The organism is Litorihabitans aurantiacus (assembly GCF_030161595.1).
GTDB classification, from domain to species: Bacteria; Actinomycetota; Actinomycetes; order Actinomycetales; family Beutenbergiaceae; genus Litorihabitans; species Litorihabitans aurantiacus.
The window spans coordinates 1,778,672-2,240,044 of the sequence record NZ_BSUM01000001.1 but is presented as its reverse complement, the minus strand read 5'-3'; the positions used below and the strand labels follow the sequence as shown (position 1 = coordinate 2,240,044).

The 461,373-nt window shown below is 74.0% G+C and carries 395 protein-coding genes, 7 tRNA genes, 1 other RNA gene, 46 pseudogenes and 2 riboswitches (2 of these 451 only partly in view); of the genes and pseudogenes, 272 read left to right on the top strand and 177 right to left on the bottom strand.

Translation table 11 applies throughout. The features are described 5' to 3' along the window. The 5 genes from QQK22_RS10585 to QQK22_RS10565 all read right to left on the bottom strand — a co-directional run. Positions 1-630, bottom strand: partial view of an aquaporin gene (locus QQK22_RS10585; protein ID WP_284250898.1) — the 5' portion only. 609 nt of this gene lie to the left of the window's left edge; only the first 630 of its 1,239 coding nucleotides appear in the window; its start codon is at positions 628-630; its stop codon lies off the left edge, out of view. 248 nt (positions 631-878) lie between these two features. After that, positions 879-3,095 (bottom strand): NADP-dependent isocitrate dehydrogenase, encoded by a 2,217-nt coding sequence (locus QQK22_RS10580; protein WP_284250897.1) that lies wholly within the window; start codon positions 3,093-3,095, stop codon positions 879-881. Positions 3,096-3,262: 167 nt separating this feature from the next. Then, on the bottom strand, positions 3,263-4,378 hold the full coding sequence (locus QQK22_RS10575) for a substrate-binding domain-containing protein (RefSeq protein ID WP_284250895.1): 1,116 nt from the start codon (positions 4,376-4,378) through the stop codon (positions 3,263-3,265). A gap of 97 nt (positions 4,379-4,475) precedes the next feature. Continuing rightward, a complete protein-coding gene (gene mmsB / locus QQK22_RS10570) occupies positions 4,476-5,765 on the bottom strand; it encodes a multiple monosaccharide ABC transporter permease (protein ID WP_284250894.1) in 1,290 nt (429 codons plus the stop codon). Between the two features lie 25 nt (positions 5,766-5,790). Then, positions 5,791-7,386 carry a sugar ABC transporter ATP-binding protein gene (locus tag QQK22_RS10565; RefSeq protein ID WP_284252685.1) on the bottom strand — a complete coding sequence of 532 codons (1,596 nt, stop codon included), beginning with the start codon at positions 7,384-7,386 and terminating at the stop codon, positions 5,791-5,793. Positions 7,387-7,703: 317 nt separating this feature from the next. Here QQK22_RS10565 and QQK22_RS10560 point away from each other — a divergent pair, with 317 nt between their 5' ends. Beyond that, positions 7,704-8,873: an ROK family transcriptional regulator gene (locus tag QQK22_RS10560; protein ID WP_284250893.1), complete on the top strand. Its 1,170-nt coding sequence runs from the start codon at positions 7,704-7,706 to the stop codon at positions 8,871-8,873. Then, on the top strand, positions 8,873-9,673 hold the full coding sequence (locus tag QQK22_RS10555) for an ATP-binding cassette domain-containing protein (protein WP_284252683.1): 801 nt from the start codon (positions 8,873-8,875) through the stop codon (positions 9,671-9,673). The genes QQK22_RS10560 and QQK22_RS10555 overlap by 1 nt, the downstream gene beginning before the upstream one ends. Positions 9,674-9,694: 21 nt before the next feature. On the opposite strand, the gene purU is transcribed toward QQK22_RS10555, so the two are convergent. After that, on the bottom strand, positions 9,695-10,537 hold the full coding sequence (gene purU, locus QQK22_RS10550) for a formyltetrahydrofolate deformylase (RefSeq protein ID WP_284250892.1): 843 nt from the start codon (positions 10,535-10,537) through the stop codon (positions 9,695-9,697). Between the two features lie 50 nt (positions 10,538-10,587). Between purU and QQK22_RS10545 the strand changes: the two genes are divergently transcribed. The 4 genes and pseudogenes from QQK22_RS10545 (at position 10,588) to QQK22_RS10530 (ending at position 14,517) form a co-directional block, all read left to right on the top strand. After that, positions 10,588-11,112: a GNAT family N-acetyltransferase gene (locus QQK22_RS10545; protein WP_284250891.1), complete on the top strand. Its 525-nt coding sequence runs from the start codon at positions 10,588-10,590 to the stop codon at positions 11,110-11,112. Between the two features lie 2 nt (positions 11,113-11,114). Then, positions 11,115-11,203: riboswitch (ZMP/ZTP riboswitch) on the top strand. 93 nt (positions 11,204-11,296) lie between these two features. Then, a pseudogene (gene glyA, locus QQK22_RS10540) lies at positions 11,297-12,591 on the top strand (serine hydroxymethyltransferase). A 10-nt stretch (positions 12,592-12,601) separates the two neighbouring features. Continuing rightward, positions 12,602-13,468, top strand: a complete 867-nt coding sequence (locus QQK22_RS10535) for a bifunctional 5,10-methylenetetrahydrofolate dehydrogenase/5,10-methenyltetrahydrofolate cyclohydrolase (RefSeq protein WP_284250890.1) — start codon at positions 12,602-12,604, stop codon at positions 13,466-13,468. Between the two features lie 461 nt (positions 13,469-13,929). Then, positions 13,930-14,517, top strand: coding sequence for a dihydrofolate reductase family protein (locus QQK22_RS10530; protein ID WP_284250889.1), 588 nt, complete (start codon positions 13,930-13,932; stop codon positions 14,515-14,517). Between the two features lie 224 nt (positions 14,518-14,741). Here the strand turns inward: QQK22_RS10530 and QQK22_RS10525 are convergent, their stop codons facing one another. Further along, positions 14,742-15,461 (bottom strand): hypothetical protein, encoded by a 720-nt coding sequence (locus QQK22_RS10525; RefSeq protein ID WP_284250888.1) that lies wholly within the window; start codon positions 15,459-15,461, stop codon positions 14,742-14,744. A gap of 164 nt (positions 15,462-15,625) precedes the next feature. Between QQK22_RS10525 and QQK22_RS10520 the strand changes: the two genes are divergently transcribed. Further along, positions 15,626-16,492 carry an exodeoxyribonuclease III gene (locus QQK22_RS10520; protein WP_284250887.1) on the top strand — a complete coding sequence of 289 codons (867 nt, stop codon included), beginning with the start codon at positions 15,626-15,628 and terminating at the stop codon, positions 16,490-16,492. A gap of 80 nt (positions 16,493-16,572) precedes the next feature. Here the strand turns inward: QQK22_RS10520 and QQK22_RS10515 are convergent, their stop codons facing one another. From QQK22_RS10515 to QQK22_RS10490, 6 genes are all read right to left on the bottom strand, one after another. Then, positions 16,573-17,790: an ABC transporter permease gene (locus QQK22_RS10515; RefSeq protein ID WP_284250886.1), complete on the bottom strand. Its 1,218-nt coding sequence runs from the start codon at positions 17,788-17,790 to the stop codon at positions 16,573-16,575. Then, complete coding sequence (locus tag QQK22_RS10510; RefSeq protein WP_284250885.1) at positions 17,787-18,515, bottom strand: ABC transporter ATP-binding protein; 729 nt, start codon at positions 18,513-18,515, stop codon at positions 17,787-17,789. Before QQK22_RS10510 ends, QQK22_RS10515 begins: the two co-directional genes overlap by 4 nt. Continuing rightward, positions 18,512-20,305 carry an efflux RND transporter periplasmic adaptor subunit gene (locus QQK22_RS10505; protein ID WP_284250884.1) on the bottom strand — a complete coding sequence of 598 codons (1,794 nt, stop codon included), beginning with the start codon at positions 20,303-20,305 and terminating at the stop codon, positions 18,512-18,514. The genes QQK22_RS10510 and QQK22_RS10505 overlap by 4 nt, the downstream gene beginning before the upstream one ends. After that, positions 20,302-21,309, bottom strand: coding sequence for a hypothetical protein (locus tag QQK22_RS10500; protein WP_284250883.1), 1,008 nt, complete (start codon positions 21,307-21,309; stop codon positions 20,302-20,304). The genes QQK22_RS10505 and QQK22_RS10500 overlap by 4 nt, the downstream gene beginning before the upstream one ends. A gap of 100 nt (positions 21,310-21,409) precedes the next feature. Then, entirely contained in the window at positions 21,410-22,636 is a 1,227-nt protein-coding gene (gene galK / locus QQK22_RS10495) for a galactokinase (RefSeq protein WP_284250882.1), read from the bottom strand. Continuing rightward, positions 22,633-23,433 (bottom strand): DeoR/GlpR family DNA-binding transcription regulator, encoded by an 801-nt coding sequence (locus QQK22_RS10490; RefSeq protein WP_284250881.1) that lies wholly within the window; start codon positions 23,431-23,433, stop codon positions 22,633-22,635. The genes galK and QQK22_RS10490 overlap by 4 nt, the downstream gene beginning before the upstream one ends. Before the next feature lie 147 nt (positions 23,434-23,580). Between QQK22_RS10490 and trpS the strand changes: the two genes are divergently transcribed. The 3 genes from trpS to QQK22_RS10475 are packed head-to-tail and all read left to right on the top strand — an operon-like array spanning position 23,581 to position 26,514. Beyond that, positions 23,581-24,642 (top strand): tryptophan--tRNA ligase, encoded by a 1,062-nt coding sequence (gene trpS / locus QQK22_RS10485; protein WP_284250880.1) that lies wholly within the window; start codon positions 23,581-23,583, stop codon positions 24,640-24,642. Further along, positions 24,639-25,277 (top strand): 2'-5' RNA ligase family protein, encoded by a 639-nt coding sequence (locus QQK22_RS10480; protein WP_284250879.1) that lies wholly within the window; start codon positions 24,639-24,641, stop codon positions 25,275-25,277. Before trpS ends, QQK22_RS10480 begins: the two co-directional genes overlap by 4 nt. 55 nt (positions 25,278-25,332) lie before the next feature. Then, positions 25,333-26,514 carry a YihY/virulence factor BrkB family protein gene (locus QQK22_RS10475; protein WP_284250878.1) on the top strand — a complete coding sequence of 394 codons (1,182 nt, stop codon included), beginning with the start codon at positions 25,333-25,335 and terminating at the stop codon, positions 26,512-26,514. Positions 26,515-26,601: 87 nt separating this feature from the next. On the opposite strand, the gene QQK22_RS10470 is transcribed toward QQK22_RS10475, so the two are convergent. The 4 genes and pseudogenes from QQK22_RS10470 to sdhC form a co-directional block, all read right to left on the bottom strand. After that, positions 26,602-27,384, bottom strand: a complete 783-nt coding sequence (locus tag QQK22_RS10470; RefSeq protein WP_284250877.1) for a succinate dehydrogenase iron-sulfur subunit — start codon at positions 27,382-27,384, stop codon at positions 26,602-26,604. Then, the gene (sdhA, locus tag QQK22_RS10465) at positions 27,384-29,153 is read right to left on the bottom strand and encodes a succinate dehydrogenase flavoprotein subunit (RefSeq protein ID WP_284250876.1); all 1,770 of its coding nucleotides are present in this window, start codon (positions 29,151-29,153) and stop codon (positions 27,384-27,386) included. The genes QQK22_RS10470 and sdhA overlap by 1 nt, the downstream gene beginning before the upstream one ends. Before the next feature lie 85 nt (positions 29,154-29,238). After that, positions 29,239-29,670: pseudogene (sdhD, locus tag QQK22_RS10460) on the bottom strand (succinate dehydrogenase, hydrophobic membrane anchor protein); the annotation flags it as partial. A gap of 22 nt (positions 29,671-29,692) precedes the next feature. After that, entirely contained in the window at positions 29,693-30,028 is a 336-nt protein-coding gene (gene sdhC, locus QQK22_RS10455; RefSeq protein ID WP_284250874.1) for a succinate dehydrogenase, cytochrome b556 subunit, read from the bottom strand. 258 nt (positions 30,029-30,286) lie between these two features. Here sdhC and QQK22_RS10450 point away from each other — a divergent pair, with 258 nt between their 5' ends. The 10 genes from QQK22_RS10450 to QQK22_RS10405 all read left to right on the top strand — a co-directional run bounded on the left by QQK22_RS10450 (position 30,287) and on the right by QQK22_RS10405 (position 42,344). Next, complete coding sequence (locus QQK22_RS10450) at positions 30,287-31,417, top strand: mannose-1-phosphate guanylyltransferase (protein ID WP_284250873.1); 1,131 nt, start codon at positions 30,287-30,289, stop codon at positions 31,415-31,417. A gap of 74 nt (positions 31,418-31,491) precedes the next feature. Further along, positions 31,492-32,724 carry an amidohydrolase gene (locus QQK22_RS10445; protein WP_348525566.1) on the top strand — a complete coding sequence of 411 codons (1,233 nt, stop codon included), beginning with the start codon at positions 31,492-31,494 and terminating at the stop codon, positions 32,722-32,724. Between the two features lie 231 nt (positions 32,725-32,955). Beyond that, positions 32,956-34,056 carry a BMP family lipoprotein gene (locus QQK22_RS10440; protein ID WP_284250871.1) on the top strand — a complete coding sequence of 367 codons (1,101 nt, stop codon included), beginning with the start codon at positions 32,956-32,958 and terminating at the stop codon, positions 34,054-34,056. A 138-nt stretch (positions 34,057-34,194) separates the two neighbouring features. After that, positions 34,195-35,820: an ABC transporter ATP-binding protein gene (locus tag QQK22_RS10435; protein WP_284252679.1), complete on the top strand. Its 1,626-nt coding sequence runs from the start codon at positions 34,195-34,197 to the stop codon at positions 35,818-35,820. Then, positions 35,817-37,139: an ABC transporter permease gene (locus tag QQK22_RS10430; RefSeq protein ID WP_284250870.1), complete on the top strand. Its 1,323-nt coding sequence runs from the start codon at positions 35,817-35,819 to the stop codon at positions 37,137-37,139. Before QQK22_RS10435 ends, QQK22_RS10430 begins: the two co-directional genes overlap by 4 nt. Beyond that, entirely contained in the window at positions 37,136-38,419 is a 1,284-nt protein-coding gene (locus QQK22_RS10425; protein WP_284250869.1) for an ABC transporter permease, read from the top strand. Before QQK22_RS10430 ends, QQK22_RS10425 begins: the two co-directional genes overlap by 4 nt. Next, complete coding sequence (locus QQK22_RS10420; RefSeq protein ID WP_284250868.1) at positions 38,416-38,886, top strand: cytidine deaminase; 471 nt, start codon at positions 38,416-38,418, stop codon at positions 38,884-38,886. Before QQK22_RS10425 ends, QQK22_RS10420 begins: the two co-directional genes overlap by 4 nt. Positions 38,887-38,954: 68 nt before the next feature. Further along, the gene (locus tag QQK22_RS10415) at positions 38,955-40,256 is read left to right on the top strand and encodes a thymidine phosphorylase (protein WP_284250865.1); all 1,302 of its coding nucleotides are present in this window, start codon (positions 38,955-38,957) and stop codon (positions 40,254-40,256) included. Between the two features lie 258 nt (positions 40,257-40,514). Continuing rightward, complete coding sequence (locus tag QQK22_RS10410) at positions 40,515-41,156, top strand: hypothetical protein (protein ID WP_284250864.1); 642 nt, start codon at positions 40,515-40,517, stop codon at positions 41,154-41,156. Between the two features lie 57 nt (positions 41,157-41,213). Continuing rightward, the gene (locus QQK22_RS10405; RefSeq protein ID WP_284250863.1) at positions 41,214-42,344 is read left to right on the top strand and encodes an adenosine deaminase; all 1,131 of its coding nucleotides are present in this window, start codon (positions 41,214-41,216) and stop codon (positions 42,342-42,344) included. Between the two features lie 426 nt (positions 42,345-42,770). Here QQK22_RS10405 and QQK22_RS10400 read toward each other — a convergent pair whose 3' ends face one another. Further along, on the bottom strand, positions 42,771-44,513 hold the full coding sequence (locus tag QQK22_RS10400; protein ID WP_284250862.1) for a phospho-sugar mutase: 1,743 nt from the start codon (positions 44,511-44,513) through the stop codon (positions 42,771-42,773). Continuing rightward, the gene (locus QQK22_RS10395; protein WP_284250861.1) at positions 44,513-45,364 is read right to left on the bottom strand and encodes a purine-nucleoside phosphorylase; all 852 of its coding nucleotides are present in this window, start codon (positions 45,362-45,364) and stop codon (positions 44,513-44,515) included. Before QQK22_RS10395 ends, QQK22_RS10400 begins: the two co-directional genes overlap by 1 nt. A gap of 47 nt (positions 45,365-45,411) precedes the next feature. Between QQK22_RS10395 and QQK22_RS10390 the strand changes: the two genes are divergently transcribed. From QQK22_RS10390 to QQK22_RS10370, 5 genes are all read left to right on the top strand, one after another. Then, the gene (locus QQK22_RS10390; RefSeq protein WP_284250860.1) at positions 45,412-46,923 is read left to right on the top strand and encodes an NAD(P)H-quinone dehydrogenase; all 1,512 of its coding nucleotides are present in this window, start codon (positions 45,412-45,414) and stop codon (positions 46,921-46,923) included. 145 nt (positions 46,924-47,068) lie between these two features. Further along, positions 47,069-48,814 (top strand): ABC-F family ATP-binding cassette domain-containing protein, encoded by a 1,746-nt coding sequence (locus QQK22_RS10385; RefSeq protein WP_284250859.1) that lies wholly within the window; start codon positions 47,069-47,071, stop codon positions 48,812-48,814. 9 nt (positions 48,815-48,823) lie between these two features. After that, a complete protein-coding gene (gene dapE, locus QQK22_RS10380) occupies positions 48,824-49,951 on the top strand; it encodes a succinyl-diaminopimelate desuccinylase (RefSeq protein WP_284250858.1) in 1,128 nt (375 codons plus the stop codon). A 65-nt stretch (positions 49,952-50,016) separates the two neighbouring features. Next, positions 50,017-50,847 carry an LOG family protein gene (locus tag QQK22_RS10375; RefSeq protein WP_284250857.1) on the top strand — a complete coding sequence of 277 codons (831 nt, stop codon included), beginning with the start codon at positions 50,017-50,019 and terminating at the stop codon, positions 50,845-50,847. 124 nt (positions 50,848-50,971) lie between these two features. Further along, on the top strand, positions 50,972-51,139 hold the full coding sequence (locus QQK22_RS10370; protein WP_284250856.1) for a DUF3117 domain-containing protein: 168 nt from the start codon (positions 50,972-50,974) through the stop codon (positions 51,137-51,139). Positions 51,140-51,256: 117 nt separating this feature from the next. Here QQK22_RS10370 and QQK22_RS10365 read toward each other — a convergent pair whose 3' ends face one another. Continuing rightward, entirely contained in the window at positions 51,257-51,514 is a 258-nt protein-coding gene (locus tag QQK22_RS10365) for a hypothetical protein (protein ID WP_284250855.1), read from the bottom strand. Between the two features lie 130 nt (positions 51,515-51,644). Beyond that, a complete protein-coding gene (locus tag QQK22_RS10360; RefSeq protein WP_284250854.1) occupies positions 51,645-52,289 on the bottom strand; it encodes an O-methyltransferase in 645 nt (214 codons plus the stop codon). 172 nt (positions 52,290-52,461) lie between these two features. On the opposite strand from QQK22_RS10360, the gene sigE reads away from it, so the two are divergent. From sigE to QQK22_RS10335, 5 genes are all read left to right on the top strand, one after another. After that, entirely contained in the window at positions 52,462-53,079 is a 618-nt protein-coding gene (gene sigE, locus QQK22_RS10355; protein ID WP_284250853.1) for an RNA polymerase sigma factor SigE, read from the top strand. Positions 53,080-53,356: 277 nt separating this feature from the next. Beyond that, positions 53,357-54,004: a hypothetical protein gene (locus QQK22_RS10350; protein ID WP_284250852.1), complete on the top strand. Its 648-nt coding sequence runs from the start codon at positions 53,357-53,359 to the stop codon at positions 54,002-54,004. Next, the gene (locus tag QQK22_RS10345) at positions 53,997-55,205 is read left to right on the top strand and encodes a S1C family serine protease (RefSeq protein WP_284250851.1); all 1,209 of its coding nucleotides are present in this window, start codon (positions 53,997-53,999) and stop codon (positions 55,203-55,205) included. Before QQK22_RS10350 ends, QQK22_RS10345 begins: the two co-directional genes overlap by 8 nt. After that, the gene (locus QQK22_RS10340) at positions 55,160-55,339 is read left to right on the top strand and encodes a PDZ domain-containing protein (RefSeq protein ID WP_348525642.1); all 180 of its coding nucleotides are present in this window, start codon (positions 55,160-55,162) and stop codon (positions 55,337-55,339) included. The genes QQK22_RS10345 and QQK22_RS10340 overlap by 46 nt, the downstream gene beginning before the upstream one ends. Next, positions 55,336-55,785 (top strand): twin-arginine translocase TatA/TatE family subunit, encoded by a 450-nt coding sequence (locus QQK22_RS10335; protein ID WP_284250850.1) that lies wholly within the window; start codon positions 55,336-55,338, stop codon positions 55,783-55,785. The genes QQK22_RS10340 and QQK22_RS10335 overlap by 4 nt, the downstream gene beginning before the upstream one ends. Before the next feature lie 36 nt (positions 55,786-55,821). On the opposite strand, the pseudogene QQK22_RS10330 reads toward QQK22_RS10335, so the two are convergent. The 7 genes and pseudogenes from QQK22_RS10330 to QQK22_RS10300 all read right to left on the bottom strand — a co-directional run. Continuing rightward, a pseudogene (locus tag QQK22_RS10330) lies at positions 55,822-56,948 on the bottom strand (Mrp/NBP35 family ATP-binding protein). Positions 56,949-56,997: 49 nt separating this feature from the next. After that, complete coding sequence (locus QQK22_RS10325; RefSeq protein ID WP_431310190.1) at positions 56,998-57,741, bottom strand: response regulator; 744 nt, start codon at positions 57,739-57,741, stop codon at positions 56,998-57,000. A gap of 2 nt (positions 57,742-57,743) precedes the next feature. Beyond that, positions 57,744-58,928 (bottom strand): sensor histidine kinase, encoded by a 1,185-nt coding sequence (locus QQK22_RS10320; RefSeq protein ID WP_284250848.1) that lies wholly within the window; start codon positions 58,926-58,928, stop codon positions 57,744-57,746. A gap of 12 nt (positions 58,929-58,940) precedes the next feature. Beyond that, positions 58,941-59,756, bottom strand: a complete 816-nt coding sequence (locus QQK22_RS10315) for an ABC transporter permease (protein ID WP_284250847.1) — start codon at positions 59,754-59,756, stop codon at positions 58,941-58,943. Beyond that, complete coding sequence (locus QQK22_RS10310; RefSeq protein ID WP_284250846.1) at positions 59,753-60,613, bottom strand: ABC transporter ATP-binding protein; 861 nt, start codon at positions 60,611-60,613, stop codon at positions 59,753-59,755. Before QQK22_RS10310 ends, QQK22_RS10315 begins: the two co-directional genes overlap by 4 nt. 125 nt (positions 60,614-60,738) lie before the next feature. After that, positions 60,739-61,152: pseudogene (locus tag QQK22_RS10305) on the bottom strand (DUF1003 domain-containing protein); the annotation flags it as partial. A gap of 189 nt (positions 61,153-61,341) precedes the next feature. Then, positions 61,342-62,583: pseudogene (locus QQK22_RS10300) on the bottom strand (magnesium transporter MgtE N-terminal domain-containing protein); the annotation flags it as partial. A gap of 133 nt (positions 62,584-62,716) precedes the next feature. Here QQK22_RS10300 and QQK22_RS10295 point away from each other — a divergent pair. Continuing rightward, positions 62,717-63,547, top strand: coding sequence for a YflT domain-containing protein (locus tag QQK22_RS10295; RefSeq protein WP_284250845.1), 831 nt, complete (start codon positions 62,717-62,719; stop codon positions 63,545-63,547). A 207-nt stretch (positions 63,548-63,754) separates the two neighbouring features. Here the strand turns inward: QQK22_RS10295 and QQK22_RS10290 are convergent, their stop codons facing one another. Together QQK22_RS10290 and QQK22_RS10285 are read right to left on the bottom strand one after the other, a co-directional pair. After that, positions 63,755-64,099, bottom strand: a complete 345-nt coding sequence (locus QQK22_RS10290; RefSeq protein ID WP_284250844.1) for a DUF2332 family protein — start codon at positions 64,097-64,099, stop codon at positions 63,755-63,757. Positions 64,100-64,102: 3 nt separating this feature from the next. Further along, on the bottom strand, positions 64,103-65,638 hold the full coding sequence (locus QQK22_RS10285; protein ID WP_284250843.1) for an aminopeptidase P family protein: 1,536 nt from the start codon (positions 65,636-65,638) through the stop codon (positions 64,103-64,105). An 85-nt stretch (positions 65,639-65,723) separates the two neighbouring features. On the opposite strand from QQK22_RS10285, the gene QQK22_RS10280 reads away from it, so the two are divergent. Continuing rightward, positions 65,724-66,587, top strand: a complete 864-nt coding sequence (locus QQK22_RS10280; protein ID WP_284250841.1) for a PHP domain-containing protein — start codon at positions 65,724-65,726, stop codon at positions 66,585-66,587. Between the two features lie 7 nt (positions 66,588-66,594). Here QQK22_RS10280 and QQK22_RS10275 read toward each other — a convergent pair whose 3' ends face one another. Together QQK22_RS10275 and QQK22_RS10270 are read right to left on the bottom strand one after the other, a co-directional pair. After that, positions 66,595-67,215 (bottom strand): L-threonylcarbamoyladenylate synthase, encoded by a 621-nt coding sequence (locus QQK22_RS10275; protein WP_284250840.1) that lies wholly within the window; start codon positions 67,213-67,215, stop codon positions 66,595-66,597. Positions 67,216-67,335: 120 nt separating this feature from the next. Next, on the bottom strand, positions 67,336-69,186 hold the full coding sequence (locus QQK22_RS10270) for a DEAD/DEAH box helicase (RefSeq protein ID WP_284250839.1): 1,851 nt from the start codon (positions 69,184-69,186) through the stop codon (positions 67,336-67,338). Positions 69,187-69,390: 204 nt separating this feature from the next. On the opposite strand from QQK22_RS10270, the gene QQK22_RS10265 reads away from it, so the two are divergent. Next, the gene (locus QQK22_RS10265) at positions 69,391-70,101 is read left to right on the top strand and encodes a ferritin-like fold-containing protein (RefSeq protein ID WP_284250838.1); all 711 of its coding nucleotides are present in this window, start codon (positions 69,391-69,393) and stop codon (positions 70,099-70,101) included. A 64-nt stretch (positions 70,102-70,165) separates the two neighbouring features. Here the strand turns inward: QQK22_RS10265 and QQK22_RS10260 are convergent, their stop codons facing one another. Further along, positions 70,166-70,393, bottom strand: a complete 228-nt coding sequence (locus QQK22_RS10260) for a DUF3107 domain-containing protein (RefSeq protein ID WP_284250837.1) — start codon at positions 70,391-70,393, stop codon at positions 70,166-70,168. 133 nt (positions 70,394-70,526) lie between these two features. Here QQK22_RS10260 and QQK22_RS10255 point away from each other — a divergent pair, with 133 nt between their 5' ends. The 3 genes from QQK22_RS10255 to QQK22_RS10245 are packed head-to-tail and all read left to right on the top strand — an operon-like array spanning position 70,527 to position 77,268. Further along, positions 70,527-73,814: an ATP-dependent helicase gene (locus tag QQK22_RS10255; RefSeq protein ID WP_284250836.1), complete on the top strand. Its 3,288-nt coding sequence runs from the start codon at positions 70,527-70,529 to the stop codon at positions 73,812-73,814. Further along, positions 73,811-74,752, top strand: coding sequence for a UvrD-helicase domain-containing protein (locus QQK22_RS10250; RefSeq protein ID WP_284250834.1), 942 nt, complete (start codon positions 73,811-73,813; stop codon positions 74,750-74,752). Before QQK22_RS10255 ends, QQK22_RS10250 begins: the two co-directional genes overlap by 4 nt. Then, the gene (locus QQK22_RS10245; RefSeq protein ID WP_348525565.1) at positions 74,716-77,268 is read left to right on the top strand and encodes an ATP-dependent helicase; all 2,553 of its coding nucleotides are present in this window, start codon (positions 74,716-74,718) and stop codon (positions 77,266-77,268) included. The genes QQK22_RS10250 and QQK22_RS10245 overlap by 37 nt, the downstream gene beginning before the upstream one ends. 22 nt (positions 77,269-77,290) lie before the next feature. Here the strand turns inward: QQK22_RS10245 and QQK22_RS10240 are convergent, their stop codons facing one another. Next, positions 77,291-77,704, bottom strand: a complete 414-nt coding sequence (locus QQK22_RS10240; protein WP_284250833.1) for a hypothetical protein — start codon at positions 77,702-77,704, stop codon at positions 77,291-77,293. Positions 77,705-77,779: 75 nt separating this feature from the next. Next, positions 77,780-78,520, bottom strand: a complete 741-nt coding sequence (locus QQK22_RS10235) for a phosphotransferase (protein WP_348525564.1) — start codon at positions 78,518-78,520, stop codon at positions 77,780-77,782. Between the two features lie 314 nt (positions 78,521-78,834). Here QQK22_RS10235 and nudC point away from each other — a divergent pair, with 314 nt between their 5' ends. Next, entirely contained in the window at positions 78,835-79,803 is a 969-nt protein-coding gene (nudC, locus tag QQK22_RS10230) for an NAD(+) diphosphatase (RefSeq protein ID WP_284250831.1), read from the top strand. Positions 79,804-79,837: 34 nt separating this feature from the next. Here nudC and QQK22_RS10225 read toward each other — a convergent pair whose 3' ends face one another. Then, positions 79,838-80,065, bottom strand: a complete 228-nt coding sequence (locus QQK22_RS10225; RefSeq protein WP_284252671.1) for a mycoredoxin — start codon at positions 80,063-80,065, stop codon at positions 79,838-79,840. A 271-nt stretch (positions 80,066-80,336) separates the two neighbouring features. Between QQK22_RS10225 and QQK22_RS10220 the strand changes: the two genes are divergently transcribed. From QQK22_RS10220 to QQK22_RS10210, 3 genes are all read left to right on the top strand, one after another. Beyond that, positions 80,337-80,969 (top strand): Pr6Pr family membrane protein, encoded by a 633-nt coding sequence (locus QQK22_RS10220; RefSeq protein WP_284250830.1) that lies wholly within the window; start codon positions 80,337-80,339, stop codon positions 80,967-80,969. A gap of 135 nt (positions 80,970-81,104) precedes the next feature. Further along, complete coding sequence (locus tag QQK22_RS10215; RefSeq protein WP_284250829.1) at positions 81,105-83,183, top strand: ATP-dependent helicase; 2,079 nt, start codon at positions 81,105-81,107, stop codon at positions 83,181-83,183. A gap of 398 nt (positions 83,184-83,581) precedes the next feature. Next, complete coding sequence (locus tag QQK22_RS10210) at positions 83,582-83,914, top strand: WhiB family transcriptional regulator (protein ID WP_284250828.1); 333 nt, start codon at positions 83,582-83,584, stop codon at positions 83,912-83,914. Between the two features lie 22 nt (positions 83,915-83,936). Here QQK22_RS10210 and QQK22_RS10205 read toward each other — a convergent pair whose 3' ends face one another. Then, positions 83,937-84,944 carry a ThiF family adenylyltransferase gene (locus tag QQK22_RS10205; RefSeq protein ID WP_284250827.1) on the bottom strand — a complete coding sequence of 336 codons (1,008 nt, stop codon included), beginning with the start codon at positions 84,942-84,944 and terminating at the stop codon, positions 83,937-83,939. 432 nt (positions 84,945-85,376) lie between these two features. Here QQK22_RS10205 and QQK22_RS18790 point away from each other — a divergent pair, with 432 nt between their 5' ends. Continuing rightward, positions 85,377-85,634 (top strand): M48 metallopeptidase family protein, encoded by a 258-nt coding sequence (locus tag QQK22_RS18790; RefSeq protein ID WP_348525563.1) that lies wholly within the window; start codon positions 85,377-85,379, stop codon positions 85,632-85,634. A gap of 6 nt (positions 85,635-85,640) precedes the next feature. On the opposite strand, the gene QQK22_RS10195 is transcribed toward QQK22_RS18790, so the two are convergent. Further along, positions 85,641-87,110 (bottom strand): zinc-dependent metalloprotease, encoded by a 1,470-nt coding sequence (locus tag QQK22_RS10195; RefSeq protein WP_284250826.1) that lies wholly within the window; start codon positions 87,108-87,110, stop codon positions 85,641-85,643. Between the two features lie 135 nt (positions 87,111-87,245). On the opposite strand from QQK22_RS10195, the gene QQK22_RS10190 reads away from it, so the two are divergent. Together QQK22_RS10190 and QQK22_RS10185 are read left to right on the top strand one after the other, a co-directional pair. Next, positions 87,246-88,385 carry a YlbL family protein gene (locus QQK22_RS10190; protein WP_284250825.1) on the top strand — a complete coding sequence of 380 codons (1,140 nt, stop codon included), beginning with the start codon at positions 87,246-87,248 and terminating at the stop codon, positions 88,383-88,385. Beyond that, positions 88,382-88,942: a DinB family protein gene (locus QQK22_RS10185; RefSeq protein ID WP_284250823.1), complete on the top strand. Its 561-nt coding sequence runs from the start codon at positions 88,382-88,384 to the stop codon at positions 88,940-88,942. Before QQK22_RS10190 ends, QQK22_RS10185 begins: the two co-directional genes overlap by 4 nt. Positions 88,943-88,963: 21 nt before the next feature. On the opposite strand, the gene QQK22_RS10180 is transcribed toward QQK22_RS10185, so the two are convergent. Then, positions 88,964-89,533 carry a PPA1309 family protein gene (locus tag QQK22_RS10180; protein ID WP_284250822.1) on the bottom strand — a complete coding sequence of 190 codons (570 nt, stop codon included), beginning with the start codon at positions 89,531-89,533 and terminating at the stop codon, positions 88,964-88,966. Between the two features lie 176 nt (positions 89,534-89,709). Between QQK22_RS10180 and QQK22_RS10175 the strand changes: the two genes are divergently transcribed. After that, the gene (locus tag QQK22_RS10175; protein ID WP_284250821.1) at positions 89,710-92,715 is read left to right on the top strand and encodes a UPF0182 family membrane protein; all 3,006 of its coding nucleotides are present in this window, start codon (positions 89,710-89,712) and stop codon (positions 92,713-92,715) included. A gap of 120 nt (positions 92,716-92,835) precedes the next feature. Then, a tRNA-Met gene (locus QQK22_RS10170) sits at positions 92,836-92,909 on the top strand. Positions 92,910-93,025: 116 nt separating this feature from the next. On the opposite strand, the gene QQK22_RS10165 is transcribed toward QQK22_RS10170, so the two are convergent. From QQK22_RS10165 to QQK22_RS10140, 6 genes are all read right to left on the bottom strand, one after another. Continuing rightward, the gene (locus QQK22_RS10165; protein WP_284250820.1) at positions 93,026-93,859 is read right to left on the bottom strand and encodes an amidohydrolase family protein; all 834 of its coding nucleotides are present in this window, start codon (positions 93,857-93,859) and stop codon (positions 93,026-93,028) included. Next, positions 93,856-94,611, bottom strand: coding sequence for an amidohydrolase family protein (locus QQK22_RS10160; protein ID WP_284250819.1), 756 nt, complete (start codon positions 94,609-94,611; stop codon positions 93,856-93,858). The genes QQK22_RS10165 and QQK22_RS10160 overlap by 4 nt, the downstream gene beginning before the upstream one ends. A 14-nt stretch (positions 94,612-94,625) precedes the next feature. Then, positions 94,626-95,033 (bottom strand): type III PLP-dependent enzyme domain-containing protein, encoded by a 408-nt coding sequence (locus QQK22_RS10155; RefSeq protein WP_284250818.1) that lies wholly within the window; start codon positions 95,031-95,033, stop codon positions 94,626-94,628. Then, complete coding sequence (locus tag QQK22_RS10150; protein WP_284250817.1) at positions 94,994-95,860, bottom strand: type III PLP-dependent enzyme domain-containing protein; 867 nt, start codon at positions 95,858-95,860, stop codon at positions 94,994-94,996. The genes QQK22_RS10155 and QQK22_RS10150 overlap by 40 nt, the downstream gene beginning before the upstream one ends. Continuing rightward, positions 95,857-97,089, bottom strand: a complete 1,233-nt coding sequence (locus QQK22_RS10145; protein WP_284250816.1) for a glycoside hydrolase 5 family protein — start codon at positions 97,087-97,089, stop codon at positions 95,857-95,859. The genes QQK22_RS10150 and QQK22_RS10145 overlap by 4 nt, the downstream gene beginning before the upstream one ends. A gap of 87 nt (positions 97,090-97,176) precedes the next feature. Further along, positions 97,177-98,247, bottom strand: a complete 1,071-nt coding sequence (locus QQK22_RS10140; RefSeq protein WP_284250815.1) for a LacI family DNA-binding transcriptional regulator — start codon at positions 98,245-98,247, stop codon at positions 97,177-97,179. Positions 98,248-98,807: 560 nt separating this feature from the next. On the opposite strand from QQK22_RS10140, the gene QQK22_RS10135 reads away from it, so the two are divergent. The 6 genes from QQK22_RS10135 to QQK22_RS10110 all read left to right on the top strand — a co-directional run bounded on the left by QQK22_RS10135 (position 98,808) and on the right by QQK22_RS10110 (position 105,905). Continuing rightward, complete coding sequence (locus QQK22_RS10135) at positions 98,808-99,683, top strand: ABC transporter substrate-binding protein (protein ID WP_284250813.1); 876 nt, start codon at positions 98,808-98,810, stop codon at positions 99,681-99,683. Between the two features lie 87 nt (positions 99,684-99,770). Then, a complete protein-coding gene (locus QQK22_RS10130) occupies positions 99,771-100,700 on the top strand; it encodes a carbohydrate ABC transporter permease (protein WP_284250811.1) in 930 nt (309 codons plus the stop codon). A gap of 88 nt (positions 100,701-100,788) precedes the next feature. Continuing rightward, on the top strand, positions 100,789-101,712 hold the full coding sequence (locus tag QQK22_RS10125; RefSeq protein WP_284250810.1) for a carbohydrate ABC transporter permease: 924 nt from the start codon (positions 100,789-100,791) through the stop codon (positions 101,710-101,712). Next, the gene (locus tag QQK22_RS10120) at positions 101,709-104,084 is read left to right on the top strand and encodes a glycoside hydrolase family 3 N-terminal domain-containing protein (protein WP_284250809.1); all 2,376 of its coding nucleotides are present in this window, start codon (positions 101,709-101,711) and stop codon (positions 104,082-104,084) included. The genes QQK22_RS10125 and QQK22_RS10120 overlap by 4 nt, the downstream gene beginning before the upstream one ends. Further along, positions 104,081-105,445, top strand: coding sequence for a glycoside hydrolase family 125 protein (locus QQK22_RS10115; protein WP_284250808.1), 1,365 nt, complete (start codon positions 104,081-104,083; stop codon positions 105,443-105,445). Before QQK22_RS10120 ends, QQK22_RS10115 begins: the two co-directional genes overlap by 4 nt. A 121-nt stretch (positions 105,446-105,566) precedes the next feature. Then, the gene (locus QQK22_RS10110) at positions 105,567-105,905 is read left to right on the top strand and encodes a RidA family protein (protein WP_348525562.1); all 339 of its coding nucleotides are present in this window, start codon (positions 105,567-105,569) and stop codon (positions 105,903-105,905) included. Between the two features lie 104 nt (positions 105,906-106,009). Here QQK22_RS10110 and QQK22_RS10105 read toward each other — a convergent pair whose 3' ends face one another. Both QQK22_RS10105 and QQK22_RS18785 read right to left on the bottom strand, forming a co-directional pair. Then, entirely contained in the window at positions 106,010-106,336 is a 327-nt protein-coding gene (locus QQK22_RS10105; protein WP_348525561.1) for a MarR family winged helix-turn-helix transcriptional regulator, read from the bottom strand. A gap of 12 nt (positions 106,337-106,348) precedes the next feature. Next, on the bottom strand, positions 106,349-106,585 hold the full coding sequence (locus tag QQK22_RS18785) for a hypothetical protein (protein ID WP_348525560.1): 237 nt from the start codon (positions 106,583-106,585) through the stop codon (positions 106,349-106,351). 93 nt (positions 106,586-106,678) lie between these two features. On the opposite strand from QQK22_RS18785, the gene QQK22_RS10100 reads away from it, so the two are divergent. Continuing rightward, positions 106,679-107,035 carry an SPFH domain-containing protein gene (locus QQK22_RS10100; RefSeq protein ID WP_284250807.1) on the top strand — a complete coding sequence of 119 codons (357 nt, stop codon included), beginning with the start codon at positions 106,679-106,681 and terminating at the stop codon, positions 107,033-107,035. Positions 107,036-107,059: 24 nt separating this feature from the next. After that, entirely contained in the window at positions 107,060-107,566 is a 507-nt protein-coding gene (locus tag QQK22_RS10095; protein WP_284250806.1) for a hypothetical protein, read from the top strand. Positions 107,567-107,590: 24 nt separating this feature from the next. On the opposite strand, the gene QQK22_RS10090 is transcribed toward QQK22_RS10095, so the two are convergent. The 12 genes from QQK22_RS10090 to QQK22_RS10035 form a co-directional block, all read right to left on the bottom strand. Further along, positions 107,591-108,496 (bottom strand): DNA-formamidopyrimidine glycosylase family protein, encoded by a 906-nt coding sequence (locus QQK22_RS10090; protein ID WP_284250805.1) that lies wholly within the window; start codon positions 108,494-108,496, stop codon positions 107,591-107,593. A gap of 4 nt (positions 108,497-108,500) precedes the next feature. Then, the gene (locus tag QQK22_RS10085) at positions 108,501-108,875 is read right to left on the bottom strand and encodes a hypothetical protein (RefSeq protein ID WP_284250804.1); all 375 of its coding nucleotides are present in this window, start codon (positions 108,873-108,875) and stop codon (positions 108,501-108,503) included. A gap of 193 nt (positions 108,876-109,068) precedes the next feature. Continuing rightward, entirely contained in the window at positions 109,069-109,809 is a 741-nt protein-coding gene (locus QQK22_RS10080; RefSeq protein ID WP_284250803.1) for a DUF58 domain-containing protein, read from the bottom strand. Further along, complete coding sequence (locus tag QQK22_RS10075) at positions 109,785-110,423, bottom strand: hypothetical protein (RefSeq protein ID WP_284250802.1); 639 nt, start codon at positions 110,421-110,423, stop codon at positions 109,785-109,787. Before QQK22_RS10075 ends, QQK22_RS10080 begins: the two co-directional genes overlap by 25 nt. Positions 110,424-110,465: 42 nt before the next feature. After that, entirely contained in the window at positions 110,466-111,428 is a 963-nt protein-coding gene (locus QQK22_RS10070; protein ID WP_284252669.1) for an AAA family ATPase, read from the bottom strand. A gap of 89 nt (positions 111,429-111,517) precedes the next feature. Further along, entirely contained in the window at positions 111,518-112,129 is a 612-nt protein-coding gene (locus QQK22_RS10065; RefSeq protein ID WP_284250801.1) for a hypothetical protein, read from the bottom strand. Further along, a complete protein-coding gene (locus QQK22_RS10060; RefSeq protein ID WP_284250800.1) occupies positions 112,126-112,851 on the bottom strand; it encodes a DUF4129 domain-containing protein in 726 nt (241 codons plus the stop codon). Before QQK22_RS10060 ends, QQK22_RS10065 begins: the two co-directional genes overlap by 4 nt. A 33-nt stretch (positions 112,852-112,884) precedes the next feature. After that, positions 112,885-113,457 carry a dihydrofolate reductase gene (locus QQK22_RS10055; protein ID WP_284250799.1) on the bottom strand — a complete coding sequence of 191 codons (573 nt, stop codon included), beginning with the start codon at positions 113,455-113,457 and terminating at the stop codon, positions 112,885-112,887. A 29-nt stretch (positions 113,458-113,486) separates the two neighbouring features. Continuing rightward, positions 113,487-113,747, bottom strand: a complete 261-nt coding sequence (locus QQK22_RS10050) for an OsmC family protein (protein WP_284250798.1) — start codon at positions 113,745-113,747, stop codon at positions 113,487-113,489. Beyond that, positions 113,744-113,908: a hypothetical protein gene (locus QQK22_RS10045; RefSeq protein WP_284250797.1), complete on the bottom strand. Its 165-nt coding sequence runs from the start codon at positions 113,906-113,908 to the stop codon at positions 113,744-113,746. Before QQK22_RS10045 ends, QQK22_RS10050 begins: the two co-directional genes overlap by 4 nt. Positions 113,909-113,954: 46 nt before the next feature. Continuing rightward, on the bottom strand, positions 113,955-114,479 hold the full coding sequence (locus QQK22_RS10040) for a GNAT family N-acetyltransferase (RefSeq protein ID WP_284250796.1): 525 nt from the start codon (positions 114,477-114,479) through the stop codon (positions 113,955-113,957). A 122-nt stretch (positions 114,480-114,601) separates the two neighbouring features. Beyond that, positions 114,602-115,348, bottom strand: a complete 747-nt coding sequence (locus QQK22_RS10035) for a helix-turn-helix domain-containing protein (RefSeq protein WP_284250795.1) — start codon at positions 115,346-115,348, stop codon at positions 114,602-114,604. A gap of 95 nt (positions 115,349-115,443) precedes the next feature. Here QQK22_RS10035 and QQK22_RS10030 point away from each other — a divergent pair, with 95 nt between their 5' ends. From QQK22_RS10030 to QQK22_RS10015, 4 genes are all read left to right on the top strand, one after another. Continuing rightward, a complete protein-coding gene (locus tag QQK22_RS10030; RefSeq protein WP_284250794.1) occupies positions 115,444-118,368 on the top strand; it encodes a bifunctional proline dehydrogenase/L-glutamate gamma-semialdehyde dehydrogenase in 2,925 nt (974 codons plus the stop codon). A gap of 17 nt (positions 118,369-118,385) precedes the next feature. Continuing rightward, positions 118,386-118,988: a hypothetical protein gene (locus QQK22_RS10025; protein WP_284250793.1), complete on the top strand. Its 603-nt coding sequence runs from the start codon at positions 118,386-118,388 to the stop codon at positions 118,986-118,988. Between the two features lie 281 nt (positions 118,989-119,269). Continuing rightward, a complete protein-coding gene (locus QQK22_RS10020) occupies positions 119,270-121,633 on the top strand; it encodes an HNH endonuclease signature motif containing protein (protein ID WP_284250792.1) in 2,364 nt (787 codons plus the stop codon). A gap of 271 nt (positions 121,634-121,904) precedes the next feature. Further along, complete coding sequence (locus QQK22_RS10015) at positions 121,905-123,386, top strand: sensor histidine kinase (protein ID WP_284252667.1); 1,482 nt, start codon at positions 121,905-121,907, stop codon at positions 123,384-123,386. 84 nt (positions 123,387-123,470) lie between these two features. Here the strand turns inward: QQK22_RS10015 and QQK22_RS10010 are convergent, their stop codons facing one another. Further along, positions 123,471-123,719 carry a WhiB family transcriptional regulator gene (locus tag QQK22_RS10010; RefSeq protein WP_284250791.1) on the bottom strand — a complete coding sequence of 83 codons (249 nt, stop codon included), beginning with the start codon at positions 123,717-123,719 and terminating at the stop codon, positions 123,471-123,473. Between the two features lie 264 nt (positions 123,720-123,983). On the opposite strand from QQK22_RS10010, the gene QQK22_RS10005 reads away from it, so the two are divergent. Next, positions 123,984-124,412 (top strand): hypothetical protein, encoded by a 429-nt coding sequence (locus QQK22_RS10005; RefSeq protein ID WP_284250790.1) that lies wholly within the window; start codon positions 123,984-123,986, stop codon positions 124,410-124,412. Here the strand turns inward: QQK22_RS10005 and QQK22_RS10000 are convergent. The 6 genes and pseudogenes from QQK22_RS10000 to QQK22_RS09970 form a co-directional block, all read right to left on the bottom strand. Continuing rightward, entirely contained in the window at positions 124,369-124,878 is a 510-nt protein-coding gene (locus QQK22_RS10000; protein WP_284250789.1) for a hypothetical protein, read from the bottom strand. The two genes, QQK22_RS10005 and QQK22_RS10000, sit on opposite strands and share 44 nt — an antisense overlap. Before the next feature lie 712 nt (positions 124,879-125,590). Then, the gene (locus QQK22_RS09995) at positions 125,591-127,978 is read right to left on the bottom strand and encodes a type VII secretion EssC family protein (protein ID WP_284250788.1); all 2,388 of its coding nucleotides are present in this window, start codon (positions 127,976-127,978) and stop codon (positions 125,591-125,593) included. 108 nt (positions 127,979-128,086) lie between these two features. After that, positions 128,087-128,815 carry a response regulator gene (locus QQK22_RS09990; protein WP_284250787.1) on the bottom strand — a complete coding sequence of 243 codons (729 nt, stop codon included), beginning with the start codon at positions 128,813-128,815 and terminating at the stop codon, positions 128,087-128,089. 80 nt (positions 128,816-128,895) lie between these two features. After that, on the bottom strand, positions 128,896-130,173 hold the full coding sequence (locus tag QQK22_RS09985) for a sensor histidine kinase (protein ID WP_284250786.1): 1,278 nt from the start codon (positions 130,171-130,173) through the stop codon (positions 128,896-128,898). A 106-nt stretch (positions 130,174-130,279) separates the two neighbouring features. Then, positions 130,280-131,037, bottom strand: a pseudogene (locus QQK22_RS18780) (SOS response-associated peptidase). Between the two features lie 94 nt (positions 131,038-131,131). Continuing rightward, positions 131,132-132,877: an L-aspartate oxidase gene (locus tag QQK22_RS09970; protein WP_284250784.1), complete on the bottom strand. Its 1,746-nt coding sequence runs from the start codon at positions 132,875-132,877 to the stop codon at positions 131,132-131,134. A 70-nt stretch (positions 132,878-132,947) separates the two neighbouring features. On the opposite strand from QQK22_RS09970, the pseudogene QQK22_RS09965 reads away from it, so the two are divergent. Together QQK22_RS09965 and QQK22_RS09960 are read left to right on the top strand one after the other, a co-directional pair. Beyond that, positions 132,948-133,079, top strand: a pseudogene (locus QQK22_RS09965) (helix-turn-helix domain-containing protein); the annotation flags it as partial. A 188-nt stretch (positions 133,080-133,267) separates the two neighbouring features. Next, positions 133,268-133,903, top strand: coding sequence for a LysR family transcriptional regulator substrate-binding protein (locus QQK22_RS09960; protein WP_284250783.1), 636 nt, complete (start codon positions 133,268-133,270; stop codon positions 133,901-133,903). Between the two features lie 18 nt (positions 133,904-133,921). Here QQK22_RS09960 and QQK22_RS09955 read toward each other — a convergent pair whose 3' ends face one another. Both QQK22_RS09955 and exaC read right to left on the bottom strand, forming a co-directional pair. Continuing rightward, positions 133,922-134,341, bottom strand: coding sequence for a DUF779 domain-containing protein (locus QQK22_RS09955; RefSeq protein ID WP_284250782.1), 420 nt, complete (start codon positions 134,339-134,341; stop codon positions 133,922-133,924). Positions 134,342-134,370: 29 nt separating this feature from the next. Continuing rightward, the gene (exaC, locus tag QQK22_RS09950; protein ID WP_284250781.1) at positions 134,371-135,894 is read right to left on the bottom strand and encodes an acetaldehyde dehydrogenase ExaC; all 1,524 of its coding nucleotides are present in this window, start codon (positions 135,892-135,894) and stop codon (positions 134,371-134,373) included. A gap of 156 nt (positions 135,895-136,050) precedes the next feature. Between exaC and QQK22_RS09945 the strand changes: the two genes are divergently transcribed. Further along, positions 136,051-136,614, top strand: coding sequence for a DUF6461 domain-containing protein (locus tag QQK22_RS09945; protein ID WP_284250780.1), 564 nt, complete (start codon positions 136,051-136,053; stop codon positions 136,612-136,614). Here the strand turns inward: QQK22_RS09945 and QQK22_RS09940 are convergent. From QQK22_RS09940 to QQK22_RS09895, 10 genes are all read right to left on the bottom strand, one after another. After that, positions 136,593-137,936 carry a helix-turn-helix domain-containing protein gene (locus QQK22_RS09940; RefSeq protein WP_284250779.1) on the bottom strand — a complete coding sequence of 448 codons (1,344 nt, stop codon included), beginning with the start codon at positions 137,934-137,936 and terminating at the stop codon, positions 136,593-136,595. The two genes, QQK22_RS09945 and QQK22_RS09940, sit on opposite strands and share 22 nt — an antisense overlap. Before the next feature lie 138 nt (positions 137,937-138,074). Beyond that, the gene (locus QQK22_RS09935) at positions 138,075-139,661 is read right to left on the bottom strand and encodes a DUF5979 domain-containing protein (protein ID WP_284250778.1); all 1,587 of its coding nucleotides are present in this window, start codon (positions 139,659-139,661) and stop codon (positions 138,075-138,077) included. A 245-nt stretch (positions 139,662-139,906) separates the two neighbouring features. Then, entirely contained in the window at positions 139,907-141,130 is a 1,224-nt protein-coding gene (locus QQK22_RS09930; protein WP_284250776.1) for a pyridoxal phosphate-dependent aminotransferase, read from the bottom strand. Positions 141,131-141,138: 8 nt separating this feature from the next. Then, entirely contained in the window at positions 141,139-141,864 is a 726-nt protein-coding gene (locus QQK22_RS09925) for a CPBP family intramembrane glutamic endopeptidase (protein WP_284250774.1), read from the bottom strand. Between the two features lie 51 nt (positions 141,865-141,915). After that, positions 141,916-142,473 carry a histidine phosphatase family protein gene (locus QQK22_RS09920; protein WP_284250773.1) on the bottom strand — a complete coding sequence of 186 codons (558 nt, stop codon included), beginning with the start codon at positions 142,471-142,473 and terminating at the stop codon, positions 141,916-141,918. Then, complete coding sequence (locus tag QQK22_RS09915) at positions 142,470-144,167, bottom strand: ATP-binding cassette domain-containing protein (RefSeq protein WP_284250772.1); 1,698 nt, start codon at positions 144,165-144,167, stop codon at positions 142,470-142,472. Before QQK22_RS09915 ends, QQK22_RS09920 begins: the two co-directional genes overlap by 4 nt. A gap of 133 nt (positions 144,168-144,300) precedes the next feature. Beyond that, the gene (locus tag QQK22_RS09910; protein WP_284250771.1) at positions 144,301-145,236 is read right to left on the bottom strand and encodes an ABC transporter permease; all 936 of its coding nucleotides are present in this window, start codon (positions 145,234-145,236) and stop codon (positions 144,301-144,303) included. Beyond that, entirely contained in the window at positions 145,233-145,430 is a 198-nt protein-coding gene (locus QQK22_RS09905; protein WP_284250770.1) for a hypothetical protein, read from the bottom strand. Before QQK22_RS09905 ends, QQK22_RS09910 begins: the two co-directional genes overlap by 4 nt. 8 nt (positions 145,431-145,438) lie before the next feature. Next, entirely contained in the window at positions 145,439-146,389 is a 951-nt protein-coding gene (locus QQK22_RS09900; RefSeq protein WP_284250769.1) for an ABC transporter substrate-binding protein, read from the bottom strand. Between the two features lie 60 nt (positions 146,390-146,449). Continuing rightward, entirely contained in the window at positions 146,450-147,283 is an 834-nt protein-coding gene (locus QQK22_RS09895; RefSeq protein WP_284250768.1) for a MurR/RpiR family transcriptional regulator, read from the bottom strand. Between the two features lie 111 nt (positions 147,284-147,394). Further along, positions 147,395-147,503, top strand: a riboswitch (TPP riboswitch). Between the two features lie 38 nt (positions 147,504-147,541). Between QQK22_RS09895 and QQK22_RS09890 the strand changes: the two genes are divergently transcribed. The 4 genes from QQK22_RS09890 to QQK22_RS09875 are packed head-to-tail and all read left to right on the top strand — an operon-like array spanning position 147,542 to position 151,323. Further along, positions 147,542-148,207, top strand: coding sequence for a YkoF family thiamine/hydroxymethylpyrimidine-binding protein (locus QQK22_RS09890; RefSeq protein WP_284250767.1), 666 nt, complete (start codon positions 147,542-147,544; stop codon positions 148,205-148,207). Continuing rightward, positions 148,204-148,869 carry an ECF transporter S component gene (locus tag QQK22_RS09885; protein WP_284250766.1) on the top strand — a complete coding sequence of 222 codons (666 nt, stop codon included), beginning with the start codon at positions 148,204-148,206 and terminating at the stop codon, positions 148,867-148,869. The genes QQK22_RS09890 and QQK22_RS09885 overlap by 4 nt, the downstream gene beginning before the upstream one ends. Next, positions 148,859-150,541 carry an ATP-binding cassette domain-containing protein gene (locus QQK22_RS09880; protein ID WP_284250765.1) on the top strand — a complete coding sequence of 561 codons (1,683 nt, stop codon included), beginning with the start codon at positions 148,859-148,861 and terminating at the stop codon, positions 150,539-150,541. The genes QQK22_RS09885 and QQK22_RS09880 overlap by 11 nt, the downstream gene beginning before the upstream one ends. Beyond that, the gene (locus QQK22_RS09875; protein WP_284250764.1) at positions 150,538-151,323 is read left to right on the top strand and encodes an energy-coupling factor transporter transmembrane component T family protein; all 786 of its coding nucleotides are present in this window, start codon (positions 150,538-150,540) and stop codon (positions 151,321-151,323) included. The genes QQK22_RS09880 and QQK22_RS09875 overlap by 4 nt, the downstream gene beginning before the upstream one ends. 66 nt (positions 151,324-151,389) lie before the next feature. On the opposite strand, the gene QQK22_RS09870 is transcribed toward QQK22_RS09875, so the two are convergent. From QQK22_RS09870 to QQK22_RS09850, 6 genes and pseudogenes are all read right to left on the bottom strand, one after another. Then, positions 151,390-152,541, bottom strand: a complete 1,152-nt coding sequence (locus QQK22_RS09870; protein WP_284250763.1) for an adenosine deaminase family protein — start codon at positions 152,539-152,541, stop codon at positions 151,390-151,392. After that, positions 152,541-153,620 (bottom strand): extracellular solute-binding protein, encoded by a 1,080-nt coding sequence (locus QQK22_RS09865; protein WP_284250762.1) that lies wholly within the window; start codon positions 153,618-153,620, stop codon positions 152,541-152,543. Before QQK22_RS09865 ends, QQK22_RS09870 begins: the two co-directional genes overlap by 1 nt. A 93-nt stretch (positions 153,621-153,713) precedes the next feature. Continuing rightward, the gene (locus QQK22_RS19315; protein WP_431310189.1) at positions 153,714-153,959 is read right to left on the bottom strand and encodes a TOBE domain-containing protein; all 246 of its coding nucleotides are present in this window, start codon (positions 153,957-153,959) and stop codon (positions 153,714-153,716) included. Between the two features lie 344 nt (positions 153,960-154,303). Beyond that, positions 154,304-154,729, bottom strand: a pseudogene (locus tag QQK22_RS19310) (ABC transporter ATP-binding protein); the annotation flags it as partial. Next, on the bottom strand, positions 154,726-155,523 hold the full coding sequence (locus QQK22_RS09855; protein WP_284250761.1) for an ABC transporter permease: 798 nt from the start codon (positions 155,521-155,523) through the stop codon (positions 154,726-154,728). The gene QQK22_RS09855 and the pseudogene QQK22_RS19310, both read right to left, overlap by 4 nt. Positions 155,524-155,599: 76 nt before the next feature. Beyond that, positions 155,600-156,202: pseudogene (locus QQK22_RS09850) on the bottom strand (ABC transporter permease); the annotation flags it as partial. 394 nt (positions 156,203-156,596) lie between these two features. Here QQK22_RS09850 and QQK22_RS09845 point away from each other — a divergent pair. Then, on the top strand, positions 156,597-157,634 hold the full coding sequence (locus tag QQK22_RS09845) for a LacI family DNA-binding transcriptional regulator (RefSeq protein ID WP_284250760.1): 1,038 nt from the start codon (positions 156,597-156,599) through the stop codon (positions 157,632-157,634). On the opposite strand, the gene QQK22_RS09840 is transcribed toward QQK22_RS09845, so the two are convergent. The 8 genes and pseudogenes from QQK22_RS09840 to QQK22_RS09805 form a co-directional block, all read right to left on the bottom strand. Next, entirely contained in the window at positions 157,597-158,046 is a 450-nt protein-coding gene (locus QQK22_RS09840) for a hypothetical protein (protein WP_284250759.1), read from the bottom strand. The genes QQK22_RS09845 and QQK22_RS09840 overlap by 38 nt on opposite strands. Further along, on the bottom strand, positions 158,043-158,522 hold the full coding sequence (locus QQK22_RS09835) for a pilus assembly protein (RefSeq protein ID WP_284250758.1): 480 nt from the start codon (positions 158,520-158,522) through the stop codon (positions 158,043-158,045). Before QQK22_RS09835 ends, QQK22_RS09840 begins: the two co-directional genes overlap by 4 nt. A gap of 14 nt (positions 158,523-158,536) precedes the next feature. Beyond that, positions 158,537-158,710, bottom strand: a complete 174-nt coding sequence (locus QQK22_RS09830) for a hypothetical protein (protein ID WP_284252835.1) — start codon at positions 158,708-158,710, stop codon at positions 158,537-158,539. Further along, a complete protein-coding gene (locus QQK22_RS09825) occupies positions 158,629-158,841 on the bottom strand; it encodes a TadE family protein (protein ID WP_284252663.1) in 213 nt (70 codons plus the stop codon). Before QQK22_RS09825 ends, QQK22_RS09830 begins: the two co-directional genes overlap by 82 nt. Positions 158,842-158,927: 86 nt before the next feature. After that, positions 158,928-159,125, bottom strand: coding sequence for a hypothetical protein (locus QQK22_RS09820; protein WP_284252833.1), 198 nt, complete (start codon positions 159,123-159,125; stop codon positions 158,928-158,930). A gap of 257 nt (positions 159,126-159,382) precedes the next feature. Further along, positions 159,383-160,321: a type II secretion system F family protein gene (locus tag QQK22_RS09815; protein ID WP_284250757.1), complete on the bottom strand. Its 939-nt coding sequence runs from the start codon at positions 160,319-160,321 to the stop codon at positions 159,383-159,385. Next, positions 160,318-161,184 carry a type II secretion system F family protein gene (locus tag QQK22_RS09810; RefSeq protein WP_284250755.1) on the bottom strand — a complete coding sequence of 289 codons (867 nt, stop codon included), beginning with the start codon at positions 161,182-161,184 and terminating at the stop codon, positions 160,318-160,320. The genes QQK22_RS09815 and QQK22_RS09810 overlap by 4 nt, the downstream gene beginning before the upstream one ends. Beyond that, a pseudogene (locus QQK22_RS09805) lies at positions 161,184-162,445 on the bottom strand (TadA family conjugal transfer-associated ATPase). Before QQK22_RS09805 ends, QQK22_RS09810 begins: the two are co-directional and overlap by 1 nt. A gap of 174 nt (positions 162,446-162,619) precedes the next feature. Here QQK22_RS09805 and QQK22_RS09800 point away from each other — a divergent pair. After that, positions 162,620-162,901 carry a hypothetical protein gene (locus tag QQK22_RS09800; RefSeq protein ID WP_284250754.1) on the top strand — a complete coding sequence of 94 codons (282 nt, stop codon included), beginning with the start codon at positions 162,620-162,622 and terminating at the stop codon, positions 162,899-162,901. A 147-nt stretch (positions 162,902-163,048) separates the two neighbouring features. Here the strand turns inward: QQK22_RS09800 and QQK22_RS09795 are convergent, their stop codons facing one another. The 6 genes from QQK22_RS09795 to QQK22_RS09770 all read right to left on the bottom strand — a co-directional run bounded on the left by QQK22_RS09795 (position 163,049) and on the right by QQK22_RS09770 (position 168,117). Further along, complete coding sequence (locus tag QQK22_RS09795; RefSeq protein ID WP_284250753.1) at positions 163,049-163,219, bottom strand: hypothetical protein; 171 nt, start codon at positions 163,217-163,219, stop codon at positions 163,049-163,051. A gap of 327 nt (positions 163,220-163,546) precedes the next feature. Then, positions 163,547-164,119: a hypothetical protein gene (locus QQK22_RS09790; protein WP_284250752.1), complete on the bottom strand. Its 573-nt coding sequence runs from the start codon at positions 164,117-164,119 to the stop codon at positions 163,547-163,549. Further along, a complete protein-coding gene (locus tag QQK22_RS09785) occupies positions 164,116-165,966 on the bottom strand; it encodes a CPBP family intramembrane glutamic endopeptidase (protein WP_284250751.1) in 1,851 nt (616 codons plus the stop codon). The genes QQK22_RS09790 and QQK22_RS09785 overlap by 4 nt, the downstream gene beginning before the upstream one ends. Next, on the bottom strand, positions 165,963-166,622 hold the full coding sequence (locus QQK22_RS09780; RefSeq protein WP_284250750.1) for a hypothetical protein: 660 nt from the start codon (positions 166,620-166,622) through the stop codon (positions 165,963-165,965). Before QQK22_RS09780 ends, QQK22_RS09785 begins: the two co-directional genes overlap by 4 nt. Then, on the bottom strand, positions 166,619-167,542 hold the full coding sequence (locus tag QQK22_RS09775) for an ATP-binding cassette domain-containing protein (protein WP_284250749.1): 924 nt from the start codon (positions 167,540-167,542) through the stop codon (positions 166,619-166,621). Before QQK22_RS09775 ends, QQK22_RS09780 begins: the two co-directional genes overlap by 4 nt. A 101-nt stretch (positions 167,543-167,643) precedes the next feature. Further along, complete coding sequence (locus QQK22_RS09770; protein WP_284250748.1) at positions 167,644-168,117, bottom strand: hypothetical protein; 474 nt, start codon at positions 168,115-168,117, stop codon at positions 167,644-167,646. Positions 168,118-168,539: 422 nt separating this feature from the next. Here QQK22_RS09770 and QQK22_RS09765 point away from each other — a divergent pair, with 422 nt between their 5' ends. Next, positions 168,540-168,773 (top strand): hypothetical protein, encoded by a 234-nt coding sequence (locus tag QQK22_RS09765; protein WP_284250747.1) that lies wholly within the window; start codon positions 168,540-168,542, stop codon positions 168,771-168,773. Between the two features lie 17 nt (positions 168,774-168,790). Here QQK22_RS09765 and QQK22_RS09760 read toward each other — a convergent pair whose 3' ends face one another. Further along, a complete protein-coding gene (locus QQK22_RS09760; RefSeq protein ID WP_284250745.1) occupies positions 168,791-169,660 on the bottom strand; it encodes an oxygenase MpaB family protein in 870 nt (289 codons plus the stop codon). A gap of 146 nt (positions 169,661-169,806) precedes the next feature. On the opposite strand from QQK22_RS09760, the gene QQK22_RS09755 reads away from it, so the two are divergent. The 6 genes from QQK22_RS09755 to QQK22_RS09730 all read left to right on the top strand — a co-directional run bounded on the left by QQK22_RS09755 (position 169,807) and on the right by QQK22_RS09730 (position 175,685). Continuing rightward, positions 169,807-170,250, top strand: coding sequence for a hypothetical protein (locus tag QQK22_RS09755; RefSeq protein ID WP_284250744.1), 444 nt, complete (start codon positions 169,807-169,809; stop codon positions 170,248-170,250). A gap of 228 nt (positions 170,251-170,478) precedes the next feature. Beyond that, positions 170,479-171,747, top strand: a complete 1,269-nt coding sequence (locus QQK22_RS09750; RefSeq protein WP_284250743.1) for a multidrug effflux MFS transporter — start codon at positions 170,479-170,481, stop codon at positions 171,745-171,747. Positions 171,748-171,987: 240 nt separating this feature from the next. Then, the gene (locus QQK22_RS09745; RefSeq protein ID WP_284250742.1) at positions 171,988-172,629 is read left to right on the top strand and encodes an ABC transporter permease; all 642 of its coding nucleotides are present in this window, start codon (positions 171,988-171,990) and stop codon (positions 172,627-172,629) included. Continuing rightward, positions 172,622-173,908 carry an ATP-binding cassette domain-containing protein gene (locus QQK22_RS09740; protein WP_284250741.1) on the top strand — a complete coding sequence of 429 codons (1,287 nt, stop codon included), beginning with the start codon at positions 172,622-172,624 and terminating at the stop codon, positions 173,906-173,908. The genes QQK22_RS09745 and QQK22_RS09740 overlap by 8 nt, the downstream gene beginning before the upstream one ends. Further along, positions 173,905-174,684, top strand: a complete 780-nt coding sequence (locus QQK22_RS09735) for an ABC transporter permease (protein ID WP_284250740.1) — start codon at positions 173,905-173,907, stop codon at positions 174,682-174,684. Before QQK22_RS09740 ends, QQK22_RS09735 begins: the two co-directional genes overlap by 4 nt. Then, positions 174,681-175,685: a glycine betaine ABC transporter substrate-binding protein gene (locus tag QQK22_RS09730; RefSeq protein WP_284250739.1), complete on the top strand. Its 1,005-nt coding sequence runs from the start codon at positions 174,681-174,683 to the stop codon at positions 175,683-175,685. Before QQK22_RS09735 ends, QQK22_RS09730 begins: the two co-directional genes overlap by 4 nt. A gap of 78 nt (positions 175,686-175,763) precedes the next feature. Here QQK22_RS09730 and QQK22_RS09725 read toward each other — a convergent pair whose 3' ends face one another. Next, positions 175,764-177,176, bottom strand: a complete 1,413-nt coding sequence (locus QQK22_RS09725) for an APC family permease (protein WP_284250738.1) — start codon at positions 177,174-177,176, stop codon at positions 175,764-175,766. Positions 177,177-177,269: 93 nt separating this feature from the next. Between QQK22_RS09725 and QQK22_RS18775 the strand changes: the two are divergent. Together QQK22_RS18775 and QQK22_RS09720 are read left to right on the top strand one after the other, a co-directional pair. Next, positions 177,270-177,458: pseudogene (locus QQK22_RS18775) on the top strand (gamma-glutamyltransferase); the annotation flags it as partial. A 53-nt stretch (positions 177,459-177,511) separates the two neighbouring features. Then, positions 177,512-179,104, top strand: a complete 1,593-nt coding sequence (locus QQK22_RS09720; RefSeq protein WP_348525559.1) for a gamma-glutamyltransferase family protein — start codon at positions 177,512-177,514, stop codon at positions 179,102-179,104. A gap of 366 nt (positions 179,105-179,470) precedes the next feature. Here QQK22_RS09720 and QQK22_RS09715 read toward each other — a convergent pair. Continuing rightward, positions 179,471-179,992 (bottom strand): annotated as a pseudogene (locus QQK22_RS09715) (suppressor of fused domain protein). Between the two features lie 247 nt (positions 179,993-180,239). Between QQK22_RS09715 and QQK22_RS09710 the strand changes: the two are divergent. The 22 genes and pseudogenes from QQK22_RS09710 to QQK22_RS09605 all read left to right on the top strand — a co-directional run bounded on the left by QQK22_RS09710 (position 180,240) and on the right by QQK22_RS09605 (position 203,406). Further along, positions 180,240-180,965 (top strand): NUDIX hydrolase, encoded by a 726-nt coding sequence (locus QQK22_RS09710; protein ID WP_284250737.1) that lies wholly within the window; start codon positions 180,240-180,242, stop codon positions 180,963-180,965. Further along, positions 180,962-182,332: a quinolinate synthase NadA gene (gene nadA / locus QQK22_RS09705; RefSeq protein ID WP_284250736.1), complete on the top strand. Its 1,371-nt coding sequence runs from the start codon at positions 180,962-180,964 to the stop codon at positions 182,330-182,332. The genes QQK22_RS09710 and nadA overlap by 4 nt, the downstream gene beginning before the upstream one ends. Continuing rightward, positions 182,329-183,969 (top strand): L-aspartate oxidase, encoded by a 1,641-nt coding sequence (gene nadB / locus QQK22_RS09700; RefSeq protein ID WP_284250735.1) that lies wholly within the window; start codon positions 182,329-182,331, stop codon positions 183,967-183,969. The genes nadA and nadB overlap by 4 nt, the downstream gene beginning before the upstream one ends. Positions 183,970-183,979: 10 nt before the next feature. Then, entirely contained in the window at positions 183,980-184,867 is an 888-nt protein-coding gene (nadC, locus tag QQK22_RS09695) for a carboxylating nicotinate-nucleotide diphosphorylase (protein ID WP_284250734.1), read from the top strand. Between the two features lies 1 nt (position 184,868). Beyond that, positions 184,869-186,059, top strand: coding sequence for a cysteine desulfurase family protein (locus QQK22_RS09690; RefSeq protein ID WP_284250733.1), 1,191 nt, complete (start codon positions 184,869-184,871; stop codon positions 186,057-186,059). 726 nt (positions 186,060-186,785) lie between these two features. Continuing rightward, complete coding sequence (locus QQK22_RS09685) at positions 186,786-187,178, top strand: GntR family transcriptional regulator (protein WP_284250732.1); 393 nt, start codon at positions 186,786-186,788, stop codon at positions 187,176-187,178. Then, entirely contained in the window at positions 187,175-188,086 is a 912-nt protein-coding gene (locus tag QQK22_RS09680) for an ATP-binding cassette domain-containing protein (RefSeq protein WP_284250731.1), read from the top strand. The genes QQK22_RS09685 and QQK22_RS09680 overlap by 4 nt, the downstream gene beginning before the upstream one ends. Beyond that, positions 188,083-188,883 (top strand): hypothetical protein, encoded by an 801-nt coding sequence (locus QQK22_RS09675; RefSeq protein WP_284250730.1) that lies wholly within the window; start codon positions 188,083-188,085, stop codon positions 188,881-188,883. The genes QQK22_RS09680 and QQK22_RS09675 overlap by 4 nt, the downstream gene beginning before the upstream one ends. 52 nt (positions 188,884-188,935) lie before the next feature. Next, complete coding sequence (prfB, locus tag QQK22_RS09670; RefSeq protein ID WP_284250729.1) at positions 188,936-190,054, top strand: peptide chain release factor 2; 1,119 nt, start codon at positions 188,936-188,938, stop codon at positions 190,052-190,054. Between the two features lie 68 nt (positions 190,055-190,122). Next, on the top strand, positions 190,123-191,631 hold the full coding sequence (locus QQK22_RS09665) for a hypothetical protein (RefSeq protein WP_284250728.1): 1,509 nt from the start codon (positions 190,123-190,125) through the stop codon (positions 191,629-191,631). A 164-nt stretch (positions 191,632-191,795) separates the two neighbouring features. Then, the gene (gene ftsE / locus QQK22_RS09660) at positions 191,796-192,524 is read left to right on the top strand and encodes a cell division ATP-binding protein FtsE (protein ID WP_284250727.1); all 729 of its coding nucleotides are present in this window, start codon (positions 191,796-191,798) and stop codon (positions 192,522-192,524) included. Then, positions 192,521-193,444: a permease-like cell division protein FtsX gene (ftsX, locus tag QQK22_RS09655; protein WP_284250726.1), complete on the top strand. Its 924-nt coding sequence runs from the start codon at positions 192,521-192,523 to the stop codon at positions 193,442-193,444. Before ftsE ends, ftsX begins: the two co-directional genes overlap by 4 nt. Positions 193,445-193,448: 4 nt before the next feature. Continuing rightward, positions 193,449-194,903, top strand: a complete 1,455-nt coding sequence (locus QQK22_RS09650; RefSeq protein WP_284250725.1) for a murein hydrolase activator EnvC family protein — start codon at positions 193,449-193,451, stop codon at positions 194,901-194,903. Positions 194,904-194,931: 28 nt separating this feature from the next. Further along, positions 194,932-195,699 carry a DUF6882 domain-containing protein gene (locus QQK22_RS09645; RefSeq protein WP_284250724.1) on the top strand — a complete coding sequence of 256 codons (768 nt, stop codon included), beginning with the start codon at positions 194,932-194,934 and terminating at the stop codon, positions 195,697-195,699. Positions 195,700-195,768: 69 nt separating this feature from the next. Next, complete coding sequence (gene smpB, locus QQK22_RS09640) at positions 195,769-196,278, top strand: SsrA-binding protein SmpB (RefSeq protein ID WP_284250723.1); 510 nt, start codon at positions 195,769-195,771, stop codon at positions 196,276-196,278. Between the two features lie 64 nt (positions 196,279-196,342). Beyond that, positions 196,343-198,228, top strand: a pseudogene (locus QQK22_RS09635) (DUF2207 domain-containing protein). Between the two features lie 119 nt (positions 198,229-198,347). Continuing rightward, positions 198,348-198,758, top strand: a complete 411-nt coding sequence (locus tag QQK22_RS09625) for a DoxX family membrane protein (RefSeq protein WP_284250721.1) — start codon at positions 198,348-198,350, stop codon at positions 198,756-198,758. Between the two features lie 41 nt (positions 198,759-198,799). Further along, the gene (locus QQK22_RS09620) at positions 198,800-199,873 is read left to right on the top strand and encodes an LLM class flavin-dependent oxidoreductase (RefSeq protein ID WP_284250720.1); all 1,074 of its coding nucleotides are present in this window, start codon (positions 198,800-198,802) and stop codon (positions 199,871-199,873) included. A 63-nt stretch (positions 199,874-199,936) separates the two neighbouring features. Further along, positions 199,937-200,304, top strand: a transfer-messenger RNA (tmRNA) gene (gene ssrA, locus QQK22_RS09615). A 208-nt stretch (positions 200,305-200,512) separates the two neighbouring features. Beyond that, positions 200,513-201,922 (top strand): annotated as a pseudogene (locus QQK22_RS19305) (family 20 glycosylhydrolase); the annotation flags it as partial. A gap of 920 nt (positions 201,923-202,842) precedes the next feature. Beyond that, positions 202,843-203,079, top strand: a pseudogene (locus QQK22_RS19300) (IPT/TIG domain-containing protein); the annotation flags it as partial. Positions 203,080-203,115: 36 nt separating this feature from the next. Then, complete coding sequence (locus tag QQK22_RS09605; RefSeq protein ID WP_284250717.1) at positions 203,116-203,406, top strand: hypothetical protein; 291 nt, start codon at positions 203,116-203,118, stop codon at positions 203,404-203,406. A 72-nt stretch (positions 203,407-203,478) separates the two neighbouring features. On the opposite strand, the gene QQK22_RS09600 is transcribed toward QQK22_RS09605, so the two are convergent. Further along, positions 203,479-203,901 carry a TIGR03618 family F420-dependent PPOX class oxidoreductase gene (locus QQK22_RS09600; RefSeq protein ID WP_284250716.1) on the bottom strand — a complete coding sequence of 141 codons (423 nt, stop codon included), beginning with the start codon at positions 203,899-203,901 and terminating at the stop codon, positions 203,479-203,481. A gap of 122 nt (positions 203,902-204,023) precedes the next feature. On the opposite strand from QQK22_RS09600, the gene QQK22_RS09595 reads away from it, so the two are divergent. From QQK22_RS09595 to QQK22_RS09530, 14 genes and pseudogenes are all read left to right on the top strand, one after another. Further along, positions 204,024-204,533 (top strand): Asp23/Gls24 family envelope stress response protein, encoded by a 510-nt coding sequence (locus QQK22_RS09595; protein ID WP_284250715.1) that lies wholly within the window; start codon positions 204,024-204,026, stop codon positions 204,531-204,533. A gap of 18 nt (positions 204,534-204,551) precedes the next feature. After that, positions 204,552-204,926 carry an Asp23/Gls24 family envelope stress response protein gene (locus QQK22_RS09590; protein WP_284250714.1) on the top strand — a complete coding sequence of 125 codons (375 nt, stop codon included), beginning with the start codon at positions 204,552-204,554 and terminating at the stop codon, positions 204,924-204,926. An 11-nt stretch (positions 204,927-204,937) separates the two neighbouring features. Further along, positions 204,938-205,117, top strand: coding sequence for a hypothetical protein (locus QQK22_RS09585; protein ID WP_284250713.1), 180 nt, complete (start codon positions 204,938-204,940; stop codon positions 205,115-205,117). Then, complete coding sequence (locus tag QQK22_RS09580) at positions 205,110-205,271, top strand: hypothetical protein (RefSeq protein ID WP_284250712.1); 162 nt, start codon at positions 205,110-205,112, stop codon at positions 205,269-205,271. The genes QQK22_RS09585 and QQK22_RS09580 overlap by 8 nt, the downstream gene beginning before the upstream one ends. Then, complete coding sequence (locus QQK22_RS09575; RefSeq protein WP_284250711.1) at positions 205,268-205,468, top strand: hypothetical protein; 201 nt, start codon at positions 205,268-205,270, stop codon at positions 205,466-205,468. The genes QQK22_RS09580 and QQK22_RS09575 overlap by 4 nt, the downstream gene beginning before the upstream one ends. Continuing rightward, complete coding sequence (locus QQK22_RS09570; protein WP_284250710.1) at positions 205,465-206,076, top strand: hypothetical protein; 612 nt, start codon at positions 205,465-205,467, stop codon at positions 206,074-206,076. The genes QQK22_RS09575 and QQK22_RS09570 overlap by 4 nt, the downstream gene beginning before the upstream one ends. Next, the gene (locus QQK22_RS09565; protein WP_284250709.1) at positions 206,069-206,608 is read left to right on the top strand and encodes a hypothetical protein; all 540 of its coding nucleotides are present in this window, start codon (positions 206,069-206,071) and stop codon (positions 206,606-206,608) included. The genes QQK22_RS09570 and QQK22_RS09565 overlap by 8 nt, the downstream gene beginning before the upstream one ends. Before the next feature lie 122 nt (positions 206,609-206,730). Next, positions 206,731-207,045, top strand: coding sequence for a DMT family transporter (locus tag QQK22_RS09560; RefSeq protein ID WP_284252659.1), 315 nt, complete (start codon positions 206,731-206,733; stop codon positions 207,043-207,045). Continuing rightward, on the top strand, positions 207,045-207,446 hold the full coding sequence (locus tag QQK22_RS09555; protein WP_284250708.1) for a DMT family transporter: 402 nt from the start codon (positions 207,045-207,047) through the stop codon (positions 207,444-207,446). The genes QQK22_RS09560 and QQK22_RS09555 overlap by 1 nt, the downstream gene beginning before the upstream one ends. Before the next feature lie 274 nt (positions 207,447-207,720). Then, positions 207,721-208,002 (top strand): HU family DNA-binding protein, encoded by a 282-nt coding sequence (locus QQK22_RS09550; protein WP_284250707.1) that lies wholly within the window; start codon positions 207,721-207,723, stop codon positions 208,000-208,002. A gap of 126 nt (positions 208,003-208,128) precedes the next feature. Continuing rightward, positions 208,129-208,937: pseudogene (locus QQK22_RS09545) on the top strand (ABC transporter ATP-binding protein). After that, positions 208,913-210,550 carry a hypothetical protein gene (locus tag QQK22_RS09540; protein ID WP_284250706.1) on the top strand — a complete coding sequence of 546 codons (1,638 nt, stop codon included), beginning with the start codon at positions 208,913-208,915 and terminating at the stop codon, positions 210,548-210,550. The pseudogene QQK22_RS09545 and the gene QQK22_RS09540 overlap by 25 nt, the downstream one beginning before the upstream one ends. Before the next feature lie 70 nt (positions 210,551-210,620). After that, positions 210,621-210,974 (top strand): DUF3039 domain-containing protein, encoded by a 354-nt coding sequence (locus tag QQK22_RS09535; RefSeq protein WP_284250705.1) that lies wholly within the window; start codon positions 210,621-210,623, stop codon positions 210,972-210,974. A 71-nt stretch (positions 210,975-211,045) separates the two neighbouring features. Then, the gene (locus tag QQK22_RS09530) at positions 211,046-212,872 is read left to right on the top strand and encodes a DEAD/DEAH box helicase (RefSeq protein ID WP_284252657.1); all 1,827 of its coding nucleotides are present in this window, start codon (positions 211,046-211,048) and stop codon (positions 212,870-212,872) included. A 51-nt stretch (positions 212,873-212,923) separates the two neighbouring features. On the opposite strand, the gene QQK22_RS09525 is transcribed toward QQK22_RS09530, so the two are convergent. The 5 genes and pseudogenes from QQK22_RS09525 to QQK22_RS09505 all read right to left on the bottom strand — a co-directional run bounded on the left by QQK22_RS09525 (position 212,924) and on the right by QQK22_RS09505 (position 218,337). After that, the gene (locus tag QQK22_RS09525) at positions 212,924-213,877 is read right to left on the bottom strand and encodes a hypothetical protein (protein ID WP_284250703.1); all 954 of its coding nucleotides are present in this window, start codon (positions 213,875-213,877) and stop codon (positions 212,924-212,926) included. A 114-nt stretch (positions 213,878-213,991) separates the two neighbouring features. After that, entirely contained in the window at positions 213,992-215,371 is a 1,380-nt protein-coding gene (locus tag QQK22_RS09520; protein ID WP_284250702.1) for a nicotinate phosphoribosyltransferase, read from the bottom strand. 54 nt (positions 215,372-215,425) lie between these two features. Continuing rightward, positions 215,426-216,631 (bottom strand): alpha-hydroxy acid oxidase, encoded by a 1,206-nt coding sequence (locus tag QQK22_RS09515; RefSeq protein WP_284252655.1) that lies wholly within the window; start codon positions 216,629-216,631, stop codon positions 215,426-215,428. A 94-nt stretch (positions 216,632-216,725) separates the two neighbouring features. Next, positions 216,726-217,480 (bottom strand): annotated as a pseudogene (locus QQK22_RS09510) (SDR family NAD(P)-dependent oxidoreductase). After that, the gene (locus QQK22_RS09505; RefSeq protein ID WP_284250701.1) at positions 217,477-218,337 is read right to left on the bottom strand and encodes a fumarylacetoacetate hydrolase family protein; all 861 of its coding nucleotides are present in this window, start codon (positions 218,335-218,337) and stop codon (positions 217,477-217,479) included. The pseudogene QQK22_RS09510 and the gene QQK22_RS09505 overlap by 4 nt, the downstream one beginning before the upstream one ends. Before the next feature lie 158 nt (positions 218,338-218,495). On the opposite strand from QQK22_RS09505, the pseudogene QQK22_RS09500 reads away from it, so the two are divergent. The 6 genes and pseudogenes from QQK22_RS09500 (at position 218,496) to QQK22_RS09475 (ending at position 223,515) form a co-directional block, all read left to right on the top strand. Further along, a pseudogene (locus tag QQK22_RS09500) lies at positions 218,496-219,783 on the top strand (enolase C-terminal domain-like protein). Beyond that, positions 219,780-219,947, top strand: a pseudogene (locus QQK22_RS19295) (aldo/keto reductase); the annotation flags it as partial. The pseudogenes QQK22_RS09500 and QQK22_RS19295, both read left to right, overlap by 4 nt. A gap of 110 nt (positions 219,948-220,057) precedes the next feature. After that, positions 220,058-220,738, top strand: coding sequence for an aldo/keto reductase (locus QQK22_RS09495; protein ID WP_284250700.1), 681 nt, complete (start codon positions 220,058-220,060; stop codon positions 220,736-220,738). Between the two features lie 223 nt (positions 220,739-220,961). Next, positions 220,962-221,558, top strand: coding sequence for an amidohydrolase family protein (locus tag QQK22_RS18770; protein WP_348525640.1), 597 nt, complete (start codon positions 220,962-220,964; stop codon positions 221,556-221,558). After that, entirely contained in the window at positions 221,558-222,010 is a 453-nt protein-coding gene (locus QQK22_RS09480; RefSeq protein ID WP_284250696.1) for an RbsD/FucU family protein, read from the top strand. Before QQK22_RS18770 ends, QQK22_RS09480 begins: the two co-directional genes overlap by 1 nt. Then, positions 222,007-223,515 carry a sugar ABC transporter ATP-binding protein gene (locus QQK22_RS09475; protein WP_284250695.1) on the top strand — a complete coding sequence of 503 codons (1,509 nt, stop codon included), beginning with the start codon at positions 222,007-222,009 and terminating at the stop codon, positions 223,513-223,515. The genes QQK22_RS09480 and QQK22_RS09475 overlap by 4 nt, the downstream gene beginning before the upstream one ends. Here QQK22_RS09475 and QQK22_RS09470 read toward each other — a convergent pair. Further along, positions 223,502-223,693, bottom strand: coding sequence for a hypothetical protein (locus tag QQK22_RS09470; protein ID WP_284250694.1), 192 nt, complete (start codon positions 223,691-223,693; stop codon positions 223,502-223,504). The genes QQK22_RS09475 and QQK22_RS09470 overlap by 14 nt on opposite strands. A 119-nt stretch (positions 223,694-223,812) precedes the next feature. Between QQK22_RS09470 and QQK22_RS09465 the strand changes: the two genes are divergently transcribed. Then, positions 223,813-224,415 (top strand): ABC transporter permease, encoded by a 603-nt coding sequence (locus QQK22_RS09465; RefSeq protein WP_284250693.1) that lies wholly within the window; start codon positions 223,813-223,815, stop codon positions 224,413-224,415. 190 nt (positions 224,416-224,605) lie between these two features. Then, positions 224,606-225,580 carry an ABC transporter substrate-binding protein gene (locus tag QQK22_RS09460; protein ID WP_284250692.1) on the top strand — a complete coding sequence of 325 codons (975 nt, stop codon included), beginning with the start codon at positions 224,606-224,608 and terminating at the stop codon, positions 225,578-225,580. Positions 225,581-225,763: 183 nt separating this feature from the next. On the opposite strand, the pseudogene QQK22_RS09455 reads toward QQK22_RS09460, so the two are convergent. Further along, positions 225,764-226,303: pseudogene (locus QQK22_RS09455) on the bottom strand (FadR/GntR family transcriptional regulator); the annotation flags it as partial. A gap of 113 nt (positions 226,304-226,416) precedes the next feature. On the opposite strand from QQK22_RS09455, the gene clpS reads away from it, so the two are divergent. The 9 genes and pseudogenes from clpS (at position 226,417) to QQK22_RS09410 (ending at position 236,080) form a co-directional block, all read left to right on the top strand. Next, the gene (gene clpS, locus QQK22_RS09450; protein WP_431310150.1) at positions 226,417-226,716 is read left to right on the top strand and encodes an ATP-dependent Clp protease adapter ClpS; all 300 of its coding nucleotides are present in this window, start codon (positions 226,417-226,419) and stop codon (positions 226,714-226,716) included. Further along, positions 226,716-227,329, top strand: a pseudogene (locus QQK22_RS09445) (DUF2017 family protein). Before clpS ends, QQK22_RS09445 begins: the two are co-directional and overlap by 1 nt. Positions 227,330-227,424: 95 nt before the next feature. Next, positions 227,425-228,300, top strand: a complete 876-nt coding sequence (gene murI / locus QQK22_RS09440) for a glutamate racemase (RefSeq protein WP_284250691.1) — start codon at positions 227,425-227,427, stop codon at positions 228,298-228,300. Continuing rightward, positions 228,297-229,124, top strand: a complete 828-nt coding sequence (locus QQK22_RS09435; protein WP_284250690.1) for an MBL fold metallo-hydrolase — start codon at positions 228,297-228,299, stop codon at positions 229,122-229,124. The genes murI and QQK22_RS09435 overlap by 4 nt, the downstream gene beginning before the upstream one ends. A 122-nt stretch (positions 229,125-229,246) precedes the next feature. Further along, a complete protein-coding gene (locus QQK22_RS09430) occupies positions 229,247-231,898 on the top strand; it encodes a phosphoenolpyruvate carboxylase (protein ID WP_284250689.1) in 2,652 nt (883 codons plus the stop codon). 144 nt (positions 231,899-232,042) lie between these two features. After that, positions 232,043-232,795, top strand: a complete 753-nt coding sequence (rph, locus tag QQK22_RS09425; RefSeq protein WP_284250688.1) for a ribonuclease PH — start codon at positions 232,043-232,045, stop codon at positions 232,793-232,795. Beyond that, positions 232,792-233,451, top strand: a complete 660-nt coding sequence (gene rdgB, locus QQK22_RS09420) for an RdgB/HAM1 family non-canonical purine NTP pyrophosphatase (protein WP_284250687.1) — start codon at positions 232,792-232,794, stop codon at positions 233,449-233,451. Before rph ends, rdgB begins: the two co-directional genes overlap by 4 nt. Next, a complete protein-coding gene (locus tag QQK22_RS09415) occupies positions 233,448-234,434 on the top strand; it encodes an aminoglycoside phosphotransferase family protein (protein ID WP_284250686.1) in 987 nt (328 codons plus the stop codon). The genes rdgB and QQK22_RS09415 overlap by 4 nt, the downstream gene beginning before the upstream one ends. Then, complete coding sequence (locus QQK22_RS09410; RefSeq protein ID WP_284250685.1) at positions 234,431-236,080, top strand: ATP-binding cassette domain-containing protein; 1,650 nt, start codon at positions 234,431-234,433, stop codon at positions 236,078-236,080. Before QQK22_RS09415 ends, QQK22_RS09410 begins: the two co-directional genes overlap by 4 nt. A gap of 27 nt (positions 236,081-236,107) precedes the next feature. Here QQK22_RS09410 and QQK22_RS09405 read toward each other — a convergent pair whose 3' ends face one another. Beyond that, entirely contained in the window at positions 236,108-236,656 is a 549-nt protein-coding gene (locus QQK22_RS09405; RefSeq protein WP_284250684.1) for a hypothetical protein, read from the bottom strand. Positions 236,657-236,743: 87 nt separating this feature from the next. Between QQK22_RS09405 and QQK22_RS09400 the strand changes: the two genes are divergently transcribed. Further along, the gene (locus QQK22_RS09400; RefSeq protein WP_284250683.1) at positions 236,744-237,046 is read left to right on the top strand and encodes a hypothetical protein; all 303 of its coding nucleotides are present in this window, start codon (positions 236,744-236,746) and stop codon (positions 237,044-237,046) included. Between the two features lie 33 nt (positions 237,047-237,079). Here QQK22_RS09400 and QQK22_RS09395 read toward each other — a convergent pair whose 3' ends face one another. The 6 genes and pseudogenes from QQK22_RS09395 to QQK22_RS09370 form a co-directional block, all read right to left on the bottom strand. Continuing rightward, on the bottom strand, positions 237,080-237,619 hold the full coding sequence (locus tag QQK22_RS09395; protein WP_284250682.1) for a DUF4916 domain-containing protein: 540 nt from the start codon (positions 237,617-237,619) through the stop codon (positions 237,080-237,082). Positions 237,620-237,666: 47 nt separating this feature from the next. Beyond that, positions 237,667-237,939: a DUF7218 family protein gene (locus tag QQK22_RS09390; RefSeq protein WP_284250681.1), complete on the bottom strand. Its 273-nt coding sequence runs from the start codon at positions 237,937-237,939 to the stop codon at positions 237,667-237,669. Between the two features lie 139 nt (positions 237,940-238,078). Further along, positions 238,079-238,699 carry a DUF998 domain-containing protein gene (locus QQK22_RS09385; protein ID WP_284250680.1) on the bottom strand — a complete coding sequence of 207 codons (621 nt, stop codon included), beginning with the start codon at positions 238,697-238,699 and terminating at the stop codon, positions 238,079-238,081. Then, a pseudogene (locus QQK22_RS09380) lies at positions 238,696-239,774 on the bottom strand (fatty acid desaturase family protein). The gene QQK22_RS09385 and the pseudogene QQK22_RS09380 overlap by 4 nt, the downstream one beginning before the upstream one ends. Before the next feature lie 111 nt (positions 239,775-239,885). Next, positions 239,886-239,970: transfer RNA gene (locus QQK22_RS09375), tRNA-Leu, on the bottom strand. 32 nt (positions 239,971-240,002) lie between these two features. After that, a complete protein-coding gene (locus QQK22_RS09370) occupies positions 240,003-240,479 on the bottom strand; it encodes a peroxiredoxin (protein WP_284250679.1) in 477 nt (158 codons plus the stop codon). A gap of 137 nt (positions 240,480-240,616) precedes the next feature. On the opposite strand from QQK22_RS09370, the gene QQK22_RS09365 reads away from it, so the two are divergent. Next, positions 240,617-240,692, top strand: a tRNA-His gene (locus QQK22_RS09365). Between the two features lie 63 nt (positions 240,693-240,755). Here QQK22_RS09365 and orn read toward each other — a convergent pair. The 6 genes and pseudogenes from orn to QQK22_RS09345 all read right to left on the bottom strand — a co-directional run bounded on the left by orn (position 240,756) and on the right by QQK22_RS09345 (position 244,564). Next, entirely contained in the window at positions 240,756-241,352 is a 597-nt protein-coding gene (orn, locus tag QQK22_RS09360; protein WP_431310188.1) for an oligoribonuclease, read from the bottom strand. Between the two features lie 112 nt (positions 241,353-241,464). After that, on the bottom strand, positions 241,465-242,175 hold the full coding sequence (locus QQK22_RS09355; RefSeq protein ID WP_284250676.1) for an ATP-grasp domain-containing protein: 711 nt from the start codon (positions 242,173-242,175) through the stop codon (positions 241,465-241,467). 28 nt (positions 242,176-242,203) lie between these two features. Further along, positions 242,204-242,398 (bottom strand): annotated as a pseudogene (locus tag QQK22_RS19510) (class I SAM-dependent methyltransferase); the annotation flags it as partial. Positions 242,399-242,421: 23 nt separating this feature from the next. Beyond that, the gene (locus tag QQK22_RS19290) at positions 242,422-243,486 is read right to left on the bottom strand and encodes a BCCT family transporter (RefSeq protein ID WP_431310149.1); all 1,065 of its coding nucleotides are present in this window, start codon (positions 243,484-243,486) and stop codon (positions 242,422-242,424) included. Continuing rightward, the gene (locus tag QQK22_RS19285) at positions 243,459-244,319 is read right to left on the bottom strand and encodes a BCCT family transporter (protein WP_431310148.1); all 861 of its coding nucleotides are present in this window, start codon (positions 244,317-244,319) and stop codon (positions 243,459-243,461) included. Before QQK22_RS19285 ends, QQK22_RS19290 begins: the two co-directional genes overlap by 28 nt. Before the next feature lie 169 nt (positions 244,320-244,488). Then, positions 244,489-244,564 (bottom strand) — tRNA-Lys (locus tag QQK22_RS09345). Positions 244,565-244,632: 68 nt separating this feature from the next. On the opposite strand from QQK22_RS09345, the gene QQK22_RS09340 reads away from it, so the two are divergent. Genes QQK22_RS09340 through QQK22_RS09330 form a run of 3 tightly spaced genes read left to right on the top strand, consistent with a single transcriptional unit; the run spans position 244,633 to position 245,998 of the window. Further along, positions 244,633-245,271, top strand: a complete 639-nt coding sequence (locus QQK22_RS09340) for a glycerophosphodiester phosphodiesterase family protein (protein WP_284250675.1) — start codon at positions 244,633-244,635, stop codon at positions 245,269-245,271. Further along, positions 245,217-245,453 carry a glycerophosphodiester phosphodiesterase family protein gene (locus QQK22_RS09335; protein ID WP_348525558.1) on the top strand — a complete coding sequence of 79 codons (237 nt, stop codon included), beginning with the start codon at positions 245,217-245,219 and terminating at the stop codon, positions 245,451-245,453. Before QQK22_RS09340 ends, QQK22_RS09335 begins: the two co-directional genes overlap by 55 nt. Before the next feature lie 26 nt (positions 245,454-245,479). Next, positions 245,480-245,998: an SRPBCC family protein gene (locus QQK22_RS09330; RefSeq protein WP_284250673.1), complete on the top strand. Its 519-nt coding sequence runs from the start codon at positions 245,480-245,482 to the stop codon at positions 245,996-245,998. 19 nt (positions 245,999-246,017) lie between these two features. On the opposite strand, the gene QQK22_RS09325 is transcribed toward QQK22_RS09330, so the two are convergent. After that, on the bottom strand, positions 246,018-246,929 hold the full coding sequence (locus QQK22_RS09325; protein ID WP_284250672.1) for a sulfurtransferase: 912 nt from the start codon (positions 246,927-246,929) through the stop codon (positions 246,018-246,020). A 134-nt stretch (positions 246,930-247,063) separates the two neighbouring features. Between QQK22_RS09325 and QQK22_RS09320 the strand changes: the two genes are divergently transcribed. The 6 genes and pseudogenes from QQK22_RS09320 to QQK22_RS09295 all read left to right on the top strand — a co-directional run bounded on the left by QQK22_RS09320 (position 247,064) and on the right by QQK22_RS09295 (position 254,836). Then, entirely contained in the window at positions 247,064-247,522 is a 459-nt protein-coding gene (locus QQK22_RS09320; protein ID WP_284250671.1) for a SufE family protein, read from the top strand. Between the two features lie 66 nt (positions 247,523-247,588). Next, positions 247,589-249,157 carry a glycoside hydrolase family 1 protein gene (locus QQK22_RS09315; RefSeq protein WP_284250670.1) on the top strand — a complete coding sequence of 523 codons (1,569 nt, stop codon included), beginning with the start codon at positions 247,589-247,591 and terminating at the stop codon, positions 249,155-249,157. Then, positions 249,154-249,540, top strand: coding sequence for a hypothetical protein (locus QQK22_RS09310; RefSeq protein ID WP_284250669.1), 387 nt, complete (start codon positions 249,154-249,156; stop codon positions 249,538-249,540). The genes QQK22_RS09315 and QQK22_RS09310 overlap by 4 nt, the downstream gene beginning before the upstream one ends. 151 nt (positions 249,541-249,691) lie before the next feature. Then, a pseudogene (gene metH / locus QQK22_RS09305) lies at positions 249,692-253,227 on the top strand (methionine synthase). 312 nt (positions 253,228-253,539) lie between these two features. After that, positions 253,540-254,454, top strand: a complete 915-nt coding sequence (locus QQK22_RS09300) for an LGFP repeat-containing protein (RefSeq protein ID WP_284250668.1) — start codon at positions 253,540-253,542, stop codon at positions 254,452-254,454. 37 nt (positions 254,455-254,491) lie between these two features. After that, positions 254,492-254,836, top strand: coding sequence for an LGFP repeat-containing protein (locus tag QQK22_RS09295; protein ID WP_284250667.1), 345 nt, complete (start codon positions 254,492-254,494; stop codon positions 254,834-254,836). Here the strand turns inward: QQK22_RS09295 and QQK22_RS09290 are convergent. Then, entirely contained in the window at positions 254,806-255,294 is a 489-nt protein-coding gene (locus QQK22_RS09290) for a hypothetical protein (RefSeq protein WP_431310201.1), read from the bottom strand. The two genes, QQK22_RS09295 and QQK22_RS09290, sit on opposite strands and share 31 nt — an antisense overlap. Positions 255,295-255,315: 21 nt before the next feature. On the opposite strand from QQK22_RS09290, the pseudogene QQK22_RS09285 reads away from it, so the two are divergent. The 3 genes and pseudogenes from QQK22_RS09285 to QQK22_RS09275 all read left to right on the top strand — a co-directional run. Continuing rightward, positions 255,316-255,474 (top strand): annotated as a pseudogene (locus QQK22_RS09285) (vitamin B12 dependent-methionine synthase activation domain-containing protein); the annotation flags it as partial. Between the two features lie 355 nt (positions 255,475-255,829). Then, complete coding sequence (locus QQK22_RS09280; protein ID WP_284250665.1) at positions 255,830-256,708, top strand: LGFP repeat-containing protein; 879 nt, start codon at positions 255,830-255,832, stop codon at positions 256,706-256,708. Then, positions 256,708-257,658, top strand: coding sequence for an LGFP repeat-containing protein (locus QQK22_RS09275; protein WP_284250664.1), 951 nt, complete (start codon positions 256,708-256,710; stop codon positions 257,656-257,658). The genes QQK22_RS09280 and QQK22_RS09275 overlap by 1 nt, the downstream gene beginning before the upstream one ends. Here the strand turns inward: QQK22_RS09275 and QQK22_RS09270 are convergent. Genes QQK22_RS09270 through QQK22_RS09260 form a run of 3 tightly spaced genes read right to left on the bottom strand, consistent with a single transcriptional unit; the run spans position 257,628 to position 261,193 of the window. Next, positions 257,628-258,488, bottom strand: a complete 861-nt coding sequence (locus tag QQK22_RS09270; protein WP_284250663.1) for an ECF transporter S component — start codon at positions 258,486-258,488, stop codon at positions 257,628-257,630. The two genes, QQK22_RS09275 and QQK22_RS09270, sit on opposite strands and share 31 nt — an antisense overlap. Then, positions 258,485-260,461: an ATP-binding cassette domain-containing protein gene (locus QQK22_RS09265; protein ID WP_284250662.1), complete on the bottom strand. Its 1,977-nt coding sequence runs from the start codon at positions 260,459-260,461 to the stop codon at positions 258,485-258,487. Before QQK22_RS09265 ends, QQK22_RS09270 begins: the two co-directional genes overlap by 4 nt. 57 nt (positions 260,462-260,518) lie before the next feature. Beyond that, positions 260,519-261,193 (bottom strand): hypothetical protein, encoded by a 675-nt coding sequence (locus QQK22_RS09260; protein WP_284250661.1) that lies wholly within the window; start codon positions 261,191-261,193, stop codon positions 260,519-260,521. Positions 261,194-261,232: 39 nt separating this feature from the next. Between QQK22_RS09260 and QQK22_RS09255 the strand changes: the two genes are divergently transcribed. Beyond that, a complete protein-coding gene (locus QQK22_RS09255; protein WP_284250660.1) occupies positions 261,233-261,532 on the top strand; it encodes a DUF1905 domain-containing protein in 300 nt (99 codons plus the stop codon). Positions 261,533-261,562: 30 nt separating this feature from the next. Here QQK22_RS09255 and QQK22_RS09250 read toward each other — a convergent pair whose 3' ends face one another. Further along, positions 261,563-262,912 (bottom strand): Glu/Leu/Phe/Val family dehydrogenase, encoded by a 1,350-nt coding sequence (locus QQK22_RS09250; RefSeq protein WP_284250659.1) that lies wholly within the window; start codon positions 262,910-262,912, stop codon positions 261,563-261,565. A gap of 120 nt (positions 262,913-263,032) precedes the next feature. On the opposite strand from QQK22_RS09250, the gene QQK22_RS09245 reads away from it, so the two are divergent. Beyond that, positions 263,033-263,105 (top strand) — tRNA-Arg (locus QQK22_RS09245). Here QQK22_RS09245 and QQK22_RS09240 read toward each other — a convergent pair. Beyond that, complete coding sequence (locus QQK22_RS09240; protein WP_284252647.1) at positions 263,067-263,969, bottom strand: EamA family transporter; 903 nt, start codon at positions 263,967-263,969, stop codon at positions 263,067-263,069. The two genes, QQK22_RS09245 and QQK22_RS09240, sit on opposite strands and share 39 nt — an antisense overlap. Positions 263,970-264,053: 84 nt before the next feature. Between QQK22_RS09240 and QQK22_RS09235 the strand changes: the two genes are divergently transcribed. The 8 genes from QQK22_RS09235 to QQK22_RS09200 all read left to right on the top strand — a co-directional run bounded on the left by QQK22_RS09235 (position 264,054) and on the right by QQK22_RS09200 (position 274,551). Then, positions 264,054-264,578, top strand: a complete 525-nt coding sequence (locus tag QQK22_RS09235; RefSeq protein ID WP_284250658.1) for a MarR family winged helix-turn-helix transcriptional regulator — start codon at positions 264,054-264,056, stop codon at positions 264,576-264,578. A gap of 76 nt (positions 264,579-264,654) precedes the next feature. Further along, entirely contained in the window at positions 264,655-266,148 is a 1,494-nt protein-coding gene (locus QQK22_RS09230; protein ID WP_284250657.1) for a GTPase, read from the top strand. A gap of 138 nt (positions 266,149-266,286) precedes the next feature. Continuing rightward, positions 266,287-267,651: a GTPase gene (locus QQK22_RS09225; protein ID WP_284250656.1), complete on the top strand. Its 1,365-nt coding sequence runs from the start codon at positions 266,287-266,289 to the stop codon at positions 267,649-267,651. A gap of 151 nt (positions 267,652-267,802) precedes the next feature. After that, positions 267,803-268,333: a single-stranded DNA-binding protein gene (locus QQK22_RS09220; protein ID WP_284250655.1), complete on the top strand. Its 531-nt coding sequence runs from the start codon at positions 267,803-267,805 to the stop codon at positions 268,331-268,333. 154 nt (positions 268,334-268,487) lie between these two features. Next, positions 268,488-270,170: an energy-dependent translational throttle protein EttA gene (gene ettA / locus QQK22_RS09215; protein WP_284250653.1), complete on the top strand. Its 1,683-nt coding sequence runs from the start codon at positions 268,488-268,490 to the stop codon at positions 270,168-270,170. Between the two features lie 138 nt (positions 270,171-270,308). Continuing rightward, positions 270,309-272,351 (top strand): GTPase domain-containing protein, encoded by a 2,043-nt coding sequence (locus tag QQK22_RS09210; protein WP_284250652.1) that lies wholly within the window; start codon positions 270,309-270,311, stop codon positions 272,349-272,351. Next, positions 272,348-274,033 carry a GTPase gene (locus tag QQK22_RS09205; protein WP_284250651.1) on the top strand — a complete coding sequence of 562 codons (1,686 nt, stop codon included), beginning with the start codon at positions 272,348-272,350 and terminating at the stop codon, positions 274,031-274,033. Before QQK22_RS09210 ends, QQK22_RS09205 begins: the two co-directional genes overlap by 4 nt. Next, entirely contained in the window at positions 274,030-274,551 is a 522-nt protein-coding gene (locus QQK22_RS09200; protein ID WP_284250650.1) for an acyl-CoA thioesterase, read from the top strand. Before QQK22_RS09205 ends, QQK22_RS09200 begins: the two co-directional genes overlap by 4 nt. 3 nt (positions 274,552-274,554) lie before the next feature. Here the strand turns inward: QQK22_RS09200 and QQK22_RS09195 are convergent, their stop codons facing one another. Genes QQK22_RS09195 through QQK22_RS09185 form a run of 4 tightly spaced genes read right to left on the bottom strand, consistent with a single transcriptional unit; the run spans position 274,555 to position 277,592 of the window. Continuing rightward, positions 274,555-275,655: an SDR family oxidoreductase gene (locus tag QQK22_RS09195; protein WP_348525557.1), complete on the bottom strand. Its 1,101-nt coding sequence runs from the start codon at positions 275,653-275,655 to the stop codon at positions 274,555-274,557. Further along, positions 275,592-276,080 (bottom strand): NAD(P)H-binding protein, encoded by a 489-nt coding sequence (locus tag QQK22_RS18765; protein WP_348525556.1) that lies wholly within the window; start codon positions 276,078-276,080, stop codon positions 275,592-275,594. The genes QQK22_RS09195 and QQK22_RS18765 overlap by 64 nt, the downstream gene beginning before the upstream one ends. Positions 276,081-276,132: 52 nt before the next feature. Then, complete coding sequence (locus QQK22_RS09190; RefSeq protein ID WP_284250649.1) at positions 276,133-277,086, bottom strand: acyl-CoA thioesterase; 954 nt, start codon at positions 277,084-277,086, stop codon at positions 276,133-276,135. Further along, positions 277,083-277,592: a globin gene (locus QQK22_RS09185; protein WP_284250648.1), complete on the bottom strand. Its 510-nt coding sequence runs from the start codon at positions 277,590-277,592 to the stop codon at positions 277,083-277,085. The genes QQK22_RS09190 and QQK22_RS09185 overlap by 4 nt, the downstream gene beginning before the upstream one ends. A 243-nt stretch (positions 277,593-277,835) precedes the next feature. Between QQK22_RS09185 and QQK22_RS09180 the strand changes: the two genes are divergently transcribed. Continuing rightward, positions 277,836-278,066, top strand: coding sequence for a PTS sugar transporter subunit IIB (locus tag QQK22_RS09180; RefSeq protein WP_284250647.1), 231 nt, complete (start codon positions 277,836-277,838; stop codon positions 278,064-278,066). 83 nt (positions 278,067-278,149) lie between these two features. Here the strand turns inward: QQK22_RS09180 and QQK22_RS09175 are convergent, their stop codons facing one another. Continuing rightward, a complete protein-coding gene (locus QQK22_RS09175) occupies positions 278,150-279,007 on the bottom strand; it encodes a mechanosensitive ion channel family protein (protein ID WP_284250646.1) in 858 nt (285 codons plus the stop codon). A gap of 89 nt (positions 279,008-279,096) precedes the next feature. Here QQK22_RS09175 and malQ point away from each other — a divergent pair, with 89 nt between their 5' ends. Next, entirely contained in the window at positions 279,097-281,283 is a 2,187-nt protein-coding gene (gene malQ, locus QQK22_RS09170) for a 4-alpha-glucanotransferase (protein ID WP_284250645.1), read from the top strand. Between the two features lie 89 nt (positions 281,284-281,372). Here the strand turns inward: malQ and pepN are convergent, their stop codons facing one another. From pepN to QQK22_RS09155, 3 genes are read right to left on the bottom strand one after another with little or no spacing between them, the layout of a single operon-like run. Continuing rightward, a complete protein-coding gene (gene pepN / locus QQK22_RS09165; protein WP_284250644.1) occupies positions 281,373-283,958 on the bottom strand; it encodes an aminopeptidase N in 2,586 nt (861 codons plus the stop codon). Positions 283,959-284,015: 57 nt separating this feature from the next. Then, positions 284,016-284,684, bottom strand: a complete 669-nt coding sequence (locus tag QQK22_RS09160; RefSeq protein WP_284250643.1) for an alpha/beta hydrolase — start codon at positions 284,682-284,684, stop codon at positions 284,016-284,018. A gap of 9 nt (positions 284,685-284,693) precedes the next feature. Further along, entirely contained in the window at positions 284,694-285,566 is an 873-nt protein-coding gene (locus QQK22_RS09155) for a VOC family protein (protein ID WP_284250642.1), read from the bottom strand. A gap of 75 nt (positions 285,567-285,641) precedes the next feature. Here QQK22_RS09155 and QQK22_RS09150 point away from each other — a divergent pair, with 75 nt between their 5' ends. Next, positions 285,642-286,130, top strand: a complete 489-nt coding sequence (locus QQK22_RS09150) for a MarR family winged helix-turn-helix transcriptional regulator (RefSeq protein ID WP_284250641.1) — start codon at positions 285,642-285,644, stop codon at positions 286,128-286,130. 37 nt (positions 286,131-286,167) lie between these two features. Here the strand turns inward: QQK22_RS09150 and QQK22_RS09145 are convergent, their stop codons facing one another. From QQK22_RS09145 to QQK22_RS19505, 3 genes and pseudogenes are all read right to left on the bottom strand, one after another. Beyond that, positions 286,168-286,866 carry a response regulator transcription factor gene (locus QQK22_RS09145; protein ID WP_284250640.1) on the bottom strand — a complete coding sequence of 233 codons (699 nt, stop codon included), beginning with the start codon at positions 286,864-286,866 and terminating at the stop codon, positions 286,168-286,170. Continuing rightward, positions 286,863-287,909, bottom strand: coding sequence for a sensor histidine kinase (locus QQK22_RS09140; protein WP_284250639.1), 1,047 nt, complete (start codon positions 287,907-287,909; stop codon positions 286,863-286,865). Before QQK22_RS09140 ends, QQK22_RS09145 begins: the two co-directional genes overlap by 4 nt. A gap of 118 nt (positions 287,910-288,027) precedes the next feature. After that, positions 288,028-288,231: pseudogene (locus QQK22_RS19505) on the bottom strand (hypothetical protein); the annotation flags it as partial. A 209-nt stretch (positions 288,232-288,440) separates the two neighbouring features. Between QQK22_RS19505 and QQK22_RS09135 the strand changes: the two are divergent. Then, the gene (locus QQK22_RS09135) at positions 288,441-289,064 is read left to right on the top strand and encodes a mycothiol-dependent nitroreductase Rv2466c family protein (protein ID WP_284250638.1); all 624 of its coding nucleotides are present in this window, start codon (positions 288,441-288,443) and stop codon (positions 289,062-289,064) included. Continuing rightward, positions 289,061-289,702, top strand: a complete 642-nt coding sequence (locus QQK22_RS09130) for a hypothetical protein (protein WP_284250637.1) — start codon at positions 289,061-289,063, stop codon at positions 289,700-289,702. Before QQK22_RS09135 ends, QQK22_RS09130 begins: the two co-directional genes overlap by 4 nt. Positions 289,703-289,733: 31 nt before the next feature. Here QQK22_RS09130 and QQK22_RS09125 read toward each other — a convergent pair whose 3' ends face one another. Beyond that, positions 289,734-291,779 (bottom strand): M13 family metallopeptidase, encoded by a 2,046-nt coding sequence (locus tag QQK22_RS09125; RefSeq protein WP_284250636.1) that lies wholly within the window; start codon positions 291,777-291,779, stop codon positions 289,734-289,736. A 32-nt stretch (positions 291,780-291,811) separates the two neighbouring features. Between QQK22_RS09125 and QQK22_RS09120 the strand changes: the two genes are divergently transcribed. After that, positions 291,812-292,270, top strand: a complete 459-nt coding sequence (locus tag QQK22_RS09120) for a ribose-5-phosphate isomerase (RefSeq protein WP_284250635.1) — start codon at positions 291,812-291,814, stop codon at positions 292,268-292,270. Here QQK22_RS09120 and QQK22_RS09115 read toward each other — a convergent pair. Next, entirely contained in the window at positions 292,255-293,151 is an 897-nt protein-coding gene (locus QQK22_RS09115) for a hypothetical protein (RefSeq protein ID WP_284250634.1), read from the bottom strand. The two genes, QQK22_RS09120 and QQK22_RS09115, sit on opposite strands and share 16 nt — an antisense overlap. 91 nt (positions 293,152-293,242) lie before the next feature. Between QQK22_RS09115 and QQK22_RS09110 the strand changes: the two genes are divergently transcribed. Next, complete coding sequence (locus tag QQK22_RS09110) at positions 293,243-293,650, top strand: MGMT family protein (protein ID WP_284250633.1); 408 nt, start codon at positions 293,243-293,245, stop codon at positions 293,648-293,650. After that, on the top strand, positions 293,643-294,581 hold the full coding sequence (locus tag QQK22_RS09105) for an Fpg/Nei family DNA glycosylase (protein WP_284250632.1): 939 nt from the start codon (positions 293,643-293,645) through the stop codon (positions 294,579-294,581). Before QQK22_RS09110 ends, QQK22_RS09105 begins: the two co-directional genes overlap by 8 nt. Before the next feature lie 33 nt (positions 294,582-294,614). Here the strand turns inward: QQK22_RS09105 and epsC are convergent, their stop codons facing one another. From epsC to QQK22_RS09085, 4 genes and pseudogenes are all read right to left on the bottom strand, one after another. Next, complete coding sequence (gene epsC, locus QQK22_RS09100; protein ID WP_284250630.1) at positions 294,615-295,217, bottom strand: serine O-acetyltransferase EpsC; 603 nt, start codon at positions 295,215-295,217, stop codon at positions 294,615-294,617. Positions 295,218-295,254: 37 nt separating this feature from the next. Continuing rightward, positions 295,255-296,189, bottom strand: a pseudogene (gene cysK / locus QQK22_RS09095) (cysteine synthase A). A 288-nt stretch (positions 296,190-296,477) separates the two neighbouring features. After that, positions 296,478-297,140, bottom strand: coding sequence for a peroxiredoxin-like family protein (locus QQK22_RS09090; protein WP_284250629.1), 663 nt, complete (start codon positions 297,138-297,140; stop codon positions 296,478-296,480). Positions 297,141-297,265: 125 nt separating this feature from the next. Beyond that, positions 297,266-297,339, bottom strand: a tRNA-Gly gene (locus QQK22_RS09085). 117 nt (positions 297,340-297,456) lie between these two features. Here QQK22_RS09085 and QQK22_RS09080 point away from each other — a divergent pair. The 7 genes and pseudogenes from QQK22_RS09080 (at position 297,457) to QQK22_RS09050 (ending at position 303,227) form a co-directional block, all read left to right on the top strand. Continuing rightward, positions 297,457-297,533: transfer RNA gene (locus QQK22_RS09080), tRNA-Pro, on the top strand. A gap of 121 nt (positions 297,534-297,654) precedes the next feature. Then, positions 297,655-298,092: a hypothetical protein gene (locus QQK22_RS09075; protein ID WP_284250628.1), complete on the top strand. Its 438-nt coding sequence runs from the start codon at positions 297,655-297,657 to the stop codon at positions 298,090-298,092. A gap of 234 nt (positions 298,093-298,326) precedes the next feature. Next, complete coding sequence (gene tig, locus QQK22_RS09070; RefSeq protein ID WP_284250627.1) at positions 298,327-299,922, top strand: trigger factor; 1,596 nt, start codon at positions 298,327-298,329, stop codon at positions 299,920-299,922. A 220-nt stretch (positions 299,923-300,142) separates the two neighbouring features. Continuing rightward, the gene (locus QQK22_RS09065; protein ID WP_284252645.1) at positions 300,143-300,748 is read left to right on the top strand and encodes an ATP-dependent Clp protease proteolytic subunit; all 606 of its coding nucleotides are present in this window, start codon (positions 300,143-300,145) and stop codon (positions 300,746-300,748) included. 44 nt (positions 300,749-300,792) lie between these two features. Beyond that, positions 300,793-301,470, top strand: a complete 678-nt coding sequence (locus QQK22_RS09060; protein ID WP_284250626.1) for an ATP-dependent Clp protease proteolytic subunit — start codon at positions 300,793-300,795, stop codon at positions 301,468-301,470. A gap of 163 nt (positions 301,471-301,633) precedes the next feature. Beyond that, positions 301,634-302,919 (top strand): annotated as a pseudogene (gene clpX, locus QQK22_RS09055) (ATP-dependent Clp protease ATP-binding subunit ClpX). Next, positions 302,916-303,227, top strand: a complete 312-nt coding sequence (locus QQK22_RS09050) for a chorismate mutase (protein WP_284250625.1) — start codon at positions 302,916-302,918, stop codon at positions 303,225-303,227. The pseudogene clpX and the gene QQK22_RS09050 overlap by 4 nt, the downstream one beginning before the upstream one ends. Before the next feature lie 309 nt (positions 303,228-303,536). Here the strand turns inward: QQK22_RS09050 and QQK22_RS09045 are convergent. From QQK22_RS09045 to QQK22_RS09025, 5 genes and pseudogenes are all read right to left on the bottom strand, one after another. Continuing rightward, a pseudogene (locus QQK22_RS09045) lies at positions 303,537-305,359 on the bottom strand (AMP-dependent synthetase/ligase). Between the two features lie 103 nt (positions 305,360-305,462). Further along, positions 305,463-308,216, bottom strand: a complete 2,754-nt coding sequence (gene valS, locus QQK22_RS09040; protein WP_284250624.1) for a valine--tRNA ligase — start codon at positions 308,214-308,216, stop codon at positions 305,463-305,465. Positions 308,217-308,253: 37 nt separating this feature from the next. Then, on the bottom strand, positions 308,254-309,219 hold the full coding sequence (locus tag QQK22_RS09035) for a carbohydrate ABC transporter permease (protein WP_284250623.1): 966 nt from the start codon (positions 309,217-309,219) through the stop codon (positions 308,254-308,256). 1 nt (position 309,220) lies between these two features. After that, positions 309,221-310,165: a carbohydrate ABC transporter permease gene (locus QQK22_RS09030; RefSeq protein WP_284250622.1), complete on the bottom strand. Its 945-nt coding sequence runs from the start codon at positions 310,163-310,165 to the stop codon at positions 309,221-309,223. Between the two features lie 40 nt (positions 310,166-310,205). After that, positions 310,206-311,288 (bottom strand): extracellular solute-binding protein, encoded by a 1,083-nt coding sequence (locus tag QQK22_RS09025; protein WP_284250621.1) that lies wholly within the window; start codon positions 311,286-311,288, stop codon positions 310,206-310,208. 18 nt (positions 311,289-311,306) lie between these two features. Here QQK22_RS09025 and QQK22_RS19280 point away from each other — a divergent pair. The 7 genes and pseudogenes from QQK22_RS19280 to cofE form a co-directional block, all read left to right on the top strand. Continuing rightward, a pseudogene (locus tag QQK22_RS19280) lies at positions 311,307-311,999 on the top strand (LacI family DNA-binding transcriptional regulator); the annotation flags it as partial. Between the two features lie 305 nt (positions 312,000-312,304). After that, on the top strand, positions 312,305-312,931 hold the full coding sequence (locus tag QQK22_RS09015) for a LacI family DNA-binding transcriptional regulator (protein WP_284250619.1): 627 nt from the start codon (positions 312,305-312,307) through the stop codon (positions 312,929-312,931). A gap of 125 nt (positions 312,932-313,056) precedes the next feature. Beyond that, positions 313,057-314,995 (top strand): annotated as a pseudogene (locus QQK22_RS09010) (glycoside hydrolase family 2 protein). 57 nt (positions 314,996-315,052) lie between these two features. Then, positions 315,053-315,727: a lipoyl(octanoyl) transferase LipB gene (lipB, locus tag QQK22_RS09005; protein ID WP_284250618.1), complete on the top strand. Its 675-nt coding sequence runs from the start codon at positions 315,053-315,055 to the stop codon at positions 315,725-315,727. Continuing rightward, positions 315,724-316,710 (top strand): lipoyl synthase, encoded by a 987-nt coding sequence (gene lipA / locus QQK22_RS09000; protein WP_284250617.1) that lies wholly within the window; start codon positions 315,724-315,726, stop codon positions 316,708-316,710. Before lipB ends, lipA begins: the two co-directional genes overlap by 4 nt. Positions 316,711-316,792: 82 nt before the next feature. Beyond that, entirely contained in the window at positions 316,793-317,797 is a 1,005-nt protein-coding gene (locus QQK22_RS08995; protein ID WP_284250616.1) for a TIGR03557 family F420-dependent LLM class oxidoreductase, read from the top strand. Further along, positions 317,794-318,582 carry a coenzyme F420-0:L-glutamate ligase gene (gene cofE / locus QQK22_RS08990; RefSeq protein WP_284250615.1) on the top strand — a complete coding sequence of 263 codons (789 nt, stop codon included), beginning with the start codon at positions 317,794-317,796 and terminating at the stop codon, positions 318,580-318,582. Before QQK22_RS08995 ends, cofE begins: the two co-directional genes overlap by 4 nt. A 147-nt stretch (positions 318,583-318,729) precedes the next feature. Here cofE and QQK22_RS08985 read toward each other — a convergent pair whose 3' ends face one another. After that, on the bottom strand, positions 318,730-320,775 hold the full coding sequence (locus tag QQK22_RS08985) for a PTS mannitol transporter subunit IICBA (protein WP_284250614.1): 2,046 nt from the start codon (positions 320,773-320,775) through the stop codon (positions 318,730-318,732). A 207-nt stretch (positions 320,776-320,982) separates the two neighbouring features. On the opposite strand from QQK22_RS08985, the gene QQK22_RS08980 reads away from it, so the two are divergent. Continuing rightward, on the top strand, positions 320,983-322,029 hold the full coding sequence (locus QQK22_RS08980; RefSeq protein ID WP_284250613.1) for a zinc-dependent dehydrogenase: 1,047 nt from the start codon (positions 320,983-320,985) through the stop codon (positions 322,027-322,029). Next, positions 322,026-322,808 (top strand): DeoR/GlpR family DNA-binding transcription regulator, encoded by a 783-nt coding sequence (locus tag QQK22_RS08975; protein WP_431310147.1) that lies wholly within the window; start codon positions 322,026-322,028, stop codon positions 322,806-322,808. The genes QQK22_RS08980 and QQK22_RS08975 overlap by 4 nt, the downstream gene beginning before the upstream one ends. A gap of 19 nt (positions 322,809-322,827) precedes the next feature. Here QQK22_RS08975 and QQK22_RS08970 read toward each other — a convergent pair whose 3' ends face one another. The 3 genes from QQK22_RS08970 to QQK22_RS08960 are packed head-to-tail and all read right to left on the bottom strand — an operon-like array spanning position 322,828 to position 325,812. Then, on the bottom strand, positions 322,828-323,616 hold the full coding sequence (locus QQK22_RS08970) for an ABC transporter ATP-binding protein (RefSeq protein WP_284250612.1): 789 nt from the start codon (positions 323,614-323,616) through the stop codon (positions 322,828-322,830). Further along, complete coding sequence (locus QQK22_RS08965; protein WP_284250611.1) at positions 323,613-324,665, bottom strand: putative F420-0 ABC transporter permease subunit; 1,053 nt, start codon at positions 324,663-324,665, stop codon at positions 323,613-323,615. Before QQK22_RS08965 ends, QQK22_RS08970 begins: the two co-directional genes overlap by 4 nt. 13 nt (positions 324,666-324,678) lie before the next feature. Beyond that, positions 324,679-325,812 carry a putative F420-0 ABC transporter substrate-binding protein gene (locus tag QQK22_RS08960; RefSeq protein WP_284250610.1) on the bottom strand — a complete coding sequence of 378 codons (1,134 nt, stop codon included), beginning with the start codon at positions 325,810-325,812 and terminating at the stop codon, positions 324,679-324,681. A 268-nt stretch (positions 325,813-326,080) separates the two neighbouring features. Between QQK22_RS08960 and QQK22_RS08955 the strand changes: the two genes are divergently transcribed. Further along, a complete protein-coding gene (locus tag QQK22_RS08955) occupies positions 326,081-326,905 on the top strand; it encodes an aldo/keto reductase (protein WP_284250609.1) in 825 nt (274 codons plus the stop codon). A 31-nt stretch (positions 326,906-326,936) separates the two neighbouring features. On the opposite strand, the gene QQK22_RS08950 is transcribed toward QQK22_RS08955, so the two are convergent. Continuing rightward, positions 326,937-328,367: an aminotransferase-like domain-containing protein gene (locus tag QQK22_RS08950; RefSeq protein ID WP_284250608.1), complete on the bottom strand. Its 1,431-nt coding sequence runs from the start codon at positions 328,365-328,367 to the stop codon at positions 326,937-326,939. 155 nt (positions 328,368-328,522) lie between these two features. On the opposite strand from QQK22_RS08950, the gene QQK22_RS08945 reads away from it, so the two are divergent. The 10 genes from QQK22_RS08945 (at position 328,523) to QQK22_RS08905 (ending at position 337,785) form a co-directional block, all read left to right on the top strand. Then, positions 328,523-329,371 carry a nitrilase-related carbon-nitrogen hydrolase gene (locus QQK22_RS08945; protein WP_284250607.1) on the top strand — a complete coding sequence of 283 codons (849 nt, stop codon included), beginning with the start codon at positions 328,523-328,525 and terminating at the stop codon, positions 329,369-329,371. Then, positions 329,368-330,801, top strand: a complete 1,434-nt coding sequence (gene hydA, locus QQK22_RS08940; RefSeq protein WP_284250606.1) for a dihydropyrimidinase — start codon at positions 329,368-329,370, stop codon at positions 330,799-330,801. The genes QQK22_RS08945 and hydA overlap by 4 nt, the downstream gene beginning before the upstream one ends. Before the next feature lie 11 nt (positions 330,802-330,812). Further along, entirely contained in the window at positions 330,813-331,844 is a 1,032-nt protein-coding gene (locus tag QQK22_RS08935) for a TIGR03842 family LLM class F420-dependent oxidoreductase (RefSeq protein WP_284250605.1), read from the top strand. Beyond that, positions 331,841-332,125 (top strand): hypothetical protein, encoded by a 285-nt coding sequence (locus QQK22_RS18760; protein WP_348525555.1) that lies wholly within the window; start codon positions 331,841-331,843, stop codon positions 332,123-332,125. Before QQK22_RS08935 ends, QQK22_RS18760 begins: the two co-directional genes overlap by 4 nt. Before the next feature lie 20 nt (positions 332,126-332,145). After that, positions 332,146-332,742 (top strand): ABC transporter permease, encoded by a 597-nt coding sequence (locus tag QQK22_RS08930; protein ID WP_348525554.1) that lies wholly within the window; start codon positions 332,146-332,148, stop codon positions 332,740-332,742. Further along, complete coding sequence (locus QQK22_RS08925) at positions 332,739-333,593, top strand: ABC transporter ATP-binding protein (protein ID WP_284250604.1); 855 nt, start codon at positions 332,739-332,741, stop codon at positions 333,591-333,593. The genes QQK22_RS08930 and QQK22_RS08925 overlap by 4 nt, the downstream gene beginning before the upstream one ends. Beyond that, a complete protein-coding gene (locus tag QQK22_RS08920; protein WP_284250603.1) occupies positions 333,590-334,357 on the top strand; it encodes an ABC transporter permease in 768 nt (255 codons plus the stop codon). Before QQK22_RS08925 ends, QQK22_RS08920 begins: the two co-directional genes overlap by 4 nt. A gap of 53 nt (positions 334,358-334,410) precedes the next feature. Continuing rightward, the gene (locus QQK22_RS08915) at positions 334,411-335,601 is read left to right on the top strand and encodes an ABC transporter substrate-binding protein (RefSeq protein ID WP_284250602.1); all 1,191 of its coding nucleotides are present in this window, start codon (positions 334,411-334,413) and stop codon (positions 335,599-335,601) included. Next, on the top strand, positions 335,601-336,935 hold the full coding sequence (locus QQK22_RS08910; protein ID WP_284250601.1) for an aspartate aminotransferase family protein: 1,335 nt from the start codon (positions 335,601-335,603) through the stop codon (positions 336,933-336,935). Before QQK22_RS08915 ends, QQK22_RS08910 begins: the two co-directional genes overlap by 1 nt. A gap of 94 nt (positions 336,936-337,029) precedes the next feature. Then, positions 337,030-337,785 (top strand): SDR family NAD(P)-dependent oxidoreductase, encoded by a 756-nt coding sequence (locus QQK22_RS08905; RefSeq protein WP_284250600.1) that lies wholly within the window; start codon positions 337,030-337,032, stop codon positions 337,783-337,785. 15 nt (positions 337,786-337,800) lie between these two features. Here QQK22_RS08905 and QQK22_RS08900 read toward each other — a convergent pair whose 3' ends face one another. Both QQK22_RS08900 and QQK22_RS08895 read right to left on the bottom strand, forming a co-directional pair. Next, positions 337,801-337,932, bottom strand: a complete 132-nt coding sequence (locus QQK22_RS08900) for a hypothetical protein (protein WP_284250599.1) — start codon at positions 337,930-337,932, stop codon at positions 337,801-337,803. 375 nt (positions 337,933-338,307) lie between these two features. After that, positions 338,308-338,994: an HAD hydrolase-like protein gene (locus tag QQK22_RS08895; protein ID WP_284252639.1), complete on the bottom strand. Its 687-nt coding sequence runs from the start codon at positions 338,992-338,994 to the stop codon at positions 338,308-338,310. A 412-nt stretch (positions 338,995-339,406) separates the two neighbouring features. Between QQK22_RS08895 and QQK22_RS08890 the strand changes: the two genes are divergently transcribed. Beyond that, the gene (locus QQK22_RS08890) at positions 339,407-341,302 is read left to right on the top strand and encodes an HNH endonuclease signature motif containing protein (RefSeq protein ID WP_284250598.1); all 1,896 of its coding nucleotides are present in this window, start codon (positions 339,407-339,409) and stop codon (positions 341,300-341,302) included. A gap of 155 nt (positions 341,303-341,457) precedes the next feature. Here QQK22_RS08890 and QQK22_RS08885 read toward each other — a convergent pair whose 3' ends face one another. After that, on the bottom strand, positions 341,458-342,801 hold the full coding sequence (locus QQK22_RS08885) for a winged helix-turn-helix domain-containing protein (protein ID WP_284250597.1): 1,344 nt from the start codon (positions 342,799-342,801) through the stop codon (positions 341,458-341,460). Between the two features lie 389 nt (positions 342,802-343,190). Between QQK22_RS08885 and ileS the strand changes: the two genes are divergently transcribed. From ileS to QQK22_RS08845, 9 genes and pseudogenes are all read left to right on the top strand, one after another. Beyond that, positions 343,191-346,562 carry an isoleucine--tRNA ligase gene (gene ileS / locus QQK22_RS08880; RefSeq protein ID WP_284250596.1) on the top strand — a complete coding sequence of 1,124 codons (3,372 nt, stop codon included), beginning with the start codon at positions 343,191-343,193 and terminating at the stop codon, positions 346,560-346,562. Next, a complete protein-coding gene (locus QQK22_RS08875; RefSeq protein WP_348525553.1) occupies positions 346,559-347,695 on the top strand; it encodes a bifunctional folylpolyglutamate synthase/dihydrofolate synthase in 1,137 nt (378 codons plus the stop codon). The genes ileS and QQK22_RS08875 overlap by 4 nt, the downstream gene beginning before the upstream one ends. Next, a complete protein-coding gene (locus QQK22_RS18755; protein ID WP_348525638.1) occupies positions 347,593-347,991 on the top strand; it encodes a glutamate ligase domain-containing protein in 399 nt (132 codons plus the stop codon). The genes QQK22_RS08875 and QQK22_RS18755 overlap by 103 nt, the downstream gene beginning before the upstream one ends. Before the next feature lie 248 nt (positions 347,992-348,239). Continuing rightward, positions 348,240-349,799 carry an exopolysaccharide biosynthesis polyprenyl glycosylphosphotransferase gene (locus QQK22_RS08870; protein WP_284250595.1) on the top strand — a complete coding sequence of 520 codons (1,560 nt, stop codon included), beginning with the start codon at positions 348,240-348,242 and terminating at the stop codon, positions 349,797-349,799. A gap of 8 nt (positions 349,800-349,807) precedes the next feature. Continuing rightward, positions 349,808-352,189, top strand: a complete 2,382-nt coding sequence (locus QQK22_RS08865; RefSeq protein WP_284250594.1) for a glycosyltransferase — start codon at positions 349,808-349,810, stop codon at positions 352,187-352,189. Beyond that, complete coding sequence (locus tag QQK22_RS08860; protein WP_284250593.1) at positions 352,186-353,316, top strand: glycosyltransferase; 1,131 nt, start codon at positions 352,186-352,188, stop codon at positions 353,314-353,316. The genes QQK22_RS08865 and QQK22_RS08860 overlap by 4 nt, the downstream gene beginning before the upstream one ends. Before the next feature lie 23 nt (positions 353,317-353,339). Further along, positions 353,340-354,221: a YveK family protein gene (locus QQK22_RS08855; RefSeq protein ID WP_284250592.1), complete on the top strand. Its 882-nt coding sequence runs from the start codon at positions 353,340-353,342 to the stop codon at positions 354,219-354,221. Next, a complete protein-coding gene (locus QQK22_RS08850; protein ID WP_284250591.1) occupies positions 354,218-355,657 on the top strand; it encodes a hypothetical protein in 1,440 nt (479 codons plus the stop codon). Before QQK22_RS08855 ends, QQK22_RS08850 begins: the two co-directional genes overlap by 4 nt. 55 nt (positions 355,658-355,712) lie before the next feature. Continuing rightward, positions 355,713-356,669, top strand: a pseudogene (locus tag QQK22_RS08845) (oligosaccharide flippase family protein); the annotation flags it as partial. 267 nt (positions 356,670-356,936) lie between these two features. Here QQK22_RS08845 and QQK22_RS08840 read toward each other — a convergent pair. Beyond that, complete coding sequence (locus QQK22_RS08840; RefSeq protein WP_284250590.1) at positions 356,937-358,157, bottom strand: glycosyltransferase family 4 protein; 1,221 nt, start codon at positions 358,155-358,157, stop codon at positions 356,937-356,939. Then, positions 358,154-359,125: a lysophospholipid acyltransferase family protein gene (locus QQK22_RS08835; RefSeq protein WP_284250589.1), complete on the bottom strand. Its 972-nt coding sequence runs from the start codon at positions 359,123-359,125 to the stop codon at positions 358,154-358,156. Before QQK22_RS08835 ends, QQK22_RS08840 begins: the two co-directional genes overlap by 4 nt. Before the next feature lie 96 nt (positions 359,126-359,221). On the opposite strand from QQK22_RS08835, the gene QQK22_RS08830 reads away from it, so the two are divergent. From QQK22_RS08830 to QQK22_RS08720, 23 genes and pseudogenes are all read left to right on the top strand, one after another. Then, positions 359,222-360,127 (top strand): SGNH/GDSL hydrolase family protein, encoded by a 906-nt coding sequence (locus tag QQK22_RS08830; RefSeq protein WP_284250588.1) that lies wholly within the window; start codon positions 359,222-359,224, stop codon positions 360,125-360,127. Between the two features lie 88 nt (positions 360,128-360,215). Next, positions 360,216-361,213, top strand: a pseudogene (gene dhaK / locus QQK22_RS08825) (dihydroxyacetone kinase subunit DhaK). Beyond that, the gene (gene dhaL / locus QQK22_RS08820) at positions 361,210-361,878 is read left to right on the top strand and encodes a dihydroxyacetone kinase subunit DhaL (protein ID WP_284250587.1); all 669 of its coding nucleotides are present in this window, start codon (positions 361,210-361,212) and stop codon (positions 361,876-361,878) included. The pseudogene dhaK and the gene dhaL overlap by 4 nt, the downstream one beginning before the upstream one ends. Beyond that, the gene (gene dhaM, locus QQK22_RS08815) at positions 361,875-362,684 is read left to right on the top strand and encodes a dihydroxyacetone kinase phosphoryl donor subunit DhaM (protein ID WP_284250586.1); all 810 of its coding nucleotides are present in this window, start codon (positions 361,875-361,877) and stop codon (positions 362,682-362,684) included. Before dhaL ends, dhaM begins: the two co-directional genes overlap by 4 nt. A 47-nt stretch (positions 362,685-362,731) precedes the next feature. Continuing rightward, positions 362,732-363,259: a DUF4233 domain-containing protein gene (locus tag QQK22_RS08810; protein WP_284250585.1), complete on the top strand. Its 528-nt coding sequence runs from the start codon at positions 362,732-362,734 to the stop codon at positions 363,257-363,259. Further along, the gene (gene ndk / locus QQK22_RS08805; RefSeq protein WP_284250584.1) at positions 363,256-363,678 is read left to right on the top strand and encodes a nucleoside-diphosphate kinase; all 423 of its coding nucleotides are present in this window, start codon (positions 363,256-363,258) and stop codon (positions 363,676-363,678) included. Before QQK22_RS08810 ends, ndk begins: the two co-directional genes overlap by 4 nt. Before the next feature lie 62 nt (positions 363,679-363,740). Beyond that, positions 363,741-367,411: pseudogene (smc, locus tag QQK22_RS08800) on the top strand (chromosome segregation protein SMC). Between the two features lie 78 nt (positions 367,412-367,489). Next, a complete protein-coding gene (locus tag QQK22_RS08795; protein WP_284250583.1) occupies positions 367,490-367,879 on the top strand; it encodes a hypothetical protein in 390 nt (129 codons plus the stop codon). Beyond that, on the top strand, positions 367,876-369,054 hold the full coding sequence (ftsY, locus tag QQK22_RS08790; RefSeq protein ID WP_284250582.1) for a signal recognition particle-docking protein FtsY: 1,179 nt from the start codon (positions 367,876-367,878) through the stop codon (positions 369,052-369,054). The genes QQK22_RS08795 and ftsY overlap by 4 nt, the downstream gene beginning before the upstream one ends. A 165-nt stretch (positions 369,055-369,219) precedes the next feature. After that, positions 369,220-370,491 carry an ammonium transporter gene (locus tag QQK22_RS08785; RefSeq protein ID WP_284250581.1) on the top strand — a complete coding sequence of 424 codons (1,272 nt, stop codon included), beginning with the start codon at positions 369,220-369,222 and terminating at the stop codon, positions 370,489-370,491. After that, positions 370,491-370,829, top strand: coding sequence for a P-II family nitrogen regulator (locus QQK22_RS08780; protein ID WP_284250580.1), 339 nt, complete (start codon positions 370,491-370,493; stop codon positions 370,827-370,829). The genes QQK22_RS08785 and QQK22_RS08780 overlap by 1 nt, the downstream gene beginning before the upstream one ends. A gap of 6 nt (positions 370,830-370,835) precedes the next feature. After that, the gene (locus tag QQK22_RS08775; RefSeq protein ID WP_284250579.1) at positions 370,836-372,653 is read left to right on the top strand and encodes a [protein-PII] uridylyltransferase; all 1,818 of its coding nucleotides are present in this window, start codon (positions 370,836-370,838) and stop codon (positions 372,651-372,653) included. A gap of 30 nt (positions 372,654-372,683) precedes the next feature. Continuing rightward, positions 372,684-374,269 (top strand): annotated as a pseudogene (gene ffh / locus QQK22_RS08770) (signal recognition particle protein). A gap of 188 nt (positions 374,270-374,457) precedes the next feature. Beyond that, positions 374,458-374,904, top strand: a complete 447-nt coding sequence (gene rpsP / locus QQK22_RS08765) for a 30S ribosomal protein S16 (protein ID WP_284250578.1) — start codon at positions 374,458-374,460, stop codon at positions 374,902-374,904. Between the two features lie 5 nt (positions 374,905-374,909). Then, positions 374,910-375,146, top strand: coding sequence for an RNA-binding protein (locus tag QQK22_RS08760; RefSeq protein WP_284250577.1), 237 nt, complete (start codon positions 374,910-374,912; stop codon positions 375,144-375,146). A 142-nt stretch (positions 375,147-375,288) separates the two neighbouring features. Continuing rightward, positions 375,289-375,876, top strand: a complete 588-nt coding sequence (gene rimM, locus QQK22_RS08755; RefSeq protein ID WP_284250576.1) for a ribosome maturation factor RimM — start codon at positions 375,289-375,291, stop codon at positions 375,874-375,876. A gap of 2 nt (positions 375,877-375,878) precedes the next feature. Beyond that, positions 375,879-376,673 (top strand): annotated as a pseudogene (trmD, locus tag QQK22_RS19275) (tRNA (guanosine(37)-N1)-methyltransferase TrmD); the annotation flags it as partial. 114 nt (positions 376,674-376,787) lie between these two features. Then, complete coding sequence (locus tag QQK22_RS19270) at positions 376,788-377,243, top strand: GNAT family N-acetyltransferase (RefSeq protein WP_284252637.1); 456 nt, start codon at positions 376,788-376,790, stop codon at positions 377,241-377,243. 160 nt (positions 377,244-377,403) lie between these two features. Beyond that, on the top strand, positions 377,404-377,745 hold the full coding sequence (rplS, locus tag QQK22_RS08740) for a 50S ribosomal protein L19 (protein WP_284250575.1): 342 nt from the start codon (positions 377,404-377,406) through the stop codon (positions 377,743-377,745). Positions 377,746-377,845: 100 nt separating this feature from the next. Then, entirely contained in the window at positions 377,846-378,235 is a 390-nt protein-coding gene (gene lepB, locus QQK22_RS08735) for a signal peptidase I (RefSeq protein WP_284250574.1), read from the top strand. A 65-nt stretch (positions 378,236-378,300) separates the two neighbouring features. Beyond that, entirely contained in the window at positions 378,301-378,633 is a 333-nt protein-coding gene (gene lepB / locus QQK22_RS08730) for a signal peptidase I (RefSeq protein ID WP_284250573.1), read from the top strand. Further along, positions 378,630-379,358: a ribonuclease HII gene (gene rnhB / locus QQK22_RS08725; protein WP_284250572.1), complete on the top strand. Its 729-nt coding sequence runs from the start codon at positions 378,630-378,632 to the stop codon at positions 379,356-379,358. The genes lepB (QQK22_RS08730) and rnhB overlap by 4 nt, the downstream gene beginning before the upstream one ends. Next, positions 379,355-379,657 carry a DUF2469 domain-containing protein gene (locus tag QQK22_RS08720; RefSeq protein ID WP_284250571.1) on the top strand — a complete coding sequence of 101 codons (303 nt, stop codon included), beginning with the start codon at positions 379,355-379,357 and terminating at the stop codon, positions 379,655-379,657. Before rnhB ends, QQK22_RS08720 begins: the two co-directional genes overlap by 4 nt. Positions 379,658-379,664: 7 nt before the next feature. On the opposite strand, the gene QQK22_RS08715 is transcribed toward QQK22_RS08720, so the two are convergent. Continuing rightward, the gene (locus QQK22_RS08715; protein WP_284250570.1) at positions 379,665-380,693 is read right to left on the bottom strand and encodes a LacI family DNA-binding transcriptional regulator; all 1,029 of its coding nucleotides are present in this window, start codon (positions 380,691-380,693) and stop codon (positions 379,665-379,667) included. 208 nt (positions 380,694-380,901) lie between these two features. On the opposite strand from QQK22_RS08715, the gene QQK22_RS08710 reads away from it, so the two are divergent. The 11 genes and pseudogenes from QQK22_RS08710 to QQK22_RS08665 form a co-directional block, all read left to right on the top strand. Then, positions 380,902-382,533 carry a discoidin domain-containing protein gene (locus tag QQK22_RS08710; RefSeq protein WP_284250569.1) on the top strand — a complete coding sequence of 544 codons (1,632 nt, stop codon included), beginning with the start codon at positions 380,902-380,904 and terminating at the stop codon, positions 382,531-382,533. A 32-nt stretch (positions 382,534-382,565) separates the two neighbouring features. After that, a complete protein-coding gene (locus tag QQK22_RS08705; RefSeq protein ID WP_284250568.1) occupies positions 382,566-386,792 on the top strand; it encodes a GH92 family glycosyl hydrolase in 4,227 nt (1,408 codons plus the stop codon). A gap of 519 nt (positions 386,793-387,311) precedes the next feature. Then, on the top strand, positions 387,312-391,853 hold the full coding sequence (locus tag QQK22_RS08700; RefSeq protein WP_284250566.1) for a GH92 family glycosyl hydrolase: 4,542 nt from the start codon (positions 387,312-387,314) through the stop codon (positions 391,851-391,853). Further along, positions 391,820-392,116 (top strand): annotated as a pseudogene (locus tag QQK22_RS19265) (PKD domain-containing protein); the annotation flags it as partial. The gene QQK22_RS08700 and the pseudogene QQK22_RS19265, both read left to right, overlap by 34 nt. A gap of 309 nt (positions 392,117-392,425) precedes the next feature. Continuing rightward, positions 392,426-392,989: pseudogene (locus tag QQK22_RS19260) on the top strand (S-layer homology domain-containing protein); the annotation flags it as partial. Between the two features lie 519 nt (positions 392,990-393,508). After that, positions 393,509-398,050, top strand: coding sequence for a GH92 family glycosyl hydrolase (locus tag QQK22_RS08690; RefSeq protein ID WP_284250566.1), 4,542 nt, complete (start codon positions 393,509-393,511; stop codon positions 398,048-398,050). Continuing rightward, a complete protein-coding gene (locus QQK22_RS08685; RefSeq protein ID WP_284250565.1) occupies positions 398,017-399,186 on the top strand; it encodes a PKD domain-containing protein in 1,170 nt (389 codons plus the stop codon). Before QQK22_RS08690 ends, QQK22_RS08685 begins: the two co-directional genes overlap by 34 nt. 255 nt (positions 399,187-399,441) lie before the next feature. Then, positions 399,442-399,801, top strand: a complete 360-nt coding sequence (locus QQK22_RS08680) for a YraN family protein (protein ID WP_284250564.1) — start codon at positions 399,442-399,444, stop codon at positions 399,799-399,801. Further along, positions 399,798-401,321 carry a YifB family Mg chelatase-like AAA ATPase gene (locus QQK22_RS08675; protein WP_284250563.1) on the top strand — a complete coding sequence of 508 codons (1,524 nt, stop codon included), beginning with the start codon at positions 399,798-399,800 and terminating at the stop codon, positions 401,319-401,321. Before QQK22_RS08680 ends, QQK22_RS08675 begins: the two co-directional genes overlap by 4 nt. Continuing rightward, the gene (gene dprA / locus QQK22_RS08670) at positions 401,314-402,510 is read left to right on the top strand and encodes a DNA-processing protein DprA (RefSeq protein WP_284250562.1); all 1,197 of its coding nucleotides are present in this window, start codon (positions 401,314-401,316) and stop codon (positions 402,508-402,510) included. Before QQK22_RS08675 ends, dprA begins: the two co-directional genes overlap by 8 nt. A 219-nt stretch (positions 402,511-402,729) precedes the next feature. Beyond that, a pseudogene (locus QQK22_RS08665) lies at positions 402,730-403,360 on the top strand (DDE-type integrase/transposase/recombinase); the annotation flags it as partial. Positions 403,361-403,464: 104 nt separating this feature from the next. On the opposite strand, the gene QQK22_RS08660 reads toward QQK22_RS08665, so the two are convergent. Beyond that, positions 403,465-403,857 carry a hypothetical protein gene (locus QQK22_RS08660; protein WP_284250561.1) on the bottom strand — a complete coding sequence of 131 codons (393 nt, stop codon included), beginning with the start codon at positions 403,855-403,857 and terminating at the stop codon, positions 403,465-403,467. Between the two features lie 79 nt (positions 403,858-403,936). Further along, positions 403,937-404,941, bottom strand: coding sequence for an LGFP repeat-containing protein (locus QQK22_RS08655; protein WP_284250560.1), 1,005 nt, complete (start codon positions 404,939-404,941; stop codon positions 403,937-403,939). 541 nt (positions 404,942-405,482) lie between these two features. Between QQK22_RS08655 and QQK22_RS18740 the strand changes: the two genes are divergently transcribed. Both QQK22_RS18740 and QQK22_RS18735 read left to right on the top strand, forming a co-directional pair. Further along, positions 405,483-406,025: a site-specific integrase gene (locus QQK22_RS18740; protein WP_348525550.1), complete on the top strand. Its 543-nt coding sequence runs from the start codon at positions 405,483-405,485 to the stop codon at positions 406,023-406,025. Beyond that, positions 405,980-406,456, top strand: a complete 477-nt coding sequence (locus QQK22_RS18735) for a tyrosine-type recombinase/integrase (protein ID WP_348525549.1) — start codon at positions 405,980-405,982, stop codon at positions 406,454-406,456. The genes QQK22_RS18740 and QQK22_RS18735 overlap by 46 nt, the downstream gene beginning before the upstream one ends. A gap of 117 nt (positions 406,457-406,573) precedes the next feature. On the opposite strand, the pseudogene QQK22_RS08645 reads toward QQK22_RS18735, so the two are convergent. Together QQK22_RS08645 and QQK22_RS08640 are read right to left on the bottom strand one after the other, a co-directional pair. Further along, positions 406,574-406,879 (bottom strand): annotated as a pseudogene (locus QQK22_RS08645) (VOC family protein); the annotation flags it as partial. Between the two features lie 21 nt (positions 406,880-406,900). Next, complete coding sequence (locus QQK22_RS08640) at positions 406,901-407,602, bottom strand: murein hydrolase activator EnvC family protein (protein WP_284250559.1); 702 nt, start codon at positions 407,600-407,602, stop codon at positions 406,901-406,903. A 417-nt stretch (positions 407,603-408,019) separates the two neighbouring features. Here QQK22_RS08640 and rpsB point away from each other — a divergent pair, with 417 nt between their 5' ends. The 11 genes and pseudogenes from rpsB (at position 408,020) to QQK22_RS08580 (ending at position 419,256) form a co-directional block, all read left to right on the top strand. Next, positions 408,020-408,958 carry a 30S ribosomal protein S2 gene (gene rpsB, locus QQK22_RS08635; RefSeq protein WP_284250558.1) on the top strand — a complete coding sequence of 313 codons (939 nt, stop codon included), beginning with the start codon at positions 408,020-408,022 and terminating at the stop codon, positions 408,956-408,958. A gap of 42 nt (positions 408,959-409,000) precedes the next feature. Further along, positions 409,001-409,846 (top strand): translation elongation factor Ts, encoded by an 846-nt coding sequence (gene tsf, locus QQK22_RS08630; protein ID WP_284250557.1) that lies wholly within the window; start codon positions 409,001-409,003, stop codon positions 409,844-409,846. 116 nt (positions 409,847-409,962) lie between these two features. Then, positions 409,963-410,691, top strand: coding sequence for a UMP kinase (gene pyrH / locus QQK22_RS08625; protein ID WP_284250556.1), 729 nt, complete (start codon positions 409,963-409,965; stop codon positions 410,689-410,691). A gap of 63 nt (positions 410,692-410,754) precedes the next feature. Next, positions 410,755-411,312 (top strand): ribosome recycling factor, encoded by a 558-nt coding sequence (gene frr, locus QQK22_RS08620; protein ID WP_284250555.1) that lies wholly within the window; start codon positions 410,755-410,757, stop codon positions 411,310-411,312. Positions 411,313-411,318: 6 nt separating this feature from the next. Next, complete coding sequence (locus QQK22_RS08615; protein ID WP_348525548.1) at positions 411,319-412,566, top strand: phosphatidate cytidylyltransferase; 1,248 nt, start codon at positions 411,319-411,321, stop codon at positions 412,564-412,566. 201 nt (positions 412,567-412,767) lie between these two features. After that, on the top strand, positions 412,768-413,865 hold the full coding sequence (gene rlmN / locus QQK22_RS08610) for a dual-specificity RNA methyltransferase RlmN (RefSeq protein WP_348525547.1): 1,098 nt from the start codon (positions 412,768-412,770) through the stop codon (positions 413,863-413,865). Next, positions 413,862-414,467, top strand: coding sequence for a DivIVA domain-containing protein (locus tag QQK22_RS08605; RefSeq protein ID WP_284250554.1), 606 nt, complete (start codon positions 413,862-413,864; stop codon positions 414,465-414,467). The genes rlmN and QQK22_RS08605 overlap by 4 nt, the downstream gene beginning before the upstream one ends. Positions 414,468-414,470: 3 nt before the next feature. Further along, positions 414,471-415,780, top strand: a pseudogene (locus QQK22_RS08595) (M50 family metallopeptidase). A 3-nt stretch (positions 415,781-415,783) separates the two neighbouring features. Next, the gene (locus QQK22_RS08590) at positions 415,784-416,650 is read left to right on the top strand and encodes a GNAT family N-acetyltransferase (RefSeq protein ID WP_284250551.1); all 867 of its coding nucleotides are present in this window, start codon (positions 415,784-415,786) and stop codon (positions 416,648-416,650) included. Between the two features lie 31 nt (positions 416,651-416,681). After that, entirely contained in the window at positions 416,682-418,487 is a 1,806-nt protein-coding gene (locus QQK22_RS08585; protein ID WP_284250550.1) for a proline--tRNA ligase, read from the top strand. A 43-nt stretch (positions 418,488-418,530) separates the two neighbouring features. Then, positions 418,531-419,256 carry a hypothetical protein gene (locus QQK22_RS08580; protein WP_284250549.1) on the top strand — a complete coding sequence of 242 codons (726 nt, stop codon included), beginning with the start codon at positions 418,531-418,533 and terminating at the stop codon, positions 419,254-419,256. Positions 419,257-419,286: 30 nt separating this feature from the next. On the opposite strand, the gene QQK22_RS08575 is transcribed toward QQK22_RS08580, so the two are convergent. Next, complete coding sequence (locus QQK22_RS08575) at positions 419,287-419,811, bottom strand: hypothetical protein (protein WP_284250548.1); 525 nt, start codon at positions 419,809-419,811, stop codon at positions 419,287-419,289. 562 nt (positions 419,812-420,373) lie between these two features. On the opposite strand from QQK22_RS08575, the gene rimP reads away from it, so the two are divergent. The 13 genes and pseudogenes from rimP to QQK22_RS08510 all read left to right on the top strand — a co-directional run bounded on the left by rimP (position 420,374) and on the right by QQK22_RS08510 (position 433,964). Next, the gene (rimP, locus tag QQK22_RS08570; protein WP_284250547.1) at positions 420,374-420,901 is read left to right on the top strand and encodes a ribosome maturation factor RimP; all 528 of its coding nucleotides are present in this window, start codon (positions 420,374-420,376) and stop codon (positions 420,899-420,901) included. Next, a complete protein-coding gene (nusA, locus tag QQK22_RS08565; RefSeq protein WP_284250546.1) occupies positions 420,901-421,932 on the top strand; it encodes a transcription termination factor NusA in 1,032 nt (343 codons plus the stop codon). Before rimP ends, nusA begins: the two co-directional genes overlap by 1 nt. 1 nt (position 421,933) lies before the next feature. Continuing rightward, positions 421,934-422,344 carry a YlxR family protein gene (locus tag QQK22_RS18730; RefSeq protein ID WP_348525546.1) on the top strand — a complete coding sequence of 137 codons (411 nt, stop codon included), beginning with the start codon at positions 421,934-421,936 and terminating at the stop codon, positions 422,342-422,344. A gap of 69 nt (positions 422,345-422,413) precedes the next feature. Next, positions 422,414-425,266 carry a translation initiation factor IF-2 gene (gene infB, locus QQK22_RS08555; protein ID WP_284250544.1) on the top strand — a complete coding sequence of 951 codons (2,853 nt, stop codon included), beginning with the start codon at positions 422,414-422,416 and terminating at the stop codon, positions 425,264-425,266. Beyond that, a complete protein-coding gene (gene rbfA / locus QQK22_RS08550) occupies positions 425,263-425,736 on the top strand; it encodes a 30S ribosome-binding factor RbfA (RefSeq protein WP_284250543.1) in 474 nt (157 codons plus the stop codon). The genes infB and rbfA overlap by 4 nt, the downstream gene beginning before the upstream one ends. Next, positions 425,733-426,685: pseudogene (truB, locus tag QQK22_RS08545) on the top strand (tRNA pseudouridine(55) synthase TruB). The gene rbfA and the pseudogene truB overlap by 4 nt, the downstream one beginning before the upstream one ends. A 59-nt stretch (positions 426,686-426,744) precedes the next feature. Next, on the top strand, positions 426,745-427,725 hold the full coding sequence (locus tag QQK22_RS08540) for a bifunctional riboflavin kinase/FAD synthetase (RefSeq protein ID WP_284250542.1): 981 nt from the start codon (positions 426,745-426,747) through the stop codon (positions 427,723-427,725). A 134-nt stretch (positions 427,726-427,859) separates the two neighbouring features. Continuing rightward, on the top strand, positions 427,860-428,129 hold the full coding sequence (gene rpsO / locus QQK22_RS08535; RefSeq protein ID WP_284250541.1) for a 30S ribosomal protein S15: 270 nt from the start codon (positions 427,860-427,862) through the stop codon (positions 428,127-428,129). Between the two features lie 214 nt (positions 428,130-428,343). Further along, complete coding sequence (locus tag QQK22_RS08530; RefSeq protein ID WP_284250540.1) at positions 428,344-430,560, top strand: polyribonucleotide nucleotidyltransferase; 2,217 nt, start codon at positions 428,344-428,346, stop codon at positions 430,558-430,560. A gap of 1 nt (position 430,561) precedes the next feature. After that, a pseudogene (locus QQK22_RS08525) lies at positions 430,562-431,907 on the top strand (M16 family metallopeptidase). 9 nt (positions 431,908-431,916) lie between these two features. Beyond that, positions 431,917-432,702, top strand: a complete 786-nt coding sequence (locus tag QQK22_RS08520; RefSeq protein ID WP_284250539.1) for an SDR family NAD(P)-dependent oxidoreductase — start codon at positions 431,917-431,919, stop codon at positions 432,700-432,702. 97 nt (positions 432,703-432,799) lie between these two features. Then, positions 432,800-433,503 (top strand): annotated as a pseudogene (gene dapB, locus QQK22_RS08515) (4-hydroxy-tetrahydrodipicolinate reductase). After that, the gene (locus QQK22_RS08510) at positions 433,500-433,964 is read left to right on the top strand and encodes a tetratricopeptide repeat protein (RefSeq protein ID WP_284250538.1); all 465 of its coding nucleotides are present in this window, start codon (positions 433,500-433,502) and stop codon (positions 433,962-433,964) included. Before dapB ends, QQK22_RS08510 begins: the two are co-directional and overlap by 4 nt. A gap of 3 nt (positions 433,965-433,967) precedes the next feature. On the opposite strand, the gene QQK22_RS08505 is transcribed toward QQK22_RS08510, so the two are convergent. Both QQK22_RS08505 and QQK22_RS08500 read right to left on the bottom strand, forming a co-directional pair. Beyond that, complete coding sequence (locus QQK22_RS08505) at positions 433,968-434,612, bottom strand: TIGR00645 family protein (protein WP_284250537.1); 645 nt, start codon at positions 434,610-434,612, stop codon at positions 433,968-433,970. A gap of 61 nt (positions 434,613-434,673) precedes the next feature. Then, entirely contained in the window at positions 434,674-435,255 is a 582-nt protein-coding gene (locus tag QQK22_RS08500; RefSeq protein ID WP_284250536.1) for a GNAT family N-acetyltransferase, read from the bottom strand. 98 nt (positions 435,256-435,353) lie between these two features. Between QQK22_RS08500 and QQK22_RS08495 the strand changes: the two genes are divergently transcribed. The 7 genes from QQK22_RS08495 (at position 435,354) to QQK22_RS08465 (ending at position 444,325) form a co-directional block, all read left to right on the top strand. After that, the gene (locus QQK22_RS08495; RefSeq protein WP_284250535.1) at positions 435,354-436,757 is read left to right on the top strand and encodes a M15 family metallopeptidase; all 1,404 of its coding nucleotides are present in this window, start codon (positions 435,354-435,356) and stop codon (positions 436,755-436,757) included. 107 nt (positions 436,758-436,864) lie between these two features. Next, positions 436,865-437,776 carry a 4-hydroxy-tetrahydrodipicolinate synthase gene (gene dapA, locus QQK22_RS08490; RefSeq protein ID WP_284250534.1) on the top strand — a complete coding sequence of 304 codons (912 nt, stop codon included), beginning with the start codon at positions 436,865-436,867 and terminating at the stop codon, positions 437,774-437,776. Positions 437,777-437,818: 42 nt separating this feature from the next. Next, positions 437,819-439,504: a ribonuclease J gene (locus QQK22_RS08485; protein WP_284250533.1), complete on the top strand. Its 1,686-nt coding sequence runs from the start codon at positions 437,819-437,821 to the stop codon at positions 439,502-439,504. 470 nt (positions 439,505-439,974) lie between these two features. Continuing rightward, positions 439,975-442,623: an FtsK/SpoIIIE family DNA translocase gene (locus QQK22_RS08480; RefSeq protein WP_284250532.1), complete on the top strand. Its 2,649-nt coding sequence runs from the start codon at positions 439,975-439,977 to the stop codon at positions 442,621-442,623. Between the two features lie 34 nt (positions 442,624-442,657). Next, positions 442,658-443,254, top strand: a complete 597-nt coding sequence (gene pgsA, locus QQK22_RS08475) for a CDP-diacylglycerol--glycerol-3-phosphate 3-phosphatidyltransferase (RefSeq protein WP_284250531.1) — start codon at positions 442,658-442,660, stop codon at positions 443,252-443,254. Beyond that, positions 443,251-443,781, top strand: a complete 531-nt coding sequence (locus QQK22_RS08470; RefSeq protein WP_284250530.1) for a CinA family protein — start codon at positions 443,251-443,253, stop codon at positions 443,779-443,781. Before pgsA ends, QQK22_RS08470 begins: the two co-directional genes overlap by 4 nt. Positions 443,782-444,019: 238 nt before the next feature. Continuing rightward, positions 444,020-444,325 (top strand): helix-turn-helix domain-containing protein, encoded by a 306-nt coding sequence (locus QQK22_RS08465; RefSeq protein ID WP_284252631.1) that lies wholly within the window; start codon positions 444,020-444,022, stop codon positions 444,323-444,325. A 97-nt stretch (positions 444,326-444,422) separates the two neighbouring features. Here QQK22_RS08465 and QQK22_RS08460 read toward each other — a convergent pair whose 3' ends face one another. Then, positions 444,423-445,256: a DNA-formamidopyrimidine glycosylase family protein gene (locus QQK22_RS08460; RefSeq protein WP_284250529.1), complete on the bottom strand. Its 834-nt coding sequence runs from the start codon at positions 445,254-445,256 to the stop codon at positions 444,423-444,425. Beyond that, positions 445,249-450,525 carry an Lhr family helicase gene (locus QQK22_RS08455; protein ID WP_284250528.1) on the bottom strand — a complete coding sequence of 1,759 codons (5,277 nt, stop codon included), beginning with the start codon at positions 450,523-450,525 and terminating at the stop codon, positions 445,249-445,251. The genes QQK22_RS08460 and QQK22_RS08455 overlap by 8 nt, the downstream gene beginning before the upstream one ends. A gap of 62 nt (positions 450,526-450,587) precedes the next feature. On the opposite strand from QQK22_RS08455, the gene QQK22_RS08450 reads away from it, so the two are divergent. The 3 genes from QQK22_RS08450 (at position 450,588) to QQK22_RS08440 (ending at position 452,938) form a co-directional block, all read left to right on the top strand. Next, on the top strand, positions 450,588-450,821 hold the full coding sequence (locus tag QQK22_RS08450; RefSeq protein ID WP_284250527.1) for a DUF3046 domain-containing protein: 234 nt from the start codon (positions 450,588-450,590) through the stop codon (positions 450,819-450,821). Positions 450,822-451,065: 244 nt separating this feature from the next. Further along, entirely contained in the window at positions 451,066-452,157 is a 1,092-nt protein-coding gene (gene recA / locus QQK22_RS08445; RefSeq protein WP_284250526.1) for a recombinase RecA, read from the top strand. A 226-nt stretch (positions 452,158-452,383) separates the two neighbouring features. After that, entirely contained in the window at positions 452,384-452,938 is a 555-nt protein-coding gene (locus QQK22_RS08440; RefSeq protein ID WP_284250525.1) for a regulatory protein RecX, read from the top strand. A gap of 208 nt (positions 452,939-453,146) precedes the next feature. On the opposite strand, the gene QQK22_RS08435 is transcribed toward QQK22_RS08440, so the two are convergent. The 4 genes from QQK22_RS08435 to QQK22_RS08420 form a co-directional block, all read right to left on the bottom strand. After that, a complete protein-coding gene (locus QQK22_RS08435; RefSeq protein ID WP_284250524.1) occupies positions 453,147-454,025 on the bottom strand; it encodes an amino acid ABC transporter permease in 879 nt (292 codons plus the stop codon). Next, complete coding sequence (locus tag QQK22_RS08430; RefSeq protein WP_284250523.1) at positions 454,022-454,708, bottom strand: amino acid ABC transporter permease; 687 nt, start codon at positions 454,706-454,708, stop codon at positions 454,022-454,024. Before QQK22_RS08430 ends, QQK22_RS08435 begins: the two co-directional genes overlap by 4 nt. 107 nt (positions 454,709-454,815) lie before the next feature. Continuing rightward, positions 454,816-455,709, bottom strand: a complete 894-nt coding sequence (locus QQK22_RS08425; RefSeq protein ID WP_284250522.1) for a glutamate ABC transporter substrate-binding protein — start codon at positions 455,707-455,709, stop codon at positions 454,816-454,818. A gap of 124 nt (positions 455,710-455,833) precedes the next feature. Then, entirely contained in the window at positions 455,834-456,604 is a 771-nt protein-coding gene (locus QQK22_RS08420) for an amino acid ABC transporter ATP-binding protein (RefSeq protein WP_284250521.1), read from the bottom strand. Positions 456,605-456,750: 146 nt separating this feature from the next. Here QQK22_RS08420 and miaB point away from each other — a divergent pair. Then, a pseudogene (gene miaB, locus QQK22_RS08415) lies at positions 456,751-458,326 on the top strand (tRNA (N6-isopentenyl adenosine(37)-C2)-methylthiotransferase MiaB). Positions 458,327-458,353: 27 nt separating this feature from the next. Here the strand turns inward: miaB and QQK22_RS08410 are convergent. Both QQK22_RS08410 and QQK22_RS08405 read right to left on the bottom strand, forming a co-directional pair. After that, positions 458,354-458,809: a type III secretion system chaperone family protein gene (locus QQK22_RS08410; RefSeq protein WP_284250520.1), complete on the bottom strand. Its 456-nt coding sequence runs from the start codon at positions 458,807-458,809 to the stop codon at positions 458,354-458,356. After that, complete coding sequence (locus QQK22_RS08405) at positions 458,806-459,435, bottom strand: type III secretion system chaperone family protein (RefSeq protein WP_284250519.1); 630 nt, start codon at positions 459,433-459,435, stop codon at positions 458,806-458,808. The genes QQK22_RS08410 and QQK22_RS08405 overlap by 4 nt, the downstream gene beginning before the upstream one ends. Positions 459,436-459,472: 37 nt before the next feature. Between QQK22_RS08405 and QQK22_RS08400 the strand changes: the two genes are divergently transcribed. The 3 genes and pseudogenes from QQK22_RS08400 to dapF all read left to right on the top strand — a co-directional run. After that, positions 459,473-460,267: an endonuclease/exonuclease/phosphatase family protein gene (locus QQK22_RS08400; RefSeq protein ID WP_284250518.1), complete on the top strand. Its 795-nt coding sequence runs from the start codon at positions 459,473-459,475 to the stop codon at positions 460,265-460,267. 8 nt (positions 460,268-460,275) lie between these two features. Further along, positions 460,276-461,211 carry a tRNA (adenosine(37)-N6)-dimethylallyltransferase MiaA gene (gene miaA, locus QQK22_RS08395; RefSeq protein ID WP_284250517.1) on the top strand — a complete coding sequence of 312 codons (936 nt, stop codon included), beginning with the start codon at positions 460,276-460,278 and terminating at the stop codon, positions 461,209-461,211. Continuing rightward, positions 461,208-461,373, top strand: a pseudogene (gene dapF, locus QQK22_RS08390) (diaminopimelate epimerase); its annotated part runs 767 nt beyond the window's last position; the annotation flags it as partial. The gene miaA and the pseudogene dapF, both read left to right, overlap by 4 nt.

Here is a 461,373-nt window from a genome sequence, read left to right as displayed (position 1 = left end):
GACGACCTCGACCAGGAGGGCCTGGACCAGGGAGAACTCGAACTGGCCGTTGGTGAGCCGGCCCAGCGGGGAGAACTCGCCGAAGCCGTTGGCCGTGCCGGCGAAGAACGTCGTCGTGGTGGCTTCCGCGGCCGCGCCGGTGGGGTCCTGCGGGGCCAGGGCCTGCGGCAGGTCCGGCGGGACCAGCGTGAACAGCAGCGCCGCGGCCGCGGTCCCACCCAGCACCTGGGCGACCCAGTAGGGCACCAGGTCGGCCCACGAGATGCGACCGGCGATGGCCCCGGCGAGCGAGACGGCGGGGTTGAAGTGGCCCCCGGACACGTGACCGACCGCGCTCGCGGCGCCCAGCACGGCGATGCCGAAGCCGAGCGGGACGATCAGGCCGTTGCCGGCGACGCCGTTGACCTGGGCGAAGAGCGCGAGCCCGACGCCGATCAGGACGAGCGTGAAGGTGCCGAAGACCTCGGCCCCGAGACGGGCGAGCAGGCCGTACTCCGGCGCGACGTCGGTCTCGCGGGCGATCTCCGCCTCGACGGGATCGACGGTGCCCGCGGGACCGACCGTGCCGGCCGGGTCGACGGGGTCGAGCGGGTCGCGGCTCTCGGCCGGTGCCGAGCTCGTTGCGGACATGGTCCAGCTCCTAGGGATCCTCGGTGGTCGCGGCGTCGAGCGACGCCGCCGAGCATCCTTGCACCGATTCCTGGACGGTGTCTCGACGTGAGCCGGGTGTCACGGATCGGGACGGCGCGGGAACGCGCGGGCGGGTGGGCACGTGCGCGGCACGAGCGGTGGCGAACGGCCGCGGGGCGCCGGCCGGACCGTGCAGGTCCCTCCGGCGCCCCGCGGCGTCGTGGTCGGGCGCGTGGCGCCCGCCGCCGTCAGAGAGCGGCGACCGCCTCGTTCAGGGTGCGGCTGGGACGCATGACCGCCGCCGCCTTCGCGGCGTCGGGCCGGTAGTAGCCCCCGATGTCGGCCGGGCTGCCCTGGACCGCCGCGAGCTCGGCCACGATCGCCTCCTCCTGCTCGGTCAGCGTCCGCGCGAGGCCGGCGAACGCGGCGGCGAGCTCGGCGTCGACCGTCTGCGCCGCGAGCTCCTGCGCCCAGTACAGGGCGAGGTAGAAGTGCGAGCCACGGTTGTCGATCCCGCCGAGGCGACGGGTCGGGGACTTGTCCTGGTCGAGGAACGTGCCGGTCGCCGCGTCCAGCGTGTCCGCCAGCACCTGGGCGCTGGTGTTGCCGGTCGTGGTCGCGAGGTGCTCGAACGAGGCGGCGAGCGCGAAGAACTCGCCCAGGCTGTCCCAGCGCAGGTAGTTCTCCTTCACGAGCTGCTGCACGTGCTTCGGGGCGGAACCGCCGGCGCCCGTCTCGAACAGGCCCCCGCCGTTCATCAGCGGCACGACCGAGAGCATCTTGGCGCTGGTGCCGAGCTCGAGGATCGGGAACAGGTCGGTGTTGTAGTCGCGCAGCACGTTGCCGGTGACGGAGATGGTGTCCTCGCCCCGCCGCGCCCGGGTCAGCGCGTGGGTGCACGCGTCGGCCGGCGCCATGATCTCGATCGTGAGGCCGTCCGTGTCGTGCTCGGGCAGGTAGGCGTTCACCTTCTCGATGAGGTTGGCGTCGTGCGCGCGCTCGGCGTCGAGCCAGAACACGGCGGGCGAGCCGGTGGCGCGGGCGCGCGTGACGGCGAGCTTGACCCAGTCGCGGATCGAGGCGTCCTTGGTCTGGCAGGCGCGCCAGATGTCGCCGGCCTCGACGTCGTGGCTCAGGAGGACCTCGCCCGCGCCGTTGCTCACCTCGACCGTGCCGGCCGCGGCGACCTCGAACGTCTTGTCGTGCGAGCCGTACTCCTCGGCCGCCTTCGCCATGAGGCCGACGTTCGGGACGGAGCCCATCGTGGCCGGGTCCAGCGCGCCGTTGACGCGGCAGTCCTCGACCGCGGCGGCGTACACGCCCGCGTAGGAGGAGTCGGGGATGACGGCGAGGGTGTCCGCCTCCGCGCCGTCGGGGCCCCACATCTTGCCGCCGCCGCGGATCATCGCAGGCATGGAGGCGTCGATGATGACGTCGCTGGGCACGTGCAGGTTGGTGATGCCGCGGTCGGAGTCGACCATCGCCAGGGCGGGGCCGTCGGCCAGGCCCTGGGTGACGGCGGCGCTGATGGCCTCGCCGTCGGGGAGCCGGTCCACGGCGGCGAGGAGGGCCCCGAGGCCGTCGTTCGCCGAGATGCCGGCGGCCGCGAGCTGCTCGCCGTAGGTGTCGAAGAGCGCCGGGAAGAACGTCTCGACGACGTGCCCGAACAGGATCGGGTCGGACACCTTCATCATCGTGGCCTTGAGGTGCACGGAGAACAGGACGCCCTCGCTGCGCGCGGCCTCCACCTGCGCGGCCAGGAACGTGCGGAGCGCGGCCGCGCTCATGAAGGTGGCGTCGACGACCTCGCCGGCCAGGACGCGCAGGCCGTCCTTGAGCACCGTCCGCGTGCCGTCGGCGGCGACGTGCGTGATGGTCAGGGAGTCGTCGGTGGGCACGACGACGGAGCGCTCGTTGCTGAAGAAGTCGCCGGCGCCCATGGTCGCCACGCGGGTGCGCGAGTCGCTGCTCCAGACGCCCATGCGGTGGGGGTGGGCCTTGGCGTAGTTCTTGACCGACGCGGGTGCCCGGCGGTCGGAGTTGCCCTCGCGCAGCACCGGGTTGACCGCAGAGCCCTTCACGCGGTCGTAGCGGGCGCGGATCTCGCGCTCGTCGTCGGTGGTCGGGTTGTCCGGGTAGTCGGGGAGGGCGAAGCCCTGGCCCTGCAGCTCGGCGATCGCGGCCTTGAGCTGGGGGATGGAGGCGGAGATGTTCGGGAGCTTGATGATGTTGGCCTCGGGCGTCGTCGCCAGGCGGCCGAGCTCGGCGAGGGCGTCCTCGACCCGCTGGTCGGCCTCGAGGTGGTCCGGGAACTGCGCGAGGATGCGCGCGGCCACCGAGATGTCGCGCGTCGTCAGCTCGACGCCTGCCTTCGCCGCGTACGCCTCCACCAGCGGCAGGAACGAGTAGGTCGCCAGCAGCGGCGCCTCGTCGGTGTGGGTGTAGATGATGCGTGACGTGGTCATGGGGCGGACTCCTCCAGCGGTGGGGACCAGATCTCTCGACGTCAAGATACCTGAGGACGCGCGCCGTCCGCGAGGTCGCCCGGCCCGGGTGCACGACGGCGGCCCCCACCCTGACCGAGTGGGGGCCGCCGCGTCCGTGCGGGCCGCGCTCGCGCGCGGCCGGTTGCTCAGCCCTGCGTGAGCGGCTCGAGCGTCGCGTCACCGGCGTAGACCTCGGCGGCGTTGGCCTCGGTCACGATCTTCGGCTCGAGCAGGAAGGCCGGGACGACCTTCACACCGTTGTCGTAGTCGGTCGTGTTGTTGACCGGGATGTCCTCGCACATCTGGAGGTCCTGGACGGAGGCGATGGTCTGCGCCACGAGCTCGCGCGTGTCCTTGTAGATCGTGGAGTACTGCTCACCCTCCATGATCGACTTCACCGACTCGACCTCGGAGTCCTGACCCGTGATGACCGGCGTCTCGCCGCCCGCCTGCTGCACCGACGTCAGCGCGGCGCGCGCCAGCGTGTCGTTGGGGGACAGGACGCCGTCGAGCTCGGTGCCGCCGCCGTAGGAGCCGGACAGGATGGTGTCCATGCGGCGCTGGGCGTTCTCGGGCTTCCAGCCCTGCGTCGCCACCTGCTGGAACGTGGTCTGACCGGAGACGACCGTGAGCGTGCCGTCGTCGATCTTCGGCTGCAGCACGCTCATGGCGCCCTCGAAGAACGGCGTGGAGTTCGCGTCGTCCGAGGAGCCGGCGATGAGCTCGATGTTGTAGGGGCCCTCGCCCTTGCGCTCGGCGAGACCCTCGAGGAGCGCCTGGCCCTGGAGCTCTCCGACCTTGAAGTTGTCGAACGCGATGTAGGCGTCCACGGCCTCGGTGTTGAGCAGGTTGCGGTCGTAGGCGATGACGCTGGCGCCGGAGTCCTTGGCGGCCTGCACCTGCGAGCCGAGCTGCGAGCCGTCGACCGCACCGACCACGATGACCGAGGCGCCCTGCTCGATCATCGAGTCGATCTGGTTCTGCTGCTCGGTGGCACCGCCGTTCGCGAACTGCACCAGCGGGTCGAAGCCTGCCTCGGTGAGGCCGTCGTTGAACAGCTGCTCCGCGAGGACCCAGTTCTCCGAGGTCTTCTGGGGCAGGGCGACGCCGATCGTGGCGTCGGCCGGGAAGCACTCGCCGTCGGCCGCCGGCGAGCCGCCGTTGCCGCCGCCGGTGTCGGCGTCGCGACCGCCGCCGCACGCGGTGAGGGCCAGGGCGCTGATCGCGCCGAGGGCGAGGAAACGCGTGACGTTGCTCTTCATGGTTCTGCCTTCTACTCGTGCATCCGACACTGGATGCGGGTCCCTTGCAGGTGAGATGGATGGATCAGGTGTGCGCGGCGGTGCGCCGCCCACGGGTTCAGGAGACGGGCGGGGTGGCCCCGGCGCGGGGCACGTCCTTGGTCGCGGTGGTGGGCTCGGGGCTCGTGTGCTGCATCAGGGTCTTCTGCCGGCGGAACAGGAGCCCCGTGATCGAGGGCTTGCCCTGGGTCTTGTTGTAGACGTCGAAGGCGACGGCGGCGAGGAGCACGAGGCCCTTGATGATCTGCGTCCAGTCGGAGCCGACGTTCATCAGCTGGAGGCCGTTGTTCAGCGTGGCCATCACGAGACCGCCGATGATCGAGCCGGTCACGGTGCCGATGCCGCCCGAGACCGCCGCGCCACCGATGAACACGGCGGCGATCGCGTCGAGCTCCCAGTTGGTGCCGTCGAACGGACCGGAGGCCTGGGCGCGGCCGATGTAGACGATGCCGGCGACGGCGGCGAGCACCGACATGTTCGCCATGACGAAGAAGTAGGTCTTGCGGGTGCTGACGCCGGAGAGGGCGGCGGCGGCGCGGTTGCCGCCGACGGCGTAGACGTGGCGCCCGATCGTGGTGCGCTGGGTCAGCACGTGGTACGCGATGACGAGCAGCACGAGCAGCACGCCGGGGACGGGGAACGACGTGCCCGGACGGCCGCTGCCGAACAGGAACGTCAGGTAGCCGAGTACGGCGACGACGGCGACGAGCCGGATGCCGGCGATCAGCAGCGGCGTGGGCTCGGCTCCGAGCTTGAGAGCACGACGGCGCTTGGAGACCTCGGCCCAGACGACCCACGCGATGGCGGCGAGGCCGAGCACGAGCGTGGAGTTGTTCAGACCCGTGGCGGCAGGACCCCACTCGGGCAGGTACCCGCCACCGAGGTAGCGCAGCTCCTCCGGGACGGGGACCGAGTTGGAGTTGCCGATGTACTGGTTGAGGCCGCGGAAGAGGAGCATGCCCGCGAGGGTGGTGATGAAGCCGGGGATGCCGACCCACGCGACCCACCAGCCCTGCCACGCGCCGATGGCGAGGCCGACTCCGATGCCGAGCAGGATGCCCAGGTACCACGGGATGCCCCAGTCGCGGATCGCCAGGGCCACGACGATGCCGGTCACGGCGGCCACGGACCCGACCGACAGGTCGATGTGGCCCACGACGATCACCATCACCATGCCGATCGCGAGGATCAGCACGTACGAGTTGCCGTTGATGAGGTTCATCATGTTGCTCGGCGTGAGGACGCGACCACCGGTCAGGCCCTGGAACAGCAGCACGAGCGCCACCAGCGCGAACAGCATGCTGAACTGGCGGACGTCACCGCCGAAGAACTGCTTGAGTGACTTCATCGTCTTTCCTTCTCCCGCCGCCGGCTCAGGCCGCGGAGGTGGTGGTGTCGGTGGGGGCGTCCGTGATCGGGGCGTCGGTGACGGGCGTGTCGGTCACCGGGTCGATCGTCTGGGTGCCCGACGTCGTGGTCATGAGGCGCATGAGCGACTCCTGGTCGGCGTCGGCGCGGTCGAGCACGCCGGTGATGGCGCCCTCGCAGACGGTGTAGATGCGGTCGGCGAGCCCGAGGACCTCGGGCAGCTCCGAGGAGATGACGATGACGCCGCGCCCCGAGGCCGCCAGCTTCTGCACGAGACCGTAGATCTCGTACTTGGCGCCGACGTCGATGCCGCGCGTGGGCTCGTCCAGGATGAGGAGCTCCGGCTCGGTGAACATCCACTTCGCCAGCACGACCTTCTGCTGGTTGCCGCCGGAGAGCTTGCCGACGCCCTCGCGCACCGAGGGCGCCTTGACCCGCATCGACTTGCGGTAGGACTCGGCCGCGGCGAACTCGCGGTCCTCGTCGATGAAGGTCCGGCGCGAGATCTTCTTGAGCGCGGCCGAGACGACGGTGTCCTTGATCGTGTCGAGCAGGTTCAGCCCGAGCGTCTTGCGGTCCTCCGGCACGTAGGCCAGGCCGTGGTCGATGGCGCTGCCGACGGTCGGGATCGAGACCGCTTCGCCGTTCATGTAGATCTGCCCGGAGAGGTACTGGCCGTAGGTGCGGCCGAAGATCGAGCGGGCGAGCTCGGTGCGGCCCGCACCCATGAGGCCGGCGAACCCGACGATCTCGCCGCGCTTCACGTGGAAGCTCGAGCCCTTGCACACGAGTCTGCCCTCGACCTCGGGGTCGGCGACGGTCCAGTCGCGGACCTCGAAGAACGTCTCGCCGATCTCGGGGGTGTGGTCGGGGAAGCGGGCCTCGAGCGAGCGCCCGACCATGCCGCGGATGATGCGGTCCTCGTCCAGGGGCTCGTCCGTGACCTCGATCGACTCCACCGTGCGACCGTCGCGGATGATCGTGACGGCGTCGGAGACGTCGGCGATCTCGTTCAGCTTGTGCGAGATCATCAGGCACGTGAGGCCGCGTTCGCGCAGGCCCCGCATGAGCTGCAGCAGGTTCTCGGAGTCCTCCTCGTTGAGCGCCGAGGTCGGCTCGTCGAGGATCAGCACGCGCACGTCCTTCGACAGCGCCCGCGCGATCTCCACGAGCTGCTGCTGGCCGACGCCGAGGTTCTTGATCGGGGTGTCCGGGTTCGCGACGAGCCCGACGCGCTGCATGAGCTCGATCGTCCGCCGGCGCTGCTCGTCCCAGTCGATGAGTGCACCGGACGTGAGCTCGTTGCCGAGGAAGATGTTCTCGGTGATGCTCAGCTCGGGGATGAGCGCGAGCTCCTGGTGGATGATGACGACGCCGGCGCTCTCCGAGGCCTTGAGGTTCCCGAAGTGGACGGGCGAGCCGTCCAGGACGATCTCGCCCAGGAACGTCCCGTGCGGGTAGACGCCCGAGAGCACCTTCATGAGCGTCGACTTGCCGGCGCCGTTCTCGCCGCAGATCGCGTGGATCGTGCCGGCGCGGACGGCGAGCGTCACGTCGTCCAGGGCCTTGACCCCGGGGAACTCCTTGGTGATGTGCTGCATCTCGAGGATGACGGGTGACGTCGTCACGCATGCTCCCAACGCGTCGTCGAGCGGGGCGCGCCGGGTCGTTCCGGCGACGACGCACACGCTAGGACTCTGACCCGTTGGCGTCAACTCGTGAACTCAACCGTGACCGTTCCGTGATCACCGTGGCGGACGTCCCCCGTCGACAGCCCGGCGACAGGGGCCGGGGAGTGCCGGAACGGCAACGAATCTCGCCGACTGCTCGTTCCGTCTGTTGGCGTCGAGAAGTGAAGCCAAGATTCTGGCGCTGACGCCGGGTCGGTGGCGTGCAGGTGCCGGGCTATAGTGCGCGGGTGCCAGGGCGCGGAGCGGCGACAGGGTCGCAGACGTCGCTGCGTGAAGCCAACGCAGCGCGGATCCTGCGCACCGTCGCCCAGTTCGGCGGCATCACCCAGGTCGAGCTGGCGGGGGCGACCGGACTGTCGCCGGCCACCGTCTCCACGATCGTCAAGCAGCTCCTGGCCGCCGGCAGCGTGGAGACGCGCACGACGACCCGCAGCGGACGCCGCGCCTCGCTCGTCACCCTCGCGCGCCGCACCGGTCTCGCCGTCGGGCTGCAGGTGGGCCTGCGCTCGCTCCGGGTGGTCGTCGCCGACGTCGGCTACGACGTGCTCGCCGAGACCGTGCTGCCGCTGCCGCACGAGCACCGCGCGGACACCACGCTCGACCGGGCCGCGCTGCTGGCGGGCGAGCTGCTCGAGGAGATGGGCGCCTCGCTGGAGGAGGTCGTCGGCGTGGGCCTCGCGCTGCCGGCGCCGGTGGACCCCCGCACGGACCGCATCGCGGCGCGCGGGGTGCTGCGGGGCTGGGAGGACGTCGAGGTGGCGGATGTCCTCCAGCGCCGGCTGGACAAGCCGGTCGCCGTCGACAACGACGCGAACCTCGGCGCGCTGGGGGAGCTGCGCTTCGGCGCCGCGCGGGGACTGCGCGACGTCGTCTACGTGCGTGCGTCCTACGGCGTGGGTGCGGGCATCGTGCTCGGCGGGGTCCTGCACCGCGGCCACGGCGGGACGGCCGGTGAGATCGGGCACACCCTGGTGGACCCGACCGGCCCGATCTGCCAGTGCGGGTCGCGCGGCTGCCTGAACACCGTCGTCGGCGCCGACGCCCTCATCGGGACCCTCCGGGTGAGCCACGGCCCCCTGGCGCTGCGCGACCTGATCCGGTTCGCGGACGACGGCGACCCGGGCTGCCGGCAGGTGCTTGCGGACGCCGGTGCGACGATCGGGGCCGTGGTCTCCGGGGTGGCGATGACCGCCAACCCCGAGATGGTGGTGCTCGGGGGCGAGCTGGCCGCGACGGGCGACCTGCTCGCCGTCGGCGTGCGCGACGCGCTGGCGCGTCGCGTGATGCTGGCGAGCGAGGATCCCGTGCCGGTGGTCGTGGGCGAGCTCGGGGTGCGGGCCGAGGTGCTCGGCGCCGTCGCGCACGCGCTGGACCAGCAGGGGGTGATGGCACCGTGATCGACAGGGACGAGGTGGAGCAGGTGGCGGGGCGCGTGGACGGGAACGGGACGACGGCGAGGCCGCCGCTCCTCGAGGTCAGCGGCGCCACGAAGCGGTTCGGCGCGGTCGAGGCGCTCGTCGACGTCGACCTCGTGGTCCACCGGCACGAGGTGGTGGCGCTCGTCGGGGACAACGCCGCGGGGAAGTCGACGCTCGCGCGGATGGTCGCCGGCGTCCACCAGCCCGACGCCGGGACCGTGCGGCTGGAGGGCGTCGACGTCGCGCTCGCCTCGCCGTCGCAGGCCTACCAGGCCGGTGTCGCCACGGTGTTCCAGGAGCTGGCGCTCGCGGACAACCTCGACGTCACGGCCAACATCTTCCTCGGCCGGGAGCTGCGGGTGGGACGGCTGCTGGACGAGGCGCGCATGGAGCACCTCGCGCACGACTACCTGCAGCAGCTGAACTCGCGCATCCCGTCGCCGCGGGTGCGGCTGTCCACCCTCTCGGCCGGTCAGCGGCAGTGCGTCGCGATCGCGCGCACACTCGTGGGGGATCCCCGGCTGATCGTGCTGGACGAGCCGACGGCCTCGCTGTCGGTCGCGCAGACGGCCGAGGTCCTGAACCACGTCTCGAGCCTGCGCGACCTCGGGCTCGGGGTGGTGCTCATCAGCCACAACCTCACGGACGTGCGCGCCGTCGCCGACCGGGTCGAGGTGCTGCGGCACGGCCGCAACAACGGCTCGTTCGACGCCGAGTCGCCCTACGAGAGCGTGATCGCCGCGATCACCGGCGCCACGATGGTGCAGCGCCGGCGCTGAGCCGGACGCGCCGCGGCGGCGTCAGCGGAAGACGACCGTCCGTCGCCCGTCCACGAGCACCCGGTGCTCGGCGTGCCAGCGCACGGCACGCGCCAGCACGCGGCGCTCGACGTCCTCGCCCATCGCCTGCAGCTCGGCGACGTCGTCGTCGTGCTCGACTCGCTCGACGTCCTGCTCGATGATCGGCCCCTCGTCCAGGTCCGCCGTCGCGTAGTGCGCCGTCGCCCCGATGAGCTTGACGCCGCGGGCGTGCGCCTGCGCGTAGGGGCGCGCGCCCTTGAACGAGGGCAGGAACGAGTGGTGGATGTTGATGACGCGCCCGTCGAGCTCGCGGCACAGGTCGTCGGACAGGATCTGCATGTACCGCGCCAGCACGACGAGCTCGGCGTCGGTCTCACCCACGATCCGCAGCAGCTCGGCCTCGGCCTGCGCCTTCGTCTCGCGCGTGACCGGCACGTGGTGGAAGGGCAGCTCGTAGAAGTCCGCGATGCCCTGCAGCGCGGTGTGGTTCGAGACGACCGCCACGACGTCGATCGGGAGCCGCCCGGAGCGCTGCCGGTAGGCGAGGTCGTGCAGGCAGTGCGAGGCGGTCGAGACCATCAGCACGGTGCGCAGCGGGCGTCCCACGACGTCGAGGTCCCACGTCATGCCGTAGGCGCTCGTGACGGGGTCGAGCACCCGGGTCAGGTCCTCGCGCGGCGCGTCGACCTGCACCTCCACGCGCATGAAGAACAGGCCGGAGACCGGGTCGCCGAACTGCTGGGACTCGGTGATGTTGCCCTCGAGGCCGGCGAGCGCACCCGCCACCGCCGCGACGATCCCGGGGCGGTCGGGGCAGGAGAGCGTGAGAATCCATGTCGTCACGGCGGTCACGGTACCGGCCCCGCCCGGCGCGCTTCTGCGATGATCGAGGTATGAGCACCGATCCCGCCCTCCGCATCGACGTCGTCGAGCCCCACGACGGCGCGGCCGCCGGCGAGCTGCTGACCGTGCGCCGCGCGGCGTTCGTCACCGAGGCTCAGCGCTACGGCGACCCGAACATCCCGCCGCTGACGCAGACGCTCGAGGAGCTGCGCACCGACCTGGGGCGCGCCGACGTCGTGACCCTCGGCGCGTGGCAGGGGCACCGCCTCGTCGGCTCGGTCCGGGTGGAGCTCGAGGGGGACCGCGCCACGCTCGGTCGACTCGCCGTCGTGCCCGACCTCCAGGGGACCGGGATCGGGACCCAGCTGCTCATGGCGGTGCTGCAGTACCTGCCCGAGCAGACGCAGGAGGTGTGGGTCTTCACCGGCAAGGACTCCACGCAGAACCTCTCGCTCTACGCCACGCAGGGTTTCGAGCACGCCTACGACCAGCACACCGGCGAGCTCACCTACGCCTACCTCAAGAAGATCCTGGGCGAGGAGGCGGCGCCGGGCGCTGAGCCGGCGCTGCAGTAGGCTGGCCGCGTCGCGACTGGCGCCGGGTGGGATCGACCACCGGGGAGCGACGAGGTACGTGAGCACGGGGTCGCCCGCCTGGGTCCCTGCTCGTCCGGGGCACGCGCACGCGTGCCCGCCGTACCGAAGAAGGAGTCCCGCTGTGACCTCCGTGACCGACCCCCGCCCCACCGACGCGCCCGACCTGTCCTCGCTCAGCGGCGCCGACATCGCCGGCGGCTCCCTCGCCTCACTCGACCCGGAGATCGCCGCGGTCCTCGAGGGTGAGCTGGGGCGCCAGCGCGAGACGCTCGAGATGATCGCGAGCGAGAACTTCGTGCCGCGAGCCGTGCTGCAGGCGCAGGGCAGCGTCCTGACCAACAAGTACGCCGAGGGCTACCCGGGCCGCCGCTACTACGGCGGCTGCGAAGAGGTCGACGTCGCCGAGAACCTTGCCATCGAGCGCGTCAAGTCCCTGTTCGGCGCGGGCTACGCCAACGTCCAGCCGCACTCGGGCGCGACGGCGAACGCCGCCGTCCTGCACGCGCTCGCCACGCCGGGCGACACGATCCTCGGGCTCTCGCTCGCCCACGGCGGCCACCTCACGCACGGCATGAAGATCAACTTCTCCGGCCGGCTCTACGACGTCGCGGCCTACGAGGTCGACCCCGAGACGTACCGCATCGACTACGACGCGCTGCGCGCGAAGGCGATCGAGTCGAAGCCCCGCGTCATCATCGCCGGGTGGTCGGCCTACCCGCGCCACCTCGACTTCGAGGCGTTCCGCTCGATCGCCGACGAGGTCGGTGCGCTGCTGTGGACCGACATGGCGCACTTCGCCGGCCTCGTGGCCGCGGGCCTGCACCCGAACCCGGTGCCGCACTCCGACGTCGTGTCCTCCACCGTGCACAAGACGCTCGGCGGGCCCCGCTCGGGCGTGATCCTCGCGCGGGACGAGGAGCCGTGGGGCAAGAAGCTCAACTCCGCGGTGTTCCCCGGCCAGCAGGGCGGGCCGCTGATGCACGTGATCGCCGCCAAGGCGGTCGCGTTCAAGCTGGCCGCGACGGAGGCCTTCCGCGACCGCCAGGCCCGCACGCTCGAGGGTGCGCGCATCATCGCCGACCGGCTCGCGCAGCCCGACGTCGCCGCCGCCGGCGTCTCGGTGCTCACCGGGGGCACCGACGTCCACCTCGTGCTCGTGGACCTGCGCCACTCGCCGCTGGACGGCCAGCAGGCCGAGGACCTCCTGCACTCCGCCGGCATCACCGTCAACCGCAACGCGGTGCCGTTCGACCCGCGCCCCCGCGCGTCACCTCCGGCCTGCGGATCGGCACGCCGGCGCTCGCGACCCGCGGCTTCGGCGCCGCGGAGTTCACCGAGGTCGCCGACGTGATCGCGACGGCGCTGATCGGGGGCGGCAGCACCGACGTCGAGGCGCTGCACGCCCGGGTGGACCGGCTGACGGCCGACTTCCCGCTCTACGACGGCCTCGCGCAGTAGGGCCGGCGCGATGGCAGCGCTCATGATGCCCGGTCGGCCCGTCGCCGACGCGGTGCTGGAGTCCCTGGCCCCGCGGATCGAGGCCCTCGTGGCCGCGGGCCGCCGGCCCGGGCTCGGCACGATCCTCGTGGGGGAGGACTCCGCCAGTGCGGGGTACATCCGGATGAAGCAGGCCAAGGCCGCGGAGCTCGGGTTCACCTCGCCCCACATCCACCTGGGCCAGGAGGCGACGCAGGCCGACGTGCTGGCCGCCGTGCGCGAGATGAACGACGCCGACGACGTCGATGCCGTCCTGCTGCAGCACCCCACACCGCCGCAGATCGACTTCGACGCCGCGCTGCTGGCCCTCGACCCCGACAAGGACGTCGACGGCCTGCACCCGGTCAACATGGGTCGCCTCGCGCTCGGGATGCCCGGCCCGGTGCCGTGCACCCCGGCAGGGATCGAGGCGCTGCTCGCGCACTACGAGGTGCCGATCTCGGGTCGCGAGGTCTGCATCCTGGGCCGCGGCACCACGCTCGGCCGTCCGCTCGCGCTCCTGCTGAGCCAGAAGCGGCCGACGGCGAACGCCGCCGTCACCGTGGTGCACACCGGTGTCCCGGACTGGGCGGACTACACGCGCCGCGCCGACGTCGTGATCGCCGCGGTGGGCGTGCCCGGGATCCTGCGTCCCGAGCACCTGACGCCGGGCGTCACGGTCGTGGGCGGCGGGGTTCGGTACGAGGGGAAGCGGCTGCTGCCCGACGTCGACGAGGCCTGCGAGCAGGTCGCCGGCGCCATCACGCCGCGCGTCGGCGGCGTCGGGCCGACGACGATCGCGCTGCTGTTCCGCAACGCGGTCGAGGCCGCCGAGCGCCGGGCGGGGATCGCCGCGTAGCGCCGGTCAGGCGGGCGGGCGGGCGGCGGTCGTGGCCGCCCTCAGGTCGGGCCCCTCGCTGTGAGCGGCCAGCCACTCGCTGTGAGCGGCTGGCGGTGCGGCGATCTCCCACGGTTTCTCGATACGGGCCACTGACCTGCGGAGATGTCCCGGCGGGCGGCCGGGTTGCTGCAGCTGGCCGCTGTGAGCGAGACCGGGCCGCTCCCAGCGAGGGACGGTTTGCCCACCGTCGACCGGGAGCCGGCCGTCGACCGGGAGCCGGCGGTCGACCGACCGCTGGACGCTGTCCGGCGGTCGACCATGACGACAACACTACGTCCCACCCATTGCGTGCGCGGTTGCCAGACCGATCCCGCTCTCCGAGCGCGCCGAACTCGGAGTCGATGTCGCGCAACCGGCTCTCTTGACGTGACGAGACCGGCCCGCTGGGCTGGTGGTCGCACGGAAGAGAGGGAGCGGCAATGGTCGGCTACACCTGGGATGTGTTCACGACGCTGGACGGCTTCGGATCGTACGACGAGCGGCCCGGGGGAGTGGACTGGGGTGGCTACTGGTCGAAGCAGGGCCCGGAGCTGCTGCAGTGGCGCGCCGAGCTCTTCAGCGTGCCGCAGCGCATGGTCTACGGCGCAACGACCTTCCGCGAGGTGGCAGGCATCTTCGAGGCAGGCATCGACCCCTTGACGCTCGACGATTGGAACCAGCGGCTGCTGCGGATGGCGGCGACGGTCATCTCCTCCACCCTCGAGCAGACGCTCGGCTGGCCGGATGCGACCATCGAGCGCGGCGACGCCGTGGAGATCGTGCGCGAGCTCAAGAGGTCGTCCGAGATGCCGCTGCGGTCTCAGGCGAGCCTGTCGTTGAACTGGTCGCTGCTCGAGGCTGGTCTCGTCGACGAGATCCAGGTCACGGTCTTCCCCGTCATCACTGGACGAACGGGCATCAGCCCCATCTACGCCGGTCTCGGCGACCACGACCTCGAGCTCGTCGAGAGCCGGACGCTGGATGGGCGCACGCTCGGGCTCACGTACCGCCCGACGGCTCGACGCTGAGCATGCGACGCCAACGGCGTCGTCCGATCCCGACCTGATGCTGCGCTGTTCGTCTCGACGAAGCAGACGCTGCGGCGAGCGCGTCCCTACTCGGCGGCCAGCCCTCGCGTCGACCTGGTGCAGTCAGAGCCGACGCTCAACCGACCGCTGGACGCTGTCGCCACGCGACCGGCGCCACCCGTGCGGCCGGGGTCGAGGGCCGAGCGTCGGGATCTCCGCGACGGTCAGGCGGCGGGCGAGTTCTCCGCCGCCTCCGGCGCGCGCCACATCGTCACGTCGCGACGGCGCCGCACCAGCACCTGACGCGGGACGACGCCGCCGCGCCGCCGGATCGCGGCCGACAGGAGGCTCGCGCGCGCCTGCGCCTCGCCCGATCCGGTCCGCGGCAGCTCCCAGACGAGCACCAGGTCGGGAAGGCCCAGGTGCTCGCCGAGAGACTCGAGCATCGAGGCCATCTCGTCCGCCTCGCGCTCGCCGAACGTCAGCGGCGCCTCGATCTGGGGGATCGTCGGCAGCGGCACGCCGCGCTCGTCCAGGAGGAGCAGCCACCAGCGCTCGACGAACGCGGTCTGGACCATCGCGCGGACGAACGTGAGGACGGCGGCGTCGTCCGTCAGGGGCGCGGTGCGGTCGACCGCGTCGGCGACGGATCCGTCGAAGTCGTCCTCGTCCTCGTCCTCGTCGTCGTAGGGCAGTCCGAAGGAGTCGCGGTCCGCGGTGAGGTCCTCGGCGTCGGCGAGCTCGAACGGCCCGTACGGGTCGGTCAGGAGCAGGTCGACGTCGTCGGTGTCGATGACGGCGTCCCGGCCGCCGCCCTGGCTGCCGTGGTCCGGGCCGTCGACCTCTGGGCCGTCGAGATCCAGGTCGTCGAGCTTCGGGCGGTCGGTGTCGGACGTGCGTGCACCGGTGTCGTGGGGTCGGTTGACGCTGTTCGGGGTTGTCATGCATCGAGAGTGGCAGGTGGAGGGCCGCGGGGCGGGTCGTCGGCCACGTCCTGTGGACAACCTCGCGCCCGGCACCACCGGCACCCCGGCGCCACCGGCACCACCGGTCCGTCGACGCGGACGGCGATGCGGGTCGTGTCGGTGGTCGGTGGCAGAGTGCTCGGGTGCTCACGATCGCGACCGTCAACGTCAACGGCCTGCGGGCCGCCGTCCGCCGAGGGATGCCGGCCTGGCTCGAGGAGCGGCAGCCGGACGTGCTGCTGCTGCAGGAGGTGCGGGCACCGGACGCCGTCGTGCGCGACCTCCTGGGCGAGGGTTGGCACGTGACCCACGTCGAGGCCACCGCCAAGGGCCGCGCGGGCGTGGCGATCGCCTCGCGTCTGCCCTTCGCCGACGTGCGCGAGTCGCTCCCGGCGCCGGAGAGCGGTGAGGAGCCCGAGGGCGACGTCGGGCGCTGGGTCGAGGCGGACCTCGCGCTGGCCGACGGCCGCACGCTGACCCTGGTGTCCACCTACCTCTACTCGGGGACCGCGGGCACGCCGTCGATGGACGCCAAGTACGCCCACCTCGACCGCGTCTCGGAGCGGCTGGAGACGCTCGCCCGCCAGGAGCTGGCCGTCCTCGGGGGCGACATCAACATCGGCCACCGCGAGCTCGACATCAAGAACTGGAAGGGCAACCGCACCTCGGCCGGCTTCCTCCCGGCCGAGCGCGCGTACCTGGACCGCTGGTACGGCGATCCCGACCTCGAGCACGACGGCGGCGCGGCCGGCACCGGGGGCGCGATCGGTGCAGGTCTTGGCCTGGTCGACGTCGCGCGCCGTGTCGAGGGCGACGTCCCGGGCCCGTACACCTGGTGGTCGTGGCGCGGGAAGGCGTTCGACAACGACTCGGGCTGGCGCATCGACGTCCAGGCCGTCACCCCGGCGCTCGCGGCGAGCGTCGTGGAGCAGGCGGTCGATCGCGCGGCGACGTACGACGCGCGCTTCAGCGACCACGCCCCGTACGTCGTGCGCTACGACGTGGGCTGAGCCGGGAGGGCGGGCGAGGCCGTTGTGGCGCGCCGTGGTCCGCCACCGTCAGAGCCCGCCGCCGTCAGACTCCGCCGTCGTCAGAGCCCGCCGCGCAGCGCCGCGACGGGTTCGAGCGAGGCGGCCTTGATCGCCGGGTAGGCGCCGGCCACGAGGCCGATGACCCCGCCGAGCAGCGCGGAGCCGAGCGCGAGCCCCATGTCGATGATGGGTGTCCACTGCTGCGCGGCGCTCACCCCGACCACGACGAAGACGCCCAGCGCGGCGCCGATGAGGCCGCCCAGGAGGCCCACCACCACCGACTCGACCACGAACTGCGTCGCCACCTGCCCGCGGGTCGCCCCGAGGGCCCGCCGCAGCCCGATCTCCCCGACACGCTCCATCACCGACAGCAGGGTCACGTTCGCGATCCCGAGCCCGCCCACGATCAGCGCCACGCCGCCCAGCGCGATGAAGACGATGTTGATGTCGCCCCGGATGTTGCGCTGCAGCTCCCCACCGGTGGGTGGGGACTGGACGTCGACGTTCTCGGGCGCGTTCGGCGAGAGGGCGAGCGGCACCTGGGAGCCGACGACGTCGCCCGAGCCCACCGCGATCCGCATCTGCAGCTCGCCCGGTGCGGTCAGGCCGAAGTCGGCCCGCGCCGTCCCCATCGGGAGGATCACAGCGTCCACGAGATCGCGGCGCCGGGCGGTCTCCTCGACGATGCCGATCACGGTGTACGGCCGCTCGCCGATGAAGATCGACGGCTGCGAGTCGATCCGGTTGATCGCGAGCCGCTCGGCCGCGCCCGCCCCGAGGACGACGACGCGGTCCGCCCGCGCGTCGTGCCCGGCGTCGAACATGCGCCCGGTCGCGAGCGTCCCGCGCACCGCGGCCAGGACGCCCGGGCTGGTGGCGACGACGGCGGGCGGGACGCCGGCCACGGCCGTCGGGTCCGCGATCGGGACGGCGGAGATGCGCGCGCCAGCGACGTCGACCTCTGCCAGCAGCGCCGCGGCCTCGACGCCCGCGAGCCGCTCGACGCGGTCGGGCGAGTCCCACGGGAGCTGGGTGCGCGCGCGGGTGTCACCGCCCATCGTCCGCGCCTCGCCGGCCTTCGCGACGGCCTGGGTGGCCCCGACGGCGTCGAACTGGCGCGCGATCTGGCCCGCGCCGGTCTGCGCCATCCCCATCGTGACCACGAGCGCGGCGATGCCGAGCACCGTGCCGAGGATGGTCAGCAGGAGGCGACCGGGCCGGGCGCCGATCCCGTGCGACGCCTCGACGGCGAGGTCCCGGATCGAGAGCCGGCTCACCGCAGCACCTCGAGCACGCCGTCGGTGATCCGCACCGATCGCTGCGCCCGCGCGGCGACGTCGTCGTCGTGCGTGATGACGGCGAGGGTGAGGCCGTCGGCGTGCAGCTCGTCGAACAGGTCCAGGACCTCGCCCGAGGTCGACTGGTCGAGGTTGCCCGTGGGCTCGTCCGCCAGGAGCAGCCGGGGGCTCGTCACGACGGCGCGCGCCACGGCCACGCGCTGACGCTCACCGCCCGAGAGCGTGGTCGGGCGGAAGGCGAGCCGGTGCCCGAGGTGCACGCGCTCGAGCGCGGCCACGGCGCGGTCGTGGCGCTCGGCGCGCGGGACGCCGGCGTAGACCGTGGCCAGCACGACGTTCTCCAGCACGGTGCGGTGCGGCAGGAGGTGGAAGGACTGGAACACGAAGCCGATCCGACCGGCCCGCAGGGCGGTGCGGCGCCGTTCGCCCGCGGTCCGCGTCAGCTCGCCGTCGAGCACGTACTCCCCGCCGGTGGGCCGGTCCAGCAGCCCCAGCAGGTTCAGGAGCGTCGACTTGCCCGACCCCGAGGGTCCGACGATCGAGAGGTAGTCGCCCTCCAGGAGCGTCAGGTCGGTGGGGTGCAGCGCCACGACGGGCGGGTCGCCGGGGAAGGACCGGGTGAGCCCGCGCAGCTCGATGACCGGTGCGAGGGCCCCCTGCGCGGGAGGCGTCACGGCTGCCGGCGCGGCGGGCGCGGTGCTCACCCCGCCCCCACGACCACGCGGTCGCCGGCCTCCAGCGGCTGCTCGCTCGTGACGACCTCCACCATGCCGGAGGCGGTGAGGCCGGTGGTGACGACGACGAGCTCGGGCTCGTCCGCGCCGTCGCGCAGGACCTCGACGCGGCTCTCGCCGCCCGGGCCGGCGGTCAGCGCCGCGATCGGTACCGCGAGCACCTCGCCGGAGGTGGAGCTGACCGGGATGCGGATGCGCACGTTGCTGCCCGCCAGGGCGTCGCGCTGGGGGTCGCTCAGCTCGCCCGGCACCAGGACCACCTGCACCCGGTCGGGGTCCGCGCCGCCACTTCCGCCACCGCCGCCCTCGCTGCCGGCGGAACCCTCGGACGAGCCCTCCGACCCCGACGACGGGGCTGGCGCCTGCGCCCCGATCTCGACCACGGTCGCGGCGATCGGGGTGTCGTCCAGGAGCAGCTCCGCCGCCTGGTCGACCGCGAGCAGGTCGGCGTCGGCGCGGGCGAGGTTCGCCGCGATCTCCAGAGTCGCCCCGGAGATCGTCATGGCCGCACCGGTGACGGTGGTGCCCCGCTGCGCGGTGACGCCGTCGACCCGGCGCGGGAAGGAGGACACGTAGACGACCTCGCTGGCGGGCATCGGGGTCAGCACGTCCTGCCGCGCCTGGCCCAGCGCCTCCTCGGCGTCGGTGAGCTCGCGCTGCGCCGCGTCGCGGGCGGCGACCTCCGCGGAGGTGTCCGGGGCGGCGAGGCCCTCGTCGCGCTGCGCGCGCGCCAGGGTCACGGCGCCCTCGGCGGCGCCGACGCTCAGCGCGCACGTCTCGCGGGGCAGGGCCGCCCCCGTCTCCGGGTCGGTCGGTGCCGGTGCCGCCGCGCACGCCCGCGCGTCCTCGAGCTGGCGCTCGGCCTCGGCGACGGCGTTGTCCAGGCCGATGCGCTCCGAGCGCGGGGCACCGGCGCCGGCGGTGGTCACGGCGGCGCGCGCCGTCTCGAGGCCCGCCGTCGCTGACCGGACCTGCAGCTCGGCGGACTCCAGCGCCTCCGCCGCCCCCTCGGGCGGGTCGGGGACGGGATACCCCGCGCGGGCGTAGAGGCGCTCGACGGCGCCGGCCATCGCGCCGTCGTACGTCTCGCCGTCACCGGCCTCGAGCCCGAGGGAGTTGAGCGCGTCGCGCAGCTGCAGCACGTCGGGGCCCGTCGCGCCGGCCCGGATCGTGCGGTAGACGGGGAACGCGCCGGGCAGGGCCACGACGGGCCGCCCGGCGATCTCCAGAACGACGGAGCCGGCGTCGACCTGCGCCCCGACGTCGGGGACGGCGCCGGTCACGACGGCGGGGCCGCCGAGGTCGGAGGTCTCGATCGTGACCTCCACGGCGTCGTCGTAGCGCGCGTCGCCCCGGGCGACGACGTCGCTGGACAGCGCGCGGCGCTCGACGGGCACCGTCACGAGGCCGGGTTCGGGCGGAGCCGTGTCGGCCGCGGCCTGCGCGGGCGAGACGACGAACCGCTGCAGCACCATGCCGGCACCCAGGGCGACGACGGCGACCGCCGCGATCACCCAGACGGTGCGGTTCAGCGGGGTGCGGGTCCCTGCGGCGGCGCGGCGGCGGTGCGCCGGCTCGGGCTCGGGGCGCCCGACCTCCGAGAGGTCGATCTCCCCGGTGGGAGCCCCCGGGTCGGTCCCTGCGGCGTCCGGGGCGAGCCCGGCCTCCTGCGCACCGCGACCGTCCTGCTCACCGGGACCGTCGCCGACCGGCTGCTCGCCCGCCCGGCCCGACCGGTCGCGCCGACCGGGGAACCTCACTGCCCGGCCGCCGCGAGGGCCTCGGCGAACGCCTCCAGCTCGGCCTTGTTCTCGTCGACGAACTCCTGCTCGACGGCGAACTGCGCGCGCAGCTGACGGTCGTTGTAGTCGGTCTCGTCCTGGCAGGTGTAGTCCGCCGTGGCGAGCTCGATCTCGCGCTCGCGGAGCTCGGCGGTCTCGGCCTCGGAGGGGCCCATGTACTCCGGGTCGTCGGCGTTCTCCTCCCAGAAGGCGTTCTGGGCGTCCATGATGCTCTCCTGCGCCTCCTGGGAGGACGCGAACCCGCTGTGGCCGGCGTCGGCCATGCACGAGGCCCACTCTTCGTTCAGCGCGACCATGTCGGGGTGGTTCTGCACGTCCTCGTAGGTGGTGGACATCGCGGTCATGAGCTCCTCCCACCGGGGGTCGGAGTAGACGTCGTTCGTCCCCGCCTGGTCGCTCTCGACCTCGTAGACCTGGTGCTGCGCCTCGCCGGAGCAGCCGGCCGTGCTCCAGTCCCACTCGGTCTCCATCTCGGCCTCGGCGTCCATCTCGACGCTCGGACCGTAGAGCGCCTCGTAGTAGGCGTCCCGCTCGGACTCGGACATCGACTCGACGTAGTCGGCGTTGGCGTCGACCCACTCGTCCTGCTCCGGGTCCTGCGGGGCGTTGAACCCGTACCCGTTCTGGCGCGCGTTCTCGATCGGGTCGAAGTCCTCGTCCATCTCGGGCCCGAACGAGATCTGGCCGGAGAAGTCCTGCGGCGTGTACTCGAAGCCCTGCCCCGCCATGCACTCGGCGGTGAGCTGCTCCACGCGCGCGGACTCCTCCTCGTACTGCGCGCTCATCGCCTCCTGGTCGAACTCCTCGGAGTCACCGGCGGTGAAGTACGGCATGAGAGGGGAGTCCTCGTAGGTGAGCTCACCGCCCCCGCCCGAGCCCCCGTCGTCGGACCCGCAGGCCACCAGGCCCAGCGCCATCGCCGCTGCCACCGCCGCGATCCGGCCCGTCGTCGCACGCGTCATCGTCGTCTCCTTACCTGGTAACCCCCGAGTGGCACTCACCCTAGCCACTCGGGGGTCGCCGCGGGCCCCGCCCCGCCGGATCGAGACCGGAGCGTGATGCTCAGGCGGCGGGGCCGGCCGCGCGCGAGGTGAGGAAAGCCGGTGCCGCGAAGCCACGCTCGGCGTAGGCCGCGACCACGGCGGCGGCGACGGCGTCGCTCGTCCCGCCCGGGACCAGCGCGATCGCCGACCCGCCGAACCCGCCGCCCGTCATCCGGGCGCCGAGGGCGCCGGCCTCGCGCGCGACGCCCACCGCGACGTCGAGCTCGGGCACCGTGACCTCGTAGTCGACGCGCAGCGACTCGTGCGAGGCGTCCATCAGCGTGCCGAACGCGCTCCAGTCGCCCGCGCGCATCGCCTCGTGCGCGAGCCGGGTGCGGTCGATCTCGGTGAGCACGTGTCGCACGCGGCGGCGCGCGACGTCGTCGTCCAGCCGGGCCTGCGCGTCGGCGACGGCGGAAGCCGCGTCGGGTGCGGCGTCCAGCCAGTGGCGCAGGGTCGGCACGCCCAGGGCGGCCGCCGCCGCGTCGCAGGTCGCGCGTCGCGAGGCGTACTGGCCGTCGTTGAGGCTGTGCGGCGCGCGCGTGTCGATCACCAACAGCTCGCACCCGGCGGGCACGAACGGCTCGTGACTGACCGACCCGTCGAGGCAGTCCAGGGCGAGCGCGTAGCCGTCGCGGGCGCGCAGCGAGGCCGCCTGGTCCATCCCGCCGGTCGCCGCGCCGGCGATCTCGTTCTCGGCCCTCACGCAGACGGCGGCCAGGGCGGAGCGGCCCGCGTCGTCGGCGCCGAGGCCGAGGTCGAGCAGCGCGTCCAGCCCGATCGCGAGCGACGCCTCGAGCGCCGCGGAGGAGGAGAGCCCGGCGCCGAACGGCACGCACGAGTCGACGGCGGCCTCGAACCCCGGCACGTCGTGGCCCGCCTGCCGCAGCGCCCACGCGACCCCGGCGAGGTAGGCGCCCCACCCGGTCACGGCGCCCGGCGCGACGGCCTCGAGGTCGGCCTCCCACACGCCGTCGCCCTGTGCCGAGACGAGGCGGACGCGCGAGTCCTCGCGCAGTCGCAGCGCGACGTGCGTGCGGTGCTCGAGCGCGATCGGCAGCGCGAGGCCGCCGTTGTAGTCGGTGTGCTCGCCGATGAGGTTGACGCGCCCCGGTGCGGAGAAGGTGCCGGCGGGCGCGCCGTCGAACGTCGCGCCGAACAGCGTGGTGACGAGCTCGCGGCCCTGCTCGAGCGTCCAGGCGGGCAGCCAGGACGGCGGGGTGGCTGCAGTCGGGGGCGTCGTCATCGGGGTCCTTCCGGGGTGGTGGCGAGGCGGACGTCGACGACGTCGCGCAGGTGCTCGAGGGCGTCGGCCGGCAGGCCGTCGTCGGTCACGAGGACGTCGACGGCGTCCCAGCCGGCGATGGTGCGCAGGGCGGTGGTGCCCCACTTGCTGGAGTCGGCCGCGACGACCACCCGGGAGCTCGCGCGCAGGAAGGCCGCCAGCGTGTCGGCCTCGGCGAGCGTGGGGGAGGTGAGCCCCGCCGCGGCGTCCATGCCGGAGACGCCGAGCACGAGGGTGTCGAGGTGGAACGTCGAGCACACCGACGCGGCCACCGGCCCCACCAGCGCGGCCGACGGCGTCGGCTCGCCGCCCGTCACCACGAGCGTCGGCGCGTGGGGCTGGGCGAAGAGGATGTCGGCGGCGGGCGGGGAGTTGGTCAGCACGCTGAGCGTCGCGACGTGGGGCAGGCGCGTCAGGGCGGTGGCGACGGCCGCCGTCGTGGTCCCGGCCGTGAGGCCCAGCGAGGTGCCCGCGGGGACGAGGTCGGCGACGGCGCGCGCGATCGCCGTCTTCTGCGCCCCCGCCCGCGTCGCCTTCTCGGTGAACGCGGGCTCCGTGGCGCTCCCGGTGCGGGCGACGGCGCCGCCGTGCACCCGGGAGAGGACGCCGAGCTCGGCGAGCGCCGCGATGTCACGGCGGATGGTCATCTCGGAGACGCCCAGGCGGGCGACGAGGTCCGCCATCCGCACCGCACCCGCGCGCGCGACGGCGTCGCGGATCACGGCGCGGCGCTGGTCGGCCAGGAGCGGGGTGTCCACCGCGCCAGTCTGCCACCGACGCGCGCGCATCCGCGCAGAACCGGACGCAGGCGCACGAGCCCGCTCAGATGCGGACATCGGGGTTCGGGTCCCCCCGCCGACCTCTCGGTTGGGGGCCCGGTCGGGGTCGGTGCCAAGATGGGGTGCATGACCGCACGCGTGAGCCGTCCCCGCGTCTTCTCGGCCATGCAGCCGACCGCCGACTCCCTCCACCTCGGGAACTACCTCGGTGCCCTGCGCCAGTGGGTCGCGCTGCAGGAGGACCACGACGCCATCTACTCCGTGGTCGACCTCCACGCGCTGACCGTGTCGCCGGACCCCGCCGTGCTCCGACACCGGAGCCGCCTCACCGCCGCGCAGTACCTCGCCGCCGGGGTCGATCCCGCGCGCTCGCTGCTGTTCCTGCAGTCGCACGTGGCCCAGCACACCCAGCTCGCCTGGATCCTGTCCTGCCTGACCGGGTTCGGCGAGGCCTCGCGCATGACGCAGTTCAAGGACAAGGCCGCCCGCCAGGGGAGCGAGGGCGCCTCGGTGGGGCTGTTCACCTACCCGATCCTCATGGCCGCCGACATCCTGCTGTACGACACGGCGCTCGTCCCGGTGGGGGAGGACCAGCGCCAGCACCTCGAGCTCGCGCGCGACCTCGCCCAGCGCCTCAACACGCGGGTGGGGCGCGAGGTCGTCACCGTCCCCGAGGCCTCGATCGTCCGCGCCACAGCCAAGATCTACGACCTCGCCGAGCCGACGGCCAAGATGAGCAAGTCCGGTCACGCGAGCGGCCTGATCGAGCTGCTCGACGACCCGAAGGTCATCGCCAAGCGCATCCGGTCCGCCGTGACCGACGCCGACACCGTCATCCGGTTCGACCGCGAGGCGAAGCCGGGGGTCTCCAACCTCCTCACGATCCACTCCGCGCTGTCGGGCACCTCCGTGGCCGACCTCGAGGCGGAGTTCGCCGGGAAGATGTACGGCCACCTCAAGGTCGCCGTCGCCGACGTCGTCGTCGAGACCCTCGCTCCGCTGCGGGAGCGCGTCACCGAGCTGATGGCGGCGCCGGACGAGCTCGACGCGATCCTGGCCGACGGCGCCGACCGGGCCCGCACCATCGCGGCCGGGACGCTCGCGCGCGTGTACGACGCCGTGGGGCTCGTGCCTCCGGCAGCGACAACACCGGCGACGCCGGCGACGGCGGCCGCCGCGGCGCTGTGACCGCGCCGACACCGGGCGGACCGGGCTCGTCGCACGCCCCGGCCGCACCGGCGACGCCCGAGCAGACGCTCTCGTTCCGCTCGCCGTTCGCCGACGGTACGAGCGTCGGCGTGGCGATCGAGATCCCCTCGCCCCACCGCGAGTGGCTGCGCGACCTGCGCGAGCGCGTGGCCGACGCGGCCGGTGCCACCGAGGGCGAGATCATCCCGCCCCACATCACCCTGGTGCCGCCCGTGGTGCTGCCCACCTGGGACCTCAGCGCTGTCGAGGCGCAGCTGCACACGGCCGCCCGCGCCGTCGGACCCTTCACGGTGGAGCTCGCGGGCTCCGGCACCTTCCGGCCGACCACCCAGGTCGTCTTCGCCGCGCTCGCCCGGGGCTCGGAGCAGTGCGACACCCTGCAGCGGGCCGCGCGCCGGGGACCCCTGGGCGTCGAGCTGCGGTTCGACTACCACCCGCACGTCACGGTGGCGCACGACGTCGACCCTGAGGCGCTCGACGAGGCCGAACGCGAGCTCAGCCGCTTCCACGCCGTGTTCGAGGCCGCCTCGTTCGTGCTCTACGAGCGCGGTCCCGACGGCGTGTGGCACACCATCCGCACCTTCGACCTGGTCGGGGCCGCCTCCCGCGGGTGAGGATGGTCGGCAGGGCAGCGCGCACCGGTGCGCCGCGGGCAACGGGAGGAACGACGTGGCAGGGACGCTCGCCAGGGTGATGGAGGTCGTCGCGCGGCTGCAGGCCACGCGACTCGGCCGCATGAACGCGCGCTACGGCGCCGCGCGCGGGGCGCAGCTCGCGGGCGGCATCGCCTACGCGGCGTTGTTCTCCGTCTTCGCGGCGCTCACCATCGCCTTCACCATCGGCCTGCGGATCATCGGGAACAACGACGAGCTGCGCGACGCCGTCATCGAGGCGGTCGACGACGCGCTGCCCGGCATCGTGAAGACCGGTGACGCCCCGGACGCCCCGGGGCTGGTGAGCCCCGACTCGCTCGTGATCACCACGGGTGTGTCGATCACCAGCATCGTCGCGGCGGTGACGCTCCTGCTGTCGGCGCTCGCGGTGATGGGCGCGCTGTCGGGCTCGATCCGCGCCATGTTCGGCCTGGCAGCGCCGGCCGGCAACGCCGTCGTCGTGAAGCTGCGCGACCTCGCGGGCTTCGTGCTGCTCGCCATCTCCGTGGTGCTCACCGCGGCTCTCGGGATCGCCTCCGGCGCCGCCGGCAGCGCCCTCACCGACCTCCTCGGTCTGGACTCGACCGTCGGCGCTCTCCTCGTGCGCGCGCTCGGCCTCCTGTGCGCCTTCGGCGTCGACCTCGTCGTCTTCGTCGCCCTCCTGCGGGTCGTGGGCGGTGCGCGACCCCCGCGCCGCGACCTGTGGCGCGGTGCCGCCGTCGGTGCGCTCGGCGCCGGCGTCATCCGCGTGCTCGGCACGTCGCTCGTGAGCGTGGCGGGTGACAACCCGATCCTCGGGGCTGCCGTCGCCGTCGTGACGCTGCTGCTCTGGGTGAACCTGGTGGCGCGCCTCACGCTCTACGTGGCGGCCTGGACGGCCAACCCGCCCTCGCCGTCGGCCGACGCCCCTGCGCCCGCGGCGCTGCACGCGACCGAGAAGCCCAACTTCGTGACGCTGTCGGTGCCCCGCACCCTCGACTGGGACTTCGATCCGCGCACCGGCGTGGTGCTGGCGTCCGAGGCCGGCCGCGCGGAGCGGGAGGCGGCCGCGGAGCAGCGGCGCGTCCACACCGAGGAGCTCGCCGCGGCCCTGGACGCGAGCCGCGCCGAGGGCTCGTGGCTCGAGCGACGTCTCGCCGACCGGCGCGCGCGCCGCGCGGCCCGCGACGTGCGCCGCGCGGCGTCCGAGCACGACTGACGCCGGGAGCTGCACCCGGGACGACGACGCCGCCCGCCTCGAGGAGGCGGGCGGCGTCGTCGTCGCGGTGTTGCGGGGTGAGCCGTGTCAGAAGGTGCGCGTCACGATCGCGCGCTTGACCTCGGCGATCGCCTTGGTGACCTCGATGCCGCGGGGGCAGGCCTCGGAGCAGTTGAAGGTCGTGCGGCAGCGCCACACGCCCTCCTTGTCGTTGAGGATCTGCAGGCGCTGCGTACCGCCCTCGTCGCGGCTGTCGAAGATGAAGCGGTGCGCGTTGACGATCGCGGCGGGGCCGAAGTACTGCCCGTCGGTCCAGAACACGGGGCACGACGTGGTGCACGCGGCGCACAGGATGCACTTGGTCGTGTCGTCGAACCGCGCGCGCTGCTCGGCCGACTGCAGCCGCTCGGCGCTCGGCTGGTTGCCGCTGGTGATGAGGAAGGGCATGACCTCGCGGTAGGAGGCGAAGAACGGCTCCATGTCGACGATCAGGTCCTTCTTCACCGGCAGGCCCTTGATGGGCTCGACCGTGATCGGCTTGGACGTGTCCAGGTCCTTGAGCAGCGTCTTGCACGCCAGCCGGTTCTTGCCGTTGATGCGCATCGCGTCGCTGCCGCAGATGCCGTGGGCGCACGAGCGGCGGAAGGCCAGCGAACCGTCGTGGTCCCACTTGATCTTGTGCAGCGCGTCCAGCACCCGGTCGGTGCCGTGCATCGTGAGGGTGAAGTCCTCCCACCGGGCCTGGGGCGACTCCACGTCCGGATCGAAGCGCTCCAGGCGCATCGTGACCTCGAACGAGGGGATCTCACCCATGCCGGAGGCGGACTCGTCCGTCCCTGCGTTCGTCTCGGCGTCAGCCAGAGCGGTCATCAGTACTTCCTCTCCATCGGCTGGTAGCGCGTGACGACCACGGGCTTGTAGTCGAGCCGCACGGTGGACTCGGCCACGCCCTCGCCGGCCGGCGTGGGGTAGGCCATCGTGTGGAGCATGAACTCGGCGTCGTCGCGGTCGGGGAAGTCCTCGCGGAAGTGACCGCCGCGCGACTCCTTGCGCGCCAGCGCGCCGACGACCACGACCTCGGCCAGGTCGATGAGGAACCCGAGCTCGATCGCCTCGACGAGCTCCGTGTTGTAGGACGTGCCGCGGTCGGAGACGCCCACCGCGGCGTAGCGCTCGCGCAGCGCGTTGATGTCCACGAGGGCCTGCTTGAGGGAGTCCTCGGTGCGGAAGACCTGAGCATTGAGGTCCATCGAGTCCTGCAGGTCCTTGCGGATCGCCGCCACGCTCTCGGTGCCGGCGCCGGCGCGGATCCGCACGAGCTCGGCCTCGATGTCCGCGTGCGGCGCCTCCGGCAGCTCCACGAGCTCGGCCGTGGCCGCGTACTCGGCGGCCGCGACACCCGCGCGCTTGCCGAAGACGTTGATGTCGAGCAGCGAGTTCGTGCCGAGGCGGTTGGACCCGTGCACCGAGACGCACGCGACCTCGCCCGCGGCGAACAGGCCGGGCACGACGTCGTCGTTGTTGCGCAGCACCTGGGTGCTGATGTTGGTCGGGATGCCGCCCATCGCGTAGTGCGCCGTCGGGTAGACGGGCACCGGCTCGGTGTAGGGCTCGACGCCGAGGTAGGTGCGGGCGAACTCCGTGATGTCGGGCAGCTTCGCGTCGATGTGCGCCGGCTCGAGGTGCGTCAGGTCGAGCAGGACGTAGTCCTTGTTCGGGCCGGCGCCGCGGCCCTCGCGGACCTCGTTGGCCATCGAGCGGGCGACGATGTCGCGCGGCGCGAGGTCCTTGATCGTGGGGGCGTAGCGCTCCATGAAGCGCTCGCCGGAGGCGTTGCGCAGGATGCCGCCCTCACCGCGGGCGGCCTCGGACAGGAGGATGCCGAGGCCGGCGAGGCCCGTCGGGTGGAACTGGAAGAACTCCATGTCCTCCAGCGGGATGCCCCGGCGGTACGCGACGGCCATGCCGTCGCCCGTGAGGGTGTGCGCGTTCGAGGTGGTCTTGTAGACCTTCCCGGCACCACCGGTGGCGAACACGATCGACTTCGCGCGGATCACGTGGATCTCGCCCGTGGCCAGCTCGTAGGCCACCACGCCCGCCGCCCGGACGTCGGGGTCCGTGGCCGGGTCACCCGTGAGGATCACGTCGAAGACGTAGAACTCGTTGAAGAACTCCACGTCCTGCTTCACGCACTGCTGGTACAGGGTCTGCAGGATCATGTGGCCGGTGCGGTCGGCCGCGTAGCACGAGCGGCGCACGGGCGCCTCGCCGTGGTTGCGCGTGTGACCGCCGAAGCGGCGCTGGTCGATCTTGCCCTCGGGCGTGCGGTTGAACGGCAGACCCATCCGCTCGAGGTCGAGGACGGCGTCGATCGCCTCCTTCGCCATCACCTCGGCGGCGTCCTGGTCGACCAGGTAGTCCCCACCCTTGACGGTGTCGAACGTGTGCCACTCCCAGTTGTCCTCCTCCACGTTCGCCAGCGCGGCGCACATGCCGCCCTGCGCCGCACCGGTGTGGGAGCGGGTGGGGTAGAGCTTGGAGACGACGGCGGTGCGGGCCCGACCGGAGGCCTCCAGGGCGGCGCGCATCCCGGCGCCGCCGGCGCCGACGATCACGACGTCGTAGGTGTGCGTCTGCACGTGTACTTCCTTCTGCGGGTGGGAGGGAGCGGGCGTGACGGCGCCCGTGCGGTGGTGGGCGAGAGCGCCGGGGTCGGGGTCGGCGTCAGGCGGAGCAGATCGAGGGCAGCAGGTCCGCGGGGGATCCGGCCGGGCACGGCTCGAAGGTGAAGATGACGAGGGTGCCCATGACCACGGTGACGACGAAGGCGATGTAGAGCAGCGCCTTCAGCACGATGCGCGTGGCGTCGCGCTCGGCGTAGTCGTTGATGATCGTGCGCACGCCGTTCGTGCCGTGGATCATGGCGAGCCACAGCATCAGCAGGTCCCAGATCTGCCAGAACGGCGTGGACCACTTCCCGGCGACGAAGGCGAAGTCGATGGCCGCGACCCCCTCGCCGACCATGAGGTTGACGAAGAGGTGGCCGAAGATCAGGACCACGAGGATCACGCCGGACACGCGCATGAACAGCCACGCGTAGAGCTCGGTGTTGATCCCACCGCGCAGGGCGTCGGAGCGCTTCGCGCGGGGGAGGCGACGTCGGAGATCGTGCCGGTCATCAGTGGGCCCCGAAGACGTTGGAGAGGTGGCGGGGGAGGAAGCCGGCGAGCGCCGCGACCGTCAGGCCGATGACGATCCACAGCATCACGCGCTGGTAGCGCGGACCCCGGGCGGTGAAGTCGACCAGGATGATGCGGATGCCGTTCAGCGCGTGGAACAGGACGGCGGCCACGAGGCCGACCTCGCCGAGCCCCATGATCGGGGTCTTGTAGGTGCCGATGACCTCGTTGTAGACCTCGGGCGACACGCGCACCAGCGCCGTGTCGAGCACGTGGACCAGGAGGAAGAGGAACAGCAGCATGCCGGTCACGCGGTGCAGGACCCAGGACCACATGCCCTCGGTGCCGCGGTAGAGGGTGCCGAGACCCTTTTCCGGCCGCGCCCGCTGCTGCGGGGTGGCGGCGGCGAGGCCTGGGTCGGCGGGACGGTGGGGGCGCTGGCCACGGTGCTTGGCCTCCTGACGAGTGGCGGGTCTGCGAGACCTACTGTAATGACAGTTCGCCACCTCGCGCGCCGCCGGTGCGCTCCCCGGTCGGCGGGACGCGCGGCCGGGGTGCCGCGCCCGCCCGCCGGGGGGCCCTAGGGTCGGGCCATGACGCCCATCGAGGACCTGTACGCGATCGTCCCGGCCGGTGGCGCCGGCACCCGGTTGTGGCCGTTGTCACGTCGGTCCCGTCCCAAGTTCCTCCTCGACCTCCTCGGGAGCGGCCGCACGCTGCTGCAGGGCACCCTCGACCGTCTCCTCCCGCTCACGGGCGCGGAGCGCGTCGTCGTGGTCACGGGTGCCGTCCACGCCGGGGCCGTCGTCGACCAGCTGCCCGAGCTCGGCGCGGACCAGGTCCTCGCCGAACCGTCGCCGCGCGACTCGATGGCCGCCATCGGCCTGGCCGCCGCCATCCTGCGCGAGCGTCACGGCGACGTGCTCGTCGCCTCCTTCGCCGCCGACCACGTCGTGCCCGAGGTCGAGGGGTTCCACGCGGCGGTGCGGCACGCGGCCGTGGCGGCGCGCGCGGGGTACGTCGCGACGATCGGGATCACGCCGACCGCGCCGTCGACCGCGTTCGGGTACGTGCACGCCGGTGCGCCGCTCGCCCCCGAGGAGGGCGGACCGGTCGCGCGCGTGGTCGCGCAGTTCGTGGAGAAGCCCGACGCCGAGACCGCCGCGGAGTACCTGGCGCGCGGGGACGTCGCGTGGAACGCCGGCATGTTCGTGGCGCGCACCGACGTGCTGCTCGGGCACCTCGAGCGGCTGCAGCCGCCGCTCGCCGCGGGACTGGCGGAGATCGCGCGGGCGTGGGAGACGCCGTCGCGGCAGGAGGTGCTGGAGCGCGTGTGGCCGACCCTGACCCGCATCGCGATCGACCACGCCATCGCCGAGCCCGTGGCGGCGACCGGCGGGGTCGCCGTCGTGCCCGGGTCCTTCACGTGGGACGACGTCGGCGACTGGGCATCGCTCGCCGAGCTGCTGCCCGCCGGCGACGACGGGACGCGGCTCGCGCTCGGCGCGGGGACAGAGGCGCCCGCCGTCGTGACCGTCGACTCGCCCGGGGCGCTGGTGAGCACGGCCGGCGGGGTCGGCGTCGCCGTCGCCGTCGTCGGGGTGCCCGACGCCGTCGTGGTGCTCACCCCCGACGCGCTCCTGGTGACGGACGCCGCGCACGCCCAGCAGGTGAAGGCCGCGGTCGACGTGCTGAAGGCGCGGGGTCGTGACGACCTGACGTAGCGGGGCGGACCGGGCGACCGCGGCGACCGGCGGTTTCGGGGGCCGGAGCGCCCGCGACGGTAGGGTCGGGTGCCGTGCCCACCCCCGCCCGCGCCGTCCTCGACCGTCTCGACACCGTCCTGGCCGAGCACGGCGAACGCCTGCGCGACCTCCGCCGCGAGATCCACCGCCACCCCGAGATCGCCTGGACCGAGCACCGCACGAGCGCGCTCGTGCGCACCGAGCTGGAGCGGGCGGGGCTGACCCCGCGCCGCGTGGGCGCGACCGGTGTGGTGTGCGACATCCCCGCCTCGTCCGCCGGGCACGACCCCGCGCGGCGCCTGATCGGCCTGCGCGCCGACCTCGACGCGCTCCCGATCCCCGAGGAGACCGGCCTGCCGTGGGCCTCGCAGGTCCCGGGCCTGTCCCACGCGTGCGGGCACGACGTGCACACGGCGAGCGTGCTGGGAGCCGGCCTGGCGCTGGCGGACCTCGCGGCCCGCGGCGAGCTGCCGGTCGGCGTGCGGCTCGTGTTCCAGCCCGCCGAGGAGGTCCAGCCCGGCGGCGCCGACGCGTTCCTGGAGCAGGGCGTGCTCGAGGGTGTGGAGCAGATGTACGCGCTGCACTGCGACCCCAAGATCGAGGTCGGGACGATCGGTTCGCGCATCGGGTCCATCACGTCGGCCTCCGACCCGATTCGCGTCACCCTGCGCTCGCACGGCGGGCACACCTCCCGCCCGCACATGACCGGCGACGTCGTGTACGCGCTCGGTCAGGTGATCGCGCAGGCCTCCGGCGTGCTCGGGCGGCGCATGGACCCGCGCGCCGGCGTCAACCTCACCTGGGGCTCCGTGCAGGCGGGCAGCGCCTCCAACGCGATCCCGACCTCCGGCACGCTGCTGGGCACGCTGCGGGTGCTCGACGTCGCGGCGTGGGAGCGCGCCGGTGACGTGCTCGACCGTGCGATCGAGCAGATCGTGGCGCCCTACGGCGTCGAGGTCGAGGTCGACCACGTGCGCGGTGTGCCGCCGACGGTCAACGAGGAGGGCTGCGTCGCGCACATCGAGGAGGCGGCGCGCGACGTCGTGGGGGAGGACGGCGTGCACCTCACCGAGCAGTCGCTCGGCGGCGAGGACTTCGGCTGGTACCTGCGCCGCGTGCCCGGGGCCATGGTCCGCCTGGGCGTGCGTTCCCCGGGTGCGCCGATGACCGACCTGCACCGCGCCGACCTCGTCGTCGACGAGCGTGCGGTGGGGATCGGCGCGGGCGTGCTCGCCCGGACCGCGCTCGTCGCGGGGCTGGCGCCGGCCCCGACCGTCCGGCCGTAGGCCCACCCGGGAGCACCCCTCGGCGGCCGCCCGAGGTGCCCCGAGGCACAAGGAAACGGTTCGGTCACGATTGCCGGAGATCGTCTCGATCCGTGACACCCCGGACACATTCGGCACCTATCGTGTGCGCAGGTCGCCCACGGGGCGCCACACCTGCGGACGGGCAGACCGCGGTGACCCAGGATCACGTCGCACGCGGAGCGCGACGACCAAGACACTCGAGGAGTGGATGTGAAGAAGTCGATCATCGCGGTGGCCGGAGCCGCTGCCGTGGCGCTCACGCTGGCCGCCTGCGGGACCCCGACCGACGAGCCGACGTCGGGCGAGTCCGGCAGCGCGTCGGAGGGCACCTCGGAGACGTCCGAGCCCGCCGAGAACGCGGACTTCAAGGCCTGCATGGTCTCCGACCAGGGTGGTTACGACGACCAGTCGTTCAACCAGTCCGGCAAGGAGGGCATGGACATGGCCGCCGACGAGCTCGGCATCGAGACCACCGAGATCGAGTCCACCTCGGACGCCGACTACGGGCCGAACATCGACAGCCTCATCACCGACGGCTGCAGCTACATCATCGGCGTCGGCTTCCTGCTCGAGCCGGCCATCTCCTCGGCCGCCGAGGCCAACCCCGACATCATGTTCGGCCTGATCGACGCCGCTCCCGCCGAGGAGATGGACAACGTCAAGCCGCTGCTGTTCAACACGGCCGAGGCCGCGTTCCTGGCCGGCTACGTCGCCGCGGGCACGAGCGAGTCCGGCACCGTCGGCACCTTCGGCGGCCTGCCGATCCCGTCCGTGCAGATCTTCATGGACGGCTTCGCCGACGGCGTCGAGAAGTACAACGAGGACATGGGCGCCTCGGTGCGTCTCCTCGGCTGGGACAAGGAGGCCCAGACGGGTTCCTTCACCGGTGACTTCGAGAACCAGGCCAACGGCACCACGACGGCGCAGGGCTTCCTCGACCAGGGCGCCGACGTCGTCATGCCCGTCGCCGGCCCGGTCGGCCTCGGTGCCGCCACCGCGGTGCAGGGTGGCGGCGGCACGCTGGTGTGGGTGGACTCCGACGGGTTCAACTCGACCGACTTCGGCGACATCATCGTCACCTCGGTGATGAAGGAGATCGGCCAGGCCGTGTTCGACTCCGTCTCCGAGGCCGCTGCCGGCGACTTCAGCGCCGAGCCGTACGTCGGCACGCTGGAGAACGGTGGCGTCGGTATCGCGCCGTACCACGACTTCGACGCCACGGTCCCGCAGGAGCTGAAGGACATGGTGGAGGACTACACCGCGCAGATCGTCGCCGGTGACCTGGTGATCGAGAGCGTCAACGCCCCGTGATCCTGTGAGCAGGTGCGGCGGGGCGGGCCGGTCGGCCCGCCCCGCCGCGCTTTGCCATCGGTGCCGTGTGGCACCATCGACCACGCCCACCGCGACCGTCCCGCGGTGAGCGTCCAGCGACGTCAGGAAGGCCCGTCGATGCGGCTCGAGCTGCGAGGCATCACGAAGCGATTCGGCTCGTTCACGGCGAACGACCGCATCGACATGGTCGTCGAGCCGGGGGAGATCCACGCGATCCTCGGTGAGAACGGCGCAGGCAAGAGCACGCTGATGAACACGCTCTACGGCCTGTACACGCCCGAGGAGGGCGAGATCGTCGTCGACGGCGAACCCACCGTGTTCGAGGGTCCCGGCGACGCCATGCGCGCGGGCATCGGCATGGTCCACCAGCACTTCATGCTCGTGCCCGTCTTCACGGTGGCCGAGAACGTCGTCCTCGGTCAGGAGCCGGTCGGCAAGGGCCTGATCGACCTGAAGCGGGCCAGGGAGATCGTCCGCGAGACCTCGCGGATGCTCGGCTTCGAGATCGACCCGGACGCGCTCGTGGAGGACCTCCCGGTCGGCGTCCAGCAGCGCGTCGAGATCGTCAAGGCGCTCTCGCGCAACGCCCAGCTCCTCATCCTCGACGAGCCCACCGCCGTGCTCACGCCGCAGGAGACCGACGAGCTGATCGAGATCATGGGCCGCCTGCGCGACGCGGGCACCTCGATCCTGTTCATCACGCACAAGCTGCGCGAGATCCGCGCCGTCGCCGACACCATCACGATCATCCGACTCGGCAAGGTCGTCGGCACCGCCTCGCCGCAGGCCACCGAGACCGAGCTCGCCTCGCTCATGGTCGGGCGCAGCGTGAGCCTCGGCGTCGCCCGGTCCGAGGCGACGCCCGGTGAGGCCGTGCTCGAGGTCGCGGGGCTGACGGTGCGCGACTCCCACGGCGTGCCCGTGGTCGACGACGTCACGCTCACCGTCGCCTCGGGCGAGATCCTCGCCGTCGCCGGGGTGCAGGGCAACGGCCAGACGGAGCTCGCCGAGGCGATCCTCGGGCTGCAGAAGCCCGCGGCCGGCTCGATCCTGCTGCACGGCACGCCGCTGGAGGGCAAGGGGGTGCGCGAGCGGCTCGACGCCGGGCTCGCCTACGTCCCCGAGGACCGCTCGACCGACGGCGTGGTCGGCGAGTTCAGCATCGTGGAGAACCTCGTGCTCGACCGCACGGGGGCCGCGCCCGTCTCGCGCGGCGGCGCGCTCGACATGCGCTACCTGCGCCGCAACGCCACCGAGCGGGTGGCGGAGTTCGACGTCCGCACGACGTCGGTGGACCGCGCCGTCGGCACGCTGTCGGGCGGCAACCAGCAGAAGGTCGTGCTCGCGCGCGAGCTCTCGCGCCCCCTGTCGCTCCTGGTCGCGTCGCAGCCGACGCGCGGCGTCGACGTCGGCTCGATCGAGTTCCTGCACGACCGCATCGTCTCCGAGCGGGACAAGGGCGCCGCCGTCGTCATCGTGTCGACCGAGCTCGACGAGGTGCTCGCGCTCGGCGACCGCATCGCCGTCATGTGCGGCGGTCAGCTCGTCGGCATCGTGCCCGGCGGTGAGAGCCGCGACGTGCTGGGGCTGATGATGACCGGAATCGGACCGGAGGAGGCGCGGGAGCGCGCGGCCGAGCACCACACCGTGCTGGGCGAGGCCGACCTCGAGGCCGAGGCAGCGGTGGTCGACGACGGCGTGACCGACGCACCAGCGTCCGACGCGAGGCAGGAGAAGCGATGAGCACGCCGAAGGAACCACTCGGCCCGACCCCGGCGCAGGACCCGCTCGAGCCGGTCGAGCCCGCCTCGGCCGCCGACGCGGAGGTGACCGCAGACGCCGGGCGTCCCACGCCGCCCGAGAGCTTCGGTCGCCGCTACGTGCGCGAGGTCATGGCGACCTCGTGGGTGCTGACGTTGCTCGCGATCGTGCTGGCCGTCCTGCTCGGCGGTGTCCTCATCGTCGTCACCGACCCCGCTGTCCAGGAGGCCGCCGGCTACTTCTTCGCGCGGCCGAGCAGCACCTTCGCCGCCGCGTGGGAGGCCGCCTCGCAGGCCTACCTCGCGCTCTTCCAGGGCGCGGTCTACGACGCCCAGGCCGCGAACTTCACGCGCGCGATCCGCCCGATCACCGAGACCCTGACGATCGCGACGCCGCTGATCCTCGCCGGGCTCTCGGTCGGGCTCGCCTTCCGCGCCGGGCTGTTCAACATCGGTGGTCAGGGCCAGGTCATCCTCGGGGCCGTGCTGGCCGCCTGGATCGGGTTCGGGCTCGACCTGCCGCCCGTCATCCACCTGCTGCTGGCGCTGGTCGGCGGCGCCGTCGGCGGGGCGTTCTGGGCCGCGATCGCCGGTGTGCTCAAGGCCCGCACCGGCGCGCACGAGGTGATCGTCACGATCATGCTCAACAACGTCGCCGCCTACCTCGTGCTCTGGGTCGTCACGACGCAGCTCTTCGCGAGCCGCACCCCCGGCGTCTCCAAGCCGGTGGGCGACAACTCGCGCCTGCCCGGGCTGCTGCCCGACCCGTTCCGCCTCCACCTCGGCTTCGTGCTGGCCCTCGTGCTCGCGCTCGGCGTGTGGTGGCTGATGGAGCGCTCGACGCTCGGCTTCAAGCTCCGCGCGGTGGGATCCAACGCGCGGGCCGCCCGGACGGCCGGCATCTCCGTCGGCGCGATGACCGTGCTGGCCATGGCGATCGCGGGTGGCCTCGCCGGCCTCGCCGGTGCGAGCCAGGTGCTCGGCACGGAGGGCTTCCTGACGGCGTCCGTGGCCGGGTCGATCGGCTTCGACGCGATCACCGTGGCGCTGCTGGGACGCAGCAAGCCGCTCGGCACGGTGCTGGCCGGCATCCTGTTCGGCGCCCTCGCCGCCGGCGGCCGCCTCATGCAGACCCGCACCGGGACCCCGCTCGACCTCGTCCTGGTGCTCCAGTCCTTCATCGTGCTGTTCATCGCGGCCCCGCCGCTGGTCCGCACCATCTGGCGCCTGCCGAAACCGGGTGAGCGCACCCGTCGGCCGCGGCGCCGCGACCGAGTCGTCACGGCAGGAGCGCAGGCATGAGCAGCGTCGTCATCGAGAGCGCGACCCCCGCCACCGCGGCGCCCGGCATCGCCCCCAAGGAGGTGCGGCGCACCGCCTGGGTGCTGGTGGCCGTCGCGGCCCTCGCCGTCCTCCTGGCCGTGCTGACGCCGTCGGGCGACAGCCAGATCCGCATCTCCACCTCGGCCGACGCGCTGCAGATCCCCGTGATGACCATCCCGGGGCGGGTCGGCGCGGTCGTCCTGACGATCCTGGTCGCGGCGCTCGCGGGCTACGGGTTCTCGCTGGCGCAGCGCTCGCGCGCGATCCCGACCTGGGTGGTCACGACCGCCGGGGCGCTCGCCTTCGTCGTCCTCCTGCTGATGCTGAGCGCGGGCAAGGACCAGGTCGTGCCCGTCGCCGGTCTGCTGGCCGGTGCGCTGTTCCTCGCGACCCCGCTCGTGTTCGGTGCGCTCTCGGGCGTCCTGTGCGAGCGGGTCGGCATCGTGAACATCGCCATCGAGGGGCAGCTGCTGGCGGGGGCGTTCGCGGCCGCCGTCGTCGCGTCGATGGCCGGGAGCTCGTACGCGGGCCTGATCGCGGCACCGATCGCCGGCGTCGGTGTGGGGGCGCTGCTGGCGTTCTTCTCGATCCGCTACCAGGTCAACCAGATCATCGTCGGTGTCGTGCTGAACGTGCTGGTCGTCGGTCTGACGAGCTTCCTGTTCTCCACGGTGCTCGCGGACAACCCGAACCTCAACGGGCGCCTCGGCCTGCCGGTGCTGCCGATCCCGCTGCTGTCGGAGATCCCCGTGCTGGGACCGGTGCTGTTCCGGCAGAACGTGCTCGTCTACCTGATGTACGCGATCGTGATCGTGCTCCAGGTGATGATCTTCCGCAGCCGCTGGGGCCTGCGGCTGCGCGCCGTGGGGGAGCACCCGAAGGCGGCCGACACCGTCGGCATCGACGTCAACCGCACCCGCTGGCGCAACACCCTGCTCGGTGGCGCCGTCGCCGGCCTCGGTGGTGCGTTCTTCACGGTGGCCTCCGGCCTCGCGTTCGGCAAGGACATGACGGCGGGCAACGGCTTCATCGCGCTGGCCGCCATGATCCTCGGACGCTGGAGCCCGAAGGGCGCCGTCGTCGCCGCGCTGCTGTTCGGCCTCTCGAAGCAGCTCGGCCTCTTCATCCAGCAGCTCCAGGTGCCCATCCCGCCGCAGTTCCTGCTGATGCTGCCCTACGTCGTCACGATCCTCGCCGTCGCCGGTTTCGCCGGCCGGGTGCGCGCACCCGCGGCCGAGGGCGTGCCCTACGTGAAGTGAGCGCGCCCGTGGATCAGCCGACGGAGCACGAGGTCGACTGGGAGGCGCTGCGCGCAGCCGCGCGCGAGGTCATGGGGCGCGCCTACGTCCCCTACTCGCGCTACCCCGTGGGCGCCGCCGCGCTGGTCGAGGACGGCCGCGTCGTCGTCGGCTGCAACGTGGAGAACGCCGCGTACGGCGTGACGCTCTGCGCGGAGTGCTCGCTCGTGTCCGCGCTGGTGGTGGGCGGCGGCGGTCGCCTCGTGGCCTTCACGTGCGTCGACTCGCGCGGGGAGACGCTCGCGCCGTGCGGGCGGTGCCGCCAGCTCCTGTGGGAGCACGGCGGACCGGACCTGCTGGTGGACACCGCGTGGGCCGGCGTCGTGCCGATGTCGCAGGTGCTGCCCGGGGCGTTCGGCCCCGACGACCTCGCAGTGGGGCAGCGACCGGCGGCGGGCGCGTCCGGCCAGTCCGGCCAGTCCTCCTGACGCGACGCGCCCGGCGTCCCCGTCCCACACCGACCCGACCCTTCCCGACTCCGACGGAGGAGCACCCCGTGACCGAGAACTTCGACGCCGTCGACGTCATCCGCACCAAGCGCGACGGCGGCACGCTGTCCGCGGGCCAGATCGACTGGGTGATCGACGCCTACGTGCGCGGCGTCGTCGCCGAGGAGCAGATGTCCGCCCTCGCGATGGCGATCCTGCTGCGCGGCATGGACCGCGCCGAGATCTCCCGCTGGACCGCGGCGATGATCGCGAGCGGCGAGCGGATGGACTTCTCGTCGCTGCGTCACCCGACGGTGGACAAGCACTCCACGGGCGGCGTCGGGGACAAGATCACGCTGCCGCTCGCGCCGCTGGTCGCGGTGTTCGACGTCGCCGTCCCGCAGCTGTCGGGGCGCGGTCTCGGCCACACCGGAGGCACGCTGGACAAGCTCGAGGCGATCCCCGGCTGGCAGGCGGCCATGACCAACGAGGCGATGATGGCGCAGCTCGACGACGTCGGCGCCGTCATCTGCCAGGCCGGGTCGGGCCTGGCGCCGGCCGACCGTCGGTTGTACGCGCTGCGCGACGTCACGGGCACGGTCGAGGCCATCCCGCTCATCGCCTCCTCGATCATGAGCAAGAAGATCGCCGAGGGCACCGCCGCGCTCGTGCTCGACGTGAAGGTCGGCTCCGGCGCTTTCATGAAGGACGCGGCGCAGGCGCGCGAGCTCGCGCGCACCATGGTCGCGCTCGGGCACGACGCCGGGGTGGACACGCGCGCCCTGCTGACCGACATGTCGACGCCGCTGGGCCTGACGGCGGGCAACGCGATCGAGGTCGCCGAGAGCGTCGAGGTGCTGGCGGGCGGCGGGCCGGCCGACGTCGTCGACCTCACGATCGCCCTCGCGCGGGAGATGCTCGACGCCGCGGGACGGCCCGACGCCGACCCCGCGGCCGCGCTGGCGGACGGCCGGGCGATGGACGTCTGGAAGCGCATGATCCGCGCGCAGGGCGGCGATCCCGACGCCGCGATGCCGGTGGCGAAGGAGTCCGAGCAGGTGCTCGCGCCGGCCGACGGCGTGCTCGTCGGACTGGACGCGCTCGCCGTCGGCGTCGCCGCCTGGCGTCTCGGCGCCGGCCGCGCGCGGCGCGAGGACGTCGTGCAGGCGGGCGCCGGCGTCGTGATGCACGCGAAGCCGGGTGCGGTCGTGCGAGCGGGCGAGCCGCTGATGACGCTCCTGACCGACACGCCCGAGCGGTTCGTGCGAGCCCGCGAGGCGCTGGCCGACGCCGTCGTGATCGCGCCGGAGGGGTCGCGGCCCGCCTCGGCCGACGGCGTGGTGCTGGAGCGCATCACCGCCCACGACTGACGGGGCGGGTTGTGCCCGCGGCCCGACGTAGCGTGGGGGCGTGAGCCGGCACGAGTGGACCCTGACCGCCGCGCGGCCGGTGCTGGCCGCGGCCGGGCTGGGGGAGCGAGACGCGCCCGACCCCGACGCGGTCACCCGTCCGCCGCACGACGTCGGGCGGCTGGCCAGGAGGTCGACCTCACGCCGGCGCAGAAGCGCCTCGCCCACGCACCGCTGCGGGGTGGGCGCACGGGCCTGGTGCGGTGGTCGGGGGCGGTCGTGGCCCAGACCACGCCGTCGACCTGCGGTGCGACGGCGCTGCTCCTGCTGGCCGCTGCGGGTGACCCGGCGCTGGCCGCGTGGCTGACGACGGGGGTGCGCGTCGGACCCACGCCGCCTCCGGAGCTCACCCGTGCCTCCCGCGACGAGCTCGCGACGCCCGACGTCGCCGGCCGTCTCGCCGTGGCGCAGCGACTCGTCTCGGTGCGGGCACGGGCGCGGGCGCTCGGGCCGCTGCGCTGGCCGGGCGCTGTCGGCACCCCGCCCTGGACCGCCGTCCGCGAGGCCCGGTTCCGCGGCGTGACCTGGACGCACACGGCGGTGCACGACGCCGAGGTGGCACGCACGCGAGCCGTGCTCGAGACGGTGTGGCGCGCGACCTCGCTCGGGATCCCCGTGCCGCTGTACACGGGCGGGAACGTCGCCCAGGGGGTCACGACCGCGATTCCGCGCCACGTCGTGCTCGCGGTGCCGGGCGCACGACCCGTGGCCGGTGAGCTGCGGCTGTACGAACCGTCGCGGGGCCGGGTGCACGCCGTCGCGATCGAGGCGCTGCTCGCACGACGGCGGCCGCACGCGGCGCTGGGTGGCTGGAGCCACGTGGTGTGGGCGGTGCTGCCGCGGTCGGCCTACGGCGGGTGAGGCCTGCGGACCGCGGAGGGTTCGGCCGGTGACGTGCCCGGCGATACCGTTGCTCCCATGACCACCGACGAGCACCTCGACGCCCCGCCCGCCCTGACCGAGGCGATGATCGCCGGTCTCCCGAAGGTGCTCCTGCACGACCACCTCGACGGTGGCCTGCGCCCCACCACGCTCATCGAGCTCGCCGCCGATGTCGGTCACGAGCTGCCGGCGACCGAGCCGGACGCGCTGGCGGAGTGGTTCGTCACGGCGGCCGACTCGGGGTCGCTCGTGCGCTACCTCGAGACGTTCGACCACACGATCGCCGTGATGCAGACGGTGGAGGGGCTGCGCCGCGTGGCTCGCGACGCCGCGGTCGACCTCGCCGCCGACGGCGTCGTGTATGCGGAGCAGCGCTACGCGCCCGAGCAGCACCTGCAGCGGGGGCTCACGCTCCAGGAGGTCGTCGACGCCGTCCAGCAGGGGTTCGACGACGGCGTCGCCGAGGCCGCCGAGGCCGGGCACACGATCACGATCGGCACGCTCATCACGGCGATGCGGCACGCCGACCGCGGCGTCGAGATCGCGGAGCTGGCCCTGGCGAACCGCGACCGCGGTGTGGTCGGCTTCGACATCGCCGGCGCGGAGCTCGGCTTCCCGGCCTCGAACCAGGCCGCCGCGTTCGCGGAGCTGCGCCGGGAGAACTTCCCCTTCACCATCCACGCCGGTGAGGCCGACGGCGCCTCCTCGGTCCACGACGCGGTGCAGCAGGGCACCCTGCGGCTCGGCCACGGCGTCCGCCTGGTCGAGGACGTGGTCCGTGGCGAGGGTGCCGACGTCGACGCGGCGGACCGCGCGCAGCTCGGTCGCCTCGCGCAGTGGGTGCTGGACCGCCAGATCCCGCTCGAGGTCGCGCCGTCCTCGAACCTGCAGACCGGGATCGCCGGGACGATCTCCCAGCACCCGATCACGTTCTTGCGCGACCTCGGCTTCGCCGTCACGATCAACACCGACAACCGTCTCATGTCGGCCACGTCGATGAGCAGGGAGTTCACGCTCCTGGCCGCCGAGGCCGACTGGAACCTCGACGACCTGGAGCAGGCCACGCTCCTGGCGGCCTTCGCGGGTTTCGCGCACCGCGACGTGCTCGAGCGCATCGTCGCCGAGCAGATCCTGCCCGGGTACGAGGCGGCGCGCGCGCAGGGCTGAGGCGGGCCGGCGGGGCGGCGACGCCTCGCTGAGGACGGCAACCCCCTCGCTGAGGACGGCAACCCCCTTGCTGACGACGGCAACCCGCTTGCCAACGACGGCGTTCCGTCAGCCTGACGGCCCCCTCGCTCGGAGCGGCTGCGTCTCGCTGAGAGCGGCTGGTGGCAGTGCGGTCACCGGCTTCACGCCTCTGACCTGCGGCGATGTCGTAAGCTGTCGGCGCACGTCGCCACCAGCCGCTGAGAGCGAGACTCAGCCGCTGTGAGCGAGGGACGCCGGGGCGGAGGAGGTGTGCCGTCGTGGGCGAGGGGGTTGCCGTCGTCAGCGAGGGCCATGGGGGCTGCATCGCCGCCGAAGCCCATCGACGCGAACGGCGGCGCTCCCTCAGGAGCGCCGCCGCCGTCGTCCACCGCCCGGACGGCGTCGCTACATCCCGGTCGCGCTCCGCACGTCGGCCACGATCGCCGCGAGCCGCTCCTGCGCCGTCGCCCGCGCCGCCGGAAGAGCCTCGGCGTCGGCCACGGCCACCTGCACCTCGAGGTAGGCCTTGAGCTTCGGCTCCGTCCCGCTCGGCCGGACGATCACGCGCGAGCCGTCGGCCGTCTCCAGCAGGAGCCCGTCGGTTCCCGGCACGGTGTAGGCGCCGCCGTTGAGGCCGTCGGGGTCCGGCACCTCGAGCCCACCCGTGAGGTCGACGACGCGCGTCACCTCGCTGCCGCCCAGCGCGGCCGGGGGAGCGGTGCGCAGGCGCGCCATCGCCTCGCCGATGAGCGCGAGGTCGGTCACGCGCACCGTCACCGGCGCCGTCGCGACCAGGCCGTCGCGCAGCGCGAGCGCGTCCAGCTCACCCTGGAGGTCACTTCCCCGCTCCCGCGCGGCGGCGAGCAGGTTCACGACGGCGAGCGCGGCCGAGATCCCGTCCTTGTCCCGCACCGCGGCCGGCAGCACGCAGTACCCGAGCGCCTCCTCGTACCCGAACGCGAGGTCGGGCACGCGGGAGATCCACTTGAAGCCCGTGAGCGTCGCGCGGTGGCGCAGACCGTGGGCGCGCGCGATCGAGGCGAGCTGGCGCGAGGACACGATCGAGCTCGCGAGCACGGCGCCCGGTTGCGTCACGCCGCTCGCCACGTGCTCGCCCAGCAGCGCCCCGGTCTCGTCGCCGCTGAGGCGCCGCCACCCGCCGTCGTGCCCGGGTGCGGGGATCGCGACCGCGCACCGGTCGGCGTCGGGGTCGACGGCGATGATCACGTTTGCCTCGAGGCCGCCCGCCAGCTGCACCGCCAGGTCCATCGCCCCCGGCTCCTCCGGGTTCGGGAACGCGACGGTCGGGAACGCGGGGTCGGGCTCGGCCTGCTCCGGCACGGTGTGCAGGTCGGTGACGCCGGCGGCCACGAGCGCGCTGGTGAGGGTCGCGCCGCCGACACCGTGCATCGCCGTCGTCACCACGCGCAGCGACCCGACCCCCGGGTGCGCGGGCTGCTCGGCGAGGGCCGCGAGGTAGGCGGTGTGCACGTCGTCGTCCAGCACGCGCCAGCCGCCGGGCGCGCGCGCGATGTCCGCCACCTGCTTCACGGCGGCGATCTCGGCGGCGATGGCGGCGTCGTAGGGCGGCACGATCTGGGCGCCCTGGCCGGAGTCGGTCACGACCCGGCCGCCGAGGTAGACCTTGTAGCCGTTGTCGGCCGCCGGGTTGTGCGAGGCGGTGACCATGACGCCGGCGTCGGCGTCCAGGTGGCGCACCGCGAAGGCGAGCACCGGCGTCGGCCACTCCTGCGGCATGAGGAGCGCCTCGCCCCCGGCGGCGGTGACGACGGCGGCCGTGTCGTGCGCGAAGACGCTGCTGTAGTGGCGCGCGTCGTAGCCGATGACGACGCGGGGGCGCTCCGCCCCCTGCTCGGCGAGAGTCCGCGTCAGGTAGGCCGTGAGTCCGGCCGCCGCGCGCAGCACGACGGCGCGGTTCATCCGGTTGCTCCCGCCGCCGATGACGCCGCGCAGACCGGCCGTACCGAACTGCAGCGTGCCGGCGAACCGGTCGCCGAGCTCGGCGGCGGCGGCGTCGTCGCCCTGCTCCGCGGCGGCGCACAGCGCGGTGACCTCGGCCGCGGTGGCCTCGTCCGGGTCGTCCAGCACCCACGCGCGCGCCCGGGCGAGAACGGCCTGGGCGACCATCACAGCTTCCCGACGATCGCGGCCAGCAGCGCGCTGATGCGGGGCCCGGCGGCGCGACCGGCCTCGATGACCTCCTCGTGCGAGAGCGGATCCGGCGAGATGCCGGCGGCGGCGTTCGTCACGAGCGAGAGGCCGAGGATCTCCAGACCGGCCTGGCGCGCCGCGATCGCCTCGAGCGACGTGCTCATCCCGACCAGGTGCCCGCCGAGCACCCCGGCCATCCGGACCTCGGCCGGCGTCTCGTAGTGCGGCCCGCGGAACTGGACGTACACGCCCTCGGCGAGGGAGTCGTCGACCGTGCGGGCGAGGTCGCGCAGCCGGGAGGAGTACAGGTCGGTCAGGTCGACGAACGTCGCACCCTCGAGCGGCGAGGCGGCGGTGAGGTTGATGTGGTCGCTGATGAGCACGGGGGTCCCGGGCGCCCACTCGGGCACGAGACCGCCGCACCCGTTGGTCAGGACGACCGTGCGCGCACCCGCGGCCGCCGCGGTGCGCACCCCGTGCGCGACCCGGCGGACGCCCTTGTTCTCGTAGTAATGCGTGCGCGAGCCGAGGACGAGCGCGTGGCGGGGCTCGCCGTCGCCCTCCTCGCGGTCCGCGAGCCGGATCGAGCGGATGGTCGCGCCGTGGCCGGCGACGGCGGGCGCGCTGAAGCCGGTGATCTCGTGGGCGGGGACCTCGGCGACGGTCTCGCCGAGCAGGTCGGCCGCGCCGCCCCAGCCCGATCCGAGCACGAGGGCGACGTCGTGGCGCGCGACGCCGGTGGCCCGCGCCAGCTGCGCTGCGGCCTCCTGCGCGACGGCGAAGGGGTCGGTGGCGGGGTCGTCGATGTCGAGGATCGGTGCAGTCACTGGTGCACGGTAACCGTCGCGGGGCGGCGAGGCGACACAATGGAGGTATGACGTCCCCGACGCCGCCCGCGACCTCCGCCAGCACCCCCGCACCCGACGGCTTGGCCGCCACGAGCGCCGCGAACGGACCGGGCAAGGCGCCCGACGCCAAGCGCGGCGCCTCGTCGACCCGGCTCGGCAGCCAGGTGGTGATCGTCGGCGGCGGCCCCGGCGGCTACGAGGCCGCGCTCGTGGCGGCGCAGCTCAAGGCGGACGTGACGCTGGTGGAGCGGCAGGGCCTGGGTGGGGCCGCGGTGCTCACCGACGTCGTCCCCTCCAAGACCCTCATCGCGACGGCGGAGTGGCGCGCCATGGTCGCGGCCGCGGGGGAGCTGGGGATCCGCGCACCCGAGGGGCGTGACGCCTCCCTCCAGGTCGATCTCGGCGAGGTGAACGCACGCGTCGTGGCGCTCGCGCAGCAGCAGAGCCGCGACATCCGGGCCAACCTCGAGCGCGAGGGGGTGCGGATCGTCGAGGGCACGGGGCGCCTCGCGGCGTCCGACACGGTCGAGGTCACGGGGGAGGACGGCGAGCAGGAGCTGCCGGCCGACGTCGTCCTCCTCGCGACGGGTGCGACCCCGCGCGAGCTCCCGACGGCGGTGCCCGACGGCGAGCGCATCCTCACCTGGACGCAGGTCTACTCCCTCGCGGAGCTGCCCCAGCGGCTCGTGGTGGTCGGGTCCGGCGTGACCGGGGCCGAGTTCGCCGGTGCGTTCAGCGCGCTCGGCGTCGACGTCGTGCTGATCTCCAGCCGGGAGCGCGTGCTGCCGGGCGAGGACGCCGACGCCGCCGAGCTGGTCGAGAACGCCTTCCGCCGCGGCGGCATGGAGGTGCTCTCGCGCTCCCGCGCGGCCGGGGTGGTGCGGCGCGGCGACGAGGTGGTCGTCACGCTCACCGACGGCCGCGAGGTGACGGGGTCGCACTGCCTGCTCGCGGTGGGCGGCATCCCGAACACCGAGGGGCTGGGGCTCGCGGGCGCCGGCGTCGCGACCACGGACACCGGTCACATCACGGTCGACCGCGTCTCCCGCACGACCGTCCGCGGCGTCTACGCGGCAGGTGACGTCACGGGTGTGCTCCCGCTCGCGTCGGTCGCGGCGACCCAGGGCCGCATCGCGATGTGGCACGCGCTGGGCGACGCCGTCGCGCCGCTGGACGTGCGCCGCGTCCCGGCGACGGTCTTCACCTCGCCCGAGATCGCGACGGTCGGGGTCAGCGAGGTCGACGCCGCCGCGCACGAGGGCCGCGTGACCACCGTGCCGCTCGCGCGGAACCCGCGCGCGAAGATGCTGGGCATCCACGAGGGCTTCGTGAAGGTGATCTCGCGCGAGGGCTCGGGCTCGGTGCTCGGCGGCGTGGTGGTCGCGCCGCGCGCGAGCGAGCTGATCCACGTGCTGACGCTCGCCGTCGCGAGCCGTGTGACGGTGGACCAGCTGGCCAGCGCGATGACGATCTACCCCTCGCTCTCCGGCTCGATCGCGGAGGGCGCCCGGCGCCTGCACGCGCCCGTCACCGACTGAGCGCGCCGAGACGCCGCGGGAACGAGCCGCGCGGCGCACCCCGGGGAATTCGCTCGACGGCGATCCGCCGCCCTCCTAACCTGGTCCCGTGCTGATCTGACCCGCCCCGCGTCCGCGCGCCTCCTCGACCCTCCGGCAGGTCCCCGTGTCAGCACCGCACCCCGCTCCACCCGTCCACCCCCGGCACCCCGGCACCCCCGTCCTCGCCCTGCGCGGCGTCTCCTTCGCCTACCCGGGCGACGGCGCCACCCACCCCGTCCTGACCGACGTCACCCTCCAGGTCGACCCCGGTCACCGCACGGGTCTCGTCGGGGAGAACGGCTCGGGCAAGTCCACGCTCCTGCGGATCCTCGCCGGCGACCTGACCCCGGACCGCGGCACCGTCGAGCGTCCCGCGGACCTCGGCCTCCTCGCCCAGGAGCTGCCCTATCCCGACGGCACGGCGGCCGCGGTGGTGCTCGAGGACGCCCTCGCCGCCGTGCGCGCGATCGAGCAGGAGCTCGACGCGGCGGCCCGGGCGCTCGCGGGTGCGGCCTCGCCCGCGGCCGGCGAGCGCGCCGAGGACCGCTACGCCCGCGCGCTCGCCGCGGCCGAGGCCGCGCAGGTGTGGGACGCGGGCACCCGCGTCGCCCAGGTGCTCGGCGGCCTCGGGCTCGGCGCGGTGCTCGAGGATCCCGCCCGCACCGTGGGCACCCTCTCCGGCGGCCTGCGCACGCGCCTGCACCTCGCCTCGCTCCTGGTCCGACGCCCGACCGCGCTCGTCCTCGACGAGCCCACCAACCACCTCGACGACGACGCCACCGACTACCTCGCGAGCGTCCTGCGTGCGCACCCGGGCGCGGTGCTCATGGCGAGCCACGACCGCGCGTTCCTCGACGACGTCGCCACCCACGTCGCCGATCTCGACCCCCGCGCGACCCCGGTCGGGGAGAGCACCGGCCTGACGCTGACCCGCGGCTCCTTCAGCGACCACCTCGTGGCCGCGGCGGCGGCCCGGGAGGCGTGGGAGGAGCGCCACGCCGCGGAGCAGGAGGAGCTGGCGCGGTTGCGCGACGCCGTCGCCACGACCGCGCGCCAGGTCGCCCACGGGCGGGGGCCGACGGACAACGACAAGTTCATCACCAGGTTCAAGGGTGCCCGTGTGGAGCGCACCGTCTCCCGCCGCGTGCGTGACGCCGCCACCCGCCTGGCCGAGCTCGAGCGCACCCAGGTCCGCAAGCCGCGGCCCCCGCTGCGCCTGACGATCCGCGGCGGTGCCCCGACCACGCGTGCCCACGGCCACCGGCCGGGTGCGCTGCTCGCCTGGGCGCGCGACGTCGTCGTGCCCGGCCGGCTCGACCTCGCCGCGCCGGGCTCGCAGGTGCGCAGGATCGAGGTGACCGCCGGGTCCCGCACGCTGCTGACCGGGGCGAACGGTGCGGGGAAGTCGACGCTCCTGCACGTGCTGGCGGGTGATCTGGCGCCCTCGCGCGGCACCGTGGGCACGATGGCCGGCGTGCGCGTGGGTCTGCTCGAGCAGGACCTCGCCCTGGCGGGCGAGCACCGCACGCCGCGCGAGCTGCTGGCGCTCGTGCACGGTGGCTCGGGCGAGGCTGACGACGGCGCGCACGTCGACGCGTCCGGCCTCCTCGCGCCGCGCGACCTCGCCCGCCCCGTGGCCGACCTCTCGGTCGGCACCCGACGCCGCGTGGTGCTCGCGATGCTGCTGGCGCAGGCACCGGACGTGCTGCTGCTCGACGAGCCGACCAACCACCTGTCGCTCACCCTGGTGGACGAGCTGGTGGCCGCGCTCGAGGACTGGCCGGGCGCCGTCGTGGTGGCCTCGCACGACCGCTGGCTCCGGCGGCTCTGGCGCGGCGAGACCGTCCACCTGGGGCAGATCGGCACGTAAGGTCGTCGGGTGAGTCAGCCCGCGCGCGCCCTGCCCGACCTCGCCACCACCGACCCGGTCACGCTGACGCGCGTGCTGTGCGACATCGCCTCGGTCAGCGGCGAGGAGCGCGCGATCGCCGACGCCGTCGAGCACGCCCTGCGGGCCATGCCCCACCTCGAGGTCCTGCGCGACGGCGACGCCGTCCTCGCGCGCACGAACCGCGCTCGCGCGAGCCGCGTCGTGATCGCCGGGCACCTCGACACCGTCCCGGTCCAGGGCAACCTGCCCACGCAGCTGCGCACCGACGAGGTCGACGGCGAGGTCCTGTGGGGCCGCGGCACGGTCGACATGAAGGGCGGCGTCGCCGTCGCGCTCCACCTCGCGGCCGCGGTCGCGGACCCCGCCGTCGACGTCACCTACGCCTTCTACGACCACGAGGAGGTCGAGGCGGCGAAGAACGGGCTCGGACGGATCGCGCGAAACCACCCCGCGTGGCTCGCCGCCGACTTCGCCATCCTCGGCGAGCCGACCTCCGGCCACGTCGAGGGCGGCTGCAACGGCACGATGCGGCTGGACGTGCGCACGCCCGGCTGCACCGCCCACTCGGCGCGCGCGTGGCGCGGCCACAACGCGATCCACGACCTCGCGCCCGTGCTGACGGCGCTGGCCGCACACACGAGCGAGACGGTCACGGTCGACGGGCTCGACTACCGCGAGGGGCTGAACGCCGTCGGCGTCCGCGGCGGGATCGCGGGGAACATGATCCCCGACGACGCCGTCGTCACCGTGAACTACCGCTTCGCACCCTCGCGCGACGCCGCGCAGGCCGAGGCGTACGTCCGCGAGGTGCTCGCCGACGCGCTCGCGGCGCTCCCGGACGCGACCGTGACGGTCACCGACGTCGCCGAGGGCGCGCGCCCCGGCCTGGACCACCCGGTGGCCGCCGCCTTCGTCGCGGCCGCCACCGCGGCCACCGGCGCGCAGATCAACCCCAAGTACGGCTGGACCGACGTCGCCCGCTTCTCCGCGCTCGGGGTCCCGGCCGTCAACTTCGGTCCCGGCGACCCGAGCCTCGCCCACGCCGACGACGAGCGGGTCCCGACGGCGCAGATCGCCGCCGTGGCCGATGCGCTCCGGGCGTGGCTCGCGCCCTGACCCGAGCCGCCCGACGCCCCCGATCCCACGACCACGACCGCCACCGCCGACGGAAGGCCGAATCCATGACGGACCACACCACCAACCACACGACCGACCGCACCGCGGACCCCGCCGTCGACCGCCCGACCCACCAGCGCGGGCCGGTGACGCTGCGCGGTCAGCTCGTGCCCGCCACCACCACCGACGAGCGCCTGCTCGGGACCGACGACGGCGCCTGGGTGCACTCCGACCCGTGGCGCGTGCTGCGCATCCAGTCGGAGTTCGTCGAGGGGTTCGGCGCGCTGGCCGACCTCGGGCCCGCGGTGAGCGTCTTCGGTTCGGCACGCATCCGCGAGGGCGACCCGGAGTGGGCGCTGGGTGAGGCCGTGGCACGTGAGCTGGTGGACGCGGGCTACGCCGTCATCACGGGCGGCGGGCCGGGTCTGATGGAGGCTGCCAACAAGGGTGCGCACGAGGCCGGTGGTGTGTCTGTCGGACTCGGGATCGAGCTGCCGTTCGAGCAGGGGATGAACCCCTACGTCGACCTCGGCGTCAACTTCCGCTACTTCTTCGTGCGCAAGACGATGTTCGTCAAGTACGCCTCGGGGTTCATCGTCCTGCCGGGCGGTTTCGGGACGCTGGACGAGCTGTTCGAGGCGATCACGCTGGTGCAGACGGGCAAGGTGCGGCAGTTCCCGATCGTGCTGGTCGGCACGGCGTTCTGGTCCGGGCTCATCGACTGGCTGCGCTCCACGCTGCGCGAGCGGGGTCTGGTGGGGACCCACGACGTCGACCTCCTGCAGGTGGTGGACGACCCGGCCGAGGCGGTCCGGCTGGTCACGCGGGCGGCGGCCGAACTGGCCCGCCAGGAGCGCGAGGCGACGAGCGAGGCGGCCGCCGAGGGGGCCGAGTAGGGCCGCCGCCCGGCGGCGGGCCACCCCCTTGTCATACAATGGGCGTGCCAGTGGTGACCGCCGGGTCGCCGCCTGCAACGGCTGACCAGCAGGTACGCCGACGACGACGGAGGGATCCGCAACGATGGCCGCGATGAAGCCCAGGACGGGTGACGGACCTCTCGAGGTCACCAAGGAGGGGCGCGGCATCGTGATGCGCGTGCCGCTCGAGGGCGGGGGCCGTCTGGTCGTCGAGCTCAAGGCCGACGAGGCCTCGGCGCTCAAGGAAGCTCTCACGGGCGTCGTCGGCTGAGCCGACCTCCCCGCACGTCACGAGGCCGGACCGCTCGCACTGCGAGCGGTCCGGCCTCGTCGCGTCCAGCCTCGTGCCGTCGCGCCGTCATCGACGACGGCGTGATGGGCGCGTGACTCAGATGGTCTTGTAGGGGTTGCTGGCCCCGAGGTACCAGAACTGGTTCGTGCCGGGGATCCGCACGGGGGCGCAGGAGTAGCCCACGTTGATGTTCCGGGCGGAGAGCCAGCGGTACATGCCGTCCATGCAGCCCTGGTAGGTGGTGAAGCGCGCCGTGTACTGTGCCGCCTCGGCGGGCGGTGCCGTGGCCGCCGTCGTGCCGAGGAACCCGAGGGCGAGAGCGGCTGCGGCGGCAGTGCGGTAGATGGTTCTCATGGGGTGCCTCCTGGTCCTGGTGGTGTCACCGCAGTCTGGCAGCGCAGGCTCGGCGGGAGCGGGTCGGGCGACGGGGAGAGGTACCCGTCCGCCCGTCCGACACCAACGCCGGCGCGGCCGCGAGCGAGATTCAGCGCCGGACGGCGACGAGGAGTCCACCGCCGGCGGGCACCAGCGAGACGGCGAGCCCGTCGTCCGAGACGAGCTGGCGCACCAGCTCGCGCACGGCCACCGTGTCGACGTCGCGCCGTGCCGGGTCGGCCACCCGGTCGTGCCAGAGGGCGCGCGTCACGGCGAGCGTCCCGCCCACGCGCAGCAGGCGCCGGGCCTGCGCGACGAGGTCCACGAGGTCGGCGACGTCGGAGTCCAGCAGCACGAGGTCGTACGCACCGTCGGCCAGCCGCGGCAGGACGTCCAGCGCCCGGCCCGCGATGGTGCGCGTCCGCGAGGACGGCACGCCCGCGGCGGTGAACGCCCGCCGCGCCTCGCGCTGGTACTCGACCTCGACGTCGATGGTCGTCAGGACGCCGTCGCGCGCCATGCCCCCGAGCAGCCAGACGCCGCTGACCCCCGTGCCGGTCCCGATCTCGACCACGTGCCGCGCACCGCTCGCGGCCGCGAGCACCTGCAGCAGCGCCCCGGTCGCGGGGCTGACCGCGTCGATCCCGAACTCCGCGGCGCGCTCCCGGGCCGCCGCGGCGGCCTCGGGCTCCACCACGACGTCCTCGGTGTAGGCCCAGCTCTGGGCCCTGTCCGCCCTCTCGGCACCCGCCATCGTGGGGCCTCCTCTCGTCTGGAGCCATCGTAGGTGGCCGCGTGCACGCCGAGGCCGGAGCCGCCCGGTGACGCGCCGGAGGCGGGCGGCTTGCGGCACCGGCGGAACGCCCCGACGCCGTAGACTCGAGGGGCGCCACCGGCACCCGGTGGACCCCGATCGAAGGACACCCGTGCAGGCCGAGGAGTGGCACCCGCCCACCTGGGACGAGATCGTGCGCGAGCACACGCCGCAGGTGTACCGGCTCGCGTACCGGCTGACCGGTCAGGTGGCCGACGCCGAGGACCTCACGCAGGAGGTCTTCCTCCGCGTCTTCCGCTCGCTCGACACCTACACCCCCGGCACCTTCGCGGGCTGGCTGCACCGCATCACCACCAACCTCTTCCTCGACCAGGTGCGACGCCGGGCGCGCAACCGCACGACCGCGCTGGGGGAGTACGACGCCGACGCCCCGCGAGCCGCGCGCGCGGACGAGCCCGAGCGCGGCTTCGAGATCGGCAACCTCGACGTCGACATCCAGTCCGCGCTCGACGAGCTGCCGCCGGAGTACCGCGCCGCCGTCGTGCTGCGGGACATCGAGGACCTGACCTACGACGAGATCGCCGACGTCCTCGGGATCTCGCTGGGCACGGTGCGCTCGCGCATCCACCGCGGCCGGGCGCGGCTGCGCACGTCGCTGGCCCACCGCTCGCCCGCCGAGGTGGCGGCCGCCAGCGAGAGCGACGGCGCCGGACCCTCGCGCCGCGCGGTGCCGCAGCTCCCGCTCCTGACGCCGAGGCCCGCCCAGTGATCGGGCCGTTCGGACACCTCGGGTCCGAGGCCGGTGCGGTCGCCGACGGCAGCCTCCCGGAGCAGCGGATGGCCTGGGCCCGTGCCCACCTCGCCGCGTGCGACGAGTGTGCCGCCGCGGTCCGCGAGCAGCGGCGTCAGCGCCGGCTGACGTCCTCGATGGGGAGGTCGCCGTCCCGACCGCGCTCGAGGAGCGGCTCCGCGCGCTGTGCGAGGCGGCTCCCACCGAGGGCCCCGGTCGGGACGACGGGGTCGACGGCGGGAGGCGCGTCGACGTCGTGACCCGCACGGGGAGCGGCCGCGGCGGCGCCCGGCGCTCGCCGGTCCGCGTGCTGGCAGTCGCGGCCGTCTCGGTCCTGGGCGTCGGGGTCGCCGCGAGCGGATCGCTGCTGGTCCTCGGGAGCGTGCGCACGACGTCGCCCTCCGCCCTGGCCGCGCTCGCGCAGACCGATCCCACGTCCACGCGCACCCCCGTCGGGGTGACGGGCCCCGACGCGTCGCCGCGCGCGGGAGGTGGGGCGTCGGCCGTGGTCGGCGGGACGTCGTCGACGGCCCACGTCTGGCCGGCCGGCTGGACGTCGCCCGAGGCGCTGCCGGGCGACGGTCGCGTGGTGGCCGCCCACGACCTCGAGGGCGGGGGCGTGCGCGTCGACCTCGTCGTCGACGGCGAGGACGTCACGGTGGTCGAGGCGCGCGGCGGACTGCGTCTGTCCGACGTGACGGTCGAGCGGAGCCGGAGCGTGGGCGACCTCGACGCGCACCTGGTCGAGGGGTGGTGGGCCGCGCAGGTCGGCCGCGACGTCGTCGTCGTGCACGCCGCGAGCGACGCCGTCGCTCTCGAGGTGCTGGAGGAGTTCGACCAGCGCGGGTCGGCCGGCGTGATGGCCAGCCTCTCGCGCGGCTGGCAGGTGATCGCCGGTGGCTGAGCGCGAGAGCGGACCCCAGCACTGGCCGTGGCCGGCGCCCGGCGAGACGGTCGGCGATCCCGTACCGGGCGGGGAGCAGGGGACCGGGCAGCCGTTCCAGCAGGTCGTCGCGCCCGGGGGACCCAGCGAGCAGCCCCCGGCGCCCGGCAGGCGCGGCCGTCGTCGCCGCGACCGCCGGCGCGGGGTCGCGGTCCCCGCCGTCGCCGCGCTCACGAGCCTCGCCCTGCTGGTGGGCACGCTCCTCGGCCTCGTGCTGGCCCCGCGGTTCGGGATCGAGACGCTGGCGGATCAGGCGCCCGGCGCCGGCCCGGCCGACCCCACCGGCCCCTCCGACCCGTCGTCCCCCGTCCCCTCGACGCTGCCCCAGCCACCGTCGACCGGCGGGCCCGCGGCCACGGGCGGCATCGACGTCACGGCGATCGCGGCCGCCGCGCTCCCCAGCACCGTCACGCTGCAGATCCCGACGCCGGACGGCATGTCGCGCGGCTCCGGCTTCGTGCTGCGCGAGGACGGGCACATCCTGACGAACGCCCACGTCGTCGCCTACGCGGCCGAGTCCGGCGCGGAGATCACGGTCGTGTTCAGCGACGGCGAGCAGGCGGTCGCCGAGCTCGTCGGCCTCACCGGTGACTACGACCTCGCCGTCGTCCGGGTGGATCGCACGGACCTGGTCCCGCTGCCGCTCGGTGACTCCGACGCGGTGGCGGTCGGCAACGACGTCGTCGCGGTCGGCGCACCGCTCGGCCTGCAGGGCACGGTCACCGCGGGCATCGTCTCGGCGCTCAACCGGCCCGTGCAGGCCGGCGAGGGCGAGCAGACCTCGTTCATCAACGCGATCCAGACCGACGCGGCGATCAACCCCGGCAACTCCGGCGGCCCGCTCCTGGACTCCGCCGGTCGCGTGATCGGCATCAACTCGGCCATCGCGCAGCCGCAGGGCGTGGCCGCGGGCGGCAGCATCGGCCTCGGGTTCGCGATCCCGAGCAACCAGGCCCGCCGCACGGCCGAACAGCTGATCGCCACCGGCGTCGCCACCTACCCGGTGATCGGCGTGCTGCTCGACTCCACCTACACCGGTGTCGGCGTGAAGGTGGCGATCGAGCCGTCCAACGGCACCGAGCCGCTCACCCCCGGGGAGCCGCCGAGGCCGCCGGGATCCGGCCGGGCGACGTCATCGTCGCGATCGACGGCACGCCCGTGACCATGCCGGACGAGCTGATCATCGCCATCCGTGCGCGGGCACCGGGTGAGACCGTCGTGCTCACCGTGCGTGAGGCCGGCGGCGACCGCGAGGTCGAGGTGGTGCTCGGCGAGCAGGCGAGCGCGGCTCCGTGATCAGCTTCCCCAACCCGTGGGAGATCGGCATCCTGATCGTGGTGGTGCTGCTCGTCGTCGGCCCCGAACGGCTGCCGACGTTCGCCGCCCAGCTCGGCCGCCTCGTGCGCGAGCTGCGCGACATCGCGCGCGGGGCCACCGAGCGGGTCCGGGAGGAGATGGGCGACAGCTTCGACGACCTGCGCGACCTCGACCCCCGTCAGTACGACCCGCGCCGGATCGTGCGCGAGGCCCTCATGGAGGACGTCGCGCCGCGCCGTCCGCCGCGGGCACCTCGCACGGCGACACCTCCGACGAGCGGCGCCGCCGCCGCGACGGCGGCTGCGGCGGCCGGGGGAGCCGCCGCGGCGCGCCCACGCCCGTCCGCCCCCACCGGCACCGGTGGGACGAGTGCCTCCGGCGCCGCCCCGGCGGACGGCGCCCCGTTCGACGACGAGGCCACCTGAGGCCGACCGCGGCGCGGGACCGTGCGCCGCGCGCGGCTACACGATGCTGAGGCTGAGCCGCCGGCCCGACAGCCCGCGCTCGCGCACCGCGAGCCGTTCCGCGAGCGCACGCAGCGCCCGCACACCCTCGCCCTCCGCGTCCCCGAGTGCGGCCGGGGTCCCACCGTCGCCCCCTCTCGCACGACGACGTCGAGCGGCACCTGGGACAGCAGGTCCACCCGGTAGCCCAGCGAGTCCGTCAGGCGCTGGGCGACCGCCTCGCCACCGCCGCTGCCGAAGAGCTCGAGCCTGCTCCCGTCGGGCTGCGTCAGCCAGGACATGTTCTCCACGACGCCGATGACGTTCTGCCGGGTCTGCGCGGCCATCGACCCGGCGCGCGCGGCGACGTCGGCGGCCGCGGTCTGCGGCGTCGTGACGACGAGCAGGTCCGCGCCGGGCACGAGCTGCGCCACCGAGATCGCGATGTCGCCGGTGCCGGGCGGGAGGTCCAGCAGGAGCACGTCGAGGTCGCCCCAGAAGACGTCGGCGAGGAACTGCTGCAGCGCGCGGTGCAGCATCGGCCCCCGCCAGACCACGGGCTGGCCGGGCGCGGCGAACATGCCGATCGAGATGACCTTCACGTCGTGCGCCACCGGCGGCAGGATCATGTCGGAGACCTTGGTGGGGGAGTGCTCCACGCCCAGCATGAGCGGGATCGAGAAGCCGTAGATGTCGGCGTCGAGCACGCCCACGCGCAGCCCCTGCTTCGCCATCGCGACGGCGAGGTTCGCCGTGACGGTCGACTTGCCGACGCCGCCCTTGCCCGAGGCGACGGCGATGACACGCGTGAGGGAGTCGGGCTGCGCGAACGGGATGACGGGTTCGGCGGTGCCGCCGCGGAGCTTGGTGCGCAGCTGGGTGCGCTCGTCGTCGGTCATCACCGTGAGCTCGACGGCGACGCTCGCCACCCCCTCGACGGCCTCGACCGCCGCGGTCACGTTCGCGGTGATGGTGTCCCGCAGCGGGCAGCCGGCCGTGGTCAGGGCGACGCCGACGACGGCGTGGTCGGCCTCGATCCGGACCTCGCGCACCATGTCGAGCTCGGTGATCGGGCGGCGGATCTCCGGGTCCAGGACACCCGCGAGAGCCTGGTGGACGGCGTCGAGGCGGGGGTCGGTCGTCATCCTTCGAGTGTAGGTCGGGCCCTCGGGGGTCCGTCAGGCCCGCCGGGGCTCACGGTGGTGACGTCGGTCGCTCCAGCAGGCCGAGCTCCATCGCGCGCGTGACGGCGCGGGTGCGGTCGGAGACCTCGAGCTTGGCGAAGACGCGCAGCAGGTGCGACTTCACGGTCGCCTCGCCGATGAACAGGCGCCGTCCGATGGCGGGGTTGGACAGGCCGTCGGCCACGAGGCGCAGCACGTCGTGCTCCCGGTCGGTGAGGGTCGGTGCGTCGACGTCGACAGCGGTGGCGTCGGCGGCCGACGGCGCGCGCGGGCCCGGGGTCGGCGCGGTGCCGGGCTGGTCGCGCACCCGGGCGACCAGCGCCGTCGCGACGGCGGGCGAGAGCGCCGACGTGCCGGCGGCGACGGCCCGGACGCCCGCGACGATCTCGGCCGGCGGGGCCGCCTTGATCAGGTAGCCGCTGGCGCCGGCCTCGATCGCGGCGAGGATCATCTCGTCGCTCTCGTAGGTCGTCAGCACCAGGACGCGAGGTCGCGGCCGGTCGAGCGCGACCACGCGCGCGGTCGCGCGCACGCCGTCGAGCACGGGCATCCGCAGGTCCATGAGCACGACGTCGGGACGCAGCCGAGCGGCCAGCTCGACCGCCGCGGCGCCGTCGCCGGCCTCGCCCACGACGTCGACACCGCCCTCACCCGCGAGCAGGCCGACGATGCCCGCGCGGACGATCGGGTGGTCGTCGGCGACGAGCACGCGCACGGGCGCGGGCACGGGCGCGGGCACGACGGCGCCGGGCACGCTCACGTCGCGACCTCGTCCCGGGCCGCGGCGTCCGAGCGCGGCGCCGTCGGGACGAACGCGCGCAGCGAGCCCCCGCGCGGCTCCCTGGCGCCGAACGCGACCCAGCCGCCCACGAGGGCGAGCCGGTCGTGCAGCCCGCGCAGGCCGTACCCCGCGGTGGGGGACGGAGCGGTCGGTGGCCCCACGCCGTCGTCCGATACCTCGATCGCGACCCCGTCCTCGCCGCCCGTCACCTCGACCCGTGCGCGGGAGGCGCGGGCGTGCTTGCGCACGTTCGCGAGCGCCTCCTGCACGGTCCGCAGCACGGCCACCTCCTCCTCGCGCCCGAGCCCGGAGGCGGTGCACGAGAGCTCGACGGCAAGACCCGTCTCGCGCTCGAAGGCGGCGGTCACCCGGGCGAGCGCGTCGGCCAGCGCCGCGGTCGGCGCGTACTCGGTCACGAGCGCCCGCGACTCGGCCAGCGCACCCGTGGCGAGGTCACCCAGGAGGTCGAGGTTGGCCGTCGTCACGGCGTCGTCGGCACCCCCGGCGTGGTCGCGCTGGGAGCGCTGGACGACCATGACGAGGCCGGTGAGGCTCTGCGTGACCGTGTCGTGCAGCTCGCGTGCCACCCGCGCCCGCTCGGCGTCGACCCCGGCGGACCGCTCGAGCGCCCGGACCTCCTCCTGGGCCCGCTCGAGCTCCTCCACGAGCGCCGCGCGCTCGGCGGCGTAGCGGTAGACGCTGCTGAACCACGCGCCCATGGCGATCGAGAAGCCGGCCGAGACCGAGCCCGTCACGACGCCGTTCAGCCAGTCGCCGGGCCCGAGCCCGCTGCCCACGGCCACCGCGGCACCGAGCGCGGCGCTCCGCCACGCCCCGGTCCGGAAGTCCGAGCTGACCCGCCACAGCAGGGGATAGGCGGCGATCTGGACGAACGCTGACGTGGGGGAGCCGAGGCAGGCGAGGCCGACGAGCGCGACGACCACCGCCCCGTAGGCGCGGGCGCTCGGCGTCCCCTCGGCCTCGATGGCACGGCGCCCCCAGACGAGCTGGGCCACGACCAGCGCCGCGAGAGCGACGACGGCCAGCAGGATCCCACCGGGGGTACGGGAGTCCGACGAGCGCTCGAGACCGACCAGGACGCCGACGACGACGCCCGTGGCGACCGTGCCGGCGCTCCACCAGCGGCCCGAGAGGTTCACGGCCCGATCATCTCAGGCGTCCCGGCGCAGCCAGCGGAACGTCAACCGCGAGACCACGAAGCCCAGCACCAGCCAGACCGTCAGGGCCAGGGCCACCTGTCCCGGGCCCCACTCCCCGCCGCGCTCGAGCACCTGCATCTCCTCCGGCAGGAAGACCGACCGCATTCCCCGCGCCATCCACGCCAGCGGGAAGGCGGCGGCGATCGTGCGCACGCCGTCGGGGAGCTGGAAGTCGGCGACGTAGACGCCGGAGATGAACTGCAGCACCACCACGACCGGGATGACGACGGCGCTCGCGCTGCGCCCCGAGCGCGGCAGGGCGGACAGCGCCACCCCGACGAGGGCGCAGCTGAGCAGGCCGAGGAGGTACACCCACGCGAACGTCAGCCACCGTCCGGGGTCGGTGGGGAGGTCGACCCCGAAGGCGAGGCTCGCCACGAGCAGGAGCAGCGTCACCTGGCAGGTGCCGGTCACCAGGACCTGGCCGAGCTTGCCGAGGAAGTACGTCACGGGGCTCATCGGCGTGCCGCCCAGGCGCTTGAGGCGGCCGTCGCCCTTCTCCAGCGCGATGTCGATCGCGAGGTTCTGCACACCGGACAGGAGCAGCCCGGCGGCGATGAGACCGGGCAGGTAGTAGGTGGCCGCGGGGATGCTCGCGGGTCCGTCGCCGGTCAGGCCCGCCACGGAGATGTCCTCGGAGAAGATCGAGGAGAAGATGACCAGGAAGATCACGGGGAACAGGAACGTGAAGAACACGGTGTCGACCTGGCGGAAGTAGCCGCGCACCTCGAAGGCGGTGCGGGCGGGGGCCAGGGTGAGCGCCCTCATGAGGCCGCCTCCGTCCGTGTGGTGGCTGCCGCGACCAGGTCGAGGTAGACGTCCTCGAGCGACGGCCGCGCGACGGTGAGGTCGCGCGGCTCGTGGCCGAGCCGCGCGGCGACCTCGGTGACGAGCGAGGCGGGGGTCTCGGTGCGCCGGACGCGGCGCTCGCCGTCGTCCTCGCGCCAGGACACGACCGGGACGCGGGCGTCGAAGCCGCCGATCTGGGCCACGGGCCCGACGTCGACGAGGCGGCCGCCGATGATGACGCCCACCCGGTCGGCGAGCTGCTCGGCCTCGTCGAGGTAGTGGGTCGTGAGGAGGATCGTGGTTCCCTCGTCCGCCAGGAGGCGGATCAGGCCCCAGAACTCGCGTCGCGCCTCGGGGTCGAACCCGGTCGTCGGCTCGTCGAGGAACAGCAGCTCCGGTCGGCCGATGATCCCGAGCGCGACGTCCACGCGCCGGCGCTGCCCGCCGGAGAGGCGGCCGATCCGCGTCCCAGCCTTCGACTCGAGCCCGACGGCGGCGATCACCTCCTCGACGTCGCGCGGGCGGGGGTAGTAGCGCGCCTGCTGCGCGAGCTGCTCGCGCACGGTGTAGACGCCGCCCTCGGGGAGGTCCTGCAGCACGATGCCGAGGCGGGAGCGCCAGCGGCTGCCGGCGGCGCCGCCCGTGGCCGGGTCGGTGCCGAGGACCTCGACACGGCCGCCGGTTCGGCGGCGGAAGCCCTCGAGGATCTCGATGGTCGTGGACTTGCCGGCCCCGTTCGGGCCGAGCAGGGCGAAGGTCTCGCCCCGTCGGATCTCGAAGGAGAGGTCGTTGACGGCGGTGGTGCCGCCGTAGCTCTTGCGCAGGCCGTCGACCACGACGGCGGGGGTGAGGTGCTCATGCCCTCCAGCCTCGCGACCGCGGAGCCGTCGCGGCAGCCACCGACCGGTGGGTTCGCCCCCACCGGTCGGTGGAGGGCGGCGGGAAGTGGGCGGGTGAGCGCTCAGCGGCGCCGGTCGGCGGCGTGGAGGTCGGAGTCGCCGTCGCCGTCGCGCTCGGCCCGGATCTCCTCGCGCAGGTCCTCCAGCAGGTCGCGCAGCTCACCGCGGACGTAGTCGCGGGTGGCGACGTCCTGCAGCGCCAGTCGCAGTGAGGCCATCTCGCGCGCGAGGAACTCGGTGTCGGCGAGGTTGCGCTCGGTGCGCTGGCGGTCCTGCTCGGCCGCGACGCGGTCGCGGTCGGTCTGCCGGTTCTGCGCCAGCAGGATCAGCGGGGCGGAGTAGGACGCCTGCAGCGACAGCATCAGCGTGAGCAGCGTGAAGCCGAGCGCGTAGCTGTCGAAGCGCAGGTTCTCGGGCGCCAGCGTGTTCCAGGTCAGCCAGAACACGCAGAAGATCGTCATGTAGACGATGAACCGCGGGGTGCCGAAGAACCGGGCGATGCGCTCGGCGTTCTGGCCGATGTCGACGCCGCCCCGGTCGTTGCGACGGCGTCGCAGCAGCCCGCCGGACTTCTCCAGCGGGGTGTCGAGGCGGTCCGCGCGGTCGACGCGGTCGCTGCGCTCAGCCACGGTCGCCCCCGGGGTCAGCGACGCGTCGGTGAGCACGTCGTCGGCGTCGCGCCAGTCGTCGGGCAGCAGGCGGTCGAGCACGTCGTCCGCCGAGACGGCGCCCAGGAGGTGCCGCTCCTCGTCGAGCACCGGCAGAGCCGTCAGGTTGTAGGTCGCCATCAGGCGGGTCACCTTCCCCAGCGGATCGGTGGGCAGCACCCACTCGATGTCCTTGTCCAGCAGCGTCGCGACGGCGTCGTGCGGGGGTTCGCGGAGCATCGCCTGGAGGTGGACGACGCCGAGGAAGCGCCCCGTGGGCGTCTCCAGCGGGGGCCGGACGACGAACACGAGGGTCGCCAGCGCGGGGGAGAGGTCGCGACGGCGCACGTGGGCCAGCGCCGAGGCGATCGTGGCCTCGGGGCCGAGGATCACGGGTTCCGTGGTCATGAGGCCACCGGCGGTGTGCTCGTCGTAGGCGAGGAGGCGGCGCACGTCGTCGGCCTCCTCCGGCTCCATGCGTTCCAGCAGCTCGGCGGCGGTCGCGGCAGGGAGCTCGGCCACGAGGTCGGCGGCGTCGTCGGGCTGCATGACGTCGAGCACGCGTGCGGCACGGTCGGTCTCGAGACCGGTGAGGATGGCGACGGAGTCCTCGCCGGACAGCTCCTCGAGCACGTCGGCCAGGCGCTCGTCGTCGAGCTCGACGGCGACCTGCAGCCGCCGCTCGTCGGGGAGGTCGTGGAGCTTGTCGGCCACGTCGGCGGGCTTGAGGCCCTCGAACGTCGCCAGCAGCGCGGACGCGCCCTGACCCGCCTGGACCGCGCTGAGACCGGTGACGGCGTCGGCGTCGACCAGGAGCGTCTCGCCGCGGCGCAGCCGCAGCCCGCTCGTGACGGTGCGCCGCACGAACAGCTTGGTGACGTCCCAGTCGCGGCCGCGTCGCAGCTCGATCCCGACGTCCTCGAGGCGGGCCGACCCGCCGCCGTCGCGCTCGTGGAGCGTGACGGTGCGGTCCAGGAGCTGGCCGACGACCTGCGTCTCGCCCGCACGCTGCTCGAAGCGGCGCATGTTCAGCAGGCCGGTCGTGATGACGGCGCCGGCGTCCATGCTGGTCACGCGCGAGAGCGGCACGAACACGCGACGCTTCCCCGCGACCTCCACCACGAGCCCGACGGCGCGCAGCGCGCCGGTCGTGCGCGTCACCACCACGACGTCGTGCACCTTGCCCACCTGGTCGCGGTTGGGGTCGTAGACGCCGGTGCCGGCGAGGCGGGCGACGAAGACGCGGGAGGGAGTGCTCACGGCCTCCAGGGTAGGCGCGGCGGGGCCGCTCCCGGCTCGTCGCCCGCGAGCGCGACGTGCAGATGTGGGGCAGGTTCGTGTCCGGGCGCGCCCGGCACCGCACGATCGGCGCGTTCCGCGCGACAATGGGGGCATGTCGATGAACGATCCGCGCGCCACGCGCGTGCCCACCCCGCCGCAGGGCGTCGAGATCGCGTCCTACCCCACCTACCTCGAGGCGCAGAAGGCGGTCGACGCGCTGGCCGACGGCGCGTTCACGGTCCAGGCGGTCACGATCGTCGGATCGGACCTGCGGATGGTCGAGCGGGTGACGGGGCGGCTGTCCTACCCGCGCGTCGCGGCCGCGGGCGCGCTGTCCGGCGTGTGGTTCGGCATCTTCGTCGGGCTGCTGCTCAGCCTGTTCTCCGAGGGCAACTTCGTCGGCACGATCGCGACGTGCGCCGCGATCGGCGCCGCGTTCGGGTCGCTCTTCGGCGTCATCTCCTACTCCTTCACGGGCGGCAAGCGCGACTTCGTGTCGTCCTCGCAGGTGGTCGCGAGCCGGTACTCGGTGCTGTGCCTGCCGGACCTCGCCAGCGATGCGCGCGCGATGATCACCAAGGCGCAGATCCCGCTGTCGAGCGGTGGGGTCGGCGGCGGTGGCGGACTCGGTGGCGGACTCGGTGGAGGCGCTGCCGGCGGTGGCTTCGGCGGTGCGCCCCAGGCTCCGCAGCAGCAGCCCTCGCAGCAGCCGGGCCCGTACGGCCAGCAGCTCCCGCAGCAGCAGCCCGGCCAGCCGGTCGGCGCGCAGCCCGGCCAGCAGGGTCAGCCCGGCCAGCCCGGCCAGCCCGGCCAGCCCGGCCAGCCCGCGCAGCAGGGCCACCAGCCGGCGCCGCAGCAGCCGCGTCCGGACACCCCGGACCTGAACGAGCCGCCCCGGTACGGCCAGCGCATCGACGGCGACCAGCAGCGCCCGCCCCAGTAGCGCCCGCTGCAGCAGCGGGCTGGGCCGCACCCCGGCCCGCCCCCGACGGGCCGCTGCCGCCCCATGGTCGGCGCCCCGACCACCCGGCCACACCGTCACCCGCGGTTCCGCCGCGTGCGCAGTTCTTGCTGCTTCACGGCCGCTGAAGCAGCAAGAACTGCGCACGCGGCGAGCGGCACCACTCAGGGCGGCGTTCCCGCCGGCAGCTCAGTGGTCACCGGGGGTTCGGTGCGCACAGATCGGGTCTTCACGCACCCTCAAGGCCCCGTTGGTGCGCAGCGAAGGGCCCTGCCCCGGGCAAGGCCCGGCGGCCGCAGCGCTCACCGCGCCGCGCGGCCACGGGTCGGTGGGCACCCCGACGGCCCGCACCGAGGCGAACACCAGGTTCGGCTGCTGCCGGTCGCGCGGCAGGCTCTCGACGAGCGCGACGACCTCGGCGTCCGCCGCCAGCGAACGCGCCCACTCGTCGTAGCGCGGGGACATCCCGGCGGCCTCGAGGTCGGCCCAGCGCACGTAGCGCTGCGCCACTCCCTCCCACGCAGCCGCCGGCACGGCTCAGCCCCGCTCGCCGCGCGCGATGCCCGCCATCCACGCCTCGACGTCCTCCGACCGGCGAGGCAGCGTGGCCGACAGGTTCTCGTAGCCGTCGGCCGTCACGAGCACGTCGTCCTCGATGCGCACCCCGATCCCGCGGTACTCCTCCGGCACGGCGAGGTCGTCGGCCTTGAAGTACAGCCCCGGCTCGATGGTGAAGACCATGCCCGGCTCGAGCACGCCGTCGAGGTACATCTCCGCGCGCGCCTGCGCGCAGTCGTGCACGTCGAGGCCGAGGTGGTGGCTGGTGCCGTGCGGCATCCAGCGGCGGTGCTGCTGGCCCTCCGGCGTCAGCGACTCCGTGGCCGTGACGGGCAGCAGCCCCCACTCCTCGAGGCGGTGCGCGAGCACCTCCATCGCGGCGGCGTGGATGTCGCGGAACCTCACCCCCGGCCGCACGACGGCGAAGGCCGCGTCCGCCGCCTCGCGCACCGCGTCGTAGACGCGCCGCTGGACGTCCGTGTACGTGCCCGAGACGGGCAGCGTGCGCGTGACGTCGGCCGTGTACAGCGAGTCGACCTCGACGCCGGCGTCCAGCAGCAGCAGCTCGCCCGCGGGCACGGCGCCGGTGTTGCGGATCCAGTGCAGCGTGGTGGCGTGGTCGCCGGCCGCGGCGATCGTGTCGTACCCGACGGCGTTGCCCTCCTCGCGCGCCCGCGCCGCGAACACGCCCTCCACGACGCGCTCGCCGCGCACGTGCTCCACGGCGCGGGGGAGCGCGGCCACGACGTCGGTGAACCCGCGGATCGAGGCGTCCACCGCGAGGCGCAGCTGCTCGACCTCCCACGCGTCCTTGACCAGGCGCAGCTCGGAGACCGCGGTGGCGAGCTCGTCGTCGAGAGTGGACTCCTCGAACGTGGTGTGGCCGTTCTCGGCCGCGACGACGTCCACGAGCGTCGCGACGGCGTCGTCCGCCCCGCGCACCACGCGCACGTTCACGCCGGGCGTCGAGGCGTCCTTGGCGACGGCGTCGCGCAGGTCGTCGATGTGCGCGGCACGGATCCCGGTCAGCGCCTGCGCCTCCTCGAGCGTCCAGCGGGTGCCGACCCAGAACTCGCCGTAGCGCGCGTCGGCGTAGAACTCCTCGGACTCGCGCGGCGCGAGCGGCCGCGTGTACAGGACGGCCTCGTGGGTGGGCGCGCCCGCGCCCTCGCCCGCGGCCTCGTGGACCGGGTGCAGCACCAGGACGGCGTCGGCCTCCTGGTCCGTGCCGAGCCCGGTCAGGTGGGAGAACGCGGCGTGCGGCCGGAAGGCGTAGTCGGTGTCGTTGGAACGCACCTTGAGCGAGCCGGCGGGGATCACGAGCACGTCACCCGCGAGCTGCGCGCCGAGACGCGCGCGCCGGTCCGCGGCGTGCGGCGCCGAGGCTAGCGGCTCGGGCAGGGTCGAGGTGCGGGGCGCCCACCGCGAGCCCATGAACTCGCGGAAGGAGGCGGAGGACGGGCGCTGGCTCCGGTTGTTGCCGCGGTCACTGACGGGCTGCTGCTGCTCACTCATGCCAGCCATCGTCCCACCCGACGTCGCGGGGCCGCGTCGGCGGCCGCCACCGTGTGCAACTTCAGCCCCGGTAGCATCGAGGACCGTGCTCATCGACCTCCACACCCACTCGGCCGCCTCGGACGGGACACAGTCCCCGGGCGACCTGGTGCGGGAGGCGGCCGACGTCGGCGTCGACGTCCTGGGGTTGACCGACCACGACACCACCGCCGGCTGGGCCGAGGCCGAGCGCGCCGCGCTCGAGAGCGGCATCGCCCTGGTGCGGGGCGCCGAGCTGTCCACGCGCACCGGCGCCACCAGCGTGCACCTGCTGTCCTACCTCCACGACCCGGCCGACGTCCCGCTGCTCGCGGCCCTCGAGCGCTCGCGCACCGCGCGCGTGCGTCGCGCCGAGGCGATCGTGGCCAACCTCGCGCGCGACGTCGACCTCACCTGGGCCGACGTCGCCGCCCAGGTCGCCCCCGGCGCGACGGTCGGTCGCCCGCACATCGCCGACGCGCTGGTCGCCGCGGGTGCGGCTCCCTCGCGCGACGCCGTGTTCGCCGGCCTCCTGGGGGAGGGGAGCCCGTACGTCGTCCACTACGACGTGCCCACGCCGCAGGAGATGATCGGCCTCGTGCTCGCGGCGGGCGGGGTGCCCGTGCTCGCGCACCCGTTCGCCCACCTGCGGGGGGCGAGCCTCACGGCCGAGCAGCTCATCGAGCTGGCGGCGTGCGGCCTGATGGGCGTCGAGGTCGACCACCGCGACCACGCGCAGGAGGATCGGATCGCGCTGCGGGGACTGGCACGCGAGCTCGACCTCGTGGTCACGGGGTCGAGCGACTACCACGGCACGGGCAAGCGCAACCGGCTCGGCGAGAACGGCACGGCGCCGGACCAGCTCGCCGCGGTGCTGGAGCGCGGGCGCCTGCCGCTGGTCGACGGTCGACCCGCCGGTCGGAGGGGCTGAGCGCCGCCTACTCGAACGGCGAGGGGTCGCCCGCGCCCACGCGCACGACCTCAGGCTCGCCCGAGGACAGGTCGACGACCGTCGTCGGCTGCGTGCCGCACTCGCCCGAGTCCAGCACCGCCTCCACGAGGTGACCGATCTCGTCGTTGATCTGCCAGCCGTCGGTCAGCGGCTCGCTCGCGCCCGGCAGCAGCAGCGTCGAGGACAGCAGCGGTTCGCCGAGCTCGCGCAGCAGCGCGCGGACGACCGGGTGCTGCGGGATGCGCACCCCCACCGTCTTCTTCTTCGGGTGGTGCAGCCGCCGCGGGACCTCCTTGGTCGCGGGCAGGATGAACGTGTAGGCCCCCGGCGTCGCCGCCTTGACGGCGCGGAACGCCCAGTTGTCGAGGTGCACGAGCGAGCCGAGCTGGTGGAAGTCGGAGCACACGAGGGTGAAGTCGTGCTTCGCGTCGAGGTCCCGGATCTGCCGGATGCGCTCGGGTCCGGTGGGGGAGTCCAGGCGCGAACCGAGTGCGTAGCAGGAGTCGGTGGGGTAGGCGATGAGCGCGTCGTCGCGCAGCATCGCGACCACCTGCGCGATCGCGCGTGCCTGGGGGTCGACCGGGTGGACCTCGATGAACCGTGCCATGGGGCCACCCTAGGCCCGGCCCCTCGCTCGCGTCTGCGGTCCCGGGGGCTCCGGATGCGACGATCCCGCCGGGACGACGCCGGAGCGTGCCTCCCGGCGGGATCGTCGGGTCGTGCGGGGCTACTCGCCCGAGGTGGCCTCGGGGGTCGCGTCACCCTCGCCGCCACCCGAACCACCACGACGGCGACGGCGACGGCGCGGCTTGCGCTCGCCGTCGCCCAGCAGCGCGGCCGTGCCGGGGAAGGTCGAGGAGCGGTCAGGCAGCTCGATGCTCACGTCGGTGCCGGGCACCGCGACGCCGGACGGGGCCGGCGACGACGCGGGCGCCGCCGAGGTGCCCGCCCCACCCTCGCCCGCGCGGCGCTCGCGCTGCTCGCCGGAACCGCCGCGGCGACGGCGCGAGGAGCCGTCGCGCTCGCCGTCACGACCGCCACCGCGGCGCTCGCCGCCGCGACCGCCGCCCTGACCGCGACCCTCGCCCTGACCACGACCTTCGCCGCGTCCGCCACGGCCTCCGCGGCCGCCGTCACGCTCGCTCGACCCGCCGGAGCGGGAGGTGCGCTTGCCCGTCTCACCGAGGTCCTCCACGGCCTCGGCGCCGAGACCGGCGCGCGTGCGCTCGGAGCGCGGCAGCCGGCCCTTGGTGCCCTCGGGGATGTCGAGGTCGGTGTAGAGGGCCGGGGTGGAGGAGTAGGTCTCCGGCGGGTCGGGCACCTCGAGGCCGAGGGCCTTGTCGATGAGCGACCACTTGGGCACGTCGTCCCAGTCGACGAAGGTCACCGCGGTCCCGGTGTTGCCTGCGCGCCCGGTGCGGCCGACGCGGTGCAGGTACGTCTTGTCGTCGTCGGGGCACTGGTAGTTCACGACGTGCGTGACGTCGTCGATGTCGATGCCGCGCGCGGCGACGTCGGTGGCCACGAGCACGTCGACCTTGCCGTTGCGGAAGGCCCGCAGGGCCTGCTCGCGCGCGCCCTGGCCGAGGTCGCCGTGGATCGCGGCCGACGCGAAACCGCGATCCGCGAGCTCGTCCGAGACCTTGGCGGCCGTGCGCTTCGTGCGCGTGAACACGATCGTGAGACCGCGGCCGCGGGCCTGCAGGATGCGTGAGAGCATCTCGACCTTGTCGAGCGCGTGCGCGCGGTAGACGAGCTGCTTGATCGCCTTGAGCGTCACACCGTCGTCGTCGGGGTCGTGCGCGCGGATGTGCGTGGGGTGCGACATGTAGCGGCGCGCCAGCGCGATGACCGCGCCCGGCATCGTGGCCGAGAACAGCATCGTGTGGCGGCTGGCGGGCGTCGCCGCGATGAGGGTCTCGACGTCGGGCAGGAAGCCCAGGTCGAGCATCTCGTCGGCCTCGTCGAGCACGACGGTGCGCACGTGCGAGAGGTCGAGGTGGCGCTGCTTGAGCAGGTCGATCATGCGCCCGGGCGTGCCGACGACGACCTCGACGCCGGCGGTCAGCGTCTCGATCTGCGGCTCGTACGCGCGGCCGCCGTAGAGCTGGATGACGCGGACCTTGCGGCGGCGCGACGCGGTGGCGAGGTCGCCCGCGACCTGGGCGGCGAGCTCGCGCGTGGGGACGACGACGAGCGCCTGCGGCTTGCCGGCGGCGGGCAGCGCGTCGAACCCGTCCTCACCGGGGGCGACGACGTTCTGCAGCAGCGGGACGCCGAAGCCGAGCGTCTTGCCCGTGCCGGTCTTGGCCTGCCCGATGATGTCGTGCCGCGAGAGCGCGACCGGCAGCGTCAGCGCCTGGATCGGGAACGGGTGCAGGATGCCGACGTCGGCCAGCGAGCCGACGATCTCGGGGTTGACGTCGAAGTCGGCGAAGGTCTGGGGGACCTCGGTGTGCGGGTCGACGGCGGGGGCGTCCAGCGTCTCGGCCGTCACCTCCGCGATCTCCTCGGGGGAGGCGGGCTCGGTCGACTGCTCGACAGGTTCGGGTGTGGTCACATCGGTCGTGTCGGTCATGAGTGCCTTGCTCTCGTGGCACCGTCCTCGCGTGCCGGCCGTGGCCGTCCGCGGCGGGACCAGCGCCGGGTGGCGGCAGCCGATCGCGGTTTATCGAGCCGACCGTTCGAGCGGCCGGGCAGAGGCAGGGGCTCAAGGAGCGACCGGGCAACCTGTGTCGGCCCCACTCTAGTGCCCCGTGGCGCGGCGGCTAGGCTGGCGCTCATGTCTGCGCCCGAGCCCGCCACCGACCAGGCGCCCGACGGCGCGTCCCCACCCTCGTCCTCGGCCGGGGAGATCGAGGTGCTCGCCCTGGTCGCGGCCGGCGAGCTCGCGAGTTTCGCGCGCCTGGCCGACGACGCCGCGCACGCCCCCGAGCTGCGCATGCGCATCACGCTCTCGCGCCTGGCGGCGGGTGAGCTGGCCCCGCTCGGTGCGGTCGAGGAGCGGGCGCGGGCCCTCGGCGCGGACCCCGAGGCGCTCGACGACAGCATCTGGAGCTTCCGCGAGCTGCTCGCGGAGTTCGACGCGCGCCTGGTGCCCCGCGACTGGTGGGAGCGCCTGGTGAAGACCTACATCGGGTACGGGATCGTGCTGGACCTGCAGCGCGAGCTCGCGGCGGGGCTGACCGGTCGGTCGCAGGAGGTCGCCGCTGCGGCGCTCGCGGACAAGGGCTGGGGCGACGTCGTCGTCGCCGCGCTGACCCCCGTGATCGCGGCGGAGCCGCAGCTCGCCGCCCGGCTCGCGCTCTGGGGCCGCCGCGTGGTCGGCGAGGGGCTGGGGATCACCGCCCGGCTGCTCGCCGTGCACCCCGAGGTGGCCGCGCTGGCGGCGGGCGCCGCCGGGCCGTGGACGCCCGAGCACGTCACCGCGCTGACCGGTCGGCTCACGAGCGAGCACGCGCGCCGGATGAAGCGGCTCGACCTGACGGCCTGACCGCCTGACCGGCGTCGGACGGGCGGGGCGGACCGGACGTGCCGACCCGCCCCCGCCCCGGGCGTCAGCCCGCGACGGTGCCGAACCCCACGCGACGCGTCTCTTCGGCGCCCAGCTCGACGTAGCCGATGGCCTCCGACGGCACCACGACGCGGCGACCGCGGCTGTCCGTGAGGTCGAGGATCGCGCCACCCAGCGCCTTCTCCACGGCCGCCGTCACCTCGTCGGCCGACTGGTTGGTCTCCAGGGTCAGCTCGCGGGCCACCTGGCGGATTCCGATCGTGATCTCCATGGCGTCATCGTAGGCAGCGCCCGCGCACGAGTGCGGTGCCGTTCGCTGGGGGCGCACTCCCGGGTGCGAGGTGGCGACCACCGGAGGGACGGCGATGGCGTCGATGTCGGAGGTGCGTGATGGGATCGGTTCCGTGACAGCCTCCGCCAGCGCGACGCCCGCCCTCGAGGGCGCCCGCGCCCCCGACCCCGCCGCGGCGGAGGAGGGCGCGAGGGCGATGTCGGCCGTCGTGGCGGCGGTGCTCGGCGGTGGCCACCACGTCGTCCTCGGCGCCCCCGGCAGCGGCCGCAGCACGGTGGCGCTGGAGGCCATGGCTGCGCTGGCGGGCGACGGCGGAACCGACGACCTCCTGCTGCTCGCCCCCACGCGTCGTGCGGCGGGACGGCTGCGCGACCAGCTCGCGCAGCGGCTCCCCGTCACCGTCGGGCGGGTGCTGGTGCGCACGCCGGCGTCGTTCGCGTTCTCGGTGCTGCGGGCGCGGGCCGCGCTCCTGGGCGAGCCGCCGCCCACGATGCTCACCGGGGCGGACCAGGACGCGGTGCTGACCGAGATGCTGGCCGGGCACGCGCTCGGCGTCGGCCGCGATCCGGGGTGGCCCGCGGACGTCCCGGAGGCCGCGCTGACCCTGTCGACCTTCCGTCACGAGCTGCGCGACCTCCTCATGCGCGCCGCCGAGGCGGGATGGGACGGGCCCGAGCTCGTGCGCCGCGGTGAGCGGCACGGACGCCCCGCCTGGTCGGCGGCCGGCCGCGTCCTGACCGAGTACGAGGAGATCACACGACTGGGGGAGACGACGCCTGACCGCGGCCGGCGCTACGACGTCGCCACGATCCTCGACGAGGCGGTGGCGGCGCTCGCGGCCTGGGAGGACGACCTCCCCGGGCACCCTCGCCCGCGGATGCGCGTCGTCGTGCACGACGACTACCAGGACGCGACGCTCGCGACCGCGCGGCTGCTGCGCGTGCTCGCCGACGACGGCGCTCGGCTGCTCCTGCTGGGCGATCCCGACGTCGCGGTCCAGACCTTCCGCGGCGCCGTCCCCGCGCTGCTCGACCGCGCCACCACCGGGCCTGCCGGTGTGCTGGGCGGCATCGCGTGGCCGAGCGGGGGTCGCGGCGGCAGGGCTGGTCGGGCCAGTCGCTCCTCTGCAGCCGACGAGGTGGTGGGCGAGTTCGGCGCGGAGGCGCACGTGCTGCCGACCGTGTGGCGCGGCGACGACCGGCTGCGCGACGTCGTGGACGCCGTGACCGCGGGGCTCCCGGCGCTCGGTGACGTGCGCCGGCGGCGCGCGCGTCCCGTGCGCACGCACGACCCCGACGCCCCGCCGACCTCGAGCGTCACCGTCTCGGTGCTGCGCAGCGTCCCGGAGGAGGCGCGCGCCATCGCCCGCACGCTGCGCACCCACCGGCTGCGGGACGGGATCGGGTGGGGGTCGATGGCCGTCCTCGTGCGCGCCAGCGGCCAGGTGGCCGCGCTGCGCCGCGGGCTGCGCGCCGGCGGCGTGCCGGTGGCCACGGCGCAGGGCGAGGTGCCGCTGCGCGAGGAGCCCGCCGTCCGGCCCCTCCTGCGCGCCCTGGCCCTCGCGGCGGCGGGCGGGCGGGACGGTGAGGACGGGGACGGCGACCTCCCGCCCGAGGAGGTCACCGAACTTCTGCTCTCCCCGATCGGCGGGCTCGACCCCGTCGGCATGCGGGCGCTGCGCCGCGCGCTGCGCGGCGCGGAGGCGGCGGCCGGAGGCACCCGTGCCAGCGAGGAGCTGCTGGTGGAGGCGGTGCTGGCCGACGACGTCGCGGCCGAGGTGCCGCACCGGCTGCGCACGGGGCTGCGGCGTGTGACGCGCGTGCTGCGGGCGGGCCGTGGCGCGCTCGCGCAGGCCGACGCGAACCTCGAGAGCGTGCTCTGGGCGGTCTGGGACGCGACCGGGCTCGCCGCCGCCTGGCGGCAGCGAGCCCTGGGCACGGGGGCCGCGGCCGAACGCGCCGACGCCGACCTCGACGCCGTGCTCGCGCTCTTCCGCGCGGCCGAGTCCTTCACCGCGCGCCAGCAGGGAGCCGAGATCGCGGCGTTCTCGACCTACCTCGAGGCGCAGGAGTTCGCCTCCGACACGCTCGCGGCCACGGGACAGCGTGGGGAGGCCGTCACCGTGGTGACGGCGGCCTCGGCCGCCGGGCTGGAGTGGGACGTCGTCGTCGTCGCCGGCGTGCAGGAGGACGTCTGGCCGGACCTGCGGCTGCGAGCGCGGCTGCTCGACCCCGTGGGCGTCAGCGACATCGCGACGGGGCGGGGCGACGGCGTCGTACGACCCGTGGACGCGAGGCGCGCGGTGCTCGCCGACGAGCTGCGCCTGCTCGCCGGCGCCGTCAGCCGCACGCGCGCCCACCTCCTCGTGACGGCGGTCCAGGACGCCGACACGCGCCCCTCGGGGCTCCTCGACATCATCGACCCGCCACCGATCGACGCCGAGGACGACCGACCGGTGCAACCCGTACCCCCCGCGCTCGACCTGCGCGGCCTGACGGCGGCCCTGCGCCGGGAGGCGCTCCACCCGACGAGCTCGCGCCGCGCGGCGACAGCCGGTGAGCTCCTGCAGCTCCTGGCGGCGCACGCGGTCCCGGGCGCCGATCCGAGCTCGTGGTGGGGCACGGCCGTCGACTCGAGCACGCGCGCCCTGTGGAGCGAGGAGGAGCAGGTGCGGATGACGCCGTCCGACCTGACCACGCTCGACCAGTGCGCGCTGAAGTGGGCTCTCACGAGCGCGGGCGGGCGTTCCGGGACCTCGGTCGTCGCCGAGCTGGGCACGCTCGTGCACGGGATCGCGGCCGACCTCCCGCACGGCAGCGAGGCGGAGATGCTCGCGGAGCTCGACGCGCGGTGGTCGGGGCTCGGGCTCGCGGACACCTGGCCCTCGCGGCTGCAGCGCAGGCGGGCGGAGAACATGGTACGGCTGCTCGCCGAGTACGTCGCGGGCGTGCCGGGCGCGGTCGAGACGGAGCAGGCGTTCGAGGTCACCGTGGGCCGTGCGGATCTCACGGGTCGCGTCGACCGCGTCGAGCACCTGGACGACGGCGCGGTGCGGATCGTCGATCTCAAGACCTCCGCGACCCGCGTGAGCGTCGCCGACGCCGAGCACCACCCGCAGCTCGCCGCCTACCAGGAGGCGGTGCTGGCGGGCGGTTTCCCGGGGTCGGTGGTCGGGGGTGCGCGGCTCGCCTACGTCGACGGCACGGCGGCGAAGCACGGCCTGCGGGACCAGGCGCCCCCCACCCCGGAGGATCCGTGGACCAGCAGGCTCGTGGCCGACTCGGCCGACACGATGGCGTCCGCGGCCTTCGTGGCGACGGCGGGACCGTACTGCGGGAGCTGTCCGGTGGCGAGCAGCTGCCCGGCGCAGGACGCCGGAGCGCGGGTGGTGGGACCGTGAGCGGAGCGGAAGGTGTGATCGGGGCGCGCGAGCTGGCTGCCGTGCTGGGCAAGCCGGAGCCGACCGACCAGCAGGTTGCGGTGATCGAGGCGCCGCTGGAGCCCATGCTCGTCGTGGCCGGCGCCGGGTCGGGCAAGACGGCCACGATGACCGACCGCGTGGTCTACCTCGTGGCCAACGAGATCGTCGCGCCGTCGGAGATCCTCGGCCTGACCTTCACGCGCAAGGCCGCCTCGGAGCTCGCCGGCCGCATCGAGCGCCACCTGCGGGCGCTCGCGCGCTGGCGCGCGGCGCGGGACGGGGTCGAGGGCGGCGGAGGTCGAGGCGACGTCGACCACCACGCCCACCTCACCGAGCGCCCGCGGATCTCCACCTACAACGCCTATGCGGGCCAGCTCGTGAACGACCACGGCGTGCGCCTCGGCATCGAGGCCGACCAGACCCTGCTGAGCGAGGCGGGCCGCTACCAGGTCGCCACCCAGGTCGTGGAGCGCTGGAGCGGGGACCTCGACGTCGCGAAGGCGCCGATCACGGTGGTGCGCGCCGTCGTCACGCTGGCGGGCGAGCTGGCCGAGCACCTCACGACGCCGGAGGCCGCTGCGGCCGAGCTGCACCGGATCGCGGACGGGCTGGCCGACGCGCTGCCCACCGCGCGCAAGAAGGAGCCCTACGCCGACGTCGCGAAGGTCATCACCTCGTTGCGGGACCGGGCGAGCCTCATGCCGCTCGTGGCGGAGTTCGCGGCCGGCAAGCGCGCCCGCGCCGCCATGGACTTCCCCGACCAGGTCGCCGCCGCCGCCAGGCTGGCCCGGGAGTTCACGGTGGTGGGGCAGGGGAGCGCGACGCCGCCCGCGTCGTCCTGCTCGACGAGTACCAGGACACCTCGGTCGCGCAGCTGGAGATGCTGCGCGCGCTGTTCGCCCACGGTCACGCCGTGACGGCGGTGGGCGACCCGCACCAGGGCATCTACGGCTGGCGCGGGGCGAGCGCGGGTGCGCTGCTGTCCTTCCCCGAGCAGTTCCCCCGGGCGGACGGCAGGGCGGCACCCGTCGCGCACCTGACGACGTCGTGGCGCAACGACGAGGCCATCCTCGCGGCGGCCAACCTCACGTCCGCACCGCTGCGCGCCGTCGACGGAGCACCGGAGCCGGTGTCGGCCGACGTCCGTGACGCGCCGGGTGCGTCGACCGCCGAGGTCGCCGCCGCAGATGTTGCGCCGGAGGACGCCACTGGCGAGTCAGCCGCCCGTGCCGCCCCTGCTGCCCCAGCTGTCGACGTCCCCCCGCTCCTGCCGCGCCCGGGCGCGGGTACGGGCGTCGTCCGCTGGACGTTCGCGGACGACAGCGCCGGCGAGGCCACCGCGCTCGCCCGCGCCCTGCGGACCGCCTGGCAGCCGGGGGAGCGGACGGCCGCCGTCCTGTGCCGCAAGCGCAGCCAGTTCGAGGCCGTGCGCGCGGCGCTCGCCGAGCACGGCGTGCCGGCCCAGGTGGTCGGGCTCGCCGGGCTGCTGCGCACGCCCGAGGTCAGCGACGTGCGCGCCGTCCTCACCACGGCCTACGACCCCGCGCGGGGTGACGCGCTGCTCCGCCTCCTGACCGGGCCGGCCTACCGCCTCGGCGCGAGCGACCTGTTCGCGCTGGCTGACCTGGCCCGGCGGCGGACCGCCGCCCGACGCCCCGAGGGCGCCGCCCGCGAGGACACCGACAGCGCCAGCATCGTCGAGGCGCTCGAGATGCTGCCGGCGGACGAGGGGTGGACCTCCGACCGCGGTCGCACGTTCACGCCCGAGGGTCTGGCGCGGCTGCGGCACGCCGGCACGCTCCTGCGCGACGTGCGTGGCCTGACGCACCTGGCGCTCGCGGACCTGGTCGTCGCCGTCGAGCAGGCGATCGGGCTCGACCTCGAGGTGCACGCGCACGCCGGCGGCGCCGCCCACGGGCGGGCCGACCTCGACGAGCTGGCCGTCGTGGCCGCCGAGTTCGAGGCGGGGTCGCCCTCACCCACGCTCGGCTCGTTCCTCGCCTGGCTCGACGCCGCGGACGAGTACGAGCGCGGCCTCGACGTCGCCGCGAGCGAACCCGACCCGTCCTGCGTGCAGATCATGACCGTCCACGCCGCCAAGGGCCTGGAGTGGGACGTCGTCGGTGTCGTCGGCCTGGTGGAGAGCGACTTCCCGAGCATCTCGACGGCGAAGGGGCAGCCCAGCTCGTCGGGGTGGACCACCTCGCTGGAGGCGCTGCCGTACGAGATGCGGGGCGACGCCGCGCACCTGCCCGACCTTGAGATCGGGCCGGGTGCGGACCACGCGGAGGTGCGGGACGCGCTGGCCGACTTCAAGCGTGCCGACGGCGAGCGAGCGCTCCGCGAGGAGCGCCGGCTCGCGTACGTCGCGTTCACCCGCGCGCGCTCGATCCTCGTGCTCACCGGGTGCTGGTTCTCCGGGCGCACGAAGGTCAACGAGCCCTCGCGCTTCCTGCGCGCGCTCGTGGCCGCCGGGGCCGCTTCGCCGCTGCCCGGGACGGCGCCCGACGCGCTCGAGCACGCGCCGACCGAGATCGAGCCACCCGCTCCCGTGACGGCCACGTGGCCCGTGGCGCCCGACCCCGACCTCGCGCGGGAGCTGCGTCGCGCAGCAGGTCTCGTCCCGCCGGTCACGTCGGCCGCACCGACCGACGGACCGCCCGAGCCGCAGCGCACCACCACGGGCGACCCGGTCGTCGTGCAGTGGCGCTGGCAGGCCGAGACCCTGCTGGCCGAGCTCGAGGAGGCGGGGCGCGCGCGGACGGCCGCGGACCCGGAGCACCTGTCGGCCTCGGCCGTCGTCGCGCTCGCGAGCGACCCGCACGCCTTCGCGCTCGACCGCCGCCGCCCGATCCCGTCGCGCCCGTCGGCCCACACCCGGCGCGGCACTCAGTTCCACGCGTGGGTCGAGCGCCACTTCGCGCGCGCCGCGCTGCTCGACGTCGACGACCTCGATCTCGCCGACGTCGTGGCGGGCGACGAAGAGCTGGCCGCGCTGCAGTCCGCGTTCCTCGCCTCGCCGTGGGCGGATCGCGAGCCGATCGCGATCGAGGCCGACGTCGAGACCCCGGTCGCGGGCACGAGCGTCCGGTGCCGCATCGACGCCGTCTTCCCGTGGGTCGGGCCCGTGCCGGAGGTCGGGGAGCCGCCGCTCGTGCACGTCGTTGACTGGAAGACCGGTGCCCCCGCGCGCGGCGAGCGCGCCCGGGCGGCGCGCGAGCTCCAGCTCGCGCTGTACCGCCTCGGCTGGTCGCGCCTGCACGGCGTGCCGATCGAGCGCGTCGCGGCGTCGTTCCACTTCGTCGGGGTGGGCCAGGCGCACGACGCCCCGATGCTCGGCGAGGCCGAGGTCGAGGCGCTCGTCGGGGAACGGCTCGGCGAGCTGCGCACGGCAGCGTCCGCATCCGGGGCGGCGCCGGTGGACGGGCGCTGACCCGAGCGGGACGAGCCCGATGTCAGCCCGGCGTGGCTGACCGACCCCGGAGGCTGCGTCGCACCAGCCACAGGACCAGGAAGACCAGCGCCGCGAGCGCTCCCGTCCCCAGCGCGACGAGCAGCGCCCCGACGAGCCACAGTCCGGAGCTGTCACCCGGACCCGCGGTGACGGCGAAGGCCAGCGTGTAGGCGGCGGGCGCCGCGAGGAACGGGCCGCACGAGCGCGCGAGCAGCCCACCCACCACGAGCGCGGCCACGAGGGTCAGCACCGAGCCGACGACCTGCCACGGCTCGTACGGCCCGCTCTGGTCACCGGTCGCGGGGTCGGTCTGGAACTCCGTGTCCCAGCCGAGCCACGCGAGCCAGGCCAGCGCGGCCCCGAGGGCGGCGACGGCCGAGGCGGGCAGCGGGCGTCCACGTCCTGCCGAGAGCATCCGGTCCTCCTGGTGTCGGGTCTGGTCGGGTCGATCGGCCTGTCCAGAGCTCTGCAGCCGGGCGCCGCCCGCACGTCAGCCGATGATCGGCGCGGCCTCGTCCACGGCGATCGCCAGGTCCGCCAGCATCGCCTCGGCCTCGTCGATGACCAGGCTGTCTCCGGTGCGCAGACCGTGGAGCAGCCAGCGGCCGAGCGCCATCTCGCTCAGCAGCTGCGCACGCGCGAGCAGCATCGACCCCGCACCCTCGGCGCGGTGCATGGCGTAGGACTCGAGCACCGACTCGAGCGCGTCCTCGGGCGCTGCAGCGATGAGCCAGGCGAGGTCAGCGGCGGGGTCGCCGACGTGGGCGGAGGTGAAGTCGGTGACGGCGAGCACGCGCTCCCGGTCGCTCAGCACGCGTTCGGGGGAGAGGTCGCCGTGCACGAACGTCGGCCGGAAGCGCCAGGCGCGCACGTCCTCCAGCGCCTCCTCCCAGCGGCGCAGCACCTCGGGCGCCACCCGCCCGGTCTGCGCCATCAGGTCCAGCTCCGCCAGCAGCCGGGTCCGGCACTCCTCGCCGGTGTAGCCGGGCAGTCCCGTGTCGGTGACGGTCGCGGTGTCGAGCTCGTGCAGCGCGGCGATGCTGCGTCCCAGGTGGGCCGCCAGGCCCGGTCCGCCGACGAGCTGGTGCAGCGGGAGGTCGCGCCCGGGCAGGTCGGGGTGCACGACGGCGCGGCCCCCTCGTCGAGGTCGGCGAACCCGGCCGGCCGCGCGACGTCGAACGGGAGCGGAGCATCGCGCGTGACCTCGGCCAGCGCGGCGAGCAGGGCCCACTCGGCCTCGAGCGCGGCGCCGGCGGCCACGGTCCGCGGTGCGCGCACGACCCAGCTGCGTCCGCTCGCGTCCAGCACACCGGTGAACTCGACCTCGGGTTCCACGCCCCGGGGGTGCCGCGTGGCGACGACCTCGAGGCCCGGGACCGCCGCCGTCGCGAGGGCCGCGAGGAACACGGCGGACCGGGGCGCGCTGGGCGCCGGAGTCGTCACGGGTGCGGGGGAGTCAGCCACGACGCCACGGTAGCCGCGGCGGGTGCGGGGCGTGGGGAGCCCGCGCCGCGGATCGCGCCGACGAGCACGTAGCGTGACCGGGTGACCACCCTCCCGCCCGCCGCCGGCGCGCCCGACACCCCTGCCGTGACGAGCGACGGCGTCGCGCTGCCCCTGGGGAGATCGGCGATCGACCGCGACGCCGACAGGCGCCGCGAGGAGGGGCTGATCGAGCGGCTGCGCGCCGACTCCTCGACCGCGGTCGTCGTGGTCGCGAGCGGTCACGTGCGGGTGGGTGACGGCACGTCCCTCGACCTGCGCGCGCCCGACGCCGTCGCCGGGCCGGGGTCCTGGTTCTACCTGGGTCACGACGGCGAGCGCGCCTACCTCGCGCACGCACCCGAGCCCGCGCCCAGGTTCGAGCGCGGGAGCACCACCCCCGGGTGGGCGTCGCTGCGCGACGTCGGCCACCTGCTGTCCGACGCCGAGGCGGGGCTCGCAACGGCCGCCGTCGCGCTCGCGAGCTGGCGGCGCGGGCACCGGCACTGCCCACGCTGCGGAGCCTCGACCGTGCTGGTCGAGGCGGGCTGGGCGGCCCGCTGCGAGAGGGACGGCTCCACGCACTACCCGCGGACCGACCCCGCGGTGATCATGTCGGTCCGCGACGGCGCCGACCGGCTCCTGCTCGCGCGCTCCGCCGCGTGGCCGCAGCGGCGGCGCTCGGTGCTGGCCGGATTCGTCGAGGCAGGTGAGGGCCTGGAGCAGGCCGTGCGCCGTGAGGTGGCGGAGGAGGTGGGGCTCGCCGTCGGGCACGTGGACTACCTCGGCGCGCAGCCCTGGCCGTTCCCGGGCTCGCTCATGGTGGCGTTCCACGGCTACCTCGACGGCGAGGCGCACCCGGGCGGATCGGCGCACCCCCGGCCCGACGGCGTGGAGATCCTCGACGCCGACTTCTACACGCGCGAGGCGCTGGCGCGGATCGTCGGGTCGGGCGAGGTGGTGCTGCCCTCGCGCACCTCGATCGCCCGGGTGATCATCGAGTCCTGGTACGGCGGCGCGCTGCCCGGCTGATCGGTCCGCCCGACAGCGCGCCGCGTCGGCACTGTTAGGCCCCGGCGAGCTGCCGCTTCACGTCGGCGAGCGAGGGGTTGGTGCTCGCGGAACCGTCGGGGAAGAGCACGGTCGGCACGGTCTGGTTGCCGCCGTTGACGTTCTCGACGAACGCGGCCGCCTCCGGGTCGGTCTCGATGTTGACCTCGGTGTAGCCGATCCCCGCCGAGTCGAGCTGCGTCTTCAGCCGGCGGCAGTACCCGCACCAGGTGGTCGAGTACATCGTGATGGTGCCGGACTCGGGGAGGGTGGTGCTCACGGGAGTGCCTTCCTGATGGTGGTGGGACGCCGCGGTGGCGCAGGTGCCCTGATTCGGAGAACCGTGGGGACGGCGGCGGTATTCCGTCGGCCGACCTCCGGCGAGAACGCATCGACGGGTGCATCGTCACACTGGCGCAGGTGCCCGCGTCCGGAGCATGCTGTCGCTCGTGGAAAGCGAACGACAGCGCCGGTGGCTCTCCCTCAGTCGGGTCTGGCACGCAGTCGTTGCAGCGGTGGTCGCAGGCTCCCTCGCCATCCAGCTCTGGCTGATCTTCTCCGGGGGTGTGGACGCCAACTCGGGAGAGGACGGCGGCACCGCGAGCATCCTCGTGCGACTGTGGCGGCTGTTCAGCTTCTTCACCGTGGAGAGCAACGTCGTCGTGCTGGTCGTCTGCGTCCTCCTGATCCTGGACCCGGTCCGCCGCGGGTGGTGGTGGGACGTCGCCAGGATCAACGCGCTGCTGGCCATCACGATCACCGGCCTCGTCTTCGCCGTGGTCCTCGCTCCCCAGCTGAGCTTCACCGGAGCGGCGCTGGTGGCGACCGTCGGATTCCACTACGTCGCGCCGTGGGCGACGGTGGTGGGCTGGTTGGTCCTGGGGCCGCGCCTCGGCTTCCAGTGGTCGAAGATCGCAGGTGCCTTCATCCTGCCCATCGCCTGGTTGGTCTACATCTTCGTCCAGGGGCCGGCCACTGGTTGGTACCCCTACACCTTCCTCGACGTGACGGAGATCGGCCTCGGGCGGGCGCTCGCGAACGCCCTCCTGGTGCTCGTGCTCGCGCTGGTGATCGCGCTCGTCTACCGACTGCTCGACGCGAGGGTCCCGGCAGCCCTCGAGTCCACGACCTCGACCGGAGCGCGGTGAGAGCGGGCCCCCTCGCGAACGGAATGCGCCCGCGTGACGGGCCCGGTGCAGGTCGGAGGTCGGCGAACGTGCACCGAGCGCGGCTGGCGACGGCGCGGGCGGCCGCTGTCGGTCCCTCCTGGGAGACTGGCCCCGATGTCCGAGAAGTCCTCCGCCACGCGCGCCCCGAGCGCCCCCGCCGAGCCCGCTCGCCTGCTGGCCGCGCTCGACGACGACCAGCGCGCCGTCGCCGAGCACCTCTCCGGCCCGCTGTGCGTCCTGGCCGGAGCCGGAACCGGCAAGACCCGCGCGATCACCTACCGGATCGCGCACGGCGTCGCGACCGGGGCGTTCGCGCCCACCAACGTCCTGGCCGTCACCTTCACCGCGCGTGCGGCGGCGGAGATGCGCACCCGGCTGCGCGACCTCGGCGTCGGCGGGGTCCAGGCCCGCACCTTCCACGCCGCCGCGCTGCGCCAGCTGTCCTACTTCTGGCCGCAGGTCGTCGGCGGCGGGCTGCCGCGCATCGCCGAGCACAAGGCCTCGCTCGTCGCCGAGGCCTCCGGGCGCCTCGGCCTCGGGGCCGACCGCCTCGCGATCCGCGACCTCGCGGCCGAGATCGAGTGGGCCAAGGTCTCGCTCGTCACGCCGGACGACTACGTGCGTGCCGCCGCGGACGCGGGCCGTCCCGGCGCCGCCGGTCACGACCTGACCACCGTGGCCCGCCTCCTGTCGGTCTACGAGGACGCCAAGACCGAGCGCGGCGTCATCGACTTCGAGGACGTCCTGCTCCTGACCGTGGGCGTGCTCGCCGAGCGTGAGGACATCGCGCGCACCGTGCGCCAGCAGTACCGCCACTTCGTGGTCGACGAGTACCAGGACGTCTCGCCGCTGCAGCAGCGGCTGCTCGCGCTGTGGCTGGGCGAGCGGCACGACCTCTGCGTCGTCGGCGACGTCTCCCAGACCATCTACTCCTTCACGGGCGCCTCGCCGCGCCACCTGACGGAGTTCGGCCGCACGCACCCCGGCGCCCGCGTGGTCCGCCTCGTACGCGACTACCGCTCCACGCCCCAGGTCGTCCAGCTCGCCAACGACGTCCTGGCGCGCGCCGGCCGCGCCCGCTCCGACGCCGCCGTCACGCTCGTCGCCCAGCGTCCGAACGGGCCGGGGGTCGCGTTCGAGGCGTTCGACGACGACGAGGACGAGGCCCGCGGTGTCGCCGCCCGCATCGGGGACCTGATCCGGCGCGGCGTGGCGGCGCGCGAGATCGCGATCCTCTACCGCACCAACGCCCAGGGCGAGGCGTTCGAGCAGGCGCTCGCGAGCGCCGGGATCGGCTACCTCGTGCGCGGCGGCGAACGGTTCTTCGCGCGGCGCGAGGTGCGCGAGGCGATCGCGCTGCTGCGCGGGGCGGCGCGCGCCGTCGACCCCGACGACGAGCTCCCGCAGATCGTGCGCGACGTGCTGGCCGGCAGCGGCTGGGAGGCGCAGCCGCCCGCCGCCCGCGGCGCCGTGCGGGAGCGCTGGGAATCCCTCGACGCGCTGGTCAAGCTCGCCGACGACCTGTTCGCGCAGCGCGGCGCCGGCCTCGAGGCGTTCGTGACCGAGCTGCTCGAGCGCGCGGCCGAGCAGCACGCGCCCGCGCTCGACGGCGTGACGCTCGCGTCCCTGCACGCCGCCAAGGGTCTGGAGTGGGACGCGGTGTTCCTCGCCGGCGTCTGCGAGGGGCTGCTGCCCATCTCGTTCGCGGAGACGCCCGAGGCGGTGGACGAGGAGCGGCGCCTGCTCTACGTCGGGGTGACCCGCGCCCGCGAGCACCTCGTGCTCTCCTACGCCCGCTCGCGCACCCCCGGCGGCCGTGCGAGCCGCAAGGCCTCCCGCTTCCTCGACGGGATCTGGCCCGGCGACGGCGTGCGCGGCGTCCCGGAGCGGGCCAGGCGGCGAGCGCGGGCGCAGGCCAACGCGGACGCCCTCGCGACCGGCGAGGCCGATCCCGAGGTGTTCGCCGCCCTCACCGCGTGGCGCGCCGACCTCGCGCGCGCCACGAGCAAGCCCGCCTACACGATCCTGCACGACACGACGCTCGTGGCGATCGCGACGGCGAAGCCCAGGACCCTGCGTCAGCTGGCGCTCCTGCGGGGCGTCGGGGCGGCGAAGATCGAGGCGCACGGCGGCGCTGTGCTGGCCATCGTCGCAGGTGAGAGGCCCAGGGAGGCGCTCGACGGCGGAGCCTGAGATCGCCGTCGACACCGCGCTGAGAAGAAGTTCGGTAATTCGCTTGGCCGCTCCGGCGGGGCCCCGCTAGTGTCGTCCTCGTTCGTGTTCACCACTGCCCTGCCTAGCCAGCACGAGGGGCCGCAACCGAAGGAGGTGTCTTCCCCGATGTCCAACCTGATCATGACGTCCGCGTTCCACGCGTCGATCGCCGCGTTCCGCGTCCGGAAGACACCTGTCCTCGGCGGCTCCGCCCACACCGCCTGAGCGGCGGCAGCAGCGCAGCCCTGCCCTGACCGGGCACAGCCCAGATCGGGCACCGTCCCACCGGGCAACCGGAGCCTCGTAGCACCACCGACGCTCCCTCGGCCTCACGGCCGACCACCGAACACGCACCACAGAACCTCCGGGGTCACCTCATGTCTCTCACCCTGTCCGACCTGACCAACCTGACCAGCACAGCGGTCGGCACGCCCTCCCCGTCCCACCCGGACGTGAACGCCCTCGACCCGGTCGACGTCACCCTGCCCTGCCAGGTCGCCACCACCATGGACCTCTGGTTCGCGGAGGGCGGTGCCGACGTCGAGCGCGCCAAGTCCATGTGCGCCGACTGCCCGCTGCGCGCCGCGTGCCTCGACGGCGCCCTCGAGCGTCGCGAGCCGTGGGGCGTGTGGGGCGGCGAGGTCTTCGTCGAGGGCGTCGTCGTCGCACGCAAGCGCGGACGCGGCCGCCCGCGCAAGGTCGCCGCCTGACCTCCGCTCCCGTCCCCGGGTCTCACGACCCGGCCGGAGCGCCGTCCTGGGCGCCGCACCCGCACTCCGGGTGCGGCGCCCATCGTCGTCTCGCGACCTCGCCCGCACCCACCTCGGCGCTGACGGCCCAGGGCGCACCGCCGCCGTCGCCGTCGGGATCGTCGATCATCACCGCGACCGTGGAGCACGCGACCCCGGCCGCCGTCACGAGCGCACCGGGCTCGAGGTGCGGGCGCGGCGCGACGGCGAGCTGTGTCGCGATCGCCGGCCAGCACGCGTCGGCGTCGCGGCGGTGCAGGTCGAGGCAGCGCAGGCACGCGTCCCGACCGGGCCGCACGGCCGGTCCGACCACGACGTCGAGCTCGCGCCGTACCACCGACAGGTGCGGCACGTCGCCGGTCACGAGCCCGGCCGACCGCAGCGGCAGCGCCACCCGGTTCTCCACCAGGACGACCACGTCGGGGCGGTCCGGCACCCGGACGCGCACGTCGGCCCGCGCGTGCCGCAGGTGCGCGACGGCGGCGACCTCCCGCCGCTGGTCCACGTCACCCGTGCGGTAGCCGAGCACGCCGACGTCACCCGCGAGCACCGGGCCGTCGTCGACGACGCCGACCGTCCCGACGCCGGACTGCACCAGCAGCCGCGCGATCGCGAGCCCGAGCGCGTCACCCCCGACGACGGCGACGGACGCCGCCTGCCGCTGCCGGCGCTCGGCGTCGTCGCGCCGTGCCAGTCGGCGCAGCGGCGACACCGTCGGGGCGCGAGTCACCGATGCGAGACCGCGCGGCGGCTCCTCGAGCACGTGCGCCCGCCACAACCGCTCCAGCAGCGCACGCGTCTCGCGCACCGACCCCCGTGCCAGGCGCGCGAGCTGCGCCGTCGACCCGACGCGCTGCCGCCCGAGCACGTCGAGCGCGCGCTGCTGCGCCGGACTCAACCCCTCGAGCACGACGGCGAGCCGCGGGTCCGCACCCAGCTGGACCTCGCCCTCGCGCCGCCACAGGCCGATCACCCCGTCGATGAGCTGCATGGTCACCCCCTGCCTCCGAGGGTGGCACGCACCGGCCGCGGTGCCGGTCCGACGGCGCCCGCCTGTGGACGGCGCTGGTCGGCGCCCCCTCGCGGCCTAGCCTGGAGGAGTGCCCGACCGAACGCCCGGACCCCCCACGCATCCCGACGCCGCTGACGCGCCCACCGACGTCGTCGACCCCGACGACGTCGTCGTGCGCCGCAGCCGCCGGCGCACGCGCACGGTGACGGCGTTCCGGGAGGCGGGCCGCGTCGTCGTGGCGATCCCCGCGCACTTCACCGCCGCGCAGGAGCGCGAGTGGGTGACGACCATGTTGGCGCGGCTCGCGCGCAGCGAGCGTCGCCGTCGGCCCAGCGACGCCGATCTCGTGGCGCGCGCCGAGAGCCTGTCGCGGGCCCACCTGGACGGGCGGGCGCGGCCGACGTCGGTCGCGTGGGTCACGACGATGGCCAAGCGCTGGGGCTCGGCGACGCCGAGCACGGGGAGATCCGCCTGTCGCACGTGCTGCAGGGCGTGCCGGAGTGGGTGCTCGACGGCGTGCTCGTGCACGAGCTCGCGCACCTGCTGGAGCCGGGACACGGTCCGGGCTTCCAGGCGCTCGCCTCGCGCTATCCCCGCCGCGCCGAGGCGGACGCGTTCCTCGACGGCATCAGCTGGGCGCGCCGCCACGGTGTGGAGTCGGAGGCCTGAACCGCGTCACTCCTTCGGGTCGGCGCCCGTGTCCCCACCGTCGCCGGACCCGCCGTCGAGCAGGTCGGCCAGCGCGGCGTCCATCTCGGCGTCGGCGGCGCGGGCCTGTTCGCGCCGCGCCGTGAACGTCGTCGGCTGGTCGAGGTCCTCGGCGGTCGGCAGGAGGTCGGGGTGCTCCCAGACGCTCTCGCGGGCCTCCGCGCCGCCCTCGGACACGAGGGTGGCCATGAGGGTCGCGGCCTCGCGCAGGCGCTTCGGTCGCAGCCGCAGCCCCACCAGCGTGGAGAACACGTGCTCGGCCGGTCCGCCGGCGGCCCGACGGCGCCGCATCATCTCGCGCAGCGGCACGCCGTGCGGGAGGTGCGGGGCGACGGCGCGGGCCGTGACGTCCTCGACCCACCCCTCCACGAGGGCGAGCGCGGTCTCGAGCCGCTGCAGCGCGCCGTCCTGCTCCGGGGTGACCGAGGGGGCGAAGACGCCGCCGGACAGCGCCTCGCGCAGCGCGTCGGGGTCGCTCGGGTCGATGCTGCGCACCGACTCCTCCATGCGCTCGAGGTCGATGGTGATGCCGCGGGCGTACTCCTCCACGAGGCCGAGGACGTGGGCCCGCAGCCACGGCACGCGCGCGTAGAGCCGGGCGTGGGCGCTCTCGCGCACCGCGAGGAACGCGAGCACCTCGCCGTCCTCCGCCTCCAGCCCCTCGGCGAAGTCGGCGACGTTGCGGGGCACCAGCGCGGTGCCGGGGGTCTCGAGCAGCGGCAGCCCGGTGTCGCTGGACCCGAACACCTCGCGCGCCAGCGTGCCCGCGGCCTGGCCGACCTGCAGCCCGAACACCGAGCTGCCGAGGCTGCGCAGCATCGTCGCCGGATCCCCCATGCCACCGGGGAGCGCGCCGTCGGGCAGCCCGCCCAGGCCGCTCGGGCCACCCATGAGCCCCTCGCCCGAGGTGAGGACCTCGGCCAGCGCCTCGGAGACCGAGGAGGCGACCGGGCCGGTGAGGCGCTTCCACGTCTCGAGCGTCGCCTCGACCCACTGCGCGCGGCTCCACGCCGACCGAGCCCCGCCCGCGGGCGCGAGGTCCGTGGCGGCGTCGAGCCACAGGTCGGCGACGCTGAGCGCGGAGGTGACGCGCGCGCCGTCGGCCGCCGTGACGCTCGGGTCGCCGCCCTGGTGCGCGGTCTGGCGCGCGACGTCGTGCGCCAGCGTCCAGTTCACCCCGCCCTCGGCCGGGGTCGTCATGAGGCGCTGGACCTGCGCCATCATCGCCTGCATCGCGGCGGGGTCCTGGCTCATCCCGGCGGCCTTCGCCATCTGCGAGGGGTCGAGACCGGCGGACTCCAGGGCCTCCACGGCCTCGCGCGCGCCCTCGTCGCCCAGCATCGGGCGCAGCATGCGCTCCCAGGTGGCTCGCGCCCGCGCCGCGTCGTCGTCGCCGGTGCCGTCAGCGCCGTGGTGATCGCTCGGGTGATCGCTCATGGGAGCCGCCTTCGTCGAGGTGTCGCAGGCGGGACGCCCGCCCGATCAACGTAACGCCGACCCCGGCGCGCCCGGGCGGATCGACGTCCGCTTTCGCTGACGGCGCAGCCGCGCACGGGCTGCGAGAATGACGCCGTGAGCACGCCACGCCAGCCCCCGGAACCCGCCCGTCCCGGGTCCGTGCGCACCTTCGATCCGTTCCCGGCCCCCGTGCGCGCGTGGGAGCGGGTCCCGGCCGCCGCGTTCGTGCTCGGCCTCGTGCTCGCGCTGCTGCTCCTGCTGTGCGTGCTGGTCCCGGCGCCCTACGCCGTGCGGATGCCCGGCCCCACGGTCGACACCCTCGGCGAGGTCGACGACGTCCCCCTCATCACGATCCACGACGCCGAGACCTACCCGACCGACGGCGAGCTGCGCCTGACCACCGTGTCGGTCGCCGGCGGCCCCGGCTACCCGGTCTCCGTCGGCAACGTGCTGCGCGGCTGGCTCAACCCGGCCGTCTCGGTCGTGCCGCGCGAGGCCGTCTTCCCCGACGGCGAGACGCGCGAGGAGGCGGACGAGCGCTCCCAGGCGCAGATGACCTCCTCGCAGACGTCGGCGACGGTCGCGGCCCTCGAGGCGCTGGACTACGAGGTTCCCGCCGACCTCCTGGTCGCGGGCGTGGTGGAGGACGGCGCGGCACACGGCGTGGTGGCCGAGGGCGACTCCGTCGTCGCGATCACGGTCGGCGGCGAGCGGACCGACGTCGCCTCCTTCTCCGCGCTGACCGACGTGCTGCGCGCGACGCCGCCGTCGACCGCGGTCGTCCTCACCGTCCGGCGCGACGACGCCGACGTCGACCTCGACCTCACCACGGGCGACGACGGCGAGGGCGGCAGCACCCTCGGCGTCCTGCTCGACCCGGCCTACACCTTCCCGGTCGACGTGGACATCGAGATCAGCAACATCGGCGGCTCCAGCGCCGGCACGATGTTCGCGCTCGGGATCATGGACCGGCTCACCCCCGGGGACGCCACGGGCGGCCGCTCGATCGCCGGCACCGGGACGATGGACCTCAGCGGCGACGTCGGCCCCATCGGCGGCATCGTGCAGAAGATGAACGGATCGGTGCGCGACGGCGCCGAGTACTTCCTCGCCCCGGCCGACAACTGCGGCGAGGTGGTGGGGCACGTCCCTGACGGATTGACCGTGTTCCGGGTGGCGACGCTCGAGGAGGCGTGGACCGCCGTGCAGGCCATCGGCGCGGACGACACCGCGGGTCTACCCTCCTGCTCATGACGCGTGCACCGCTGGACTGGACCTCGCTCCTGCTGACGCAGCTGACGTGGCACTGGGACGCCCAGCTGCGACCGCGCCTCGAGGGCCTGACCGACGAGGAGTACCACTGGCGCCCCGCGGCGGACTCCTGGTCCCTCGTCCGTGAGGGCGAGGGCGACGCCCCGATGGCCGTCGGCGCGGGGGAGTGGAAGCTCGAGTTCGGCATCCCCGAGCCGGAGCCCGCCCCGGTCACGACCATCGCGTGGCGCCTGAACCACCTCCTGGTCGGGGTGTTCGGCGAGCGCAGTGCGAGCCACTTCGGCGGCCCGCCCGTGACCTACCGGACCTACGACTACCCCGGAACGGCGGCCGACGCGCTCGCGCGGCTCGACGAGGCGCAGGCGTTCTGGCGCGACGGCGTCGCCGGGCTCGACGACGCGGCGCTCGCGGCCCCGTGCGGCGAGGACGGCTTCGAGCAGGACCCGATGGCCGCGCTCGTGCTCCACATCCACCGTGAGGTCATCCACCACGGCGCCGAGATCGCGCTGCTGCGCGACCTGTACCTGCGCCGCGGCTGACGGCAGGTCGCGGACCCCCTCCTACTCCAGCGTCGCGCCGAGCGCCGCGACCAGTCCCGGAACGGTGTCGGGTCCACCGACGACCTGGTCAGCGGTGTCGTGGGTCCGGGCGCGCAGCGCGCACCACGACTCGCCCGTGCGCAGGACGCCGACGGCGATGCGCACGTCGCGCGCCTCGGGGTGAGCGCTGAGCGCCTCCACGGCTGCGCGGGAGTCGGCGTCGGCGGCGTCGCCGTTCGCGAGCTCGGCCTCCACGCTCGGCGGCACCACGAGGCGTTCGACGACGACGGCGGCCCCGTCCACCGCGTCCGGCCACGCCAGCTGCGCCAGCAGGTCCTCGAGCGAGTCCGCGTTCGGCAGACCCTCCTGCTCGACGGCCGTGAGGTGATCGGGGTCGCCGCCGTCGTCCGGCAGGACGGAGGCGAGCGAGGGGTCCGCCGCGAGCGCGTCGGCCGTGCGCACGAGGGCGAAGACGCGCACCGGGGCGTCCCAGCCGTCGGCGGCCACGTGCTGCTCGGTCTCCCGGACGCCGCGGGCGAGGGCGGCGGTGCGGGCGGCGGTGGTGTCGTCTGCCTGCTCGGGGGTCGTCATGACTCGATCATGGCACCCCGCGAGACGCCGTTCGACGCGCCTCCGGGGGCCGCGGCCCCTGTGGGAAACTTGGGGGAGCCGGTGGACGTTGTCCCTCGTGAGGCGAGGCGACCGTCGTCGTCGACGACTCCTCCGCTCCGCACGACCTCTCTGCCCCGAACCGAAGGTGCCACCTCGTGACCACCGCAGCACCGGCCAAGCCGGCTCGCCGCCGCCGCTCCCCGCTCGCTCCGACGCTCCTCATCCTCGCCGCCCTGCTGGTGGCCCTGTTCGCCTCGTCCGGCCTCGTCACCGAGTGGCTCTGGTACAGCCAGCTCGACGTGACGCAGGTGCTGCGCACCGAGTGGATCACCCGCACGATCGGTTTCGCCGCCGGTGCCCTCGTGCTCGGCGGGGCGACCTGGCTCAACCTCTGGCTGGCCCACCGCAACCGCCCGGTCTACGCGCCGGCCACGCCGGAGCAGCGCAACCTCGACCGCTACCGCGAGGCGGTCGAGCCGCTGCGCCGGGGCGTGCTCATCGGTGCCCCGATCCTGCTGGGCCTGTTCGGCGGCCTCGCCGTCTCGAGCCAGTGGCAGACGTTCCTGCTCGCCCTCAACGGCGAGTCCTTCGGCCAGAACGACCCGCAGTTCGGCATGGACCTGTCGTTCTTCATGTTCACGCTGCCGGCGCTGCGGTTCGGCGTCTCCTTCCTCATGGCGGTCACGTTCATCTCGGCCATCGCCGCGGTGGTGACGCACTACCTCTACGGCGGCCTGCAGGTCGGCCAGGGCCCGCACGTCAGCCCCGCCGCCCGCATCCACCTGGGTGTCGTAGCGACGCTGTTCGCGCTCCTCATCGCCGCCTCGTACTGGCTGGACCGGTACTCGCTGCTGGCGCAGGAGGGCGACCGGTTCGACGGCGCCGCCTACACCGACATCTCGGCCGTGCTGCCGGGCCGCGAGATCCTCGCGATCATCGCGATCGTCGTCGCCGGCCTGTTCGTGGTCGCCAGCGTGCGCGGCACGTGGCGGCTGCCCGCCGTCGCCGTCGCGCTGATGGTCGTGGCGGGCCTCGTGGTCGGCGGCATCTACCCGGCGCTCGTGCAGCGCTTCCAGGTGGTGCCGAACCAGCAGTCGCTCGAGCGTCCGTTCATCCAGCGCAACATCGACGCGACGCTGGCGGCCTACGGGCTGCAGGACGTCGAGACGATCGACTACGCCGCGACCACCACGGCGGAGGCCGGCGCGCTGCGCGAGGACGCCGAGGCCACGGCGAGCATCCGCCTCATGGACCCGACGATCGTCTCGCCGACGTTCCGCCAGCTGCAGCAGATCCGCCAGTACTACTCCTTCCCGCAGGACCTCTCGGTCGACCGCTACGACCTGGACGGCAGCGGCACCACGTCCGACACCGTGATCTCGGTTCGCGAGCTGAACCTCGACGGCCTCGCCGCCGGTCAGCGCAACTGGACGAACGACCACACGGTCTACACGCACGGCTTCGGCGTCGTGGCCGCCTACGGCAACTCGCCCGGCGCGGGCGGTCAGCCCGAGTTCCTCGAGGGCGGCATCCCCAGCTCCGGCGAGCTCGGCGATTACGAGCCTCGGATCTACTTCGGCAAGGAGTCGCCCGAGTACTCGATCGTCGGCGCGCCCGAGGGCACGGACCCGTGGGAGGTCGACTACCCCTCGGACGAGGAGGAGGGTGAGGTTCTCTCGACCTACACCGGTGACGGTGGCCCGGTCATCTCCAACCCGCTGCTGCGGGCGTTCTACGCGCTCCGCTTCGGAAGCCAGGAGATCCTCTTCTCCGACCGTGTGACCAACGAGTCGCAGGTCCTCTACGACCGCGACCCGCGCGTGCGCGTGGAGAAGGTCGCGCCGTTCCTCACGGTCGACTCGCAGACGTACCCCGCCGTCATCGACCAGGACGGCGACGGCGTGGGCGAGGTCGTGTGGATCGTGGACGCCTACACGACGTCGAACTCCTACCCCTACTCCGCGCGCCAGGCGCTCGAGGAGGCGACGCTCGACTCGACCCTCGTGGACGCCAACGGCAACCCGCTGACGGTCACGCAGATGCCGGAGTCGGTCAACTACATCCGCAACTCGGTCAAGGCCGTGGTCAACGCCTACGACGGCAGCGTCACGCTGTACCAGTGGGAGGAGGCCGACCCGGTCCTCGAGTCCTGGAAGAGCGTCTACCCCGACCTGGTGCGCCCGATGTCGGAGATGTCCGGCGAGCTGATGAGCCACGTGCGCTACCCCGAGGACATGTTCAAGGTCCAGCGCGAGCTGCTGAACACCTACCACGTCACGGACGCGGGCCAGTTCTTCGCCGGGTCGGACTTCTGGCGCACGCCGGAGGACCCGACCGAGGAGGGCACGGTCAACCAGCCGCCGTACTACCTCACGCTGCGGATGCCGGAGGAGGAGACGTCGTCCTTCTCGCTGACGACGTCGTTCATCCTCGACGCCGACAACCGCAACGTCCTGCGCGGGTTCGCGGCCGCGGCCGGTGACGCCGGGGACGAGGACGGGGTCAAGGCCGAGGGCTACGGCAAGATCCGGCTGCTCGAGCTGCCGGGCGGCTCGGCCATCCCCGGCCCCGGCCAGGTGCAGAACAACTTCGACACCGACCAGCAGGCGGCCCAGACGCTCAACATCCTCGACCAGCAGGGTTCGGAGGCCGTGCGCGGCAACCTGCTCACGCTGCCCGTGGGTGGCGGTTTCCTCTACGTGCAGCCGGTGTACGCGCAGGCGTCCGGCGGTACGCAGTACCCGCTGCTGCGCTACGTGCTCGTGGCGTTCGGCGACCGCATCGGCTTCGCCACGACTCTGGACGAGGCGCTGGACCAGGTGTTCGACGGCGACTCGGGCGCCTCGGCCGGCGACGCCGGCACGAACCCCGACGTCGAGGTCGAGCCGGTCGACCCGACCGACGACCCGAGCGACCAGCCGACGGACGAGCCGACCGAGCAGCCGACCGAGGAGGGGTCGGCCACGCCGCCGCCCGCTCCGGCCGGCACGCCGCAGGAGCGGCTCGACACCGCGCTGAACGACGCGCAGGCCGCGCTGACCGCGAGCCGCGAGGCCCAGGTCTCGGGCGACTGGGCCGCGTACGGCGAGGCGCAGTCGGACCTCGACGACGCCATCCAGCGCGCGATCGCCGCGCAGGAGGAGATCGACGGCGGGGCCTGAGTCCGGCTGATCGATCGTCGCTCCACCACCGGTCCGGGCCGGGTGGCCGCCTCGCGTGAGGCAGGTCACCCGGCCCGGATTTGGCTTCCGGGAGGGCCCCGCGTAGAGTGGAATCACCGACGCGGGGTGGAGCAGCTCGGTAGCTCGCCGGGCTCATAACCCGGAGGTCGCAGGTTCAAATCCTGCCCCCGCTACTTCGAGAAGTAGCAGCACGAAGGCCCGGACCAGACGGTCCGGGCCTTCGTCGTTCTCCAGTGCCGCAGACGGGGTGACGGCGCCGCGGGACCCCCGTGACGCCGTCGCCCGCTGCTCAGACGACGCGCAGCGCGCGCCCCGCGCGGGCGTCGACCACCTGCCCGTCGCGCCACGCCGCCCGGCCCTCGAGCCACACGCCCGTCACACCGGTCGCGAGCTGCCGCGGGTCGGCGTACGTCGCCCGGTCGGTCACCGTGGCGGGGTCCAGCAGCACGAGGTCGGCCACGGCTCCCTCGCGCAGCACGCCGCGGTCGGTCAGCCCCACCACGCGCGCCGGGCGCGCCGCCAGGTGCTCGACCGCCTCGGGCAGCGTCAGCACCCCGAGCTCGCGGACGTACCTGGCCAGGTAGCGCGCGAACGTCCCCCAGCCGCGCGGGTGCGGGCGATCGCCGACGAACAGGCCGTCGGACCCGCCGCAGTGGCCGGGGTCGCGCATCATCGTGCGCACGTTCGCCTCGTCACCCACGTGCATGAGGATCGTGGTGGCGAGGTCGTCGGCCACCACGAGGTCGAGCGCGACGTCGGTCGGGTCCTGCCCCCGCATCGCCGCCACCTCGGCCACCGAGTGCCCGACGGCGCCGGCCAGCTCGGCCCGCCCGACACCGGCGATCTCGATGGCCGACCAGTCCACGGGGACGAGGTGCGCGCCGTCGGACTCCCCGTTCTCGAGCGCGCGGGCGATCCGGGCGCGCACGGTCGCGTCCGCCAGCCGCGCCAGGAGCGCGTCAGGACCGCCCGCGCTGGCCCACCCGGGCATCAGCGCCGCGAGGGTGGTGCCTCCGGCCAGGTAGGGGTAGGTGTCCATCGTGACCTCGACACCTTCGGCCCTGGTCGCCTCGAACAGCGCCAGGAGCTCGTCTGCACGCCCGGCGTTCACGGGGAAGTTCATCGTCGCGTGCGCGAGGTGGATCCGGCAGCCGCTGCGCCGTCCGACCTCGAGCGCCTCCGTGTACGACTCCAGCGCGCTCGACCCGTAGCCACGCGTGTGCGGGCTCCAGAAGCCCCCGCGTCCGCGACGACCCGCGCCAGGTCGATGAGCTCCTCGGTGTCGGCGTACATCCCCGGGGCGTAGGTCAGCCCGCTCGACATCCCGACGGCTCCGGCCGCCAGCGACTCCGCCAGGAGCGCACGCATCGACGCACGCTCGGCCCCGGTCGCCGGGCGGTCGGCGCTCCCGACCGTCAGCAGCCGCAGGTTCCCCTGCGGGGCGAGCACGGCGGCGTGGGTCGAGCCGCCCCGGTCGAGCACCGCGAGGTACTCCGCCATCGTGCGCCAGGAGATCTCCGGCAGGTCCCCGTTCCACCCGCGGATCTGCCGGCGCACCTGAACGAGCGCGGCGTCGTCGAGCGGGGCGTAGCCGATGCCGTCCTGCCCGATCACGCGCGTGGTCACCCCCTGGGCGAGCGAGGCGGCGGCGTGCACGCCGCTCACGTGGTCGAGGTCGGCGTGCACGTGCATGTCGACGAAGCCCGGCACGAGCGTGAGCCCGTCGGCCACGACGTGCTCGCCCCGGGGCTCGAGGCCGGGCGCCATCGCCGCGACGCGGCCGTCGCGCACGTGCACGTCGCAGCGGCGCGCGGCCGAGCCCGTGCCGTCCACGACCTCGGCACCGGTGATCGTCAGCTCCATCGGGGTCTCCATCGTCGTCGCTCTCCTCAGAAGTACGTCTCGACGGCGCCGGTCACGGCCGGTCGCTCGGCCGCCGCGTCGTCGATCAGCGGCACGAGCCGCCACCGGTCCAGGGCCGTGCACGGGTGACTCAGACCCAGGCGCACGACGTCGCCCACCGCGAGCTCCTCGCCGGGCGTGCGCAGGAACGCGTGCTGGTCGTTGAGCGCGCTCACGTGCCCGGCGAGCGGGCGGACGCCGCCGTCGGCCGCGTGCACCAGCTGCGGCACCGGCAGCCCGAGGTCGCTGCTGAGATCGCGCTTCCCGGCGTCGAGCACCGCGAGGTGCGGCTCCGGCGTCGAGAGCACGCGGGCCCAGCCGTGGATCGCCGCGCGCAGCGGGTCCGCGTCGTGACTCAGGGGCGAGACCTCGCGGTAGTGACCGTCGTCGTGCACCTGCGCGGCGCCCGGGCGCAGCAGGACGAGGGTCCCGGGGTCGAGGGCGGTGGCTCCGCCCAGCTCCTGCGCCACGACGTCGAAGAACGTGCTGCCCGAGGCGGTGAGGATCGGCTGCGGGTGCTCCATCCGCGCCACCAGCTCGTGGTGCAGCGCGCGCAGCTCGCGGCACCAGGCGCGCACGCGTTCGAGCGAGGCGGGGGAGCGGTCGCCGGCCAGCGCACCCTCGTACCCGCCGGTGCCGGCCAGTCGCAGGTGGGGGAGGCGAGCACGGCGTCCGCGACGGCGATCGCCACCTCCCGGGTCCGCGCGCCCGTGCGGCCGCCGTCGCCCCCGAGGTCGACGAGGACGTCGAGCGAGCCGCCGACCGCGGCGCACGCGTCGTGCGCCGCGCGGACCGCGGCCGTCGAGTCGCACCACAACCGGACGCGGTCGCGCTCCGCGCCGGCGAGCCACCGCAGCAGCGCGGGGTCGGTGACCTCGTTGGCGACGAGCACGCGGGGGACGCCAAGGGTGAGGGCCACCTGCGCCTGCCAGCCGGTGGCCACCGTGACGCCCCACGCGCCCGCGTCCAGCATCATCTGCCACAGGGCCGGGGCCATCGACGTCTTGCCGTGCGGGGCGAGCTCGACGCCGGCGCCCGCCGCCCACGCGGCCATCCGGGCCGTGTTGTGGGCCAGGGCGCCGGCGTCCAGCGTGAGCAGCGGCGTCGCGAGGTCGCCCAGGTGCAGTCCCGCCGTGCCGACGTCGTCGACACGGGTGCCCCAGAGGCTCGCCGGGAACGACTTGTGGTGCGGGCCGACCGTGGACCCACCGGTGGCGCTCACGCGGAGGCGAGCTGCACGACGTCGCCGTCGATCGCACCCTCGCGCCCGAGCACCCGGCTCGTCACGACGGCGGGGCGCTCGCCCCGGGCGGCCAGCGCGTGCCACGCCTCGAAGATCGCGCCGCCGGGGGCGAGCGCGGTGCGGCTGCGCGGGCGGTCGGCGTCGTCCACCTCGACCACGACGGCGGTGGTGCGCGGCGCGGGCGACGGCGTCCCCGTCGCGCGCGCCCCGGCGACCATCTCGGCGAACGCGTCGCCGACCGGCTTGCGGCGGTTGTCGGTGTCCAGGAGCCCGAGGGAGTACTCGAGGTCCTTGTAGTCGCCGAGGTCGCGCGAGACGTCGTGCGAGCACCACCAGGTGACGCCGTACAGGCCCTCGGTGTCGAGCGCGGCCTCCACCGTGCGGCGCGTGAACTCGGGCATCTCCTCGGGCGCGAGGTTGAGCGAGGGGGCGCCCACCTCCTGCAGCCAGATCTTCCGGTCGGCGTCCGTGGCGAAGGCGCGCGCCATCTCGATCATCCACTCGGCGTGCCGCACGGACTCGCTCGACAGGGCGCCGTAGCGCTTCGCGGTGCCGTTGAAGATCCAGGAGTGCACGGTCGTGACGTCGCCCAGGCGCGCGGCGTGCACCGGCAGGAACGGGTGCTCGTCGCGGTACCAGAGGTGGTCGTTCTCGCTGTGGGTGATGACGTGGCGGGGATCGGCGTCGCGCGCGCCGGCGAGCAGCGACCGCAGCCAGTGCTCGACCTGGTCGCTCGTGGCCGGCATCGCGTCCGGGTTCGGCGGCTGGAACTGGTTGACCTCGTTGCCGAGCGTGAGCCCGAGCAGGTTCGGGGCGTCGCGCACGACGTCGTAGACGGCGCCCACGAGCGCGGCCTGCGCGTCGATCGCGGGCTGGTCGGTGAACATGTTGCCGCGGTGCCAGTTCACGAGCCACGCCGGCACGAAGTCGAAGCCGGACATGTGGCCCTGGATCACGTCGACCGCGACGTCGAGCTCGAACTCCGCCGCGACGTCGGTCACGAGGCGGATGTCCTCCAGCGCCCGCTGCCGGATCAGGGTGCGGTTCGGCTGCAGCGTGGGCCACAGCGGGAAGACGCGCACGTGGTCGAGACCCATCGCGGCCAGCGCCTCGAAGTCGCGGCGCACGACGTCGGCGTCCACCGCCATCCACTGGAACATCCAGTCCTTCGACGGGGTGTAGTTGGCGCCGAAACGGGGCAGGGACATGGTTCTCCTCGGGTGGGGCGGTGCCGCCGGAGGGCGGCCGTGGTGCGGGACGGGGCGTGCCGGCGGGCGGCGGACGCGGGGGAGGGGCTAGGTGGTGGCGGGTGCGGGTCCGGTGGACTCGCGAACGACGAGGCGACGACCGGGGACGACGACGGAGGCGACCTCCTCGCGTCGCACGAGCCGCGCGACGAGGTCGACGACGGTGCGTGCACTGGTCTCGACCGGGGCCTCGAGCGCGGTCAGCCGGGGGCGCACGAGCTCGCTCACGAAGGAGTCCTCCCACGCGATGACCGAGACGTCGGCGGGGACGCTGACACCGAGCTCGGGTGCGTGGGCGACGAGCTCGGTCGCCATCACCTCGCTGTCGACGACGAGGGCCGTCGCCCCGCGGCGCGCCTCGAGCGTGGCGCGGACGGGGTCGGGAGCGTCGTCGGGCCAGTGCAGCAGCACGGTCTCGATGTCGCGACGGCGCGCGGCCCGCGTGAACTGCTCGGCCCGGGAGACTTCGTGGGCGAGCGCGTGGCCGGTGCCGACCCTCGCCACCACCCGGTGGCCCAGGTCCGCCAGGTGGTCGAGGACGGCCTCGAGCGCGGCCTGGTCGTCGAGGGTCACGGCCGGCACGCTCGACCCGGCGGGCGGCGATCCGAGCACGACGGCGGGGGCGCGGAGCTCCTCCAGCAGCGCCAGCCGGGGGTCCGAGCGCCGGACGTCGACGAGCACGAAGCCGTCGACGCGCTGCTCGTTCCACCACTGCCGGTAGACGCCGAGCTCGCCCTGGGGCGGCACGACGGTCAGCGACAGGGACCAGCCGATCTCGGCCAGGGGCGCGGTCAGGCCCGCCAGGAGGCGGACGAAGAACGGGTCGCGCTCGAAGGAGTCGTGATCGCGCGCCACCACCAGACCCAGGCTGCGACCCGCCGAGCCGGACACGCGCCGGCTCGCGACGTTGGGGCGCCAGTTCAGCTGGTCGGCGGCGGCCATGATGCGTTGCGCGGTGGCGGCCGAGACGTTCGGTCTGGCGTTGAACGCGTGCGAGACGGCCGACGGCGAGACCCCGGCGAGCCGCGCGACGTCGGCGATCGTGGGGCGCCGGGTCGGGGTGGTGGTGCGCACGGCAGGGCTCGCACCCAACCCCGCACCCGCGGTCGCTCCGCTCATGCTGACGCCCTCCGGCCCTCGTGGTCGTGGCGGTCGGATCCCCGCCCTGCGTTCGTCAATCTATGGTGTTGACGGTGCGATGTAAAGCGGTATACGTTCCATCGCATCGCGTTTGTGAAGCGGTATACATCGACCCCCACCGCAGGAGGTTCCACGGTGACTGCCCAGGTGAGCCGACGCGCCGTGCTCGGCGCCGGACTGCTCGTCCCGTTCCTCGCGGCGTGCGACGCCGGATCGCTGATGCCCGCCTCGAGCGCCCCCGGGACCCTGGTGGTGCACTCGCAGTTCGCCGGCGCCGTCGCGGGGGCCGACGTCTTCCGCCGCATCGTCGCGCGGTACCAGGAGCGCACCGGTCGCAGCGTCGCGACGCTGAGCAACGGGTCCGACCTGCCGATCGTGTTCGAGACCTCGGTGCTCGCGGGCAAGGAGGCCGACGTCGCGATCGTGAACATGATGGGCAAGACCCTCGCGTGGACCGGTGCCGGTGCCACGGTCGACGTGTCCGACCTGCTGCGGCAGTGGGGTCTGGACTCGCGCATCGAGCCGGGCGCGATCTCCGAGTGGTCCGACGGTCAGGGCGGCTGCGCGCCTTCCCGTACTCGCGGACCAACTGGCCCGTCGCCTACAACACCGGCCTGCTCGCGGAGGCCGGCGTCGACATCCCGACGACCGCCGACGAGCTCATCGCCACCGCGGACGCCCTGCGCGCGATCGGTGCGGGTCCGGTCGCGATCGGCGGCTCGGACTGGACCGGCCAGAAGCTCTTCATGCAGATCCTGCAGGCCTACCTGACGCCCGAGGAGGCGGCGGACGTGTTCGCCTCGGGCCGCTTCGGCGACAGTGCGGGTGCGATGGCCGGGATCCAGCACTTCGTCGACCTGCGCGACGCCGGCGTCTTCGTCGACAACGCGCAGGGGTTCACCTCCGACTCGATGCTCACGCAGTACTCGACCCGGAGCAGCGCCGTGATGTCCTCGATGTCCTCCGCCCTCGCCCTCGTCTCGCCGGAGCGCGCGGCCGAGACGACGATCGGCGGCTGGCCCGTGCCCCCGGGGGCCGTGCTGACCCAGCCGAGCGTGATCCAGAGCTTCAACGGACTGGGCATCTGGATCAGCGACAACGGTGCCGAGAAGCTCGACCTCGTCCGCCCGTTCGTCGAGTGGATGTTCAGCGAGGAGGTCGTGGCGGAGTTCATCCTCGAGTCCGGCCGCGACCTCAACGCCGTCACCGAGACGCGCTCGGAGAACCACCCGCTGGTCGCGCAGGCGCAGGACCTCATGGCGAGCGGCACGGTCGACCCCGTGATCCTGCCCGACCTGCTGATCCCCGACGTCGTGTTCGAACCCCTGACGCAGGCGACAGCAGGTGCGTTCGGCCCCGGCGCGAGCGCGGACCGGATCGTCGACCTGCTCCAGAACGCCTACCGCAACGCCTGACGCGCCCGCGCCGCAGCACATCAGCACTGCAGCGCAGGAGCCCAGCAGACCCGACCGCAGCACGCCTGCGCCCCGAAGGAGACACCGATGGCCGCCGTACTCGAGGTTCCGCGGGGCTCGGCGCCCCGCGGCGCGCGCCCCGCGGCGCGCACCCGTCCGGGCGTGCGGGAGAGGTTCCCCGGGCTCGCGATCCCGGCGCTCGCCTGGTACGCGATCTTCACCATCGGCCCCGTCGTGGCGATGGTCGTCATCGCGATGCTGCGCTGGCCCGGCATGCTCGAGACGCCGACGTTCACGGGCGGCGGCAACTTCGCCGCCGTGTTCGCGGACCCGACGTTCGCCGACGCGGTGCGCAACACCGCCGTCCAGCTGGTCCTCAGCCTGCCGCCGATGATCGCGCTGGCGTTCCTGCTGGCGTTCTACGTCGTGCAGCGTCCGCGCGGCCACCGCGTGCTGCGGTACGTCCTGTTCATCCCGGCGCTGATCTCGGCGCCCGCGACCGCGCTGGTCTTCTACGCGCTGCTCAACCCCGACGGTCTGGTCAACGGCGTGCTGCGCATCGTGGGCCTGCCCGGCGACCGTGCCTGGCTCGCGGACCCCACGACGGCCCTGGGTTCGCTCATCGCGCTGACGCTGTGGAGCGGCATCGGCTACTCCGCCGTCCTCATCGCCGCGCGGCTCGACTCGGTCGACGACGAGGTGGTCCAGGCGGCCCGCATGGACGGCGCCGGCCGGGGTCGGCTCGCCTGGGGCATCTACTGGCCCATCGCGCGCGACTTCATCGGCGTCGTCACGATGCTGCAGTTCCTCGCGATCCTGTTCAGCTCCGCCCAGAACGTCCTGCTGCTCACGCGCGGCGGTCCGGGCACCGCGACCACCACGCTCTCCTACCTCATCTACCAGCGCGCGTTCGTCGACGCCGACCTCGGCGCGAGCCAGGCGATCGGCGTCGTGCTGTTCGTGCTGGGTCTGATCGGGATGCTCGCCATCCGCCGGTTCCTGCGGGCGACGTACTGATGGGCCGCCCGACCCCGCACCCCGAGCCCGCTGCGACCGCCGCACCCCGCTCGGCTCGTCCCACCCGACCCACGTCTGGAGCGCAGCGATGACGCAGACCGTCGCCCCCACCCCCGCCGCGGCCGGGACCGCGCTGCCGGCCACCGCGCCGTCGCCCTCACCCTTCCGTCGGCGCCGCATCCGCCAGGGCCTCGGACTCGGGCACGCCGCGAGCGGCGTGCTGGCGTGGGTCTACGCCGCCATGCTGGTGGTGCCCTTCTACTACTTCATCGTCTCGAGCTTCAAGAGCAACGACGAGATCTTCGCCGACCCGCTCGGGCTGCCCTCGAGCTGGTCGCTGGACAACTTCACGACGGCGATCGACAGCGCCGACCTCGACCTCGCGATCGTCAACTCCGTGCTCGTGACCGGAGGCGGGCTGCTGCTGACGCTGTTCCTGGCCGTGCCGGCGAGCTTCGCCCTCGCCCGCACGACGGGCCGCGCCGGGCGCGTGATGGAGCGGCTGTTCGCGATGGGGTTCCTCATCCCGACGTTCGCAGCGCTGTTCCCGACGTTCCTGCTCGCGGCCACGCTCGGGCTCTTCCACACCCGCACGTTCCTCATCTTCCTGCTGCCGGCGACGGCGATGCCGCTCTCGGTCGTGATCCTCACGCAGTTCATGCGCACCATCCCGCGCGAGCTCGAGGAGGCGGCCTCGATGGACGGTGCCACACCGCTGACGGTGCTGCGGCACGTCTACCTGCCCATCTGCGTCCCGGGCATCGCGACGGTGGTGCTGCTGAACTTCCTGTCGTTCTGGAACGAGTACCTGTTCTCGCTCATCATCATCGGACCGGACCCGGCGCAGCGCACGATCCAGGTCGCGCTGCCGACGCTCCGCCTCGACACCGGCACCGACTACGGCGTCCTGATGGCCGCGACGCTCGTGACGCTGCTGCCGGTCTACCTCGTCTACACGCTGCTGCAGCGCCAGATGCAGCGCGCGCTGCTCTCGGGGGCGGTCAAGGGATGAGCGAGGCGCAGATCGAGCAGCTCGAGAAGGTCGAGCAGATCACCGCCGGCCTCACCGTGCGCGAGAAGGTCGGCCAGCTCAACCAGCGCCTCAAGGGCTGGGAGGCGATCGCCGTCGACGGCGGCCGCCCGCGCCTGACCGACACCCTGCGCGCCGAGGTCGACCGCTTCGGCGGCCTCGGGGCCCTGTACGGCCTGCAGCGCGCCGACCCGTGGTCGGGCCGGAGCTGGCGCGACGGCGTCACGCCCGAGCTCGCGCTCGAGGCGACCGCGCTCGTGCAGGACCACGTCCGCACCCAGGGCAGCAGCGGGCTGCCGGTGCTGTTCGTCGAGGAGGCGCCCCACGGTCTGCAGGCGCTCGGCGGGCACACGCTCCCGGTCAACCTCGCCCAGGGCGCGACGTTCGACACCGACCTCGTGGCGCGCGCCGGAGCGGCCGCCGCCGCGCAGATCCGCGCGCGCGGCATCCACGTCGCGCTGCTGTCCGGCCTCGACATGCTGCGCGACCCCCGCTGGGGCCGCGCGGAGGAGTGCTTCTCCGAGGACCCGCTGCTGAGCGCCCGCATGGTCGAGGCGACCGTCCGCGGTATGCAGCGGGGGTCCCGCCCGGACCCCGGGGACGCGCCCACCGGCACGATCGCGCCCGACGGCGTCGCCGTCGTCGTCAAGCACCTCGCCGCGCAGGGAGCCGGGATCGGCGGTCGCAACGGCTCCGGCGCCCCGCTCGGCCCGCGCGAGCTGCACGAGCTCCACCTGCCGGCCGCGCACGCCGCGGCCCGTGCGGGCGTCGCCGGCTACATGGCCGCCTACAACGACATCGACGGTGTGCCGTGCTGCGGTCACCACGGGCTGCTGACCGGCGTGCTGCGCGAGCAGTGGGGCTGGGACGGTCTCGTGATGGCCGACGGCACCGCGATCGACCGGCTGCGCGACGTCACGCCCGACCCCGCGGCCGCGGCCGCCCTCGCGCTGCGCGCCGGCGTCGACCTGAGCCTGTGGGACGAGGCGTACACGCACCTGAGCGAGGCGCTCGACCGCGGTCTGATCGAGGAGCGCGACCTGGATCGCGCCGTCGCCCGAGTGCTGGGTCTGAAGCAGCGCGTCGGGCTGCTGGACGACGCGCCCACGCCGCCCCCGCCCGCTCCCGACCCCGCGGAGCTCGTCGCGCTCGGCGCGCAGCTGGCCCGCGAGAGCGTCGTGCTGCTGCGCACGCGCGAGGACCTGCTGCCGATCCGGCCGGGCGCACGCGTCGCCGTCGTCGGCCCGAACGCCGACCAGCTGGACGCGCAGCTCGGCGACTACACGCCGCCGCGCCCCGACCCGGACTCGGACGCCTCGACCATCGCCTCCGCGCTGCGCGAGCAGCACGGCGCGGAGCACGTCGTGCACGCGGCGGGCTCCGCGCTCTCGCGCGTCGTGCCCGGAGGGCTGGCGGACGTGGCGCGCGCCGCGGCGGAGGCCGACGTGTGCGTCGTCGTCCTCGGCGGGTCGAGCCGCCGCCTCTACGAGACGGAGTTCGAGGCGAACGGTGCCGCCGTCGGGCGCGACACCGAGATGACCAGCGGCGAGGGCATCGACCTGGCCGACCTCGAGCTCGGTGAGCACCAGCTCGACGTCGCGCGCACGGCCCGCGCGAGCGGCACCCCCGTGATCGGTGTGCTGCTCACGGGCCGGCCGCACGCCGTCGGTGCGTTCGCCCGGCTGTGCGACGCGCTGGTGTTCTCGGCGTTCCCCGGTCCGAGCGGGGGTGAGGCGGTCGCCTCGGTGCTCACGGGGCGCGAGATCGCCTCCGGCCTGCTGCCCGTCACGCTGCCCGGTCGTGCCGGCACCTACCCCGTGGCCCACGACGAACGGCGCGAGACCTCGCGCGGCTACGCCGACGTCGATCCCGCCGAGCGCGTGCTCCTGGGGGCCGGCCTGCGCCCCGCGGGGGTCGAGGTCACCCTCGTGCCGGGCGACATCGCGCTGACGACGGCGGAGCTCGCCGCCGGCGCGGCGGCCGAGGTGGAGGTCGTGGTCCGGAACGCGGGGGAGCGCGCGTGCCGCGTCGCGGTGCCCCTGTACGGCCGGGTGCACCGCTTCGCTGTCCGCCCGCGCGTGCGCCGTCTGGTGGCGTTCCGCTCGATCGAGGTGCCCTCCGGCGCGCAGGAGCGGGTGACGTTCCGTCTCGGGCTGGACGCGCTCGGATCGCGCGAGCACGGCGCCGTCCCCGAGGCGGTCGACCAGGACGTCGAGCTGTGGCTGGCGGGCGAGCACCCGCCGGTGGATGCGGCGGACCGCGTGCGTGTGCGCGTCGGTGCCGGGTGGGTCGCGCCAACGGCGAGGATGGAACCGATGATCACGATGGAGGAGGGCCGGGTGACCCCGCGATGACCTCGACCACCACGACCGGGATCGCCGACCCCGCCGGCGCCGGTGCGCGCCGCCCGGTGCCGCCCGACGTCGAGCACCTGCTCGCCGACGTGACGGGCGAGGTGCGGGAGCGGCTCGGCGACGACGTCGCCGCGATGACCGGTGCCGCGCTGCGCCGCACGCTGGAGCGCACCCTGACCGACGACGACCTCGGCGTCTTCGTCATCACGGGGGACATCCCGGCCATGTGGCTGCGTGACTCCACCACGCAGCTGCTTCCGTACCTGCGGCTCCTCGAGGTCAGCCCGGCGATCGCCGATCTCGTGGCCGACGTCGCTCGCCGCCAGACGTGGCTGCTCGCGCACGACCCCTACGCCAACGCGTTCAACCCCGGACCCACGGGTGCGCGCTACGACCCCGACGACCTGCACACCGACCCGTGGGTCTGGGAGCAGAAGTACGAGATCGACTCGCTCGCGCTCCCGATCCTGCTGGCGCACCGGCTCTGGCGCGCGACCGGTCGCACCGACCACCTCGACGAGCGGGCGCACACGGTCGCGCGCACGATCGTGGCGCAGGTCCGCCTCGAGCAGCACCACGAGGAGCGCTCGCCCTACCGCTTCGAGCGTCCGGGCGCCAAGGCGACCGAGACGCTCGTGCGCGGGGGCCTCGGAGCCCCGACCGCGCCCACCGGCATGACGTGGAGCGGTTTCCGACCCTCAGACGACGCGTGCACCTACGGGTACAACGTGCCGGGCAACCTCGTGCTCGCCCAGGCGCTCGGTCACCAGGCCGAGATCGCGGAGCGGGTCTGGGAGGACGCCGCCCTGGCCTCCGATGCGCGGGCGCTCGCGACGGAGATCTCAGGCGGCGTCGCGCGCCACGGCGTCGCCCGTCACCCGCGCCTGGGTCCCATCTACGCCTACGAGGTCGACGGCCTCGGCGCGCAGCTGCTCATGGACGACGCCAACATGCCGAGCCTGCTGAGCCTGCCGCTGCTCGCGCCCGACGTCATCGATCCGGACGTGACGGCCGCGACGCGCGCGTTCGTGCTGAGCGAGGAGAACCCGTGGTTCTTCTCCGGGAGCGCCGCGAGCGGCGTCGGCAGCCCGCACACCGGGCCGGACCGCATCTGGCCGATCGCGATCGCCGTCGAGGGCCTGACGACCGACGACCTGGACGAGCGCCGGCGCCTGCTCCGCCTCATCCTGGACACCGACGGCGGGACCGGCCACGTCCACGAGGGGTTCGACTCCGACGACCCCAGCCGCTTCAGCCGGCCCTGGTTCTCCTGGGCCGACTCCATGTTCTGCGAGCTCGCGCTCGACACCGCCGAGCGGATCGCACCGCTGCGCGGCACGCGAGCCGCCCGACCCGCCTGACCCGCCCTGACCACCACCGACCGCACGCACGAGCCGCACCGCGGCACGAAGGAGACACCGTGAGCAGGACCGCCGTCCTCACCGACCAGGCCCCCGCGCCCCGCCCGACGCTCTCGCAGGGGTGCGCAGCGGGCCGTTCGTCCAGGTGGCCGGCCAGGGGCCCGCCGACCCGGCGACGGGGGAGTACGTCCACCTCGGGGACGTGCGCGCCCAGACCCGGCAGACGCTGGCCAACGTGCACGCCGTGCTGCGCGAGGCGGGTGCCGACCTCGCGGACGTCGTGATGTTCCGGGCCTACCTGTCCACGCGCGACGACTTCGCAGCGTTCGACGAGGCGTACGGGGCCTACCTCGACGAGCACGACGGCGCCTCGGTGCGCCCCGCGCGCACGACGGTCGTGGTGGGGCTCCCGCACCCCGACATGCTGGTGGAGATCGACGCGCTCGCCGTCGTCGGCTGAGGGCCGCTCCCGCTCGGCAGCACCGAGTCCAGCACCGAGACGCCCGAGGGCCCGGACCGCACGGTCCGGGCCCTCGGGCGTCGCTGCGCGGGTGGCGCCCGGTGTCAGCTCGTGGTGGGGTGCTCGGTCCCGGGGTCGTGGGACCCGTGGTCGGTGCGGATGATCTCGGTCAGCGCCCCGAGGAAGTCGGCGATGACCGCGAGACCCTCCGGCGGGTAGGACTCGACGGCGGCGAGCATCTTGGCGTGCATCGCCCCCAGGGTGTCGCGCACCTCCTTGTCCGAGTGCGCGGTGGTCTGCACGGCGACCGACCGGCGGTCGTCGGGATGGGCCACGCGGACGGCGTACCCGTCCCGCACGAGCCGGTCCACGAGGGTGCTGGCCGACGCCGTCGTGATCGACAGGATGGAGGCGAGGTCCTTCTGCCGCACGACGTCGCCCCGCTACTTGGCGCGCAGCAGGAAGCGGAGCGCGATGAGGTCGGTCTCGCCCATCCCCATCGAGTCGCGCGTGCGCGCACGCATGGCTCGCTCGGCCTCGCGGTACCGCCGCAGGAGCGAGAGCACCTCGACGGGCTCGACCTCGTCCGAGGGGTACCAGTAGCCGGAACGGTGACCGTTCTCGTCCGGCGTGCGCGCCGCGGAGGGGCGCCGCGTGGCGTCGGGATCCGTGGTGGACATCCTGCAACTCTCGTGTATGGTCCTAACAGTTAGGACGACGAACCATTCGACGTTCTACCTTAGACGCCGATCCCCACGCATGAGGAGTCCGAGATGACCACCGCACTGCCGATCGACATCGGTTCCGCGCTTCCCGCACCGGCGGACGACGCCATTCTCGCGCATTCCAGCGCGTGGCGTGAACGCGCCGACCGTGCGGTGGCGGCGGAGGCGCAGCGGCTCGACGGCCTCGCGGCCGTCGCCTCGAGCGACGTGGTGGTCTCGGGTACGCCGGACGCGCTCGAGGTGCGGGTGACGTGCACCCTCGCGAGCGAGATCGTCCCCCTGGACGTGATGCGCGAGCTCGAGGCGCTGCCGGACCGCGTCGCCGGGGCGATCGGTCTCCCGCTCGCCGGTCACCACCTCGACCTCGCGATCGACCAGCACGACGACGTCGTCGCTGCCGCCTGACACCGACCCGACAGGAGACGACCGATGCGCACCCAGCCCACCCGTACCCTCCTCGGCCCCACGACGTCGGGCAGTCGCCCCGACCACGCCTCCGTCACGACGGGGGTGTCCCTCGTCGGCCGTCCGGACCCCGCCGACCTCGCCCGGGTGCTGCACCGCCACACCGCCCTCGGCCGCAGGATCGGTCGGCAGCTGGGCATGACCACGACGTGGGCGACCACCCGCTGGGTCGCCGGTCAGGACCGCGGCACGGTTCTCCCGTCCTTCCAGATCGCGGTTCCGGGCGAGCGGCCCGACCGCGCCGTCGGCGAGGTCGTCATACGCACTCTCGGCCGTCACGGATGGGCCGGTCGACTGATCGCGGATCGTGAGACGTTCCGGGTCGACGCCCGGCGACCGGGGGCGGAGCTGCGCCTGACGGCTCACGATCGCCGCATCCACCTTACGGTCCTGGGCGCGCCCCTCGACCTCGGCCACGACGAGGCACGGCTCGTGCTCGCGGGCGTCTACGAGGACGAGATCGCGGCCTGAGTGCGTCGGGGGCTCGGGGGTCCCTCAGCGCAGGAGCCGGGACATCCGGCGGTCGGCCAACGGGGTCCCGCCCGTCTGGCAGGTGGCGCAGTACTGCAGGCTCCGGTCGGCGAACGACACCTCGCGCACGACGTCGCCGCACACCGGGCAGGGTTGCCCGGCGCGGCCGTGCACGGCCATCCCGCGTCGCTTGGCGTCCTTGAGGTCGGCGGCGGGCCGTCCGGCGGCCTGGGCCACCGCGGCGTCGAGCACCTCGGTCACGGCCGCGGCGAGCCGGGCGACGTCGTCGTCTCCCAGCGACCGTGTCAGCGTGAAGGGTGACATCCGGGCCGCGTGCAGGATCTCGTCGCTGTAGGCGTTCCCGATCCCGGCCACCAGGTTCTGGTCGCGCAGCGCGCCCTTGACCTGCTGGTTGCGGCTGCGGAGCGCCGTGCCCAGGGCGTCCGCGCTCATCTCGCGCACCGGGTCGAAGCCGAGGCTCGCGACGGCAGGGATCTCGGCCGGGTCGGCGACCACGTGCACGGCCAGGCGCTTCCTCGTGCCGGCCTCGGTCAGGTCGAACCCGCTGCCGTCGTCGAACCACAGCCGCAGGGCCACGGGACCGGCCGCGCGACCCATCGGGCGACCCTTCGGCGAGGTGGCCGGCGGCATCTCCTCGCGCCAGCGGAGCCACCCCGCCTTGGCGAGGTGGAGGACCAGGTGGATCTCGGCCGCGTCCGGATCGACCTCGCCCCGCGGCCCGAGCCCGATCGCGAGCCACTTCCCGAACCGCTCGACGCCGGCGACCCCGCGGCCGACGGTGTCGTCGAGCGGGGGTGAGAACGTCTTCAGCGCGCCGATCTGGGCGACGTGCGCGGCGACGACGATGCGGGACGCGGTGCGCTCGCGCAGGTAGCTCCCCAGCGCGTCGACCTCGGGCAGCTCCGGCATGGGCTCACTGTGCCACGCCGCGGCGCGGCCGGGGAGGACCGTCGGAGGAGTCGGGGTGGTCGGAGAATCGCAGCAGCGCGACCGCCAGGACGACGACGCCCACGAGCGCGACGACGGCCGGCCAGGGGCGCCCCGAGCCGGTCACCACTACGGAGACCAGCACGGAGACCAGCACGGCCGCCTGGCCCACGGCCTGGGCGAGGAGGAACGCGGGCGCCCGGCGCCGCACCACCGCGAGCGCCACGAGGCCGTGCGCGGGCAGACCCTCGACGAGCGCCGCCGTCGCGACGACCAGGTGCGTGGTGAGGACGGCGGCGCCGAGGGCGAGGGGTGGGGAGGGCCGGCCTGCAGCACCAGCACGACGACTCCCAGGAGCCACACCGGGGGGCCGAGAGTCCGGGGCAGGGCCACGACGGCGACGCCGGCGAGGACCCCGATCACGAGACCCGACGGTTCGACCCCCAGCAGCACGAGCGTGGCGGCCGCCAGGGCGGCGACGAGCACGCGCAGCACCCAGGCCCGGACGGTCCCTCCGGTCTTCAGCGCCACCCGCGGGCGGCGGTCGGGCGCCGTCACGATCGACCACCGCGCGCGAGGACCGCGAGCCGGGTGCGGGCGTGCGCCGCGACGTCGGGCGTCCCGCCGTCGCCGACACCCGCCGGCAGCGGCGGGTGCCAGGGGACCACCGCGACCCCGGCCCGCGCCATCCGTCGCAGTCGTGCCGACCTCTCCGCCAGCACGAGCCGTGCGGCGAGCACCTCGGTGCGGGCGAGCTCGCCCAGCCGCGGGGGAGCGAGGACGTCGAGGGCGAGCACCCGGTGCCCGGCGGCCGCCCAGAGCTGTGCGGCCTCGGCGGCGTCGTCGTCGAGGAACGTCGAGCAGACGGCGACGAGTGCACCGGCGGGCACCTGGGGCGCCCGGAGCAGCCGACCGGGTTCGCCCGCGGGCGCGCTGCGGGCGAGCGCGTGCGTGAGACGCCGCAGCTGGCGGCGGCCGGTGCCCGGGGGCAGGGGGCGCCGTCGCGCTCCGAGGTCGCTGAGCCCGACGCGGTCGCCCTGCTCGAGGTAGGCCCGCGCGAGGGTGGCGGCGGCGACCCTGGCGGTGTCGAGCGAGGTGGGTTCGAGCTCGTCACCGACGCCGGTGCTGCCACCGGCCCAGGTGCGCACGTCCGCGCCGACGTCGTCGCGCGAGTCGACCACGAGGACGACGGCGGCCTCGGCGAGCGCCTGGGTCCGCCGCACGTACAGCTGCGTCCCGGTGCGGGGGTCCGTGGTGCCGCGCCGCGCCGTCACGCGCCAGTCGATGCGCCGCACCCGGTCGCCCGGGAGGAAGGGCGCGACGTCGCGGAGGTCGTCACCCTCGCCCCGCCGACGCGAGCTGTGCGCGCCCGCGAGGCCGACGAGGTGCTGCGGCAGCGGGAGGTCGCCCAGCGTGGAGGCACCCGGCTCGACGAGGACGCGGTCCGGGGACGCGTCCGCGGGACGGTCTCGAGGCCGCCGGTCGTCGCGACCCAGTCGAGCCGGACCAGCTCGAGCGGCCCGGTGCGCGGCGTGACGACCTCGACGCGCGTCGACGTCCCGGCCGCCAGCAGGGCGTGCGTCGGTCGTCGGTGGGGTTGGCTCAGCCGCACCCGCGCGTCGGCGCCGAGCGGCACCCGCAGGCGAGCGCGGTGGTGGCCGGCCGGTGCGTCCTCCTCGCGCACCAGCTCCACGGGAGCGATCGAGCTCGCCCGACGCCGCACCAGACCGGTCGCCGCTGCCACGAGCACGGGTGTCACCAGGGCCACGACGTCGGCCCGGCCCACGACGACGGCGAGCATCGCGACGGCGCCCGCCACCGCCGTCGTCCACGTCCAGGCGGCGGTGGGTGCCAGGGACGTCGCGGCCCGACGATCGCCGCCGTCCGCCCGCCCGGTCGCCCCGCTCACGTCGTCCACGTCACGTCGTCCCGTTCACGTCGTCCGCCCCCGTCAGCGCGAGGCCGCGGCCGCGGGGCTCGGGACCTCGGTCAGCAGCTGCTCCACCACCGCCGCCGGCGAGACCCCACCGGCCCAGGCCTGCGGCGTCAGGGTCAGCCGGTGGGCGAGCGCGGGCACGGCGACCTGCTTGACGTCCTCGGGCGAGACGTAGCCGCGGCCGTCGAGGGCGGCCAGGGCGCGGGCCACCAGCACGAGCGCCTGCGAGCCGCGGGGTGACGCGCCGACCTCCACCTGCCGGTGCTCGCGCGTGGCGGCGACCAGGTCGACCGCGTAGGCGACGACGTCGCGGTCGACGTCGATCGACTCGACCCCCGCCTGCAGCGCGAGCAGGGAGTCCGGGTCCACGACCGTCCGCACCGGTGCCGCCTCCTGCCGCCGCTCGAGCCGGCGCAGCAGCACCTCGGTCTCGGCGTCGGCCTCGAGGTAGCCGACGGCGAGCCGCACCATGAAGCGGTCGAGCTGCGCCTCGGGCAGGGGGTAGGTGCCCTCGTGCTCGACGGGGTTGGAGGTCGCGATGACGTGGAACGGTGTCGGCAGCGGGTAGGAGGTGCCCTCCACCGTGACCTGTCGCTCGGCCATCGCCTCCAGGAGCGCGGACTGGGTCTTGGGAGGGGTGCGGTTGATCTCGTCCGCGAGGAACAGCCCGGTGAAGACCGGACCGGGGCGGAAGTCGAACGCCGTCGTCGCGGGGTCGTACACGAGTGCGCCGGTGATGTCGCTCGGCAGCAGGTCGGGGGTGCACTGCAGCCGCCGGAAGTCGAGGCCGAGGGCCGTGGCGAGGCTGCGGGCGGCCAGGGTCTTGCCGACGCCCGGCACGTCCTCGAGCAGCACGTGCCCGCCGGCGAGGACGGTCGCGAGGGCGGTCCGCAGCGCCTCGGACATGCCCACGACGGCGCGGCCCACCTCCGCGAGGACGGCCGCCCCGGCCTCGGCCACCTCGGCCGGGGTCGGCACGGTGGTCGGTGCTGGGCCGTGCGCGTCGTGCGTCTCGCGCGCGCCGTGCGTCTCGGACCCCTGAGGCGTCTCTGGTCTCTCGGGTGTGGTCACGGTCGTCCTCTCGTGCGCGGGATGCCGTCGGCGGGTCCGGCGGCCCCGTGGGGCGCAGTGGTCTCGGTCGGGGCGGTCGGGGCGGTCGGGGCGGTCGGGGCGTCGCGGGCAGCCGGGGCGGTCGAGGCGTCGAGGGCGTCCAGCGCCTCGAGAGCGCTCAGGGCCGCGTCGAGGTCGGCGGGGGTCACGCGTCCCGCGCGGAGCGGACCGGCCGCCACGCGGCGCAGGACCGCCAGGTGCGGGAGGGCCCCGGGGCGGGCGGTGCCGTGGGGGTCGTCGTCGGCGGCGTCGGCGAGGGCGAGCTGCTCGGTGACGAGCGCGGCGAGACGCACCGTGACCTGGTGCCCGACGCCGTCGTCCCCGGCGCGCACACCCCACGAGAGTCGGTAGGCGTCCGCACGCCGGCCGGACCGCTCGGGCGCCGGCAGCCGGGGGAGCCGTGGCGCGTCCACCGCGGGGAGCACCCGCACGAGAGCCAGCACCCCGACGGCGAGGACCGCCACGAGCGCCGTGTCGGTGGGGTCGAGCCGGGCGAGTCCCAGCGCGATGGCGACGACGACGGCGACGATCGCGACCTCGCCGGCCAGGCGCAGCAGCGAGCGCGTCACGGCCGCCCCTCCCAGGTCTCCTCGATGCGCCCGATCGCGTCGGTCGCCGCGGCGACGTCGTCGCTCGTCGGCTGCGACCGGCCGAACCGGGCGGCGCGGTAGAGCCGGAGGAGCCGCGCGACCGCCTCCGGGTCGGCGGACGTGCGCTCGAGCACCGCGTGCGCGAACTCGGTCGGGGTGTCCGAGGGGACGCGGCCCGCTCCCGCCTCGCCGGCCGCCTCCTCGAGCGAGACCCACGCGGCCACGATCGCGTCGCGGGGCGGGGCACCGACGCCCAGCGCCCGGCGGGCCCGGGTCAGGGCCGGTGCGAGATCGGGGACCGGCTCGTCACCGTGGTCGGCGCCGGTCGTGACACCCGGGGCGTGGTCGGGGATCAGGGAGGGTGCGGACCGCCGGCGGCGGCGCCACAGCCACACCGCGAGGACCACCGCTGCGCCGAGGACGGCCACGACGACCACGACCTCGGCCACGTCGGCGAGCCACGACGGCAGCCCGCCCGAGTCGCGAGGCGGCTCGACCGGCTCGAGCGGTGTCTCCTCCTCCTGCGACGGCGGGGACTCCGTGGGGACGATCGGCGTCTCCGACGGCGTCGGGGTCGTCGAGGCGGAGGGTGGATCGGCGCTCCACGGGCCGCGCAGGCCGGCGCCGGCGGCGGCCGCGAGCAGCACGAGGACGGTCAGGACGACGCCGAGCACGCCCGTCGTCGCGCCGCTGCGGTGCACGCCCGTCCCTCGGCTCCCCCGGTGGCCACGGTCTCACCCACCGCCCGGTCGACGGTGGTGGCGGATCCGCCAGCGGGTGCCCGTGCGGGACGTCCGCCACCCAGCGACGTCGAGCGGGGTCGTCTCGACCCAGCCGGCCGGGTCGACGGGCGGTGCCACCGTCAGGTCACCGGACGGCTCGTCGACCTCGATCTCGCTGACCACGAGGAGGTCGGCGGCGTCGATCGCGAGGGCGTAGACCTCGCCGCCGCCCATCACCCACACCTCGTCGGAGCCGGCGAGCAGGGCGAGGGCCTCCTCGAGGGAGGCGACGGACTCGGCGCCCGGCGCGGACCACGACGCGTCCCGCGTGATCACCACCGAGCGCGAGTGCGGCATCGGCCGCGACGAGGGAGGTATCGAGTCCCAGGTGGCGCGGCCCATCACGACGGGGTGACCGTGGACGGTGGCCCGGAAGTGGGCGACGTCCTCGGGCACGTCCCACGGCAGCTCGCCGTCCGCCGCGATGACCCCGGCCGGGGTCTGGGCCCACACGAGTCCGACGAGGCCGGGGCGAGCCCGAGAAGTCTCGTGCGCGGCGTGCTCGCCGTCGGGTGCCTCGGTCATGCGTCCAGGGTAGGGGCCGGGTCCGACACTCAGCCCTGGGACGTGACGGAGAGGTCGGTCTCCGCGCCGGCCTCGACGGTGCGCCCGACGGTGCACAGCTTCTCGACCGCCTGGGCGACCGCCTTCTCGAGGCGCTCGCGGCGCTCGGGTGCGAGCCCGGAGGCGTCCACGACGAGCTCGAGCGCGAGGTGGGTGTACCGGTTCTGGTCGTCGTCCTTGGTGCGCGTCACGCCCACGGTGATCGCGACGTCGTCGCCCAGCTCCGAGGCCACGCGGGAGTCGGCGCTCATCCCGGTGCAGCCGGCCAGGGCGACGGCGAGGAGCTCACCGGGGAGAAGACGCCGTCCTCACCCTCCGGTCCGATCCGGACGGTCGCGCCGGAGGCGTTGTGGCCGGTGTAGGTGTGCGCGGCGGTGCGCTCGACCCAGAGCGGTGCGGGGGTGTCGGTCATGCCTCATTGTGCACCGGCGCGTGCCCGCGCCGGGCGGCCGCGATCGTCAGAGCACCTGCTCGCTGCGCCGCTCGAGCACGACGAGGTCGCGCCACACCCCGGCCATGGGGCCGTGGGTCATCTTGCCGACGCGCTCGCGCGTCCCCAGCACCCGGAACCCGAGCGAGGAGTGCAGGGCGATGCTCGCGGTGTTCTCCGGGAAGACCGAGGACTGCAGCGTCCAGAAGCCGGCGCGCTCGCTCTCGTGCACGAGGTTGGTCAGGAGCGCGTGCCCGACGCCGTGGCGCCGGTGGTCGGGGTGCACGTAGATCGAGACCTCCAGCACCCCGACGAACACGAGCCGGTCCGAGTGGGGGCGGCACGCGAGCCACCCGACGACCGAGCCGTCGTCGTCGAGCGCGACGGTGCGCAGGATGGGGAGCTTGTCGTGGTCGAACGTCGTCCAGGTGGGCGGGGTGTCGGAGAAGGTGGCGTGCCCTCCGGCGATGCCGGCGGCGTAGATGGCGTGCACCTGCTCCCAGTGCGACGCGTCGAGCGGGGCGAGTCGGACGCCCTCGGTGGTGACTGCCATGATCCGATCGTGCTGGCTCGCGGTGTCGGTCGGGGCACGGCGTCGTTACAGTTTCGTGACGTTTGGTTCTGCTCAGGTCGACCGACCGGTCGGTCGGTTCGCCGTCCGGCTCGTCGTCCGTCTCACGGCGTCCGGCCCCGCCGACGGAACTGCGCCGGGGTCTCACCCGACAGACGCGCGAACTGGCGGGAGAAGGCCGCCTGGTCGTAGAACCCCGTGGCGGTGGCGACGTCGGCGAGCGGACGCGTCGTCGTCGTGAGGAGGTGTGCCGCACGGTCGATGCGGGCCCGCAGCAGCAGCTGGGACGTGCTGAGGCCGGTGATGCGGCGCAGGCGCCGCGACAGCACGGCCGGTGTCGTGCCCGCGGCCGCGGCGAGCTCGGCGCCGGAGGGTGCCGTGGGTGCGTCGAGCAGCTCGAGCACCTGCGCCAGGCGGGGGAACGTCGCGGTGTCGCGCGCGTCGTCGACGTCCTGCGACATCGTGACGACGCCGATGATCGCCACCCCGTCCCGGACCGGGAGCTTGGTCGTCAGGTGCCACCGGGGCCGACCGCCCAGCGATCGGATGAGCTCCAGCTCGTGCCGCAGCTCCTCGCCCGCCAGCACGCGGGCGTCCTGCTCGACGTACCGGTCCGCGAGGTCCGGGACGAAGAGGTCGTGCGCGCGACGCCCGAGGACGGCGCGGCGCGAGGTCTGCCCGGCCCGGCGGACGAAGGCGGCGTTGACCGCGACGTAGCGACCGCCGGCGTCCTTGGCGCAGAACAGCGTGTCGCTGAGCCCGTCGACCAGAGCCAGGAGGGCGGGGCCGAGCGCGGCGGCGTCCAGCGCGGGCGCGCCGGGCTCGGCGTCGGGTTCGGGGGCGTCGGTCATCGCCCACCATTCTGGCCGCGTCCTTGTCCTCTCCGGCACGTGCAGACGCCGCTCGAGGACAAGACGTCGCGGGTGCGCGTCGGGAGACTGGTGCGATGAGGAGCGCCGCCCCGACACACCCGAGCGACCCCACCGACCCGATCGACCCGACCGACACAGCCGCCCTCACGGCCCTGGTCCCCGGGGCGATCGAGCTCGCCCACCGGTGGGCGAGCGCCGGCGAGGGCGCGGGCGACGCCGCGACGGAGCGGCTGGGGCGGCTCCTCGAGGACCGCGCGGGGCTCGACCTCGCGGTCGCGTTCGTCGACAGGGTCGCCCGGCCGGAGGACACCGGCGTGGCCGCCCGCGAGCTGGCCGGTCTGCCGGCGGCCGCGGCGGGCTCCTTCCTGACGGCGGGGGACCGGCTGCTCCTCGGCGTCGGGCAGCGCGTGGCGCGGCTCGCGCCCGGGGTGGTGGTGCCGCTCGCGCGGCGCCGGCTGCGCCAGCTCGTCGGCCACCTCGTCGTCGACGCGAGCGACGCCGCGCTCACGGCGCACCTGGCGCGCTCGCGCGAGCAGGGCTATCGCCTCAACATCAACCTGCTCGGCGAGGCGGTGCTCGGCGAGCGCGAGGCCGCCTCCCGCGTGGCCCGGACGATCGCTCTCGTGCAGCGCGACGACGTCGACTACGTCTCGGTGAAGGTCTCCTCGCTCGTCTCGCAGATCTCGACCTGGGACACGCCGGGCACGGTCGCGCGCGTGATCGAGCGGCTGCGGCCGCTCTACCGCGCGGCGCTCGCCCACGGCGCGTTCGTCAACCTCGACATGGAGGAGTACCGCGACCTCGACCTCACGATCGAGGTGTTCGAGGCGATGCTGGGCGAGCCGGAGTTCGCCGACCTGCACGCCGGGATCGTGCTGCAGGCCTACCTCCCGGACGCGCCGGCCGCGCTCGAGCGGCTCATCGCGTTCGCGACGGCGCGGGTCGCCGCCGGCGGTGCCCCGATCAAGGTGCGGCTCGTCAAGGGCGCCAACCTCGCGATGGAGCGCGTGGAGTCGCAGCTGCACGGCTGGCCCGTCGCGACGCACGACTCGAAGGCCGACACGGATGCGACCTACGTGGCGATGCTCGAGCGTGCGCTGCGGCCCGACGTCGCCCCGGCGCTGCGCCTCGGCGTCGCCGGGCACAACCTGTACCACCTCGCGCTGGCGCACCTGCTGGCCACCTCGCGCGGCGTCGCGGACGCGATGGACGTCGAGATGCTCCAGGGCATGGCGCCCACGGAGGCCCGCGCGGTGCGCGAGACGGTGGGCGGGGTGCTCCTCTACACACCGGTCGTGGCGCGCGCGGACTTCGACGTCGCCGTCTCCTACCTGGTGCGGCGCCTCGAGGAGAACGCGGCGCCCGAGAACTACCTGCACCAGTCGATGGTCGCGGGCGGGCAGGACGAGGCGCGCTCCCGGTTCGAGGCGTCGGTGCACGAGGCGGCCACCGTGTCCCGCGAGCCGCGGCGGCGCGGCGAGCCGCTCGTGCGGCACGGGGACGAGGTGCTCACCTTCGAGAACGCGCCCGACGGCGACCCCGCCGTCGCCGCGGTGCGCGAGCGCGTCCGGGCGGCGCTCGCGGCCGGACGTGTGGAGATGGTCGGCGCGCTGGGTGGCGACGCCGGGGCCGGGATGGGCTCGACTCGTGTCGCCGCCGACGGCTCGCCCGCGGCCGTGCCGCACCTGGGCAGCACGGGTGAGGTCGACGGCGTCGTCGAGCGGGCTCGGTCGCTCGCCCCGACCTGGGCCGCGGCCGGCGCGGACGCGCGGGTGGCGGTGCTCTCCGACGTCGCGAACCGCCTGGAGGCGGCGCGGGAGCAGCTGATCGCCGTGATGGCGCACGAGGCGGGCAAGACGGTCGGCGAGTCCGAACCGGAGGTGAGCGAGGCGATCGACTTCGCGCGCTGGTACGCCGGGAGCGCGGCGGGGCTGGCGGACGTCGGCGGTGAGGAGCTGACGTTCGAGCCGGTCGCGGTGACGCTCGTGACGCCGCCGTGGAACTTTCCCGTGGCGATCGCGGTCGGGGGCGTGCTCGCGGCGCTGGCGGCGGGCTCCGCCGTCGTGATGAAGCCCTCGCCGCTCGCCGCGCGGTGCGGGGTCGCCGTCGCCCGGCACGTGCGCGACGCCCTCGCGGCCGCTGGTCACGACCCCGACCTGGTGCAGGTGGTCCAGGTCGCCGAGGACGAGGTGGGGCGCCACCTCGTGGCGCACGACGGCGTCGACCAGGTGGTCCTCACCGGCTCGCTCGAGACGGCCGAGCTGTTCGCCGGGTGGCGGGCCGGGCGCGACGGCGTCGGCGGACCGCGCGTGTTCGCCGAGACCTCGGGCAAGAACGTGCTGGTCGTGACGCCGAGCGCCGACCTGGACCTCGCCGTCGCCGACGTGGTCCGGTCCGCCTTCGGGCACGCCGGGCAGAAGTGCTCGGCGGCCTCGCTCGTGATCCTCGTGGGTTCGGTGGGGCGCTCGCGGCGCTTCCACGAGCAGCTGCTCGACGCCGTGACGTCGCTGCGCGTCGGCGTCCCGGACGACCTCGGGACCGGGATGGGGCCGGTGGTCGAGCGGCCGGGCGGCAAGCTCCTGCGCGCGCTGACCACGCTCGAGCAGGGGGAGACGTGGGCGGTCCAGCCGCGCGAGGTGGCGCCGCCGGCCGGTCACGAGGAGTGGGAGGGGCGGCTGTGGACGCCGGGCGTGCGCGTGGGCGTGCAGCCGGGGTCGTGGTTCCACCTGACGGAGTGCTTCGGTCCCGTGCTCGGCGTGATGCGGGCGGACACGCTCGAGGAGGCGATCGCGTGGCAGAACGCGGTGCCGTTCGGGCTGACCGGCGGCATCCACTCGCTCGACGCCGGCGAGATCGACCGGTGGCTCGCGGCGGTGGAGGTGGGGAACGCCTACGTCAACCGGCACATCACCGGTGCCGTGGTGCAGCGGCAGCCGTTCGGGGGTGGAAGGGGTCCTCGATGGGGCCGGGTTCCAAGGCCGGGGGGCCGACGTACGTAGCCCAGCTCGGGCGGTGGGTGGATGGCGACGGCGGCGCGGCGCGGGCCGCGCGGGCGTTGCTCGGGGACGCGGAGATCGACCTGTCGGCCGTGGGCGAGGCGGACGACGCGTGGGCCGAGGCCGCGACGGCGGGTCGTGACGACGCGGGGCTGCCCGCCGAGGAGAACCGGCTGCGGTACGTGCCCGTGCCGTCCGTGACGGTGCGCGTGGCGCCGGGGGCGGCGCGGTGGGACGTGCTGCGGGTGCTCAACGGCGCCGTGGGAGCGCTCGGGGTGGCGGACGTGCGGGTGTCGGTGGCGCCGGAGGGTGGGGGCGGTGGTGGCGGTGGCGGCGCGGTGCACGCTGCCGGGGGCGCGCCCGCCGGGTTCCTGCCGTGGGTCGTCGAGAGCGACGCCGCGTTCGCCGACCGCGTGCGCGCCGGCGAGATGGAGCGGGTGCGGTGGATCGGGCCCGTCGGCGGTGGTGGTGCCGGGCGTGAGCTCTGGGAGGCGTCGATCGCGGCGGGGGTCACGGTTCTCGACGCCCCCGTGGTCGCGGCACCCGCCGTCGAGCTCCTCACGCTGATGCGTGAGCAGGCCATCTCGCGGACGCGGCACCGGTTCGGGCACCTGACGGAGTGACGTCGCGGCCGCGGGCGTCGAGACGGCGGTGACCATCGTGGCTGCGGGCTGCGGGCTGCGGGCTGCGGGCTGCGGGCTGCGGGCTGCGGGCTGCGGACGTCCGACTCGGACCCCGAGCGGCAAGGGTCGTACCCGATCTCGTGTGACGTGCGTCGGTCCCGCGACGCTGAACCCGTCGCATGCGCGACGCAAGGACGGCGGGCACGACCTGACACCGATCTGACCGATATCTGACCGTGGAATGCCCTCATCGCTGGTCATCCGCGGGTATTGTGGTACGCATGTTCGACACGGGGGCGTGGCCGGGCGGAGCGGGGATCCTGAGCGATCCGGCCGGCTCCGCCCCGGAGGATGTGCGCGTCCGTCTCGGGCTGGATTCCCCCGAGGCCGGAGGCCCGCCGTCCGCCACGATCGAGCGGCTCCTGCAGCTGTCGGACTTCACCCGACTGGTGCAGCTGTCGCCCGCCGAGCTCGTCGAGCTGGCTGCCACGTTCACCGCCGTCGAGGCGTGGGCCGCGTCGGGGGTGCGAGCGGCTGCGGCGCAGCTGCACGCGTCGGTCGCGCGTCCCGTCCCGTCGCCCGCCCCGGAGGAGGGCGCGAAGGTCGAGAGCGTGCGCGTCGAGGTCGTCGGGGCCGCTTCCGCCGAGCTGGCGATGCGGCTCGGGACGTCCGCCCGCCATGCGGCCAGGCTCGTGGGCGAGGGTCGCCTGTACGAGGGGCTCCTGCACCCGGTGGGCTCGGCGCTCGCGACCGGCGAGGTCGATGCGGGCAAGGCTGCCGTCTTCGCCGAGCTGCTCGTCGATCAGCCGCCGCCCGTCTGCTTCGCGGTGTGCGAGCAGGTCCTGCCACAGGCACCGGGGATGACGCGGCACGCGCTGCGGCGGCGGATCCGCGCCGTGATCATCCAGGTCGACCCGGCGACCGCCGGCGAACGCGCGACCGTCGCGTCGTCGCAGCGGCGTCTCGAACAGGTGCGGCTGCTGCCCGACGGACTGGCGAGCCTGCGTCTGGTGGCCCCGGTGATGGACGTCGCCACCGTCTACACGGCCGCCGAGGCCGCCGCACGCGCGGCGCGCTCGGGCGGGGATCCCCGCACGCTGGACCAGCTCCGGGCGGATGCGCTGACAGCCATGGCTGCGGACGCGCTGGCCGCGGGACGGGTCGACCCGCACCGGGCGCGAGCGGAGGTCATCGATCCGCCCTCGTCCCGTGATCTCGCGGTGGTGGTCGGTCCGGGCGCAAGGGCGTGTGCGAGCCGGGGACGTGGGCCGGATCCGGCCGATGCGATGCCGGAGCCGGTCGGCCGCGAGTCAGAGCTGACAGGTGTGGTGACGGAGCAGGTCGTCCGCGAGTCGGAGCTGACAGGTGTGGTGACGGAGCAGGTCGTCCGCGAGTCGGAGCCGAGAGGTGTGGTGACGGAGCAGGTCGTCCGCGAGTCGGAGCCGAGAGGTGTGGTGACGGAGCCGGTTCGAGCTACGAGCGTGGGGACGGCCGAGCCCGGGTTCGCAGGGCCGGGTGCAGACGCGCTCGCACTGGCACGTGTGGTCTCCGAGGCGCGCGCTCGCGCCGGAGTTCCGTGCTCGGACCAGCCGTCGCGCGAAGGCGAGCGGACGCCGGACATCTTCGACTCGATCGCGACTATCCGAGCCGCGGCCGAGCAGGACGCCTCGGCGCTCGGACTGGTGCGGGCGACGGTGACACGGGTGAGGCGGGCGGTCTCGTCATCGACCGTCCACCGCCACTCTCGAGCGACGCAGGCACCCCCGCCGGTCGCCGCCCATCTCCTCGGTGGGGTCCTCGACCCGCTCGCCGAGCTGCCCGGGGCCGGCGACCATCCGCCGATGCGTCGGTTCGGTGGCGCGACCGCCCGTCTGGTGCTCGCTCTCGACCCCCTCCACCTCCGGTCCGCCGACCCGAAGGTGATCCACGCCGTTGATCCGTGGGTCAGGGAGCTCGACGGCGCGAACCTCATCACCGACGATGGTGACCCCTTCGCCGCCTACGAGGCGCCCGCCGCGTGCAGGATCGGGGTGGACGTGCCCGAGCTCGTCGGGGTCGGCCCCCTCGACCCGGTCACGGCCCGGGCCATCGCCGAGCGGTCGGACGCGTGGGTGCGGGTCAGCACCGCGCTCGCGGACGATGCCCGGCACGGGGACACCGGCGAGAGCCGGGGTTGCGACGAGCGCGAGGGTGAGGGCGAGGCTCGCGACGGGGGCGAACCGCGGAGCGAGAGCGGGGTGGCCGCCGACGGTGGCCCGTCTCTCGAAGGCGCGGGCGTCGCCGACGGGGACCCGCGCTCCGGGGAGGTTCAGCACGGCTACGTGCCGGGGGCACCGCTCGCGCGGCTCGTCCGGGGCCGGCACCCCACGTGCGTCGCGCCGGGGTGCGCCGTTCCGTCGAGCGCGTGCGACCTCGACCACGTCGTCGCGTGGCCCCTCGGCGCCACGACGGCCTCCAACCTGCGGCCCCTCTGCCGCCGGCACCACGTCCTGAAGACGCACGAGGGGCACGACTACGAGCTGACGGCCGAAGGCGCAGCGCGGTGGACGACACCGAACGGCCACGTCTACCTCCGGCCGCCCGGAGGCGAGACCACGCTCGTGCACGGCCCCGGTCTCGAGCGGCTGACGCGCGCCGGCGGCTGAACCGGCTCGTCCGCCGGGAGCGCACAGATGCGGCTGGTGACCCCTCGCCCACCGAGAGCGCCGTCCGCTGCGCCGCGGTGTCGATGGCCGCGCGGCCGGCTCGTCGCCCAGCCGGCTCGCGACCCAGCTGACTCGCCGCGCTCCCTCGCCGTCGTGTCCCGCGGCACAGCGTCGCGGCCCTGCTGCGCCACCCCGGATCGGCCTGGCGGTCGTTCCCCGGCGCCCGTCCGAGCCCCCGCGGCCACGACCTACGCTGGTGGCCGTGTCCACGATGAGCGATCTGATCGCGACCCACGGCTCCCTCAGCGCCTCCGAGGTGGACTGGCTCCACCTGCTGGTGGGGGACTGGCAGGTCATCTCGGACCTCGCCTTCGCCGACCTCGTCCTCTGGCTCCCCGACCGCCACGGGTCGTTCGTCGCCGTCGCGCACTGCCGGCCCTCGACCGGGACGACGGTCCACTACGACGACGTGGTGGGGCGACCCGCACCCGAGGGCCAGGTCCCCTCGCTCGCCGCCGCGCTCGAGCGACGCGAGATCCGTCGCTCGCGCGTCCCGCGATGGACGGGCGCCTACGCCGTGCGCGAGGAGGCGGTGCCGGTCGTCAAGGACGGCCGCGCGATCGCCGTCCTCGGCCGCGAGACCAACCTCGGTGAGGCCCGCACCCCGGGGCGGCTCGAGATCAACTACATCGAGGCGGCCGACGAGATGTGCGGCATGATCTCGCGCGGCGAGTACCCCTCGTCCAACGCCGCGACCGGTCGCCTGCGAGGCGCCCCCCGCGTGGGCGACGGACTCGTCCGCCTCAACTCCGAGGGCGAGGTGCTCTACGGCAGCCCCAACGCGATGTCGTGCTTCCACCGGCTCGGCGTGATCGGTGAGATCGTCGGCCGGGCGCTGGCCCAGCTCATCGCCGACCACGTCGAGGAGTCCGAGACCGTCGACGAGGCGCTCCCGCTGGTTGCGATGGGACGTGCTGCCTGGCGCACCGACATCGAGTCGCGGGGCGTCTGCCTGTCCCTGCGCAGCATCCCGCTGACGGCCGAGGGCGAACGCATCGGCGCCGTCCTGCTGTGCCGCGACGTGTCCGAGCTCCGCCGCCGTGAGCAGGAGCTCATCACGAAGGACGCGACGATCCGCGAGATCCACCACCGCGTGAAGAACAACCTCCAGACGGTGGCGGCGCTGCTGCGGCTCCAGGCACGGCGGACCGAGTCCCCCGACGCCCGCACCGCGCTGGAGGAGGCGATGCGCCGGGTCGGCACCATCGCGACCGTGCACGAGGCCCTGTCCCAGACGATCGACGAGATCGTCGACTTCGACACCGTCTTCGGCCGCACCCTGCGCCTCGCCGTGGACGTCGCGTCCTCCGAGTCCACGGTGCGGATGGCGCGCGAGGGCAGCTTCGGCAAGCTCGCCGCGACCGAGGCGAGCGCCCTCGCCGTCGTGCTGACGGAGCTGGTGAGCAACGCCGTCGAGCACGGGCTGGCGGGCACGGACGGCACGGTCACGGTCGGCGCCGAGCGCGACGGACGCGACCTCACGGTGATCGTGAGTGACGACGGCGTCGGGATCGACCCCGCGGCGAAGCCGTCGGGCACCGGGCTCGGCATGCAGATCGTGCGGACGCTCGTGGCGGGTGAGCTCCGGGGCAGCATCGGCTGGGAGCCGAACCCCGACGGCGGGACCCGGGTCATCCTGCGCGCCAGGCTGGGGTTCGCCCCGCCGTCGGACGGCGAGCGCGACCAGTTCTGAGCGGGCGGCCCCACCCGCGACCACCGACGACGAAGCCCCCGCCGTCAGGGGCGGGGGCTTCGTCGAAGCGGTGCGGGGGAGCGCTCAGCCGGCGCGGCGGGCGCGTGCGGTGCGGCGCTTGAGCGCGCGGCGCTCGTCCTCCGAGAGGCCGCCCCACACGCCCGAGTCCTGGCCGGACTCGAGGGCCCACTTGAGGCACGCGTCCACGACGTCGCAGCGCTGGCACACGGCCTTCGCGTCGTCGATCTGGGCGAGAGCGGGGCCGGTGTTCCCGATCGGGAAGAAGAGCTCCGGGTCCTCCGTGAGGCAGGCAGCCTCGTGACGCCAATCCATCCTGTTTTCTCCTCCGGGCACGACGATGCCCGGTCGAATGTCATGAGGGGGAACGGGCACCTGGTCTGGCTTGTTCTGCCATCCACTGTCACACGGCGGTTCCCGGCGCACAAGGGTTACCGGCAAGTTAATCGCCGGCGTCCCTGAGGTGTGCGTCACAACCATTGTCAACGTTCACAACGTGTCGAGGACGGGTTGGTCGGAGGCTGGTGGCAGCGCCGTGCGGGCCGTTCCGGCACCGTCGTCCCGACCTAGAGTGAGGGGATGAACGACGCTCCCCGGGTTGCTGCCGGACGCCCGCGCCGCCCCTGGACCGTCGTGGTGGCGGCCGCTCTCCTGGCCCTGCAGGGCCTCGCGCTGGTCGTCCTCACCGCCGTCGTCGTCCGTGACTCGGCCGGCGCCGGGGACGTCGCCGCCGGACTGGCGACCGCGGCGTTCACGGTCCTCCTCGCGGCGGCCGCCCTCGCCGTCGCCGTCGGGCTGTGGCGCTGCCGACGCTGGTCCCGGGGGCCGGCCGTGGCGTGGTCCGTCCTGGTCGTGCTCGTCGGGGCCTCGCAGATCCCGGTCAACGCGCCCGCGGCCCTCGCGATCGTCGCGATCGGCGTGCTGGGGACGGCGACGGCCGGTTCGGGCGCGACCCGGGCCGCCGTCACGGATGAGCCACCTGGAGGGCCGACGCCGCCGTCCCGATGACGACGACGGCCCGCCCCGCGCCGCCGGCGGGGTCGCACGCCGGTCGTGCGTGCGCGCAGTGGGGCGGCAGCGCGCCACCGAGGGCGACGACCGTACGAGCCTGGGCGACGGTGGCCAGGACCCCGCGGTAGGCGGTCTGGACGGCGGCGGTCGACGTCGCCACGACCCCGCGGTGCTGCGCGAGGACAGCCACGAGCGCCTCGGCGGTGGCGGCGTCCAGCTGCTCGGCGTCGTCCACGAGCACGAGCGTGCCCGCGGCGAGTCCGGCCAGCGACGCGCTCGACGGCGGAGCCTCGTCGGCGCCCACCCGGAGCACCGGACCCGTGGCCTGGGCCGCGACGGCGGCGAGCACGGTCGAGCGCCCGGACTCCGGCGGCCCGCAGACCAGCCACGGTCGGCCGGGCTCGAGGTCGACGGCGACCGGTGCGGCGTCGTCGCCCCCGACGCCCAGCACGGGGCGGAACACCGGTGGCGGGTCGACGTCCCTCGACGACGGTGAGGACGACGACGACCGCGGCCTGGGTGTCGTCGACGCGACACCCGGGTCGCCGCGACGGGCGCCGACACCCCGTCCCGCGGTTCCGGGAGCCTCGCTCCGCGCACGCTCGAGCGCCCGATGCAGCGACACCGTCGACGGCAGCGGCGCCAGCCGCAGCCCGGGCCGCGCGCGCCCGGGGAGCTCGCGCCCGGGGAGCGCCGCGCCGCCGTCGCTCGCGCGGACGACCTGGGCCTCGAGGGGCTGGGGTCCCCCAGGAGCACCCCGCGACCGGGTTCGGCACCGGGGCGCACCAGGCTGCGCGGCACGCCGGCGAGACCCGCCGCGCCGGGGTCGCGGACCCGCAGTGCCAGGTGGTGCTCGGCGAACGTCGCCCACCGGTGCGGCGACGTCGTTCCGATGACGGTGCGGGCCGCGCCGCCGGAGCGCAGGAGCGCCGTCAGGAGCTCCTGCCCGGATCCGGGGCCCCACGCGCCGTCGAGCGCGTCCAGGACCTGCTCGAGGTCGTCGAGGACGAGAGTCGCGGCGGGGTCCGCGCCACGGGTGAGCAGGCTGAGGAGACGGTGGATCCGTCGCGGATCGCTCATCGGGACGGCGACGCCGTGCGCGCCCCGCGCGCCGGACCCACCCGGCGCGGCGGACCACCCCTCGCGCGAGACGACGTGGCACGCCCCGGGCGACGTCAGCAGCGCGGCCTCCGCGGCCGAGAGCAGCGCGGTGGTCCGCCCGGACCTCGGCTCGCCGCTGACGAGGAGGACTCCGTCCCGCCACGTCCACCACGACTGGCGCTGGTGCTCCGGCTCGTCCAGCAGCAGCAGCGCGGTCGCCGGGTCGCCGGAGGGGCACGACGCGGGAGCGGTCCCGGGGCGAGCACCGCCGTCAGCAGCGTCACCCCCGTCAGCACCGTCACCTCCGTCACCACCCGGCTCGCGCACCACCGTCGTCGGCAGCGCGGGCAACCAGGGCCGGTGCACGCGCAGGAGGTCCCCTCGCCGGGCGCGCCGGAGCCGGTCCGTCGCCGCGACGGCGGTGCCCACGAGGTCCTCGGCCGCCGTCCCGGGCAGCCAGGCGACCTGCACGCGCGAGGTGCCCGCGCCGTCGGCGACGTACGCGCCGCCGGGGGCGGTCGGCAGCGAGGCGGCCTCGGGCGAGCCGAGGACGTCGGTGGAGTCACCCGGCTCCAGGACGCGCAGGCACACGCGCAGGTTGACGTTGGCGCGCAGCTGGGCGTCGACCACCCCGCTCGGTCGCTGCGTCGCGAGCACGAGGTGGACGCCGAGCGAGCGGCCCTGGGTGGCGAGGCGGACGAGGTCGGCGAGCCGGTCGGGGAGTCCTCGACCAGGGCCCGCAGCTCGTCGACGACGACCAGCAGGCGCGCGGGCGGGTCGCGGAGCTCGCCCACGCCGCGCACCCCCTCCGCCGTCACGAGGTGCTCGCGACGGCGCAGCTCGGCCCGGAGCGCGGCCAGCGCGCGATCGCTCGCGGCGCCGTCGAGATCGGTCAGGAGCCCGACCGTGTGCGGGAGCCGTGCCGCGGCGGCGAACGTCGCGCCACCCTTGTAGTCGACCAGGAGCAGGTGCAGCCGGGAGGGCGGGTGCCGCATCGCGAGCGCGAGGACCCACGCCTGCAGCAGCTCCGACTTGCCCGATCCCGTGGTCCCGGCCACCAGCGCGTGCGGCCCCTCGCCCACGAGGTCGACCTCGCGTACCCGGCCGTGCTCGTCCACCCCGAGGGGCGCGGTCAACGACTCGGCCCACGCCGGACCGGAGGCCCACCGGGAGGCGAGCGTTCGCGCCGTCGGGTGCCCGAGCAGCGCGGCTGCCTCCACGGCGGGGGTCGACGGCGTCAGCGCCGCCGCCACCGTGCGGCACCACGCGCGTGCCACCCCGGACCGGCCCGCGGCGTCGTGCAGGATCCAGGGCCCGCGCGGCAGACGCGCGGGGTCGGGGGCGGTCAGGACCGCGCCGTCGTGCGCGCCGACCTCCAGCTGGGTGCGCCACCACGCCGCGGCCGCGTCCGCTCCCGGCCCGGTGAGGGCGACGCCGGAGCCCGGGACCACCGGGCGTCCCACGGAACCGCCACCCGCCGCCCGACCCGCGCGGTCCCCGTCCGTGCCGGCAGGGTCCTGCCGCCAGGCGAGCGACGCGAGCACCGTGCCGCCGTCGATCGCGGCCGTTCCGGGCTCGGGCCCGGCGGCTGCCGCGACCGCCGCCGCCGTCGCCGCGACCCCGGACCCGCTCCAGCGCCGGTCGAGACGCCCGAGCCCGGCGGCGCACACGGCCAGGGCCGCCGGGTCGCGGGGACCGAGGGCCTCGTCGGTGCCGCCCGGCCGGGTCGTCGGCGTGCTCGGGCGCCGGCGCACGAGCCCGACGACGAGCGACACCCCCACGGACAGCGCGACGGCGCCGAGCACGACCCACCGCAGCGCCGGGGACACGCCCCCGGCGGCGAGCGCGACCAGCATCACGACGGCCGGGATCGCGGTCAGCGCCGACACGAGACCGCGGCGCGACGGACGGTCACCCGCTGGCCCGCCGCCGTCCCCGTCCTCCCGTGCGCCGGCGGGCGGTCCGCTCCAGGCCGGCCCCGCCCGCAGCTCCAGCCGCGAGGAGCCGGCGAGCACGACGTCGCCGACCCGCAGGGCCCGCCACCGAGCCGACACCGCACGGCCGTGCCCCTCGGCCGCCGCCACCGCCCCCAGCAGCGAGGTGGGGGTCGCGGCGCCGCGTCGCAGGCGTCGGTCGAGACGCCGGCGGCGTCTCCCCGCGGCACGGGGCCCCCGCGCCGCCCGTACCAGGAGCGTCCCGCCCTCCGACCGCTCGTCGCGGACCTCGACCGCCCCGCTCGCGGTGCGTCGGACCGAGAGGTGGTGCCGGTCCAGGCCGGAGTCGGCCACCTCCAGGTCGCACCCGCGCCGCCCGACGGTGACGGCGCCCGCATCCGTCAGCGGGACCACCCAGCCCGCGTCGGGACCGTGCGTCACGGCGAGGTGGCTGGGCGCGCGCCAGCAGGCGCGCCACGTCTCGAGCACGTCGGCGGTCGTGGGGGACGTCGGGCTCGGACTCGTCACGCGGCCAGCGTGCCGCGGGGTCGTGCCGACAGTGTGGGGCCCAGCCCCGCCTGTGGATGGAAGGGACTCGCAGGCGAGCTGGGGACAGCCCGCACCGCCGTCCGGGCGCTACTGCCCCGGCGTGACGACCCCGGTCTCGTACGCGGTGACGACGATCTGCACCCGGTCGCGCGCGTTCAGCTTCGCCAGGATCCGTCCGACGTGCGTCTTGACCGTCGCCTCGGCCACGAACAGGTCCCCGGCGATCTCCGCGTTCGTCCGCCCCCGGGCGATGAGCTCGAGGACCTCGCGCTCGCGCTCGGTGAGCTGGTCCAGCACGCTGCTGGGCGTGCGCTCGGCCGCGGGCACGGTGGTGGCGACGTGCTCGATGAGCCGACGCGTCGAGGACGGCGCGATCACGGCGTCCCCGGCGTGGACCGTCCGGATGGCCGAGAGCATCTCGTCCGGGAGCGTGTCCTTCAGCAGGAACCCGCTCGCGCCGGCCTTGATCGCCGCGAAGACGTACTCGTCGAGGTCGAACGTCGTGAGGATCACGATGCGCGGCGCGGCGCGGCCGGCGGGTCGCGGCGCGTCCAGCACCTGCTGCGTCGCGGCGATCCCGTCCAGCCCGGGCATCCGCACGTCCATCAGCACGACGTCGACGTCGTAGGACGGCAGCAGCCGCACCGCCTGCGAGCCGTCGCCCGCCTCGAGCACGACCTCCATGTCGGGCTGCGACCCGATCACCATGGCGAAGCCGGCGCGGACCAGCTGCTGGTCGTCGACGAGCGCGACCCGGATCGGGGCGGACTCGGACACCGTCTCGACGGCGGGTGGCGGCGCGGCGGGGGGCTGCACGAGGGGTGGCTCCGTTCGGGGTGATCGGCGGTCGGACGTCGGGTGACGCCGTCGGGACTGCGACGAGCGGTGGGGCCGTGTCAGCCCGGCCCGGACGCCAGCGGGAACGCGGCGTTCACACGGTAGCCGCCGCCGGGTCGCGGACCGGCGGTCAGCGTTCCGCCGAACAGGGCGACGCGCTCGCGCATGCCGACCAGGCCGTGGCCGGCGCCGTCGCCGCCGGACGCGCCCCGTCCGTCGTCGTCCACCTGCACGACGAGCCACCCGGGGTGGAAGGCGAGGTCGACGCGGACGTGCAGCCGGGGCAGGGGACCCGCGTGCTTCATGACGTTGGTCAGCGCCTCCTGGCAGATCCGGTAGACCGCGAGCCCCATCCCCGCGGGCAGCGGGGCGACGGCGCCCGTGCGCACGAGCTCGACCTCGAGCCCCGAGTCGCGCACGCTCGCGACGAGGGCGTCGATGTCCTCCGCACCGGGCTGCGGCGCGGTGGGTGAGGCGTCGTCGTCGCGCAGCACGCCGAGGATGCGGCGCATGTCGCGCAGCGCCCCGCGCCCCGTCGACCCGATCGTCTCCAGCACGCGTGCCGCGGCCTGCGGGTCCTGCGCGGCGACGTAGCGGCCGCCGTCGGCCTGCGCGACGACGATGGACAGGGAGTGCGCCACGACGTCGTGCATCTCCCGCGCGATGCGGGCCCGCTCGGCCGCGACGGCGATCGTCGCCTGCTGGTCGCGCTCGCGCTCGGCGCGCGCCGCGCGCTCGAGGAGGGACTGCCGCCGCTGCCGGGTGGACAGCCGCAGGAGCCCGAGCGCCCAGCTCACGACGGCGGGTGCCGCCACCCCGACGAACACGAACCCGACCTGGACGAGCGTGTCGAACCGCCCGCCGCCCGTGCCGACGGCGAGGGTCGAGGCGACCAGCAGGCTCCCCAGCAGCGCTGATCCGAGGCTCGTCAGCCGGGCCCACCGCGGCCCGTGCACGGTCGTGGAGTACACCGAGAGGTAGATCAGCACGTCCACGGGCAGCAGGCTCCCGCCGCCGGCGAAGTGCAGCAGCGCCAGGGCGTTGACGGCGACGGCGCTGGCCACCGGGAACGGACGCCGCACCGCCAGCGCGGCCGGCATCCCGATCGCGGCGAGCGTGCCGGTGATCATCGCGAGCGTCCCGTAGCCGGTGGCGACCACGGCGATGCTCGTTCCTCCGAGCAGCACCAGTCCGAGCGAGGCGAGGACGATGTCGACCAGGAGCCCGCGCCGCTCGAGCCAGCTCTCGACGCTCTCGGGGATGGTGGGCGCCAGGACCGCTTCGGGTCCGCGTCCGGGGGCGGGCGCCCCGGTCGCGGGGCCGTACGGGTTGGTCACCGCACGAGCCTAGGTCCGGGCGCCCGGCCGGCGCGTCCGCCCCCGGTCGTACCGCCGCACCGCCGCCTCCGACGGCGGGTGCACGCCACCCGACCGGTACGGCGGCTCAGACGGGTCGCAGCAGCTCGGGGTCGTCGTTGCGGACGGAACCGACCCGCGTGCCGATCTCGTGCCAGACCAGCTCCGGCGGGGCGGCGGCGAGCACGTCGAGGGCGTCCTCCGCTTCCGTCAGGGAGGGGTCGAGCCAGGCGTCGAGCGCCCCGGGCGGCAGGACGACGGGTTCCCTGTCGTGGATCGCCTCGAGGCCGTCGCGTGCCGCCCGGGTCAGGATCGTCGTCGACAGGACCCACCGCGCGGGGTCGTCCTCGGGCCGCTCGGGGTCGCGCCACCAGGAGTAGAGACCGGCGAACGCCAGCGACGGGCTCGCGCCGCCGGCCTCACCGCCCTTGCCGGGCGGACGGTGGATGAAGAAGGGGTCTTGCGCGGCTTGCCGCTGGGGCCCTCGTCCGTGCGCCACTCGTAGTAGCCGTCGGCGGGCACGACGCACCGGCGTGCCCGCAGCGACCGGGCGAAGGCGCGCTTGTCCGCCACCGTCTCGATCCGAGCGTTGAACATCGGCGCACCGCGACCGCGCAGGTCCGTGGCCCACGGCGGGACGAGCCCCCAGCGGGCGAGGTGCATCTCGCGGGTGACGTCGCCGTCGGACTCCTCGCGCGGCGCCCGGTCGAGCACGACCCGCACGCCGTCGGTCGGCGCGACGTTCCACGAGGCCTCGCGCGTCGCGGCCGCCTCCTGCACGACTGCGACGTCGAGCTCGCGCGCGAGGTCCTGCGCCTCGCGGAAGGCTGCGTAGCGTCCGCACATGGGAACAGCGTAGGGACCGACACCCACACCGGCACCCACACCGACACCGCCCCGGCATCGGCACCGCCCCGACCGCGCGGGTCCGGTGGCGCGCTCACTCCACGAGCTTGCCCGCGACGTCGTCGCTCGCCCCGGCCGCGGCCAGGTCGCGGAAGCTCGCCGGGGCCGGTGCCACCGGCTCGAACGCGAGAGGTGCGTCGGGCGTCCACAGAAAGCTCCCGCGCAGGTCCTCGTCGACGTCGGGGAAGTCGGCGCGGTTGTGGCACCCGCGCGTCTCGCGGCGCTCGATCGCGCTCTCGAGCGTCGCGCGCGCGGCCAGGAGCGAGCCCTTGAGGTCGAACGCGTGGGCGAGGTCGTCGAAGCCCGAGATGTCCGGGTGGGCGGTGACGTCGAGCTCGCGGTGCTCGAGCTCGGCCAGCTCCGCCAGGCCCTGGCGCAGCCCGTCCTCGGTTCGCACGACGCCGGCGTGCTGCGTCATCAGGTCGCGCACCGCGCGCTGCAGGCGGCGCGGCGTCTCGTGGCCGCGGTCGGTCAGCAGGCCCTGCACCTCCGCACGCGCCTGCGCGGTCGCGTCCCGGCTGCGCACGACGGCGTCGCGCGCCTGCACGTAGTCGGCCGCCGCGGCACCGGTGGTCCGGCCGTAGACGAGCAGCTCGATGAGCGAGTTGCCGCCGAGGCGGTTGGCGCCGTGGAGCCCGGAGGAGGCCTCGCCGATGGCGTAGAGCCCGTCGACGCCCGTGCCGTGGTCCTCCGGACGCACCCACACACCGCCCATCGAGTAGTGGGCCGTGGGTGCGACCTCGATCGGGTCCTGGGTGATGTCGAGCATCTGCAGGTCGATCATCGTGCGGTACAGGCGGGGCAGGCGCTCGAGGATCCGCTCGCGCGGGAGGTGGGAGACGTCCAGCAGCACGCCGCCCTTCGCCGTCCCGCGCCCCTCCGCGATCTCGGTGTAGTTCGCGAGCGCGACGCGGTCGCGCGTGGACAGCTCCATGCGCTCGGGGTCGTAGCGCTCCATGAAGCGCTCGCCCTCGGCGTTGCGGAGCACGCCGCCCTCGCCGCGGGCGGCCTCGGACACGAGGGTGCCCGCCGCGTCGTCGGGCTCCAGCAGGCCCGAGGGGTGGAACTGCACGAGCTCGGCGTCGCGCAGCCGGGCACCCGCGAGGGCCGCGAGGCGGAAGGAGTCCCCGGTGTTCTCGTCGCGCCGCGAGGAGGTGTAGCGCCAGATGCGGGTGTGACCGCCCGCGGCGAGGATGACGGCGTCGGCGCGGATCTGCACGGGTGCGCCGTCGACGACGTCGAAGCCGTAGACGCCGAAGACCGTCCCGTCGGCCACGAGGATGCGCGTGACGTAGACGGTGTCCAGCACGCGCACGTCCAGCTCGTTCGCCCGGCGCACCAGGGTGCGCTGGATCTCGAGACCGGTGTAGTCGCCGGCGAACGCGGTGCGGCGGTAGGTGTGGGCGCCGAAGAAACGCTGGCTGATGCGGCCGTCGTCCTCGCGGGCGAAGGGCATGCCCCAGCGCTCGAGCTCGGCGATCCCCTCGGCGGCGCCGCGCGCGACGTGCTCGACGATCGCGGGGTCGGCGAGGAAGTAGGACTCGCGCAGCGTGTCCGCGGCGTGCTGCTGCCAGGAGTCCTCCGGATCCATCGTGCCGAGCGCGGCGTTGATGCCGCCCGCGGCCAGCGTGGTGTGGGCGTCGTGCTTGCGCCGCTTCCCGACGGCGAGCACGTCGACCCCGCGCTGCGCGAGCTCGATCGAGGCCCGCAGGCCGGCACCGCCGGTGCCGATCACGAGGGCGGAGGTGGTCAGGAGGCGTTCGCTGCGGTGGGAGGCCATCACTTGACGCTAAGACGACCGCCGGCATGCGTCCAATGATTGTTCCGTCTGCCTGCTATACGCTGGGCGCATGACACTGTCGCTCGACCAGCTGCGCGGGTTCGACGCCGTCGCGCGCACCTCGAACGTCACCCGCGCCGCGGCGGAGCTGTACGTCACCCAGCCGACACTGAGTCGCCAGCTCGCCGCGCTCGAGGCGGAGGTCGGGGCCGACCTGCTCGAGCGCGGGCGCACGGGCGTGCGCCTGACCGCGGCGGGTGAGGCCCTCGTCCCGATCGCGCGCCGCATCCTGGCCGACGTCGCGGCGGCGCGCAGCGAGATGCGCGAGTTCGGCGACCTGACTCGCGGACGAGTCGTGCTCGGGGCGCCCCCACGCTGTGCGTCTCGGTCGTGGCCGATGCGCTCGGGGAGTTCTGCGCGGCGCATCCGGAGGTCGAGGTCGTCGTGCGCGAGGCGGGGTCGGGCGAGCTGCGCGAGGAGCTGGCCCAGGGTGGCCTCGACCTCGCTCTCACGGTCACGCGCGAGCGGACCCGGCTCGATCCGGCGCTGGAGTCGGCGCCGCTGTTCACCGAAGAGCTGGTCGTGGCGTCCTCCGTCGCGGTGCCCCCGGCCGCCCTGCGCGACGTCGACCCCGCGGCCGGGCTGACGCTGGCCGCGCTCGCCCGGGTCCCGCAGGTCGTCTTCAACCGCGGCTACGACCTCCGGCGTGCCACCGACGCCGCCTATGAGGCCGCCGGCCTGAGCCCGCGCGTCGCCGTCGAGGGCGCGGAGATGGACGCCGTGCTGCGCTTCGTCGAGCGGGGGATCGGCGTCGCCGTCGTGCCGACCACGATCCTGCTGGGCCGCCCGGGCCTGCGCGGCACGACGCTGCGGCGGCCGTCGCTGACCCGCACGGTCGAGCTGACCCGCCGCGCGGGCGTGCGTCCCTCACGCGCGTCGGCCGAGCTCGAGCGGGTGCTGCGCGACGTCGTCGCTCGCCTCCTGCACGCCGGGCGCGGGGCTGGTCGGCACCTGCGCCCGGCGTGAGGTCCGCCTGGCCGGGGGTCAGCGCCGCTCGGCCTCGCGGAGGGCGGCGTCCTCGTCGTCGGTGAAGACGCGCGAGCGGATGAGGAACCGCACGCCGTCGGGCGCCTCGAGTGAGAACCCGGCGCCCCGACCGGGGACGACGTCGATCGTCAGGTGGGTGTGCCGCCAGTACTCGAACTGGTTGCGGCTCATCCACACGGGTACGCGGAAGGTGTCGATCCGCAGGTCACCGAGGTGCACGTCGGCGTCCCCGGTGAGGAACTCCCCGTCCGGGTAGCACATGGGCGAGGATCCGTCGCAGCACCCGCCCGACTGGTGGAACATCAGCTCCCCGTGCCGCGAGCGCAGGTCGCGCAGCGTGGCGGCCGCCGCCTCGGTGACGGCGACGCGTTCGACCGCTGCGGTACCGGGCTCGTCCACGACCGTTCCCTCGTCCATGACGCCCTCCTCCAGGCCCCGTCGCCGGCCTAGAAGAACCCGAGCTTGGAGGCCGAGTAGCTCACGAGCAGGTTCTTCGTCTGCTGGTAGTGGTCGAGCATCATCAGGTGGTTCTCGCGCCCGACGCCCGAACCCTTGTACCCGCCGAACGCCGCCGCGGCGGGGTAGGCGTGGTAGTTGTTCGTCCACACCCGGCCGGCCTGGATCGCGCGCCCGGCGCGGAAGGCGGTGTTCGCCTCGCGCGACCACACGCCCGCCCCGAGGCCGTAGAGCGTGTCGTTGGCGATGCTGATGGCCTCGTCGTAGCCGCTGAAGCGCGTGACGGCGACGACCGGTCCGAAGATCTCCTCCTGGAAGACCCGCATCGAGTTCGTGCCCTCGAACACGGTCGGCGTGACGTAGTAGCCGCCCTCGAGCTCGCCGCCGAGCTCGGCCCGCTCGCCGCCGGTGAGGATCGTGGCGCCCTCCTGCGTGCCGATGTCCATGTAGCTGAGGATCTTCTCGAGCTGGTCGTTGCTGGCCTGCGCACCGATCATGGTGTCGGTGTCGAGCGGGTTGCCCTGCTTCACCGCGCGCGTGCGCTCGAGCGCGTCACCGAGGAAGTCGTCGTAGATCTCCGAGGCGATCAGGGCGCGCGAGGGGCAGGTGCAGACCTCGCCCTGGTTCAGGGCGAACATGGTGAAGCCCTCGAGCGCCTTGTCGTAGAAGTCGTCCCGCTCGCGCGCGACGTCGGCGAAGAAGATGTTCGGGCTCTTGCCGCCGAGCTCGAGCGTGACCGGGATGATGTTCTGCGCCGCGTACTGCATGATCAGCCGGCCGGTGGTCGTCTCGCCCGTGAACGCGATCTTGCGGATCCGCGGGCTCGAGGCGAGCGGCTTGCCCGCCTCCACGCCGAACCCGTTGACGACGTTCACCACACCCGGCGGGATCAGGTCGCCTATGAGCTCCATCAGGTACAGGATCGATGCGGGCGTCTGCTCCGCCGGCTTGATCACGACGGCGTTGCCCGCCGCCAGCGCGGGCGCGAGCTTCCACACGGCCATGAGGATGGGGAAGTTCCACGGGATGATCTGGCCGACCACGCCGAGCGGCTCGTGGAAGTGGTAGGCGACCGTGTCCTCGTCGATCTGGCTGATCGAGCCCTCCTGCGCGCGGATCGCGCCGGCGAAGTAGCGGAAGTGGTCGATCGCGAGCGGGATGTCCGCGGCCAGCGTCTCGCGCACCGGCTTGCCGTTCTCCCACGCCTCCGCGACGGCGATCTCCTCCAGGTGCTCCTCCATCCGGTCGGCGATCCTGTTGAGGATGATCGCGCGCTCGGTGACGCTGGTACGCCCCCACGCGGGTGCCGCCCGGTGCGCCGCGTCGAGCGCGGCGTCGATGTCGGCCGCGTCCCCGCGTGCGACCTCGGTGAACGTCCGCCCGTTCACGGGGGAGGGGTTCTCGAAGTAGCGCCCGTTCACCGGGGCGACGAACTCGCCGCCGATCCAGTGCTCGTAGCGGCTGCGGTAGGTGACGAGGCTGCCCTCGGTGCTGGGTGCTGCGTAGACGGTCATGTCCACCTCCGTTGCTGCGGGCGGGGTGCCGCCCGGGGCGGCGTCGTTGCCGCTGCGGCGAGCGTAGGAGCGCACGGGTTGCAAGAACGTTGCACGCGGACCCACCCGTCGCGGGCGCCCGTGCACCACGATGGAGCTCCGACCGAGGGGGAGACGATGAGCACCGAGCTGCCGACCTGGATCACCGCGACCGAGCTGGCCGACGCCGCCACGATCACCGTCGTGCGCGACGGCGACCTCACCCGCGTCGCCGAGGCGTTCGGCGCCCACGGCGAGCCGTTCGCGGCATCCGACCCGTCCGTGTGGGAGCTGGTCGACGACGGCGTGCCGCTGCCCTGGGGCGTCGTGGCCGCTCTGGAGGGCGGTGTCGTCGTGATCGAGCCGAACGGGTGGGTCGGCAGCACCCCGGAGGTGCTGGCGAGCGCGTCGGTGGGTGGGCTCGCCGTCGCCGTCTACTGGAACGTGAACATGCTGACCGAGATCGCGATCGTCGAGGACGGTGTCGCCCTGGGCGGGATCAGCGACATGCAGGTGCACACCGGGGCGCGGTTCGACGAGGTGGTCCGGGACGTCCGCCCGGTCCCGTCGGACCCGGACCCGATCGACGCCGTCGCCTGGGGTCTGGAGGCGCAGGCCGCCCTCGCCCGGCCGGTGGTCGACGGCGCGCTGTGGTCCCGCCTGGCCGACCTGTCGACCGCCTACCGGTTCCGCGAGGTCTGACCGGCTGGTGCGGCGACCGACGCCAGTCGCTCCGCCGCGCGCAGCGCCGCCGTCGAACGCGGGTCCGCGACGCGGGCGAGCCGGTCCCAGGCCCACCAGTCCTCCGCACCCGACTCGCTCGCGACCCACCGGGTGATCACGCCCGGGTCGCGGGACGCGTGGACGGCCGCGCGCATCTCCGACTCGAGGTCCTCGCGCACCCGGACGACGCCGGGGGCGTCCGAGCGGGGGAGCACGGGGCCCGGGTAGCTGGCCAGGGCGCGCGGCAGATCGCCGACGCGCAGTGCGGAGCGCACGACGTCGACGTCGGTGCGCACGCCGTCGCGGACCCGGTACGGCCGGGACTGCGAGACGACGTCGCCCGCGATCCGGCGCAGCCGGGAGACCTCCGCGCGCACGGCCACGGTCGAGAGCTCGTCCCCGGAGAGGTGGACCGCGAGCTCCTCGGCACCGAGACCGCCGCGGTGCTCGGCCAGCAGCAGGAGGATCTCGGCGTGGCGGCCCGTGAGGGCGGCGGGCGACCCGTCGCCGGTGCGCAGCAGGCCGCGGCCGCCCAGGACCTGCAGCTGCGGAGGGCCGTCGGGCCCCTCCGGTGGTGCCACGACGTCCGGCGCTCCGACCGTGCCACGGCGCCGTCCCGCCGAGCCGACCAGCACGGCCTCGACCGCCGCCACGGCCGACCGGACGAGCGACCGGGCCATGCCGGAGCCGACGGCGGCACCCCCGGTGATGTCGAGGACTCCCAGCACGGATCCGTCCGGTCCGTGCACGGGCGCGGCCGCGCAGTTCAGAGATTGCACCGGGCGCGACCAGTGCTCAGCGCCGAGCACCTGCACCGGGCGGCCGGTGGCGAGAGCCGTCCCCGGGGCGTTCGTCCCCGCGACGTCCTCGCGCCACAGCGCACCCTCGACGAAACCCACGCGCTCGACGGCGGCGCGCACCGTGCGGTTGCCGTCGATCCAGAGCAGGCGCCCCTCGGCGTCCACGAGCGCAGCGATCCACCCGGCGTCGGGTTCCAGGACGATGCTGCGCACGAGCGGGACGGCGATCGCGAGCGGGTGGTCGCGGCGCAGCGAGCGCAGGTCGACGGCCGAGATGTCGACGGGCGGCGCCGGGTGGTCCGGGTCGACGCCGATGCGCGCGCTGCGGCGCCAGGACTGGGCGACGACGTCCCGCACGCCCCCGCCGATCTCGCCGCGGGTGAGGAAGCGCTCGTGGGCGCGGACCATGGGCGGTGGTGTCGCGGAGGCGGCCATCGCCCTCACCTCGACCTCGTCGTCGTTCGCCGGTGTGTGGGTGACATCGTACGTGACCTGGGTCACGTCGACGGTGACGGTGACCGAGGTCGTGACGCCCGGGCGGGCCCGATCCGACTCGGCACCGGGCCCGCCCCTGTCACGCGCCCGAGGGCGCCTCTCGTCCTGCGCCGCCTCAGCCGCCGCGCGCCTCAGCCGCGCGCCTCAGTCGGCGTGCGTCGCGCCGGGCGCGACTCGTCGCCGGAGCCGCACCAGCAGCAGCCCACCCGCGACGAGTGCTCCCGCCGCGGCGAGGGCGTGGGGTGCACCGACAGCCCCCGTCCGGGCGAGCTCGGCGGGCCGCGGGGACGCGCGATGCTCGGGCGTGCTGACCGTGACGGACGGTGGGCCCGGTGCGGCGCTCGGGGTCGGCACGGCCGGGGGAGCGACGGCGGGCGTCGGTCCCGGCGGCGGTGGCTGCGTCTCCGTCACGGGCACGCCCGGGGTCTGCGGTGTCGGGGGCGTCTCGGGTGTCGGCGGCGTGAGCGTGACGGGATTCGTGACGTCGACGCGCACCACCTCGGACGCGCCGATCGTGAGCGTGGTCGTCGACAGCTCGGGCGTGCCCCACGTGACGCCGTCGACCGCCGGCGGTGCCTGCTCGGCCAGCGTCAGCTCGGCACCCACGGGGAGCCACTCCGACGTCACCACGGTCCCGTCGGCGGGGAGTACGAGCGTCCCCGACCCCGCGGGCCAGGTCTCGCCGGCGGGGTAGGTGTAGTCGAGCTGGAACGTGGTGTCGGACGGGACGGCGCCCGCACCCGTGCCGTCGGGGACCTTCGCCGCGGCGAACATCCCGACGCGGTCGCCGCGCCCCGTGCCGCTGCCGCCCTGCCGACGCACCTCGCGGCTGACGCTCTCGGGCGACTGTCCCGCGATCGTGACGGTCGCCGTGTTGCCGTAGCTGTCGGAGGCGCCGCCGTCGGTCACCCGCGAGCGCGCACCGATGTTGTAGAACCAGCCCTCCTCGGCCGTGAACTCGATCAGGAGACCGGCGTCGGTGAGGGTCAGCGTCGTGCCGACGCGGTCGTCGACCTCCTGCCACGGTCCCAACGACCCGTCCGGCTGCAGCGTCGCGCCCCGCACGACCACCTCGGGGCTGCCGTCGTCTCGCGTCACCACGGTCTGGTTCGGCCCGAGCTGCTCGAGCACGGACACGGAGTCGCCGCCCCGCATCCCCTCGATCGGTGCGCGGACGGTGATGTCCCACCAGATGGTGCCGTCCCGGGGCTCCCACGTGCCGAACTTGTCGTTCCCCAGACCGCTGAACGCGGTGCCGGGGAGGACCGTGACGGTCGCGTCCTGGTCGTCGAAGGTGAACGTCGTGGAGGTCGCCTCGCTCACGCGGGTCTCGACGCGCGCCCAGAACGCGACCGTCCCGGTGATGTTGCGCGGGTGCTCGGCGAGGTAGGTGGGGTCGAGGTCGCACACCACCTCCTGGTTCGTCACGTCGCACGAGCCCATCGGCTCGCCGGCCGGGTCCAGCACGTCGAACGCGTCGGGCAGCCCCGTGAGGTCCGGCGGCAGGGGGAGCGTGAACCCGGCGGGTGAGGTCGGGTCGTCGGGGAGGGACCAGCTCGCACGGATCTCCGCGAGCGTGCCGGTCGTCACCTCCTGGGACGTGAACGCGACGTCGCTCACGCTCGCCTCGGTCGCGTACGGGGGTGCCGCCGCGGCCGTGCCGGTCACCGCCGCGCCGAGCGACGCCGTCATCGCCGCCGTCAGCGCGAGCCCCGCGCCGGTCCGTGCCACTCGGGCGCTCCTGCGCCCACCTCCCCGGTCCGGTCGCCCCTCGCCCGCTCGCTCGTCCTGATCGCTGGACGGCGTGCGTCCGCGCACCTCTCGCATGTTGCCCCCTTGATGATCCGGGCGGATCGCGCCCGTGGATCGCGCCGTGACCGCCGCGGTGGCGGTGCGCGATGCGACCCGACCGTAGCCCGGAGAGCGACTTGGTGGGGGCACGGCATCACTGCCTGTGGAGGACCGCACGATCGTTGCTAGCGCAGCGTGCGCAGCCGCCTCAAGGCCTCCTCAAGAGTGCTCCGGTCCTTGCTGAACGTGAACCTCAGCAGCGGAGCGACGGCGGACGCGGTCGGCGAGCCCGCCCGGCAGAACGCCGACACCGGAATGGACGCCACGCCCACCGCCGCCGGGAGCGCACGGGCGAGCGCTGCGCCGTCGGGCAGGTCCGGCGTGAGGAGCGCGGACGCGTCCGCGCACACGAAGTACGTCCCCTCCGGGCGGACCGCGGCCAGCCCGGCGTCCTCGAGCCCCGCCACGAGGAGGTCGCGCCGCTGCGCGAGCGAGTCCCGGAGCGCGGCGACGTCCGCGTCGCCGCGCTCCAGCGCCCGCGCGATCGCGGGCTGGAACGGTGCGCCGCCGGAATAGGTGAGGAACTGCTTCACGGCGAGCACCGCCTCCACGAGGTGCGCCGGACCCGTCGCCCACCCGATCTTCCACCCCGTGAGCGAGAACGTCTTGCCCGCCGACGAGATCGTGATCGTTCGCTCCGCCATGCCCGGGAGCGTCGCGATCGGGACGTGCGCGGCGTCGTCGTAGACCAGGTGCTCGTACACCTCGTCCGTCACCACGACGGCGTCGGCTCGCACCGCCGCGGCGGCGAGCGCCTCCAGCTCCGCGCGCGTCAGCACCGCCCCGGTCGGGTTGTGCGGGCTGTTGAGCAGGATCACCCGCGTGCGCGGCGAGACCGCGTTCGCCAGGGCGGTGACGTCCAGCCGGAAGCCCTCCGGCCCGCGCACCAGCGGCACCGTGGTGTGCGTGGCACCGGCGAGCGCGACGGCGGCCGCGTGGGAGTCGTAGAACGGCTCGAGCGTGAGCACCTCGTCACCGGGACCGGCGAGCGCCAGCACCGCCGCCGTGAGAGCCTCCGTGGCGCCGGCGGTCACGAGGACCTCGGTCGCGGGGTCGAGCGACATCCCGTGGTGGCGCGCCTGGTGGTCGGCGACGGCCCGCCGCAGCTCCGGCACCCCGCGCCCGGGTGGGTACTGGTTGACCCCGCCGCGGATCGCCTCGACGGCGGCCTCGCGCACCCAGGCGGGACCGTCCGCGTCGGGGAACCCCTGACCCAGGTTGATCGCGCCGGTGCGCGCCGCCAGCGCGGTCATCTCGGCGAAGATGGTCGGCCTCGTGGTGCCGTCGGCGTCCAGCAGACCGGCCGCCGCGGCCACCGCGCGCCAGCGCTCGACGCGCGGCTCGCTCACCTCGGCTCTCACCCCAGCACCAGCGGGAGCAGCAGCACCATGCCGCTCGACCAGACCACGTGGGTGATGATCGGGCCGAGCACACCGCCGGTGACCCGCCGCTGCATCCCCGTCACCGCGCCGATGACCACGGCGGCCAGCACCAGCAGCGGCACCCCGGACCCGACGGTCGAGGCCGCGTACAGGACGGTCGTGACGAGCACGGCGCGCCGCGGCGGCATCGAGGAGAACAGCGCGCCGCGGAAGAAGATCTCCTCGGCGACCCCGTTCAGCACCGTGATCGCCAGCACCAGCCAGATCACCCCGAACCGCGCGTGGTCCAGCAGCTCGATGACGGGTGCCCGCAGGAACGGGACCTGGGCGACGACCAGGGCACCCAGCAGGAACACGCCCAGCAGGAGACCGGCGAGCACGAGCGACTGCACGACGGCCCGGCCGTCCGTGCGGCCCGCCCGCGTCACCGAGTGCCCCAGGTGGAGCGGACCGGACGCGACGGCGCCACCCGCCCACACGAGGGCCAGCACCGCCGTCGTGAGGTAGAACGCGGGGTCCCCCGGCTCGATCCGCAGCGCGAGGAAGAGCGTGACCGCACCGACCACGAGCGTGACGACGACGGCGATCCGGCGGCGGCGCAGCGCCGCCGGTCCGGGCTTGGGCCGGACGGGGGTGCCGGGGTCGGGGGAGATGAGCGCCGCCGTCAGGAAGCGCCGGACCTCCGCGATCGGGCCTGCCACGTCGCCTCCTGGATCTCCGGTCGGCGGACCGTCCCGGCCGCCGTGACCAGCCTAGGCGCGTGCGTTGAACGTGCGGAGCCTGGCGCCCGTCGTCGCGACGTCGATCGCGGTCAGGCTCGGCGCGGCGACCGGTTCGACACGGTCCGCGGCGAGGCCGAGGTAGCGGGCGAGGACCGCGCGGATCGTCCCGCCGTGCGTCACGACGAGGACGGGACCCGGCTTGCACGCCGCGTCGGCGACGGCGGCCCGGACCCGCCGCGTGACGGTCGCGGCGTCCTCCCCGCCCGGGGGGAGCAGCCGGCCGGCGCGCCAGGCGAGGTAGTCGGGGCCGAGCTCCGAGGTGAGTCGGCCCTCCCACGCCCCGAGCCCCGACTCCATCCAGCGCTCGTCGATCTCCGGGGACACGTCGCTCAGCAGCGCCGCCGTCGACAGCGTGCGCGCGAGCGGTGAGCTGAGCACGGACGCCGGCGCCCATCGGTCGACGATCGGCCGCAGCGCCGCCGCCTGCTCGCGGCCGGCGTCGGACAGGTCGACGTCGGTGCGTCCCTGCAGCCGGCGCTCCTGGGTCCAGGGCGTGGCGGCGTGGCGCACGAGCAGCAGCGTGGTCACGACGCCACCGCGGTCTCGACCCGGCCGTCGGCGCCGAACACCGCCGTCGGGCGAGCGGGTGGACGCAGGGCGGTGGCGGTGCCGGCGGTGACGGGGTGGTCGGTCACGACGGTGGCGCGACGCGGCGCGTCGCTCCCACCGTTCGCGGGGCCGGTCCCCGCCAGTCCCGTGACGAGCCAGCGCCCGGCCACGGGGGTGGACTCGAGCACCTCGAACGGCAGCGGTCCGGCCGGGTCGATCAGCACGTCCTCGGGTCGGTACATCTCCTGGCGGCCGCCGGCCGCGGGGATCAGGACCTGCGGCGGCGTTCCGAGGAAGGAGGCGACGAACGCCGTCGCGGGTGTGGTGAGCAGCTCGGTCGGTGTACCGAACTGCTCCAGGAGCCCGTCCTTCATGACCGCGATGTGCGTCGCCATCGCGAGCGCCTCGGTCTGGTCGTGCGTGACGTAGACGCTGGTCGCCCCGGTCGCGCGGTGCACCCGCACCAGCTCGGCCCGCATGTCCGTGCGGAGGCGGGCGTCGAGGTTGGAGAGCGGCTCGTCGAACAGCAGCACTCCGGGCCGCGGGGCCACGGTGCGCGCGATCGCGACGCGCTGCTGCTGCCCGCCCGAGATCTCGGTCGGATAGCGGTCGGCGAGCGCCTCGATCTCGAGCATCTCCAGGACCTCCGCCACACGCGCGGTGCGGTCCGCCGCAGACCATCCCGCCACGCGCAAGGGCCAGTCGATGTTGCTGCGCACGCTCATGTGGGGCCAGAGCGCGTAGCTCTGGAAGACCATCCCGAGGCCGCGGTCCTTGGCGGGCACGACCTCGCCGCGCTCGCCGTCGGCGACCACCGTGTCCCCGAACAGCACGCGGCCGGACGTCGGCTGCTCGAGGCCGGCGAGGATGCGCAGCGTGGTGCTCTTGCCGCAGCCGGAGGGGCCGAGCAGGACGACGAACGCGCCGTCGGGCAGGTCGAGGTCGACATCGGCCAGCGCGGCGTGTGCGCCGAAGCGCTTGCCGAGACCGTCGAGGATGAGGCGGGTCATGCGGGGTCTCCGCTCTGTCGGGCGCCCTGGAGGCGGCGGGCGAGGAGGGTGGCCGCCACCGAGACGGCGGCGATGACGAGGGTGATGGCGTTGGCGTGCTGGGTGAAGCCCTCGCTGGCGTAGCGGAAGGTCATCACCGACAGCAGGGGTGGCGGGCGTGACCAGCAGCACCACGAGTGAGAGGTCGCGCACCATGGTCACGAAGACCAGGACGCCGCCGCCGACGACGCCGCGCGAGGCGAGCGGCAGCACGATCCGCCCGAGGCGGCGCGGGCCGCTCGCACCGGTGAGGACCGCCGCCTCCTCGAGGTCGCCCGAGACCTGCCCGAGGGCGGCCCGGGAGGTCTGGAACGCGAAGGGCACGCTGGCGGCCACACCGGCCACCACGAGGATCGCGAACGTCCCGTACAGCGAGGGCAGGGGACCGATCGGCGCACCGAACTGCGCGATGAACGCGGCACCGAAGGCCACGCCGGGGATGAGGAACGGCACGTAGCTGAGGAAGCTGATGCTCGCGACCGTCACGCGTGCCCGCGGCAGCCGTCGCAGCACCTGGGCGCCGAGCACGCCCAGGAGCGTCGCCCCGAGAGCGACCGACAGTCCCAGCGCGACGGTGCCGCCGAGTGCGGTGAGGACCTGCGGGTCGCGAGCGATCCCGCGCACCCCTGCGCGATCGCCGGGTCGGAGGCGCCCGTCCAGAAGTGCCAGGTGAATCCGCCGTCGAACCTGTTCGTGCGGCGCAGCACCGTGCTGACCGCCAGCACGATCCCCGGCAGCACGGCCGTGGCCAGGATGATCAACCCGGCGATCCCCGCCAGCGGCCAGCGCCAGCGGCCGGTCGCCATCGTGTGAGGGCGGGTGGACCTGCCGGTGATGGTCGCGAAGCTGCGGCCCGCCGTCGCGCGCGTCCCGAGGAACAGGACGGCGGCGGCGATGACCACGAGGAGGATCGACAGCACGTAGCCGCGCTGCGCGTCCCCGTGGAGATGGCTCCGTAGAGCCGGGTGCTGAGGGTCTGGAACCGCACCGGAAGCCCGAGGAGCGCCGGGACGGCGAAGTTGCTCACGCCCTCGGCGAAGGCCAGCAGGAAGCCGGAGACGGCGGCCGGTGCGACCGCCGGCAGCGCGATTCGCACGGCCACGCGCGCCCGGCTCGCACCGGTCAGCTCCGCGGCGGCGAGCATGTCGCCACCGACGTTCGCGAGCGCCGCGGCGATGACGACGAAGGAGAGCGAGAAGTAGTGCGCGACGAGCGTGAGGATCACCGGGAGGGCGCCCCACGAGAGCGCGTCCGGCACCGGGAGCCCGAGCGAGGTGAGCAGACCCGGGGCGCCGCCGATGCGGTCGTTGCGGAACACGCTCTCCCACGCCAGCGCGATGGCGAAGCTCGGGAGCGCGAACGGGACCGCGGCCAGTACGCCGAGCACGCGCCGCCCCGGGACGTCGCTCAGCACCACGACCCAGGCCAGGAACCCACCGACGATCGTCGAGAGCACACCCGTGCCGAGCCCGACCACCAGCGAGTTGCGCAGCGGGGTCCAGAACAGGTTCTGCGACAGCGGGCTCGCGACGACGTCGGTCCACGCGCCGTCGCCCTCGGCCCCCAGCGTCGCCCGCACGAGTCCCGCGAGCGGGAGCGCCACGAGCACCACCAGGACGGCGACGACGGCGAGCGCGAGCCAGCGGATCGGGCGGCGGGCGTCCTGCAGGCTGCGGCGGACCAGGGGCGTCACTGGATCGTGAGCAGGAAGTCGGAGACCTGACGACGGCGCTCGGCCGAGGCGGCGGGGTCGATGCTCCAGGCACCCAGCTCCTCCAGGCCCACGGCCTCCGCCGGGGCGACGACGTCGTCGCGCACGGGGTAGTCGCCCGCGACGTAGAACGGCTCGAACCCCGCGCCGCCGGTCTCGGTGTCGTCGCCCATCATGAAGTCGATCAGGAGGCGCGCCGCGGCGGGTTCTCCGCCCCGGCGGTCACGCCGAGCATCGCGGGGAAGGTGATGCCGGGGGAGGGCGTCACGCCCGCCGCCACCTGCAGGGCCCACCCCTCGTCGTCGTTGTCGCGGCGGTCGGAGTAGGAGGTGAAGCCGACCGGCGGCTCGCTCTGCCCGGTCGCGCCGACGGCGGCGTTGACCGTGTCGGTGTCGTCCACCAGCACCGCGTCGTTGGCGTAGAGATCGGCGGCGAACTGCAGGCCCGCGTCCTCCACACCCTCGTCCAGCTCGATCTCGCGCCCGAAGTGGTCCTCGTAGGCCTGCGCCATCTCCTCGGACCGCAGCGACATCTCGGTGATGAGGTCGAGGTAGTCCCCGCGCACGTTCGGGTCCACGAGCACGACCTTCCCGGACCACGCGGGCTCGGTGAGCTCCCACAGGTTCGACACCGGGGCGCCGCCCGGGTGCGCCTCCTCGTTGTACATGAGGACCTTCGTGGAGAGGCGGTTGGCGACGAGCGGTGCGGAGTGCTCGGGCGCGAGCGCGTCGGCGACGCGGCCGGGCACGTAGGGCAGCAGCACGTCGTCCGCGAGGAGCTCGGTCACCACCACGGGCGCGTCGGAGACGTAGGCGACGTCGGCGGTCGCGCTGCCGGCGCGGTGCTCGCTCGCGAGACGTGTGATGAGCTCGGTCGAGGAGATGTCGGTGGCCACGACGTCGATGCCCGGGTAGGCCGCCTCGAAGGACTCCTCGATCGTGGCGATGCGGCTCGTGAAGGCGTAGACCGACACGGTGCCCTCCGCCTCCGCGAGCTCGACGAGCTCCTCGTGGCTCAGGGACTCCCAGTCGGGCTCGTCCGCGGGAGCGGACTCGGCGCCCGAGCACGCGGCCAGGACGAGGGAGAGGCCGAGCGCGGTGGTGAGCGGACGCGTCGAGGAGGCGTGACGAGGCATGGCGGTACCTGCTTCCGGGAGGTGGGACGAAGGGGTGGGTGAGTGCCGGGGGCGTAGGGGTCAGGCGTCGAGCTGGTCCAGGAGGTGACCGAGCCGGTCGAGGTGGTGGAGGGCGCCGTCGTCCGCGCGGCGCGCCACGGTGAGCACGAGGGCGTTCGCGACAGCCATGGGGACGGTGAGGGAGAGGAAGTCGTCGGCGCCGCCGCGGGGCGCCGCCACGATCTGGTCGGGCCGGGGCGCCGTCCAGACGACGGTGTCGGTCACGAGCGCGGTGCTCGCCCCCGCCGCGGTCGCGACCGACAGGAGCGGTCCGAGTGCGGCCGGGGCCCGGCGGAACGCGAAGGCCAGCAGGAGGTCCGCGCCGGCGAGACGGGAGAGCCGCTCGGCCAGGTCGCGGCGCGAACCCGTGAGCCGCACGGTGCGCAGCCCGAACCGGTCGAGCCGCCGGGCCAGGAGCTCGACGAGCACGGTGGCGTTGCCCTGTCCGAACAGGAGCACCTCGCGCGCGGCGAGCACGCGGTCGGCGAGCTCGTCCAGGTCGGCCTGCGTGACGTGACGGCGCAGCGCCTCGAGCGCGGCCACCTCGTCGGAGACGAACGACGCGAGCACGTCGTCCTCGGGGTGGCGCTCGAGCCGGCCGCGCAGCCGCTGCGACGGTCCGTCGCCCGCGAGGTAGTCCTCCCGCAGGGCGTCGCGCAGCTGCGGGTAGCCGTCGAAGCCGAGGCGCTGCGCGAGCCGCGTGGCGGAGGACTGGTGCAGGCCGAGCGGCCCGGTGAGCTCCTGCGCCAGCCAGAACGACGCGCGGTCGGGCTGGTTCTGGAGCGCCGCGACCAGGCGGCGGTCGGTCGCCGTGAGGGTCGAGCCGTGGCTCGCGGCGAGCTGGGTGATGAGCACGATCGCGACGCTAGGCGCACGCGGACTTGCCGTGGCTGCAAGCCGTGCACGTTCACGTGCTGTTCGATCAAGGTTCACCGCGGGCGGCCCCGGCGCCCACCGACTAGGGTCGGGACCGAGCACGGGAGTCCAGTGAGCTGGGCTGAGAGGGAGTTCTCCAACTCCGACCGTCGAACCTGATCCGGATCATGCCGGCGCAGGAAGCTACGCGTGACGACCGCCGTCCGCGCCCGTGCCGCGAGCCCGAGAGGCTGCCGCATGATGCTCACCCCCACCGATCTCACCGATGCCACCGAGGTCACCGACCCCACGAGCGACCCGCTCACCTTCGGCGTCGGGGTCCGCGTGACCGCCGCCGTCATGGCCGACGACTACGCCGCCGTCCTCACCCGCGCCCTGGCCGGTCTCGACACCGCCGGACTCGCGGTCGAGACCGGTGACGTCTCCACCTACGCGGGCGGGTCCGAGTCCGACCTGCTGCGGTGGCTGACCGACCTCGCGCAGGCGCTCGCGGCGACGGAGCGCCACGTCGCGCTCACCGTCCACCTCTCGCGCGGCTGCCCGGGCGAGGTGGTGTGCGACCTGCCGGGTGGCGCCGGACCACGCGGGGGTGAGGTGCCGACGTCGCGCACCACCGGTCGGTGGGCCGCGGCCGAGTGGGCGCTCTACCCGCTGGCCGACCAGGCCGTCACGGGTGGCGAGCCGGACCACATGCGGGACATCTACGCGGCGATCGACCACGCCCGTGAGCTCGGCACCTTCCGCGTCTCGGAGCACTTCGTCACCCGGCTGGAGGGCGACGTCGGGGATGTGCTGGCCACCGCCGTCGCCGGCTGGGTGCTGGTGGGCCGCGGTGTGCAGCACGTGACCTCCCACCTCACGCTGTCGCTGAACAGCCCGAGCCACGTCGGGCGCGCACGATGAGCGCGACCACCACCACCACCACCGCTCGCTCCGGGCGCGGCCTCGCGCTCAAGGAGATCGTGCTCGTCGTGGTGCTCGGGGTCGTCTTCGGCTTCCTGTACTGGGTGTTCGTGCAGGCGTGGATCGGGCTGCAGGTCGCGATGGGTCCCGCGGGGGACCTGGCGCAGCACCTCCTCCTCGGCTCGTGGCTGCTGGTCGCACCGATCGCGATCACGATCATCCGGCGGCCGGGCGTGGGCGTCCTGGCCGAGGTGCTCGCCTCGGTCATCGAGGTCGTCTTCCTGGGCAGCGCGGTGGGCCCGCTGCTGATCGTCGCGGCACTGCTGCAGGGGATCGGCAGCGAGCTCCCGTTCGCGCTGGGGCGCTACCGCCACTTCGGCTGGGGCCGGTTCGCGCTCTCGGGGCTGCTCGGCGCGAGCCTCGTCTTCGTCTGGTCGGCCTTCCGCTTCGGCTGGTACGGGCAGGACATCCTCGCGCTGCGGTTCGGCCTGCAGGCCGTCTCGGGCGTGCTCCTGGGCGGCCTGCTCGCGAAGGTGATCGTCGACGCGCTGCTGCGCACCGGTGTCCTGGCCAACTTCGCGATCGGGGCGGTCGACGGTGGGGGCGACCGCGAGGACGACGGCGGGCGCGCGGGAGCGGCACCGGTGCGGCGTGAGCGCTGACGCCGTCGTGCGCCCGGTCGTGCACGCGGTCGGCCTCGAGGTCGTGCTGCCGGGTGGCGACGGCGTGGGTCCCCTCACCGCCGACGTCGCCCCCGGCGAGCACGTCCTCGTGCTCGGACCCTCCGGCTCCGGCAAGACGACCCTCCTGCGCACGCTCGCCGGCGCGGTGCCGCAGCACGTGCGGGCCCACGTGACCGGCACGCTGCGCGTGGGGGGCGGCGAGGGTGGCAGGGGCGGCTCCGTGTTCCCGGTCGACCCCGTGAGCGACGGCGTCGCGGCGACCTCGGCGCACGTGGGGACGGTCGCGCAGGACCCGGTCACCGGCGTCTGCCTGACGCTGGTGGCCGACGAGGTCGCGCTGCCGCTCGAGAACCGCGCCGTCCCGCCCGAGCGGATCGGCCCTGCGGTGGAGGGTGCGCTCGTCGTCGCCGGCGCGGCCCACCTGCGCGAACGCGCCAGCGGTGAGCTCTCCGGCGGCGAGCTGCAGCGCGTGGCGCTCGCGGCCGCCACCGTCGCGCGGCCGCGGGTGCTCCTGCTGGACGAGCCGACGTCGATGCTGGACGCGCCGGGCGTGGCGGCGGTGCGCGACGCCGTCGCCCGCGTGGGTGACGACGTCGCCGTGGTGCTCGTGGAGCACCGCCTCGACGAGTGGGCCGGACAGGCGGGGAGCGCGGGGCTGCCGCCGCGCACGATCGCCCTGGCGCGCTCGGGCCGGGTGCTCGCCGACGGCCCGACGGCGGACGTGCTCGCGCGCCACGGTCGCGCGCTGCTGCGCCAGGGGTGCTGGCTGCCGCTGGACGCCGAGCTCGAGGCGCTCCTCGGGCTCGGCGGCGGGCTCGCGTCCGACGACGTGCGGCGCGCCCTGCTGGCGCTCGCGCGCGAGGCCGCGGCGGCGCCGTCGGGACTGCCGGCGGGGTCGAGAACGCGCGAGGTCGTGCTGCGCACGCGCGGCCTCGCCGTGCGGGCGGGCGGTCGTGAGGTGCTGCGCGACGTCGACCTCGACCTGCGCGCCGGTGCGCTGACGGCGATCGTGGGAGCCAACGGTGCGGGCAAGTCCACGCTGCTGGCGGCACTCGCGGGCCTGGAGGCCCCGGCCGCGGGCACGGTGGAGGGGCCGCGTGCGGGCCTGGTGTTCCAGGACCCGGAGCACCAGCTCGTCGCCGCCACGGTGACCGGCGAGATCGCGTTCGGTGCGGTCGCCCCCGGGCGGGTGGCGGAGCTGCTCGACGCGTTCGACCTGCGGGACTGGGCGGATCGGAGCCCCTACACGCTCTCGGGCGGGCAGAAGCGGCGGCTCAGCCTCGCGGCGATGCTCGCGCACGAGCGCCCCGTGCTGCTCGCGGACGAACCCGGGTTCGGCCTCGACCGCGCCGCGACCCGGGCCGCGATGGCCGCGCTGCGTGAGGCGGCCGACGGCGGGCTCGCCGTCGCCCTGACGAGCCACGACCTGCGCGCCGTGGCCGCGTGGGCCGACCGCGTCGTCGTGGTCGCGGGCGGTGGCGTCGCGGCCGACCTGACCCCGGAGGCGTTCCTGCGCGATGCGACGGCGCTCGCCGCCGCGGGGATGAGCGTGCCCGCGCTGCTGGGGTTCCTCGTGGAGCACGACGTGCCCGTGCGCGGCGCGCTCGCCGTGCTCGAGCGGCTCGCGGACGACGTCGCGGTGGCCGCGTGAGCAGGTCCGCGCCCTGGCTCGTGCGCCGCAACCCGAGCGTGCTGCTCGCGCTGGTGCTCGCGCTCTCGGTGCTGACGCTCCTCCTGACGGAGCCGCTCCCGCTCGTGGCGCTGTACGGCGCGCTCGCCGTCGGCGCGTGCGTCGGTGCGCGGCTGCACCCGTGGCGGTTCGCGCGCGCCCAGGTCCCGTTCCTGCTGTTCGGGACGGGGCTGGTGGTGGTGAACGCGCTCGCGCGGCCGGGCGAGCCGCTCTGGCCGGACGCGCCGGTGCGGGTGACGGCGGAGGGGCTGAGCATCGGCGTGGTGCTCGCGCTCCGGGCGCTCGTCATCGGGGTGGGGGCGGTGGCGTTCGCGACGAGCGCCGAGCCGCGCCGACTCGTGGTCAGCCTCGTGCAACACGCGCGGCTCAGCCCGCGCATCGCGTACGCGCTGCTGGCGGGTCACCGCCTGCTCGGGGAGCTGCCGCGGCAGTGGCGCACGATCACGCGCGCGCACGCCGTGCGGCTGCCGGTGAGCGAGCGCCGACGGGGACGGGCGAGTCGCGAACCGCGGCTGGGCGTCCGTGCCCTCGCGCGGTGCGCCTTCACGCTGCTCGTGGTCTCGATCCGGTCCTCGGAGCGGACCGCGTTCGCGCTGGAGTCGCGCGGTCTCGGCCCGGGCCCGCGGACCGTGTGGCGCCCCGTCGCGCTGGGGTGGCCCGACGGCGCGCTGGTGGCGGGGGTGGCGCTGCTCGCGTGGCTCGCGCTCCTGGCGCCGCGCGCCGCGGGCGCGCTCCCGGCCTGAGCACGGCCGACGGGACCGGTCGACGGCGATGCGCGCCGTCGACCGGCCCCGTCCGGTGGCGCCGCGTCAGGCGGTCGACGACGGCGCGGCACCGCCCGTGCGGAACGCCGCCACCTCGGCCGCGAACGCCTCGTGCGCCGCCGCCTTCCTCTCCGCCGGCAGCCAGGACGCGTCGATGCTCGCCACCGCCATGTCCGCGAGCTGCTCGCGGCTCGCACCGATCCGTTCGTGCGCGATGCCGTACTCGGCGGCCAGCGACGTCGGGAACATCCCGGGGTCGTCCGAGCACGGGATCACGTTCAGACCGGCCTCGAGCATCGCCTGGATCGAGGCGCGCCGCCACGGCCGCCAGGACCGGCGCGACGTCGTCGAGGCCACCGTGAACGCCACCTGCTGCTCGCGCATCCGCTCCACCACGGCGTCGTCCTCGAGGACGTAGTAGCCGTGGTCGATGCGGTCGCAGCCCAGGAGGTCGAGGCACGTGATCGTGTTGACGGCGGTCGGCGCGTGCTCGGAGGAGTGCGCCGTGCGCCCGAGTCCGGCCTCGCCCGCGAGGCGGTAGGCGTCCGCGAAGCGCTCCGGCGGGCCGGCGGTCTCGAGGTTGTCGAGCCCGATCCCGGCGACGACGTCGTGCGGGTTGTCCACGACGCGCCGCACCACCTCGAGCGCCTCCGCGCCGCTCCGGCTGCGGTCGATGCCCTGGATCATCAGCCCGGTCATGCCGAAGTCGCGCTCGGCCAGGCGGATGCCCTCGGCGTACGCCTCGATCGCGCCGCGGTAGCCCAGGTGCTCCAGGTGCGGCGGCAGCGCGTCGAAGAACAGCTCCAGGTGGCGGGTGCCGCTCGTGCGGTGGGCGTCCTCGAACGCCTCGTAGGTGATGCGGGTGAGGTCGTCGGCGTCGCGCAGGACCTCCACCACCCAGGCCGAGACCTGGAACAGGGAGTAGGAGACGGCCGGCTCGTCCGCCGAGCGCCCCTGCGGCACCGGGATCCGGGTGCCCTCGTAGAGCGAGGGGTCCGGCGGCAGGGAGTTGATGTCGGCGAAGATGCGCTCCGGGGTGTCCGGGAGCTCGAGCTTCTCGCGCCGCGCGAGCTGCGCGAAGGTCGAGGCCCGCACCGTGCCGATGAGGTGGCAGTGCAGGTCGGCCTTCGGCAGCCGGCGCAGCTCGTCGGGGTGGACGGCGGGGGAGGTGGTCGTGCTGGACAGGAGCGACGTCATCAGCGCGAGGACACCTCGCGAGCGAAGCGGTCGAGCCACGCGGCGCGGTTCGGCGTCGTCTCGGCCGGGTCGAGCGTCGCGTAACCGGCCGCGATCGGGTCGGCCGCGATGTCGCCGACGACGTCGGTGAGCTCCGCCGGGACCTCCGCGGCCAGGTTGACCGGCAGGTCGCCGACCAGGTCGGCCGAGGCGGTCTGCGCCTCGACGCTCAGGAGGTAGTCGATGAAGGCGTGCGCACCCTCGGAGTTCGGCGCACCGACCGGGACCATCGCGCGGTTCGTGGCCATGTAGCGACCCTCCGCGGGCGCCGTCCAGGCGACGGGCTCGCCGGAGGCGACCAGCGTCGTCGCGAACCCGTTGAGGGAGTCGGCGGCGACGATCTCGCCCTGCGTCAGCAGGTTCGTGACCTCGGTCGAGGAGGAGTAGAACTGCAGGATCCCGGGCGCCCAGGATCCGATGACCTCGTAGGCCGTGTCGATGTCGTAGGGGCCGTCGCCGTAGCTGTCGGCGACGCCCGAGACCGCGAGCTGGCCGGCGGTCACGGAGAAGTCGGGGAACGCGAGGCGGCCGGCGAGCGCGGGGTCGGCGAAGAGCTCCCAGTCCGCGGCCTGCTCGGCGGTGACCTCGTCGGTGTTGTAGAGGATCCCGTTGAGCTGGTAGCTGTACGCCGGACCGTCGAAGCCCTCCTCGACGGCGAAGTCGGCGATCTCGCCCAGGTTCGGGACCTCGGCCTCACCGAAGGACTCGAACAGCTCCTTCTCCTGGCCGGAGGCGGCGAACGCGTCGGAGATGAGCATGACGTCGACGCCGGAACGGTCGCCCGCGAGCTCGAGCTGGCTGAGGCGGTCGGCGTTCGAGCCGGTCTCGATCTCGACCTCGATGCCGGTGGCCTCGGTGAAGGGGTCGACGACCGCCTCCTGGAACTGCTCGACGCCGAACGGGAAGGTGCTGACGACGATGGAGTCGCCGCTGCCGCCGTCACCGGATCCGGCGTCGCCGCCGGAGCAGGCGGCGAGCAGGGCGGTGGCGGCGAGCACCGCGGCGGCGGCGGTGAGCTGGCGGGGGGCGGGGCGGGTCATGGCGGGGCCTTCCGGAGCGGGTGCGGGCTGAGATGCGGGACGGGGGTGCAGGGAGCGGAGGTGGAGGGGGCAGGACGGACGGACGGAGAGCCGTCAGCCGGCGAGCGCGACGACGTGCGCGGCGTCCGCGCGCAGGAGGATGCGGTCCCCCGGGCTCGCGGTGAGCGCGCTGTCGCGCACGTCGGCCGTGAGCCGCACGGTGGTGCCGGTCGCGTCGTCGGCGTCGACCGTGACGACGCGGTCGACACCCCGGAAGGCGACGTCGACGACGACCCCCTCGAGGGTGAGGCCGTCGCACGAGCCGGGCTCGCCGTCGTGCTCGCCGAGCCCGGGCAGCACCCGCAGGTGCTCGGGACGCACGGTGCGGACGGCGCCGTCGGCGGCGACCAGGAAGTTCTCGTACCCGAGGAACTCGGCCACGTGCCGGTTCGCGGGGAGGGGAACACGTCCTGCGGCGCGCCGGCCTGCAGGATGCGGCCCTCGCGCATGACGACCATCTGGTCGGAGAGCTCGAGCGCCTCGTCCTGGTCGTGCGTCACCAGTACGACGGTGAGGCCGGTCTCGGCCTGGATGCGGCGCAGCTCGGCGCGCATGTGGATGCGGAGCCGCGCGTCGAGGTTGGACAGCGGCTCGTCGAGCAGCAGCAGCTTCGGGCGGATCGCGATGGCGCGGGCGAGCGCGACGCGCTGCTGCTGGCCGCCGGAGAGCTTCTTCGGGCGGCTGCCGGCCAGGTGGCCGAGGCCGACGAGGTCGAGCGTCTCCTCGACGACGCGCCGGCGCTCCGCCGCGCCGACCTTGCGCAGCTTGAGCCCGTAGCCGACGTTCTCGGCCACGGTCATGTGCGGGAAGAGCGCGTAGGACTGGAAGACCATGCCGAGGCCGCGGCGCTCGGGCGGGGTGCGCGTGGCGTCGACGCCGTCGATGAGGATCGTGCCCGACGTCGGGACGGTGTAGCCCGCGAGCATGCGCAGCGACGTCGTCTTGCCGCAGCCGCTCGGTCCGAGCAGCGTGGTGAACTGCCCGGCGGGGATGGTGAGGTCGATCGCGTCGACGGCGGTGAAGTCGCCGAAGCGCTGGGTCACCTGCTGGAACTGCGCGGCGACGGTCATCGGTTGATCCCTCCGAAGATGCGGGCGAAGCCGACCGTGCGCTCGGCGACGACGGCGACGAGCACGGTGCCCGCGAGGATGATGGTGCTGGTGGCGGCGACCATGGGGTCGTAGCTCTGCTGGACGTAGTCGAGCATCGTGACCGGCAGGGTGCGGAAGTCGCGGCTCTGCAGGAGCAGCGAGAGCGGGACGTTGTTGAACGACGTCACGAAGCTGAGCAGCGCGGCCGAGAAGATGCCGGGCCGCAGCAGCGGCAGCGTGACCGAGAAGAACGTGCGCAGCGGGGACGCGCCGAGCCCGCGGGCCGCCTCCTCCACGAACGGGTCGGCCAGCGCGAGCGAGGCCCCCGTGACGCGGACGGCGTACGGCAGCATCAGCACCGTGTGGCCCACGAGCAGCACGGTGAAGTTGTCCAGCCGCAGACCGATCATCAGCTGCTGGAAGAGTGCGAGCCCGACGACGAGCTCGGGCACGATCAGCGGCGAGAGGAAGAGCCCCTCCACCAGGCCCTTGCCGGGCAGGCGGCCACGGTGGATCGCGAGGGTCGCCGGCACGCCCAGGAGCAGGGCGAAGAACGTGGCGAGCGCCGCGAGCTGGAGGCTCGAGACCATCGCGCTGATGAAGGGCGAGTAGGCGAACGCGGCCTCGAACCACTGCAGCGAGACGCCCTCGGGCGGGAAGCGCAGCGTGCTGCCGCCGGTGAAGGCGGTGGCGACGACGAAGAGGATCGGCACGATCATCACGACGTAGCCGGCGACGGCGAGCGCCGCCGCCACGGGGCGGCGCTGCTTCACGAGGTGGCCCCCGTCGCGCGGCGAGCGAGGACAGCCCGGAGACGGCGAAGACCAGCACGGTCATGATGAGCGCCGTCGCGCTGGCCGCGGCCCAGTCGATGCTGACGCTGGCGTAGGAGAACAGCTGCGTGGAGAGCATGCGCTGGCTGGAGCCGCCGAGCAGGTACGGGGTGGTGTACGCCGTCGCGCTCCCCGCGAACACGAGGGTGGCGGCGACGACGAGCCCGGGGGCGGACAGCGGCGTCACGACGCCCCAGAACGTGCGGGTGCGCGAGGCGCCGAGGCCGCGGGCGGCGTCGTCGAGCCCGGGGTCGACCTGGGCGACGGCGGAGTAGCAGGAGATGATCGCGAGCGGCAGGAAGAGCTGGGTCAGGCCGAGCACGATGGCGAGCTCGGTGTAGAGCAGCTGCGGCGCCCGGTCCGTCAGACCGAGCGCGACCAGCACGCGGCCGATCGCCCCGTTGGACCCCAGCACCACCAGCCACCCGAAGGTGCGCACGACGTTGCTCAGGAGCAGCGGGAAGATCGCGAGTGCGAGCAGCACGCCGGACCAGCGCGACGTCGAGCGCGCGAGCAGGTAGGCGATCGGGAAGCCGAGCACGAGGCAGATGAGGGTGACGATCAGGCCCAGCTTCACCGTGCGCCACACGATCGCGAGGTCGTAGGGGTCGGTGAGCATCTGACCGAGGCGCGTCAGCACGTCGCCCGGCGTGACGCCCGGGGGTGCGAGCAGCATGGCGATCGACGGCACGAGGAAGCCGGCGAGCAGCAGCACGAGGCCCGGGATCAGGAGCAGTCCGGTGCGGCGCGAGATCACGGCGGTCTCCGTCCGTGTCGTGGATGGTGGAGGTCCCGCCTCGGGAGCGGATCGCGCGAAGCGAGGTGGAACCGGTTGCACAATCGGTTGCGGTCAACGGTAGCGGGTGCGGTGACCCGCGGGTACCGCCCCGGTGAACAGCGTGTAAAACGTGGAGCGGCTGCGGATGCAACCGGTTGTGCGTTCTCGTAGGGTGACGAGGGCGGCGCCGAGGACGGCGCGGCTCACGATCGATCAACGAGCCGGGAGGCGACGGGTGCCGACACTGGCCGATGTGGCGAGCAGGGCCGGGGTGTCGAAGGCGACGGCGTCGCGCGCCCTGAGCCGGGCCGAGCTGGTGGCGCCCGCGACCGTGGCGCGCGTGCTCGCGGCCGCGCAGGAGCTGGGGTTCGTGCGCAACCGCGCGGCGAGCCACCTCGCGCGCGGCCGCACCGGCATCGTCGCGCTCGTGGTGCCGACGCTGGAGAACACCTTCTTCACGCCGATCATCGCGGGCGCCCAGGCGCGTGCCGAGGCGGCGGACCTCCAGCTGACGGTGGCCGTGCACCCGATCGCGGACGAGGCGGAGCTGGCCGGCCTGACGCGCCTCGCGACCCAGGTCGACGGGCTGGTGCTCGTGGCGCCGCGCGGCCCGGACGCCCTCGTGCGTGCCGTCGGTGCCCTGGTCCCGACGGTGCTGGTGGACCGCGAGATCGCCGGGATGGAGTCGATCGTCGCCGACACCGCCTCGGCCTTCGGCGCGCTGGCCGACCACCTGGTGGGTGCCGGGCACCGCTCGGTCGTCTACCTCGGTGGGCCCGACGGGTCGTGGCAGGACGGGCAGCGGGCCGCCGCCGTCGCAGCCGCGACGCACGGGCGGGCCGACCTGCACCGGCTCGGCCCGTTCCCGGCCACGTTCGCCGCCGGGACCGGCGCGGTCGAGGACGTGCTCGCCTCCGGGGCGAGCGCCGCGATCCCGTACGCGACGTCAGTGGGGCTGGGGCTCGTGTTCGCGCTGCGCGCCCGCGGGATCGCCTCACCCGGCGAGGTGCTGGTGAGCGCGGAGCGGCTCGTGGCCGACGCGATCGGGGGCGACGTGCCGGCGATCGACGTCGACGGCGAGGAGGTCGGCCGCGAGGCGATGGCCGCGCTGGTGGCGGCGATGGCCGCGGCCGCGGTCGCGTCGCGGCCGGGCTCCGGCTCCGACTCCGACGAGGCGGTCGAGACCTCGCAGCGCCGGCTGCCGGTCGCGCTGTACTGGCCGGGCGGCGGAGGGGTCAGGACGCCCGTGCCGAGCTCGTCACGGTCATCGTGATCCCGTCGCTCCACGGCGCCAGGACCCACGGGAGGAACGCGGGCCGCGAGAGCGCGGTCAGCGTCACCTGGGCGGTCGTGCCGCCGTCGGGCGTGCCGGTGGGCGCCGTGACGGCGAGCCCGGGCGCATCGGTGAGCGACGACGGCGCCGTCTCGAGGAAGTCGGCGACGCTGGCGCGCACCGATGCATCGGTCACGGCGAGCTCGCCGCCCGAGAAGTACGCATCGGAGTCGACCTGGCTCGCGGCGTAGGCGGCGGCGGAGTCGGCGAGCGAGAGGAGGGCCTTGCGGTCGAGGTAGACCGCGCTCGCCGTCGCGATGACCGCCACGAGCGCGACGGCGACGGCGACCGCCCCGAGCGTGAGCACGAGGATCCGGCCGCTCTCGGGGTCGGCGGCGCGGGCGTGCCTCACGAGCGCACCCGGTAGCTGTCGATCACCGTGACGGCCTCGGCGGTCACGGGCACGGTGAGTGCGCCGCCCGGCCACCACGGCAGTGGCACGTCCGCGGCGATCCTCACCGTCGCGACGGCGCCGGGTGCGCTGCACGACGGTGCGCACCGCACCGCGAGCGCGTCGGCGCCGTCGACCTCGATGCCCTGGTCGGCGAAGGCGAGCTCGACGCCGATCGCGGCCAGCTCCCCGGCCCGCTCGGGGTCGTCCGCGGTCGCGACGATGCGCCCGGTGTCGCGCGCGGCCCCCTCGGCCGCGAACGCGGCCGCCTGCAGCTGCGCCAGCGTGAGCACGAGGTAGACGAGGGGGACCACGAGTACGACGGCGCCGCCCAGGAACTCGACCACCGCGCTGCCGCGCTCGCCGTCGCCCGGCACCTGCGCACCCGGCCCGTCCCGCAGCACCGCGAGGACGCGGCGCACCCGCGTCGTCGTCACCCCGGCTCGCCGGTTCACTGCTCCACCACCGCGCGACCGCGGACCACGAGCGTCCCCGAGGGCCCGAGCGGTCCGATCACGGGGACCGGCGCCGTCAGCTCGACGATCACGACGTCGTAGCCCGCCTCGGACTCGACCGTTGCGGTCGCACCCTGCACGGCGGCGTCGGCGATCCCGCTCGCCGCCACGTCCCGCGCGCGCTGCTCGCCCGAGGTGAGGTCGCCGTCGAGCAGCGCGGCGTGCCGCGCCCCTCGGCCGCGGCGTCCACGAGGACGGTGCGCACCCAGAGCGCGTAGGCGAGCTGGACCACCCCGAGCACGAGGACGACGACGAGCGCGCCCACGAGCACCGTCTCGGCGACGGCGGAGCCGCGCTCGCGGTCGTCCGCGGGCCTGGTGCGGTCGATCAGGGGCCGGTGACCCGGTCGACGGCCTGCTGGAAGAGCTGCCGCAGCCAGTCGTCGGCGAGCACCCACACGATGGCGACCAGGCCCGCCGTCATGAGCGTGACCATCACCCAGCCGGGCACGTCGCCGCGCTCGGGCTGGGCCACGCGTGCCCGCAGCCGCGCGGTCATTGTCTCGACGGCGATCGTGAGCCACACCAGCAGGCTCGCGGTCCACGACGCACTCGAGGAAGGAGACAGGGGCGCCCGGTCGCTCCGGGTGCTCGGGTCGATCGAGGTCTCGGCACGGCCGGGCCGGCTCCTCTCGCTCGGGTGGTCGTGGGGTGCTCTGTCGCGGTGCCACATCGGCGTTCCTCTCGTGGTGCGGCGGGGCGACCGCGGGTCGGGTGTGGTGCAGGTCGGGTCTGGTGCGGGTCGGTGCGGACGCGAATGCGGGTCGGTGGCGCGGGTCCGGATCACGGTGTCCCCAGGTTCAGGACAGCGATCCCTGGGAACAGCGCGAACGCGACGGTCAGCGGCAGCAGCAGGAACACCACGGGCGCCAGCATCGCTATCTCCCGGCGGCCGCCGGACTCCATGAGCTCGCGCTTGGCGGCGTCGCGGGCGTCGGCGGCCTGGGCCCGGAGCACCTCCGCGAGCGGGCTGCCGCGCTCGATCGCGATCGCCACGCCCTCGGCGAACCGCTGGACGACCGCGAGGTTGCTGCGCGCGCCCATCGCGGTCAGCGCCTGCGCCATCGAGGATCCGGTACGCACGTCGGCCAGGGTCCGCGCGAGCTCGACGGCGAGCACCCCGTGCACGGTGCGAGACATCCGGTCCAGGGCGGCCGCGGGCGACTCGCCGGCACCCACCGCCAGCGCGAGGAGCTCGGCGACCGCGGGGAACTCCGCCACGATGCGGCGCTCGCGGGCGCGCGCCTGCCGGGTGAGCCACCAGTCGCGCAGGAGCGCGCCGCCGACACCCCCGAGGAGCACGAGGACCGCGACGGGCAGCGGCTGCAGGCCGCGGGCGGCCGCGAGGGGGACCGCCACGAGGAGGCCGAGCAGCAGCCCGGCCGCGGCCCACAGCACCTGCTCGACGCGGAAGCCCTCCACCCCGCCACGCTCGGGCAGCAGCGCGAGGCGGGAGCGGATGCTCGCGCTGGAGCTGCCGAGGTGCTCCAGGAGCCGGGTGAGGTCGGTGACGACCGGCGTGGCGAGGGCGCGCGCCACGCTGGTCCCGGCGCGCGAGGCGGTGCGGGGCGGCGCCGCGAGCAGCGACGACGTCGCCGGCCGGCTGACGACGTAGGGGGCGACCCGGTCCTCCAGGGTCGGTCGCGCGGCGTGCCACGCCCCGACGACGCACAGCGCTCCCGTGGCGAGACCGGCCCCGACGAGGGCACCGACGGCGTTCACCGCGCCACCCGGAGCACGCGAGGGTCCTGTGGGAGCCGGCCGATGCGCAGCATCGCGGCGTACGCGACGGCGGAGATCACAGCACCGCCCGCCAGCAGACCGATGCCCGCCGCCGTGTCGAACGCGTGGGCCGAGGTCCCGCGTCCGCTCATCAGCGCCAGCACGAGCCACGGGGCGGCGACGGCGAGCCGGGCGCCGTTCACCGTCCACGACTGCCGCGCCTCGAGCTCGCCGCGCGTGCGCTGGTCGGTCCGGAGGAAGTCCGAGAGCGTCCGGAGCATGCGGCCGAGATCGGTGCCCCCGACCTCGGTGGCGACGCGCAGGGTGGCGGCGAGCCGGTCGGCCACCGGGTCGGCGAGGTGCTCCTGCCAGACGGCGAGCGACTCGAGGAACCGGCCCGAGGCCCGGTACTCCGCGGCGAAGACGGCCATGTCGGCGCGCAGCGGGGCGGGGCCGCGCTCGGCCATCGCGATCATCGCCTCGGGGAGGGTCAGCCCGGCGCGGACGGCGGAGGTCAGGTCGTCCACGACGTCGGGCCACAGCTGCGCCAGCTCGACCCCGCGTCGACGTGCCCGCGATCGCACGTAGGCGAGCGGCGCCGTCGCCACGATCGCCGCGAACGCGACGGCGACGCTGACGGCCGTCCCCGTGCCGAGCGAGACGATCGCCGTCACGGCCGCGAGTCCGGTGCAGACGCCGACGAACGCGGGCAGGGAGACCGCGTGCATCCCGGCACGCGCGGCGAGGTCGCCCCACGCGGTGCGCACGCGGCCGGGTGCGGCATCGGACGGTGTGTGACTCCAGGTCGAGGACCACGCGAGCAGCAGCCCGACGCCCAGCATCAGACCCACGACGGCGCCCATCAGGCGCTCCAGCCGTCGTCGCCGGAGGGAGCGCCCAGCAGCGCGGCGAGGTCGTAGCCGGAGCGCTCGAAGCGTTCCTCACCCGGTGGGTAGCCGTTGCCGCGGGTGAGGGCGCCGAGCCGGTCGGTCGGTGCGCGGTGGAAGAGGTCGGCGGTCTCGACGACGCCACCCTCGGCACGCCCGGTGACGGCGACGATCTCGCGCACGCTCCGCCGTCCGGACGCGTCGAGGTCGACGTGCACGACGATGTCGATCGCCGTCGCGACGGTGGGGACCACGAAGGTGCTCGAGACGTTCGCCCCCGCCAGGAGGGGCAGGATGCACAGCTTCTGCACGGCCTCGCGGGCGCTGTTCGCGTGGACGGTTCCCATGCCCGGCAGGCCGGCGTTGAGCGCGATGAGGAGGTCGAGCGACTCCGCCTCGCGGACCTCGCCGATCACGAGGCGGTCGGGCCGCATCCGCAGCGCCTCCTTCACCAGGCGCCGCAGCGTGATCTCGCCGTTGCCCTCGAGGTTCGGCTGCCGGCACTGCATACCGACGTGGTCGCGGACACCGGGCTGGAGCTCGAAGACCTCCTCGCACGTGATCAGCCGCTGCGAGCTCGGGATCGAGCCGCACAGCGCGCCGAGCATCGTCGTCTTGCCCGCCTGGGTGCCGCCGCTGACGATCACGTTCAGCCCGACGGCGACCGCCGCGTCCAGGAAGTCGGCCGCGGCGCGGGGAGGCTGCCGAGCGCCACGAGGTCGTCCAGGTGCGCGGCGCGCGCGGTGTACTTGCGGATGTTGACGGCGAGGTGGGCCCGTGTGACGTCGGGGATCACGACGTGCACGCGCTCCCCTGTGGTGAGCGTCGCGTCCACGAAGGGCATGGACAGGTCGAGGCGCCGCCCCGAGGGGCGCAGCATGCGCTCCGTCAGGTCGCGGACCTCGTCGGACGTGAGGAGGAGCGTGGTGAGCTCGGGTACGCCGCGGCGGGCGACGAAGACGCGGCCGGGGCTGTTGATCCAGATCTCCTCGATGCCCGGCTCGTCGAGGAAGACCTGCAGCGGGCCGAGGCCGGCGACCGCGTCGACGGTCTGCTTGGCGGCGGCCTCGACGTCGGGCAGCGGGGCGACGGCGCCGCGCAGCGCCCGCTCCTCCCAGTCGCCGACGGCCTCAGCCACCAGGGCCCGGAAGCCGGCGAGGTCGCGCGTGGGGTCGACGGCGCGGCGCCGCACCAGCTCGCGCACCTCGCTCTCGAGCTGCACCAACGCGTCAACCATCGCCCCACCCCCTGGACCGGAACAGTAGGGGTAGCCGGCGACGCGTGGCTAGGGTCGAGATCGACCTGTGGATATCGGCTCGTTCATCTGGCCGTTTCATCGGGAGGCCGACGTGCACCGCTGAGGGGAGAGGTCCCCATCGCCACGCGCGGTCGCCCACCTTACGGTCAAGTCATGACCACCGCCGTCGCCCCCCGTCTCCGTTCGATCTCCCGCTTCGCCGCGACCGCGCTCGCCGCTGGTGTCCTGGCTGCCGGAGCTCTCGTCGCCGTCCCGAGCAGCAGCGCCGAGGCCAGCCCTCGCTCGGGGACCTCGTCCTACTCCACGCTCTCGGCCTGCCGGGCGCAGATGAACCACATCCGCTCCTCCGGCTACTACGACGCCCACAACTGCTACCAGGTCAAGGGCAGCAGCCTGTGGTACCTGCACTGGTTCGTCCCGGCCGGGCGCGGCTGACCGCGTCCGACGCCGACCACGACCGACCGCAGCCCCGCCACCCCTCGTGGGTGGTGGGGCTTCTGCGTCGCCCGTGCCGTCTCCGCACGCCTCGAGGCGCGGACCTCACGCGCGCCCGGGGAGGTGTTCCGCGGTGGTGCGCGTGCGCTACTCGTCGGCCTCCCGCATCGCGCGCAGCTTGCCCAGGATGTTGATGCGCGAGTTGATCATCGCGAACCACCACTCGTAGACGTTCGGCCAGGTCTCGGTGACGCCGCCGTCGAACCACAGCACCGGCGCACCATCCTCCGTGCACGGGCCGTCACGCCAGATCGCCACGACGTGGCGGTCGGCCTCGGTGGCGACGATGGGGTAGACCTCGTCACGGGGTGGGTAGCCACTGGGGTCCCCGTCGGAGTAGGCGATGTCGATGATCTCGCGGGCCTGGCGGGCCAGCTCGCCGCGGGTGAGCTCACCGGTCGCGAAGAGATCGCTGTCGAGAAGGATGGTCGCCTCCCAGCCGTTGCCGTAGGACAGCAGGTCCCGGTGCTGGTGGTCCAGCGGTGCGCCGAGGTCGCGCTCGGCCTGCGCCCGAGGGTGGTGGGTCGAGTGCGTTCCGTGGGTGCGGGCCGGAGGGCCCAGCGGAGGAAGGGGTCGGCGCCGAGGTCAGCCGAAGGCACCGGTCAGCGCGGCGATCCCCACACCCAGCAGCGACCCCACCCCGGCGACGAGCGCGACGACCAGCGCGAAGATCGAGACGCCGTTCATCGTCTTGCGCATCCCGAGGCGCCGGGCCGCCTGCTCGATGAGCTGGTTGCCCTCGTTCGAGCTGAACGTGTAGTCGACCACCACACCGGGGCGCAGCTCGTCGTCGAACGCGATCTCCCTGCGGAAGGACTTCTCGCGGATGGTGCCGGTCGCGAACGTCATGCTGCCGCGGATGACCGGGCGCGGGACCCCGCCGGCGACGTCGACGCCCGCCTCCCACGCGAGGGTCTTGCGCGTGTCGCGCACGGAGTACGCGCGGCCGTCGTGCTTCACCGATACGCGGTGGGTGAAGACGTAGGTCAGGTGCTTGCGCTTGAAGAGGGTCCACCAGCCGGCATCGACGACGTCGATGTGGACGGTGAAGGCGTCATCGGTCTCGTCCACGACGGTGTACGGGCGGCCGTGCGCGAGTCGACGGACCTCCTGCGCCAGGGTCGCCGCGGGGCGGTGTGAGTGCGAAGACGTCGTCATGCCCCGAAGGTACGCAGGTTCTTGCCGCGCACGGTGGGATCGGATTTGTCGGGTCCGTGACGCTCGTCCGAGCACCGGCCGGTATCACCGGGCGCGCGCGACGATCGGACGTAGCGCTCCAGGTGGTCGCCGACACCGCGTGGCATCGCGCCCACCAGCACGGCGGCCGCGATGCTCAGCAGGCCGACGGCCACGGGGGAGAGCACCACGCCCTGTTCGATCACCACGGGCACCGCTATCAGCTGGATCCCGCACACGAGGAGGTAGACCGTCAATGACCGCCGACCCACGGCTACGAGTGGCACCGCCACGAGGCCGCGGGCGACCCACCGTGATCGCACCGCGAGCAAGGTCAGGGCTGTCGCGGTGACGACCACGGCGGCCTCGCGCAGCGGTGCGGTGCCGGGCGGGGACCACCCGAACGCCACCGTCGCGATCGGGAGGGCCAGTGCGAGGAGGGCTGCCAGCCCGGCTGTCAGCGCGAGCCATGCCGAACGGGTGCCCGCCGCTCGCGTGCGTCGCACGAGGTGGATCACCGCGACGGCCAGGCATGCGAACAGCGGTGCGACGAGCACGTTGAGCCCGACGGCGACGAACGCCTCGAGCACGTGATCCACCAGTGAGGTCGGCAGGAACGCGGGACGATCGCCCAGCACCGAGTCCGCGGATGCGACGCGCGCGCTGTTGGCGAGGATCAGTGCGACCACCCCCGCGACGACGATCCATGCGATCCAGCGGCCGCGAGGCCGGATCATCCGCTCGGTCAGGGCGCCCGTCGGGCCGTACATGGTCAGCACGTCGTACGGGAACCACAAGGTGGCGTTACCGGCACCGAGTCGCCACAGCCGAGCATGTCGCTCGTCACCGGACACCGTTGGAGCCGAGTGGCGAACTGGCGCCAGACGCTGGTCGAGCGAAGCCGCGAACACGACCACGAGCAGCACCAGTCCGAGATTGCCGAGCACGCCGGCGGCGAGCTCGGTCGACATCGCGGGGCGTTCGTGCGACCACCGGTACACGAGTGCGTTGTCGAGGACGACGAGGAGCATCGCCACACCACGCAGGAGGTCGAGGGCGTCGATGCGACCGGGCGACGACGCGGCGGTCCCGACGAGGCCGGGCGCCGGCGTCCGGCCCGGGTGGTTGACGCGCCCGTTCGACACGAGGAGGAACCCGGCCGTCATCGCAAGGAGAGCGAGCATCGGCGCCGGCGTCGTGAGATCGATGCCACCACCGCTGACGAGCACGATGTTCGTGGCTGCATGCGCCAGCACGACGACGACCAGGTTGCCCAGCCGCGCCAGGAGGAGTGACATGGCGACGCCGAACGCGACGTGATAGATGGCCGCGGTGACGGTGACGGGCGCGTGTATCGCCGCGAACAGGACGGCTGATCCGAGGACCGGGAGTGCGGTCGTGACGCCCGTGCGGAAGAAGGACCCCAGGGCGTGCGGCAGCCACACCCGGAACAGCAGCTCCTCCAGCGCCGCGAGGCCCAGTCGGCCCGCGATCGTCGCCGCGCCCACGGCCGTCCAGGGCTGCTGTGCGGCAGGGAGCAGCGTCACCAGCATCGCCGCCGCCACGGTTGCCACCAGGATCACCAGCAGGCTCCTGACCCATGGTTTCGTACCGCACGGGACGAGGCCAGGCGTGGCCGGCCGACCGACGGCCCAGCGGACAAGGACGAGTCCGGCGACCGCGGCCGCTGAGGCGAGGGTCAGGATCACGCCGGTCCCGGCGCGGCCGAGCGCCACCTCGAGAAGAATCGTGTGCAGCAGGAGCAGCCCCACGGGAGTCACGATGCGGCGGGTCACCCGCCCGGCGAGGCCCGGCTTGCGCCGCTTCACAGCGCCGTTCGCCTCGCCTGCGTCCAGGCGAGGCGAACGGCCGTGAAAGTGACCAGCGGAAGCACGAACCACCCTGCGGCGGAGGTCTGCTCCAGCAGACCCGTGACGTACCAGTCGACAGAGAAGAACCGCAGCCACGCAAGAGCCGGAGTGATCGTCGCGAGGATCGTCGGAAGCAGGGGGAGCGCGAGGAAGACGAGGCAGGCGGGCAGCGCACGCTTGACGAGCAGCGCCACCAGGAGACCGAGCGACGCGTAGGCCGGCGCCGTCAGAACGACCACCGGTGCCGCACGAAAATCGTCCATCGTCGGCGTCGGACCGGCGACGAGCGCGATCACGACGGCGACGGCGACGGCGGCCGCGGCGATGACGAGAGTGCCGTTCACCCGGACACGTGCGAAGTGATCGCGGTTCCCGTTGTGAGCGAGGAGCGTGCCGGCCAGTCCGGTGCCGACGTCACCTGCGGTCCACGTGACCGCCACCAGGGTTGCGGCGACCGACACGAGGATTCCGGTCGTCGACAGCGCGTCCCCGAAAGACGGGTAGACGGCGCTGATGCGGCCGTAGACGGCGAGCCATGCGACGAGCACAGCAATGACGGTCAGCAGAACCCGCCGACCGCGCGTGAGCGTGAGAGTGCGCAGGTGGAGAGTCATCGAAGCTCCCTCGAGAAGGGCACGTCCGGCGCGAGGCGCTCGGACATGTCGAGGAGGTGGATGTGGGCGTCTCTGGCGACGGCGAGCACGATACGGATCGTGGCGTCCGTCCTGACCTCGTCCGGCTGCACGATCTCTGCTCGCCGCCCGGCAGCGAGCAGAGCCGTGCTGAGGCGTTGCGCCTCTGGGGTGAGCGTCCGCACCGAGCGCAGCGCGATCTCCGAGCCACGGGACGGCGAGCGGTGCGCCACCGAGCCTGTCGAGGCCGGCGGCCACGGAACCGTCGACGTGGATCCATCGGCTATCTGCACGGCCATCGAGGCGTTGTCCGCAGCTTCGCGCAGGAGGTGCGTCGACACGAGGACGCTCGCTCCCGCACGTCGCCGTTCCTCGATGCGGTTCTTCAACCAGGCCATCGAGTCCGGATCGAGGCCGTTGTACGGCTCGTCCAGCAGCAGATTCCCGGGTGCGTGCGCGAGTGCCGCGATCACGGCGACCTTCTGCTTCGTTCCCTCAGACAGCGCCCCGATTCGCTTGCGGAGGTGGGGTTCGATCTCGACGTCCGCCGCCATCGCGAGCGCACGGTCGTACGCACGTCGCCTCGCGTCCTGGTCCGGTGCTGTCGCCGCCACCAGCGCGAGAAAGCGGCGGGCCGGCACAGCGGCGGGCAGGGCGGAGGGCCCCAGCGAGTATCCGAGGGTGTCCGCGCGCGTGGCGTTCGCGGTCGCGGGCCGCCCGTCGATGGTCACGGTTCCTGCTCGCGGAATCAACATTCCCGCAATAGCCCGAAAAGTCGTGGTCTTACCAGCCCCATTCTTCCCGACGAAGACGGAGACGGCTCCGGCGGGTACGGCGAACGTTGCGTCATTGACGATCGTTCTACCGCCGATCGAGACTGAAAGCCTGGAGATGTCGATCATCGGTACCTCACTGTCGGTGGCCCGACGGCCACGGTCGTCACCGCGGCCGTCGGGGTGTGGAACGTTGTCCGCCCGAGGGATAGAAGACGGGCGGTGTCAGATCAGAACGGCCAGTTCTCGATGATCCACTTCGCGACCTCTTCGAGACCGAGGGCGATGGCCGCATCCCGGATGTGCCCCGGCAGCTTCTCCTTGAGCCAGGTGGTCAGCGACTGCCAGCCCTTCTCCGCAGCCGCCTTGAAGCTGTTCCAGAGCTTGCTGCCCTGCGACTTGACCCAGTTGATCAACTGCTTGGCGACCTGCTTGATGAGCGTGCCGAGCTGTTCACCGCTCGCCGCGGGCGCACCCGAGGTCGTTCCGGCGTTGGCTGCCGGGGCAGAGGTGCTGGCGGCGACCGCCCCCGGCACCTGCGTCCCCGCCGCCTGGGACGACGACGCCGGTCCCGACGCTCGCGAAGGGCTGTTCGAGGTGGCGCTGGTCTCGACGGCGATGACCCCGCCGCCAGCCAGGCCGGCGATGAGCAGAGCCCCCGCCAGCCTTCGTCGGGTGGTGCGCGTGCTACGTGCTGCGTTCACGTTTCCCCCATGTCCTGGCCCCGGAGGGGCCCGTTGTGGATGCCTCCCTGCGGGAGGGCGTGTTCGGTTTCGTACTGCGACACTCCCCGCCATGGGCGACACCACGGCGGACGCACACCTCTCGAGAAAAGCGCCGCGCACATCCGTCGGGATGCTGCGCGGAGTGAGAAATGTGTAACGAGGCGCGACGGAGGGATGCAAGTGCTTCGCGCGATTTCTTTGGAACTTCCCAGCATCAGAGATCGATAGTGGTGGCCGTTGCGACCGACCTGCCGTGCGTGATAAGTGCCGGTTATTCGTTGCGTCTTCGGGTGGCTCATAGTTGCAGCGTTAGTGGAGCGAAAGCGACGCGATGTTGCGGCAGTGTCGCGATGTCTTTCGCTCCGATGCCCCAGGGGCTGAGGTCGCTGTACGGTGGGCGAATGAGTGATGTGAACAGTGACCGCAACGCGTTCCCGGGGGACGGCATCACGCGCGTCGTGACCCTCGTCCTCGTCTTCGGCTCGATCTTCACCGTGCGCCGCGCCACGGACCTCGGCACCGTCCCCGCGATCGCCGTCGGGCTGCTGCTCGGCATCGTCCTGGCCGGCATCTACGTCTTCGTGCGCGGGATGTTCACGCGCCGGAGCGACGACCAGGCCCCGCCCGGCCCGTAGCTCCGCGCGCGCCGACCTCACTCCGGCCGGCGGTTCCCCACGGTCGACATGCCCCACCGGATCGTCCGCGTCGCGACCCCGCCGCCCACGCGCCGCAGCCCGTCGCCCCGCGGCCCGCCCAGCTTCAGCTCCGCGCGCGTCCAGTCCGGCATCAGCCCGATGGCGCCGGCCGCGATGAGCCGGTACGGCTGGCGCGAGGCCCAGGCCAGCGGCGGCTCGCGCAGCAGGAAGTGCGCGGTGTCGACGGCGGCCTCGGTGGCGCCCAGCTCCGCGCGGTAGGACGCGAGCGCGTCGGCGAGCCCCGCCGTCGTCGTCGGGACCTCCTCCGCCCCGAGCGCCCGCGCCACACGCGCGGTCTGCGCCACGTACTCGTCAGCCTCGGTCGGCGTCAGCGGCGCGCTGCCGTGGCGCTGGTGCGCCCGCAGGAACGAGTCGATCTCGGCGATGTGCACCCACGTCAGCAGGTGGGGGTCGGAGGCGCGGTAGGGCCGGCCGTCGGGCGCCTTGCCGCGCACGCGCTCGTGCACGGCGCGGATGCGGTCGACCATCTGCTGCGCGTCCTCCGCGGTCGCGAACGTCGTCACCGCCAGGAAGGTCGAGGTGCGTTCGAGGCGCCCCCACGGGTCGCCGCGGTAGCCGGAGTGACCGGCCACGCCGGCCATCGCGAGCGGGTGCAGCGACTGCAGCAGCAGCGCCCGCAGCCCGCCGACGAACATCGACGCGTCCCCGTGCACCCGCTGGATCGGGCTGCCGGCCTCGAACCACCGCGGCCCCGGCGTCTCGTGGATGCGGCGGCGCGAGTCGTACCCGTCCTCGCCCGCCACCTTCGTGAACAGGGCGTGGCCCACCCGTGCCCGGGCCCGTGCCACCGGCGTCGTGATACCCACGCCTCCCATCGAAGCACGCACGCGCCCGACGGCGAAGGCCCGGTCCCGCCGCTACCTCGCCCCGGCGGGTGGGGGCCTGCGCGCCCAGACCCACCTGGTAGAAACGACCTGCCCCGCCCCGCTGCACCCACCCCCGGGAGACACCTGTGCGCCCCCGCCGCCCGCTCGCCGTCCTCGCCGCCGCGCTCCTGCCGGCCCTCGCCGCCTGCACGAGCGAGCCCGAGCCCGAGGTGCCGACCGAGCCGACCGCCGCCCCGACCACGCCCGTCGAGATCCCCGGACCGCAGGACCGCGAGGTCACGCGCGTGATGATCGAGAACGGTGAGGTCGCGCAGGGCCAGGCGGAGCTGCTGCCGGCGCAGTCGCGATTCAGGGTCGAGGCCGCGTGCCTCAGCGGTGACGGCACGGGCCTGGCGTCCGTCTCGATCCTCATCGACGGCGCGAGCTCGACGGCGAAGGAGATGGCGTGCAACGGCTCGCCCGTCTCGATCCAGATGCTCGGCCGCACCACGCAGGGATCGGTCCAGCTCTCGCTCGCGGTGCCCGAGGGCGACGACATCACGGCCTACGCCGTCGGCACCGCCGAGTAGAGCGTTCACACACCGATCCGGGGGAGCCGCTTGAACCGCGGTTGACTGCCCGGTGAACGTTGCAAATCCAACGTTCGAAACGATTCGACATCGGCGCTCCCAGCACGCACACTGGAGGCGTCCCCGCGCGCACGACCCGCGCCCGGTGTGGCCATCGCTCCCCGACAGTCGCGAACCGAACCGAGTCCCGCCATGACCCAAGCGCCCCTTCGCCCCTCCGACGCCCTCGTGACCCCCGACGCAGCGCCCGCCGTCGCTGCCCCCGCACCGGTCCGCCGCGGCCCCGGCGCCGCCCCGCGCCCCCGCCCGGCCCTGGTTGGCCTGCTGGGCGCGATGGCCGCCGTCTTCGCGATCACGGTCGACATGTACCTCCCGTCGCTGCCGCAGGTGGCCGACGAGATGGGGGTCAACGCGGCGACGGCGCAGCTGACGATCTCCTTCATGATGGTCGGGGCCGCCTTCGGGCAGCTCGTCGTCGGCCCGTGGTCGGACCGCGTCGGGCGCCGCCTGCCGGTCCTCGTCGGCGCCGCGATCCACGTGGTCGCGTGCCTCGCGGTGCTGCTCGGGTCCGGGATCGCCGTGTTCCTCGGCCTCCGCCTGATGCAGGGCGTGGGTGCGGCGGCGATCGGCGTGTGCGCGCACGCGTTCATCCGCGACCGCTACAACGGCCCCGTCGCGGCGGCGACACTCTCGCGACTCATGCTCGTCATCGGCGTGGCGCCGCTGTTCGCGCCGACCGCCGGCGAGTTCATCGCCCACCTGTGGGGCTGGCGCGCCGTCTTCGCGGTGCTCGCGGTGTGCGGGCTGGGCGTGATGGTCGCCGTCTGGCGCTACCTGCCCGAGTCCCACCCGCGCGAGCGGCGCACGACCGGGGGCGTCGCCGTCGCGCTCCGCAGCTACCGCGTGCTCGCGGCGGACCGCCGCTTCCTCGCCTTCGCCGTGCTCCCCGGCCTGGTCACCGGCGCCCTCATCGCCTACGTGTCCGGCTCGCCGTTCGTGCTGCAGGGGCAGTTCGGGCTCTCCGGCGGGCAGTTCTCGCTGTTCTTCGCGGCCGCGGGCGTCCTCATGGTGGGGATGGCCCAGATCAACGCCCACCTCGTCCACCGGTACTCGCCCATCCGCATCATCCGGGTCGCGCTCCCGGTGCAGATCGCCGTCGTCGTGGTCATGCTCGCGATCGCGATCGCCGGGGTCGGTGGCGTGGCGGGGTTCCTGATCCCGCTCGCCGTCGCCGTCTCCTTCCAGAACTTCGTGCCCCCGAACGCGACCGCGATCGCGCTGGGACGTCACGGGGAGCGCGCCGGCGCCGCCGCGGCCGTCTGCGGGGCGCTCGGCGCCCTGCTCCCCGCCGCCATCAGCCCCCTCGTCGGGGTCTTCGGCGGCACCGCGGTCGCGATGGCGGCCGTGATGCTCGCCTCGTTGCTGGCGGCCCTGGCCGTCACCGCGTTCGGCACGCCGGCGTTCCGCCGTGGCGGCTACGAAGCCGGTCGCGACTGACGCGATCCCGGGCGTTCCGCGGCCGCTCGCGGCGCCCGGGGAGCGGCTCCCTGCGGACACGGAGGCCCGCGGGCGCACCTGCGCCCACGGGTCGTCCGTGCATCACGATCCGTGCAGTCATGACGAGAACCGGGTACGGTCTTTGACTTGTCCGCCCCGTGCGGACGATCCCTTATCCAGTTCTTGACCGGCCGTGCGCCGGTGGACGAACCCGAATCCACGTGAGCAGGTACCCGTCCCTTGATCGATTTCGTCGTCGAACGATGGCCCCAGATCGCCTTCGCGTCGTGGCAGCACCTCAGCCTGGTGGTGCAGTCGCTGGCCCTGGCCACCGTCATCGCCGTGGGTCTGGCGGTGCTGACCTACCGCCGCAAGCCCCTCGCCTCGCTGGCCAACGGCGTCAGCGCCGTCGGGCTGACCATCCCCTCCTTCGCCTTCATCGGCCTCCTCATCGCCCCCATGGGCTTCGGCGTGGCGCCCGCCGTCACGGTCGTGACGTTCTTCGCCGCGCTGCCGATCCTGCGCAACGCGCTGGTGGGCCTCGCCGGTGTCGACTCCTCCCTCGTCGAGGCGGCCCGCGGCATCAGCCTGTCGCGTTTCCAGACCCTCGTGCGCGTCGAGCTGCCGCTGGCCTGGCCCGTGATCCTTGGCGGCATCCGCATCTCGGCCCAGATGGTCATGGGCATCGCCGCCGTCGCCGCCTACTCCCTCGGGCCCGGGCTCGGTGGGCTGATCTTCTCCGGCCTGTCCCGCCTCGGCGGCGCGAACGCGCTGACCTCGGTGGTGGTCGGCGTCGTCGCCGTCGTCGTGCTCGCCCTGATCCTCGACCTCCTGCTGGTCGGCCTCGGCCGGCTCACCACCCCGAAAGGCCTCCGTGTCTGAGACATCGACGACAGCGACCCCGCCCACCGGGGGTTCCCGCATCCTGCTCGAGAACGTGACGAAGCGCTACGGCTCCGCCACCCCCGCCGTCGGCGACCTCACGATGGAGATCCCCGCGGGGAAGATCGTCATGCTCGTGGGCCCCTCGGGCTGCGGCAAGACGACCACCCTGAAAATGATCAACCGCCTCATCGAGCCGACCTCCGGCACGATCAGCCTCGGCGACCAGGACGTCACGGACATCGACGGCGACCAGCTGCGCCGCCGCATCGGCTACGTCATCCAGGCCGGCGGCCTCTTCCCGCACATGACGATCGCCGCCAACATCGCGATCGTCCCGAAGCTACTGAAGTGGGACGCCGAGCGCATCCGTGCCCGCGTCGACGAGCTGCTGGACCTCGTCTCGCTCGACCCCGACACCTACCGCGACCGCTACCCGCGGGAGCTGTCCGGCGGTCAGCAGCAGCGCGTCGGCGTCGCCCGCGCGCTCGCCGCCGACCCGCCCGTCCTGCTGATGGACGAGCCGTTCGGCGCCGTCGACCCGATCACGCGCCAGCGCCTGCAGGACGAGCTCCTCCTGATCCAGGAGGAGGTGGGCAAGACCATCGTCATCGTCACCCACGACTTCGACGAGGCGGTCAAGCTCGGCGACTGGATCGTGATCATGCGCGAGGGCGGCCAGATCGTGCAGTACGACACCCCCGAGCGCATCCTCGCCGAGCCGGCCGACGAGTTCGTCGAGAATTTCATCGGCGCCGGTGCGGGGCTCAAGCAGCTCGCGCTGACGCGGGTGAGCGACGTCGAGCTCGCCGACGCCGTCACCGCGCGCCCCGGCGAGGTCGCCGCCGAGGTGCTCGAGCGGGTGACGCAGGCCGGCCACGGCCACGTCGTCGTGCTCGACGACCGCGACCGGCCGCTCTCGTGGCTCTCGCGCAAGCAGCTCGGCCGCGTCACGCAGATCCCGGCCGACACGGACGCCGGCCTGCCGGTCGTGAGCCGCAGCGCGACGCTCAACGACGCCCTCGACACGATGCTCGTCTCGAGCGTGGCCGGGGCGCTGGTCACCGGGCGGCGCGACGCCTTCGTGGGCGTGATCGACGTCGAGACCGTGATGCGCTCGATCGCCGAGGCGCGCGAGGGTTCGAGCCGCGACGCCGCCGCGCCCATCGGCGTGAACGGCTCGACCGGGAGCGGTGCGGAGCCGGCCCTCGACGCCGTCCCGGGGGCCACCTCCGGCGCCGTCCTGCCCGCGGTGTCCGACCACGACGGGGCGCGATGAGCGCCGCCACCGCAGCCGCCTCCGCTCCCGCCTCCTCGGGCCGGGCAGGGCGCACCTTCCCCCGCGGTCTGATCATCCAGCCGCTCGCGATCCTCGCGGCGCTCGGCGCCTACGCGCTCTGGGTGACGACGGCGGAGATCACCGCCACCGAGGCCAATACGCTCGCGCCGTCGAACCTGTGGGGCTACCTCGTGGAGCACCTCGCGCTCACCTTCACGGCGGCGGGCATCGTGCTCGTCATCGCGATCCCCCTGGGCGTGCTCCTCACGCGGCGCTCGCTGCGTGCCGCCCGCGCACCCGTCCTGGCGATCGCGAACATCGGGCAGGCGGCCCCGGCCATCGGCCTGGTCGTGCTCCTGGCGTTCTGGCTCGGGTTCGGCTTCTGGGCCTCGGTCGTGGCGCTCGTGCTGTACGCGGCGCTGCCCGTGCTGCGCAACACGATGCTGGGCATCACCGGCGTGGACCAGCGCCTCATCGACGCCGGTCGCGGGATGGGGATGAGCTCCACCGGTGTGCTGCTGCGTGTGGAGCTGCCGCTCGCCGTCCCGCTCATGCTCGCCGGCATCCGGACCGCGCTGGTGCTCCTGGTGGGGACGGCGACCCTCGCCGCGTTCATCGACGGCGGGGGGCTGGGCATCCTCATCACCACCGGTGTCTCGCTCTTCCTGACCAACGTGCTGGTGGCCGGGTCGCTCCTGGTCGCGCTGCTCGCGCTCGCCATCGACTGGCTCGGACGCGTCGCCGAGCACGTCGCGACCCCGAAGGGCCTCTCATGACCCGCGTGCACCGTCCCGTCCGCCGCCGTCGCCGCTCCCTCGTCGGCGGGGTCGGCGCCCTCGCGGCCCTCGCCCTGGGCGGGTGCGGGCTGCAGCCCGCCGCGAGCTTCGTGCCCGAGTTCGGCGAGGGCTCGCTCGAGCGCCTGGACCTCCCCGAGGGCGCGTCCGTCACGGTGACCTCGAAGAACTTCACCGAGCAGCTCATCCTCGGGAAGATCGCGGTCCTCGCGGCGCAGGCGGCCGGGTTCACCGTGACCGACCTCAGCAACGTGCCCGGCAGCCAGCCGGTGCGCGAGCTCATGCTCAGCGGCGGCGCCGACATCACCTGGGAGTACACCGGGACGGCGTGGCTGACCTACCTCGGCCAGGAGGAGGGCATCCCCGACCCGGCCGAGCAGTTCGCCGCCGTGGCGGAGGCCGACGGCGAGCTCGGCCTGACCTGGAGCGACCCGGCACCGCTGAACAACACCTACGCGTTCGCCGTCTCGCGCGACAACGCGGAGAAGTACGGGCTCGAGACGATCAGCGACCTCGCGACCGTGCCGGTGGGTGAGCGCACGCTCTGCGTGGAACCCGAGTTCAACTCCCGGGCCGACGGCCTCACGCCGCTGCTCGAGCACTACGAGCTGCCGCGCGGCCCGGAGGGAATCCCGGACAACCAGATCTCGGTCCTCGACCTCGGCGCCGTCTACGCGGCGATCGACCGCGGCAACTGCGTGGTCGGCGAGGTGTTCTCCTCCGACGGGCGCATCCCCGCGCTCGACCTCGTGGTGCTCGAGGACGACCGGGCCTTCTTCCCGGCCTACAACGCCTCGGTCGTGTTCTACGCCGAGACGCTCGAGACCTACCCCGGGCTGCAGGACGTCTTCGCCGACGTCTCGGCGCGCATCACCGACGACCTCATGCGCGAGCTCAACCGCCAGGTCGACGTCGACGGCGAGGAGCCGGCCGACGTCGCCTACGCCTGGATGGTGCAGGAGGGCTTCATCACCGAGCCGTGAGGCTCGCAGCACGAACGGCCGAGGGCCGGCACCCCCGCGGGGGTGCCGGCCCTCGGCCGTCGCTGTGTGCGGCTCGGCTCAGTCGTCCCAGGGCACACGCTCGACGGCGTCGCTCGGCTCGGCCGGGCGGGCCGCCACCGCGGCGTCCTCGCGCTTGCGGGTGAAGCGCGCGATCAGGTACAGGACCGTCCCGACGGCGATGTAGGCGAGCGAGCCGAGCCAGATGACGCCGTCCTGCTGGGCCAGGAGCACCAGGCTCGCGATGATCGCCAGGACGGGGACCACGCGCGGGATGGAGAAGTGCTCGTGCTCGACGCGGTCCTTCTTCAGCACCAGCACACTGACGTTCGCGCTGATGAAGACCAGCAGGAGGAGCAGCACGGTGACGTCGGCCAGCTGCCCCACGTTGCCGAGGAACGACAGTCCGATGGTGGAGCCGGCGACCACGAGGATCGAGATCCACGGGGTGCGGCGACCGGGCAGCACGCTCCCGAACGCCCGGGGCAGGAGTCCGGCCTCGGCGAGGCCGTAGCCGACGCGGCTGGCCATGACCATGAACAGCAACCCGCCGTTGGCGATGGCGACCAGCGCGACGAGGGCGAACAGCCAGGACGGCACGCCTAGCCCCGTCGCCTCCACGACGGCCAGCAGCGGGCCGCTGGAGGCGGCGAGCTCGTCGGCGGGCAGGACGGCGCCGGCCCCGAGAGCGATCCCGAGGTAGACCACGGCCGCGGTGATGAGCGCGCCGAACAGTGCTCGCGGGTAGACCTTGCTGGGGTTGCGGACCTCCTCGGCCATGTTGGCCGCCGCCTCGAAGCCGAGGAAGGAGAAGAACGCAACGATGGACGCGGCGAACGCGCCCTGGAGCGGCGGCACGCCCTCGGCGAACTGCACGAGCCGGCCGGTGTCGCCGCCCCCGCCGAAGATGAAGATGGTCGCCACGGCGATCACGACGACGAGTCCGGTGACCTCGATGCACGAGGCGAGGAGGTTGGCCCGCATCGACTCGACCACGCCGCGCAGGTTGACGACGGTGAGGATCACGATGAAGAGGACCGCGACGAGCTGCGGGTTCACGTCCACCAGCGCGGTGAAGTAGTCGCCGGAGAACGCGTTGGCGAGCGCGGCCGCCGTCGTGATCCCCGAGGCCATCATGAGGAAGCCGACGAGGAACGACAGGTAGGGCTTGCCGAACGCGCGCTCGGCGAATCGCGCCGCCCCGCCCGCGTGCGGGTACTTCGTGATGAGCTCGGCGTACGTGCCGGCCGTGAGCAGGGCCACGACGAGCGCGATGAGGAGAGGGAGCCAGATCACGCCCCCGACGTCGGCGGCCATCGTGCCCACCAGGGTGTAGATGCCCGCGCCGAGGGTGTCCCCGACGATGAAGGCGAACAGCAGGAATCCGCCGATGCTCCGCCGCAGCCCACCGCCGCTCAAGGGTGCGGTCGTCGCCGTGCCGGTCGTTGCTGCCCCGCCTGCGTGTCCAGTCATGGGGGCCACCTCACTACGGGCGGCGACGCGAGCGCAAGACTCTTGCGCATCGGCGGGGTCGGTTGGTGGCTGCCCCCGGGTGAGGATGGAGGCATGCTCCTCGACGACGCGACCACCACCCGCCCCGACCTCCTCGGCACGCACGGCATGGTCGCCTCCACGCACTGGCTGGCCTCCGCCTCGGGGATGGCGGTGCTCGAGGCGGGCGGGAACGCGTTCGACGCGGCGGTGGCCGCGGGCCTCGTGCTGCACGTCGTCGAACCGCACCTCAACGGTCTCGGCGGCGACATGCCGGTGATCGTGCACGAGGCGGCGACGGGCTCCACGCGGGTGGTGTGCGGGCAGGGGTGGCGCCGCAGGCGGCCACGACGGCGGCCTACCGCGACCTCGGTGTCGAGGCGGTCCCGGGCACGGGGCACCTCGCCGCCGTCGTGCCGGGGACGTTCGGCGCGTGGATGCACCTTCTCGGCCGGTACGGGACGAAGCCGCTCGCCGAGCTGGCGGGCTACGCCGTCGGGTACGCCCGGCACGGCCACCCGACGCTGCCGCGCGTGACGAGCACGATCGAGGCGGTGTCGCACGTGTTCCGCGAGCACTGGACCTCCTCGGCGGGGGTGTACCTGGCCGGGGGAGCGGCGCCGGCCCCGGGCTCGCGCCTGCGCAATCCCGACCTCGCGGACACGCTCGAGCGGCTCGGTCGCGAGGCCGCCGCCGCGGGTGACGACGTCGCGGCCCAGGCCGAGGCCGCGCGCGCCGCGTTCTACGCCGGGTTCGTGGCCGACGCCGTCGACGCGTTCGCGCGTACGCCGCAGTGGGACGGTGCGGGGCCGGACGGCGAGCGCGCCGCGCACCGCTCGTTCCTCACCGGTGCCGACATGGCGGCCTGGCGGGCGAGCGAGGAGGCGACGGCGTCGCTCACCTTCGGCGGGGTGGAGGTCCACAAGCCGGGGCTGTGGAGCCAGGGGCCGGTGCTCCTGCAGCAGCTGGCGCTGCTCGAGGCGGCGGGCGTCGGCGACCTCGCGCCGTCGAACCCGCGCTGGATCCACCTCGTGATCGAGGCGAGCAAGCTGGCGATGGCCGACCGCGAGGCCTGGTTCGGCGACTCGCTCGAGGCGGGGGACCCGCGGGCGGTCGCCGTCGCCGACCTGCTGGCACCGGACTACGTGCGCTCGCGCGCGGCGCTGATCGGTGAGCGAGCGCTCGAGGGCCTGCTGCCCGGTTCGCCGCGCGGGCTCGAGCCTCGCCTGCCCGAGCACGTGCGCCGGGCGATGGGTGAGAGCGACGGCGCGTGGCCCCGCGGTCTCGGGGAGGTGCGTCCGGGTGAGGGGGAGCCGACCGTGGCGCGCGGCGACACGTGCCACCTCGACGTCGTGGATCGGTGGGGCAACGTGGTCTCGGCGACGCCGTCGGGCGGCTGGCTGCAGAGCTCGCCGGTGGTGCCGGGGCTCGGGTTCTCGCTGCCGACGCGCGGGCAGATGTTCTGGCTGGAGGAGGGGCACCCGGCGTCGCTGCGGCCCGGCGCGCGGCCGCGCACGACGCTCAGCCCGGGCCTGCTGCGGGGTGCGGACGGCCGCGTGACGGCGTTCGGGACCCCGGGCGGTGACCAGCAGGACCAGTGGACCGTGCCGTTCCTCGTGCGCCACCTGCTCCACGGCGCCTCGCTGCAGGCAGCGATCGACGCGCCCAGCTGGCACAGCACGCACGCCCCCAGCTCGTTCTCGCCGCGGGGCGCGGAACCGATGGGTGTCGTGGTCGAGTCGCGTCTCGGGTCGGGTGCGCTGGCGGAGCTGCGCGCGCGGGGGCACCGGGTGGAGGAGTTGGGGCCGTGGACGCTGGGGCGGATCTCGGCGGCGGGCGTGCGTGCGGACGGGCTGCTCGAGGCGGCGGCGAACCCGCGGGGGATGCAGGGGTACGCCGTCGGGCGGTGAGCGTTGTGGCGCGGGGTGGTGCGGGCGACGGCGCGGCAGCAGCTGCCGACTGCGGTGCCTGCCGGCCACCCGTCCGCCGCGGTCGCCGACCCCGTCCGGGCCCTCGTGGGGAAGTTCCGGACGCTCCTGACGTCCGGATCTTCCCCACGAGGGCTGGTGCGCCGGCGGCGGCGACGGACGGGTTCGCTGGTGGGGAAGTTTCGCAGGCCTGAGCCTGCGGAACTTCCCCACGAGGGCTGATGGGGCGGGGGCGGAGCTGCTCGGGTCGCTGGTGGGGAAGTTCCGGATGCTACTGACGTCCGGAACTTCCCCACGAGGAGTCGGGGATGGCTGCGGCGGGGCGAGGCGGCGACGCGCGACGCGCGTTCAGGCGCGGGAGGGGTCCATCAGCAGCCAGGGGTCGGTGCGGCGCAGCTCGTCGAGCACGTCCTGGGTGTGCGTCGCGATCATGGCCTGCCGCTCCGCCTCGGTGATCCCCACGACCTGCAGCAACACCACGTGCCCTCACGGGGTGTGCGTGACCTGGAGCTGCTGGTCCAGGGCGAAGGCGTACGCGGTGAGCCCGGTCGGGGGCGCCGTCGCGTCGTCGGGATACCCGGTGACCGGGGCGCCCCGGTCCAGGCGGTCGTCGACGAGGAAGGGTTCGCCCTTCGTCCTCGCCTGCTGGGCGATGCCGGCCAGCACGATGAACGGCCAGCCGGGCGCCTCTTCCTCGTCGGCGCGACGCGGGACCCGCATCGTCAGCTCGAAGCCCCAGCCCGAGACGGACGGGTGGACGCGCTCGAGGTCGTCCGGCACGTAGAGCTCGCTCATCCCGAACGTCACGTAGTGCCAGTGGTCCCCGGCGTCGTAGGCGGAGCAGCCCTGGAGCGGTGCGCCGAAGTGCACCCCGGGCGGGTAGGCGACGTGGCGCGGCTCCTGGCCCGGGTGCACCCGCTCGAGCGCGACGATCAGCGCGTCCCACCCGCCTCCGCCGCTGCCCGCTGCGGTGGGGCGGGCGGTCGGCCGAGTCTTGCAGGCGCACGGGCGCCCGGGGTCGTTCGCTCGCGTCGCACCCTTCAGGTTGCCTCGACCATAAGACCGGGCGTACGCTCGTCCCGTCACTTAGTGTCGGATCGACCAGAAGGGAGGGGCGATGGCCCTGCAGCTCGCCGTCTCCAGCGTGATCCTCGCGCTGCGCCCCGCGCCCGACGACGGTCCCCTCACCCTCTGGCTCCCCCTCGTGCGCCGCATCCGCGAGCCGTACGAGGGCTCGTGGGCCCTCCCTGGCGGACCGCTCGGCGAGGCGTGCGGACTCGAGCAGGCCGCGCGGGACGCGCTGAGCTCGACCACCGGCCTCGACCCGGCCTACCTCGAGCAGCTGTACGCGTTCGGCGGCCTCGACCGCTCCCTGGCGGGCGGCGCGGGCGGCGCGGGGGGCGACGACGGCGCTGACCAGGCGGACCGGGTCGTCTCGATCGTCTACTGGGCGCTCGTCCAGGCCGAGGAGGACCAGGCCGCGGTGCGCGCGCACAACGTCGAGTGGTTCCCCGCGAGCGCACTGCCCGACCTCGCGTTCGACCACACGCAGGTCATCGACTACGCGCTGGCCCGCCTGCGCGCCAAGATCGGCTACTCGCCGATCGCCCACGCGTTCCTGCCCGCCGAGTTCACGCTCGCGGAGCTGCGCGCGGTCCACGAGGCGGTGCTCGGGCGCGAGCTCGACCCCGCCAACTTCCGCCGGCAGGCCCTGGCCACCGGCGCCGTCGAACCCACCGGTCACCGGCTGCAGGGCACCCGCCACCGCCCGCCGAGCCTCTACCGCTACCGCGCCGAGAGCGTGGCCACCAGCCCCACCCCACCCCCGAGGAGCGCGTCATGACCTCCGTCGCCGTCCGCATCGCCACCGCCCCGCCGGAGGGTGCCGGTCCCACCGGCCTCGCCGCCCCGGCCCCCGCGGGCACCACCACCTGCGGCACCGACCTCGCCGAGCCCACCTGGGACTTCGACGCCGTGCCGACCTACGGCCCTGGCGCCTCCGTGGCCGACGTCGTGCCCGCCGACACCACCAACGCCACCCGCCGGCCCGGCCAGCTGCCGATCGCCTACCAGCGGATGGGCGAGGCGGAGCTGCACGCGCGCATCACCCGCGCCAAGGAGGCGCTGGGGGATCGCCTGGTGATCCTCGGCCACTACTACCAGCGCGACGAGATCGTCGCCTACGCCGACTTCGTGGGTGACTCCTTCCAGCTCGCCAACGCGGCCCTGACCCGCCCCGAGGCCGAGGCCATCGTCTTCTGCGGTGTGCACTTCATGGCCGAGACGGCCGACATCCTGGCCCGCGACGACCAGCACGTGATCCTGCCCAACCTCGCCGCCGGCTGCTCGATGGCCGACATGGCCGACGAGGAGTCGGTCGAGGCGGCCTGGGAGGAGCTCGCCGAGGTCTACGGCTTCGACCCCGAGCAGGAGATCGACGCCGACTGGTTCGAGCGCCACCCCGGCGTGAAGCTGCCCGTGATCCCCGTGACGTACATGAACTCCTCGGCTGCGCTGAAGGCGTTCTGCGGGCGTCACGGCGGCATCGTGTGCACCTCCTCCAACGCGCGGACCGTCCTGGAGTGGGCGTTCGAGCGCGGCGAGCGCGTCCTGTTCTTCCCCGACCAGCACCTCGGCCGCAACACCGCCAAGGCCATGGGCGTGCCGCTCGAGCAGATGCCGATGTGGAACCCCCGCCAGGACCTCGGCGGCAACACCGAGGCCGACCTGGACGCCGCGCGCGTCATCCTGTGGCACGGCTTCTGCTCGGTCCACAAGCGCTTCACGACGGCGCAGATCGACGCCGCGCGCGAGCAGCACCCGGGCGTCCAGGTCGTCGTGCACCCCGAGTGCCCGATGCCGGTGGTCGACGCGGCCGACGCGGCCGGCTCCACCGAGCTGATCCGCCGGTTCGTCGCCGACGCCGCGCCAGGTTCCACCATCGCGATCGGCACCGAGATCAACATGGTCAACCGCCTCGCGGCGCAGCACCCGGACAGGACGATCTTCTGCCTCGACCCGGTCATCTGCCCGTGCTCCACGATGTACCGCATCCACCCGGGCTACCTCGCCTGGACCCTGGACGGTCTGGTCGAGGGCGAGTGGCGCAACGAGATCCAGGTCGACGCCGACGTCGCGCGCCACGCCCGCATCGCGCTCGAGCGCATGCTCGCCGCGGCGCCCAAGCCGCTGACGGGAGCGTCGCGATGAGCCTCGTCGTGGTGGGGTCCGGACTCGCGGGCCTCCTGGTCGCGCTCGAGGCGGAGGCGAGCGGCACTGCCGTCGTCCTCGTCGCCAAGGGCGCGCTGACCGAGTCGAACACGGCCTGGGCGCAGGGCGGCGTCGCCGTCGTCGGGCCGCGCCCCGACACCGTGGTGAGCCACGTCAGCGACACGCGCCGGGCGGGCGGGGCGCTGAGCGACCCGGCCGCGGCGATGGCGCTCGCGGCGGACGGGCCGGACGCCGTCGCGCGCCTGGTCGACCTCGGCGTCACGTTCGACAGCGTGGAGGGCGAGCCGTGCCGCGCGCTCGAGGCGGCGCACAGCCACGCGCGGGTGCTGCGCGCGGGCGGGGACGCCACCGGCGCCGAGATCGTGCGGGCGCTCGCGGCGGCCGTGCGTGAGCGAGGGATCAGCGTGCGCGAGCACACGCACGCGATCGACGTCGTGCTCGAGAGCGGTGAGGTGACGGGCCTCCTCGTGCGCACGCCCGAGGGTGACGTCGAGCGCATCCCCGCGCGCGACGTCGTGCTCGCGACCGGTGGCGCCGGGCAGCTGTTCGCGACCACGACCAACCCGACCGTGGCGACGGCCGACGGCGTCGCCATCGCGCTGCGCGCCGGCGCCGAGGTCGCCGACCTCGAGATGGTGCAGTTCCACCCGACCGTGCTCGCGGGCCCGCGACCGTTCCTCGTCTCCGAGGCGGTGCGGGGCGAGGGCGCCGTCCTGCTCGACGACGCCGGGCGGCGCTTCATGACGGACGTCCACCCGGACGCCGAGCTCGCCCCGCGCGACGTCGTGGCCCGCGCGATCGCGGCGCAGGAGGCGCGCCAGGGTTCGCCCGTCCTGCTGGACGCGACGCACCTGGGGGCCGACGTCGTCGCCCGACGCTTCCCGACGATCGCCGCCGCGTGCGCGCAGCGCGGGTACGACCTGACCGCGCAGCCCGTCCCGGTCACCCCGGCGGCGCACTACTGGATGGGCGGCGTGCGCACCGACCTCGCCGGCCGCACGAGCGTGCCCGGGCTGTGGGCCGCGGGCGAGGTCGCGTGCACCGGCGTCCACGGCGCCAACCGGCTCGCGTCCAACTCGCTGCTCGAGGCGGCGGTGTTCGCGCGCCGCGTCGTGGCCGCGCTCGCGGCGGACGGCGACGACGGCGACGGCGTCCCGCGCGTGCACCGCGCCGCCACCGCGGCGAGCGTGGCCGCGTGGGACGCGCCCGTCGCGGTGGACCTGGCGGACGGCCCCGGCGCCGCCGACTGGGACCGCGACTCGCTCCAGCGGGTGATGAGCGACTACGCGGGGCTCGCACGCGACGCCGCCGGGTTGGCCCGTGCCGCGCACGTGCTGGCGGGCTTTCGCACGCCGCCACTCCTCCCGGACGCGATGGTGGGGCTCGAGGCGCGCGACGTCGAGGACGCCAACCTCCTGCTCGCGGCGCGCGCCCTCGTGGCGGCCGCCGCGGCGCGCACGGGTTCGCTCGGTGCGCACACGCGCAGCGACGCGCCCGCTCCTGGCGCCGACCTGGGCTCGCGCGAGCGGCACCACGTGCTCGTGGCCGCGGGCGGGGTCGGAGGCACGGCGTGGGACCTGGCGCCGGGCGCGAGCGGCGCCTCGGAGCTGGTGTGAGGGGGCGGGCGTGCTGACCGCAGCGGCGATCGACGCCGTCGTCCGCCTCGCGCTGGCCGAGGACGCGCCGCACGGCGACCTGACCGCGGCCGCGTTCGTGCCGGCGGCGGCGCGTGCGGACGCCGTCGTGCGGGCCCGGGAGGCGGGGGTGATGGCGTGCGGCGACGTGGTGGCCGCGGTGATGCGCGCCGTCGACCCTGCCGTGTGCGTGACCGAGGTGCTGCCCGACGGCGAGGCGTTCGCCCCCGGCGACGTGCTCGCGCGCATCGCGGGTCCGGCGCGCGCCGTCCTGACCGGCGAGCGCGTGATGCTCAACCTGCTGGCGCGTATGGTCGCCGTCGCCACCCGGACCGCGGCGTACGTGGCCGAGGTCGACGGCGCGCTCTCGGCTCGCGGACGCGTCGTCCGCGTGGTGGACACGCGTAAGACGACGCCCGGGCTGCGCGCGCTGGAGAAGCACGCGGTGGTCTGCGGGGGTGGGCACAACCACCGGTTCTCGCTGTCGGACGCGGTGATGGTGAAGGACAACCACCTCACGACGCACCCGGCCGGCGAGATCACGCGGGCGCTCCGGGAGGCGGCCGACCGGCTGCCGCACACCACGCACCTGGAGGTCGAGGTGGACCGGCTCGACCAGGTCGAGCCCGTGCTCGCCTCGGGTGTGGTCGGCACGATCATGCTCGACAACTTCTCGCTGGAGGACCTGCGTGCCGGTGTGGCGCAGGTCGCGGGCCGGGCGCTGGTCGAGGCGAGCGGGGGAGTGACGCTGGCGAGCATCGGGGCGATCGCCCGCACGGGCGTGGACCTCGTCTCGGTGGGGGCGCTGACGCACGGCGCGGGGTCGGTGGACCTCGGGCTCGACATCGACGTGACCTCGCCGACGGCCGACGGGGTCTGACGTGGTCTACCTCGACGCGGCGGCCACCACGCCCGTGCGGCGCGAGGCGCTCGAGGCGATGTGGCCGCACCTGACGGGCCGGTTCGGCAACCCGTCCTCGGTGCACGCGCTCGGGCACGACGCCGCGGGTGCGCTGGACACGGCGCGTCGCGCGGTGGCCGGGGTGCTGGGGGCGCGTGCGGCGGAGGTGACCTTCACCTCGGGCGGCACCGAGGGGGACAACGCGGCGGTCAAGGGGCTCGCGCTCGCGCGCCGCGCCGCCGTCGGGGCCACACGGGTGGTGGTGAGCGCCGTCGAGCACGACGCCGTGCTGGCCTCCGCGCACTGGCTCGCCACCCTGGGGTTCGAGGTCGTCGAGCTCGTGGTCGACGGCGACGGGTTCGTCGATCCGGGCGAGGTTGCGGCGGTGCTGGCCGACGGCGGGGCCGGCGTCGCGCTCGTCTCGCTCCAGCTCGCGAACAACGAGGTGGGCACGGTGCAGCCCGTGGCCGAGGTGGCGGCGCTGACGCGCGCGGCCGGCGTGCCGCTGCACACCGACGCGGTGCAGGCGGCGGGTTGGCTGCCGCTCGCGGTCGGTGGGCTGGGGGTCGACGCGCTGACGCTGTCGGGGCACAAGGTCGGTGCGCCGCCCGGGACGGGTGCGCTGTGGGTGCGCCGCGGGGTGCGGCTCGAGCCGCTCGTGCACGGTGGCGGGCAGGAGCGGGGGCGCCGGTCGGGCACGGAGAACGTCCCGGGCGCGGTGGGGTTCGCGGTCGCGCTCGGGCTGGCCGAGGCCGAGCGAGTGGCGGCGGTGGCGTCGTCGGGCGACGGCGTGGATCCGGTCGCGCGCGAGCGTGACGCGTTCGTCGCGGCGGTGCGGGGCGGCGTCGGGCCGCTCCTGCCGGCCGGTCGAGGGCTGCGGCTGACCGGGCACCCGACGCGGCGACTGCCGGGGCACGCGTCGTTCGTGCTCGGGGGTGTGAGCGGGGAGTCGGTGCTGCTGGAGCTCGAGGAGCGCGGGGTGCTGAGCTCGTCCGGCTCGGCGTGCCACGCGGGGTCGGACGAGCCGTCGCACGTGCTGACGGCGATGGGCCTGGACCGCGAGACGGCGCAGACCGCGCTGCGGTTCTCGTGGTCGCGCTCGACGACGGCCGCCGAGCTGGCCACGGCCGCGACCGCCCTCACCGACGCGGTCGGCTCCCTCACACGCTGAACATCCGCGAGGTTCTTGTGGGGGACTCGCGAGGTACTTGTGGGGCCTCGCGAGGTACTTGTGGGGGACTCGCGAGGTACTTGTGGGAAGTCGCGGGGTGCTCTGGGGGACTGCGAGGTACTTGGGGAGCTCGCGAGTGACGTGGAGGTCGCCGTGAGGAGGTCGCGGAATTCCGTCGTTCGCCTGCTGCTCCGCGCGGTGATCCGGTGCGACGGGTCCGTGTCAGTGCGGGGCTGGTCGGATCGGTTCGTCCGATCGTCGACCGTACCGACGCGAGGTGTGTGCGTCCCGTCGTGAGGTGCGGGGTCGCACAGGGGCGCCGTGCGGGCGCATCGCCGCAGGTCAGGCGTTGCCATCGGTCCGGCGGAGCGCTCGGACCTCACGACGGGACGCTCGCACCTCACGACGGGACAGGAGCGCACAGAGATCGCCCTGCGCGTCGAGGCCGCACGAGATGGTGCCGCCGGATCGGGGCGATGAGGTGCCGCCGTGCCTCGCGAACGTCCCGAAGTGCCTCGCGAACGTTCCGAAGTGCCTCGCGAACGCCCACAGGTACCCCGAGACGTCCCACAAGTACCTCGCGGTTCCCCACAAGTACCTCGCGAGTTCCTACAAGTACCTCGCGAGTTCCCCGCAAATACCTCGCGAGCCCCCGCACGTATCCCGCGGTTGACCGGCGCGGAGGACCTGTGGTTCATTAGTTAAGTAATGAACCCAGGAGGAACGATGTTCGACGGATCCGACCCGCTCTACGTGCAGATCGCCCGGCACGTGCGCGAGCAGGTGCTCTCCGGCGACCTCGGCGAGGAGGAGCAGGTCATGTCCACGACCCAGTTCGCCACCACGTACCGCATCAACCCGGCCACCGCCGCGAAGGCCTTCGCCGGCCTGGTGGACGAGGGGGTGCTCTACAAGCGCCGGGGACTCGGCATGTTCGTCGCTCCGGGCGCCCGGGACCTGCTCCGGGACGCGGGGCGCGCGGCGTACGTCGCCGACGTGCTCGACCCCGCCCTCGCCCAGGCCGCGCGGCTCGGCATCCCCCGCGCCGTCGTCCTCGCCCGCGTCGAGGCCTCCGCCCTCGGCGACGACGCCACCCCCACCCGGAAGGACGCGCGATGACCACCCGCCCCGCACCGATCGGCGTCAGCGCCCGCAGTCTGACCAAGGCCTTCGGTACCGACGCCACCGCCTTAGACGGCCTCGACCTCGAGATCCGCGCCGGCGCGATCACGGGTCTGCTCGGCCGCAACGGCGCCGGGAAGTCCACGCTGCTCGAGCTCGTCGCCGGGTTCGACCGCCCCACGTCGGGCACGCTCCTGGTCGACGGCGAGGACCCCTTCGAGAACCCCGTCACCGCGGCGGACACCCAGCTCGTGCGCGAGGGCGGCGACACCTTCGACAGCGAGCCCGTCGCCGACACGCTGTCCTGGTACGCCGACGCGCGCGAGCACTGGGACGCCGATCTCGCGTCGGGTCTCGTGGCCGAGCTCGGCGTCGACGCCGGCACGAAGGTCGAGCACCTCTCCCGCGGGCAGCGCTCGGCCGTCGGCGCCGTGATCGGTCTCGCCTCGCGTGCCCCGCTGACGCTCTTCGACGAGACCTCGATCGGCATGGACGCGCCGAACCGCGCCACGTTCTACGACGCGCTCATCGCCGACTACGCCGCCCACCCCCGCACGATCGTCGTCTCCACCCACCTCATCTCCGAGATCGAGCAGGTCCTCGAGGACGTCGTGGTGCTCGACCGCGGCCGGGCCCTCGTCAGCGGCAGCGCCGACGACGTCCGGGCCGGCGGCCTCACCCTGACCGGCCGCGCCGGCGAGGTCGATCTGGTCCTCGGTGGCCGGGAGGTCCTCGCCCGTCGCGACCTCGGCCCGACGGCGCAGGTCACCGTCCTGACCTCGCCCGGGGACGAGCTGGCCGGGCGCGCCCGTGACGCCGGCCTCGAGATCGGCGCCGTCGGACTGCAGGACCTGTTCGTCCACCTCACCCGCCGCAGCGGCGCGTCCGCGAAGGAGGAGTCATGACTAGCACCCCCGTCACCCCCACCGCACCCACCGGTGCCTCCGGCTCGACACCAGCCGCGACGACGGCGGCCCGCGCCGCCCGCCGCCGCGCCGTCGAGCGCCGCGGCCTCGAGCAGATCCTGGTCGGCGCGCTCGGCCTCGTGGCGGCGATCGGCCTCTGGTTCTGGGGGATCCTCGTGGTGCTCCAGGTCGGGATCGGCATCGTGCTGCCGCGCGTGCTCGACGACGAGGAGGCCGGCATCCAGATCTCCGCCGGCCCGGTCGGCCCCGTCCAGGTGTTCCTGTTCGTCATGGGCATCGTGACGGCGGCCGGGCTCCTGACCGTGCACGTCGCCGCCGGCGGCACGCGACGCTCCGCCTGGCGGGGCTGGCTCCTGGCCGCACCCGTCGTCGGTGTCTCCTTCGCCGTCGTCGGCCTCGGCGTGACCGCCCTCTCCCGCGCCGTTGCCACCGCGTCAGGGCCCGACGGCGCGTCCCTGCCCGGGGCGTTCGAGGCGGCGGTGCCCACGGCGTGCGGTCTCGCGATCCTCGGCACGACGGCGTACCTCACCGGCATCGCCGTCAACGTGACCTATCGCCGGCTCGGCGGCGGTCTCGGGACGCTCGCGCTGCCCCTGGTCGGTGCGCCCGTGATCCTCGCCCACGTCGTGCTGATGGGCGGCGGCAGCGGCGACGGCGGGGTGGGGGACGTGCCCGGCGTCGCGACGTCGGTGGTGGGCTGGGCCGCCGCCGTCGGGTGCGCCGTCGTCGCGGGCGTGCTCGTGGCGCTCGTGGTGCGGCGCACGCCGATCGCGTGAGCGGCCACGTGTCGAGGTGGCCGCGGGGGAAGCGCCGGTAGGCTGGCTCCTCGTGGCCACCGACTTCACCGCCGAGATCAGCGATCTCCGCGGCACCCTGAACCAGATCACGCTCGTCAGCGACCCCGAGAAGCTGCGCGCGACGATCGCCGAGCTCGAGGTGGCCGCCTCCGCCCCCGACCTGTGGGACGACCCCGAGAAGGCGCAGGGCGTCACGAGCCGGCTCAGCCACGCGCAGGCGGACCTCGAGCGGCTGACGAAGCTCGCGACGCGCATCGACGACCTCGAGGCGCTCGTCGAGCTCGCGGCCGAGGAGGACGACGCCGAGACGCTCGAGGAGGCCGACGCCGAGCTCGTGGTGATCCGACGCACGCTCAGCGAGCTCGAGGTCCGCACGCTCCTGGCCGGCGAGTACGACCAGCGCGAGGCCGTCGTCACGATCCGGTCGGGCGCCGGCGGTGTGGACGCCGCGGACTTCGCCGAGATGCTGATGCGGATGTACCTGCGCTGGGCCGAGCGGCACGGGCACCCGACCACGGTCATGGACACCTCCTACGCCGAGGAGGCCGGGCTGAAGTCGGCGACGTTCGAGGTCAAGGCGCCCTACGCCTACGGCACGCTCAGCGTCGAGGCGGGCACCCACCGCCTCGTGCGGATCTCGCCGTTCGACAACCAGGGCCGCCGCCAGACGTCCTTCGCCGCCGTCGAGGTCATCCCGCTCATCGAGCAGACCGACCACATCGAGATCCCCGAGAACGAGATCCGCGTCGACGTCTTCCGCTCCTCGGGCCCCGGCGGCCAGAGCGTCAACACGACCGACTCGGCCGTGCGTCTGACGCACATCCCCACCGGCGTCGTCGTGTCGATGCAGAACGAGAAGTCGCAGATCCAGAACCGCGCCGCCGCGATGCGCGTGCTCCAGTCGCGCCTCCTCCTGCTGCGCCAGGAGCAGGAGAACGCCAAGAAGAAGGAGCTCGCGGGCGACGTCAAGGCATCCTGGGGCGACCAGATGCGCTCCTACGTGCTGCAGCCGTACCAGATGGTCAAGGACCTGCGCACCGAGCACGAGTCGGGCAACCCCTCGGCGGTGTTCGACGGCGACATCGACGACTTCATCGACGCCGGCATCCGCTGGCGCCGCCAGGCGCAGACCGAGGCCGAGCAGGGCTGACCCGCCCGGACCGCGGCCACGTCGCCCGGTCTCGAACGCATCCACGAACCACGGGGGGACCGACGACGGTGAACAGCAACCGTGGGGCCAGCGCGCCGCACCTGACCCGGGCGGGCCTCGTGCTCGCGGTGGCACTCGTCGCCCTCGGGGTGGTGGCCGCCACGACGGCGTGGTCGCTCGTCCCCTCCAGCCTGCTCTACGGCGCCGGGGTCCTGCTCACCGCGGCGGGAGTGCTCCTCCTGCTCGCGCGGCGCCCGCGAGCCCGTCTGATCGCGCCCGCGGCGCTGCTGGTGATGGCGCTCGCGCTGCCGTGGCTCGGGCAGCGGATCGTGTACGCCCCGCCGGGGGCCGCGACGGAGGTGGCGGCACCCGCCCTCACCGCCGTGCTCGTCGAGCTCCCCGACGGACTCGTCGGGATCGCGTCCCGGAGCGGCGTGACCGCCGTCGACCCGGACGGCCGCACGGCCTGGTCGGTGGCGGCCGGCACCGACCTCGACCTCCGGGACGACCCGGACGTCTCGCTCCTGGACGGCGGCCGCGTGCTCGTGACCGCCCCGTTCTCGGACCGGACGGTCGTCCTCGACGGTGCCACGGGAGAGGTGCTGGTCGACCGCTCCCTCGAGCCGGGCGGCATCGTGGTCGCCGGCAGCGCCACGGGTCTCGTGGTCGAGACGTGCCCCGGTGGTGCCCAGACGGCCGACGGCGCCCTGTGCTCCTACGCCCACGTCGCCGACGACGGCGCCACGACCTGGGAGGTCAGCGCCGCGAGGGCGAACGCGAAGCGCCTCGTCGACGACCGGTTCGACCCGGACGGACCGTCCGCCGCGCGCGTGGTTCCGAGCACACTCGTGACCTCGGACCCCGCGGGCGAGCTGCAGCTGCGCGACGTCGCCACGGGCACCGTCGTCTCCCGTCACCGTGCGACGACGACCTACCTCGCCGGCGCGGACACCGTCATCACCTTCGAGGAGGTCGACGCCGCCGATGACGCGTGCCGGGCCGAGGTCCTGCGCACCGCGGCGGACGACGCCGGTCGCGCGGCGGCCGACGTCCCGTGCACGTGGGCACCGCTCGACCGATCCTCGAGCGGCTACACCACCGGGGACGCCGTGGCGTGGACCCTCGCGCGCACCGGTGCGGACGCCGACCGCACCGACCTGCCCTCCGACGTCGTCCTCGACCTCGCGACGGCCGAGGTGCGCGAGAGCACCGTCGCCAGCTGGACCTCGGGAACCACCGACGTGATCGGTGCCGGCCTCCGGCTGGAGGTCGTGGACGGCCGGGCCCACGCCGTCGACCTGGCCACGGACGAGCCGCTCTGGGACGTGCCCGTACCGGAGCGGGCCAACCTCCGGGCGCAGGGCGGGCTGGTGCTCGTGTCGACCGAGGCCGCGCCGCTGCCGCTGCACGAGCTGTGGGGGCCGAGGAGTGCGGGGGCGGACGTCACCGTGCTGGACGCGGTGACGGGGGACGTCGTCACGACCTGGCGCGGGGCGCGCGCGCTGTCGGTGCTGGACGGCCGGGTGCTCGTGCTGCCCTCGGGTTTCGAGCGCCTGAACGTCGTCACGGCGGACTGAACCGCCCTCGACCGCCCCGGACGGCCGCCCGCCACCGGCGTGGCGCGGGCGGGCTCCCAGGTTCGTGTGCCTATCGTGACCTGGGCCAGAGTGCGTCCGCTGCCAGCAGCGGACGTGAACCACCCCCGTCCCCGAGACTGGTCCGCTGTGAGTGACGTGCTGCTGTGATCCGTTTCGACAAGGTCTCCAAGGTCTACAAGCGCGGGGCCCGTCCCGCGCTGGACCGCGTGTCGCTGGAGGTGGCGCGCGGGGAGTTCGTCTTCCTCGTCGGCGCCTCCGGGTCCGGCAAGTCCACCTTGCTGCGCCTCGTCCTGCGCGAGGAGCGCGCGACGTCGGGGCGCGTGCACGTCGCCGGCCGCGAGATCACCTCCCTGTCGCAGTGGAAGGTCCCCGGCCTGCGCCGGCAGATCGGCGTCGTCTTCCAGGACTTCCGCCTCCTGCCGAACAAGACCGTCTTCGAGAACGTCGCCTTCGCCCAGCAGGTCACGGGCCGACCGCGCCACACCATCTCGCGCGAGGTCCCCGAGACGCTCGAGCTCGTCAAGCTGGCGGGCAAGGAGAAGCGCCTGCCGCACGAGCTCTCCGGCGGTGAGCAGCAGCGCGTCGCGATCGCGCGCGCCATCGTCAACCGGCCGAACATCCTGCTCGCCGACGAGCCGACCGGCAACCTCGACCCCGCCACCTCGGCCGGCATCATGACGCTGCTGGACCGCATCAACCGCACGGGCACGACCGTCGTCATGGCCACGCACGACGAGGTCATCGTCGACCAGATGCGCAAGCGCGTGATCCAGCTCGTCGACGGCGAGGTGGTCCGCGACGAGAGCGAGGGTCGCTACGTGGTCTCCAGCGCCGCGCGCTCCGCCGCCGCCGGCGAGGAGGAGCGCGCATGAGCCGCTTCCGCTTCGTCCTGGGTGAGATCGGGCAGGGGCTGCGACGCAACCTGTCGATGGCGGTCTCCGTCGTCCTGGTCACTTTCGTCTCGCTGACGTTCGTCGGCGCCGCCGCGCTGCTGCAGATGCAGATCGGCAAGATGCAGGGCGAGTGGTACGACCGCGTCGAGGTCTCCGTGTTCCTGTGCCCGAGCGGCACCCCGCGCGTCGAGACGTGCGCCGGAGGAGAGGCGACACCGGAGCAGATCGACGAGATCCGCGGCGTGCTCGAGGCCCCCGCGATGTCGGCCTACATCGACGAGGTCTTCTTCGAGACCAAGGAGCAGGCCTACGAGGCCGTGCGCGACCAGGCCGGCGACGAAGACTGGTTCCAGCTCCTGTCCGTCGACCAGATGCAGGCCTCGTTCCGCGTGGCGCTGGTGGACCCCACCCAGATCGACATCGTGATGGACGAGGTCGCGGGTCGTACCGGGGTCGAGGAGGTGCTCGACCAGCGCGAGATCTTCGAACCGATCTTCCTCGTGATGAACCGCGCGACGATCCTGTCGGTCGGGCTCGCCGTCGTGATGACCGTGACCGCTGTCCTCCTCATCACGACCACGATCCGGCTCTCGGCGATGAGCAGGCGCCGCGAGACCGAGATCATGCGCTTCGTGGGCGCCTCCAACTTCTTCATCCAGCTGCCGTTCATGCTCGAGGGCGCGCTCGCCGCGCTGCTCGGTGCCGTGCTGGCGACCGGCACCCTGTGGTTCGGGGTGCGCTACGGCGTCGAGGACTGGCTCAGCAGCTCGGTCGGGTTCGTCACCGACTACGTCTCGACGGCGGAGGTCTGGCTCATCGCGCCGGTCCTCGCCGCGATCGGGATCGCCATCGCGGCGGTCAGCTCCCTGGTCAGCCTGTCCCGCTACACGAAGGTCTGAGCCCATGCGCCGACACCCCCGCACCGCCGCCGCACGCCGCACCTCGGCGCTGCTCGCGCTCGCCGTCGCCGCCGGAGCGATCCTCGTGACCGGTCCGGCCGGCGCCGACACCCTCGAGGAGCTGCAGCAGCAGCGCGAGGCCAACAGCGCCGAGCAGGAGCGGCTCAGCTCCGAGCTCGAGGGCACCGACGCCTCCCTCCAGACGGTCTACCTCGAGCTGGCACGCATCGAGGGCGAGATCCCGATCGCCCAGGCGGCGCTCGACCAGGCGGTCGTCGACCTGGCCGCCGCCGAGCGGCACCAGACCTCCATCGACGACCGCCTCACCGTGGCGGAGACCGAGGCGACGACGCTCACGGGGGACATCGAGGCGTCCAGCGAGCAGATCGCGAGCACCGAGGACGGCATCGGCGAGCTCGCGCGCTCGACCTACCGCGGCGGTGACGGTCTGACCGCGCTGCGCGTGGTGTTCGACGCCGGCAGCCCCGAGGAGTTCGCCTCGCGCACCTCCGCGGTCAACTCGGCCATGCGTTCACAGACGGACGTGCTCGACGAGCTCGAGACGACCGCCGCCACGCAGCGCAACTCGCAGGCTCGCCTCGACGCCGTCAACGTGCGGATCGGCGAGCTGAAGGTGGAGGCCGACGCTGCCGTCGTCGCCGCGGACGAGGCGCGCGAGGAGGCCCAGACGCACCGCACGGAGCTGACGACCCTGCAGCAGCAGGAGACGGCGAAGCAGGGCGAGCTCGAGGGCTACCGCGACACCATCGCCACCCAGCAGGAGCAGATCTCCGCCGACAACGCGACGCTCGACGCCGAGATCCAGGCGATCTTCGAGGCGCAGGCGGCCGAGCGCGCCCGTCAGGCGGAGGAGAAGCGCAAGGCGGACGAGGCCGCTGCTGCGGCGGCGGCGGCCGAGCGCGAGCGCCAGCGCCAGGCCGAGGAGGAGGCCGCCCGCAACCGCCCGACGAACGCCCCGGCACCCGCCCCGGCACCCGCCCCGGCCCCCGCGCCCGCTCCGCCCGCGAGCGGCGGCGCCCTCGTGCCCCCGGTCCCGGCACCGTTCCACGTCACCTCGCCGTTCGGCATGCGGACCTACCCGATCAACGGCGGTCGCTACATGCACAACGGCACCGACATCCGCTCGGCGTGCGGGAACCCGCAGTCCTCGGTCGCGGACGGACGGGTCTCGGCCGTCAAGCCCGCGCGCGGGAACGGCACGCACGGCAACCAGGTGCTGATCGACCACGGCGTGATCAACGGCGACTCCTACGTGAGCGTCTACAACCACCTCTCGCGGTTCGCGGTCAGCAGCGGCCAGTCCATCGGCCAGGGGCAGGCCCTGGGGTACACCGGTATGACCGGTGCCGTGACCGGCTGCCACGTGCACGTCGAGATCTGGCGCAACGGCACCCCGATCAACCCCGAGTCGCTGCCGGGCTGGAACCGCACCAACTGACCTCACCCGTTCCACGACAGGAGTCACCGTGCAGCGCTCGCCAGGTCTGACCGCCCTCGTCGACGACTCCGCGCTTCTGGCCCAGGAGGCGCAGCTGCACCTGACGGACCTCCACGGCGGTCACGCCCGGTGGGGTGTGGACCTGGCCGCGGGGACGTTCTCGTTCACGTCGCAGCCGGACGACGGCGAGGGTGCGAGCGTCAGCTACCCCGTGCAGCTCATCGGCTCGGCGGCCCCCGGGCCGCGGTCGTGGCTGTGGGGCTGGGCCAACCCCTCGGGGTACTCGCCGCAGGTCCTGCGCGCGGCCGAGGCGGCGCGCACCCTGGGCGAGACGTACGGGATCCCCGAGCTGACGGCCGGCGAGGTGCCGTTCGACCCGGAGGGCGACACCGCCGGAGCGGATGCCGACGGCGAGCAGGTCACCCCGGGCGCCAGGCTCGCGTGGGACCTCACCCGCGCCGCGGCGATCGCCTCGAACACGTGGTTCGCCTACTCCGGCGAGGTCAGCGGCGGGACCCGCGTGATGATGCTGCTGGAGGGGCTCACGCTCCCGGCCGCCTCGTTCCCGCGCGTGACGCGGCTGATCTCGGAGGCGCTGGCCTCCGGCGTGCTCACCGACCATCGCCGCGCGGTCTCGAGCTACGCGACCCTGCGCGACCTCGGGTGGGACGGCAGCCACCTCGTGCTGCCCGACGGCGCCCTCACGATCACGTTCGACGACGCCGGTCGCATCACGAACATGCAGGGCTCGACGGGGGCGGCCGGTCCGAGCGGCTCGGTGACGCCCGCACCCTGACGCCGCCCGCCGGGACAATCCCCGTGCCCCACCCGGGTCGCGCGACTAGGCTGGCTGACCATGTCCCGGATGAAGAACGCCGAGCGTGCGGCGCGCGCGGCCGCCGCCAAGGGTGACCGCCCGGCCAAGGTCGTCGTCGCCCGCAACAAGAAGGCCCGCTACGACTACCACATCGACGCGACGTTCGAGGCGGGCGTCGCCCTGACGGGGACCGAGGTCAAGTCGCTGCGCGCCGGGCGGGCCTCGCTGGTGGACGGCTTCGTGCTCATCGACCGCGGCGAGGCCTGGCTCGAGGGCGTGCACATCGCCGAGTACGCCGAGGGCACCTGGACCAACCACGCGCCGCGCCGCAAGCGCAAGCTCCTCCTGCACCGGGCCGAGATCGACAAGCTCTCGGGCAAGATCGGCGAGAAGGGCTTCACTATCGTGCCGCTCGAGCTGTACTTCCTCGGCAGCTACGCCAAGGTCGAGATCGCGCTCGCCCGCGGGAAGAAGGAGTACGACAAGCGGCAGACGCTCCGCGAGAAGCAGGACATGCGCGAGGCGACCCGCGCCATGCGCCAGCGCGAGCTGGCCTGACGCCCGTCGCGAGACGACGAGACCGACACGACACGACCAGCAGGTCGACCCGGGGAGCACCGCCATGGCCACACCGATCCGCCGTCCACTGTCCGTCGCGGGGGTGGCGGCGCTCCTGGTCGCTGCACCGGCCGCCGCGGCCCACGCCGAGCCCGACTCCGACGAGCACACGATCTCCCGCTACGCGGTCGAGGCCGTCGTGGACCCAGGCGGCGGGGCGGACGTCACGGTCGACCTCGACCTGGACCTCGGGTCGGACGACGAGGCCCACGGGCCGTTCGTCTCGATCGTCGAGCGGCAGGAGATCGAGGGCGACCCCGACCGCTACCGCCTGACCCCGGTCGGCGACATCGCCGTCACGAGCGACACCGGCGCCCCCACCGACCTGCTCGTGGAGCGGGAGGACGGCGGCGTCGTCGTGCGCATCGGCGACGAGGACGTGGAGATCAGCGGCGTCCAGAGCTATACGGTCACCTACCGGATCGAGGGACTCGCGGCGCCGAGCGAGGGCCCCGGTGCGCCGGACGCGCTGGTCTGGAACGCCGTCGGGCTCGGGTGGGAGCTCCCGATGCGCGACGTCAGCGTCAGCATCGAGGCGCCGGCCGGGGCGACCTCGGCGCGCTGCGTGGCGGGCGGTGTGGGCTCGACGCGGCCGTGCGCGAGCTCGGCCGCGTCCTCGGGCACGTCGACGACCGCCACGCAGGACGCCCTCGAGCCGGGGCAGGGACTGACCATCGCCGTCGAGTACCCCGCCGGGACGTTCCCGGACGCCGAGGTCCGCTACGAGCCCCGCCGCACGTGGGGCAACACCTTCGGTGTGACCCCGGCGACCGGTGGGATCGGCGGCGCCGCCGTCGTGGGTGGCGTGGCCGCGCTCGCCGTGGCGCGGCACCGGCGCCGCGACGACGACTCCCCGGCCGCCACGACGGGCGCCCCGACGAGCGGCACCGACGGCGTGCCGGAGGGCTTCGCCACGGAGCCGCCCGCGGACGTCCCGCCCGGGGAGTTCGGCACGCTGATCGACGAGCGCGCGCAGCACCACGACGTCGTGGCGGTCCTGCTCGACCTGGCGGTGCGCGGCGTGCTGCACCTCGAGGTGGTGCTCGACGACGACGAGACGACCGACGACACCCCTGGCGACGCAACCGACGACGAGCCCGCCGACCTCTCGGAGATCGACCACGACCTGCACCTGATTCGCGTGCCCGGGGCGCACGACCTGCGCCCCTACGAGCGCGAGCTCGTCGAGGCGATCTTCGACGGCGCTGACGAGATCGTGCTGAGCGAGCGGGCTCAGGAGGTCGCGAAGGCTGTCGAGTCGGCCGCGCACGGCCTGGACGACGCCGTCACGCAGCAGGGCTGGTTCGCCGGGAGTCCGCGACGCGTCCGGGCGCGCTGGCTGCTGGGCGGGTTCGGCCTGCTGTTCGGGGGCTGGTCCTCGCGCTCGTGCTGGCCCTGACGGTCGGGTGGGGGCTGGTGGGCCTCGCCGTCGCGCTCGTGGGTGCGGTGACCGCCTGCGTGGCGCCGTCGATGCCCTCGCGGACCGCGCGCGGGAGCGAGCTGACACGTCAGGCGCACGCGTTCGAGCGCTACCTGCGCGACGTCAGCGGTGACGAGCCCCGGTGGCCGCAGGGGCGCGAGCGGCTGCTCCCGTCCGTGTACGAGACCTACCTGCCCTACGCCGTCGCGCTCCGGCTGGAGGAGGACTGGACGCGCGTCTTCGCCGGAGCCTTCGAGCGCGGTGAGCTGAGCCAGCCCGGCTGGTACCTCACGCCCGCCCACCCCGGCTACCCGTTCCTGTTCACGCCCGCGTCGTTCTCGAGCTCCCTCGGGCAGGTCACGACCGACCTGGGCACCTCGAGCGTCGCGCTCTCGACGGGTTCGGGTGGCGGGAGCTACTCGCCGTCGGTCGGCGGCGGCGTGAGCGGCGGTGGCGGGGGCAGCTGGTAGGAGGCGGGGCTCCGACGGCGCCCGGACCTCCCCGGGCGGGTGAGCGGTCGTAAGGTGGAACGCGACCGCCGGTGGCACCCGCCGGCGTCGACCTCGCACCCGATGACCTGGAGGCACCCGTGTCCGCCGCCCTGCACCGTCTTCCCCTGCGCCTCACGTCCGGCGCGTTCATCCTCAACTCCGGCATCGGGAAGTTCTCGCTCGACGCGGAGTCCGCCGCGGGCCTGCAGGCGATGGCCGGCAACGCGTTCCCGCAGCTGAAGGACATGAGGCCCGAGGAGTTCGGCAAGCTGCTCGCGATCGGTGAGACCGCCCTCGGTGCCGCGATCCTCGCGCCGTTCGTCCCGCGCGTGGTCGCCGGTCTCGGTCTGACGGCCTTCTCCGGCGCGCTGCTGTGGATGTACCACAAGACCCCCGGCCTCACGAAGGACGGTGTGCGCCCGACGCCGGACGGCGTCGGCATCGCCAAGGACGTCTTCATGCTCGGCGCCGGGCTCTCGCTCCTGCTGGACAACCGCCGGAAGAAGTAGCCGCCGCGAGGAGGAACAGTTCCCGAGCTCCATGCGTTCGGATGGACATGGAGCTCGGGATCTACACGTTCGGTGACATCGGCGAGGGCGACGACGCGGGGCGCACGCTGCGCGACGTCGCCGAGCGCGCACGGCTGGCCGAGGAGGTGGGCCTCGACTACGTCGGCATCGGTGAGCACCACCGGCCGGAGTACGCGATCAGCTCGCCCGCGACCGTCATCTCGGCGCTGCTGGCGCAGACCAGCCGCATCCGCATCGGCAGCGCCGTGACGGTGCTGTCCACCGAGGACCCGGTGCGCACCTACCAGCAGTTCGCGACGATGGACGCCTTCTCGGACGGTCGGGTCGAGCTGCTGGCCGGGCGCGGCTCGTTCATCGAGTCCTACCCGCTGTTCGGTGCGGACCTGGGGGACTACGACGCGCTGTACGAGGAGAAGCTGGGCCTCCTTCTCGCTCTCGACGACGCCGGCGCCCGCGACGCCGCCGTGACGTGGCGCGGCCGCTTCCGGCCGGAGCTGACCGGCGCCGTCGTCCTTCCCCGCCCCGCCGACGTCGCGGGCCGCGGCCGCCGCCTCAACCTCGCCGTCGCGACGGGTGGGAACCCGGCCTCGTCGGTGCGCGCCGCGCGCCTCGGGCTGCCGGTCAACTACGCCGTCATCGGCGGCCGCCCGGCCCAGTTCGCGCCGCTCGCGGACCTCTACCGCAGCGAGTTCGCACCGCGCCGAGGCGTAGGGCACGCCGACGGCGCGTCCCGGCCCGCCGTCACCCTGTCCGGCTTCGGGTTCGTGGGCGAGGACGCGCGCTCGGCGCGCGAGACGTTCTACCCGTACTGGCTGCGCAGCATGACGGCGATCTCGCGCGAGCGCGGGTTCGCCCCGCCCAACCGCATCACGTTCGACGCGACGGCGGCGCCCGACGGGGCCTACGCCGTCGGGAGCGCGCGCGAGGTGGCCGACAAGATCGTGCGCGCCCACCGTGCGATCGGGCACACGCGCCAGATCTTCCAGATGGACCTCGCGGGCGTCCCCCAGGTCGAGCAGCTGCGGGCGATCGAGCGGCTCGGGACGCAGGTGCGTCCGCTGGTGGCGCAGGCGCTGGAGCAGGCGGCGGAATAACCGTGCGGCGCCGGTCGCTGCACCGGTAGCATGGGGGTGCACGACTGCTTGACAACAGAACACGGGGGTGAACGGTTTCGACGACGGCCGTTCAACCAGGGGAAGCGAGTCGAGGACGCACGGTCATCTCGTCAACGATCCGTGCAAACCCATAGGTGCCGATTCCAAGCGCACCGACTTCGCCCTCGCCGCCTGAGCGAGCGTAGAAGTCCGTCGGTCCCGGGGTGCTCTCGACCGGGTTGCCGGCGTCACCAAGAGAGCCACTGCTCGTAGCCTTCGTCAACGGGGCTGCGGGGACTTCTAGTTGACTGGGCTCGTCGGTCGGTTGTCAGCGACACGACCGGAGCCGAGCAGAACAGCAGCTGACTGCACTCGGAGAAGCCCTGGTTCCACACCGTCGGACGCGGGTTCGATTCCCGCCACCTCCACCCCGTGAGCACGAACGCGAAGGCCCACCCCGTTCCGGGGTGGGCCTTCGTCGCGCCCGGCGATCGGACGTCGGATCCCTCCCGAGAGTGACGTGCAGTGACGGCAACGTGCTCGAAAGACGCACCTGTTAGCATCGGCGGTGCATGGCCCCCAGGACAACGGACGTCCCGGGGCATCGGACGAACGGGCGACGTCGGAGATGGATGCTTCATGACTGGACACTCACGTACACGGATGCGCACGGCGACGGCGGTGGTGACCGCCGTCGGACTCGTCGGTGCGCTCGGACTCGCGGCAGCCGGCGCGAGCGCCGCGCCGGCGGACGGCGCACCACCCCCGTCCCTCGCGGACGCGACCATCCCGCAGGTGGCCGGGTGGGAGGCCGTCGCCGGGACCACGGTGCTCGACGAGTCCTGGCGCATCGTGGTGCCGCAGGAGCAGGCCGACCTCACCTCGGTCGAGGGCGGTTCCGACATCCTCCTGGGCCCGATGACCGTCTCGGGAGCCGCGCAGGGGCTGAGTCGTGACCTGCGCGAGGTGACCGACCTGGACCTGCCGGTCGGGACCGGCGAGGCCGGACCGGGCGACATCGGGCTGCGGCTGGATCCGGCGGCGGTGCAGGACGGCGCTCTCGGGAGCGAGGGCTACCGCCTCGAGGTGACGGGTGACCGGATCTCGGTCGTCGCCGGTTCGGCGAGCGGCCTCTACTACGGCGGGCGGACGCTGCTGCAGGCGCTCCGAAGCGACCCCGAGCTCCGCGAGATCGGCAACGGAGCGGGTGTCGACGTGCCGGACACCGCGGTGCGGCCCTACACGCTGGACGTCTCGCGCGAGTACTGGACCGTGCGCGAGGTCGAGGACGTCATCCGGCAGATGGGGTGGTTGAAGCAGAACGTCCTGATCTTCCACATGGACGACGCCGAGTACTTCCGCCTCGACAGCCCCCGCTACCCGGGCCTGGCGGAGCCGGAGTTCAGCTACGACGAGGCGGAGATCGCGGAGATCGTCCGCGTGGGGCGGGAGAACGGCGTGACGGTCGTGCCGGCGTTCGAGTTCCCGGCCCACCTGTCGCACCGCGCCGCCTACTTCCACATCGGCATGGGAGACGGCCCGATCGAGGTCGAACCCGGCTTCGGCGAGCGCGACACGGGAGCGACGCCGGAGAACACCTGCGGTGACGAGTACTCCTACCCGCACCTGACGTCCGACTTCACGATGAACTTCATGAACCCCAAGGGTCTCGACAACGCCCGGGAGACCCTCGACGAGTTCGTGCCGTGGTTCGACTCGCCGTGGGTACACATCGGCGGCGACGAGGTGCCGCCGCGCATCCCGGAGTGCCCGGCGCTCCAGACGTGGATGGCCGAGCAGGCGGACCCGAATCTCCGGTCGGTCTCGGGCATCGAGCAGACGCTGATCAACCAGCTGAACGGTCACCTGAAGGGCATGGGGAAGCGGACGGTCGTCTACAGCGGTTTCGACAACAGCTGGCCCGCGGGCCGGCCGCTGATCGTCGACGACGACGTGATCGTCCAGGTCTGGACCGGTGACGAGAACAGGCCCGCGCTTCGCCCCTACGACCGCATCATGGGTCACAGCGACGACTACTACCTGGTGCCGGGGAGCTACGGCACGAATCCCGCGAAAATCTACCGCGACTCGCGCGGCTACGGGTCGTCGGACGACAACGTGCTCGGTTTCGGGATGCACACCTGGGGCGACGACCACGGCTGGGCCCAGGGCCAGTTCTTCGAGTCGATGGCGTACGGTCCCCGCGCCGCCACCGCGGAGCGCAGCTGGAACCTCGAGCCGGGGGAGCGCGACTTCGCGAGCTTCACGGGGGAGCTGCTCCCGCGGGTGGGACCGGCACCGTTCTACGTCGGCGAGGTCGAGCCGACGGCGACGACGGACGCACGTCCCGTGCACGCCTGGCAGTTCGCCGAGGCCTCGTTCCCTCCCGGTCTCCACGACGCGCACGGTCCGAACCACCGCAGGGCACTGGTGGAGACGTGTGGTCTCAGCGGCATGACGAAGCTGAACGCGGCACCGGCCCGGACGACCGACCCCGACCAGGGTCCGGTGCAGGGCGGGACGTTCTGGTTCCTGGGGGCACCGGACCTCACCGGCGACTGGTCGTTCAGCGCCACGCTGCGGCGTGACGACGCCCAGGTGCGCCGGCTCCTCGGAAGCATGGCCGGCTACCCCGCGCTCCGGCCGGACGGGAGCATCGCCGGCCTGCCCGACGGCAGTCTGACGCTCGGCCCGGACGGTCTGACCGTGGTCGGTCCGGGTGGTGAGCACCTGCTCGGCGCGAGCATCCCGACGGGCGCCTGGGTGGACCTGACCGTGACGCACGGCGACGCGGGGCTGACGCTCTACGTCGACGGCGCACCCGTCGCGTCCGTCGACGCCGCTGTGTCCCTGCCGCAGAGCAGGATCGGCGACACCGGTCTCACCTGGGCGGACGCCCGGGTCTACGCGCAGGAGCTGAGCGGCGACGAGGTCCGGGAGCAGCACGAGAACGGTGCCCCCGAGCCCGCGTGCCAGCCCGCCGTGGCTCCCGTCGACGCCCCGCTGCCGGGTTTCGGCGTCCTGCCCCCGAGGTGGCCGCGCCGGTCGATGGCCACGGGCCGACGGCGGGCGGGACCGAGCTCACGATCGTCGGCCGTTCCCTCACCGCGGTCACGACCGTCTCGTTCGGCGGCGTGGCCGCGAGCGAGTTCGAGGTGGTGGACGATCGCACGCTCCGGGTCGTCAGCCCGCCGGGCGTCGCAGGTGGGGCGTCCGTCACGCTGGCCCACCCCGACGGCACGGTGACGGCGGGCACCTTCACCTACCTGGCCGACGACGCGGCGCCGCCGAGCGACCCGCCCACGCCCGAGCCGACCGGGTCGGAGCCCCCGTCCGACGAGCCGAGCGACCCCGCTCCGACCGTCACGGCCACGTCGCCGGGAGCGGCACCCGGCGAGCAGCCGACGCACCGGGGCGGTGGCGGGCTCGCCGCGACGGGTGCGACCGCTCCCGTCATCCTCGCGCTGGTCGCCGCCGTGCTCACCGCGGCCGGGGTGATGCTGAGGCGGCGGGTGCGCGCCGGTCGCTCGTGAGGTGAGGTAGCGCCGCCACGGTGGTGGCCCGGCCCGGGGACGGGGCGGGCCACCACCGTGCTCGGGCCGGTGTCAGCGCAGTGCCGAGCCGGTGACCACGAGCCCGCGCGAGCCCATGATCCGCGAGGGCACGAGCTCGATCGCCACGCGCTGGGGATTCGGCTGCGGTTGCCGGTAGCGCCGGGCGTAGAGGTCGACGGCGAGCGCGACCGAGTCCGCGTCACGCACCACCCGGGCGTGCCCGGCGAAGCTGAGCCACTGCGGTCCGGCGACCTGTGCCACGGTCGCGAGCGGATCGCGCTCGATGTTGCGGACCTTCTGGCTGCCCTCGCGCGTGATCACCCGGACGACGCCGCCGTGCCAGGTGAAGCCCACGGCGACGACGTGCAGGAGGCCGGTCGGCCCCAGCGTCGAGAGCGTCGCGAGGTGCCGCTCGGTCACCGAGGCGAGGCCGTCGGCGGTGAGCCGCGGTGCGGCGGGGGAGTGCTCGTCCATGGTCGCTCCGGGCGCTCGTCGGGATCTCCTCCCAACCTATCCGGACGGTCGCGCGCTCACGGTCGTAGGGTGAGTCTCGAACGGCCCGGAGCGTCCCGGACCGCAGGGGAACGGAGACCGGCATGAGCGAGTCCACCAGCAGCGCCGCGGACGGAGCGGGCACCGAGGCCGCGTCCGCCCGCACGACGACGTCGACACCCGCGGCGTCGACGCCGCCGTCGGCCCTCGCCTCCAGCGGCGGGACCACGACGATCGCCGAGGGCGTCGTCAGCAAGATCGCGGGCCTCGCGGCGCGTGACGTCGCCGGCGTCCACGCCGTCGGGGGAGGCGGTGCGGCGCGCGCTCTCAGCTCGCTGCGGGAGCGTATCCCGGGCGGCACCACGAACTTCTCGCAGGGCGTCCGCGTCGAGGTGGGGGCCGAGGAGGCCGCCGTCGACCTCGAGATCGTCGCGGAGTACGGCGTCCCGATCGCCGACGTCGCGCACCAGGTGCGCCGGTCCGTCGTCAGCGCGATCGAGCGCATGACGGGTCTGCGCGTGATCGAGGTCAACATCGCCGTCGGCGACGTCCACCTGCCCGAGGACGACGCGTCCTCGCCCGACGGGGCCGAGGCCGGCCCCCGCGTCCGCTGACGCGACGGGCCCGGACCCGTGACGACCGACCACGGTGACCTCGCGGAGCTCGTCCGCGCGGTCACCCTGGGCGTCGACGGCGTGCTCGACCTCGCGGGCGGGGTCGGGGAGGAGATCGCGGCGCTGCTGCCCGGCGGACGCGTCGCTGGCGTCCGGCTGGAGGACGGCGCGGCGGTGGTCCGCATCGTCGCCGCCTACGACACCGACCTGCGCGCGCTGGCCGCGCGGGTGCGGCGCGAGGTGCTCGAGCTGAGCCCCGCGACCCTGCACCGGGTGGACGTCCTCGTCGACGACGTCCGCCGCCCGGACCTGCCGCCCGACCCCACCCCCGAGGTGACCACCACCCGGCTCGTCCCGGTCCCGCCCGCGCCCGCGGCGCGCCGGCCACGATGAAGGAGCACCCCATGGACCTCACGCGCACCGGCCTGTTCGCCGGACTCCTCCTCGCGATCGCCGCGGCGATCGGTGGCTTCGGCGCCTTCCTGCTCGCCCTCGTGCTCGGTGCGCTCGGGATGGCGGTCGGCGCCGTGATCGAGGGCAGGCTCGACCTCTCGCAGCTGATCGGGAGCAGACGACGTGGGTGAGGAGTCCGCTCTCGATCTGCCCGCCCGCGATCTGCCCGGCCGGACCGACGTCGCCGACCGCGTGCTGGAGCGGCTCGCCCGGGGGCGGCACGCCGCGCGAGCCACGCCACGCCCGGGCGGCTGCTGGGTGACGGCCTGCCCGTCGTCGACGTGAGCCTCTCGGGTGGTCACGCCCGCGTCCGGGCCCGTGTGGCCGGTGCGTGGCCCGCACCGGCGTCGGCGACGGCGAGCGCCGCGGCCGCGGCGATCCGGCACGCCCTCGAGGACTGGGGCGGGGTGACGGTCGACGCCGTGGACGTCCTGGTGGCCGAGGTCGTCGTGCCCGCCGCGACCTCGGGGAGCGGGCGGTGACGCCCGCCGCCCCCTCGGGGCGGCCACCGATCGTCACGGCGCCGCCGTCCGGCGCCGGGGGTGCCCTGCGCACCCTCGCCGTGCTGGGGGCTCTCGTGACGGCCGCCGTCGGCGTCCTTCTCGTGCAGCAGGCGCTGGTCGGCGTCGGGCTCGTGGGTGGCGAGGGCTGGGTGGCCTCGGCCCTGGCGTGGCTCGAGGCCCAGGCCGGGGTGACGGTGATCGTGCTGGGAGCCGTGGTCCTCGCCGTCGGCGTCCTGGTGCTGCGCGCCGCGAGCGTCGCCGGCCGGCGGCACGCGAGCGAGGTCGCGGGCGAGGGCGGACTCGTCGCGGAGGACGTCGACGTCGCGCGGCTGGCCTCCGCGGCCGCGTCGCGGGCGAACGGTGCGCTCGGCGCGAGCTCGCTCGCCTCGCCGACGCGGGTCGACGTCGTGGTGACCTCGACCGGTGACCCCCGGGTGCCGGCGCGCGCCGAGACCGAGGTGGTGCGCGTGCTGACCGCGATCGGTGTCGACCGCGGCGTCGAGGTCCGGGCCGACGGCGCATCGCGACGCACCGCCGCACGTCCCGGACCGAGCACCGCCGAGTCGGGGGAGGACCCCGATGCGTAGGGACCGCAGCGCGGTGGGGCGCAACCGGACCGGTCTGGTGCTGCTCGGCGTCGTCGGCGTTCTCCTGGGGGCCGCGATCCTCGTCCCCGCCGCCGTGCCCGCGCTGGGCTGGACGCTCGGCGACGCCGCGCGCGCCGTCGCCCGCTGGCCCTGGTGGCCGGCGGCCGCCGGCGCGGTCGGGGTGGCGGCGGTCGTGACGGCCGCCGCGTGGCTGGTCGCCCAGCGGCCGGGTGCACCCCTGCGGCGGCTCGGGCTCGGTGTCACCGACGACGGCGACCGGCTCGCGCTGGACCCGGCCGCCGCCGTCCGCACGGCCAACGCCGTCCTGGCCGAGCACCACGACGTCGTCGCGGCGCGGCTGACCCTCGTGCACCGCCGCGGCGCGCTCGAGGTGGGCGGCGCCGTCGTGCTCGACGCCGACGGCGTGATCGACCTCGCGGCCGCGCGCGTGCGCGAGGTCGTCGCCGACCTCGGCACCGTGCTGGAGCTGCCGCAGGTGCGCTCGCGGGTGCGCCTGGAGGTGCGCCGGTGAGGTGTGAGACGCTGGTAGCAGCGCACGGATGCGCGAGCGGACGAGGGAGCTGTACCCGCACCTGACAAGACGGCCAGCGAAGGATCGTCATGTCCCAGCAGTCACTCGTCTCCGGCATCGGCCTGCACTGGCCGATCCTCATCGCCTCGGGGGTCCTCGAGGCCGTGTGGGTCGCGGCGCTCGCGGCCAGTCACCGCTTCCGGCGCCCCGTGCCCTCGATCGTCTTCGTCGTGGCGCTCGCGCTGTCCATGGCCGGGCTCGCCCACGCCATGACCGCGATCCCCACCGGCACCGCCTACGCGGTGTGGGTCGGGATCGGTGCCGTGCTGGCGGTGGTGTGGAGCATGGTCACAGGTGCGGAGCGCGTCACCCGCGCCCGGGTGCTCCTCCTGCTCGGTCTCGTGCTGTGCGTGGTCGGCCTGAAGGTGGTCTCCTGATGTCGGCCGCGACGTCGGCCGCACCGGGGTCCCGGTCCGCACGCACGGCCTGGACCGTGCTGCTGGTGAGCGCCGTGCTCGAGGCGGTGTGGGCCACGGCGCTCGGCCTCTCCGCCGGTTTCACGCTGCTGGCGCCGACGGTCGTCTTCGGCGTCGCCCTGGCCCTGTCGATGGTGGGTCTGGCGATCGCCATGCGGGCCATCCCGATGGGAACGGCGTACGCGGTCTGGGTCGGCGTGGGCGCCGCGCTGACCGTCACGTGGGCGATGCTGACCGGCGTGGAGAGCGCGTCCCCGGCGAAGGTGGCGCTCCTGGTCGGGATCGTGGGGTGCGTCGTCGGGCTCAAGCTCGTGGCCCCGGCACCGCCGGCACAGGAGGACCGGGGCGGATCCGCCGCGTGACACGCCGTACCGCGTCGATTTTCTCGCCTCGTGCGACCGCTGTCGGGACGGCGGCGTGCGGAGCCGGTCCCTCCGCGGCGTCGGTGCAGGTCACAGCCACGCGGGTTGAGGGTTGCCTGAAGGTCACGGCGAGGTCACGACGGCCCCGCCGGAGCGCACCGATCGCGCTCGACGCGCCCGAAAACGGCGTGTTCGTGCGGATCCCACCCGCACAGCGCGTAGTGTCTTCCAGCGATAGCGCGCACCGAGCGCGCGACGACAGAAGGGGAAACCTGTGACCGTCAACCGCACCGACCTCGTGACCGCCATCGCCGAGAAGGCGTCGCTCACCAAGAAGCAGGCCGACGACGCTCTCGCCGCCTTCCAGGAGGTCCTCATCGAGAACCTCGGCAAGGGTGAGGCCGTCAAGGTGACCGGCCTCCTCGCCGCCGAGCGCGTCGAGCGCGCCGCCCGCACGGGCCGCAACCCGCGCACGGGCGAGGAGATCTCGATCCCCGCCGGCTACGGCGTCAAGCTCACCGCGGGCAGCACCCTGAAGGCCGCCGTCGGCAAGTGACGACGCCCCGGCCCGGTCGCTGACCGGGCCGACGACGAGGGGACGGATCCGTCAGGGTCCGTCCCCTCGTCGTCTCCGGGGCACGCGAGAAGGACGCGGCGGCCTCCCGTCTGCGAGGGTGGAGACATGGACGTCACCGCCGCCCCGCCCACGCCGCCCGGTGCCGCCGTCGGCGCGGCCGTCCCTGCCCTGCGGACGTGGGGCCTGTTCAAACGTTTCGGTGCCAAGGTCGCCGTGCAGCAGTTCGAGCTGACCATCCCTGCGGGCTCCTACTACGGCGTCGTCGGGCCCAACGGCGCGGGCAAGACCACCACGCTCAGCATGGCCACCGGACTCCTCGCGCCCGACGCCGGGACGGCCTACGTCCACGGCGTCGACGTCTGGAAGGACCCCCACGCGGCCAAGCGCCGGCTCGGCATCCTGCCCGACGGCTTCCGCCTCTTCGACCGCCTCACCGGCGCCGAGCTCGTGACCTACGCCGGCCTCCTGCGGGGGATGGACCCCGCCGTCGTCGCGCAGCGCACCGACGACCTCCTGGGCGTCCTCGGTCTCGCCGACGACGCGGGCAAGCTCGTCGCGGACTACTCGGCGGGCATGACCAAGAAGATCGGGCTCGCCACCGCGCTCGTGCACGCCCCCAGCGTCCTGGTGCTGGACGAGCCCTTCGAGTCCGTGGACCCCGTCTCGGCCTCCCACATCCGCGCGCTCCTGGCGGACTTCGTCGCCAGCGGCGGGACCGTGGTGCTCTCGAGCCACGTGATGGAGCTCGTCGAGCGGCTGTGCTCCCACGTCGCCGTCATCCACGAGGGAGCCCTCGTCGCCTCGGGCACCCTCGCGGAGGTCGGCGGCGGCAACCTCGAGCAGCGGTTCGCCGAGCTGGTCGGCGCCACGGAGCAGACGGGGGCCTGGCGTGGTTGCGACCCTCGCACGACTGAGGTTCCGGCTCCTGCGCAACACCCTGCTGCGGGAGAAGTGGCGCATCGTCCTGCTCGTGCTGGGCGCGCTGTACGGACTCGGCCTCCTCGCGCTGGGCGTCGTCGGGATGATCGCGCTGAACGTCGTCGACCCCGGGATCCGCACGACGGCGCTCGTGCTGGCCGGCTCGCTGCTCGTGCTCGGGTGGACCGTCGTGCCGGTGCTCGCCTTCGGGCTCGACAGCACCCTCGACCCGCAGCGCTTCGCGGTCTACCTCGAACCCGACCGGCGCTTCGCCCTGGGCCTGCTCGTGGCCGGTGCCGTGTCCATCCCGGGCATCGTCACGGCGGCGCTGGCGCTGCTGTCGGCCTTCGCGTGGATCAGCACCTCCGGCGTGGGGGCGAGCGTGCTGGCCGTCGCCGTCGCGCTCGTCTGTGGCGCGCTCGGTGCGCTGCTGTGCTTCCTGCTGGCCCGGGTCACCACGACGGCGGCGGCCGGGGCGATGCGCGGGCGCCGGGGTCGCGACCTCGCCGGCCTGGTGGCCGGGGCCCTGGTGCTCGTGCTCGCCCTGACGCCGTCGCTCCTGCAGAGCTTCGACCTCGGCACGATCTCCTTCGACGCGGTCGCGGACGTGCTCGCCTGGACCCCGTTCGGGGCGCCGTGGGCGATCCCGGCCGACGTCCTGGCGGGCGCGTGGGGTCCGGCGCTCGCGCGGCTCGCGATCGTGCTCGCGGTGATCGCGCTCGCGCTGCCGCTGTACCAGCGTCTCCTCGTGCGCTCCATGACGACGGTCGGCTCCGGCGGCCCGTCGGGCGCCACGCGCAGCACACGACTGCCCGTGGTCGGCCGGCTCGTGGCGCGCGGCGTGACCCCGGGTGCGGCGGCCGTGGCCGGCCGGTCGCTGCGGTACTGGCGGGGCGATCCGCGGTACCTCGTGCAGCTCTTCTCGGTCGTGTTCCTCCCCCTGGTCCCGATCGTCATGGCGCTCCTCGTCTCCAACCAGGAGTTCGGGCCGGACCGTGACGTCGCGCTCGGCTGGGCCCTGCTGCTGGTCGGACCGCTCGTGGCGTGGGTGGGCGCGTGGGCGATCCACGACGACGTCGCCTACGACTCGACCGCGTTCTGGATGCACGTGGCCGCGGACGTCCGCGGCATCGACGACCGGTGGGGCCGCGCCCTCGCGGTGCTGGTGTGGCTCGCGCCGCTCGCGCTCGTGCTGTCGGTGGTGACGCCCCTGGTGGGGGGACGGGCCGAGCTGCTGCCCGCCGTCGTCGGTCTCACCCTCTGCCTGCTCGGCACGGCGACCGGGGTCTCGGGCGTGTTCAGCGCCGCGGTGCCCTATCCCGCGCCCCCGCCGGGCAGCAACCCGATGTCGAACCAGACCGGGGCGATGGGCGCGACGTTCGCGGCCCAGCTGGGATCGTTCGCCGCCCTGGGCGTGCTGGCCCTGCCGGCGGGGCTGACCCTGATCCCCGTCTTCGCGGTGGACCCCGCGTGGGCGTGGCTCACGCTGCTCGTGGGCGCCGCGACCGGCGTGGTGGTGGGTGTCCTGGGCCTGCGGTACGGTGGCCGCCTGCTCGACCGCCGCGCTGTGCGACTTCTCACGACGATCCGTTCCTGGCCGAAGCACTGACGGGGATCGTCCGGGGGACGAGCCGGCCACCCGCCCGCGGGTGTCGGAGGTGCCCCGTAGACTCGCGGGCATGAGTGAGCCCCTGCCGCCGAGCGCCCCGGGTGCCCCGCAGGCGCCGTCCGGTCCCGCCACGCAGGGGGGCACGGGCACGCTGGAGCGCACGGAGGAGCGCCAGGCCACCCAGCCCGGTGACAACGAGCGCTACGCGCACTACGTCCCGAAGGACCGCATCCTCGCCTCGGCGATGTCCGGTGAGCCCGTGATCGCGCTGTGCGGGAAGATCTGGCTCCCCACGCGCGACCCCAGCCGGTTCCCGGTGTGCCCGGCGTGCAAGGAGATCTACGCCGGCATGCACGGCGAGGGCGGGGACGCCGGCGGTTCCGGTGGGTCGGGCTCGGGCGGCTCCGGCGGACAGGACGCGTGAGCGCCTCCGGGCGCCGGAGCGACACGAGCGGGCAGGCGGGGCCGGGCGACGAGCCCGACCTCTTCGCCGCGCTGACCACACCGCCGGCGCCGGCCCAGCTCCCGACGCAACCCTCGCCGTCGGCCGCCGAGCACCTCTCGCCCGCCTTCCCTGCGCGGGCCGCGTGGGGGACCGCCGGCAACCTGCGGGCCTGGCAGGCCGCGGCGCTCGAGATCTACGGCGAGCGCAACCCGCGTGACTTCCTCGCCGTCGCCACCCCCGGCGCCGGCAAGACGACGTTCGCGCTCCGCGTCGCGACCGAGCTGCTCGCCCGGCGCATCGTCACGCGCATCGCGGTGGTCGCTCCGACCGAGCACCTCAAGACGCAGTGGGCCGACGCCGCGGCCCGCGTCGGCATCGCGATCGACCCGACCTTCCGCAACGCCCAGCAGCGCCACGGTTCCCACTTCAACGGCGTCGCGCTGACCTACGCCCAGGTCGGCGCGAACCCGGAGCTGCACCGGGCGCGCACGAAGGCGGCGCCGACGCTGGTCATCCTCGACGAGGTCCACCACGCCGGCGACGCCCTCACCTGGGGCGACGGCGTGCGCCACGCGTTCGAGCTCGCCGAGCGCCGGCTCTCGCTCACCGGGACACCGTTCCGCTCCGACACCGCGCCGATCCCGTTCATCAGCTACGAACCGGACGCCCACGGCATCCGCCGCTCCAGCGCCGACTACACCTACGGCTACGGGGACGCGCTGCGCGACGGCGTCGTGCGACCCGTGATGTTTCTGGCCTACTCCGGTCAGATGCGCTGGCGCACGAGCGCGGGTGACGAGGTCAGCGCGCGCCTGGGCGAACCGCTGACGAAGGACATGATCGGCCAGGCGTGGCGCACCGCGCTCGCGCCCGACGGCGAGTGGATCCCCGCCGTCCTCAAGGCCGCCGACACGCGGCTGTCGCAGGTGCGGCGGACCGTGCCCGACGCCGGCGGCCTCGTCATCGCCACCGACCAGACGAAGGCGCGCGCCTACGCCGCCCAGCTGCGCACGATCACGGGGGAGCCCGCCGTCGTGGTCCTGTCCGACGACGACGGTGCGTCCCGGAACATCGAGGACTTCGCGGCCGGGCGGCAGCGCTGGATGGTCGCGGTGCGCATGGTGTCCGAGGGTGTGGACGTGCCGCGGCTCGCCGTCGGCGTCTACGCGACCGCGACGGCGACGCCGCTGTTCTTCGCGCAGGCCGTCGGCCGGTTCGTGCGCGCGCGACGGCGCGGGGAGACCGCCTCGGTCTTCCTCCCCAGCGTGCCGGTCCTGCTCGGGCTCGCGGGCGAGCTCGAGGTCGAGCGCGACCACGCGCTGGACCGTCCCACGAAGGAGACCGGCGCCGAGGGCGAGATGCTCGACGACGCGGCGCTGGCCGAGGCGAACCGCGCCGAGAAGGCCTCGAGCGACCTCGACGGCCCCGGCTTCCAGGCGCTGGAGGCGCAGGCCTCGTTCGACCACGTCCTGTTCGACGGCGGCCAGTTCGGCACCGGGGGCGACATCGGGGGCGAGGTCGAGTCCGACTTCCTGGCGATCCCGGGCCTCATGGAGACCGACGAGATGGCCACGGCGCTGCGTGCGCGTCAGGCGGTGCACCTGCGCGCCGGGCACGGAAGGGCTGCGGCTGGTGCGGCCGGCGGCGCGACGCCGGAGCGCGCGCCCGACGTCGTCGACCACCGCGAGCTGACGAAGCTGCGCAAGGAGCTGAACCAGCTCGTCTCGGCCTGGGCCCGGCGCTCGAGCACGCCGCACGGCGTCGTCCACTCGCGCCTGCGGCAGCACTCGGGCGGTCCGGAGGTCCCGCAGGCGAACGCCGACCAGCTGCGCGCACGGATCGCCCGCGTGCGCGACTGGTTCGTCGGGAAGCCCTGAGTCGGCCCCTGGCCCGGTGCCGGCCCCAGCCGGCGATGCCCGTCACCCCGCTCAGGCGGTGCGGTCGAGCAGCTCCTCCCACGCGCGGTGCGCGGCGACCGGGTGGTGCCCCACCAGGGTGATCAGCACCAGCGCGGTGCCCTCGGCGTCGAACAGCTCGACGGCGGAGGTGGGCCCGTGGGGGCCGGTGGCGCGCGAGATCCACATGCGGTGCACGGCGGTCGTGGAGACGGCGAGCACGGCGGGCCCGGAGCGCAGGCGCAGGGTCCGCCCCGCGCGCCCGATGGCCTCGATGCGGCCCGTGTGGCTCTGCTGCAGGCCGGAGGTGACCACGAACGTCGGGCGCAGGCCGAGCTCGGCGACGCCGGCGAGCAGCTGCTCGAGCCCGGCGACCTCGACCGGGCGGGCGTGCTCGCCGTCGTGACCCATGAGCGCCCGCAGCCGCGCGCCGCGGCGGTCGGTGAGGTGGCTGTCGACGAGGTCGATCTGGTCGGCGCACCCGGGCGGCGACGCCACGGGCGGGACGAGGCGGACGGGCGCGTCGTCGCCCGCGGCGGACGGCGACGGCGGGCCGAGGGAGTCCAGCACACGCAGGTCCTCCGGCGCCCCCAGTCGCGCCTGGTGCAGACGCCGGCCGCTCGGGTCGAAGAGGTCGACGCTCGCCGCCGCCGGCTGGGTGAGGTGCACCGACGGGCCGGGGTCGACGGCGAGCGCCGTCGCCACGACGCCGGGCGCGGCGCGCAGCACCGTGCCGGAGGTGAGGAGGGCGCCGCCCACGGTCGTCGGCGCCGCATACGGGCTGCGGGAGGCCAGGGCCGCGCCGTGCCCGCTCGTCACGGCCGTCGCGCCGTCGAGGAGCTGGAGGTGGTCGACGAGGTCGGCCAGGCGGGTCGTCAGCGGGCGGCAGGGTCCGGGGGCGAGGTCGGTGAGGACCTGGAGGTCGCTGACGCCGCGTCGGCCGCAGGCCGGGACCGGGCCACCGTCGCACCCGCAGCCGTCCGTCATCGTGCCCACCTCGTCCCACCGTCGTCGTCTCGTCGTGGGCGGTCGGACGACCGGCCCGCGATCGAGTGTAGCGGGGGAGGTTAGGTGGCCCTTACCGGCGTCCGGCGATCGGGATCAGACCGTGACGACCTCCGTCGGGAGCGCGGCCTCGCCGGCCGAGAGGCGGAGCGCGGCGCGCGGGAGCTCGGCGATCGAGGACGCGTGGCGCTCCGCGGCCCTCCGGACGCCCTCGGGGCCGGTGAAGGCGTGGTCGATCTCGCCGTCGGTCACGAGCGCGACGTGCAGCGGGCGCAGCTCCGCGACCTCGGCGATCTGGTCGAGCGCCGGCAGGTCGGCGTCGGGCGAGAGCACGACGACCTCCTCGGTCGCGAGCCCGTTCTCGATGCGGCGGCCGGCGACCTTGCGGCCACCCACGCTGTTCTTGCCGCCCGCGGAGGCCTTGGCGACGGCGTGCATCGCGCCGTCGGACCCCTCGCGCAGCACGAGCTTGTAGACCATGCCGCACGTGGGCGCCCCGGACCCGGTCACCACGGAGGTGCCGACGCCGTAGGAGTCGACGGGGGCGACGGCGAGCGCCGCGATCGCGTACTCGTCCAGGTCGGAGGACACCACGATCCGCGTGCCCGTGGCGCCGAGCCCGTCCAGCTGGTCGCGCACCTCGCGCGCGAGGTTGGGCAGGTCACCCGAGTCCAGACGGACGGCACCCAGCGCCGTCCCCGCGGCGTCGACCGCCGTGATCACGCCCTGCTCGACGTCGTAGGTGTCCACGAGCAGCGTCGTGCCCGGGCCCGCCGAGGCGACCTGGGACAGGAACGCGGAGCGCTCGTCGTCGTGCAGCAGCGTGAACGCGTGGGCGGCGGTGCCGATCGTCGGCAGCTCGTAGCGCCGTCCGGCCGCCAGGTTGGAGGTGCCGGAGAAGCCGGCGACGACGGCGGCGCGCGCCGCGGCGACCGCCGCGAGCTCGTGCGCCCGGCGCGAGCCCATCTCGAGGCAGGGTCGGGTGCCGGCCGCGACGGTCATGCGCGAGGCCGCCGCGGCGATCGCCGAGTCGTGGTTGAGGATCGAGAGCGCGAGGGTCTCGAGGATCACGCCGTCGACGAACGAGGCCTCGACCACCAGGAGCGGCGAACCCGGGAAGTACAGCTCACCCTCGGCGTAGCCGGAGATGCTGCCGGTGAAGCGGTAGTCCGCGAGGTACTCGAGCGTGCGCTCGCCGACGATCTCGCATCCGCGCAGGTAGGCGATCTCCTCCTGCCCGAAGCGGAAGTCCGCGAGGGCCTCCAGCAGCCGTCCCGTGCCGGCGACGACGCCGTAGCGGCGCCCGGCGGGAAGCCGACGCGCGAAGACCTCGAAGACGCACGGGCGGTGCGCGGTGCCGTCGGCGAGCGCCGCGTCGATCATCGTGAGCTCGTAGCGGTCGGTGAGCAGGGCCGTGCTGGCGGTGCTGGCGGTGCTGGCGGTGCTGGGAGAGGTCGGGAGGCCGGGAGGGGTCATGCCGCGAGGGTAGTCGGCGGGGCGGCAGCGGCCGGGGATCGGGTGCCGCCCGTCTCACTCCCGACGGCGGGGCGCGAGCCGCTCCAGCTGCGTCACGTGCTGCGGCCCGAGCTCCTCCAGGCTCGCCACGCCGAGCAGCCGCATGGTGCGGGCGATCTCGGAGGTGAGGATGTCGAGCGCCCGGTCGACGCCGGCCCGGCCGCCCGCCATGAGGCCGTACAGGTAGGCCCGTCCGACCATGGTGGAGCGCGCGCCGAGCGCCACCGCGGCCACGACGTCGGTGCCGGACATGATCCCGGTGTCCAGGTGGACCTCGAGGTCGGAGCCCACCTCGCGCGCGACCTCCGGCAGCAGCAGGAACGGCACGGGCGCACGGTCCAGCTGGCGCCCGCCGTGGTTGGACAGCGTGATCGCGTCGACGCCGAGGTCGGCCAGGCGCCTCGCGTCCGCGAGCGACTGCACACCCTTGACCACGATCCGACCGCCCCACGCCTCGCGCACCTCAGCGAGGGCCGCCTCGTCCACCCCGGGGTCGAACATCGCGTCCAGCAGCTCCCCGACGGTGCCCTCCCAGGAGGAGATCGCGGCGAACTCCAGCGCCGGGGTGGTCAGGAAGTTCCACCACCAGCCGACCTTCGGCGCCGCGTCCAGGAAGGTCGCGGGGGTCAGCTGCGGCGGGAACTGCATGCCGTTGCGCTTGTCGCGGTGGCGCGCCCCGGCGACGGGCGTGTCCACGGTGATGTGCAGCGTGTCGTACCCCGCCGCCCGCGCCCGCTCGACCAGCTCGAGCGAGCGGTCGCGCTCCTTCATCATGTACAGCTGCATCCACAGGCGCCCGTGCGGGACGGCGGCGCGCACGTCCTCGATCGAGGTCGTCCCGAGGGTCGACAGCGTGAACGGGATGCCGTGCGCGGCGGCCGACGGCGCTCCGGCCAGCTCGCCCTCGGCGTGCATCAGCCGGGTGAAACCGGTGGGGGCGACGGCGAGCGGGTACGCGCTGGGCGCCCCGAGGACGTCCCACCCCGTCGAGACCGTGGTGACGTCGCGCAGCACGCTCGGGTGCAGCTCGACGTCGCGGAACGCCTGCCGCGCCCGGGCGAGGCCGACCTCGTCCTCGGCTGCGCCGTCGGTGTAGTCGAAGGGGCCCTTCGGCGTGCGACGTCGCGCGATCTCGCGCAGGTCGCCGATCGTCTGCGCCCGCTCCAGCCGCGCGCGCACGGGACCGCGCAGGGGTCGCAGCCGCAGCGTCTGCCGCAGCATCGTCAGTGAGGGTGCCTGTCTTCGCACCGCGTCCTCCTCGTCGCTCTCGCCGGCCCGCTCCACCGTTCGGGGGTGGGTCCGGTCGGTCCAGGTCTCAGGATCGGGGTCGCACCCGCAGCGCGTCCATCCCGCCGTCGACGGCGAGCGTCACCCCCGTCAGCGATCCGGCACGCGGACTCGCCAGCGAGGCGACCGCGTGCGCGACCTCCTGGGGGAGACCAGGCGGCCGTGCGGCTGCCTCGCCTCGAGGGCGGCCCGCTCGGCCTCCGGATCGGCGGCGCGCTCCAGCAGCCGCCCGATCCAGGGTGTGTTGGCCGTCCCCGGGGAGACCGCGTTGACGCGGATGCCCTCGCCCACGTGGTCGGCCGCCATGGCGCGAGTGAGGGACAGGACGGCCCCCTTGGTCGCGGAGTAGAGGGCCCGCTGCGGCAGCCCGGCCGTGGCCGCGATCGAGGAGGTGTTGACGATCGCGGCGCACGAGGAGGCCCGCAGCAGGTCGAGCGCGGCCCGGCTGACGCGGACGAGCCCCAGGACGTTCACGTCCCAGACGCGGTGCCACTCCGCGTCGTCGTTCGCGGTGACATCGCCCTGGGCGCCGACACCCGCGTTGTTGACGAGCACGTCGAGCCGGCCGAAGCGGTCCCGCACCTCCTCGATCGCGGCGCGGACGGAGGCGTCGTCCGTCACGTCGGTCACGACACCGTGGTGGTCGCGACCCGGACGGAGATCCAGGACGACGACGCTCGCGCCGTCCTCGGCCAGGCGGTCGGCGATCGCCGCGCCCAGGCCGCTGCCGCCTCCCGTGACGACGGCGACCAGGCCGTCGAGGTCGCCGCCCGTCGTGTTCATCGGACGTCCCGGGCGCCGGGCGCCACGAGCGCGTGGCGCTGGCGGCCGAGTCCGTCGATCTCGATCTCGACGACGTCGCCCGGAGCCAGGTACGGGAACCGGCCCGAGAGGGCGACACCCTCCGGCGTTCCCGTCAGGACGAGATCGCCGGGCTCCAGCGCCATGTAGTGCGACAGCTCGCGCAGGACGGTCGGGACGTCGAAGATGAGGTCCGCCGTGGTGGAGTCCTGCCGTGGCTCCCCGTTGACCCGGCTGCGGAGCCGCAGGCGGCCGGGGTCGATCTCGTCGGCCGGCACCAGCCACGGGCCCGTCGGGGTGAAGCCGGGTCCGCACTTGCCCTTCGACCACTGACCGCCGGACTCCTCGAGCTGCCACGCACGCTCGGAGAGGTCGTCGGCGACCGTGTAGCCGGCGACGGCGGCGAGCGCCGCCTCGTCCGAGTCCAGCTCGTAGGCGTGCGAACCGATCACGACGGCGAGCTCGACCTCCCAGTCGGTGCGCGTGGAGCGGGCGGGGATCACGACGTCGTCGAAGGCGCCGACGACGGTGTTCGGGTGCTTGAGGAAGACGACCGGCCGCTCCGGGGGAGCGCTGCCGGACTCGGCGGCGTGCGCGGCGTAGTTCATCCCGATGCAGACGACGGCCGAGGGCCGGGCGATCGGTGCGCCGATGCGGACCCCGTCGAGCGGGACCTCCGGCAGTCCGGCGGCGAGGGCCTCGCGGACGCGGGCGATCCCGTCCGCCGCGAGGAAGCGGCCGTCGAGATCCGGGGTGAGCCCCGACAGGTCGTGGGCCCTGCCGTCGACGACGACGACCGGTCGCTCCTGTCCGACGTCACCGATCCGTGCCAGTCGCATGACTACCTCCGTGGTCGTGGTGGGGTCGCGGCGGGTCAGAACATCGGAGGTCTGCTCCGCGGCGTCGGGACCATCGTGCCACAAGGTGGTCCCCACAGGCGCCCGGAACGTGCAAAGATCAGATGTCTCGCACCACCGTCGTCGCGAAGGACCCACCCATGAGCGTCATCACCCGCCTCGAGCTCGCCGACGTCCGCTTCCCCACCTCGCGGACCCTGGACGGGTCGGACGCGATGAACCTCGACCCCGACTACTCTGCGGCGTACGTCCGCATCGTCACCGACGCGGCGGACGGGCTGACCGGGGACGCGTTCGTGTTCACGATCGGCCGGGGCAACGACGTGCAGCTCGCCGCGATCGGCGCCCTCGAGGGTCACCTCGTGGGGCGCGACGTGGAGGCGCTGCTGTCGGACATGGGGGAGGCCAGCAGGCTGCTGCTGCACGATTCGCAGCTGCGCTGGCTCGGCCCCGAGAAGGGGTCATGCACATGGCGATCGGCGCCGTCGTCAACGCGCTGTGGGACCTGCGCGCCAAGCGGGCGGGCCTGCCGCTGTGGCAGCTCCTGGGCCGGCTCGACCCGCGAGAGATCGTCGACCTGGTCGACTGGCGCTACCTCTCGGACGCCCTCACGCCGCTGGAGGCGCTCGAGATCCTCGAGCGTGCCGCACCCGGTCGGGCGGAGCGCGAGGCCTGGCTGCTCGAGCACGGCTACCCCGGGTACACGACGACCCGGGCTGGCTCGGGTACGACGACGAGAAGCTCGCACGTCTCTGCCGCGAGGCGCTGGCGGACGGCTTCACCCAGATCAAGCTCAAGGTCGGTGGCGACCTGGCCGACGACGTGCGCCGCCTCGGGATCGCGCGCGAGGTCTGCGGTCCCGAGTTCCCGATCGCGATCGACGCGAACCAGCGCTGGGACGTCGCGGACGCCATCGACTGGGTGGGCGAGCTCTCGTTCGCCCGGCCGCACTGGGTCGAGGAGCCCACCAGCCCCGACGACGTGCTCGCCCACGCGGCCATCGCGCGCGGCATCGCGCCCATCCCCGTGGCGACCGGGGAGCACTCGCAGAACCGCGTGATCGTCAAGCAGCTGCTCCAGGCCGAGGCGATCGGGTACCTGCAGATCGACGCGACCCGCGTGGGCGGGGTCAACGAGAACGTCGCGCACCTGCTGCTCGCGGCCAAGTTCGGCGTCCCGGTCTGCCCGCACGCGGGTGGCGTGGGCCTGTGCGAGGCGGTGCAGCACCTGTCGATGTTCGACTTCGTCGCCGTCTCCGGCACCGTCGAGGGCCGCGTCATCGAGTACGTCGACCACCTCCACGAGCACTTCGTCACGCCCGTGGAGATCCGCGGCGGCTGCTACGTCGCCCCGACGGCGCCGGGGGCGGGGACGCAGATGCTCGACGCCTCGATCGCGCGGTTCTCCCACGCCGGGGTGCCCTCGTGAGCGCCGGCCTCGCCCTCGGCGCGGCCTCCCTGGGCAATCTCTACCGGGAGGTCTCGGACGAGCGCGCCCGCGCCACCCTCAAGGCCGCGTGGGCGGCGGGCCTGCGGCACTTCGACGTCGCGCCGCACTACGGCCTCGGCCTCGGCCTCGCCGAGCGCAGGCTCGGAGAGTTCCTGGCGACCCGTCCGCGCGAGGAGTACGAGCTCTCGACGAAGGTCGGTCGGCTGCTGGTGCCGCAGGGGGCACCGGTGACGACCTCGCGAACGGTTTCGCCGTGCCCGACACCCACCGCCGCGAGTGGCGGGCCGATCCCGCCGCCGTCCGTCGCAGCCTCGAGGAGTCCCTCGAGCGGCTCGGGCTCGACCGCGTCGACACCCTCTACCTGCACGATCCGGACGAGTCCGGACTCGAGCTGGCGGGTGCGGTCCGGCAAGGGCTGGAGAGCCTGGCCGAGCTGCGCGAGGACGGCCTCGTGACGCGCATCGGCGTCGGTTCGAAGTCCGAGGAGGCGCTGGCGCTGGCGGTCGACGGCGACGTCCGCATCGACGAGGTCATGTGCTCGGGCCGCTGGACGCTCGCCGACCGCGAGGCGTCGCGCCGCGTCCTCCCGGCCGCCCTCGAGCGGGGTGTCGACGTCGTCGCCGTCTCGGTGTACTCCTCGGGCCTGCTGGCGCGAGCGCGCCCCACCCCGGACCTCCGCGACGAGTACGGCCCGGTCCGACCCGAGCGGCTCGCGCTCGCCCACGCGCTCGCCGACGTCGCGGAGCGCCACGGCACCGACCTCCCCACGCTGGCTCTCCAGTTCCCGGGCCGGCACCCCGCCGTCGTCGCCGTCGCGTTCGGGACGGGGACGCCGGAGCACGTCGGACAGAGCGTGGCGCGCTGGGACGTGGACGTCGCGCCCGAGGCCTGGGTCGAGGTCGAGGACGTCGTCGCGGCGGGAGGTGCGTCATGATCGACACCCACCTGCACGCCTGGGAGCGCAGCCGCAGCACGTACGCCTGGATGGAGCCGGAGTCGCCCCTCGCTCGGGACGTGCCGGGTGACGAGGCGGTCGCGGCCTCCCGTGCCGCGGGCTTCGACACCCAGGTGCTCGTGCAGTCCGACGACACGGTGGGTGACACCGAGCACCTCCTCGAGGTGGCGGCTCGGCACCCGTCGGTCCTCGGGGTGGTCGCCTGGGTGCCCCTCGCGCGAGCCGATCGTGCGCGGGAGCTGCTCGACCGCTGGAGCGAGGGCGACGGCGTCGTCGTCGGCGTCCGCTCCCTCGTCCACGTCGACCCGGACCCGGCGCTGCTCGAGGCACCCGGAACGGCCGAGACGCTCGGGGTGCTCGCGGCGCGGGGACTGCCCCTGGACGTGCCCGACGCCTGGCCCCACCACGTGGACCAGGTGCAGCGCATCGCCGGGACCGACGGCCTGACCGTCGTGCTGGACCACCTCGGCAAGCCCCCGCGGACGCGCAGGACAGGGACGCGTGGGCGCGGGCGCTGCACGAGGTCGCCGCCGCGCCGGGCACCGTCGCCAAGGTGTCGGGGCTCCACCACGCCGGGAGCCCGCTCACCGGCGATGCGCTCGCCCTCGTGTGGGACGAGGCGCTCGCGGCGTTCGGACCGGACCGTCTGATGCTCGGCTCCGACTGGCCGATGACGCAGCAGGCGGGTGGGTCGTCGGGGGTCCCCGAGGTGCTTGCGCTGGTCCGGACCCTGAGCGAGCACGAGCGCGCCGCGATCGAGCGCGGGACGGCCGAGCGGGTGTACGGGGGAGGACGCTGATGCTGCACGGGATCCACCCCGCCCTCTCGGGTGACCTGCTGCGCGCGCTGGACCACCTGGGTCACGGGGAGACGCTGCTGGTCTGCGACGGCAACTACCCGGCGCACGCCCGAGGCGAACTCGTCCTCGACGTCGCGCTCGACGCGCCGGTCGTGGTCGGTGCCGTGCGCACGCTGGTCCCTCTCGACACCTACGAGGGTCCCGCGGTCCACCTCATGGGTGCCGTCGCCGGCGACGACGAGCCCCACGAGGTGCGCCGCGCTCTCCTGCGGGCCGTCGCCGCCCCGCGGAACCGGGTCGAGGCCCTCGAGCGGCACGCGTTCTACGACCTCGCGGCCACGGCGCGTCTCGTGGTGCGGACGGCCGAGACCCGCCCCTACGGCAACCTGCTGATGCGCAAGGGCGTCGTCAGTCCCACCGCCGCTCTCGACACGGGAAGGGGTCCTGCATGAGTGCACCACTCATCCGCATGACCGGCGTCACGAAGGGCTTTCCGGGCGTCGTCGCGCTCGACGACGTCGACCTCGAGCTCGCCCCGGGGGAGCGCCTCGCGCTCGTCGGCGAGAACGGCGCCGGCAAGTCGACGCTGATGAAGCTCCTCAGCGGCATCCACGCGCCGGACGCCGGAACGATCGAGATCGACGGCGCGCCCGTGGTCATCTCGGGTCCGGCGCACGCCAAGGAGCTCGGGATCAGCATCATCCACCAGGAGCTCGGCCTGGTCGGCGACCTGACCGTGGCGGAGAACATCGTCCTGGGACGGGAACCGCGACGCGGGCCGCTGCTGAGCGCCCGGGCGACGATCGACGTCGCCACCGAGCTCCTCGACCGGCTCGGGATGGTGCTCGACCCGCGCGCGCTGGTGCGCGACCTCACCGTCGGGAAGCAGCAGATGGTGGAGATCGCCAAGGCGCTCTCGGTGGACGCGCGCGTGCTCGTGCTCGACGAGCCGACGGCGGCGCTGAACGAGGCCGAGGTGCAGGCGCTGTTCTCCCTCATCGACCGCTTCGTCACGCCGACGACGGGTGTCATCTACATCTCCCACCGCATGGACGAGCTGCCGGTCGTCGCGGACCGCATCAGCGTGCTGCGCGACGGTCGCAACGCCGGCGAGCGCGACGCCCGGACCACGCCGATGCGCGAGATCGTCTCCCTGATGGTGGGGCGCGAGATCGCCGTCGACGTGCGGCCGGCGCCCGCCGAGGTCGGTGACGTGGTGCTCGAGGTGCAGGGCCTCAGCTCCCGCCACCCGCTGCACGAGGTGTCCTTCACGCTGCGCGCCGGCGAGATCCTCGGCTTCGCCGGACTCATGGGGGCCGGCCGCACGGAGCTCGCCCGGGCGATCGTCGGCGCGGACCCGATCACGGCCGGCACGGTCCTGGTGCGCGGCCGTCCGCACCGCATCTCGAGCCCGGCCGTCGCCGCGCGGCTGGGCATCGGCTACCTCTCGGAGGACCGCAAGCGCTACGGCGCCCTGCTGGAGCAGACGGTCGCGGACAACATCGCGCTGTCCTCGCTCGAGAGGTTCACGCGAGGAGGCCTGGTGCGTGGCCGGGCGATCGAGCGGGTCGCGACGGACCTCGTCGCCCGCCTGCGCATCCGCACCCCCGGCGTGCGCCAGCTGGTGCGCAACCTCTCGGGCGGCAACCAGCAGAAGGTGATCGTCGCGAAGTGGATCCACCGCGACTGCGACATCCTCATCTTCGACGAGCCGACCCGGGGGATCGACGTCGGCGCGAAGGACGAGATCTACCGCCTGCTCGAGGAGCTGGCCGCCGCCGGCAAGGCCGTCGTGGTCATCTCGAGCGAGCTGCCCGAGGTGCTGCGGCTCTCGCACCGCATCGCCGTCATGGCCGAGGGCCGCATCGCCGCCGTCCTCGACAACTCCGAAGCGACCCAGGAGACGATCATGGAGCACGCCACCCGATTCCACGAGACCGCGGTCACCGGCGCATGAGCACCGCGCCCGGCGCCACCACCGCGCCCGCACCGACCGGTCCTCGCACGTCCGCGCTCGCGGCGTTCGCCCGGGGCAGGCTGCAGCAGCTGCTCGCGTTCGCCAGCCTCATCGTGATCGTCGCGGTCTTCTCGGTGCTCAGCCCGAACTTCCTGTCCGTCTCCAACCTGACGGGCATCCTCGTGTCGTCCGTGACCATCGGCCTGCTCGCGCTCGGAACGACGGGCGTCATCATCACCGGGGGGATCGACCTGTCCATCGGGACGGCGATGATCCTGTGCGGCGTGATGTGCGGGGGTGTTCCTCGTCGGCTGGGGGTGGCCGCTGGTCGCGGGCATCCTCGGCGCCGTCCTGGTCGGGGCGCTCATCGGATTCGTGAACGGCGCCGTCGTGTCCTACCTGCGCATCCCGCCGTTCATCGCCACGCTGGCCATGATGCTCGTGACGATCGGTGCGGCGCTGATCATCTCGAACACGACGCCGATCCGGTTCGCCGGGGTCGACGGGTTCCAGGCCCTGGCCACCACGTCGCTGATCCCCGGGGCCCGCGTGCCCCTCAGCGTGCTCCTCCTGCTCGTGATGGCGGTCGTCGCCGGCGTCGTCCTGGCACGGACCCGGCTCGGGCGCTACGCGTACGCGATCGGGTCGAACGAGGAGGCCACGCGGCTGTCCGGGATCGACGTGCGGCGCTGGAAGCTCGCGATCTACACGTTCTCCGGGGTGTTCGTCGGCCTGGCCGGCGTGCTCGCCGCCTCGCGGCTGAACTCGGCCCAGCCCACCGGCGGCCAGGGCCTGGAGCTCGAGGCGATCGCCGCCGTCGTGATCGGTGGCACCTCGCTGTCCGGGGGCGCGGCACCATCACCGGCACCGCCATCGGCATCCTCATCATGTCGGTGCTGACCAACGGGCTGCGGATCATCCAGGTGCCGCAGGAGTGGCAGTCCATCGCCGTCGGCGTGGTGATCCTCGTGGCCGTCTACATCGACATCGTCCGCAAGCGGTCGTGACCCGAAGGCCGTCCCGCCGCGCGCCTCGAGCGCCCCGAACCTCGCCCACCCACCCATCCGCACGCCAACGAAGGAGTTCCACCGTGCACCGCATCCTCCGCTCCACCACGGCGCTGAGCGCCGCCGCCCTGCTCGCCCTCGCCGCGTGCTCCACCGACGGTGGCGGGTCCGGCGGCGGGTCCGCCGACGGCGACTCGTTGGAGATCGCGATCGTCTCCAAGGGTTTCCAGCACCAGTTCTGGCAGGCCGTCAACACCGGTGCCCAGCAGGCGGCCGAGGAGCTGGGCGTCACGATCACGTTCGAGGGACCCGACACCGAGACCGACGTCGAGCAGCAGATCCAGATGCTGCAGACCGCGATCGACCGGGGTCCCGACGCCGTCGGCTTCGCCGCGCTCGACAGCGCCGCGGCCGAGCCCCTGCTGCTGCAGGCCCAGGACGCGGGCATCCCGGTCGTGGCCTTCGACTCCGGGGTCGACAGCGACGTGCCGGTCACGACGGCGGCCACCGACAACTACGCGGCGGCCGAGGCCGCCGCGGAGAAGATGTCGGAGCTCATCGGCGGCACGGGGAAGATCACGGTGATCGCCCACGACCAGACGTCCTCGACCGGCACCCAGCGGCGTGACGGGTTCGTGGACTGGATCGAGGAGAACGCCCCCGGCATCGAGATCGTCGACACGCAGTACGGCGGCGATCCGGCCGACGCCGCCGACATCGCGACCGCGATGTTCGAGAGCCACCCGGACCTCGCCGGCATCTACGGGACCAACGAGGGCGTGGCCACGGGCGTCGTGAACGCCGCGAGCACGGCGGGCGCGCAGGGCGTCACGATCATCGGCTTCGACTCCGGGGCCGCGCAGGTCGAGGCGATCCGCTCGGGCCTGCAGGCCGGTGCCATCACCCAGGACCCGATCGGTATCGGGTACGAGACCGTCAAGGCGGCCGTCGCGGCGGTGAACGGGGAGGACCTGCCCCCCACGATCGACACCGGCTTCTACTGGTACGACGCCACCAACATCGACGACGAGGAGATCCAGGCCGTCCTGTACGAGTGAGGCCGCCCTCGGACGGTCACCCGCCCGCCGCGCCCTCCGCGCCGGCCCCGCGCACCGGGGTCGTGCCGGGGGCGCGGCGGCGTCGTCGTCCTCGAGGCGCTCCTCCATCCACTGCGCGACGCCGCGCACGTGCACGGTCATCAGCGCGGCGGCGAGCTCGGCGTCGCGGGCCGCGATCGCCTGGGCGATCTGCCGGTGCTCGCGCAGCGTGCGGCCCACCGCGTCGTCCTGCGTGATGCCGCGCCAGATGCGTGCCCGCACGGTGTGGCTGGAGACGGTGTCCAGGAGCGTGGCGAGGTAGCCGTTCCCGCTCGCGGCGGCGATGGCGCCGTGGAACCGCAGGTCGTGCGCGACGAGGTCCTCGATCTCGTGCGTGCTCTCCACGCCGGCCAGCGCGGCGTCGATCCGCGTGAGGTCGTGCTCCGTGGCGCGCGACGCGGCGGCGCGAGCCGTCGCCGTCTCCAGCACGGCGCGGACCTCGAACACCTCGAGGACGGCGCGGCTCTGGTGGAAGTCGAGCACGAACGCCATGGTCTCGAGCAGGAGGTGCGGTTCCAGGCTGGTCACGTAGGTCCCGTCGCCCCGCCGCACGTCCAGCACACGCATCGCCACGAGCACCTTGATCGCCTCGCGCAGCGAGCTGCGGGACAGGCCGAGCCGCTCGCTCAGCTCGTGCTCGGGTGCGAGCCGGTCGCCGGGGGCGAGCTCGCCGCTCTGGATCATGGCCTTGATCTGGCCGATCGCGTCGTCGGTGAGAGCCATGCCCCGATGCTAGTGCGCGACGTCCCGCACCGCCGAGCCACCCCTGGCGCCGGGCCGCGGCCTACTGTGGAGGCATGTCCGCCCCCGTCCTCCCGCAGACGTGGGAGCAGCCCGCTCCCGTCGAGGAGATGCGTCCCGTGCGGGGGTGGCGCACGGTCGTGTGGGACGACCCCGTCAACCTAATGTCCTACGTCACCTACGTGTTCCAGACCCACTTCGGCTACGACCGTGAGAAGGCCACCTCCCTGATGATGCAGGTGCACCGGGACGGCCGCGCCGTCGTGTCCACCGGCGGTCGCGAGCGCATGGAGGCCGACGTCGAGGCCATGCACACCTACGGCCTGTGGGCCACCCTCGAGGAGCAGCCCGCCTGATGCACGCCTTCCGCCGCACGCGCTCCGGCTACGTGACCCGGATGGACGAGACCGAGCGCTCGATCGTCGCCTCCGTGGTCGGTGACGTGGCCGAGCTGCTCGGGTTCGGCGTCTCCGCCTCCGACCCGCCCGAGGAGGGCGGGTCCGAAGCGACGGACGACGACGGCCTGCCGTCGCTGACCTGGGGCGAGTCGGACGCCGCGTCCGCCCGCGCCCCCTCGACCCCGCCCTGGCGCGGCTGCTCCCGCCCGCGAGCGAGGACGACGGCGTGGCCGCCGAGGTTCGCAGCCTCACCGAGGACGCGGTCCGCAGCGCGAAGGGCGAGCGGCTGCGTCGCGTGTGGTGGGACCTGCGCGGCCGGCACGACGAGATCCGGGTGCCCGACGAGCGGGCCATGGCCTGGGCAGGCGCCCTGACGGACGTCCGCCTCGTGCTGGCGCAGCGCCTCGGCGTGCAGGACTCCGCGGACGCCGAGCGGCTCGAGGAGGTGGCGGCCGCCTCCTCCGACGAGGTCTCCCGAGCGCTCGCGTCGCTCTACCTCGCGCTGTCCTGGCTGCAGGAGTCGTTGATCGAGGCGATGCTCGCCGAGGTGCCGGAGGCTCCGGAGGCCTGAGAAGCCCCTGGTGCGCCCGTCCTCGACGCCGGACGTGACGCACCACGCACCCGGCCACCGGGTGGGCGTCGGTGCCTCGCCCTACGCTGAGACGCATGCAGCGCGACCTCCCGATCGGCATCTTCGACTCCGGTGTCGGTGGCCTGACCGTCGCGCGCGCCGTCCTCGACCAGCTCCCGCACGAGGCCGTGCGCTACCTGGGGGACACCGCCCGCACGCCGTACGGCCCACGACCGATCGCGCAGGTGCGCGAGTACTCGCTGCAGATGCTCGACGACCTCGTCGCCTCCGGCGTCAAGGCCCTCGTCATCGCGTGCAACTCGGCCTCCTCCGCCGTGCTGCGCGACGCCCGGGAGCGCTACGAGCCCGCGGGCATCCCCGTCGTGGAGGTGATCCACCCGGCGGTGCGCCGCGCCGTCGCCGCCACCCGCACGGGGCGGGTCGGCGTCATCGGCACGACCGCGACGATCTCCTCGCGCGCGTACGAGGACGCGTTCGCGGCCGCGCCGCACCTGGAGCTCGTGACGCAGGCGTGCCCCGCGTTCGTCGAGCTGGTCGAGCGCGGCATCACCAGCGGCCCGCCGGTGCTGGAGGCCGCTCGCACCTACCTGGAGCCGCTGCGCGAGGCGGACGTCGACGCGCTGGTCCTGGGCTGCACGCACTACCCGCTGCTGACCGGCGTCGTCAGCTACGTGATGGGTGACGGCGTCACGCTCGTCTCCTCGGCCGAGGAGACCGCCAAGGACCTGTACCGCACCCTGGTCGGGGCCGACCTGCTGCGGCACGACGACGCGTCCCCGCCCGCGCACACGTTCCTCGCCACCGGTGACACCCGGGCGTTCGCCACGCTCGCGCGCCGGTTCCTCGGCCCGGAGGTGCCGGCCGTGCACGACGCCGTCGAGGTGACGGGCGAGCTGCCCCGCATCTCCGACGAGGTGGCGGGTCCGCGCGCCGTCGGGAGCCTCCGATGAGGCTGACGGTGGTCGGCTGCTCCGGCTCGATGCCGGGCCCCGGGTCGGCCGCCTCGTCCTACCTCGTCCAGTCCGACGGCACCGCTCCCTCGCCGGGCGACGCGGCAGCCAACCGCACCTGGAACGTGCTGCTCGACCTCGGCTCGGGCGCCTTCGGACCGCTGCAGACCCTCCTGCAGCCGCACGACGTCGACGCGGTGCTCCTCAGCCACCTGCACCCCGACCACTGCGCCGACCTGACGGCCCTGGCCGTCTGGCTGCGCTACGGGCCGGGCAGCGTGCTGGGCACCGGCGGTGCCGTCCCGCCCGAGCGGCGGGTGCGGGTCATCGGGCCGGCGGGCACGGCGGAGCGCCTCGCGGAGCTCTCGATGGAGATGCCCGGGGACGTGGCGGCGACGTTCGACGTCGAGACCGTGGCCGACGGCGACGAGCTCGCCGTGGGCCCCCTGCGCGTCGCCGCGCATGAGGTGCGGCACCCGGTCACGGCCTTCGCCTACCGGCTCACGGGCCCCGACGGCGAGGTCCTGACCTACACGGGTGACACCGACAGCTGCGACGGCGTCGAGCGCGCCGCGGCGGGAGCCGACCTGCTGCTGTCGGAGGCGGCGTTCACCGACGGGGTGGACGAGGTGCGTGGCATCCACCTGACCGGGTCGCGGGCGGGAGCGCTCGCCCGGGACGCGGGGGTGCGGCGACTGCTCCTGACGCACCTGCAGCCCTGGGCCGACCCGGAGCGGATCCGCGACGACGCCGCCGCCGTGTACGACGGACCGGTCGCGCTCGCCCGCGCCGGACAGGTTGACCAGGTGCTGGCGCACTCCTGACCGGATTGCGACCGGCGACCTGCGCAGCGCCGCCGACCGGCTCCGGACCACGGGGTGGTCGACGGCGCCGGGCAGGTGCGCACGAGGGATAACCTTTGCCCGGACCTGAGGAAGGGAAGTCGATGACGCACGACGATCGGAGCAGCGCCGTCCCGGCGATGCCGGACGCGCTGCGGGCGGACGTCCGTCTGCTCGGTGAGCTGCTGGGGACCGTGCTGACGGAGAGCGGGGGAGCCGAGCTTCTCGCAGACGTCGAGGCCCTGCGCGCCCTGACCATCGAGGCCTACGCGAGCGACGAGGACTCGCTGGCCAAGGCGGAGGAGCTCGTGGAGTCCTTCACCCCCGAGCGCGCGGCGGAGGTGGCGCGGGCGTTCACGTGCTACTTCCACCTGGTCAACCTCGCCGAGGAGTACCACCGCGTGCGCACGCTGCGCGGCCGTGACTTCTCCGGGCCGGACGCGATCCTGCCCGCCGTCGACACGCTGCCCGGTGCGATCTCGCAGCTGCGCGGCGAGATCGGTGAGAAGGAGACGCTCGAGCGGCTCTCGCGCCTGGAGTTCCGCCCTGTCCTGACCGCGCACCCGACGGAGGCCCGCCGTCGCGCCGTGGCCGCCGCGATCCGGCGCATCTCCGAGAACCTCGTGCTGCTCGACGACCCGCGCGCCAACGACGCCGAGCGCGCCGAGATCCGCCGCACGCTGCTGGCCTCGATCGACGTCATGTGGCGCACCGCCCCGGTGCGCACCGCGAAGCCCTCGCCGCTGGACGAGGTGCGCACGGCGATGTCGGTCTTCGACACCACGCTGTTCGAGCAGATCCCCCTCATCTACCGCGCGCTCGACGCGGCCCTGCAGCCCGAGAAGGTCGGCGTCGCCCCGCCCGTCGCGCCGGCGTTCGTGCGCCTGGGCAGCTGGATCGGCGGCGACCGCGACGGCAACCCCAACGTCACCGCGAAGATCACGCGCGAGGCCGCCATCATCGCGGCCGAGCACGTGCTCCTCGGCCTCGAGAAGCACACGCTGCGCATCGGGCGCGAGCTCACGCTCGACGCGTCCACGACCCCGCCGTCGCGCGAGCTGCGCGACCTGCGCGAGCGCCACCGCGACCTGTCGGAGGACCTCGCCGGCACCGTCGAGGAGCGCTCGCCCGGCGAGCCCCACCGCCAGGTGCTGCTCGTCATGGCGGCCCGCGTCGCCGCCACGCGCGAGCGCAACGCCGACCTCGCGTACTCCGGCCCGGAGGAGTTCCTCACCGACCTGCGCACGGTGCAGGCCTCGCTCGCCGCGGCGGGCGACGTCCGCAGCGCCTACGGCGAGCTGCAGGACCTGATCTGGCAGGCGGAGACCTTCGGGTTCCACCTCGCCGAGCTCGAGGTGCGCCAGCACTCGCAGGTGCACCGCGAGACGCTCGAGGAGATCGACCGCGTCGGTGTCGACGGCGACCTGTCCGAGCGTTCGCGGGAGGTGCTCGAGACCTACCGGATCCTCGGGCGCATCCAGCGGCGCTTCGGGCCGAAGGCCTCGCGCCGCTACATCGTCTCCTTCACCCAGGACGCGGCTGACATCGCCGCGGTCTACCGCCTCGCGGAGCTCGCGTCGAACGGCTCCACCCCGCCGGTCATCGACGCGATCCCGCTGTTCGAGACCTTCGAGGACCTCCACAACAGCGTCGACATCCTCACCGCCGCGCTCGAGCAGCCCGCCGTCCAGGCCCGGCTCGAGGCCACCGGCCGCCGGATCGAGGTCATGCTCGGCTACTCCGACTCCTCCAAGGACGTCGGACCCGTGTCCGCGACCCTGGCGCTCTACGACGCGCAGGCGCGGATCGCGGAGTGGGCCCGTGCCAACGACCTCGAGCTCACGCTCTTCCACGGCCGCGGCGGGGCCCTGGGCCGCGGTGGCGGCCCGGCCAACCGCGCCGTGCTCGCGCAGCCGCCGCACTCCGTCGACGGTCGGTTCAAGCTGACCGAGCAGGGCGAGGTCATCTTCGCCCGCTACGGCACGAAGGCGATCGCCACGCGCCACATCGACCAGGTCGGGGCCGCCACCCTGATGTCGTCCGCGCCCTCGAACGAGCAGCGCAACGCCGGGGCCGCGGAGCGCTTCGCCGGCGTCGCCGAGGTGATGGACCGCGTCTCGCGCGAGCGATTCTACGAGCTCGTGCGCTCCGAGGGCTTCCCGCAGTGGTTCGCCGCGGTGACGCCGCTGGAGGAGGTGGGCCTGCTCGCGCTGGGCTCACGCCCCGCCAAGCGTGGCCTGTCGGTCAACTCGCTCGACGACCTGCGCGCCATCCCGTGGGTCTTCTCCTGGACCCAGGCGCGCATCAACCTCACCGGCTGGTTCGGCCTGGGATCGGCGCTGGCCGCCGTCGGCGACGTCGAGACGCTCCACGCCGCCTACCGCGAGTGGCCGTTGCTGCGCACGATGCTCGACAACGTCGAGATGTCGCTGTCCAAGGCCGACGAGCGGATCGCGCAGCGCTACCTGGCGCTGGGCGACCGCGACGACCTCGCGCAGCTCGTGCTGGACGAGATGCGCCTCACGCGCGAGTGGGTGCTGAAGACGACGCAGCACACGCGGCCGCTGGAGAGCTCGCGCGTGCTCGGCCGTGCCGTGCAGCTGCGCTCGCCCTACGTCGACGCGCTCTCGCTCATCCAGCTGCGCGCGCTCAAGCGCCTGCGGGCCGGCGCCGACGAGGCGGAGATCCCGGAGCTGCGCCACCTGCTGCTCCTGAGCGTCAACGGCGTGGCCGCCGGCCTCCAGAACACCGGCTGACCGCGAGAGGATTGCTGACCCTCCCCGAGAGGACTACTGACCCTCCCCGAGAGGATTGCTGACCCTCGCGGAGAGGTCTGGCGACCCTCCCCGAGAGGATCGCCGCCGCTCGGGGAGGGCCGGGCCGCCCCGTAACCTGGGGGGATGACTCAGCAGACCCGCGCCGACGGCCGCACGCCCGACCAGCTCCGCCCCGTTCGGATCACGCGGGGCTGGTTGGACTCGGCCGAGGGCAGCGTCCTGGTCGAGTTCGGCGGCACCCGCGTGCTGTGCGCGGCGTCGTTCACGTCTGGCGTGCCGCGCTGGCGCAAGGGCAGCGGCGAGGGCTGGGTGACCGCCGAGTACGCCATGCTCCCGCGCGCCACCAACAGCCGCAGCGACCGCGAGTCGGTCCGCGGCAAGATCGGCGGCCGCACGCACGAGATCTCCCGTCTCATCGGCCGCAGCCTCCGCGCCGTGATCGACGTCGCCGCGCTCGGTGAGAACACGATCGTGCTCGACTGCGACGTCCTCCAGGCCGACGGCGGCACCCGCACCGCCGCCATCACGGGCGCCTACGTCGCGCTCGCCGACGCCGTCGCCTGGGGGCAGGCTCAGGGTCACGTGAAGCCCGGCACCGTCCTGCGAGACTCGGTCGCCGCCGTCAGCGTCGGGATCGTCGACGGCGTGCCGCTCCTCGACCTGCCCTACGTGGAGGACGTGCGCGCCGAGACGGACATGAACGTCGTGGTCACCGGCTCCGGGGAGTTCGTCGAGGTGCAGGGCACCGCCGAGGGCGTCCCGTTCCGCCGGGACGAGCTCAACGGGCTGCTCGACCTCGCGCTCGCCGGCACCGCCGAGCTCACGAGCCTGCAGGCCGAGGCGCTCGCCGCCCCCGCCGCCGGGTTCCGCGCGTGACGTCCGTGGACGCCGGCACCAGCCCCACCCCGCCCCAGCTCGTCCTCGCGACCCGCAACGCGCACAAGGTCGGCGAGCTCCGCGCGATCCTCACGGGGCCCGACGGCGCGCTCCCCGGCCTGGACGACGGCGCCGTTGTCGGTGCGGACGCCTACCCCCACGTGCCCGACGTCGTCGAGGACGGTGTCACGTTCGCGGAGAACGCGCTCCTCAAGGCGCGCGCGCTCGCCGCGGCCACGGGCCTGGTGGCGCTCGCCGACGACTCGGGCCTCGCCGTCGACGTCCTCGGCGGCGCACCGGGCATCTTCTCCGCGCGATGGGCGGGGCGTCACGGCGACGACGCCGCCAACCTCGACCTGCTCCTGGCGCAGCTCGGCGACGTCCGCGACGCCCACCGCCGCGCCGCCTTCGTCTGCGCCGCCGCGCTCGTCACGCCCGACGGGCACGAGGTCGTCCGGGAGGGCCGGCTGGCCGGCACGCTCCTGCGCGAGCGCGCGGGGGAGGGCGGCTTCGGCTACGACCCGATCCTCGTGCCCGACGGCGAGACCCGCTCGTGCGCGCAGCTCAGCCCCGCGGAGAAGAACGCGATCAGCCACCGCGGCCAGGCGTTCCGCGCGATCGCGCCGGACGTCGTGGCGGCGCTCCCGCCGTCGTGACCGTCCTGTCGGAGGGGACGCGGCCGGCATTCAGCGTGGTCGTCGGCGGCAGCGTCTGGCTGGACGAGGCGACGACCTGGGCCGCGACCGCGCTGCGCGGACTCGGCCGGAGGTTGGTCGGACCCGCCCGCCAGGTGCGCGTGCGGCCCTGGTCGACGCAGGTGGTGCTGACGGCGACGGCGCACCCCGACACCGTGACCGCAGGAACCCCCGTCTGGCTCAAGCAGGGCTGCGCGGCGCTCGCGCACGAGGGGCGCGTGCTGTCCCTGATCGCACGGATCGCTCCCGAGGTCGTCGACGCGCCGCTCGCCGTCGATCCGGTGTCGGGCCGCTTCCTCACCGCCGACCACGGCCCCTCGATGCGAGACCAGGGGCGGGACGACGCCGGGAGCTGGTGCGACGTCGTCGCGCTCGCCGCGAGGGCGCAGCAGCAGCTGCTGGCGCACGCGGACGCCCTGGTCGCGGCGGGTCTGCCCGACGGGTCACCCACCACCGCCCTCGAGCGTCTGGAGGACCTCGTCGAGGCGGGTGCGCACGACGACGGCGGGCGCACCGCGCGCCTGCGCCGCCTGCGCCCGGCCGTGCGCGAGTCCGCCGCCGCGCTCCTGGACTCGCCGTTCCCCGTGACGTGGAACCACGGTGACCTCCACCCGGGCAACGTCGCCGCCGGCACCGCCTCGCGCCCGCTGCAGCTGTTCGACCTGGGCGACTCGGACCTGAGCTGCGCCCCGGAGGTCCTCGCCGTCCCCCGCCGCGCCATCGCGGACGACGCGGTCTGGGGCGAGGTCCTCGCCGCGTACTGCGACGCCTGGGGGATCGACCACGCCGTCGGTGCCGCGCTGTGGCCGCACGTGGAGCGGGTGCACGCCGTCAACCGGACGCACGCCTGGAGCCGCGCGCTCGCGGAGGCCACCCCCGCTGAGGCGCAGCGCTGGCTCCCGCACCGCGACCACCACCTCGAGCAGATCGGGGAGCCGACGTGACCGGGGCGCTCGTCTCCGCACGCGGCGTCGCCTTCGGCTACCCCGCCAGACCCGTGCTGGCCGACGTCTCCCTCACGGTCGGCGGGCGCGACCGGATCGGGCTGGTCGGCGAGAACGGGAGCGGCAAGTCGACGCTGCTGCAGATCCTCGCCGGTCGTCTGGACCCGCAGGCGGGCGCGGTCCGACGGCGCGGCACGCTCACGATGGTCGCGCAGGAGCTGCAGGTCTCGCCGCACGAGACGCTGGGGGAGCTGCTCGCCGCGAGCATGCAGCGCTCGCGCGCCGCCCAGACGCGGCTGGAGGAGGCGGCCGAGGCCGCCGGAGCCGTGGAGAGCGCCGACACCCCCGGCGTGTCCGGCGCCGCCGCGGCGCAGCGCCGCGCGCTGGCCGAGGTGGCCGACGCCGTCGCCGCCTTCGAGGAGATGCGCGCCTGGGACGCCGACCGCGAGCTCGACGAGGCCCTCACGCGGTTCGGCGCCCCGCGGGAGGCGTCGACGCGGCTCGCCGAGATGAGCGTGGGGGAGCGCTACCGCGTGCACCTGGCGTGCGCGCTCGCCGAGCGCTCCGACGTGCTGCTCCTGGACGAGCCGACCAACCACCTCGACCTCGCCGCGATCGAGCACCTGACGGACCGCCTCGCCCTCTGGCCGGGGGCCGTGGTGCTCGTGACGCACGACCGGCAGCTGCTCGACGACGTCGTGACCGAGATCCTCGATCTGGACTCCACGATGGCCGGCCCACCCACCCGCTACGGCGCGCTCCACTACGCCGACTACCGCGCCGCCAAGGACGCGGCGCTCGCGCGCTGGCGCACCCGGTTCCGCACGGAGCAGCGCCGTCTCGAGCAGCTGTTCTGGAGCCGCGACACCGCCTACGAGGGGCTGTCGGACGAGTGGCGACCGCCCAAGGGGTCGAACAAGAACCGCCGCGGCACGCGCGCCAAGCAGCACATCACCGCCGCGGACCGGCAGCTGCGCGAGCTGGAGGCCCGCGCCGTCGCCGTGCCGCCCCCGCCGCCCGAGGTGGCGTGGCCGCACCTCGGCGGCGAACCCGACGGTCACGGCAACGCGCCGCTGCTCCTGCTGCCCGGCGCGCACGTGCCCGGTCGGCTGGAACGAGGCGACCTCATGCTCGCCGTCGGGCGCGAGGACCGGCTCCTGCTGGTGGGGCCGAACGGGCGCGGCAAGTCGACCCTGCTCGGTCTGCTCGCGCAGGCGGCGACGGCGCCGGACGTGCGCGTGGGCGTTCTGTGGCAGGAGAGCCGGCTCGAGGTGCGCGGGCGGGAGACCGGGTTCGACGTCGCGGCGCGGGTCGTGCTCGAGGCGGTCGCCCGGGGCGGCGTGGACGCCGACGAGCTCGTGCCGATCGCCGCCACCGGGCTGCTGAGCGAGGCGGACCTCGACCGGCCGGTCGTGGAGCTGTCGGTGGGGCAGCGGCGCCGGCTCGACCTCGCGCTCGTGCTCATGACGGCCCCGCACGTGCTGCTGATGGACGAGCCGACCAACCATCTCGCCGTCGACCTCGTGGACTCGATGACGACCTGGCTGCGGTGGGTCGCGTGCGCCGTCGTCGTCGCGACCCATGACCGCCTCATGCGCGAGGACTACGCGGACTGGCCGACGATCGACCTGGGTGCGCCGGACTGACGCGAGCCGGGCGCGCGCCGCGTCCGGTCAGCTCCGCGCCGTCAGGGTCACCCACCCGCCGGTGAGACCGTCGGTCCGGGTGATGGTCAGCTGGACCGGGCCGTCGTAGGCGAACTGGTAGTCGAAGCCGTCGTCCATCACCTCGCCGTCGCAGGGGATCGACCCCTCCAGCAGCGTGGCGCGCTCCTGGTCGGGGGCGGCTGTGGACAGGGTGAAGGGCATCTCGGCGGGATCCCCGGAGCAGGCGCCGGCGACGGCGTAGCGACCCTCGGTGGCCACGACGTCGCTCGAGGTGTCGGCCGTCTCCGGCACGCCGTCGGCGTTCTCCGGGACGTGGACGGAGCGAGCGACCTCGCCGGGCGCGGTCGCGGGCGCCGGGGGAGCGGTCGCGGGCGTGGTCGCCGGCAGCTGGTCCGACTCGCTCGACCCCGAGGCGGTGGGCGACGTCGCAGGCTCGCCGTCGGACGGCGGCGTGCAGGCCGCGAGGCCGAGCGCGAGCAGCACGGCACCAATCGCACCCGGCGGGACGAGACGCAGGTGCGCGGCGCGGGTGCGGCGACGGGGTGGGCGGGTCATCGGTGCTCCTTCGGCGGGGACTCCTGACCGCTCCACGGTGCCACACCCGCACCCCACGGGGCGGTTCGGGTGCGGTAGACAGGGGCGATGAGCCTCTACGGAACCCCGCCGGAGAACCACTCGGCCCCGCAGCCGGCACCGACCGACGGCGCCCCCGCCGACGCCACGCCCGGCCCCGTGTGCTCCTCGTGCGGGCACGACGCGCTCGACGAGGGCTTCATCGAGGACAACGGCGAGGGCTCGCGCGGGAACGCGCGCTGGATCCCCGGTCCGCTCGAGCTCGGCATCCTCGGCGGCGCCCGCCGGATGGGCAAGCAGCGGTTCCAGATCCGCGCGTTCGCGTGCCGCAGGTGCCGTCACCTCGACCTGTTCGTCGGCGACGTCGCCTGACATCGCGCCCCCGGACGGCCCCGGGGCGCGACCTCAGCCGAGGCGACCGAGGTGGGCCACGGCGCCCGACAGCAGGGCCGCGTGCCCGGAGACGCACTCGCCGCGCACGGCGGGGTCCACCGCCTCCTCGGGCGTGAGCCACGCGAGCTGGATGGCGTCGCGCTGCGCCGTCGCGTCACCCTCGATGGGGACGATGTAGGCGAGGGAGACGGCGTGCTGGCGCGGGTCGTGGAAGGCGTGCGGCACGGCGGTGGGGAAGTACTCCTGCACCGTGAACGGCTGGGGCGACGCCGGGACGCGGGGCAGGGCCATCGAGCCGAGGTCCTTCTCGACGTGGCGCGTGATCGCGGTGCGGACGCTCTCGTGCAGCAGCACGCGCCCGGAGATGACCGCGCGGGCCAGACCGCCCTCACGCGGGCTGCGCAGCAGCGTGCCGACCCGGAGGAGCGACCCGTCCACGTCGAGCCGCACGGGGACGACGTCGATGTAGACCATCGGGACCTTGCGGCGCACCAGATCCAGGTCGTCGGGGGAGAGCCAGGGGCCCAGGTCGTCGGCGCGCACGTCACTCACCCCTCATTCCTACCACCGCGTCCGGCGACGGCGGGCGAGGCGTCTCGTCAGTGCGAGCGCAGCGCCTCGACCAGCTCGGCCTTGCGCATCGAGGAGCGGCCGGCGACGTCGAGCTCCGCCGCACGCCGCCGCAGGTCTGCCACGGTCCAGTCCTCGTAGCTGCCGGACTCGCCGCCGCTGCGGCCGACCTCGTCGCGGCCGCGCGCCGCGGCCGCGTTCGCGATGCGCGCCGACTTCTCCTTGCTGTTGCCGTCCTCGCGCAGGGCCTCGTACAGCTCGGGGTCCTTCACGCTCGGCCCGGGATCACGACGTCGTGCCACGGCTTCCTCCTTCGTCTGCGGGATGCTCGCACCACCCACCCTGCGCCTCGCGCCCTGCTTGGGCAACCCTCGCGAGAACCACACCGCCCCGCCCAACCCGAGCGAGAGGATTGCCGACCCTCGCCGAGAGGATTCCCGATCAGCCCCGCCGGTCACGACGGCGCAGCGCCAGCACCACCAGGAGCGGCCACAGCGACTGCGCCCCCGCCGCGAGCCGCTCGGTGAGCCCGATCGGCCCGGAACCGGAGGCGAGGGTGACGACGAAGACCACCACCAGCGCCGTCAGCAGCGCGGTCCCTCCGAGGGCGGGCAGCGGCCGCTCGACGCCGGTGCCGCCGGACCGCGCACGTCGCGCGGTGAGCGCCGGCCACAGCGCCAGCGCCCCGAACCCGACACCGGCGGCGACGCCGTGCGCCTGCGGGTGCGCATCGACCGGCAGGAGCCCGACGGCGGCCGTCGCCACCCCGCCGAGCGCCAGCACCGCACGGGCGGCGGGTCGCAGACGGCGCGTGCCGAGCGCTGTCACGACGTGCGCCGCACCCGTGGTCACGAGGGCGACGCCGAGCACCCACGGCGTCGTCCGGGTCGCGACGGCCAGGGCGCTGATCGTCTCGGTCACGGGATCGAACGACGGCTGGAGCGACTCCGCGAGCAGCCAGCCCCCGATCATCGCCACGGGCGCGACGACGGCGCTCACACGCGCCCAGGGCGCGACGCCCGGCACGCGATCCGTCGCACCCGAGGCGATCCGCGCGCTCACACGCGTCGCAGCGTGTGGAACGTGGGACAGTCGAACGGATCGCGCGCGCCGAGCCCGACCCGGTTGAGGTAGGCCACCACGATCCGGTAGGACTCCGCCAGCGAGACCTCGGTGTAGGGCATCCCGATCGACGCGCAGTGCGCGCGGACGAGGCGGCTGGCGGCGAGCAGGTGCGGCCGCGCCATGCTGGGGAAGAGGTGGTGCTCGACCTGGAAGTTGAGGCCCCCATCACCACGTTCATGAACCGGCCACCGACGATGTTGCGCGACGTCAGGACCTGCTTGGACAGGAAGTCGAGCTTGCTGCCGGCCGGCACGACCGCCATGCCCTTGTGGTTGGGCGCGAAGCTGGCGCCCATGTAGACCCCGAAGACCGCCATCTGGATCCCGACGAAGGCGAACGCCATCCCCAGCGGGAGGATCCAGAAGACGACGGCGAGGTAGGCGACCAGCCGCAGCCCGATCGTGCTGAGCTCCACGACCCGGGCGGAACCCCGCTCGGTGCGCAGCACGGAGCGGACCGAGGTGACGTGCAGGTTCAGGCCCTCGAGCGTCAGCAGCGGGAAGAACGCGTAGCCCTGGAACCGCGTCAGCCAGCGGCGCAGGCCGGAGCGGCGCTCGACGTCCTCCTCGCGGAACAGGATGGTGTCCGGCTCGATGTCGGGGTCCTTGCCGACGTGGTTGGGGTTGGCGTGGTGGCGGGTGTGCTTGGCCATCCACCAGGTGTAGGAGATGCCCACGACGGCGTTGGCCATCAGTCGACCCCACCGGTCGTTCGTGGGGCCCGACGCGAACACGGCTCGGTGCGCCATCTCGTGCGTGATGAAGGCGAGCTGGGTCAGGACGAGTCCGAGCCCGCCGGCGATGAGGAGCTGGAACCACGACTGCCCCAGCAGCACGAAACCCGTCACCAGGCCGCCGAGAGCGAGGCCGAGCGTCGAGATCAGCACGGCGTAGTACCGCGGTGCCCGCGCGAGCAAGCCGTGCTCCTTGACCTGCCGAGACAGCGCGGCGTAGGTGCTCGTGACGGCGTTGCGAGGATCGCGGGGGAGCGTGGTGGTGCGGGAAGTCGTCATGCGGGTCCTGTCGTCTCAACGGAACGACTTCTCAGCCGCAGCGGGTCCGGAACGGCGCCCGTCGTGCTCGAGCCTACCCCGAACCTACGGTGCCGTAGGTTCGGGCGAGGATGGTGCGCGAGGCGGGACTCGAACCCGCACGCCCGAAGACACAGGAACCTAAATCCTGCGCGTCTGCCAGTTTCGCCACTCGCGCCGGGGACCGCCGCGTACGCGCGGCGGACGGGGTCAGGCGACCTTGAGGTCGCGGCGCAGCTTGGCCACGTGACCGGTCGCGCGCACGTTGTACTGGGCCAGGGTCAGCGTCCCGTCGGGGGCGACGACGAAGGTCGAGCGGATCACACCGGTCACGGTCTTGCCGTACATCGTCTTCTCGCCGTAGGCGCCGTACGCCTCGAGCACGCCCCGGTCGGGGTCGCCGGCGAGGGGGTAGGCGAGGCCCTCGCGCTCGGCGAAGGCGTCCAGCTTCTCCACGGCGTCGGGGGAGATGCCGACGACGGTGTAGCCCGCCCCCTGCAGCGACGCGAGGGAGTCGCGGAAGTCGCACGCCTGGGTGGTGCAGCCCGGCGTCCCGGCGGCCGGATAGAAGTAGACGATGACGCCCTTCTCGGCGGCCGCGGTCAGCTCGCTCAGACTCACGCTCCCGCCACCGGCGGCCGGAAGGGTGAAGTCCGGGGCGACGTCGCCCACCTCGAGCTTGGCCATCGCTGCGTCTCCTCGCGTGTCGTGTGGGCACGGCCCGGTGACCGGCGCCCGGACAACGCTATACCTGCCCGGGTGTGGCGCGGAGCGCTCCGCGGACGGGCTACACTTGTTCGGCGCTGCTTCGCAGCACGCGCATGGTGGGTATAGCTCAGCTGGTAGAGCGCCGCGTTGTGGTCGCGGATGTCGCGGGTTCGAGTCCCGTTACTCACCCCAGGACGACGAAGGCCGGTTCCCCCGTGGGAACCGGCCTTCGTCGCGTCCGGGCGGGGGTCGGGTCTAGGCCGTCTCCTCCGTCACGACGGCGGGCGTCGGGCTCGCCGTGACGAGCGCCGCGCGCTTGCGCAGGTCCGAGGAGGAGGGACCGTCGCCGTCGGGGAAGAGAGCCGCGCGGTAGTACCGCAGCTCGTCGATGCTCTCGGCGATGTCCGCCAGGGCGCGGTGCCCGCCGTTCTTCTTCGGGGAGGCGTAGTAGGCACGCGGGTACCAGCGGCGTGCGAGCTCCTTGATCGAGGAGACGTCGATGATCCGGTAGTGCAGGTGCTCGACCAGCTCCGGCATGTCCCGCTCCAGGAAGACTCGGTCGGTCCCCACCGAGTTCCCGGCCAGGGGCGCCTTGCGCGCCTCCGGCACGAGGCCCTGGACGTACTCGAGCACGCGGGCACGCGCCTCCTCGAGCGGGACGCCGTGCTCCAGCTCGGTCAGGAGACCGGACGTCGTGTGCATCGTGCGCACGACGTCGTTCATCCGCTCCAGCGAGCCCGGGGGCGGGGCGATGACGATGTCGATGCCCTCGGCCAGGGGTGTCAGGTCGGAGTCGGTCACGATCACCGCGACCTCGACGAGGGCGTCGAGCCGACCGTCGAGCCCTGTCATCTCGCAGTCGATCCAGACGATGGGGTCCACGGCACGCGAAGTCACGACCCCACCCTAGGCGTCGTGGCGCGCAACCGCGTCCCGATGCCGGGCGGCTCCTGTCCCGCCCGGGTCAGGCGTGTGCGAGCGCCGAGACGTCGTTGTTCGCGTCGTTGCCGTAGGCGACCTCGCGCAGGATGGCGCTCGCGAGGCGGTCCAGCGCGCCGGGCGCCAGCGAGGCGTACAGCGACGGCTCGACGAGCTCGAGCTCCATGAGCAGCGGCGGCTTGTCACCGCGGACGACGAAGTCGACGCGCGCGTACAGGAGCGGGCGCGACTTCATGGAGCGGCCCGGCACCAGCCGGCGCACCTGCGTGATGATGTCCTGCGCCGCCTTGATCTCCAGCTCGGAGGGCTGCCACGGCTCCATGGCCTCGCGCGTGTAGCCGGTGTCCTCGCCCGTGTCCTCGCCCACCAGCATGGCGGCCTTGTGGATGGCGTGGGAGTACTCGCCGTGCAGGAACACGAGCGCGCTCTCGCCGAACGTGTCGATCTCCGGCATGTAGCGCTGCACCATCACGCTGCGGCCGGCGTCGAGCAGCCGCTTGGCGTGGTTGATCGCCAGGCGGCGGGAGTCGGCGTCGGTCGCGGTGTAGCGGCCGGTGTCGGCGGACCCGGCCGAGACGGCCGGCTTGACCACGAAGTCCTCGCGCGCCGGGAACCGGTTGTGCAAATCGCGCTTGGACCACTCGACGTCGGGCTCGAGCCACCGCGTGTCGACGACCGGCATCCCGATCTGGGCCAGCGCGTCGATGTAGTGCTTGTCGCTGTTCCACCGGATCACATTGAGGGGGTTGCGCAGCTGCGGCACCCTCGGCCCAGGCGAGGAACTCCTCGCGGCGCGCGCTGTAGTCGAACACGTTGCGCAGCACGACCAGGTCGAAGGCCGACCAGTTGACGTCGGCGGCGTCCCACTGGACGATCTCCCCCACCGCGCCCCGTTCATCGAGGGCGACGACGAGAGCGCGGTCCTCCGGATCGCCGTCGGGCAGGTCGGAGCAGGTCACGAGCGCGATGCGCGCAGCAGAGGTCACGAGGTCCACCGTAACCGCCGGGTCAGTCCCGCGGTGGGCGCATGCCCGAGGGGCGCTCGAGCACCATCGCGACCTGGTCGCGCACGCGGCGCTTGACCGGGGGAGCCGCCGGCGTTCAGGCCGCGGACCAGCTGGCCCTGCAGGTCGGGGTCGGTGCTGACGGCCTCGACCACGTGAGCGGCCACCTCGTCGCGGTCGCGCTGCCGCTCGCGCTCGGCGAACGCCTCGTTCTCCGCGCGCAGCGACCGGGTGAGCGAGATCATCATGCCGATGATCACGATGGTGAACGGGAGCGCGATGAGGATCGTGGCCGTCTGCATCGTCGCCAACCCGCCGCGGATGAGCAGCACGATCCCGACGGCGCCGATGCCGAACGCCCACAGGATGCGCGACCACATGCGCGGCTCGCTCGTCCCGGTGGCGAGCATCGCCACCACGAGCGCGCCCGAGTCGGCCGAGGTCACGAAGAAGATCGCGATGAGCAGCAGCATCAGGGCGATCCAGACGCGTCCGCCGCCCAGGCCGTCGAGCAGGTCGAACATCACGTAGTCGGGGTCGACCGTGGCACCGTCGGCCCCGGCGAGGTCGCCCGCACCGAACAGCTGGCGGTGGATGGCGCTGCCGCCGAAGACGCCGAACCAGAGGAAGGTCACCAGCGTGGGGGCGAGCATGACGCCGAGCACGAACTGGCGGATCGTGCGGCCGCGCGAGATGCGGGCGATGAACATGCCGACGAACGGGGACCAGGAGATCCACCAGCCCCAGTAGAAGACGGTCCAGGCCTGCTGCCACTCGGCACCGGCCGCGCCGTCGTAGGCGAGCAGCTCGAAGGACTCGCCGATGTAGCCCTGGAGGAACGCGCCGGCCGACTCGATGGTCTCCCGCAGGAGGAACAGCGTCGGTCCGAGCGCGATGACGACGACGAGGAGGACCGCCGCCAGCGCCATGTTGAGGTTCGAGAGGATCTTGATGCCGCGGTCGACGCCGGAGACGACCGAGATCGTCGCCAGCACGGTCACGACGGCGACCACGATCACCTGGACGGTGGCCGAGGCCGGCACGATGCCGGTGTGGTCGAGCCCCGCGGTGATCTGCAGGGCTCGAACCCGAGCGTGGTGGCCACGCCGAACACCGTGCCGAGCACGGTGACGATGTCGACGACGTCACCCCAGCGGCCCTTGACCCGGTCGCCGAGCCACGGCTCGAGCGTCCAGCGCACCGAGAGCGGCTTGCCCCGGCGGTGGATGGCGTACGCGAGTGCGAGGCCGACGGCGGCGTAGATCGCCCACGCCTGCGGACCCCAGTGCAGGAACGTCTGCGTCATCGCCGCGGTGGCCAGCTCCTCCGGCTCACCCTCGACACCCGGGCGGGGCTGGACGAAGTGAGTGAGCGGCTCGGCGGGGCCCCAGAACACCAGGCCGATGCCCATGCCGCACGCGAACACCATCGAGAACCACGCCGGGAGCGAGAACTCGGGCTTCTCGCCACGCCGGCCCAGCGTGATGCGGCCCGACGGACCGAACGCCACGATGAGGCAGAACACCACGAGACCGACGACCAGCAGCGTGTAGTACCAGCCGAAGGTCGCGATGACGCGCGTCTGCAGGAAGCTCAGGGTCGCCTCGGCCTGGCTCGGGAAGAAGAGCGTCGCGGCGAGGAATGTCAGCACGAGGGCAGCCGACCAGCGGAAGACGGAGCCGGACCGGGGGCGCTCGGTCGCCCCCGCGACCCACTCGGGGTCGCCAGCGGCGACGGCGGGCTCGCCGGGCGGTCCGGGGTCGACCGGGTCGGAGGCGTCGGGCGAGGTGGCGCTCGCGCCGTCGTCGGTGTCGGCCGGACCCGTGCTGGTGTCCGGCTCCTCGACGGGTGCGTCGGAGGTGGAGGTGTACCTCATACGGTCTCGCGCGTCCTTCCGTTCCGGGCCTGCGGCCGGTGGCGCACCCGGCGGACGTCCGTGCCGGGTGGGGCGGGCTGCTCCCGCGAGCGCGTCGGCCGTCCCGGCCCGAACCGCGCCCTGCACCACGAAGGCCCCGCCGGTGCGTCACCGGCGGGGCCTTCGTGCGTGGTACACCCCCTCGGACTTGAACCGAGAACCCACTGATTAAGAGTCAGTTGCTCTGCCAATTGAGCTAGAGGTGCATGCCGTAGCGAGAGAAAACTCTAGCACGTGGTCCGGGTCGTTCCCACCGGCAGGGCACGATGGTGCGGTGACTCACTCCATGTACCGCATCGGCTGCCCCGTCGTCCTCGCCCACCGGGGAGGGATGGGGAGCGCGCCGGAGAACACGCGCGCCGCCGTCGCGCAGATGCTCGCGACCGGCGTGAGGACGCTGGAGACGGACGTGCGCGAGACGAGCGACGGCGTCGCCGTCCTCGCGCACGACGAGACGCTGCAGCGCCGGTTCGGCGATCCGCGGCCCGTGAGCGAGGTCACGTGGTGGGAGCTCGATCTCATGCGCGACGTCGACGACCAGCCGGCGCTGCGCCTGGTCGACCTCCTCGCCGAGTTCCCCGACGTGGGTATCAACATCGACGTGAAGTCCGACGGCGCGGTGACGCCGACGCTGCGGGCGGTCCGTGAGGCGGGCGCCGCGGCGCGGGTGTGCCTCACGTCCTTCTCGTCGGAGCGCCTGGACGTCATGGCCCGCCTGACCCGCGGCCGCACCGCGCTCGGGGCCGGGGCCGCCGACGTCGCGCGCCTCGTCGCGCGCGCCCGCGGCCTGACGGAGCTGCCCGGCGCCGACGCGGTCGGGCGCGCCTGGGGGCGTGGAGCCGGCGGCCGGCGACGGCGGTGCGTGGCCGCGCGGTGCAGGTCCCGCTCGTCCACCGCGGGCTGCGGGTGGTGACGCCCCGGTTCCTCGAGCTCGCGCACGAGGAGGGGCACGTGGTGCACGTGTGGACGATCAACGACCCGGCGCAGATGCACCGGCTGCTCGACGCCGGCGTCGACGGCCTCGTGACCGACGTCCCCGCCCTCGCGGCGCAGGTCTTCCGCGAGCGCGGCCTGGACCCTTCGCCCACCACCTGACCGGCACCGGCTGGCACGATGACCGCATGCCCGTCGTGGAGTCCGCCGTGGTCGTCGCCGTCGAACCGGCGGTGGCGTTCGCCGTCGCCCAGACCCAGGGCGAGGTGCGCCTGCGGTGGGACCCGTTCATCGCCGGGCAGCGATTCCTCGACGGCGCCACCCGACCCGGCAAGGGCGTGCGCACGCTGACGCGTCACCGCAGCGGGCTGTCGATGGTCAGCGAGTACGTCTCCTACCGACCGCCGACCTCCACGGGGATGCAGATGGTGCGCGGTCCGTGGTTCTTCGAACGGCTCGCCGCGGGCTGGCGGTTCGCGCCGCACGACGGCGGCGGCACTCTCGCGACCTGGCGCTACAGCTTCGCGTGCCGGCCGGCGTGGCTCGCGCCGGTCGCCGAGAAGGTCGGCACCGCGGTCCTCGGACGAGACATCCGGCGGCGGATCGACGGGTTCGCGCGGGGGTGCGCGGACCCCGTGGTCCTGGCCGCCGCGCGCGCGAACCTCGCGGCGGAGCGGCCCGACGGCGAGCGCGACGCCGCCGCCTGAGCCACCCCGGCGCGTCCCCTCAGCGCGTCGGCACCGGCCCGGGCTCGGACCCCTTGACGATCGGCACGCGCACCGCGTTGCCCCACTCGGTCCACGAACCGTCGTAGTTGCGGACGTCGTCGAACCCGAGCAGGTGGGTGAGCACGAACCACGTGTGGCTCGAGCGCTCACCGATGCGGCAGTAGGTGATCACGGAGTCCGACGGCGTGAGCCCGACCCCGGCGATCCCGGCCCCGTAGATGTCCTCGAGCTCGGCTCGCGGCCGGAAGGACGCGTCCTCGTCGACGGCGCGGGCCCACGGCACGTTGGTCGCGGTCGGGATGTGACCGCCGCGCAGCGCACCCTCCTCGGGGTAGTCGGGCATGTGGAGCCGTTCGCCCGTGTACTCCTGCGGCGAGCGGATGTCGATGAGCGGACGCCCGAGGTGCGCCAGCACGTCCTCCTTGAACGCGCGCAGCGCGGCGTCGTCCCGCTCCACGACGGGATAGGGGGCCGTGGCCGGGGCGGGTGCGTCGAACGTCAGCTCGCGGCCCTCGCCGATCCACTTGTCGCGGCCGCCGTCGAGCAGCCGCACGTCGGGGTGGCCGAAGAGCGAGAACACCCACAGGGCGTAGGCGGCCCACCAGTTGGACCTGTCGCCGTAGACGACGACCGTGGTGTCGCGGGTGATGCCGCGCGAGCCCATGAGGCGGGCGAACCCCTCGCCGTCGACGTAGTCGCGCACGAGCGGGTCGTTGAGGTCGAGGTGCCAGTCGATCTTCACGGCGGTCGGGATGTGCCCGGTCTCGTAGAGGAGCACATCCTCGTCGCTCTCGACGACGACGAGCCCGTCGGATCCGAGGTGGTCGGCGAGCCACTGCGTGCTGACCAGGCGTTCGGGGTGGGCGTACTGCGCGAACTTCGGCTCGGTGGTGTCGACCTCGACCGGCATGGGGAACCTCCTCTGGCGATGACCGGCCCAGCCTAGGACGAGCGCGGACGTCCCGCCGTGCGGTCCGCGTCGTCCCGTACCGCGAGACTCCGGCGGACGCCGGCCCGACAGCGCTGCGGTGGGAGGATGGTGGGGTGACCGACGAGCTGCCCGCGGCCCTGGCCGCCATACGCGAGGACTTCCTCGCCCTGACCGTGCCCGACCGGCTGCAGCTGCTGCTCGAGTTCGCGAACGGTCTGCCGGACCTGCCGGCGGAGTACGCCGACCGGCCGGAGCTGCTCGAGCCCGTGCCGGAGTGCCAGTCGCCCATCGCGTTCTTCACGGCGCTCGAGGACGACGCCGAGGCGCCGGGTGGCCACCGCGTCCGCTTCCACGCCTCGGCGCCGCGGGGTGCTCCGACGTCGCGCGGCTTCGCCGGCATCCTCGCCGAGGGGATCGACGGGCTCACCCCCGCCGAGGTCGACGCCGTGCCCAGCGACTACCCGCTCACGCTCGGCCTCGCAGAGGCCGTCTCGCCGCTGCGGCTGAGGGGGATGACGGCGCTGCTCACCCGGACCAAGCGGCAGGTCGCGGAGCGCGTCGCGGCGCTCTGAGGTCGGCTGTCGACAAGGCGTCCGCGACGACGCGCGGCGCGTCGGCGCCCGCCCTAGACTCGCGCCGTGACCACCACCCCGGGCGCAGAGCAGCGCCACACCGCCACCCCCGCCCGTCTCGCCTCCCCGTGGCCGGCGCCGCGCACCGACGTCGAGCGCACCTTCCCGCCCACGTTCGCTTGGGGCACGGCGACGGCGGCCTACCAGATCGAGGGTGCCCACCACACCGGCGGCCGCACCGACTCGATCTGGGACCACTTCTCCCGCATCCCGGGCAGGGTCGTGAACGGCGACACGGGCGAGATCGCCTGCGACCACTACCACCGCTATCCGGCCGACGTCGCGCTCATGCGCGACCTCGGGGTGGGCACGTACCGGTTCTCGACGTCGTGGGCGCGCGTGCGGCCCGACGGCGGCGCCGTCAGCGCGGCGGGCCTGGACTTCTACGACCGGCTGGTGGACGAGCTGCTCGGGGCGGGGATCGCGCCCTGGCTGACGCTGTACCACTGGGACCTGCCGCAGGCGCTGGAGGAGCGCGGTGGCTGGCGCAACCGTGACACGGCGTCGCTGTTCGCGGAGTACGCCCTCGACGTCCACGCCGCGCTAGGCGACCGCGTGCACAGCTGGACCACGCTGAACGAGCCCTGGTGCTCCGCGTTCCTCGGCCACGCCGCGGGTGAGCACGCCCCGGGGATGCGCCAGGACGCCGAGGCCCTGCGCGCGATGCACCACCTCCTGCTGGCGCACGGCCACGGTGTGGCGGCGCTGCGCGCGGCCGACCCTTCGCTCGAGCTCGGCATCACGCTGAACTTCTCGCGGTTCGCACCGCTGGATCCCGCCCGTGAGGCGGACCGCGACATGGCGCGCCGCTTCTGGGACGGCATGGCGGGCTGCTTCGCCGGCCCGATCTTCGCGGGCGCCTACCCGGAGGGCTTCCTCGCCGACGTCGCCGACATCTGGCCGGCCGACCTCGTGCGCGACGGCGACCTCGAGTTGATCTCGGCCCCGATCGACGTGCTCGGGGTGAACTACTACAACTCCTCGGTGGTGGCCGCGCCCGGCGGCGACCTCCCCGACGGCGCGGTCTCCGACGGCATGGTGCACGCCGGACCGCCCGGACCTCCGGACGCCCCCGGCGCGGAGGGTCCGCTCCCGTGGATCGCGGCCCGCGACGCGATCTGGATCGAGACCGACGTGGTCAGCACCGAGATGGGCTGGGAGAACCACCCGGGTGCGTTCCGCGACCTGCTGGTCGAGATCGACCGCGACCTCACGGGCCCGGCGGGCACGCACCTCGTGATCACCGAGAACGGTGCGGCCTACCCCGACGACCGCGTCGGCTCCGACGGCGAGATCGACGACGCCGACCGCATCACCTACCTGCGCGAGCACATCGCCGCGGTGCACGAGGCGATCGAGGCCGGAGCCGACGTGCGCGGCTACCTGCAGTGGACGCTGCTGGACAACTTCGAGTGGGCGCACGGCTACGGCAAGCGGTTCGGCGTCGTGCACGTCGACCGCGAGACGCTCGCGCGCACCCCGAAGGCCAGCGCCCGCTGGTACTCCCGGGTGATGTCGACCGGCACGCTCGAGGCCGTGCCCGGCACCCGCCCCACCGACGGAAGAGACGCATGAGCACCTGGAACGACGTCGTCACCCACCTCACCTCGCAGCTCGGCGGCGAGCAGGTCGCCCCGGCCATGGTCCGATTCGCGGGGTCGACCGGGGGTGACAGCGCCGGCGTCGACATGTTCGCCGGCCACGAGACGCTGCAGGGCCCGCTCGGGGAGTGGCTGACGATCCAGGTGCCACTCGGGACCTACCACGAGCTCGACTTCTGGAAGGTGGTGCAGGCGGCGACCCCGCTCGTGTGCGGCGGGGTCGTGGTCAACGGCGAGCGGCTGGTGCTCAAGCACTCCGCGCCGCTGGGCTCGCTCACCCTGAACGACCTCACGATCGCCGTCTACCTGCTGGCCGGGTCGGCGCGCCAGCTCTCCGCGCTGCGCAAGACCGCCTGAGCGGCGGCGCGCGACGGCGGGGGCCGCCACCGGCCCGCGAACTAGACTCGCGGGCGTGTCAGCCCCCGTCGTTCCCGCCCCTGCGCCCGCATTCGATCTCGACATCTCCGGCGTCGCCCGGCCGGAGCGCTCGCAGGCGCTGCTGGACGCGATGAGCGAGCGCGTTGTCGTCGCCGACGGGGCGATGGGCACGATGCTCCAGGAGCACGACCCCTCGCTCGAGGACTACCAGCAGCTCGAGGGCTGCAACGAGATCCTCAACGTCAGCCGGCCGGACATCATCGCCGCCGTGCACGACGCCTACTACGAGGTGGGCGTCGACGCCGTCGAGACCAACACCTTCGGTGCGAACTGGTCCAACCTGTCGGACTACGACATCGACGACCGCATCACGGAGCTCGCGCGCGAGGGTGCGCGGATCGCGCGGGACCGCGCCGAGAGCTGGGAGCGGCGCGACGGCCGCGTGCGCTGGGTGCTCGGGTCGATGGGTCCCGGTACCAAGCTCCCGAGCCTCGGCCACACCACCTACACCCACCTCAAGGACACGTTCGCGCAGCAGGCGGTCGGGCTAATCGACGGCGGCGCGGACGCGTTCCTCGTCGAGACGTCGCAGGACCTCCTGCAGACCAAGGCGGCGATCAACGGCTGCAAGCAGGCGATCGTCGAGCGCGGCGTGCGGCTGCCGATCTTCGTCGAGGTGACGGTCGAGACCACCGGCACGATGCTCATGGGCAGCGAGATCGGGGCGGCGCTGACGGCGCTGGAGCCGCTCGGCGTCGACGCCATCGGCCTCAACTGCGCCACCGGCCCCGCCGAGATGAGCGAGCACCTGCGCCAGCTCTCGGTCCGCTCGCGCATCCCCGTGATCTGCATGCCGAACGCCGGCCTGCCGGTGCTCGGCAAGAACGGCGCCGAGTACCCGCTCGGCCCGGCCGAGCTCGGCGCCGCGCACGAGCAGTTCGTGCGCGAGTTCGGCCTCTCCCTCGTGGGCGGCTGCTGCGGCACGACGCCGGAGCACCTGCGCGCCGTCGTCGAGCGCGTGGGCTCGCTCGCCCCCGCACGCGCACCCCGCAGCCCGAGGCGGGTGTCGCGAGCCTCTACCAGCACGTCCCGTTCGACCAGGACTCCTCCTACCTCGCGATCGGCGAGCGCACGAACGCGAACGGGTCCAAGGCGTTCCGCGAGGCGCTGCTGGCGGGGAACTGGGACGAGTGCGTCCAGATCGCCCGCAACCAGATCCGCGTCGGGGCGCACCTGCTGGACGTGTGCGTGGACTACGTGGGTCGCGACGGCGTCGCGGACGTCCGCGAGATCGTCTCGCGCTTCGCGTCGGCATCCACGCTGCCGCTGGTTATCGACTCCACGGAGCCGGCGGTGCTCGCGGCCGGCCTCGAGCTGGTGGGCGGCCGCCCGGTGGTGAACTCGGTCAACTACGAGGACGGCGAAGGCCCCACCTCGCGCTTCGGCCGCATCATGCCGCTGGTCAAGGAGCACGGCGCCGCCGTCATCGCCCTGACGATCGACGAGGAGGGGCAGGCGCGCACCGCGGACGACAAGGTGCGCATCGCCTCGCGCCTGGTTGACGCGCTCGTGGGGGAGTGGGGGATGAGCGTGGATGACATCGTCGTCGACGCCCTCACGTTCCCGATCGCCACGGGCCAGGAGGAGACGCGGCGCGACGCCATCGAGACCATCGAGGCGATCAGCCGGATCACGGCGAAGTACCCCGGCATCCACACCACGCTCGGCGTCTCGAACGTCTCCTTCGGGCTCAACCCGGCGGCGCGCTCGGTGCTCAACTCGGTCTTCATCCACGAGGCCGTCGCCGCGGGCCTGGACTCCGCGATCGTCGACGCCGCGAAGATCGTGCCGCTCGCCTCCGTGCCGGACGAGCAGCGCGAGGTAGCGCTCGACCTCGTGTGGGACCGCCGCCGCTACGACGACGAGGGCGCCGTCACCTACGACCCGCTGGCCCGGATGCTCGACCTGTTCGCCGGCGTCAACAGCGCCGAGCTGCGCGACGCCCGCGCGGCCGAGCTCGCGGCCCTGCCCGTGGGCGAGCGCCTCGAGCGCCGGATCATCGACGGCGAGTCCAAGGGGCTCGAGGCCGATCTCGACCTCGCCCGCTCCGAGGGTGTGAGCGCCCTCGAGATCATCAACGACCACCTCCTGGCCGGGATGAAGGTCGTCGGCGAGCGGTTCGGTGCGGGCGAGATGCAGCTGCCGTTCGTGCTCACCTCCGCCGAGGTGATGAAGAGCGCCGTCGCGCTGCTGGAGCCGCACATGGAGCGGACCGAGGCGGCGGGCAAGGGCACGATGGTGCTCGCCACGGTGCGCGGCGACGTGCACGACATCGGCAAGAACCTCGTCGACATCATCCTCACGAACAACGGCTACGACGTCGTCAACATCGGCATCAAGAAGTCGATCAACGAGATCATCGAGGCGGCGGAGCAGCACGGGGCGGACGTCATCGGGATGTCCGGTCTGCTGGTGAAGTCGACCGTGGTGATGAAGGACAATTTGCTCGAGCTCAACGCGCGCGGGCTGGCGAAGCGGTGGCCCGTCATCCTCGGCGGGGCCGCCCTGACGCGCCCGTACGTCGAGCAGGACCTGGCCGAGCTGTTCGACGGCGAGGTCCGCTACGCGCGCGACGCGTTCGAGGGGCTCGCCCTCATGGAGCCGCTCGTGGCGGTGGCGCGCGGTGCGGACCCCGCGGAGGTCGGGCTGCCGGCGCTGCGCAAGCGCCGCCACGCGCCGTCGACCCTCGTGCTGACCGAGCCCGAGGCGATGCCCGCACGCTCCGACGTCGCCGCCGACAACGCCGTGCCGGCGCCGCCGTTCTGGGGCACGCGCCTCGTTCGCGGCATCGCGCTGGCGGACTACGCGGCATTCCTCGACGAGCGCGCGACGTTCCTCGGCCAGTGGGGCCTCAAGCCGGGCCGCGGCGAGGGTGGGGCGTCCTACGAGGAGCTCGTCGCGACCGAGGGCCGCCCGCGGCTGCGGTACTGGCTCGACCGCATCCTCGGCGAGGGGATGCTGGACGCGTCCGTCGCGTACGGCTACTTCCCGGTCGTCGCGGAGGGCGACGACGTCGTCGTGCTGCATCACGGGGACGACCCGACCGGCGTGCTCGGCGCGCCGGGGCTCCTCGCGCCCGACGGCGGCTCCGACGGCCCGGTCGGGAGCGACCGGCTGAGGTTCTCCTTCCCGCGCCAGCGGCGCGACCGCCACCTGTGCCTGGCGGACTTCGTGCGCTCGCGCGAGTCCGGCGTGGTCGACGTGATGCCGGTCCAGCTCGTGACCGCCGGTGCGCACGTGGACACCGTCACGGCCGAGATGTTCCGGCGCGACGCGTATCGCGACTACTACGAGCTCAACGGTCTCGTGATGCAGCTGACCGAGGCGCTCGCGGAGTACTGGCACGCGCGCATCCGCGCCGAGCTGGGCTTCGCCGGCGAGGAGCCGACCGAGGTGGAGGGGCTGTTCAAGCTCGACTACCGCGGCGGCCGGTTCTCGCTGGGGTACCCCGCGTGCCCGGACATGGAGGACCGCCGCAAGGTGGTGGAGCTCCTGCGCCCGGAGCGCCTCGGCGTCGAGCTGAGCGAGGAGCTGCAGCTGCACCCCGAGCAGTCCACCGACGCGTTCGTGCTGCACCACCCCGAGGCGAAGTACTTCTCCGTCTAGTTCAGCGAGGAACTTCTGGGTGCCCGCGAGATAGTTGTGGGGTGCCGCGACGTACCTGTCGGTCTCCGCGAGGACCCGGGGAGTTCGCAAGGCTTCGAGACGCCCGCGGAATACTCTCGGGGTCGACGAGGCACTACTGGTCGTGGTCGAAAAGCGCGTCGAATGTCGTGGACACCCCGGACAGGGGGCGCCGTGACGAAACTGTGACTTTTGCCCTGCTCGCTCGGAGGGCAACCCCGTCTAGGGTTGAGGCAAGGGGCGCGGTGGCCCCACGCTCCGGAGGTAGAAATGCGCAGTTCACGTCGGGCCGCAATGGTCGTCGCCGCCATTCTGGCGGGGCTCCTCGCTGTTTCCCCCGCTCACGCCAACGCCTACACTCTCGACGGGCCGAACTACGGGTGGCGTTCCGTCGACGGCGGCCACGAGTACTCCAGTCCGCGTGGCACGTTCTCGGTGACCGGGTTCCGGGACACGCCCTCGCGAGCGTTCTCGGCCGCGCACCGCTCCGCCGGCGGTGGTCGCGGCGCGCTCGGCTACCCCACGACGCGGCAGATTCCGGAGCGTAACGAGGTCTACCTCGCCGAGGGGTACGTCTTCGACGTCGACGGCGCTTACCAGGTCTTCGAGCGTGGCGTCGTCTACGGCTCGCGCACCGTTGACAACCAGGGCTTCTTCGACCTTTCGACGACAGCTGTGGTGCGCGGCGGGCAGAGCCCGTTCAGAGCCGTCCACGACTCCACGGGAGGGGGCAGCGGCTCCCTGAGCTACCCGATCGGCGACGAGGTCAGGCAGGCGGGGAACTACTGGTACCAGGTGTTCCTGCTCGGCGTCATCTACGTCAGTCCGAGCGGCGCCTACCCCGTCTACGACAACTGGGGCGGTTTCAACTACACGGCTAGGGGTGGCGGTAGCGGACCGCTCGGCTACCCGACCGCGCGGCACGTCCAGCAGGGGTCGCACTACGCGTACCAGACGTTCGAGCGAGGCATCCTGTACGCGGTGCCGCCCTGCTACGAGTGCGACGCGTCGCCGATAGGCATCGAGGTCAGGGGCGGATTCATCGATGCTCACGCCGCCCGGGGTGGAGGCACGGGCTCGCTCGGATATCCGCGATGGAACGAGACTTACAACTCGAGCACCCGCACGTGGACGCAGATCTTCGAGCGTGGTCGGATCGAGATCGGTCCCGGCGGAACCCGGTACGTTATGGGCAAGTTCTGGGGTTAAGCCCGATGAGCCGGAAACGGCGAGCAATACTCAGTGCGTGAGTTCTGGCGGGGCTGTTCGCAGCCGCCCCAGCTGTAGCGGAGCCCTCGGCTACCCGCTCGGCAACGAGGTGCGTCAGGCGTCGGGCTACTGGTTCCAGCCGTTCCTGGGCGGACAGATCTACGTCAGCCCGCGCGGCGCGTTCCCGGTCGACTCCTGGTGGGGTGGTTTCCTCGAGGCGCACGCGGCGCGCGGCGGAGGCACTGGTTCGCTCGGTTACCCGAAGGGCAACGAGTTCTTCGACACGACGACCCGCACGTGGTCGCAGGTGTTCGAGCGCGGCCGGATCCACATCGGACCGGCGGGGACGCGCTACGAGATGGGTGTCTTCTGGGAGCTGTGATGCGACCGAGGGGGCGCCGTCGCACGACGGCGCTCCCTCGTGCTCCCCGGGCCGAGCCGCACCCGTCGCAGCGCGGCGAGCACCGCCGGCCCCGCCACGACGAGCCCCACCACGCTGGTCACCGCCCGCACGGTGTCCCACGTCAGCGTCGACGTCACCAGGGTGTAGCTGAGGAACGAGCCGAGGTTGGTCGCGAGCGGCGCCCCGGGCGCGTAGCTGATGGAGGTGTCCGGCCCGACGGCGAACGGCCAGAACCACAGGTTCATCACCGCACCGACCCACGCGCACGCGACCATCTGGAACGGCGTCCACGGTCCGAAGCCCGATGCGATCGAGCTCAGCGCGATGACCAGCACCCCCAGCAGGAAGCCGAACCGCGCCCCGTAGGCGCGCCCCGCGAGGATCAGCACGACGGACACCGCCTCGACCCCGCCGACCCCCGTCCCCGCGATCCGCACGGCCGCCCCGACGGCGATGACCCCGCGTGTCCGGACATGGAGGACCGTCGCAAGGTGGTGGAGCTCCTGCGCCCGGAGCGGCTGGGCGTCGAGCTGAGCGTGGAGCTGCAGCTGCACCCCGAGCAGTCCACCGACGCGTTCGTGCTCCACCACCCCGAGGCGAAGTACTTCTCCGTCTAGCTCCGCGAGGCACTTGTGGGAGCCCGCGATACCCCGGAGGTCCGGGGTGTCCGATGTCGAACGGCGTCAATTCATCCACTGGCGCCTCAACATGGCCGGACGCCCAGGTGAACCTTGGCGGCTCTTGAACCATCTCGACTCCGATGAGTCCGAATTGTGACCTTTCCACTCCACCAGCCCAGCGCGCGCCTTAGTTATCGTGAAGTCCGGGTCAACATCGGCCCAAATCTATGACGGGGTGGAAAATGAAAACGACTCGCGTGGCGGTCACGGCCGTCCTCGCACTCGCCGCAGGGCTCTTCGTCGGGGCTCCGGCCCAGGCAGAGAACTACACCTGGGACGGTCCGAACTACGGGTGGCGCGGAATCACCGACGGCCACGAGTACACCAGCCCACGCGGAACCTTCGCCGTCACGGGCGGGAACGGGACTCCGGCCCGCGCCTTCTCCGCGGTCCACCGCGCCGCGGGCGGCGGCCGGGGGCGGTCGGGTACCCCACGTCCTCGCAGATCGGACAGACGACATCGGTCTACATCGCCGAGGGTTACGGGTACGACCTCGACGGGGCCTACCAGATCTTCGAGCGTGGAGCGATCTACGGTTCGCGCGTCACCGACTACTACGGCGAGGTCGACGCCTCGGGCACCTTCGTCGTCAAGGGTGGCTCGAGTCCTTTCAAGGCGGTCCACGACTCGGTCGGCGGAGGCGGTGGATTCCTGAGCTACCCCATCAGCAACGAGGTCAGGCAGGCCCCCGGCTACTGGTACCAGGAGTTCCTCAGCGGCGACATCTACGTCAGCCCGTCCGGGGCGTTCCCGGTCTACTGGTACTGGGGCGGGTACGACTACAACCAGATGGGCGGCGGAAGCAGCGCCATCGGTTATCCGACGGGCAATCTTGTGGTGCAGGGTTCGCACTACGCCTACCAGCGGTTCGAGCGGGGAATCCTCTACACCCTGCCCGACTGCTACGCGTGCGACCTGCCGCCGATCGGCGTGCCGGTCAAGGGCGGCTTCATCTCCGCGCACGCCGCTCGCGGTGGCGGAAGCGGATCCCTGGGGTACCCGCGTTCCGCCGAGACCTACAACTCCTCGACGCGTACCTGGACCCAGGTCTTCGAGCGTGGTCGCATCGAGATCGGTCCCGGGGGGACGCGCTACTTCACCGGGAAGTTCTGGACCGAGGGCTTCGCGCTGCAGAGCGACCGTCAGGCGCTGCGGACGGTGGACTCCTGATGCGCCGCACACGTTCCGCGCTGCGCACCGTCACGACCGCCGTCGCCGCTCTCGCGCTGACGGCATCCCTCGGCACCGCCGCCCAGGCCGACACCTACACCTGGGATGCGAGCGGCTACGGCTGGAGGGTCATCGAGAACGGGCACCAGTACACGAGCCCGTTCGGCACCCACGCGGTCCAGGGGTCGTCCGCGACGCCCGAGAAGGCGTTCTCCGTCGCCCACCTCCAGCTCGGCGGTGGGCGAGGGGTGCTCGGCTACCCGACCTCGACGAGCACGTACGACGACATCGAGCAGCTCTTGTTCGAGACCGCCGGATACTCCGGGGTCGGGCAGTACCAGCAGTTCGAGCGCGGTGTCATCTACGGCCTCGACGCGGAGCGGACCGACGGGACCCCCGTGGTCAACACGTCCGTCGTCCGAGGCGGCACCAGCCCCTTCCGGTCGGTGCACGCGGCCACGGGCGGCGGCACCGGAGCCCTCGGCTACCCGCTCGGCAACGAGGTGCGTCAGGCGTCGGGCTACTGGTACCAGCCGTTCCTGGGCGGACAGATCTACGTCAGCCCGCGCGGCGCGTTCCCGGTCGACTCCCGCTGGGGCGGGTTCGACTACACCCAGCGAGGGGGCGGGACCAGCGACATCGGCTACCCCGTCGGGAATCTCCAGATCCAGGGTCTGGACCACGCCTACCAGCGGTTCGAGCGGGGCATCATGTACACGTCCCTCGGATGCTGGGGCTGCGACACCGGGCTCGTGGGCTGGGCGGTCAAGGGCGGGTTCCTCGAGGCGCACGCGGCGCGCGGCGGAGGCACTGGTTCGCTCGGTTACCCGAAGGGCAACGAGTTCTTCGACACGACGACCCGCACGTGGTCGCAGGTGTTCGAGCGCGGCCGGATCCACATCGGACCGGCGGGGACGCGCTACGAGATGGGTGTCTTCTGGGAGCTGTGATGCGACCGAGGGGGCGCCGTCGCACGACGGCGCTCCCTCGTGCTCCCCGGGCCGAGCCGCACCCGTCGCAGCGCGGCGAGCACCGCCGGCCCCGCCACGACGAGCCCCACCACGCTGGTCACCGCCCGCACGGTGTCCCACGTCAGCGTCGACGTCACCAGGGTGTAGCTGAGGAACGAGCCGAGGTTGGTCGCGAGCGGCGCCCCGGGCGCGTAGCTGATGGAGGTGTCCGGCCCGACGGCGAACGGCCAGAACCACAGGTTCATCACCGCGCCGAAGGCGTAGGAGGCCAGTGCCCCGTACGTCGCCAGCAGCGCGACCTCGCGCCACCGCTGGCCGCGCCCGGGTGAGCGCGTCGCGCCCGGTGACCCGCGCCGTCGTCGCCCGCCCGGCAGCAGTCCCGCCCCCGCGCCCACCCACGCGCACGCGACCATCTGGAACGGCGTCCACGGTCCGAAGCCCGACGCGATCGAGCTCAGCGCGATGACCAGCACCCCCAGCAGGAAGCCGAACCGCGCCCCGTAGGCGCGCCCCGCGAGGATCAGCACGACGAACACCGCCTCGAGCCCGCCGACACCCGTCCCCGCGATCCGTACCGCCGCGCCGACGGCGGTGAGCGTGCCGAGCATCGCGAGCGTCGTCGCCGACCGGATGCTCGCATCGAGCGCGACCAGCACCAGCACGACGGCGATCGGCACCAGTCCCAGCGCCGCCCACGGCGCCGCGGCCTGCGCCTGCGAGGGCAGGGCAGGCACGAGCAGCGGCCACGCGAACGCCGCCGCGGCGACCAGGTTCGCGACGGCGATGCACACCCGCTGCACGTGCGTCACGGCGCCACCTCGGCCTCGGGGCGCGCCCGTCCGGCGTCGGCCTCCAGCCGCCCGTCGGCCAGCACGAGCACCCGGTCGGCCAGGTCGAGGAAGGCGGCGTCGTGCGTCGCGATCACGACGGCGGCCCCGGCCTCCGCCGCCGCGCGCAGCGCCTCCCGCACGGCCGCGGCGGCCACCGGGTCGAGCCCCCGGCTCGGCTCGTCCACGGCGAGCACGCGGGGCGCGGCGGCGAGCTGGACCGCGAGCACCAGCAGTCGCCGCTGACCGACCGAGAGGTCGCGCGGGTGGCGGTCGGCCACACCGGGCGCGACCCCCGCGAAGGCGAGGAACCTCGTCAGCGTGGCTCCGCCGTCGGCCCCCGCCCGGCGATCGGCACGCGCACACTCCTCCGCCACGGTCAGGCGGAACAGCAGGTCGTCGGAGGCGTCCGGCACCAGCGCGAGGGCCCGCAGCCGCGCCCGACGGCGGAGCGCCGCCACCGCGACGCCGCCCACCTCGATCGTGCCCGGGGTCGCGCGGCCCGACAGCGCGAGCCGGTTCAGCAGCGTCGTCTTGCCCGAGCCGACGTCGCCGCCGACGGCCACGATCTCGCCCGCGGCGACGTCGAGCGCGCCGCCTGTCAGCAGGGTCCGGCCGCCGACGGCGAGCGTCAGGTCCGCCACGTGGAGCACCAGCGGGTGGGTGGTGGGGGAGCGCGGTGCCGGGGTTGTTGATGGTGCGGGGGGTGACGGGGCGTCCGCAGGCGCCCCGCCGGCGCCCTCGCGCACGACCCGCGCTCCGCCGTCGCCCTCCTCGACCCGCAGCACGACGTCGGCGACCTCGCGCAGCGCGTCCGTGCGGTGCTCGGCGACGACCACGGTCGTCCCGCCCGCCGCGAGGTCGCGCAGCGCCGCGACCACCCGCGTGCGGGAGGCGAGGTCGAGGTCGGCGAGCGGCTCGTCCACGAGCAGCAGCACCGGGTCGTGCGCCACGGCGGCCGCGATCGCGACGAGGTGGGACTGGCCGGCGGACAGGTGCGCGCACGCCGCCCCGAGCAGGTCGGTGATGCCCAGGCCCGTCGCGGCGCGAGCGACCCGCGCCGCGACCTCGGCGTCGTCGGCGCCCTGCACCGCCGAGGCGAACGCGATCTCGGCGGCCACCGTCTCGGCCACGAAGGAGCGCCGCGGGTGCTGCGCCACGACGCCGACGAGCGACGCCGTCGCGTGCGGCGGAAGGTCGCGCGGGAGCCCGAGCACGTGCGCGCGGCCGGCGAGCGATCCGCCGTCGACCGCGGTGTGCAGCCCGCTGAGCGCCCGCAGCAGCGTGGACTTCCCGCCCCCGGTCGGCCCGGTCAGGAGCACGAGCCCGCCGCGCGCGAGGGTGAGGTCGGCGCGGAGGTGCCAGGCGTCGTCGTGCCCGAGGGTGACGCCGTGGAGGTGGACGGCGGGTGAAGGGTGGGGCGACGCGACCCCGCTGCTCGACCGGACCGACGCGAACCCGCGCACCTCCATCGAGGCCCCGAGGGCGACGGCGCGCTCGACCGTCCGCTCCATCACGGGCACGAGCAGCGACGCGGCCCCGCGCTCGCCCCGCAGTCGGCGCGCGCGCCGCACGTCCGTGACGCTGCCGACGAGCCCGGGGAAGGTCGCCCAGGCGATGACGAGCGCCTGCGCCACGGACCGCAGGGGGCCGCCCCGGCTGGCGCGGGCGCACGCCGCGGAGAGGTCGACGACGGCGTTCAGGACCCCGAATCCCAGGATGATCCCGGCGACGGGCAGCGCGCTGACGATCGCCGCCTGGATGCCCTGGCTCGTGACCGGACCGAGCAGGACGACGTGGTCGATCGGGTGGGGCAGTCGCCACGAGGGCAGGTCGGCCAGCACGACGCCGCCGCGGTCGAGGCCGCGGAACAGGCCCTGGTAGAGGAGGCGGAGCAGGACGAACGCGAGCGCGAGCAGCGCCGCGGCGCGCACGGGCCCGGATCGCAGACGCACGATCCGGGCCCTGTGTGGTGCGGGGCCGGGGGTGGAGCGGGGGCGGGTGCGCCCATGTCAGCCGGCGGAACCGCCGTCCGGGCTCGTGGGCTCGCCGTTGAGCGTGAAGAGGAGCTCGAGCTGCTCACCCTGCTCGAGCGGCTGGGTATCGACACCCTCCTGGGCGTAGTCCCACGGGCCGTTCACCGTCTTGACCCACATGCCCCAGTAGGCGAACGCCGCAGGCATGCCGGCGCACTCCTCGGTGTAGCTGCCACCCTCGGGGTTGGCGATCTCGAGGTCGGCGGCGGGGACGCCGTCGACGCGGCAGATCACGGCGTCGCCGTACTCGGTGGTGCCCTCGGTGCTCACGCCGATGAGGTCGAGCGCCTCGCGCGCCGTGATCGGCGTCTGGGCGCTGATGCACCACGCGCCCTCGATGGCGGAGATCGCGTCCTCGACGGCGTCCTCGCGATCCTCGTCGAGGTCGCCGACGTCGATCTGGACGCCGACGCCGGCCGCGCACTCGTCGGCGACGTCGTCGTCGGCGTCGCGCCCGCCGGCGATGCCGACGCCCGCCGGGGTGCCGGAGCCGCTCTCGCCCGGAGACGCCGAGGTCGACGGGCTGGGCGGGGAGTCGTGTCGCCGCTGCCCGAGGAGCAGGCGGCCAGGAGCGTGGCGACCGCGACGGCGGCGGTCAGGGAGAGGGTGCGGCGCATGGGCCGAGCCTAGTGGGGCGCCCCCGAAGACCACGGGGCGTCCAGCACTGCCTACCACCCCTAGGCTCGCCCCATGCCGTACCGCTTCGACGCCGAGCTGTGGACGATGAACGAGGGCCGCTGGCACATGCTGACCGTCCCCGAGGCGGCCTCCGACGAGATCGACCAGCGCACCGCCGGGCTGCAGGGCGGCTTCGGCTCGGTCAAGGTCGAGGTGACGATCGGCACGAGCACCTGGACGACGTCGGTGTTCCCCAGCCGGGAGCACGGCGCCTACATCCTGCCGGTCAAGAAGGCGGTGCGGACGGCGCAGGGCTGCGCGGCGGGCGACACGGTCGACGTCACGCTACGCATCGTCGGCCTCGAGACCTGACGCGTCGTCAGCGAGGCCCCGCGGCTCCCGTCAGGGGTAGAGCCCCCGCAGCTGGTGCGCCTCGGTGACGCGTGCGACGGCGAGGCACGTCGCGGCCTCGCGCATCGACTGGCCGTGGCGCGTGGCCTGCAGCAGCACCGCCTCCCACGCCTTCGTCATCCGCTCGGCGAGCTTGTCGTTCACCTCGCGCTCGCTCCACCAGTAGGCCTGGTTGGCCTGCACCCACTCGAAGTAGGACACGATCACGCCGCCCGCGTTCGCGAGGATGTCGGGGACCACGAGCACGTCGCGCTCGCGCAGGATCGCGTCGGCGGCCTCGGTCGTCGGGCCGTTGGCGCCCTCGACGACGATCCTCGCCGACACCCGGGCGGCGTTCGCCTCGGTGATCACGCCCTCGATCGCGGCCGGGACGAGCGTGTCGACGTCGAGCTCGAGCAGGGCCGCGCCGTCGATCTCCTCGCCGCCCTCGAACCCGCGCACGGATCCGGTCGCGTCCACGTGCTCGATCAGGCCGGCCACGTCGATGCCGCCCGCGCGGTGGACGGCGCCGTCGACGTCGCTGATCGCCTCGACCTTGACGCCCGCCTCGGCCAGCAGCCGGGCGGCGTCGCGCCCGACCTTGCCGAAGCCCTGGACGGCGGCGGTGGAGGCGTCGGGGTCGAGGCCGCGGTGGCGCATCGCGAGGACCGCGGCGTGCGCGACCCCGCGCGAGGTGGCGCTGGCCCGGCCGAGCGACCCGCCGAGGCTCAGCGGCTTGCCGGTCACGACGCCCGGGACCGTGTGGCCGACGTTGACGGAGTAGGTGTCCATCATCCAGGCCATGGTGCGCTCGTCCGTGCCGATGTCGGGCGCCGGGATGTCCTGCTCCGGGCCGATGAGCGGCATGATCTCGCTGGTGTAGCGGCGCGTGACGCGCTCGAGCTCCGCCTGCGAGTGCGCGCGCGGGTCGATCGCGATGCCGCCCTTCGCGCCGCCGTAGGGCACGTCCACGAGGGCGCACTTCCACGTCATCCACATGGCGAGCGCACGTACCTCGTCGAGATCGACGTTCGGGGAGAACCGCAGACCGCCCTTCGCGGGGCCGCGCGAGAAGTTGTGCTGCACCCGGTGGCCGAGGAACAGGGTGGTGGAGCCGTCGTCGCGCCGCAGCGGGACGCTGACGGTGAGCTCGCGCCGCGGCGTCGCGAGCAGGCGGTGCATGCCGTCGTCGAGACCGAGGTGGTCGACGGCGAAGGCCAGCTGGGCGCGCGCGTCGTCGAGCGGGCCGAGCGTCGGGTGGTCGACGGCGGAGGGGCTGGCGTCCGCGGGGGATGGGTCGGACGGAGCGACGGGTGCCGCGGCGTCGTCGCCGCTGCCCGCCTGGGTGACGAGGGTGGTCATGGCTGTGACCCTAGTCACGCGGAGGCGATCGGGCGCGACGCGTGACACACCTCGGGCGTGCCTGTGACGGGTGCTTGACCTCCCGGTGGGGCGGGGGCCGCCCGGTAGGCTGGCGGGCGCGCCCTCGTAGCTCAATGGATAGAGCAACGGCCTTCTAATCCGTCGGTTGCAGGTTCGAGTCCTGCCGGGGGCACCGCCCCTCCGCCGCCCGCGTCCGGGCCTCCCCGGGTGCGCGCCCCCGCCCAACCACCGCCGTCGTCGCGATCCCGGCCAGCACGAGCACCACCCCCACGCCCTGCCCCACCGACAGCCGCTCGCCCGAGACCAGCGCCCCGAGCGCCACCCCCGTGACCGGGTTGAGCAGGCCGATCACCCCGACCGTCCCGGCCGGCAGCCGCGCGAGTCCGCTGAACCACGCGACGAACGCGACCGCCGTCGCGATGATCGAGAGGTAGGCGAAACCGGCGATCGCGGCGCCGTCCATCGGCGGCGGTGCACCGTCCACCACGAGGGCGGCTACGGCGAGCATCACCCCGCCCGCGGCCATCTGCCACGCGGTGGAGACCAGGGGCGGCACGTCGCTGCGCCACCGCTTCGCGAGCACGAACCCGAACGAGGACATCAGCATCGCGGCCACGGACGCCGCGACGCCCCACGGGTCCACCGCACCGGTCGCCGTCCCCACGATCAGCGTCACGCCGACGATCCCGGTGGCCGCCCCGGCGAGCGCGCGCAGCGTGGGGCGCTCGCTGACCAGCGCCCACGCCGTCAGCATCATCGCCACGGGCGCCGCCGCCATCACGCTGCTCGCCACCCCGCTCGGCAGCGCCTGCGCGGCGACGTAGATCAGCACGAAGAACGCCCCGACGTTCAGCGTCCCGAGCACCACCGAGCGCCACCACCACGCACCCTGCGGCAGCCGCCGGGCGATGAGCATCAGGACGAGTCCCGCGGGCAGCGCGCGCAGCGTGGCACCCCAGAGCGGGGAGTCCGCCGGGAGCGCGCGGTGGGTGACGACGTACGTGCTGCCCCACGCGACCGGCGCGACCGCCGTCACCAGGATCCACTGCCATCTACTTTCCACGGAAGGCAGTATGCCTTCCGTGGAAGCTAAGTGCCAGTGCCCCGGTATCCTGACCTCGTGACCGACCGGCCCCCGAGCGACCACGTCGAGACGATCCAGCGCGAGTGGCGCCGCGAGCGGCCCGACGTCGACCCCTCGCCCCAGGCCGTCATCGGCCGGCTGCACCGCCTCGGCGGCCTCCTCATGGCGCAGCTCGAGACCGTCTACGCCGCACACGGTCTCAGTCAGGGCGAGTTCGACGTCCTCATGACGCTGCGCCGCGCCGGCGACCCCTACGAGCGCACCCCCACCGACCTCGCCGCGCGCACGATGGTCACCTCGGGGGCGACCTCCAAGCGCGTCGACCGGCTCGAGCGCGCGGGGCTCGTGGCCCGGCGGCGCAGCGCGGAGGACGGCCGCGGCCGCGTCGTCGCTCTCACGCCCGCGGGCCTCGCGGCGGCCGACGCCGCCTACACCGACCACATGGCCAACGAGCACCGGCTCGTCGCCGACCTCTCGGGCCGCGACCGCGACGATCTCGCTCGCATCCTGTCTGCCTGGCTCGTGCGGACCGATCCGGACGGCGTCGCCCCCGACGCGTGAGGTCCGCGGTGATCGTGACCACACGCTCCCGGCGCGCGTCCCCGTCCCGGCCGCCGATCTGGGGCAGGGTGAGGGGGTGACCACGCCGACGACGCCGCCGTCCCCGCCCGGCAGGCCGACCGGACCCGCGCTGGAGGTCGCCTCCGACCTCGCCACCCACCTCGCCGAGATCGCCCTCCCGCTCGAGGTCGACGGCGCGGACCACGCCCGCGCGCTCCGCACCCGCGTCCTGGCGCAGATCACCACCCACCTGCTCCCGCGGCTGCGCGAGGCCGCGACCCCGGCGATCCTCGTCGTCGGCGGCCCGACCGGTGCGGGCAAGTCGACGCTGGTCAACTCGCTCGCGGGCGCGCAGGTCAGCGCGTCGGGCGTGCTGCGCCCCACCACGCGCCGCCCCGTCCTGGTCGTCCACCCGGGTGACGTCGAGCGGCTCGCCGACCACCCCGTGACCCACCTCGCCGACGTCGTGACCGCCTCCGGCATCCCGGCCGGCATCGCCCTGCTGGACGCCCCGGACCTCGACTCGGTCGAGGAGGGCAACCGCAGGCTCGCGGTCGAGCTCGTCGAGGTCGCCGACCTGTGGCTCTTCGTCACCACGGCCACGCGGTACGGCGACGCGCTGCCCTGGACCGTGCTCGAGGAGGTCCGACGGCGCGGGGTGACCATCGCCGTCGTGCTGGACCGCGTGGCGGCCGACGTCGTGGGCGAGGTGCGTCGCGACCTGCTCGGCAGGCTCGTGGCAGCCGGTTTCGACGCCGTGCCGCTCCTGATCGTGCCCGACGCCGGACCGATCGACGGCGCGCTGCCCGCCGACCACACCGCCGAGGTCCGGCGCTGGCTCGACCTCGTGGCCACCCGGGCCGGTGCGCAGGGCGTCACCGCCCGCACCCTGCGCGGGGTGTGGGGGCCGCTGCGCGAGGAGGTGCGCGAGCTGCTCGACGCCGTCCTGGCGCAGACCCGCGCGGCCGAGGACCTCGCCGCCCGCGCGACGGCGGCGTCGACCGCCGCCTCCGACGAGGTCGGCCGCGAGGTGGCCGGCGGCGCGCTCGCTGACGGTGGGCCCACCACGCGCTGGCTTGCGCTCGCCGGGGCTCGCGGACCTCTGGAGCCACTCGCACACGAGGTGCGCGGGTTCCTCGCGCGCCGCCGCGTCACGCGCGGCGGGGCCGATCGCGCCGCCGCGCTCGCAGCCCTCCGGGGCGAGGTCGAGCGATCGTTCGACGACGTCGTGGGGCGCGCCGCGGCGTCGGCGCACGACGCCGTCGCGACCGACTGGCGCGCGGACCCCGCGGGTGCCGCGCTGCTGGCCCGGCGCACCGGCGACGTCGCCCGCCGCGAGCGCGCAGACCGCCTCGCGCACGCCCGGACGGGCTGGGTCGACGACGTCGCGCGGCTGGCCGCCGGCTTGACGGTGCCCGACGGCGGCGCGGCCGACGTCGAGCTGGAGGACGCCGGTGCCGCCACGCTCCTGCTCCTGGCGGCCGCGGGGGTCGACGGCGCGGTGGCCGCCGTCGCCCGACGCTGGCGCAGTGCGGGGAGACCGCCCTCGCGGCGGCGCGCACCTCACTGACGACCCGTGCGACCGGCGTCGTGCGGGCCGAGGCCGACGCGGTGGCCGCGCCGCTGGCCGGGATGGTCGACGCCGAGGCGGTCGCGACACTGCGGCTGCGCACGGGTGAGCTGCGGGTGCTGGCGGGGGAGGCCTGACATGACGGACGACGCGACGGACACGACGGACGGGCGGACCCGGGCCGCGCACGCCGCCCGTGACGACGCAGGGAGCCCCGAGGCCGCGCGCCTGCGCGAGCTGCACGACCTCGTCGACCACCTCGCCCCGCGCCTGCCGGTCGAGGTCCTGACGAGCGCCCGCGAGACGCTCGACGTGCTGGGCTCCCGCATCGACCGCGGCATCGAGCACACGGTCGTCGCGCTCGTCGGCGGTACCGGATCGGGCAAGTCCTCGCTCTTCAACGCGATCTCGGGCCTCGACGTCGCCGACGTCGGAGCGCGCCGCCCGACCACCGCGGTCCCGACCGGAGCGGTGTGGGGGTCGCGGGCGAGCACGCTGCTGGACCACCTCGAGGTGCCGACCGACCGTCGCTACCGCGGGGAGCAGGCGCTCGCGGGACCCGTGCCCGGCTCGCTCGACGGTGTCGTGCTGCTCGACGTGCCCGACCACGACTCGATCGCGCAGGGTCACCGGCGGCACGTCGACCGCCTCGTCCCGCTGGTCGACCTCCTCGTGTGGGTCTTGGACCCTCAGAAGTACGCCGATCAGCGCCTGCACGGCGACTACCTCGCGGCGCTCGCCGGGCGGCAGGAGGCGATGGTCGTCGTCCTCAACCAGGTCGACACGCTCACGGAGTCCGGGCGCGACCAGCTGCGCCTCGACATCGCCCGTCTCCTCGTGGGCGAGGGTCTCGGCGAGGTGGAGATCCTGCTCGTCTCGGCCCGGACCGGCGAGGGAGTGCCCACGCTGCGCGAGACGCTGCGCCGGACGGGGGAGCGCAGCTCCGCGGGTCGGGTCGCGGTGCGGGCGCAGCTGGTCTCCCTCACGCAGGACCTCGCCGCGGCGATCGGCACGGGTGCGGTGCCCGACGTCGAGGACGCGGCCGCCGTGGGGCGGCTGGCCGACGTGCTCGGTACGGAGGCCGTCGCGGACGCGCTCGCCGCCGCCCACCGCGGCGAGGGCGGGGCGGTCACCGGCGTGCGCACCCCGTCGCGGGCCCGGGTCGACGCCGTCCGCTCGGCGTGGGTGGAGGAGCTGACCGCCGGCCTCCCCGCGGCCTGGCGCTCGGCGGTCGACGCCGCCGTGCCCGGCGCGGGCGCGATCTCCGGCGACGCGGTCGCAGCACTCGCGGAGATCGCCGCCGCACCGCCGCCGACGCCCGGGCTGCTGGCCCGGCTGCGGCGGGGTCGCCTCGAGCGCGCGGGCGACGAGGCCGCTGCGGCCTACCGCACGGCGGCGACGGCGGCGCTGGCGCCCGTCGTGGCGCGGACGCTCGCCCCGGCGCGGGCCGAGCTGGCAGCCCTGGCCTCGGCGCGGGCGACGCTGGGCGCCGACACCCGCTGAGCCGGCTCTCCCGGTAGGGCCGGCGCGGCGGGGGAGTGTCCCCAGCACGGCCGCGCGTCGTGGCACCGCACAGCGCCTCCCGGCGGGCTCCTCGACGTCCGGATGCGCGCGCATCCTCTCCTCACCAGCACCGTCAGGAGAAGGAGAGACCATGAACGACACGACCATCACGATCCGCGGGCACGCGGGGTCGGTGCCCGAGCTGCGCAAGTCCGCCAGCGGCACCGTCTGGACGAGCTTCCGGCTGGCGAGCACGTCGCGCAAGAGGTCGCCCGACGGCGGCTGGGAGGACAAGGCCACCCTCTGGGTGAGCGTCACCGTCTTCCGCCAGCTCGCCGAGCGCGTCGCCGCCGTCGTGCGCAAGGGGACGCCGCTGACGATCGTGGGCGACCTCTCGCACGAGGAGTGGGTGACGCAGGACGGTCAGCCGCGCAGCGGACCCGCCGTCATCGCCCGCAGCGTCGCGATCGACCTCACGAGCGGCTCGCTCGTGTGGAACCGGACGGCGCCGTCGGGCGCCGGCGGCGAGGAGAGCGGTGACGGGAGCCACGGCAACGTCCCCGACCTGACCGGCTTCGAGGTGCTGGCGGACGAGGGCACCCCCGAGCCGGCGATGGCGGGGGCGTCGGCCTCGGGCACCGCCGCCGGTGAGGAGGGCGACGGCGACGGACCGCCGTTCTGACCGGGCCGGCGGGGCCGGCGGTCGCCACCCCCGCGCCGTCGGCCCCGCCCGCTGCTCGCGCTCGCTCCTCGTACCCACCGCTCGCGCCCGCCGTCAGCCCGCCCGCGTAGGCTTGTCCCAGACCATCCACCCCGAGAGGCTCTGAGGGAGAACTGTGGCGGAGTACATCTACTCGATGGTGCGCGCACGCAAGGCGCACGGTGACAAGGTCATCCTCGATGACGTCACGATGTCGTTCCTGCCGGGCGCCAAGATCGGCGTCGTCGGCCCGAACGGCGCCGGGAAGTCGACCATCCTGAAGATCATGGCCGGCCTCGAGCAGGCCTCCAACGGCGAGGCGCGGCTCACCCCCGGCTACACGGTCGGCATCCTGCTGCAGGAGCCGCCGCTGAACGAGGACAAGACGGTCCTGGGCAACGTCCAGGAGGCCGTGGGCGACCTGCTGGCGAAGAAGGCCCGCTTCGAGGCCATCGCCGAGGAGTTCGCCGACCCGGACGCCGACTACGAGGCGCTCACCGACGAGATGGGCAAGCTCCAGGAGGAGATCGACGCCGCCGACGGCTGGGACGTCGACGCCCGCCTCGAGCAGGCGATGGACGCGCTGCGCTGCCCGCCGCCGGACGCCGACGTGTCGGTCCTCTCAGGTGGTGAGCGCCGCCGCGTCGCGCTGTGCAAGCTGCTGCTGGAGGCACCCGACCTGCTCCTGCTCGACGAGCCCACCAACCACCTGGACGCCGAGAGCGTGCAGTGGCTCGAGCAGCACCTCGCGCGCTACGCCGGCGCCGTCCTGGCCGTCACGCACGACCGGTACTTCCTCGACAACGTCGCGCAGTGGATCGCCGAGGTCGACCGCGGTCGCCTCTACCCCTACGAGGGCAACTACTCCACCTACCTGGAGAAGAAGGCCGCGCGTCTCGAGGTCCAGGGCAAGAAGGACGCCAAGCTCGCCAAGCGCCTCGCCTCGGAGCTGGAGTGGGTGCGCTCCAACGCCAAGGGCCGCCAGGCCAAGAGCAAGGCGCGTCTGGCCCGGTACGAGGAGATGGCGGCCGAGGCCGACCGTACGCGCAAGCTCGACTTCGAGGAGATCCAGATCCCGCCCGGCCCGCGCCTGGGCTCGGTCGTGATCGACGCGACGAAGCTGAAGAAGGGCTTCGACGAGCGCGTGCTCATCGACGGCCTCAGCTTCACGCTGCCGCGCAACGGCATCGTCGGCGTCATCGGCCCCAACGGCGTGGGGAAGACCACCCTCTTCAAGACGATCGTGGGCCTCGAGCCGCTCGACGGCGGTGACCTCAAGGTCGGCGAGACCGTCAAGATCTCCTACGTCGACCAGAGCCGTGGCGGCCTCGACCCCAAGAAGACGCTCTGGGAGGTCGTCTCCGACGGGCTCGACTTCATCCAGGTCGGCAACGTCGAGATCCCCTCGCGCGCCTACGTCTCGCAGTTCGGGTTCAAGGGCGCCGACCAGCAGAAGCCCGCCGGCGTCCTCTCGGGCGGTGAGCGCAACCGCCTGAACCTCGCGCTCACGCTCAAGCAGGGCGGCAACCTCCTGCTGCTGGACGAGCCCACCAACGACCTCGACGTCGAGACCCTCGGCTCGCTCGAGAACGCGCTGCTCGACTTCCCCGGCTGCGCCGTGGTCGTCTCGCACGACCGGTGGTTCCTCGACCGCGTGGCCACGCACATCCTGGCCTACGAGGGCACCGAGGAGAACCCGTCGAGCTGGCACTGGTTCGAGGGCAACTTCGCCTCCTACGAGGAGAACAAGATCGAGCGCCTCGGTCCCGAGGCGGCGCGCCCGCACCGCGTCACCTACCGCAAGCTCACGCGCGACTGACCGCTCGCACCCCGCACGACGATCCAGGGCCCCGTCCCGCCGGTACCGGCGCGGCGGGGCCCTCGTGCGTGAGCAAGGACGCACCGGCCCGGGCGTGCCGCACCCGCGCCTGCCGCAGCCACGGGGCAGGATGAGCGCATGACCACGCCCGCGGGCGCCGAGGGCGGCGCCACCACCGCCCGCGCGGACCTGGTGAGCGGCCTCGACGTCGTCCGCGGCCGGCTGGCGGCGACCACGCTCCCGCTCGCGGGAGCCGGGGTCGAGCTGGCTCGCGCCCGCCGCCGCGCCCTGCTGGACCAGCTCGACGACTACCTGCTGCCCCGCCTGCGGACCGTCGGTGCGCCGCTGCTGGTCGTCGTCGGCGGATCCACCGGTGCGGGCAAGTCGACGCTGGTCAACTCCCTCCTCGGGGCGTCCCTCACCAGGCCGGGCGTGCTGCGCCCGACGACGCGCTCCCCGGTCCTCGTCCACCACCCGGCCGATGCGCCGTGGTTCGCGGGCGACCGCATCCTGCCCACGCTCCGGCGCGAGGACGGAGCGGCAGTCTCGGACACGGCTCGCACCGCCGCCGACCGCCAGGAGACCACCACCGTCCGCGCCCTGCGCCTCTCCCCCTTCCCCGGCATCCCCGCGGGCCTCGCGCTCCTGGACGCACCCGACATCGACTCGCTCGAGACCGCCAACCGCGACCTTGCCGCGCAGCTGCTCGCCGCCGCCGACCTCTGGCTCTTCGTCACCACCGCCGCGCGCTACGCGGACGCCGTCCCGTGGGACCTGCTGGGCCGCGCGGCCGAGCGCCGGGCGCAGATCGCGCTCGTCCTGGACCGGGTCGAGGAGGGGGACGAGGAGGTCGTCGTCGACCTGTCCCGCCTGATGGCGGCCCACGGCCTGGCCGGCGCCCCGCTCTTCGTCGTGGCCGAGGCGCCGCAGGACGAGAACGGCCTGCTGCCCGCGGCCGCGGTGGCCGACGTCGCCGCCTGGCTCTCCGACCTCGGCGGGGACGCGCGTGCCCGTGGCGAGATCGCTCTGGCCACGCGCGACGGCGTCGTCGCCGCGGTCGTGGCCGGCGTGCGCGAGACCGCGGACGCGGCCGAGGCGCAGGCCGCGGCCGCCGCCCGGCTGGTGCGCGCCGTCGAGGTCAGCGAGGCCGAGGCGCGCGCGGCGCTGACCGAGGCGACCTCCGACGGCGCGATGCTGCGCGGCGAGGTCCTCGCGCGCTGGCAGGACCTCGTTGGCACGAGCGACGTCATGCGCTCGGTCGAACGCGGGGTGAGCCGGGTGCGCGACGCCGTCGGTGCCCTCGTGCGCGGCCGCCGCGTCGCGCCCGAGACCGTCGAGGTCGCGATCGCGCAGGGGCTCGCGGCGGTGACGCTCGACGCCGTCGAGACCGCGCGCGAGCGGACGCGCGCGCTCTGGCTCGCCGAGCCGGCGGGCGCGGAGCTCGTGCGAGGGGACGGCACGACAGCCGCCCTGGGCACCGCCACGACCGAGCTGCGCGCGAGCATCGCCGCGCAGATCCGCGGCTGGCAGGACGACGTGCTCGCCCTCGTGCGGGAGCAGGGTCAGGACCGGCGCGGTCTGGCGCGGGCGCTGTCCTTCGGGGTCAACGGGCTCGGGGTCGCCGTGATGGTGGTCGTCTTCGCCGGTACGGGCGGGCTCAGCGGCGCCGAGATCGGCATCGCGGGCGGCACCGCCGTCCTGGCCCAGAAGGTGCTGGAGGCCGCGTTCGGCGACGACGCCGTGCGCCGCCTCAGCCGCGAGGCCGCGACGCTGCTGGACGAGCGCCTCGGGCGCGTCGTCGCGGCCGAGAGCGCCCTCGCGCTCACCCGGGTGGCGGCGCTCGGTGTCGCGCCGCAGGACGGTGCCGCGCTGCGGGCCGCGGCCGACGCGGTCGAGCGGGCCGCCGCCAGCGAGCGCGCGGACCGCCAGGTTCCGGGTGAGGACACCGACCCCCACCAGGTGAGCGCCGCCCCGCCGCGGCTGCGCGGTGCCGAGCTCGCCGGGCGCGTCACGGGCTCGGGCGAGCAGGTGCACCTCTCGCCCTACCTGCGGGCGGCGGGGGCCGACGGGGCCGGCCAGGCCGGCGCGGGCGAGCCGGCCGGAGCCACCGGGGCGGAGGGCGACGGCGGTGAGCGCCGCTCGTTCTGGCGTCGCGTCCTGCGGCGCGGGGGCACCTCGTGAGGGCCCGCGGGGCCTCGCGGGCCACCGGGCGGCGCGGCCCGGATCTCGCCACCCGGACGGCCGCGCTGCGCGAGGTGTGCGACCTCGGGAGCGGCCGGCTGCCGCACGACGTGCTGGCGCAGGCGCGCACCGCGCTCGAGCAGGTCGAGCAGCGCTCGGCCCTTTCGGCCGAGCACACGCTCGTCGCGCTCGCGGGCGCGACCGGGACCGGGAAGTCCTCGCTCCTGAACGCGCTGGCGGGCCAGGAGGTTGCCCGCACCTCCCGGCAGCGCCCGACGACGTCGCTCGCCCTGGGCGTCGTCGCGGAGTCGCCCGGGCGCCGCGCCGGGTCGACCGCCCTGCTGGACTGGCTCGGCGTGCCGCGGCGGCACGACGTCGCTCCCGACGACGAGCGGCCCGACGGCGTGATCCTCCTCGACCTGCCGGACCACGACTCCGTCGTCGTCGAGCACCGCGTCCGCGCCGACCACGTGACCCAGCGCGCCGACCTGCTCGTGTGGGTGACGAACCCGCAGAAGTACGCCGACGCCGTGCTCCACCACGACTACCTCGCGCCGCTCGCCGGGCAGGGTGGCGTCGTCGTCGTGCTCAACCAGGTCGACCGACTCTCGCCCGCCGACGCCGAGGCGTGCCGCGCCGACCTCGCGCGCCTCGTGGCCCGCGCGGGCATCGACGCGCCCGTGCTGGCCACGTCGGCGACCACCGGGGCGGGGCTCGCGGAGCTGCGCCGCCACCTGCACGCCGCCGTGTCGCGGCGCACCGCCGTCGTCGCCCGCTCGAGCGCCCGGCTGGCCGCCGCCGCCACCGCGGTCCTGGACGCGCTGGGCGGGCAGGGGACGGCGTCGTACGCGCGCGCCCACGACCGCGCGCGGGCCGAGCTCACCGCCAGGCTGGAGCAGGCGGCCGGCGTCCCGCTCGTGGTCGACGCCGTGCGCGGGTCCGCGGTGCGCGACGCCGTGCGCCACACCGGCTGGCCGCCCACGCGCTGGCTCGGCCGGTGGCGGCGCGACCCGCTGCGGACGCTGGGTCTGCGCGGCCCCGCCCGTCGATCGGCAGCGACGTCGGGCGACTCGACCGTCACCGACACCGGCGACCTCGTGCGCTCCTCGCTCCCCGCGCCGTCACCCGCGCTGCGCTCGGCCGCCACCAGCGCCGTGCGCACCTACGTCGACGCGGCGGGGGTGTCCCTGCCCCCGGTCTGGCGCGAGCGCGTCCGCGCCGAGGTCCTCGCGCGCACGGAGCACGTCGGCGACGACCTCGACGTCGTGCTGACCCGCACCTCGCTCGGGGCCGTGGCCCCGGCCCGGTGGTGGCGGGCCGTCGGTGCGTGGCAGTGGCTGCTCGCGGGGGCGCTCGCCGTCGGACTGCTGTGGCTCGGCGCGCTCGCGGTGATTGGCTACCTCCAGCTGCCGCCCTGGCCGACCCCGGTCGCGACGCTCGGCGGTCGGGACCTGCCGTGGCCCACGCTCCTGGCGGTGGGCGGCGCCGTCGCCGGACTCCTCACCGCGCTGCTGGCGCGCTGGGCGGCCGGGGCCGGAGCGGCCAGGCGCGCCCGCCGGACCCGGCAGCGGCTGCGTCGCGCGGTCGACGGCGTCGCGCACGACCTCGTGGTTGCGGCCGTGCGCACGGAGATCCAGGCCGCCGGCGCGATCCGCGCCGCCGCCGCGCAGGCCGCCGCGTGAGCGTCGGCGCGCCGGCCGGCGGCGAGGTGCGGCTGCGCATCCCCGTCGCGGTGCGCTGGGGCGACCTGGACGCCTACGGCCACGTCAACAACGCCGACGCCTTCCGGCTGCTCGAGGAGGCGCGCATCGAGGCGTTCTGGGCGCACGAGGGACGCCAGGACCCGTGGCCGACGGCGCTGGCCGCGATGGGGCCCGGCGCCCCGATCCAGACCCTCGTGGCGCGTCAGGAGATGGAGTACTCCCGGCCGATGCCGCACGCGCGCGCCGGACTTCTCGTCCAGCTGTGGATCGGGAGGCTCGGCGGCTCCAGCATCGAGGTGTGCTACTCGATCCACGACCTCGTACCGGGGCTCGCGCGCACGGGGCCGCCGCTGACCAGTCCGGCCTACGCCGTCGCGGCGACCACCCTCGTGATGGTGGACGCCGCGACCGGCGCGCCGATCCGGCTGCGCCCGGAGCACCGCGCTGCGCTCGCACCGTTCACCGGCACGCCGGTCGCCTTCCGGCACCGCCGGTAGCGGTCAGTCGCTTGCGGTGTCGGCCTGCTCGGCCTTTTCTGAGCCCACGGCCTGCTCCTGCCGCAGCGCCTCGGCGGCCTCGCCGATCCCGGCGATCATCTGGCTGAACACGAGCGGGTGGAACGGCATGAGGGAGTACCAGTAGGCCTGCCCGGCGAGCCCGCGCGGGGTGAAGCGCGCGTGCTGCGTGATCCGGGTGCCGCCGTCGCGGGCCTCGAGCCGAAACTCGAGCCACGCCTCGCCCGGCAGCCGCATCTCGGCGCGCAGCCGCAGCATCCTCCCGGGTTCGACGTCCTCCACGCGCCAGACGTCCACGACGTCGTCGAGCACCAGGTGCTTGCTCGAGCGGCGGCCGCGGCGGTGGCCGGGACCGCCCACGAGCCGGTCGAGCACGCCACGCACGCGCCAGGCCAGCGGCCACGAGTACCAGCCCTGCTCGCCACCGATCGCCTGCAGCACGTCGAAGACCTCCTCGGGTGAGGCGTCGACGTCGAGCGTGCGCACGTCCTCGAGCTCCGACCCGCCGGCCCAGTCCGGGTCGCTGTCCTGACCCTTGCTGGGGTCGCGGCGGCGCGCGTCGGACCAGCGCGTCTGCACGTCGTCGCCCTGGATCTTCTCCAGCGCGAGCTCGACGGCGCGGTCGAACCCGATGAGGCCGCCGTCCGGGTCGGGCACGTACTGCGCGATGTCGTGCTCGTGCGCCACCACCTCGTGCACGAGCGAGCCCACGAGCGGCTTCGCGATCTCCGAGGGCACGGGGGTGACGACGCCGACCCAGTGGCTGGAGAGCCCGGGCGTGAGGAGCGGGACGGGCACGATGGTGCGGCGGGGGAGGCCGGCGGCGCGGGCGTAGCGCTGGATCATCTGGCGATAGGTGAGGACCTCGGGACCGCCGATGTCGAACGTCCGGTTGACGTCGCCCGGGATGTCGGCGGCGCCGACCAGGTAGCGCAGCACGTCCCGGATCGCGATCGGCTGGATGCGGGTGTCGACCCAGCGCGGCGCGATCATCGCGGGCAGCCGCTCGGTGAGGTAGCGCATCATCTCGAACGAGGCCGACCCCGAGCCGAGGATGACGGCGGCCTGGAGCGCCGCCGTCGGCACGCCGGAGGCGAGCAGGATGTCGCCGATCTCGCGGCGGGACTCGAGGTGGATCGAGAGCTCGCCGGGGGAGCGTCGGGGTGCATGCCGCCCAGGTACACGATCCGCGACACGCCGGCCTCGCGCGCGGCCTGCGCGAACGTCAGCGCGGTGCGGCGGTCGCGCGCGGCGAAGGTGTCGTCGGCCGAGAGCGAGTGCACGAGGTAGTAGGCGACGTCGACACCCTCGAGGGCCTCGCGGATGGCGGTCGGGTCGGTGAGGTCGGCCTCGGTCACGTCGATGTCCCCGCGCCACGGTCGGTCCCGGAGCCGGCCGGGGTTGCGGGCGATGCCGCGGACGCGGAACCCCGCGCGGAGGAGCTCGGGGACCAGCCGGCCGCCGACGTACCCGGTGACCCCGGTCACCGCTGCCACTCGCTCGTTCGTCATTCCTCCAGTCTGCGGCGGGAGGCGCGAAAAGCGGTCGAGCAGTCCTGCGACGTCAGACCGTCCGGTCGGTCTCGCGATCCCGCACGCGCACCATGCCCTCCTGCGCGATGCTCGCCACGAGGTGCCCGGCCGTGTCGTAGACCCGGGCGGTGCCGAGGCCGCGCCCGCCCTGGGCCGCGGGGGAGTCCTGCACGTACAGGAGCCACTGCGTCACGTCGACGTCGCGGTGCCACCAGGTCGCGTGGTCCAGGCTCGCGACGCTGAGGCCGGGGCTCGACCACGAGACGTCGTGCCGGCGCAGCACCGGTTCCAGCATCGCCTGGTCGCACGCGTACACGAGCAGCGCGGCGCGCAGGTTGCGGTCGCTCACGGCGTCGCCCGTGAGCTCGCCGTGCGCGCGGATCCACATCGCCTGGTGCGGGCGAGGCTCGGGGTCGGGAGTCAGGAACAGCTGCGGCTCCACGTGGCGCACGTCGAAGGCCGTGCGCGGGGCGAGGTAGCGCCGCGCGATCGCGTCGGAGGACCGGAACAGCGCGTCCGAGCTCGGCAGGCATTCGGGACCGGGCACGTCGGGCGGCGCGGCGACGGCGTGGGTCACGCCGTCCTGCTCGGTCTGGAACGAGGCGATGAGCGACAGGATCGGCACGCCGTCCTGCAGCGCGTGCGTGCGCCGGGCGGAGAAGGACCCGCCGTCGCGCAGCTCCTCCACCGCGAACGTCAGCGGCGACTCGATGCGCCCCGGCCGCAGGAAGTACCCGTGCGCCGAGTGCACGAACCGGTCCGGGGCGACCGTCCGCCCGGCCGCGACGATCGCCTGCCCGAAGACCTGGCCGCCGTAGATCCGGTGGTTGGCGTGGGGGAGCGTGTCACCGGCGAACGTCGTGGCGTCGGTCCGGTGCAGGTCGAAGGATCGCACGACGGCGGCGAACACCTCCTCGCCGCTCGGCACGGGTCCCTCTCCCGAGGCTGCGGCGGCGACGGCCTCGACCGGGTCGAGCGCGGTCACAGGAGCCGCCGCCCCTCGGCCTGCGGCGGGGCGGGTGGGGCCTGCGGGGGTGGGACGGACGGTGCCGCACCGCCACCACCACGGGCGCCGCCGGCGCCACTCTCGGAGGCGTTCACCATCGCGTGGGCGGCGCGCTCGAGGTAGTCCCACAGCGTCGCCTCGTGCAGCGGCGGCAGCTCGAGGGAGAGCAGCGCGCTGCGCATGTGCTCGAGCCAGCGGTCGCGCGCCGCGGGCGTGACGGCGAACGGGGCGTGGCGCATCCGCAGCCGGGGGTGCCCACGCTGCGCGGAGTACGTGCCGGGACCGCCCCAGTACTGCACCAGGAAGAGCTCGAGCCGCTCCTGGGCGCCGTCGAGATCGTCCGGCGGGTACATCGGGGCGAGCAGGTCGTCGGTGCGCACACCCTCGTAGAACCGGGCCGTCAGCAGCGCGAACGTCTCGCGACCGCCCACCTCGTCGTAGAACGTCGCGGCGGGCCGGGGGAAGGCGGGGCGGGACTCACTCACCCCTCGATGGTAGGGGGGCCGCGTGGGCTGCACCGGTCGCACCGGCCGCCGTCGGGCGCTCTCGCGGAGTTCCGGCTCAGCGTCACCTGTGCATCGGCGCACCGTCGCCCGAGCATCCGCTGAGCATCGCCCCGGTGGCCGGTTCCCGGGTGGGTGGGCCCGCCACCCCCGGGTAGGCTGATCCGGTCACGGTGGGCGCGAGCACGCGAAGCCGTGGGACGACTCGATCAACTGGAGGCACTCATGTCCAAGGAGCTGGATTTCCTGGCGGATCTCGGCGGTGCCGCGAACGTCCTCGAGGTGGAGCCCTGCATCACGCGGCTGCGCGTCGAGGTCGCCGACCCCGCACTGGTGGACGACGCGGCCCTGAAGAGCCACGGCGCGTTCGGCGTCGTGCGCTCGGGTCACGTGGTCCAGGTCGTGGTGGGCCCCGAGGCGGACGACCTCGCGGCCAGGCTCGACCAGGTGCGCTGACCGCACCCACCCGCAGCAGCACGCGAACGGCGCCGCCCCTCCCGGGGCGGCGCCGTTCGTCGTCGGTGCGGTCGAGGTCGGTCTCAGGCGAGGGTGATGCCCCGCGTCGCGAACTCGTCGTGGAGGCGACGGCGCAGCACGGAGGCGACGCGCTGGTTCTCGCCCGGCTGCGACTCGACCCGCACCTGCAGCACGGCGGAGGCGGCACCGATGTCGCTGACGCGCACGGTCGGCTCGCGGTCGGTCAGCACGAGCTCGCGCAGCCCGGGGTCGGACACGGCCTCGGTCACGAGCCCCTCGACGAGGTCGCGCGTCTGCGTGAGGTCCACCGCGGGGTCGAAGGCGATGTCGACGACGGCGAGGGACCACCCCTGCGACTCGTTCGCGACCCGCAGGATCTGGCCGTTGCGCACGTACCAGAGCCGGCCGTCGTCGTCCCGGATCGTGGTGACCCGGAGGCCGACCTCCTCCACGGTGCCGGCGGCCAGCGTGCTGCCGAGCGCGCCGAGCTCGACGCGGTCGCCGACGTTGCACTGGTTCTCCACCAGCATGAACAGGCCGGCGAGCAGGTCGGAGACGACCGACTGGGCACCGAAGGCGAGCGCGACGCCGATGACGCCGGCCGAGGCGATGAGCGGCGCGATGTCCACACCGAACGCCGACAGCACCATCGAGAACACGATGATGCTCACGACCACGGTGATCGTGGAGGCCAGGAGCTGGTGCAGCGTCCTGAGCCGGCGGACGCGGGCGTGGTCGATCGGGACCGATCCGAGGCTGACGGTGAACCGACCGGTCTTGTTCACCTTCGCGCGCGGGGTCCGGCTCAGGCGACCGACCACACGGCCCAGCACCCAGCGGGCGATGATCACCAGCACGATCCCGATGGCGATGATGATGGCGGAGCGGATGGCGGCTTCCTGGGCGTTCTCGAATGTCACCGATCCAGCCTAGGTCGACGCGCTGAGTGATTGCTGGGCGCTGGTCTGGCAGGATCGATCGGGCCATCCGGGCGCAGGAGAGGACACGCATGACCAGCGACGACACCCAGCACGAGGATCCGCCGTCGGCGTCGCTCCTCGCCCTCGCCGACGCGCACGGGATCGCGACCAGCTACCACTCCTTCTTCGGCGACCTCGTGACCCCGCCGGCCGCGACGCTGCGCGCCGTGCTCGGGGCGATGGGGGTCGCCACGTTCACCCCCGCCCAGGTGGAGGCCTCGCTCGAGGAGACGCGGACGTCGCCGTGGCGCGACCTCGTGCCGCCGTCGCTGATCCTGCGCGAGGGTGAGGAGCGCGAGGTGCCCGTGCACGTCGCGGACGGGCACGACGCCGTGCTCGTGCTCCACCTCGAGGACGGGTCCACCCGCGACGTCGCGCTGGCGGGCGACGAGCCCGAGAGCCGCGACGTCGACGGCGTCGCCCACTGGCGCCTGCGCGCCACGCTCCCGGCCGACCTCCCGCTCGGCTGGCACGAGCTGCGCGCGACGCAGCGGGCGCGCTCGGGCGAGGGCGCACAGGCCCGTGAGGCCCGCACCATCCTGGCGATCACCCCGGACAGCCTCGCGGTCCCCGGCCTGCGCGAGGCGTACGGCGAACGCGCGTGGGGTCTCATGGCCCAGCTCTACTCGGTGCGCTCGCGCGCCTCCTGGGGCATCGGCGACTTCGCGGACCTGGGCGACCTGGCGGACATCGCGGGCAGCCGCGGCGCCGACTTCCTCCTCATCAACCCGATCCACGCCGCCGAGGTCACCGGCCGCATCGAGCCCAGCCCCTACCTCCCCGCGACGCGCCGCTACGTCTCCCCGCTGTACATCCGCCCCGAGGACGTGCGCGAGGCCGCCTACCTCCCGAGCGCGCAGCGCGCCCTGCTCGAGTGGGGCCTCGAGGGCGTCAGCGCCTCCAACACCGACCCCTCCCGCATCGACCGCGACGCCGCGTGGGAGGCGAAGAAGGCCGCGCTGGAGGTCCTGTTCCGCGCCCCGCGCTCGGCCGGTCGCCAGCGCGCCTACGAGTCCTTCGTCCGAGGCGAGGGCCGGGCGCTCGCGGACTTCGCGCTCTGGTGCGCGCTCGAGGAGCACTACGACGGCGGTCCCCGCCCCGCGGAGGTCGACGACGTCGGGAGCGCCCAGGTCGCGCAGCTGCGCACCGAGCTCGCCGAGCGCGTCGAGTTCTACTCGTGGCTGCAGTGGGTGGCCGACGAGCAGCTCGGGGCCGCGCAGGAGGCCGGCCACCGCGCCGGGATGCGCATCGGCGTGATGCACGACCTCGCCGTCGGCGTGCACCCCAGCGGCGCCGACTCCTGGTCGATGCGCCGGATGTTCGCGCCCGGGATGTCCGTCGGCGCGCCGCCGGACATGTACAACCAGCAGGGTCAGGACTGGTCGCAGCCGCCGTGGCGGCCCGACGCGCTGGTGCGCTCGGGCTACGCGCCGCTGCGGGACATGATCCGCGGTCTGCTGCGCCACGCCGGAGCCCTGCGGATCGACCACATCATCGGGTTCTTCCGCCTCTGGTGGATCCCGTCCGGGAAGGGCGCGGGCGAGGGCACCTACGTCCGCTACGACCACGAGGCGATGATCGGGGTGCTGGCGCTCGAGGCGCAGCGGGCCGGCGCCGTCGTCATCGGCGAGGACCTCGGAAACGTCGAGCCGTGGGTGCGCGACTACCTCTCCTCGCGCGGTGTGCTCGGCACGTCGGTCCTGTGGTTCGAGTACGACGGCGACCGCCCCACCCCGCCCGAGCACTACCGCCGGCTGCTGCTGGCCACCGTCAACACCCACGACCTGCCGCCGACGGCCGGCTACCTCGCCGGCAAGCACGTCGACCTGCGCGACCGGCTGAACCTGCTGACCGAACCGGTCGAGCAGGTGCGCGCGGCGGCCGACGCCGAGCGCGAGACGATGCTGGGGCTCCTGCGCGAGCGCGGGCTCATCGGTCAGCACCCCACCGAGCGGGAGACCGTCGAGGCTCTGCACCGCTACCTCGCGGCGTCGGACTCCGTGCTGCTCGGTGTCGCGCTCGTCGACGCCGTGGGCGAGAGCCGCGCGCAGAACCAGCCGGGGACCAACACCGAGTACCCCAACTGGCAGATCCCGCTCGCGGACTCGGCCGGGAACGCGGTGCTGCTGGAGGACCTGGCGCAGGTGAGCCGGTTCGCCTCGCTCACCTCCGCCGTCGACGACGAGCTGCGCCGCCGCGCCGACGAGCGGGGCTGACCCACCCGCAACGCCTCGTGGGGAGGTCCCGCAGGCCTGAGCCTGCGGAACCTCCCCACGAGCACGTCCGGGGGCGGGCCTCAGCCCACTCAGGCCTGCTGGCGGTCGACCGCCTGCACGGCGAGCGCGCGCCGCACGCCGTCGGCCGCCTCGACCACGAGGCGGCGCAGCGCCGGCGTGCGCTCCCCGAGCTGCGCGAGCCACGTGTCGGTCAGGCCCGGGACGTCGACCCCGAACGAGTCGTCGAGGTCGGCGAGCCAGGACGGGTACAGCCACGTGACGACGTTCTGCGCCATCTCGTTGGTGCGCTCGGCCCAGACCGTCTCCAGCGCCGCGAAGTAGCGCTCGACGAACGGCACCGTCAGCGTCCGGTCGTGCGTCCGGGCGAACCCGAGCACGGTGGCCATCTGCAGCGCGTTCGGCAGCTCGTCGGCAGCCACGACGCGTGCCCAGACCGCCTCCTTCGCCTCGGGCGTGGCGATCGCGGCGCGCGCACCGGCGGCGGCCCGCTCGCCGCTCGCCGTCGCGTCCCGCTCCAGCTCGGCCGCGATCTCGTCCTCGCCCGCGGCGCCGCCGGCGACGAGCGCGGTCAGCAGCTCCCAGCGCAGGTCGACGTCGATCGCGAGCCCCGCGACCTCGAGCGAGCCGTCGCGCAGCGCGGCCAGGCGGTCCAGCTGCTGCGCCGTGCGGGCCCGGAGTGCGTACGCCTTGGCGAACTGCAGCTGCGCGTCGGAGCCGGGGGCCGCCGCCGTCGTGAGCTCCCACAGGCGGTCCGCCGCGCGCTCGCCGACCTCGCCGCGCACGCGCGGGTCGACGAACTCGCCGATCGCCTGGTTCAGCTGGCGCAGCAGCACCATCACCACGGTCGAGTCGGTCTCGGCGTCGATGTTGCCCAGGACCAGGTCGACGAAGCGGCGCGCCGGCCACTCGCCGTCGCGCGTCATGTCCCACGCGGCGCCCCACACGAGCGTGCGGGGGAGGGAGTCGGTGAAGCCGCGCAGCGAGGACAGGGCCGCGGCGAGCGAGGCGTCGTCGAGCCGGATCTTCGCGTAGGCGAGGTCGCCGTCGTTGACCAGGAGCAGGTCGGGCGCCACCTCGCCGTCCCAGGCGGTGACGGGCGTGCGCGCGCCGTCGACGTCGAGCTCGAGGTGCAGCCGACGCACGAGCGCCCCGGCGCCGTCGACGTCGTAGCCCCCGATCGCGAGCCGGTGCGGGCGCAGCGTCGGCCAGTCCTGCGGTGCCTCCTGCGTGATCGCGAGCGAGGAGATGCGGCGCACGCCGTCCTCACCCGTGGTCGTCCCGAGCTCGGGCCGCAGCAGCGTGACGCCGGCCTTCTCCAGCCACACGCCGCTCCACCCCGACAGGTCGCGGCCCGAGGTGCGCTCGAGCTCGCGCAGCAGGTCGGGCAGCTCGGTGTTGCCGTGAGCGTGCGCCTTGAAGTACGCGGCGACGCCGGTCATGAACTCCTCCGCACCGACCCACGCCACGAGCTGGCGCAGCACCGAGGCGCCCTTGGCGTAGGTGATGCCGTCGAAGTTGACCTCGACGTCCTCGAGGTCGGAGATCTCGGCGACGATCGGGTGGGTCGAGGGCAGCTGGTCCTGCTTGTAGGCCCACGACTTCTCCAGGGAGGCGAACGTGGTCCAGGCGTTGGTCCAGCGCGTCGCCTCGGCCGTCGCGAGCGTGGAGGCGTACTCGGCGAACGACTCGTTCAGCCACAGGTCGTTCCACCACTTCATCGTGACGAGGTCGCCGAACCACATGTGCGCGAGCTCGTGCAGGATCGTGACGGCGCGCCGCTCGATCATCGCGTCGGTCACCTTGGAGCGGAAGACGTAGTTCTCCAGGAACGTGACGGCGCCCGCGTTCTCCATCGCACCCGCGTTGAACTCCGGCACGAAGATCTGGTCGTACTTCGCGTAGGGGTAGGGGTAGTCGAACTGCTCCTCGTAGAACGCGAAGCCGCGGCGCGTGACGTCGAGGATCTCGGCGACGTCCAGGTGCTCCGCGAGGCTGGCGCGGCAGTAGACGCCGAGCGGGATGGTGCGGCCGTCGCTGCTGACGAGCTCGCCGTCGCCGCCGGTGTAGGGGCCGGCGATGATCGCGGTGACGTAGCAGGGGAGCACGACCGTGGGCTCGAAGGTCCAGGTGGCGGTGTCGTCACCGGCCGCGACGGGCTCCGGCGTCGGGGAGTTGGAGATGACGCGCCAGTGCGACGGCGCGGTCACCGTGAAGGCGAAGGTCGCCTTGAGGTCGGGCTGCTCGAAGACCGCGAAGACGCGGCGCGTGTCGGCGACCTCGAACTGCGAGTAGAGGTAGACCTCGCCGTCGACCGGGTCGACGAACCGGTGCAGACCCTCGCCCGTGTGCATGTAGGCGCAGGAGGCCTCGACCACGAGCTCGTTGCTCGCCGCGAGGTCGTCGAGCTGGATGCGGGAGTCGGCGAACACCTGCGCGACGTCGAGGTCGCGCCCGTTCAGCGTCACGCGCTGCACGCTCGGCGCGATGAGGTCGATGAAGGTGCTCGAGCCGGGCTCGGCGTCGAAGCGGGCCAGGGTCCGGGAGCCGAACTCCTTCTCGCCCCGGGTGAGGTCGAGCGCGACCTCGTAGTGGTGCGTGGTGACGACGGCGGCGCGCTGCTGCGCCTCGGCGCGGGTGAGGTTCTCTCCGGGCACGGGTGCTCCTTCGCGGTGGGGCTGGATTCGAGCGTGGCCCGGGTCGCGGGCCGCCGATCATCCTTCCACGCGCGCCCCGGCGAGCCCGGCGAGGAAGTCCGCGACGTCGGCGACCTCCTGGCCGCCGACGCCGTGCGGGAGGCCCGTGTAGGCGCGCCGGGTGAGGGTGGTGTGCTCCGCCATCCAGGCGGCGGTGAGCTCGGTGACGGCGGGTGGGATCACGGCGTCGGCGTCGCCGTGCCCGAGGAACGACGGCGGGGCCGCGGCCGCGAGCGCCGCGTCACCCGGGTGCGGGGTCGGCGAGACGAACCCGGACAGCACCACCAGCGCCGCGAACGCCTGGGGCGAGGTGCGGGCGACCTGCAGCGCGACCGCCCCGCCCTGGCTGAACCCGAGCACGAGGACGCGGCGCCCGCCGGCGTGCTGCGCCAACCACGCGAGCACGGCGTCGGCGGCGGCCTGCACGGCGGCGGGGTCGGGTGCCCCGATCGTGGTGATCGGGAACCACGCCCAGCCGCCGTGGTCCATGGGCAGCGGGGCGCGCAGCGCGGCCGCGTCGCCGGGGTGCCCCAGGTGCTCCAGGAGGGGGACGAGGTCGCCCTCGTGCGCGCCGTAGCCGTGCAGCAGCAGGAGCAGGGGCGCGTCGTCGGCCGTGGTGTCGGCGCCCGGGGCGGCCCCGGGCGAGGGCACGCGGACGGTGGCGGCGTCGTCGATCGCGAGGGTCATGCCCCGACCCTAGGCAGGGTCGGGGGCAGGCGTGAGCGCGACGGTGGAGCCCCACGGGTCGGCCACGCGCAGGGTGCTCCCGTCGTCGGCGACCTCGTGGCCGTGGTGGCGCAGCCGGTCGGCGGCCGCCTCGACGTCCTCCCGCGTCGGCACCGTGATCGTCACCTCGCCGAGCCCGAGGGTCGCGGCGCGGGCCGGGGCGCCGGCCGAGTTCCAGACGTTCATCGCCATGTGGTGGTGGTAGCCGCCGGCGCTGACGAAGAGCGCACCGGGGTAGCGCGTCGTGACCTCGAACCCGAGCGCATCGACGTAGAAGCGCTCCGCCGTCGCCAGGTCGCCGACCTGGAGGTGGATGTGGCCGACGCTCGCCGGCAGCGCCGTGACGTCGGCGACGACCCGCTCCTCGAGGTGCGTGTCCAGGTAGCGCTGCGGATCGAGGTGCTGGGTCGTCATGGCGATCGCGCCGTCCGCCCCGTACCAGCCCTCGCGGGGGCGGTCGCGGTACAGCTCGATGCCGTTGCCCTCGGGGTCGGTGAAGTAGAACGCCTCGCTCACGTGGTGGTCGGAGCTGCCGACGAACCGCGAGCGCGGGTCCTGGGCGGCGGCCAGCACGGTGGCCGCCAGGGTCGCGGGGTCGGGCAGCAGCATCGCTGTGTGGAAGAGGCCGGCCTGCGACCGGCTCGGCGCGGGCAGACCGGGGGTGTGCACCAGCCGGACGACGCCGGACCCACCCCGCCCGAGCACGACCTCGCCGTCGCCCTCGCGCAGCGGCTCGAGCGCCAGCGCCCGCGCGTAGTAGGACGACATCAGGCCCAGGTCGCCCACGTGCAGCGTGAGCGTGTCCATGCGGGTCTCGGGGGCGAGCAGGTCGGCGGCGGTCATCGGGGCTCCTCAGTAGTTGTCGCTGCAACCAAAGTAGTCCGTTACAGTTGTCGGGTCAACCAACGAGGAGGGTCGATGACCACGTCCGCACCCCACTGGCTCAGCCCCGCCGAGCGCAGCGCCTGGCTCCGCCTGCTCGCCGTGGTCGAGCTGCTGCCCGGTGCCCTGGACGGTCAGCTCCGCCGCGACTCCGCCCTCACCCACTTCGAGTACCAGACGATCGCGATGCTCTCGGAGAATCCCGAGCACACGCTGCAGATGTCGGCCCTCGCGGACCGCACCAACGCGACGCTGCCGCGCCTCTCGCACGTCATCACGCGCCTCGCGGGACGCGGCCTGGTCGAGCGGCGCGCCTGCCCCGGGGACGGCCGTGCCACGAACGTGGTGCTGACCGACGCGGGGTGGGACGCCGTCGTGGCCGCGGCCCCCGGACACGTGGCGACGGCGCGTGACGCCGTCGTCGACGCCCTCACCCCCGAGCAGGTGGAGCAGCTGACGGCGATCGGCGACGCCATCCTGCAGCGCCTCGACCCCGACGGGCGGATGACGAGCCTCATCGACTGAGGCGGCCCCCTGCGGGGGTCTCGCGTCGTCAGGGTGGTCAGCGTGGCGCGAGGTGGCGCAGCACCGCCAGGACGCGGCGGTGGTCGCCCGAGTCCGGCGGCAGGTCGAGCTTGGTGAAGATCGCGCCGACGTGCTTCTCCACGGCCCCGTAGCTGAGGACGAGCCGCTCCGCGATCGCCCCGTTGGACCTGCCCTGCGCCATCAGCTCCAGCACCTCGCGCTCGCGCGGCGAGAGCCGCGCGAGACCCGCGTCGGTCGCCGCGGCGCCGAACAGCTGCGCCACCACCTCGGGGTCCAGCACGCTGTGACCGGCCCCCACGCGCTCGACGGCGTCGACGAAGTCGCCCACGTCGGCCACCCGGTCCTTGAGCAGGTACCCCGTGCCGCGCGAGTCGCCGCGCAGGAGCCGGGCGGCGAAGCGCGTCTCCACGTGCTGGGACAGCAGCAGGACCCCGGTTCCCGGGTGCTCGTCGCGCAGCCGCAGCGCGGTGCGCAGTCCCTCGTCGGTGAACGACGGCGGCATCCGGACGTCGAGGACCGCCACCTGCGGGCGCCGCCCCACGTCCAGGGCCGCCACCGCGGCCAGCAGCGACTCGCCGTCGCCCGTGCTCGCCACGACGTCGAGACCGCGGCGGGTCAGGAGGGCCACGAGGCCGTCGCGCAGCAGCACCGAGTCCTCGGCGACGGCGACGCGCAGGCCGGTCGCGGGCGGATCGGGGTCGGCGGCGGGCGTCATCGGGCGGCCGAGATCGGGAGGGTCACGGTGGCCACCGTAGGCCCGCCCGCGGGGCTGACGAGCTCGAGGTGCCCGTCGACCGCGGCGGCCCTCGCGACGATCCCGCGCAGCCCCGTCCCGCCCGTGCCGGCCGGTCGCTCATCCGCCGGGACGATCGCTGCCCCGCCGACGCCGTCGTCGCGGACGGTCAGGACCAGGTGCGCGTCGCCGGACGCGCCGGATCCCGTGCGCCCGTCGTCCGTCACCCGGACCTCGACGACGGCGCGGTTCGCACCGGCGTGCCGGCTCGCGTTGGCCAGCAGCTCGGCCACGGCGTAGTAGGCGATCGCCTCGACCTCGGGGGAGGCGCGGACCTCCGCGTCGACGTCGAGCGCGACGGGGAGCGCGCTGCGCGCGGCGAGCGTCTCGAGCGCCACCGCCAGACCGGAGTCGAGCGAGGCCGGCCGGATCCCGCGGGCGATGGCTCGCAGCTCGGTCATCGCCTCCTTGGTCGAGTCGTGCGCCGTCCCCACGAGCACCCGCGCGTGCTCGGCGTCGCCCCCGCGCTCGAGCTGGTCCCTCGCCTCGCCCAGCTGCATCGCGACGGCGACGAGCCGCGCCTGCGTCCCGTCGTGCAGGTCCCGCTCGATCTGCCGCAGCCGCAGGTCCGCGTCCGTGACGACCTCCTGGCGCGTGCGCTCGACCTCGGTGAGCCGGGCGGCGGTCCGCGTCGGTCCCAGCAGCGCGGTGACGGTGCCACGGAAGGCGTGTCCCAGCCCGAGGGTTGCCCTCGCCCACACGAACAGCAGGATCAGGCCCACCACGGCGTAGGCGAGGTCCCAGCGCCACCCCTCGACGTAGATCCCGGGCAGGATCTCGGTCGCCCGGCGCCACACGCCGTCGGCCCCCTGCTGCAGCGGCAGCCACCGGGACCAGAACCAGTACGTCGCGCCGCCGAGCGAGGTGGCCAGCAGCGTGACGGACACGATGAAGGCCGCGAGACCGAGGGTGAACTCGACCAGCATGAAGGCCAGCGCGCGCCAGCCCGTGCCGTCCGCGAGCATCGCCCGCAGGGTCTGCCAGAAGCCTCGGGGCCGCCGCCAGGGGAGGGGGCGCGACGTCGTGCCGCAGCAGGCCCCGCGCGAGCCCCCGGTGCATCGCGCCCCACGCCCGGGCACCCACGACCATGCCGCCGCCGACGAGGAGCCCCACCACCGTGATCGCGAGGCTCGGGATCAGCGTGGCGGTGAGGACGAACCACGCGAGGCCGACCACGCCCGTGAGCAGGAGGGTCGCGAGGTAGCCCTGCTCCCGCCAGGTCCTGGCGGCGAACGGTCCGCGCCAGAAGCCGACGTGCTCGAGCGGGGCGGGGGGCGGTGCGGTCATGACGGGATCTCCTTCGTCGCGGAGACTCCATCGTCGCGACGGCGGCGAGCGCGCGGACCGGGGCGGGCCCCCGAGTCCGGGGTGGGGTTGTCCCCCCTGTCGGGGGAGGCCGGCTCGACCTCCGGATTCGTGCTGCGATCCACGCGTGCGACAGTAGATGACTGGAAAGAGCGCGCGAGCGCACCGGAGCACGAGGTCCAGGAGGACTCATGGCTGCAGCCGACGTGACCGAGAAGACCACCCGGGTCGACTTCTGGTTCGACCCCGTCTGCCCCTGGGCGTGGATGACGTCCCGCTGGATCCGCGAGGTCGCCGAGCACCGCGACATCGACCTGCGCTGGCACGTGATGTCGCTGTCGGTCCTCAACGAGGGGCGCGAGCTGCCCGAGAACTACCGCGACCTCATGGACCGCGCGTGGGGACCGGCCCGCGTGGTCAACGCCGCGCGGGAGCGGGTCGGCGAGCACGTGCTGGGCGACCTCTACACCGCGCTCGGCACGCGCATCCACCTGGGCCAGGAGGAGTTCCCCGAGGCGATCGCCGGCGCGCTGACCGACGTCGGGCTCGACCCCGACCTCGCGGGGGTCGCGACCTCCGGGGAGCTGGACGAGTCCCTGCGCGCCTCGCACGCGGAGGGCATCGCGATCGTCGGTGAGGACGTCGGCACGCCCGTCGTCGCGATCGACGGCCGCGGCTACTTCGGACCGGTCGTCACGCCCGCACCGACCGGCGACGACGCGCTGCGCCTCTTCGACGGGCTCGTGCTGATGACGTCCGTCGACGGCTTCTACGAGCTCAAGCGGACCCGGACCTCGGGGCCGATCCTCACGTGAGCGCCAACACGATGCCCGCCTCGACCCGGCGCTGGATCATCGGGCTCGGCGCGGCCGTCGGCGTCCTCGCGCTGGTCCTCGTCGTGCTCCTGCTGCAGGGCTCGGGCGGGGACGCCGACGCCGAGGACGCGAGCACCGCCGTCGAGGAGCCCGCGGTTCCGTCGAGCCCGCCCGCCACCGACCCGAGCTCACCCGCCACCTCGGCGCCCCCGGTCGAGACCTCCCCGGCCCCCGAGCCGGAGGAACCGACCGACCTCGCGGCCCCGCCCGAGGGCGCGCTCGACCTCGCCTCGTTCGCGCTCCCGAGCCGGAACATCGCGTGCACGCTCGACGAGAGTGCCGTGACGTGCCAGATCGCGGACGCCGAGTTCACCCCGCCGCCGGGAGAGGACTGCGAGTTCCGCGGCCAGGTGGTCACGCTGGCGGACGACGGCGTGGCCCTCCCGTGCCCGGACGGCCCCGCCGCCGCGGCGGGCGAGGAGATCCCCGTGCTCGAGTACGGGCAGTCCACCTCGGTGGGGCGGTGGGCGTGCACCTCGAGCGAGAGCGGCGTGGAGTGCTCCTCGCTCGCCGACGGCACGCGCTTCACCCTGGCGCGCGCCGCCCTGACGACGGACGGGCCGGGCGCGATCGGTTGATCGCACCCGGCCCGACGCCGTCGGGCGCTCGCTACCAGATGCGCACGCGCTCGCTCGGCTCGAGCCAGAGCTCGTCGCCGGGGCGGACGTCGAACGTCTGCGCGAACTCGTCGACGTTGCGCACCACCGCGTTCGCCCGGAACTCCTCCGGGGAGTGCGGGTCGATCGAGAGCAGACGGATTGCCTCGGCGTCGCGCGACTTGGTGCGCCAGATGAGGCCCCAGGTGTGGAACAGGTCCACCAGACCCCGGTGCTCGACGTCGGCGTCCACACCCGCGGGCGAGGCGGCCGCGAGCGCGATGCGGTAGGCCTTGATGGCGATGCTCAGCCCGCCGAGGTCGCCGATGTTCTCCCCGACGGTGAGACCGCCGTTGACGTGGTGCGAGCCGGCCAGCTGCGCCGGCGAGAGCGCGTCGTACTGCGCGATCAGGGCCGACGTCCGCACCTCGAACTCCGCCCGGTCCTCCTGCGTCCACCAGTCCGCGAGGCGGCCCTCGCCGTCGTAGCGGCTGCCCTGGTCGTCGAACCCGTGCCCGATCTCGTGCCCGATGACGGCGCCGATCCCGCCGTAGTTGGCGGCGTCGGTGGCGTCGGGGTCGAAGAACGGCGCCTGGAGGATCGCGGCCGGGAAGACGATCTCGTTCATCCCGGGGTTGTAGTAGGCGTTGACCGTCTGCGGTGTCATGAACCACTCGTCGCGGTCGACCTCGCCGCCGAGCTTGCCCAGCTCGCGCCGCGTCTCGTGGGCGCTCGTGGCGCGCACGCTCGCGAGGAGGTCACCGCTCAGGTCCAGGTCGGAGTAGTCGCGCCAGCGCACCGGGTACCCGATCTTCGGGGTGAACGCCGCGAGCTTCTCCAGCGCCCGCTCGCGCGTGGCCGGGCTCATCCAGTCCAGGTCCGTGATGGAGCGGCGGTAGGCCTCGACCAGGTTGGCGACGAGCTCGTCCATCCGCGCCTTGTGGTCCGGCGGGAAGTGCTCCGCCACGTACAGCTTCGCCAGCGCGTCACCGAGCGCCCCCTCGACGAGCCCGACGCCGCGCTTCCAGCGCTCCCGGATCTCCTCCGCGCCCGTCAGCGTCCGCCCGTAGAAGTCGAAGTTCTCCTCCACGACGGCGGCGGTCAGGTAGGGCGCGCGGGAGCGGACCACGCGCCAGGTCAGCCAGGTGCGCCAGTCGGCCAGGTCCACGTCCGCCCACGCCTGTGCGAACGCCTCGAGGTAGCTGGGCTCGCGCACGTCGACGCGTGCGAGCATCGCCTCGGTGATCCCGAGGCCGCCCAGCCACGCCTCCAGGTCGAACCCGGTCAGCAGCTGCGCGAGCTCCTCGCGCGTCGTGGGGTTGTGGGTCGCGACGGCGTCGCGGTCGCGCACGCGGTCCCAGTGGCCCGCGGCCAGGCGGGTCTCGAGCGCGAGCACGACGGCGGCGCTCGCGGCCGCCGCCGCGGCGTCGAGACCGGTGGTCGCCGCGAGCTGACGCGCGACGTGCGCCTCGTAGGCCGCGAGCGTCTCGGCGTGCTGCGGTTCGCGGTAGTAGGCCTCGTCGGGCAGGCCCAGACCGGACTGCGCGAGGTGGAGCGCGTAGTGGTCGGGCTCGCTCGAGTCGGTGTCCACGTAGAGCCCGACGGCGCCGCCCACCCCCGTCAGCTGCAGCTCGCCCAGCACGCGGGCGAGGTCGCCGCGGTGCTGCACCGAGGTCACGAGGTCGAGGTCGACGGCGAGCGGTGCGAGCCCGGCCGCCTCGATCGCGGCCGTGTCCATGAAGGCGGAGTACAGCGCGGCGATGCGGGCGGTGTCGGCCGACACGTCCCCGGAGCCCTCGCCGTCGGCCGCCTGCGCGCTCGCGCGCTCGACGATGGCACGCACGTGCTCCTCCGCCTCGTCGCGCAGGCGGTGGAACTCGCCGTCGCGCGAGCGGTCCGCCGGGATGACGTGCTCGCGCAGCCACGTGCCGTTGACGTGGCGGTAGAGGTCGTCCTGGACCCGGACCGCCGGGTCGCCACCCGGGGGGACCGGGTGGGCGCCGCTCGTGGGGCTCGTGTCGGAACTGGTCTGCTCGGGTCGCTCGCTCGGGTTCGTCACCCGATCGATGCTACGTCTGGGACCATGGCAGCATGCGCATCCACATCGCCGCCGACCACGCCGGGTACGAGCTCAAGCAGCACCTGGTCGGCCACCTCACCGCCGCCGGCCACGACGTCGTGGACCACGGTGCCGCGACCTTCGACCCGCAGGACGACTACCCGAGCTTCTGCTTCGCCGCGGGCGAGGCGGTCGTGGCCGAGAACGCCGCCGGCGGGCAGGTGCTCGGCGTCGTGATCGGCGGGAGCGGCAACGGCGAGCAGATCGCCGCGAACAAGGTGCGCGGCGTGCGTGCGGCGCTGGCGTGGAACCTCGAGACCGCGCGACTCGGGCGTCAGCACAACGACGCGAATGTCGTCGCCGTGGGTGCGCGCCAGCACTCGCTGGCGGAGGCGACCTCGTTCGTCGAGGCGTTCCTGGCGGAACCCTTCTCGGGCGACGCGCGCCACCAGCGGCGGATCGACGCGCTCGCGGCCTACGAGGTCGGCTGAGCGCTCGAGCGGGAGCTCGGCGCGGCGGCCGCCTCCGGCCGCGCCGCGAGCGCGGCTCCCGCGGCGGCGAGCGGCACCAGGATCAGCACGAGCCAGGGCAGCACGAGCAGGACGCCGGTGATCGCACCGAACGCGAGGGCGACGCCGAGCGCCGCGACGTCGGCACGCTGCAGGGCACCCGGGGTGAGGGCGTGGGCCTCGGCGCGCGCCCGCAGACCGACCTCGTCCTGCCGCTCGACGCTGCGGCCAGCGACGACGAGTCGCCACACCTCCGCGAGGGCGGCGGCGAGGAACCAGCCGGCCGCAGCCGCCAGGGCGTGGGGGAGGACGCGGTCGATGGTCGAGTCGCCGAGTGCGCCCGCGGAGTCGCGGGGCAGCCCCGCGAGGCCGAGGGCGAGGGCGATCAGGAGCGCCCCCACGGGTGCCAGCGCCGTGGCGAGCACCTGGCCCAGCGCGAGCCGGGCCCAGGGCGCGCGCCGCGCGGCGAGCAGCGCGCCCAGCACCACCCCGCCGCCCGCGGCGAGCACCCACACGAGGCCGGCGGCGACGACGACCAGTGCCACTGCGAGCACCGGCTGCTCGTGCCGGACCGCCTGGAGGATCGCGATGGCGACACCGAGCGCACCCAGGAGAAGGCGCGGGACGACGCGGCGCCGTCCGGCGCGCAGGTGCTCGCGGGCGCGCTCGGCGGGGTCGGGTGCGGCACCGCCGTTGCCGGAGCAGTGCTCGCACGAGTGCGCCTCACCGGTCGACGGCGCGGTGGTCGCGGGTGCGGCCGCTGCTGCGGGCTCCGGGGCCGACGGCGACGGCGACGGGGCGACCGTCTCGCCGGGGAGGGTGGGGGCCTCGGGGGCGGCGGGTTGCTCGGGGGTGGTGCTCACGGGCATCGATCCTACGGTGGTGCGCCCGCCTGCCCCGGGTTGGTGCCGATCGGGACGTGGTGATGTCGGCGCCGTCGCCCATGATGGATGGATGACCAGCCCCCGCACCCCCGGCACGCCCCGCACGGCGGGCACCCGGTCCGACCGCGCGGCGGTGGCGGACGCCGTCGCCGCCTTCATCGAGTGCACGCTCGACCTGGCCGCGCAGATCCCGCCCGGACGCGTGAGCACCTACGGGCGGATCGCGCTCGAGGCGCGGCTGCGGTGCGGGCGGGGGAGCGCGCGCGGTGTCGGGCGGGTGATGGCGACGCGGGGCTCCGAGGTGCCGTGGTGGCGCGTGGTGACCGCCTCGGGTGCTCCGGCCGAGCTGGTGGCGGGCCGCGCCGTCGCGCTGCTGCGCGCCGAGGGCACGCCGTTCGCCGGTGAGCGCGTCGACCTCGCGGCGGCGCTGCACGCGTTCGAGACCGACGTCGTGGTGGAGGGGGCCGTCGATGCCTGAGGGGCACTCCGTCCGGCGGCTCGCCGAGGCGTTCGAGGCCGGGTTCGCCGGCCAGCGGCTCGAGGTGGCGTCGCCGCAGGGCCGCTTCGCGGACGGGGCGGCGCTGCTCGACGGCGGCGTGCTCGAGGTGTGCGACGCCTGGGGCAAGCACCTGTTCCTCGGCGTCCGACCCGAGGGCGGGGGCGAGCTGCGCTGGCTGCACGTCCACCTCGGCCTCTACGGCGCGTGGACCTTCGCGGGCGACACCGCGTTCGCCGGCCCGCACGCGATCGGTGCGCCGCGCGTCCGGGTGGGAGAGGAGGAGCGTCCGCTGCGCGGCGACGCGGCCGCCGACGCTGCCGAGGCCGTCGGCGTCGCCGCGGACCCGGGGGACTGGACGCCCCCGGAACCCCGGGGCCAGGTGCGCGTGCGGATCGTCGGGGAGCACGGCGTCGCGGACCTGACGGGCCCCACACGGTGCGAGGTGCTCACCGCACCGGCGCGCGACGCCGTCGTCGCCCGCCTCGGACCCGATCCGCTGCGCCCCGACCCGGGTGGCGAGGGCGAGGCCCGGTTCGTGGCCGACGTGCGCCGGCGGCGCACCGGCATCGGCGTGCTGCTGATGGACCAGGCCGTGCTGGCGGGGGTCGGGAACATCTACCGCGCCGAGCTGCTGTACCGCGCCCGGGTCCATCCGCTGCGGGAGGGCAGGTCGGTCGCGGCGCGGACGCTGCAGGGGATCTGGCGCGACGCCGTCGTGCTCATGGCCGACGGCGTGGCGACCGGTCGCATCGTGACGACGGAGGCGGCCGACCGGGCGGCGCCGTCGGACGCGTTCTACGTCTACCACCGCGACGGGCGGCCGTGCCTGCGCTGCGGCACGCGGGTACAGGTCGACGACCTCGCGGGGCGCCGCGTCTACTGGTGCCCGCGCTGCCAGCGGCGGCGCTGATCCGCGCCTCGCGACGAACTGCCGGTCCGGCCCTCAGATCATGTACTCGATGAGCTCGCTGGGGTCCTCGACCGGGAGGCGGTCGCGCGGGGGCGTGGCCGGGATGCGCACCTTCGCGGGGACGCCGATGGCGACGCCGGTGGCCGGGACGTCGCGGACGACGACGGCGTTGGCACCGATCGAGGCGTCGTCGCCGATGGTGATGTCGCCGAGCACCTTGGCCCCGGCGCCCACGGTCACCCGGTCGCCGAGCGTCGGGTGACGCTTGCCGCGGCTGAGGGAGCGGCCGCCGAGGGTCGAGCCGTGGTAGAGCATCACGTCGGCGCCGACGACGGCGGTCTCGCCGATGACGACGCCCATGCCGTGGTCGATGAACAGCCGTGGCCCGATCGTGGCGCCGGGGTGGATCTCCACACCCGTGAGGAGCCGGGCGAGCTGGGAGACGGCGCGCGCCAGGGGGTGCAGCACGACCGATGTGGTCCAGATGCGGTGCGCGAGGCGGTGCGCCCACACCGCGTGCACCCCGGGGTAGAGCAGCGCGACCTCGAGCGCGCTGCGCGCCGCCGGGTCGTGGCGGCGCGCAGCGGCCACGTCCTCGCGCGCGAGGGCGAGGACGTGGCGCAGGCTCGAGATCATCGGGGTTCGTCCGCGGTTGCTGCTCGTGGCGGGGCGCTCAGTCGAGCAGGTCGGCGTAGAGGATCGTCGACAGGTAGCGCTCGCCGAACGACGGGATGATCACGACGATGGTCTTGCCGGCGTTCTCGGGGCGGTTCGCGACCTGCACGGCGGCGTCGATCGCGGCGCCCGAGGAGATGCCCACGAGCAGGCCCTCCTCGGCGGCGGCGCGGCGGGCGACCTTGACGGCGGTCTCGGCGTTGACGTCGATGACCTCGTCGTAGACGGACGTGTCGAGGATCTCGGGCACGAAGTTGGCGCCGATGCCCTGGATCTTGTGCGGGCCGGGGGCGCCGCCGTTGAGGATGGGCGACTCCTCGGGCTCGACCGCGATGATCTGGATGCTCGGCTTCTTCTCCTTGAGCACCTGCCCGACGCCGGTGATGGTGCCCCCGGTCCCGATGCCGGCCACGACGATGTCGACCTCTCCGTCGGTGTCGTTCCAGATCTCCTCCGCGGTGGTGGCGCGGTGGATCGCCGGGTTGGCCTCGTTCGCGAACTGCCGGGCGAGGATCGCACCCTCGCGCTCGGCGGCGATCTCGTTCGCGCGGTTGACCGCACCCTTCATGCCCTCGGACGCGGGGGTGAGGACGAGCTCGGCACCGTAGGCGCGCAGCAGCGCCCGGCGCTCCTTGCTCATGGACTCGGGCATCGTCAGCACGACCTTGTAGCCCCGGGCGGCGCCGACGAACGCGAGCGCGATGCCGGTGTTGCCGCTCGTGCCCTCGACGATCGTGCCGCCGGGCTTGAGGTCCCCGGAGGCCTCGGCCGCGTCGATGATGGCGACGCCGATGCGGTCCTTGACCGAGTTCGCGGGGTTGTAGAACTCGAGCTTGCCCAGGACAGTCGCGCCGGCGCCCTCCGTCAGGCGGTTGAGGCGGACGAGGGGGTGTTGCCGACGAGCTTCGTGACGTCGTCGTAGATGCGTGCCATGGCGTGATCCTCACTTCAGCGGGGGTGGTCGTGCCGCGGGTTCGAGGGCGACCGAGCGGTGCGGCTCCCGCTCGGCTGCCGGTGGGTGCGAGCGCACGGGCCGAGCCGCCTGAGGTGGCTGGAGCCGGTGAGCTCTAGAGACAGCAGGTCGGGCGGCAACGGGCGGCGGCCGGAACGGCGGCGTGGTTCATCGCTCGTCCTCTCGTGCCGACCCGGAAGTGGTTGCGGTGACAACGTACCCGCTGACCGGGATCGGCACGAGGGCACGCAGCTCCCGTCGCGTTCCGGCTAACGAGCCAGTCCGGAGACCGCGCGCAGGATGTCGGGCACCTCGGTGCGGGTGGTGTAGTCGACGTGCACGTCGACGAACCGCACCGTGCCGGAGGAGTCGACGACGATCACCGTCGGGAACGGGATCGCGGCCGTGGCGTCGGCGTTGCTGTCGGCGACGTCGAAGCCGAGGGTGGTGTGCGCCGCCCGGGCCTGCGGGCTGGGGGCCGTGACGATGCCGAGCTGGGCGGCGAGACGGTTGCCCGGATCGGTCAGGAGCGTGAACCCGAGGTCGCCGTCGGCGGTCGACCGCTGCGAGGCCTCGGGCGTCTGAGGACTGATCGCGACGAGCTGCACACCCGCGTCGCCGAGCGGGCCGACCAGGTCGCGCTGATACGTCGTCAGGGTCAGGTTGCAGTACGGGCACCACGAGCCGCGGTAGAAGACCAGCACCGCCGGCGCACCGCCGAGAACGGCGTCGAGGGACCTCTCCTCGCCCGTCGGGGTCACGAGAGTCGCACCGGGGAGCGCGTCCCCGACCGCGACGACGCCGTCGGGAGTCCCGCCGGCGCGGAGGTCGCGCTGTTCGCCGTCGAACACCGCGGACAGCTCCGGTCCGATCTGCGCGGTGAAGCCGACGTTGAACTCGTCGACCTGCTGGGCGATGGTCTGCTCGGTCATGGGGCTCCTCCACCGGTCTGGACTGCGGACGAGCGTGAAGGTAGCGCGCAACGCCGCGGCGGCGGGTGGGGGAAGGAATCGTCTCAACGGGCGAACGTACCCGGGCGTCGCTCGCCGGGGTCGGGTGGAGCGGATGACGGGAATCGAACCCGCACCATCTGCTTGGAAGGCAGAGGCTCTACCATTGAGCTACATCCGCGCGGCGGCCCGCAGGGGTCCGCGCCGGAGTCGAGTGTAGCGGCAGCGAGGTTGGTGCCCGGGGCTCGTGACCTAGACTCGCGCTGCCGACCGGAGCCGCTTCGTGCTCGATCGGTTCCGGGATGTAGCGCAGCTTGGTAGCGCATCCGCTTTGGGAGCGGAGGGTCGCAGGTTCGAATCCTGTCATCCCGACCACGCCGGGCGCCGGGGCCGATCCCGTCCCCACCGCGGTCCCGGTCGTCCGTCAGGATCGAGGGCATGACGACGCCGTCCCGCCCCCTCCTCGCCCGGCCCGAGCCGCACCGGGGGTGCAGCCGTGGGTGACCTCGGCCCCCTCGTCCCGACGCTGTTCGCCGTCGTCGCGATCGCCGTCATCGCCTGGCAGCGGTGGGTCGTGCCCGCCCGGCGCCGGGCCGGTGCGGTGCGCACGGTTCCCGGGCAGGTGGTCGCCGCGACCGTCGTCGTGTCGCCGTCGCCGATCGCCCGCGGCGACACCGACCCGACCCGCATCGGCCTGCACGTGGACTTCGAGGGCCGGACCGCCACGTCGTGGGAGTCCTCGCGACTCACGCCCTCGAAGTTCCGCAGCCGCACGGTGGGCTGGTGGCACGTGCGCCACGCTCCCTGCATCCAGGTCCCGGACCGCGCGGGCGCGTTGGCGCGGGCCAGGGCCGGGGGCGTGACCTTCGACCTCGACCCGCCCATCCCGGTCCAGGTCCACATCGGCGTCGACGACCGGATCATGCTGGACTGAGCGCGGCCCCGAGAGCGACGGCGAGCTCGACCTCCCGGAGGCGTTCCGGGAGGTCGTCTGAGCACCGCGTCGCCCCGATCGGCGGCCGGACCCGCCCGCCGTCCGTCGGCCACGGCGCGCCGCGATAGGATAGGCGGCTGAACTGGCGGTCGCGCCCCGCGCGCGACCGCGACCGAACGAGTCTTCGCCGACGCACCGCCGTCGGCCTCCGCAACCGCCTGGAGAGTGCCTGCCGTGAAGAGCGCCGTCGAGACCCTCGAGCCCACCCGCGTGAAGCTGACCGTCGAGGTGACGCTCGACGAGCTCACCCCGAGCATCCAGCACGCCTACCAGCACATCGCGAAGGACGTCTCGATCCCGGGCTTCCGCAAGGGCAAGGTCCCCGCGCGCATCCTGGAGCAGCGCATCGGCTTCGGCCCGATCATCGAGCACGCCGTCAACGACGCGCTGCCCGGCTTCTACCGCGAGGCCGTGACCGAGGCGGGCCTGTCCCCGCTCGGGCAGCCCGACGTCGAGGTCACCACGATCCCCACGTCCGCCAAGGAGGGTGAGCTCGCGTTCACCGCCGAGGTCGACGTCCGCCCCGAGATCGCGCTGCCCGAGCTCTCCGGCCTCGCCATCGAGGTCGACTCGCTCGAGGTCTCCGACGACGAGGTCGACGAGCGCATCGAGGTCATGCGCCAGCGCTTCGGCACCCTCGCGGGCGTCGAGCGCGCCGCGAAGGACGGCGACTTCGTCGTCCTCGACCTGAACGCCACCATCGACGGCGAGGAGGTCGACACGGTCTCCGGCGTCTCCTACCAGATCGGTTCGGGCAACATGCTCGAGGGCCTCGACGAGGCCGTCACCGGCCTCTCGGCCGACGAGTCCACGACCTTCACCGCGCCGCTGGCCGGCGGCGAGCGCGCGGGTGAGCAGGCCGAGGTCAGCGTGACGATCACGGCCGTGAAGGAGCAGGAGCTCCCCGAGCTCGACGACGACTTCGCGCAGCTCGCGAGCGAGTTCGACACCCTCGCGGAGCTGACCGACGACGTCCGCACCCAGGCTGCGGCCGGCAAGGTCGACGGCCAGGCCGTGCAGGCGCGCGACAAGCTCCTCGACGCGCTGCTCGCGCAGGTCGACTTCCCGGTCCCGGCCGCCGTCGTCGAGGCCGAGGTGCACCGCCACCTCGAGGGCGAGGGTCGCCTCGAGGACGACGAGCACCGCGCCGAGGTGCAGGTGGAGGCCACCGAGTCGCTGCGCCGCCAGCTGCTCCTCGACGTGCTCGCCGAGCAGCTCAAGGTGCGCGTCGCGCAGGAGGAGCTCATCGACTTCCTCGTCCGCACGGCGCAGCAGTACCGCGTCGACCCCAACGAGTTCGTGCAGAACGCGGACAAGACCGGCCAGATCCCGGTGTTCGTCGGCGAGCTGGCTCGCAACAAGTCGCTCGCGCTCGCGCTGCGCCAGGTGAGCGTGACCGACGGCGACGGCAACGCCGTCGACCTCACGCCGTTCATCGGCTCGGACGAGCTCGACGCCGCCGCGTCGGGCGAGGGTGCGTCGGCCGACGGTGGCGACACCGAGGTCGTCGAGGTCGCCACCGAGGAGGCGCCGGCCGAGGCGGCCGCGACCACCGACGAGGCCCCGACCGAGAAGCCGAAGCGCGTGCGCAAGGCCCCCGCGAAGACCGCCGAGGCGACCGACGCCGAGGAGGCTCCCGCCGAGAAGCCGAAGCGCGCCCGCAAGGCCCCCGCCAAGAAGACGGAGGAGACCGCCGAGGCGCCGGCGAAGAAGGCTCCCGCGAAGAAGACGACCAAGAAGGCCGCCGAGAAGGCGGCCGACGAGGCCTGAGCCTCCGACCGCTCGCACGACGGCGGCCCGTCACCCCTCGGGGTGACGGGCCGCCGTCGTGCTCCTGTCAGGAGGCTGCTGATGTGCGCCAACAGCGAAACGGTGCGGACGCGGGCATGGTCGTGCCGCGTGCGGGCGTTAATGTCGAGGAACACGCACGGCGCAGACCCTCGGGACCCGCGGTGCAGGACGACGACTCAAGGAGCGCCACGTGAGCGAGATGCCTCAGGCCCAGGCCGACCCGAAGAGCTTCGGGCTGGGTGACCACGTCTACAACCGTCTGCTCAAGGAGCGCATCATCTGGCTCGGGTCGGAGGTGCGCGACGACAACGCGAACGCGATCTGCGCCCAGATGCTCCTGCTGGCCGCCGAGGACCCCGACAAGGACATCTGGCTCTACATCAACTCGCCCGGTGGTTCGGTGACCGCCGGTATGGCGATCTACGACACGATGCAGTTCATCAAGCCCGACGTCGCCACGGTCGCGATGGGCATGGCCGCCTCGATGGGCCAGTTCCTCCTCGCTTCGGGGGCGAAGGGCAAGCGCTACGCGACGCCGCACGCCCGCGTCATGATGCACCAGCCCTCGGGCGGCATCGGCGGCACGGCCACCGACATCCGGATCAACGCGGAGCTGATCCTCCACATGAAGCGCGTGATGGCCGAGCTGACGGCGGAGCAGACGGGCAAGACCCCCGAGCAGGTCAACGCCGACGCCGACCGCGACCGCTGGTTCACCGCGCAGGAGGCGCTCGAGTACGGCTTCATCGACCAGGTCGTCACGAGCGCAGCGAACGTCGCCGGTGGCGGCGGGACGAGCGACTGAGACCACAGAGACTTCGAGAGATTCGAGAGAGCAACGTGAACCTCATGCCATCCACGCACCTCACCGCACCCGCCGGCTTCGGCGGCGCCGCTCCGACGTCGCCAGACTCGCGGTACATCCTCCCGCAGTACGAGGAGCGGACCGCCTACGGCTTCAAGCGCCAGGACCCGTACACCAAGCTGTTCGAGGATCGCATCATCTTCCTCGGCGTGCAGGTGGACGACGCGTCGGCCGACGACGTCATGGCCCAGCTCCTCGTGCTCGAGAGCCTGGACCCCGACGGTCTCATCACGATGTACATCAACTCGCCCGGCGGCTCGTTCACCGCGCTCACGGCGATCTACGACACGATGCAGTACATCAGCCCCCAGATCCAGACGGTCTGCCTCGGCCAGGCGGCCTCCGCCGCGGCCGTGCTGCTCGCCGCCGGATCGCCGGGCAAGCGCCTCGCGCTCCCGAACGCGCGCGTGCTGATCCACCAGCCGGCGATGTCCGGCGGCGGGTACGGCCAGGCCTCCGACATCGAGATCCAGGCCAACGAGATCATCCGCATGCGCGAGTGGCTCGAGGACACCCTGGCCGCCCACACGGGCCGCGACGTCGAGCAGGTTCGCAAGGACATCGAGCGCGACAAGATCCTCACGGCCCCGATGGCGCTGGAGTACGGCATCGTCGACCAGGTGCTCGAGAGCCGCAAGAAGGTCGTGGCGCCCGCCCGCTGAGCGTGGGTCCGGCGGGTGCGACACACCCGCCGGACCACCCGCCCGCGTCACGAGCGTGCGACGTAGGGTGGAACGGACAGATGAGGACCCGGTCCTGGCGCCCGACGGCGTCGACCGACGACACGTGCGGGCGCGAGCCGGGCACGAGGGAGGAGGAGAGCCGATGGCCCACCCCACCGATCCGGTCGAGCTGCTCAAGTGCTCGTTCTGCGGGAAGAGCCAGAAGCAGGTCAAGCGGCTGATCGCCGGCCACGGCGTCTACATCTGCACCGAGTGCGTGGAGCTGTGCAACGAGATCGTCGAGGAGGAGCTCAACGAGCCCGCCGGCAGCGAGCCGGACCTCACGAACCTCCCCACGCCGCGCGAGATCTTCGCGCACCTCGAGGAGTACATCGTCGGCCAGGAGAGCGCGAAGAAGTCGCTCGCCGTCGCCGTCTACAACCACTACAAGCGGGTCCAGGCGCAGGGCGCGCCCACCAAGCTGCACGAGGACGGCGTGGAAATCGCGAAGTCCAACGTGCTGCTCATGGGGCCGACGGGCACCGGCAAGACCTACCTCGCCCAGACGTTGGCGCGCATGCTGAACGTCCCGTTCGCGATCGCCGACGCCACGGCGCTGACGGAGGCCGGCTACGTCGGCGAGGACGTCGAGAACATCCTGCTCAAGCTGATCCAGGCAGCCGACTTCGACACGAAGCGCGCCGAGACCGGGATCATCTACATCGACGAGGTCGACAAGATCGCGCGCAAGGCGGAGAACCCCTCCATCACGCGCGACGTCTCGGGTGAGGGCGTGCAGCAGGCGCTGCTGAAGATCATCGAGGGCACGGTCGCCTCGGTCCCGCCGCAGGGCGGGCGCAAGCACCCGCACCAGGAGTTCCTGCAGATCGACACGTCCAACGTGCTCTTCATCGTGGCCGGGGCGTTCGCCGGTCTCGAGGAGATCATCGCCTCGCGCACCCACCGCCGCGGCGTCGGGTTCAACGCCCCGCTGCACGACACGGAGAAGGAGGACCTGTTCGCGCAGGTCCGCCCCGAGGACCTCCACAAGTTCGGGCTCATCCCCGAGTTCGTCGGCCGCCTGCCCGTGATCGCCACCGTCAGCAAGCTCGACACCCCGGCGCTCGTGACGATCCTGACCGAACCGCGCAACGCGCTCGTCCGTCAGTTCCAGCGCATGTTCGAGCTCGACGGCGTCGAGCTCGAGCTGACCGACGACGCCGTCGCCGCCGTCGCGGAGCAGGCCCTGGCCCGTGGCACGGGGCGCGCGGGCTGCGCGCCATCATGGAGGAGGTCCTCCTCCAGGTGATGTTCGACATCCCGGGTCGCGACGACGTCGAGCGCGTGGTCATCACCAAGGAGTGCGTCACGGACGGCAACACCCCGACGCTCGTGCTGCGCTCGCCGTCGGCCAAGCGCTCCAAGGTCCGCGAGAAGACGCCCGCGTGACGGCGGACGTCCCCGAGCTGCCGCCGATCCCGCCGGAGCTCGCGCGCCTGCGCCACAGCATCGACAACATCGACTCGGCGCTCGTGCACCTCATGGCCGAGAGGTTCAAGGCCACCCAGCAGGTCGGCGTGCTCAAGGCTGAACTGGCGCTACCGGCCTCGGACCCCGGCCGCGAGGCGCGCCAGGTGGCGCGCCTCCGGGTGCTCGCGGAGGAGGCGGGGCTCGACCCGGTCTTCGCGGAGAAGTTCTTCGCCTTCGTCGTGGCCGAGGTCATCCGCCACCATGAGGACATCGCCTCCCAGGCGTGAGGGCCCGGCGCCCGCCCCGGTGTCGTCGCTGGACGATCCACCCAGCCGGCCGAGCGGCCCGTCGCGTTCGTCGGGCGGTCTGACTGATTCGTCGGGCGGTCTGCTCAATCCGTCGGGCGGTTCGTTCGCCGACGAACCTTCAGCGCGGTGCCGTGACCAGGGGCGATGCGGCCAGTCCGCCGTCGAGAGGCTGCGCGGCCCGTCCGAAACCGCCCGCCGCTCCAGAGACACCGCCCGACGCGCCGGCGACACCGCCCGACGAGGCGGCCGAGCCGCTGGTGAACCCGGCGAACCGACCGAGGGACCGTGTCAGCCCGCGGCGGGCACGTCGAGCCCGGCGCCGCCCGGCGCGTAGAGCACCTCGATCGCGTCCGCGAAGTCTGACTGCACGGCCGCCCGCTTCACCTTGAGCGACGGTGTGAGATGCCCGCTCGCCTCCGTGAGGTCGACGTCCAGCACCCGGATCCGCCGGATGGACTCGGCTCGTGAGACGGCACGGTTGGTCCGTACCGTGCCGCGCACCAGGGAGTCCTGCACGACCGGGTGCGCCGCGGCCTCGGCGACGGTCATCGGCTCCAGCCCCTTGCCGGCGAGCCAGCCGGGGAGCATCTCGGTGTCGAGCGTCACCAGCGCCCCGATGAACGGCCGCCCGTCGCCGACCACGACCACCTGCGACACGAGCGGGTGCCCGCGCAGCCCGTCCTCGAGCACGGCCGGGGCGACGTTCTTGCCACCCGCGGTGATGATGATCTCCTTGCTGCGCCCGGTGATGGTCACGTACCCGCCCGAGTCCATCGACCCGAGGTCTCCGGTGCGGAACCACCCGTCGGCCGTCATCGCGGCAGCCGTCGCCTCGGCGTTGCCGTGGTAGCCGCGGAACACGTGCGGTCCGGCGACCTGGATCTCGCCGTCGTCCGCGATGCGCACCTGCGTGCCCGGGTAGGACGGGCCGACGGTGCCGATGCGGACGTCACCGGGCAGGTTCACGGTGGTGGGCGCCGTCGTCTCGGTCAGGCCGTAGCCCTCGAGGATCGTGACGCCGAGCCCGCGGTAGAAGTGCCCGAGCCTCGCGCCGAGCGGCGCCCCGCCGGAGATGGCGTACTCGAGCGCGCCACCCATCGCCGCGGTCAACCGGTGCAGCACCAGCCGGTGGGCGACAGCGTGCCGCGCGCGCTGCGCCGCACTCGGCCCCGTGGGTCGCTCCAGGGCGCGCGAGTACTCGATGGCGGCGTTCGTCGCGAACGAGAACAGCCGGGCCTTCACCCCACCTGCCGCCTTCTGCTGCGCGGAGTTGAACACCTTCTCGAACACGCGCGGCACGGCCAGCAGGAACGTCGGGCGGAACGAGCCGAGGTCGGCCACGAGGTTCTTCGTGTCGGGGGAGTGCCCGAGCACGCCCGCCTCGACCACGCACAGCACCTGGATGAAGCGCGCGAACACGTGCGCGAGGGGCATGAACAGCAGCGTGCGCGAGTGCGGCAGCGAGACGACGTCGTGCAGGTCCGAGCGCGCACCGTTGCGGGCCAGGTAGACGAAGTTGCCGTGCGTCAGCTCCACGCCCTTGGGGCGGCCGGTCGTCCCGGAGGTGTAGATGATGGTGGCGAGGTCGGAGCCGCGCAGCACCGCGGTCCGCTCCGCCACGACGTCGGCCCCGACCTCGTCCGCGCGACCGGCGAGCGTGCCCAGCCCGCCGAACGTGACGACCTCGCGCACGCCGTCGACCGCCGCCGCGTGCACGCGCGCCGCGTGCTCGTCCGACTCCGCGAGCACGAGGACCGCGCCGGAGTCACCGGCGATCCAGGCGATCTGGTCGGGGAGGAGGTCTCGTAGATCGGCACCGGCACGCCACCGGCGCTCCAGATCGCGAAGTCCGCGAGCGTCCACTCGTAGCTCGTGCGCCCCATGATGGCGACGACGTCGCCCGGCTCCAGCCCCCACGCCACCAGCCCGCGGGCGAGGTCGGTGACCTCGCGGACGAAGGTCGCGGCGCTGACCGGCGTCCACGCACCGGCGACGCGTCGCTCGAGGATCGTGGCGTCGGGAGCGGCGGCGGCACGGTCGCGCAGGGCACCCGGGATCGAGACGGCCGGGTCGTCGGGCACGACGGCGGGCGTCGCGGAGAGCTGGGTCATGCGTTCCATCCTGCCAGCGAGGGTGCCCGCAGCCCGGGAGGAGAGACGCTCGTGGGGAAGTTCCGCAGGCCTCAGCCAGCGGAACCTCCCCACGAGTGGTGCATCAGCGCTTCGGCGGGGCCTCGCCGAGCTCGTGCGCGGCCACGACGACGGCCACGGCCTCGCCGTCGCCGCCCACGGGCTCGCCCACCTCGACCTCGAGCGGACCCGTCACCTTCCCGGCGGCGCGCAGGTCGGCCTCGACCGCGGCCACCTGCTCGGCCGCGACCGCCGACGCAAGGATCCGCGCGGACAGCAGCGGCGTGCGCTGGGAGACCTTCGCCTCGCTCTTGACCTTGCGCAGGGCGCCGAGCGCGGCCCCCGCCGTCGCCACGAGCCCCTCGCTCGCCCCACCGGGCGAGCCCGCGGAGGCCGCCCGCAGCGCGTCCGTCGTCGGCCACGGCGCGCTGTGCACCGAACCGCCGCGCCACCACGACCACACCTCGGCGGTCGCGAACGGCAGGAACGGGGCGAACAGGCGCAGCAGCACGTCGAGCGCGAGCGCGAGCGCGGCGCGCGCCGAGGCGATCTGCTCAGGCGTGAGCGGCTCGGGCTCGCCGTCGGCCCCGGTCGGGCCGCGACCGTAGGCGCGGTCCTTGACCAGCTCGAGGTAGTCGTCGCAGAACGTCCAGAAGAACGTCTCCGTGGTCTCGAGCGCGCGGGCGTGGTCGAAGCCCTCGAACGCCGCGGTGGCCTGCTCGACCACGGTCGCGAGGTCGGCCAGCAGGGCCCGGTCGATCGCCTCGGTCACGGCGGCCGGGTCGAGCACGACGGCGCTGCCCTCGCCCGAGGCGGCCGTGAGCGCGAACTTGCTCGCGTTGAGCACCTTGATCGCGAGGCGGCGACCGATCTTCATCTGGCCGACCTCGAACGCGGCGTCGGTCCCCAGGCGCGCCGAGGCGGCCCAGTAGCGCACCGCGTCGGAGCCGTGCTCCACGAGCAGGTCCATGGGCGTGACCACGTTGCCCTTGGACTTGCTCATCTTCTTGCGGTCGGGGTCGAGGATCCACCCCGAGATGGCCGCGTGCCTCCACGGCAGGGCGTCGTGCTCGAGGTGGCTGCGGACCACGGTCGAGAACAGCCAGGTGCGGATGATGTCCTGCCCCTGCGGGCGCACGTCCATCGGGAAGACGCGCTCGAACAGGTCGGCGTCGTGCAGCCAGCCGCCCGCGATCTGCGGCGTCAGCGAGCTGGTCGCCCAGGTGTCCATCACGTCGGTGTCGCCCACGAAGCCGCCCGCGGCGCCGCGCTGCTCGGCCGTGTAGCCGGCGGGCACGTCGGAGCTGGGGTCGATCGGGAGCTGCGCCTCCTCGGGCACGATCGGCGCGTCCCAGCGCGTCTCGCCGTCCTCGTCGACCGGATACCACACCGGGATCGGCACACCGAAGAAGCGCTGGCGCGAGATGAGCCAGTCGCCGTTCAGGCCGCCGACCCAGTTGCGGTAGCGCACCCGCATGAAGTCGGGGTGGAAGTCGAGCTCGTCACCGCGCGCGAGGAGCTCCGCCCGCAGATCGCGGCCGCCCGGCACCTCGCGGCCGCCGTTGCGGATGTACCACTGGCGCGAGGTCACGATCTCGAGCGGCTTGTCGCCCTTCTCGAAGAAGTTCGCCTTGCGCTGCGTCGCGGTCGGCTCGCCGATCAGATCGCCGCTCGCACGCAGGGCGTCGACGACGGCGGTGCGCGCCGAGAACGTCGTCTTCCCGAGCAGCTCGGCGAACGCCTCGCGGCCGGCCTCCGCCGTGATCCACTCGGGCACCTCGCGCGTGATCCGACCGTCGCGCTGCACGATCGAGCGCGTGGGCAGGTCCAGCTCGCGCCACCACTGCACGTCGGTCAGGTCGCCGAAGGTGCAGCACATCGCGATGCCGGAGCCCTTGTCCGCCTCGGCGGACGGGTGGGCGAGCACGGGCACCTCGACGCCGAACACGGGCGTGGTCACCGTGGTGCCGAACAGGTGCTGGTAGCGCTCGTCGTCGGGGTGCGCGATCAGCGCCACGCACGCACCGAGCAGCTCGGGGCGGGTGGTCTCGATGACGACGTCGCCGCCGTCCGTCCCGTGGAACGCGAGCGAGTGGTAGTGGCCCGGGTAGTCGCGCGCCTCGAGCTCGGCCTGCGCCACGGCGGTCTGGAACGTCACGTCCCACAGCCCGGGCGCCTCGGCCTGGTAGGCCTCGCCCCGCGCGAGGTTGCGCAGGAACGTCGTCTGCGCCACGGCCCGCGCCGTCGACCCGATGGTCTGGTACTGGTGGTTCCAGTCCACCGACAGCCCGAGGTGACGCCACAGCGCCTCGAACTGCTTCTCGTCCTCCGCCGTCAGCTGCTCGCACAGGCGCACGAAGGTGCGGCGCGAGACCGGCACCTGGTCGGCGGCCTTCACGCTGGTCGCGCCGCCGTGGTGCGGGGGCGCGAAGTCGTCGCCCTCGTAGGGCAGCGACGGGTCGCACCGCACGCCGTAGTAGTTCTGGACGCGGCGCTCGGTCGGCAGCCCGTTGTCGTCCCACCCCATCGGGTAGAACACGTGCTTGCCGCGCGCGCGCTGGAAGCGGGCCACGACGTCGGTGTGCGTGTAGGAGAACACGTGGCCGATGTGGAGGCTGCCCGACGCCGTCGGGGGAGGCGTGTCGATCGAGAACACCTCGCTGCGCGGCGCGGTGCGGTCGAAGGCGTGCAGCTGCGCGGCGTCCCACGCCGGCGCCCAGCGCTCCTCGAGCCCCTCGACGCCCACCCGGTCCGGGACGACGACGGCGTCCAGCAGGCCGTGGTCGTGATCGGTCGGGTCGGCGGCGGGCACGGCGGCGCCCGGGGTCTGCGTGGTCATGCCCCCCATCATCCCAGACCCGCCGGCGCAGCCGCGGTCACTGCCCGCCGAGCCCCGTCGTCGCGATGCCCTGGACGATGCGGCGCTGGAACATCATGAACACCACCAGCAGGGGGAGCGCGGCCAGGATCGCGGAGGCCATCGTCTGCGCGTACTGCACGCCGTAGGCGTTCTTCACCGTCGCGAGACCCACCGGCAGCGTCATCAGCGCCGGGTCGTTCGTCACGATGAAGGGCCACAGGAAGTTGTTCCACGCGCCGATGAACACGAAGATCGCGACGGCGACGAGGATCGAGCGCGACAGCGGCAGCACGATGCGCCAGAAGACCCGCCACGGACCGGCGCCGTCGACCGACGCCGCGTCGAGGATCTCCTGCGGGACGGCGTCGAAGAACCGCGCCAGGATGAAGACCATCACGGGTGCGACGAGCTGCGGCAGGATCACGCCGGCCAGGGTGTCCACGAGCCCCAGCGCGAGCATCTCCTGGAACAGCGGGACGATGAGAATCTGGGGCGGGATCATGATCGAGCCGAGCACGAGCGCCAGCAGCAGCCGCCGACCGCGGAACCGGGTCCGGGAGATGGCGTAGCCGGCCATCGCCGAGATCATCACGGTCACGGCCGTGACCACGACGGCGACGATCGTCGAGTTGAGCATCCACAGCGGGACGTCGCCGGCGGTCAGGACCGAGACGTAGGCCGCCGGTGTGAAGCCGTCGGCGGGGAACCAGCTCGCGTCGCTCGCGGCTGCCTGCTCGCTCTTGAGCGAGGTGACCACGGCCCACAGCAGCGGGATCAGCCACGCCAGCGCGAGCACCGCCAGGACGGCGAGCACGGCCACCCGCGCCAGGCGCCGGTCTCCGACGATCAGTCGGGTCTGGGCGCGGTTCTCGGCCTGCCGGGTGAGTCGCCGGGCGGCTCGGGCCGAGCGGGGTGCGGGCTCGACGCCGTCGGGCGCATCGGCCGGGCCGGTGGTCGCGGGATCGGTGAGGAGAGCAGCCATGTCAGTGCTCCTTGCGGCGGCTCGGCAGGAACCGCATCAGCGTGATGATCAGGATGACGGCGAAGAAGATGTAGGAGATCGCGGAGGCGTAGCCCAGCCGGTAGTTGGTGAACCCGGTGTCGTAGATGTACTCGAGGATCGGCCGGGTGCTGCCGTTCGGGCCGCCCGCGGTCAGCAGGTAGATCTGGTCGAACACCTTGAGCGAGGCGAGCAGCTGCAGCACGAGGATGACCCCCGTGACACCCCGCAGCTGGGGCACGATCACCGAGAAGATGCGGCGCCACGCACCGGCACCGTCGAGCGTCGCCGCCTCGAGGTGGCTCGCGGGGATGGACTGCAGCGCGGCCAGGTAGAGCAGGAAGTTGAACCCCGCCGTCCACCACACCGTCACCAGGGCGATGGAGAGCATCGCGACGCCCTCCTGCGTCAGCCAGCCCACGCCCTCGAGGCCCAGGGACGCCAGGGTGCTGTTCAGCAGTCCGATGTCGGCCTGGAACATCCAGGCCCAGATGCCGGTCACGACGGCGACCGGCAGCAGGTAGGACGCGAAGAACGACGTCCGCCACAGCCACTGGCCGGGCAGGCCGGTGTGCACCAGCAGCGCCATGACGAGCCCCAGCAGGACGAGCGGCAGCGTGGTGATCAGCGTGAAGAGGAAGGTCTGCCACAGGGTCTGCCAGACCTGGGGGTCGGCGAACGCCTCGGCGTAGTTGCCGAAACCGATGAAGCCGCCCGGGGCCATGAGGCTGGTGTCGGTGAGGCTGGTCCAGGCACCGGCGAGCACGGGCCAGACGAGGAAGGCCGCGAACACCACGACGAAGGGCGCGGCGAACGCGTAGCCGCTGAGGTCGCCGCGGCGTCGCCGGCGGGTCGGGGCGACGGCGGAGCGACCCGCCGCGGCGGGGGCGGGACCGGCCGGGGCCGGGCGCGTGGAGGGGAGCGTCATCGTCGTCCTTCCGCGGGGCACGGGTGGGGGTCGGGGCGCATCACGCCGGCACCGGCTGCGAGAGGAACACGTCCATCTCCCGCAGCATCGTCGTGACGGTCGAGGCCGCGTCGCGATTGCCCTGCAGGGCGCCCGAGAGCGGGTCGCTCATGCGGGCCTGGAAGTCGCTGCCGGCACCGACGAACCACGCGGGCGGGTCGAACACGACGCTCTCGCTCGCGACGGCGTAGTCGCGCTGCGGGGTGAGGGCCTGGTACTCGGGCGTGCGCGTCGTCGGGAGGTAGGCGGGGATGTGACCCGCCTCGGCCCAGATCTGCGCACCCTTCACCAGCTGCGCGAGCGCGCGGTAGGTCGCGTCCACCCGCTCGGGGTCGCGCGAGGTCTGGCGCGGCAGGACGAAGGCGTGGGAGTCGGCGTAGTTCGCCGGCGTGCCGAAGATCGTCGGCATCGGGCGGCCGGCGACGTCGGGGATCGCCTCCTGGAAGGAGGGCAGCTCCCACTCGCCCGAGACGATCAGGCCGCTGCGGCCGGTCGTGAACGAGGCGATCGCGCCGAAGTAGTCGACGTCGCGACCGGCGACGGTGCCGTCGGTCACGGCCTGCATGAACTCCACGACCTCGCCCGCCCGGGCCTCGTCGAGCTCGGCGGGCCGACCGGGCTCGAGCCGGAACCCGCCACCGGCCTGGTGGTACAGGCCCCAGAACAGGCGCCACGTCTGTGCCGTGTCGAGGAGGTAGCCGAAGGTCATCCCGGTGCCGCCGGTGACCTCCGCGAGGCGCCGCCCGGCGTCGAGGAAGGTGTCCGGGCTCGTGATGCCGCTGAGCCCGCCCTCGGCGTCGAGGATGCCCGCCGGACCGGCGATCGCCGGGTCGTAGAACGTGATGAACGGGTGGGTGTCGAAGGGGAGGGCGTAGAGCTGGTCCCGGTAGGTGGCGCGCTCCCAGACGGCGGGCGTGAAGTCGGCCTCGGTGATGCCCAGGTCGGCGAGGCGGTCGAGGTCGAACGGCTCCAGCAGACCCCCGGGGCGTAGCCCGCGAGCCGCGAGAGGTGCATGGCGGCGGCCTCCGGCGCCCGCCCGCCGGCCGAGGCCATCGCCAGCTTGGTGTAGTACGCCGAACCCCACGCGAGGGTCACGCTCTCGATGGCGACGTCGGGCTCCGCGGCCATCGCGTCGGCCTGCATCGACTGCATGCGAGCGCCGTCGGCGCCCTGGAACAGGTCCCAGATGCGGACCGGCGTGCGGCCACCGGTGCCGCCGCCGCCGGGCGAGCAGCCGGCGACGGCGAGCGTGCCGGCTCCCGCCAGCGCGAGTCCGAGCAGGCTGCGGCGGCTGAGGGAGCCCGCGCCCCGAGGCGGGGCGGGGCGCAGCAGGGCTGGCTGGCCTCGGGTCATCGTCGACCTCCGTGTCGAGAGTGCGGAGCGGCTGGGGTGCTCCGTCGCTGATCCGTGCGGTAGCGCCGCGTTCGGTGATTCAACGTTGCGCTCTCACGTTGAAGCAGCATGGACGACGGAACGCGGTACGGTCAAGCGCCCCTCACGGCGCGACGGCGCCGGGCACCCCACGAGTGCGGAGCGGGGGCGGGTCGCGACGAGTGGTCACGGAGGCGGGATGGCGCACGAGCGCAGCACGGCGGGCGAGGGCGAGAACCGGGCGGTCGGGGTCGACGGCGTCCCGGGTGGGATCCCGGTGCCCGCCGTCCCGCACGCCGACGGCGCCGGGCGGGACCGTGGTCGTCCTCCCTCGTCGAGGGCCCCGAGCCTGAAGGACGTCGCCGCCGCGGCCGGGGTCTCGTGGAAGACGGTCTCCAACGTCGTGAACTCCTCGGGACGGGTCGGGGCGGCGACGCGGGCCAGGGTCGAGGCGGTCATCGACGAGCTCGGCTACCGGCCGAGCATCGCCGGCCGGGCGCTGCGGCAGGGGCGCACGCACACCCTCGCGCTCGTGATGCCCGAGGTCCACACCGCCTACTTCGGCGCCCTGGCGCACGAGGTGATCGCCGTCGCCGCGGACCGCGGCTACCGCGTGTTCATCCAGGAGACCGGGGGCGCGCGGCCGTCGAGCGCGATGTCACCCGCGGGTTCGGCGAGCGCCACTTCGACGGCGTCCTGTTCTCGCCGATCGGCCTCTCGCTCGCGGACGTGGACGCCGGGCGGGGTGCCGTCCCCATGGTCCTGCTCGGCGAGCGCGGCAGCGAGTCGGGCGCGGCCGGGACCGACCACGTCAGCGTCGCCAACGTGGCCGGTGCGGCGGAGGCCACCGCCCACCTGCTGGCGCGCGGCAGGCGGCGCCCGGCGTTCCTCGGGGCGCAGCCGGACGCGCCGCCCGGGACGGCGCTGCTGCGCCAGCGGGGCTTCGAGCGGGCGCTGGACGAGGCGGGTCTTCCGTCGCGGCCGGGCTGGCTGCTGGCGACGCCGCACTACACGCGTCGCGCCGGCGCGGACGCGGTCGAGGCCGTCCTGGCGCGACTGGGCGAGGTCGACGCCGTCGTCTGCGGCAACGACGACCTCGCGCTCGGCGTGATGCACGCGTTCCGGCGCAACGGCGTCCGCGTGCCGGACGACGTGGCCGTCGTCGGGTGGGACAACACCGAGGCGGGCCGCTACGCCGCGCCGACCCTCTCGACGGTCGCGCCGGACCTGGACGCGCTGGCCGTGCTCGCCGTCGATCGCCTCATCGCCCGGGTGCAGGGGGACACCAGCGCCGCCGAGCACCACACGATCGCCCACCGGCTGCTCGTGCGGGAGTCGAGCGACGTCCGCGGCTGACACCGGCGGCCGCCGCCCGGCCTGATACAACGTTGCATTTCGCAGTCGGTTTTGCGAGCATCAACCCGGGCCGCCGCAGACTCGGCGCCCGCACGACGATCCCCGACAGCGACGGAGCCGCCGCCATGACCGTGCACCCCGACAGCTCGACCGCCAACACCGCAGCGACCGCTTCCGCGGTTGCGACAGCGCCCGCCGACGGGTCCGGCGCCCCTCTGGTCGCGACCCCCGCCCACCTGGGCGACCTCGCGCCGCCGTCGGCCGGCGCCGACGCCGGGGTGCCTCGCCCCGAGTACCCCCGCCCGCAGGTGGTGCGCCCCCGCTGGCTGAACCTCAACGGCGAGTGGGGCTTCGAGATCGACCGCGGCGACAGCGGGTTCGAGCGCGGACTGGTCGGGCGTGATCTCGAGCGCACGATCACCGTGCCCTTCGCTCCGGAGTCCGAGGCCTCCGGCGTCGAGGACACCGACTTCCTCGAGGCCGTCTGGTACCGGCGCACGGTGACGGTGCCCGCCGAGTGGGGCGACGACGTCGTGCTGCTGCACCTCGGGGCGGTGGACCACGACGCCACGGTCTGGGTCGACGGTGTCGAGGTGGTGCGCCACCGCGGCGGCTTCACGCCGATCACCGCGCCGATCGGTGCGCGCGCGGGCGAGACGATCACCATCGTCGTGCGGGCCCGCGACCCCCGCGGCGAGATGCAGGCCCGCGGGAAGCAGGCCACCTGGTACGCCAACACCCACTGCAACTACACACGCACGACGGGGATCTGGCAGACGGTCTGGCTCGAGCCTGTCCCGGCCGTGCACCTGCGTCGCCCCCGCATCACGCCCGACCTCGCCTCGCGGGCCTTCGACGTCCGGCTGCCGCTGAGCGCGAACCGGCCCGGCAGCCGCGTCGAGGTCGACGTGGTCGACGAGGCCGGGGTGGTCGCGACGGCGTCGGTCGCCGCGGACCTCGACCTCGCCCCCCAGGTCCGCGTGGTCCTCCCGGCGGATCGCGTGCGGACGTGGTCGCCACAGGACCCCCACCTCTACGGGGTGCGCGTGCGTCTGCTGGACGCGGGCGGCGCCGTCGTCGACGAGATCACGAGCTACGCGGGTCTGCGCTCGGTCGCGATCGACGGACGACGTCTGCTGCTGAACGGGCAGCCGGTGTTCCAGCGCCTCGTCCTCGACCAGGGCTACTGGCCGGACACGCTGATGACGGCGCCCAGCGACGCCGCGCTGCTCCGCGACATCGAGCTCGGCCTCGAGGCCGGTTTCAACGGTGCACGCCTGCACGAGAAGGTGTTCGAGGAGCGCTACCTGTTCCACGCGGACCGCCTCGGCTACCTCGTCTGGGGCGAGTTCGGGGACTGGGGCGTCTCCGGTCAGGGCGGCCCCGGCCACAACCAGGCGCCGACCGCCAGCTTCGTCACGCAGTGGCTCGAGGTGCTCGAGCGGGACCACAACCACCCGGCGATCGTCGGGTGGTGCCCCTGAACGAGACGCACCAGGACCTGCACGACCGGATGACGGTGCTCGACGACGTCACCCGCGGCATGTTCCTCGCGACCAAGCTCGCCGACCCGTCGCGGCCGGTGGTCGACGCCAGCGGGTACTCCCACCGCGTGCCCGAGACGGACGTGTGGGACTCCCACTCCTACGAGCAGGACCCGGCCGCGTTCGCCGAGCAGGTCGGGGGCTCGCCGAGGGCCGCTACCACGAGAACCGGCGCGACGACGGCGCTCCGATGTCGCTCCCGTACGCCGGGCAGCCGTACTTCGTCAGCGAGTTCGGCGGCATCTGGTGGAACCCCGACCGGCTCGACGCCGTGGGCACGGAGCAGGACGAGTCCTGGGGCTACGGCCAGCGGGTGCGGGACGAGGAGGAGTTCCACGCGCGGTTCGCCGGGCTCGCTGACGTTCTGCTGGGCGACCCGGAGATGTTCGGCTACTGCTACACGCAGCTCACCGACGTCTTCCAGGAGCAGAACGGGATCTACCGGTTCGACCGGAGCGAGAAGCTCGATGTCGCGCGCGTGCGCGCGGTCCAGGTGAGGCCGGCCGCCGTCGAGGAGTAGGACGGGCTCCCACCGTGGCCATAGTTGGACGGCGTCCAACTAGGCTACGGTGGGCCCATGACGGAGTTCCTGGAACGGGGTCTGGACGGCTCGCTGCTCGACTACCGGGCAGGGTGGCGGCTGCAGCGCGAGCTGCACGACGCCGTCGTGACCGGCTCGCGGCGGGCGACCGTCGTGCTGTGCGAGCACGCGCCGGTCTACACCGCGGGGCGGCGCACCCGGCGGGACGAGCGCCCCGCGGGCGAGGGGCTCGGCGGGACGCCCGTGGTCGACGTCGACCGCGGCGGACGCGTCACGTGGCACGGGCCCGGTCAGCTCGTCGGCTACCCCGTGGTGCGGCTGCGGCGGCCGATCGACGTCGTGGCCTACGTGCGCGCGCTCGAGGCGGCGCTGATCGCCGCCGCCCACGACCTCGGGGTCGCGGCCGAGCGGGTCGAGGGGCGCTCGGGCGTGTGGGTGCCGCAGCCGGGAGGGCCGCCCGCCAAGGTGGCGGCGGTCGGCGTCAGGGTCGCCTCCGGCGTGACGATGCACGGGTTCGCGCTCAACGTCGCGTGCGCGCTCGAGCCGTTCACCGCGATCGTGCCGTGCGGTATCACCGACGCCGGTGTCACCACGCTGACCCGCGAGGCGGGCCGCACGCTGGCGGTGCGCGACGCCGTCGGGCCCATCCGCGACGCACTGGAGCGCGAGCTCGCGGGCGTGGCCGAGATCGACCTGGGGGTGGCGGCATGAGCGCGGATCCCGCGGGCCGCCGGCTCCTGCGCCTCGAGGTGCGCAACATGGCCACACCGATCGAGAAGAAGCCGGAGTGGATCAGGACGCGGGCGCGGATGGGGCCGGAGTACCGAGGCCTGCAGGAGCTCGTGCGGAGCGAGGGGCTGAACACGGTCTGCCAGGAGGCCGGCTGCCCCAACATCTTCGAGTGCTGGGAGGATCGCGAGGCCACGTTCCTCATCGGCGGTTCGCAGTGCACGCGCCGCTGCGACTTCTGCCAGATCGACACGGGCAAGCCGGCGGACTACGACGTCGACGAACCGCGCCGGGTGGGGGAGTCCGTGGCCCGGATGGGTCTGCGGTACTCCACGGTGACAGGCGTCGCGCGTGACGACCTGCCCGACGAGGGCGCGTGGCTGTACGCCGAGACCATCCGGGAGATCCACCGGCAGGCGCCCGGCACCGGCGTCGAGATCCTCGTGCCCGACTTCACCGGACGGTCCGAGCACCTCGAGCAGGTGTTCGACGCCGGGCCCGAGGTGTTCGCGCACAACGTCGAGACGGTGCCGCGGATCTTCAGGCGGATCCGGCCGGCGTTCCGCTACGAGCGCTCGCTCGACGTGATCACGCAGGGCCAGGACGCCGGGATGATCACGAAGTCCAACCTCATCCTCGGGATGGGCGAGGAGCGCCACGAGATCACCGAGGCGCTGTGCGACCTGCGCGACGCCGGGACGGACATCATCACGATCACCCAGTACCTGCGCCCCTCGCCGCGGCACCTGCCGGTCGCGCGCTGGGTGCGGCCGGAGGAGTTCGTGGAGATCTCGGCCGAGGCGGAGGAGCTCGGGTTCCTCGGAGTCCTGGCGGGGCCGCTCGTGCGCTCGTCCTACCGGGCCGGGCGCCTGTGGGCGCGCTCGATGGTGGCGCGCGGTCGGGAGATCCCGGAGCACCTGCGGCCGCTCGCGGAGGCGGCGGCGCCCGCGCAGGCCGTGGGCTGACGCGCGGTCGGCGGCGCGCGGCGGGGACGCACCGCCGTCGTCGCGCCCGCCCGGTGTCGAGGTCGGGTGCGAGGATGGAGGCATGACCTCCGCCCTGACCGTCGGCATCGCCGCAGCCCTGGAGCAGTTCAGCCCGAACGAGATCATCGAGCACACCGCGCTGGCCGAGAAGCACGGCTTCTCCGGCGTGATGGCGGCCGATCACGTGCAGCCGTGGGTGCCCGCGCAGGGCGAGGCGGCGTTCGTGTGGAACGTCCTCGCGGCGCTCGGGCAGACCACGACGGGTGACATCGGTCCCGGCGTGACGTGCCCGTCGATGCGCTGGCACCCCGCCATGGTGGCGCAGGCCTCGGCGACGCTCGCGGCGATGTATCCCGGCCGCCACTGGCTCGGCCTCGGGAGCGGCGAGGCGCTGAACGAGCACATCACGGCGCGGTACTGGCCGGAGGCGCCCGAGCGGATCAACCGCATGTTCGAGGCGATCGAGATCATCCAGAAGCTGTTCACGGGGTCGCTCGCGGGCAAGGACGTCAAGCACCGCGGCGAGTTCTTCCAGCTCGAGTCGATGCGGCTGTGGACGATGCCCGAGGTGCCGCCGGAGATCCTGGTGGCGACGGCGGGTCCGATCACCGCGAAGCGCGCCGGGCGCACGGTGGACGGTCTCATCACGGTCGGTGCGCCGCTCGAGAAGATCTCGGGCCTGTTCGAGAAGTTCGACGCCGGGGCGCGCGAGGCGGGCAAGGACCCCTCGAGCATGCCGAAGGTGATCCAGCTGCACCTGTCGTGGGCGCCGACCTACGAGGAGGCGCTGGAGAACGCGATGACGCAGTGGCCCAACGGCGGGATGAAGTTCCCCAAGGGCGACATCCGCTCGCCGTTCGACTTCGCCGCGATGGCGAAGCTCGTTCGCCCCGAGGACTTCGAGGGCCGCATGGTCATCTCGGAGGACCCCGACGTGCACCGCGCCGAGATCCAGAAGTACGTCGACCTCGGCTTCGACCGGGTCTACCTGCACAACGTGGGTCGCAACCAGACCGAGTGGGTCGAGGTCTTCGGCCGCGACGTCCTCCCGCAGCTGCACCGGTGAGCGCGCTCCAGGTCGTCGCGCCCGACGGCGTCCCCGCCGTCACGTCCTCCACCGAGCTGGCGGCGGTGCTCGTCCCCGTCCTGGCGAATCTCGTCTGGCCGGACGGGAGCGTGGGGGTCGAGGCGAGCGACGTCGTCGTCCTCTCCTCGAAGGTGGTCTCCAAGGCCGAGGGCCGCCTCGTGCGCGCCACCGACCGCGAGGCCGCGATCGACGACGAGACGGTGAGGGTCGTCGCCTCGCGCGAGAACGCCGACGGCTCCCGGCTGCGGATCGTGGAGAACCGGCAGGGCATCGTGATGGCCGCGGCCGGGGTGGACTCCTCCAACACGCACCCGGGAACGATCCTGCTGCTGCCCGTGGATCCGGACGACTCCGCGCGCCGGCTCCGGCGCGGGCTCGCGGCGCGGCTCGGCGGCGTGCGGCCGGGCGTGATCCTCACGGACTCCGCCGGGCGGCCGTGGCGTTCGGGCGTCACCGACCTCGCGATCGGGGCGGCCGGGATCACGGTGCTCGACGACCTGCGGGGCACGCCCGACGACGCCGGGCGTCCGCTCGAGACGACCGTGGTCGCCGTCGCCGACGAGATCGCGGCCGCCGCCGATCTGCTCAAGCGCCCGACGGGCGGGCACCCGCTCGCCGTCGTGCGGGGGATGGGGCACGTCGTGACGCACGACGACGGGCCGGGCGCCCGCGGCCTGAGCCGCACCGGCCCGGACGACATGTTCGCGCTCGGCAGCCGCGAGGCGTGGGAGCGCGGCCGCGACGGCCGCCCGCTGACTGACTGACTGACTGACCACCTCGTCCGCGAGGTGCCGGTGGGCGTCCGCGAGGGGTCTGTGGGGGATCGTGGGCGCCTCAGAAGTACCTCGCGAACGACGGCGAGGGCCGCGGACGCCGGAGCGTCCGCGGCCCTCGTTCGCGGGAGACCCGGGTCAGGCGCCGAGCAGTTCCTTGACCTCGTCGGCCGTCATGGCGTTCTCGAGGCGCTCCACCGACTCGGCGTCGAGGAACGCGCCGGCGACCTGCTGCAGCAGCGCGAGGTGCTCGTCGCCCGTGGCCGCGATCGCGATCACGAACTTCACCTGCTCGCCGCCCCAGTCGATCCCGTTCGCGTAGCGCACGAAGGACACCGCGGTCCGGGACACCTCGCCCTTGGCCTCGTTCGTGCCGTGGGGGATGGCCAGGCCCTCGCCCATGAACGTCGAGACCGAGGCCTCGCGCTCGTGCATCGCGGCGACGTACGCGGTCGAGGCGGCGCCGGCGGCGACCAGCAGCGCGCCGGCCTCCTCGATGGCGGCCTCCCGAGTGGTGGCGCTTCCGGCGAGGACCACGGACTCGCGGTCGAGGACGGAGTCGCGCGTCGTCGTCGCGGTCGCGACGCCGCCGCCCGAGGACGCGCCGCCGACGGCGGCCGCGCTCGTCGAGCCGGAACCGGAGCCACCCGCAGGGGCGCCACCGTTGTTGCGCTCGTCCACGAGCTCCACGACCTCGTCGTAGCGCGGCGAGTTCATGAAGTTGTCGACGGACACGTGGATCGCCGAACCGGTGCGCTGACGCGCGCGCTCGGTGAGGTCCTGGTGAGTCACGACGAGGTCGTAGGTGTCGGTCAGGTCCGAGATGGCCTTGTTGACCACTGTGACGCCCTCGAGGCCGGCGGACTGCACCTTGCGGCGGAGCACCGAGGCGCCCATCGCGGAGGAGCCCATGCCGGCGTCGCACGCGAAGACGATCGAGCGGATCGGACCGGTCGCGACGGCGGCGCCGCTGCTCAGCATCGAGGCGACGGAGGACTTCTTGCCCTTGTTCGCCTCCATCTGCGCGGTGGCGGCCTCCAGGTCGAGGTCCTTGTTCTTGTCCAGGCGCAGGATGAGGGCCGCGACGAGGAACGTCACGCCGGCTGAGGCCACGACGGACAGGATGACGCCGACGTGGCTCCCCGGCGCCGTCATGGTCAGCACCGCGAAGATCGAGCCGGGGGCGGCCGGACCCACGAGGCCGGAGCCGAAGATCACGTTGGTCAGCACACCGGTCGCACCACCCAGGATGAGGGCGAGGATCAGACGCGGCTTGGCGAGCACGTAGGGGAAGTAGATCTCGTGGATCCCACCGAGGAACTGCACGATGATCGCGCCCGGGGCGGACGCGCGGGCCACACCGACGCCGGCGACGGCGAAGGCGAGCAGCAGGCCGAGGCCCGGTCCGGGGTTCGCCTCGATGAGGAACAGCAGCGAGCGGCCGGTCTCGGTCGACTCGGCGCTGCCCAGCGGGGTGAAGACGCCGTGGTTGATCGCATTGTTGAGGAACAGGACCTTGGCCGGCTCGACCAGGATCGAGGTGGCCGGGAGGATGTTGTTGTCGACGAGGAAGCCGACGCCGTCGCCGAGGCGAGCGGTCAGCCACTCGACGACCGGGGCGATGCCGAAGAAGCCGAGGAAGGCCAGGATCGCGCCGAGGATGCCGGCGGAGAAGTTGTTGACGAGCATCTCGAAGCCGGGGCGGATCTTGCCGTCCCAGAGGGCGTCGAGCTTCTTGATCGTCCAGCCGCCGACGGGGCCGGCGATCATCGCGCCGATGAACATCGGGATGCCGGCGCCGGCGACGACACCGATCGTCGCGATCGCGCCGACCACGCCGCCGCGGGTCTTGTAGAGCATGTAGCCGCCGGTGTAGCCGATGAGGATCGGCAGCAGGAAGGTGATGGCCGGGCCGACGATGCCGCCGTCGGCGAAGTCGCCCCAGCCGCCGATCTGCGCCACCCAGCTGTCGGGGGCGAAGCGGCCGAGGAACTCGGGGCGGTCGGGGGTCTCCGGCGTCGCGCCGTTGAGCCAGCCCGGTCCGATGAACAGGGCGGTCAGGAGGCCCCACGCGATGAACGCCGCGATGTTCGGCATCACCATGTTGGACAGGAAGGTGCCGAACTTCTGGACGGCGACCCGAGCGCCACCCCGCTGCTGGGGTGGGGTCGTGGTGGTGGTCATGCGTTGCCTTTCGCTGGGGTCGAGACGGGTCCTCGACCGATCCCCGTTGATCTGTGTTCCTGTTTATATCGGTTTGAATCGGGTCCGGTCAAGAGCGATTGACCACACGATCCCACTCAGGCAGACTGGCGGGCGAGACATCCGGTCAGCACGACACGCGCGTGCGCCCCGACGCAGCCGTCGGACGCACGAGAGATGGGAGCTTCCATGAAGGCACTGCGTTTCCACGCCCCCGGCGACGTCCGCATCGAGGACGTGCCCGAGCCCGAGTGCGGCGCCCGCGAGGTGAAGATCCGCGTCCGCAACTGCTCCACGTGCGGCACCGACGTGAAGATCCGCAACAACGGCCACGTCAACATCACGCGCGAGACCACCATGGGCCACGAGGTCGCGGGTGAGGTCGTCGAGGTCGGGGCGGACGCGCAGGGCGGCTTCGCCGTCGGCGACCGCGTGCAGGTCATCGCGGCCGTGCCGTGCGGGCAGTGCCACGAGTGCGGCAAGGGCTGGATGGAGGTCTGCCAGAACCAGACCTCGGTCGGCTACCAGTACGACGGCGGGTTCGCCGAGTACATGGTCGTCCCCGAGCAGGTGCTCGCCGTGGACGGTCTCAACCACATCCCGGACAACGTCGGCTTCGACGAGGCCTCGGCGGCCGAGCCGTTCGCGTGCGCCATCAACGCGCAGGAGCAGATGGGGATCGAGGAGGGCGACTTCACGGTCGTCTTCGGCGCCGGTCCGATCGGCTGCATGCACATCCGCATCGCGCGCGGCGTCCACAAGGTCGGTCCCGTCTGGCTCGTCGACGTCAACGCCGAGCGACTGGCGATGTCCGCCGAGGCCGTCAAGCCCGACGGCGTCATCGACGCCTCGCAGGAGGACGTCGTCGCGCGCGTCCTCGAGCTCACGAACGGCCGCGGCGCCGACGTCATCATCACCGCCACCCCCGCGAACATCACGCAGGAGCAGGCCGTCGCGATGGCCGCGCGCAACGGGCGGATCTCCTTCTTCGGCGGTCTGCCCAAGACCGACCCGACGATCACGCTCGACTCCAACGTCGTGCACTACCGCCAGCTCCACATCCACGGCGCGAACGGCAGCGCCCCGGCGCACCACAAGCGCGCGCTGGAGTACATCTCCACCGGTCAGATCCCGGTCAAGGACCTCATCACCCGTCACGTGCCGCTCGAGCAGGCGCTCGAGGCGTTCGACATCGTGGCCCGCGGCGAGGCCATCAAGGTCACCGTCGAACCATGACCCAGACGCCGGTCGCGCTGTACGCCCCCGAGCGGCAGCACACGATCCTCGAGCTGGCCCGCGCGCAGGGCCGGGTCGAGGTCGGGGCCCTCGCGGAGTCGCTGCAAGTGACCCCCGAGACCGTGCGGCGCGACCTGACGGCGCTCGAGCGCCGCGGCCTGGTGCGGCGCGTGCACGGCGGCGCGCTCGCCGTCGAACGCCTCGGCGTCGAACCCACGCTCGAGCGCCGGATGGAGCGGCTCGCGCAGGAGAAGGCGCGCATCGCGCGGCGCGCGCTGGAGGAGGTGCCCGACGACGGCACGATCCTCCTCGACGCCGGCAGCACCACGGTGGCGCTCGCCGAGGCGCTGCCGCGCGGGCGCGACCTCACGGTCGTGACGAACTCGGTCGCGATCGCGGCCCTGCTGCACGAGCGCTCCGACGTCTCGCTGTTCCTGCTCGGGGGTCGGCTGCGCCGCCGCACGGGCGCCGCGGTGGGGGAGTGGGCGCAGCACGCGCTCGCCGACCTGTTCGTGGACGTCGCGTTCGTCGGCACCAACGGGGTCGACGTCGCGCGGGGCTTCACCACGCCGCACGAGATCGAGGCGGCCACCAAGCGCGCCTTCGTCGCCGCGGCCCGCCGCACGGTGGTGCTCGCCGACCACAGCAAGGCCGGTCAGGTGAGCTTCCACCGCTTCGCGCGGACCGACGACGTCGACCTGTGGATCACCGACGCCGGGCTGGAGCAGGAGACGGCCGACGAGATCGAGGCGGCCGGCGTGGCGGTGGCCCGGGTCTGAGCGCGAGGACCCCGGCGGCTCAGGCGTCGGCGAGACCGCTCAGCACGAGCACCGGCCGCCCGTCCGCCGTCCGCACCACCTCGGCCGCCACGCCGTAGACCCGCGCGATCGTCGCGGGTGTGAGGACCTCCTCGGGCTCGCCGGCGGCGACCACGCGCCCGTCGGCGAGCACGACGACGTGGTCGCACCAGCGCAGCGCCTGGTTCAGGTCGTGCAGCACGAGCACGCTCGTGACCTCCAGCCCCGCCACGAGCCGCAGCAGCGCGAGCTGTGCCGCGACGTCGAGGTGGTTGGTCGGTTCGTCGAGCAGCAGCACCTGTGGCTCCTGGGCGAGGGCCCGCGCCAGGTGCACGCGCTGGCGCTCGCCCCCTGAGAGCCTGGCGAGGTCGCGGCCCGCGAGGTGCGCCGCGCCGCAGCGTTCCAGCGCTGCGCGAGCGAGGGCCTCGTCCTCGCCCGAGTCCGCGCTCCACCGCGAGCGGTGCGGCGTGCGGCCCAGCAGGACCACGTCGAGCGCCGTGAGCGCGACGTCGGTGGGCGCCTCCTGCTCCACGAGGGCCAGGCGCTGCGCGCGGGTGCGGCGCGACATCGCGCGCAGGTCCTCGCCCGCGAGGAGGAACGCGCCGTCGTCGACCCGCAGGGCCCCGACGAGCGCGCGCAGGAGCGAGGACTTGCCCGACCCGTTCGGCCCGAGCACCCCCGTGACGCCGCCGCTCGGCGCCGTGAGCGTGACACCGTCGAGGATCGCGCGCCCGTCCACGCTCCAGGCGACGCGCTCGAGGTGCAGATCGAGATGCCGGTCGTCGCTCATGCGATCCCGCCGCGACGCCGGGCGAGCAGGAGGGCGAAGACGGGCGCTCCGATCGCGGCGGTGAGGATGCCGACGGGGAGCTCGCGCGGCTCGATGACCGTGCGCGCCGCCGTGTCGGCCCAGAGCAGCACGAGCGCGCCCGCGACGGCGGCCAGCGGGAGCACGCGCACGTGGCGCGCGCCCACGAGCAGGCGCACCGCGTGCGGCACGACCAGCCCGACGAACCCGATCGACCCGCTGACCGACACCATCGCCCCCACGAGCAGCGCGACGAGGCCGAGCAGCGTCCAGCGCGTGCGCGCGACGTGGACGCCGAGGCTCGCCGCGGACGTGTCCCCGAACGCGAACGCGTCCAGCGTGCGCCCCGAGGTCACGAGCACGACGCCGACGACGGCGAGCGCCACCCACACGATGACGGCGCTGCGCCACGTCGCGCCCCCGAGGGTGCCCATGAGCCAGCCGAGCACCTCGCGGTAGGAGTCGCCCTGCACCGAGGTGAAGATGATGAACGACGTCACGGCCGAGCAGGCCTGCGCGACGGCGACGCCCGCCAGCACCGTGCGCCCCGGTGTGAGACGGCCGCCGGAGACGACGCCGGCGAGGGTGAGCGAGGCGGCCAGCGCCAGCACGGCGCCCGCGAACGCCGCCACGGGCAGCAGCAGGCCCACGCCCAGCACGAGCACGGCGACGGCGCCCACGCTCGCACCCGAGGAGATCCCCAGCAGGTAGGGGTCCGCGAGCGGGTTGCGCAGCAGCGCCTGCATCACGGTGCCGGTGACGGCGAGCCCCGCGCCGACGCCGATCGCGGCGACGACGCGCGGCAGTCGCCCCTGCCAGACGATCGCGTCCTGGATCCGGCTGAGCGGATCGGCCGGGACCTCCAGCCCGAACCCGCCCAGGACGGGGTGCAGGAGCGTCGCGAGGTGGTGGCCGGCCGAGCCCAGGATGTCGCCCGGGGTGATGTCGGCCGGCCCGAGGGCGAGCGCGACGACGGCCGAGGCGACCAGGGCGAGGGCCAGCGTCCCGCCCGCCCACCACGTCCTGCTCACCCGCAGCCCGCCGTCAGCGCTCGAGCGCCGCGAGCTGCTCGGTGAGCGTCGCGACGGCCTCGACGTTGCGCACCCCGCCCTCGGTCGCGGCGAACGGCACGACGAGGTAGCGCTCCTCCTGGACCGCGCGCAGCGACGCCGTGACGGGGTTGGCCGCCAGTGTCTCCTTCTTCTTCTCGGCGGTGTTCCACACCGAGTCGACCAGCACGATCACGTCGGGGTCGGCGGCCGTGGCGGCCTCCCACGAGTACGGGCCCCAGCCGCCCTCCAGCTCGCCCGCGACGTTGGTGAGGCCGACCTCGTCGAGGATCATCTGCGGCGCGCCGGTGCCGGCGCCCACGAACGGGGTTTCCGACCCCGAGGACCACCACAGGGCGCTGGCGGGCGCGGCGGGGTCGCCGGCGGTGGAGGCCGCGCCGTCGCGCGCCCCGCGCAGCGTCTCCAGCTCGGTGCGCTGCTGCTCCACGAGCGCCGCCGCGGCGTCGCTCTCGCCGAGCAGGTCGCCGACCTGGGTGATCTCGGCGAAGACGTCCTCGAAGGTCAGGGGGTCGGGGGCGTACGGCGCCTGGGTGCACGCGCTCGGCGCGACGAACGTCGTGATGCCGAGGTCGGTGAGGGCGGACCGCTCGCCCGCGCCGTCGGCGGAGAAGTTCGACTCCCAGCCCGCCAGCACGAGATCCGGCTCGACCGACAGGACGGCCTCGTTCGAGGGGACGCGGTCCCCGAGCACCGGCAGCGCCGCGACGAGCTCGGCGTCGGCGGCGTCCGTGGGCGGGCCGTCGGGGTAGGCGGTCGCCACCAGGCGGTCCCCGGCGCCGAGCGCGAGCACGAGCTCGGTCATGGCGGACTTGATCGTGACGATGCGCTCGGGGGCGGCCTCGGTCTCGACCTCGAACCCGCAGTTGTCCGCGGTGAACGGTGTCGCCGCGTCGGGGGTCGACGGCGTCGCGTCGTCGGACGAGGAGGACGAGGACGACGGCGAGGGCGACGTCGCGTCGTCGTCGCCACCTGCGCCCGAGCCCTGGTCCGCGCCGCCGCACGCGGCGAGCAGCGCCGTCGTGAGCACGGCCGAGGTGAGAAGACCGGCGGGCCGCAGGGCGCGCGCGCCGGGGGAGCGACGGAAGGTGGCGGACGGGGACGGGCTCACGGGTGCTCCTGGCGGTGGTGGGGACGTGTCGCGGTGCGGCGCGGTCGGTCTGCGCTCGCACGGGCGGCGGAGGGCGGCGGGAGCGGCCAGGGGCTCCCGGTGGACGGCCGCGGGGCCAAGACCGGCCCGGCGCTGCGGGACGAGGTCGCGTCCCGTGCTGTCTCGAGCCGATTCTAGGTCGCCGGGCGGGAAGAACGAGGCGGGGCACGTGGTTGTCCCCGGAGTGCCCCGCTCCGCGCGGGGCAGAACCGAGACGAAGGAGGCCCCCGTGGCTCGCACCATCGCCCTGTCCGACGGCACGACCATCCCCCAGATCGGCTTCGGCGTCTGGCAGGTGGACCCCGACGAGACGCAGGAGGCCGTGAGCACCGCCCTCGAGGCCGGCTACCGTCACGTGGACACCGCGCAGATGTACCGCAACGAGGCCGGCGTGGGTGCCGCCGTCGCCGCGAGCTCGCTGGACCGCGGTGACGTGTTCCTCACGAGCAAGGTCAACAACGACGCGCACGCCCCGCAGGACACGAAGGACTCGGTCGCGCGCACGCTGGAGCTGCTCCAGTCCGACTACGTCGACCTCATGCTCATCCACTGGCCGCTGGCCTCGGACCCCACGGGCTACATCGCCACGTACGAGGCGCTGCTCGAGGAGAAGGCGGCCGGTCGCATCCGCTCGGTCGGCGTCTCCAACTTCCACGCCCACCACCTCGACGCGATCATCGAGCGCACCGGCGTCGCGCCGGTCGTCAACCAGATCGAGGTCCACCCCTACTTCGCCAACCCGGCCGTCGCCGCGACGACCGAGCGCGGGATCGCGGTCGAGTCCTGGTCGCCGCTGGCCTCGGGCAAGCTCTTCGGGGACTCCACGATCGAGGCCGTCGCAGCCGAGGTCGGCGCGACCGCCGGGCAGACCGTGATCGCCTGGCACCTCGCGACCGGCAAGATCGTGCTGCCGAAGTCCGTGACGCCGTCGCGCATCGTGGAGAACCTCGCCGCGGCCGACATCGAGCTCAGCGCCGACCAGATCGCCCGGATCGACGCGCTCGACAAGGGTGCGGAGGGCCGCACCGGCCCGAACCCGGACGAGCTCGGCTGACGCAGCCACCCAGCAGCACCGGCACCACCCCTCACCCCGCGGCGACGGCGAGCACCTCCGCCGTCGCCGCGGGGTCGGTCACACCGGCGACCGTGAGGCGCAGGTGCGCCGTGCGCGGCACCATCTCGCGGTGGAAGGCCGAGCCGCCCACGGCGCGCACCCCGGCCGCGGCGAGCCGCTCGAGCGCGACGCGCTCGTCGGCCACGGGCAGCCACAGGTTCAGCCCGTCGCCGGGGTGGGCCTCGACGCCGAGGTCGCTCAGCGCCGTCACCAGGCCGAGCATCCGCGCCCGATAGGTCCGGCGGGCCCGCTCCACCTGCGCGACGGCGCGCGGGTCTGTCAGCAGCCGTGCGAGCGTGGTCTGCAGGATGCGGCTGGTCCAGCCCGGGCCGACCATCCGCCGCGCCACGAGCGCGTCGATCTCCCGCGCCGGCCCACCGACCGCCGCGATCCGCAGCTCCGGCCCGTGCGACTTCGAGTACGAGCGGACGTGGACGACCCGGTCGGGGATCCAGGCGGCGAGCGTGACGTCCCGTGCGTGGGCCACGAGGCCCGAGTGGTCGTCCTCGATCACGAGCAGCCGGCGTCCGGGGCGCACGGAGGCGGCCCGCACCTTCCCCTGGCCCCGTGCGACGTCGCTCTGCGAGTGCCGCCGCACCAGAGCGGCGAGCTCACGCGCCCTCGTCGCCGTGAGGCTCGCGCCCGTGGGGTTCTGGGCCCGAGGCTGCAGCAGCACGACGGCGGCGCCCGCCTCCAGCGCCGACGCCAGCGACGCCGGGGTCACCCCGTGCCGGTCCATCGCGAGCGGCACCCGGATCGCTCCGAGGCGGTCCAGCGCGTCGAACAGCGGCGGGAACCCGGGTTCCTCCACCGCGACGCGGTCACCGAAGGCGACCACCTGCTCGAGCGTGCGCACGACGGCGTCGAGCGCGCCGTCCACCACCGTGAGGCGCTCGACGGCGACCGGCCAGGTCTCCCGCAGGACCCGCTCGAGCCCCGGCACCACGGTCGCCTCCGCGTAGGCCGGGGCGGCCGCGCGGTGGTGCTCGTGCGCGACGGCGGCGAGCACCTCCCCAAGGGAGGGGAGCAGGCCGGCGTCGGGCGTCCCGCGCGAGAGGTCGAACCGCACCGGGGTGGTGGTGCGGGCGGCGAGCGCGACGCCGTCGCGCACGTCACGGGCGGTGGTCGAGGCGCTGAGCGCGCGGTAGCCCGGGGTCAGGGCGTGCTGCACGGGGAAGGAGACCGTGGTGCCCGCCCGGCCGCGGCTGCCGACGACGCCGACGGCGCGCAGCGCCCGGTAGGCACCGCTGACGGTCGCGGGCGAGACCCCCAGCGCCGCGCCCAGCTCCCGCACCGACGGCAGCCGGTCACCGGCCCGCAGGTCGCCCGCGCTCACGAGGTGAGCGATGGCGGCCGCGATGCCGCGCGGGGAGCGGTCGTCGATCGCTCGCGCCAGGTCCATGCGCCGATGCTGTCCGCCGCGCGCCACGAACGTGTTCGGTGGACGAAAACATCGGGTTACGCCACAGAAATGTCCAGTGCTCAGGATCACGTTTCAGGCGTTCACCACGCGACCCCGACGGCTCCGGGGGACGCGTCGATCCCGAGGAGGTCGCGATGACCATCGTGCAGGTAGGACTCACCCAGACGCCCTGGACCGGTGACCAGGTCAGCATGCTCGACCGGCACGAGGAGTACGCGCGGGCGGCGGTCGCGGCCGGCGCCGACGTCGTCGGATTCCAGGAGCTGTTCACCGGCCCCTACTTCGGGATCACGCAGGACCCGGCCTACTACTCCTACGTCGAGGCGGCCGACGGCGCGACCGTGGCCCGGTTCGCAGCGCTCGCGAAGGAGCTCGGCGTGGTGATGGTGCTGCCGATCTACGAGGAGGAGCACGCCGGGATCTACTACAACACCTCGGTGCTGGTCGACTCCGACGGGTCGATCCTCGGCCGCTACCGCAAGCACCACATCCCGCACGTGGAGAAGTTCTGGGAGAAGTTCTACTTCCGGCCGGGGAACATGGGCTACCCGGTCTTCGAGACGGCGGTCGGCCGGATCGGGATGTACATCTGCTACGACCGCCACTTCCCCGAGGGCTGGCGCGAGTACGGTCTCGCCGGAGCCGACATCGTCTTCAACCCCAACGCCACCAAGCCCGGGCTGTCCAACCGCCTGTGGGAGGTCGAGCAGCCGGCCGCGGCCATCGCCAACGGCTACTTCGTCGCCGCGAGCAACCGGGTGGGCGCCGAGACCAACGAGTACGGTGACGAGGCGGTGGCCTTCTACGGTTCCTCCTACCTCGTGGGGCCGGACGGCAACCTGGTCGGCGACATGGCCAGCGCCACCGAGCCCGGGTGGATCGTGCGGGAGGCGGACCTCTCGCTCGTGCGCACGCAGCGCGAGACCTGGCAGTTCTTCCGCGACCGCCGCCCGGATTCCTACACGCGAATCGCGCAGCCGTGAGCACCACGCTCGTCACGGGCGGGACGCTCGTCAACGCGACCGGGCGCAGCCGCGCCGACGTGCTGATCGACGGCGAGCAGATCGCCGCGATCCTGCCCCCGGGCTCGCAGCTCCTGGGAACGGACCTGCGACACGGCGTCGACCGCGTGATCGACGCGACCGGCCGCTACGTCATCCCCGGCGGCATCGACGCGCACACCCACATGGAGCTCCCCTTCGGTGGCACGAACGCCTCCGACACCTTCGAGACCGGCACGCGCGCGGCGGCGTGGGGCGGCACGACGACGATCATCGACTTCGCCGTCCAGCGCACCGGGGAGCGGGTCCAGGACGGCCTCGCCGCCTGGCACGACAAGGCCGCAGGACGCTGCGCGATCGACTACGCCTTCCACCAGATCGTGGGCGGGGTCGACGACGAGGCGCTGTCCGCGATGCGCGGTCTCGTCGACGAGGGCGTGACCAGCTTCAAGCTCTTCATGGCCTACCCCGGGGTCTTCCACTCCGACGACGCCCAGATCCTGCGCGCGATGCAGGTCGCCGGCGAGACCGGGCTGCTGACGATGATGCACGCGGAGAACGGTCCGGTCATCGACGTGCTCGCGCAGCAGCTGGTGGAGGCGGGCAGCACGTCGCCGTACTTCCACGGGGTGGCGCGCGCGTGGCAGGCGGAGGAGGAGGCCACGCACCGCGCGATCATGCTCGCCAACCTCACGGGTACGCCGCTGTACGTCGTCCACGTCTCGGCGAAGCAGGCCGTCGCGCAGCTCGCAGCGGCGCGCGACGGCGGCCAGAACGTGTTCGGCGAGACGTGCCCGCAGTACCTCTACCTCTCGCTCGAGGAGCAGCTCGCGGCCACGAGCGAGGAGTGGGGCGACTTCGAGGGCGCCAAGTGGGTCTGCTCGACGCCGCTGCGCGCCCGGGCGGAGGGTCACCAGGACGCCATGTGGCAGGCGCTGCGCACGAACGACCTGCAGATGGTCTCCACCGACCACTGCCCGTTCTGCATGAAGGACCAGAAGGAGCTCGGACGAGGTGACTTCCGCGCGATCCCGAACGGCATCGGGTCGGTCGAGCACCGCGTCGACCTGCTTTACCAGGGCGTCGTGACCGGAGAGATCACGCTCGAGCGGTGGGTCGAGCTCATCAGCGTGACCCCCGCCCGGATGTTCGGTCTCTACGGTCGCAAGGGCGTCATCGCCCCCGGCGCGGACGCCGACGTCGTGATCTACGACCCGCAGGGGCACACCACGATCGGCGCCGCCACCCACCACATGGCGATGGACCACTCCGCGTGGGAGGGGTTCGAGGTCGACGGCCACGTCGACACGGTCATCTCGCGCGGCACCGTGATCGTCGACGGCGGGGCCTACCTCGGGCGCGCCGGTCACGGCCGGTACGTGCCGCGCGGCCTGACCCAGTACCTGGTCTGAGAGGAGCGGACATGGACTTCGGAGTGGTGCTGCAGACCGATCCGCCCGCCTCGCGCGTGGTGGACCTCGCCCGGCAGGCCGAGACGCACGGCTTCAGCCACGTGTGGACGTTCGACTCCCACCTGCTGTGGCAGGAGCCGTTCGTGATCTACAGCCAGATCCTCGCGGCGACGCGCAAGGTGGTGGTCGGGCCGATGGTGACGAACCCGGCCACCCGGGACTGGACCGTGATCGCGTCGCACTTCGCGACGTTGAACGAGATGTTCGGCAACCGCACGGTGTGCGGCATCGGACGCGGGGACTCGGCCGTGCGCACCCTGAACGGGCGCCCCTCGAACCTCGCGACGCTGCGCGACGCGGTGCACGTGATCCGCGAGCTCGGCAGCTCGCGCGCGGTCGAGCTGAACGAGCGCACGGTGCGCTTCCCGTGGTCGGTGGGTTCGGCCCTCGAGGTGTGGGTCGCCGCGTACGGACCGCGTGCGCTGGAGCTCACCGGACAGGTCGGTGACGGCTTCATCCTGCAGCTCGCCGACCCCGACATCGCCCGGTGGATGGTCCGCGCGGTGCGGGACTCGGCGGAGGCGGCCGGGCGCGATCCCGACGACGTCACGATCTGTCTCGCGGCGCCGGGCTACGTGGGTGACGGCAGCTCGCCGTCGGCGCGCGCCCACATGCGCGAGCAGTGCCGGTGGTTCGGCGGGATGGTGGGCAACCACGTCGCCGAGATCGTGCGCCGCTACGGCACCGACTCCGCCATCCCGCAGGCGCTGACGGACTACGTGCGCGAGCGCGAGGGGTACGACTACAACCAGCACGGCCGCGCCGGCAACACCCACGCGGCGTTCGTGCCCGACGAGATCGTGGAGCGGTTCTGCCTGCTCGGCTCGCCGCACGAGCACGTCGAGAAGCTGCGCGAGCTCGAGGCGCTGGGCTGCGACCAGTTCGCGCTGTACCTCCAGCACGACAACAAGGAGGAGACGCTGCGGCAGTACGGCGAGCGCGTCATCCCCGCGATGGCGCATCCCGTGGTGGCGACGGCGTGAGCGGGGGTGCGAGCACGGCCGGGCGGGTGCGGCGCACGGTGCGACGCGCGGCGACGGCGGTGCTCGCCGTCGCCGCCCTCGCGGCGCTCTGGGAGGGCTACAAGGCGCTCGGCCCGGCCGACGGCTGGTCGGTGGGCGCCACGCGGCTGCTGCCGCGCACGAGCGACCTCGCGATGCCGCACACGTGGGACGTGCTCGCCCGCCTCGGTCGGCCCGTGACCGGGGGAGGGACGCCGAGGTCCTCTGGCTCGCGGTCGCGGGCGCCGCAGGGAGGTCCCTGACGATCGCGGCCGCCGGGTTCGTGATCGGCGTGGTGGTCGGGCTCGTGCTGGCGCTCGCGATGCAGCGCGTGCGCGTGCTCGAGCGCGCCGCGCTGCCCCTGGTCGTGCTGTCGCAGACCGTGCCGCTCATCGCGCTGGCGCCGCTGGTGCGGGCCTGGGGGTCGCGTCTCGCGATCGGCGGGGTGGAGTGGCAGCCGTGGATGTCGGTGGCCGTGATCGCCTCCTACCTGGCGTTCTTCCCGGTCGCCGTCGGGATGCTGCGGGGGCTGCAGTCGCCGGACCCGATCCATGTCGAGTACCTGCGGTCCTGCGGGGCGTCGTGGATCCAGACGGTGGTGCGACTGCGCCTGCCGGCGAGCGTGCCGCACCTGCTGCCCGCGCTGCGGCTCGGTGCGGCGGGTGCCGTCATCGGCACGGTGGTGGCGGAGGTGGCCACGGGACTGCCCGGAGGGCTCGGGCGGATGATCGTGGAGTACGCGAACTTCGCCGGCAGCGATCCGGCCCGACCCTGGGCGCCCATCATGGGAGCGGTCGCGATCGGGCTGGTGGCCGCGGGGGCCGTCGGCCTCGTGGGGGCCACGCTCACGCGCTTCCGGCGCGGGGAGGTGGCGGCGTGAGCGCGCACGCGGTGGACGTCCGGGGCGTGACCCGCGTCTTCGGTTCGGGGCCGCGCCGGGTGGTCGCCCTCGACGGCGTCGACCTCGCGGTGGCCCCGGGCGAGTTCGTCTCGCTCATCGGCCCCTCGGGGTGCGGCAAGTCCACGCTCCTGCGCCTCGTGGCCGACCTCGACGCCCCGACGTCGGGCACGGTGGAGGTCTTCGGCACGAGCGCCCACCAGGCCCGCCTCGCCCGCAGCTACGGCATCGCCTTCCAGCAGGCCGGCCTCCTGCCCTGGCGCACGGTCGCGGCCAACGTCGAGCTGCCCCTGGCCGTCGCCGGAGAGGGGCGGCGTGCCCGGCGGGCGCGGGCCACCGAGCTCCTGGACCTGGTCGGCCTCGGCGACGCCGCGGCGCGCCACCCCGACGAGCTCTCGGGCGGGATGCAGCAGCGCGTCGCCATCGCGCGGGCGCTCGCGTCCGCGCCGAGCCTGCTGCTGATGGACGAGCCGTTCGGGGCGCTCGACGAGATGACGCGCGAGCACCTGCAGATCGAGCTGCTGCGGATCTGCGCCGAGACGCGCGCCGCCGTCGTGTTCGTCACGCACTCGGTGCCGGAGGCGGTGTTCCTGTCCGACCGCGTGGTGGTGATGTCGCCGCGGCCGGGTCGCATCCGCGAGGTCGTCCCCGTCTCCCTCGACCGCGGCCGCGCCTCGACCGGTGAGCTCGCCGCGGCCGACGACCTGCGCGCCCGCGCCGACTTCACGGCGGCGCTGGCTCGGGTGCGCGGGAGCCTGCACGCGCACGAGCAGGGCGGGGCGGTCGGGCGCGGCGACGTCCACGGCGCCGCGCTCGGGATGGAGGCGCGGTGACCGCCCGCGTGCTGCGCCGGGTCGCGAGCGAGGCGCTGCCGCCGCTCGCGCTGCTGGCGCTCCTCCTGCTCGGCTGGCAGCTGCTGATCGTCGCCAGCGGTCTGCCGGCGTTCGTGCTGCCCTCGCCGTCGGGGATCGCGCAGGACGCGGCTCGGTACGCGGGGCCGATCGCGTCGGCCTCCCTCACGACCGGGCGCAACGCGCTGCTGGGGCTCGTCCTCGGGGCCGTCGGTGCCGTGCTCGCGGCCGTGGTGGCGGCGCTCGTGCGCCTCGTGGACGCGCTCGCGGCTCCCGTGGTGAGCGCGCTCGCCGTCGTACCGATCGTGGCGCTCGCACCGGTCCTCTACTCGATGTACGGGGCGGGCTCGGAGCAGGCGCGGGTGATCGTGGCGGCGCTCGCGGCCTTCGTGCCGGTCTACGTCACCACGCTGCGCGGGATGCGCCAGGTCCGCCCCGTGCACCGCGACCTCATGCGCGCCGTCGCCGCGCCGCCCGCGCGCGCGGCGCTGCTCGTGACCGTCCCCACGGCCGTGCCGTTCGTGCTGACCGGCGTGCGCACGGCCTCCTCGCTCGCGGTCATCTCCGCGATCGTCGCGGAGTACTTCGGCGGACCGCGCTCCGGCATCGGCTCCTTCATCACGACGGCGGCGGCCGGCTCCAACTACACGCTCGCCTGGGCGTACGTGCTCGGCGGCATCGTCGTCGGGCTCGTCTTCTACGCCGCGACCTCCCTCCTGGAGGTGCTCCTCACCCGGCGTCGCTGACGCCCACCCGCTCGTCCCCACCTCTGCTCGTCCCCACCCCGACAAGGAGCACGATGCACACGAGATCACGCCGCACCGGCCTCGCCGCCGCCCTCGTCACGGCCACCGCGCTGGCGCTCGCCGGCTGCTCGGTGACCGACGAGTCCGATCCCGACGGCGCGTCCGGTGGCTCCACCGCCACCGCCACCGCCTCCGGCAGCGCGGGCGCCGACGGCGACCTGACGCCCGTCTCCCTCCAGCTCCAGTGGCTCACGCAGGCGCAGTTCGCGGGCTACTACGCCGCCCTCGACCAGGGCTACTACGCCGACGAGGGCCTCGACGTCTCGATCATCGAGTCGGGCGGCGACATCGTCCCGCAGGACGCCCTGGCCGCCGGCGAGGTCGACTACGCGATCGCGTGGGTCCCGAAGGTGCTGGGCTCGATCGAGCAGGGCGCACGCGTCACGAACGTCGCGCAGGTCTTCGAGCGCTCCGGGACGCTCCAGGTCGCCTTCGCGGACTCGGGCATCACGGAGGTCGCGGACCTCGAGGGGAAGACCGTCGGCTCGTGGGGCTACGGCAACGAGTGGGAGCTCTTCGCCGGGTTGAACCAGGCGGGGGTGACCGACTTCCAGCTCGTCACGCAGGCCTTCGACATGCTCGGCCTGCTCAACGGAGACATCGACGCCGCGCAGGCGATGACCTACAACGAGTACGCGCAGCTCCTGGAGACCGTGGACCCCGACACCGGCGAGCTCTACACGCCCGAGGACTTCACGGTCCTGGACTGGAACGACGAGGGCGTCGCGATGCTGCAGGACGCGATCTGGGCCGACACCGAGCGGCTGGAGAGCGACCCCGCCTACGCCGAGACCACGGTCGCCTTCCTGCGGGCGACGATCCGCGGCTGGCTGTACGCCCGCGACAACCCGGAGGAGACGGCGGACATCGTGACCGCGGCCGGCTCGACCCTCGGCGAGAGCCACCAGCTCTGGATGACGAACGAGACCAACAAGCTGCTGTGGCCCTCCACGACCGGCGGGCTCGGGCTCGTGGACACCGCGGTGTGGGACCGCACGGTCGAGCTCGCGATGGAGACGAGCAACGAGACCGGCGCGACGATCATCACGCAGGAGCCGCCTCAGGACGCCTACACGACCGAGTACGTGGAGCAGGCGCTGGCCGACCTCGAGGCCGAGGGCCTCGACGTCACGGGTGAGGACTTCGCCCCGATCGAGGTCGAGCTGGTCGAGGGCGGCGCCTGATGGCGGTGGAGGGCGTGCCGGTCGAGCCGGTCGGTCTCGGGGCCGGCGGTGACGCGCGGGCGCGCGACCTCGACCGGCACGTCTTCCACTCCTGGTCGGCGCAGGCCACCCCGGTCGACTTCGTCCTCGCGGGCGGGTCGGGGTCGTGGGTCTGGAACGAGGCGGGGGAGCGGTGGCTCGACTTCTCCTCGCAGCTCGTCAACACCAACATCGGCCACCAGCACCCCCGGGTCGTCGCGGCGATCCAGGAGCAGGCGGCCACGCTGACGACGGTCGCGCCGTCGGCCGCCCACCGCGTGCGGGGCGAGGCGGCCGAGGCGATCCTCGACCTCGCCGGTCCGGGCTTCGACGGCGTGTTCTTCACCAACGGCGGCGCGGACGCCAACGAGAACGCCATCCGGATGGCACGGCTGCACACCGGCCGCGACAAGGTGGTCTCGCACTACCGCTCCTACCACGGCAACACGGGGGCCGCCGTCGTCGCCACGGGGGACTGGCGCCGGGTCCCGAACGAGTACGCGCGCGGGCACGTCCACGTCTTCGGTCCGCACCTGTACCGCAGCGAGTTCTGGGCGAGCACGCCGGAGCAGGAGTGCGAGCGCGCGCTGCACCACCTGCGGCGGGTGGTGGAGTCCGAGGGCGCGGACTCGATCGCCGCCGTGCTCCTCGAGACGATCCCCGGCACCGCCGGTGTGCTCGTGCCCCCGCCGGGGTACCTGCGCGGCGTCGCCGAGATCTGCCGCCGGCACGGGATCCTGCTGATCCTCGACGAGGTGATGGCGGGTTTCGGCCGCGCGGGGAGCTGGTTCGCGCACCACGACGAGGACGTGGTGCCCGACCTCGTCACGTTCGCCAAGGGGGTCAACTCCGGCTACGTGCCGGCCGGCGGCGTCATCGTCTCGGCGCCCGTGCGCGCGACGTTCGCCGGCCGCGTCTTCCCCGGCGGCCTCACCTACTCCGGGCACCCCCTGGCGATGGCGGCGATCGTCGCCACGCTCGCGGCGATGCGCGAGGAGGACGTCGTCGGGAACGCGCGCGCCGTCGGGGAGCAGGTGCTCGGGCCCGGGCTCGCGGACCTCGCCGCGCGGCACGACGTGATCGGTGAGGTCCGCGGCCGAGGCGTGTTCTGGGCGCTCGAGCTCGTCGCCGACCGCGCGACGCGGGAGCCGCTGCCGGCCGCCGTCGTCGGCGCGCTCAAGGCCGACCTGCTGCGGCGCGGGCTGCTGCCGTTCGTGGCCGAGAACCGCCTGCACGTCGTGCCGCCCTGCGTGATCACGCCCGACGAGGCGCGCACCGGGCTGACGATCGTGGACGCCGCGCTGGGGGCGCTGTGAGGGGCGCCGGGACGGCGCCGTGAGGCAGTCTTGACCCCGCACCACCGATCCGTCCGCCCGACCTGAACCTGCCCCGCCCGAACGAAGGAGAACCATGTCCGCACCCCGCGCCGTCGTCACCGGAGCCTCGACAGGGATCGGGGAGGCGACCGTGCGCCGCCTGCGCGAGCTCGGGTGGGACGTGGTCGCGACCGCGCGCCGCGAGGACCGCCTGGCGGCGCTCGCGGCCGAGACCGGCTGCACCTGGGTGGCGGCCGACCTCACGGTGGACGACGACGTCGCGCGCCTCGCCGCCGCCGTCGTCGAGGGCGGGCCGCTGACCGCGCTGGTGAACAACGCCGGCGGCGCCATCGGCCTGGACCCCGTGGCCACCGGATCCGTGCAGGACTGGGCGGACATGTACGAGCGCAACGTGCTCGGCACGCTGCGCATCACGCAGGCGCTGCTGGACCACCTCGAGGCCGACGGCGGCGGCGACGTCCTCGTGGTCACCTCCACGGCCGGGCACGAGCCCTACCCGGGCGGCGGCGGGTACACGGCCGCGAAGCACGCCGAGCGGATCATCCCGCTGACGCTGCGCCAGGAGCTGCTGGGCCGGCCGGTGCGGATCATCGAGGTCGCGCCGGGGATGGTGGCGACGCCGGAGTTCTCCCTCAACCGGTTCGACGGCGACGCCGGTCGGGCCGAGGCCGTGTACGCGGGGGTCGAGGGGCCGCTGGTCTCCGAGGACGTCGCGGACGTCATCAGCTGGACGCTGACGCGCCCCGCGCACGTCAACGTCGACCTCGTGATCGTGCGGCCGCGCGCGCAGGCGACGAGCACGATGGTGGCGCGCACGCCGTCGGCGTAGTCCCGGCGACGATCCTCAGGCCTTCTCGAGGCCGTGGTCGTGCAGCCAGGCGCGGCGTCGGCGTGGGGGCGCCTGGGCGAGCCACGCGTCGCGGATCACCTCGCGTGCCTCGGCGAGCGTGAGGCGGCCGAGGTCTGCCTCGCGCACGAGCACCGAGGGGTGCCCGTCGTAGTGCGACAGCGTGAAGAACGGCGTCGCGGGATCGGCGACGAGGGCCCGTTTGTCGGTCTCTCCGGCGACCCAGATGACGAGGACGTCCTCCAGCCGTGCACCCGAGGCGGGGTCGACGGCGTCGCCCCCGCGGTTCGCGCCAGCGGACGAAGGGTCGCCCCGCCACGCGGTAGCACGGCGTGTGGAAGCTCGTCCCGAGCTCGACGTCGGGCATCGCGAGCGCGGCGGCGCGGAGGTCGTCGACGGTCGCGGGTCGACTGTCGATCGAGGCCCCCTCCTCGGGTGCGACGGGCGCGCAGTCGAGGTCCGGGTCGGGTGTGACGCCCCTGTCGTCGCTCCGGCCGCCGTCGGTCACGACCGCACCTGCTCGGCCCGTCCGCCATGCTGCGACGAAGATCGACCGATTGCGGCCAGGACGGCGTTCGTCAGGCCGGCGACGTCGTCGACGACGCCGACCGCGCCGTCCAGCTCGCCCGGCTCCGCATAGCCCCAGCCGACACCGAGGCAGGGGATGCCGTGCTCGGTTGCGCCGCCGACGTCGTGGTGGCGGTCGCCGACCATGAGGACCGGGCGGCCGGGGGAGCGCGGATCGACGTCGAGGGAGGTCAGCGCGTGCGTGATGACGGTTGCCTTGGTGGAGGGGACGTGGTCGAGCGGGGCGCCGTACACGCCGTCGACCAGCGCGCTGATCCCGTAGCGCTCGCAGATCGGGCGGGCGTAGATCTCGGGCTTCGAGGTCGCGACGGCGAGCGTGCAGCCCGCGCGCCGGAGCGCCTCGAGCTGGCCCGGGATGCCGTCGAAGACGTGGCTGTCCCACATTCCGCCGCCGGTGAAGTGGCGGCGATAGGTCGCGATGACGTCGGTGAGCGAGTCCTCCGGGACGCCTTGAGCGCGCATGGACGCCGGCATCGGAGGGCCCACGAAGGAGCGCAGTCCGGCTGCGTCGGGGACGGGGAGGTCGTGCTCCGCGAGAGCGGCGGCCACCGAGGCCGTGATGCCCGGGAGGGAGTCGACGAGGGTGCCGTCGAGGTCGAGCAGGACGAGGGGGAGGGCATGGGTCCATGGTCGCAGGGGTGGTGGCGGGTGACGGTGCAGGGGTGCGGTTGTCGAGGGACGTGCCGGTGCCGGGGTGGGGGGTCACGAGGGTTCGGGTGCGTGGCCGAGACGCGGGAGCGGCGTGCCGGGAAGAGGACGGGCAGGACAGGGTGGTCGGAGAAGGCGGGCCATGGACGATGTCCCCAGGGGCTTCCCCTCGGGCTTGCCGCGGCGTAGAATCGAACACATGTTCAGCGGGGGTGCGGGTGGTGAGGCGGGCGTGGCTGTCGCCGCGCCTGCTTCGCGGGCGGGTGCCACGGGGTCGGGGGTCGAGGGGGATCTGGCGCCGTTGTGGGGTGATTTGACACCGGAGGAGTCGTGCGCGGGTCTGGGGCCGGAGTTCGATCTCGACTCGATGCCGGGTGTGGTGTTGCACGCGGCGCTGGAACGGATGGACGACCTGGCCCTGCAGGGTGGTGGTGGCCTGGGTGAGGGTGAGGTGCTGGAGGTCGTGGCGGCGTGGTCACGGCTGGCGGCGGCTGCTGAGGCGCGGGTGCGGGCGTGGGCGGCGGTGCTGGCGGATCGGTCCTCGATGACGCCGCAGTGGCGCACGCTCACGGGGCGGCGCACGGAGGTCGCCGCGGACGAGATCGGGTTCCGGCTGGGGGTCTCGCGTCGTCGGGGGCAGCAGCTGATCGATGAGGGGCGCGCTCTGGGCGGGGTCCTGGCACCGGTGCAGGAGGAGCTGGCGGCGGGTCGTATCGATGCGGGCAAGGCCGCGATCATGGTCGAGGCGCTGGGCGAGCAGGAGGCGCACGTGGCCGCCGCGGTGTGTGAGCAGGTCCTGCCCGCCGCCCCGGTGCTGGATCATGCAGGGCTGCGTCGCCGGGTGCAGCAGGAGGTCGTGCGGGTCGCGCCCGATGAGGCCGGCGTTCGGCACGCGCGGGCCGTGGCGAGGCGTCGGGTGAACCGGGTGCGGGTGCTCCCGGACGGGATGGCCTCGTTCTCGGCCGTGCTGGCCGCACCGGACGCGGTCGCGCTGGAACAGGTCTGCGAGAGCGCCGCACGCGCCGCGCGTGCGGGCGGTGACGGGCGCACGCTGGAACAGCTGCGCGCCGACACCCTCGCGGGTATGGCCACGAGCGCCCTCGACCAGGGCCGCGTCACCCTCCTGCCACCCACCATGCTCAGCCACACGGGCCACGGCGCACGTCCGTCACCGGCCACCACGAGACGACCAGCGCGTGCTGCGGAACCGAGGCGGCACGCTCTCCCCGCGGCGGCGCCGCTCCCCACCATCCCGACTCCCGTGGCCGGATCCGGACCCGCAGGCGTTCCTTTTGACGCTTCCGTGTCTGCGTCCGTGTCCTCTCTCGCACGCCCGACCGCGTCTGGGCGCGACGGGGCCGCCCCGGCCGGACCGTGCACGGTGCCGGTGTCGTTCTCGGGGCGCAGCGCCGGGCTGACGGTGATCGCGACCGCCGAGGTCCAGCAGGGCCGCGACCGTGCCACCACGCTGGCTACCGTCGCCGCCCACGACCTCTACACCTGGGAACCCGACCCGTGGAACCTCGATCCTGACCTCGAGGCACGAGGACCCGCCGAACGGCCGGGGACCAGGAACGGCAGCGGCGGCAGCGGCAGCGGCAGCGGGGATCGTCTGATGCGGCCACCGGTCCAGGACCTGGACCCGGGCAACGATCCCTACGTCGACTGGTCACCGCCACCGGTGCTGCGTCCCGGGGTCGATGTTCCTGAGCTGGTGGGTTACGGCGCACTGAGCCCCGGGGTCGTGCGTGCCCTCCAGGGTGCGGCCCGGTGGATCACGGTGGTCGAACCGGTCCACCCAGATGCTGACCCGCCACCACCCGTGGACTGCTACCGACCCAGCGCCGCCCTGGACCGGTACGTCCGCCTGCGCGATGTGACGTGCGTGGTGCCCGGCTGCCAGGTGCCCGCCGCCCGCTGCGACCTCGACCACCTGCTGCCCTGGCCCGTCGGCGCGACCGCGGCCGAGAACCTGCACGCCCTGTGCCGCCACCACCACCTCCTGCGGACCCACGCCGGCCACGAGCTCACCCTCGAGTCAGACGGCACCCGCCACTGGCGCACCCCCACCGGCCAGACCCTCTACTCCACCTCCGACGGCGCCATCGGACGCGGCCACGCACCACCCGTCAACTCACCCACCCGGTGGGCCAGGACCCGCGCCCTCCCACCCCTGACCGACGCCGAGGTCGAACGCCGCATTCACGACCTCGACGACGCCGAAACCGACGACCCCACCATCGACGACTTCACCGCCGTCTGATCCGCCGCGTCCCGCCTGAGCCGCGCCCCGCCTGAGTCGCGGGAACTCGCTGCGAAGCCTGGCAGCCCGTCTGGCGCCGGTGATGGTGCTGGCGTGCACGGATGGTCCTCGTGGCGCCGTCGTCATCGCTGTCCTCGTGGACGTCGAGGCGGCAGTCAGTCCGAACCCGGACGCACGCCGAGCGCACCGGCGAGCTCGGCACTGAGGTCACCGTGTCCGGCGACCACGACGTCGCCCATGCCCTGCCACGCAGCGATGTCGCGCAGGTGCCCGGCGAGACGGTCGAGATCGACGGCGTGCGTCTCCCCTGAGCCGGCGACGCCGGACGCACCGCCGTCGCCCCGACCGCCCCACCCGAGGGGCGCCCCGACCACCGGCTCCCGCCACGCCGACTGGACGCGCAGCACGCCGGCCTGCCGGTCGGTCTTGAGATCGACCCGCCCCACGAGCGCCTCGTCCTGCAGCAGCGGCAGCGTGTAGTAGCCGTAGACCCGCTTCGGCGCGGGCGTGTAGATCTCGATGCGGTAGTGGAAGCCGAACATCCGCAGCGCACGCTCGCGCTCCCACACCACCGGGTCGAACGGAGACAGGAGCGCCACACCCTCGACGCGGCGCGGCCGACGGGCACCGACGTCGAGGAACGCCGCACGGTCCCAGCCGCGCACCCGCACCGGAGCCACCACGCCCGCCTCGACGAGGTCCTCCAGCGCCCGCTTGGTGTCGGCCTGCAGCAGCCGGAAGTAGTCCGCGACGTCCCGCACCGTCCCGACGCCGAGGGCCCGCACCGAGATCAGGACCAGCTCGCGGATGGCGTCCGTGTGCGGCACGTCACGTGCCAGGAGGTCGGCGGGGAGCCGTCGTTCGGCGAGGTCGTAGGTGCGCTGGAAGTTCGTGCGTCCGGCCGCGACCACCTCACCCCGCAGCAGGAGGATCTCCAGCCCGCGCTTGACGTCGGACCATCCCCACCAGCTGCCCGTGCGCCCAGCGGCCTCATGCTCGACCGCGCCGGCGGTCAGCGGGCCCTTCTCCGACAGCTCCGCCCGGAGGAAGTCGAGCATCCCGGGGTGGTTCGCCGACCAGGAGTCGGGGCGCCGGGCGTTCTCCCGGTACTCCTGCTGCCGCCACCGCCACAGCGGCCAGTCCGTCACCGGCACCAGTGAGGCCTGGTGCGCCCAGTACTCGATGAACGGCGACCGCGCCGTGAACGTCAACCGGTCCAGCAGGGCCTTGTCGTAGGCGCCGAGCCGCGCGAAGAGCGGGAGGTAGTGGCTCCGCTCGAACACGTTCACCGAGTCCAGCTGCAGCACCCCGAGCCGCTCGACGGCGGCGCGCAGCTGCCGCGTGCCGACGGCGGGCCGCGCGCTCCCGCCCGTGAGCGCGTCCCTACCAGAGCGCCGAGAGCGACCGAACCCCTGGGCCGCGAGGGCGATGCGCCGCGCGAGAGCGGCCGAGATCTCCTCCATGGCGGGGACGGTACCGTCGGCCACCGACACGACCACGCTCACCACCTCGCCATCGCGCGGACACCGGCCGGCAGCCCACCGCGCGCTACGATGGCGGTACAGGCATCGACCCGGCCATCACCGGCGAGCCTCCGGAAGAACAGGGCCCGATCTCCAGCGCGGAGACCCGAGCCCCCAGTAGAACCGGACGGGAAGGCCCGTCACAGCCGTCAACGAGTGGTCCTGGCCGGAGCTGCACGCAGCCCCGGCCACGGGCAAGCGGGGTGGTACCGCGGCAGCTCGGCCCCGGCCGGGCACGTCGTCCTCGTGCAGCGCAGCACGACGGACGACCAGCACGACTGACGACCAGCACCACCGACGACCACCCGAGCGACGAGCGGCACGCACCACCGCCGCTGGTCGCGCCCGAGACCCGGAGCACCCCCGTGAGCCACGCGCACTACCCCCGCCACCGCGCCGACGAGACCGGACCGGTGGCCTCACCCTCCATCCCGTCGATCGAGGCCGAGGTGCTCGCGTCCTGGCAGGCGGGCGACACGTTCCGCCGCAGCGTCGAGGCGCGCCCCGCGGGTGAGGACGGCGAGAACGAGTTCGTCTTCTACGACGGCCCCCCGTTCGCCAACGGCCTGCCGCACTACGGCCACCTGCTCACGGGCTACGTCAAGGACGTCGTCCCGCGCTACCAGACGATGCGTGGCCGCCGCGTCGAGCGCCGCTTCGGCTGGGACACGCACGGTCTGCCGGCCGAGCTCGAGGCCGAGCGCATCCTCGGGATCACGGACAAGAGCCAGATCGAGGAGATGGGCATCGAGGCGTTCAACGCCGCGTGCCGCTCCTCCGTGCTGCGTTACACCGACGAGTGGCAGACCTACGTCACGCGACAGGCGCGCTGGGTCGACTTCGACCACGACTACAAGACGCTCGACCCCACCTACATGGAGTCGGTCATCTGGGCCTTCAAGCAGCTCCACACCAAGGAGCTCGCCTACGAGGGCTTCCGCGTGCTGCCCTACTGCTGGCACGACCAGACGCCGCTGTCCAACCACGAGCTGCGCATGGACGACGACGTCTACCAGATGCGCCAGGACCCGGCCCTCACCGTCGGCCTGCGCCTCGGGACGGGTGAGTACCTGCTCGTCTGGACCACGACGCCGTGGACGCTCCCGTCCCACCAGGCGATCGCCGTCAACCCGGACGTGGACTACGTCGTCGTCGAGGCGGCCGACGGGTCCCCGTTCGCGACGGCGCAGCCCGGCGCCCGCGTGATCCTCGCCGCCGCGCGGCTCGGGGCCTACGCGCGCGAGCTCGGGCAGGAGCCGACCGTCGTGGAGACGGTGCGCGGCAGCGACCTCGTCGGCGCCCGCTACGCCCCGCCGTTCCCGTACTTCGCCGACGCCGCGACCGGCGGCGCCCCGGCGGACAACCCCGCCGCGTTCCAGGTCATCGCGGGCGACTTCGTCACCACCGAGGACGGCACCGGCCTGGTCCACATGGCCCCCGCGTTCGGTGAGGACGACATGGTGGCGTGCGACGCCGTCGGGATCACCCCGGTCGTCACGGTCGACGACGGCGGCCGGTTCACCGCGCAGGTCGCCGACTACGCGGGCGTGCAGGTGTTCGAGGCGAACGCCGCGATCATCGCGGACCTGAAGAGCGCGACCGGACCGCTCGCTGGCGTCCCGGCGGACCGCCGCGCCGTCGTCGTGCGCCACGAGACCTACGACCACTCCTACCCGCACTGCTGGCGCTGCCGGAACCCCTTGATCTACAAGGCCGTCTCGAGCTGGTTCGTGCGCGTCACGCAGATCCGCGAGCGCATGGTCGAGCTGAACCAGGAGATCGCCTGGACTCCGGAGCACATCAGGGACGGTCAGTTCGGCAAGTGGCTCGCCGGTGCGCGCGACTGGTCGATCAGCCGCAACCGGTACTGGGGCACGCCGATCCCCGTGTGGGTCTCCGACGACGAGAACTACCCGCGCACCGACGTCTACGGCTCCTTCGAGGAGCTGGCGCGCGACTTCGGCGACGTCCCGCGCAACGCCGAGGGCGAGCCCGACCTGCACCGGCCGTGGATCGACCGCCTGACGCGGCCGAACCCGGACGATCCCACGGGTCGCTCGACCATGCGCCGCATCCCCGACGTGCTCGACGTGTGGTTCGACTCCGGCTCGATGCCGTTCGCGCAGGTGCACTACCCGCATCAGAACACGGACTGGTTCGAGCACCACTTCCCGGGCGACTTCATCGTGGAGTACATCGGCCAGACACGCGGCTGGTTCTACCTGCTGCACGTGCTCTCGACGGCGTTGTTCGACCGCCCCGCGTTCCGCACCGCCGTCAGCCACGGCATCGTGCTCGGCTCCGACGGTCGCAAGATGAGCAAGAGCCTGCGCAACTACCCCGACGTCACCGAGGTCCTCGACCGCGACGGCTCCGACGCCATGCGCTGGTTCCTCATGGCCTCGCCGATCCTGCGTGGCGGCAACCTGGTGGTCACCGAGGAGGGGATCCGCGCCGAGGTGCGCGGCGTGCTCCTCCCGCTGTGGAACGCCTGGTACTTCTTCGGCCTGTACGCGGGCACGGTGAACGACGGCGCGGGCTACCTCGCGCAGCGCGTCGAGCCCGACCGGGTCATCGGGCTGCCCGCGATGGACCGCTACCTCCTGGCGCGGACGCACGACCTCGCGGTGGCCGTCACGAGCGCGGCGGACGCCTACGACATCGCGGGCGCCTGCGCCCACATCCGCGACCACATCGACCTGCTCACCAACTGGTACGTGCGCACGCAGCGCCAGCGGTTCTGGGACGAGGACACCGACGCCTACGACACGCTGTGGACGGCGCTCGAGGCGCTCACCCGCATCATGGCGCCGTTCGCACCGCTGCTGACCGAGGAGATCTGGCGCGGGCTGACCGGCGGCGACTCGGTGCACCTGACCGACTGGCCGGTGCGCGCGGTCCACCGCGAGACGACCGGCGCGATCGATCCAAACGCGGCGTTCTCCTCGACCCTCACGATCACCACGTACGACGTCGAGCCCTCCCTCGCGCCCGACACCGCCCTGGTCTTGGCGATGGACGCCGTGCGCGCCGCCGTCTCGACGGCGCACGCGCTGCGCAAGGCCTACCGGGTGCGGGTGCGGCAGCCGCTGCGGCAGCTCGCCGTCGTGACGGCCGATCCGGCTGCGCTCGAGGCGTTCGCCGGTCTGATCGCCTCCGAGCTGAACGTCAAGGAGGTGCGCATCGAGGACCTGGCCTCCGACGCGGCGGCGCGTTACGGCGTCAGCACGAAGCTGACCGTCAACGCCCGCGCGGCCGGCCCGCGCCTGGGCAAGGGGGTGCAGCAGGTGATCCGGGCGGCCCGCGAGGGCGACTGGCACGAGGTCGAGGGTGAGGTCTACGCCGGCGGTGTCGCGCTGGTCGAGGGAGAGTACGAGCTCTCGACCGTCGCCGCGGGCACGGGCGACGGCGAGCTCGCCGTCGCCGTCCTGCCCGGCGGCGGGTTCGTCGTGGTCGACCTGGCGCTGGACGACGAGCTCCGCGCCGAGGGGTGGGCGCGCGACGTCATCCGGGCCGTCCAGGACGCGCGCAAGGCTGCGGACCTGCACGTCGCCGATCGCATCGCGCTGCGCCTGGGCGTGAGCGAGGACCACGCCGGGGCCGCCGATGTCCACCACGAGACGATCGCGCGCGAGACGCTCGCCACCCGGCTGGACGTCGAGGTCGTCGAGGACGGCGCGATCCCGAAGGACGCCCCGGCCGCCGTCACGCTGACGAAGGTCGAGGTCGACGCGTGAGCCGCGAGGGGGCGGCGAGCCGCCGCCGCGAGGACGACGTCGCGCTCGAGACGCGCGTGCGCGAGATCACCGCGGAGATCCTGCGCCGCACGCCCGAGCACGACTTCGACCCGACGATCGAGCGCGTGCAGCGCGTGATCGACGTCCTAGGGTCGCCGCAGAGCTCCTTCCGGGCGATCCACCTCACGGGGACGAACGGCAAGACGTCGACGGCGCGCATGATCGACGCGCTCCTGCGCGAGCTCGGGCTCCGCGTGGGCCGGTTCACCTCGCCGCATTTGAGCACGATCCGGGAGCGCATCGCGATCGACGGCGAGCCGATCACGCGCGAGGCGTGGGTGCGCACGTGGGAGGACGTCGCGGCGCAGGTCGCGATCGTCGACGGCGAGCTCACCGCGTCCGGGAAGTACGGCGCGAAGGCCGAGCTGTCGTTCTTCGAGGTGCTCACCGCGATGGCGTTCTCGGCGTTCGCGGACGCCCCGGTCGACGTCGCCGTCATCGAGGTCGGCATGGGCGGGGAGTGGGACTCGACGAACGTCGTGGACGCCGAGGTCGCCGTGATCTCGCCGGTCGCCCTGGACCACGAGCGCTGGCTCGGCCACACGCTGGGCGAGATCGCGACGGTGAAGTCCGGCATCGTCAAGGCCGGCGCCACGGTGGTCTCGGCCGCGCAGGACGAGGAGGTGGCCGCCGTCGTCGCCGCGCGCGCTGAGCGGGTCGGTGCACGCCTCGTGACCGAGGTGCCGACGACCGAGGACGGCGAGGTCGAGGTGGCCGCACCGGGGCTCGCGGTGCTCGCGCGCACGCTCGCCGTGGGGGGCCAGGTCGTCACGCTGCGGGGCGTCGGCGCCGTCTACGAGGACGTCTTCGTCCCGCTGCACGGCGCGCACCAGGCCCACAACGCCCTGCTCGCGGTCGCCGCGGTCGAGGCGTTCCTGGGGGAGTGGCGCTGCCCGGCGACGTCGTGGAGGCCGCGTTCGCCGGTGTCACCTCGCCGGGGCGGCTCGAGCTGGTGCGCAGCTCGCCCACCATCCTGGTCGACGCCGCCCACAACCCCGCCGGCGCGCGGGCCAGCACGGCGGCGATCGCGGAGGCGTTCGCGTTCGACCGGCTCGTCGGCGTCTTCGGTGTGATGGGGGACAAGGACGTCGAGGGCATCCTGGTCGAGCTCGAGGGGGCGCTGGCCGAGATCGTGGTGACGCAGTCCTCCTCGATGCGCTCGATGGAGCTGGACGACCTCGCGGACCTCGCGCGCGACGTCTTCGGCGAGGACCGCGTCCACGTCGCGGAGCGGCTCGACGATGCCCTCGCGCTCGCCGTCGACCTCGCCGAGGACGACGCCGACGGCGTGGGCGTCGGCTCCGGCGTCGTGGCACTCGGGTCCGTGGTGCTGGCGGCGGAGGTGCGCACGCTGCTGCAGCGCGGCTGACCGCACCCCGGTCGTCACCTCGTTTTACCTTCGGACCGTTTCGTCAAACGCGGCGAAATGAGGTCGCGCTCGCGTTCCTCGAACGCGATCTTGAGCCGTTCGTGACGTGGTTCATCCCACCCGCCGCGTGTCGTACCGGTCGGTTACCGTGAACGAGTCGAACCGGAATCGCCACCGGCAGGGGGCCGCGGCGGGTTCGACGTGGCGACGCCCCGTGCGGTGCGGGTGTCGCCCGAGGGGGCGAACGCATGACGAACGAACTGACGCGCGCGCACGCGGGCGCGCTGCGGGGCAAGCACGCCGCGGCACGGCCGTCCGGGACCGCGTGGCGGGCCGCTCCGCCGCGGACACGGAGCGGGCCGACGGGCACACCTCCGCCGGTCGCCGAGCCCACCGCGACGTCCGCGGTCGTGGCGGACAGCCGTTCGCGCCGCCCGGGCGCGGACCGACGGAGCGCCGTGGCCCGCACCTCGCGCCGGCCCGCCTGGTTGCGCGGTGCCCGGGGATGGATGCTGGTGCTCCCCGTCGACGCCGCCGCGATGCTCGTGCCGATGCTCTGGCTCCCCGAGCCGGTCTGGGTGGCGGTCACCTTCACGGCCGTCTGCCTCCTCCTGCTCACGGACGGTGGTCGCTACCGCGCGCGTCTGCACGCCTCGTTCCTCGACGACGCGCCGTGGCTGGTCCGCAACGTCCTGACGGCGGCCGCGATCGTGGCGCTGCCGATCGCGCTGACCCAGGGCGGCGAGGACCTGCTCCGTTTCTTCCGCACCGTGCTCGTGGCCGGGGGCCTCCTCCTCCTGGGGCGGCTCGCGACCATGACGACGATCAACATCGGCCGGCGGCGCGGGTGGGTCCAGCACCGCACGGTCCTCGTGGGCGCGGGTGAGATCGCCGGCGTGCTGGCCCGTCTCATCGCCTCCGACCGCAGCTCCGGGCTCGTCGTGTCCGGCTTCGTCGACGCGCCGGGCACCTGGCTGCCCGGCGTCCCGCGGCTCGGCGACGTCGCCGACCTGGAGCGGGCGGTCCAGGCGACCGGGGCCGACGTCCTCCTGCTCGCCGACGGCGACCTCGACGAGTCCGAGGTGGTCCGGGTGCTCGACGACCCTCGCATCGCCGAGGTCGACAAGCTGATCGTCCCGCGGATGAATCTGCTGCGCACCAGGACCGGACTGTCGGACCGCATCGGCCCGATCCCGGTCGCGCGCATCACGGCGCCGCGGCTGTCGGGTTTCGGCGCGGCCACCAAGCGCGTGGCCGACGTCGTCGCCGCGGCGCTCGCGCTCGTGCTCGTCTCGCCACTGCTGGCCGTGTGCGCCGTGATCATCCGTGCCGACGGCGGACCCGTGATCTACCGCCAGACGCGCGTGGGCCGCGACGGTGCCACGTTCGAGTGCCTCAAGCTGCGCTCGATGTCGCACGTCACCGCGACCCCCGAGGGACCGGCGTGGGGCACCCGGATGAACGCGTCACGCATCACGCGGATCGGCAGATTCATCCGCGCGACGTCGATCGACGAGCTCCCGCAGCTGTGGAACGTCGTGCGCGGGGACATGTCGCTGGTGGGACCGCGACCGGAGCGCCCCTCGTTCGTCGACGTCTTCAGCGCCGAGCACATCGCCTACTCCCGCCGGCACCGCGTCCGACCCGGGCTCACGGGTCTGTCGCAGATCAGCGGGTTGCGGGGGGACACGTCGATCGGTGACCGTGCGCGCACGGACAACTACTACATCGAGAACTGGTCGCAGTACTCCGACCTCGCGATCGCCGTGCGCACCGTGCGCGAGGTCGTCCTGGCCCGGGGGCGGTGAGCGGCGCGATGCGGATCCTCCACGTCAGCCAGCCCGTCACCGCCGGCGTCGCCGGTGTGGTCGCCGACCTCGTCCGCGCGCAGGTGGCGCGCGGTCACGTCGTCGACGTCGCGTGCCCGGCGCCGTCGCCCCTCGCGGAGGCCGCCGCCGGCGCGGGGGCCCGCGTCCGCGCCTGGACCGCCGGGCGCGAACCCGGACCCGGCGTGGCGAGGGAGTGGCTGGCCCTGCGTCGGATCGTCGCGGACTCGCGACCCGACGTCGTGGTCCTGCACTCCGCGAAGGCGGGACTGGTCGGGCGCCTGCGACGGCTCGGACCGCCCGTCGTGCACGTGCCCCACGCCTGGTCCTTCGAGGCGGTCTGCGGCCTCACCGCTCGAGCTGCACGCACCTGGGAGACTCTGGCCGGCCGCCGGACCGACCGTCTGGTCTGCGTGAGTCTCGACGAGCTGGACCGGGGTCGGCGCGCCGGGGTGGGGACGCGTGCCGACGTCGTCGGCAACGGGGTGGACCTGACGGCCTTCGCGCCGGCCCCGCGCGAGGGGTCCGAGGACCCGGCCGTCGTCTGCGTGGGGAGGCTGACGCGCCAGAAGGGTCAGGACCTCCTGCTGCGGGCCTGGCCACGCGTGCTCGACGCCGTCCCCCACGCCTCGCTCGTCCTCGTCGGCGACGGTCCGGACGCCGCGGCGCTGGCGGACTCGGTGGAACGCATCGCGCGCTCGCGGCACGACGGCGACGCCCGCGTCTCGCTGCTCGGCGCGCAGGACGTGACGGCTGCGACCTACACGGACGCCGACGTCGTCGTCCTGCCCTCGCGGTGGGAGGGGATGTCGCTCGTGGTCGCGGAGGCGATGGCCTGCGCCCGGCCGGTCGTCGCGTTCGACGTCGACGGCGTGGCCGAGCTCCTCGGCGACGGCGGTGTCGTCGTCCCGTCGGACGACGTCGCGGCGCTCGCCGAGGCGCTGACGCCGCTCCTGCGGGACCGGGTCGCTGCCGCAGCGCTCGGGCGGGCGGGTCGGGCCCGGGTCGAGCGGGTGGCCGACGTCCGCACCACCCTCGAGCGCTGGGACGAGGTGCTGCGCGCGGTCGTCGAGGAGCGTGCCGGGCACGTCCGGCGCACGGACGAGGCGCGCCTCGCGTCCGTGCCGGTCGCCTCGGTGCTCGCGCAGCTCCTGGGCGGTGCCTACCGCGACGCCGACGTGGCGTGCGTGGACGGTCGCCGCTCCCTGGACCGGGCGCGCGCCGTCGTGCTGTCCACCCTCGGGGTGCCGGTGCACTGGCTCGGGCACGGCCGCCTCCCGATGGCCCCCGGAGCGCCCGTGGCCGGACCCGAGGCGCAGGAGGCGCAGATCGCCGAGATGGTCGCGCGCGCGGGGACCACCACCGACCCGGTGGCGGTGGCCGGCCCGCCGGTCAGCGTGGTGGTCACCACGCTGGACGAGGGTGAGGCGGCCGCCGTCCTGGTCCGGGCGGTCCTGGCGCAGCTGCGTGCCGACGACGAGCTCGTCCTGGTGGACGGCGGCTCGCGCGACGGCAGCATCGAGGCGCTCCCGAGCGACCCCCGGCTGCGCGTGGTCGTGCAGGACGGCGCTGGTATCTCGGAGGGCCGGAACGTCGGGATCGACCTCGCCGCCCACGAGGTGATCGTGTGCACGGACGCCGGCTGCGCCCCGGACCCCGGGTTCGTGGAGGCGTTCCGCCGCGCGTTCGCCGTCGCCGACCCGCCGGCGCTCGCCTCGGGCCTCTACCGCGCGACGGCGCGGAACCCGATCGAGCGTGCGCAGGCGCTGGCCTGCTACCCGCAGCCCGACCAGGTGCGCCGGCCGAGTCTCGCCGTCCGCCTCTACACGCGCGTGTTCGGCACCGGGTACGACCCGCGGTTCGCCATCGGGCGCTGCGTGGCCTTCACCCGATCGGCGTGGCGCGAGGTCGGCGGCTTCCCGGAGCACCTGCCGACGGGGGAGGACGTCTCGTTCGGTCTCGCGGTCGCCGCGCGAGGCCGGGTCGTGGCGTGCCGCGACGCCGCGGTGGACTGGGGCCAGCGCGACGGCGTCGCCGCCACCTGGCGGATGTACCGCGCCTACGGGCGCGCCTCCACGGACGGCGGCGACCTGCGGCTCCTCGCGCGCGACGGGCTGCGCGCCTCCGCCTACGCCGTCGCGCCGCTGCTGCTCGCCTCGCGGGGCGGCCGGCCGCTCGCGCTGCTCGGTGCGGCGGCCTACCTCAGCCTGCCCGTGGCGCGCGCGCTGCGCTCGCGGGAGCGTCCGGCGGTGCTGGCGGCCATCCCGCTCGCGCTCGCGGTGAAGGACGTCGGCAAGCTGGTCGGTGCGCTCCAGGGTGCGGCGCGGGCCCGACGTCGCCGCACCGTCCGTGATCGCAGGGCCGGCACGTGAGCGCGCGGAGGGTCCTGCTGGTCGTGCCCGAGCTCGGTCGCGGCGGTGCGGAGCGGCACGCCGTGCTGACGGCGACCGCCGTCGACCGCGACCGCCTCGCCCCGCACGTCCTCGCGCTGCGCGACGGGCCGCTGCGCGCCGACCTCGAGGCCGCGGGCGTCCCGGTCACGGTGCTGGGCACGCCGTCGGGACGTGCCGGGATCGCGGCGCTGCCGCGCACCCGCGACGCGGTGCGGGCCGAGCTGGACCGCCTCGACCCGGCGCTCGTGACCGGGTACCACGTCGCCGTCGACCTCCCGCTCCGGACGGCGCTGCGCGCCCGCCCGACGGCGCACCTGACCTGGAAGCACACCTACGGCCACGTCGGCCACCGGGGTCTGCGCGAACGCGCTCTCGAGCGCGCGACCGGCGCGGTGGTGACGCGCTACGGCGCGGTCTGCCACACCCAGGTGCGCTACCTCACCGACGAGCTCGGGATCGCGCCGCACCGCATCGACGTCGTCCCGAACGCCGTGGCCGTCCCCGCGGCGCCGCCGGCCCCGCCCCCGCCCGGACCGCCCGTCCTCCTCGTCCCGGCCGCGATGCGGGCGGACAAGGGGCACGACGTCGTGCTGCGCGCCTTCCGCCGTCTGCTGCGCCACCACCCCGATGCGCGGCTGCTGCTCGCGGGTGACGGTCCGTGCCGGTCCGCGATCGAGGACCGCGTCCGGGCGTCGGGGACGGCCGGCAGCGTCGAGCTCCTCGGCCTGCGCCACGACGTCCCCGCCCTGCTGCGCGAGGCGACGTGCTGCGTCCTCGGCTCGTGGGCCGTGGAGTGCTTCCCGTACGCGCTGCTCGAGGCGATGGCCGCCGGCCGGGCGGTCGTGGCCACCAGCGTGGGCGGGATCCCGGAGATGGTCGACGACGGCGTCACGGGCGCCCTCGTCCCGCCGCACGACGACGTGGCGCTCGCCGCCGCGATGCGCCGCGCGTGCGACCCCGCGACGGCGGCGCGCTGGGGCGCCGCCGGGCACGTCCGGGCCGCCACGCGGTTCGACCTGCCGCGCTGGGGTGCCGCGGTCACCGAGCTGTTCACCCGCACGAGCGAGAGGTTCGTGCGCGGTCGTACCGAGGAGGGGGAGACGTGATGGATCAGCATGTCGCGAGTCGGGTGAGGTGGCCGTCCTGGCGCCGGGTCGCGGCGGTGCTCGCGGGCGGACTCGTGCTCGGGGCGGTCGCGGGGCTGGTGCTCGACCAGGTCCGCGGTCCGCGCCACGAGGTCACCTCGACCGTGATGGTGCAGGCCACACCGGCCTCCACGCTCGGTCTCCTGATGAACGGGGCGGGCGAGCCGGTGACCGCGGGTGACCTGGTCGACGTCGCGCTCCTGACCACCTCCACGCCGCTGCTGGAGGCCGCCGCCGCCGAGGTGTCGCGGTCGGGGACGGCGGTTGACGCCGACGACCTGGCCGGCTGGGTCACGGCCGAACCCGTGCTGTCCTCCCACCTGCTGACCCTCACCGTCGAGGCACCCGACGCCGCGCTCGCGACCGCCGTCGCCGACGCCCTCACCGCGCAGCTGCTCGCGCAGCAGCAGGCCGAGGTGGACGCCGTGCTCGCGTCGGTCCCGCTGCCCGCCGCAGAGACGCCCGGCATCGACCCCGCCGGGGAGCAGCTCCGGCTGCGCGCCGAGCTCGTCGCCGGAGCGCTCGCACCGCTGCGCGCCGTCTCGACCACGGCACCCGAGCAGACCGCACCGGGCGTCCTGATGCCCGCGGCGCTCGGCGTCGTCGGGTTCGCCGCCGGCGCCCTGGTGGTGATCGGGCTGTCGCTGCGGCCGGTGCGACCCCGCACCGGGCTCGAGGGTGCGTCGCCCGGGGACGCGGGGGCCGAGTCGGAGAGGTCGACCGTACCGGCGACGCCGTCCGAGCCGGAGACGCCGACCGCACCGATGGCGCCGTCCGACCCGGAGGCGGCGGACACGGAGGCTGCGGACACGGAGGCGGCGGCGATCGCGCGGACCGAGGCGGCCCGGCCGGCACCGGCGTCGTGAGCGCCACGCTGACGACACCCCTGAGCCACCGCCCCGAGCGCCCGCGCTCGGCGCCGGTCACCCACCGGGTTCGAAGCCACCGGAGCGGCAGCCACCGGTGGTGGCTGCTCGCGGGCGCGCTCCTCCTCCCGGCGGGCGTCGGGGTGCTCGCGTGGCGGCCCCACCTGCTGCCGTTCGTCGTCGCGGCCCCGGTCGCGGCGGCCGTGCTCGTCGGCGCCGTCACTGTCGTCATGCGCCGCCCCGGCCTCGGGGTCGTCGGCGCCGTGCTCGTCTTCGCCCTGTCCGGAGAGCTCCAGCTGCGGCTCGGATCCGCGGTCGGCCCGGCGAAGGACGCCGTCCTGGCGGTCCTCGTCGTGGCGACCGCGTGGGGACTCGTGCGGCGCGGGGTGCCGCGCGGGCTCCACCTGCTCGCGGTGCCGGCCGCGGCGTTCGGCGTGCTCGCGCTGCTCTACCTCGCCGACCCCGCCGGGGGCCACGGCGTCTCGTGGCTCTTCGGCACGCGGCTCCTGCTGTCGGCGCTCCTGCTCGGCGCGGTCGGGGTCCTGCTCGCGGCGCGGGGTCCCGACGTCACCCGGCCGCTGGTGACGACGCTCGCGGTCCTCGTCCCGTTCGAGGCTGCACTGGCGTGGTGGCAGCGCTCGCTGGGCTGGGAGGAGCTCGTCTACGGCTGGGGCTACCAGCTCGGGGCGCAGGTGCGGTTCGGCACCGCCGGGGGACTGCGGACGTCAGGCACGTTCCAGGACCCGTTCCAGCTCGCGGGACTCGCCGTCCTCGCGTTCGTGGTCGGGCTCTTCCTGGCCCGCGGCAGGGTCCGGGTGCTGATCTGCGCCTCCGCCGTCGCGGCGCTGCTCGCCGCCGACGTCCGCACGGCCGTCCTCCAGACCGGGCTGGTGCTCGTGATCTGGGCCGTCAGCCGCGGCTGGTGGCGCCAGGCCGCGCTCGTCGCCGCGGCGGGCGCCGCCGCGGCCGCGCTGGTGCTCGTGACGATCACGAGCAGCGTCGTCCCCGGTGGACCCGAGCGGCCCCTCCTGCTCACGCTGAACGGCCGGTTCATCGCGTGGTCGAACGCGGTCAGCTCGGTGGACTCCGTGCTCGTGGGGAACGGCGTGGGCGACCGCGGGACGGGCTCGACGCGCCTGACCGCCGCCGCCGCCGATGCCCCCGGCACGACGACGCCGCCGCACCCGACGCGCTCTACGCCGGGAACGACGCGTTCCTCGACTCCGCCTACGCCCAGGTCCTCTCCGACGTCGGTGTGGTCGGCGTGGTCGCGCTCGTCGTGGCGATCGCGGCCCTCGCCGTCGTGCTCGTGCGGCGCGCGCACGGAGCCGGGCCGGGGGCGGCCTCCGCCTGGGCGGCTCTCGCCGTCCTGGCCGCAGCGGCGGCGGACTGGATCGGGCGCGCCTCGCTCGCGAGCTTCAGCACCGGGTACCTGACGCTCCTCGTGCTCGGTGCGCTGGTGGGCTCGGCGCTGCGCGAGCGGAGCGAGGCGTGAGCGCGGCGCGGGGCGGCGCCCGGCTGGCCCGGATCGGCCTGCTGCTCGCGCTCGTCTCCCGGATCTTCGGCAAGCTCGTCGGCATCCTGCTCGTCGTCGTGCTCGCCCGGACGGCGGACAGCGACACGATCGCGATCTACGGGTACCTGCTCGGGACGGCCACGCTCGTGCTCACGCTGACCGACCTGGGGGTCGGTGCGGTGGCCGCGCGCGAGGTGGCCGCCGGGCGTGCGCCGGCCGGCGGGGCGCTGCGCGGCGCGCTGCCGCTGCAGGGGCTGACGGTGATGCTCGCGGCGGGCCTCCTGGTCCTGCTGACCGTCGGTTTCGGGCCGGGCGGGGTCCCGCCCCTCGCCGTCGTCCTCGCGGCCGCGTTCGTCGCGGCCGGCGGCGTGACGGCGCTGTGGAGCGAGGTGCTGCGGGCCCAGGGCCGCGTCGTGCTCGAGGGCGTCCTGCAGATGGTTGCCGCGCTCGCCCTCGTGGCGGCGGGGACCGCGGTCGTGCTCACCGGGGGAGACGTGATCTGGCTGATGGCGGTCGTGCTCGCGAAGGAGGTGGTGCTCGCGGCCGTCATGCTCGCGCTCGTCCGGCCGACGCGTGAGACCGGCGTGCCCTGGCGGGTCCTGGTGGGTCAGGGGCTGTGGGTCGCCGTCGCGAGCACAGCGATCGTCGTGCTCTGGCGCCAGGGCACGATCGTGGCGGGCGCCGGGTCGACGGCGGCGCTCGCCGTGTACGTCGTCGCCTCCCGCTACCTCGACGCGGGGGTGACCGTCGCCCACACGGTCGGTTTCGGCCTGCTCCCCGGCATGTCGGCGCTCGCCACCGAACCGGCGGCGCTGCGCCGCAGCGCCCGCCGCTACCTGGCGCTCGCGGCCTGCCTCGGCCTCGCCGTCGCCGTGGTCGGGTCGCTGCTCGCGCCGTGGCTCGTGAGCGTGCCCTTCGGCCCGCAGTGGGAGGCGGCGGTGCCGTCCGTGCGCTGGATCGCGGCCGCGGCCGCGCCGATCCTCGTCAGCTTCGTGCTCTTCCCCGTGCTGCTGGCCCGCGGCCAGGTGCGCACGCTCGCGATCTCCGGACTCGCCGCGCTCGCCGTCGGCGTCCCGGTCGCCGTCGCGCTGTTCCTGCCGACGTCCGACCCCGCCGGCAGCGTCATCGGGACGGCGGTCGGGGCGCTCGTGCTCGCCGGCGCCCTGCTGTGGGGCGCGCGGGACCTCGTGCTGCCGCGGTCAGCGCGCGACGTCGACGAGCACGTCGAGCAGCGCGCCGGCGGTGAGGCGGACATCCAGGTCGCGGCGCACGCGCTCGCGGGCGGCGTGCCCGAGACGCTCGAGGCGGGCGGGGTCGGCGAGGAGGTCGCCGACCGCGCGCGCGACGGCGGCGACGCTGCGCTCGGGCAGGACGATGCCGGCGGGAGGGCCGACGGATCGCCCCGCCCCGTGAGCCGTTGACGGGTCGGCGACCATCTCCGGCATCCCGCCGACGTCGGAGACCACCGGCACCACCCCGTGGGCCATCGCCTCCATCACGGCGTTCGGCCACTGGTCGATCGCGCTCGGCAGGGCGAGCACGGCGGCGCCGGCCAGCACGCGGTCGACCACGCCGTCGCCGGGGCGGACGTCGCGCAGCACCGTGACCTCGCGCAGAGGGCGTCCGGCAGGGGCCACCTCGTCCGTCGTCACGAGGACGAGATGGCACCGGTCGACGAGGTGGCGCTGGTGCGCCTCGAGCACGAGGCGACCGCCCTTGCGCCCCATGGTCCGGCCCACGAACACCAGCACGGGCAGGTCGGTGAGCGGCAGGACGCGCTGCCCCGTCGGTCCCATCGGTCCCATCGGCCCCATCGGCCCCGTCGGCGCGGTCGCGCTCTCGGGCGTCGCGGCGAGCGGCACACCCATCGGTTGCACCACGAGGCGGTCGCTCTCGACCCCGTAGTCCGCGCGCAGGGACGCCGCGGCCCACGCGCTGTTCGCGACCACGCGCGCCGCCCCCGAGTACAGCGCGCGCTCGAGCGGCCGGGTCGCGGCCGTCGAGAGCGGGGAGAAGCGCGTCGGCTCGCGCACGGGGTGCAGCAGGTTGCTCTGCGCGTTCGTCGAGTCGAGGGTGACGACGTAGGGGACGCCGCGCAGCGCGCGGCGCGCCAGCAGTCCGGTGTTGTGCGTGTACAGGTGCACGACGTCGTAGCCGCGCCGCAGCCACCCCGGCAGCGCCCGCGCCACCCACGCCGACTGGGCCAGCTGGTAGCGCGCCGCGCGCAGGTCGGCGTCGAGCGCCGCCAGGCCCGGGAGGGGCAGGCCGGCGATGCGGCGCAGGAGGTCGGGCGGCGGGACGTCCCGGACGTCGACGGCGACGTCCGTGCGTTCCGCCGCGACGGCGCGCAGGTGGTGGTGGACCGTCGCGTGCCCGCCGATGTTCTCGTTGACGAGCAGCGCCCGGACCGGCCGCGTCACGCCCGGTACCAGCCCGCGGCGTCGGCCCGGGCCCACATTCCCTCGCGGATCGGGTTCAGGTAGTGCTGGGGCGCACCGGCGACGGCGTCGCCGTGCACGTCGGCCAGCGCCTGGTGCAGCTCGGCCGCCGATCCGAAGGCCGAGGGGAGCAGCGGCGGGTGCAGCACGATCCGCCACCCCGAACCTCGCGGCACCACGGTGCCGGGCAGGACCGGGGAGCCGGTCATGACCGCCATCCGGGCGGTGGAGTCGACCATCTCGACCGTGCGGCCCAGGTAGCGCGTCGCACGGCGCCCCGGGACGTCGAAGGCGGTCAGGAGCGCGCCACCCGCCTGGAGCGCCCGCACCTGCGAGGCGGCGGACCCGCCGACGTGCGCCACCCCCATCCGCGCGGCCACGAACAGCGCCCGCTTGCGCTCGACCTGCAGCCCGCGGTACCCGGGCGGGGGATCCTCGGTGATCCAGGGCCCGAGCAGCGCGACCAGTGGCACGTGCCGCCGCAGCACGAGCCACGCGAGCTCCGGACCGTAGTGCGCGTAGGAGACGAGGAGACCACCGCCCGCACGGCGGGCCGCGGCGAGGTGGTCGAGGCCGTCGACGGGGATCCGCGCCAGGTCGCGCGGCCGGTGGTAGAGCTCCCAGGCCCGCGCCTGGGAGGCGACGGACGCCGTCGCCAACCGCGTCAGCTCCGCCTCGTCCGTCCCCGGTGCGGCGACGGCGCGCATCGCCTCGCGCGCGGCGGCGAGACGACCGGGCCGGGCGCGGGTGAGGCCGCGGTAGAGGAGGTCGGTCGCTCGCAGGGCGAGGGGTGTCGGGACGAGCGCGTGCAGCCGCTCCGAGCCGCGCCAGGAGTCCAGGAGCCCGACGCCCGGGACCTCCCGGGGCTCCAGCAGGTCCGGATCGCTGCCGGGCAGCGTCGTCGGATCGTTCGCGCGTGTGCGGCCCCCCGGCCGTGGTCCCCCGTCCACCTGGGCATACTGTCACACGGGGCGAGAGCACGGGGGAGCAGCGAGATGTGGCAGGACGAGCGGTACGGGCGAGCACGAGGTCGGGCACGTCGCGGGGTGCGGACGGGGGTCGCGGCGGCGGTCGTCGCGGCGGCGGTGCTCGGGGCGTGCACCGGACCCGACGAGGAACCGCCGGCGCCGATCACGGGCGAGACGTCGCCACCGTTCACGGGTGACCTCTACCTCTCGATCGGCGACTCCTGGGCCACGGGGTTCCGCGACGCCGGTGGCGAGTCGGGCCCGACGCGCGACGCGTTCCCGCAGCAGGTCACGGACGTCCTCGCGGCGCGGGGCGAGGAGGTCACCCTGGTGAACCTGGCCTGCACCGGGACGCTCGCCGCCCAGGCCCTGTCGCAGCCGGGGTGCGACGCGGAGAACCGCGCGATCGACGGCCACCCCTACACGGGCACGCAGGTCGAGGCGGCGCTCGACGTCGTCGCGCAGCACCCCGGGCAGGTGCGCCTCGTGACCGTCGTGCTCGGGGGCAACGACCTCGCCCCGTGCCTGCCCGACGCCGCGGACGTCGTCCCGCCGGACTCGCGCGACTGCCTCGACCGCGTCGTCCCGGAGGTCGCCGACGACCTCGCGCAGATCGCGACCGGGTTGCGCGAGGCGCTGGGCCCGGACGTCCCCGTCGTCGGTATCGGCTACCCCGATCTGTGGCTCGCCCTCGGCCCCACGCAGCCCGACGTCGCGGCGGAGACGCTGGAGGTGTTCCGCGACCAGATCGACCCCGCGCTGCGGGCCGCCTTCGAGGACGCCGGGGGCAGCTACGTCGACCTCACCGCGACCTTCGACGGGTATGCGGACCCCGCGATCACCGTCCCGGTGGCCGGCGAGGGTGCGGTGCCCGCCCCCGTGGCCGGGATCTGCATCGCGACCTACTACTGCAGCGACCGGGACACGCACCCGCGGCCGGAGGGGCACCGAGCGATCGCGCGGGATGTCGTCGCGCGCTCGTGACGCTGGCGCGCCGGCGGCACGAGGGGCACAGTGGACCCGTGGCGCCGCCCCGCACCACACGCCTCTCACCCGTGCGAAGGAGCCTGCCGTGAAGAAGCTGATCAACGACCCCGCCGACGTCACCACCGAGGCGGTCGAGGGTTTCGTCCTCGCCCACTCCGAGCTCGTGGTCCAGCTCGACCAGCTCGTGGTCGCGCGCGTCGGCGGGGCCGTGACGGGCAAGGTCGGCGTCGTCTCCGGTGGCGGCAGCGGCCACGAGCCCCTGCACGCCGGGTTCGTCGGCACCGGGATGCTCGACGCCGCGGTCCCGGGTGCCATGTTCACCTCGCCCCCGCCCGACCCGATCCTCGTGGCGACCCGCGCCGCGGACGGCGGCGCGGGCGTGCTCCACGTCGTGAAGAACTACACCGGCGACGTGCTCAACTTCGAGACCGCCGCGGAGCTCGCGGACGCCGAGGACATCGAGGTCGCGACCGTCGTCGTCAACGACGACGTCGCCGTCGAGGACTCCTCTACACCGCCGGCCGGCGGGGTGTCGCCGGCACCGTGCTGGTGGAGAAGATCGCGGGCGCCGCGGCCGAGCGCGGGGACGACCTGGCGGCCGTCGCGGCGCTCGCAGGACGGGTGAACGCGCAGGTCCGTTCGATGGGCGTGGCCCTCTCGGCCTGCACCGTCCCGCACGCCGGCCGCCCCAGCTTCGACCTGGCCGACGACGAGATCGAGATCGGCATCGGGATCCACGGCGAACCCGGCAGGCGCCGGATCCCGCTCGCGAGCGCCGACGAGATCACCGACATGCTGCTGGACCCCGTCGTGGCCGACCTCGGTCTCGAGCGGGGCGAGCAGGTGCTGCTCCTGGTCAACGGGATGGGTGGCACCCCCGCCTCGGAGCTCGCGATCGTCTACCGCCGCGCGCGGGCGCGGCTGGAGGAGCGCGGCGTCGTCGTGCACCGCTCGCTCGTGGGCAGCTACGTGACGTCGCTGGAGATGCAGGGCGCCTCGGTCACCGTGCTGCGCCTCGACCCCGAGCTGACCGAGCTCTACGACGCGCCCGTGCGCACCGCGGCACTACGGTGGGGGCTGTGAGCACCCCCGAGACTCCCGGCGACGGCGGGGACGCCCCGGTGCTCGACGTCGCGTGGGCGCTGCGGTTCGTGGCGCTCGCGGCGCAGGAGGTCGCGCAGCAGCGCGTCGAGCTCTCCGAGCTGGACCGGGCGATCGGCGACGGCGACCACGGCGAGAACCTCGCCCGCGGCTTCGGTGCCGTCACCGCCGCGCTGGAGAAGGCCGACCCCGCCACCGTGGGCGCCGTGCTCAAGCTCGTCGCGACGACGCTGATGTCGACGGTCGGCGGCGCCGCGGGTCCGCTCTACGGGACGGCGTTCCTCCGCGCGGCGAAGGTGAGCGACGCGCCGACGATCGACGCGCAGGGCGTCGTGAGCCTGATCGACGCCGCGCTCGAGGGTGTCGTGTCGCGCGGCCGCGCGAAGGTCGGGGACAAGACGATGGTCGACGCCTGGCACCCGGCGCTCGAGGCGGCCTCCCGGGCGGCGGACGACGGCGACCCGCCCGCCGCCGTCCTGGCACGGGCGGCCGAGGCGGCCGAGGCCGGCGCCGCGGCCACCGACGACCTCGTCGCGCTGAAGGGCCGCGCCAGCTACCTGGGCGAGCGCAGCCGCGGTCATCGCGACCCCGGCGCCGCCTCGAGCGCCCTGCTCCTGCGTGCCGCCGCCCGGGCGGTGACCCCGTGACCGGGCGCGACGCGCGCCGCACGCACGTCGACGAGCGGGCCACGGGCCTGGTGCTCGTCTCCCACTCCGCGCTGCTGGCCGGGGGCGTCGTCGAGCTCGCGGCCCAGATGGCGCCCGACGTCGTGCTGCGACCCGCGGGCGGGACGGACGACGCACGCCTGGGCACCAGCTTCGACGTCGTCGAGCGCGCCATCGCGGCCGAGCTCGACGCGGGCTGCTCCGGCGTCGTGCTCCTGGCCGACATCGGGTCGGCGCGCATGACGGCCGAGGCCGTCATCGAGGCGCTCGAGGACCCGCGGGTGGTCCTGGCCGGGGGCGCCTTCGTCGAGGGTGCGGTCGCGGCGGCCGTCGCGGCGCAGACCGGGGGCGACGTCGCCCAGGTGGTCGACGCCGTCGCGCACGCCTCGCGCCAGGTGGCGCTCGAGCTGCCGCGCGAGCCCGCGGCGCCCGACGCGCCCATCCGCGTGCCCGACGGCGGGGAGCCGCCGCGGGTGCACCTCGACCTCGGCCTCGACGGACCGGGCGCGCCGGACGCGCCGGGGCACCGTGAGGTCGCCCGGCGCACCGCGACGGTGCGCAACCACGACGGCCTCCACGCACGGCCCGCCGCGGCGCTCGTGCGGCTCGTCGGGACCTACGACGCGACGGTCCTGGTCGACGGCGCGAGCGCCGCCAGCCTGCTGGCCGTCATGGGGCTCGGGCTGCGCCGCGGCCAGGAGGTGTCCCTCGAGGCCAGCGGCGCCGACCGCGAGGACGCCGTGGTCGCCGTGGCGGACGCCTTCGAGGCCGCCTTCGGCGAGCGCTGAGCCCGTCCCGTCCGACCGAGACCGCACGACACGCACGAGAGCACGGAGTGAGCACGATCAGCCAGTCAGCCGTCCCCGAGTCCGCACCCGACCCGAGCACGGGGCAGGGGTCACCCGAGGTACCCGCCGCGCCGAAGCCCCCGCGCTCGGCCCGTCGCCTCTTCTGCTCGACCCTGCTCGGCCTGGAGGCGTTCGTCGTCTTCTTCGCCGCGCTGACGGCCTACGGGCTGCGCGCTGTGGACACCGGCGTCATCCTCGGCGTCGGGATCGGTGGTGCGCTCGCCTGCATCCTGGCCGCGGGGCTGCTGCGCAGCTTCGTCGGCTACCTGCTGGGCACCTTCATCCAGGGCTGCCTGGTGGCGGTGGCGTTCCTCGTGCCGCCGATGCGGGACCACATGCTCGCCGTCGGGCTCGTCTTCGCGGTGCTGTGGGTCATCTGCTGGCGCGTCGGGGCGCGGATCGACGTCGAGCGCGAGGAGCGCTACGCCGCGGAGCTCGCGCACGCCCGCGCGAACGGCACCGACGGCACCGACGGCACCGACGGCTCAGGAGCGGACGGTAGGGTCGAGCCGTGACCATCCAGCGCTCCCTCGTCCTCGTCAAGCCCGACGGCGTCCAGCGCCGCCTCACCGGTGAGATCCTGCGCCGCATCGAGGCGAAGGGCTACCGCATCGCGGCCCTCGCCCAGCGCACGGCGGACGACGACCTCCTCGCGCAGCACTACGCCGAGCACGTCGGCAAGCCTTTCTACGCCCCCCTGGTGGCGTTCATGGGCTCGGGCGAGCTCGTGGCCGTGATCGTCGAGGGCCACCGCGTCATCGAGGGTGTCCGTGCGCTCATCGGAGCCACCGACCCGACGACGGCGGCGCCCGGCTCGATCCGCGGCGACCTCGCGGCGGACACGGGCGAGAAGGTGCAGCGCAACCTCGTGCACGCGTCGGACTCGGCCGAGTCCGCCGAGCGCGAGATCGCGCTCTGGTTCCCGACCGCCTGAGGTCCACCGCCTGACCGACGTCCGAGCGCCGTCCGCGGCGGCCACCCTCTAGGCTCGGGGCCGTGTACCTGCGGACGCTGACGCTGCGAGGGTTCAAGTCCTTCGCGTCGGCGACGACCCTGCGTCTCGAGCCGGGCATCACCTGCGTCGTCGGTCCCAACGGGTCCGGCAAGTCCAACGTCGTGGACGCGCTCTCGTGGGTGATGGGGGAGCAGGGCGCGAAGTCCCTGCGCGGCGGGTCGATGGCCGACGTCATCTTCGCCGGCACCACCTCCCGCCCCCGCTGGGACGCGCCGAGGTCACCCTCACGATCGACAACACCGACGGCGCGCTCCCCATCGACTACGCCGAGGTCACGATCTCGCGCACGATGTTCTCCTCGGGCGGCTCCGAGTACGCCATCAACGGCACGCCGTGCCGCCTGCTCGACGTGCAGGACCTGCTGTCGGACTCCGGTCTCGGCCGACAGATGCACGTCATCGTCGGACAGGGGCAGCTCGACGCCGTGCTCCGGGCGACCCCCGAGGAGCGACGGGGCTTCGTCGAGGAGGCCGCGGGCATCCTCAAGCACCGCAAGCGCAAGGAGAAGGCGCTCCGCAAGCTCGAGTCCACCGCCGCGAACCTCGCGCGGCTCACCGACCTCGTCTCCGAGATCCGGCGCCAGCTCGGCCCCCTCGCCCGGCAGGCCGACGTCGCGCGCCGCGCCGCCGTCGTCCAGGCGGACCTGCGCGACTCGCGCGCCCGGCTCCTGGCGGACGAGCTCGCGCAGGCCCACGCGGCCCACGCGGCGGACGCGGCCGACGTCGAGGCCCTCGCCGCGGCGCGGGACGAGGTCGAGCGGATGCTCGAGGCGGCGCGGGCCGAGAGCGTCGCGCTCGAGCGGGCGGCGGCGGCCTCCGCCCCGGCCCTCGCCGAGGCGACCGAGGTCTGGTACCGCCTGTCGGGGCTCCGCGAGCGGCTGCGCGGCACGGCGACGCTCGCGGACGAGCGGTGCCGGCTGCTCGGTGACGCCGGTGGTGCCGCCCGCACCGGTTCGGGTGGACCCGACCCGGACGACCTGGACGCCCAGGCGGCCCGTGCCCGCGAGGCGGAGGCTGCGATCACCGTCGAGGTGGAGGCTGCGACGGCGGCCCTCGCCGCCGCGGTCGACGGACGCACGGATGCCGAGCGGGACGCGGCCGCCGCCGAGCGCGAGCTCGCGGGCGTGCACCGCGGTGTCGCCGACCGGCGCGAGGGCCTCGCGCGGCTCGCCGGGCAGGTCGGGGCGGTCCGCAGCCGCACCGAGGCGCAGGCGGCCGAGCTCGAGCGGCTGCGCGGGGTCGCCCAGGACGCGGAGCGCCGCGCCGTGGACTCCGAGGCCGAGTTCGCGCAGCTCGAGCTCCAGGCCGCCGGTGTCGAGGAGGGCGAGGAGGGGCTCGACGCGGCGCACGAGGAGGCGGCGGCGGCACTCGCCCGGGCCGAGGCGGCCCTGACCGAGGCGCAGGAGGAGGCGCGCGCCGCGCGCGCCGAGCGCGAGCGCTGGGGCGCACGCCGCGAGGCGCTGGAGCTCTCGCTGGAGCGCACCGACGGGACGGGTGCGCTGCTGGCGGCCGACCGCACCGACGTCCGTGGACCGCTCGCCGACGCCCTGGGGGTCGAGGCGGGGTGGGAGCGCGCCATCGCGGCCGCGTTGGGCGACGCGGTCGACGGCGCCGTCGTCACCTCGGTCGAGGCCGCGGTCGACGTGCTGCGCTGGACCCGCGAGGCCGGGCACGGGTTCGTCCGCCTCGTGGCGGCCGACGACCCCGACGACCCCGACGACCCCGTCGACCCCGACGACGATGCGCCCGCGTCGCCTTCGCCGTCTCCGCGACCCGACCCGCCGGCGGGCGGAGTCTGGGCCCTCGACGTCGTCGCGCCCGCGGGGGTGGGGCGCGCCGTCGCGTCGCTGCTCGCCGGCGTCGTCCTGGTCGAGGACCTCGTGGCGGCCCGCGAGGCGGTGGCGACGGCGCGTGGTGTCGTCGGTCCCACCGCGGCCGTCACCCGTGACGGCGACGTCGTGACCCCCACGGGAGCCAGCGGCGGCGGCGGTTCCAGCAGCAACGTCATCGCGCTCACGGCCGCGCGGGAGGAGGCCGCCGGGATGGCCGAGGCGGCCCGCGGCCGCGGTGACCGCGCGGAGTTCGCGCTCGCCGCGGCGCGGGAGGAGCTGGAGCGCACCCGCGCCGCGGCCGACGCCACCCTCGCCGACCTCCACGCGTCGGACGCGCGCTTCACCGCCGTCGCCGAACGCCTCGGGCGCCTGGGTGCGGCGATCCGCGGGGCGCGCGCCGAGGCCGAGCGCGCGGCGCAGGCCATCGGCGTCGCCGAGGCCTCGCGCGCGGAGCGCGAGGGCGAGCTCGCGGAGCTCGCGGCCCGGCTCGAGGCCGCGCAGGCCGCACCGGCCGATGTCGCCGTCGACCTCGACCGCGCGAACGCCCACCGCGACGCCGCGGCCGAGGTGGCCCGCGCTGCCCGCGCGGCGGAGACCGACGCCCGGCTCGCCGCACGCACGGTCGAGGAGCGCGCCCGCGCCCTGGCCGGCCGCGCGGCCTCCCTCGAGCGTGCGGCGCGCACCGAGCGCGCCGCCCGGGTGCGCGCGGCCGAGCTGGAGCGTCGACGCGCGGCCCGCGCCGAGGTGGCCCGCGACGTGCGGCGCGTGGCGGGTGAGGCCCTGACCCTGCTCGAGCACTCGCTGGCGCGGGCGTCCGACGAGCGCGACCTCGCCCAGGAGGTGCGCGCCCAGCAGGACACCGACCTCGCGGCCGTCAAGGTGCGCCTCGAGGCGCACGCGCGGCGCTCCGCCGAGCTGTCCGACGCGGCGCACCGCGACGAGCTCGCGCGCGCCGAGCAGCGGCTGCGCATCGAGGCGCTGGAGGCCCGCGCGGTGGCCGACCTGGGTCTCGAGGCCGAGGTGCTGCTGGCCGAGTTCGGCCCCGACGTCCCGGTGCCGGTCCTGGGCGTCGAGGTCGCCGACGGCGAGGAGGCGCCGGTCGTCGCCTTCGACCGCGCCGAGCAGACGAAGCGGCTGCGCGCCGCCGAGCGGGCGCTCGCGCTGCTGGGGAAGGTCAACCCGCTCGCGCTCGAGGAGCACGCCGCGCTGGAGGAGCGCCACTCCTTCCTCGTGCAGCAGGTGGCCGACGTGCGCCGCTCGCGCGCCGACCTGCTGGAGATCGTGCGCGAGATCGACGTCCGCGTCGAGCAGGTCTTCCGGGAGGCGTGGGAGGACGTGCGGCGCGAGTTCGACGGCGTCTTCGCGCGGCTGTTCCCCGGGGGTGAGGGGCGGCTGCTCCTGACCGATCCCGACGACATGCTGACCACCGGCATCGAGGTGGAGGCGCGACCACCGGGCAAGAAGGTCAAGCGGCTCTCGCTGCTCTCGGGCGGTGAGCGGTCGCTGACCGCCGTCGCGCTCCTCGTGGCCATCTTCAAGGCTCGACCGAGCCCGTTCTACGTGATGGACGAGGTCGAGGCCGCGCTCGACGACGTCAACCTCGGCCGGCTCCTGGAGATCTTCCGCGAGCTCCGCGCGAGCTCCCAGCTCATCGTGATCACGCACCAGAAACGGACGATGGAGATCGCCGACGCGCTCTACGGCGTCACGATGCAGGGCGACGGCGTCTCCGCCGTCATCAGCCAGCGCATCGAGCGCGAGGACGAGGACGGTGTCGGTGACGACGCCGCCGGGGCCGGACGCGTCGTCGCGCCCCTGTGAGTCAACTCACGAGACCTTCACGAGGTGGTCCCGTGTCCCGACCCCGCACGGGCGTGGCGCGGCCGGGATACTGGGGGCATGCCTGCCACCTCCGCCTTCTGGGCCGTCTGCCTCGCGGTGCTGCTCGCCGCGGGCCTGCTCGTCGCGATGATCCTCGCGCGCCGACCCGAGGCGGGGTATCGCACGTGGCTGCGCGAGACGATGCGCCCCCTCGAGGGTGGTGACGCGAGCGCCGCCCGCCCCGGCCGCGACCGTCTCAGCGGTGGCGCGGTCACCGAGATGCGCGATGCCGCCGAGGGCGAGGTGGTGGGGCTGAGCGACCTCCTGCGCGAGGGGGAGCCCGACCACGGCTACCTCACCGTCCCGCAGCGGTACGAGGACAGGTTCGAGGAGCTGACCGTCGCGATCGGCGCTCGCCAGCGGGCGCTGGCCGATCGCCGGGGCGCCTACGGACGGGGTGACGCGTGAGCACCCAGGTCTGGACGATCGTCGCGATCGTCCTCGGCGTCCTGCTGGTCGCGGGCGTCGTCACGGCGCTGGTCCTGCGCGCCCGACGGCGGCACGCCGGCCCCGGCACCACGCCCGGCGCACCCGGCGCACCCGGTTCGGGCGGGCAGCGCGAGCACGACGGTGACGGTCCCGCTCCGACGGCGACCGCGCCGTCGGCCACGGCACCGGCCGCGGTCCCGCCCGCGCTGCAGACGCCCGAGAGCGTCCCCTCGCGCCTCGTGCGCCTGCGCTCGCGGCTGGCGCGCTCCGGCGTGCTCGGTCAGGCCCTGCTCGGCGTCCTCGGCCGCGACCACCTCGACGAGGCCGCCTGGGAGGAGCTCGAGGAGACGCTCCTGCAGGCCGACCTCGGCATCGACCCCACGACGGCGCTGCTCGCGAACCTGCGCACGCGCCTGCGCGTGGACGGCACCCGCGACCCGGCGGCCGTGCGCGCCCTCCTGCGCGAGCTCCTGCTCGAGCAGGTGGACCCGGGCATGGACCGCTCGCTCGCCACGTCGCCCGTCCTCGGTGCCGACGGCGAGCCCCGGCCGGCCACCGTCCTGGTCGTGGGCGTCAACGGCACCGGCAAGACCACGACCGTCGGCAAGCTCGCCCGGCTCCTGGTGGCGCAGGACCGCGACGTCGTGCTGGGCGCTGCCGACACGTTCCGGGCCGCGGCCGCCGACCAGCTCGCGACGTGGGGCGCCCGCGTCGGGGTCGACGTCGTGCGCTCGGACAGGGACGGCGCCGATCCCGCGAGCGTCGCGCACGACGCCGTGACCGCGGGCGCGCAGGCCGGCGCCGACGTCGTCATCATCGACACGGCCGGCCGGCTCCAGAACAAGGCCGGACTCATGGACGAGCTCGGCAAGATCGTGCGGGTGGCCTCGCGCACCGCCCCGATCGCGGAGTCGCTGCTGGTGCTCGACGCCACGACCGGCCAGAACGGCCTGCGTCAGGCCCGGGTGTTCGCCGAGGTCGCGCACCTCACGGGCATCGTGCTGACCAAGCTGGACGGCAGCGCCAAGGGCGGCATCGTCGTCGCCGTGCAGCGCGAGCTCGGCATCCCCGTGAAGCTCGTGGGACTGGGCGAGGGGGCCGACGACCTCGCGCCCTTCGTGCCCGAGGAGTTCGTCGACGCCCTGCTCGGCTGACGTCCACGATGCGGTACGAGGCGCCCGGGCAACGAGATGTTCACGTCGGCCGCGCTTTCGTCACGCGTTCGTAACACCGACCTCCCGGCCAGGTAACTCCGTTTCGGCAACCTCGTCACCGTGAACGCGACCACGGGGTCGTGACGACGACGAGAGGTAGCTGCAATGGAGTTGGACAGCGGACTCACCGCGTGGATGCTGACATCGGCGTCCCTGGTGCTCCTGATGACTCCCGGGCTCGCGCTGTTCTACGGCGGCATGACCCGGTCGAAGTCCGTGCTGAACATGATGATGATGTCGTTCGGCGCCATGGGCGTGGTCGGCGTCGTCTACGTGCTGTGGGGCTGGTCGATGTCCTACGGCGAGAGCGTCGGCGGGTTCTTCGGCAACCCGTTCGCCGAGTTCGGTCTCAGCGGCGGCAACATCTTCGCCGAGGACGGCTCCGCCGTGATCGTCGACGGTCTGCCCACGATCGTCGACGTCGGCTTCCAGGCCACGTTCGCGATCATCACCGTGGCTCTCATCTCCGGTGCGATCGCCGACCGCGTCCGGTTCGCCCCGTGGCTGGTCTTCACCGCCATCTGGGTGACGCTCTCCTACTTCCCGATGGCGCACATGGTCTGGAGCGGCGGTCTGCTGAGCGACGAGGGCCCGTTCGCCTCGATCGCCTCGCCGATCGACTTCGCCGGCGGCACGGTGGTCCACATCAACGCCGGTGTCGCGGCGCTGGTGCTCGCGCTGATCATCGGCAAGCGCAAGGGCTTCGGCCGTGAGCCGATGCGCCCGCACAACCTCACGCTGGTCATGCTCGGTGCCGGTCTGCTGTGGTTCGGCTGGTTCGGCTTCAACGGTGGGTCCGCCTACGGCGCCGACGGCGCTGCCGGTCTCGCCTGGGTCAACACCACCACGGCCACCGCGGCCGCCATCCTCGGCTGGCTCGTCATCGAGAAGATCCGCGACGGTCACCCGACCTCGCTCGGTGCCGCGTCCGGCGTCGTGGCCGGCCTCGTCGCCGTCACGCCGGCCGCCGGCGACATCTCCCCGGTCGGGGCGATCCCGCTCGGCCTGATCGCGGGCGCCCTGTCGGCCCTCGCCGTCGGCCTGAAGTACAAGCTCGGCTACGACGACTCGCTCGACGTCGTCGGCGTCCACCTCGTCGCCGGCCTCTGGGGCACCCTCGCCCTCGGCTTCCTCGCCACCGGCGAGCGTGGTCTGTTCTACGGTGGCGGTGTGGGTCAGCTCGCGGTCCAGGCGATCATCGCCCTCGTGGCGATCGTGATCTCCGGTGTCGTGACCCTCGTCATCGGCCTCGCCATCAAGGCCACCATGGGGTGGCGCGTCGCCGAGGAGACCGAGGTCGCAGGGATCGACCTCGGTGAGCACAGCGAGTCGGCCTACGACATCGCGCCCGCCCGCATCGCATCGGAGGTCAAGTGATGAAGCTCGTCACCGCAGTCATCCAGCCGCACCGGCTCGACGACGTCAAGGCAGCGCTCGAGGCCGCGGGCATCCGTGGCATGACGGTGAGCGAGGCGAGCGGCTACGGCCGCCAGCGCGGGCACACCGAGGTCTACCGCGGCGCCGAGTACACGGTCGACCTGGTCCCGAAGGTCCGCGTCGAGGTCCTGGTCGAGTCGGAGGCCGGCACCGCCGTCGCCGACGTGATCGTGCAGGCCGCGCAGACCGGCAAGATCGGCGACGGCAAGGTCTGGGTCGTGCCGGTCGAGGACGTCGTCCGGGTCCGCACGGGTGAGCGCGGAGCAGGAGCGCTGTAGCCCGCGATGATCGACGACTCCACACCCGTGGAGCACGAGGAGGTCCCGCACCCCGGGGTGCGGGACCTCCGGCGTGTTCTGCTCACGCTCCCCGGGGGCCCGAGCGCGCAGCACCCGCCCGCGGCCGGCACCGGCACCGGTCCGGGGGAGCACGTCCTGCGCACCGGCGAGGCGTACCGGCGCCACGTCGCCGACGTCGTCGACGCCGCCCTGGCGCACGAGTGGACCGCCGCGACCGCCCGGCTGGGCATCGACGGGACCGGGGTAGCGCTCGCCGTCGTCGGCTCGCTCGCCCGACGCGACGCCGGACCCACGAGCGACCTCGACTGCCTGCTGGTGCACGACGGCCGCAGCCTGACGCAGGAGCAGGTCGAGGCGCTCGCCTCCGCGCTCTGGTACCCGATCTGGGACGCGGGCCTCGACCTCGACCACTCCGTGCGGACCCTGGCGCAGTGCCGGCAGATCGCGAGCAAGGACCTCGTGGCCGCCGTCGGGCTCCTGGAGCTGCGCCACGTCGCGGGTGACGAGAGCGTCGTGCTGCGGGCGCGGACCGCGGTCCTCGAGGACTGGCGCGGCGCCGCGCGCCGCCGGCTGCCCGAGCTCCTGACGTCGGCGCGCACCCGCGCCGAGCGCAGCGGTGAGCTGGCCTACCTCGTCGAGGGCGACCTCAAGGAGGCGCGCGGCGGGATCCGGGACGCCGTCATCGTCGGGGCGCTGGCCTCGACGTGGCTGACGGACAAGCCGCACGGGGAGTTCGACCGCGCCCGGGACCACCTGCTGACGGTGCGCGACGCCGTCGCGCTGGAGACCGGCCGGCACACGAGCCGCCTCCTGCAGGCGGACTCCGACGCCGTCGCCGCGCGCCTGGGCTACCCCGACCGCGACGAGCTGCTCGCCTCGATCGCGCAGGCCGCCCGGACCGTCTCCTACGGCTTCGACGTCACGGTCCGCCGCGCGCGTCAGGCGCTGCGCCGACCCGCGCCCACGTGGCGGCCGATCGTGGTGCGGGGGCGACGGATGGCGCCGCGGCTGCGCGCCGTCGCGCAGGACCTCGTGGAGCACGACGGCGAGCTCGTGCTCGCGGCGACGGCGCGGCCCGCCGACGACCCGCTGCTCGCGGTGCGCGCCGCGGCGACGGCCGCACGCACGGGCCTGCCCATCTCGCCGGTGAGCGTGCACTCCCTCACCCGGGCCGCGCCGCTCCCGACGCCGTGGCCGCGTGCCGCGCGCGAGGACCTGCTCACGCTGCTCGGCAGCGGGCACGCGCAGGTCGACGTGTGGGAGGCGCTCGACCTCGCGGGCATCGTCACGCGCTGGTTCCCGCAGTGGTCGGCGGTGCGCAACCGTCCGCAGCGCAACCCGATCCACACCTTCACCGTCGACCGCCACCTGATCGAGTGCGCCGCCTGGGCGGCCGAGCTGTCGGCCGACGTTCCCCGCCGCGACGTGCTCCTGCTGACCGCGCTGTTCCACGACATCGGCAAGGTCGCGGGCGCGCACGACCACTCGGTGACGGGGGCGGAGATCGTCCCGGGGCTGCTGGACGTCGTGGGGGTCGGTGGCCGGGACGCGGCCGACGTCGTCACGCTCGTGCGCCACCACCTGCTGCTCGTGGAGCTCGCGACGCGGCGCGACGTCGAGGATCCCGCCACGGCTCGCGAGCTGCTCGACGCCCTCGGCCACGACGCGTCGCTGCTCGAGCTGCTGCGCGTCCTCACGGAGGCCGACGCCCGTGCGGCGGGCCCGAAGGCCTGGACGCCGTGGCGCGCCTCGCTCGTGGACGCGCTGACCGCCCGGGCGCGCGACGCGCTCGCGATATCCTGACCTCTCCCGAGTTCCAGCGAGGTTGAAGCCGTGTTCGCCACCCTGTCCGACCGCATCAACGCGGCCGTCTCGTCCCTGCGCGGGCGCGGCCGGCTGTCCGACGCCGACATCGCGGCCTCGATCGCCGAGATCCGCCGTGCGCTGCTCGATGCCGACGTGGCGCTGCCGGTCGTGCGCGACTTCACGGCGACGGTGCGCGAGCGCGCCGAGGCCGCCGAGGTCTCCAGGGCGCTGAACCCGGCGCAGCAGATCGTCAAGATCGTGCACGAGGAGCTCACCCGGATCCTCGGGGGTGCCACCCGCGAGATCTCCTTCGCCAAGCGGCCGCCGACGGTCATCATGCTCGCCGGCCTCCAGGGTGCCGGTAAGACGACCCTCGCGGGCAAGCTCGGCAAGTGGCTCAGGGACGCCGGGCACACGCCGCTCCTCGTGGCCTCCGACCTGCAGCGCCCCAATGCCGTGCAGCAGCTCGAGATCGTGGGGCGCGGCGCCGGTGTGGCGGTGTGGTCGCCCGAGCCGGGCAACGGCGTCGGCGACCCCGTCGAGGTGGCGCGCACGGGTGTGGCGCACGCGCGCGAGCAGTTCTACGACGTCGTCGTCGTCGACACCGCCGGCCGCCTCGGCATCGACGCCGAGCTGATGCAGCAGGCCGCGGACATCCGCGACGCGGTGCGCCCCGACGAGACGTTCTTCGTCATCGACGCGATGATCGGTCAGGACGCGGTCACGACGGCGAACGCGTTCGCGCAGGGTGTCGGGTTCACCGGTGTCGTGCTCTCCAAGCTCGACGGCGACGCGCGCGGTGGCGCCGCGCTGTCGGTCTCCTCGGTCACCGGCAAGCCCGTGATGTTCGCCTCGACCGGTGAGAAGGTCGGCGACTTCGAGCGCTTCCACGCCGACCGGATGGCCTCGCGCATCCTCGACATGGGCGACATGATGACGCTCATCGAGCAGGCCGAGCGGGCCTTCGACGAGGACCAGGCCGCCGAGCTGGCCAACAAGATCGCGGGCGACGGCGACTTCACGCTGGACGACTTCCTGCAGCAGATGCAGCAGATGAAGCAGCTCGGCTCGATGAAGAAGATGCTGGGGATGCTGCCCGGCATGGGGCAGATCCGCGAGCAGCTGGAGAACTTCGACGAGCGCGAGGTCGACCGCGTCGAGGCGATCGTGCGCTCGATGACGCCGGGGAGCGCACCAACCCCAAGATCCTCAACGGTTCGCGCCGCTCCCGCATCGCGCGGGGCTCCGGGACGACCGTGACCGAGGTCAACGGTCTCCTCGACCGGTTCGACCAGGCCAAGACGATGATGCGATCCATGGCGAAGGGTGGCGGCATGCCCGGGATGCCGGGCATGGGTGGCGGCCCGGGCGGCTTCGGCATGGGGTCGCTGCCCGGCGGTGGCAAGAAGTCCAAGGGCCGCATGGCCGCGCCGGTGCAGCGCGGGAAGAAGTCGAAGAGCGGGAACCCGGCCAAGCGCGCCGCGGCGGCGCGGGCGGCGGAGGAGAAGTCGGCGGCGGCGCCGTCGGGCTCGGCGTTCGGGCTCGGTGCGCCGCAGGAGAACCCCGGCAAGCTCGAGATCCCCGAGGGTCTCGGCAAGCTCTTCGGCCGCTGACGCCGCCGCCGACCCAGCCGGGCCTGTCCGGTGCGGCAGCACGGCGCCGCGTCTGGCAGAATGTCCGGTTGAACCCGGCCGTCGCGGCCCTCTCTCCGCGGTGGGTCGTGTCCCGAGCTTCGAGTCGGTGGGTGCCCCACGCCCGCAGGAGTCGCACTCATCCCAACCTCATCAGGAGTACCACCACCGTGGCAGTCAAGATTCGCCTCAAGCGCCTGGGCAAGATCCGCGCCCCCTACTACCGCGTCGTCGTCGCCGACTCCCGCACCCGTCGGGACGGTCGTGTGATCGAGGAGATCGGCAAGTACCACCCCACCGAGGAGCCGTCGCTCATCGACATCTCCTCCGAGCGTGCGCAGTACTGGCTCGGTGTCGGCGCGCAGCCGACCGAGCAGGTCCTCGCGCTGCTGAAGGTCACCGGTGACTGGCAGAAGGCCAAGGGCCTGCCGGGCGCCGAGGGGACCCTGCGCACCAAGGCCGGCGCCGGTGAGAGCACCGCCGCCGCCGACGCGATCGCCGCCGCGGACGCCGACGCCGAGCTCCGCAAGGCCAAGGCCTCGGAGAAGAAGGCCGCCGCCGACGCCGCTGCTGCGAAGGCCGACGCCGACGCTCCGGCCGAGTCTGACGAGGCCTGAGACCCGTGCTGGCCGACGCGCTGGAGCACCTCGTCCGCGGCATCGTGGACAACCCGGACGACGTCCGGGTCACCGCGCGCCCCGCGCGACGCGGTGAGCTCCTCGAGCTGCGCGTCAACCCCGCCGACCTCGGCCGGGTCATCGGACGCGCCGGTCGCACGGCGCGCGCGCTGCGCACCGTGGTCGGGTCGCTGACCACCACGCCGGTGCGCATCGACGTCGTCGACGTCGACCGCCGCTGACCCTCACCACGACGGCCGTCGTCGTGACGAACCGCCTGCCCCGCCCGGGGCGGGCGGTTCGTTCGTTCCGGCCGCCTCAGCCCCCTCGCCCCACCACAGCCCCCACCGCACCCCCACCGCCCGCGGCACGAGAGGACCACCGTTGAGCAGCGTCATCCCGCAGGGGCACGTCATCCTCGGACGCATCGGCGCCGCGCACGGTCTGCGCGGCGAGGTGCGGATCGAGGTGCGCACCGACGACCCGTCCCGGCTCGCGGCCGGGGCCGTCGTCGTGACCGACGACCCGCTGGTCGGCGAGCTCACGGTGGTGCGCCTGCGCGAGGCGTCGGGGCGCGCCACGATCGCGTTCGAGCAGGTCACCGACCGGACCGACGCCGAGGCCATGCGGGGCCTGCTGATCCTCGGGCAGGAGCAGCAGGAGGAGGACGCCTGGTACCCGCAGGACCTCGCGGGGCTGGCCGCGCGGGGCGAGGACGGGCGCGACCTCGGCACCGTGCTCGAGGTGCGCGCCATGCCGGCGCACGACGTCCTCGTGCTGCGGGAGCCCTCGGGCGCGCGGACCCTCGTGCCGTTCGTGCTGGCCGTGGTGCCGGTGGTCGACGTCGCGGGCGGGTTCGTCGTCCTGGTGCCCCCGGGCGGGCTGCTCGCGGACGAGCCGCTCGAGGACGAGGACGACGAGGCCGACGCGGCCGACGCCATCTCCCACCACGACGAGGAGCGAGACGCGTGAGCGTGCCCCGTCTCGACGTCGTCACGATCTTCCCCGACTACCTCGCGCCGCTGGACCTCTCGCTCCTGGGGAAGGCGCGCACGGGCGGTCTGGTCGACCTGCGGGTCCACGACCTGCGGGCGCAGACCACGGACCGCCACCGCACCGTCGACGACGCCCCGTTCGGGGGCGGCGCGGGCATGGTGATGCGACCGGACGTGTGGGAGCGCGCGATCGCCGCGACCGCCGTCGACGGCGACGCCTCACCCGACGAGCGCGAGCTCGTCGTCCTCGTCCCGACGCCGTCGGGTCGCCCCCTGACGCAGGCGTTCGCGCAGGAGCTCGCCGACGAGCTGGCGGCCCCCGACGTCCGCGCCGTGATCGCGTGCGGCCGCTACGAAGGCATCGACGCCCGACTCGTCCCCGCGCTGCGCGAACGCGCCGACGTCCGCCGCGTCGTGGAGTTCTCCCTCGGCGACTTCGTGCTCAACGGGGGAGAGGTGGCTGCCCTGGCCCTGCTCGAGGCGGTCGTGCGGCTGCTGCCGGGGGTTCTCGGCAACCCCGACTCGGTCGTCGAGGAGTCCTTCACGCACGAGGCCGTGCTGGAGTACCCCGTCTACACCCGGCCCGCGGACTGGGACGGGCACGAGGTCCCGCCGGTGCTGCTCTCGGGCGACCACGCCCGCGTGGCGCGCTGGCGGCGCGAGCAGTCGCTGCGGCGCACGGTCGAGCGGCGCCCCGAGCTGGTGGCCCGGCTCGACGGGCTCGACGAGCTCGACGTGGTGACCCTGGCCGAGGCGGGCGTCGTCCGCGGCAGGCACGGCCGGCTGATCGGTCCGGTGACGATCCGCTCGGCGCACGAGGGCGACGCCGCGCTCCTGGCCGACCTCGCGGCCACGACCTTCGCGCTCGCGTGCCCCGCCGAGACCACCATGGGGGACATCCGCGCCCACGTCGCGGCCCACCTGTCGACCGAGGCGTTCGCCCGTCACCTGGCCGACGCCGACGTCACGATCGTCCTCGCGTGCGACGTGGGCGACGTCCCCCTCGGCTACGCGCTCGTGCGGACCGGTGCGAGCGCCGCGGCCGACGACGGCGCCCCCGCCGGGGCCGGCGACGCACCGGCCGAGCTGTCCAAGTGCTACGTGCTGCCCCGGGCCCAGGGTGCGGGTGTCGCGCGGGCGCTGGTGGCCGCCGTCGTCGAGCGGGCGAGCCGGGACGGCGCCGACCACCTCTGGCTCGGCGTCAACGGCCGCAACGCCGGGGCCGCGGCGTTCTACGCGCGCGCCGGCTTCGCCGTCGTGGGCGAGCGGACCTACCGCGTGGGTGAGGTCGACCACCGCGACCACGTGATGGTCCGGCCGCTGCCCGCGGGTGTGGCAGACTAGGGCGCCGAGTCGTGCGGTGGTCCTCCGGGCCCACCCCGTGCTCCCACTGCCGCAGGGGTGGGGGCGTCCGGGTCCGCGCGGCACGCACCTCCCACCACCTCGGTGCCACGAGCACCGTCGATCCAGCGTGTGACCTGCCGGCGCACGATGAGGAGTAGACATGCGCAAGCTCGACTCCGTCGACGCAGCCTCGCTGCGCGACGACATCCCCGCGTTCCGCGCCGGTGACACCCTCAAGGTGCACGTCAAGGTCGTCGAGGGCAACCGCTCCCGCGTCCAGGTCTTCCAGGGCGTCGTCATCGCCCGCGCCCACGGTGGCGTCAGCGAGACCTTCACGATCCGCAAGGTGAGCTTCGGCGTCGGCGTCGAGCGCATCTTCCCGCTCCACACCCCGGCGATCGACCACATCGAGGTCGTCACGCGCGGTGACGTGCGCCGCGCCAAGCTGTACTACCTGCGCAAGCTGCGCGGCAAGGCGGCCAAGATCAAGGAGAAGCGCTGATCACCAGCCGCTGAACCGAGCCGGCCTCGCGTAGGCTCGCAGCAGCAGGCGATCGTGCACCGATCGTCGACGAGCCCGGCCGTCCGCGGAAGGATCACCCATGACCGACCCGGACGAGCCGGGCTCCGTCGTCCCCCGGCGGGACCAGGAGGTGGAGTCGACGGCGGCTCCCGAGACGACCTCGGCCGCGAAGGCGGGCGCGTCGGAGCGACCGCGCCGGGGTCGCGGTGTCTCGGCGCTGCGCGAGGCCGTCATCGTCCTCGGCTCGGCGCTCGTGCTGTCGCTGCTCATCAAGACCTTCCTCGCCCAGGCGTTCTACATCCCGTCGGAGTCGATGGAGTCGACGCTCGACGTCGGCGACCGCGTCCTCGTGTCGCGCCTGGCGCCCGGCCCGTTCGACGTGAACCGGGGCGACATCGTCGTGTTCGTGGACCCGGGTGGCTGGCTCCCGCCGGAGCCCCCGACTCCAACCGTGCGCGCGCCCTGCTGACCGACGTCGGCGAGTTCGTCGGTCTCCTGCCCGCGAACACGGGGTCGCACCTCATCAAGCGCGTCGTGGGTCTGCCCGGCGACACGGTCGAGTGCTGCGACGCCGAGGGCCGCATCAGCGTCAACGGGGTGCCGATCGACGAGCCCTACGTCATCGACGGCGCGGTCCCGAGCCTGCAGACGTTCTCGGTCACCGTGCCCGCCGACCGGCTCTTCGTGCTCGGCGACAACCGCCCCAACTCCTCCGACTCCCGGTTCCACCAGGGCGAGCCCGGCGGGGGGATGGTGCCGATGGACAACGTCGTCGGCGTCGCGAACTCGATCATCTGGCCGGCCGACCGCTGGAGCGTGCTGCGCAACCCCGGCGCCACCTTCGAGCAGGTCCCGGACCCCTCGTGACCGCGGGGCGGCCGCCGTCGCTCCGGCTGGAGCGCGAGCTCGGGCTCGACGCGGGGGCGCTGGTGGCCGGGATGGACGAGGTCGGCCGCGGTGCCCTCGCCGGACCCGTCAGCGTCGGCGTCTGCGTGGTCGGCCCGCTCACGCGGCGCCAGCCCGCGGGGCTGCGGGACTCCAAGCTGGTCGTGGCGACCGCCCGGGAGCGGCTGTGCGCCCCGATCCGGCGGTGGGCGACGGCGTGCGCCGTCGGGCACGCGAGCCCGGACGAGATCGACGCGGTGGGGATCATCGCGGCGCTGCGGCTCGCCGGGCGCCGTGCGCTCGCGCAGGTGACCCGCGAGGTCGGCCGCGCCCCCGCCGTCGTGCTCCTGGACGGCAACCACGACTGGCTCTCGACGCCGCGGGACCTGTTCGCGGCCGCCGATCTCGACGGCGACCTCGACGCCGATGTCGAGGAGGCGCCACCGGTCCACCTGCGCATCAAGGCCGACCTCACGTGCGCCTCGGTCGCCGCCGCGAGCGTGCTGGCGAAGGTGGAGCGGGACGCGTTGATGCGCGCGGCCCACGAGCGCGACGGCCGCTTCGACTGGGTCGCCAACAAGGGCTACGCCGCGGCCTCGCACCTCGCGGCGCTCACCCAGCACGGTCCGTCCGTCGAGCACCGCCGCTCCTGGCGGCTGCCCGGGGTGGGGGACGCCCGTGCCCGGGAGGGCATGATGGTCCCGTGAGCGCCGAGGACCTGGAGAACTACGAGACCGACATGGAGCTCGCGCTCTACCGCGAGTACCGCGACGTCGTCGGGCTGTTCGCCTACGTGGTGGAGACCGAGCGCCGGTTCTACCTGGCCAACAACGTCGACCTCCAGGTGCGCTCGGCGGGCGGCGAGGTCTTCTTCGAGCTGACGCTCAGCGACGCCTGGGTCTGGGACGTCTACCGCTCCGCCCGGTTCGTGAAGCAGGTGCGTGTCGTGACGTTCAAGGACGTCAACGTCGAGGAGCTGTCGAAGGCCGACCTGCAGATGCCCTGAGCCTCGCTCAGCCGACCCGTGGCGGTCGTTCGCCCGAGCCCCGCGCCACGAGGTCGACGCCGATGACCTCGGTCCGCACGGGCAGGTCGGGGTCGTCGAGCCGCGCCAGCACCAGGGCGCCGGCGGTCCGACCCATGGCGATCGGGTCCTGCACGATGACGGTCTGTCCGATCGCCCGTGCCCAGTCGACGTCGTCGAAACCGATCGTCGCGGGCGGCGGGCCCGCGTCGTAACCCGTGAGGGCCTCCACGAGACCGAGCAGGATGCGGTTGTTGCCGGCGATCACGGCGGTAGGGGCTTCCGGCGCCCGGAGCATCGCCGCGACGTGGGCGTGCGCGGCGCCGGCGTCGTGCAGGCCCAGCCTGGTCCAGGGGGCCACCGGTTCGAGCCCGGCCGTCGCGAGCTCGTCGGCCACCCCGGCGAGCCGGTCGAGCTGCGTGGGGAGCCACTCGTAGTCGCCGATGAACGCGATGCGCCGGTGGCCGTGGCGCAGGAGGTGGCGGGCGGCGAGGCGGCCACCCTCGACGTCGGCGAAGACGACGGAGTCGCTCGCCACACCGCGCGCACGGCGGTCGACGAAGGTGACGGGCGTACCGGCGGCGACGAGCCCGGCGTAGGGCTCGTGGTCGGGCATCGCGCTGGCGACGACGATCGCCTTGCTCTGGTGCTCGGCGAGGTGCCGCGCGAGCTCCCACTCCCGCTCGGGCTCCTCGCCGGAGCTCGCCACGGACAGGAGGAGGCCGTGCTCGCGCACCGCGTCCTCGATGCCCTGCGCGAGGGCGGAGTAGAACGGGTTCGCGAAGCTGCCCGTGATGAGGCCGACCGTCTCCGACACGCGCCCGCGGGCGAGGAGGCTCGCGGCGACGTTGCGGCGGTAGCCGAGCTCGCGCGCCGCCGTCAGCACCGCCTGCCGGGTGCCGTCGCGGACGTAGGGCTCACCGCCCAGCGCGCGCGAGGCGGTCTTCAGGCTGACGCCGGCGCGGTCGGCCACCTGGGCGAGCGTCGCCCGCGGCGGGAGGTCGAGTTGCTGCGGCACGGGGCGATTGTGCCCGAGACGGGCGGCGCGCGCGTCGCGCCGCGCCCGGCCGCGGGAGCCGTGGCAGGTCGGGGGTGGACGCCCGCGGAACCGTCGCCTAGGCTCTGTCCCATCATGACAGCGATGTCATACGCCGGTCACGTGGCGCCGATGCCACCGACCACCTCGCCCGCGGGTTGGCGTGCCCGCCGTCGTTGAAGGGGACGACATGACCATGAACCATCCATCCCGCGCGCGGCGACGTGCCGTGCGCGGCGCCGCCGGGCTCGGGGCGGCAGCGCTCCTCGGGTCGGGGCTCGTCGTCGCCCCGGGTGCGAGTGCCGCACCCGTGACCGCCTTCACCACCTCGTTCGAGCAGAGCGATCCGCCGGCCGCGGTCAGCACCGCCCTCGACCCGCCGGTCAACGTCACCGGCGTCCTGACGGAGCCCGGCAGCCTGACACCGCTGATCACCGCCGTGACGGCGCGGGGTCAGAACGCACCGAACGAGACGGCCGTCCGCGCCGCCGACGGCGACCGCAGCACCAAGTGGCTGGACTTCGCGACCGCCTCCTGGCTGCAGTACGAGCTGTCAGACGCCGAGGTCGTGACGAGCTACCAGCTCACGTCCGCGAACGACGCCCCCGGGCGCGACCCGCGCGACTTCACCCTGCAGGGGTCGAACGACGGCGGCGCCACCTGGACGACGCTCGACACGCGCACCGGCCAGGTCTGGCAGCAGGGGAGCCAGGCGAACCGCGGAGTCACGAAGACGTTCGAGGTGGCGGGGGCGGCGGCGTACTCCACCTATCGCCTCGACATCACCGCGAACAACGGTGAGAACCTGATCCAGCTCGCCGAGCTCCAGCTGATCGGTGACGCGACGGGTGAGGTCCCGCTGAGCCCGATCGTCACCGAGGTCGGCAACGGTCCGGTCTCCTCGCCGACGGCGAAGACCGGGGTCGGCTACAGCGGTCTGCGGGCGCTGCGGTACGGCGGTTCGCACGTCGCCGATGGTCCGGCCAGCGCGACGAACGCGCTGCTCGACGTCGAGATCCTGGTCGAGCCCGGCAACCAGCTCACCTACGACATCTTCCCGGTCCTCGGGGGCGACCTCGACTACCCCTCGACGTACGCCGCCGTCGACCTGGTCTTCGACGACGGGACCCGCCTGTCGACCTCGGGGGCGAGCGACCGCAACGGCTACGTGGCCTCGGCGCGCTCGCACGGGCAGGCCGACGTGCTCTTCCCGGACCAGTGGAACTCGATCCGGGTGGACCTGACGCCGTTCGCGGGTCGGACGATCGAGAAGATCGCCTTCGCCTACGACAACCCGGACGGTGCCGCCGGGACGGTCTTCTCCGGCTGGCTGGACGACATCACGGTCGAGCCGATCGACGTGATCGACGACACCGACGGGCTGGTCTCGTTCGTGGACACGCGCCGGGGCTCGCACTCCTCGGGCAGCTACTCGCGCGGGCTGACGTTCCCGGCGACGGCGTGGCCGAACGGGTTCAACTTCTTCACCCCGATGACCGACGCCGGCACGCACGGCACGCTCTACGAGTGGCACCGCAAGAACGGTGCCGACAACCTCCCGGAGCTCGAGGGCATCGGGATCTCGCACCAGCCGAGCATCTGGATGGGCGACCGCAACCAGCTCGCCGTCCTGCCCGCGCTGGGGACCAACCCCACCTCGACCCTGAACGACCGTGAGCTGTCGTTCCGGCACGAGAACGAGACGGCGCGTCCCGACATCTACTCGGTCGCGTTCGAGAACGGGATCACGACGGCGGTCACGCCCACCGACCACGGCGGCGTCTACCGCTTCACGTTCCCGGGGAGACCGGGTCGGTCCTGATCGACCAGGTCGACGGCACCTCGGGCCTGACGGTGGGCGCCGACGGCACCCTGAGCGGGTGGGTCGAGGGCGGGTCGGGCTGGCCCGGCCGGACCCGGATGTTCGTGGCGGGTCAGTTCGACGCGACGCCGACCGACGCGCGCGCGACGACCACCGGCAACCGGAACGGGTCGGCGCGGTTCGCGGCGTTCGACACCTCGGACGACGACACCGTCGAGCTGCGGATCGCGACATCGTTCATCTCGCAGGATCAGGCGCGCAAGAACCTGGACCTCGAGGTCACGGGTCGGTCCTTCGAGGACGTGCAGGCGGCGGCGACGGCGGCGTGGAACGAGCGCCTGGAGGTGCTGGAGATCGAGGGCGCCACGCAGGACCAGCGCGTCACGACGTACTCGAACCTGTACCGCCTGAACCTGTACCCGAACTCGCAGTTCGAGAACACGGGCACCGCGGAGGCGCCGGTCTACCGCTACGCCTCCCCGGTCTCCCCGACCGTGGGTTCCGCGACCGCCACGCAGACCAACGCCCAGATCAAGGACGGCAAGGTCTACGTCAACAACGGGTTCTGGGACACCTACCGCACGGTGTGGCCCCTCTACTCGACCCTCTACCCGGAGCTCGCGGAGGAGCTCGTCGACGGGTTCACGCAGCAGTACCGCGACGGCGGCTGGGTCGCGCGCTGGTCCTCCCCGGGCTACGCCGACCTGATGACCGGCACGAGCTCGGACGTCGCGTTCGCCGACGCCTACCTCGCCGGCGCGCTCGGCAGCGGCGAGAGCATCGAGCAGGTGCTGGAGACGTACGACGCCGCGCTCAAGAACGCCACGGTGCTGCCGCCGTCGAACAACGTGGGCCGCAAGGGTCTGGAGACGTCGATCTTCCAGGGCTGGACGCAGCAGGGCACGCACGAGAGCGCGTCCTGGGGCCTGGAGGGCTACATCAACGACTTCGGCATCGCCGAGATGGCGGCGGCGCTGGCGCAGGACGAGCGGGTCCCGGCCGAGCGTCGCGCGACCCTCGCCGAGGAGGCCGCCTACTTCGAGGCGCGCTCGAAGAACTACGTGACGATGTTCAACCCGGAGGCGAACACCTTCACGGCGCGGTACCGGAACGGGGACTTCGCCGCGGGTGCGGACTTCGACAAGCTGGCATGGGGTGGCGACTTCACCGAGGCCAGCGCCTGGACCTTCGGGTTCCACGTGCCGTTCGACGTCGACGGGCTCGCCGCGCTCTACGGCGGCCGGCAGGGACTCGTCGACGTGCTCGACGAGTTCATGACGACCCCGGAGATCGCGCGCTCCGGCATCCACGAGGCTTTCGAGGCGCGTGACGTGCGTCTGGGTCTGCTGGGGATGAGCAACCAGGTCGCGCACCACATCCCGTACATCTACGCGGCGGCGGGCAAGCCGTCGGCGACGCAGGAGCTGGTGCGTGACATCAACAAGCGCCTGTTCGTGGGGGCGGACATCGGCCAGGGGTACCTGGGGGACGAGGACAACGGCGAGATGTCGTCGTGGCAGCTGTTCTCGGCGCTGGGGTTCTACCCGTTGCAGGTGGGGTCGGGTGACTTCACGATCGGGTCGCCGATGTTCGACAGGGCGACGTTGAAGCTGCCCGGGGGTGACCTGGTGGTCTCGGCCCCTGGTGCCTCGCAGGGCCAGGTGTACGTGGACGGTGTCACGTTCGACGGTGAGCCGATCGAGGACGTCGTGCTCGACGGCGACCTGGTGCGTGGCGGTGGTGAGCTCACCTTCACGATGAGCGAGACGCCCTCGGACTGGGGCGGCAAGGACATGACCGAGGAGCTCGAGGTCCCCGCCATCCCTGTCGACGCCACCAAGCCCGGCAACGGCACGCTGACGGCGGCCGACGGGACCGACGTCTCCGCGCTGGTGGACGACGACGCCCGCACCGCGGTCACCTTCCCCGGTGACGAGGCCGTCCTGACCTGGAGCGGCGGGGTGCCCGTCGCCGTCGACCGCTACACGCTGACGGACGGCGAGGGCGGCCACCCGGCCGACTGGGTGCTGGAGGGCAGCGACGACGGCGAGACGTGGATCGTGCTCGACGAGCGCGCCGGTCAGGAGTTCCCGTGGGACACCCAGACGCGGCCGTTCGCCGTCGCCGAGCCCGCGGTCCACGTCTCCTACCGGCTCACGATCTCGGCCGCCACGGGTCCGCTCGTGCTGAGCGAGCTCGAGCTGTTCGCGAGCCCGGGGCAGGCGGAGTCGCTCGTCCTCACCCCGCTGCCGGGCGTGGTCTCCACGCCCGGGGCCGAGGTGGTCGCGCCGCTCGCGAGCGTGGCCGGACCGTCCTCGGAGGCCGCGGACTACGCCGTCGAGGTCGACTACCGCGACGGCACGGGGCCGCACGCCGCGACGCTCACGCCCGGGTCGCTGGGCGGGTTCGTCGTGACGGCGCCGCACGCCCTGGAGCGGGCGGGCGTGTACGACGCCGTCGTGACCGCGACGCTGGGCGAGGAGAACGCGACCGCCACGGTGCGGGTGCGCGTCGAGCGGGACGAGACCCTGGTGGGGTCGTTCACCACCGTGTGCATCGGTGACCTCGGCCGGACGGCCGGGTCGTGCGACGGTCAGGGCTACACCTACGACCGCGCCAAGCTGGCCTCGACCGGGTTCGTCCAGGGCGAGACCATCGAGGTGGGGGAGGCGGGGCTCAGCTTCGACCTCCCGCTGGTGGAGCCCGGTCGTCCCGACGCGGTCAGCAACGCCGGTCAGACCGTGGCGCTCCAGCTCGGCGACGGTGCGACGCGCATCTCGTTCGTCGGCACGGCGAACGAGGGCGACAAGGACCTGCGGGGCACGCTGACATTCACGGACGGCAGCACGCAGGAGGTGCCGCTGCAGTTCGGCGACTGGGTCGGCGCCTCCGGTGCGCCCGTCTTCGGCAACGTCGTGGTCGGCACGTCGAACGGGCGGCTCTCGGGTGTGAGTGCGGAGTCGACGGTCAAGCGGACGTCGGTCTACGCCACGGCGCCGGTCGAGCTGGACACGGACGACGCGGGTGAGCCCAAGGAGGTCGCGAGCCTGACGCTCCCGACCTCGACCGGAGAGGTCCGCTCGGGTCGTATCCACCTCATGGCGGTGGCCGACGACGGCGACCGTTCGGCGATCGCGCCGCTGACGGTGACCGCCCGCGAGGTCGGTCCGGCGACGACGGGTGTGGAGCTCTCGGCGGCGCTGGCCGACGTCACGGGTGGCGCGGCCGGGGCGAGCGCGAGCGTGAGCTGGGGCGACGAGAGCGAGCTGGCCGACGCGGAGGTGGTCGACGGCGTCGTGAGCGCCGCGCACACCTACGCCGAGGCCGGCACCTACACCGCCACCGTGACCGTGGACGACGGGGCGCTCTCGCGCTCCGTCGACGTGGAGGTCGTGGTCGAGGACGAGGTGCCGGTGGATCTGCCGAGCCTCGCCGTCGCGCCCGGGGCGGTCGTGGTCGGCGCGCAGGTCACGCTGACCGGTGCGGACTTCGCCCCGGACGAGACGGTGACGGTGACGCTGCCGGGTGGGGAGACGCGGTCGGTGACCGCCGACGCCGAGGGTGCGTTCACGCACGTGTTCACCCTGCCGGCGGGGACCCAGCCGGGTGCGGTGGAGGTGACCGCGCGCGGTGCGCTCTCCGACGTCGAGGCGACGGCGACGCTGACGGTGCTGCCGCCGGCCTTCACCTTCGTGGATGTGCCGCCGGGTCTGCTGTTCCACGACGAGATCACGTGGCTGGCCGGGCGCGGCGTGACGACCGGGTGGGAGCTGGGTGACGGGACGCGGGAGTACCGCCCGCTGGCGCCGATCAACCGGGATGCGATGGCGGCGTTCCTGTACCGGTTGGCCGGCTCGCCGGACTTCACGGCGCCGACGGTCTCGCCGTTCGTGGACGTGGCCACGGACAACCAGTTCTACAGGGAGATCGCGTGGTTGCACGCGCAGAAGATCTCCACGGGCTGGGCCGAGGCGGACGGGTCGGTGACGTTCCGTCCGTTGCAGCCGATCGCGCGTGATGCGATGGCGGCGTTCCTGTTCCGGTACGCGCAGGTGGGTGACTACCAGGCGCCGGCGACGTCGGCGTTCACGGACGTGGATCCGGGTAACCAGTTCTACCGGGAGATCTCCTGGCTGGCCGAGTCGGGTGTCTCCACGGGGTGGAAGGGGAATGACGGGACGGCGATCTACCGTCCGCTGACCCCGATCAACCGGGATGCGATGGCCGCGTTCATGTACCGGTTGGACCGCCTGGGGTGAGTGTGTGAGGTGGGCGCCCGACGTCGTGACGTCGGGTGCCCACCACTCCCGGGCAGGGTCCGCCCCGGCACCACCACGGTGCCGGGGCGGACCTGTGCCCGGGCGCACCGGCGCACCGGCGCACCGGCGCACCGGCGCACCGGCGCACCGGCGCTCCGGCCCCCGGGACGGGGTGGACGGACGGGCGGGCGTCACCTACTGTCCGTCCTGACAGCGATGTCACCTCGGGACTCGCGACGCCGACGTCGCACACCGTTCGCCCCACGGTGGTTCCGTCGAACGCTCAAAGGGGACAATTGTGACCACTGACCACCATGCACGACGGCGATCGCGTCCGCGTTCGCGCCGTGCCGCAGCAGGTCTCGGTGCGGCGGCGCTCGTCGCCTCGGGGTTCCTCGTGGCCCCGGGTGCGAGTGCCGCACCCGTGACCACCTTCGCGACCTCGTTCGAGCAGGGGAACCCGCACCGCGGACCAGCACCTCGCTCGACACACCGGTGAACGTCGGTGGGGTCAGGGCGGTGCCGGGCAGCCTGACGCCGCTCATCACCGCCGTCAGCGCCCGCGGGGAGAACCGCCCCAACGAGACCGCCGCCCGCGCTGCCGACAACGACCGCGCCACGAAGTGGTACGACGGCGTGCCTGCCACCTGGCTGCAGTACGAGCTCTCGAGCGCCCAGGTCGTGACGAGCTACCAGCTGACCTCCGCCAACGACGCGCCCGGGCGCGACCCGCGCGATTTCACGCTGCAGGGGTCGAACGACGGGGGCGCGACCTGGACCACGCTGGACACCCGCAGCGCCCAGGTCTGGCAGGACGGCGCAGCGGCCAACCGCGGTGTGACGAAGACGTTCGAGGTGACGGGCGCGGCGGCGTTCACGGCGTTCCGCCTCGACATCACGGCGAACAACGGTGAGGCGGCCACGCAGCTGGCCGACCTGCAGCTGCTGGGCGATCCGGCCACGACGTTCCCGGCGCCCATCGTCACCGAGCTCGGCAACGGCCCGACGTTCTCCCAGACGGCGCGGACGGGGGTCGGCTTCACGGGCGCCCGCGCGCTGCGCTACGCCGGCCTCCACCTCGCTGACGGACCGGCGAAGGCGACGAACGCGCTGCTCGACGTCGAGATCCTGGTCGAGCCCGGTCACCAGCTGACCTACGACATCTTCCCGGTCCTCGGTGGCGACCTGAGCTACCCGTCGATGTACGCGGCGGTGGACCTGGTCTTCGACGACGGGTCGCGGCTGTCGAGCTCCGGTGCCGCCGACCGCAACGGTTACGGCGCCTCCGCGCTGGAGCAGGGTCGCAGCGACGCGCTGTTCCCGGACCAGTGGAACTCGATCCGGGTGGACCTGACGCCGTTCGTGGGGCGGACGATCGAGAAGATCGCGTTCGCCTACGACAACCCCGACGGCAAGGGGACCACGTCGTTCTCCGGCTGGCTGGACGACATCACGGTCGAGCCGATCGACGTGGTCGACGACACCGACGGGCTGGTCTCGTTCGTGGACACGCGCCGGGGGTCGCACTCCTCGGGCGACTACTCGCGGGGGCTGACGTTCCCGGCGACGGCGTGGCCGAACGGATTCAACTTCTTCACCCCGATGACCAACGGCACGAGCATCAGCGAGCTGTACGAGTACCACCGCAAGAACGGACCGGGTAACCTCCCCGAGCTCGAGGGCATCGGGATCTCGCACCAGCCGAGCATCTGGATGCAGGACCGCAACCAGCTCGCCGTCCTGCCCGCGCTGGGGACCAACCCCACCTCGGCGCTGGACGACCGTGAGCTGTCGTTCCGGCACGAGAACGAGACGGCGCGGCCGGACATCTACTCGGTCGAGTTCGAGAACGGGATCACGACGGAGGTGACGCCCACCGATCACGGCGGCGTCTACCGCTTCACCTTCCCCGGCGAGACGGGGTCGGTCCTGGTGGACCAGGTCGCGGGTTCATCGGGTCTGAACGTCGCCGCGGACGGCACGGTCAGCGGCTGGGTCGAGGGCGGTTCGGGCTACCCGGGGCGCACGCGTATGTTCGTGGCGGGCCAGTTCGACGCGACGCCCACGCAGGCGCGTGCGACGAGCGTGGACAACCGGAACGGTTCCGCGCGGTTCGCGGCGTTCGACACCTCGGACGACGACACCGTGGAGCTGCGGATCGCGACGTCGTTCATCTCCGCCGATCAGGCGCATAAGAACCTGGACCTGGAGGTCACGGGTCGGTCCTTCGAGGACGTGCAGGCGGCGGCGACGGCGGCGTGGAACGAGCGCCTGGAGGTGCTGGAGATCGAGGGCGCGACCCAGGACCAGCGGGTCACGACCTACTCCAACCTGTACCGGTTGAACCTGTACCCGAACTCGCAGTTCGAGAACACCGGCACCGCGGAGGCGCCGGTCTACCGCTACGCCTCCCCGGTCTCCCCGACCGTGGGTTCCGCGACGGCGACCCAGACGAACGCACCGGTCAAGGACGGCAAGGTCTACGTCAACAACGGGTTCTGGGACACCTACCGCACGACGTGGCCGCTCTACTCCACGCTCTACCCCGAGCTCGCCGACGAGCTCATCGACGGGTTCACCCAGCAGTACCGCGACGGCGGGTGGATCGCGCGGTGGTCGGCGCCCGGGTATGCGGACCTGATGACGGGCACGAGCTCGGACGTCGCGTTCGCGGACGCCTACCTCGCCGGTGCGCTCGGCAGCGGTGGGGACATCGACGCCGTCCTGGAGACCTACGACGCGGCGATCCGGAACGCCACGGTGCTGCCGGCGACGAACGCCGTGGGCCGCAAAGGCCTGGAGACGTCGATCTTCCAGGGGTGGACCCAGCAGGGCACGCACGAGAGCGCGTCGTGGGGCCTCGAGGGGTACATCAACGACTTCGGCATCGCGCAGATGGCGGCGGCGCTGGCGCAGGACCCGCGCGTTCCCGCTGAGCGGGTGGCGACGTTGCAGGAGGAGGCGGCGTACTTCGACGCGCGCTCCAAGAACTACGCCACCATGTTCAACACCGAGGCCAACACTTTCACCGCCCGCTACCGCGACGGTCGGTTCGCCGGCGACGCGAACTTCGACAAGCTGCGTTGGCAGGGCGACTTCACGGAGGCCACGGCCTGGACGTTCGGGTTCCACGTGCCGTTCGACGTCGACGGCCTGGCTGCCCTCTACGGCAGCCGCGAGAACCTGGTGGGAGTGCTGGACGAGTTCATCGCCACGCCCGAGACCGCCCAGCGCTCCAACATCCACGAAGCCCGTGAAGCGCGCGATGTACGGCTGGGTCTGCTGGGGATGAGCAACCAGGTGCCGCACCACATCCCGTACATCTATGCGGCGGCGGGCAAGCCGTCGGCGACGCAGGAGCTGGTGCGTGACATCAACAAGCGCCTGTTCGTGGGGGCGGACATCGGCCAGGGGTATTTGGGTGATGAGGACAACGGTGAGATGTCGTCGTGGCAGCTGTTCTCGGCGCTGGGGTTCTACCCCCTGCAGGTGGGCTCGGGTGACTTCACGATCGGGTCGCCGATGTTCGACCGGGCGACGTTGAAGTTGCCCGGTGGTGACCTGGTGGTCTCGGCCCCTGGTGCCTCGCAGGGCCAGGTGTACGTGGACGGTGTCACGTTCGACGGTGAGCCGATCGAGGACGTCGTGCTCGACGGCGACCTGGTGCGTGGCGGTGGTGAGCTCACCTTCACGATGAGCGAGACGCCCTCGGACTGGGGCAGCAAGGACATGGGCGAGGACCTCGAGGTCCCCGCGATCCCGATCGACGCCACCAAGCCCGGGAACGGGTCGCTCGCCGCGGCGGACGGCACGGACATCTCGGCGCTGGTGGACGACGACGCCCGCACCTCGGTCACCTTCCCCGGAGACGAGGCCGTCCTGACCTGGACCAACGGGGCACCGGTGATCATCGACCGCTACACGCTGACCAACGGTGGGAGCGGAGACCCGGCCGCCTGGGTCCTGGAGGGTTCGACGGACGGGCAGACGTGGACGGAGCTCGACGCGCGGACGGGCGAGGAGTTCCGGTGGGACACCCAGACCCGGCCCTTCTCCCTCGCCGACCCGACGGCGCTGACCCGGTACCGCCTGACGATCAGGTCGGCATCCGGCCCGCTGGTGCTGAGCGAGGTCGAGCTGTTCGGGACCTCGGGCGTGGCGGACACCGTGACGCTGACCCCGGCGCTGCCGATCACGATCGCCCCGGGCCAGCAGGTCGCCGCACCCGTCGCCAACCTGGTGGGACCCTCCTCCGACGCCGCGGACTACGCGGTCGAGGTGGACTACCGCGACGGCACGGGTCCGCACACCGCCACCCTGACGCGCGGTGAGCTCGGTGGGTTCACCGTGACGGCGCCGCACGTGCTGGCGCGTGCCGGCGTGTACGACGCCGTCGTCACCGCCTCGAACGGTGGGGTGAGCACCACCCTCGACGTCCGGGTGGTCGTGGAGCGGGACGAGACCCTCACCGGCGCGCGCTCGACCGTGTGCATCGGCGATCTCGGACGGACGGCCGGGTCGTGCGACGGCGGCGGTTACACCTTCGACCGCGCCACGTTGGCGTCCTCGGGATTCGTCCAGGGCGAGACCGTCTCCGTCGGTCGGACGGGGCTGAGCTTCGACCTGCCTCTGCTGGAGCCCGGTTCACCCGACGCCGTCACCAACGCGGGCCAGGTCGTCGACCTGCAGCTCGGCGAGGGAGCCACCCGGCTCTCGTTCGTCGGCACGGCGACCGGGGGTGACAAGAACCTGCGCGCGACGCTGACGTTCACGGACGGCAGCACGCAGGAGGTCCCGCTGCAGTTCGGCGACTGGGTGAGCCGGGCCTCGTCGCCCGCCTTCGGGAACATCGTGGTCGGGACGTCGCAGGGCCGGTTGCGCGGTCTCGAGCGCGCTCCGGGCAATGCCAACGCCTCCGTGTTCGCGACGACGCCGGTCACGCTGGCGACGGACGGTGCGGGCGCGCCCAAGGTGCTCCGATCGCTCACCCTGCCACCCGGGGGAGCCAGACCGGACCGGTGCACCTCATGGCTGTGGCCGACGACGGGGACCGCTCGGTGATCGAGACGGCCGCTCCGTTGACAGTGACGGCTCGCGAGGTCGGCCCGGCCACGACGGGTGTGGAGCTCTCGGCGATGCTGGCGGACGTGACTGGTGGTGCGCCAGGGGCGAGGGCGAGCGTGAGCTGGGGCGACGGTGGCGACCTCGACGACGCCGGGATCACCGACGGCGTGGTGAATGCCGCGCACACCTACTCCGAACCCGGGACCTACGCGGTGACGGTCACGGTGGACGACGACACGCTCTCGCGCTCGGTGGAGCTGGAGGTCGTCGTCGAGGACGAGGCCGCGGCGACGCCGCCCACGATCCAGGCGTCACCGGACTCCGTGGTCGTCGGTGCGCCGCTCACGGTGACCGGGCGCGACTTCACCGCGGGTGAGGACGTGACCGTGACCCTGCCGGGCGGGGAGAAGCAGTCCGTGACCGCGGGTGACGACGGGGCGTTCGCCCTGAGGGTCTCGCTCGCCGCGGGGACGCAGCCGGGGACGGCCACGATCACGGCGCTGGGCGGCGAGTCGGGCGTCGCGGCCGAGGCCGCGCTGACGGTGCTGCCGCCGGCTTTCACCTTCGTGGATGTGCCGCCGGGTCTGCTGTTCCACGACGAGATCACGTGGCTGGCCGGGCGCGGCGTGACCACGGGTTGGGAGCTGGGTGACGGGACGCGGGAGTACCGCCCGCTGGCGCCGATCAACCGGGATGCGATGGCGGCGTTCCTGTACCGGTTGGCCGGCTCGCCGGACTTCACGGCGCCGACGGTCTCGCCGTTCGTGGACGTGGCCACGGACAACCAGTTCTACAGGGAGATCGCGTGGTTGCACGCGCAGAAGATCTCCACGGGCTGGGCCGAGGCGGACGGGTCGGTGACGTTCCGTCCGTTGCAGCCGATCGCGCGTGATGCGATGGCGGCGTTCCTGTTCCGGTACGCGCAGGTGGGTGACTACCAGGCGCCGGCGACGTCGGCGTTCACGGACGTGGATCCGGGTAACCAGTTCTACCGGGAGATCTCCTGGCTGGCCGAGTCGGGTGTCTCCACGGGGTGGAAGGGGAATGACGGGACGGCGATCTACCGTCCGCTGACCCCGATCAACCGGGATGCGATGGCCGCGTTCATGTACCGGTTGGACCGCCTGGGGTGAGTGTGTGAGGTGGGCGCCCGACGTCGTGACGTCGGGTGCCCACCACTCCCGGGCAGGGTCCGCCCCGGCACCACCACGGTGCCGGGGCGGACCTGTGCCCGGGCGCACCGGCGCACCGGCGCACCGGCGCACCGGCGCACCGGCGCACCGGCGCTCCGGCCCCCGGGACGGGGTGGACGGACGGGCGGGCGTCACCTACTGTCCGTCCTGACAGCGATGTCACCTCGGGACTCGCGACGCCGACGTCGCACACCGTTCGCCCCACGGTGGTTCCGTCGAACGCTCAAAGGGGACAATTGTGACCACTGACCACCATGCACGACGGCGATCGCGTCCGCGTTCGCGCCGTGCCGCAGCAGGTCTCGGTGCGGCGGCGCTCGTCGCCTCGGGGTTCCTCGTGGCCCCGGGTGCGAGTGCCGCACCCGTGACCACCTTCGCGACCTCGTTCGAGCAGGGGAACCCGCACCGCGGACCAGCACCTCGCTCGACACACCGGTGAACGTCGGTGGGGTCAGGGCGGTGCCGGGCAGCCTGACGCCGCTCATCACCGCCGTCAGCGCCCGCGGGGAGAACCGCCCCAACGAGACCGCCGCCCGCGCTGCCGACAACGACCGCGCCACGAAGTGGTACGACGGCGTGCCTGCCACCTGGCTGCAGTACGAGCTCTCGAGCGCCCAGGTCGTGACGAGCTACCAGCTGACCTCCGCCAACGACGCGCCCGGGCGCGACCCGCGCGATTTCACGCTGCAGGGGTCGAACGACGGGGGCGCGACCTGGACCACGCTGGACACCCGCAGCGCCCAGGTCTGGCAGGACGGCGCAGCGGCCAACCGCGGTGTGACGAAGACGTTCGAGGTGACGGGCGCGGCGGCGTTCACGGCGTTCCGCCTCGACATCACGGCGAACAACGGTGAGGCGGCCACGCAGCTGGCCGACCTGCAGCTGCTGGGCGATCCGGCCACGACGTTCCCGGCGCCCATCGTCACCGAGCTCGGCAACGGCCCGACGTTCTCCCAGACGGCGCGGACGGGGGTCGGCTTCACGGGCGCCCGCGCGCTGCGCTACGCCGGCCTCCACCTCGCTGACGGACCGGCGAAGGCGACGAACGCGCTGCTCGACGTCGAGATCCTGGTCGAGCCCGGTCACCAGCTGACCTACGACATCTTCCCGGTCCTCGGTGGCGACCTGAGCTACCCGTCGATGTACGCGGCGGTGGACCTGGTCTTCGACGACGGGTCGCGGCTGTCGAGCTCCGGTGCCGCCGACCGCAACGGTTACGGCGCCTCCGCGCTGGAGCAGGGTCGCAGCGACGCGCTGTTCCCGGACCAGTGGAACTCGATCCGGGTGGACCTGACGCCGTTCGTGGGGCGGACGATCGAGAAGATCGCGTTCGCCTACGACAACCCCGACGGCAAGGGGACCACGTCGTTCTCCGGCTGGCTGGACGACATCACGGTCGAGCCGATCGACGTGGTCGACGACACCGACGGGCTGGTCTCGTTCGTGGACACGCGCCGGGGGTCGCACTCCTCGGGCGACTACTCGCGGGGGCTGACGTTCCCGGCGACGGCGTGGCCGAACGGATTCAACTTCTTCACCCCGATGACCAACGGCACGAGCATCAGCGAGCTGTACGAGTACCACCGCAAGAACGGACCGGGTAACCTCCCCGAGCTCGAGGGCATCGGGATCTCGCACCAGCCGAGCATCTGGATGCAGGACCGCAACCAGCTCGCCGTCCTGCCCGCGCTGGGGACCAACCCCACCTCGGCGCTGGACGACCGTGAGCTGTCGTTCCGGCACGAGAACGAGACGGCGCGGCCGGACATCTACTCGGTCGAGTTCGAGAACGGGATCACGACGGAGGTGACGCCCACCGATCACGGCGGCGTCTACCGCTTCACCTTCCCCGGCGAGACGGGGTCGGTCCTGGTGGACCAGGTCGCGGGTTCATCGGGTCTGAACGTCGCCGCGGACGGCACGGTCAGCGGCTGGGTCGAGGGCGGTTCGGGCTACCCGGGGCGCACGCGTATGTTCGTGGCGGGCCAGTTCGACGCGACGCCCACGCAGGCGCGTGCGACGAGCGTGGACAACCGGAACGGTTCCGCGCGGTTCGCGGCGTTCGACACCTCGGACGACGACACCGTGGAGCTGCGGATCGCGACGTCGTTCATCTCCGCCGATCAGGCGCATAAGAACCTGGACCTGGAGGTCACGGGTCGGTCCTTCGAGGACGTGCAGGCGGCGGCGACGGCGGCGTGGAACGAGCGCCTGGAGGTGCTGGAGATCGAGGGCGCGACCCAGGACCAGCGGGTCACGACCTACTCCAACCTGTACCGGTTGAACCTGTACCCGAACTCGCAGTTCGAGAACACCGGCACCGCGGAGGCGCCGGTCTACCGCTACGCCTCCCCGGTCTCCCCGACCGTGGGTTCCGCGACGGCGACCCAGACGAACGCACCGGTCAAGGACGGCAAGGTCTACGTCAACAACGGGTTCTGGGACACCTACCGCACGACGTGGCCGCTCTACTCCACGCTCTACCCCGAGCTCGCCGACGAGCTCATCGACGGGTTCACCCAGCAGTACCGCGACGGCGGGTGGATCGCGCGGTGGTCGGCGCCCGGGTATGCGGACCTGATGACGGGCACGAGCTCGGACGTCGCGTTCGCGGACGCCTACCTCGCCGGTGCGCTCGGCAGCGGTGGGGACATCGACGCCGTCCTGGAGACCTACGACGCGGCGATCCGGAACGCCACGGTGCTGCCGGCGACGAACGCCGTGGGCCGCAAAGGCCTGGAGACGTCGATCTTCCAGGGGTGGACCCAGCAGGGCACGCACGAGAGCGCGTCGTGGGGCCTCGAGGGGTACATCAACGACTTCGGCATCGCGCAGATGGCGGCGGCGCTGGCGCAGGACCCGCGCGTTCCCGCTGAGCGGGTGGCGACGTTGCAGGAGGAGGCGGCGTACTTCGACGCGCGCTCCAAGAACTACGCCACCATGTTCAACACCGAGGCCAACACTTTCACCGCCCGCTACCGCGACGGTCGGTTCGCCGGCGACGCGAACTTCGACAAGCTGCGTTGGCAGGGCGACTTCACGGAGGCCACGGCCTGGACGTTCGGGTTCCACGTGCCGTTCGACGTCGACGGCCTGGCTGCCCTCTACGGCAGCCGCGAGAACCTGGTGGGAGTGCTGGACGAGTTCATCGCCACGCCCGAGACCGCCCAGCGCTCCAACATCCACGAAGCCCGTGAAGCGCGCGATGTACGGCTGGGTCTGCTGGGGATGAGCAACCAGGTGCCGCACCACATCCCGTACATCTATGCGGCGGCGGGCAAGCCGTCGGCGACGCAGGAGCTGGTGCGTGACATCAACAAGCGCCTGTTCGTGGGGGCGGACATCGGCCAGGGGTATTTGGGTGATGAGGACAACGGTGAGATGTCGTCGTGGCAGCTGTTCTCGGCGCTGGGGTTCTACCCCCTGCAGGTGGGCTCGGGTGACTTCACGATCGGGTCGCCGATGTTCGACCGGGCGACGTTGAAGTTGCCCGGTGGTGACCTGGTGGTCTCGGCCCCTGGTGCCTCGCAGGGCCAGGTGTACGTGGACGGTGTCACGTTCGACGGTGAGCCGATCGAGGACGTCGTGCTCGACGGCGACCTGGTGCGTGGCGGTGGTGAGCTCACCTTCACGATGAGCGAGACGCCCTCGGACTGGGGCAGCAAGGACATGGGCGAGGACCTCGAGGTCCCCGCGATCCCGATCGACGCCACCAAGCCCGGGAACGGGTCGCTCGCCGCGGCGGACGGCACGGACATCTCGGCGCTGGTGGACGACGACGCCCGCACCTCGGTCACCTTCCCCGGAGACGAGGCCGTCCTGACCTGGACCAACGGGGCACCGGTGATCATCGACCGCTACACGCTGACCAACGGTGGGAGCGGAGACCCGGCCGCCTGGGTCCTGGAGGGTTCGACGGACGGGCAGACGTGGACGGAGCTCGACGCGCGGACGGGCGAGGAGTTCCGGTGGGACACCCAGACCCGGCCCTTCTCCCTCGCCGACCCGACGGCGCTGACCCGGTACCGCCTGACGATCAGGTCGGCATCCGGCCCGCTGGTGCTGAGCGAGGTCGAGCTGTTCGGGACCTCGGGCGTGGCGGACACCGTGACGCTGACCCCGGCGCTGCCGATCACGATCGCCCCGGGCCAGCAGGTCGCCGCACCCGTCGCCAACCTGGTGGGACCCTCCTCCGACGCCGCGGACTACGCGGTCGAGGTGGACTACCGCGACGGCACGGGTCCGCACACCGCCACCCTGACGCGCGGTGAGCTCGGTGGGTTCACCGTGACGGCGCCGCACGTGCTGGCGCGTGCCGGCGTGTACGACGCCGTCGTCACCGCCTCGAACGGTGGGGTGAGCACCACCCTCGACGTCCGGGTGGTCGTGGAGCGGGACGAGACCCTCACCGGCGCGCGCTCGACCGTGTGCATCGGCGATCTCGGACGGACGGCCGGGTCGTGCGACGGCGGCGGTTACACCTTCGACCGCGCCACGTTGGCGTCCTCGGGATTCGTCCAGGGCGAGACCGTCTCCGTCGGTCGGACGGGGCTGAGCTTCGACCTGCCTCTGCTGGAGCCCGGTTCACCCGACGCCGTCACCAACGCGGGCCAGGTCGTCGACCTGCAGCTCGGCGAGGGAGCCACCCGGCTCTCGTTCGTCGGCACGGCGACCGGGGGTGACAAGAACCTGCGCGCGACGCTGACGTTCACGGACGGCAGCACGCAGGAGGTCCCGCTGCAGTTCGGCGACTGGGTGAGCCGGGCCTCGTCGCCCGCCTTCGGGAACATCGTGGTCGGGACGTCGCAGGGCCGGTTGCGCGGTCTCGAGCGCGCTCCGGGCAATGCCAACGCCTCCGTGTTCGCGACGACGCCGGTCACGCTGGCGACGGACGGTGCGGGCGCGCCCAAGGTGCTCCGATCGCTCACCCTGCCACCCGGGGGAGCCAGACCGGACCGGTGCACCTCATGGCTGTGGCCGACGACGGGGACCGCTCGGTGATCGAGACGGCCGCTCCGTTGACAGTGACGGCTCGCGAGGTCGGCCCGGCCACGACGGGTGTGGAGCTCTCGGCGATGCTGGCGGACGTGACTGGTGGTGCGCCAGGGGCGAGGGCGAGCGTGAGCTGGGGCGACGGTGGCGACCTCGACGACGCCGGGATCACCGACGGCGTGGTGAATGCCGCGCACACCTACTCCGAACCCGGGACCTACGCGGTGACGGTCACGGTGGACGACGACACGCTCTCGCGCTCGGTGGAGCTGGAGGTCGTCGTCGAGGACGAGGCCGCGGCGACGCCGCCCACGATCCAGGCGTCACCGGACTCCGTGGTCGTCGGTGCGCCGCTCACGGTGACCGGGCGCGACTTCACCGCGGGTGAGGACGTGACCGTGACCCTGCCGGGCGGGGAGAAGCAGTCCGTGACCGCGGGTGACGACGGGGCGTTCGCCCTGAGGGTCTCGCTCGCCGCGGGGACGCAGCCGGGGACGGCCACGATCACGGCGCTGGGCGGCGAGTCGGGCGTCGCGGCCGAGGCCGCGCTGACGGTGCTGCCGCCGGCTTTCACCTTCGTGGATGTGCCGCCGGGTCTGCTGTTCCACGACGAGATCACGTGGCTGGCCGGGCGCGGCGTGACCACGGGTTGGGAGCTGGGTGACGGGACGCGGGAGTACCGCCCGCTGGCGCCGATCAACCGGGATGCGATGGCGGCGTTCCTGTACCGGTTGGCCGGCTCGCCGGACTTCACGGCGCCGACGGTCTCGCCGTTCGTGGACGTGGCCACGGACAACCAGTTCTACAGGGAGATCGCGTGGTTGCACGCGCAGAAGATCTCCACGGGTTGGGCGGAGGCGGACGGGTCGGTGACGTTCCGTCCGTTGCAGCCGATCGCGCGTGATGCGATGGCGGCGTTCCTGTTCCGGTACGCGCAGGTGGGTGACTACCAGGCGCCGGCGACGTCGGCGTTCACGGACGTGGACCCGGGCAACCAGTTCTACCGGGAGATCTCCTGGCTGGCGGCCTCGGGTGTCTCCACCGGGTGGAAGGGGAACGACGGGACGGCGATCTACCGTCCGCTGACCCCGATCAACCGCGACGCGATGGCCGCGTTCGTGTACCGGTTGGACCGCCTGGGGTGAGGGGGTGAGGTCGGCCCCGACGTCGTGACGTCGGGTGCCCGCCACCCCCGGACACAGGTCCGCCCCGGCACCACCACGGCGCCGGGGCGGACCTGTGCCCGAGGGCATTGGTGCGCGACCGGTGTTCCACCGGCGCTGAGCTCCGCGGCCGTCGGGTGTCCCCAGGAGGCCCGGGTGCGGGGTCGCCTCGGTCGTCCCCCGGCCGGGCGAGGTCGTCCCGGCAGGCTGCGACGCTCGGGTTCGGAGGTGGTCGACGTGGCCGAGAAGGACGACCTGGGTAGGCGGGGCGAGGACCTCGCCGCACGGTGGGCGGTGGAGCAGGGCTGGCAGGTGCTGGAACGGAACTGGCGCGGTGAGGGCGGGGAGCTCGATCTCGTCGCCCGCGACGGCGGTGATCTCGTGATGGTCGAGGTGAAGACGCGGTCGACCACCACATTCGGCGATCCGATCACCGCCGTGACCCCGGCCAAGGTCGCCCGCATGCGTCGGCTGACCGGTCAGTGGCTGACCGCGCACGCGGTGGCGCCTCGGGTGGTGCGGCTCGACGTCGTCGGCATCCTGTGGCCGCGCGGTGCCGCACCCACTCTCACCCACGTCCCGGGGGTGGGGTGGTGAGCATCGGGCGCAGCCGCGCGGTCAGCCTGCTGGGGATGGACGGCCACGTGGTCGAGGTCGAGGCGCACCTCGCCCTCGGCCTTCCGGCATTCACCGTCGTCGGCCGGCCCGACGCCGCGATCAGCGAGGCGCGCGAGCGCATCCGGGCCGCCGTCCAGTCGTGCGGGCTGACGTTCCCGCCGCGCCGCATCACCGTGAACCTGCTGCCGGCCGATCTCCCGAAGGCCGGCAGCTTCGACGTCGCCATGGCGATGGCCCTGCTGCGGGCGGCGGGTGTCGCACCCGACGCGCCGGAGCGCGCGGTGCACCTGGGTGAGCTCGGCCTCGACGGGCGGATCCACCCGGTCCGGGGCGTGCTGCCCGCCGTGCACGCGGCCGTCCGTGCGGGGTTCACCCGCGTCGTCGTCCCCACGGGCAACCTGGCGGAGGCGTCGCTGGTCCCCGAGGCGGAGGTCACCGGTGCGGCCCACCTCGCCGAGCTCGTGGCGCGCTACGGCGGTGACGTCGAGGTACCCGTGCCCGTCGCGGAGCCGGTCGCGGTCGCGGAGGCCCGGGATCTGGCCCACAACGACCTGTCCGACGTGCTCGGCCAGGCGGACGCGCGATTCGCGCTGGAGGTCGCCGCAGCCGGTTCGCACCACCTCTTCCTCGTCGGTCCACCCGGGACCGGCAAGACGATGCTCGCCTCGCGGCTGCCCGGCCTGCTCCCGGACCTCAGCGAGGCCGAGGCCGTCCAGGTCACGTCGCTGCACTCCGTGGCGGGTGTCTTCGACCCCAGCGGCGGGCTGCTCACCAGGCCACCGCTCGAGGCCCCGCACCACACGGCGAGCGCCGCCGCCGTGGTGGGCGGCGGCAGCGGGATCCCCCGCCCGGGGGCGGCCTCGCGCGCGCACCTCGGCGTCCTCATGCTCGACGAGGCGCCCGAGTTCGCGACCCGCGTGCTGGAGACGCTGCGCCAACCGCTCGAGTCCGGTCATCTCGTCATCGACCGGGCTGCGGGATCGGCCCGCTACCCGGCGCGGTTCCAGCTGGTCCTCGCCGCCAACCCGTGTCCGTGCGGTCTCAGCTCCGGCAACGGTTCCGCGTGCACGTGCACCTCGATCCAGCGTCGCCGCTACCTCTCCCGCCTCTCGGGTCCGCTGCTGGACCGCGTCGACCTCCAGGTCGACGTCCTGCCGAGCAACGCGGCGGTGCTCGCGGGGGACTCGGGGGAGTCGACCGCCGTCGTCGCCGCTCGGGTGCACGCCGCCCGAGCGCGGATGCGGCGGCGCTGGGCGGGTACGCCGTGGCGCACCAACGCCGAGGTGCCCGGTTCGTGGCTGCGCCGCCACCACCGTCTCGATCGCGAGGCTGCTGCGGGGCTGACGCGCGCCGTCGACCGCGGGACGCTGAGCCTGCGCGGTGCCGACCGGGTGGTGCGCGTGGCGTGGACACTCGCGGACCTCGCGGGGCGGGACCGGCCGGGGACGGACGAGGTCGCGGCCGCCATGACGCTGCGGATCCGGGGGAGCCATGGGTGAGGGGTGCCGAGCCGGCGACGAGGACCGTCTCGCGCGGGTGGCGTGGGGCCGGCTGGCCGAACCGTGCGACCTGCAGGCGGGTGCGCTGACGCAGGGGCTCGGCCACGGCGACGCCCTGCGGTGGTTGCGGGAGGGTGCGGGGCCGCCGCCCGTGGACGCGCCGTGGGGACAGGACGTCTGGGCACGGGCGCGAGCCCGGTGGCGCCCCCGGTTGGCCGGGCTCGACCCGGAGCGGGAGATCGCCGGGATTGCCCGGGTGGGCGGGAGCGTCGTCGTGCCGGGGGACGAGACGTGGCCGGTGGCCCTGGACGACCTGGAGGCGGCCGCGCCGCACTGCCTGTGGGTGCGCGGCGACCCGGCGCTGCTGGTGGCGGGGGACGCGCGGCGGGACGCGAGCGGGCTCACGGGTGCCGTCGCGATCGTGGGAGCCCGGGCCAGCACCGGCTACGGCGAGCACGTCACCGGCGAGCTGGCGGCCAGCCTCGCGGACTCGGGTCTCGCCGTCGTGTCCGGCGGGGCGTTCGGGATCGATGCCGTCGCGCACCGGACCGCGCTCGCCGTCGGCGGCCCCACGGTGGCGGTGATGGCGGGCGGCCTCGACCGGTTCTACCCGGCGGGGAACGCCGACCTCCTGGCGCGGGTCGCCCGGGAGGGGGCGGTGGTCGCCGAGCTGGGACCGGGCAGCTCGCCGAGCCGGTCGCGCTTCCTCACGCGCAACCGTCTCATCGCCGCGCTGGCACAGGTGTGCGTCGTGGTCGAGGCGGGGTGGCGCTCGGGGACGCTGTCGACGGCGATGCACGCCGCACGGCTGCTGCGGCCAGTGGCCGCGGTGCCCGGACCGGTGACGTCGGCCGCCTCGGCCGGGTGCCACCGACTCATCCGGGAGGGCGTGGCGGTGTGCGTCAGCGATGCCGCGCAGGTGCGCGAGCTCCTTCCCGGTGGCGGGGAGACTCTTGCGGCCGAGCCCGACGACGCCGCCGTGCGACGCGCCGGCGACGTCCCGGCGGGTGTCTCGACCCTGGACGCGCGGGTGTGGGAGGCGCTGCCGGCTCGAGGCGGGGCGAGCATCGACTCGCTCGTCCGGGTGGCGGGGGCGGCCCCCGGCGCGGTGCGAGCCGCCCTGGGATCGCTGGAGCTGGCCGGACACGTGCGGCGCGAGGGCGACCGGTACCGGCGCACGGCACGCTGACCACCGATCGCGCCGACGGCGCACAGCTGGGTGCGGGGGAGCGGGGGCGGGTGTGAGCGAGACAGCGAGAGAGTCGGGGAGCGGGAGAGGAGCCGGCGGCGCCATCACGGTCGGCGTACTAGGTGGCATCGCCCAGGGAGAGCGTGGATCGCCCTGGGTTTCGTGGAGTCGCCTGAGTTTGGGAACGAGGATGGGCTCATGCTGTAGGAGCACAGTGCGGGGAAGGCGACCACGAGGCGCTACTCCGATCAGGAGAAGGCGGCAGCGGTTCGCATGGTCCGGTCGCTGCGGGTGGAGCTGGGGACCGAGCACGGCCCGGTTCACCGGGTCGCCACGCAGCCGGGCTACGGGGGAGCCGGTCCGGGGCTGGGTCAGGCAGGCCGACATAGACGACGGCGTCACCCCGGGCGTGAGCTGCAGCGGCCTGCCGGCAGGGCTGAAGGTCGGGCGCGACCAAGTCGCCCGTCACTTCACTGCCACGGCGGCGAAACAACTGTGGGTGACAGATCTGACCTGTGTCCCGACCTGGGCCGGGGTGGCCAACGTCTGCTTCATCATCGATGCCTACTCCCGCGTGATCGTGGGCTGGCGGGCAGCCTCGACGCTGCGGACCGAGACCGTCCTGGACGCGAGCGAGATGGCCCGCTGGTCCCGCGGCACGAACTTGGTGGGGCTGCGATGCCACAGCGATGCCGAGTCGCAATTCACCTCGCTGCGCTACGGCGAGCGACGTCCCACCGGCCGAGTACGAGCAGGCCCTTCTATGCTGACCGAACCGACCACCACCAGGCGGTCGGAGTCCTATAGCGCGACCCTCTACAAGACCCAGGGCGATTCACTTCGTTCGGAGGGCTGCCACCAGGTGCCGTTGCCGTCGTGGCTCGTGGCCTGCTTGGGGTCTCCAAGTGAGCCGGTGCTGCCGTCGCTGGGGCCATGGGTCTCGCTCGAGGCATCTCAGTCCTCGTAGAGGGCGCAATCCACCAGCTCGCTCTGGGGCTTGCTTCGCAAGTCGAGATGCGGCCAAGTGGTGTAGGCGCGCGCTGTACGGTCTATAGCGAAGACCTCTCCCGGAGTCTGCAAGTCGTCCACAAGCCACATTCCGACTTCAAGATCCCCTGAACCCGCCGATAATGCCACGGCCACAGTGTAGGGCAGTGGCTCACCCCTAATCTCTGCGGCACACGCATTCCGGATCGCGAGGTCGTCCCTAGCGGATGCTTTCATGATGACTGCGGCTGCTTCCGGGTCGTTCTCCACGTACACGGGGTTCAGCCAAACCGTGCACCCTGATGCAGGGGCTAGCAACGCCAAGCTCAAGGCGATGAGGCGGAACCCGTTCCTGGTCATGACGAAATCTGTTCCCTTGGGTCAGGATCGTCGCCAGGACAGGGGTTCGCTTCGGCCCGTTGCGCAATCAAAGAGCGCATCACGAGTTCCCGGCGTCGCAGTCCTCCGGGAAGGACGGGTAGTGCTCACCGCTTCCTCGGTAATCGAGGACGGAGTAGCGTCCACTTGCGAAGGTGATGATATGGCCGCGCTCGTAAGCCTGTTGCCAGTACGGCGCTCCACTCTCGCAGGTCGCCCACGTGATCAACTCGCGCGCCGCTATCGGGTACCCGATACCGCTCCCGCCGCCATAGGAGCGGTGAACCTGCGATAGGGCTCCGACGACCGGCCAGCAGCCGTAGGTGTCGTTGCGGGCGTTCCGTGCGCCGCAATACAGGACACCCCGCTCGAACACCTGGTAGAGGTATGGGCCGCCCTGACTCGTCGCACGGCCCGAAGGATAACCCAGAATGCCGCTCCCGCCACCATTGGATCGATGCGTATCGTTAAGGGAAGTCCGCTCGACAGCGGCGCCGTGCCCACTATCCCGTCCGTAGAAGTAGGTGAGGTCAGTACTGCCCGGAACGGCATGGGCGCCCCTTGGGCTCACGTAGATCACGCCGTTCTCAAACCGCTGGTACCAGTATCCGCTGGCCTCACGAACTTCGCGGGCGACGGGGTACCCCAAGGCGAGCCCGGCGCCCCCTCCTGCCGCCCGATGCGTGGCATCGAAGGGTGAAGCGCCACCCTTGACGGCGATGCCTTCGGTACCCCGGGTGTAGATCACCCCGCGCTCGAAAATCTGGTAGAACCCCTTGTGCAGGTAGTTGTCCTGTCGAAGGGTACTAGTCGGATACCCGAGGGAGCCACGCCCGCCGCCGAGCCGGGCGTGTTCGGCGGCTATACCGTAGTCGTTACCCACTGTAAATTCACCCCGCGGCGAAGAATATTCAACGCCCGCGTCCGCGATGCGGTATCCGTAGCTGTTCGACTCGCAGTGAAACCCCGGAGCGCAACGATTCGCAGCTACCGCCGGTGCTGTCAGGAGGATGGAGACAGCCAAACCCGCAAGTGCAAGCGTCGCGAAGAGTCGCCTGCGCAGCACGGGAAGGCCTTGGGTTGGCGGCACGTCGACTCCCTGTAGAGCTATCGATTGGACGGTCCCCGAAAGTTACCGCACCAGGGCGGTGGCCGCCCGTTGCTCCTGGTCGTCGTCCGGGCCTAACGCGAACTGGGCCCCGCCGCGACCATGCGGCGGGGCCCAGTTCGATTCAAGCGCGACCGTCGGGCGACGTACGAGCCGCCGCGAGAGAGATACCCGGCATACGGGCCGAGTCCGAGCGACTGCCGCGCCGCGCTGGGATCGCCGGAGCTGGCCGGTCGCGTGCAGCGCGAGGGCGATCGGTACCGCCGCACGGCACGCTGACCACGGATCGTGCCGCAGGCGCACAGCTGCGTGCGGGGGGAACGGGAGAGCGCGGGCACGGGCGTTGCAAAGCGAGGCAGCGGGGGAGTCGGGGAGCGAGAGCGCCGGGCGGCTACCAGCCTGCGGCGGCCGCTCACGGACCGGCGGCTCGGCGTCCGGCGGCGTGGGGCCGGGTGTTGCGGTGCTTGCCACCGCGGCCGGTCGCGGTCACGGTGGTGGCATGGTCGAACGCACGGTGTCCGGGTCGACGGTGCCGGACGGAGTGCGACCCGGCGACGCCGCCGTCGTGGAGGAGTTCGCCGCGCACCTGTCGCTGCAGCGGGGACTGTCGGAGCACACCGTGCGCGCCTACAGCGGGGACCTGCTCAACCTCCTCGGATCCGCACCGGGGACCGCCGCGGGCGCCGACCTGACCAGGCTCGACCTGGCAGTCCTGCGCCGGTGGCTCGCGGGTCTCGCCGCGCGCGGACTCAGCCGCTCGACGCTCGCCCGCCGCGGCGCCGCCGCCCGCACGTTCACCCGTTGGGCCACGCGGCGCGGCCTGATGCCGAGCGACCCCGGGCTGCGGCTGCGCAGCCCGCGTGCCGACCGCACGCTCCCCACGGTGCTCACGCCGACGCAGGCCGCCGCCGCGCTGGGGGTGGTCCCCCCACCGATGCCGACACGGCGGCCGACGCCGATCCGACCGTGCGAGCGATCGTGCTGCGCGACCATGCCGTGCTCGAGCTCCTCTACGGCTCCGCGCTCCGCGTGTCCGAGCTGACGTCGCTGGAGATCTCCTCGCTCGACCACGGCGAACGGCTCGTCCGCGTGCTCGGCAAGGGCGGCAAGGAGCGCGTGGTCCCCTACGGCGCACCGGCCGCCGACGCGCTCGGGGCGTGGCTGGCCGCGCGCGAGGTGCTCGCCACGCCGGAGTCGGGGCGCGCGCTCTTCCTCGGTCGGCGCGGCAGGCGTCTCGATCCGCGGGCCGTGCGCGCCGTCGTCCACGCCGCGACCGGGGCCGCCGACGGCCCCGAGATCGCGCCGCACGGACTGCGGCACAGCGCAGCCACCCACCTCCTCGAGGGCGGGAGCGACCTGCGCTCGATCCAGGAGCTCCTGGGTCACGCCTCCCTGGCCACCACCCAGCGCTACACCCACGTCAGCCCCGAGCGGCTCGTCGCCGCCTTCGTGCAGGCGCACCCGCGCGCGTGAGCGCGCGCGTGGGTCGGGATTACCCCCGACCTCGGCCACCACCTCGACCTTGAAACCGGCGTCGTCGGTCAGCCACGCGGCGTAGTGCTCGGGTCCGCCCGCCCACGGGTAGCGCTCGGCGTACAGCGGCCGCCAGCCGTGGGCCGGTGCCTCGGCCACGATCGCGTCGACCTCGGAGCGACCGCCACCGACGAACGCCAGGTGGTTCACCCCCGGACGACGACGGTCGTGGCCGCCGCCGGCGAGGTTGGGCGACTGCGTCAGCGTCAGGTAGGGGAGCGCGTGACCGGAGGGCGCCCACGTCTGCCCGCCCTGCCAGCGCTGCGTGCACGCGAGTCCGAGCCGTGTCAGCAGCCAGTCCCACCGGGCAGCGACGGCGGTGAGGTCCTCGACCCAGATCTCGACGTGATGGAGTCCCGGCACGCCCCCATCGAACCAGGTCGATCACCGGTGTCCCCGCCACAGGCCGCTGCCCCCGCCGTCACAGCGGTCGCCGCTACTCCCACAACCGGATGACGACCTCGGCCTCGACCAGCGCCACCGGGTCGACGTAGGAGTCCGGTCCGGTGCGCGCCCCCAGTGCAGCGCGGTCCCGGGCGCGCCCGCGACGTCGGGGTGCCCGGCCGCCAGCGTCCCGATCACGTCGCCCCGCGCGACGGCGGCGCCGCGGGTCACGACGGCCTCGACCGGTTCGTAGGTGGTGCGGATCCCGTCGGCGTGGTCCACCGAGACCACCGGCTTCCCGGCGACCGACCCCGCGAACGCGACCACGCCGTCGGCCGCGGCGCGGACCGGAGCGCCCGGGACGCCGGCGAGGTCCGCACCGCGGTGGCCCGCGAGCCACGGTTGCGGCGGTTCGTCGAACGGCCGCACCACGGAGGGTGGGTCCAGGGGCCAGTCGTAGACCACCGCCGCGCCGGCCGGGCCGGTCGGCGACGGCCGGGTGGAGGCGGAGGCAGGCGCCCCCGTCGTCGCACCGTCCCGGTCCGCGGCCACGGCATCGGCCACGGCATCGGCCACGGGATCGGCGCGGCCGCCCGACGGCCCCGAGTCCTCCGCTCCGCCGCCGGAGGACGCGAGCAGCGCCGTCGTGGCCAGCGCGCCGAGCGCACCGAGGGTCGCGACGGTCCGGAGCACCTGGGGCATGCCTGCCATCGTGGCCGCCCGGGTCGACCGGCCGGGGCCGCACCTCGGGAACCGTGCACCGGGGGCCCACGCGTCGCGGTGGGGGACAGCCCGCGACCCCGCGCCGACCGGACCGCCGTGCGGCCGGGACGACGGCGCCGGTCGGGTAGTATCGCCGGTGCAGTCGGCACGTGCCGACTGACATCGCGTGCCCGCACATCGGTGCGACAGCCGCGGGGAGGGCCGGTCCGCCGGCCACCCACCCACGGACCCCGTCGCCCGAGGCACTCCTCGACGGTCCACCCCCGGGTGGCCGGGGAGCGTCGCGAGCACCAGGCCGCCGCCACACCGTGGACGGCGGGAGAACCGGTTCAGCGGCCGCACCCTCGGGGCGGCCGCGAGTTGCGCGGGCCCAGACCCGCGCCGGAAGGACGTGCCATGGCCGTCGTCACCATGCGCCAGCTCCTCGAGAGCGGCGTCCACTTCGGGCACCAGACCCGTCGCTGGAACCCCAAGATGAAGCGCTTCATCTTCACCGAGCGCAACGGCATCTACATCATCGACCTGCAGCAGTCGCTGGTCGACATCGACCGCGCCTACAACTTCGTCAAGGAGACGGTGGCCCACGGTGGCTCCATCCTCTTCGTCGGCACGAAGAAGCAGGCTCAGGAGGCCGTCGCCGAGCAGGCCGCGCGCGTGGGCATGCCCTACGTCAACCAGCGCTGGCTCGGCGGCATGCTGACCAACTTCCAGACCGTCAGCAAGCGCCTCGCGCGCCTGGCGGAGCTCGAGGGCATCGACTTCGACGACGTGGCCGCCTCCGGCCGCACGAAGAAGGAGCTGCTGATGATGCACCGCGAGAAGGTCAAGCTGGAGCGCACCCTCGGTGGTATCCGCACGATGGGCAAGGTCCCCTCCGCGGTGTGGGTCGTCGACACCAAGAAGGAGCACCTCGCGATCGCCGAGGCGCGCAAGCTCAACATCCCGATCGTCGCGATCCTCGACACCAACTGCGACCCGGACGAGGTCGACTTCCCGATCCCGGGCAACGACGACGCGATCCGCGCCGTCGGTCTGCTCACCCGCGTGATCGCGGACGCCGTCGCCGACGGCACGATCCAGCGTCACTCCGGCGGCTCCGCCGGCGCGGCCGGCACCTCCGAGCCCCTGGCCGAGTGGGAGCAGGAGCTGCTCGCGGCCGGTGAGGGCGAGAGCGCCGCCGTCGCCGACGCCGCCGCCGACGTGGCGCAGGAGGCCAAGGCCGACCCCGAGGTCGCCGACGACGTCACCGTGGCCGCCGAGGTCGTGGCGGAGGTCGTGGCCGAGGCCGAGTCGGCCGACGAGGCCCCCGCGGCCGAGTCCGCCGAGCAGGCCTGAGCCTCCCCGACACCCCGCACAGACGAGAGAGAGTCACACACCATGGCGAACTACACCGCTGCTGACATCAAGGCGCTGCGCGAGCGCTCCGGCGCCGGCATGCTGGACGTCAAGAAGGCGCTCGACGAGGCCGGCGGCGACGTCGACAAGGCGATGGAGATCATCCGCGTCAAGGGCCTCAAGGGCGTTGCCAAGCGTGAGGGCCGCAGCGCGTCGGAGGGTCTCGTGACCGCCGCCGTCGTCGACGCCCCCGACGCCGACGGCCAGATCGGCGTGCTCGTCGAGATCAACGCCGAGACGGACTTCGTCGCGAAGAACGCGGTCTTCACCGAGCTGGCCGAGAAGGTCCTCGGGGCTGCCGTGGCCTCCGGCGCGGCCGACGCCGACGCCCTCGCGGCCGCCTTCATCGGCGAGCGCTCCGTCCAGGACGTCGTCGACGAGACGGCGGCGACGCTCGGCGAGAAGATCGTCGTGCGTCGCGTCGCCCGCGTCACGGGCGAGAACGTGGCCGTCTACCTCCACCGCACCGCCAAGGACCTGCCCCCGCAGGTCGGCGTGCTGGTGGCCGGTGACGCCGCGGCGTCGCAGGTCGCGACCGACGTCGCCATGCACGTCGCCGCGTACTCCCCGACGTATCTGACGCGCGAGGAGGTCCCCGCGGACCTCGTCGCCGACGAGCGTCGCATCGCCGAGGAGACCTCGCGCAACGAGGGCAAGCCCGAGGCCGCGATCACCAAGATCGTCGAGGGTCGTCTCAACGGCTTCTTCAAGGACCAGGTCCTGCTCGAGCAGGCCTACGCGCGCGACCCGAAGAAGTCGGTCGGCACGGTCGTGACCGAGGCCGGTGGCACGCTCACCGGCTTCGTCCGCTACCGCGTCGGCGCCTGATCCACCGCTGGCCCGGACGGCCGGGAGACCCCCGGCCGTCCGGGCCAGACGCGCACCTGCCCGATGCCCGACCCGGTGCGCACCGCCCCACCCACCCCGCCAGGAAGGCACGCCCGATGAGCACCACGCCGGAGACCGCCCCCACCCGTCGCGTCCTGCTGAAGCTCTCGGGCGAGGTGTTCGGCGGCGGCACCATCGGGCTGGACCCCGACGTCGTGGCCGCCGTCGCCGGTGAGATCGCGGTCGCGGTCGCCGACGGCGTGCAGGTCGCCATCGTGGTCGGCGGCGGCAACTTCTTCCGCGGCGCCGAGCTCTCCCAGCGGGGCATCGACCGCTCGCGCGCCGACTACATGGGCATGCTCGGCACCGTGATGAACTGCCTCGCGCTCCAGGACTTCCTGGAGAAGGCCGGCGTGAGCACCCGCGTCCAGACCGCCATCGCGATGGGCCAGGTCGCCGAGCCGTACATCCCGCTGCGCGCCATCCGCCACCTCGAGAAGGGCCGTGCGGTCGTGTTCGGCGCGGGCGCCGGGATGCCGTTCTTCTCCACCGACACCGTCGCGATCCAGCGCGCCCTCGAGACGCACTGCGACGAGGTCCTCGTGGGCAAGAACGGGGTCGACGGCGTCTACACCGCCGACCCGCGCACCAACCCCGATGCGCGCCGCCTCGAGCTGCTGACGTTCGACGACGCCATCCAGCAGGACCTCAAGGTGGTCGACGCGACCGCCTTCAGCCTCAGCCGCGACAACGCCCTGCCCATGCGCGTGTTCGGCATGGGCGAGCCCGGCAACGTCACCCGGGCCCTCCGAGGTGAGAGGATCGGGACGCTGGTCACCGCCTGACCGACGCCCGAGAAGAAGCACCCCCGGTCATCCCGGGACCGCACGCACGACGAAGGAGCTGCAGTGATCGACGACGTTCTGCTCGAGGCCGAGGACAAGATGGACAAGGCCGTGGAGGTGGCGCGCGACGAGCTCGGCGCGATCCGCACCGGCCGCGCCAACGCAAGCCTGTTCACCAAGATCCTCGTGGACTACTACGGCGCCCCCACCCCGCTGCAGCAGCTGGCCGGGGTGACGATCCCCGAGGCCCGCGTCGTGCTGATCTCCCCGTACGACCGCGCCGCCACGAACGACATCATCAAGGCCCTGCGCGAGTCCGACCTCGGGGTCAACCCGACCGACGACGGCAACGTCATCCGCATCTCGCTCCCGCAGCTCACGCAGGAGCGCCGCCGCGACTACGTCAAGCTCGCCAAGACCAAGGGTGAGGACGCCCGCGTCTCGGTCCGTGCCATCCGCCGCAAGGCCAAGGACGAGCTGGACCGGCTCGTGAAGGACGGCGAGGTCGGCGAGGACGAGGGCGCCCGCGCCGAGAAGGAGCTCGAGGGCGTCACGAAGTCGCACGTCGAGGCGGTCGACGAGCTGCTCGCCAACAAGGAGCGCGAGCTCCTCGAGGTCTGATCCCGCATGGCGACCCCAGGTGACGACGGCGCCCCGAGCGACCCGCCCCTGACGCGCCGCGAGCTGCGCGCCCGTCGCGAGGCGGCCGAGCGGGCCGCGGCGGAGCGCGACGGCGGCGCCGGCGTCCCGCAGGACGCGTCCGACGGCGCAGGTCCCTCGGGTACGACGGCGCCGGGAACTTCGACGCCTCGGCCGGCGGCTCCCGCGTCGGCGGCGCCCCCGGTGACACCGGTGATCGAGGCGGCCCCCGCGATCCCGCCGGCCCCCGCCTCGCTGGTCGCGGAGCTCGAGCGGCCGCGCGCGGACGAGGCTCCCGCGAACGAGCAGCGCGAGTCCGGCGCGTCCGGTGCTGGGGCGGCCCCGTCCGAGGTCGACCTCACCGCGCCGCTCGCGCCCGAGCCCACCCCGGCCGACGTGCTGACGGCGGACGTCGGCCGCACGAGCCGGGCGGGCCGCAACGTCCCCGTGGCGGCGGGCGTCGGCGTCGCGCTCGTGCTCGCGCTGGTCGCGAGCCTGTTCTGGCGCAAGGAGGCGTTCGGCATCCTCGCGTTCGCCGCGGTCCTGGGCGCGCTCGTCGAGCTGCGCGCGGCCCTCGCCCGGCAGCAGATCATCCTGCCCGTGCTCCCGATCGCCGTCGGCGCCGTGGGCATGTTCGTCTCGGCCTACCTCGCGGGCACCGAGGCGCTGCTGGTCGCGTTCGTGCTGACGGCCGGCGGCGTCGTGGTCTGGTGCGCGCTCGACGGCGGCGGCCTGCGGGTGCTGCGCAACGCCACCGCCGCCATCTTCGTGGCCGCCTACGTCCCGTTCCTCGCCTCGTTCCTGGCGCTGGCCCTGGCGGCGGACGACGGCGAGTGGCGCGTCCTCGCCGTCGTGGTCCTGGTGGTGGCGGGCGACACCGGGGGCTGGGCCGCCGGCGTCCTCATCGGCCGGCACCCCCTCGCGCCGACGATCAGCCCGAAGAAGTCGTGGGAGGGCCTGGGTGGGTCCGTCGTCCTCGCCGTCGCCATCGGGACGGTGGGACTCCCGCTCGTGCTCGACGTCACGTGGTGGCAGGGTGCCCTGGTCGGGCTGCTCGCCGTGATCGCGGGTCTCGTGGGGGACCTGGGGGAGTCGCTCATCAAGCGGGACCTGGGGATGAAGGACATGGGCGACTCGATCCCGGGCCACGGGGGCATCCTCGACAGGGTCGACGCGCTGCTGGTGGCGGCTCCCGTCGTCGTCACCGCGCTCGCCGTGGCGGCACCGATCGCATGAGGGGCGCGGCAGGCCGCTCGCAGGGCACAATGGGGGCACCATGACCACCAGCACCTCCACGTCCTCCGCACCCGCCGCGACCGTCTCCCCGGGCGCCGACGCCACCACGGGGACGGCCGCGCCGTCGCCGGCTGGGCGGCCGCGTCTGCAGATGGCGGCCCCGCGGCGCGGAAGCCCCCGCAGCACCTGGCCGACCTCACGGTGGCCGAGCGCAAAAAGGCGGTCGCGGGTCTGGGCATCCCGGGGTTCCGCGCCGACCAGCTCTCGCGGCACTACTTCGGGCACCTGACGCGGGACGCGGCGGCCATGTCCGACCTGCCCGCGGCGGCGCGCGAGGAGATGGTCGCGGCGCTGCTGCCCGAGCTCATCACGCCCGTGCACGAGCTGAAGGCCGACGGCGGCGACACCGTCAAGACCCTGTGGTCCATGCACGACGGAGCCAAGGTCGAGTCGGTGCTGATGCGCTACCGCGACCGCACCACCCTGTGCGTCTCGAGCCAGGCCGGGTGCGGCATGGCCTGCCCGTTCTGCGCCACCGGTCAGCTCGGCCTGACACGCAACCTGTCCGTCGCCGAGATCGTCGAGCAGGTCCGGCTCGCCGCCCTCGCGAGCCGCGACGGCGCGCTCGGTCACGGGTCCACGCGCCTGAGCAACGTCGTCTTCATGGGGATGGGCGAGCCGCTCGCGAACTACAAGGCCGTCGTGGGCGCGGTGCGCCGCATGGTCGACCCCGCACCCGCCGGTCTCGGGCTCTCGGCCCGCAACGTCACGGTCTCCACCGTCGGCCTCGTCCCCGCGATGCGCAAGCTCGCCGACGAGAAGCTCCCCGTCACCCTCGCGCTGTCGCTGCACGCGCCCGACGACGAGCTGCGCGACGAGCTCATCCCGATCAACTCGCGCTGGAAGGTCGGCGAGGCGCTGGACGCGGCCCGCCACTACTTCGACGTCACCGGTCGCCGGGTCAGCATCGAGTACGCGCTCATCCGCGACATGAACGACCACGGCTGGCGGGCGACGCTCCTGGCGGACGAGCTCGTCAAGCGCGGGCGCGGCTGGGTCCACGTCAACCCCATCCCGCTGAACCCGACGCCGGGTTCGAAGTGGACGGCGAGCGACCCCGCGGTCGAGCGGGAGTTCGTCGACCGCCTGCGGCACGCGGGCATCCCCACCACGGTCCGCGACACGCGCGGCAGCGACATCGACGGCGCGTGCGGCCAGCTGGCCGCGGGTGCCGAGGACCAGCCCGGACGCGTGCCCGCGGGGGCGAGCGCCGGCGGCGGCCAGCAGGAGGCGGAGTGACCGAGCTGTTCCCCCGGGTGTCGATGACGGCGCGCGGCTACGACATCGGGCAGGTCGACGCGTTCTTCGAGCGCGCGCGCCGGGACTACGAGGGCAGCGTCGCGCCCGACGGCGAGACCGCGCCCGACGACGCCGTCGCCCGTGAGGGCGCCGAGCAGCTCGAGCCGCTCGAGGCCGCCACGGTGCGGACCGCCGCCTTCGACCTCGTGCGGCACGGCTACTCGCCCGTCGCCGTCGACGCCGCGCTCGACCGCCTCGAGGCCGCGTTCGTCGCGGCCGACCGCGCCGACTTCATCGCCGAGAACGGCCAGGGTGCGTGGATGACCGGTGTTGTCGAGCGCGCAACCACGCTGTACGAGCGCCTGACCCGCCCACCGGGGGAGCGGTTCGCCCCGCCGCAGCGCGGTCGCGGGTACGACGCCGCTCAGGTCGACGTGCTCCTCGACGCACTCGTGGCCTACTTCGACGAGGGCACCCCCATCCAGGCCGCCCAGGTCCGCTCCACCACGTTCGCCTCGGCGCCCCGCGCCCGCGCCTACGCCGAGGGTCCCGTCGACGCGTACCTCGGCAGGGTCGTCGACGTCCTCCTCGCCGTCGAGTAGCCGATGTTCTGGGTCGGCGTCGCCGTCGTCGTCGTGGGCCTGCTGGCCTCCATCGCCTGGCACGAGCTGGGGCACCTGCTGCCCGCCAAGAAGTTCGGCGTCCTGGTGCCGCAGTACATGATCGGGTTCGGTCCGACGATCCTCTCCCGGCGACGGGGCGAGACCGAGTACGGGCTCAAGGCGCTGCCGCTCGGCGGCTACATCCGCATGATCGGCATGTTCCCCGGCGAATCGACCCTGCCCGCCGCGCTTGCGCGCCGTCGTGACCCCGCCGCCGTGACCGGCTGGCGGCGCCGGTTGCGCACGATCGCCGCGGAGGCGCGCCAGTTCTCCGACGAGGAGGTCCCCGCGGGTGCGGAGCACCGCACGTTCGCGGCCCTCAGCGTCCCGCGCCGTCTCGTCATCATGGCCGGGGGCCGCTGGCGAACCTCGTGCTCGCGTTCGTGCTGCTCGCCGTCGCGCTGATGGGGATCGGCGTCCCCACCGCGACCACCACGCTCGGCACCGTCTCGCCGTGCCTGCCCGCGGCCGGCGAGAGCGAGTGCACCGACGCCGATGTGCCCGCGCCCGCAGCCGCGGCCGGGCTCGAGGTCGGGGACGTGCTCGTGTCGTGGAACGGGGTCGCGGCCACGGAGTGGGCCGCCGTCCAGCAGGCCATCCGCGACGGCGGGACGGCGCCGGCGGTGGTCGTCGTGGAGCGCGACGGCGTGCGCCAGGAGCTGGAGGTCTCCCCGGTGACGGCCGAGCGCCAGGTCGAGGGACCGGACGGCGCGGTCGTGACGCAGGACATCCCCGTGGTCGGCATCTCGCCCGAGCAGGTCCTGGAGCCGGTCGGCCCGGGTGAGTTCGTCAGCAGCTTCGCGACCGGGGTCGTCGAGACGTTCCGCATCGTGGTGACCTTCCCGGCGCACCTCGGACGCCTCGTGTCCTCCACATTCGGCGACGCCGAGCGCGAACCGGGGGTGGTCGGGCTGGTCGGGGTCGGCAGGCTCGCGGGCGAGGTCACCTCGACCCCCACCGACTTCGGCGCGGCAGGGGCAGCGCTCACGCTGCTGCAGGTGCTCTCCTCGCTCAACCTCGCGCTGTTCGCGTTCAACATGGTGCCCCTGCTCCCGCTCGACGGCGGGCACATCGCCGGCGCGCTGTGGGAGGCCGTGCGTCGTCGGGTCGCGCGGTGGCGCGGACGCCCCGACCCCGGCCCCGTCGACTCCGCGCGCCTGCTCCCGCTCACCTACGTCGTCGCCGTCGGGCTGGTGGCGGTGTTCGTGCTGCTGACGATCGCCGACGTCGTCGATCCGCTCCGTCTGGTCTAGGGCGTGGGCTGGCGTCCCCGCGCGGGAGGGCAGGAGCCGAGCGCGCGTCCGCTGCGGACGGCCGACCTCGAGCAGGCGCTCGCGCTGTGCGCCGTCGACCCCGTCGCGTCCGTCCTGGCGGCGGTGCGGCTGACCGACACCGCCGCCAGGATGCAGTTCGGCGCCGGTGGCTGGGGCGTCTTCGAGGGCCGTGAGATGTGCGCGCTCGCGTGGGTCGGGGCGAACGTCGTGCCCGTCAGCCCCACGGGGCGCGGCCTGGCCGCGCTCGCCCGCTCGATCGCCGTCCACCAGCGATCCTTCTCCTCGCTCGTGGGCGACGCACCCGCCGTGCACACCGTGTGGAGCCACCTCGCCCAGGCCTGGCCGCCACCGCGGCAGGTGCGCGCCGACCAGCCCTCGCTCACCCTGACCACCGACCCCGCCGTCGCAGGCGACGACGCGGTGCGGCCCGCGCTGGCGGCCGAGCTCGACCTCGTGCTGCCCGCGAGCGTGGCGATGTTCACCGAGGAGTACGGCTACTCGCCGCTGGGCAGCTCGGGCGCCTACGCCGCCCGCGTGCGGCAGCTCATCGCGGGCGGGCGCACGTTCGTGCGCGTGGGGCGCGGACCCGACGGGCCCCGCGTGGAGTTCAAGGCCGAGATCGGGGCGTCCGCGCTCGGCGTCGCGCAGATCCAGGGGGTGTGGACGCACCCGGACCTGCGCGGACGGGGGATCGGCGCGGCCGGGACCGCCGCCGTCGCCCGCCACGCCTTCGCGCTGGGCGCCCGCACCGTCTCGCTCTACGTCAACGACTACAACACCGGTGCCCGCGCGATGTACCGCCGCGTCGGGTTCGACCAGGTGGGCTCGTACGCGACCGTCGTGCTCTGAGGCCGAGATGCGCTGGCATAGGCTGGCCCCCGTGCTGATGCGGATGTCCACCCTGTTCCTGCGCACCCTGCGCGACGACCCGGTCGACGCCGAGGTCGACTCCCACAAGCTGCTCGTGCGCGCGGGCTACATCCGCCGCGCGGCGCCCGGGATCTACACGTGGCTGCCGCTGGGCCTGAAGGTGCTCGCGAAGGTCGAGCAGGTCGTGCGCGAGGAGATGGCCGCCGCGGGCGCCCAGGAGATCCACTTCCCGGCGCTGCTGCCGCGCGAGCCGTACGAGGCCACGAACCGCTGGACGGAGTACGGCCCGAACCTGTTCCGGCTGCACGACCGCCGCGGCAACGACTACCTGCTCGCGCCCACGCACGAGGAGATGTTCACCCTCGTGGTCAAGGACCTGTACTCCTCGTACAAGGACCTGCCGCTCGCGCTCTTCCAGATCCAGACGAAGTACCGCGACGAGGCGCGCCCGCGGGCGGGTCTGCTGCGCGGGCGCGAGTTCATCATGAAGGACGCCTACACGTTCGACATCGACGCCGACAGCCACGCCGCGTCCTACCAGGCGCAGCGCGACGCGTACGAGCGCATCTTCACGCGGCTGGGGCTGCCCTACGTGATCGTGGCCGCGACGTCGGGCGCGATGGGTGGCTCGCGCAGCGAAGAGTTCCTCTCGCCCTCGCCCATTGGCGAGGACACCTACGTGCGCTCCGCCGGCGGGTACGCCGCGAACGTCGAGGCCGTCACGACGCCGGCGCCGCCCGCGGTGCCCTACGACGACGCGCCCGCCGCGCACGTCGAGGACACGCCCGACACCCCCACCATCGCCTCGCTGGTGGACGTCGCCAACGAGCGCTTCCCGCGGGAGGGCGGCGCCTGGACCGCGGCCGACACGCTGAAGAACGTCGTCGTGGCCCTGACGCACCCGGGCGGCGAGCGCGAGGTCGTCGTGATCGGCGTGCCGGGGGACCGCGACGTCGACATGAAGCGGCTCGAGGCGGCCGTCGCGCCCGCCGACGTCGAGGCGGCCGGCGAGGCCGACTTCGCCGCGCACCCCGAGCTCGTCAAGGGGTACATCGGTCCCGGGGCGCTCGGTCCGAACGCCGGCGGTGAGCGCGAGCTGGACGGGAGCGGTCGCGTCCTGCGCGGCGCGGTGCGCTACCTCGTCGACCCCCGCGTGGTGGCCGGCACGCGCTGGATCACCGGCGCGGACGCCGCCGGCCGGCACGTGTTCGAGCTGACCGCCGAGCGGGACTTCGCCTGGGACGGGACGATCGAGGCCGCCCAGGTGCGCAGCGGCGACGACGCCCCCGACGGCTCCGGCCCGCTCGAGCTCGCCCGCGGCATCGAGATGGGACACGTCTTCGACCTGGGGACGAAGTACTCCCAGGCGCTGGGTCTGAGCGTGCTCGACAGCAACGGCAAGGCACGCGCGGTGCACATGGGCTCCTACGGCGTCGGGGTCTCCCGTGCCGTCGCGGCGCTGGCCGAGAACTACCACGACGAGCGCGGCCTGACGTGGCCCGTCGCCGTCGCGCCCGCGCACGTGCACGTCGTGGCCACGGGCAAGGACGAGGCGGTCTTCGCCGCGGCCGAGGAGATCGCGCGCGGCGCGCAGGAGCGCGGGCTCGAGGTGCTGATCGACGACCGGCGCAAGGTCTCGCCCGGCGTGAAGTTCGCCGATGCCGAGCTCCTGGGCGTGCCCGTGGTCGTCGTCGTCGGGCGCGGCCTGGCCGACGGGACGGTGGAGGTGCGTCGCCGCGCGAGCGGGGTCACGGACGAGGTCGAGGTGGGCGCCGCGGTGGACCACCTGACCGAGGTGGTCGCCTCCCTGCGCTGAGATCGTTCCGCCGCTCGCGCGGCGCGCGGCCTAGGGTCGGGGCATGTCGCAGCACTTCTTCCCGTTCGCGCTCCTCCCCGTCGTCTTCTTCGTCGGGATGATCGCCCTCGGCATCACCCTGGCGGTGGTCGGTGCGCGCCGGCGACGCCGACGGACGGAGGCGCTGCAGGCCTACGCGCACGCCCGCGGGTTCGCCTTCCACCTCGACGGCAGCGGGCTCGAGGACCGGTTCACCGGGGACCCGTTCGGTCGGGGGCGCCGTCGCCGAGCCCAGCAGGTGCTCGAGGGGACGGTGCAGGGGCGGCCGTTCATCGCGTTCGACTACTCCTACGTCACGAGCAACGGCAAGAACAGCACGACCCACCACTTCTCCGTCGTCTCGGTCCACCTGGGTGCTTTCGTCCCGCTCCTGCAGGTGCGGCCGCAGAACGCGTTCGGGCGGTTCTTCTCCGACGCGTTCGGCACCGACTTCCGCATCGGGTACCCGCCGTTCGACGACGCGTTCCACGTCAGCACCAACTCGCCCGAGTTCACGGCCGACGTGATGACGCAGCAGGTGTGCGACACGCTGCTCGCCACCCGGCAGCGGGCGTGGCGGTTCGACGGCGACTCGCTGCTTCTGTTCCGCGCCGGCCAGCACGAGGGCGGCGAGATCGACGCGGTGCTGTCCCAGGCGGTCCACGTGCTCGGGCTCGTGCCCGAGCGCGTCTGGGCACGCGCCCGGGGCGAGGCAGGTCCGACCGACGGCGTCACCGACGCCCCGGTCTGAGGGGCGGCTCGTTCCGCGGGGCCCCGCTTCTCAGGACCCGTCGTCCACCGGCAGGCCCGGCAGGACGGCGGCGGGTGCGTCGAGCGGACCGACCCCGGCCAGCGCCCGCGCCCGCAGCAGCGCCTCCAGCGCGGCGTCGAGCCCGACGGCACGCGCGGGTGCCGGGAGGTCGGCCGCGATCCACAGCGTCGCGACGTCGACCTCGATCGCCGCGGCGGACGCCACCGGGTCGGCGTCCAGCAGTGCGCCGACGTCGTAGGCAGCCTCCCGCGGATCGCCGCCGCTCGTGCGCGCCGCCAGCAGGGCGCTCGTGCGGCGCAGCTCGCCCGCCCGGGCGTTGCCGTCGGTGCGGAAGGCCTCGTCGTCCGACCGCGCCGCCAGCACCTCCCAGGCGTAGGCCGCCGCGTCCAGCCCGCGCACCAGCGAGCCCGCGTCCGGGACGGAGGTGAGGCGCAGCGCGCTCGTGTCGACGCGTCCGGCCGGCAGGGGCCGGCGGCCGCCGCGGCGTCGGGACCCGCGCTCGCGGCCAGCTCGTGGGCGGCGACGGCCCGCCACAGGGCGATCGAGGCCACCAGCGGGGCGGTGGCCGGTCGGACCTGCACCAGCGAGTCGCGGGCGGAGGAGTAGGAGCCGATCAGCAGCGCCAGGGTGTCGGCAGTGGCGTCGGCGGTGGTCCCGGGGTCGGACGGGTCCGCGTCGTCGTCGGTCGTTTCGTCGGCAGGCAGGGACCCGAGGTCGTCGGCGTGCGCGGCGCTCGCGGCCGCGATCTCTGCCAGGCGGGTCGCCGCCGCATCGCCCGCGTCGCTCGTCCCACCGCCGGCGGCCTCGACGAGCGCCTCCGCCTCGCGCGCGACCTGCTCGCGCGCGAGCTCGGCGGCGTCGGCCGTGGGGGCGGGCGGTGGCGGGCCGTCGAGCCGGACGCCGCACCCGGACAGCGCGCCCGCCAGCACCAGCGCACCCGCCAGCACGCCCGCCGGCACCGCACCCGGCGGCCGGCGGAGCGCGGGTCGGTGAGCGGGGAGGCGGCGAGGTGCGGGCACCCGGCAACGGTAGTATCGACCAGCCGCGGCGCACGTCACGCACCGCGGGGACGGACAACTCAACATCGGGAGAGGCCATGGCGAGCGACGAGGTGGACCGGCTGCTGCGGTCGGTGGTCGAACCGATCGCCGCCGCCCACGAGCTGGCGGTCGAGGGCGTGCGCATACGCGTGCGCGGGCGGCTGCGCACCGTCGTGGTGGTGCTCGACCTGGCGGACGGACCGGGCGCTCTCGGTTCCGACCTGCTGGCCGACGTCACCCGCGAGGTCTCCGACGCGCTCGACGCCGTCGACGTCCCCGGTGACGCCTACACCCTCGAGGTCAGCACCCCCGGTGTGACGCGACCGCTCACGACCCCCCGCCACTTCCGGCGCGCGCAGCGCCGCCTGCTCCGCGTCGAGCTGACCGACGGCACCGCCCTGACGGGGCGCGTCACGTCGGCCGACGACGACGGCGTGACCCTCACCGCCGTCGCACCGGTCGGCGCCCCCACGGGCGCACGCTCGGGCGGACGCGGCGCGGCCCCCGAGACACGCACCCTCACCTACCCGCAGATCGCCTCGGCCGTCGTCGAGGTCGAGCTGCGCCGAGTCCAGGAGGACTGATGGACATCGACATGGCCGCGCTGCGGCTCATCGAGCGCGAGCGCGAGATCGGCCTGGAGGTCCTGGTCACCGCGATCGAGCAGGCGCTCCTGACCGCCTACGAGAAGATGCCGCAGGCGCAGCCGCGCGCCCGCGTCGAGATCGACCGCGCGACCGGCCACGTCAGCGTCCTCGTGACGGAGACGACCGGCGAGGGCGACGACGTCGCCGAGCACACCTACGACGACACCCCGGACGGCTTCGGCCGGATGGCGACGGCGACGGCGCGCAGCGTCATCGTGCAGCGCCTGCGGGACGCCGAGGACGAGCAGGTGCTGGGCGCCTTCAGGAGCACGCAGCTCCAGCTCATCTCGGGCGTCGTGCAGCAGGGCGGGCGCGGCGGCGTCGTCCTGGTCGACCTGGGCGGCGGTGTGGAGGCGGCCCTACCGCCGCACGAGCAGGTGCCGGGTGAGGTGCTGGCGCACGGCGAGCGCATCAAGGCGTACGTGACCGAGGTGGCCCGCGGACCTCGCGGCCCGCAGATCACGCTCTCGCGCACCCACCCGAACTTCGTCCGGCGGCTGTTCGAGCACGAGGTGCCCGAGGTCGCCGACGGCAGCGTCGAGATCGTCGCGCTGGCCCGGGAGGCGGGGCACCGCAGCAAGGTCGCGGTCGTCTCCCGCGTCCCGGGCATGGGCGCGAAGGGCGCGTGCATCGGGCCGATGGGTCAGCGCGTCCGCGCCGTGATGGCGGAGCTGCGCGGCGAGAAGATCGACATCGTCGACTACTTCACCGACCCCGCCCGGTTCGTCGGTGCGTCGTTGTCACCCGCTCGCGTGAGCAGCGTCACCGTCGTCGACGAGGCCGCCCGCGCGGCCCGCGTCGTCGTCCCGGACTACCAGCTGTCGCTCGCGATCGGCAAGGAGGGCCAGAACGCCCGTCTCGCCGCACGCCTGACGGGGTGGCGGATCGACATCCGCTCCGACGCCGCCGACGCCGCGCCCGACGCCGCGCCGACCCGCACGGCGGACGGCGCGCGCGGTCAGGGGTAGAGTGGTGGCCGGGTCACCGACCCGACGCCCGCGCCGCCGGCGCGACCTCCCCCCGCAGCCCTCACCCGTCAGCGACGGGCCGAGTCCGGTCGCGGGACCGGTCCGCACGTGCGTGGGGTGCCGGGAGCGGGACTCCAGGTCCGGCCTGGTGCGCATCGTCGCCGTCGCGGGAACCACCCAGGTGGTGCTCGACCGACGGGGGGACGCTCCGGGTCGCGGGGCGTGGCTGCACGCGCGGCCCTCCTGCGTGGACCGGGCGCTCACGCGCCGCGCTGTACCCCGTGCCCTGCGCCTGCAGGACGCGGACGCCTCGCAGATCGAGGCAGCACTGAGGGCGCTGGTCGCCCCCGGTGACGATCGAGCAGATGTTCACGAGCGAGAGCGGGATGAGACGCCGATGGGCACCCGATGAGCACTCAGCAATGAGCTCGACCCAGTAGACGAGGTCCTCCCTTCCCGGGGGACCCGGAGAAGGAGAGTTGTGGCCAAGACCCGCGTGCACGAGCTTGCACGAGACCTCGGGATGAGCAGCAAGCAGCTGCTCGACCAGCTGAAGTCGATGGGGGAGTACGTCAAGTCGGCGTCCTCCACGATCGAGTCCCCCGTGGAGCGTCGCCTCCGCGAGCAGTTCCCCGCCGCCGACAAGGCGGCCGACAAGCCCGCGGCCAAGCCGGCCGCGAGCCGTCCCGCCGCACCGAAGCCCGCGACGCCCGCTCCCGCGGCGCCCGCCGCGCCGGCCGAGAGCGCCCCCGCGGCGGCCTCGGCACCGACCCCGGCTCCGGCCCCCGCCCCGGCGACGCCCGCCCAGCCGGCTCCCGCTCGTCCGTCGGTCGAGGAGACCCCGGCCGCACCCGCTCCGTCGGGTCCGCGCCCCGGGGCACCGCGTCCGGCAGCTCCCGCGCCCGCGGCTCCGGCCGCGTCCGCCCCCGCCCCGGGTGCCACGCCCGGTCCGCGCAGCGCGCGCCCCGGCAACAACCCGTTCGCCTCCTCGCAGGGGATGCCCCGTCCGGGCCGCCCCGGCGGCCAGGCGCGCCCCGGCAACAACCCGTTCGCGCCCTCGCAGGGGATGCCCCGCCCGGGTGGCTCCGGCGGCGCCGGCGGCCCCCGTCCGCCCCAGGGCGGCGCTCCCGCCGGCGGCACCGCCGGACCCCGTCCCGGCGGTACCGGTGCTGCCGGTCCTCGTCCCGGTGGTCCCCGCCCCTCGCCCGGTGCGATGCCGGCGCGCAGCTCCGTCGGTCGTCCCGGTGCCCCCGCCCGCGGCGGCGCCGGTGGCCGTGGTGGCCCTGGCGGTCGCGGTGGCCCCGGTGGCGCCGGTCGCCCCGGTGGCGGCGGCTTCGGTGGCGGCGGTCGTCCCGGTGGCGGCGGCGGTCGTCCGGGCCCCGGTGGTCGCGGTGGCACGCAGGGCGCGTTCGGTCGCGCCGGCGGTCGTCCCGTCCGGGCCCGCAAGTCGCGTCGGGCGAAGCGCCAGGAGTTCGAGCAGATGTCCGCGCCGTCGATCGGTGGCGTGCAGGTTCCCCGCGGTGACGGCAGCACGGTCGTGCGCATCCGTCGCGGTGCGAGCCTCGCGGACTTCGCCGACCGGATCGACGCCAACCCCGCGAGCCTCGTGACGGTGCTGTTCCACCTCGGTGAGATGGCGACGGTCACCCAGGCCCTCGACGAGAACACGTTCGAGGCGCTCGGCGCCGAGCTCGGCTACGTCATCGAGATCGTCTCGCCGGAGGACGAGGAGCGCGAGCTCTTCGGCAGCTTCGACATCGACCTCGACGCCGAGCTCGAGGCGGAGGGCGACGACGACCTGCAGGCGCGGCCGCCGGTCGTGACCGTCATGGGTCACGTCGACCACGGTAAGACGAAGCTCCTCGACGCCATCCGCTCGACCGACGTGGTCGCGGGCGAGGCCGGCGGCATCACGCAGCACATCGGTGCCTACCAGGTCTCGGTGGAGCACGAGGAGATCGACCGCGCCATCACCTTCATCGACACCCCGGGTCACGAGGCGTTCACCGCCATGCGTGCGCGCGGTGCCGACGTCACCGACATCGCGATCCTCGTGGTCGCGGCGGACGACGGTGTGATGCCCCAGACGATCGAGGCGCTCAACCACGCCCAGGCGGCCGGTGTGCCGATCGTCGTCGCGGTCAACAAGGTCGACAAGGAGGGGGCCAACCCCGACAAGGTCATGCAGCAGCTGACCGAGTACAACCTCGTGGCCGAGGCCTACGGCGGCGACACGATGTTCGTCAACGTGTCGGCGAAGAACCGCACGGGCATCGACGAGCTGCTCGAGGCCGTCCTGCTCACCGCGGACGCCTCCCTCGACCTGCGCGCGAACCCGGACAAGGACGCGCGCGGTGTGGCCATCGAGGCGAACCTCGACAAGGGCCGCGGCTCCGTCGCGACCGTCCTGGTCCAGTCCGGCACGCTGAACGTCGGCGACTCGATCGTCGCGGGCACGGCCTACGGCCGTGTGCGCGCCATGTTCGACGAGCACGGCGGTGCCCTGCGCGAGGCGGGTCCCTCCCGCCCGGTGCAGGTGCTCGGCCTGACCTCGGTGCCGCGCGCCGGCGACACGTTCATCGTGGCGCCCGACGACCGCACCGCCCGCCAGATCGCCGACAAGCGCGACGCCGCCGACCGCGCGGCGAACCTCGCCAAGCGCCGCAAGCGCATGAGCCTCGAGGACTTCACGCAGGCGCTCGAGCAGGGCAAGGTCTCCACGCTCAACCTCGTCCTCAAGGGCGACGTCTCCGGTGCCGTCGAGGCGCTCGAGGACGCGCTGCTCAAGATCGACGTGGGCGACGAGGTCGACCTGCGGATCATCCACCGCGGCGTCGGTGCGATCACGCAGAACGACGTCAACCTCGCGACCGTCGACAACGCGGTCATCATCGGCTTCAACGTGCGCCCGGACGTCCGGGTCTCGGAGCTGGCCGACCGCGAGGGCGTCGACATCCGCTACTACTCGGTCATCTACGCGGCCATCGAGGACGTCGAGAGCTCGCTCAAGGGCATGCTCAAGCCGATCTACGAGGAGGTGCAGCTCGGGACGGCGGAGATCCGCCAGATCTTCCGCAGCTCCAAGTTCGGCAACATCGCCGGGTCGATCGTCCGCTCGGGCCTCATCCGCCGCAACTCCTCGGCGCGCGTGCTGCGCAACGGGGTCGTGGTGGGCGACAACCTGCGCATCGAGTCGCTGCGCCGCGAGAAGGACGACGTCACCGAGGTCCGCGAGGGCTTCGAGTGCGGTATCGGTCTCGGGTCGTTCAACGACATCCGCGAGGGTGACGTCATCGAGACGTTCGAGACGCAGGAGAAGGAGCGCACCGCGTGAGCGACAACTCCCGCGCGATCCGGCTCGGCGAGGCGATCAAGGAGATCGTCGCGGTGATGCTCGACCAGCGGATCAAGGATCCGCGACTCGGGTTCCTCACCGTGACGGACGTCCGGGTGACCGGCGACCTCCAGCACGCCACGGTGTTCTACACCGTGCTCGGGGACGAGGCCGCCACGGCGGACACGGCCGCGGCGCTGGAGTCCGCCAAGGGTCTGCTGCGCTCGGAGGTGGGTCGGCGCACCGGGGTGAAGTTCACCCCGACGCTGACCTTCCAGCTCGACTCGACGCCGCAGACGGCCGCCGACATCGCGGGCGCCCTCCGGGCGGCGCAGGAACGCGACGCCGAGGTGGCCGCGCTGGCCGCCGGGGCGACGTACGCCGGTGACGCCGACCCGTACAAGAAGGCGCCGGTCCTCGCCGACGACGAGGCCGACCGGTCCGACACGGACGCGGGAGCCTCGCGCTGACCGAGCAGACACGCACGACGTCGGGGCCGTCCGGACAGGATCCGGACGGCCTCGTCGTCGTCGACAAGCCCGCGGGCTGGACGTCGCACGACGTCGTCGCGCGGATGCGGCGCCTCCTGGGCACCCGCCGCGTCGGGCACGCCGGCACCCTGGACCCCATGGCCACGGGCGTGCTCGTGCTCGGTGCCGGACGCAGCACCCGGCTGCTGACCTACGTCGTCGGCGCCGACAAGACCTATCTCGGGACGATCCGGCTCGGACAGACCACCGTGACCGACGACGCCGAGGGCGAGGTGACGGCGTCCGCCGGCGCGGCCGGCGTGGACGCCGCGGCGGTGCGGGACGCCGCTCGGCCCCTCACGGGTGACGTGTCGCAGGTGCCGAGCTCGGTCAGCGCGATCAAGGTGGACGGCCGGCGCTCCTACGCGCGTGTCCGCTCGGGCGAGGACGTCGCGCTCGCCGCGCGCCCGGTCACGATCAGCGAGCTCGCGGTGCTGGACGTGCGCGAGGCGCACGCGCCCGACGGGACATCCGTGCTCGACGTCGACGTCCGCGTCACCTGCTCCTCCGGCACCTACGTGCGGGCGATCGCCCGCGACCTCGGGGCCGCGCTCGGGACCGGGGGCACCTCACGGCGCTGCGCCGCACCCGCGTGGGCGGGTTCGACCTCGCGCAGGCCCGCGACCTGGACGCGCTCGCCGCGGCGAGCGAAGCGGGCGGCATCGCGCTGCTCGCCCCCGCGCGGGCTGCGGCCGCCGTCATGCCGGAGCGAGCGGTGGATGCGGCCGAGGCTGCCTCGCTCGGCTACGGGCAGCGCATCGCGCCGTCGCCGCAGGAGGGCCCGGTGGCGGCCGTCGGTCCCGACGGCGCCCTCGTCGCGGTCCTGGAGAACACGGTGCGCGACGGCGAGACGCGCGCGCGGCCGGTCCTGGTGCACGCACCCCGCTGAGGCGGGTGGCAGGCTGGGGGACCGACCGCCGAGCGGCGGGCAGCGAACAGGAGAGTGGCGTGCAGGTCTGGGAAGGTCTGGGACGCGTGCCGGCCGGCACGGGTCCGAGCGTGGTGACCATCGGGAACTTCGACGGCGTGCACCGCGGTCACGCGGAGGTGCTCGCCCACGTGGTGGCGCAGGGCCGCGCGCGCGGCGCCATCGCCGTCGCCATGACGTTCGACCCGCACCCCTCGAGCGTGCACCGACCCCACGCCGTGCCGGACCAGATCACCGGGCTCGGCGACAAGCTGGAGCTGCTGGCCGCCGTCGGGCTCGACGCGACCCTCGTGGTCGCCTACACCGCGGACTTCGCCTCGCAGGGCCCGGAGCAGTTCGTGCGCCGCTACCTCGTGGACGCGCTGCGGCCCGTCCTGGTGGTCGTGGGTCACGACGTCCGGTTCGGCGCGGACAACAGCGGCGACCGCCACACCATGGCTGAGCTCGGGCGGCGGCACGGGTTCGACGTGGAGGTCCTGGACGACGTCGCCTCGGACGAGCAGCGCCGCTGGTCCTCGACCTGGGCCCGTGAGCTGCTCGCGGCCGGGCGCATGGAGGAGCTCACCGACGTGCTGGGGCGCGAGCACACGATGCGCGGCGCCGTCGTGCACGGCGAGGCGCGTGGGCGCCTGCTCGGGTTCCCGACGGCGAACCTCGACCCGGCCTCCTCCGGCGCAGTCCCGGCCGACGGCGTCTACGCCGGGTGGCTGGTGCGCGGCGCGGACACCGGCGATGGGGACGACGGCGACGGTGGCGGCACCGCGGGCGAGCGGCTGCCCGCTGCGATCTCCGTCGGCACGAACCCGACGTTCGACGGCGTCGTCCGTCAGGTCGAGGCGCACGTGATCGGTCGCACCGACCTCGACCTGTACGGCGAGGAGGTCGTGGTCGAGTTCGTCCGGCGGCTGCGGCCGACGGTGCGCTACGAGGGTGTGGAGGCGCTCGTGGCCCAGATGCACGCCGACTGCGACGAGGCGCTGGCGGTCCTGGGCCTGCGCTGAGCCGCCCGAGCCTGCAGCGGCGCGGCCATCCGTCGGAGGCTCGTGTAAGGTGGCTGTGCCGTCAGAACGGCCGCGGACACGTATGCCCGGGTGAACCAGCCCCGGTGCGCCGCGCAACGACACCAAGGAGAACCATGCCTCTCGATGCCGCCGTCAAGCAGCAGATCATCGCCGAGTACGCCACCACCGAGGGTGACACCGGTTCGCCCGAGGTCCAGGTCGCGATGCTCAGCCAGCGGATCAAGGACCTCACCGAGCACCTCAAGTCCCACAAGCACGACCACCACAGCCGCCGGGGTCTGATGATCCTGGTCGGTCAGCGTCGCCGGCTCCTGGGCTACCTGCAGAAGGTCGACATCGAGCGCTACCGCTCGCTGATCGCGCGCCTCGGCCTGCGCCGCTAGCACCCGCGCTCCGGCCCGGACCCCCGCGGGTCCGGGCCGGACCTGCGTGGGCCTCCGGCCCACCGGCTCCACCAGCACGTCAGCACCGACACCCGACCAGCGCCCGCACGGCCGTCGGTCCTCGGTAGTGGCTCCCGCCTCCCGGCCCTGCCGGGCGCGAGCGCCTCGATCGAAGATCGCCGCCGGGGCGCGCGAACCACGAAGGAGGGCACCCGTGGAGGGTCCCGAGATCACGTTCGCCGAGGCAACGATCGACAACGGTCGCTTCGGCACCCGCACCATCCGCTTCGAGACCGGCCGTCTGGCCAAGCAGGCCGGCGGCGCCGTCCTGGCCACCCTGGACGAGGACACCGTCGTGCTCTCGACCACGACGGCGGGCCGCCACCCGCGCGAGGGCTTCGACTTCTTCCCCCTCACGGTGGACGTCGAGGAGCGCCAGTACGCGGCCGGCAAGATCCCCGGCTCGTTCTTCCGCCGCGAGGGCCGCCCCTCGACCGAGGCGATCCTGGCCTGCCGCCTCATCGACCGCCCGCTGCGTCCGCTGTTCGTCAAGGGCCTGCGCAACGAGGTCCAGGTCGTCGAGACCGTCCTCGCGATCCACCCCGACGACTCCTACGACGTCCTCGCGATCAACGCCGCGTCGGCCTCGACCCAGATCTCGGGTCTGCCGTTCTCCGGCCCGGTCGGCGCCGTGCGCGTCTCGCTCATCGACGGCCAGTGGGTCGCGTTCCCGCGCTACAGCGAGTCCGCCCGCGCCGTGTTCGAGATGGTCGTGGCCGGCCGCGTGGTCGAGACCGCCGACGGCTCCGACGTCGCGATCGCCATGATCGAGGCCGAGGCCTCCGAGGCCGCGTGGGACCTCATCCACGGCGAGGGCCAGCAGGCGCCGACCGAGGACGTCGTGGCCGCGGGCCTCGAGGCCTCCAAGCCGTTCATCCGCGCGCTCGCCGAGGCCCAGCTCTCGCTGGCCGGCCAGGCCGCCAAGGAGATCCGCTCCTTCCCGCTGTTCCCCGACTACGAGGCCGACGCGTTCGACGCGATGTCCTCCCAGGCCGGTGCGGACCTCGAGGAGGCGCTCCAGATCGCCGACAAGCAGACCCGCGAGGCGCGCCTCGACGAGGTCCGCGACGCCGCGATCGGTGCCCTCCAGGCCGGCTTCGACGGCCGCGAGAAGGAGCTGCACGCCGCGTACCGCTCGCTCACCAAGGCCGCGATCCGCCGACGGATCCTCACGGACTCCTTCCGCATCGACGGCCGCGGCCTGCGCGACATCCGTCCGCTGTCGGCCGAGGTCGAGGTTCTGCCCCGCGTGCACGGCTCGGCGATCTTCGAGCGCGGCGAGACCCAGATCATGGGTGTCACCACGCTGAACATGCTGAAGATGGAGCAGCAGCTCGACACGCTGTCGCCGATCACGCGCAAGCGCTACATGCACAACTACAACTTCCCGCCCTACTCCACGGGCGAGACCGGCCGCGTCGGCAGCCCCAAGCGTCGTGAGATCGGCCACGGCGCGCTCGCCGAGCGTGCGATCGTGCCGGTTCTTCCTGCCCGTGAGGAGTTCCCCTACGCGATCCGCCAGGTGTCCGAGGCGCTCGGCTCCAACGGGTCGACGTCGATGGGCTCCGTCTGCGCCTCGACCCTGTCGCTGCTGAACGCGGGTGTGCCGCTGCGCGCCGCCGTCGCCGGCATCGCCATGGGCCTGGTCTCGGAGAGCATCGAGGGTGAGACGCGCTACGCCGCGCTGACCGACATCCTGGGCGCCGAGGACGCGTTCGGCGACATGGACTTCAAGGTCGCCGGCACGCGCGAGTTCGTCACGGCCATCCAGCTCGACACCAAGCTCGACGGCATCCCCGCCTCGGTGCTCGCCGGTGCGCTCTCGCAGGCGAAGGAGGCTCGCCTCGCGATCCTCGACGTCATGGCCGAGGCGATCGACACGCCCGACGAGATGGCCCCGACCGCGCCCCGCGTGATCACGGTCCAGGTGCCGGTCGACAAGATCGGCGAGGTCATCGGCCCGAAGGGCAAGATGATCAACCAGATCCAGGCGGACACGGGCGCCGACATCTCCATCGAGGATGACGGCACCGTGTTCATCGGCGCGACGGACGGCCCGTCCGCCGAGGCCGCGCGGGCGGCGATCAACGCGATCGCGAACCCGCACATGCCCGAGGTCGGTGAGCGCTTCATCGGCACCGTGGTCAAGACGACCACGTTCGGCGCGTTCGTCTCGCTCTCGCCCGGCAAGGACGGTCTGCTGCACATCAGCCAGATCCGTCGCCTCGTCGGTGGCAAGCGCGTGGAGAACGTCGAGGACGTGCTGTCGATCGGGCAGAAGGTCCAGGTCGAGCTGGCCGAGATCGACCCGCGCGGCAAGCTCTCGCTGCACGCGGTGGTCGAGGAGTCCGCCGAGGACTCGGAGGCCTGAGATGCCCCGACCCCTGGAGCTCGGTGCGCCGGGCACGGGGTTCGACGAGACGCTCGTCGGGGGAGGACGGCTGCGACGCACCGTCCTCCCCGGCGGGATCCGGGTGCTGACCGAGGCGATGCCCGGTCAGCGCTCGGTGTCCGTCTCGGCGACGGTGGCCGTCGGCTCGCGCGACGAGCACGACGGCCACCACGGCTCGACCCACTTCCTCGAGCACCTGCTGTTCAAGGGCACGACGCGGCGCGACGCGCTCGACATCGCCGAGGCCTTCGACGAGGTCGGTGGTGAGGCGAACGCCGCCACCGGCAAGGAGAGCACCTCCTACTTCGCCCGCGTGCTCGACGCCGACCGCGCGATGGCCGTGGACGTGCTGCTCGACATGGTCACGTCCGCGACGCTGGACCCCCGCGAGTTCGAGCTCGAGCGCGGCGTGATCCTCGAGGAGATCGCGATGGCGGAGGACGACCCCGCCGACGTGGTGCACGAGACGTTCACGGGTGCGGTCTTCGCCGGCCACGCGCTCGGCCGTCCGATCGGCGGCACCCCCGCGACGATCCGCGCGGTGCCGCGCGACGCCGTCGCCGAGCACTACCGCCGCACGTACACGCCCGCCGAGCTCGTCGTCACGGCGGCCGGGGAGTGGACCACGACGAGCTGTGCGAGAAGGTGCTCGCGGGTGCGGCCGCGGGTGGCTGGCGACTCGACGGCGACGCCCGCCCGGTCGCCCGCCGCAGCGCGGAGACGCTCGCGGACGCCCCCGGCTCCGCCACCACCGTGCGCCGCACGACCGAGCAGGCGAACGTGCTGCTCGGCGGTCGCGGCCCGGCCGCGGGCGATCCGCGCCGCTTCACGATGTCCGTGCTGAACGCCGTCCTCGGCGGCGGCATGTCCTCGCGCCTGTTCCAGGAGATCCGCGAGAAGCGTGGCCTGGCGTACTCCACCTACTCCTTCTCCGCCGGCTACACCGAGGCGGGGATCTTCGGTCTCTACGCGGGCTGCACCCCGGCCCGGGTGGCCGAGGTGGTCGGCCTCATGGACGAGCAGTGGCGACTCCTGGCGGAGGAGCCGCTCTCGGACGGCGAGCTGCGCCGCGCCGTCGGGCAGCTCTCGGGTCAGCTCGTGCTCGGGCTCGAGGACACGTCCTCGCGCATGGCGCGCCTGACGCGGTCCGAGATCGCCACGGGTGAGCTGTGGACCCTCGAGGAGACGCTGGCCGCCGTCCGTGCGGTCACGGCCGACGAGGTCGCCGCTCTCGCCGCCGACCTGCGATCCCGACCCCGCTCGCTCGTGGTGGTGGGTCCGTTCGAGCACGACCTCGCCGGCGAGCTGCTCGCCGGCCTCGCCTGAGGAGACGCCATGAGCACGCCCACCAGCAGCCCGACCACCGGTGCCGCTCCAGAGCCCCGTCGCGTCGTCGTCACCGGCGGCGGCACGGGCCTGGGCGCGGCGATCGCCGAACGGTTCGCGCGCGACGGCGACGACGTCCTCGTGGTCGGGCGGCGCCGCGAGAAGCTCGAGGAGACGGCCCGGCGGATCGACGCCGAGGTCGGGCGTGCCGCCGTCGCCGTCCACGCGTGCGACCTCACCGATCCCGCGGCGGTCGAGGAGCTCGCGCGCGACGTGGCCGCGGGCGGGGCGGTCGACGTGCTGGTGGCCAACGCGGGCGGCGGGAGCACGCGCGCCGGCGCGGACCTCGCCGAGACGGCGGAGCTGACCACCGACCTCTTCCGGCTCAACGTGCTGACCACCGTGCTCACGATCGAGGCGCTGCGGCCCCACCTGCGCCGGCCGGGAGCCCGCGTGATCACCCTGAGCTCGATCGCGGGTGTCCGGGGTGGCGGCACGTACGGCGCGATGAAGGGGGCGATCTCCTCGCTCACGCTCGGGCTCGCCGCGGAGCTGGGGCCGGACGGCGTCACGGTGAACGCGCTCGCTCCGGGCTTTGTGCCGGACACCGAGTTCTGGGACGGGCGGCTCAGCGACGAGGCCGTCGACCAGCGCGTCCGCCCGACGCTGCTCGGACGTGCGGGGCTGCCCTCGGAGGTGGCCGACGCGGCCGCCTATCTCGCCGGCCCGGGTGCCGCCTGGACGACGGGTCAGATACTGCAGGTCAACGGCGGCGCGTGCCTCGGGCGCGGCTGAGCACCCGCGCGTACCGGCCGGCGCGGGGCGCCTCCGGGGCGGCACCTAGACTCGCTCCGTGAGCATCTCAGTGGCCGTGCTCGGCGCGGCGGGTCGTATGGGCAGCACGACGGCGGCGGCGGTGCGGGCCGCCGACGACCTGGAGCTCGTGGCCGAGCTGGGGCGCGACGGCGACGTCGCGAGCCTCGCGGGGCGCGCCGACGTCGCGATCGACTTCACCGTCCCGGACGCGACCGAGGGGTGGTGCACGCCCTCCTCGACGCCGGCGTCCACGCCGTGGTCGGCACCACGGGCTGGGACGCCGACGCGCTGGCCCGCGTGCGCGCGCACGCCTCGACGCGCCCCGACGTCGGCGTGCTCATCGCCCCCAACTTCGCGCTCTCTGCGGTGCTGGCCATGCGCTTCGCCTCGGTCGCGGCGCGCTACTTCGCCTCGGCCGAGGTGGTCGAGATGCACCACCCGCGCAAGCTGGACGCGCCGTCGGGCACGGCCGTGCACACCGCGCGCGGCATCGCCGAGGCGCGGGCGGGGGCCGGCCTCGCGCCCATGGCCGACGCCACGGCGAGCGCGCTGCCGGGGGCGCGCGGTGCCGACGTCGACGGCGTGCCCGTCCACGCGCTGCGGCTGGAGGGTCTCGTGGCGCACGAGCAGATCTTCCTGTCCAACCCCGGCGAGCTCCTCACGCTGCGGACGGACTCCTTCGACCGCATCAGCTTCATGCCCGGGGTGCTGCTGGCCGTGCGCGAGATCGCGAGCCGCCCCGGCGTGCACGTCGGCCTCGAGACGTACCTCGACCTGTGAGGCCGCTGCTCGCGCGACGCACCGGCTGGGCCGCGCTCGCCCTCGTCGCGCTCCTGGGCCTCTACGTCGTGGCGGTGGGGGAGCGTGGCGTCCTGCTGCTGAGGACGGGGGAGCCCGTGGCCGTGGCGCTCGGTGCGGCCGTCCTCGTCATCCCGCTGCTGACGGTGTGGTTCCTGGTGCGCGAGATCGCCCAGGCCCGCGCCGTCGACCGCCTCACCCGGGTGCTGGCGGGCGAGGGCACCCTCGAGGTGGACGACCTCCCGCGCAGCCCCGCCGGACGCATCGACCGGGCGGTCGCGGACGAGCGGTTCGAGCCCGCCCGCGAGGCGGTGCAGGCGGATCCGGACAGCTGGCGGGCCTGGTACCGGCTCGGGTGGGCCTACGACGCCGCGGGGGACCGCCGTCGGGCGCGCGAGGCGCTGCGGCGCGCCGTCCGGCTCGAGCGGGCGGCGCGCCGGTAGCGGTCAGCCGGCCGTGTCGCCGCGGTCGACCGGCACGAAGCGCTGCTTCGAGCCGAGCGTCATGCGGTCGATGAGCGCCAGAGCGAGCGCGGAGACGACGAACGCCAGGTGGATGAGCGTCTGCCACATCATCTCGTCGGTGTCGACGTCGCGGGACGCCGACTCGATGAACGTGCGCAGCAGGTGGATCGAGGAGATCCCGATGATGCTCATCGCGAGCTTCGTCTTCAGCACGTTCGCGTTGACGTGGCTGAGCCACTCCGGCTGGTCGGGGTGGCCGTCGAGCCGCATGCGCGAGACGAAGGTCTCGTAGCCGCCGATGATCACCATGATCAGCAGGTTGCTGATCATCACGACGTCCACGAGACCGAGCACCATCAGCATCGTGATGGCCTCGCTCGTGAAGCCCTCGTACTGCTCGGGCACGTGCGAGTGGTCGAACGCGTACTGGATGAGGTGCCACAGCTCGAGGGCGAACTGCCAGACGTAGACCACCTGGGCGACGATCAGCCCGAGGTAGAGGGGTGCCTGCAGCCAGCGCGAGGCGAAGACCAGGCTCGAGAAGCCGGAGACGGCCGCGGTCTGCTCGGCCTCCTGCGTCACGGTCGTGGTGGTCGTGGTGGTGGGCGGGCGGTCGGGTGCGGTCACGATGTCCTTCTGGTTCGGGGGTCGGGTCGCCTCGGTGGCGGGGAGAGAGGGCGAGCCCGCGTCAGGCGCGGGGGTGGATCAGGCCGGTGAGGAGGATCTCCTCGCGGTCGCCACTGGGCACCTCCAGCACGCGGCGGACGCCGGCCTCGGCGAGCCCGGCCGAGCTGAGGAACGCGGTGCGGGCGTCGTCCTCGCGCAGGGTCCAGGCAGCGACGTGGTGGGCGCCGGCGTCGCGGGCCAGGTCGACGGCGGCCGCCAGCAGGCGCGAGGCGTGACCCTGCCGGCGGTCGCCGGGGGCGACCTCGAGCGCGACCACCTCGGCAGTCCAACCGCCGTCGTCGTCGGCGGATCCAGTGGTCCCACCCTCGCCCGCGCGCGAGGCGGACGACGGCGCGCACGCGGCGAGGCCGACCACGCGCGGCCCGGCGGTGGCGACGAGCACCCGCCCGCGCCGGTCGGGCGGCGAGGTGACGGCGTCGCGCCACGTCCGGGCGACGTCGGCGATCTCGAGGCCGTCGACGACGGCGTCCCCCAGGCGCTCCCGCCACGCGGTCAGCTGCAGGTCGGCGATCACCTCGGCGTCCTGCGGGAGCGCGGGTCGCACGGAGACGTCGGCGGTGGGCGTGGAGGGCGGTGCGGTCACGGGCGTCATTCTGACGCACCCGGGTCGGGCCCGTGCGGGCCGGGTAACCTGGGACGTTCGCGCACCCGCGCGGGGACGTCGATCGTGGAGGTGCGCCGGTGGCTGCAACCCGCGTCCCGGGGACCCCGCGCACCCCGGGTGGCACGGGGACCCAGCACCGCTCCCGCCGCACCGGACTCGCGGTGCTCGTGCTGGCCGTGGCGGCCGGGACGACCAGCGCCGCCGTCGGCGAGCGCTCCCTGCGCGCGGACCGCGTCGAGCAGGCGCGGGCGACCGCCTCCGTCACGGCGCGTGGCATCGAGGCCGAGGTGACCGCCGCCCGCAGCGACCTCGAGACGGAGATCGCCGCGGCGTCGGCCGTGCTGGCCGGGACGGACGCCGAGACGGGGTCGGACGACACGGCCGAGCCGCTCGGGGCCGCACCCCCGGCCCCCGGCGCACCGGCCGAGCCGTCCGACCCGGCCCCGACCGACACGCCGTCGGCCGCCGGTGTCGCTCCCGAGCCGTCCGACGCCAACGCCGACGTCGACCCCGCCACCGTCGAGGAGCTGCGCCGCACCCTCGAGGACGCGCGCACCCGCCTGGACGGGCCGGTGACCGTGACGACGCAGCCCGAGGTCGTCGAGCGCGTCGAGGTCGACGTCCCGGTCGGGGCGAGCCCCTCGGTCGACGACGTCAGCGCCGCCGCGTCCTCGCTCGTGGCCGCGGCTGACGCGGTGCGGCAGGAGCGCGCGTCGGCGGCGCGCGACCACCTCCTGGCCGCCCTGACCACCGCCGAGGAGCGGCTCGCGACCTGGGAGCCGCTCGCCGCGGACCCCGCCGGTCTCGACGACCTGCGCGCCGCCGTCGCCGCGGGTATCGAGGTGCGCGACGGCGGGCAGGACCTCGACGTCGCGGGCCTGAGGGAGCGCCGCACGGCCCTGGAGACCGTGACCGCCGCGCACCCCGAGATCGTCGTCAGCCCGGACGCCCCCACCACGGTGGGCGGCATCCCCGTGATCAGCAAGGCGCTCCCGCTCCCGCTCGGCTACGACCCGGGCATGTCTCCCGAGGTCGAGGCCGCGTTCGCGGAGATGGCGACGGCGGCCCAGGTCGAGGCGGGCCTGACGCTGTTCGTGGCCTCGGGCTACCGCTCGTACGACGACCAGCGGGTGACCTACGAGCGCTGGTCGTCCTCGCACGGCGCCACCTACGCGGACCGGTTCTCCTCGCGCGCGGGCTTCTCGGAGCACCAGAGCGGGCTCGCGCTGGACGTGAACGACCCCTCGCGCGCGTTCGACGGCACGCCAGAGGCGCTCTGGGTCGCGGCCAACGCCCACCGGTTCGGCTTCGTGGTGCGCTACCCGGAGGGCAAGGAGGCGGTGACGGGATACGTGTGGGAGCCGTGGCACCTGCGCCACCTGGGCGTCGAGCTGGCCACCGAGCTGACGGAGGCCGGGCTGACGCTCGAGGAGCACCTCGGGCTGCGCGCGGACTACGAGGCCTCCGGGAACGGCGGCTGAGCGGCCGTGGCACCCCCGTCGTCATCACGCCCGACGCACCGCCCGCCGCCTCGTCCCAGCGGCCGGTCGCGCGCGGCCCGCGGGTCGCAGAACGGTAGGTTCGTCCCATGAGCACGCGCAACGCCCGCGCCCTGGCGGAGTTCGGTTCCGTCTCGGTCGCGATGGTCACCCCCATGCACCCCGACGGCAGCATCGACGTCGACGCCGCGTGCGCGCTGGCCACCCGCCTGGTCGACGACGGCGCAGACGGCCTCGTCCTCAACGGCACCACGGGGGAGTCCCCGACCACCCACCAGCCGGAGAAGGACGCGCTCGTGCGCGCCGTCGTCGACACCGTGGGCGACCGGGCGCGCATCGTGGCCGGCGCAGGGTCGAACGACACCGAGCACGCGATCCGCATCGCCCAGGGCGCGCAGCGCACGGGGGCGCACGGCCTGCTCGTGGTCTCCCCGTACTACAACCGCCCCTCGCAGGAGGGCGTCTACCGCCACATCCACCGCATCGTCGAGGCGGTCGACCTGCCCGTCATGCTCTACGACATCCCCGGGCGCACGGGCGTCGCGATCGGGGACGAGATCCTCGACCGCCTCGCGCAGCACGACCGGGTGCTGGCCGTGAAGGACGCCACGGGCGACGTGCCCGCCGGTTTCGAGCGGATGCGGCGCACCGGCCTCGCCTTCTACTCGGGTGACGACAACCTCAGCCTCGCGTGGCTCACGCACGGCGCCGTCGGCGTCGTGAGCGTGGTCGGTCACGTGGTGGCCGGTGCCTACGCCGAGATGGTCGAGCGCATCGGTGCCGGCGACCTCGCCCGCGCGCAGGACCTCGCGGTCGAGCTGGCACCCGTGTGCGAGGCGATCATGGGAGCCGGTCAGGGCGCGGTGTACGCCAAGGCCGCGCTCGAGCTGCTCGGCGCCCTCCCGCACCGCACGGTGCGATCCCCGCTCGTCGAGGCAGACGCCTCCGAGCTCTCAGACCTTGCCGAGCGGCTGCGTGCCCTCGGCATCCTCGCGGCCTAGCCGCGACACCCGGCCCACGGGCCGGCCGATGGAAGGAAAGTCATGTCCCACCCCCACCCCGAGCTGCCGCTCCCGGGTCCGCTCGCGACGGGCGCGCTGCGCGTCGTCGCCCTCGGCGGCCTCGGTGAGGTCGGCCGCAACATGGCCGTGCTCGAGTACGACGGCCGCCTGCTCATCATCGACTGCGGCGTCCTGTTCCCCGAGGACCACCAGCCCGGCGTCGACCTGATCCTGCCCGACTTCTCCTCGATCGCCGACCGGCTCGACGACGTCGAGGCCGTCGTGCTCACGCACGGGCACGAGGACCACATCGGCGCCGTGCCGTACCTGCTGCGCCTGCGCCGCGACATCCCCCTCATCGGGTCGCAGCTCACGCTGGCCTTCATCAGCGCCAAGCTCAAGGAGCACCGCATCACGCCCGTGCTGCGGCAGGTGAAGGAGGAGCAGGAGCTGAAGGTCGGCCCCTTCGACCTCGAGTTCATCGCGGTCAACCACTCCATCCCCGACGCGCTGGCCGTCGCCGTCACCACCGGTGCCGGCACCGTGCTGCACACCGGCGACTTCAAGATGGACCAGCTGCCGCTGGACGGTCGCATCACCGACCTGCGCGCGTTCGCGCGCCTGGGCGAGAAAGGTGTGGACCTGTTCATGCCCGACTCCACGAACGCGGAGGTCCCGGGCTTCACGACGGCGGAGGCCGAGATCGGCCCCGTCCTGGACCAGGTCTTCGCCGCCGCCACCGGTCGTCTCGTGGTGGCGAGCTTCGCCTCGCACGTGCACCGCGTGCAGCAGGTGATCGACGCCGCGTGGGCCAACGAGCGCAAGGTCGCCCTCGTGGGCCGCTCGATGGTGCGCAACATGACGATCGCGGCCGAGCTCGGCTACCTCACGGTGCCCGACGGCGTGCTGGTGGACGTCAAGAAGATGGACCAGCTGCCGCCCGACCGCGTCGTGCTCATGTGCACCGGCTCGCAGGGCGAGCCGATGGCCGCGCTCTCGCGCATCGCCAACCGCGACCACCGCGTCGAGGTGGGCCCGGGCGACACCGTGGTGCTCGCCTCCTCGCTCATCCCGGGCAACGAGAACGCCGTCTTCCGCGTGATCAACGGGCTGACGCGCCTCGGCGCCAAGGTCGTGCACTCGGGCAACGCCAAGGTGCACGTCTCCGGCCACGCGAGCGCGGGCGAGCTGCTCTACTGCTACAACATCCTGCGGCCGAAGAACGTCATGCCGGTGCACGGCGAGATCCGTCACCTCGTGGCGAACGGTGCGCTCGCGGTCAAGACCGGCGTCGACCCGCAGCGCGTGATCCTCGCGGAGGACGGCGTCGTCGTCGACCTCGTGGACGGTCGGGCGCGCATCGTCGGCGCCGTGCCGTGCGGCTACGTCTACGTCGACGGCTCGAGCGTCGGTGAGATCGGCGAGACCGAGCTCAAGGACCGGCGCATCCTCGCGGAGGAGGGGTTCATCTCGGTGTTCGCCGTCGTGGACTCCACGACGGGTCAGGTCGTGGCCGGACCGCAGGTCCAGGCGCGGGGGCTCGCGGAGACCGACGCCACGCTGAAGGACGTCGTGCCGCAGGTGTCGCAGGCGCTCGCCGAGGCGGCGCGCGGCGGCAGCGTCGACACGCACCAGCTGCAGCAGGTCGTACGCCGCGTGGTGGGTCGCTGGGCGTCGGGCCGCCTGCGCCGCCGCCCGATGATCATCCCGGTGGTCGTCGAGGCGTGAGCGACGCGACGGCGCGCTGACACGTTGGCGCGGGAACGACGACGGGGACCCACCGCGGTGGGGTCCCCGTCGTCGTTCCTGCGGTGTCACCGGCGACACCGTGTCGGTCCCGGGACGCCCCGCGCCCCCGTGGTTGAGTGGGCCGGTGGCGTGCGTCCGACGCCGCCGCACCGCAGACGAGGGAGATCTTTCATGGCGAACAAGCCACCGTCCCCGGGGCGCACCGCCTCGGCGGCCCGTGCCGCGGCCGGCGCGTCGGGCGGCGGACGGTCGGCCGCACCTGCCCGGACAGCCCGGACGGCGACCGCCTCCCGCGCCGCCCCGGCGCCGACCAAGCCCCGCCCTTCCTCGGGCGCGAAGAGTCCCGGCCGCAGCACGAGCGCGGCCTCGAAGGGCCGATCGACCACCGCCGCACCCACGCGGAAGGCGCCCGCGGTGCAGGAGCCGCAGCGCCCCCGCTGCCGGTGCGCATGGTCCGCGGTCTCTGGCTCGGCACGGCGCACGTCGTCGGCGGCGCGGCACGCTCGGTGGGCACGGGCGCGCGCGGGATCGACCCGGCGCTGCGCCGCGACGGCCTCGCGCTGCTCCTCGTGGCGCTGGCGATCGCCGTGGGCGCGCGCGAGTGGTTCTCGCTGACCGGATCCGGCTCCGACGTCATCCACGTGGTGGCGGCCGGCGCGGTCGGACGCGTCGCCGTCGTGATCCCCGTGCTGCTGGTCGGTCTCGCCGTGCGCCTGATGCGCCGGCCCGACGCCGAGCAGGCCAACGGACGGATCTCGATCGCCCTGGGCATCCTCATCCTCTCCGCGTGCGGCCTGTTCGCGGTGGGTAACGGCCTGCCCGACCCCGAGCAGGGCTGGGCGGGCCTGCGGGAGGCGGGCGGCATCGTGGGCTGGCTCGCCGCCAACCCGATGTCGGCGCTGCTGAGCACCGTGGTGGCCGTCCCCGTCCTCGTCATCCTGGCGTTCTTCGGCGTCCTCGTGCTGACGGCGACGCCGGTGCGCGCCATCCCCGAGCGGCTCGCCGGGCTGGGGGCGCGGGTGACGGGGCGCGAGCGCGCTCACGACGACCACGCCGACCACGACGAGCACGCGGACGAGGACCCCGACCACGACGAGGGTGCCGACGACGACCTGCCCGCCCGGGCGCTCGGTCGCGCTCGCGGGCGCAAGGGTCGTGCGGCGGCGAGCGGGTCCACGACCGAGGTGGGGGACCGCGTCGCGGACGAGGCGTTCGTGCGCCCCGACCTGCACGAGGAGACGCCCGAGCCCGAGCCCGTCGGCGACGAGCGGGTCCAGCGCGCCGAGCGACCCGCGCGACCCGCGCGCGCCCGCCGGCCCGCGCCGGACGCCGTCGTGCCCGACGCCGACACGGATGCTCAGCTCGCGGAGCCCATCACCGAGCCGATCGAGCTGCAGGCGCCGCCCACCCAGGTGCTGCCGCCCCGCGCCGAGCAGCTGATGCTCGACCCCTCGATGACGTACACGCTGCCCGGGGCCGAGGTCCTGGTCGAGGGCGCGCCGCACAAGAAGCGCAGCGCGGCCAACGACCGGGTGGTCGAGGCGCTCACGGACGTGCTGACGCAGTTCGCCGTCGACGCCGAGGTCACCGGGTTCACGCGCGGCCCGACCGTCACGCGCTACGAGGTCGAGCTCGGTGCCGGCACCAAGGTCGAGCGGGTCACGGCGCTGAGCAAGAACATCTCCTACGCCGTCGCGAGCGCGGACGTCCGCATCCTCTCGCCGATCCCGGGCAAGTCCGCGATCGGCATCGAGATCCCGAACGCCGACCGCGAGACGGTCGTGCTCGGGGACGTGCTGCGCTCGTCGGTGGCGCACCGCGACGAGCACCCGATGGTGATGGGCGTGGGCAAGGACGTCGAGGGCGGCTACGTCATCGCCAACCTCGCCAAGATGCCGCACCTGCTAGTGGCCGGGGCCACGGGCGCCGGCAAGTCGAGCTTCGTGAACTCGATGATCGTCTCGATCATGATGCGCGCCACCCCCGAGGAGGTCCGCATGATCCTCGTGGACCCCAAGCGCGTCGAGCTCACGATGTACGAGGGCATCCCGCACCTCATCACCCCGATCATCACGAACCCCAAGAAGGCCGCCGAGGCGCTCGACTGGGTCGTGCGCGAGATGGACGCGCGCTACGACGACCTCGCCAACTTCGGGTTCAAGCACATCGACGACTTCAACAAGGCCGTCCGGGCCGGACGGGTGCAGCCGCTGCCCGGCAGCGAGCGCGTGCTCACCCCCTACCCCTACCTGCTGGTGGTGGTGGACGAGCTCGCCGACCTCATGATGGTCGCGCCGCGCGACGTCGAGGCCTCCATCCAGCGCATCACGCAGCTCGCGCGCGCGGCGGGCATCCACCTCGTCCTGGCGACGCAGCGGCCGTCGGTCGACGTCGTCACCGGGCTCATCAAGGCGAACGTGCCGAGCCGCCTGGCGTTCGCGACGTCGTCGCTCGCCGACTCGCGCGTCGTGCTGGACCAGCCGGGTGCCGAGAAGCTCATCGGCCAGGGCGACGCGCTGTTCCTCCCCATGGGTGCGGCCAAGCCGATGCGCGTCCAGGGCGCCTGGGTCACCGAGTCCGAGGTCCACGCCGTCGTCGAGCACGTCAAGGGCCAGCTGAAGCCGACCTACCGCGAGGACGTCGCTGTCGTGGCGGCCAAGAAGCAGGTGGACGAGGACATCGGCGACGACCTCGAGCTGCTGCTCCAGGCCGCCGAGCTCGTGGTGACCACGCAGTTCGGATCCACCTCGATGCTGCAGCGCAAGCTGCGCGTCGGGTTCGCCAAGGCCGGTCGCCTCATGGATCTCCTGGAGTCGCGCGAGATCGTCGGCCCGTCCGAGGGGTCCAAGGCGCGCGACGTGCTGGTGACGCCCGAGGACCTGCCCGGCACGCTGGCCGTGCTGCGGGGCGACGAGGGCGCCGCGGCACCGTCCGGTGGCCCGAGCGCGGCCACCGCGACGTCGTCGCACGACGCGCCAGGTGCGGCGGCGGGCGCCGGCGTCGACCTCGTCGCGGACGACCTCGCCTCGCGCCCGCAGGTCTGGGCGGAGGACGACGACGAGGAGTCCGAGGACGCGTGGAGCCTCACCGGCCGATGAGGGAGCCTCGCTGCTCGACCCCTAGTGTGGGGGCGTGAACGGACGCAGGAGCACCGCGGAGTGGCGCGCGGGGATGTGGAACCTCCCCAACGCGCTCACGCTCGGGCGCATCGCCGCCGTCCCGGTGTTCGTGCTCCTGCTGCTGGCCGACACGACGGCGGCCCGCTGGTGGGCGCTGGTCGTGTTCGTGCTGGCCTCGATCACCGACCAGCTCGACGGGCACCTCGCGCGCTCCCGCAACCTTGTCACGGCCTTCGGGACGCTGGCCGACCCGATCGCGGACAAGGCGCTGACGCTGGGCGCGTTCGTCACCCTGTCGGCGCTCGGCGAGATCCCCTGGTGGGTGACACTCCTCATCGCGGTTCGCGAGCTCGGCATCACGGTCCTGCGCGCGGTCCTCGCGCGCCGCTCGATCATCCCCGCCTCGCTCGGAGGGAAGGTCAAGACCGCGCTCCAGATGACCGCGATCATCGTGCTCCTCGTGCCCTGGGGCACGTTCGTCGACGCGACCCCGATGCGCGTGGTCGGGCTCGTGATCCTCTACGTCGCCCTCGCCGTGACGGTGGTGACGGGTCTGGACTACGTGCGTCGCGGCCTGGTCATCGCTCGCTCGCGCGTCGCCGTGCCGTGACCTCCTCCGCCGTCGCGGTGGACCTCGTGGCCGCGATGCGTGCTGGCGGTCTGTGCCTCGCGGTGGCCGAGTCGCTCACCGGGGGATCGCTCTGCTCGGCGGTCGTGGCGGTGCCCGGGGCCTCGACGGTGCTCCGCGGCGGGGTCACCGCCTACGACACCCGGGTGAAGACGACCGTCCTGGGCGTCGAGCCCGCGCTCGTGGCCGAGCACGGGGTGGTGTCGGTACCCGTGGCGGTCGCGATGGCGCGGGGCGCGGCCACCCTCCTGGGTGCGGACGTCGGGGTCGCGACGACAGGTGTGGCGGGTCCTGGGCCGAGCGACGGCGTCCCGGCCGGGACCGTCGCGCTCGCGGTCGTCGCCCGTCGGCGCGTGCGGGTGCGCCGCGTGCTGCTGGCGGGGTCGCGCGCCCTCGTGCGGGACGCGGCCGTCGACCTCGCTCTCGCGCTCGCACTGACGGCGGTTGCGGACGGCTGCGTCGGGGCGAGCCGCACCGGCACGATCGGCGGGAACATCGCGGGCGCGTGACGCGTTGCATCCAGTGATGGACAGGACACCGGACGCCCCCGCACGTCTCTCACCGATCCCACGACCGGCGCTGCTGCGCGCGGCCGGCGGCACGCCGTCGGCGGCCGCCGCCACGGGATCGTCGCAGCCGCGACGCACGCCTGTCACACGTGCGGGGTACCGTGGCGGAAAGGTCGAGGCGGCACCCGGTGCCGCGCGGCTGGCGGTGGTGGAGACCGGCCCCAGGGAGGGACGAGCGATGATCCTGCTTCGACGTGAGCTCGGAGACGTGCTTCGTGACGTCCGCCTCGCCCAGAGCAAGACGCTGCGCGAGGTCAGTGCGTCGGCGCGCGTGTCGCTGGGGTACCTGTCCGAGATCGAGCGCGGTCAGAAGGAGGCGTCCTCGGAGCTCCTGAGCTCGGTGTGCGACGCCCTCGACGTCCCGCTGTGGGGCGTGCTGCGCGAGGTCAGCGACAGGATCGCGATCGCCGAGGGCGAGCACATCCCGGACACCGTTCCCGCCGACCTCGAGGCGTCGGTCCGCCCGCTCGCCGCCGCCGTCTGACACCCCCGGCCCCGGGCCGGCGGTCAGCGCGGGTCGGACCCGCGCTCAGCGCAGCTGGCAGCGCGGGCAGTAGTAGGCGATGCGGTCCATCGGCGCCTCACCGACGCGTCCGTCGCGCAGCGGGGTCGTGCAGCGCACGCACGGCTCGCCGGATCGCCCGTAGCAGACCATCGTCATCGAGCCGCGCTGGTTCGGCCCGGTCGGGTCGTCGGCCGAGGCCAGCATGAGACGTCGCGCCGTGGCCGCCATCGTGCCGGGGTCGGGGACGTCTCCGGCGGCGCGCCAGGGGAGACCCGGTGGCGGAAGAGCGTCTCGGCCATGTAGATCGTCCCGAGGCCGGCGAGCACCCCTGGTCCAGCAGGACGGCGCCGATCTCGCGCGCGCCCTGGGCGTGGATGGCGACGGCGATGCTCGCCTCCTCCGCGGCGCCGAAGTCCTCGCCCAGCACGTCCGGGCCGAGAGGGGCGAGCAGCCGGGCTTCGTCGTGCGTGCGCAGCAGGTGCATCATCCCGAGCTGGTGCCCGGTGCAGGTCCACGTCGCCGTCGCGAGGACCGCACGGACGTCGCTGCCGGCGTCCTGGGAGCGACGCGGCCCGCTGCCGTACCGCGAGGACTCGCGGCGATCCCGCGGCCTGCCGCCGGTCGAGCGGCGCACGCCGTCGGCGCCGCTACGGCGCGGGCCCTCACCCTCGGGCGGCGTCGCCGTGACGCGCCACGTGCCGTCCATCCGCAGGTGGGTGTGCAGCGTCCGCCCGTCGGAGAAGCGCGTCAGGAGGTTCTTGCCGTAGCTCGCGGTGCCGAGGCTGCGCACACCGGTGAGGTCAGTGCCCGCCAGGGTCGGCCAGCGCAGCTCCGAGCGCACGAGCGGTCCGTCGGCGAGCGCCGCCGTCAGACGACGGGCCGTGCGCAGGACGACGTCGCCCTCAGGCACGGCCGGCCGCCGCGGTCGTCCGGTCCGCGCCGCGCTGCCGCCCGGGCGCGGGAGCCCGCAGCCGCAGCCCGCGCGGCGTCGCGATGAACCCCGCCTCGCGCAGGGCGAGCGCGGCGGGGGCCTGCGAGGTGAGGGAGGCCTCGCCGTCGACCCGCCGCACCGTCAGGGTGCTGTAGCGGTCGGGTGCCTGCTCGACGAGAGCGTGCGCGGCGAGCGCGAGGTCCTCGCCGTCGTCCGTCAGGGCGAGGATGCTGCCGCCCCCGCGCTCGACGAACAGCACGAGGCGCCCGTCCACGAGCACGACGTCGGCACCGGCGATCCGCCGCGGTCGCGCACCGGTGGAGGCGGTCTGGTCGCCCGCGGCGGGCCGGGTGGCGCGGACGGCGTCGTCGTCCGGCCCCGTTCCTGCGTCCGCGTCACCCGGGCTGTCGTCGTCGCCCTCTCCCGTGGTCGTACCGCCGCGCGCGTCCCGTCCGGGGCGCGGCCAGGGGACGAGCGAGCCGTAGGGGTTGGCGGGGTCGGCCGCGGCCATCACGAGCGCACCGGGCCGCAGTCCGGCGTCGGCGCGCAGCCGGTCCACGCACTCGGGGAGGGCGAACTGGGCGGCGCCCTGCCCCTCGACGAGATAGCCGCGTCGGATCTGGCCCGAGTCCTCGAGGCGGGACAGCACGGGGTAGAGGGCCCCGAAGCCGCCCACCACACCCTCGGCCTGGGCGATCCCGCGCAGCACGACCCCGTGGCGTTCCAGCAGGCTCGCGGCGAAGGCGGTCGCCCGCAGGGTCGCGTCGGTGCTGCGCTCGCCCACGAGGCTCCACCGGCCCGCCATCGTCGGCGGGGTCGAGATGCGGACCGGTGCGCGCACGCCGCCCCGGGTGCCGGCGACGGCGAGCATCGACTCCTTCATGAGCGACTGCCGGCTCATGCGCCGGGCCCGCGTGGCCGAGGCACCCGCGGTCCCGGCGCGCGGCGACCGCGCCCCCGATCCGGTCGTGGCCGTACGCGCCCGCACGGGGGCGAAGGTGTCGTTCGTGACGTGCCCCGCCCAGACCGCCTCCCACACGGCGTCCTCGACCTGGCTCGCGCTCGGCGTCGGCCCCTCGCCCGACGACTGCGCCGCCTCGACGACGTGCTGGACGATGTCGCGGAAGAAGAGACCGCCGCGTCGCAGCGCCGCGACCACCGCCTCCGCGAGCGGGGACGCGAGCGGCTGCGGCGCGGGCGCGAGGAGCGGCACGGCGTCGGCCGGGACCAGCACGACGCGCCCCGTGCCCGCGCCGACCCAGACGACGTCGCCCGCGCTCGTCAGCTCGTCCAGGAGGCCGGGGGCGTAGGAGCGCACCCGCGCGGGCAGGATGCTCGTCTCGACGTCGGCGACGTCGAGCTCGGCGCCCGCGAGCTGGTCGACGGCGGCGAGGAGGCCGTCCAGGCCCCGCAGCTGGCCGAGCTGGTGCCAGCGCGGCAGGTAGATGCCCAGGACGTGGGCGGGGACGGCCTCGACGTCGGCGCGAGCTGCGGCGAGCGAGCGGCGGCGCATCCGTCGCAGCACCTCGGCGTCGCAGTACTCGCGCGCGCCCGTCCCGCCGGACGCCGGGACGGCGAGAGCGCCGGTGCCGGGGCTCGTGCCTGTGTCGGTGTCGGTGCTGGTGTCGGCGTCGGCCTCCCCGTCGGCGACCGCCGTCGAGCTCGTCCGCCCGGCCCCGTCGAGGCGCGCCCCGGGCCGTGCTCCCGGCGGCCGCAGCCGCCCGGCGACCAGGGTGCCCGCGGCCTCGAGCAGCCCGAGCGTCGGCGTGATCGTCCCGGGCGCCAGCCCGAACCGGGCGGCGACGTCGGCGGGGGTGAACGGCCCGTGCGTGCGGGCGTGCCGACGCAGCAGGTCGCCGAGCGGATCCGGCACGGGCGCCAGCAGCGCCTCGGGCAGGCCGACGGGCAGCGCCGTGCCGAGCGCGTCCCGCAACCGACCGGCGTCCTCGACGACGGCCCACTGCTCGCGACCGGCCACACGCACCGCGATGACGCGCCGCTGCCGGGCGAGGTCGGCCAACCACTCGCGCATGACGTCGACGGCACCCCCGGCTTCGTCGGTCGCCTCCCGCTCCGGTTGCGCCTCGCCCTCCGGCTCCCCGCCCTGCTTCGTCCGGTCCTCGGCGACGCCCGCCCCGGTGTCGCAGCGATCGACGAGGTCGGCGAGCGGCAGCGGACCGAGGCGCCGCACGACGTCGAGCAGCCCCTCGGCGTCGCGCGCGCGGGTCTGCGGCGTGCGCAGCCCGACCTCGCTCTCCACCCGCAGGACGGCCTCCGGGTCGAGGAGGTCCGCCAGGTCACCGGCGCCCTGCCCGAGCAGCTCGGTCAGCAGCTCGGGATCGAGCGCGAGCGCGGCGGCACGGCGCTCGGCGAGGGGCGCGTCGCCGTCGTACAGGAACTGGCCGACGTAGGCGAACATGAGCGACCGCGCGAACGGCGAGGGCGCCGACGTCGTCACCTCCTGCAGGCGCACCTCGCGACGGTCGATGCGGCGCATGAGGTCCTCGAGCGCCGCGGTGTCGAAGTCGTCCTGCAGGCTCTCGCGCACCGCCTCGAGCACCACGGGGAAGTCGGGGTAGCGGGCGGCGACCGACAGCAGCTGACTCGCGCGCTGGCGCTGCTGCCACAGGGGCTGACGGCCGTCGGGACGGCGGCGGGGGAGCAGCAGCGAACGGGCCGCGGCCTCGCGGAACCGCGCGGCGAAGTGCGCCGAGCCGGCCAGGGCGTCGATGACCGCGCGCTGGATCTCCTCGGGCTCGAGCAGCAGGTCCGCCAGGCCGACGGTGCTGCTGCCGCCGCTCGCCGGCGCGCGGTCGCCGCCCTCGGGCACGAGCCAGTCCTCGAGCGGGTCGTCGACGTCGGGCAGGCGCAGCACGATGCCGTCGTCGGAGTGCATCGCCGCGACGTCCATGCCGAGCTGCTCGCGCAGCCGGCCCACGAGCGCGAGCGCCCACGGGGCGTGCACGCGCGAGCCGTAGGGGGAGTGGATCACCAGGCGCCAGTCGCCGAGCTCGTCCCGGAATCGCTCGACGACGATCGCGGTGTCGGTCGGCAGGTGCCCGACCGCCTCGATCTGCTCGCCGAGGTAGGCCACGAGGTTGTCCCGGGTCCAGTCCGAGACGCCCCAGGTGGCGACCGTCGCCGCGATGTCGCCCGACTCCTGCACGGCGCGGACCATCGCGCCGAGCGCGGCACCGAGCTCGGCCGGCCGCCCGGGCTGGTCGCCCTTCCAGAACGGCAGGCGTCCCGGCACCCCCGGCGCGGGCGTGACGAGCACGCGGTCGGGCGTGATGTCCTCGATGCGCCACGTGCTCGAGCCGAGCGTGAAGGTGTCGCCGACCCGCGACTCGAACACCATCTCCTCGTCGAGCTCGCCCACGCGCCTGCCACCGCGCGCCGCGACGTCGTCGGCACCCGCGGCCAGGTAGACGCCGTAGAGCCCGCGGTCGGGGATCGTGCCCCCCGAGGTGGCCGCGAGCCGGAGCGCACCCGGCCGCGCGGTCAGCGTGTCCTCGATGCGGTCCCACACGATCCGCGGGCGCAGCTGGGCGAAGTCCTCGCTCGGGTAGCGACCGGCGAGCATGTCCAGCACGGCGTGCAGGCTGCCGTCGCCCAGCGTCGCGTAGGGCGCGCTGCGCCGGAGGACGCGGGTGAGGTCCGCGACCGACCAGTCGTCGACGGCGAGCATCGCCACGACCTGCTGCGCCAGCACGTCCAGCGGGTTGGCCAGGCCGCGGACCTCCTCGATCCCGCCCGTGCGCGCCTGGACGGTCGCGGCGACCGACGGCATGAGGTCGCCCCGGTGGACGGGCACGACGACGCCGTGCGAGAGCGCGCCGACCTGGTGCCCGGCGCGTCCGATCCGCTGCAGCGCGCTCGCGACCGAGGGCGGGGAACCGATCTGGACCACGACGTCGATCGACCCCATGTCGATGCCCAGCTCGAGCGAGGACGTGGCCACGACGGCGGGGAGGCGACCGCTCTTCAGGTCGTCCTCGATGCTGGTGCGGGCCTCGCGGCTCATCGAGCCGTGGTGGGCGCGCGCGATGACCGTGCTCGTGGGCAGTGCGGTGCCCGACTGGCCGGGGGCCTGCGCCGCCCACGCGGCGCCGGGGTCGCCCGGGTCGACCTGGTGGACGGCGGGCCGCGGGTCGTCGTCGCGGTCGTCGACGGCGTCCTCGCCGATGTGCTCATCGCCGAGCTCCGGGTCGCCGGGGTCGCCGTCTTCCTCCGCCTCGGCGAGACGCGCCTGCCACTCCTCGTTCAGCCGCGCGGTCAGCCGTTCGGCGCCGCGGCGGGAGTTGGTGAAGACGAGCGTGGTGCGGTGCTCGCCGATGATGTCCACGACGCGGCGGGTGACCGCGGGCCAGACCGACGCCGTCCGTCCGCGTCCCGGCAGGTCGGCCTGGGGGAGCGGTCCCGCCGCGGCGCCGGACAGGTCGGGGCCGGCCGGGGCCGCGCCGGGCTCGACCTCCTCCTCGAGGTCGGTGAGGTCCGGCACGGGTACGTCGACGTCGATGCGCAGCTGCTTGGTGGCGGGCGGCTGGACGAGCCGCACCGGGCGACCGCCGTCCTCCGGGGTCCGCATGCCCGCGAGGAAGGTGGCGACCCCCTCGACGGGCCGCACCGTGGCGGACAGGCCGATGCGCTGCGCGGGGGCGGGCAGCATCTCGTCGAGCCGCTCGAGGCTGACGGCCAGGTGGGCGCCGCGCTTGCTCCCGGCGAGCACGTGCACCTCGTCGAGGATCACCGTGGTGACGCCCGCGAGACCCGCGCGCGCCGCGGAGGTGAGGACGAGGAACAGCGACTCCGGCGTGGTGATGAGGATGTCGGGCGGGCGCGTGGCCAGGCGGCGCCGCTCGGCGGCGGGGGTGTCGCCCGTGCGCGTACCGACGCGGACGTCGACCGGCTCGTCCCCCAGCGCGCGCGTGGTGCGCGCGATACCGACCAGCGGCGAGCGGAGGTTGCGCTCGACGTCGGCCGCCAGTGCCTTCAGGGGCGAGACGTAGAGGATGCGGCAGCGCGCCTCGGGCTCGGGCACGGGTGAGGTCAGGAGGCGGTCGACGGCCCACAGGAAGGCCGCGAGCGTCTTGCCCGATCCGGTGGGCGCGACGACGAGGGCGTGCGCGTCGTCCGCCACGGCGTCCCAGGCGCCGACCTGGGCCGCCGTCGGCGCCTCGAAGGACTCGGTGAACCACTGCCGGGTGGCGGTGCTGAACCGCTCGAGGCCGCTGGCTGTGGTGGTCATCCCCTCATTCTGCTGGCAGCCACCGACATCGCGGTCCGTGGGTCCGGGGTTACGGTGGGGACGTGCGGCACTCGGAGTTCTGGACGGTCATGGACCAGGCGTTCGGGCCGACGTACGCCCGCAGCCTGGCGGGCGACCTGGTGATCTCGGCGCTGGACGGTCGCACCCCCGAGCAGGCGCTCGCCGGCGGGGTGGCGCCGCGCGAGGTGTGGGAGGCGGTGTGCGAGGCCACCGGCCAGCCCGACGCCGTGCGCTGGCTGCACCGCGCCGAGCCCGGACGCCCGCGCCGGCGCTGACGCCACCGACGTCGAGGGCGTGCAGGACACGCCGGGCGTGTCGCTGGCGATCGAACACGCGTACGACATAGAGTTGTCCCCAGGTGACCGCAGCGCGGCCGTCGTCCCCACCGGGACGGGGTCGCGACCGCGATGTCAGTGGCCAGGCATACCGTCACCGCAGAGCCTCCCGGCGAGGGTGGCGCTGAACGGCCAGACCTGTCCGTACCGATCCCGCAGGGCCGGGAGAACTCGAGGAACCACCATGGCGACCCAGTCAGGCAAGCAGGGCAAGCAGCAGGCGGGCAAGCAGCCCGACAAGCTGAAGGCGCTCGAGGCGGCCCTCGGCCAGCTCGACCGTCAGTACGGCACCGGATCGGTCATGCGCCTGGGCGACAACGTCCGGCCGCCGATCGAGGTCATCCCGACCGGGTCGGTCGCGCTCGACATCGCGCTCGGCATCGGAGGCCTCCCGCGCGGCCGCATCATCGAGGTCTACGGCCCCGAGAGCTCGGGAAAGACGACGGTGGCGCTGCACGCCGTCGCGAGCGCGCAGCGGGCCGGCGGCATCGCCGCGTTCATCGACGCCGAGCACGCGCTCGACCCCGAGTACGCCAAGAAGCTCGGCGTCGACACCGACGTGCTCTACGTCTCCCAGCCCGACACGGGGGAGCAGGCGCTCGAGATCGCGGACTCCCTGATCCGCTCGGGCGCGCTCGACATCATCGTGATCGACTCCGTCGCTGCGCTCGTGCCGAAGGCGGAGATCGAGGGTGAGATGGGTGACAGCCACGTCGGCCTCCAGGCCCGTCTCATGTCGCAGGCGCTGCGCAAGCTCACGGGCGCCCTCTCCGCCTCCGGCACCACCGCGATCTTCATCAACCAGCTGCGCGAGAAGATCGGCGTGTTCTTCGGCTCGCCCGAGACCACCACGGGTGGCAAGGCGCTGAAGTTCTACGCCTCGGTGCGCCTGGACGTGCGCCGGATCGAGACCCTCAAGGAGGGCACCGACGCGGTGGGCAACCGCACGCGCGTGAAGATCGTCAAGAACAAGATGGCCCCGCCCTTCAAGCAGGCTGAGTTCGACATCCTGTACGGCCGCGGCATCTCCCGCGAGGGCGGCCTGATCGACATGGGTGTGGACGAGGGCTTCGTGCGCAAGTCGGGCGCCTGGTACACCTACGAGGGCGACCAGCTGGGCCAGGGCAAGGAGAACGCCCGCAAGTTCCTCATCGACAACCCGGACCTGGCCGACGAGATCGAGCAGAAGATCAAGGCCAAGCTCGGCATCGGTGTCCAGGTTCCGGAGGACGCCTCGGCGCTCGACGCGCTCGACGAGGAGCCGGTGGACTTCTGATCGTGCTGCGGATCGCACCGGTGACGGACGCGCGACGGAGCTCGGTGTGAGCCGCACCGGAGCCGGCGCGTCGCCACCGACACGCCCCCGGCGGCGGGGCGGGCCCTCGGCCCGCTCCACCGCCGGGGGCGCGGTCGTCCCGGCGGGCGGCGCGGGGGCGATCAGCGCCGGTGCCTCGGACGCGTCCACGTCCGACGTGTCCGGCCCGTCCGCGTCCGACCTGTCCGTGCCTGACGCAGCCGCGATCGAGGCGGACCACGAGAAGGTCGCCCGGTCGGTCGCACTGCGGCTGCTCACCTCCGCCCCGCGGTCCCGGGCGCAGCTCGCCGAGGCGATGGCGAGGAAGGACGTTCCCGACGACGTCGCCCACCGCGTGCTCGACCGCCTCACCGACGTGGGTCTGGTCGACGACGCGGAGTACGCCGCGATCCTCGTGCGCACGCGTCACGCGGAACGCGGTCAGGCCCGCCGGGCCATCGCCCAGGAGCTCACCCGCAGGGGGATCGACGCCGCGACGGCGCAGGAGGCGCTCACGGCCATCGATCGCGAGGACGAGGACGCCGTCGCCCTGGACCTGGTGCGCCGCCGGGCGGGCGCCAGCGCCGGACTCCCGCGCGCGACCCGCGAGCGGCGGCTCGTCTCGATGCTCGCCCGGAAGGGCCACCACCCCGGTTCCGCGTTCCGTATTGTCCGCGAGGTGCTCGACGAGGAGGACGCGCAGCAGGACCGTGACGACGACGGGGACGCCTCTCACGACGACGCGTGGCTCGACAGCCCCTGATTTGCCCCGGACTCGCGCCGGAGCGCCGTCCGCCCCTGCGGCGCGAAAGTCACCCGTGCACCCGTGCACCCGTGCACCCGTGCACCCGTGCACCCGTGCACCCGTGCACCTGTGACGACGACGGGGCCGGACCCACAGGGTCCGGCCCCGTCGTCGCCCGGTGTCCCGGGCGGTGGAGGCTCCGCCGGCGAACGCCCGAGCCCCCGCCTCAGGTCGCCGGTGTTCCGGCGGCGCCGGCCGCCCCGGCGTTCACCAGGCGCGGCTGCGTGCGCCCGGAGGTCCGGCGGGAGAGCCTACGAGCCACCAGGGCAGCGGCCCGCGTCAGGAGCCAGTTGATGAGGATGAACACGACCGCGCAGACGATCAGCGCCTGCAGCATGTTCCCGTTCCCCCCGCCGAACTGGCGCGAGAGCTGGAGGAACTCGTTGAACGTGATGATGTACCCGAGCGCCGAGTCCTTCAGGATGACCACGAACTGCGAGACCAGGGACGGCAGCATCGCGATCAGTGCCTGGGGGAGCTCCACCAGGCGCAGCGACTTCCCGTGCGTCATACCGATGGCGGCGGCCGCCTCGCGCTGGCCCTTGGGAAGACCGAACACGCCCGAGCGGACGAGCTCGGCGATGATCGAGCCGTTGTACAGCGTGAGCGCGACGACCACCGAGACGAGGGGGACGTCGCGCGGGCTGACGACGCCGAAGGCGCCCAGCCCGATGTAGAGGGCGACCATCATGATGAGCACCGGCACGGCCCGGAAGAACTCCACCACCATGCCCGCGAGCCACCGGACCGGGGCCAGCGGCGCGAGGCGACCGAGACCGAACACGAGCCCGAAGACCACGGCGAGGACGACGGAGTAGAGCGCCGCGACGATCGTGTTCTGGAGCCCGGGCAGGAAGAAGTTCATCCAGGCGCTGCCGGTGAACAGCGAGGTCCACCGGCCGGCGGCGAGCTGACCCTCCTGGCCCAGCTTCCACAGCACGAGGCCGACGATGCCCGCCGCGACGACGCCGCCGATCACGTTGGCCACGAGGATGTTGCGCCGGGCGCGGGGGCCCGGGGTGTCGAACAGCACGGCCTGGCTCATCGGGTCACCGCCAGCTTCCGGGACAGCGACGTCGTCACGACGCCGACGGGGACGACGAGGATCACGTAGCCCAGGGCGAAGATCATGAAGATGAGGATCACCATGTTCGAGTTGGCCTCGATCATGCCGCGCATGACCGAGGAGGTCTCGACGGCGACACTCGCGGCAGCGGCGACGGTCGTGTTCTTGATGAGCGCGATCAGTACGTTGCCCAGGGGCGCGATGGCACCCCGGAACGCCTGCGGCAGCAGGACGAGCCGTGCGGCGGGCAGGAACGGGAGCCCAATGGCTCGCGCCGCCTCCGCCTGGCCGAGCGGCACCGTGTTGATGCCGGACCGCACGGCCTCGCAGACGAACGCCGCGTGGTAGATGGCGAGCACGACGCAGGCGTAGATGAAGAAGTTGGTCGCGAAGTCCTGCGCGAAGGTGATCTTCAGCTGGCTCCACACGCCGAGGACCGCCAGCAGCATGAGCACCGTCAACGGCGTGTTGCGGAACACGGTCACGTAGGCCGTGCCGAGCCACTGCAGCGACGGCACGGGCGAGACCCGCATCAGGCCGAGGACCGTCCCGACGAGGAGGGCACCGATCGCGGCCCAGAAGGTGAGCTGGATGTTGACCCAGAACGCGGCGGGGATGTTGTAGCTGGAGAACAGGAAGCTGACCTGCTCGAACAGATTCATGGGCCTTGCCTCCGAGGGGACCGGCAGGAGCGGAACGGCCGTGGAGGGCCGGCCCGGCGTCGGGCGCCGGGCCGGCCCTCCACGATCAGTGGTCGATCAGCGCGCGATCAGGCGCACGCGGCCGGCGTCGGCGGGTTGAGGTCGGCGTTGGGGGTGTAGCCGGTGCCCTCGGTGTTCGAGGTCACGGCCTCCTCCCACGAACCGTCGTCGATCATCGCGGTGATCGCGGTGTTGATGTCCTCGCACATGTCCGAGCCCTTGGGCAGACCGACGCCGTAGTTCTCCTCCGAGAACGGCGCGCCGACGACCTTGAACTTGCCCGAGTTGGCGGGGGTGGCCGCCAGGCCGGCGAGGATGATGTCGTCGGTGGTCACGGCGTCGACCTGACCGGCCTCGAGCACCGTGACGCAGTCGGCGTAGCCGGGCTGCTCGAGCAGCTGGACCTCGGAGGCCAGCGTGTCCTTGACCTTCTGGGCCGAGGTCGAACCGGTGACCGAGCAGAGGTTCTTGCCGTTCAGCGACTCGGGGCCGTCGATCGAGTCGTCGTCCTCGCGCACCAGCAGGTCCTGACCGGCGACGAAGTACGGTCCGGCGAAGTCGACGACCTCCTTGCGGGCGTCGGTGATCGAGTAGGTCGCGAAGATCATGTCGACCTGGCCGTTCTCGAGCATGGTCTCCCGGTTGGCCGAGGGCGCCGAGACCCACTCGATCGCGTCAGCCCCGTAGCCGAGCTCGCAGGCCACGTAGGTCGCGACGTCGACGTCGAACCCGGTGTAGGTCGAGCCGTCCTGGAAACCGAGGCCGGGCTGGTCGAACTTGATGCCGATGCGGAGGGTGCCGTCGCCGCCCGAGCAGTCGGCGCCGTCGGCGGTCGCGGTGGAGGTCGACGTTCCGGTGCCCTCGTCCTCGGTGGCAGCGTCGTTGCCGGCGTCGGTCGTGCAGGCGCTCAGGCCGAGCGCGGCGACCGCCGCGACGGCGAAGATGGATCGGACGTTGCGCATCTAATGCTCCTTCGTGTGCGGATGGGGCCGGGGCCCGCATCCGGTCTTCCCCGGGTCGATCAGGAACCGGGTCGGGTGGGTGTGTGGTGCGGCGACGATGACGGTGACGATGCCGTGGGGCTCGTCAGTGCGTGAGGATCTTGCCGAGGAAGTCGCGGGCGCGCTCGGACTGCGGGTTGGTGAAGAACGACTCGGGGTCGGACTGCTCGACGATCTGCCCGTCGGCCATGAACACGACGCGGTCGGCCGCCTTGCGGGCGAAGCCCATCTCGTGGGTCACGACGATCATCGTCATGCCCTCCTTGGCGAGGGAGACCATCACGTCGAGGACCTCGTTGACCATCTCGGGGTCGAGCGCGGAGGTCGGCTCGTCGAACAGCATGACCTTCGGCTTCATCGCGAGGGCACGGGCGATCGCGACGCGCTGCTGCTGACCGCCGGAGAGCTGGGCGGGCATCTTGCTCGCCTGGGTGGCGACGCCGACGCGCTCGAGCAGGGCCATCGCCTCGGTCTCGGCCTGCTTCTTCTTCAGACCGCGCACCTTGATCGGTCCGAGCGTGACGTTCTCGAGGATCGACTTGTGGGCGAACAGGTTGAAGGACTGGAACACCATCCCGACGTCGGAGCGCAGCTTGGCCAGCGCCTTGCCCTCCGCGGGGAGCGGCTTGCCGTCGAGCTCGATCACGCCGTCGTCGATCGTCTCGAGCCGGTTGATCGCGCGGCAGAGCGTCGACTTCCCGGAGCCCGAGGGGCCGATCACGACGACGACCTCGCCCCGCGCGACGTCCAGATCGATGTTCTGCAGCACGTGCAGCGGGCCGAAGTGCTTGTTCACCGCGGCGAGGTGGACGAGGGGCGTCGCATGCTCGATGACGGGCTCGGGCGTGGAAGTCATGGGGGCAACGTAGCCCGCCGGTGTTACACGGAGCATCATCGGCGTGTCACATCTTGGCAACGTTTCGCCACCTCAAGCGGCGGTGGGGGCGGCTCTGGTATAAGCACCGGCGCGAGTGCTGGTCGGGCGGTCCGTAGACTGCCCCGGTGACGATCACCGCCCCGCCCGCGCCCATCGACGCCGAGGCTGCCACGCCCGCCGACCAGCGCAGCTACGTCATCCGCACCCTGGGCTGCCAGATGAACGTGCACGACTCCGAGCGCATGGCCGGGCTCCTGGAGTCCGCGGGCCTCGTGGCCGCCCACCCGGGCGGCGCGGGCACGGACGTCGCGGCCGACGCCGCGCACGCCGACGTCGTCGTCATCAACACGTGCGCGGTGCGCGAGAACGCCGCGACCAAGCTGTACGGGAACCTCGGCCGCCTGGCGCAGGTCAAGCGCGAGCGGCCGGGACTGCAGATCGCCGTCGGCGGCTGCCTCGCCCAGCAGGACCGCGAGAGCATCGTGGAGAAGGCGCCCTGGGTCGACGTCGTCTTCGGCACCCACAACATCGACGCGCTGCCCGTCCTGCTGGAGCGGGCCCGCCACAACGAGCAGGCGCAGGTCGAGATCCACGAGTCCCTGCAGGTCTTCCTCCACCCTCCCGACGAAGCGCGAGAGCGTCTACGCGGGGTGGGTCTCGATCTCGGTGGGCTGCAACAACACCTGCACGTTCTGCATCGTCCCGCACCTGCGCGGCAAGGAGCGCGACCGCCGCCCCGGTGACGTGCTCGCGGAGGTGAAGGCCGTCGTCGACGCCGGCGCGATCGAGGTGACCCTCCTGGGTCAGAACGTCAACTCCTACGGGGTCTCGTTCGGGCAGCGCGACGCGTTCGCCCGCCTCCTGCGCGCGTGCGGCGAGATCGAGGGCCTCGAGCGGGTGCGGTTCACGAGTCCCCACCCGGCCGCGTTCACCGACGACGTCATCGAGGCCATGGCCCAGACGCCGAACGTCATGCCGAGCCTGCACATGCCGCTCCAGTCCGGGTCCGACCGGGTCCTGCGCGCGATGCGCCGCTCCTACCGCAGCGCGCGGTTCCTCGGCATCATCGACCGCGTCCGCGACGCGATCCCCGAGGCGGCCATCACGACCGACATCATCGTCGGCTTCCCGGGCGAGACGGAGGAGGACTTCGCGGAGACCCTCCGCGTGGTCGAGACCTCGCGGTTCTCCTCGGCGTTCACGTTCCAGTACTCGAAGCGTCCGGGGACGCCGGCCGCCGACCTGCCCGACCAGGTGCCGGCCGAGGTCGTCGCCGAGCGCTACGGGCGCCTGGTGGAGCTGCAGGAGCGGATCGGGACGGCGGAGAACGCCGCGCTCGTGGGCACCGCCGTCGAGGTCCTCGTCTCCGATCAGGACGGGCGCAAGGACGCCGCCTCGGGCCGCACCACCGGTCGCGCGCGCGACAACCGGCTGGTGCACGTCGGGCTGCCGCCCGAGATGTCCGACGGCGATCGGCCCCGCCCGGGCGACGTCGTCGAGACGACCATCACCAAGGCAGCGCCGCACCACCTCGTCTCCGACGGTGCCGGCGTGCGCGTGCGCCGGACCCGGTCGGGTGACGCGTGGCAGGCGCGGCGCGACGGCGGCGACGCGTGCGGCGTGCCGACCGGCGGCGCCGGTGGTGACGCGGGGGAGCGGCGGCCCGTCTCGCTCGGCCTGCCGACCCTGCGGGTGCGCTGACCGTCGTCGCAGGGCCCGGTGCGGGCCTCAGCCGGCCGGGACCGAGGCCGCCAGGGACCGCAGCGCGTGCCCCGTGACGGTGAGCGCGACGTCGACCACCTCGGCCACCTGGTGCGCGCTCAGCCCGGCGACGACCGGGGTCGCGCTCGAGGCCACGATCGTCAGGTTCTCGCCCTCGACCTCGGTGTACAGCGTCGGCAGCAGCCGGTCGCGGTTCCAGTCGTTGACGAGCTGCGCGGCACCACGGCCGGCGCGCGCCGGCAGCACCCGCGCCCACCGGGTGCGCACGACGAGCTCGGTGCCCTCGATGAGCACCTGGTACGCGTGACCCTCCCACCGTCCCGCGACGCCGGTCGGCAGGTCCCGGACGAACTCGCCGCGGCCGCTGACCAGCGCGCGCAGCATCTCCGGCGTCACGACCGCGACGACGTCGCCGCGCGCGTGGTCGGCAGCCCGGTCGTCGCGTCCGTCGGGGGAGCTCACGACGGCTCCCGGTTGAGCGCGGGGTCGGGGTAGAGCTCGTCGAGCGCGTCGAAGACCATGCCGCCGCTCGCGAGCCCGACCGCGAGCAGGTGGTCGATCTGCGCGTCGCTCAGCCCGGACCGCACCGGGACGGTGACCTCGGTGAGCACGTGGACGCGGCCGTCGTCGTGCACCCGGACGTAGCACTTGGGGTGGTGGCGCTCGCGGTTCCAGGAGTCGGTGAAGGCCAGTACCTCCCACAGCCGCTCGATCGACGCCTGCCGCGACCAGCGGCCGCGCACCTGGAGGACCTGGTCGGGGACCACGCCGAAGGAGAAGAACCGGTAGGCCCACAGCCCGCACAGGTCCCCGCGCTCGTCGACGAGGTAGCGGTAGTCGCGGCGTCGCAGCGACGCCGCGACGCGGTCGCGCGTCACGGTGGCCACCACGTTGCTCGCTCCGGGACCGTCCACGGACCCGGGCGCACGCGGGTGGTCGGCGGTGGGATCGGTGGCGGCCGCCTCCGCGGCCCCGCCCGCGCCGTCGGGCGCAGCGGCCGACCCCGTCCCGGGGCCCGGCGTCGTGCGCCGGGCACCCCGCGCCGCGTCGCCCGTCGGGCGACGCCACCACTTCCAGCGCCGTACCACCCCGCAAGCATAGGCACGAGGTGCGCCATGATCGGGGGTGCCGACGACCATCCGCGTCCTGAGCTGGAACGTCCTGGGCCTGCGCGAGCCCGCGCGGGCGGCCGGTGTCGTGCGCCGCTCGCGCGCCGACGTCGTGTGCCTCCAGGAGTGTCCGAGGTGGCCGGGATCGGGCGCCGTGCTGGCGGCGTTCGCCCGCGCCGTCGGGATGCGGGTGGCGGCGGGCGGCGGCGCGTGCGGCGTCGCGGTCCTGGTCGGTCCGGCCCTCTCGGTCGACGCGGGCGAGGTCGAGCGGATGCCGCGCGGGTTCTCCGGCGCGTGGTGGACCTACCCGCGCGCGACGGCGACCGCGCACCTGCGCGTCGCCGGCTCCGAGGGGTCGACTCTGCGCGTGTCGAGCCTCCACCTCGACGTCGACGAGCAGGCCCGGCTGGCGCACGTGGACCGCGTGCTCGCGGGTCTGGACGCCGCCGGTGCGCCACCGGTCCACGTCGTCGCGGGGGACCTGAACGCCCGCCCCGGCGACGCGACGTGGGACCGCCTCGGCACCCGCCTGCGCGACGCCGTCGCCACGGTGCCCGGTGCGGACGCCCCTACCTACCCCTCCACGGCCGACCGGCGACCGCGCACTCGGCTGGACGCCGTCCTGGTGGCCGGGGCCGTGCGCGTGCTCGCGGCACGCACCGGGAGCGACCGCCCGGGGCTCCCGTCGGACCACCTGCCCGTGCTCGTCGACCTCGAGATCGGCGGGGGCTCCCGCGTCGCCACGACGTGGGAGCGGCGCTGGGGCGCACCCGGCGGCACCTCCGACGCCGCAGCCGGGCCCACCGGGTAGCGTCGGGGGTGCCGCACCCGACCGCCCCGAGGATCCTCGCCGTCGTCGGCCCCACGGCCTCCGGCAAGAGCGCGCTCGCGATCGATCTCGCGCAGCGCACCGGCGGCGAGATCCTCAACGCCGACGCGATGCAGCTCTACCGCGGGATGGACATCGGGACGGCGAAGACGCCCGTGGCCGAGCGCGCCGGGGTGCCCCACCACCTGCTGGACGTGCTGGACCCGGTCCAGGACGCCTCGGTCGCCGCGTTCCAGGAGCAGGCGCACGCCACGATCGACGACGTGCTCGCGCGCGGTCGGCTGCCGATCCTCGTGGGCGGCTCCGGCCTCTACCTGCGCGCGACGCTGGACGCGCTCGACTTCCCCGACACCGATCCCGCGGTGCGCGCAGCGCTCGAGGCGCGCGGCGAGCACGAAGGACCCGGCGTCCTGCACGCCGAGCTGACGCGGCTCGACCCCGAGGCCGCCGAGCGGATCGGGAGCAGGAACACGCGGCGACTCGTGCGCGCGCTCGAGGTGATCGCCCTGACCGGGCAGCCCTACACGGCCCACCTCCCGCAGCACGTCTACGCCCGGCCCGCGCTCCAGCTCGCGCTCGAGGTGCCGCGTCCCGCGCTCGTGGACCGGATCACGGTGCGCGCGGAGCGGATGTTCGCCGACGGGCTCGTCGCGGAGACCGAGGCGGTCGCGCGCGGCGGCCTCGGGGTGACCGCGTCCCGCGCGGTCGGCTACGCCCAGGCCCGCGCCGTTCTCGCGGGGGAGATGACGACGGCGCAGGCGGCCGAGGCGACCGCCGTCGCCACCCGGCAGGTCGCGCGCCGCCAGGTGAGCTGGTTCCGCCGCGACCCGCGCATCACCTGGCTCGACGGCGAGGCGAGCGCCGACGCCCAGCTGGCGGCGGCCACGGCGGTGCTGCGGGAGGCGGGCCTTAGCCTGGAGGGGTGAGCACCCCACCTGCCGGCAATGCCCCCGACTCGACCTCCACGGCGGCGCCGACCTGGCCCCGGCTCGTCAAGGGGCACGGCACCGGTAACGACTTCCTCCTGCTGGTGGACTCGGGCGGCGACCTCGCCGTCGCACCCGCCGACGTCGCGCGACTCACCGACC

What these genes read in the sequence shown, in the direction of transcription:
- QQK22_RS10580 (WP_284250897.1), bottom strand. Translation starts at nt 3,095, where the DNA reads ATGACCACGTCACGCATCATCTACACCCACACCGACGAGGCGCCGCTG.
- QQK22_RS10575 (WP_284250895.1), bottom strand. Translation starts at nt 4,378, where the DNA reads ATGAAGAGCAACGTCACGCGTTTCCTCGCCCTCGGCGCGATCAGCGCC.
- mmsB (WP_284250894.1), bottom strand. Translation starts at nt 5,765, where the DNA reads ATGAAGTCACTCAAGCAGTTCTTCGGCGGTGACGTCCGCCAGTTCAGC.
- QQK22_RS10565 (WP_284252685.1), bottom strand. Translation starts at nt 7,386, where the DNA reads ATGCAGCACATCACCAAGGAGTTCCCCGGGGTCAAGGCCCTGGACGAC.
- QQK22_RS10545 (WP_284250891.1), top strand. Translation starts at nt 10,588, where the DNA reads ATGAGCACCGATCCCGCCCTCCGCATCGACGTCGTCGAGCCCCACGAC.
- QQK22_RS10535 (WP_284250890.1), top strand. Translation starts at nt 12,602, where the DNA reads ATGGCAGCGCTCATGATGCCCGGTCGGCCCGTCGCCGACGCGGTGCTG.
- QQK22_RS10530 (WP_284250889.1), top strand. Translation starts at nt 13,930, where the DNA reads ATGGTCGGCTACACCTGGGATGTGTTCACGACGCTGGACGGCTTCGGA.
- QQK22_RS10525 (WP_284250888.1), bottom strand. Translation starts at nt 15,461, where the DNA reads ATGACAACCCCGAACAGCGTCAACCGACCCCACGACACCGGTGCACGC.
- QQK22_RS10500 (WP_284250883.1), bottom strand. Translation starts at nt 21,309, where the DNA reads ATGACGCGTGCGACGACGGGCCGGATCGCGGCGGTGGCAGCGGCGATG.
- galK (WP_284250882.1), bottom strand. Translation starts at nt 22,636, where the DNA reads ATGACGACGCCCCCGACTGCAGCCACCCCGCCGTCCTGGCTGCCCGCC.
- trpS (WP_284250880.1), top strand. Translation starts at nt 23,581, where the DNA reads ATGACCGCACGCGTGAGCCGTCCCCGCGTCTTCTCGGCCATGCAGCCG.
- QQK22_RS10470 (WP_284250877.1), bottom strand. Translation starts at nt 27,384, where the DNA reads ATGACCGCTCTGGCTGACGCCGAGACGAACGCAGGGACGGACGAGTCC.
- sdhC (WP_284250874.1), bottom strand. Translation starts at nt 30,028, where the DNA reads ATGTGGTCCTGGGTCCTGCACCGCGTGACCGGCATGCTGCTGTTCCTC.
- QQK22_RS10450 (WP_284250873.1), top strand. Translation starts at nt 30,287, where the DNA reads ATGACGCCCATCGAGGACCTGTACGCGATCGTCCCGGCCGGTGGCGCC.
- QQK22_RS10435 (WP_284252679.1), top strand. Translation starts at nt 34,195, where the DNA reads ATGCGGCTCGAGCTGCGAGGCATCACGAAGCGATTCGGCTCGTTCACG.
- QQK22_RS10430 (WP_284250870.1), top strand. Translation starts at nt 35,817, where the DNA reads ATGAGCACGCCGAAGGAACCACTCGGCCCGACCCCGGCGCAGGACCCG.
- QQK22_RS10425 (WP_284250869.1), top strand. Translation starts at nt 37,136, where the DNA reads ATGAGCAGCGTCGTCATCGAGAGCGCGACCCCCGCCACCGCGGCGCCC.
- QQK22_RS10405 (WP_284250863.1), top strand. Translation starts at nt 41,214, where the DNA reads ATGACCACCGACGAGCACCTCGACGCCCCGCCCGCCCTGACCGAGGCG.
- QQK22_RS10400 (WP_284250862.1), bottom strand. Translation starts at nt 44,513, where the DNA reads ATGGTCGCCCAGGCCGTTCTCGCCCGGGCGCGCGCGTGGGTGCTGGAC.
- QQK22_RS10390 (WP_284250860.1), top strand. Translation starts at nt 45,412, where the DNA reads ATGACGTCCCCGACGCCGCCCGCGACCTCCGCCAGCACCCCCGCACCC.
- QQK22_RS10375 (WP_284250857.1), top strand. Translation starts at nt 50,017, where the DNA reads ATGACGGACCACACCACCAACCACACGACCGACCGCACCGCGGACCCC.
- QQK22_RS10370 (WP_284250856.1), top strand. Translation starts at nt 50,972, where the DNA reads ATGGCCGCGATGAAGCCCAGGACGGGTGACGGACCTCTCGAGGTCACC.
- QQK22_RS10365 (WP_284250855.1), bottom strand. Translation starts at nt 51,514, where the DNA reads ATGAGAACCATCTACCGCACTGCCGCCGCAGCCGCTCTCGCCCTCGGG.
- QQK22_RS10360 (WP_284250854.1), bottom strand. Translation starts at nt 52,289, where the DNA reads ATGGCGGGTGCCGAGAGGGCGGACAGGGCCCAGAGCTGGGCCTACACC.
- QQK22_RS10315 (WP_284250847.1), bottom strand. Translation starts at nt 59,756, where the DNA reads ATGAGGGCGCTCACCCTGGCCCCCGCCCGCACCGCCTTCGAGGTGCGC.
- QQK22_RS10295 (WP_284250845.1), top strand. Translation starts at nt 62,717, where the DNA reads ATGTCGATGAACGATCCGCGCGCCACGCGCGTGCCCACCCCGCCGCAG.
- QQK22_RS10285 (WP_284250843.1), bottom strand. Translation starts at nt 65,638, where the DNA reads ATGAGTGAGCAGCAGCAGCCCGTCAGTGACCGCGGCAACAACCGGAGC.
- QQK22_RS10275 (WP_284250840.1), bottom strand. Translation starts at nt 67,215, where the DNA reads ATGGCACGGTTCATCGAGGTCCACCCGGTCGACCCCCAGGCACGCGCG.
- QQK22_RS10270 (WP_284250839.1), bottom strand. Translation starts at nt 69,186, where the DNA reads ATGACCGACACGACCGATGTGACCACACCCGAACCTGTCGAGCAGTCG.
- QQK22_RS10265 (WP_284250838.1), top strand. Translation starts at nt 69,391, where the DNA reads ATGTCTGCGCCCGAGCCCGCCACCGACCAGGCGCCCGACGGCGCGTCC.
- QQK22_RS10260 (WP_284250837.1), bottom strand. Translation starts at nt 70,393, where the DNA reads ATGGAGATCACGATCGGAATCCGCCAGGTGGCCCGCGAGCTGACCCTG.
- QQK22_RS10245 (WP_348525565.1), top strand. Translation starts at nt 74,716, where the DNA reads ATGCTGCGCGCGCTGTTCGCCCACGGTCACGCCGTGACGGCGGTGGGC.
- QQK22_RS10240 (WP_284250833.1), bottom strand. Translation starts at nt 77,704, where the DNA reads ATGCTCTCGGCAGGACGTGGACGCCCGCTGCCCGCCTCGGCCGTCGCC.
- QQK22_RS10225 (WP_284252671.1), bottom strand. Translation starts at nt 80,065, where the DNA reads ATGTACTCGACCACCTGGTGCGGGTACTGCCGCCGGCTGAAGACGCAG.
- QQK22_RS10215 (WP_284250829.1), top strand. Translation starts at nt 81,105, where the DNA reads ATGTCCGAGAAGTCCTCCGCCACGCGCGCCCCGAGCGCCCCCGCCGAG.
- QQK22_RS10210 (WP_284250828.1), top strand. Translation starts at nt 83,582, where the DNA reads ATGTCTCTCACCCTGTCCGACCTGACCAACCTGACCAGCACAGCGGTC.
- QQK22_RS10205 (WP_284250827.1), bottom strand. Translation starts at nt 84,944, where the DNA reads ATGCAGCTCATCGACGGGGTGATCGGCCTGTGGCGGCGCGAGGGCGAG.
- QQK22_RS10195 (WP_284250826.1), bottom strand. Translation starts at nt 87,110, where the DNA reads ATGAGCGATCACCCGAGCGATCACCACGGCGCTGACGGCACCGGCGAC.
- QQK22_RS10185 (WP_284250823.1), top strand. Translation starts at nt 88,382, where the DNA reads ATGACGCGTGCACCGCTGGACTGGACCTCGCTCCTGCTGACGCAGCTG.
- QQK22_RS10180 (WP_284250822.1), bottom strand. Translation starts at nt 89,533, where the DNA reads ATGACGACCCCCGAGCAGGCAGACGACACCACCGCCGCCCGCACCGCC.
- QQK22_RS10165 (WP_284250820.1), bottom strand. Translation starts at nt 93,859, where the DNA reads ATGAACTTCCCCGTGAACGCCGGGCGTGCAGACGAGCTCCTGGCGCTG.
- QQK22_RS10160 (WP_284250819.1), bottom strand. Translation starts at nt 94,611, where the DNA reads ATGGAGACCCCGATGGAGCTGACGATCACCGGTGCCGAGGTCGTGGAC.
- QQK22_RS10145 (WP_284250816.1), bottom strand. Translation starts at nt 97,089, where the DNA reads ATGTCCCTGCCCCGTTTCGGCGCCAACTACACCCCGTCGAAGGACTGG.
- QQK22_RS10140 (WP_284250815.1), bottom strand. Translation starts at nt 98,247, where the DNA reads ATGAGCGGAGCGACCGCGGGTGCGGGGTTGGGTGCGAGCCCTGCCGTG.
- QQK22_RS10130 (WP_284250811.1), top strand. Translation starts at nt 99,771, where the DNA reads ATGGCCGCCGTACTCGAGGTTCCGCGGGGCTCGGCGCCCCGCGGCGCG.
- QQK22_RS10125 (WP_284250810.1), top strand. Translation starts at nt 100,789, where the DNA reads ATGACGCAGACCGTCGCCCCCACCCCCGCCGCGGCCGGGACCGCGCTG.
- QQK22_RS10120 (WP_284250809.1), top strand. Translation starts at nt 101,709, where the DNA reads ATGAGCGAGGCGCAGATCGAGCAGCTCGAGAAGGTCGAGCAGATCACC.
- QQK22_RS10115 (WP_284250808.1), top strand. Translation starts at nt 104,081, where the DNA reads ATGACCTCGACCACCACGACCGGGATCGCCGACCCCGCCGGCGCCGGT.
- QQK22_RS18785 (WP_348525560.1), bottom strand. Translation starts at nt 106,585, where the DNA reads ATGTCCACCACGGATCCCGACGCCACGCGGCGCCCCTCCGCGGCGCGC.
- QQK22_RS10100 (WP_284250807.1), top strand. Translation starts at nt 106,679, where the DNA reads ATGACCACCGCACTGCCGATCGACATCGGTTCCGCGCTTCCCGCACCG.
- QQK22_RS10095 (WP_284250806.1), top strand. Translation starts at nt 107,060, where the DNA reads ATGCGCACCCAGCCCACCCGTACCCTCCTCGGCCCCACGACGTCGGGC.
- QQK22_RS10090 (WP_284250805.1), bottom strand. Translation starts at nt 108,496, where the DNA reads ATGCCGGAGCTGCCCGAGGTCGACGCGCTGGGGAGCTACCTGCGCGAG.
- QQK22_RS10055 (WP_284250799.1), bottom strand. Translation starts at nt 113,457, where the DNA reads ATGACCGAGGCACCCGACGGCGAGCACGCCGCGCACGAGACTTCTCGG.
- QQK22_RS10050 (WP_284250798.1), bottom strand. Translation starts at nt 113,747, where the DNA reads ATGAGCGCCGACTCCCGCGTGGCCTCGGAGCTGGGCGACGACGTCGCG.
- QQK22_RS10045 (WP_284250797.1), bottom strand. Translation starts at nt 113,908, where the DNA reads ATGACCGACACCCCCGCACCGCTCTGGGTCGAGCGCACCGCCGCGCAC.
- QQK22_RS10040 (WP_284250796.1), bottom strand. Translation starts at nt 114,479, where the DNA reads ATGGCAGTCACCACCGAGGGCGTCCGACTCGCCCCGCTCGACGCGTCG.
- QQK22_RS10035 (WP_284250795.1), bottom strand. Translation starts at nt 115,348, where the DNA reads ATGACCGACGCCCCCGAACCCGACGCCGAGCCCGGCGCGCCCGCGCTG.
- QQK22_RS10030 (WP_284250794.1), top strand. Translation starts at nt 115,444, where the DNA reads ATGAGGAGCGCCGCCCCGACACACCCGAGCGACCCCACCGACCCGATC.
- QQK22_RS10020 (WP_284250792.1), top strand. Translation starts at nt 119,270, where the DNA reads ATGTTCGACACGGGGGCGTGGCCGGGCGGAGCGGGGATCCTGAGCGAT.
- QQK22_RS10015 (WP_284252667.1), top strand. Translation starts at nt 121,905, where the DNA reads ATGAGCGATCTGATCGCGACCCACGGCTCCCTCAGCGCCTCCGAGGTG.
- QQK22_RS10010 (WP_284250791.1), bottom strand. Translation starts at nt 123,719, where the DNA reads ATGGATTGGCGTCACGAGGCTGCCTGCCTCACGGAGGACCCGGAGCTC.
- QQK22_RS10005 (WP_284250790.1), top strand. Translation starts at nt 123,984, where the DNA reads ATGAACGACGCTCCCCGGGTTGCTGCCGGACGCCCGCGCCGCCCCTGG.
- QQK22_RS09970 (WP_284250784.1), bottom strand. Translation starts at nt 132,877, where the DNA reads ATGGCCTCCCACCGCAGCGAACGCCTCCTGACCACCTCCGCCCTCGTG.
- QQK22_RS09955 (WP_284250782.1), bottom strand. Translation starts at nt 134,341, where the DNA reads ATGGACGAGGGAACGGTCGTGGACGAGCCCGGTACCGCAGCGGTCGAA.
- exaC (WP_284250781.1), bottom strand. Translation starts at nt 135,894, where the DNA reads ATGACCGTCTACGCAGCACCCAGCACCGAGGGCAGCCTCGTCACCTAC.
- QQK22_RS09945 (WP_284250780.1), top strand. Translation starts at nt 136,051, where the DNA reads ATGAGCACCGAGCTGCCGACCTGGATCACCGCGACCGAGCTGGCCGAC.
- QQK22_RS09905 (WP_284250770.1), bottom strand. Translation starts at nt 145,430, where the DNA reads ATGATGGGCGACGACACCGAGACCGGCGGCGCGGGGTTCGAGCCGTTC.
- QQK22_RS09900 (WP_284250769.1), bottom strand. Translation starts at nt 146,389, where the DNA reads ATGCCTCGTCACGCCTCCTCGACGCGTCCGCTCACCACCGCGCTCGGC.
- QQK22_RS09890 (WP_284250767.1), top strand. Translation starts at nt 147,542, where the DNA reads ATGATGCTCACCCCCACCGATCTCACCGATGCCACCGAGGTCACCGAC.
- QQK22_RS09885 (WP_284250766.1), top strand. Translation starts at nt 148,204, where the DNA reads ATGAGCGCGACCACCACCACCACCACCGCTCGCTCCGGGCGCGGCCTC.
- QQK22_RS09870 (WP_284250763.1), bottom strand. Translation starts at nt 152,541, where the DNA reads ATGACGTCGCTCCTGTCCAGCACGACCACCTCCCCCGCCGTCCACCCC.
- QQK22_RS09865 (WP_284250762.1), bottom strand. Translation starts at nt 153,620, where the DNA reads ATGACCCGCCCCGCCCCCCGCCAGCTCACCGCCGCCGCCGCGGTGCTC.
- QQK22_RS09810 (WP_284250755.1), bottom strand. Translation starts at nt 161,184, where the DNA reads ATGGGCGCCGTCGTGGGTCTGATGCTGGGCGTCGGGCTGCTGCTCGCG.
- QQK22_RS09800 (WP_284250754.1), top strand. Translation starts at nt 162,620, where the DNA reads ATGACCACCGCCGTCGCCCCCCGTCTCCGTTCGATCTCCCGCTTCGCC.
- QQK22_RS09790 (WP_284250752.1), bottom strand. Translation starts at nt 164,119, where the DNA reads ATGACGACGTCTTCGCACTCACACCGCCCCGCGGCGACCCTGGCGCAG.
- QQK22_RS09780 (WP_284250750.1), bottom strand. Translation starts at nt 166,622, where the DNA reads ATGACTCTCCACCTGCGCACTCTCACGCTCACGCGCGGTCGGCGGGTT.
- QQK22_RS09775 (WP_284250749.1), bottom strand. Translation starts at nt 167,542, where the DNA reads ATGATCGACATCTCCAGGCTTTCAGTCTCGATCGGCGGTAGAACGATC.
- QQK22_RS09765 (WP_284250747.1), top strand. Translation starts at nt 168,540, where the DNA reads ATGAGTGATGTGAACAGTGACCGCAACGCGTTCCCGGGGGACGGCATC.
- QQK22_RS09735 (WP_284250740.1), top strand. Translation starts at nt 173,905, where the DNA reads ATGAGCGCCGCCACCGCAGCCGCCTCCGCTCCCGCCTCCTCGGGCCGG.
- QQK22_RS09730 (WP_284250739.1), top strand. Translation starts at nt 174,681, where the DNA reads ATGACCCGCGTGCACCGTCCCGTCCGCCGCCGTCGCCGCTCCCTCGTC.
- QQK22_RS09725 (WP_284250738.1), bottom strand. Translation starts at nt 177,176, where the DNA reads ATGACTGGACACGCAGGCGGGGCAGCAACGACCGGCACGGCGACGACC.
- QQK22_RS09710 (WP_284250737.1), top strand. Translation starts at nt 180,240, where the DNA reads ATGGCCCTGCAGCTCGCCGTCTCCAGCGTGATCCTCGCGCTGCGCCCC.
- nadA (WP_284250736.1), top strand. Translation starts at nt 180,962, where the DNA reads ATGACCTCCGTCGCCGTCCGCATCGCCACCGCCCCGCCGGAGGGTGCC.
- nadB (WP_284250735.1), top strand. Translation starts at nt 182,329, where the DNA reads ATGAGCCTCGTCGTGGTGGGGTCCGGACTCGCGGGCCTCCTGGTCGCG.
- QQK22_RS09685 (WP_284250732.1), top strand. Translation starts at nt 186,786, where the DNA reads ATGTTCGACGGATCCGACCCGCTCTACGTGCAGATCGCCCGGCACGTG.
- QQK22_RS09680 (WP_284250731.1), top strand. Translation starts at nt 187,175, where the DNA reads ATGACCACCCGCCCCGCACCGATCGGCGTCAGCGCCCGCAGTCTGACC.
- QQK22_RS09675 (WP_284250730.1), top strand. Translation starts at nt 188,083, where the DNA reads ATGACTAGCACCCCCGTCACCCCCACCGCACCCACCGGTGCCTCCGGC.
- ftsX (WP_284250726.1), top strand. Translation starts at nt 192,521, where the DNA reads ATGAGCCGCTTCCGCTTCGTCCTGGGTGAGATCGGGCAGGGGCTGCGA.
- QQK22_RS09650 (WP_284250725.1), top strand. Translation starts at nt 193,449, where the DNA reads ATGCGCCGACACCCCCGCACCGCCGCCGCACGCCGCACCTCGGCGCTG.
- smpB (WP_284250723.1), top strand. Translation starts at nt 195,769, where the DNA reads ATGAAGAACGCCGAGCGTGCGGCGCGCGCGGCCGCCGCCAAGGGTGAC.
- QQK22_RS09620 (WP_284250720.1), top strand. Translation starts at nt 198,800, where the DNA reads ATGGACATGGAGCTCGGGATCTACACGTTCGGTGACATCGGCGAGGGC.
- QQK22_RS09600 (WP_284250716.1), bottom strand. Translation starts at nt 203,901, where the DNA reads ATGGACGAGCACTCCCCCGCCGCACCGCGGCTCACCGCCGACGGCCTC.
- QQK22_RS09595 (WP_284250715.1), top strand. Translation starts at nt 204,024, where the DNA reads ATGAGCGAGTCCACCAGCAGCGCCGCGGACGGAGCGGGCACCGAGGCC.
- QQK22_RS09585 (WP_284250713.1), top strand. Translation starts at nt 204,938, where the DNA reads ATGGACCTCACGCGCACCGGCCTGTTCGCCGGACTCCTCCTCGCGATC.
- QQK22_RS09565 (WP_284250709.1), top strand. Translation starts at nt 206,069, where the DNA reads ATGCGTAGGGACCGCAGCGCGGTGGGGCGCAACCGGACCGGTCTGGTG.
- QQK22_RS09555 (WP_284250708.1), top strand. Translation starts at nt 207,045, where the DNA reads ATGTCGGCCGCGACGTCGGCCGCACCGGGGTCCCGGTCCGCACGCACG.
- QQK22_RS09535 (WP_284250705.1), top strand. Translation starts at nt 210,621, where the DNA reads ATGAGTGAGCCCCTGCCGCCGAGCGCCCCGGGTGCCCCGCAGGCGCCG.
- QQK22_RS09525 (WP_284250703.1), bottom strand. Translation starts at nt 213,877, where the DNA reads ATGACGGACGGCTGCGGGTGCGACGGTGGCCCGGTCCCGGCCTGCGGC.
- QQK22_RS09520 (WP_284250702.1), bottom strand. Translation starts at nt 215,371, where the DNA reads ATGACCCCTCCCGGCCTCCCGACCTCTCCCAGCACCGCCAGCACCGCC.
- QQK22_RS09515 (WP_284252655.1), bottom strand. Translation starts at nt 216,631, where the DNA reads ATGCTGCGGCAGACGCTGCGGCTGCGACCCCTGCGCGGTCCCGTGCGC.
- QQK22_RS09505 (WP_284250701.1), bottom strand. Translation starts at nt 218,337, where the DNA reads ATGCGACTGGCACGGATCGGTGACGTCGGACAGGAGCGACCGGTCGTC.
- QQK22_RS09480 (WP_284250696.1), top strand. Translation starts at nt 221,558, where the DNA reads ATGCTGCACGGGATCCACCCCGCCCTCTCGGGTGACCTGCTGCGCGCG.
- QQK22_RS09475 (WP_284250695.1), top strand. Translation starts at nt 222,007, where the DNA reads ATGAGTGCACCACTCATCCGCATGACCGGCGTCACGAAGGGCTTTCCG.
- QQK22_RS09470 (WP_284250694.1), bottom strand. Translation starts at nt 223,693, where the DNA reads ATGCCCGTCAGGTTGGAGACGGACAGGAAGTTCGGGCTGAGCACCGAG.
- clpS (WP_431310150.1), top strand. Translation starts at nt 226,417, where the DNA reads ATGTCCGCCCCCGTCCTCCCGCAGACGTGGGAGCAGCCCGCTCCCGTC.
- murI (WP_284250691.1), top strand. Translation starts at nt 227,425, where the DNA reads ATGCAGCGCGACCTCCCGATCGGCATCTTCGACTCCGGTGTCGGTGGC.
- QQK22_RS09435 (WP_284250690.1), top strand. Translation starts at nt 228,297, where the DNA reads ATGAGGCTGACGGTGGTCGGCTGCTCCGGCTCGATGCCGGGCCCCGGG.
- QQK22_RS09430 (WP_284250689.1), top strand. Translation starts at nt 229,247, where the DNA reads ATGACGCACGACGATCGGAGCAGCGCCGTCCCGGCGATGCCGGACGCG.
- rph (WP_284250688.1), top strand. Translation starts at nt 232,043, where the DNA reads ATGACTCAGCAGACCCGCGCCGACGGCCGCACGCCCGACCAGCTCCGC.
- QQK22_RS09405 (WP_284250684.1), bottom strand. Translation starts at nt 236,656, where the DNA reads ATGACCCGCCCACCCCGTCGCCGCACCCGCGCCGCGCACCTGCGTCTC.
- QQK22_RS09400 (WP_284250683.1), top strand. Translation starts at nt 236,744, where the DNA reads ATGAGCCTCTACGGAACCCCGCCGGAGAACCACTCGGCCCCGCAGCCG.
- QQK22_RS09370 (WP_284250679.1), bottom strand. Translation starts at nt 240,479, where the DNA reads ATGGCCAAGCTCGAGGTGGGCGACGTCGCCCCGGACTTCACCCTTCCG.
- orn (WP_431310188.1), bottom strand. Translation starts at nt 241,352, where the DNA reads ATGACAGGGCTCGACGGTCGGCTCGACGCCCTCGTCGAGGTCGCGGTG.
- QQK22_RS19285 (WP_431310148.1), bottom strand. Translation starts at nt 244,319, where the DNA reads ATGAGGTACACCTCCACCTCCGACGCACCCGTCGAGGAGCCGGACACC.
- QQK22_RS09330 (WP_284250673.1), top strand. Translation starts at nt 245,480, where the DNA reads ATGCCCGTCGTGGAGTCCGCCGTGGTCGTCGCCGTCGAACCGGCGGTG.
- QQK22_RS09325 (WP_284250672.1), bottom strand. Translation starts at nt 246,929, where the DNA reads ATGCCGGTCGAGGTCGACACCACCGAGCCGAAGTTCGCGCAGTACGCC.
- QQK22_RS09310 (WP_284250669.1), top strand. Translation starts at nt 249,154, where the DNA reads ATGAGCACCTGGAACGACGTCGTCACCCACCTCACCTCGCAGCTCGGC.
- QQK22_RS09300 (WP_284250668.1), top strand. Translation starts at nt 253,540, where the DNA reads ATGGTCGTCGCCGCCATTCTGGCGGGGCTCCTCGCTGTTTCCCCCGCT.
- QQK22_RS09275 (WP_284250664.1), top strand. Translation starts at nt 256,708, where the DNA reads ATGCGCCGCACACGTTCCGCGCTGCGCACCGTCACGACCGCCGTCGCC.
- QQK22_RS09255 (WP_284250660.1), top strand. Translation starts at nt 261,233, where the DNA reads ATGCCGTACCGCTTCGACGCCGAGCTGTGGACGATGAACGAGGGCCGC.
- QQK22_RS09250 (WP_284250659.1), bottom strand. Translation starts at nt 262,912, where the DNA reads ATGACCACCCTCGTCACCCAGGCGGGCAGCGGCGACGACGCCGCGGCA.
- QQK22_RS09225 (WP_284250656.1), top strand. Translation starts at nt 266,287, where the DNA reads ATGACGGACGACGCGACGGACACGACGGACGGGCGGACCCGGGCCGCG.
- QQK22_RS09220 (WP_284250655.1), top strand. Translation starts at nt 267,803, where the DNA reads ATGAACGACACGACCATCACGATCCGCGGGCACGCGGGGTCGGTGCCC.
- QQK22_RS09210 (WP_284250652.1), top strand. Translation starts at nt 270,309, where the DNA reads ATGACCACGCCCGCGGGCGCCGAGGGCGGCGCCACCACCGCCCGCGCG.
- QQK22_RS18765 (WP_348525556.1), bottom strand. Translation starts at nt 276,080, where the DNA reads ATGACGAACGAGCGAGTGGCAGCGGTGACCGGGGTCACCGGGTACGTC.
- QQK22_RS09180 (WP_284250647.1), top strand. Translation starts at nt 277,836, where the DNA reads ATGTCCAAGGAGCTGGATTTCCTGGCGGATCTCGGCGGTGCCGCGAAC.
- malQ (WP_284250645.1), top strand. Translation starts at nt 279,097, where the DNA reads ATGACCAGCGACGACACCCAGCACGAGGATCCGCCGTCGGCGTCGCTC.
- QQK22_RS09160 (WP_284250643.1), bottom strand. Translation starts at nt 284,684, where the DNA reads ATGACCCTCGCGATCGACGACGCCGCCACCGTCCGCGTGCCCTCGCCC.
- QQK22_RS09155 (WP_284250642.1), bottom strand. Translation starts at nt 285,566, where the DNA reads ATGACCGCCGCCGACCTGCTCGCCCCCGAGACCCGCATGGACACGCTC.
- QQK22_RS09150 (WP_284250641.1), top strand. Translation starts at nt 285,642, where the DNA reads ATGACCACGTCCGCACCCCACTGGCTCAGCCCCGCCGAGCGCAGCGCC.
- QQK22_RS09145 (WP_284250640.1), bottom strand. Translation starts at nt 286,866, where the DNA reads ATGACGCCCGCCGCCGACCCCGATCCGCCCGCGACCGGCCTGCGCGTC.
- QQK22_RS09140 (WP_284250639.1), bottom strand. Translation starts at nt 287,909, where the DNA reads ATGCTCGCGGACGGCACGGGCTGGCGCGCGCTGGCCTTCATGCTGGTC.
- QQK22_RS09135 (WP_284250638.1), top strand. Translation starts at nt 288,441, where the DNA reads ATGGCTGCAGCCGACGTGACCGAGAAGACCACCCGGGTCGACTTCTGG.
- QQK22_RS09120 (WP_284250635.1), top strand. Translation starts at nt 291,812, where the DNA reads ATGCGCATCCACATCGCCGCCGACCACGCCGGGTACGAGCTCAAGCAG.
- QQK22_RS09110 (WP_284250633.1), top strand. Translation starts at nt 293,243, where the DNA reads ATGACCAGCCCCCGCACCCCCGGCACGCCCCGCACGGCGGGCACCCGG.
- QQK22_RS09105 (WP_284250632.1), top strand. Translation starts at nt 293,643, where the DNA reads ATGCCTGAGGGGCACTCCGTCCGGCGGCTCGCCGAGGCGTTCGAGGCC.
- epsC (WP_284250630.1), bottom strand. Translation starts at nt 295,217, where the DNA reads ATGATCTCGAGCCTGCGCCACGTCCTCGCCCTCGCGCGCGAGGACGTG.
- QQK22_RS09090 (WP_284250629.1), bottom strand. Translation starts at nt 297,140, where the DNA reads ATGACCGAGCAGACCATCGCCCAGCAGGTCGACGAGTTCAACGTCGGC.
- QQK22_RS09065 (WP_284252645.1), top strand. Translation starts at nt 300,143, where the DNA reads ATGCCTCAGGCCCAGGCCGACCCGAAGAGCTTCGGGCTGGGTGACCAC.
- QQK22_RS09060 (WP_284250626.1), top strand. Translation starts at nt 300,793, where the DNA reads ATGCCATCCACGCACCTCACCGCACCCGCCGGCTTCGGCGGCGCCGCT.
- valS (WP_284250624.1), bottom strand. Translation starts at nt 308,216, where the DNA reads ATGACCACGCAGACCCCGGGCGCCGCCGTGCCCGCCGCCGACCCGACC.
- QQK22_RS09035 (WP_284250623.1), bottom strand. Translation starts at nt 309,219, where the DNA reads ATGGCTGCTCTCCTCACCGATCCCGCGACCACCGGCCCGGCCGATGCG.
- QQK22_RS09030 (WP_284250622.1), bottom strand. Translation starts at nt 310,165, where the DNA reads ATGACGCTCCCCTCCACGCGCCCGGCCCCGGCCGGTCCCGCCCCCGCC.
- lipB (WP_284250618.1), top strand. Translation starts at nt 315,053, where the DNA reads ATGACGGAGTTCCTGGAACGGGGTCTGGACGGCTCGCTGCTCGACTAC.
- lipA (WP_284250617.1), top strand. Translation starts at nt 315,724, where the DNA reads ATGAGCGCGGATCCCGCGGGCCGCCGGCTCCTGCGCCTCGAGGTGCGC.
- QQK22_RS08995 (WP_284250616.1), top strand. Translation starts at nt 316,793, where the DNA reads ATGACCTCCGCCCTGACCGTCGGCATCGCCGCAGCCCTGGAGCAGTTC.
- QQK22_RS08985 (WP_284250614.1), bottom strand. Translation starts at nt 320,775, where the DNA reads ATGACCACCACCACGACCCCACCCCAGCAGCGGGGTGGCGCTCGGGTC.
- QQK22_RS08980 (WP_284250613.1), top strand. Translation starts at nt 320,983, where the DNA reads ATGAAGGCACTGCGTTTCCACGCCCCCGGCGACGTCCGCATCGAGGAC.
- QQK22_RS08975 (WP_431310147.1), top strand. Translation starts at nt 322,026, where the DNA reads ATGACCCAGACGCCGGTCGCGCTGTACGCCCCCGAGCGGCAGCACACG.
- QQK22_RS08970 (WP_284250612.1), bottom strand. Translation starts at nt 323,616, where the DNA reads ATGAGCGACGACCGGCATCTCGATCTGCACCTCGAGCGCGTCGCCTGG.
- QQK22_RS08950 (WP_284250608.1), bottom strand. Translation starts at nt 328,367, where the DNA reads ATGGACCTGGCGCGAGCGATCGACGACCGCTCCCCGCGCGGCATCGCG.
- QQK22_RS08945 (WP_284250607.1), top strand. Translation starts at nt 328,523, where the DNA reads ATGACCATCGTGCAGGTAGGACTCACCCAGACGCCCTGGACCGGTGAC.
- QQK22_RS08935 (WP_284250605.1), top strand. Translation starts at nt 330,813, where the DNA reads ATGGACTTCGGAGTGGTGCTGCAGACCGATCCGCCCGCCTCGCGCGTG.
- QQK22_RS08915 (WP_284250602.1), top strand. Translation starts at nt 334,411, where the DNA reads ATGCACACGAGATCACGCCGCACCGGCCTCGCCGCCGCCCTCGTCACG.
- QQK22_RS08910 (WP_284250601.1), top strand. Translation starts at nt 335,601, where the DNA reads ATGGCGGTGGAGGGCGTGCCGGTCGAGCCGGTCGGTCTCGGGGCCGGC.
- QQK22_RS08905 (WP_284250600.1), top strand. Translation starts at nt 337,030, where the DNA reads ATGTCCGCACCCCGCGCCGTCGTCACCGGAGCCTCGACAGGGATCGGG.
- QQK22_RS08890 (WP_284250598.1), top strand. Translation starts at nt 339,407, where the DNA reads ATGCCGGGTGTGGTGTTGCACGCGGCGCTGGAACGGATGGACGACCTG.
- QQK22_RS08870 (WP_284250595.1), top strand. Translation starts at nt 348,240, where the DNA reads ATGACGAACGAACTGACGCGCGCGCACGCGGGCGCGCTGCGGGGCAAG.
- QQK22_RS08865 (WP_284250594.1), top strand. Translation starts at nt 349,808, where the DNA reads ATGCGGATCCTCCACGTCAGCCAGCCCGTCACCGCCGGCGTCGCCGGT.
- QQK22_RS08795 (WP_284250583.1), top strand. Translation starts at nt 367,490, where the DNA reads ATGCCTGCCACCTCCGCCTTCTGGGCCGTCTGCCTCGCGGTGCTGCTC.
- QQK22_RS08785 (WP_284250581.1), top strand. Translation starts at nt 369,220, where the DNA reads ATGGAGTTGGACAGCGGACTCACCGCGTGGATGCTGACATCGGCGTCC.
- QQK22_RS08780 (WP_284250580.1), top strand. Translation starts at nt 370,491, where the DNA reads ATGAAGCTCGTCACCGCAGTCATCCAGCCGCACCGGCTCGACGACGTC.
- QQK22_RS08775 (WP_284250579.1), top strand. Translation starts at nt 370,836, where the DNA reads ATGATCGACGACTCCACACCCGTGGAGCACGAGGAGGTCCCGCACCCC.
- QQK22_RS19270 (WP_284252637.1), top strand. Translation starts at nt 376,788, where the DNA reads ATGGGGGACATCCGCGCCCACGTCGCGGCCCACCTGTCGACCGAGGCG.
- rplS (WP_284250575.1), top strand. Translation starts at nt 377,404, where the DNA reads ATGCGCAAGCTCGACTCCGTCGACGCAGCCTCGCTGCGCGACGACATC.
- lepB (WP_284250574.1), top strand. Translation starts at nt 377,846, where the DNA reads ATGACCGACCCGGACGAGCCGGGCTCCGTCGTCCCCCGGCGGGACCAG.
- QQK22_RS08710 (WP_284250569.1), top strand. Translation starts at nt 380,902, where the DNA reads ATGACCATGAACCATCCATCCCGCGCGCGGCGACGTGCCGTGCGCGGC.
- QQK22_RS08685 (WP_284250565.1), top strand. Translation starts at nt 398,017, where the DNA reads ATGGCTGTGGCCGACGACGGGGACCGCTCGGTGATCGAGACGGCCGCT.
- dprA (WP_284250562.1), top strand. Translation starts at nt 401,314, where the DNA reads ATGGGTGAGGGGTGCCGAGCCGGCGACGAGGACCGTCTCGCGCGGGTG.
- QQK22_RS08660 (WP_284250561.1), bottom strand. Translation starts at nt 403,857, where the DNA reads ATGACCAGGAACGGGTTCCGCCTCATCGCCTTGAGCTTGGCGTTGCTA.
- QQK22_RS18740 (WP_348525550.1), top strand. Translation starts at nt 405,483, where the DNA reads ATGGTCGAACGCACGGTGTCCGGGTCGACGGTGCCGGACGGAGTGCGA.
- QQK22_RS08640 (WP_284250559.1), bottom strand. Translation starts at nt 407,602, where the DNA reads ATGCCCCAGGTGCTCCGGACCGTCGCGACCCTCGGTGCGCTCGGCGCG.
- rpsB (WP_284250558.1), top strand. Translation starts at nt 408,020, where the DNA reads ATGGCCGTCGTCACCATGCGCCAGCTCCTCGAGAGCGGCGTCCACTTC.
- tsf (WP_284250557.1), top strand. Translation starts at nt 409,001, where the DNA reads ATGGCGAACTACACCGCTGCTGACATCAAGGCGCTGCGCGAGCGCTCC.
- pyrH (WP_284250556.1), top strand. Translation starts at nt 409,963, where the DNA reads ATGAGCACCACGCCGGAGACCGCCCCCACCCGTCGCGTCCTGCTGAAG.
- QQK22_RS08615 (WP_348525548.1), top strand. Translation starts at nt 411,319, where the DNA reads ATGGCGACCCCAGGTGACGACGGCGCCCCGAGCGACCCGCCCCTGACG.
- QQK22_RS08580 (WP_284250549.1), top strand. Translation starts at nt 418,531, where the DNA reads ATGTCGCAGCACTTCTTCCCGTTCGCGCTCCTCCCCGTCGTCTTCTTC.
- rimP (WP_284250547.1), top strand. Translation starts at nt 420,374, where the DNA reads ATGGCGAGCGACGAGGTGGACCGGCTGCTGCGGTCGGTGGTCGAACCG.
- nusA (WP_284250546.1), top strand. Translation starts at nt 420,901, where the DNA reads ATGGACATCGACATGGCCGCGCTGCGGCTCATCGAGCGCGAGCGCGAG.
- rpsO (WP_284250541.1), top strand. Translation starts at nt 427,860, where the DNA reads ATGCCTCTCGATGCCGCCGTCAAGCAGCAGATCATCGCCGAGTACGCC.
- QQK22_RS08520 (WP_284250539.1), top strand. Translation starts at nt 431,917, where the DNA reads ATGAGCACGCCCACCAGCAGCCCGACCACCGGTGCCGCTCCAGAGCCC.
- dapA (WP_284250534.1), top strand. Translation starts at nt 436,865, where the DNA reads ATGAGCACGCGCAACGCCCGCGCCCTGGCGGAGTTCGGTTCCGTCTCG.
- QQK22_RS08485 (WP_284250533.1), top strand. Translation starts at nt 437,819, where the DNA reads ATGTCCCACCCCCACCCCGAGCTGCCGCTCCCGGGTCCGCTCGCGACG.
- QQK22_RS08480 (WP_284250532.1), top strand. Translation starts at nt 439,975, where the DNA reads ATGGTCCGCGGTCTCTGGCTCGGCACGGCGCACGTCGTCGGCGGCGCG.
- QQK22_RS08465 (WP_284252631.1), top strand. Translation starts at nt 444,020, where the DNA reads ATGATCCTGCTTCGACGTGAGCTCGGAGACGTGCTTCGTGACGTCCGC.
- QQK22_RS08455 (WP_284250528.1), bottom strand. Translation starts at nt 450,525, where the DNA reads ATGACCACCACAGCCAGCGGCCTCGAGCGGTTCAGCACCGCCACCCGG.
- recA (WP_284250526.1), top strand. Translation starts at nt 451,066, where the DNA reads ATGGCGACCCAGTCAGGCAAGCAGGGCAAGCAGCAGGCGGGCAAGCAG.
- QQK22_RS08435 (WP_284250524.1), bottom strand. Translation starts at nt 454,025, where the DNA reads ATGAGCCAGGCCGTGCTGTTCGACACCCCGGGCCCCCGCGCCCGGCGC.
- QQK22_RS08430 (WP_284250523.1), bottom strand. Translation starts at nt 454,708, where the DNA reads ATGAATCTGTTCGAGCAGGTCAGCTTCCTGTTCTCCAGCTACAACATC.
- QQK22_RS08425 (WP_284250522.1), bottom strand. Translation starts at nt 455,709, where the DNA reads ATGCGCAACGTCCGATCCATCTTCGCCGTCGCGGCGGTCGCCGCGCTC.
- QQK22_RS08420 (WP_284250521.1), bottom strand. Translation starts at nt 456,604, where the DNA reads ATGACTTCCACGCCCGAGCCCGTCATCGAGCATGCGACGCCCCTCGTC.